Annotated in this window: 369 protein-coding genes, 3 tRNA genes, 1 other RNA gene and 1 pseudogene (2 of these 374 cut by a window edge); 176 read left to right on the forward strand and 198 right to left on the reverse strand. The window is 70.4% G+C overall.

Annotation, left to right across the window (positions count from 1 at the left end):
• Positions 1-986: the 5' portion of a glycine cleavage system aminomethyltransferase GcvT gene (gene gcvT / locus FOF48_RS13010; RefSeq protein WP_143901363.1), read on the reverse strand. The gene continues 100 nt to the left of window position 1, outside the view; the window shows 986 of its 1,086 coding nt (coding positions 1-986); it begins with the start codon at positions 984-986; its stop codon lies off the left edge, out of view.
• 97 nt (positions 987-1,083) lie between these two features.
• On the opposite strand from gcvT, the gene metF reads away from it, so the two are divergent.
• From metF to FOF48_RS13035, 5 genes are all read left to right on the forward strand, one after another.
• Positions 1,084-1,956: a methylenetetrahydrofolate reductase [NAD(P)H] gene (gene metF, locus FOF48_RS13015; RefSeq protein ID WP_143901365.1), complete on the forward strand. Its 873-nt coding sequence runs from the start codon at positions 1,084-1,086 to the stop codon at positions 1,954-1,956.
• Positions 1,953-2,375, forward strand: a complete 423-nt coding sequence (locus FOF48_RS13020) for a hypothetical protein (protein ID WP_143901367.1) — start codon at positions 1,953-1,955, stop codon at positions 2,373-2,375. Before metF ends, FOF48_RS13020 begins: the two co-directional genes overlap by 4 nt.
• Positions 2,372-3,427: a hypothetical protein gene (locus FOF48_RS13025; RefSeq protein ID WP_221938231.1), complete on the forward strand. Its 1,056-nt coding sequence runs from the start codon at positions 2,372-2,374 to the stop codon at positions 3,425-3,427. The genes FOF48_RS13020 and FOF48_RS13025 overlap by 4 nt, the downstream gene beginning before the upstream one ends.
• Positions 3,428-3,609: 182 nt before the next feature.
• Positions 3,610-3,933 carry a hypothetical protein gene (locus FOF48_RS13030; RefSeq protein ID WP_143901369.1) on the forward strand — a complete coding sequence of 108 codons (324 nt, stop codon included), beginning with the start codon at positions 3,610-3,612 and terminating at the stop codon, positions 3,931-3,933.
• A 109-nt stretch (positions 3,934-4,042) separates the two neighbouring features.
• On the forward strand, positions 4,043-5,221 hold the full coding sequence (locus FOF48_RS13035; protein WP_143901371.1) for a serine hydrolase: 1,179 nt from the start codon (positions 4,043-4,045) through the stop codon (positions 5,219-5,221).
• 21 nt (positions 5,222-5,242) lie between these two features.
• Here FOF48_RS13035 and FOF48_RS13040 read toward each other — a convergent pair whose 3' ends face one another.
• A complete protein-coding gene (locus tag FOF48_RS13040; protein WP_143901373.1) occupies positions 5,243-6,175 on the reverse strand; it encodes an ADP-ribosylglycohydrolase family protein in 933 nt (310 codons plus the stop codon).
• A gap of 78 nt (positions 6,176-6,253) precedes the next feature.
• Between FOF48_RS13040 and FOF48_RS13045 the strand changes: the two genes are divergently transcribed.
• Together FOF48_RS13045 and FOF48_RS13050 are read left to right on the forward strand one after the other, a co-directional pair.
• Positions 6,254-6,568 carry a hypothetical protein gene (locus FOF48_RS13045; protein ID WP_143901375.1) on the forward strand — a complete coding sequence of 105 codons (315 nt, stop codon included), beginning with the start codon at positions 6,254-6,256 and terminating at the stop codon, positions 6,566-6,568.
• A gap of 5 nt (positions 6,569-6,573) precedes the next feature.
• Positions 6,574-6,876, forward strand: a complete 303-nt coding sequence (locus tag FOF48_RS13050; protein WP_143901388.1) for a hypothetical protein — start codon at positions 6,574-6,576, stop codon at positions 6,874-6,876.
• Positions 6,877-6,929: 53 nt separating this feature from the next.
• Here the strand turns inward: FOF48_RS13050 and folD are convergent, their stop codons facing one another.
• Positions 6,930-7,781 (reverse strand): bifunctional methylenetetrahydrofolate dehydrogenase/methenyltetrahydrofolate cyclohydrolase FolD, encoded by an 852-nt coding sequence (gene folD / locus FOF48_RS13055; RefSeq protein ID WP_143901390.1) that lies wholly within the window; start codon positions 7,779-7,781, stop codon positions 6,930-6,932.
• A 90-nt stretch (positions 7,782-7,871) separates the two neighbouring features.
• On the opposite strand from folD, the gene FOF48_RS13060 reads away from it, so the two are divergent.
• From FOF48_RS13060 to FOF48_RS13085, 7 genes are all read left to right on the forward strand, one after another.
• On the forward strand, positions 7,872-8,666 hold the full coding sequence (locus FOF48_RS13060; RefSeq protein WP_370456572.1) for a TerB family tellurite resistance protein: 795 nt from the start codon (positions 7,872-7,874) through the stop codon (positions 8,664-8,666).
• Between the two features lie 25 nt (positions 8,667-8,691).
• Positions 8,692-9,393, forward strand: a complete 702-nt coding sequence (locus FOF48_RS13065) for a Smr/MutS family protein (RefSeq protein ID WP_143901394.1) — start codon at positions 8,692-8,694, stop codon at positions 9,391-9,393.
• A gap of 36 nt (positions 9,394-9,429) precedes the next feature.
• The gene (add, locus tag FOF48_RS13070; RefSeq protein WP_143901397.1) at positions 9,430-10,422 is read left to right on the forward strand and encodes an adenosine deaminase; all 993 of its coding nucleotides are present in this window, start codon (positions 9,430-9,432) and stop codon (positions 10,420-10,422) included.
• Positions 10,423-10,427: 5 nt separating this feature from the next.
• Positions 10,428-11,525 carry a quinone-dependent dihydroorotate dehydrogenase gene (locus FOF48_RS13075; RefSeq protein WP_143902149.1) on the forward strand — a complete coding sequence of 366 codons (1,098 nt, stop codon included), beginning with the start codon at positions 10,428-10,430 and terminating at the stop codon, positions 11,523-11,525.
• A gap of 142 nt (positions 11,526-11,667) precedes the next feature.
• Positions 11,668-11,835, forward strand: coding sequence for a hypothetical protein (locus FOF48_RS36445; RefSeq protein WP_186001886.1), 168 nt, complete (start codon positions 11,668-11,670; stop codon positions 11,833-11,835).
• Between the two features lie 142 nt (positions 11,836-11,977).
• On the forward strand, positions 11,978-12,982 hold the full coding sequence (locus FOF48_RS13080) for an alcohol dehydrogenase (RefSeq protein WP_255442121.1): 1,005 nt from the start codon (positions 11,978-11,980) through the stop codon (positions 12,980-12,982).
• Positions 12,983-13,309: 327 nt separating this feature from the next.
• Complete coding sequence (locus FOF48_RS13085) at positions 13,310-14,272, forward strand: ornithine cyclodeaminase family protein (RefSeq protein WP_143901401.1); 963 nt, start codon at positions 13,310-13,312, stop codon at positions 14,270-14,272.
• Positions 14,273-14,857: 585 nt separating this feature from the next.
• Here FOF48_RS13085 and FOF48_RS13090 read toward each other — a convergent pair.
• The 5 genes from FOF48_RS13090 to FOF48_RS13110 form a co-directional block, all read right to left on the reverse strand.
• The gene (locus tag FOF48_RS13090) at positions 14,858-16,003 is read right to left on the reverse strand and encodes a glycosyltransferase (protein ID WP_143901403.1); all 1,146 of its coding nucleotides are present in this window, start codon (positions 16,001-16,003) and stop codon (positions 14,858-14,860) included.
• Positions 15,993-17,276, reverse strand: coding sequence for an O-antigen ligase (locus FOF48_RS13095; protein WP_143901406.1), 1,284 nt, complete (start codon positions 17,274-17,276; stop codon positions 15,993-15,995). The genes FOF48_RS13090 and FOF48_RS13095 overlap by 11 nt, the downstream gene beginning before the upstream one ends.
• Before the next feature lie 225 nt (positions 17,277-17,501).
• On the reverse strand, positions 17,502-19,163 hold the full coding sequence (locus tag FOF48_RS13100; protein WP_143901408.1) for a DUF6178 family protein: 1,662 nt from the start codon (positions 19,161-19,163) through the stop codon (positions 17,502-17,504).
• Between the two features lie 39 nt (positions 19,164-19,202).
• Positions 19,203-19,823: a ribosome biogenesis GTP-binding protein YihA/YsxC gene (gene yihA / locus FOF48_RS13105; protein ID WP_143901410.1), complete on the reverse strand. Its 621-nt coding sequence runs from the start codon at positions 19,821-19,823 to the stop codon at positions 19,203-19,205.
• Between the two features lie 11 nt (positions 19,824-19,834).
• Entirely contained in the window at positions 19,835-20,215 is a 381-nt protein-coding gene (locus FOF48_RS13110; RefSeq protein WP_235685685.1) for a cytochrome c family protein, read from the reverse strand.
• Between the two features lie 264 nt (positions 20,216-20,479).
• Between FOF48_RS13110 and FOF48_RS13115 the strand changes: the two genes are divergently transcribed.
• The 6 genes from FOF48_RS13115 (at position 20,480) to FOF48_RS13140 (ending at position 29,480) form a co-directional block, all read left to right on the forward strand.
• Complete coding sequence (locus FOF48_RS13115; RefSeq protein WP_143901414.1) at positions 20,480-20,962, forward strand: hypothetical protein; 483 nt, start codon at positions 20,480-20,482, stop codon at positions 20,960-20,962.
• Between the two features lie 2 nt (positions 20,963-20,964).
• Entirely contained in the window at positions 20,965-21,561 is a 597-nt protein-coding gene (coaE, locus tag FOF48_RS13120) for a dephospho-CoA kinase (protein ID WP_143901416.1), read from the forward strand.
• A gap of 23 nt (positions 21,562-21,584) precedes the next feature.
• A complete protein-coding gene (locus FOF48_RS13125) occupies positions 21,585-22,748 on the forward strand; it encodes an SDR family oxidoreductase (RefSeq protein ID WP_186001887.1) in 1,164 nt (387 codons plus the stop codon).
• 560 nt (positions 22,749-23,308) lie between these two features.
• On the forward strand, positions 23,309-28,480 hold the full coding sequence (locus FOF48_RS13130) for a myxosortase-dependent M36 family metallopeptidase (RefSeq protein WP_143901419.1): 5,172 nt from the start codon (positions 23,309-23,311) through the stop codon (positions 28,478-28,480).
• 119 nt (positions 28,481-28,599) lie between these two features.
• On the forward strand, positions 28,600-28,995 hold the full coding sequence (locus FOF48_RS13135) for a MaoC/PaaZ C-terminal domain-containing protein (protein WP_143901422.1): 396 nt from the start codon (positions 28,600-28,602) through the stop codon (positions 28,993-28,995).
• Positions 28,996-28,997: 2 nt separating this feature from the next.
• The gene (locus FOF48_RS13140; protein WP_143901424.1) at positions 28,998-29,480 is read left to right on the forward strand and encodes a MaoC family dehydratase N-terminal domain-containing protein; all 483 of its coding nucleotides are present in this window, start codon (positions 28,998-29,000) and stop codon (positions 29,478-29,480) included.
• A 13-nt stretch (positions 29,481-29,493) separates the two neighbouring features.
• On the opposite strand, the gene FOF48_RS13145 is transcribed toward FOF48_RS13140, so the two are convergent.
• From FOF48_RS13145 to trmFO, 13 genes are all read right to left on the reverse strand, one after another.
• A complete protein-coding gene (locus FOF48_RS13145; RefSeq protein ID WP_143901426.1) occupies positions 29,494-30,285 on the reverse strand; it encodes a tetratricopeptide repeat protein in 792 nt (263 codons plus the stop codon).
• Positions 30,286-30,288: 3 nt separating this feature from the next.
• Positions 30,289-32,136 (reverse strand): molecular chaperone DnaK, encoded by a 1,848-nt coding sequence (gene dnaK, locus FOF48_RS13150; protein ID WP_143901428.1) that lies wholly within the window; start codon positions 32,134-32,136, stop codon positions 30,289-30,291.
• Between the two features lie 15 nt (positions 32,137-32,151).
• Positions 32,152-33,450, reverse strand: coding sequence for a tetratricopeptide repeat protein (locus FOF48_RS13155; RefSeq protein WP_143901430.1), 1,299 nt, complete (start codon positions 33,448-33,450; stop codon positions 32,152-32,154).
• Between the two features lie 93 nt (positions 33,451-33,543).
• Complete coding sequence (locus FOF48_RS13160; RefSeq protein ID WP_255442129.1) at positions 33,544-34,791, reverse strand: aspartate aminotransferase family protein; 1,248 nt, start codon at positions 34,789-34,791, stop codon at positions 33,544-33,546.
• A gap of 45 nt (positions 34,792-34,836) precedes the next feature.
• On the reverse strand, positions 34,837-36,234 hold the full coding sequence (gene hslU / locus FOF48_RS13165) for an ATP-dependent protease ATPase subunit HslU (RefSeq protein WP_143901432.1): 1,398 nt from the start codon (positions 36,232-36,234) through the stop codon (positions 34,837-34,839).
• A 12-nt stretch (positions 36,235-36,246) separates the two neighbouring features.
• Positions 36,247-36,774, reverse strand: coding sequence for an ATP-dependent protease subunit HslV (gene hslV, locus FOF48_RS13170; protein ID WP_143901434.1), 528 nt, complete (start codon positions 36,772-36,774; stop codon positions 36,247-36,249).
• An 81-nt stretch (positions 36,775-36,855) separates the two neighbouring features.
• Entirely contained in the window at positions 36,856-37,245 is a 390-nt protein-coding gene (locus tag FOF48_RS13175; RefSeq protein ID WP_235685684.1) for a DUF1801 domain-containing protein, read from the reverse strand.
• A 505-nt stretch (positions 37,246-37,750) separates the two neighbouring features.
• Positions 37,751-38,227 (reverse strand): DUF4265 domain-containing protein, encoded by a 477-nt coding sequence (locus FOF48_RS37720; RefSeq protein WP_143901439.1) that lies wholly within the window; start codon positions 38,225-38,227, stop codon positions 37,751-37,753.
• A gap of 130 nt (positions 38,228-38,357) precedes the next feature.
• Entirely contained in the window at positions 38,358-38,918 is a 561-nt protein-coding gene (locus FOF48_RS13185) for an Imm21 family immunity protein (RefSeq protein WP_143901441.1), read from the reverse strand.
• A 70-nt stretch (positions 38,919-38,988) separates the two neighbouring features.
• Entirely contained in the window at positions 38,989-39,891 is a 903-nt protein-coding gene (locus FOF48_RS13190; RefSeq protein WP_143901443.1) for a tyrosine recombinase XerC, read from the reverse strand.
• A gap of 63 nt (positions 39,892-39,954) precedes the next feature.
• Positions 39,955-42,228, reverse strand: a complete 2,274-nt coding sequence (locus FOF48_RS13195; RefSeq protein ID WP_143901445.1) for a kinesin — start codon at positions 42,226-42,228, stop codon at positions 39,955-39,957.
• A gap of 102 nt (positions 42,229-42,330) precedes the next feature.
• Positions 42,331-43,950: a gliding motility protein gene (locus FOF48_RS13200; RefSeq protein ID WP_143901447.1), complete on the reverse strand. Its 1,620-nt coding sequence runs from the start codon at positions 43,948-43,950 to the stop codon at positions 42,331-42,333.
• Entirely contained in the window at positions 43,947-45,311 is a 1,365-nt protein-coding gene (trmFO, locus tag FOF48_RS13205; RefSeq protein ID WP_143901449.1) for a methylenetetrahydrofolate--tRNA-(uracil(54)-C(5))-methyltransferase (FADH(2)-oxidizing) TrmFO, read from the reverse strand. Before trmFO ends, FOF48_RS13200 begins: the two co-directional genes overlap by 4 nt.
• 234 nt (positions 45,312-45,545) lie before the next feature.
• Between trmFO and FOF48_RS13210 the strand changes: the two genes are divergently transcribed.
• Positions 45,546-45,938, forward strand: a complete 393-nt coding sequence (locus tag FOF48_RS13210; protein ID WP_143901450.1) for a TraR/DksA C4-type zinc finger protein — start codon at positions 45,546-45,548, stop codon at positions 45,936-45,938.
• An 84-nt stretch (positions 45,939-46,022) separates the two neighbouring features.
• Here the strand turns inward: FOF48_RS13210 and FOF48_RS13215 are convergent, their stop codons facing one another.
• From FOF48_RS13215 to pgeF, 8 genes are all read right to left on the reverse strand, one after another.
• Positions 46,023-46,598, reverse strand: coding sequence for a biopolymer transporter ExbD (locus FOF48_RS13215; RefSeq protein WP_143901452.1), 576 nt, complete (start codon positions 46,596-46,598; stop codon positions 46,023-46,025).
• Between the two features lie 2 nt (positions 46,599-46,600).
• Complete coding sequence (locus FOF48_RS13220) at positions 46,601-47,125, reverse strand: biopolymer transporter ExbD (RefSeq protein ID WP_143901454.1); 525 nt, start codon at positions 47,123-47,125, stop codon at positions 46,601-46,603.
• 27 nt (positions 47,126-47,152) lie between these two features.
• The gene (locus FOF48_RS13225; RefSeq protein ID WP_143901456.1) at positions 47,153-47,908 is read right to left on the reverse strand and encodes a MotA/TolQ/ExbB proton channel family protein; all 756 of its coding nucleotides are present in this window, start codon (positions 47,906-47,908) and stop codon (positions 47,153-47,155) included.
• A gap of 159 nt (positions 47,909-48,067) precedes the next feature.
• Complete coding sequence (gene topA, locus FOF48_RS13230) at positions 48,068-50,656, reverse strand: type I DNA topoisomerase (RefSeq protein ID WP_143901458.1); 2,589 nt, start codon at positions 50,654-50,656, stop codon at positions 48,068-48,070.
• 23 nt (positions 50,657-50,679) lie between these two features.
• Positions 50,680-51,804: a DNA-processing protein DprA gene (locus tag FOF48_RS13235; RefSeq protein WP_143901460.1), complete on the reverse strand. Its 1,125-nt coding sequence runs from the start codon at positions 51,802-51,804 to the stop codon at positions 50,680-50,682.
• Between the two features lie 145 nt (positions 51,805-51,949).
• On the reverse strand, positions 51,950-53,164 hold the full coding sequence (locus FOF48_RS13240) for a LysM peptidoglycan-binding domain-containing protein (protein WP_143901462.1): 1,215 nt from the start codon (positions 53,162-53,164) through the stop codon (positions 51,950-51,952).
• A 27-nt stretch (positions 53,165-53,191) separates the two neighbouring features.
• Positions 53,192-54,064: a tol-pal system YbgF family protein gene (locus tag FOF48_RS13245; protein ID WP_370456573.1), complete on the reverse strand. Its 873-nt coding sequence runs from the start codon at positions 54,062-54,064 to the stop codon at positions 53,192-53,194.
• Positions 54,065-54,147: 83 nt separating this feature from the next.
• Positions 54,148-54,906: a peptidoglycan editing factor PgeF gene (gene pgeF, locus FOF48_RS13250; protein ID WP_143901464.1), complete on the reverse strand. Its 759-nt coding sequence runs from the start codon at positions 54,904-54,906 to the stop codon at positions 54,148-54,150.
• A 218-nt stretch (positions 54,907-55,124) separates the two neighbouring features.
• On the opposite strand from pgeF, the gene FOF48_RS13255 reads away from it, so the two are divergent.
• Entirely contained in the window at positions 55,125-57,050 is a 1,926-nt protein-coding gene (locus tag FOF48_RS13255; RefSeq protein WP_143901466.1) for a diguanylate cyclase, read from the forward strand.
• A gap of 93 nt (positions 57,051-57,143) precedes the next feature.
• On the opposite strand, the gene FOF48_RS13260 is transcribed toward FOF48_RS13255, so the two are convergent.
• The 4 genes from FOF48_RS13260 to FOF48_RS13275 form a co-directional block, all read right to left on the reverse strand.
• Positions 57,144-57,737 carry an SGNH/GDSL hydrolase family protein gene (locus FOF48_RS13260; protein ID WP_143901468.1) on the reverse strand — a complete coding sequence of 198 codons (594 nt, stop codon included), beginning with the start codon at positions 57,735-57,737 and terminating at the stop codon, positions 57,144-57,146.
• A 49-nt stretch (positions 57,738-57,786) separates the two neighbouring features.
• Positions 57,787-59,301: a trypsin-like peptidase domain-containing protein gene (locus tag FOF48_RS13265; protein ID WP_143901470.1), complete on the reverse strand. Its 1,515-nt coding sequence runs from the start codon at positions 59,299-59,301 to the stop codon at positions 57,787-57,789.
• A gap of 102 nt (positions 59,302-59,403) precedes the next feature.
• Positions 59,404-60,993: a glycoside hydrolase family 57 protein gene (locus FOF48_RS13270; RefSeq protein ID WP_143901473.1), complete on the reverse strand. Its 1,590-nt coding sequence runs from the start codon at positions 60,991-60,993 to the stop codon at positions 59,404-59,406.
• A 25-nt stretch (positions 60,994-61,018) separates the two neighbouring features.
• The gene (locus FOF48_RS13275) at positions 61,019-63,352 is read right to left on the reverse strand and encodes a DUF4912 domain-containing protein (protein WP_143901474.1); all 2,334 of its coding nucleotides are present in this window, start codon (positions 63,350-63,352) and stop codon (positions 61,019-61,021) included.
• A gap of 227 nt (positions 63,353-63,579) precedes the next feature.
• Between FOF48_RS13275 and FOF48_RS13280 the strand changes: the two genes are divergently transcribed.
• Together FOF48_RS13280 and FOF48_RS13285 are read left to right on the forward strand one after the other, a co-directional pair.
• Positions 63,580-66,885 carry a glycosyltransferase gene (locus FOF48_RS13280; protein WP_370456574.1) on the forward strand — a complete coding sequence of 1,102 codons (3,306 nt, stop codon included), beginning with the start codon at positions 63,580-63,582 and terminating at the stop codon, positions 66,883-66,885.
• A 99-nt stretch (positions 66,886-66,984) separates the two neighbouring features.
• Positions 66,985-71,574: a response regulator gene (locus FOF48_RS13285; RefSeq protein ID WP_143901478.1), complete on the forward strand. Its 4,590-nt coding sequence runs from the start codon at positions 66,985-66,987 to the stop codon at positions 71,572-71,574.
• A 93-nt stretch (positions 71,575-71,667) separates the two neighbouring features.
• On the opposite strand, the gene FOF48_RS13290 is transcribed toward FOF48_RS13285, so the two are convergent.
• Positions 71,668-71,892 (reverse strand): hypothetical protein, encoded by a 225-nt coding sequence (locus tag FOF48_RS13290; RefSeq protein ID WP_143901480.1) that lies wholly within the window; start codon positions 71,890-71,892, stop codon positions 71,668-71,670.
• Between the two features lie 192 nt (positions 71,893-72,084).
• On the opposite strand from FOF48_RS13290, the gene FOF48_RS13295 reads away from it, so the two are divergent.
• From FOF48_RS13295 to FOF48_RS13325, 6 genes are all read left to right on the forward strand, one after another.
• Positions 72,085-73,026: a MoxR family ATPase gene (locus tag FOF48_RS13295; RefSeq protein WP_143901482.1), complete on the forward strand. Its 942-nt coding sequence runs from the start codon at positions 72,085-72,087 to the stop codon at positions 73,024-73,026.
• A gap of 150 nt (positions 73,027-73,176) precedes the next feature.
• A complete protein-coding gene (locus FOF48_RS13300) occupies positions 73,177-74,124 on the forward strand; it encodes a branched-chain amino acid transaminase (protein ID WP_143901484.1) in 948 nt (315 codons plus the stop codon).
• 59 nt (positions 74,125-74,183) lie between these two features.
• A complete protein-coding gene (locus FOF48_RS13305; RefSeq protein ID WP_143901486.1) occupies positions 74,184-75,521 on the forward strand; it encodes an AAA family ATPase in 1,338 nt (445 codons plus the stop codon).
• Positions 75,522-75,641: 120 nt separating this feature from the next.
• On the forward strand, positions 75,642-76,481 hold the full coding sequence (locus FOF48_RS13310; RefSeq protein WP_143901488.1) for a Fic family protein: 840 nt from the start codon (positions 75,642-75,644) through the stop codon (positions 76,479-76,481).
• Between the two features lie 180 nt (positions 76,482-76,661).
• The gene (locus FOF48_RS13320) at positions 76,662-77,783 is read left to right on the forward strand and encodes a bifunctional oligoribonuclease/PAP phosphatase NrnA (RefSeq protein WP_143901490.1); all 1,122 of its coding nucleotides are present in this window, start codon (positions 76,662-76,664) and stop codon (positions 77,781-77,783) included.
• Positions 77,780-78,931: a cysteine desulfurase family protein gene (locus tag FOF48_RS13325; RefSeq protein WP_143901492.1), complete on the forward strand. Its 1,152-nt coding sequence runs from the start codon at positions 77,780-77,782 to the stop codon at positions 78,929-78,931. Before FOF48_RS13320 ends, FOF48_RS13325 begins: the two co-directional genes overlap by 4 nt.
• Before the next feature lie 26 nt (positions 78,932-78,957).
• Here the strand turns inward: FOF48_RS13325 and FOF48_RS36450 are convergent, their stop codons facing one another.
• From FOF48_RS36450 to FOF48_RS13335, 3 genes are all read right to left on the reverse strand, one after another.
• Complete coding sequence (locus tag FOF48_RS36450; protein ID WP_186001889.1) at positions 78,958-79,131, reverse strand: hypothetical protein; 174 nt, start codon at positions 79,129-79,131, stop codon at positions 78,958-78,960.
• A gap of 107 nt (positions 79,132-79,238) precedes the next feature.
• Positions 79,239-80,231 carry a serine/threonine-protein kinase gene (locus FOF48_RS13330; protein WP_143901494.1) on the reverse strand — a complete coding sequence of 331 codons (993 nt, stop codon included), beginning with the start codon at positions 80,229-80,231 and terminating at the stop codon, positions 79,239-79,241.
• Positions 80,228-81,244 carry a tol-pal system YbgF family protein gene (locus tag FOF48_RS13335; protein WP_143901496.1) on the reverse strand — a complete coding sequence of 339 codons (1,017 nt, stop codon included), beginning with the start codon at positions 81,242-81,244 and terminating at the stop codon, positions 80,228-80,230. The genes FOF48_RS13330 and FOF48_RS13335 overlap by 4 nt, the downstream gene beginning before the upstream one ends.
• A gap of 159 nt (positions 81,245-81,403) precedes the next feature.
• Here FOF48_RS13335 and ssrS point away from each other — a divergent pair.
• The 3 genes from ssrS (at position 81,404) to tyrS (ending at position 83,600) form a co-directional block, all read left to right on the forward strand.
• Positions 81,404-81,594: non-coding RNA, 6S RNA (gene ssrS / locus FOF48_RS13340), on the forward strand.
• Between the two features lie 19 nt (positions 81,595-81,613).
• The gene (locus FOF48_RS13345) at positions 81,614-82,243 is read left to right on the forward strand and encodes a 5-formyltetrahydrofolate cyclo-ligase (protein WP_143901498.1); all 630 of its coding nucleotides are present in this window, start codon (positions 81,614-81,616) and stop codon (positions 82,241-82,243) included.
• Between the two features lie 94 nt (positions 82,244-82,337).
• Positions 82,338-83,600, forward strand: a complete 1,263-nt coding sequence (gene tyrS, locus FOF48_RS13350) for a tyrosine--tRNA ligase (RefSeq protein ID WP_143901500.1) — start codon at positions 82,338-82,340, stop codon at positions 83,598-83,600.
• A gap of 30 nt (positions 83,601-83,630) precedes the next feature.
• Here tyrS and FOF48_RS13355 read toward each other — a convergent pair whose 3' ends face one another.
• Positions 83,631-84,455, reverse strand: a complete 825-nt coding sequence (locus FOF48_RS13355; RefSeq protein WP_143901502.1) for an SDR family oxidoreductase — start codon at positions 84,453-84,455, stop codon at positions 83,631-83,633.
• 86 nt (positions 84,456-84,541) lie between these two features.
• Here FOF48_RS13355 and FOF48_RS13360 point away from each other — a divergent pair, with 86 nt between their 5' ends.
• Positions 84,542-85,732, forward strand: a complete 1,191-nt coding sequence (locus tag FOF48_RS13360; RefSeq protein ID WP_143901504.1) for an EndoU domain-containing protein — start codon at positions 84,542-84,544, stop codon at positions 85,730-85,732.
• Between the two features lie 252 nt (positions 85,733-85,984).
• On the opposite strand, the gene FOF48_RS13365 is transcribed toward FOF48_RS13360, so the two are convergent.
• Positions 85,985-92,026 (reverse strand): alpha-2-macroglobulin, encoded by a 6,042-nt coding sequence (locus FOF48_RS13365; RefSeq protein ID WP_143901506.1) that lies wholly within the window; start codon positions 92,024-92,026, stop codon positions 85,985-85,987.
• Positions 92,027-92,075: 49 nt separating this feature from the next.
• On the reverse strand, positions 92,076-92,711 hold the full coding sequence (locus FOF48_RS13370) for an RlmE family RNA methyltransferase (RefSeq protein WP_143901508.1): 636 nt from the start codon (positions 92,709-92,711) through the stop codon (positions 92,076-92,078).
• Between the two features lie 79 nt (positions 92,712-92,790).
• On the opposite strand from FOF48_RS13370, the gene FOF48_RS13375 reads away from it, so the two are divergent.
• Together FOF48_RS13375 and FOF48_RS13380 are read left to right on the forward strand one after the other, a co-directional pair.
• Entirely contained in the window at positions 92,791-93,198 is a 408-nt protein-coding gene (locus FOF48_RS13375; protein ID WP_143901510.1) for a hypothetical protein, read from the forward strand.
• Positions 93,199-93,278: 80 nt separating this feature from the next.
• Positions 93,279-93,566 (forward strand): hypothetical protein, encoded by a 288-nt coding sequence (locus FOF48_RS13380; RefSeq protein ID WP_143902157.1) that lies wholly within the window; start codon positions 93,279-93,281, stop codon positions 93,564-93,566.
• On the opposite strand, the gene FOF48_RS13385 is transcribed toward FOF48_RS13380, so the two are convergent.
• Complete coding sequence (locus FOF48_RS13385; protein WP_143901512.1) at positions 93,567-94,706, reverse strand: acyl-CoA dehydrogenase family protein; 1,140 nt, start codon at positions 94,704-94,706, stop codon at positions 93,567-93,569. It abuts the gene before it with no gap.
• 321 nt (positions 94,707-95,027) lie between these two features.
• Here FOF48_RS13385 and FOF48_RS13390 point away from each other — a divergent pair, with 321 nt between their 5' ends.
• Genes FOF48_RS13390 through FOF48_RS13405 form a run of 4 tightly spaced genes read left to right on the forward strand, consistent with a single transcriptional unit; the run spans position 95,028 to position 101,040 of the window.
• Complete coding sequence (locus tag FOF48_RS13390) at positions 95,028-96,128, forward strand: efflux RND transporter periplasmic adaptor subunit (RefSeq protein WP_143901514.1); 1,101 nt, start codon at positions 95,028-95,030, stop codon at positions 96,126-96,128.
• Positions 96,129-96,167: 39 nt separating this feature from the next.
• Positions 96,168-99,320: an efflux RND transporter permease subunit gene (locus FOF48_RS13395; protein ID WP_143901516.1), complete on the forward strand. Its 3,153-nt coding sequence runs from the start codon at positions 96,168-96,170 to the stop codon at positions 99,318-99,320.
• The gene (locus FOF48_RS13400; protein ID WP_143901518.1) at positions 99,320-99,883 is read left to right on the forward strand and encodes a MarR family winged helix-turn-helix transcriptional regulator; all 564 of its coding nucleotides are present in this window, start codon (positions 99,320-99,322) and stop codon (positions 99,881-99,883) included. The genes FOF48_RS13395 and FOF48_RS13400 overlap by 1 nt, the downstream gene beginning before the upstream one ends.
• A gap of 53 nt (positions 99,884-99,936) precedes the next feature.
• Positions 99,937-101,040: a hypothetical protein gene (locus FOF48_RS13405; protein ID WP_143901520.1), complete on the forward strand. Its 1,104-nt coding sequence runs from the start codon at positions 99,937-99,939 to the stop codon at positions 101,038-101,040.
• 10 nt (positions 101,041-101,050) lie between these two features.
• Here the strand turns inward: FOF48_RS13405 and FOF48_RS13410 are convergent, their stop codons facing one another.
• From FOF48_RS13410 to FOF48_RS13450, 9 genes are all read right to left on the reverse strand, one after another.
• The gene (locus tag FOF48_RS13410; protein WP_143901521.1) at positions 101,051-102,802 is read right to left on the reverse strand and encodes an AMP-binding protein; all 1,752 of its coding nucleotides are present in this window, start codon (positions 102,800-102,802) and stop codon (positions 101,051-101,053) included.
• Positions 102,803-102,826: 24 nt separating this feature from the next.
• Positions 102,827-103,747: a serine aminopeptidase domain-containing protein gene (locus FOF48_RS13415; protein WP_143901523.1), complete on the reverse strand. Its 921-nt coding sequence runs from the start codon at positions 103,745-103,747 to the stop codon at positions 102,827-102,829.
• On the reverse strand, positions 103,744-104,190 hold the full coding sequence (locus FOF48_RS13420) for a thioesterase family protein (protein ID WP_143901525.1): 447 nt from the start codon (positions 104,188-104,190) through the stop codon (positions 103,744-103,746). The genes FOF48_RS13415 and FOF48_RS13420 overlap by 4 nt, the downstream gene beginning before the upstream one ends.
• A gap of 39 nt (positions 104,191-104,229) precedes the next feature.
• On the reverse strand, positions 104,230-104,595 hold the full coding sequence (locus tag FOF48_RS13425; RefSeq protein ID WP_235685707.1) for a holo-ACP synthase: 366 nt from the start codon (positions 104,593-104,595) through the stop codon (positions 104,230-104,232).
• Positions 104,595-105,467: a ferritin-like domain-containing protein gene (locus tag FOF48_RS13430; protein ID WP_221938232.1), complete on the reverse strand. Its 873-nt coding sequence runs from the start codon at positions 105,465-105,467 to the stop codon at positions 104,595-104,597. The genes FOF48_RS13425 and FOF48_RS13430 overlap by 1 nt, the downstream gene beginning before the upstream one ends.
• An 89-nt stretch (positions 105,468-105,556) precedes the next feature.
• The gene (locus FOF48_RS13435) at positions 105,557-105,853 is read right to left on the reverse strand and encodes a hypothetical protein (RefSeq protein WP_143901529.1); all 297 of its coding nucleotides are present in this window, start codon (positions 105,851-105,853) and stop codon (positions 105,557-105,559) included.
• A gap of 147 nt (positions 105,854-106,000) precedes the next feature.
• Positions 106,001-107,179 carry a CaiB/BaiF CoA-transferase family protein gene (locus tag FOF48_RS13440; protein WP_143901531.1) on the reverse strand — a complete coding sequence of 393 codons (1,179 nt, stop codon included), beginning with the start codon at positions 107,177-107,179 and terminating at the stop codon, positions 106,001-106,003.
• Positions 107,180-107,272: 93 nt separating this feature from the next.
• Complete coding sequence (locus FOF48_RS13445) at positions 107,273-107,602, reverse strand: SCP2 sterol-binding domain-containing protein (protein WP_143901533.1); 330 nt, start codon at positions 107,600-107,602, stop codon at positions 107,273-107,275.
• 97 nt (positions 107,603-107,699) lie between these two features.
• A complete protein-coding gene (locus tag FOF48_RS13450; RefSeq protein ID WP_143901535.1) occupies positions 107,700-108,077 on the reverse strand; it encodes a response regulator in 378 nt (125 codons plus the stop codon).
• A gap of 208 nt (positions 108,078-108,285) precedes the next feature.
• Between FOF48_RS13450 and FOF48_RS13455 the strand changes: the two genes are divergently transcribed.
• Both FOF48_RS13455 and FOF48_RS13460 read left to right on the forward strand, forming a co-directional pair.
• Entirely contained in the window at positions 108,286-109,314 is a 1,029-nt protein-coding gene (locus FOF48_RS13455) for a sensor histidine kinase KdpD (RefSeq protein ID WP_143902161.1), read from the forward strand.
• A 78-nt stretch (positions 109,315-109,392) separates the two neighbouring features.
• Entirely contained in the window at positions 109,393-109,626 is a 234-nt protein-coding gene (locus FOF48_RS13460; RefSeq protein ID WP_143901537.1) for a twin-arginine translocase TatA/TatE family subunit, read from the forward strand.
• A gap of 169 nt (positions 109,627-109,795) precedes the next feature.
• Here FOF48_RS13460 and FOF48_RS13465 read toward each other — a convergent pair whose 3' ends face one another.
• The 5 genes from FOF48_RS13465 to folE form a co-directional block, all read right to left on the reverse strand.
• Positions 109,796-111,664: a long-chain fatty acid--CoA ligase gene (locus tag FOF48_RS13465; RefSeq protein WP_143901539.1), complete on the reverse strand. Its 1,869-nt coding sequence runs from the start codon at positions 111,662-111,664 to the stop codon at positions 109,796-109,798.
• Positions 111,661-112,401, reverse strand: coding sequence for a tetratricopeptide repeat protein (locus FOF48_RS13470; protein WP_143901541.1), 741 nt, complete (start codon positions 112,399-112,401; stop codon positions 111,661-111,663). Before FOF48_RS13470 ends, FOF48_RS13465 begins: the two co-directional genes overlap by 4 nt.
• 141 nt (positions 112,402-112,542) lie before the next feature.
• Positions 112,543-113,283 carry an RNA polymerase sigma factor RpoD/SigA gene (locus FOF48_RS13475; protein WP_143901543.1) on the reverse strand — a complete coding sequence of 247 codons (741 nt, stop codon included), beginning with the start codon at positions 113,281-113,283 and terminating at the stop codon, positions 112,543-112,545.
• Between the two features lie 230 nt (positions 113,284-113,513).
• Entirely contained in the window at positions 113,514-114,941 is a 1,428-nt protein-coding gene (locus tag FOF48_RS13480; RefSeq protein WP_143901545.1) for an FAD-binding oxidoreductase, read from the reverse strand.
• Entirely contained in the window at positions 114,938-115,507 is a 570-nt protein-coding gene (gene folE, locus FOF48_RS13485) for a GTP cyclohydrolase I (protein WP_221938237.1), read from the reverse strand. Before folE ends, FOF48_RS13480 begins: the two co-directional genes overlap by 4 nt.
• 347 nt (positions 115,508-115,854) lie before the next feature.
• Here folE and FOF48_RS13490 point away from each other — a divergent pair, with 347 nt between their 5' ends.
• The 6 genes from FOF48_RS13490 to FOF48_RS13515 all read left to right on the forward strand — a co-directional run bounded on the left by FOF48_RS13490 (position 115,855) and on the right by FOF48_RS13515 (position 121,210).
• Positions 115,855-116,274 carry a hypothetical protein gene (locus FOF48_RS13490; protein ID WP_143901549.1) on the forward strand — a complete coding sequence of 140 codons (420 nt, stop codon included), beginning with the start codon at positions 115,855-115,857 and terminating at the stop codon, positions 116,272-116,274.
• Positions 116,275-116,409: 135 nt separating this feature from the next.
• Positions 116,410-117,735, forward strand: a complete 1,326-nt coding sequence (locus FOF48_RS13495) for a zinc-regulated TonB-dependent outer membrane receptor (protein WP_186001890.1) — start codon at positions 116,410-116,412, stop codon at positions 117,733-117,735.
• Between the two features lie 22 nt (positions 117,736-117,757).
• Positions 117,758-118,681 (forward strand): metal ABC transporter substrate-binding protein, encoded by a 924-nt coding sequence (locus FOF48_RS13500; protein ID WP_143901552.1) that lies wholly within the window; start codon positions 117,758-117,760, stop codon positions 118,679-118,681.
• 4 nt (positions 118,682-118,685) lie between these two features.
• Positions 118,686-119,549: a hypothetical protein gene (locus FOF48_RS13505; protein WP_143901554.1), complete on the forward strand. Its 864-nt coding sequence runs from the start codon at positions 118,686-118,688 to the stop codon at positions 119,547-119,549.
• Positions 119,536-120,357 (forward strand): metal ABC transporter ATP-binding protein, encoded by an 822-nt coding sequence (locus FOF48_RS13510; protein WP_370456575.1) that lies wholly within the window; start codon positions 119,536-119,538, stop codon positions 120,355-120,357. The genes FOF48_RS13505 and FOF48_RS13510 overlap by 14 nt, the downstream gene beginning before the upstream one ends.
• The gene (locus tag FOF48_RS13515) at positions 120,338-121,210 is read left to right on the forward strand and encodes a metal ABC transporter permease (protein ID WP_143901556.1); all 873 of its coding nucleotides are present in this window, start codon (positions 120,338-120,340) and stop codon (positions 121,208-121,210) included. Before FOF48_RS13510 ends, FOF48_RS13515 begins: the two co-directional genes overlap by 20 nt.
• A 25-nt stretch (positions 121,211-121,235) precedes the next feature.
• On the opposite strand, the gene FOF48_RS13520 is transcribed toward FOF48_RS13515, so the two are convergent.
• The 6 genes from FOF48_RS13520 to FOF48_RS13545 all read right to left on the reverse strand — a co-directional run bounded on the left by FOF48_RS13520 (position 121,236) and on the right by FOF48_RS13545 (position 125,875).
• The gene (locus tag FOF48_RS13520) at positions 121,236-121,784 is read right to left on the reverse strand and encodes an isochorismatase family protein (RefSeq protein ID WP_143901557.1); all 549 of its coding nucleotides are present in this window, start codon (positions 121,782-121,784) and stop codon (positions 121,236-121,238) included.
• Between the two features lie 72 nt (positions 121,785-121,856).
• The gene (locus FOF48_RS13525; RefSeq protein ID WP_143901559.1) at positions 121,857-123,596 is read right to left on the reverse strand and encodes a hypothetical protein; all 1,740 of its coding nucleotides are present in this window, start codon (positions 123,594-123,596) and stop codon (positions 121,857-121,859) included.
• A 10-nt stretch (positions 123,597-123,606) separates the two neighbouring features.
• On the reverse strand, positions 123,607-124,218 hold the full coding sequence (locus tag FOF48_RS13530) for a hypothetical protein (RefSeq protein ID WP_143901561.1): 612 nt from the start codon (positions 124,216-124,218) through the stop codon (positions 123,607-123,609).
• A gap of 23 nt (positions 124,219-124,241) precedes the next feature.
• Positions 124,242-124,625, reverse strand: coding sequence for a hypothetical protein (locus FOF48_RS13535; protein ID WP_143901563.1), 384 nt, complete (start codon positions 124,623-124,625; stop codon positions 124,242-124,244).
• Positions 124,626-124,662: 37 nt separating this feature from the next.
• Positions 124,663-125,157: a hypothetical protein gene (locus FOF48_RS13540; protein WP_143901565.1), complete on the reverse strand. Its 495-nt coding sequence runs from the start codon at positions 125,155-125,157 to the stop codon at positions 124,663-124,665.
• A gap of 277 nt (positions 125,158-125,434) precedes the next feature.
• On the reverse strand, positions 125,435-125,875 hold the full coding sequence (locus tag FOF48_RS13545; protein ID WP_143901567.1) for a hypothetical protein: 441 nt from the start codon (positions 125,873-125,875) through the stop codon (positions 125,435-125,437).
• A gap of 240 nt (positions 125,876-126,115) precedes the next feature.
• Here FOF48_RS13545 and FOF48_RS13550 point away from each other — a divergent pair, with 240 nt between their 5' ends.
• Both FOF48_RS13550 and FOF48_RS13555 read left to right on the forward strand, forming a co-directional pair.
• Positions 126,116-127,573 (forward strand): hypothetical protein, encoded by a 1,458-nt coding sequence (locus FOF48_RS13550; protein WP_370456584.1) that lies wholly within the window; start codon positions 126,116-126,118, stop codon positions 127,571-127,573.
• A 72-nt stretch (positions 127,574-127,645) separates the two neighbouring features.
• A complete protein-coding gene (locus FOF48_RS13555; protein WP_143901571.1) occupies positions 127,646-128,359 on the forward strand; it encodes a Bax inhibitor-1/YccA family protein in 714 nt (237 codons plus the stop codon).
• 54 nt (positions 128,360-128,413) lie between these two features.
• Here the strand turns inward: FOF48_RS13555 and FOF48_RS13560 are convergent, their stop codons facing one another.
• Positions 128,414-128,749, reverse strand: coding sequence for a ferredoxin (locus tag FOF48_RS13560; RefSeq protein WP_143901573.1), 336 nt, complete (start codon positions 128,747-128,749; stop codon positions 128,414-128,416).
• Positions 128,750-129,364: 615 nt separating this feature from the next.
• On the opposite strand from FOF48_RS13560, the gene FOF48_RS13565 reads away from it, so the two are divergent.
• Positions 129,365-132,166 carry a vitamin B12-dependent ribonucleotide reductase gene (locus tag FOF48_RS13565; protein WP_143901575.1) on the forward strand — a complete coding sequence of 934 codons (2,802 nt, stop codon included), beginning with the start codon at positions 129,365-129,367 and terminating at the stop codon, positions 132,164-132,166.
• A 66-nt stretch (positions 132,167-132,232) separates the two neighbouring features.
• Here FOF48_RS13565 and FOF48_RS13570 read toward each other — a convergent pair whose 3' ends face one another.
• The 3 genes from FOF48_RS13570 to FOF48_RS13580 form a co-directional block, all read right to left on the reverse strand.
• Positions 132,233-137,200 (reverse strand): hypothetical protein, encoded by a 4,968-nt coding sequence (locus tag FOF48_RS13570; RefSeq protein ID WP_143901577.1) that lies wholly within the window; start codon positions 137,198-137,200, stop codon positions 132,233-132,235.
• Between the two features lie 120 nt (positions 137,201-137,320).
• Positions 137,321-138,715 carry an undecaprenyl-phosphate glucose phosphotransferase gene (locus FOF48_RS13575; protein ID WP_143901579.1) on the reverse strand — a complete coding sequence of 465 codons (1,395 nt, stop codon included), beginning with the start codon at positions 138,713-138,715 and terminating at the stop codon, positions 137,321-137,323.
• Between the two features lie 219 nt (positions 138,716-138,934).
• Entirely contained in the window at positions 138,935-140,065 is a 1,131-nt protein-coding gene (locus FOF48_RS13580; RefSeq protein ID WP_143901581.1) for a glycosyltransferase, read from the reverse strand.
• Positions 140,066-140,161: 96 nt separating this feature from the next.
• On the opposite strand from FOF48_RS13580, the gene FOF48_RS13585 reads away from it, so the two are divergent.
• The gene (locus tag FOF48_RS13585; protein ID WP_143902165.1) at positions 140,162-141,217 is read left to right on the forward strand and encodes a glycosyltransferase family 1 protein; all 1,056 of its coding nucleotides are present in this window, start codon (positions 140,162-140,164) and stop codon (positions 141,215-141,217) included.
• A 6-nt stretch (positions 141,218-141,223) separates the two neighbouring features.
• On the opposite strand, the gene FOF48_RS13590 is transcribed toward FOF48_RS13585, so the two are convergent.
• Positions 141,224-141,610, reverse strand: coding sequence for a VOC family protein (locus FOF48_RS13590; protein WP_143901583.1), 387 nt, complete (start codon positions 141,608-141,610; stop codon positions 141,224-141,226).
• Positions 141,611-141,721: 111 nt separating this feature from the next.
• Here FOF48_RS13590 and FOF48_RS13595 point away from each other — a divergent pair, with 111 nt between their 5' ends.
• Entirely contained in the window at positions 141,722-144,016 is a 2,295-nt protein-coding gene (locus tag FOF48_RS13595) for a patatin-like phospholipase family protein (protein ID WP_255442135.1), read from the forward strand.
• A gap of 23 nt (positions 144,017-144,039) precedes the next feature.
• Here the strand turns inward: FOF48_RS13595 and FOF48_RS13600 are convergent, their stop codons facing one another.
• Positions 144,040-145,314: an O-antigen ligase gene (locus FOF48_RS13600; protein ID WP_143901587.1), complete on the reverse strand. Its 1,275-nt coding sequence runs from the start codon at positions 145,312-145,314 to the stop codon at positions 144,040-144,042.
• Positions 145,315-145,504: 190 nt separating this feature from the next.
• On the opposite strand from FOF48_RS13600, the gene FOF48_RS13605 reads away from it, so the two are divergent.
• The 3 genes from FOF48_RS13605 to FOF48_RS13615 all read left to right on the forward strand — a co-directional run bounded on the left by FOF48_RS13605 (position 145,505) and on the right by FOF48_RS13615 (position 150,795).
• Positions 145,505-146,974, forward strand: a complete 1,470-nt coding sequence (locus FOF48_RS13605; protein ID WP_143901589.1) for an MDR family MFS transporter — start codon at positions 145,505-145,507, stop codon at positions 146,972-146,974.
• Positions 146,975-147,262: 288 nt separating this feature from the next.
• Positions 147,263-149,623 carry a phosphoketolase gene (locus FOF48_RS13610; protein ID WP_143901591.1) on the forward strand — a complete coding sequence of 787 codons (2,361 nt, stop codon included), beginning with the start codon at positions 147,263-147,265 and terminating at the stop codon, positions 149,621-149,623.
• Positions 149,620-150,795, forward strand: coding sequence for an acetate/propionate family kinase (locus tag FOF48_RS13615; RefSeq protein ID WP_143901593.1), 1,176 nt, complete (start codon positions 149,620-149,622; stop codon positions 150,793-150,795). Before FOF48_RS13610 ends, FOF48_RS13615 begins: the two co-directional genes overlap by 4 nt.
• A 40-nt stretch (positions 150,796-150,835) precedes the next feature.
• On the opposite strand, the gene FOF48_RS13620 is transcribed toward FOF48_RS13615, so the two are convergent.
• The 12 genes from FOF48_RS13620 to FOF48_RS13675 form a co-directional block, all read right to left on the reverse strand.
• Positions 150,836-151,954 (reverse strand): LptF/LptG family permease, encoded by a 1,119-nt coding sequence (locus FOF48_RS13620; RefSeq protein ID WP_143901595.1) that lies wholly within the window; start codon positions 151,952-151,954, stop codon positions 150,836-150,838.
• Positions 151,951-153,063, reverse strand: a complete 1,113-nt coding sequence (locus FOF48_RS13625; RefSeq protein WP_143901597.1) for an LptF/LptG family permease — start codon at positions 153,061-153,063, stop codon at positions 151,951-151,953. Before FOF48_RS13625 ends, FOF48_RS13620 begins: the two co-directional genes overlap by 4 nt.
• The gene (purD, locus tag FOF48_RS13630) at positions 153,060-154,319 is read right to left on the reverse strand and encodes a phosphoribosylamine--glycine ligase (protein WP_143901599.1); all 1,260 of its coding nucleotides are present in this window, start codon (positions 154,317-154,319) and stop codon (positions 153,060-153,062) included. Before purD ends, FOF48_RS13625 begins: the two co-directional genes overlap by 4 nt.
• A 1-nt stretch (position 154,320) precedes the next feature.
• Positions 154,321-157,323 (reverse strand): zinc-ribbon domain-containing protein, encoded by a 3,003-nt coding sequence (locus tag FOF48_RS13635; RefSeq protein ID WP_143901601.1) that lies wholly within the window; start codon positions 157,321-157,323, stop codon positions 154,321-154,323.
• Between the two features lie 4 nt (positions 157,324-157,327).
• Positions 157,328-158,872 (reverse strand): bifunctional phosphoribosylaminoimidazolecarboxamide formyltransferase/IMP cyclohydrolase, encoded by a 1,545-nt coding sequence (gene purH / locus FOF48_RS13640; protein WP_143901603.1) that lies wholly within the window; start codon positions 158,870-158,872, stop codon positions 157,328-157,330.
• Positions 158,873-158,979: 107 nt separating this feature from the next.
• A complete protein-coding gene (locus FOF48_RS13645; protein ID WP_014397952.1) occupies positions 158,980-159,471 on the reverse strand; it encodes a sigma factor-like helix-turn-helix DNA-binding protein in 492 nt (163 codons plus the stop codon).
• Positions 159,472-159,525: 54 nt separating this feature from the next.
• The gene (locus tag FOF48_RS13650) at positions 159,526-160,050 is read right to left on the reverse strand and encodes a MerR family transcriptional regulator (RefSeq protein WP_143902167.1); all 525 of its coding nucleotides are present in this window, start codon (positions 160,048-160,050) and stop codon (positions 159,526-159,528) included.
• 140 nt (positions 160,051-160,190) lie between these two features.
• Positions 160,191-162,314 carry a serine/threonine-protein kinase gene (locus tag FOF48_RS13655; protein ID WP_255442136.1) on the reverse strand — a complete coding sequence of 708 codons (2,124 nt, stop codon included), beginning with the start codon at positions 162,312-162,314 and terminating at the stop codon, positions 160,191-160,193.
• A gap of 10 nt (positions 162,315-162,324) precedes the next feature.
• Positions 162,325-165,462, reverse strand: coding sequence for a protein kinase (locus tag FOF48_RS13660; protein WP_255442137.1), 3,138 nt, complete (start codon positions 165,460-165,462; stop codon positions 162,325-162,327).
• Between the two features lie 103 nt (positions 165,463-165,565).
• Positions 165,566-165,877, reverse strand: coding sequence for a hypothetical protein (locus FOF48_RS13665; RefSeq protein WP_143902171.1), 312 nt, complete (start codon positions 165,875-165,877; stop codon positions 165,566-165,568).
• Positions 165,878-166,085: 208 nt separating this feature from the next.
• Entirely contained in the window at positions 166,086-169,037 is a 2,952-nt protein-coding gene (locus FOF48_RS13670) for a choice-of-anchor D domain-containing protein (protein WP_143901608.1), read from the reverse strand.
• Between the two features lie 201 nt (positions 169,038-169,238).
• Complete coding sequence (locus FOF48_RS13675) at positions 169,239-169,889, reverse strand: phosphatidylcholine/phosphatidylserine synthase (RefSeq protein ID WP_143901610.1); 651 nt, start codon at positions 169,887-169,889, stop codon at positions 169,239-169,241.
• A 140-nt stretch (positions 169,890-170,029) separates the two neighbouring features.
• Between FOF48_RS13675 and FOF48_RS13680 the strand changes: the two genes are divergently transcribed.
• On the forward strand, positions 170,030-172,591 hold the full coding sequence (locus tag FOF48_RS13680) for a penicillin acylase family protein (protein WP_143901612.1): 2,562 nt from the start codon (positions 170,030-170,032) through the stop codon (positions 172,589-172,591).
• A 372-nt stretch (positions 172,592-172,963) separates the two neighbouring features.
• Complete coding sequence (locus tag FOF48_RS13685; protein WP_143901614.1) at positions 172,964-173,413, forward strand: DofA protein; 450 nt, start codon at positions 172,964-172,966, stop codon at positions 173,411-173,413.
• 57 nt (positions 173,414-173,470) lie between these two features.
• Here FOF48_RS13685 and FOF48_RS13690 read toward each other — a convergent pair whose 3' ends face one another.
• Both FOF48_RS13690 and FOF48_RS13695 read right to left on the reverse strand, forming a co-directional pair.
• Positions 173,471-174,316, reverse strand: a complete 846-nt coding sequence (locus FOF48_RS13690; protein ID WP_143901616.1) for a ThiF family adenylyltransferase — start codon at positions 174,314-174,316, stop codon at positions 173,471-173,473.
• 12 nt (positions 174,317-174,328) lie between these two features.
• The gene (locus FOF48_RS13695; protein ID WP_143901618.1) at positions 174,329-175,045 is read right to left on the reverse strand and encodes a class I SAM-dependent methyltransferase; all 717 of its coding nucleotides are present in this window, start codon (positions 175,043-175,045) and stop codon (positions 174,329-174,331) included.
• A gap of 437 nt (positions 175,046-175,482) precedes the next feature.
• Between FOF48_RS13695 and FOF48_RS13700 the strand changes: the two genes are divergently transcribed.
• Entirely contained in the window at positions 175,483-176,862 is a 1,380-nt protein-coding gene (locus FOF48_RS13700; protein ID WP_143901620.1) for a hypothetical protein, read from the forward strand.
• Between the two features lie 12 nt (positions 176,863-176,874).
• Here FOF48_RS13700 and FOF48_RS13705 read toward each other — a convergent pair whose 3' ends face one another.
• Positions 176,875-178,668, reverse strand: a complete 1,794-nt coding sequence (locus FOF48_RS13705; RefSeq protein ID WP_143901622.1) for a sigma 54-interacting transcriptional regulator — start codon at positions 178,666-178,668, stop codon at positions 176,875-176,877.
• Positions 178,669-179,289: 621 nt separating this feature from the next.
• On the opposite strand from FOF48_RS13705, the gene FOF48_RS13710 reads away from it, so the two are divergent.
• Positions 179,290-180,510, forward strand: a complete 1,221-nt coding sequence (locus tag FOF48_RS13710; RefSeq protein ID WP_143901624.1) for a heparin lyase I family protein — start codon at positions 179,290-179,292, stop codon at positions 180,508-180,510.
• Positions 180,511-180,591: 81 nt separating this feature from the next.
• The gene (locus FOF48_RS13715; RefSeq protein WP_143901626.1) at positions 180,592-181,146 is read left to right on the forward strand and encodes a hypothetical protein; all 555 of its coding nucleotides are present in this window, start codon (positions 180,592-180,594) and stop codon (positions 181,144-181,146) included.
• Between the two features lie 6 nt (positions 181,147-181,152).
• Here the strand turns inward: FOF48_RS13715 and tesB are convergent, their stop codons facing one another.
• On the reverse strand, positions 181,153-182,022 hold the full coding sequence (gene tesB, locus FOF48_RS13720) for an acyl-CoA thioesterase II (RefSeq protein ID WP_143901628.1): 870 nt from the start codon (positions 182,020-182,022) through the stop codon (positions 181,153-181,155).
• A 101-nt stretch (positions 182,023-182,123) separates the two neighbouring features.
• Here tesB and FOF48_RS13725 point away from each other — a divergent pair, with 101 nt between their 5' ends.
• The 4 genes from FOF48_RS13725 (at position 182,124) to FOF48_RS13740 (ending at position 190,372) form a co-directional block, all read left to right on the forward strand.
• A complete protein-coding gene (locus FOF48_RS13725; RefSeq protein ID WP_370456577.1) occupies positions 182,124-183,680 on the forward strand; it encodes an ArnT family glycosyltransferase in 1,557 nt (518 codons plus the stop codon).
• A gap of 167 nt (positions 183,681-183,847) precedes the next feature.
• Complete coding sequence (locus FOF48_RS13730; RefSeq protein ID WP_143901630.1) at positions 183,848-187,411, forward strand: endopeptidase; 3,564 nt, start codon at positions 183,848-183,850, stop codon at positions 187,409-187,411.
• Positions 187,412-187,706: 295 nt separating this feature from the next.
• Positions 187,707-188,012, forward strand: a complete 306-nt coding sequence (locus FOF48_RS13735; protein WP_143901632.1) for a hypothetical protein — start codon at positions 187,707-187,709, stop codon at positions 188,010-188,012.
• A 302-nt stretch (positions 188,013-188,314) separates the two neighbouring features.
• A complete protein-coding gene (locus FOF48_RS13740) occupies positions 188,315-190,372 on the forward strand; it encodes a M20/M25/M40 family metallo-hydrolase (RefSeq protein ID WP_143901634.1) in 2,058 nt (685 codons plus the stop codon).
• 112 nt (positions 190,373-190,484) lie between these two features.
• Here FOF48_RS13740 and FOF48_RS13745 read toward each other — a convergent pair whose 3' ends face one another.
• Positions 190,485-191,630, reverse strand: coding sequence for a biotin carboxylase (locus FOF48_RS13745; protein ID WP_143901636.1), 1,146 nt, complete (start codon positions 191,628-191,630; stop codon positions 190,485-190,487).
• Between the two features lie 412 nt (positions 191,631-192,042).
• On the opposite strand from FOF48_RS13745, the gene FOF48_RS13750 reads away from it, so the two are divergent.
• The 5 genes from FOF48_RS13750 to FOF48_RS13770 all read left to right on the forward strand — a co-directional run bounded on the left by FOF48_RS13750 (position 192,043) and on the right by FOF48_RS13770 (position 198,911).
• The gene (locus FOF48_RS13750) at positions 192,043-194,313 is read left to right on the forward strand and encodes an FUSC family protein (protein WP_255442139.1); all 2,271 of its coding nucleotides are present in this window, start codon (positions 192,043-192,045) and stop codon (positions 194,311-194,313) included.
• 170 nt (positions 194,314-194,483) lie between these two features.
• Positions 194,484-195,866, forward strand: a complete 1,383-nt coding sequence (locus FOF48_RS13755; protein WP_143901638.1) for an MATE family efflux transporter — start codon at positions 194,484-194,486, stop codon at positions 195,864-195,866.
• A gap of 175 nt (positions 195,867-196,041) precedes the next feature.
• Complete coding sequence (locus FOF48_RS13760; RefSeq protein WP_143901640.1) at positions 196,042-197,265, forward strand: glutathione-independent formaldehyde dehydrogenase; 1,224 nt, start codon at positions 196,042-196,044, stop codon at positions 197,263-197,265.
• A gap of 151 nt (positions 197,266-197,416) precedes the next feature.
• Positions 197,417-198,442: a hypothetical protein gene (locus tag FOF48_RS13765; protein ID WP_143901642.1), complete on the forward strand. Its 1,026-nt coding sequence runs from the start codon at positions 197,417-197,419 to the stop codon at positions 198,440-198,442.
• Positions 198,443-198,518: 76 nt separating this feature from the next.
• Positions 198,519-198,911 (forward strand): hypothetical protein, encoded by a 393-nt coding sequence (locus FOF48_RS13770; protein ID WP_143901644.1) that lies wholly within the window; start codon positions 198,519-198,521, stop codon positions 198,909-198,911.
• Here the strand turns inward: FOF48_RS13770 and FOF48_RS13775 are convergent.
• The 5 genes from FOF48_RS13775 to mprF form a co-directional block, all read right to left on the reverse strand.
• Positions 198,908-199,276 carry a helix-turn-helix transcriptional regulator gene (locus tag FOF48_RS13775; protein WP_143901646.1) on the reverse strand — a complete coding sequence of 123 codons (369 nt, stop codon included), beginning with the start codon at positions 199,274-199,276 and terminating at the stop codon, positions 198,908-198,910. The genes FOF48_RS13770 and FOF48_RS13775 overlap by 4 nt on opposite strands.
• 8 nt (positions 199,277-199,284) lie before the next feature.
• On the reverse strand, positions 199,285-199,944 hold the full coding sequence (locus FOF48_RS13780; protein ID WP_143901648.1) for an SRPBCC family protein: 660 nt from the start codon (positions 199,942-199,944) through the stop codon (positions 199,285-199,287).
• A 191-nt stretch (positions 199,945-200,135) separates the two neighbouring features.
• The gene (locus FOF48_RS13785; RefSeq protein ID WP_143901650.1) at positions 200,136-201,695 is read right to left on the reverse strand and encodes a carboxylesterase/lipase family protein; all 1,560 of its coding nucleotides are present in this window, start codon (positions 201,693-201,695) and stop codon (positions 200,136-200,138) included.
• Between the two features lie 135 nt (positions 201,696-201,830).
• The gene (locus FOF48_RS13790; protein ID WP_186001891.1) at positions 201,831-203,390 is read right to left on the reverse strand and encodes a virulence factor family protein; all 1,560 of its coding nucleotides are present in this window, start codon (positions 203,388-203,390) and stop codon (positions 201,831-201,833) included.
• Entirely contained in the window at positions 203,387-205,933 is a 2,547-nt protein-coding gene (mprF, locus tag FOF48_RS13800; protein ID WP_143901652.1) for a bifunctional lysylphosphatidylglycerol flippase/synthetase MprF, read from the reverse strand. The genes FOF48_RS13790 and mprF overlap by 4 nt, the downstream gene beginning before the upstream one ends.
• A 455-nt stretch (positions 205,934-206,388) precedes the next feature.
• Here mprF and FOF48_RS13805 point away from each other — a divergent pair, with 455 nt between their 5' ends.
• The 6 genes from FOF48_RS13805 (at position 206,389) to FOF48_RS13830 (ending at position 213,532) form a co-directional block, all read left to right on the forward strand.
• Positions 206,389-208,545 (forward strand): methyl-accepting chemotaxis protein, encoded by a 2,157-nt coding sequence (locus FOF48_RS13805; protein WP_143901654.1) that lies wholly within the window; start codon positions 206,389-206,391, stop codon positions 208,543-208,545.
• A 187-nt stretch (positions 208,546-208,732) separates the two neighbouring features.
• Positions 208,733-209,371: a hemolysin III family protein gene (locus tag FOF48_RS13810; protein WP_143901655.1), complete on the forward strand. Its 639-nt coding sequence runs from the start codon at positions 208,733-208,735 to the stop codon at positions 209,369-209,371.
• A gap of 150 nt (positions 209,372-209,521) precedes the next feature.
• Entirely contained in the window at positions 209,522-210,763 is a 1,242-nt protein-coding gene (locus FOF48_RS13815) for an FAD-dependent oxidoreductase (protein WP_143901657.1), read from the forward strand.
• 61 nt (positions 210,764-210,824) lie between these two features.
• A complete protein-coding gene (locus FOF48_RS13820) occupies positions 210,825-211,205 on the forward strand; it encodes a hypothetical protein (RefSeq protein ID WP_143901659.1) in 381 nt (126 codons plus the stop codon).
• 18 nt (positions 211,206-211,223) lie between these two features.
• On the forward strand, positions 211,224-212,003 hold the full coding sequence (locus FOF48_RS13825; RefSeq protein ID WP_143901661.1) for a hypothetical protein: 780 nt from the start codon (positions 211,224-211,226) through the stop codon (positions 212,001-212,003).
• Positions 212,004-212,032: 29 nt separating this feature from the next.
• A complete protein-coding gene (locus FOF48_RS13830) occupies positions 212,033-213,532 on the forward strand; it encodes a hypothetical protein (protein ID WP_143901663.1) in 1,500 nt (499 codons plus the stop codon).
• Between the two features lie 93 nt (positions 213,533-213,625).
• Here the strand turns inward: FOF48_RS13830 and FOF48_RS13835 are convergent, their stop codons facing one another.
• The gene (locus FOF48_RS13835) at positions 213,626-213,961 is read right to left on the reverse strand and encodes a hypothetical protein (protein WP_143901665.1); all 336 of its coding nucleotides are present in this window, start codon (positions 213,959-213,961) and stop codon (positions 213,626-213,628) included.
• 165 nt (positions 213,962-214,126) lie between these two features.
• Between FOF48_RS13835 and FOF48_RS13840 the strand changes: the two genes are divergently transcribed.
• The 7 genes from FOF48_RS13840 to FOF48_RS13870 all read left to right on the forward strand — a co-directional run bounded on the left by FOF48_RS13840 (position 214,127) and on the right by FOF48_RS13870 (position 220,300).
• Positions 214,127-214,552 carry an OsmC family protein gene (locus FOF48_RS13840; RefSeq protein ID WP_143901667.1) on the forward strand — a complete coding sequence of 142 codons (426 nt, stop codon included), beginning with the start codon at positions 214,127-214,129 and terminating at the stop codon, positions 214,550-214,552.
• Positions 214,553-214,657: 105 nt separating this feature from the next.
• A complete protein-coding gene (locus FOF48_RS13845) occupies positions 214,658-215,278 on the forward strand; it encodes an RNA polymerase sigma factor (protein WP_143901669.1) in 621 nt (206 codons plus the stop codon).
• Between the two features lie 3 nt (positions 215,279-215,281).
• Entirely contained in the window at positions 215,282-216,073 is a 792-nt protein-coding gene (locus tag FOF48_RS13850) for a hypothetical protein (protein WP_143901670.1), read from the forward strand.
• The gene (locus FOF48_RS13855; RefSeq protein WP_143901672.1) at positions 216,070-217,716 is read left to right on the forward strand and encodes a caspase family protein; all 1,647 of its coding nucleotides are present in this window, start codon (positions 216,070-216,072) and stop codon (positions 217,714-217,716) included. The genes FOF48_RS13850 and FOF48_RS13855 overlap by 4 nt, the downstream gene beginning before the upstream one ends.
• Positions 217,716-218,636 carry a carboxypeptidase regulatory-like domain-containing protein gene (locus FOF48_RS13860; protein ID WP_143901674.1) on the forward strand — a complete coding sequence of 307 codons (921 nt, stop codon included), beginning with the start codon at positions 217,716-217,718 and terminating at the stop codon, positions 218,634-218,636. The genes FOF48_RS13855 and FOF48_RS13860 overlap by 1 nt, the downstream gene beginning before the upstream one ends.
• Before the next feature lie 105 nt (positions 218,637-218,741).
• Positions 218,742-219,251 (forward strand): hypothetical protein, encoded by a 510-nt coding sequence (locus tag FOF48_RS13865; protein ID WP_143901676.1) that lies wholly within the window; start codon positions 218,742-218,744, stop codon positions 219,249-219,251.
• 116 nt (positions 219,252-219,367) lie between these two features.
• Positions 219,368-220,300: a DUF4382 domain-containing protein gene (locus tag FOF48_RS13870; protein ID WP_143901678.1), complete on the forward strand. Its 933-nt coding sequence runs from the start codon at positions 219,368-219,370 to the stop codon at positions 220,298-220,300.
• An 11-nt stretch (positions 220,301-220,311) separates the two neighbouring features.
• Here FOF48_RS13870 and FOF48_RS13875 read toward each other — a convergent pair whose 3' ends face one another.
• The gene (locus FOF48_RS13875; protein ID WP_143901679.1) at positions 220,312-220,860 is read right to left on the reverse strand and encodes a YceI family protein; all 549 of its coding nucleotides are present in this window, start codon (positions 220,858-220,860) and stop codon (positions 220,312-220,314) included.
• A gap of 162 nt (positions 220,861-221,022) precedes the next feature.
• Here FOF48_RS13875 and FOF48_RS13880 point away from each other — a divergent pair, with 162 nt between their 5' ends.
• A complete protein-coding gene (locus tag FOF48_RS13880; protein ID WP_143901681.1) occupies positions 221,023-221,928 on the forward strand; it encodes a LysR family transcriptional regulator in 906 nt (301 codons plus the stop codon).
• Between the two features lie 107 nt (positions 221,929-222,035).
• Positions 222,036-222,731: a pirin family protein gene (locus tag FOF48_RS13885; protein WP_143901683.1), complete on the forward strand. Its 696-nt coding sequence runs from the start codon at positions 222,036-222,038 to the stop codon at positions 222,729-222,731.
• A 76-nt stretch (positions 222,732-222,807) separates the two neighbouring features.
• On the opposite strand, the gene FOF48_RS13890 is transcribed toward FOF48_RS13885, so the two are convergent.
• Positions 222,808-223,350 (reverse strand): DUF2378 family protein, encoded by a 543-nt coding sequence (locus FOF48_RS13890; protein WP_143901685.1) that lies wholly within the window; start codon positions 223,348-223,350, stop codon positions 222,808-222,810.
• A 389-nt stretch (positions 223,351-223,739) separates the two neighbouring features.
• Between FOF48_RS13890 and FOF48_RS13895 the strand changes: the two genes are divergently transcribed.
• Complete coding sequence (locus FOF48_RS13895; RefSeq protein WP_186001893.1) at positions 223,740-224,114, forward strand: cytochrome c oxidase assembly factor Coa1 family protein; 375 nt, start codon at positions 223,740-223,742, stop codon at positions 224,112-224,114.
• A 75-nt stretch (positions 224,115-224,189) separates the two neighbouring features.
• Here the strand turns inward: FOF48_RS13895 and FOF48_RS37530 are convergent, their stop codons facing one another.
• Positions 224,190-225,107 (reverse strand): PPC domain-containing protein, encoded by a 918-nt coding sequence (locus tag FOF48_RS37530; protein WP_304503212.1) that lies wholly within the window; start codon positions 225,105-225,107, stop codon positions 224,190-224,192.
• A 459-nt stretch (positions 225,108-225,566) separates the two neighbouring features.
• Between FOF48_RS37530 and FOF48_RS13905 the strand changes: the two genes are divergently transcribed.
• From FOF48_RS13905 to FOF48_RS13945, 9 genes are all read left to right on the forward strand, one after another.
• The gene (locus FOF48_RS13905) at positions 225,567-225,980 is read left to right on the forward strand and encodes a PaaI family thioesterase (RefSeq protein ID WP_143901691.1); all 414 of its coding nucleotides are present in this window, start codon (positions 225,567-225,569) and stop codon (positions 225,978-225,980) included.
• 102 nt (positions 225,981-226,082) lie between these two features.
• Positions 226,083-229,883: an AMP-binding protein gene (locus tag FOF48_RS13910; protein ID WP_143901693.1), complete on the forward strand. Its 3,801-nt coding sequence runs from the start codon at positions 226,083-226,085 to the stop codon at positions 229,881-229,883.
• A 61-nt stretch (positions 229,884-229,944) separates the two neighbouring features.
• A complete protein-coding gene (locus tag FOF48_RS13915) occupies positions 229,945-230,775 on the forward strand; it encodes a fatty acid desaturase (RefSeq protein ID WP_143901695.1) in 831 nt (276 codons plus the stop codon).
• 61 nt (positions 230,776-230,836) lie between these two features.
• Positions 230,837-231,679, forward strand: coding sequence for a hypothetical protein (locus FOF48_RS13920; protein WP_143901697.1), 843 nt, complete (start codon positions 230,837-230,839; stop codon positions 231,677-231,679).
• A 74-nt stretch (positions 231,680-231,753) separates the two neighbouring features.
• Positions 231,754-234,594: a type I polyketide synthase gene (locus FOF48_RS13925; protein ID WP_186001894.1), complete on the forward strand. Its 2,841-nt coding sequence runs from the start codon at positions 231,754-231,756 to the stop codon at positions 234,592-234,594.
• A gap of 33 nt (positions 234,595-234,627) precedes the next feature.
• Positions 234,628-237,912 (forward strand): aminotransferase class III-fold pyridoxal phosphate-dependent enzyme, encoded by a 3,285-nt coding sequence (locus tag FOF48_RS13930; protein WP_143901701.1) that lies wholly within the window; start codon positions 234,628-234,630, stop codon positions 237,910-237,912.
• Positions 237,909-238,325, forward strand: coding sequence for an acyl carrier protein (locus FOF48_RS13935; protein WP_143901702.1), 417 nt, complete (start codon positions 237,909-237,911; stop codon positions 238,323-238,325). The genes FOF48_RS13930 and FOF48_RS13935 overlap by 4 nt, the downstream gene beginning before the upstream one ends.
• 96 nt (positions 238,326-238,421) lie before the next feature.
• Complete coding sequence (locus FOF48_RS13940) at positions 238,422-240,002, forward strand: long-chain-fatty-acid--CoA ligase (RefSeq protein ID WP_143901704.1); 1,581 nt, start codon at positions 238,422-238,424, stop codon at positions 240,000-240,002.
• A gap of 35 nt (positions 240,003-240,037) precedes the next feature.
• Positions 240,038-247,447 carry a type I polyketide synthase gene (locus tag FOF48_RS13945; RefSeq protein ID WP_143901706.1) on the forward strand — a complete coding sequence of 2,470 codons (7,410 nt, stop codon included), beginning with the start codon at positions 240,038-240,040 and terminating at the stop codon, positions 247,445-247,447.
• 18 nt (positions 247,448-247,465) lie between these two features.
• Here FOF48_RS13945 and FOF48_RS13950 read toward each other — a convergent pair.
• A pseudogene (locus FOF48_RS13950) lies at positions 247,466-247,633 on the reverse strand (IS5/IS1182 family transposase); the annotation flags it as partial.
• Positions 247,634-248,015: 382 nt separating this feature from the next.
• On the reverse strand, positions 248,016-250,436 hold the full coding sequence (locus FOF48_RS13955) for an FG-GAP-like repeat-containing protein (RefSeq protein WP_255442146.1): 2,421 nt from the start codon (positions 250,434-250,436) through the stop codon (positions 248,016-248,018).
• Positions 250,437-251,468: 1,032 nt separating this feature from the next.
• Between FOF48_RS13955 and FOF48_RS13960 the strand changes: the two genes are divergently transcribed.
• Together FOF48_RS13960 and FOF48_RS37060 are read left to right on the forward strand one after the other, a co-directional pair.
• The gene (locus tag FOF48_RS13960; RefSeq protein ID WP_255442147.1) at positions 251,469-252,029 is read left to right on the forward strand and encodes a tyrosine-type recombinase/integrase; all 561 of its coding nucleotides are present in this window, start codon (positions 251,469-251,471) and stop codon (positions 252,027-252,029) included.
• Positions 252,008-252,316 carry a tyrosine-type recombinase/integrase gene (locus FOF48_RS37060; protein ID WP_255442149.1) on the forward strand — a complete coding sequence of 103 codons (309 nt, stop codon included), beginning with the start codon at positions 252,008-252,010 and terminating at the stop codon, positions 252,314-252,316. Before FOF48_RS13960 ends, FOF48_RS37060 begins: the two co-directional genes overlap by 22 nt.
• Before the next feature lie 40 nt (positions 252,317-252,356).
• On the opposite strand, the gene FOF48_RS13965 is transcribed toward FOF48_RS37060, so the two are convergent.
• The 6 genes from FOF48_RS13965 to FOF48_RS13990 all read right to left on the reverse strand — a co-directional run bounded on the left by FOF48_RS13965 (position 252,357) and on the right by FOF48_RS13990 (position 259,061).
• Positions 252,357-252,438: transfer RNA gene (locus FOF48_RS13965), tRNA-Leu, on the reverse strand.
• Between the two features lie 84 nt (positions 252,439-252,522).
• Positions 252,523-252,939, reverse strand: a complete 417-nt coding sequence (gene secG, locus FOF48_RS13970) for a preprotein translocase subunit SecG (RefSeq protein WP_143901710.1) — start codon at positions 252,937-252,939, stop codon at positions 252,523-252,525.
• A gap of 87 nt (positions 252,940-253,026) precedes the next feature.
• Entirely contained in the window at positions 253,027-253,794 is a 768-nt protein-coding gene (gene tpiA, locus FOF48_RS13975; RefSeq protein ID WP_143901712.1) for a triose-phosphate isomerase, read from the reverse strand.
• A gap of 34 nt (positions 253,795-253,828) precedes the next feature.
• Positions 253,829-255,019, reverse strand: a complete 1,191-nt coding sequence (gene pgk, locus FOF48_RS13980; protein ID WP_143901714.1) for a phosphoglycerate kinase — start codon at positions 255,017-255,019, stop codon at positions 253,829-253,831.
• A 61-nt stretch (positions 255,020-255,080) separates the two neighbouring features.
• On the reverse strand, positions 255,081-256,091 hold the full coding sequence (gene gap / locus FOF48_RS13985) for a type I glyceraldehyde-3-phosphate dehydrogenase (RefSeq protein WP_143901716.1): 1,011 nt from the start codon (positions 256,089-256,091) through the stop codon (positions 255,081-255,083).
• 99 nt (positions 256,092-256,190) lie between these two features.
• A complete protein-coding gene (locus FOF48_RS13990; protein ID WP_143901718.1) occupies positions 256,191-259,061 on the reverse strand; it encodes an N-acetylmuramoyl-L-alanine amidase in 2,871 nt (956 codons plus the stop codon).
• Between the two features lie 80 nt (positions 259,062-259,141).
• Here FOF48_RS13990 and FOF48_RS13995 point away from each other — a divergent pair, with 80 nt between their 5' ends.
• Positions 259,142-259,786 (forward strand): diacylglycerol kinase family protein, encoded by a 645-nt coding sequence (locus FOF48_RS13995; RefSeq protein ID WP_143901720.1) that lies wholly within the window; start codon positions 259,142-259,144, stop codon positions 259,784-259,786.
• 149 nt (positions 259,787-259,935) lie between these two features.
• Here the strand turns inward: FOF48_RS13995 and FOF48_RS14000 are convergent, their stop codons facing one another.
• Complete coding sequence (locus tag FOF48_RS14000) at positions 259,936-260,145, reverse strand: hypothetical protein (RefSeq protein ID WP_143901722.1); 210 nt, start codon at positions 260,143-260,145, stop codon at positions 259,936-259,938.
• Positions 260,146-260,478: 333 nt separating this feature from the next.
• Here FOF48_RS14000 and FOF48_RS14005 point away from each other — a divergent pair, with 333 nt between their 5' ends.
• The 5 genes from FOF48_RS14005 (at position 260,479) to FOF48_RS14025 (ending at position 267,329) form a co-directional block, all read left to right on the forward strand.
• Positions 260,479-262,074 (forward strand): NAD(P)/FAD-dependent oxidoreductase, encoded by a 1,596-nt coding sequence (locus FOF48_RS14005; protein ID WP_143901724.1) that lies wholly within the window; start codon positions 260,479-260,481, stop codon positions 262,072-262,074.
• A 47-nt stretch (positions 262,075-262,121) separates the two neighbouring features.
• The gene (locus FOF48_RS14010; protein WP_143901726.1) at positions 262,122-262,493 is read left to right on the forward strand and encodes a hypothetical protein; all 372 of its coding nucleotides are present in this window, start codon (positions 262,122-262,124) and stop codon (positions 262,491-262,493) included.
• Between the two features lie 127 nt (positions 262,494-262,620).
• Positions 262,621-263,760 (forward strand): class I SAM-dependent rRNA methyltransferase, encoded by a 1,140-nt coding sequence (locus FOF48_RS14015; RefSeq protein ID WP_143902179.1) that lies wholly within the window; start codon positions 262,621-262,623, stop codon positions 263,758-263,760.
• 63 nt (positions 263,761-263,823) lie between these two features.
• Complete coding sequence (locus tag FOF48_RS14020) at positions 263,824-265,359, forward strand: HD domain-containing protein (RefSeq protein WP_186001895.1); 1,536 nt, start codon at positions 263,824-263,826, stop codon at positions 265,357-265,359.
• Between the two features lie 5 nt (positions 265,360-265,364).
• Positions 265,365-267,329 carry an HD domain-containing phosphohydrolase gene (locus tag FOF48_RS14025; protein WP_143901730.1) on the forward strand — a complete coding sequence of 655 codons (1,965 nt, stop codon included), beginning with the start codon at positions 265,365-265,367 and terminating at the stop codon, positions 267,327-267,329.
• On the opposite strand, the gene FOF48_RS14030 is transcribed toward FOF48_RS14025, so the two are convergent.
• The 3 genes from FOF48_RS14030 to metG form a co-directional block, all read right to left on the reverse strand.
• The gene (locus FOF48_RS14030; RefSeq protein WP_143901732.1) at positions 267,316-268,092 is read right to left on the reverse strand and encodes a TatD family hydrolase; all 777 of its coding nucleotides are present in this window, start codon (positions 268,090-268,092) and stop codon (positions 267,316-267,318) included. The two genes, FOF48_RS14025 and FOF48_RS14030, sit on opposite strands and share 14 nt — an antisense overlap.
• Complete coding sequence (locus tag FOF48_RS14035) at positions 268,089-269,063, reverse strand: HEAT repeat domain-containing protein (RefSeq protein ID WP_143901734.1); 975 nt, start codon at positions 269,061-269,063, stop codon at positions 268,089-268,091. Before FOF48_RS14035 ends, FOF48_RS14030 begins: the two co-directional genes overlap by 4 nt.
• A 262-nt stretch (positions 269,064-269,325) precedes the next feature.
• Positions 269,326-271,452 (reverse strand): methionine--tRNA ligase, encoded by a 2,127-nt coding sequence (gene metG, locus FOF48_RS14040; protein ID WP_143901736.1) that lies wholly within the window; start codon positions 271,450-271,452, stop codon positions 269,326-269,328.
• A 109-nt stretch (positions 271,453-271,561) separates the two neighbouring features.
• Here metG and FOF48_RS14045 point away from each other — a divergent pair, with 109 nt between their 5' ends.
• A complete protein-coding gene (locus FOF48_RS14045) occupies positions 271,562-272,356 on the forward strand; it encodes an NRDE family protein (RefSeq protein WP_143901738.1) in 795 nt (264 codons plus the stop codon).
• Positions 272,357-272,377: 21 nt separating this feature from the next.
• Here FOF48_RS14045 and FOF48_RS36760 read toward each other — a convergent pair whose 3' ends face one another.
• From FOF48_RS36760 to holB, 5 genes are all read right to left on the reverse strand, one after another.
• Positions 272,378-273,274 carry a patatin-like phospholipase family protein gene (locus FOF48_RS36760; protein ID WP_143901740.1) on the reverse strand — a complete coding sequence of 299 codons (897 nt, stop codon included), beginning with the start codon at positions 273,272-273,274 and terminating at the stop codon, positions 272,378-272,380.
• 300 nt (positions 273,275-273,574) lie between these two features.
• Positions 273,575-275,470, reverse strand: a complete 1,896-nt coding sequence (locus tag FOF48_RS14055) for a M4 family metallopeptidase (protein WP_143901742.1) — start codon at positions 275,468-275,470, stop codon at positions 273,575-273,577.
• Between the two features lie 388 nt (positions 275,471-275,858).
• Positions 275,859-276,308 carry a hypothetical protein gene (locus FOF48_RS14060; protein WP_143901744.1) on the reverse strand — a complete coding sequence of 150 codons (450 nt, stop codon included), beginning with the start codon at positions 276,306-276,308 and terminating at the stop codon, positions 275,859-275,861.
• A gap of 68 nt (positions 276,309-276,376) precedes the next feature.
• Complete coding sequence (gene holA, locus FOF48_RS14065) at positions 276,377-277,681, reverse strand: DNA polymerase III subunit delta (protein ID WP_143902181.1); 1,305 nt, start codon at positions 277,679-277,681, stop codon at positions 276,377-276,379.
• 8 nt (positions 277,682-277,689) lie between these two features.
• Positions 277,690-278,724 (reverse strand): DNA polymerase III subunit delta', encoded by a 1,035-nt coding sequence (gene holB, locus FOF48_RS14070; RefSeq protein WP_143901746.1) that lies wholly within the window; start codon positions 278,722-278,724, stop codon positions 277,690-277,692.
• 82 nt (positions 278,725-278,806) lie between these two features.
• Here holB and FOF48_RS14075 point away from each other — a divergent pair, with 82 nt between their 5' ends.
• The 8 genes from FOF48_RS14075 to nadE all read left to right on the forward strand — a co-directional run bounded on the left by FOF48_RS14075 (position 278,807) and on the right by nadE (position 287,353).
• Positions 278,807-280,297, forward strand: a complete 1,491-nt coding sequence (locus FOF48_RS14075; RefSeq protein ID WP_143901748.1) for a mechanosensitive ion channel family protein — start codon at positions 278,807-278,809, stop codon at positions 280,295-280,297.
• Positions 280,298-280,491: 194 nt separating this feature from the next.
• On the forward strand, positions 280,492-281,298 hold the full coding sequence (locus FOF48_RS14080; protein WP_255442161.1) for a hypothetical protein: 807 nt from the start codon (positions 280,492-280,494) through the stop codon (positions 281,296-281,298).
• Between the two features lie 3 nt (positions 281,299-281,301).
• A complete protein-coding gene (locus FOF48_RS14085) occupies positions 281,302-281,844 on the forward strand; it encodes a DapH/DapD/GlmU-related protein (RefSeq protein WP_143901751.1) in 543 nt (180 codons plus the stop codon).
• Positions 281,841-282,437, forward strand: coding sequence for an acyltransferase (locus tag FOF48_RS14090; protein ID WP_143901753.1), 597 nt, complete (start codon positions 281,841-281,843; stop codon positions 282,435-282,437). The genes FOF48_RS14085 and FOF48_RS14090 overlap by 4 nt, the downstream gene beginning before the upstream one ends.
• 96 nt (positions 282,438-282,533) lie before the next feature.
• Positions 282,534-282,782: an acyl carrier protein gene (locus tag FOF48_RS14095; protein ID WP_143901755.1), complete on the forward strand. Its 249-nt coding sequence runs from the start codon at positions 282,534-282,536 to the stop codon at positions 282,780-282,782.
• Between the two features lie 7 nt (positions 282,783-282,789).
• A complete protein-coding gene (asnB, locus tag FOF48_RS14100; protein ID WP_143901757.1) occupies positions 282,790-284,760 on the forward strand; it encodes an asparagine synthase (glutamine-hydrolyzing) in 1,971 nt (656 codons plus the stop codon).
• The gene (locus FOF48_RS14105) at positions 284,757-286,355 is read left to right on the forward strand and encodes a class I adenylate-forming enzyme family protein (protein ID WP_143901758.1); all 1,599 of its coding nucleotides are present in this window, start codon (positions 284,757-284,759) and stop codon (positions 286,353-286,355) included. The genes asnB and FOF48_RS14105 overlap by 4 nt, the downstream gene beginning before the upstream one ends.
• A gap of 2 nt (positions 286,356-286,357) precedes the next feature.
• Positions 286,358-287,353 (forward strand): NAD(+) synthase, encoded by a 996-nt coding sequence (gene nadE / locus FOF48_RS14110; protein ID WP_143902183.1) that lies wholly within the window; start codon positions 286,358-286,360, stop codon positions 287,351-287,353.
• A gap of 7 nt (positions 287,354-287,360) precedes the next feature.
• Here the strand turns inward: nadE and FOF48_RS14115 are convergent, their stop codons facing one another.
• Together FOF48_RS14115 and FOF48_RS14120 are read right to left on the reverse strand one after the other, a co-directional pair.
• Positions 287,361-288,410, reverse strand: a complete 1,050-nt coding sequence (locus FOF48_RS14115; protein WP_143901760.1) for a lipase secretion chaperone — start codon at positions 288,408-288,410, stop codon at positions 287,361-287,363.
• A gap of 18 nt (positions 288,411-288,428) precedes the next feature.
• Positions 288,429-289,358: a triacylglycerol lipase gene (locus FOF48_RS14120; protein ID WP_143901762.1), complete on the reverse strand. Its 930-nt coding sequence runs from the start codon at positions 289,356-289,358 to the stop codon at positions 288,429-288,431.
• Between the two features lie 277 nt (positions 289,359-289,635).
• On the opposite strand from FOF48_RS14120, the gene FOF48_RS14125 reads away from it, so the two are divergent.
• Positions 289,636-290,493: a hypothetical protein gene (locus FOF48_RS14125; protein ID WP_143901764.1), complete on the forward strand. Its 858-nt coding sequence runs from the start codon at positions 289,636-289,638 to the stop codon at positions 290,491-290,493.
• On the opposite strand, the gene FOF48_RS14130 is transcribed toward FOF48_RS14125, so the two are convergent.
• Positions 290,432-291,202 carry a pyridoxal-phosphate dependent enzyme gene (locus FOF48_RS14130; protein WP_143901766.1) on the reverse strand — a complete coding sequence of 257 codons (771 nt, stop codon included), beginning with the start codon at positions 291,200-291,202 and terminating at the stop codon, positions 290,432-290,434. The genes FOF48_RS14125 and FOF48_RS14130 overlap by 62 nt on opposite strands.
• Positions 291,203-291,363: 161 nt before the next feature.
• On the opposite strand from FOF48_RS14130, the gene FOF48_RS14135 reads away from it, so the two are divergent.
• Positions 291,364-292,392 (forward strand): lipoate--protein ligase, encoded by a 1,029-nt coding sequence (locus FOF48_RS14135; RefSeq protein ID WP_143901768.1) that lies wholly within the window; start codon positions 291,364-291,366, stop codon positions 292,390-292,392.
• A gap of 23 nt (positions 292,393-292,415) precedes the next feature.
• On the opposite strand, the gene FOF48_RS36460 is transcribed toward FOF48_RS14135, so the two are convergent.
• Complete coding sequence (locus FOF48_RS36460; RefSeq protein WP_186001896.1) at positions 292,416-293,900, reverse strand: hypothetical protein; 1,485 nt, start codon at positions 293,898-293,900, stop codon at positions 292,416-292,418.
• 115 nt (positions 293,901-294,015) lie between these two features.
• Here FOF48_RS36460 and FOF48_RS14150 point away from each other — a divergent pair, with 115 nt between their 5' ends.
• From FOF48_RS14150 to FOF48_RS14160, 3 genes are all read left to right on the forward strand, one after another.
• Positions 294,016-295,845 carry a HAMP domain-containing sensor histidine kinase gene (locus tag FOF48_RS14150; protein WP_143901770.1) on the forward strand — a complete coding sequence of 610 codons (1,830 nt, stop codon included), beginning with the start codon at positions 294,016-294,018 and terminating at the stop codon, positions 295,843-295,845.
• Complete coding sequence (locus FOF48_RS14155) at positions 295,842-296,564, forward strand: response regulator transcription factor (RefSeq protein ID WP_143901772.1); 723 nt, start codon at positions 295,842-295,844, stop codon at positions 296,562-296,564. Before FOF48_RS14150 ends, FOF48_RS14155 begins: the two co-directional genes overlap by 4 nt.
• 117 nt (positions 296,565-296,681) lie before the next feature.
• The gene (locus FOF48_RS14160; RefSeq protein ID WP_143901774.1) at positions 296,682-297,440 is read left to right on the forward strand and encodes an energy transducer TonB; all 759 of its coding nucleotides are present in this window, start codon (positions 296,682-296,684) and stop codon (positions 297,438-297,440) included.
• A gap of 214 nt (positions 297,441-297,654) precedes the next feature.
• Here the strand turns inward: FOF48_RS14160 and eutB are convergent, their stop codons facing one another.
• The 7 genes from eutB to FOF48_RS14195 all read right to left on the reverse strand — a co-directional run bounded on the left by eutB (position 297,655) and on the right by FOF48_RS14195 (position 306,715).
• Positions 297,655-299,910 carry an ethanolamine ammonia-lyase subunit EutB gene (eutB, locus tag FOF48_RS14165; RefSeq protein ID WP_143901777.1) on the reverse strand — a complete coding sequence of 752 codons (2,256 nt, stop codon included), beginning with the start codon at positions 299,908-299,910 and terminating at the stop codon, positions 297,655-297,657.
• Between the two features lie 152 nt (positions 299,911-300,062).
• Complete coding sequence (locus FOF48_RS14170; protein ID WP_143901778.1) at positions 300,063-301,451, reverse strand: hypothetical protein; 1,389 nt, start codon at positions 301,449-301,451, stop codon at positions 300,063-300,065.
• 51 nt (positions 301,452-301,502) lie between these two features.
• On the reverse strand, positions 301,503-302,657 hold the full coding sequence (locus FOF48_RS14175) for a hypothetical protein (protein ID WP_143901780.1): 1,155 nt from the start codon (positions 302,655-302,657) through the stop codon (positions 301,503-301,505).
• On the reverse strand, positions 302,654-304,603 hold the full coding sequence (locus FOF48_RS14180) for an ATP-binding protein (RefSeq protein WP_143901782.1): 1,950 nt from the start codon (positions 304,601-304,603) through the stop codon (positions 302,654-302,656). Before FOF48_RS14180 ends, FOF48_RS14175 begins: the two co-directional genes overlap by 4 nt.
• Before the next feature lie 77 nt (positions 304,604-304,680).
• Complete coding sequence (locus tag FOF48_RS14185) at positions 304,681-305,610, reverse strand: TIGR02757 family protein (RefSeq protein ID WP_186001897.1); 930 nt, start codon at positions 305,608-305,610, stop codon at positions 304,681-304,683.
• Between the two features lie 57 nt (positions 305,611-305,667).
• On the reverse strand, positions 305,668-306,135 hold the full coding sequence (locus FOF48_RS14190) for a molybdenum cofactor biosynthesis protein B (RefSeq protein WP_186001898.1): 468 nt from the start codon (positions 306,133-306,135) through the stop codon (positions 305,668-305,670).
• A gap of 265 nt (positions 306,136-306,400) precedes the next feature.
• Positions 306,401-306,715, reverse strand: coding sequence for a Rieske 2Fe-2S domain-containing protein (locus FOF48_RS14195; protein ID WP_143901786.1), 315 nt, complete (start codon positions 306,713-306,715; stop codon positions 306,401-306,403).
• An 89-nt stretch (positions 306,716-306,804) separates the two neighbouring features.
• Here FOF48_RS14195 and polX point away from each other — a divergent pair, with 89 nt between their 5' ends.
• From polX to mrtX, 3 genes are read left to right on the forward strand one after another with little or no spacing between them, the layout of a single operon-like run.
• On the forward strand, positions 306,805-308,553 hold the full coding sequence (gene polX, locus FOF48_RS14200; RefSeq protein WP_186001899.1) for a DNA polymerase/3'-5' exonuclease PolX: 1,749 nt from the start codon (positions 306,805-306,807) through the stop codon (positions 308,551-308,553).
• Between the two features lie 19 nt (positions 308,554-308,572).
• Complete coding sequence (locus FOF48_RS14205; RefSeq protein WP_143901791.1) at positions 308,573-309,181, forward strand: serine protease; 609 nt, start codon at positions 308,573-308,575, stop codon at positions 309,179-309,181.
• Positions 309,178-309,903 (forward strand): myxosortase MrtX, encoded by a 726-nt coding sequence (gene mrtX, locus FOF48_RS14210; protein WP_143901793.1) that lies wholly within the window; start codon positions 309,178-309,180, stop codon positions 309,901-309,903. The genes FOF48_RS14205 and mrtX overlap by 4 nt, the downstream gene beginning before the upstream one ends.
• Before the next feature lie 13 nt (positions 309,904-309,916).
• Here the strand turns inward: mrtX and FOF48_RS14215 are convergent, their stop codons facing one another.
• Positions 309,917-310,750 (reverse strand): class II glutamine amidotransferase, encoded by an 834-nt coding sequence (locus tag FOF48_RS14215; protein WP_143901795.1) that lies wholly within the window; start codon positions 310,748-310,750, stop codon positions 309,917-309,919.
• Between the two features lie 212 nt (positions 310,751-310,962).
• Between FOF48_RS14215 and dnaK (FOF48_RS14220) the strand changes: the two genes are divergently transcribed.
• The gene (dnaK, locus tag FOF48_RS14220; RefSeq protein WP_143901797.1) at positions 310,963-312,570 is read left to right on the forward strand and encodes a molecular chaperone DnaK; all 1,608 of its coding nucleotides are present in this window, start codon (positions 310,963-310,965) and stop codon (positions 312,568-312,570) included.
• A gap of 842 nt (positions 312,571-313,412) precedes the next feature.
• Here the strand turns inward: dnaK (FOF48_RS14220) and FOF48_RS36465 are convergent.
• Positions 313,413-313,979, reverse strand: coding sequence for a hypothetical protein (locus tag FOF48_RS36465; RefSeq protein WP_186001900.1), 567 nt, complete (start codon positions 313,977-313,979; stop codon positions 313,413-313,415).
• Between the two features lie 55 nt (positions 313,980-314,034).
• Between FOF48_RS36465 and FOF48_RS37065 the strand changes: the two genes are divergently transcribed.
• Positions 314,035-315,018, forward strand: coding sequence for a DnaJ domain-containing protein (locus FOF48_RS37065; protein WP_255442166.1), 984 nt, complete (start codon positions 314,035-314,037; stop codon positions 315,016-315,018).
• 21 nt (positions 315,019-315,039) lie between these two features.
• Positions 315,040-315,804, forward strand: a complete 765-nt coding sequence (locus tag FOF48_RS14230; protein ID WP_143901798.1) for a CvpA family protein — start codon at positions 315,040-315,042, stop codon at positions 315,802-315,804.
• Here the strand turns inward: FOF48_RS14230 and clpX are convergent.
• Positions 315,794-316,870 carry an ATP-dependent Clp protease ATP-binding subunit ClpX gene (clpX, locus tag FOF48_RS14235; protein WP_143901800.1) on the reverse strand — a complete coding sequence of 359 codons (1,077 nt, stop codon included), beginning with the start codon at positions 316,868-316,870 and terminating at the stop codon, positions 315,794-315,796. The two genes, FOF48_RS14230 and clpX, sit on opposite strands and share 11 nt — an antisense overlap.
• A gap of 234 nt (positions 316,871-317,104) precedes the next feature.
• On the opposite strand from clpX, the gene speA reads away from it, so the two are divergent.
• Complete coding sequence (gene speA, locus FOF48_RS14240; RefSeq protein WP_143901802.1) at positions 317,105-319,114, forward strand: biosynthetic arginine decarboxylase; 2,010 nt, start codon at positions 317,105-317,107, stop codon at positions 319,112-319,114.
• 13 nt (positions 319,115-319,127) lie between these two features.
• On the opposite strand, the gene FOF48_RS14245 is transcribed toward speA, so the two are convergent.
• The 3 genes from FOF48_RS14245 to FOF48_RS14255 all read right to left on the reverse strand — a co-directional run bounded on the left by FOF48_RS14245 (position 319,128) and on the right by FOF48_RS14255 (position 321,481).
• Positions 319,128-319,655 carry a hypothetical protein gene (locus FOF48_RS14245; protein WP_143901804.1) on the reverse strand — a complete coding sequence of 176 codons (528 nt, stop codon included), beginning with the start codon at positions 319,653-319,655 and terminating at the stop codon, positions 319,128-319,130.
• Positions 319,656-319,799: 144 nt separating this feature from the next.
• A complete protein-coding gene (locus tag FOF48_RS14250; RefSeq protein WP_143901806.1) occupies positions 319,800-320,228 on the reverse strand; it encodes an OsmC family protein in 429 nt (142 codons plus the stop codon).
• 29 nt (positions 320,229-320,257) lie between these two features.
• The gene (locus tag FOF48_RS14255; protein WP_143901808.1) at positions 320,258-321,481 is read right to left on the reverse strand and encodes a deoxyhypusine synthase family protein; all 1,224 of its coding nucleotides are present in this window, start codon (positions 321,479-321,481) and stop codon (positions 320,258-320,260) included.
• Positions 321,482-321,676: 195 nt separating this feature from the next.
• On the opposite strand from FOF48_RS14255, the gene FOF48_RS14260 reads away from it, so the two are divergent.
• Positions 321,677-322,504, forward strand: a complete 828-nt coding sequence (locus FOF48_RS14260; protein ID WP_143901810.1) for a PHP domain-containing protein — start codon at positions 321,677-321,679, stop codon at positions 322,502-322,504.
• An 18-nt stretch (positions 322,505-322,522) separates the two neighbouring features.
• On the opposite strand, the gene FOF48_RS14265 is transcribed toward FOF48_RS14260, so the two are convergent.
• The gene (locus tag FOF48_RS14265; protein WP_143901812.1) at positions 322,523-324,067 is read right to left on the reverse strand and encodes a methyl-accepting chemotaxis protein; all 1,545 of its coding nucleotides are present in this window, start codon (positions 324,065-324,067) and stop codon (positions 322,523-322,525) included.
• A 259-nt stretch (positions 324,068-324,326) separates the two neighbouring features.
• Here FOF48_RS14265 and FOF48_RS14270 point away from each other — a divergent pair, with 259 nt between their 5' ends.
• Both FOF48_RS14270 and FOF48_RS14275 read left to right on the forward strand, forming a co-directional pair.
• On the forward strand, positions 324,327-324,695 hold the full coding sequence (locus FOF48_RS14270; RefSeq protein ID WP_143901814.1) for an NADH-quinone oxidoreductase subunit A: 369 nt from the start codon (positions 324,327-324,329) through the stop codon (positions 324,693-324,695).
• A 6-nt stretch (positions 324,696-324,701) separates the two neighbouring features.
• Positions 324,702-325,265, forward strand: coding sequence for an NADH-quinone oxidoreductase subunit B (locus FOF48_RS14275; RefSeq protein WP_143901816.1), 564 nt, complete (start codon positions 324,702-324,704; stop codon positions 325,263-325,265).
• An 80-nt stretch (positions 325,266-325,345) separates the two neighbouring features.
• On the opposite strand, the gene FOF48_RS14280 is transcribed toward FOF48_RS14275, so the two are convergent.
• Both FOF48_RS14280 and FOF48_RS14285 read right to left on the reverse strand, forming a co-directional pair.
• The gene (locus tag FOF48_RS14280) at positions 325,346-325,711 is read right to left on the reverse strand and encodes a PaaI family thioesterase (RefSeq protein ID WP_186001901.1); all 366 of its coding nucleotides are present in this window, start codon (positions 325,709-325,711) and stop codon (positions 325,346-325,348) included.
• Positions 325,701-327,872: a sulfatase-like hydrolase/transferase gene (locus FOF48_RS14285; RefSeq protein WP_143901820.1), complete on the reverse strand. Its 2,172-nt coding sequence runs from the start codon at positions 327,870-327,872 to the stop codon at positions 325,701-325,703. Before FOF48_RS14285 ends, FOF48_RS14280 begins: the two co-directional genes overlap by 11 nt.
• A 153-nt stretch (positions 327,873-328,025) precedes the next feature.
• Here FOF48_RS14285 and FOF48_RS14290 point away from each other — a divergent pair, with 153 nt between their 5' ends.
• The 7 genes from FOF48_RS14290 (at position 328,026) to FOF48_RS14320 (ending at position 335,925) form a co-directional block, all read left to right on the forward strand.
• A complete protein-coding gene (locus FOF48_RS14290) occupies positions 328,026-329,300 on the forward strand; it encodes an adenylate/guanylate cyclase domain-containing protein (RefSeq protein WP_143901822.1) in 1,275 nt (424 codons plus the stop codon).
• Between the two features lie 172 nt (positions 329,301-329,472).
• A complete protein-coding gene (locus FOF48_RS14295; RefSeq protein WP_143902189.1) occupies positions 329,473-329,991 on the forward strand; it encodes an NADH-quinone oxidoreductase subunit C in 519 nt (172 codons plus the stop codon).
• A 12-nt stretch (positions 329,992-330,003) separates the two neighbouring features.
• The gene (gene nuoD / locus FOF48_RS14300) at positions 330,004-331,263 is read left to right on the forward strand and encodes an NADH dehydrogenase (quinone) subunit D (protein ID WP_143901824.1); all 1,260 of its coding nucleotides are present in this window, start codon (positions 330,004-330,006) and stop codon (positions 331,261-331,263) included.
• A complete protein-coding gene (locus FOF48_RS14305) occupies positions 331,260-333,149 on the forward strand; it encodes a 2Fe-2S iron-sulfur cluster-binding protein (protein WP_143901826.1) in 1,890 nt (629 codons plus the stop codon). Before nuoD ends, FOF48_RS14305 begins: the two co-directional genes overlap by 4 nt.
• 2 nt (positions 333,150-333,151) lie before the next feature.
• On the forward strand, positions 333,152-334,588 hold the full coding sequence (locus FOF48_RS14310; protein ID WP_143901828.1) for a complex I subunit 1 family protein: 1,437 nt from the start codon (positions 333,152-333,154) through the stop codon (positions 334,586-334,588).
• Between the two features lie 48 nt (positions 334,589-334,636).
• Positions 334,637-335,389 carry an NADH-quinone oxidoreductase subunit I gene (locus FOF48_RS14315; protein ID WP_143901830.1) on the forward strand — a complete coding sequence of 251 codons (753 nt, stop codon included), beginning with the start codon at positions 334,637-334,639 and terminating at the stop codon, positions 335,387-335,389.
• Positions 335,390-335,562: 173 nt separating this feature from the next.
• Positions 335,563-335,925 carry a ferredoxin gene (locus FOF48_RS14320; RefSeq protein WP_143901832.1) on the forward strand — a complete coding sequence of 121 codons (363 nt, stop codon included), beginning with the start codon at positions 335,563-335,565 and terminating at the stop codon, positions 335,923-335,925.
• A gap of 37 nt (positions 335,926-335,962) precedes the next feature.
• Here FOF48_RS14320 and FOF48_RS14325 read toward each other — a convergent pair whose 3' ends face one another.
• Positions 335,963-338,569, reverse strand: a complete 2,607-nt coding sequence (locus tag FOF48_RS14325) for a CHASE2 domain-containing protein (RefSeq protein ID WP_370456579.1) — start codon at positions 338,567-338,569, stop codon at positions 335,963-335,965.
• 108 nt (positions 338,570-338,677) lie between these two features.
• On the opposite strand from FOF48_RS14325, the gene FOF48_RS14330 reads away from it, so the two are divergent.
• Positions 338,678-339,544 (forward strand): hypothetical protein, encoded by an 867-nt coding sequence (locus tag FOF48_RS14330; protein WP_186001902.1) that lies wholly within the window; start codon positions 338,678-338,680, stop codon positions 339,542-339,544.
• Positions 339,545-339,550: 6 nt separating this feature from the next.
• On the opposite strand, the gene FOF48_RS14335 is transcribed toward FOF48_RS14330, so the two are convergent.
• The 9 genes from FOF48_RS14335 to FOF48_RS14375 form a co-directional block, all read right to left on the reverse strand.
• Positions 339,551-340,510 carry a hypothetical protein gene (locus FOF48_RS14335; RefSeq protein ID WP_255442168.1) on the reverse strand — a complete coding sequence of 320 codons (960 nt, stop codon included), beginning with the start codon at positions 340,508-340,510 and terminating at the stop codon, positions 339,551-339,553.
• Between the two features lie 89 nt (positions 340,511-340,599).
• Entirely contained in the window at positions 340,600-342,687 is a 2,088-nt protein-coding gene (locus FOF48_RS14340; protein ID WP_143901834.1) for a putative metal-binding motif-containing protein, read from the reverse strand.
• 102 nt (positions 342,688-342,789) lie between these two features.
• Positions 342,790-343,098, reverse strand: a complete 309-nt coding sequence (locus FOF48_RS14345; RefSeq protein WP_143901836.1) for a YtxH domain-containing protein — start codon at positions 343,096-343,098, stop codon at positions 342,790-342,792.
• Between the two features lie 56 nt (positions 343,099-343,154).
• A complete protein-coding gene (locus tag FOF48_RS14350) occupies positions 343,155-343,535 on the reverse strand; it encodes a hypothetical protein (RefSeq protein ID WP_143901837.1) in 381 nt (126 codons plus the stop codon).
• A 40-nt stretch (positions 343,536-343,575) separates the two neighbouring features.
• On the reverse strand, positions 343,576-343,773 hold the full coding sequence (locus tag FOF48_RS14355) for a hypothetical protein (protein ID WP_143901838.1): 198 nt from the start codon (positions 343,771-343,773) through the stop codon (positions 343,576-343,578).
• A gap of 68 nt (positions 343,774-343,841) precedes the next feature.
• Positions 343,842-344,051 carry a DUF3618 domain-containing protein gene (locus FOF48_RS14360; RefSeq protein WP_143901839.1) on the reverse strand — a complete coding sequence of 70 codons (210 nt, stop codon included), beginning with the start codon at positions 344,049-344,051 and terminating at the stop codon, positions 343,842-343,844.
• Complete coding sequence (locus FOF48_RS14365; protein ID WP_143901840.1) at positions 344,041-344,511, reverse strand: phage holin family protein; 471 nt, start codon at positions 344,509-344,511, stop codon at positions 344,041-344,043. Before FOF48_RS14365 ends, FOF48_RS14360 begins: the two co-directional genes overlap by 11 nt.
• Before the next feature lie 147 nt (positions 344,512-344,658).
• The gene (locus FOF48_RS14370; protein WP_143901841.1) at positions 344,659-345,423 is read right to left on the reverse strand and encodes an endonuclease/exonuclease/phosphatase family protein; all 765 of its coding nucleotides are present in this window, start codon (positions 345,421-345,423) and stop codon (positions 344,659-344,661) included.
• A gap of 19 nt (positions 345,424-345,442) precedes the next feature.
• Positions 345,443-345,949: a hypothetical protein gene (locus FOF48_RS14375; RefSeq protein ID WP_143901842.1), complete on the reverse strand. Its 507-nt coding sequence runs from the start codon at positions 345,947-345,949 to the stop codon at positions 345,443-345,445.
• Positions 345,950-346,262: 313 nt separating this feature from the next.
• Between FOF48_RS14375 and FOF48_RS14380 the strand changes: the two genes are divergently transcribed.
• Entirely contained in the window at positions 346,263-347,327 is a 1,065-nt protein-coding gene (locus tag FOF48_RS14380) for a M23 family metallopeptidase (protein WP_255442169.1), read from the forward strand.
• Between the two features lies 1 nt (position 347,328).
• Here FOF48_RS14380 and FOF48_RS14385 read toward each other — a convergent pair whose 3' ends face one another.
• The 10 genes from FOF48_RS14385 to FOF48_RS14430 all read right to left on the reverse strand — a co-directional run bounded on the left by FOF48_RS14385 (position 347,329) and on the right by FOF48_RS14430 (position 358,674).
• Positions 347,329-348,111: an enoyl-CoA hydratase/isomerase family protein gene (locus FOF48_RS14385; protein ID WP_143901843.1), complete on the reverse strand. Its 783-nt coding sequence runs from the start codon at positions 348,109-348,111 to the stop codon at positions 347,329-347,331.
• On the reverse strand, positions 348,060-348,821 hold the full coding sequence (locus tag FOF48_RS14390) for a TetR/AcrR family transcriptional regulator (protein WP_143902199.1): 762 nt from the start codon (positions 348,819-348,821) through the stop codon (positions 348,060-348,062). Before FOF48_RS14390 ends, FOF48_RS14385 begins: the two co-directional genes overlap by 52 nt.
• A gap of 155 nt (positions 348,822-348,976) precedes the next feature.
• The gene (locus FOF48_RS14395; RefSeq protein ID WP_014398120.1) at positions 348,977-349,327 is read right to left on the reverse strand and encodes a helix-turn-helix domain-containing protein; all 351 of its coding nucleotides are present in this window, start codon (positions 349,325-349,327) and stop codon (positions 348,977-348,979) included.
• Positions 349,328-349,391: 64 nt separating this feature from the next.
• Positions 349,392-352,082, reverse strand: a complete 2,691-nt coding sequence (locus FOF48_RS14400) for an LPS-assembly protein LptD (RefSeq protein WP_143901844.1) — start codon at positions 352,080-352,082, stop codon at positions 349,392-349,394.
• Positions 352,083-352,133: 51 nt separating this feature from the next.
• Complete coding sequence (locus FOF48_RS14405; protein WP_143901845.1) at positions 352,134-353,627, reverse strand: AMIN domain-containing protein; 1,494 nt, start codon at positions 353,625-353,627, stop codon at positions 352,134-352,136.
• Positions 353,628-353,722: 95 nt separating this feature from the next.
• Positions 353,723-354,994 (reverse strand): alpha/beta fold hydrolase, encoded by a 1,272-nt coding sequence (locus FOF48_RS14410; protein WP_143901846.1) that lies wholly within the window; start codon positions 354,992-354,994, stop codon positions 353,723-353,725.
• A gap of 9 nt (positions 354,995-355,003) precedes the next feature.
• On the reverse strand, positions 355,004-356,317 hold the full coding sequence (locus FOF48_RS14415; RefSeq protein ID WP_186001903.1) for a folylpolyglutamate synthase/dihydrofolate synthase family protein: 1,314 nt from the start codon (positions 356,315-356,317) through the stop codon (positions 355,004-355,006).
• Between the two features lie 19 nt (positions 356,318-356,336).
• Positions 356,337-357,188: an acetyl-CoA carboxylase, carboxyltransferase subunit beta gene (gene accD / locus FOF48_RS14420; protein ID WP_143901847.1), complete on the reverse strand. Its 852-nt coding sequence runs from the start codon at positions 357,186-357,188 to the stop codon at positions 356,337-356,339.
• Between the two features lie 78 nt (positions 357,189-357,266).
• Positions 357,267-358,022 (reverse strand): MBL fold metallo-hydrolase, encoded by a 756-nt coding sequence (locus FOF48_RS14425; RefSeq protein WP_143901848.1) that lies wholly within the window; start codon positions 358,020-358,022, stop codon positions 357,267-357,269.
• A 1-nt stretch (position 358,023) separates the two neighbouring features.
• Positions 358,024-358,674 (reverse strand): Crp/Fnr family transcriptional regulator, encoded by a 651-nt coding sequence (locus FOF48_RS14430; protein ID WP_143901849.1) that lies wholly within the window; start codon positions 358,672-358,674, stop codon positions 358,024-358,026.
• A gap of 261 nt (positions 358,675-358,935) precedes the next feature.
• Between FOF48_RS14430 and purM the strand changes: the two genes are divergently transcribed.
• From purM to FOF48_RS14445, 3 genes are all read left to right on the forward strand, one after another.
• Positions 358,936-359,973 carry a phosphoribosylformylglycinamidine cyclo-ligase gene (gene purM / locus FOF48_RS14435; protein ID WP_143901851.1) on the forward strand — a complete coding sequence of 346 codons (1,038 nt, stop codon included), beginning with the start codon at positions 358,936-358,938 and terminating at the stop codon, positions 359,971-359,973.
• A complete protein-coding gene (purN, locus tag FOF48_RS14440; protein WP_143901853.1) occupies positions 359,970-360,635 on the forward strand; it encodes a phosphoribosylglycinamide formyltransferase in 666 nt (221 codons plus the stop codon). Before purM ends, purN begins: the two co-directional genes overlap by 4 nt.
• A gap of 68 nt (positions 360,636-360,703) precedes the next feature.
• The gene (locus FOF48_RS14445) at positions 360,704-361,252 is read left to right on the forward strand and encodes a DUF523 domain-containing protein (RefSeq protein WP_255442170.1); all 549 of its coding nucleotides are present in this window, start codon (positions 360,704-360,706) and stop codon (positions 361,250-361,252) included.
• A 68-nt stretch (positions 361,253-361,320) separates the two neighbouring features.
• Here FOF48_RS14445 and FOF48_RS14450 read toward each other — a convergent pair whose 3' ends face one another.
• Complete coding sequence (locus tag FOF48_RS14450; RefSeq protein WP_143901855.1) at positions 361,321-362,394, reverse strand: enoyl-CoA hydratase/isomerase family protein; 1,074 nt, start codon at positions 362,392-362,394, stop codon at positions 361,321-361,323.
• Positions 362,395-362,476: 82 nt separating this feature from the next.
• On the opposite strand from FOF48_RS14450, the gene FOF48_RS14455 reads away from it, so the two are divergent.
• From FOF48_RS14455 to FOF48_RS14485, 7 genes are all read left to right on the forward strand, one after another.
• The gene (locus FOF48_RS14455; protein ID WP_143901857.1) at positions 362,477-363,166 is read left to right on the forward strand and encodes an HAD family phosphatase; all 690 of its coding nucleotides are present in this window, start codon (positions 362,477-362,479) and stop codon (positions 363,164-363,166) included.
• Positions 363,167-363,261: 95 nt separating this feature from the next.
• Complete coding sequence (locus FOF48_RS14460) at positions 363,262-364,782, forward strand: NAD(P)-binding protein (protein WP_143901859.1); 1,521 nt, start codon at positions 363,262-363,264, stop codon at positions 364,780-364,782.
• A gap of 104 nt (positions 364,783-364,886) precedes the next feature.
• Positions 364,887-365,078, forward strand: coding sequence for a 50S ribosomal protein L28 (rpmB, locus tag FOF48_RS14465; protein ID WP_120532048.1), 192 nt, complete (start codon positions 364,887-364,889; stop codon positions 365,076-365,078).
• A gap of 26 nt (positions 365,079-365,104) precedes the next feature.
• On the forward strand, positions 365,105-366,130 hold the full coding sequence (murQ, locus tag FOF48_RS14470; protein ID WP_255442171.1) for an N-acetylmuramic acid 6-phosphate etherase: 1,026 nt from the start codon (positions 365,105-365,107) through the stop codon (positions 366,128-366,130).
• 384 nt (positions 366,131-366,514) lie between these two features.
• Complete coding sequence (locus FOF48_RS14475) at positions 366,515-367,678, forward strand: anhydro-N-acetylmuramic acid kinase (protein ID WP_143901862.1); 1,164 nt, start codon at positions 366,515-366,517, stop codon at positions 367,676-367,678.
• Positions 367,675-368,787, forward strand: a complete 1,113-nt coding sequence (locus FOF48_RS14480; protein WP_143901864.1) for an ATP/GTP-binding protein — start codon at positions 367,675-367,677, stop codon at positions 368,785-368,787. Before FOF48_RS14475 ends, FOF48_RS14480 begins: the two co-directional genes overlap by 4 nt.
• 72 nt (positions 368,788-368,859) lie before the next feature.
• Positions 368,860-369,273 (forward strand): SET domain-containing protein, encoded by a 414-nt coding sequence (locus tag FOF48_RS14485; protein WP_143901866.1) that lies wholly within the window; start codon positions 368,860-368,862, stop codon positions 369,271-369,273.
• Between the two features lie 9 nt (positions 369,274-369,282).
• Here the strand turns inward: FOF48_RS14485 and FOF48_RS14490 are convergent, their stop codons facing one another.
• Positions 369,283-370,368 (reverse strand): DUF4388 domain-containing protein, encoded by a 1,086-nt coding sequence (locus tag FOF48_RS14490; protein WP_143901868.1) that lies wholly within the window; start codon positions 370,366-370,368, stop codon positions 369,283-369,285.
• Between the two features lie 32 nt (positions 370,369-370,400).
• On the opposite strand from FOF48_RS14490, the gene FOF48_RS14495 reads away from it, so the two are divergent.
• The 3 genes from FOF48_RS14495 to FOF48_RS14505 are packed head-to-tail and all read left to right on the forward strand — an operon-like array spanning position 370,401 to position 375,435.
• A complete protein-coding gene (locus tag FOF48_RS14495; protein WP_143901870.1) occupies positions 370,401-371,336 on the forward strand; it encodes a metalloenzyme in 936 nt (311 codons plus the stop codon).
• Between the two features lie 11 nt (positions 371,337-371,347).
• Positions 371,348-372,304, forward strand: a complete 957-nt coding sequence (locus FOF48_RS14500) for a hypothetical protein (RefSeq protein WP_143901872.1) — start codon at positions 371,348-371,350, stop codon at positions 372,302-372,304.
• Between the two features lie 38 nt (positions 372,305-372,342).
• On the forward strand, positions 372,343-375,435 hold the full coding sequence (locus tag FOF48_RS14505; RefSeq protein ID WP_143901874.1) for an alpha amylase C-terminal domain-containing protein: 3,093 nt from the start codon (positions 372,343-372,345) through the stop codon (positions 375,433-375,435).
• On the opposite strand, the gene FOF48_RS14510 is transcribed toward FOF48_RS14505, so the two are convergent.
• The 3 genes from FOF48_RS14510 to FOF48_RS14520 all read right to left on the reverse strand — a co-directional run bounded on the left by FOF48_RS14510 (position 375,432) and on the right by FOF48_RS14520 (position 380,735).
• Entirely contained in the window at positions 375,432-377,120 is a 1,689-nt protein-coding gene (locus FOF48_RS14510; RefSeq protein ID WP_255442206.1) for a TldD/PmbA family protein, read from the reverse strand. The two genes, FOF48_RS14505 and FOF48_RS14510, sit on opposite strands and share 4 nt — an antisense overlap.
• Positions 377,121-377,268: 148 nt before the next feature.
• Positions 377,269-378,588, reverse strand: coding sequence for a nucleotide sugar dehydrogenase (locus FOF48_RS14515; RefSeq protein ID WP_143902205.1), 1,320 nt, complete (start codon positions 378,586-378,588; stop codon positions 377,269-377,271).
• A gap of 71 nt (positions 378,589-378,659) precedes the next feature.
• Positions 378,660-380,735, reverse strand: coding sequence for an alginate lyase family protein (locus FOF48_RS14520; protein WP_186001904.1), 2,076 nt, complete (start codon positions 380,733-380,735; stop codon positions 378,660-378,662).
• 279 nt (positions 380,736-381,014) lie between these two features.
• Here FOF48_RS14520 and FOF48_RS14525 point away from each other — a divergent pair, with 279 nt between their 5' ends.
• The 3 genes from FOF48_RS14525 to FOF48_RS14535 all read left to right on the forward strand — a co-directional run bounded on the left by FOF48_RS14525 (position 381,015) and on the right by FOF48_RS14535 (position 382,915).
• Entirely contained in the window at positions 381,015-381,965 is a 951-nt protein-coding gene (locus FOF48_RS14525) for a HAMP domain-containing histidine kinase (RefSeq protein WP_186001905.1), read from the forward strand.
• A gap of 123 nt (positions 381,966-382,088) precedes the next feature.
• The gene (locus FOF48_RS37070) at positions 382,089-382,712 is read left to right on the forward strand and encodes a hypothetical protein (RefSeq protein WP_201756146.1); all 624 of its coding nucleotides are present in this window, start codon (positions 382,089-382,091) and stop codon (positions 382,710-382,712) included.
• Complete coding sequence (locus tag FOF48_RS14535) at positions 382,709-382,915, forward strand: hypothetical protein (RefSeq protein WP_143901881.1); 207 nt, start codon at positions 382,709-382,711, stop codon at positions 382,913-382,915. The genes FOF48_RS37070 and FOF48_RS14535 overlap by 4 nt, the downstream gene beginning before the upstream one ends.
• A gap of 103 nt (positions 382,916-383,018) precedes the next feature.
• On the opposite strand, the gene FOF48_RS14540 is transcribed toward FOF48_RS14535, so the two are convergent.
• Genes FOF48_RS14540 through FOF48_RS14565 form a run of 6 tightly spaced genes read right to left on the reverse strand, consistent with a single transcriptional unit; the run spans position 383,019 to position 390,264 of the window.
• Entirely contained in the window at positions 383,019-385,565 is a 2,547-nt protein-coding gene (locus tag FOF48_RS14540; protein WP_143901883.1) for a hybrid sensor histidine kinase/response regulator, read from the reverse strand.
• A 16-nt stretch (positions 385,566-385,581) separates the two neighbouring features.
• Positions 385,582-386,163, reverse strand: coding sequence for a chemotaxis protein CheW (locus FOF48_RS14545; RefSeq protein WP_143901885.1), 582 nt, complete (start codon positions 386,161-386,163; stop codon positions 385,582-385,584).
• A gap of 7 nt (positions 386,164-386,170) precedes the next feature.
• Complete coding sequence (locus tag FOF48_RS14550) at positions 386,171-386,584, reverse strand: PleD family two-component system response regulator (RefSeq protein ID WP_143901887.1); 414 nt, start codon at positions 386,582-386,584, stop codon at positions 386,171-386,173.
• On the reverse strand, positions 386,581-388,173 hold the full coding sequence (locus FOF48_RS14555) for a methyl-accepting chemotaxis protein (RefSeq protein WP_255442173.1): 1,593 nt from the start codon (positions 388,171-388,173) through the stop codon (positions 386,581-386,583). The genes FOF48_RS14550 and FOF48_RS14555 overlap by 4 nt, the downstream gene beginning before the upstream one ends.
• 52 nt (positions 388,174-388,225) lie before the next feature.
• The gene (locus FOF48_RS14560; protein WP_143901891.1) at positions 388,226-389,704 is read right to left on the reverse strand and encodes a CheR family methyltransferase; all 1,479 of its coding nucleotides are present in this window, start codon (positions 389,702-389,704) and stop codon (positions 388,226-388,228) included.
• On the reverse strand, positions 389,701-390,264 hold the full coding sequence (locus tag FOF48_RS14565; protein WP_143901893.1) for a chemotaxis protein CheW: 564 nt from the start codon (positions 390,262-390,264) through the stop codon (positions 389,701-389,703). The genes FOF48_RS14560 and FOF48_RS14565 overlap by 4 nt, the downstream gene beginning before the upstream one ends.
• Before the next feature lie 247 nt (positions 390,265-390,511).
• Between FOF48_RS14565 and FOF48_RS14570 the strand changes: the two genes are divergently transcribed.
• Positions 390,512-392,578 (forward strand): TonB family protein, encoded by a 2,067-nt coding sequence (locus FOF48_RS14570; RefSeq protein ID WP_143901895.1) that lies wholly within the window; start codon positions 390,512-390,514, stop codon positions 392,576-392,578.
• Between the two features lie 28 nt (positions 392,579-392,606).
• Here the strand turns inward: FOF48_RS14570 and FOF48_RS14575 are convergent, their stop codons facing one another.
• Genes FOF48_RS14575 through FOF48_RS14590 form a run of 4 tightly spaced genes read right to left on the reverse strand, consistent with a single transcriptional unit; the run spans position 392,607 to position 395,769 of the window.
• Positions 392,607-393,326, reverse strand: coding sequence for an HAD family phosphatase (locus FOF48_RS14575; protein ID WP_143901897.1), 720 nt, complete (start codon positions 393,324-393,326; stop codon positions 392,607-392,609).
• Between the two features lie 9 nt (positions 393,327-393,335).
• Entirely contained in the window at positions 393,336-394,307 is a 972-nt protein-coding gene (locus FOF48_RS14580) for a myxosortase-dependent metalloprotease, MXAN_2677/MXAN_2678 family (protein ID WP_143901899.1), read from the reverse strand.
• The gene (locus FOF48_RS14585; protein ID WP_143902212.1) at positions 394,304-395,188 is read right to left on the reverse strand and encodes a myxosortase-dependent metalloprotease, MXAN_2677/MXAN_2678 family; all 885 of its coding nucleotides are present in this window, start codon (positions 395,186-395,188) and stop codon (positions 394,304-394,306) included. Before FOF48_RS14585 ends, FOF48_RS14580 begins: the two co-directional genes overlap by 4 nt.
• A complete protein-coding gene (locus FOF48_RS14590; RefSeq protein WP_143901901.1) occupies positions 395,188-395,769 on the reverse strand; it encodes a hypothetical protein in 582 nt (193 codons plus the stop codon). The genes FOF48_RS14585 and FOF48_RS14590 overlap by 1 nt, the downstream gene beginning before the upstream one ends.
• 88 nt (positions 395,770-395,857) lie before the next feature.
• On the opposite strand from FOF48_RS14590, the gene gltX reads away from it, so the two are divergent.
• The 4 genes from gltX (at position 395,858) to FOF48_RS14610 (ending at position 398,036) form a co-directional block, all read left to right on the forward strand.
• Complete coding sequence (gene gltX / locus FOF48_RS14595; RefSeq protein WP_143901902.1) at positions 395,858-397,303, forward strand: glutamate--tRNA ligase; 1,446 nt, start codon at positions 395,858-395,860, stop codon at positions 397,301-397,303.
• Positions 397,304-397,349: 46 nt separating this feature from the next.
• On the forward strand, positions 397,350-397,760 hold the full coding sequence (locus tag FOF48_RS14600; RefSeq protein ID WP_143902214.1) for a hypothetical protein: 411 nt from the start codon (positions 397,350-397,352) through the stop codon (positions 397,758-397,760).
• A 52-nt stretch (positions 397,761-397,812) separates the two neighbouring features.
• Positions 397,813-397,883, forward strand: a tRNA-Gln gene (locus FOF48_RS14605).
• Positions 397,884-397,964: 81 nt separating this feature from the next.
• Positions 397,965-398,036: transfer RNA gene (locus tag FOF48_RS14610), tRNA-Glu, on the forward strand.
• Between the two features lie 113 nt (positions 398,037-398,149).
• On the opposite strand, the gene FOF48_RS14615 is transcribed toward FOF48_RS14610, so the two are convergent.
• A complete protein-coding gene (locus tag FOF48_RS14615; protein ID WP_186001906.1) occupies positions 398,150-399,118 on the reverse strand; it encodes a response regulator in 969 nt (322 codons plus the stop codon).
• Positions 399,119-399,166: 48 nt separating this feature from the next.
• On the opposite strand from FOF48_RS14615, the gene FOF48_RS14620 reads away from it, so the two are divergent.
• On the forward strand, positions 399,167-399,763 hold the full coding sequence (locus tag FOF48_RS14620; protein WP_143901906.1) for a hypothetical protein: 597 nt from the start codon (positions 399,167-399,169) through the stop codon (positions 399,761-399,763).
• On the opposite strand, the gene FOF48_RS14625 is transcribed toward FOF48_RS14620, so the two are convergent.
• The 9 genes from FOF48_RS14625 to FOF48_RS14665 form a co-directional block, all read right to left on the reverse strand.
• Positions 399,741-400,898, reverse strand: a complete 1,158-nt coding sequence (locus FOF48_RS14625) for a sensor histidine kinase (protein WP_143901908.1) — start codon at positions 400,896-400,898, stop codon at positions 399,741-399,743. The two genes, FOF48_RS14620 and FOF48_RS14625, sit on opposite strands and share 23 nt — an antisense overlap.
• 135 nt (positions 400,899-401,033) lie before the next feature.
• A complete protein-coding gene (locus FOF48_RS14630) occupies positions 401,034-401,246 on the reverse strand; it encodes a DUF2795 domain-containing protein (RefSeq protein WP_255442174.1) in 213 nt (70 codons plus the stop codon).
• Between the two features lie 509 nt (positions 401,247-401,755).
• Positions 401,756-403,369, reverse strand: coding sequence for a pyruvate dehydrogenase complex dihydrolipoamide acetyltransferase (locus FOF48_RS14635; RefSeq protein WP_143901912.1), 1,614 nt, complete (start codon positions 403,367-403,369; stop codon positions 401,756-401,758).
• Between the two features lie 6 nt (positions 403,370-403,375).
• Positions 403,376-404,389, reverse strand: coding sequence for a pyruvate dehydrogenase complex E1 component subunit beta (locus FOF48_RS14640; protein WP_255442208.1), 1,014 nt, complete (start codon positions 404,387-404,389; stop codon positions 403,376-403,378).
• Between the two features lie 26 nt (positions 404,390-404,415).
• Positions 404,416-405,543, reverse strand: a complete 1,128-nt coding sequence (gene pdhA, locus FOF48_RS14645; protein ID WP_143901916.1) for a pyruvate dehydrogenase (acetyl-transferring) E1 component subunit alpha — start codon at positions 405,541-405,543, stop codon at positions 404,416-404,418.
• A 129-nt stretch (positions 405,544-405,672) separates the two neighbouring features.
• Positions 405,673-406,440, reverse strand: coding sequence for a hypothetical protein (locus FOF48_RS14650; protein WP_143901918.1), 768 nt, complete (start codon positions 406,438-406,440; stop codon positions 405,673-405,675).
• Between the two features lie 45 nt (positions 406,441-406,485).
• Positions 406,486-408,057: a hypothetical protein gene (locus FOF48_RS14655; RefSeq protein WP_143901920.1), complete on the reverse strand. Its 1,572-nt coding sequence runs from the start codon at positions 408,055-408,057 to the stop codon at positions 406,486-406,488.
• A gap of 98 nt (positions 408,058-408,155) precedes the next feature.
• Positions 408,156-409,625: an MFS transporter gene (locus tag FOF48_RS14660; protein WP_143901922.1), complete on the reverse strand. Its 1,470-nt coding sequence runs from the start codon at positions 409,623-409,625 to the stop codon at positions 408,156-408,158.
• An 81-nt stretch (positions 409,626-409,706) separates the two neighbouring features.
• Positions 409,707-410,387 carry an NUDIX hydrolase gene (locus tag FOF48_RS14665; RefSeq protein WP_143901924.1) on the reverse strand — a complete coding sequence of 227 codons (681 nt, stop codon included), beginning with the start codon at positions 410,385-410,387 and terminating at the stop codon, positions 409,707-409,709.
• A 231-nt stretch (positions 410,388-410,618) separates the two neighbouring features.
• Here FOF48_RS14665 and FOF48_RS14670 point away from each other — a divergent pair, with 231 nt between their 5' ends.
• The 3 genes from FOF48_RS14670 (at position 410,619) to FOF48_RS14680 (ending at position 416,521) form a co-directional block, all read left to right on the forward strand.
• Positions 410,619-412,913, forward strand: coding sequence for a bifunctional UDP-sugar hydrolase/5'-nucleotidase (locus FOF48_RS14670; protein ID WP_255442175.1), 2,295 nt, complete (start codon positions 410,619-410,621; stop codon positions 412,911-412,913).
• Positions 412,913-414,898: a hypothetical protein gene (locus FOF48_RS14675; protein ID WP_143901928.1), complete on the forward strand. Its 1,986-nt coding sequence runs from the start codon at positions 412,913-412,915 to the stop codon at positions 414,896-414,898. The genes FOF48_RS14670 and FOF48_RS14675 overlap by 1 nt, the downstream gene beginning before the upstream one ends.
• A 90-nt stretch (positions 414,899-414,988) precedes the next feature.
• Positions 414,989-416,521: a hypothetical protein gene (locus FOF48_RS14680; protein ID WP_186001908.1), complete on the forward strand. Its 1,533-nt coding sequence runs from the start codon at positions 414,989-414,991 to the stop codon at positions 416,519-416,521.
• A gap of 74 nt (positions 416,522-416,595) precedes the next feature.
• Here FOF48_RS14680 and FOF48_RS14685 read toward each other — a convergent pair whose 3' ends face one another.
• From FOF48_RS14685 to FOF48_RS14715, 7 genes are all read right to left on the reverse strand, one after another.
• Positions 416,596-418,434, reverse strand: coding sequence for a GspE/PulE family protein (locus FOF48_RS14685; RefSeq protein ID WP_143901930.1), 1,839 nt, complete (start codon positions 418,432-418,434; stop codon positions 416,596-416,598).
• Positions 418,431-420,197 carry an MYXO-CTERM sorting domain-containing protein gene (locus FOF48_RS14690; protein WP_143901932.1) on the reverse strand — a complete coding sequence of 589 codons (1,767 nt, stop codon included), beginning with the start codon at positions 420,195-420,197 and terminating at the stop codon, positions 418,431-418,433. Before FOF48_RS14690 ends, FOF48_RS14685 begins: the two co-directional genes overlap by 4 nt.
• Before the next feature lie 72 nt (positions 420,198-420,269).
• The gene (locus tag FOF48_RS14695) at positions 420,270-421,031 is read right to left on the reverse strand and encodes a uroporphyrinogen-III synthase (RefSeq protein WP_143901934.1); all 762 of its coding nucleotides are present in this window, start codon (positions 421,029-421,031) and stop codon (positions 420,270-420,272) included.
• Between the two features lie 11 nt (positions 421,032-421,042).
• Positions 421,043-421,984, reverse strand: a complete 942-nt coding sequence (hemC, locus tag FOF48_RS14700; protein ID WP_143901935.1) for a hydroxymethylbilane synthase — start codon at positions 421,982-421,984, stop codon at positions 421,043-421,045.
• Positions 421,981-423,321, reverse strand: coding sequence for a glutamyl-tRNA reductase (hemA, locus tag FOF48_RS14705; RefSeq protein WP_255442176.1), 1,341 nt, complete (start codon positions 423,319-423,321; stop codon positions 421,981-421,983). Before hemA ends, hemC begins: the two co-directional genes overlap by 4 nt.
• A 2-nt stretch (positions 423,322-423,323) precedes the next feature.
• Positions 423,324-424,136, reverse strand: coding sequence for an inner membrane protein YpjD (locus FOF48_RS14710; RefSeq protein WP_143901937.1), 813 nt, complete (start codon positions 424,134-424,136; stop codon positions 423,324-423,326).
• A 45-nt stretch (positions 424,137-424,181) separates the two neighbouring features.
• On the reverse strand, positions 424,182-424,556 hold the full coding sequence (locus FOF48_RS14715) for a hypothetical protein (RefSeq protein ID WP_235685672.1): 375 nt from the start codon (positions 424,554-424,556) through the stop codon (positions 424,182-424,184).
• Between the two features lie 170 nt (positions 424,557-424,726).
• On the opposite strand from FOF48_RS14715, the gene trxA reads away from it, so the two are divergent.
• The gene (gene trxA, locus FOF48_RS14720) at positions 424,727-425,053 is read left to right on the forward strand and encodes a thioredoxin (protein ID WP_143901941.1); all 327 of its coding nucleotides are present in this window, start codon (positions 424,727-424,729) and stop codon (positions 425,051-425,053) included.
• A gap of 444 nt (positions 425,054-425,497) precedes the next feature.
• The gene (locus tag FOF48_RS14725) at positions 425,498-425,839 is read left to right on the forward strand and encodes a hypothetical protein (protein WP_143901943.1); all 342 of its coding nucleotides are present in this window, start codon (positions 425,498-425,500) and stop codon (positions 425,837-425,839) included.
• A gap of 16 nt (positions 425,840-425,855) precedes the next feature.
• On the opposite strand, the gene FOF48_RS14730 is transcribed toward FOF48_RS14725, so the two are convergent.
• The 5 genes from FOF48_RS14730 to mreC are packed head-to-tail and all read right to left on the reverse strand — an operon-like array spanning position 425,856 to position 431,065.
• Positions 425,856-426,497, reverse strand: a complete 642-nt coding sequence (locus FOF48_RS14730) for a PilZ domain-containing protein (protein ID WP_143901945.1) — start codon at positions 426,495-426,497, stop codon at positions 425,856-425,858.
• A gap of 15 nt (positions 426,498-426,512) precedes the next feature.
• Positions 426,513-427,640, reverse strand: coding sequence for a rod shape-determining protein RodA (gene rodA, locus FOF48_RS14735; protein WP_186001924.1), 1,128 nt, complete (start codon positions 427,638-427,640; stop codon positions 426,513-426,515).
• 7 nt (positions 427,641-427,647) lie between these two features.
• On the reverse strand, positions 427,648-429,708 hold the full coding sequence (gene mrdA, locus FOF48_RS14740; protein WP_143901949.1) for a penicillin-binding protein 2: 2,061 nt from the start codon (positions 429,706-429,708) through the stop codon (positions 427,648-427,650).
• A complete protein-coding gene (locus FOF48_RS14745; protein ID WP_143901951.1) occupies positions 429,705-430,205 on the reverse strand; it encodes a hypothetical protein in 501 nt (166 codons plus the stop codon). The genes mrdA and FOF48_RS14745 overlap by 4 nt, the downstream gene beginning before the upstream one ends.
• Positions 430,202-431,065, reverse strand: coding sequence for a rod shape-determining protein MreC (mreC, locus tag FOF48_RS14750; protein ID WP_143901953.1), 864 nt, complete (start codon positions 431,063-431,065; stop codon positions 430,202-430,204). Before mreC ends, FOF48_RS14745 begins: the two co-directional genes overlap by 4 nt.
• A gap of 229 nt (positions 431,066-431,294) precedes the next feature.
• Here mreC and FOF48_RS14755 point away from each other — a divergent pair, with 229 nt between their 5' ends.
• Entirely contained in the window at positions 431,295-432,875 is a 1,581-nt protein-coding gene (locus tag FOF48_RS14755; RefSeq protein WP_143901955.1) for a peptidylprolyl isomerase, read from the forward strand.
• On the opposite strand, the gene FOF48_RS14760 is transcribed toward FOF48_RS14755, so the two are convergent.
• Entirely contained in the window at positions 432,876-433,976 is a 1,101-nt protein-coding gene (locus tag FOF48_RS14760) for a sensor domain-containing diguanylate cyclase (protein WP_143901957.1), read from the reverse strand.
• Positions 433,977-434,039: 63 nt separating this feature from the next.
• Between FOF48_RS14760 and FOF48_RS14765 the strand changes: the two genes are divergently transcribed.
• Positions 434,040-434,633 (forward strand): nucleoside triphosphate pyrophosphatase, encoded by a 594-nt coding sequence (locus FOF48_RS14765; protein WP_143901959.1) that lies wholly within the window; start codon positions 434,040-434,042, stop codon positions 434,631-434,633.
• Positions 434,630-435,301, forward strand: a complete 672-nt coding sequence (locus FOF48_RS14770; protein WP_143901962.1) for a YggS family pyridoxal phosphate-dependent enzyme — start codon at positions 434,630-434,632, stop codon at positions 435,299-435,301. The genes FOF48_RS14765 and FOF48_RS14770 overlap by 4 nt, the downstream gene beginning before the upstream one ends.
• Positions 435,302-435,320: 19 nt before the next feature.
• Here the strand turns inward: FOF48_RS14770 and FOF48_RS14775 are convergent, their stop codons facing one another.
• Positions 435,321-435,542 carry a hypothetical protein gene (locus FOF48_RS14775; protein ID WP_143901964.1) on the reverse strand — a complete coding sequence of 74 codons (222 nt, stop codon included), beginning with the start codon at positions 435,540-435,542 and terminating at the stop codon, positions 435,321-435,323.
• 287 nt (positions 435,543-435,829) lie between these two features.
• On the opposite strand from FOF48_RS14775, the gene FOF48_RS14780 reads away from it, so the two are divergent.
• From FOF48_RS14780 to FOF48_RS14805, 6 genes are all read left to right on the forward strand, one after another.
• Positions 435,830-436,636 carry a DUF3108 domain-containing protein gene (locus FOF48_RS14780; RefSeq protein ID WP_143901966.1) on the forward strand — a complete coding sequence of 269 codons (807 nt, stop codon included), beginning with the start codon at positions 435,830-435,832 and terminating at the stop codon, positions 436,634-436,636.
• A gap of 57 nt (positions 436,637-436,693) precedes the next feature.
• Complete coding sequence (locus FOF48_RS14785) at positions 436,694-438,355, forward strand: DUF4091 domain-containing protein (protein WP_304503214.1); 1,662 nt, start codon at positions 436,694-436,696, stop codon at positions 438,353-438,355.
• Positions 438,356-438,380: 25 nt separating this feature from the next.
• Positions 438,381-439,361, forward strand: a complete 981-nt coding sequence (locus FOF48_RS14790) for a DUF3108 domain-containing protein (RefSeq protein WP_143901970.1) — start codon at positions 438,381-438,383, stop codon at positions 439,359-439,361.
• A gap of 119 nt (positions 439,362-439,480) precedes the next feature.
• Entirely contained in the window at positions 439,481-440,884 is a 1,404-nt protein-coding gene (locus FOF48_RS14795; RefSeq protein ID WP_235685671.1) for a hypothetical protein, read from the forward strand.
• A 55-nt stretch (positions 440,885-440,939) separates the two neighbouring features.
• Positions 440,940-442,025: an imelysin family protein gene (locus tag FOF48_RS14800; RefSeq protein WP_143901972.1), complete on the forward strand. Its 1,086-nt coding sequence runs from the start codon at positions 440,940-440,942 to the stop codon at positions 442,023-442,025.
• A 20-nt stretch (positions 442,026-442,045) separates the two neighbouring features.
• Positions 442,046-443,380, forward strand: a complete 1,335-nt coding sequence (locus tag FOF48_RS14805) for a di-heme oxidoredictase family protein (RefSeq protein ID WP_143901973.1) — start codon at positions 442,046-442,048, stop codon at positions 443,378-443,380.
• Here FOF48_RS14805 and FOF48_RS14810 read toward each other — a convergent pair.
• From FOF48_RS14810 to cysS, 7 genes are all read right to left on the reverse strand, one after another.
• Positions 443,377-443,739, reverse strand: a complete 363-nt coding sequence (locus FOF48_RS14810) for a hypothetical protein (RefSeq protein WP_143901975.1) — start codon at positions 443,737-443,739, stop codon at positions 443,377-443,379. The genes FOF48_RS14805 and FOF48_RS14810 overlap by 4 nt on opposite strands.
• Positions 443,740-444,541: 802 nt before the next feature.
• On the reverse strand, positions 444,542-445,942 hold the full coding sequence (locus tag FOF48_RS14815) for a hypothetical protein (protein ID WP_143901977.1): 1,401 nt from the start codon (positions 445,940-445,942) through the stop codon (positions 444,542-444,544).
• Positions 445,943-446,002: 60 nt separating this feature from the next.
• Complete coding sequence (locus FOF48_RS14820) at positions 446,003-446,521, reverse strand: DUF507 family protein (RefSeq protein WP_014398200.1); 519 nt, start codon at positions 446,519-446,521, stop codon at positions 446,003-446,005.
• Positions 446,522-446,659: 138 nt separating this feature from the next.
• Positions 446,660-448,600 carry an excinuclease ABC subunit UvrC gene (gene uvrC, locus FOF48_RS14825; protein ID WP_143901979.1) on the reverse strand — a complete coding sequence of 647 codons (1,941 nt, stop codon included), beginning with the start codon at positions 448,598-448,600 and terminating at the stop codon, positions 446,660-446,662.
• 15 nt (positions 448,601-448,615) lie between these two features.
• Complete coding sequence (gene uvrB, locus FOF48_RS14830; RefSeq protein WP_186001910.1) at positions 448,616-450,778, reverse strand: excinuclease ABC subunit UvrB; 2,163 nt, start codon at positions 450,776-450,778, stop codon at positions 448,616-448,618.
• A 79-nt stretch (positions 450,779-450,857) separates the two neighbouring features.
• Positions 450,858-452,546 (reverse strand): M28 family metallopeptidase, encoded by a 1,689-nt coding sequence (locus tag FOF48_RS14835; protein ID WP_143901983.1) that lies wholly within the window; start codon positions 452,544-452,546, stop codon positions 450,858-450,860.
• Positions 452,547-452,591: 45 nt separating this feature from the next.
• Positions 452,592-454,061: a cysteine--tRNA ligase gene (cysS, locus tag FOF48_RS14840; protein ID WP_143901987.1), complete on the reverse strand. Its 1,470-nt coding sequence runs from the start codon at positions 454,059-454,061 to the stop codon at positions 452,592-452,594.
• Between the two features lie 172 nt (positions 454,062-454,233).
• Here cysS and FOF48_RS36765 point away from each other — a divergent pair, with 172 nt between their 5' ends.
• The gene (locus FOF48_RS36765) at positions 454,234-456,003 is read left to right on the forward strand and encodes an FHA domain-containing protein (RefSeq protein ID WP_221938234.1); all 1,770 of its coding nucleotides are present in this window, start codon (positions 454,234-454,236) and stop codon (positions 456,001-456,003) included.
• A 111-nt stretch (positions 456,004-456,114) separates the two neighbouring features.
• Here the strand turns inward: FOF48_RS36765 and FOF48_RS14850 are convergent, their stop codons facing one another.
• Complete coding sequence (locus tag FOF48_RS14850) at positions 456,115-456,609, reverse strand: CarD family transcriptional regulator (RefSeq protein ID WP_014398206.1); 495 nt, start codon at positions 456,607-456,609, stop codon at positions 456,115-456,117.
• Between the two features lie 338 nt (positions 456,610-456,947).
• Here FOF48_RS14850 and FOF48_RS14855 point away from each other — a divergent pair, with 338 nt between their 5' ends.
• Together FOF48_RS14855 and FOF48_RS14860 are read left to right on the forward strand one after the other, a co-directional pair.
• A complete protein-coding gene (locus FOF48_RS14855) occupies positions 456,948-459,263 on the forward strand; it encodes a DNA internalization-related competence protein ComEC/Rec2 (RefSeq protein WP_255442177.1) in 2,316 nt (771 codons plus the stop codon).
• Complete coding sequence (locus FOF48_RS14860) at positions 459,260-459,520, forward strand: hypothetical protein (protein WP_143901989.1); 261 nt, start codon at positions 459,260-459,262, stop codon at positions 459,518-459,520. The genes FOF48_RS14855 and FOF48_RS14860 overlap by 4 nt, the downstream gene beginning before the upstream one ends.
• A 16-nt stretch (positions 459,521-459,536) precedes the next feature.
• Here FOF48_RS14860 and FOF48_RS14865 read toward each other — a convergent pair whose 3' ends face one another.
• On the reverse strand, positions 459,537-460,739 hold the full coding sequence (locus tag FOF48_RS14865) for a carbohydrate-binding family 9-like protein (protein WP_143901991.1): 1,203 nt from the start codon (positions 460,737-460,739) through the stop codon (positions 459,537-459,539).
• Positions 460,740-460,926: 187 nt separating this feature from the next.
• On the opposite strand from FOF48_RS14865, the gene FOF48_RS14870 reads away from it, so the two are divergent.
• A protein-coding gene (locus FOF48_RS14870; protein WP_143901993.1) for an outer membrane beta-barrel protein crosses the window boundary here: on the forward strand, positions 460,927-461,373 show its 5' portion. 189 nt of this gene lie beyond the right edge of the window; the window shows 447 of its 636 coding nt (coding positions 1-447); its start codon is at positions 460,927-460,929; its stop codon lies beyond the right edge, outside the window.

Genomic DNA, 461,373 nt, shown 5'->3' on the forward strand with positions numbered 1-461,373 from the left:
GGCACGTAGCCCATGCCGATGGGCTTCTTCACGGTGGGGCCCTGCGTGCCGCTGGTGACCTCGCCCACGCGGGCGCCGTCCTTGAGGATGGGGTAGCCGTGGCGCGGGATGCCGGCGCCCGTCAGCTCGAAGCCCACCAGCTTGCGCGGCACGCCCGCGGCCTTCTGCGCGACGAGTGCGTCCTTGCCGATGAAGCCGCCCGGCTTGTCCAGCTTGACGATCCAGCCCAGGCCCGCCTCCAGGGCGGTGTGCGCGTCGTCGATGTCGTTGCCGTACAGCGCGTACTTCATCTCCGTGCGCAGCGAGTCGCGCGCGCCCAAGCCACAGGGCTTCACGCCGTCCGGCTGCCCGTTCTCCAGGAGCGCGTCCCAGAGCTTCACGGCGTCCTCGGCGGCGCAGTAGAGCTCGAAGCCGTCCTCGCCGGTGTAGCCCGTGCGGGAGATGATGGACTTCACGCCGGCCACCTCCCCTTCCGTGAAGCGGTAGGTGCCCACCTTGGACAGGTCCGCCTTCGTCAGGCGCTGCACCAGCCCCACGGCCTTCGGGCCCTGGACGGCGATCTGCGCGAACTCGTCCCCGCGGTCCACCGGGGTCACGCCCTCCGCGCGCGCCTTCATCCAGGCGAAGTCCTTCTCGCGGTTGCTGGAGTTGACGCAGATGAGGATGCGCTCGGGGCTGAAGCGGTAGGCGACGACGTCGTCCACGAAACCGCCCAGGTCGTTGAGCAGGCCCGCGTAGACGGCCTGACCGTCCTGGCAGCGGGCAAGGTCGTTGGAGATGAGCCGGTTCACGGTCTCCAGGGCGCCGGGCCCTGAGAATTCAATTTCCCCCATATGCGAGACATCGAACAGGCCGACGGCATTGCGCACGGCCTCGTGCTCGGCGATGACGGAGGAGTACTGAACCGGCATGTCCCAACCGACGAAGTCGACCATCCGGGCCCCCAGCTTGCGGTGGGCCTCGTTGAGGGGCGTACGCCGGGTCATTGACTTCTCCATGGCAGGGGTGGCGAAACGGCGCGGACTATAGCGGCGCACCTTCTCCGATCAAGGCCGACGCGGAAGGGACTAAACTCCTCCCGACATGAAGATTCGCAACTGCCTCAACCCTTCCCGACCGAGCTTCTCGTTCGAGTTTTTTCCTCCCAAGACGGACGCGGGCGTGGCCGCGCTCCTTCGCACGGTGGAGGAGCTCGCGCCGTTGGACCCGGGGTTCGTGTCGGTGACCTACGGGGCGGGCGGCAGCACGCGCGACCGGACGGTGGAGCTGGTGACGCACATCAAGCAGCACACCGGGATCGAGGCCATGGCGCACCTGACGTGCGTGGGGCACACCCGCGACGAGCTTCGTGACGTGCTGCGCCGGCTCGGCGCGGCAGGCATCGAGAACATCCTCCTGCTGCGGGGGGACCCCCCCCAGGGGCAGACGACGTTCGAGCCGGTGCCCGGGGGCTTCCGTTACGCGGAGGAGCTGGTCCGATTCGTCCGAGAAGAGGATTTCAACTTCTGCCTGGGGGGTGCGTGCTATCCGGAGGGCCACGTGGAGACGGCGTCGCGCGAGGACGACCTCCGGCATCTGAAGGCGAAGGTGGATGCGGGGATGGACTTCGTGGTGACGCAGCTCTTCTTCGACAACGCCTTCTATTTCGACTTCGTGGAGCGGGCGCGGCGGGTGGGCATCAATGTCCCCATCGTCCCCGGCATCATGCCCATCACCAACTACGAGCAGGTCCAGCGCTTCACGCGCATGTGTGGCGCCACGGTGCCCATGCGTCTGGCGCTGCAGATGGAGCGCGTGAAGGATCAGCCGGACGCGGTGGTGCAGCTGGGCGTCGCGCACGCCACGGTGCAGTGCATGGAGCTGCTGTCGCGCGGCGTGCCGGGCATCCACTTCTACACGCTGAACAAGTCGCCCGCGACGCGGATGATCGTGGGCGCGCTGAGGGGGCGGTCATGAGCGGTCCAGGTCCGCAGCTCGCGCCGGGAGATCCGCGCATCAAGGTCTTCGAGATCGTGCGCTTCCCGGCGTTCTTCCTGCTCATCGTCGGCGTGCTGCACGTGGTGTTCAGCCTGCTGGGGGCCGTGCTCGCGGCGCTGAAGGTGGTGTCGCCCTTCTCGCCCCCGGGCGGGCCGCCGGTGGTGCTGGAGTTCACGCTGGGGTTCTCGCTGGCCATCCTGGGCGGCATCCTCTGCGGGGTCCTCGCCATCTGGGGCGCGTGGAGCGCCATGAACCTCAAGGGGTATGGGCTCGCGACGGTGGGCGCCATCTGCGCGCTCTACACGCTGACGCCGGGGTGCTTCGCGGGGGTGCCGGTGGCGGTGTGGATGCTCTTCACGCTGCGCCGCGAGGGAGTCAGGGAGGCCTTCGCCCCATGAGCCCGCGGGCCGTGCGCACCGTTCGCTTCCTGCTCACGGGCCTGGGGAATGTGGGAGTGCCGCTGCTGGAGATCCTCCAGTCGCGCGCGTCGCTGTTGATGGAGCGCTACCGGCTGGAGCTGCTGCCGGTGGGGCTGGCGGACTCCGGTGGCGCGGCGGTGTCGCCGACCGGGCTGGACGTGGCGGCGGTGCTGGCGGTGAAGCGGGCGCGGCACTCGGTGGCGTCGCTGCCTGGTGTAGGACGGCCGGGGATGAGCGGGCGCGCGCTGGTCCGCGAGGTGAAGGCGGACCTGCTGCTGGAGGCCACGCCCACGAACCTGAAGGACGGGCAGCCCGGGCTGGACATCACGCGGGACGCGCTGATGCGGGGCATGCCGGCGGTGCTCGCGAGCAAGGGGCCGCTGGTGTTGGGCTTCCAGGAGCTGGCGCGCCTGAGCGACCTGGAGTCGCCGGGCCGCCCGCCGCTGCGCTTCAGTGGCGCGGCGGGCGCGGCGATGCCGCTGGTGTCCTTGGGGCGCGGCGACCTGGCGCTGGGGAAGCTGGGCCGGTTCGAGGGCGTGCTCAACAACACCAGCCAGCTGCTCCTGAGCCGGATGTCGCAGGGCCATTCATATGACTCGGCGCTGAAGGAGGCGCAGGCGCTGGGCATCGCGGAGGCAGACCCGGCGCTGGACGTGGACGGCTGGGACACCGCGAGCAAGCTGGTCATCCTGGCCAACGCGGTGATGCGCGTGCCCGCCGTGCTGAGCGACGTGGCGGTGACGGGGATGCGTGGCGTGACGCGCGAGCAGCTGGACACGGCGCGGGCGAAGGGCGGACAGGTGTTGCTGCTGGCTCGAGGGGAGCCGCTGGGCGAGGAGCGCTGGGAGTGGAGCGTGCGGCCCACGGCCGTGGACGCATCCCATCCCCTGGCGCGGCTGGGCCCGATGGAGATGGGCGCGGTGTTTCGCAGCGACCTGCACGGCGTGAACACCCTCATCAACGCCGAACAGGGCGCGCGGGGCACGGGCGCCGCGATGCTCAAGGACGTGCTGGAGATCTTCCCGGACTGAGCGCGCCTCTTCCCGCGAAGTCCGTGGGGGTATCACGGGCCGTGAAGGAGTTGTGCGAAGCTCCTGGGCCCCCAGGCGTGTCCCGGTTGGAAGTCCGGGCGCGAAAGGGGATGCGCCGGCCCGGAAGGCCGGCTCCGGCCTTCCACCCACGTGAACCAGCGACTCCAACTCCGAGGTACACCATGAAGCTGCGACTCCCCTCCCTCACGAAGGTGGCCCCCCTCCTGATGCTGTTCGCGGCGGCGCCCGCGTTCGCGGCGGAGAATGCCCAGACGGCGACGTCCGTGGAGGCTCCCGTCGAAGGCGGCGGCGGAGAAGGCATCTGCTCCGTCTGCGGGCCCGCTCCTTGCTGCGTCATCCTCTGGACCGCGTGGTGTGGCTGCCCGTTCGGCGGCAGGGATGATCGCCTGGAGAGCCGCGCGGACGAGGCGCCCGCGGAGGAGCTCCTGGCGTGCCGACCCCAGGTCTCGCCCCCCATCGCTCCGGAGCAGGGCAAGACTTTGTAGTCCCTGAGCGTAGGCATGGGTGTCCGCCCGGGCTGACGGAGTCCGGGGGACACGGTGCCTCGGCTCCTGGTTCTCCCAGGAGCAGCTCAATCCATTGGGAGTCGTTCGCATGAACCCGCTGCGTGCCTTGACGTTGTTTGCGCTCCTCTCCAGCGGGTGCGCCACGGCGCCCGCTCCCCGCGCGGCGCCCCCTGTCCCCGATACCGTCGCGCTGGATGCCGAAGCAGCACGCGCGATGGCCGCGACCGGCGCGAAGGGGCTGGCCATCGCGGTGATCGACGACGGGCGCGTGGTGGCGACCAGGGCCTACGGCGCGCGCGACGCGAAGGGAGAACCGCTTCGGACAGACACGGTGATGTATGGCGCATCGCTCACCAAGACGGTCTTCGCCTATCTGGTGATGCAGTGGGTGGACGAGGGCCGCATCGACATGGCCTCACCGATCGCGCGGTACCTGGACAAGCCGCTGCCCGCCTATGCGGACGAGGACCGTTACTCCACCTGGTCGAACCTGGCCGGCGACGACCGCTGGAAGGCCATCACGCCGGGCATCCTGCTCACCCACAGCGCGGGCTTCGCCAACTTCGGCTTCCTCGAGCCCGACGGTCGGCTGCGCATCCACTTCGCGCCCGGCAGCCGGTATGCGTACTCGGGTGATGGCATCATGCTGCTGCAGTTCGTGCTCGAGCGCGGGCTCAAGCTGGACGTGGGCACCGAGCTCCAGCAGCGCGTGTTCGACCGCTTCGGAATGCCCAACACAAGCCTGCGATGGCGTCCGGACTTCGCGCGCAACCTGGCCGACGGATGGACTGCCGACGGCAGCGTGGAACCACACGACGAACGCAGCACCGTGCGTGCGGCCGGCTCCATGGACACCACGATCGACGACCTGTCTCGCTTCGCGGCGGCGCTGGTGCGCGGCGAAGGCTTGTCGCCCCGGAGCTTCGCGGAGATGACCGCGCCGCACCTGCCCATCACCACCCGGAGCCAGTTCCCCACTTTTCAGGACGAACTGCCGCCCGAAGCGCGTCGCAACGATCTGGCGGCGGGCCTGGGGCTGGTGGTGTTCGACGGCCCGCAGGGGCGTGGGTTCTACAAGGGCGGACACAACGACAGCACGGGCAACACCCTCGTGTGTCTGCACCGCGGACGCCGCTGCGTGCTCATCCTGGCCAACGACGTGCGCGCCGAGGCCGCGTTCCCCCACCTGGTGCGCTTCGTGTTGGGGGAAACCGGTGTGCCCTGGGCCTGGGAGTACGGTGACAAGGCCCTCTGGGACGGCCACTGAGGCACGCGCGAAGACAGGCGCCTATTTCACGGCCAGGAGCCGTTGCAGCAGCGGCTCCACCAGCTCCTGGCCTCGCAGCTCCGAGCGCCAGCGGTGTGGAATCCCGCTCAGGCCATACTTCAGGCCCGCGATGCCACCTGCCACCGCGGCGGTGGTGTCGGTGTCGTGGCCCAGCCGGATGGCGGCCTTGACGACCTCCTCATAGGTGCTGCCTTTCGCCACGCAATCGCGAGCGGAGCGCAGGCAGTCCACCACGTAGCCGCCCCCCGTCCCTGGAGTCAGGTTGTCCGGGCGGAGGTGAGCCTCCAGCTCTTCCCGCTCGGGGGAGCCCTCTCCATACAGGTCGCGGAAGGTGGCGAGGGCCGCGTCCCACGGGTCCGCCGCGCCCTCCAGGATGCGGCGGGCCCAAAGGCAATACAGCGCACAACACACCCGGGAGCGCACGTGGCCATGCGTGACACGCGACTGCTCCATCGCGTCCGCCACGAGCGAGGCGTCCGGCCCCTGGTGCCACAAGGCCAACGGCAAGACCCGCATCAGGGAGCCATTGCCATTGTCCATCGTGTCGCTGGGGCCCGCGAGCAGCGCGGGCGTGCCGTCGCGAAGCCGTCGCAGCGCCGCGCTGGTCTGCACGCCCACGTCGAACACTTCGCCCTCCACCGCCAGGTAGCCCCAGTCCTGCCAGTTCACCAGCCGCCGGCCCAGGTCCTCGCAGTCGAGCCGCTTCTGGTACGTCAGCGAATCCAGGAGGCACAGCGCGTGGGCCCCGTCGTCCGACCAGGTGCCAGGAGGAACCCCTCCATGCGCGCGTTGAAAGCCCGGGGGCGGCGTGTATTCGATTGCCTCCAGGGCTGGAATTGTCTCGGGGCGATGAAATTCATAAGGGACGCCCAAGGCATCCCCGATGAGCAGGCCATACATCCCCCCTGCGATGCGCTCTTCACGACTCACCATTTCGCCCTCCGCCAACCCACTGTCGAGGCCCCAGGATAGACTGTGTTCGCTGTTCCCTTCCACCCTGGAGACAAGGTCATGGCATGGCGGACGCTCACGAAGTCGGTTGGAATGGGGGTCGGCGCGGGATTGCTGCTGCTCGCGTGCGGGCCCGAAACAACGGCGCAGGACACGGCGCCAGCGGACTCGAAGACAGACGACCGGGTGCACGCCATGGCGCCGCCCGACAGCTGTGACCCGTGGGAGGACCACGGCTGGTGTCTCGTTTCCGGCAGCAGGGTCACTTGCAACAATGGCATCCAGATGTACGCGTATCACACCCCGGATGGCTGGTGCATCAACGCGGACGTCTGCAAGAACGCCGGTGGTCCCATCATCTGCCCGGAGTGGTGATTCCCATGCGCATCCAGACCTTCATGAAGACTGTCGCTGTTGTGTTTGGCACGGGGATGCTGCTCGCGGGGTGCGGGACGGATGCAACGCCCCTGGAGGAAACGTCGACACCCGACGACACGGTCCACGCCATGGCGCCGCCCACCAGCTGTGACCGGGAAGCCGACGTCGGCTGGTGCCGGATCACGGCCGACAAGGTCCGCTGCGCCAATGGCCGCTACATCTATGCCTATTCCACGCCAGACGGCTGGTGCATCCAGTACGACGCCTGCAAGAACAACGGCGGCCCGTACATCTGCGGTCTGTAGAACAGGCCGGGCCCCCCTGCCCTCGCATGGGCAGGGAGGTCCGGACCCTCAAGTCACTTCACGCCGCGCTGCGCGGCCTCCAGCGTGTTCTTCATCAGCATGGCGATGGTCATCGGCCCCACGCCTCCGGGTACCGGAGTGATGAACGAGGCGCGCTCGGCCGCCGCGGCGAACTCCACGTCGCCCACCAGCTTGCCGTCCGCCTTGCGGTTCATCCCCACGTCAATCACCACCGCGCCGGGCTTGATCCACGCGCCCTTCACCAGCTCCGGCACGCCCACCGCCACCACCAGGATGTCCGCCTGCGCCACCTCCGCGGGCAGGTCGCTCTTGCGGTGGCACACCGTCACCGTCGCGTCCTTCTGGAGCAGCATCAGCGCCTGGGGCTTGCCCACGATGTTGCTGCGGCCCACCACCACCGCGCGCTTGCCCGCCGGATTGCACCCCACCTCTTCCAACAGCCGCATCACGCCGTAGGGCGTGCACGCGCGCGTCGCCGGCCGGCCCAGCAGCAGGTTGCCCGCGTTCATCGGGTGGAAGCCGTCCGCGTCCTTCTCCGGCCTCACCGCGGCGATGATGGCGTCCGCGTCCAGGTGCTTGGGAAGCGGCAACTGCACCAGGATGCCGTGGACCGCCGGGTCCTCGTTCAGTTGGTACACCAGCGCCAGGAGCTCCTCCTGGGTGATGTTCTCGTCCGGGTGGTGCTCCCAGGAGTTGAAGCCCACCTCCCCGGCGGCCTTCTTCTTCCCCGTCACGTAGATTTTCGACGCCGGGTCCTCACCCACGCGCACCACGGCGAGTCCAGGGGTGATGCCGCGCTCCGCCTTCAGGCGCGTCACCTCCTCCTTGATTTCCGCCCGAACGCGCGCCGCCACTTCCCTGCCGTCAATCAACTGGGCCGTCATGCGGCGCACCTTATGCAAAACTGGGCCGGAACAAGGGAGCGAAGCGACGGTATGGGCGCGGGAAAAGTTCTCGGGGCGATGTTGGGACTCATGGCCGGCCTCCTCATCGGTGGGCCCTGGGCCATCGTGCTCGCCCTCATCGCGGGCGTGGCCGTGGGGCATTATTTCGACGAACAGCACGCCGCGCCCCCGGACTTCCCGGAGTTGTTCAGCGACTTCCCCGCCCCCTTCGAGCCGCCCCCGCCGGTCCCCCTCACCCAGGGCCCAGGCGAGTTCCCCATCGTCCAGACCCCCGAGGACGAACCGCTCGACCGCGACGTCGTCGCCCTCTTCGTGGACGTGGCCCGCGCCGACGGCGACATGCGCCGCGAGGAGGTCCGCGAGGTCCGCCGCTACTTCGAGGAGGTCCTCCACGCCGACGCCCACACCGTCCAGGCCGTCCGCCGCCACCTCAAGGACTTCCTCAGCCGCCCCGCCTCCCTGGACGCGCCCGCCGCCCTCGCCTCCTGCCTGGACACCCTGCCTTCTGGCGAACGGCTCCGCCTGCTGGACGCGCTCTACGAGATGGCGCTCGCGGACGGCCCCCTCCAGCGCTCCGAACGCGAGGCCCTGAAGCGCATGGCCGACGGCCTGGACCTCCCGGACGCCAAGGTCCAGGCCCTCGCCCAACAACACCTGGGCGACGCGACCTCCCACTACGAGGCCCTGGGCCTCACCCCTGAAGCCACCGACGCGGAGGTGAAGACCGCCTACCGCAAGCTCGCCGCCGCCCACCACCCGGACAAGGCCAGCCACCTGGGCCCCAAGGCCGCCGAGCAGGCCGCCCGCCGGTTCCAGGCCGTTCGCGACGCGTACGAGGAAATCCGCCGCCAGCGCGGCCTGTAGCCCGGGTTAGAAGACAGGTACCCCCATGAGCCAGCGTCCCCCGAAGAAGAAGGAAGCGGAGTTCCAGAACAACCCGTTCAAGTCCGCCATCAAGACGCTCCAGGACCACCAGAAGCAGGAGCAGCAGGCCGCCGCCGCCGCGGAGGCCGCGAAGAAGAAGGCCGTCTCCAAGCCGGTGAAGGCCCCCAAGGCCCGCCCCGACGACGACGACGTGGGCCTCTTCTTCTCCGCCATGGACGGCGTGCAGCAGATCACCAACCGAGGGGAAGCCCCCAAGACGAACCCGCGCCTGCCCGAGCTCATCGACGACAACGCGGAGGCGCTGGCGCAGCTGTCCGACCTGGTCGCGGGCGACGGGCCCCTCTCCATGACGGGCTCGGATGAGTCCTTCGAGGGCGCCTCCCCGGGCGTGGACCCGAACCTGCTGCGCTCGCTGCGCCGGGGCGACTTCTCCGTCCAGGACCGGTTGGACCTGCACGGCAAGACGCAGCGGGAGGCCCAGGCCCACGTCGAGCGCTTCCTGTCCGACAGCCGCCGCGCCAAGAAGCGCTGCGTGCTCATCGTCCACGGGCGCGGCCTGAATTCCAAGGATCAGGTCCCGGTGCTCAAGGACGCGGTCCGCGGGTGGCTGTCCCAGAAGCGCCTGGAGCGGATGGTGCTGGCGTTCGCCACCGCACGTCCGCAGGACGGCGGGGCCGGCGCCGTCTACGTGCTGCTGCGTCGATAGCTTTACGCGTGCCCGGGGCTGTGCATACATGCCGCCATGGTTCGCGACCTCATTGACCTCCACATCCACGTGGGTGGCGCGGTGGCCCCGCACATCCTGTGGTCCATTGCCCACCAGCAGGGCTTCAAGCTCCCCGTCAAGAACTACTTCGACTTCGTGGAGCTCATCACCTCCCGTCCGGGCAAGGTGGGCAGCCTCGACGACTACCTGAAGATCCTCCACACCTGGACGGAGAAGATCCAATCCTCTCCCAGCGCCATCGAGCGCTCCGTCTACGAGGTGATTGGCAAGGAGTACCGGGGCAGCCGCGTCACGCAGATCGAGCTGCGCTTCAACCCGATGAAGCGCAACCTCTCCAGCGAGCTGGACCTGGACCACATCATCCACGCCGCGCTCCGGGGCATGGACCGCGCGGTGCTGGAGTACGGCGTGAAGGTGGGCCTCATCTTCTGCCTGGCCCGCGAGTTCGACCACAAGCTCAACAGCATCATCGTGGAGAAGGCCATCAAGTACCGCACGCGCGGCGTGTACGGCATCGACCTGGCCGGCACGGAGCGCGACGCGATGGAGCACAAGCCCGCGCTCGCGCAGTACGAGGACCTCTACGCCCGCGCGCGCAAGGGCGGCCTCAAGTGCACGGTGCACACCGGCGAGACGGCCGGCACGGGCGCCGAGGGCCTGATGGCGGTGGTGGAGAAGCTCAAGCCGAACCGCATCGGCCATGGCATCCGCGCCGCCTACGACGAGTCCGCGATGAAGGTCCTGCGTGAGAACAACATCACGCTGGAGCTGTGCCCCACGTCCAACATCCACACCAAGGCCGTGGCGGACCTGGACGAGCTCAAGCACATCATGCGGACGTTCTGGGACCGCAAGGTGAAGTTCACCATCAACACGGACGGCCCCTACCTGCTGGAGACGGACATGCGGCGGGAGATTGAGATCGTCGAGTCCAACGGCCTGCTCACCACCGAACAGGTGGATCAGGCGCTCGCGTGGGCGCGCGAAGCGTCCTTCATCCCCGCCTGACCAACATGTACGGCCTGACCCGCGCACTGTTGTTCACGCTTCCCCCGGAGCCCGCGCACCGGCTGGGCATGTCCGGCCTCGCGGCCCTGGGGAAGTGGCCCTCCCGCTGCCGGGCCATGCGCGAGCGCACGCTGCGCCAGGCGCCCATGGATTTGTCCGTGGACCTGGCGGGGCTGAAGTTCGCCCACCCGGTGGCGCTCGCCGCCGGGCTGGACAAGGACGCGGAGGCCGTGGACGGCCTGTTCGCGTGCGGATTCTCCGCGGTGGAGATTGGCACCGTCACGCCCCTGGCCCAGCCGGGCAACCCGAAGCCGCGCCTGTTCCGGCTGCCTGAACACCGCGCGGTCATCAACCGCATGGGCTTCAACAACCACGGCGCGTCCACCGCGGCGGAGCGCCTGAAGGCCCGCGCGTGGAAGCCCGGGCCGCTGGGCGTGAACATCGGCAAGAACAAGGACACGCCGCTGGAGCGCGCGGTGGACGACTACGTGGCGTGCGTGGATTCGCTCGCGCCGCTGGGAGACTACGTCGTCGTCAACGCGTCCTCGCCCAACACGCCGGGCCTGCGCAAGCTGCAGGAGCCGGAGCAGCTCTCCGCGCTGCTGCTCGCGGTGCGGGAGCGGATGGAGCGGGTGGCCCCGGGCACGCCGCTGTTCCTGAAGATCGCCCCGGACCTGACGCCAGAGGCCGTGGACGAGGTCGTGGACGTGGCCCTGGCGCGCGGGCTGTCCGGCCTCATCGCCACCAACACCACCCTCACCCGCCCCCTGGAGCACGTGCACGCGAAGGAGGCCGGCGGCCTTTCCGGCGCCCCCGTGCGCGAGCTGTCCAACGCCGTCATCCGCCGTGCGTACCAGCGCAGCCGGGGCGCCCTGCCCCTCATCGGCGTGGGCGGCGTGTTCACCGCCCAGGACGTCTACGAGAAGCTGCGGGCAGGTGCCACCGTGGTGCAGGTGTACACGGGTTTCATCTATGAGGGTCCGGGGATGGTGGGGCGCATCCTCCAGGACCTGGGGGCCCTGCTGGCCCGCGACGGCTTCGCCTCCGTTCGCGACGTGATTGGCGTGGACGCGCGCGAGGGTGGGCCCGCGTCTCCAGCGTAGCGGCGCGCACGCCGCTTCGCTCGGGTCCAGGCGGTCCCCCTGCCCTCCAGGGCAGGACGCGGCGACGGTGCCCTCTGGCACCGGCTCCGTGTCTGTCTTGGAACACTGGAGACTCGGGATGGGCTCCGGGCGATGATGGCCAGTGCGGCTCACCGCCCGCGACGCATCCCCACCGCCGGAGCGCTTCCGCGCCCCGGTGCGGCCCCCAACCGTGGAGGCGCCCCGGCCCGCGCTGTCATCCTGGCGCAAGTGGGTGGTCCTCTCCGTGGCGGGGAGCCTGCTCGCCGCGACGGCCTGGTGGTGGCGTTGAAGCGACCGCGCCGCTGGGCCTGCCCATGCCGTCAGCCCCGCGAGCGCTCGATCCCTGCCCTGGCGTCATCCGTCGAGACCCGCGGGCCTGCTCATATTCACCCGCGTCCTTCACACACGCGGGAGACGCGATGGCCAGGAAGATGAAAGCAGTGCAGGTGCGGCAGGCCGGAGGCCCGCTCGAACTCATCGAGCGCGATATCCCCGAGCCCGGTCCAGGGCAGGTACGCCTCGCGGTGGAGGCGTGTGGCGTCTGCCATAGCGACTCCCTCACCAAGGAAGGCGGGATGCCCATCCAATACCCGCGCGTGCCGGGCCATGAGGTGGTGGGTCGCATCGACCGGGTGGGCGCTGGAGTGACCGCCTGGAAGGAAGGGCAGCACGTAGGGGTGGGCTGGCACGGCGGACACTGCGGCCAGTGTGCCGCCTGCCGGGTGGGCGACTTCATCACCTGCGAGTTCGAGCAAGTGTGTGGCATCAGCTACGACGGTGGCTACGCCGAATACATGATCGCCCCCCAGGATGCGCTCGCCCGAGTCCCTGACGGAATGAACTCGCAGGACGTCGCGCCCCTGCTCTGCGCGGGAGTGACGACGTTCAACTCCTTGCGGAACATGGACGTCCGACCTGGGGATCTGGTGGCGGTGCAAGGGATTGGCGGACTGGGCCATCTGGCGATCCAGTTCTCCCGAAAGCTTGGCTACCGCACCGTCGCCATCTCGCGTGGGGCGGACAAGCGACCTCTCGCGCTCGAACTCGGCGCGCACGAGTACGTCGACACGGAGCAGGGCCCCGTGGCCAAGGCGTTGCAGAAACTGGGTGGGGCGCGCGTCATCATGATGACCGCCTCGAGCAGCCGCCTCGCGGGAGAGCTGATTGGCGGCCTGGGACGCAACGGCACCCTCTTGCTGTTGGGAGCGGGCGCGGAGCCCATTCCCATCCAGAGCCCTCGGCTGATCATGAAGCGCCAGCGCGTCCAGGGCTGGCCCAGCGGCAACCCCCAGGACTCGCAGGACACCCTGGCGTTCAGCGCGCTCTCCGGGGTGCGCTCACGCAACGAGGTGTTTCCGCTCGACCGAGCGGCGGATGCCTATGAGCGGATGATGAGCAACCACGCTCGCTTCCGGGTGGTGCTCAAGATGCGCTGAACACAGCCCCCCTGCGCGCGGAGGGCCGCGCCGCCCTCCGCGCCTCGGCAATGGCACCGGGAGGTCTTCATCCACCCCAGCCTCCCCCACCCTGGTCATTCCGAACTTGCGCACCTGCAAACCTGCTCAGTGGCGCACAGCCTCCGGATGCCTTTCGAGCGTCCCCGCCCTCCCCCCCGGGCGGAAATCCTCGGGCCTGTGATCGCGCGGGAAGACAATCGCAGACACCGGCGCGCCGGGCCGGGCCCTGCGGCGCGGGCCTACACGGACCTGGGACCGTCGATTCGGTGCGTGCGCGGGCCCAGGCGCTTGGGTATAGCGGCGCCCATGCCCACCCTCCTCCTCAGCGCCAAGGACTTGCGCGGCCTCTACACCGTCGAACTCGGACTGGAAGCGGTTGAACGCGCCTTCCGGGCCCACGGTCGCGGCGACGCGCTGATGCCCCCCAAGGTGTACCTGTCCCTGCCCAAATATGACGGCGACTTCCGCGCCATGCCCGCGTTCCTCGACGGGGCGGCGGGCGTGAAGTGGGTCAACGCCCATCCGAACAACCCGCGCAAGCACGGCCTGCCCACGGTGCGCGCCGTCTACGTCCTCAGCGATCCGGACACCGCGTCCCCGCTGGCCATCCTGGACGGCACGCTGCTCACCGCGTGGCGCACCGGCGCCGCGGGCGGCATCGCGTCCAAGTACCTGGCCCGGAAGCAGCCCCGCACGCTGGGGCTGGTGGGCTGCGGCGTGCAGGCCCGTGTCCTCATCGACGCGCACCGCGCCCTCTTCGGCGACCTGGAGCTGCTGCTGGCGGACGTGTCCTCCCAGGCCGCGGAGGCCCTTCAGAAGGAGAAGGGCGGCCGCGTCGTCAGCCTCCAGGAGGCCTCCGGCGCCGACATCGTCTGCTCCGCCACGCCCGCACGCGCTCCGGTGGTCCGCCGCGAGTGGGTCCAGCCCGGCGCCCACCTCAACGCCATGGGCGCGGACGCCCCCGGCAAGCAGGAGCTGGATCCGCGCCTGCTCGTCGAAGGGCGCGTCTTCATCGACGACGCGGACCAGGCGCTGCACTCCGGAGAGGTCAACGTGCCGCTGCACGACGGCCTGCTCCAGGCCGGGCAGCTCGCCGGCACCCTGGGCGAGGTCGTCGCGGGCCGCAAGCCGGGCCGCACCGGCGACGAAATCACCGTCTTCGACTCCACCGGCCTCGCCGTGCAGGACGTGGCGCTGGCCCGCGCGCTCTACGACGTGGCCCTCGCGAAGGGAGTCGGCCAGAAGTTCGACCTCGTCGAGGACGCCTGAGGCCCGCGGGAGCCCCCCAGGGGAGCCCCCTGGGGCTCCCACCTCGGACGTCCCCCGCCTGGGAGGGACCCGTCAGGACGCCCGGCTGTGTTTCAGTGAGATGAAAAAATAGAGCGCTCGCCGGCACCTTGGAGTTTTACCGGCGAGCGCCCCGGGCCGCGTGCCGACTGGCAGGGCCTCGTAAAGTCGCGGCGGATGCGAAGCGGCCTCTGGCCCACCTCGCGCCACCTTCATGTGTCCACCGTACGCCCCGCGTCCCGTGTTTCCGGGCCCCGCGCTCAGCGTCCGTTTCCTTCAAAACCCTTGCTCATCCGCGGTGATTCCTTCCCCGCCTGATCAGGGCCCCTCAGGGTGCGCACGCCCGCCGTCACCGGCAACACCCGAGGCGCCATTACCACACCCTTCCCATCAATCTCCACGAAAATCGAGCTATTCCCATCTATAACCTGCACACACGGGGTGCCACAGGGCGGAATGCCTCCCCTTTCCTACGAACGCGCCCGCCCCCAATTGCTTGAGGACGGGCGTGGATTTTCCACATCGGTCTGACATTTCCCCGGCCCCCGGGGGCGGGTTTCAGCGGAATTACAGTTCTGCCACCTGACGGTACAGCGCGTCATGCTGGCGCACCATCTTCTCCAGGGTCAGCTCCCGGGCGACGAAGGCGCGGGCGGCCTTGCCCATCTTCCGTGCCTCCTGGGGTTGGGCGAGCAGCCGGCGGAAGGCCTGGGCCAGCTGCGCGGGCCGCTCGGGCTCCACCAGGAGCCCTCGCTCGCCGTGCACGATGAGGTCCGGATTGCCGCCCACCCGCGTCACGACCATGGGCAGCCCCGCCGCCATGCCCTCCATCACCGCGTTGGACATGCCCTCTGCGGTGGAGCACAGGACGCCGAAGGTGGCCCGCCCGTAGAGGGCTGGCACGTCCGTGCGGTGCTTGAGGAAGTGCACGCCATCCGACACTCCCAGGTCGTGCGCCATCTTCTCCAGCCCCGGTCGGCGCGGGCCGTCGCCCACGAACCACGCGTTCAGCCGCGCGCCCTCATGACGCAGCATGGCAAGCGCGAGGAGCAGGTCCTCCTGCCGTTTCACGGGGTGGCTCATGTTGGCCACGTGGACCACGGTGGGCAGGCCGCCGGTGTCTGGAAGCGGATCCTTGAGGCCTTCGGCGACGCGCGCGTCGAAGCGCTGCAGGTCCAGGCCGTTGTGGATGACGGAGATGCGCGAGGAGGGCAGCCCCTCCTCGTTCATGAGCAGCGTGCGGATGGCCTCCGCGTTGGCGATGACGTGGTCCGCCATGCGCGTCACCTGCGTATGCAGCAGGCGGCGGGCCTTGCCCTGCCAGTGGGACAGGTCCAGGCGCCCGACGATGACCTTCGAGCCCGCGAGCTTCGCGGCCGGGACGGCGATGATGCTGGAGTAGAAGTCGTGCACGTGCACCAGTTGCACGCGGTTCTTCTTGAGCCAGCGAGACAGGCGGACGACCTGCAGCGCCGTGTTGGGCTGGACGAGCGTTCCCTTGAGGGAGAACACCTCCGGCGCGTGGCCCAGCTTCCAGACCGCGCCCATCAGCGGCCCGGCGTCCTCCAGCACCGACACCTGCAAACGGTAGCTGGGGGGCAGGCCCCGCAGCAGCTCCAGCACCTGGACCTCGGTGCCGCCAATGTGGAACGACCGTGTGAATTGCACCAGTCGGAGGGGCTCCCGCCCCATCCGTGCTTCCTCACGCCGCATGCCCAGTCCCCTCCCACGTGGCGACCGGCGTCTGCTTCAAGACCGGCTGCCTCCCCACCGCCAGGGCCCGCTCCCGTGCCTGCGCGATGCGGTGCGCGCTCGCGGCCAGGCCGAAGAGCACGTAGCAATGCGCGGACAGGATGTAGCCCGAGAACAAGTCACAGATGAGGTAGCCGGCCACGGACGCCGATAGCGCGCGCGCCAGCCACCCCATTTCCGAGTCCGCCGACGCGGCCACCGCGCCGCCCACGGCCCCGCCCGAGAACACCAGGAAGCACAGGAGGCCCACCCACCCCAGCTCCCCGATGACGTCGAGGAAGATGTTGTGCGCCACGTAGGCCCGGTGCGCCTCCGGCGGCGCGTACTCGAACCACGCATAGCGGAAGCCGCCCGCGCCCACGCCCAGGAGCGGCTTGTCCAGGCTGATGCGGCTGGCCACCTGCCACGCATACACGCGGCCCATGGCGGACGCGTCCTCGTGGAAGTCCGCCACCGTCTCGTTGCGCTCCCAGAAGCTCTTGGGCGCGAACACCGCCAGGCCCAGCACGAACACGCTGCCCAGCACGATGGCCTGCAGGCGGCGCTTCTCGCGGATGGCCCACAGCGCCATCGCCACCGACAGGCCAATGAAGCCGCCTCGCGAGTGCGACAGCACGATGGCCACCACCGCCAGCACCGCGGACCCCGCGCACAGCACGCGGAACACCCAAGGGGTGCTCTTGCGCGCCAGGAACGCCACCGCCAGCGGCACCACCAGCACCATGTTCATCGCCATGTGGTTGGGGTCCGCGTACACGCCCACCCAGCGCGACCGGAAGCCCTCCACCATGTTCTCGCCGACGAGGTACCAATTGATGACGCCAATGGACGTCACGATGGCGCCCAGCACCATCGCGCCGCACACCACCGCCAGCCGCTTGCCCGTGGTGATGACGTTGACGAGCGTCAGATAGATGGCCGTGAGCTTCAGCAGCTCCACGCCCTGTCCGCGCGTCACCTCCGGGTTCACGCTCCACGCCATCGAGCAGAACGCCAATGAGGAGAACGCCAGCAGCGCGATGCCGCGCGCGCCGTCGAAATAGATCGGCTCCGCCTTGCCCAGCCGCCGCATCACCATCAGCCCGGCCGCAAGGCCCGACGTCAGCAGCGCGAGCCGCAGCGGCTCCAACGCCGGGAGCCACTCACCCGGCACCGCGTACATCACCGCCGCGAACCCCGCGAGCATGAAGAAAGCCAGCACGTCGCGACGCTGCCCCTGCGCGCCCGGTCCCATGTACCCCACCCCTTCGCTGTCGGTCGCTCGTCCCGTCACACGCGTGCCCCTGGCCCTCGTGGATGTCCGGCTGTCGGCTGTTCGCGAACAGCTGGCGAACAGCAGACGGCTGGCGGGCAAGGGGCAAAGCAGCGGACGTGCCAGAGGCCGGGGGCGCTGGATGCCTGGATCTTCAGGGGGTTGCGTGAGGCTCCCGGACCGACGGGCCGGGCAAGGCTGAAAAAGCTACGGGACTGGCGCGCTCTCCATCGGAAGCACCGCGGAGGCGATCAAGTCCAGGCGCCCCTCGCGAAGCCACGGCGACCCCAGCTCCGACAGCAGCCGCGCCAGCGTGACGTTCACCACCCGACGCAGCTCCTCTCTCGCGCCTTCCGGCACCGCGGGCGACAGCGTCGCCACCGCGCGCTCCGCCGCGCTCGGGCGCAGGCGAGGCGAATCCGGGGTGCCTTCGAAGAGGCGCTGGCCCAGCTCCACCGTGCGCCCCAGGGGCACGGGCCGCACGTCCACGCGCTCCTCCAGCACGGCCATGGCGACGCCCGCCGCCCACAGCCGCTCCACGCCCAGCACATCCAGCGAGACGCCGAAGCGGGCCAGCACCGTGCGCGCCGCGCCGTCGGAGCCGCCCAGCAGCGCGCCCAGCGCCGCCACCTGGCCCTCGGCGCGCGCGAGCAGCACCTCCGAACCGGCCACCTCCCGGAGCGAGCGGAACGGCACCGCTTCCGCGCCGGGCACGCGCAGCGCGCGGCGGGGCCGCTTGCGCCGCAGGGCCTCCAGCGCGGCGGCCTCCTCGGGGAGCACCAGCGGCACGTCGTCCAGCTTCACGAAGGGCGCCTTGAAGAGGCGGTCCGCGCGGTACTTGAGCTGGAGCGTCAGCGTGAAGCCCACCTGGAAGACGCGGCGCAGGGGCGTGTCGCGCAGCGCCTCCGGCGCCTTGGACGGGTCGCCGCCCGTCAGGTGCTCCAGGCCCAGCGACAGGTAGTCGCGCACCCATTCGCCCACGCGGCGCACGGCGTCCAGGTCGCCCGGGTCGCCCAGCTCCGCGACGAGCACCGCGTTGGCCACTTCGCGCAGCTCATCCTCCGCGTTCATCCGCTCCACGTCGGACAGGTCGCGGAAGGCGGCCTCCAGGTAGTCCAGGTGGCCGCCCGTGGCGGTGAGCGCGGGGGCGGCGTTGCTCGAGGGACGCGGCGGCACGTCCACGCGGCTGAAGAGCGCCAGGGCGTCCTCCAGCGACGGGAAGCCCAGGTCGGACAGGCGCGCGCGGCGGAACTGGAACGCGGTCTCCTCCAGCTCGGAGGGAATCTCCCAGCGCACGGCCTCGAAGAGGCGCACCGCTTCGAAGGGGTTCTCCGCGATGAGGTCGTTGAGGAGCGCGCGCATGGCGGACATCTCCACGCCGTCCACCTTCAGCTCCACCAGGTAGCGCCCCTCCGGGGTCTCCATCGTCACGCCCTGCGGGTTGACGTCCGGGTTCTCCTCCAGGTCGTGGACGACGGTGAACTCCTTGAGGAGCGTCTCCACCACCTCCAGGTCCACCGCGTGCACCTTGCGCAGGAAGTCCTCGGGTTCATCCCCGCGCGCGGCGCGCAGCCAGGTGAGCACCGCGTGCGGCTCCAGCTTGTCCTTCGACCAGCCGCCCAGGTCCACGAAGGTGCGGAACTGCGCGGGCGACGCCAGCTGCACGAGGTCCGTCGTGTCCGCCAGCCCCACCTCCTGGATGGTGACGTACAGGTCCTCCGCTGGCAGCGAGCGCACCAGCGCGGGCGTATCCTCCGCGTCGTAGAGCGCCGCCACCCGCTGGCGCGGGGACAGGCGCATCAACCGCTGACGCTCCTCGCGGGGAGCGAGGGGCGAAACACCACCGTTCGTCTTGCCGTTCTGGGACACGCCGGGGGTGCTACCACAGCGTGCCCGGCCCCGGGAGACTCAGACGCGGGTGGCCTTGCCGAAGGTGTCCAGCAGCGTGCCCCACACCTCCTCCACGCCCAGCTTTTCGGTGGAGGAGAACGGGATCACCGCCTCGCGGGGCAGCTCCAGCTGCGCGGCCACCGCGTGCAGCCGGGGCTTGCGCTGCGCCTTCGTCAGCCGGTCCACCTTGGTGGCCACGACGAGGATGCGGCGGTTGTGCTCCTGCAGATAGTCCAGCGTCTGGAGGTCTTCCGGAGTGGGGCCCACCTCCGCGTCGATGATGCTCACCACCACCTCCAGCCGGTGCCGGTTCTTCAGGTAGGAGGTGATCATCGCCTGCCACTGGGCCTTGTCCGCCTTGCTCGCCTTGGCGAAGCCGTAGCCGGGCAGGTCCGCCAGGCGCACCGTGTGGCGCTGCCCGTCGCGGTCCAGGTCCACGTCGAAGAAGTTGAGGGTGCGGGTGCGCCCGGGCGTGTTGGACACGCGCACCAGCTTCCGCCGGTTCGTCAGGGCGTTGATCATGGACGACTTGCCCACGTTGGAGCGGCCGACGAAGGCCACCTCCGCGGCGTGGTCCGTGGGCAGGCCCTTGAGCTCCACGGCGGTGGTGACGAAGCGGGAGTCGAGGATCTTTATCAAGCGGGGGTCACTTACTTCTTCGCCGTGGCAGGAGCCGGCGTGGAGGGGGCCGCGTCCGCGCGGGTCTGCTTGCGAGCGCGTTCGGCGGACCAGTGGTCGATGGCCTTCAGCGCTTCCTTGAAGTCGAACGGGCGCAGCGAGGGAGACGAGGCGTCATGGCAGGTGCGGCACTGCTTCTCCGACGGGTCCACCAACCCCACCAGCCGCGCCAGCTCCGGGTCCTTCATCACGTAGGACGGCGAGTAGTACTGCCCGCCCCCGTGGCACGTCTCGCAGGTGACGGCCGTGAGCGACTGCTCGGACTGGTCCGGCGCGTGGCAGGACAGGCAGCGCGCGTCCTTCTTCTGCCCCTCCGCCAGCGTCTCCGTGGCCCGGGCGTGCTTGGACTTCATCCACGCGTCGTACGCTTCCGGGTGGCATCCCTTGCAACTGTCGGGGCCGGTGAAGTCCGCGGCACCGGCAAGACCGCCACAAACGGCGAGCAGGAGGGCGGAAAAGACCCGGAAGGCACGAGAACGCATGCCTTGAGCACGTAGCAGAGGCCCCAGGAGGGGGCAAGGCGTCTCGTTCGTGATTGAATACCGGGTGGACAGGCGCGTGGCTTGAGGTAACGGACCTTGAGGCGTGCCTGCCTGATCCGCTAGGGAGGAGTCGAGATGCGGACCCCCGTGATTGCCGTCCTGTTCGCCGTTGCCGCCGTCGCTGTCTCCCTTCCTGCTTCCGCCAAGCCGTGGCAGGGCATTGAACCCGGGACCTCCAAGAAGGAGGACGTGGTGAAGAAGTTCGGGGAGCCGTCCCGGACCATGACCCAGGACGGCAAGGAGATCCTGGCCTACTTCTCCAAGGAGGCCATCAAGGGCACCACCCAGACGCAGTTCAAGGTGGACCCGGCCACCCAGCTGGTGGAGCGCATCGACGTGTTCCCCGCGCCCGTCATCGAGAAGGACACCATCGAGAACAGCTACGGCGCCGCGTGCCCGGCCGGCGCCATGCCGGCCACCCCCTGCTACCTGCGCAAGCTCACCGACGACTTCCGCACCTACTTCCTCTACGTGAAGCTGGGCGTGGCCATCTTCTTCAACGAGGACGGAAAGACGGTGCAGTCCTTCGTCTTCACCACGCCCAAGGCCGCGAAGTAGCCGTGCACGTCTTCGGCCTGACGGGCGGCATCGCCTCCGGCAAGAGCACGGTGAGCCGGATGCTGCGAGAGCTGGGCGCGCGCGTGCTGGACGCGGACGTGCTCGCCCGTGAGGTGGTGGAGCCCGGCACGCCCGGGCTCCAGCGCATCCGCGAACGCTTCCCCGGGGTGGTGGGTCCCGACGGCCGGCTGGACCGGGTCCGGCTGGGCGCCCACATCTTCGCGGACCCCGCCGAGCGCGCCGCCCTCAACGCCATCGTGCACCCGGAGGTGCGCGCCCTGTTCCTCCAGAAGCTCCAGGCGCTGGAGGCGGAGGGCATCACCCACGCCATCTATGACGTGCCGCTGCTCATCGAGACGGGGCTCCACACGGCGATGGAGGGCGTGGCCGTGGTGTGGGTGCCGCGCGACGTGCAGAAGGCGCGGCTGATGGCGCGCGACGGGCTGGACGCGGAACAAGCGGAGGCGCGACTCCAGGCGCAGCTGTCGCTGGACGACAAGCGCGCGCACGCGACGTGGGTCATCGACAACAGCGGCGCGCCGGAGGCCACCCGTCCACAGGTGGAAGCCGTGTGGCGGGCGATGCTCGCGCGCGGCTGACAGGCGGTTATGCTGCGCCGCGCATGAGTGAGACGTCGACGACGCACAGGCCAGGCACCTACTTCATCACCGGCTATCCGGGGTTCATCGGCAAGCGGCTGGTGGAGCACATCGCGCGGGAGGACCCGGAAGGGCACATCTACGCGCTGGTGCAGCCCAAGGCCTTCAAGGAAGCGCAGGCGCTCGCGGCGAAGGTGAACGGCGCGCGCGTGGAGCTGCTCACCGGGGACGCGGTGGACATGCACCTGGGCCTGTCCGGCGAGGAGTACCAGCGCCTGTGCGAGCGGGTGACGGACATCTTCCACCTGGCGGCGGTGTCGCAGCTGGGGGTGCCCAAGGAGACCGCGTGGCGGGTGAACGTGGACGGCACGCGCAACCTGCTGGAGCTGGCGCGCGACTGCGAGAACCTGTCGCGCTTCAACCACTTCTCCACCTGCTACGTGTCCGGCGACCGGGTGGGCGTCATCGCCGAGGACGAACTGGACCGGGCCCAGTCCTTCCGCAACGCGTACGAGGAGACGAAGTTCCAGGCGGAGCGGCTGGTGCAGCGGGCCGCGGCCACGCTCCCCGTCACCGTGTTCCGGCCGTCCAGCGTGGTGGGCGACTCGCGCACGGGGGAGATCGACCGGTTCGAGGGCCCCTACTACCTGGGCATCCTGCTCGTCACGTCTCCGCTGGTGGTGCCGCTGCCCCTGCCGGGCAACGGCGTCGCGCCGCTCAACGTCGTCCCGGTGGACTTCGTGGTGGAGGCCGTGTGGCGGCTGTCGCGCGATGCGCGGGCGAAGGGGCGCACCTTCCACCTGGTGGACCCCAACCCCATGAGCGCGCGGCGCGTGTACGAGCTCATCGCGGAGAAGGCGCACAAGCGGCTGCCGCGCTTCAACCTGTCCGCGCGCGCCGCGGACGTGATGCTGCGGCTGCCGGTGCTGGAGAAGCTGGCGCGGCCCCAGCGCGCGGCCATCAGCTACGTGAACCACCTGGCCATCTACAACTGCCACAACACGCTGGAGCTGCTCGACGGCACGGGCGTGCGCTGCCCGCCGCTGTCGTCGTACCTGGATCAGCTCGTCGCCTACGTGCGCGAACAGTACAAGCAGCGCCGGGAGGGCGCGGAGGTGGAGGATCCGCTCGACCACGGGCCCCTGCCCTCCGGTGATGAGGCCTCCGCGCGGCGCTCGCGCCGCTGAGCAGGGATGCCGCCCGGACGCAAGGTGCGGCGCGGTATCCACCGCGCGTGACCGGCCGCCTGCCTGCCCCGGTTTATTCAGGCTCACGGCCCAGCTTATTCCAGACTGCCAATTGTTACTGGATTGCTAACGCAAAGTTGCTGCCCCCCCCTCTTTTCAACGAAACAGTGTCCTGGTTAGCATGCGCTCGCACTGAATCCGGCGCGGTGAACACGACCGTGACCTGAACGTTGTTTGGAGAGCAGCGCTTGCCGGAGACGATTGACAGGCGATTCGAGTTGGCGCCCCGGGGTTCGGGGGTGGCGCCTCGCCTGTCCGGTCTGTCTCAGCATCCCGCGCGAGGTCCGCGCGCCCCTGCCCTCTCGCCTTTTCACGCTGCCCCCTGCCGCGTCGTCAATGCGACCTCTGGCGTTGGGATGCGTCTCCTATCGGGCTGTTGTCCACCTGCGGTCCACGGTCCGTAAGGGGAGGTCCGCCACCCCCGGCGTGCCTCTCCGTGCAGTCGTCGTCACAAGCAGTCCCCTCGTCCGGCAGTTCATCACCCCCAAGAAGGAAGGCGCATGCGTCTCAGGGAAAAACTGTTGACCAGCCTGCTGCTGGTGCCCGTCGCGGGTACCAGCGCGTGGGCCAAGGAGCGGTCGAATTTCGACGCGTTCCTGGAGCAGCGGGATTCTCGCTCGCTGGCCGTGGATACCAACACGGCCGTGTCCCGTGGGCTTCGCATCGAGCACACCGAGCAGCGGCTCGGCGTGCCCACGTTCGCGTGGGCGACCCAGGACGGAGCGCTGTCCAAGTCCGTCATCCGCGCTGGCATGACGGCGGAGAACGCGGCGCGCGCGCACCTGCAGACCGTGGCGGACAGCTACCGGCTGTCGCGTGACGACGTCTCGGGCGCTTCGCTGCGCGCGATGCACAACACCGGCAAGGGCGCCATCGTCGCGACCTTCAACCAGACGGTGAACGGCATCCCGGTCTTCCGCAACGAGCTGAAGGTCATCATGGGCCAGGACCTGCGCCTGGTGGCCGTCAGCGGCTACCTGGCCCCGTCCGAGCTCACGCTCACCGCCCGCACGAAGTCGCGCGGCGCGTTCCAGCTGAGCGCGGCGGACGCGGTCTCCGGTGCGTTCAAGGACCTGACGGGCTCCGGCACGCAGGCCACCTCGTTCATCAACGCGGGCACGCAGGGCGACTACACCTACTTCGAGCTGTCCCCCGGCGCGAAGTCCACGCTGGCGCAGGACCTGGCCGTCCCGGCCCGTGCCCGGCAGGTGTTCTTCACGATGTCCGGCGCGCTCGAGCCCGCCTGGTACGTGGAGGTCAACGCCGGCCCGAAGGCGGCGCGCTCCAGCCAGTACTTCTCCTACGTGGTGTCGGCGGCCACCGGCGCGGTGCTCTTCCGCAACGACCTGACCGTGGACGCGGCGGGCACGCCCTTCACGTACAAGGTCTGGGCGGACACGACGTCTCCGTTCATCCCGGAGGACGGTCCCCAGGGCAACGACGCGACCCCGCACCCCACGGGCACGCGCGACGGCTTCCAGATCCCGCTGAACCGCCCGGCGCACGACATCACCCTGGCGAACAGCCCCTACAGCCAGAATGACCCCTGGCTGCCGGCCAACGCCACGCAGACCACGGGCAACAACGTGGACGCGTACGCGGACCTGTCCGCGCCGGACGGCTTCCAACCGAACAGCGCCGACATCCGCGCGGAGACGACCAGCGCCAACACGTTCGCGTACGTCTACGACACCACCAAGGCGCCGGGGTCCAGCCCCCAGCAGATCAAGGCCTCGGTGGTGAACCTGTTCTATGTGAACAACTTCCTGCACGACTGGTTCTACGACTCCGGCTTCGACGAGGCCTCGGGCAACGCCCAGTCGTACAACTTCGGCCGCGGTGGCGCGGAGAGCGACCCCATCCAGGCCCAGGCCCAGGACTACGGCGGCCGCAACAACGCGAACATGAGCACGCCGGCGGACGGTGCGTCGCCGCGCATGCAGATGTACGTGTTCGACGGTACGCCCGAGCTGTCCGTGACGGCGCCCGCCACCCTGGCCGGCGTCTACGAGGCCGCCTCCGCGAGCTACGGCAAGCAGGCGTACGACATGACGGGGGACCTCAAGGCTGCTCCGACCACCAACCCGCTGGGCTGCGCCGCGTTCGACGCCGGCTACTTCACCGGGAAGGTTGCCCTCATCGACCGCGGTACTTGCAACTTCGTGGTCAAGTCGCTCTTCGCCCAGCAGGCGGGCGCGCTCGCCACGGTCATCGTCAACAACGCGCCAGGCAGCCCCGGCGCCATGGCTGGCAACGGCACGGATGACGCCAAGGTCACCACTCCCTCGCTGATGATCACCCAGGCGGCGGGCGCCGCGTGGAAGGCCGGGCTGGCCACTGGCCCGGTGAGTGTGAAGTTCCTGCGCGAGCCGAACCAGGACCGCGACGGCACACTCGACAACGGCATCATCGCCCACGAGTGGGGGCACTACATCAGCAACCGCCTCATCGGTAACGCCGCGGGCCTCAGCAACAACCAGGGCCGCTCGATGGGCGAGGGCTGGGGTGACTTCCACGCGATGCTGATGCAGGTGCGCGCGTCGGACGTGACCAAGCCCGGCAACAACAATTGGCAGGGCGTCTACAGTACCGCGGGATACGTCTCCAGCGGCGGCAAGAACCAGGGCTACTACTACGGCATCCGTCGCCTGCCCTACTCGACGGACATGAGCAAGAACGGTTACACGTTCAAGCACATCTCCAACTACACCGCCCTGCCCGCCGACTCGAACTCCACGCGAGTGGACATCAACAGCGAGGTCCACAACAGCGGTGAAGTGTGGGCCACGATGCTTTGGGAGTGCTACGCGAGCCTGCTGAACGCGCACCCGTTCCCGGAGGCGCAGGACCGCATGAAGCGCTATCTCGTCGCCGCCTACAAGGCGACGCCGAACGCGCCCACCTACACGGAAGCGCGCGACGCGGTGCTGGCGGTGGCGCAGGCCAACGACCCGGCCGACTACAGCCGCTTCGTGGCGGCGTTCGCCAAGCGCGGCATGGGCTTTGGCGCCAAGTCGCCGGACCGCAGCGTCTTCGACCACCTGGGCGTAGTGGAGAGCTTCTCCTCCGGCGGCAACCTGGAAGTCGTCAGCGTCCAGTTGGATGACAGCGTGAGCGGCTGCGACCAGGATGGAATCCTGGACGTGGGCGAGCAGGGCCGGCTCAAGCTCGTCGTGCGCAACACGGGCGGTGGCGGACTGAGCGCCTTCACCGGCACGGTCAGCACCTCCAGCTCCACTGCCACCCTGGCGTTCCCGGCGGGCAACACGGTGTCCGTCCCCGCCCTGTCGCGCGGTGCGCAGACCACCCTCTCCATCCCGGTGAGCCTCACCGCGGTGTCGGGTGCGAACGCTCGCGCAGGGCTGAAGGTCGTCTTCGACTCGACGGAGATTCCGACGGCGGCGAAGACGGTGACGTACGACCCCCGCGTCAACTACGACAACGTGCCGGCCGTCAGCAACACGGAGAGCTTCGAGTCCGGCCTGTCTGCCTGGACGGTGTCGCAGAACCTCTCGTCCTCCGGTGACTTCTCGCTGTCTGGCACGCCGGCCAACCAGTACGCGCACGGCCAGTCTCCATCCTCCGCGGCGGAGATCACCCTCACCAGCCCCTGGATGACGGTGGACGAAGCGCAGGACTTCACCATCAGCTACAAGTACCGTCACTCCTTCGAGTACGACTTCAGCTACAACTACGCCTACGACGGCGCGGTGCTGGAGTTCACGGTCGACGGCATCGACTGGATCGACCCCTGGGATCTGTACCCGGTGGTGGACGCGGATCCGGGCTATGTGGCCGCCATCCAGCTGGGCGGCCAGAACCCCATCGAGGGCCGCGCCGCGATGGCGCGGGTGAGCGCGGGCTTCCCGGCCTTCACGGCGGCGAGCATCGACTTCGGTGACTTCTTCCCCAGCCTGGGCCTGAAGAACGTGCGCTTCCGCTTCCGCGTCGCCTCCGACGTGGCCGTGGGTGGCTACGGTCTGGACGTGGATGACGTGAAGTTCACCGGCGCCACGGCCGTGTTCCCGTCGCAGGCCGACCAGGGCGCCACGCCCGGCGCTTGCAACGTGCGCCCGGTGGCCAACCCGGGCCCGGCGCAGGCCGTGGCCGAGGGTCGCATCGTCGGCGGCGTGTTCACGCGAACGACGGTCACCCTGAACGGCTCCGGCAGCTTCGATCCGGACGCCGCCCCGGGCTCCGTGCTCACCTACAACTGGACGCAGGTGGGCGGCTACACGCCGGTGACGCTGACCGGCGCGAACACCGCGACGCCGAGCTTCGTGGCGAACGTGGACTATGACGACGTGCTCACCTTCCAGCTCGTCGTCACCGACGCGGCTGGCAAGACGAGCTTCCCGAAGACGGTGGACGTCAAGATCACCAACGTGAACCAGGTGCCGGTCGCCGTTGCCTCCGCGCAGGCCTCGGTGGACGAGCGTGACCCCACGCCGGTCGTCCTGGATGCCTCGGGCTCGTCGGATCCGGACCCGCTCGACAACGGCACCCTGACGTACTCCTGGGCGCAGACGGGCGGCACGCCCACCGTGACGCTGACCAACGCCACCAAGGCGAAGGCCTCGTTCCTGGCGCCGGAAGTGACGGCGGACACGCAGCTGACCTTCACGGTCACCGTGACGGACAGCAGCGCCGCGAAGGCGACGAAGTCCGTCGCCGTGACGGTGAAGAACGTGGACCGCGCTCCGGTGGCCAACGCCGGCGCGGACATCGCCGCGGACGCTCGCTCCACGGTGACGCTGTCGGGCTCCGGCTCGGATCCGGATGGCACGGCGGTCACGTACTTCTGGGAGCAGAAGGTCGGCCCCTCGGTGACCCTGACGGGTGCGGACACGGCGACGGCGAGCTTCACGGCGCCGGACGTCAGCGCCCCCACCGAGCTGACCTTCCAGCTCACCGTGTCCTCCGGTGGCCTGTCCACCACGGACCTGGTCAACGTCACGGTCCGCAAGGCGAACCGCCACCCGGTGGGCCAGGCTCCGGCCGCCATCGACGCGGACGAGGGCAGCAACGTGGAGCTGGACGCGTCCGGCATCACGGATCCGGATGGTGACGCCCTCACCTACGCCTGGATCCAGGTCGGTGGCCCCGCTGTGACGGCCACGGGCACGGATTCGGCCACGCTGAAGTTCACCGCGCCGGAGGTCCAGGTCGACACGGCCGTGGCCTTCAGCCTGACGGTGAAGGACTCGGACGGCGCCGTCGCCGGCCCGTTCGTCTACACGGTGAACGTGAAGCAGGTGAACCAGGCGCCGGTCGCCAAGGCCCGCATCATCTCGGCCGTGCGTCCCGGTGAGCTGGTGAAGCTCGACGCCTCCACGTCCACGGATCCGGACCACGAGGCGCTGACCTACGCCTGGGCCCAGACGGGTGGCCCGTCCGTGACGCTCTCTGGCGCCGACACCGCCGAGGCCAGCTTCACGGCGAAGAAGTCCACGAACGCGGAGAACTACACCTTCACCGTGACGGTGAAGGACGCGGCCGGGGCCTCCAGCACCGCCGAGGTGAAGGTCGCCGTGGCGAAGTACGAGGAGCCGGTGACGGAGCAGCCGAAGGATGATGGCGGCTGCTCCTCCACGGGCGGCTCCGTGGGCGGCATGGCGCCGCTGATGGCGCTGTTCGCGGCCATGGCGCTCTCGCGCCGTCGCAAGGCGTAGAGCGTCGTCCAGTCCTGAAGCCCTGAAGTAACGGGGGGCGGTCCTCACGATGAGGGCCGCCCCCTTCTTCGTTTCCACCGGGCATCCCCGGTGGCGGACGCGGTAGGCTCCCGCGCCTCATGGCACGCACGTTCCAGGTGGGAGACACCTTCACCCACGTCCGCCAGTGCGACCGGCTGAGGCCGGTGTATTACGCGGGCGCTTCCGGGGACTACAACCCCATCCACATCGACCCGGAGGTGGGCCGACTCGCCGGCTTCAACGGCGTCATCCTCCAGGGACTCTGCACCCTGGGCTGGGCCGTGGAGGCCGTGGCCGTCTTCGTGGGCGACCCAGGCCTCGTGCGCCGCGTGAAGGTGCGCTTCTCCCGGCCCGTGCTGCCCGAGGACACCGTCACCTTCCAAGGCCGCGTCACCGCCGTCGCGGACGGACGGATGAGCACCGAAGTCACCGCCACCAACCAGCGCGGCGAGCCCGTCCTCCGGGGCGCCGTCGTGGAAACCTCGCTCGGATAGCCATGGCCCTGGACCCGAAATTCGTCGGCCGCGCCTACGGCCCCTTCACCTACGAGATTGGCCGGGAGAAGCTGCGCGAGTTCTCCCTCCTCCTCGGAGGCTCCGTGCCCTCCGCGGGCACCTTCGGCGAGCCCCCCGCCCATGTCAGCCCCCTGCTCTATTCGCGGGAAGCCGCGCAGGCGGGCCCCTACGGCGACATCATCGCCTTCCCCAGCTTCGCGGTGGTCTTCGCCATCCGCCCCTTCAGCGCCGCCATCGCGGACCCGGAGCTGGGCGTGGACCGCGTGCGGCTGGTGCACGGCGAACAGGAGCTGGAGTTCCTGGGCGTGATGCGCCCGGGCGACGTGCTCACCACCACGGGCCACATCACCGAGCTGTATCGCAAGGCCGGGATGGACTTCCTCGTCGTCACCACGGAGACCCGCAACGCCAGCGGCGAGCCCGTGGTGCGCGGCGTGTGGACCGCTGTCATCCGCTCCGCGTGACGGCAGGCGCGGCCTACTCGCCGGGGGCGATGATGCCCTCGTCGAGCAGCTGCGCGAGGATGCGCGCGGTGTCCAGGCGCGACATGCCCGACAGCGCGAAGAGGTCGTCGAAGCTCACCGCGCCGTCGATTTGAGCGAGCACGAAGCCCGCGCGGTGGTCCAGGTTGAGCCAGATGATGTCGTCCGGCTGCAACCGCACGCGCGGCATGCGGTTCAGGTCGCCCAGGCGGGCCTCCAGCATGGACACCAGGATGCGCTCGCTGCGGTCGCGCAGCGCCTCCACGCGGGGATTCTCCGGCGCCAGGGACTGCGCCCGGCGCAGCAGCTCCACCGCGCCGGAGTGGTCGTCCAGCGACAGCAGGTCCTCCGCTCCCCGGAGCAGGCTCTCCACCTCCGAGCCCTCGGGCAGGACGCCCACGGGCACGAAGGTCTCCGGGAGGCCGAACTCCTGCGTGCGGTGGGCCTCCGCGATGAGGTCCAACGCGTCGCCTCGCGTCCCCGTCCCCTCCGGCAGGCTCACCGAGTCGCGCAGCGGCTCCACGGGGCTGGGCGACGACGGGCCCACCCATGCCCCCCAGTCCGCTTCCTGGTCGGGGGCCGCGAGGTTCCACCCGGACTCCCCGGGCCCCGGGTTCGCGCCCGCGGTCTCCGGAGCGCCGTCCCGCCCGAGGAGCCGGCGCGCGCGCGCGTTGTCCGGGTCCAGCTCCAGGGCCCGGACGAACAGCTTCTCCGCGCCGGCCATGTCGCCACTCAGTCGCAACAGCAACCCGGCTTCGACCAGCGCCTTGGCCCGGAGGGCGTTCATGGGCTACCTCCCCGGTGTTCCGCGCGGTCCGGCCGAGCGCAGCAGCGGCAGGCTCTGGGCGAGCGCCTCGCAGGCCCGGGTGAGCGCCCCCACGTCCTCGGCGGCGCGCGCCTGGCGCGCGTGGGCCAGGGCGGCCTCCGCTTGGGCGACGACGTCGGGGGACAGCCCTCCGGCCCCGGGCAGGAGCCGGACTCGGGAGAGCGCGTCCACCAGGTCACGGGCCAGGATGTCCAGCTCCACGCGCTTCGACTTCAGCTCTTCCGTGTTGCGCGCCGCCACCAGCCAGTCGCGCTGCTCGTCCATGATGCGGCGCAGCTCGTCCTCGGTGAGGCCGCTGGAGGCGGTGACGGTGATGGACTGGCGCAGGCCCGTGTCGCGGTCCCGCGCGGAGACGGAGACGATGCCCTCCGCGTTGATGTCGAACGTCACCTCGATCTCCACCTGTCCGCGCGGCGCCTCGCGCAGGCCGGTGAGGAGGAACTCCCCCAGGAGCTCGTTGTGGTGCGCCAGCTCGTGCTCGCCCTGGAGCACCATGATCTTCACCGTGCGCTGGAAGTCCTTGGAGGTGGCGAACACCTCCGTGGCGGACGTGGGCACGGTGGTGTTGCGCGGAATCAGGCGGCGCACGTAGCCGCCCGCGATCGCCACGCCCATGCTCTGGGGGGTGACGTCCAGCAGCAGCAGCTCTCCCTCCTGGGCCACCAGGGCGTGCGCCTGAATGGCGGCGCCCAGGGCCACCACCTCCTCGGCGTGCACGCCCTTGCAGGGCTCGCGGCGGAAGTACTGGCGCACCTGATCCACGATGCGAGGCATGCGCGACATGCCCCCCACGAGGATGACCTCCTTCAGCTCCGAGGGGCGCACCTTCGCCTCGCCCAGCACCTCCGACGTGATGCCTACCAGGCGCTCGCCCAGGTCCGCCGTCAGGTCCTCCAGCTTCTCTCGGGTGAGCGTGCTCTGCAGGTGCAGCGCGGCGCCTCCGCCCGGCGGGGTGCAGATGAAGGGCAGGTGCAGCTGCGTCTCCTTCACCGACGACAGCTCCACCTTCGCCTTCTCCGCGGCGTCCTTCAGCCGCTGGAGCGCCATCCGGTCCTTGCGCAGGTCGATGCCGTGTTCCTTGGCGAAGCCGAAGACCATCCACTCGATGATGCGGTGGTCCCAGTCCTCGCCGCCCAGGAAGGTGTCCCCGCCGGTGGCCACCACGTCGAAGATGCCGTTGTTGATCTCCAGCACCGACACGTCGAAGGTGCCGCCGCCCAGGTCCAACACGGCGATCTTCCCGTTCACCGTGCGCCCGAAGCCGTACGCCAGCGCCGCCGCGGTGGGCTCGTTGATGATGCGCAGGACCTCCAGCCCCGCGATGCGGCCCGCGTCCTTGGTGGCCTGCCGCTGCCCGTCGTTGAAGTAGGCGGGCACGGTGATGACGGCCTGGGTGACGGGCCGGCCGAAGTGCGCCTCCGCGTCCGCCTTCAGCTCCGCGAGGATCATCGCGCTGACCTCCGGGACGGCCAGGTCGCGGCCCGCCAGCCGGATGCGCACGTCGTCGTGCTGGCCGCACACCACCTGGTACGTCAGCGCGCGCAGCGCGTCCTGCACCGGGTGCGAGGAGAACTTGCGGCCGATGAGCCGCTTCGCCGCGGACACCGTGTCCTGCGGGTTGGTGATGGCCTGGCGCTTGGCGATGCCGCCCACCAGGCGCTTGCCGTTCTTCGACACCGCCACCACGGACGGAGTGAGGGGGGCGCCGGTGCGGTTCTTGATGATGAGGGGCTGACCGTCCTGCACGGTGGCGACGAGGCTGTTCGTCGTCCCCAGGTCGATGCCAATCAGCGGTTCGGGCTCAGCAGCCATGGGGACGCATGCACCTCACGAGAACGTCCAACGCAGCTTCTTGAGGGCCGCGCGGGCCTCGGCGTTGTCCGGATCCAGGCGCACGGCCTCCTCGAAGTGGTGCTTGGCCTGCTTCTTCTGCCCCGCGACCAGGAGCACCTGCGCGAGCAACAGCTGGTAGTCCGCCCGGCCGGGCTTCAGCTCCACCGCGCGCTGCGCGAGCGCCCGCACCTCCTGCGGATCCTGCGCCAGCTCCCGCCCCACGCGCGCGGCCTGATAGGAGGCCTCCGGGTGGTCCCCGTTGAGCGACACGGCCAGCTTGTAGGCCGCCTGCGCGCCGCTGAAGTCCCCTCGCATCTCCAGCTCCTGCCCCCGCTCCACCTCGGTCTGGGCGCGGTGCAGGTCGTGCTTGCGGCGCGCGTCCACCAGGAGCGAGGCGACCTCGCGGTTCTTCGGATCCAGGCCCAGGACGTGGTTGAAGTCCTGGTAGGCCCGCTCGAAGTCCCCGCGCGCGGTGGCCGCCTTGCCCCGGGCGATGAGCTCCGTGAGCTTGTGGCTGCGCGCCATGTACGGGTGGCGCGCGAAGCGGGCCTGCCGCTCGGCTCGGCGGGCCTCGGACTCCGGGTCCTCCGGGGCGGGCGGAGGGGGCTCGGCGGGAGGCGGCGGGGTGACGGCCGCGAAGGACTCCGCCGTGGGACGCCGGCCTGGAACCGGGGGCGCGGGAGGGGCCGGGCGCGCGGCCTGCGGCGGAGGGGCGGCCTGCGGCGGGGCCGCGGCGGGCGGGCGCGGCGGCTCCTGGCGACTGAGGGCGTTGTGGGCGTCCGTGAGGCGCTTGAAGATGCGCTCCAGCCGCGCGCGGAAGCTGCCCAGGTTCTTGCCGAAGTAACGGTCCGGGTGGAAGCGGCGGGACGCGTTGTAATAGGCCTGCTTCACCTCCTGCGCGGTGGCGCCCCGGGGCACGCCCAGCACGGCGTGGTGGTCCATCCCGTCCAGCGAGCGCTCCAGGTCGATGATCTCGCGCTTCTGCTCGGGCTCCAGGTCCACTTCCTCGGCCATCGCGGCATCCAGCGAGGGCGCGGCGGGCGTGGCGCGTTGCACCACGCGGGCCGGGACGATGGCGCCCTTGGCGCGCAGGGAGAGCAGCACGGCGATGGTGCGGGCCTCGCCCAACGACGAGCGGGACAGCACCGCGTCGATGCGTTCGACGCGGCCCACCAGCGCCAGCACCGAGCCCTCCTCCGGACTGAGGTGGAGGCGGGCCGGATCCAGGTGGGGCACGGTCGCGATGTGGTCGGTCCTGCCCCCCAGGCCGACGATGGGGTTGGGCGCGCTCAAGGTCACACGTTCCGGAGGCTGGCGAATCCCCAAGTGTAGGTGTCCGGGAAGCAGGGCGTCAATCTTCCCGGGTCCATCATGCCCCTCCCCCTTCTACAGAGAGGCCAATACACGCTGGAGGATGCCCAGCGCTTCGTCCAGTTCGTTCTGGGAGATGATGAGCGCCGGGGCGAAGCGCAGCGTGACTTCGCCCGCCGAGTTCACCAGCAGTCCGGCATCGCGCAGCTTCGCGATGACGGGGGCCACCTCCCGGTCCAGCTCGATGCCCAGGAGCAGGCCGCGGCCTCGCACGGCCTGGATGCGGCCCTGCGGCAGGGCGGCCTGGAGCGCCCGGGCGCCGGCGAGGAAGTGCTCTCCCTTGGCCTGCACCTCCGCCAGCAGGCCGGGCTGCCGCAGCAGCCGCAGCACCACGTTGGCGGCGGCGGCGGAGACCAGGTTGCCGCCGAAGGTGGTGCCGTGGGTGCCGGGCGTCAGGCTCCTGGCCAGCTCCTCGCGGCACAGCATGGCGCCCATGGGCAGGCCGTTGCCCAGGGCCTTGGCGACGCTGATGGCGTCCGGCTGGATGCCGTCGTGCATGAAGCCGAAGGGCAGGCCGGTGCGCCCCATGCCCGTCTGCACCTCGTCCACGAGCAGCAGCAGGCCCTGCTCGTCGCACAGCGCGCGCAGGCCCTGGAGGAAGCCGGGGGGCGCCATGCGCACGCCGCCTTCGCCCTGGATGGGCTCCACCAGGATGGCGGCGGTGGCGGGGCCCACGGCGCGGCGCACCGCCTCCAGGTCGCCGTAGGGCACGTGCTTGAAGCCCTGGGGCAGCGGCTCGAAGCCGGCGTGGTACTTCGGCTGGCCGGTGGCGGTGACGGTGGCCAGCGTGCGGCCGTGGAAGCTCTTCTCGAAGGAGAGGACCTCGTAGCGCTCCGGCGTACCCCGGTCCTTCATCACCTTGCGCGCGAGCTTGAGGAGCGCCTCGTTGGCCTCCGCGCCGGAGTTGCAGAAGAACGCGCGCGGCAGGCCCACCCAGTCGGTGAGCTGCGCGGCCAGGTCGATCTGCGGCTGCGAGTAGAAGACGTTGGACACGTGCCAGAGCGTGTCCAGCTGCGCCTTCGCCGCCGCGACCACCTCCGGGTGGCAGTGGCCCAGGGCGCACACCGCGATGCCGCCGATGCAGTCCAGGTACGCCTTGCCATCCGCGTCCCACACCCGGGTGCCCTGCCCACGCACCAGGGCGATGGGCTGCTGCTTGTAGTTCTGCAGCAGGTGCTGCTTGGCCTTCTGGATGAGGGTGTCGTTGCCAGGAGGGGTGGACGCGGGAGACGGCGACGGTTGCGGCAAGGTGGTGTACCTCACGATTCTTGGGTGACGCGGTGGGACAACGCGGCGCACGCTAGCGCGCTAGAGGATGTAGCGCGACAAGTCCTCGTCCTGGACGATGGCGGCCAGGCGGTCGCGCACATAGGCGCCGTCCACCTGGAAGTCGCGCGGGCCCAGTTCGCTGGCGGTGAAGGACACCTCGTCCAGGAGCCGCTCCAGCACGGTGTGCAGCCGGCGAGCGCCAATGTTCTGCGTGCGCTCGTTGGCCTGCTGGGCGATGCGGGCGATCTCCGCCACGGCGTCTTCCGTGAAGGACAGGCGCACCCCTTCCGTGGCGAGCAGCGCGGTGTACTGGCGCATGAGCGAGTTCTTCGGCTCGCGCAGGATGCGCACCAGGTCCTCACCGGAGAGCGCCTCCAGCTCCACGCGGATGGGGAAGCGGCCTTGGAGCTCCGGGATGAGGTCCGCCGGCTTGGAGACGTGGAAGGCGCCCGCGGCGATGAAGAGCATGTGGTCCGTCTTCACCTGGCCGTACTTGGTGTTGACGGCGGAGCCCTCCACGATGGGCAGGATGTCGCGCTGCACGCCCTCGCGCGAGACGTCCGGCCCCCCGCCGCCCTTGCCACCCTCGCGGCTGGCGATCTTGTCGATTTCGTCGATGAAGACGATGCCGCTGGACTCGGCGCGCAGCACGGCCTCGCGCTGGACGCGGTCCGGATCCACCAGCTTCTGGGCCTCCTCCGCGCGCAGCACCTGAAGCGCCTCGGGCACGCGCAGGCGGCGCTTCCGGGTGTTCTTCATGCCCGGCATGTTCTTGAACAGGTCCTGGAGGTTGACGCCGATCTCCTCCATGCCCTGGCCACTGAAGTTGCGCATGAACGTGGGCGAGCTCTCGCTCGTCTCCACCTCCACGGTCTGATCATCCAGCGTGCCGGCGCGCAGCTGGGCGCGCAGCTTCTCCCGCTCGCTGTCTCCCAGCGGCGAGGGCGTAGGCGCCGGCGGCGGGGAGAAGCCAAAGGGCGGCGACGAGGGGGTGCGCGACTGGCCGCCGTTCTTGAGCAGGTCCATCAGCCGGTCCTCGGCCAGCTCCTCCGCGCGCGGTTTGACCTTCTCCGTCTCCTCTTCGCGCACGAGCGCGATGGCGGCCTCCACGAGGTCGCGGATCATCGACTCGACGTCGCGGCCCACGTAGCCCACTTCGGTGAACTTGCTGGCCTCCACCTTGACGAAAGGGGCCTGGGACAGCTTCGCCAGGCGGCGGGCGATCTCCGTCTTCCCCACGCCAGTGGGGCCGATCATGATGATGTTCTTCGGATAGATTTCATCGCGAAGGTCATCGGACACCTGCTGGCGGCGCCACCGGTTGCGCAGGGCGATGGCCACTGCGCGCTTGGCGTCGTTCTGGCCGACGATGTAACGGTCCAGCTCGCTGACGACCTCGCGAGGCGTGAAGGCGGACAACTTGCGCGATTCGGCCACGGGGCGGTCCTCTCAGAGCTCTTCGTAGGTGACGTTGGAATTGGTGTAGACGCAGATGTCCGCGGCGATGGCCATGGACTGCGAACAGATGTCGCGGGCCGACATCTGGGTGTTCGCCAGCAGGGCGCGCGCGGCGGACAGGGCATAGTGGCCCCCGCTGCCCACGGCGGCGATGCCGTGGTCGGGTTCGATGACGTCGCCCGCGCCGGAGAGGATGAACGTCTTCTCCCGGTCCGCGACGATGAGCAGCGCTTCCAGGCGGCGGAGGAAGCGGTCGGTGCGCCAGTCCTTGCCAAGCTCCACGCAGGCGCGCGCCAGGTTCTTCTGGTGCTCCTTGAGCTTGGCTTCGAAGCGCTCGAAGAGCGTGAAGGCGTCCGCGGTGCTGCCAGCGAAGCCGGCGAGCACCTGCCCCTCGCCGATGCGGCGCACCTTGCGCGCCGTGTTCTTCATGATGGTCTTGTCGAGACTGACCTGACCGTCGCCCGCGATGACGACCTTCCCTTCGCGGCGGACGCAGAGGATCGTGGTGCCATGGAACATGACCGGGGGTTTAACAAGACCGACCGGCCCCCACCCGTAAAAACGGCCTGGCTGTCCGCTCCCTCACCCTGGGACGGGAGTTCAGGTCGCGGTCGCCTTCATCCATCGTCCCACCAGCTTCACGAGGGCGGCCTTCTTCGCCTTCGCGGTCTTCGCGTCAGGCAGCGTGACGACGCCCCGGTCCGGAGCCAGCCACTCCACGAGGGCCGAGTCGTCCTCGAAGGCGAAGCCCTTCGAGTCCTTCACCTTCGCGCCCCGGTGCAGGATGACCTGGAAGATGCCCTTGGGGGCCAACCGGAACGTCACCCGGTCGTCACCTGAGTGGACGAAGCTGGGGGCCTTCCACTTGATGCGCTCGGTGATGGCCGCGTCGGAGGCCAGGATGGCGGCGCGCACGGCTTCGATCTCCGCCTTCAGCGGGTGTTCGAGTGCCGCCATGTACTCGTCGACATCGTTGCTCGTGGTCGCCATCCCCGGTCCTTTACGATTGGGCCTCCGCGGAGCTTACCAGTCCGACTTTCGCCCCCTATGCCGATCTTCCAGGGACGAGAACATCACTCACGGACAGGCAAGTCGCGTGCGCGGACTCTTTACAGGACCTCCTCAGGAAGACAGTGCAGGACTACGGTGGCGCGCTTCATCACAGGTCAGACGTTGCGCAGTCCCCGTGTCGCAAGCAGACCTCGACCCTCGGTGCGCAGGTCAGCCTCTCCTGCTCAAGTGGTTCGATGCCGTCGCCATGGGCCACCTGCTGAATCACGTTCGGCATCCCAGTCCGATGGGAGATCGCGGACCTCATTCAGCGTCGGATCATTCTCGAAGAGGTGATTGATCCCAACGACCCGGGGGTGCTCATCCTCAGCGTGGCTACCTCCACAGAGGAACTGCCAGTCACCATCGCCCCGAGACACCAGCAGCACATGGTGAGTCTTTTGAAACACATGCGAACAGACGTAGGCCGGAGTCTCGGACTCGCTCATGACTTCCCCTCCCCAGGCGACCTGGCCCATTCCTGCCTCAAGATCGGCTCTTCACAGTCAACCAACCCGGCAGTCATGGCTCCGGCAACGTACCGCCGCACCTCCCCAAGAGAGACACCCCCTGGGACATTCACCGCCACCACCCTATGTGCAGCGTCAAACTCAGTCGAGCAACCCAACCGCTTCAACTCCCCCACAACCCCCACAAGACTCATGCGATCATAAACAATCAGCCGCAGCAATGAGTTCCCAGACTCACGCCTCGTCGCCCGATACCACAAGCGCCCGTCCTCCTCCTCTACCTCGATCGAATCCCCGAGCGTCGCACCTCTAAAAAAGAATGGGATATTATCGAGCACGAACAGCCCGCCCCCAACAGGAGTGCACCACAGACTCTCCGTTCCAACAGGAGGATATCCGTCCTCATCCTGTTCAAGATGGAAAAACACCTTTCGACGTCCACTCATGACCATTGATAATTGTCATCCCCTACCTGATTACAATCCCCTCACAAGCCTTGCCGTGGAAACTCCACTGCGATTCTTCGCGAGCTGGAGAGGCGCAAGCCACCCACGGGCCTCAAACACATCACCAAGCGAAGAATCATGACTCGAATCGATGAAGCACAAATGCCACTTCGTTCCCGGCTTCTCTGACGATATGGGTCAGTATTCGCGAGGTTCCCGGGGGAATCCGAAGCTCCAGTCCCGGCGCAATTTCTGCACGCAGAGCACTGTCCACGATGACATATGACTCATCACGGATCGTCATCACCAGCCGCTCCACGACGAAATGAGCATTTGCCTCAAAGGAAAGTGCAGCATCGACCAAACACTCTTCAGCAGGCGAACAGGTCCACCTGACGATTGCCGGACCGTCAATCCGCTCAACAACAGTTGTCCGCAGCGGCTCATCACCCAAGACCAAAACCTCACCCCAGTCTCGTTTGAGCACGCCCGCGTAACCGTCGATGGCGCATGCATCGCGGTAATCATCACAAGCCGTCCCAGTCCAACGTGACCTCATCGAACCGGGCAGCATCACAAGCGGTCCCCCCATCGATTCGACCCAGCTACGCGGCTGCGACTTCATGTCCTGTCCTACCCAGCTTCCCAGCGAATGGTTGGCGACAAAGAGCGGCCGGGAAATCCAACGCAACTCCACGGACTGCTCTTGCAACTCAAATCCGGGACAGAGATCCGAGCATCGGAAAGACTCTCAAGCCCACACAACCTCACGCGCGCGGGTGCGCCGCGTCGTAGACCTCTTGCAACTGCTCGAAGGTCACGTGGGTGTACTTCTGCGTGGTGGACAGGCTCGCGTGGCCCAGCAACTCCTGGATGCTGCGGATGTCCGCGCCGCCGCCCAGCAGGTGCGTGGCGAACGAGTGGCGCATCGCGTGCGGGCTCACCTTGCGCGCCAACGCCAGCCGCAGCACATACGCATCCAGGTGCCTCGCGATGCTCCGGGGCGTCAACCGGCCGCCTCGGAAGTTGAGGAACAGCGCGTCCGGGTCCTGCCCCGCATGCACCGTGGCCAACAGCTCGCCGCGCCTCGCGAGGTACGCCTCCAGTGACTGGATGGACTTCGCGTTGAGCGGCACCAGCCGCTCCTTGCTGCCCTTGCCCATCACCCGGACGATGCGACTGCTCCGGTCCACGCCCAACGTCGACAGACCGCACAGCTCGCTGATGCGCAGGCCGCCGCCGTACAGCATCTCCAGGATGGCCTTGTCACGCAGCCCCAACACCGTGTCCAGGTCCGGCATGTCGAGGATGGCGAACACCTCCTCCACCGGCAGCACCTTGGGCAGTGACTTCGGCAGCTTCGGACTCTTCACCAGCTTGGCGGGACTGGCCGGCAGCAGCTTCTGCCGCACGAGGTACTTGTAGAACGACTTGATACTCGCCAGCCGCCGCGCGCGGCTCGTGGGCGCATGGTCCACGCTCAGCGTGCCCAGGTAGCCACGGATGGCCGCGTGCGTGCCCGCGAGCAGCGACAACTTCATCCGATCCACCAGGTAGCGCTCATAATCCACCAGGTCGATGAGGTAGTTGCGCACCGTGTGAGGGGACGCGCCCTTCTCGCCTTCCAGGTGGATCTTGAACTGCTCCAGCAGCGGGGACAGAGGGGACATGGTCGGGGAAGCCTAGGGGCCTCCCCGAGCCTCGCAAGATTCGCGTCGCTCCGCGAGCAGGTCCTACTTCGCGGGCGCCGGAGCAGGCACGGCCGCCGGAGCCGCCCCCGAGGGCGCGGGCGCACCCGGCAGCGCGGATGGCACCAGCTTCGGCAACAGCACCCGGCAGGCGTCCTCGGACAGCCAGTGGTACGTGCACAGCCACTCCGTCACGGGCACCCGCACCTGCCAGCCCAGGATGAAGAGGATGGCCAACGTGAGGCCGAGGCGTGCCCCCATCGACATGCCCTCGCTCTCATCGTCGTCCTGCGTATGGCGCAGCGCACCTCGCACCAGGTCCGCGCGATCCACTCGCGCCCCCTTGGGCAGCTTCGGACGACGGGTGATGAGCGTCGCCACGCCGCGCGTGAGCATCAGCCGATCATTCAGCGCCCAGCCCGACCCCTCCAGGAGCAACGCCAGGTTGCGCCGCCGCAGCTTCAGCCACCCGAGCAGCCCCGCGGGCGCCATCACCACGATGGCCAGGATGGTCGCCGCGGTGATGACGTCCACCAGCGTCAGCGACTTCACCTGCGTGAGGATGAACGCCAGCGACGACCCCAGCGCCGCGAACGCGATGCCGCCCGCCGCGAGCACCCCCGCCAGACCTCCTCCCGCGGGAGCCGCCGCGGGTGCCGCCGCCGCGGGCGCCGCCACGGGTGGGGGCGCGGTCACCGTCTGCTTGTAGCCAGCCTCCAGCGATGAATCGAACTCCTTCTCCCCAGACGCGGCCAGCCCCTCCACCTTGCTGGTGATGAACGCGCCGATGCGCATGAACGGCATCGTCATCGACTCCCAGAGCGACACGGGCTGGCGGATGATCTGCGTGACGATGGCGTCGCTCTCCTTCCCGTCCACGTCGTAGAACACGCCGCGCTTGCCCACGACGAGCTCCGTGCTGCGGCCGGCGGTGACCGGGACCGCCACCTCGTAGCCGTCCGCGCCGTCCCTCGGCATCACCTTCACGTAGAGGATGCAGGTGGTGCCCTGCCCCGTCAGCGCCGAGTGCGCCGCGCGATCCGTCACCAGCACCGACAGCGTGTACTTACGGCCGCCGAGGATGAGCGTGCCCCGCTCCATCAGCGCCCGCCGCTTCGGCAGGTACAGGCTGGGCATGCTGATGAAGTTGTTGGCGAACAGCAGCAACCAGCGCTGGTACAGCACCAACCGCTCCAGCTCCGCGATGACGTCCAGCGTGGGCTTGAGCGACAGGTCCTCCCCGCTCGCCGCCTCCAGCGCGTCCAGATCCTCGTCCGACACCGCGCCCAGCGTGTCCGCCACCGTGTGCAGCGGGCTCGCGTCCCGCTTCGCCTGCCAGCCGAGGATGGCCTCCGACTTCGACGACAGCTCCCGCCATGCGGTGTCCGTCAGCTTCACGCCATCTCCCAGGAGCGGCGTCGCCACTTCCTGGTGGAAGGCCTCCAGCTTCTCGTAGCCAGCGCCCCGGAACAGCCGCGCCCACACCAACACGCCGGACGCATCCGGCGGCGCGATGGGCAGCTCGCCCGCCGCCTTCCCCAGGGCCCCCAGGTCGCCCAGCGCACCCTCCACCCGGTCCGCGCGCAGGCGCAGGTTGGCGGCGGCCTCTGGCTGCGCGGCCACCAGCCTGCACTGCATGAAGTAGCCATCCAGCAGCGGCGCCACGTCGTGGACCCGCTTCGCCTGCTCCAGGCTCGCCGTGCCCCAGGTGAACACCGCGTCCTTGCCGGACAGATGCGTCAGCAGCGCGGCGCGCTCCTCGCGGAAGCGCTTCACCAACCCGACGTCCACTCCCGCGAGGCCCGCGCGGTTCGTCACCTGCGGGAACGCCGCGATGATGGACTGCGCCAGGGGCCGCAGCCGCTCCGGCAGCGACACCGGCGCGACCAGGCCGTCGCCGTTCTTGCCCGCGTCACGCAGCGCCTTGTCGCTGGTGCGCAGCTGCTCCAACGACAGCCGCGTGGCGTCAGGCGCCTGCAACGTGCGCAGCACCAGCTCCGCCGCGCCCCGCAGGTTGTCCGCGGCGTCGGAGAGCGCCGCGAGCTCCAACACGTCGCTGCCCGCGTCCGCCCCCTTGCGGTCCTTCAGCCGCGCCGCCGTCCAGTCCACGGCGCCTCGCAGCTCCTCCACCCGGATGCGGCGGTTGCCATCCGCGTCCATCAGCGCGAGGAAGCGCGGATCACACGCGATGCCCTCCATGGGGCACGCGAGCGCCATCCACTGTGTCGCGGGGATGCGCACCGCTTCGGTGAGGGTGTTGAAGTCAGGGATGTCGACCTGGAGCGAGCCGCCATAGCGGCGATAGACGAGGGGTGCCATTCGGCACGCGAAGACAGCACACCCCGCCCACCGGTGCACGCATCAACCACCGGCCCAGCGCGAAGGACGGAAGACCCGGCGGGCCCTCCGTCCCCGGGGCCCCTACTGCGCCGTCGCGATGGCGCTGTACACGCCGGGGCTCTGCCCCTGGCCGATGATGTAGACAGCCCTCGCGTCGTCCTTGCCGGCGAAGTACGCGGGAACCTGCACGCCCTGGTCGAGCGTCTTCCGCGCCCCCGACTTCACGTCATAGATGGCCACGTCGTACGTGTCCGAGTCCATGCGCGCATACGTCGCGAGCACGCGCGAACCGTCGTCGGAGACCTTGTAGCTGAAGATGCCCTGCAGCCACGTCTTCGCCTCCGCCTGCTTCTCCCCCAGGTCCAGCGCCTTGAAGTCGCACGCGCGGCCGTTGCGGATGCAGTTGGTGCGGAACACCACCGCGCCGTTGTTCGGCGTGAAGCCGTAGCCGAACACGCCCGGCTGCACCTTCTCCGCCTTCTCCTGGCCGAGCGCGTACAGCATCAGGTCCACGGAGAACACCGGCTTGAGGAAGCGCGACAGGAACGCGACGTAGCGGCTGTCCGAACCCCACACGAAGTTGGGCACCCGGTCCCCCACGCGCTTCGGCGCGCCATCCGGCAGCGACGCGACGCCCAGCGAGCCCGCGCGCGACGGCTGATCATACCGCTCCAGGAAGCCCACCGCCTTCGAGTCCGGCGCGAAGGCCATCTCCTCCACCGCCTCGCCCACCTTGCGCCCCGCACCGCCGGACGATGGGCCCACGTACAGGTCGCCCAGTTGCTCCGGCTTGCCGTTCTCCGTGCGCGCCAGCCACTGCCCATCCGGAGAGAAGCCGAACACCTTCGTGCCCACCGCGAGCTTCTGCCCCTTCAGCGCGGGCACCTCCGCGAGGTACAGATCATACATCCCCCGCACGGCCTCGCTGCGCACCTGGTACGCCACGCGCTTGCCGTCCGACGACACCTGATAGTCACCCACCTGATCCGCCAGCTTGCGCGGGGGCTCGCTCGCGCCCACCGTCACCGCCGCCAGACCGCCCGCGGCAGACAGTCTCCGCTTGAAGAGCAGCGTCTTGCCGTCCGGGGTGAACTGCGCGGTGCTCACCTCTCCCGCCACTGTCTGGAAGGGGCCGTTCGGCAGGGGGCCCAGCTTGAGCGCGCCCGCGTCGACGAACGCCACGTTCACGCCATCCGGAGACGGCAGCAGGTACGTCACCGCGGAGCCCAACGTCACCGGCTCCGCCGCCGCGTCCGCCATGGCCAGCACGTGCAGCTCACCGGACTGCGAGGCCGGGTTGTACCCCGTCACGTAGAGCAGGTGCTTCGAGTCCTGGGAGAACAACAGGCTGCCCGGCACGTTCGTCACGCCATCGCCCAGCTCCCTCGGCTTCCCGCCCGCCACCGGCACCACGTACAGCGTGCCCACCAGCATCTGCGGCGGGATGCCGTCCAGCCGGGGCTTCTGCCCGTTGAGCAGGTACGTGGCGAACTGCCCGTCCGGTGAGAGCCGCAGGTCCGCCGCGCGACCCGCCGCGAGCAACTGCCCCTGCCCCCCCACCACCGCGGTGCCCTTCGCCGCGCTGCGGACCGTGTCGCCCTTCGCGGCGCTGCGCTGGGACGGCGCGCTTCCATCCTCGCCCTTCTTGCACCCCGTCACCGCCAGCAGGGCCGCCAGGCCCACCATGCCGATCCGCTTCATGCGCTCGTCTGTCCTTCCGTCTGGGCCGAAACGCCCGCGTGTGGCAGCCAGGCCACCAGGTCCTGCTTCGCCCGCGCCGAATAGGCCGCGCGCTTGTCCGCCTTCTTCATCCGCCCCGTCAGCGGCGGGAACAGCCCGTAGATGACGTTGGTGGGCTGGTGCGGATGGTCCGGCGGGTGCGCCTCTCCCGTCAGGTGCCGGTACAGCGAGCCCAGCGCCGTCGTCGCCGGAGGCGGCACGAACGCGCCTCCCGTCAGTCGCGCGTGGATCGCCAGCGCCACCAGGTAGCCGCATGCAGCGCTCTCCACGTAGCCCTCCACCCCCGTCACCTGCCCCGCGAAGAACACCCGCCGCTCCGTCTTCAACGACAGGTCCTCCGCCAGCAGGCGGGGCGAGTCGATGAACGTGTTGCGGTGGATCTGCCCCATCCGCAGGAACTCCGCATTCTGGAGCCCTGGGATGCACGTGCTGAAGATGCGCTTCTGTTCACCCCACGTCAGACGCGTCTGGAAACCCACCATGTTCCACGCCGTCCCCGCCCGGTCCTCCATGCGCAGCTGCACCACCGCGTAGGGATCCATCCCCGTGCGCGGGTCCTTCAGGCCCACGGGCTTCATCGGCCCGAAGGCCAGCGTCTCGTCGCCGCGCTCCGCCATCACTTCGATGGGCAGACATCCTTCGAAGTATTTCGGTTCCTCGAAGCTGTGCGGCACGACCTTCTGGCCCGCCTTCACCTCCTGGACGAAGCGGTGGTACTCCTCCTTCGTCATGGGCAGGTTGAGGTAGTCATCCCCGCCGCCCTTGCCGTAGCGGCTCTGGCGGAACGCCACCCCCATGTCGATGGAGTCTCCGGACAGGATGGGCGCGATGGAGTCGTAGAAGTAGAGCTTCGTGCCGACGTGACGCTCCAGGTCCTGGGTGAGCGCCTCCGACGTCAGCGGCCCCGTCGCCACCACCACCACGCCGTCCTCCGGCAGCCGCTCCACCTCCCCCGCCACCATCTCCACCCCCACGCCGGACTGGAGCCGGGTGGTGATCTCCCGCGAGAAGCCCTCGCGCTCCACCGCCAGCGCGTCACCCGCGGGCACGCGGTGGAGATCCGCGCTGCTGAGCACCAACGAGCCCAGCGCACGCAGCTCCGCGTGCAGCAGGCCAATGGCGCTCTCCGGGTTGTCCGACCGCAACGAGTTGCTGCACACCAGCTCCGCGAGCGTGTCCGACTTATGCGCGGGAGAACGCTTGTGCGGCTTCATCTCCCGCAGCACCACCGGCACGCCGCGCCGCGCGAGCTGGTACGCGCACTCGGTGCCCGCCAGGCCCCCGCCAATCACCGTCACCCGCTGCTGCTTCACGTCCGACATGCATGCCTCCGGGCCCCGCGGTCCCCGGGTGCCCCAAGAAGGTCCTGTTAGCAGGAAGGCCGCGCCCTTTCACGCCCGCCCGCCTGCCCTGCGTCCCACCATGCGTGCGGACTGGGAGGTGAGGTTTCCCCACCTGTGTTCGAACCCTAGGTTTCTCGCGGTCTTCGCTCGGGACGGCACCGCGTCCGGGCAAGCACCCTTCAACCGCGAACCTGGGATGGGAGTCACGCAGCCATGAGCCGAACCGACGACTTGTTGAAGATCCGGGGCCTGCTTCAGGAACGCCGCCGTTCGACCGAGGCCGCCCAGGCAGGGGCTCGCCGGGAGCTGGCGGCCCTGAAGGACCAGGAGCGCGATCCCGAGTACGAGGAGCAGGCGCAAGCGGAGCTGGCGGACTACACGCTCTCCACGCTCATCGAGGCGCAGCGCCGGGAGATCATGCTCATCGACGCGGCGCTCAGCCGCATGGACAACGACGTGTTCGGCGAGTGCGTGGACTGCGGCAATGAAATCTCGCTGGACCGCCTGGAGGCCATGCCCTTCGCGATCCGCTGCGAGCAGGACGCCGCCGAGCATGAGCAGGAGACGCGAGAGGCCGCGCGGCACGTCGGCAGCCTGTCCCTCTAGCGAAGCCGTCCAGCGCTCCCCCGTGCCTCCATCCCGCGCGGGGGAGCGGTGTGTCTGGCGCCCGGAAGGGCGCACGCAAGGGGCCTACTCCGCGTCGCGCTGGAGCACGATGAAGCGGTAGTTCCGCAGCTCGTTCTCGCCCGCCGTGTAGAGCACCGTCAGCAGCAGATCATACGGGACCATCTTGTCCGCGATGACCGACAGCTCATGGCTGAACGGGGCGGCCGGGTTGCGCTCCGCAATGAACTTGAGCTTCTGCACTTCCTTCTTCAGCTGCGCGTCCAGGCCCAGCACCAGGCGCCCCTGGAGCTGGGCCTCCGGGATGCGGCCATCCTTCAGCCGGACCACCTCGCGCTCCCCCACCAGGATGTTCTTGGGGGTGATGGTGATGGCCACCGTGTCCTTCGGCGTGGCGCGCGTGGAGGACACCGGCGGCCGGACGTCCTCGGACGCGGTGATGGCCGCGGAGGACGACGCGAAGGACTTCAGCAGGAACACCAGGATGATGGTCATCATGTCCATCATCGCGGTGATGTTGAGCTCCTTCACCTCGCTGGCGGCCTCGCGCTCCTTGCGCTTCTTGCGCGTGAGGGCCCGGCGGTAGCGCATGCGCGCGAGCTGCTCGGCTTCTTCGGCGGTCAGGGGCGCGGGTTCGGACATGGCTACAGGGCGCTCAGCGTGACGTCGGGGAAGAGCAGCTTGCGCTCGCTGGCGGAGCCCGCCGTCTCACGCAGGGCGTCCATCGTCTGGATGAGCGAGTCGTAGGGGATGTCCGGATCCGCCGCGACGATGACCTTCGTCTCCTGCGGGAAGGCGGCCTTGAGCTTCACCATCCGCGCGTTGAGCGCGGCGAAGTCCTGCGTGCCGTCCGCCTTCAGCGGCACCGTGGGCGCGCCTCCCTCCGCGGGCGCGGCCTCCGGGCTGTTGCCCCGGACATAGAGCCCCTTGTGGGAGATGAGCACCGTCAGCATCAGCTTGGGCGCGTCCGCGTCCCCCTGCCCCAGGCCCGCGGCGCCATAGGTGGGCGCGGACACGTTGAGCGCGCCGAAGGCGGTGAGCCCGGTGATGGACAGCAGCATGAAGATGATGAGGTTCATGAGGATGTCGAGGTACGGGACGATGTTCAGCTCGCCCCCCTCTTCCTCTTCCATCGGCTTCAGCTTGCGGCGCGAGTGGTGGAACGCCATGGCGAGCCTCCGCAGTCCGGCCCGGGACTACGACGCCGCGCGGACGTCGCTGTCCGAGGGGACGACTTCCAGCGAGCCCCGGCGCGACAGCAGGTTCTCCAGCTTCAGGGCCTGGAGCTCCACCTGCTCCACCATGTTCTTCGCGTAGTTGCTGAAGAACAGGTGCGCCACGATGCAGAGCACCGCGATGGAGAGGCCGAAGCCCGTGTTGTACATGGCCTCCGAGATGCCGTTGGAGAGCAGCGCCTGCTTCTGCTCCGCCGGCACGTTGCCCAGCGCGCGGAAGGTGCCGATGAGGCCCACGATGGTGCCCACCAGGCCCACCAGCGTCGCGATGTTCGCGAGCGACCACAGCCACTGCACGCGGCGCGAGACGTGCGGCGTGTGCTCGGCCAGCGCCTCCTCCACCGCCCGGGCCACCTCCAGCTCCCCGCGGTTCGCGTTGATGAGCCCCGCGCGGATGACGCGCGCCAGCGGCGAGCGCGGCGCCATGCCACAGAACTTCACCGCGCGGTCCAGGTTGCCGCTGCGCACCATCTTGTGGACCTGTTCGATGAACGCGCTCGCGTTGAGGCGGTAGCGGTAGAGCAGCGTCACCGCGCGCTCCCCCACGACGGCCAGCGAGGCGGCCAGCCAGAACAGGTTCACGAACATGAACGGGCCGCCGGCCTTGAACGCGCCGACGATGAAGTCCCCCAGGCCTCCAGAAGAGGCATGGCCCGCCGCGGCGGGTGCGGCCTCGGCCAGCACCACGCGCAGCAACTCGTTCACCGAGGGAATCATCGCGGACCGCTTCCTTTCGCCGCCCCCGCGCGCACCCCTGCCGGAAACAGGCAGGAGGCGATCACGGGCCGGGAGTAATCCGGACTTCTAGGACTTCGCCCGCGAGGGTGTCAAGCCAGGGGGAAACAGCCAGCCCCCTGGAATGACTGGGGTTTCCGCTCAGGCCACGGCAGGGGGCGGAGAAGCGGGCGCGGCCTCGGCGGCCCCCCCGGGAACGCCCTGCTCCACCACCTCGCGGCGGTAGTCGCATTCCTTGTTCGGGCACGCGATGTAGGCGCCGTCCCGCTTGGAGAACTTCTGCAAGAGGTAGGGCGACGCGCACTGCGGGCACTGCTCCGCGAGCGGCCGGTCCCACGCGGCGAACTTGCACTCGGGGTACCGGTTGCAGCCGAAGAAGATCTTCCCGCGTCCGCTGCGGCGCTCGGTGAGGTAGCCCACCTTGCACTCCGGGCAGTTCACGCCGATGGAGATGGGCTTGGACGTCTTGCAGTCCGGGTAGCCCGAGCACGCCATGAAGCGCCCGAAGCGGCCGCGCTTGATGACCATGGGCTTGGTGCACTTCTCGCACTTCTCGTCCGTGGTCTCCTCCTCCACGATGACGATCTTGCCCTCGGCGTCCCGCTTGAAGTCCTTGGTGTTCTTGCAGTCGGGGTAGTTCGAGCAGGCGAGGAAGTGACCCATCTTCCCGAACTTGATGACGAACGGGTTGCCGCACTTCTCGCAGGCGATGTCGGTCTTGATCTCCTCGCGCTTGACGTCGCGCATCTCCGCTTCGGCCTTCTCGAGCGTCTCCTTGAAGGGCCCGTAGAAGTCGTGCAGCACCGTCTTCCAGGACGCGCCGCCGTCCGAAATCTGGTCCAGCTTCTCCTCCATGCTGGCCGTGAACGTCACGTCCATCTCATGGGGGAAGTGCTTGACCAGCATCTCGTTGGTCATCTGGCCCAGGTCGGTGGGGCGGAAGCGGCTCTCCAGCTTCTCCACGTACTTCTTGTCCTGGATGTTGGAGAGGATGGCCGCGTACGTGGACGGACGTCCGATGCCGCGCTCCTCCAGCTCCTTCACCAGCGTGGCCTCGCTGAAGCGCGGGGGCGGCTGGGTGAAGTGCTGCTCGTTGAGGAGCCTGTCCAGCGAGAGGACCTCGCCCTCGTTGAGCGGCGGCAGCTCACCCACGGCGTCCTCGGCGCCCTCTTCTCCAGCGGCCTTGGCCTTCTCCGCCGCGGCCTCTTCCTCCGGGGTGAGGCCCGCGCCGTAGACCCCCAGGTAGCCGGGGAACTTCAGCGTGCTGCCGGACGCGCGGAAGGTGGCGCGGCCCGCGGTGATGTCGGCGCTCGTCTGATCATAGACGGCGGCCTTCATCTGGCAGGCGACGAAGCGGTTCCAGATGAGCTCGTAGAGCCGGAACATGTCCAGCTCGTCCATGGCGTCGAAGAAGGGACGCACGCGCTCGGGCGGATACTCCAGGGACGTGGGCCGGATGGCCTCGTGCGCGTCCTGGGCGCCCTTGCGGCTCTTGTAGACCATGGGCTCCGCGGGCAGGTAGTCCGCGCCGAACTTCTTCCCGATGAAGTCGCGCACCTGCGTCACGGCGTCGTCGGACAGACGCGTGGAGTCCGTACGCATGTACGTGATGAGCGCCGTCTGGCCCTCCTCCCCCAGCGGCACGCCTTCGTACAGCTTCTGCGCCAGCGTCATCGTCTTCTTGGCGGTGAAGTGCAGCCGGTTCGCCGCCTCCTGCTGGAGCTTGGAGGTGATGAAGGGCGCGGGCGCGTTGCGGCGGCGCTCCTTGCGGTCCACCTTCGCCACGGTGAAGGGCGCGTCCTTCAGCTCCGCGACGAGCCCGTCCGTGGTGGCGCGGTCCTTCAGCTCCACCCGCTTGCCGTCCACGCGGGACAGCTTGGCCTTGAAGGGCGGCGGCCCCTGCGGGCCCTGCACCAGCGCGTCCAGCGTCCAGTACTCCTCCGGCTGGAAGGCCTTGATCTCCGCCTCGCGCTCCACGATGAGGCGCACCGCGACGGACTGCACGCGGCCCGCGGACAGGCCCCGGCGGATCTTCTTCCAGAGCAGCGGCGAGATTTGATAGCCGACGAGCCGGTCCAGGATGCGCCGGGTCTGCTGCGAGTCGTAGTTGTCCTGGTTGAGCTGGCGCGGCTGCGCGATGGCGTCCTGCACCGCGCGCTTGGTGATCTCGTTGAAGGTCACCCGCAGGGAGTCCGGGTGGCCCAGCTCCTCCTTGATGTGCCAGGCGATGGCCTCGCCCTCGCGGTCGGGGTCCGTGGCCAGGAACACCCGGTCCACGGTCTTGGCCATCTTCTTCAGCTCGTTGAGCACCTTCTCCTTGCCCTTGATGACCGTGTACTCGGGCTGGAAGTCGTGCTCCACGTCGACGCCAATCTTGCTCTTGGGCAGGTCCTTCACGTGGCCCACGGAGGCCTTCACCGTGTAGCCGGTGCCCAGGTACTTCTTGATGGTCTTGGCCTTGGCGGGCGACTCCACCACGACCAGGTAGTGCGGCCCCTTGCCACGGCGCTCGGGCACTTCCTCCTCGGCGTCGGCGTCCACGGTGGGCAGCTCATCGCCATCCGCGCCCCGGCGACGGGCGGCCGTCTTCTTCTTGGCCGACACCTTCTTCGCCGCCGTCTTCTTCTTGGCCGCCTTCTTGGCCGCCGGCTTCTTCGAGGCCGCCTTCTTGGGCGTCTCCTCCGCCGCCGCCTCCGTCTGCGCCGCCTGTGTCTTCTTCCGCGTGGCCATGGCTCTCCTACCTCGGACTGCCTCTAAACCTTCTCGTACCGTTTACCCGGGTGCTGGACCACCAGCCCCGACAATTCCAACTCCACCAGTGCGCTCGTGAGCGCCGCGGGGGACAGCGGACTGCCGGCGAGCACCTCGTCGAATGAACGAGGAACCCTGTCCAACAGCCCATACGCCCCGCGCGCTTCCGCCGACAGGGCCTGCCACCACCCACCATCCCGTCCCGCGGGCACCGCCCGGACCGGATGAACGCCCACCGCCGCGCAAACCGCTTCCGCCGACGTGCACGCCTGGGCCCGCCCGTCCGCCAGCAGGGCGTTACAGCCCGCCGCCGCCGGCTGCCAGAGCTCCCCCGGCAGGGCGAAGACCGGGCGCCCCTGCGTCCGGGCCGCCTCCGCGGTGTAGAGGCTCCCGGAGTCGTGCGCGGCCCGCATCACCAGCACCGCATCCGACGCGCCAGCGATGAGCCGGTTGCGCCGGGGGAACGTCGTCGTGCTCGCCCGCACGCCGGGGGGCAGCTCGCTGAAGAACACCCCTCCCCGCTCCAGGAAGTGGGGGAGCAGGCGGGCTTGAGCCGGGTCCAGGGCGTCCAGCGCCGACCCCAGGAAGGCCCACGTCTCCCCCCCCACATCCAGCGCGCCCCAGTGGCACGCCCGGTCCACGCCCTCGGCCGCGCCCGACACCACGCCCACGCCAGCCTCCGCCACCTTCCGGGCGAACGTGCGAGCGAACGGCAGGAAGCCCTGGTCCGGATGGCGGCTGCCCACCATGCCCAGACGCCGCCGGGGCGGCCCTGGCTGGCCCCGGTGGAACAGCAGCGGCGGCGCGTCCTCCAGGCCCACGAGCCGGGCCGGATGGGCAGGCGTCCCCGCGAAGGCCACCTGGATGTCCGCGCGGGCGCAGGCCGCTTCCACCCGCGAGGCCACCTCGTCCAGGGATGCGACGGTGGCGAGCCGCTGGCGGACGGGGGCGGGCACCGGCACGTCGGACACCCAGTCCCGCACGGGCGCGGACGCGAGCCGGGACAGCGCCCCACCGGCGAACGCACGCACCCCGTCCAGCGTCCGGGGCCCCAGGCCAGGAATGGCCCAGAGCGCCAGGCAGGCACGCTGTTCGACTGTGGGTGTGTACGTGTCCGTGTGCGCCATGCCCATCCCCGCCTGTTTCCCACCTATATAGAGGTGGTCCCGGGAGGGGCGTGACACATAACACCGGAACTTCGGGGGTCAAGCGACCCGCCCTTCCCGGGCGGGTCGAATGCATCATTCCTGCCGGTCGCGGCCGTCCTTCCGGCTAGCGGCTGGCGGTGGGGGTCCCATCCTTGCGCATGACGGCGCGGTCTCCCGCGGAGACCTCCACCAGGGAGCGGGTCAGCAGGCAGTTGGAGGTGCGCTCACGCACCTCGGTGACCATGCACTGGGCCACGGCCTCCCACGGGTAGGCCTTCTGCTCCTTGCCCGCGTCGCCCATCTTGTAGTCGGTGCGGCCGAGCACGTCGCGGCTGGGGTCGCCCCGGCGCTCGATGGTGAAGGTGTTGCCCACCTGCACGCCGTCCGCGGTGCCACGGTCCACGACGACGAAGTGGTGCTCGCCCAGCAGCGTCTGGCCCGGCGTCATCGGCGTCAGCACGTAGCCGGGGATCTCCTTGCTGTTGGGCTTGGGGGCGATCCGCTCCGACAGCCGCTCGCTGGACGGGCCCACCAGGTCGCCACGGGCGATGGGGTCCCAGGTCTCCATGATGCGCGCGGTCACCACGTCGTTGTTGACGGCGACGACCTGCACCGTGCCCAGCAGCTCCGTGAGGAACCCCGTGCGGGCGTTCGTCACCGGGTGCTTCACCTCTTCCACGGTGTGGAAGATGACGTAGCGGTCGCCGACCTTGGCGGCGCCGCGCTTCTTGAAGCGCAGGTAGACCTTGTCCGGGGCGGACAGCATCAGCGCCTCGGAGGCCGAGCCGTCGATGCGGCCCGCCTCGTCCAGCTCCCGCGCCGTCACGAAGCCCTTGGTCGTCACCGGGCGCGTGCTGGATGGGTCGTAGCCGATCTTCCCCACCACCGACACGAGGCTGCCGCCGCTCACGTCCTGGGGCGCCGTCATGTCGTCCGCGGGCAGCTCACCGGCCTCCACGCGCGAGGGCACTTCCTCGCCGCCGGGGAAGAACTTCACGTTGTTGCCCGGGTAGATCCAGTGCGGGTTGGCGATCTGCGGGTTGTAGGACCAGACCTTGGGCCAGTACCAGGGGCTGCCCAGGTAGCGCTGGGACAGGTCCCACAGCGTGTCGCCGGACTCCACGGTGTGCACCTGACCGGGCGCGCTCTCACGGCCCTGACGGGCGCCGGGCGGGAGCGTGACGGAGGTGGGCCGCTGCTCCACGTCGTCGGAGATGTCCTGGCCCTCCGTCTCACTGGCCGGCTGCGGTTCCTCCTCTTGCGCGTCCTGGGCATGGGCCGTCCACGCCGGCGCGACGGCGAGGGGCACGAGCAGGGAGGCAAGGATCCGGGTGCGCATCGGACGACGTCCTTTCACGAAAGGGGCTTACGGCGAGAGCGCGGCGAGCCGCTGCTCCGCCTGCGTGGCGGCGGCCGTCCCCGGGAACTGGGTAACGACGCGAGTATAGAGGGCCCGGGCATCCACGGCTTGATTCAGCCGCACCCGGCACTCCGCGAGCCGGAGCATGCCGTCCTGGACGGCATCCCCAGCGGGATAGGTCTTGATGAGCCGTTCGAACGTCTTCGCCGCGCCGGCCGGATCCTTGAGGCCCATCTGGCCCAGCCCGCTGAAGTACAGGGCATTGTCGGCGCGAGGGTGGCGGGGGTTCTCGTCCGCGAAGCGCGTGAGCTTCTCCACGCCCCCCTCCACGTTGCCGGTGCGCAGCATCGCCACGGCGTGCTCGTACTCGGCGTCGAGGATGGCCGGATCCTTCTCCGGCACCTCCACCCGGCCCGGGGACGCGAAGCCCGTCCCCGACGAGCCCTCCACCGGGCTGATGAACATCTCCATCTGATCCGTGTCCGGCTCCACCACGGGCACCACGGTGTTGATGCGCGGCGCCGGTTCCTTCTTCGGCTTGAGCCGCACCACCGCGAGCTGCGCCGGGGGCAGCCCCAGCGCCTCGCCGGTGCCGCCGACCTCGGAGGAGGAGGCCTCGGTCCGGGGGCTCGCCGCGCCCGCGGGGGACGCGGACGGCGTGGCGGCGGGCGAAGCGCTCCGGGCAGCGCGGGCGACGGCGTCGCGGTTCTCCAGCCGCTCCAGGCGCTCCACCAGCGTCGCCTGGGTGGCGCGCAGCGTGCGCACCTCCGCCTCCAGCCGGCCCACTTCCGCCTGGGAGGCGGCGGTGGTGGCGCATGCGGTCGGCGCGCTCAGCGCCACGGCGGCAAACAGGCGGAAGAGAAAGGGACGCACCGACACGAGCCTGGACGGAGGGGATTCCACGTCGAGGATAGGAAGGCCGGTGAGAGACCGTCAAGAAAACGGCCGTATGGGCCCAGCCGCTAGAAGCGGTGGAGCACGAAGTTGAGGTGCCGGCCGGTGCGCCCCGCGTCCCGCCGGTGCGAGAAGAACCGCTCGCGATCACACGCCGTACAGGCCTGTAGCACGTCCACGTGCTCCGGCTTCAGGCCCGCCTTCAGGAGCGACGCCTTCACCGCGTGGGGCAGGTCCAGGTGGGGCTTTTCACCCGCTCGCACGACGTCCGGACCGAAGCGCGCGCGGAAGCGGTCTCCCAGCTCCGCGGAGACCTCGTAGCAGCACGCCTGGATGCAGGGCCCCACCGCCGCCAGCAGGTGCTCCGGCTGGCTTCCCCGCGCCCCCAGCGCCTCCACCGCGCGAGCGCTGATCTCCAGGTCCGTGCCCCGCCACCCTGAATGCACCGCCGCCACGCGCCGGCCCCGAGGATCCACCAGCAGCACCGGCACGCAGTCCGCGGTGCCCACCGCCACCCAGCTCCCCTCCCCTTCCGTCCACAGCGCGTCCGCTTCGCCCAGCGTCGGGCGCAGCGAGTCGTCGTCCGCGCCGTGCGCCGGCAGCACCGTATCGCCATGCACCTGCGACACCCGGCAGAGCGCCCCCACCTTCGCGCCCACCGCCTGGGCCAGCCGCCGGTGGTTCTCCTCCACGCGCGAGCGCTCGTCTCCCACGGAGAAGCCCAGGTTCAGCGACGCGTAGGGCCCCTCCGACACCCCACCCGCCCGCGTGGCGAAACCGTGCGGCACGGGCAGCAACGAGGACGTGAGGAACGTGGGTAGGGCCATGGGGCGTCTCCGATGCTTCGGGCGCGAACTTGGGACAGGCCTTCCCACCGTGCCACGGACGCAGCCCCTGAAAACAGGAACATGCGGAGAACAACAACCCAGGTTCAATATTTCCACACGAGTACGTTTGACAGGTCGTGTCACCCCCCTGACAATTTCTGGACACTCCGGCTCACGCGGACAGGTCGCGCGGGCGCGGAGCACACTGCGCCCCGCACATGGCCCTCGGTTCCGAGACGATTGGCAGGAAGCTCTTGTGGAGCATCGCCCTGCCTGGATTGGTGGTGGCGCTCCTGGGCGTGGGGCACTTCTCGCGCGAGGCGCGGCAGGCGGTGCGCGAGGGCACGCACCTGGAAGCCCTGGCGCTGGCGGAGTTCGTCGCGTCCACCTTCACCCTGCCGCAGGCGCCGGGCGCGGCGCCGCATGCCGCGGTGACGGAGGCGCTGGCGTCGGACACGCGGCTGTTCCGCTCGGTGGAGGACCTGCGGGTGCTGATGCTGAACGGGCGGATCCGCTGGAGCCGGAAGCCCGCCGAGCAGGGGCATCCGCATCCGGAGGCCGCGCGGCTGAAGGACTCGAGCCAGGAGACGGCGCGCTCCAGCGAACACGGCACGGAGGTGGTGCGTCCCCTGGGCGGTCCGGAGTGCTCCGGCTGTCACGCCGGGGCCGCCGCGCAGCGCATGGGGGTCCTCCAGGTGCGCCTGGGCGAGCCCGCGCTGCACCGCCAGTTGCAGACGGTGTTCCAGGACGCGCTGGGCGCGATGGTGCTCTTCGTGGGCATCCTGGCGCTCGTCACCTGGCTGTCGCTGCGCTTCGTGCTCACCGGTCCGCTCAAGCGGCTGAGCGAGGCCATGGGGCGCGCGGCGGACGGCGACCTGCTGGTGCGCGCGGACGCCCGGGGCACGGACGAGATCTCGCGGCTGGGCGCGGCCTTCAACCAGATGCTGGCGCGGCTCACCTCCATGAAGGTGGAGGAGATCGACACGCACCGCGACCTGCAGCTGGTGAAGGAGAAGCTGGCGCTGAAGGACGAGCTGGAGGAGCGCCTGCGGGAGCTGTCGCTGCTGTTCGACGTGGCGCGCTCGCTCAACACCACGCTGGAGCTGGATGAGCTGTTGTCGCGCATCACCCGGATGGTGGTGGAGCGGCTGCACATCCCCGACTTCTCCATCATGCTCCTCAACGAGGAGGGCCTGCTGGAGGTGAAGCACGCGTGGCCGCAGGGCCGGGGCCTCGAGGGCCACACCTTCGCCATGGGCGAGGGCGCGTGTGGCCGGGCCGCCCAGACGCGCAAGGCGGTGTACCTGCCGGACCTCACCGACGGGACCAGCATCTTCGCGCGGCGCGGGCTGCGCGGCGGCTCGGAGCAGGGCTCGCTCCTGGCGGTGCCCATGGTGCACGCGGAGATCCTGCTGGGCGTCATCAACTTCCAGCGTCCGGACACGGCGAGCTTCTCCGCGGAGGAGATCGAGCTCTTCACGGCGGTGGCGGATCAGGCCGCCACGGCGGTGACGAACGCGCGCCTGCACGCGGAGACGGTGAAGCTGACGCTCACGGACGCGCTCACGGGCGTGCCCAACCGCCGCCACCTCTTCCAGCGCCTGGACCTGGAGCTGGCGCGGGCCCAGCGCTTCGGCGTGCCGCTGGCGCTGCTGATGGTGGACGTGGACCACTTCAAGCGGCTGAACGATCTGGCCGGACACCGGGCCGGAGACGAGACGCTGCGTCGGGTCTCCGACGTGCTGAGGACCCGCGCGCGCAAGGTGGACACGCTGGGGCGCTACGGCGGCGAGGAGTTCGTGCTGCTCCTGCCCCAGGTCTCCAAGACGACGGCGGTGGAGGTCGCGGAGACGCTGCGCCGCGCGGTGGCGGAGTCCGTGACGCTGAGCCGGACGGGGCTGCCCGGCGGGCACGTCACGGTGTCCATCGGCGTCGCGCACTTCCCCACGGACGCGAACACCCAGGAGACGCTCGTCGACTGCGCGGATTCGGCGCTCTATTGCAGCAAGCGCACGGGCCGCAACCGCGTGACGCCGTTCGAGCCCGGCATGGAGGTGCACCCCGGCCGCGAGCGCAGCATCAACGCGCCGCCCGCGGACGCGCCGACCACGCCGCCCGCGCCTCCGGGCCTCGCCAAGGCGTGAGGCTCGAGGCTCGAGGACTCGCGCCCACGTGCGCGCGGTCCTGAAGCCCCCGCTCCTCGCGGGTGAACAGCGTCGCGGTGAAGCGCCCTGCCCCTACCGCTGCACGAGCGTGCGCACCACGGGGAGCATCAGGTCCGCCCACTCGTCGTAGCCCGCCGCGGAGGGGTGGAATCCATCCGAGCAGAAGAAGTCCGGACGCCGGGGGATCATCTCCCGGCTGGCGGTGAAGAGGTCCACGAGGTGCAGTCCGTGCGTGCGGGCCACCGTGGCGATGGACTCGTTGAACGGCCCGATGCGGCCCTCGTACAACGTGCTGGGCACCATCCTGGCCACCGGCGCGAGCGCCATGTCGGCGATGTTCACCACCACCATCGACGCGCCCGTCTGCTTCAGTCGCCGGGCGATGCGGTCCAGGTCGTCCTGGAACTCCGCCACCTCGGTGCCGCGCCAGATGTCGTTGGTGCCCACGCCCAAGGTGATGAGCGTGGGCTGCAACGCGACGACGCGCTTGAGGGCGTTGTTGACGACGTCGCGCACCCGCGCCCCGCTCTGCCCCAGGTTGGTGTGGCCTACGGGAAGGCCCCCCTGCCGGAGGCGGGAGGCAAGGCGGTCGGGGTAGCCCCCGCCCTGCGCTGCCCCCACCCCCACCGCCGTGCTGTCACCCAACGAGACGTAGTTGACGCTCATCGACGTTCGTCCACCCCCGTGCCCTTCGGGTTGACTCAGCGCTTCGACGTCACGGCATCTTCAGCGCGCGCAGCAGGCGTCCGCCGCCTGGCCCCGCCACGCGCAGCAGCAGCGTGCTGCCCCCAGGCGCGGCGCGGATGACCGCGGCCAGCTCCTTCGCGCTGGCGATGGGCTTGCGGTTCGCCTCCACCACCAGCATGCCTGGGATCAGCTGCGCGCGGTCCGCGGGCGAGCCCGGGACGATGTCGGTGATGAGCGCGCCAGAGCGCTCGGTGAAGCCCGCCTGGGAAGCGGTCCGCGCATCCAGGTCCTGGAGGGACACCCCCACGCGCCGCGAGCTGTCCTGCTCGTCCGTGACCTCCGGCTTCTTCTTGGACAGGCCCTCCAGGTCCGGCCGGGTGCCCATCGTCACCTTGACGTCCTGCTTCTTGCCATCGCGGTAGACCGTCAGCGTCGCGACGCTGTTCGGCTTCTTGAGCGCCACCGTGCGCGTGAGCTCGCTGTCGGAGCGCACCGTCTGCCCGTCGACCGCGACCACCACGTCGTCCGCCTTGAGGCCCGCCTTCGACGCTGGGGAGTCGGGGTTGATCTGCGTGAGGATGGCGCCCTCGTTCACCGGCAGCTTCAGCGCCTGCGCCAGGTCGCGGGTCAGGGGCTGGATGCCCACGCCCAGCCAGCCGCGCGTGACGGATCCGCTCTTCTCCAGCTGCGGAAGGAGCGCCTTGATGAGGTTGCTGGGCACGGAGAATCCAATGCCCGTGCCCCCGCCGACGATGGCGGTGTTGATGCCCACCACCTCGCCCTTCATGTTGAAGAGCGGGCCGCCCGAGTTGCCGGGGTTGATGGCCGCGTCCGTCTGGAGGAAATCGTCGTACGCGCTGGCGCCGATTTCACGGGCGCGCGCGGACAGGATGCCCACGCTCACGCTGGAGGCCAGACCGAAGGGGTTGCCAATCGCCAGCACCCAGTCGCCCACGCGCACCGCGTCCGAGTCGCCCAGCTTCACGGCGGGCAGCTGATCCACCTTCTCCTTGATCTTCACCACGGCCACGTCGGTGAGCGGGTCGCGCCCCACCACCTCGCCGGTGAACGAGCGACCGTCGTCCAGGCGGATGGTGATGGTGACCGCGTCCTCGATGACGTGGTTGTTCGTGAGCACCAGCCCCTTGGGGTCGATGATGAAGCCCGATCCGGCTCCCTGGCGGATCTGCTCCCGCTCGCTGCGGCCCCGGCTTCCTCCGCCCCGACCTCGGCTTCCGTTGCCCCCAAAGAAGCGGTCGAAGAGCGGGTTGTCCTCCATGCCCTCCGGCACTTCAGGACGGGCTTGCACGTCCACGTTCACCACGGCGGACTTCACCGACTCCACCAGCGGCGCCAACGACGCCAGCGACTGGGCCTCGCGCGTGGCGGGTTGCAGGTTGCCAGCCGCCCCAGAGGCCGCCTGCTGCGTCTGCGGGGCGGAGGGCTTGGAAGCGGGCGCCTGCGCGAGGGCGAGCGTGGGTGACGCCAGCACCAGCACGGCGGCCACGAGCGTGCGACGGAACGGAGGGAGCGTGAGGGTCATGGGTTCTTTCAAGCTAAAGCGGAAACGAGGCCCCGCAACCGGAACGACGTCGCCCGGTCACGGGATGTGAACTCCCGACCAGCCTGCCTGTTCCCGAAGCACTCAACCGGGCTGGTACACCCGGTAGTCCAGCTCGGGGAACAGGTTGTCCCGCCCCTCCACGTGGGAGAGCCAGGACGCGTCGACCGTGCCCGCGCGCACCTGGTCGTGCAGTCGGAGGAAGCGTTGCAAATGCTCCTTCGTGCGACGCACGGCGTAGTCCACCATGGTGCCGGTCTTCATGATGAAGGCCCAGTCGGAGGACTGCGCGAGGAGCAGCTCGCGCGCGGCCTGATTCAGCGCCCGGCGCGTCAGCGGCGGCGCGTCGGGAAAGTCCCGGGCCAGCTCCACCATCTGTCGCGCGCAGTGGTTCAGGTGGCGGTAGATCCAGTCGTTGGTCCCGTCCAGCCACATGTTCGCATAGCCGCCCGCGCCCCAGGACGACAGGGGCGGCGTGGCCACCTGGTTCTCCGGGTGCTCGCGCAGGTCATCCAGAGGGCTGATCAACTGGAGGCGGCTGGGGTTGCGCGCGGCCTGACGGATGAGGGCGTCGATGAAGTGCGGGCCTTCGAACCACCAGTGGCCGAAGAGCTCGGCGTCGTAGGGCGCGACGACCACCGGCTTGCGGCCGTTCATGCGGGACGCGAGGTGTTCGAACTGGCGCTCGCGATTGAACAGGAAGTTGCTCGCGTGCACCCAGGCGCGCTCGCGGGCCGCGGCCGGGTTGTAGGGCTGCTTGTCGTTCGTCTTGCCGGTGATGCGGAAGTACTTGAAGCCGGTGTTCTTGCGGTCGCCGGTGGGCTGGACGAAGGGCCGGATGTAGTCCTGGTCCAGGTCCCAGCCGATGTCCCGATAGAACTCGCGGTAGACGGGGTCGCCGGGGTAGCCGTGCTCGGTGCTCCACACCTGCTGGCTGCTCTCCGGATCGCGGGCGAAGGCGGCGACGCCCGGCTCGGTGAAGATGGGCGCGTAGGGGCCATGGAGCGGACGGGGCGAGGCGTCCGTGAGCGCGTGCGTGTCGACGAAGAAGTAGCGGATGCGCTCGGCGGCGAGGATGCGCTCCAGGCCCGGGTAGTAGCCGCACTCCGCCAGCCAGATGCCCGAGGGATCGCGGCCGAAGTTCTGGCGGTAGTGGTTCGCCGCCACCGTCACCTGGGCGCGCACGGCCTCGGGCGTCTGCTGCATCAGCGGCAGGAAGCCATGGGTCGCGTTGCAGGTGAGGATGTCCAGGTGGCCGGAGTCCTGGAGCCTGCGGAACGCGGCCACCAGGTCGCGCCGGTACTGGTTGTGGTACGCGAGGCGCAGCGATTCGAAGTGGTCGCGGTGGAAGACGGCCAGCGGATGGAAGGTGGCGTCATCCCGGGTGCGGTGCACCTCGCGGGCGCCGAGTTCGCAAAGCAGCTCCAACCGCCGGGCGTAGCGCTCCCGCAGCAGCTCGTCGTTGAGCATGGAGACGAGCGTGGGCGACAGCGTCATCGTCACGCGGAACGGGACGCGGTCCTCGACCAGCGCGTCGAACACGCGCAGCAGCGGCAGGTACGTCTCGGAGATGGCTTCGTAGAGCCAGTCCTCCTCGAGGAAGTCCTCGTACTCGGGGTGGCGGACGAACGGGAGGTGCGCGTGAAGGACCAGCGCGAGGGAGCCCAGGCTCATAGGTCGGTCGAGTGGCCGTGCGGGTTCACTTACGTCCACGGCGCGAAGACCGGGACCGGGAGGAGGACTTGGAGCCCGGGGACGCAGGCTCCGGCGGATTCTTCGGCGGCTCGGGAGGCGCGGACGACTTCGCGGTCGTGGGAGCCGCCTCCTTCACAGGCGCGGCACTCGGAGCCACGGGCGCTTCGCTTCGCGCGGGCGCGGCGCTCGAACTCCCTGGCGCCGGAGGAGCCCTTCGCGCCGCCTCGGCGGCCTCGCGTGCCTTGTCCAGGGCGCGCTGCTCGGACGCGGTGGGGCCTCGCGTGATGCTCAAGGCCCACGGGTCCCGAGGCGCCTCCGGCTCCGGGGCTGACACGGGCCCCGGCGAGCGTGCCTCGGCCCCGCTGACGGGGACAGGGCGCGCCAGCGGGAGGTCCCTCGCCTCGAGTGCCTCGCCCTGTGAAGGGGATGCGGACTCGGGTGCGCGTGGCGCGCTCGGAGTCCCGCTTGCCCCCGTCGCCCGCTCCACGGACAGGGACTGCTGATCCGAAGCGCCCGTCACCAGGGGCACGGCCTGGTATTGCTGATCCGACGCCCCCACCGCTCGATCCACGGACAGGTAGCGCTGCTCCGACGCCCCCACCGCGCGGGGAACGGTCAGATACCTTTGGTCCGAAGCCCCCGGTGCGCGCGGCACCTCCAGATACTGCCGGTCCGAAGCCCCGGGCACGGCAGACACCGTGAGATAGCGCTGGTCCGAAGCACCCGGCGCCCGCGGGACATCGAGATACGCCTGGGCTCCCCGCCCCTCCACGTACCGCTGCTCGGAAGCCCCCGCGGCGCGAGGCACCTCCAGATAGCGGTACGCCGACACGCCTCCAGGAAGCAGCGTCTGCCCGTACCGCTGTTCCGAGGCACCGGCCGCACGAGCCACCTCCAGATACGGGTGGCGGGCCGGTGCTCCAGCGAGCTGGTCCGAAGCACCCGGCACTCGCTCCACGGACAGGTAGCGCTGATCCGACGCCCCTGGCGCACGCGACGGCGCCAGCACCTCTCCCCCGCCGAGCTTCGTCTCCCCCATCCGCGCCACGGCCTCGTACCGTTGGTCCGAAGCCCCCGGTGCACGCGGCACGTCGAGATGATCCGCTTCCGCGTAGCGCTGATCCGACGCGCCCGGGACTCGCGGCGCATCGACATAAGCTTCCGTGCGCTCGCGGTGGACCTCCGGCACGTCCATCACGCCCCCGCTCCCCGGCAGCGACACCCGGCGCCAGGTCACGTATTCGCGCTCCTGGACACCTGGTACTCGCGTGGACGCCGCCTCCGGACCCGCCTCCGCGTGCTGTCGCTCCTCGACTGGCGGAGGCATGCGCAGGAACCGGATGGACGTATCCTCTGACGGCCCCGCGGGCGGCAGCGTGGCCCGGTTCGAGGACTGCCCGATGCGGCGCGACCGGCCATCGGCGCCGACGAAGTGCGCCTCCACCCGGTACGTGCGCCCGGGCGACAGGCCCTGAAGGTAGAAGCTGCGCGACTCCAGCGCGAAGTCCACCTCGCGCGACACGCCTTCACCGTCGAACACCTTCAATACGGCGCGAGGCGACGGCAAGCCGTCGAGCGCCCGACCCCGGGTCGCGTCGCTGAAGTCCCAGAAGGCGAACAGCGTGTGAGGATCCCGCGCGAGCAGCACCATCGCGTCGTCCTGGTAGTCCAGGGGCAACACGCCCAGGTGCTCTTCCCGCTCGGGCGACGCGTCAGCCGGCGGCAAGCGCGGCGACTGCTCCTCCAAGAGGTGGTGGCGGCGCGCCTCATCTGGCCCCGCCATCCTCGTCACGAAGAAGCCCTCCACCAGCGGCTCGGCCGCATGGGGCGGCTCGCTCGCGGGCGAAGCGGGCGCATCCGGAGCGGCGCCATCGCGAGCGCTCGACGGGCGCGGAGTCGCGACCTCGGGGCCGAGCGACAGCGTGTCCTCGTCATCCGGGTCCCGGCGAGCCTTCTCCCGGGCCGGGAACGTCACCACCCGCGCGGGCTGCGTCCTGGGCCCGCCACTGGGCTGCGTGATGGGCTCCTCGGAAAGTTCTCGTGCATGTGATCCCGCTGCCTCGGCCGGAGGCAGCGGCACGGACTCGGCAGGCGCGGCGTGCACGGGGCCGGAATCCTCCCGTCTGGAATCCAGCGTCCTCGCTTCACCCTTCACGTCCCCCGAGCCACGCTGGGACGTGCCCAGCCCCGCCATGCGCGCGAGCCGCCCCAGGGCGGGAATGCGCTCGGCCAGCGAGGCGACGAACTCCCGCCCCCGGGACGTGCCGGACCCTTGCCGGAGGTATTTCCGGGCCAGTTCCCGCAGGTAGCTCACGGTGACGCCCTTCCGCTCATCCATGGACACCTCGCCTCGTTATGTCGCGGCATACAGGGGGTCAACGCATCCGTCACGGGATGTGTTGGTCTGCCGACCCCGTTCTTCTCCGTCACGCCCGATGACACCTCCGCCTTGTCCAAGTATCCTGCGACCGCTTGAGTGACCTGCCCAGACTTCTCCTGTGCAGCTTTGACGTCATCCCCGGCCCGTCTGGCTCCTCACGCCGACTGACCGAGTATCTGAAGGCGTTGCCTGATCGCTTCTCCGTGGTGGTGCTGTCGGCGAAGACGCCCGACCACTCCCATATCGAGAAGTACCAGGGCGCCCGGCTGCTCCGGGTCCCGGTAGGCTCCGGGGACCTGGCCTCGCGCATCCAGTCCTTCGAACGGGCCGTGCGTCGGCAGCTGGAGAGCGAGGACTACGCCCTCGCCCACTTCACGGACCCCTTTGGCGGCTACGCGCTCTGCGAGCTGAAGGCGGACTACGGCTACCGCCTCATCTATGAGGCCCAGACGTTCCCGTCCCAGGAGCTGCGCTACACCCATCCGCAGACGGACGGGGACCGCCGCTTCCTGTCGAAGATCCGCCGGCAGGAGCTCTTCTGCCTGATGAACGCGGACCTCGTGGTCACCGGCTCGCAGACGACGCGCGCGTACATCCAGGGGCTGGGAGCGGCGGAGGACCAGCTGCGCATGCTGCGCGCGCCGGTGGACCTGCAACCGTACGACCCCGAGGTGCTCGGCGTCCCGGATGGGTCGCCCCTCCGGATGATGTACCTGGGCAGCCACGTGGGCTGGCAGGGCCTGCCCACCCTGCTGCGGGCCACCGCGCTCGCGGCCCAGCAGGTGGACGTGCGGTTGACGCTGGTGGGCGCGCACCATCCGGACTGGAAGCCCCACCTGGACGACCTGGTCAACGACCTGGGACTCAAGGAGAAGGTCGACTTCCAGCCGCCGGTCACGCACGACGACCTGGTGAAGGTGCTGGCGCTCGCGGACGTGGGCGTGCTGCCGCTGGACGACTCGGAGCGCAACCGGCTCCAGGGTGGACCGCTGGCCAAGGTCTCCGAGTATCTGGCCGCCGGACGGCCCGTCATCGCCGCGGACCTGCCCGTCACCCGTGAGCTGATTCCCAAGGACGCCGCGGTCTTCTTCCCACCCGGCGACAGCCGCGCCCTCTCCGAGCGCATCCTCGATCTGGCGCGCGACGTGCCTCGCCGCGTGGCGCTCGGACGGGCTGGGCGCGCGTTCGCGGAGAAGGTGCTGGACGCGCGCCTCATCCGGGGCCAGTTGCTGGACCTCTACGACTCGCTGCTGGAGAAGCGAGGGCACGTGCCGGTGGAGGCCTCCAGCGAACCGCCCGACGTCACGATGACGGGCACGCCCACGAACCGGCTCGCGAGCCTGGGCATGCCGGAGGCGTCGAAGCCCGCGCCGATGCCCAAGGCCCCCGCGAAGCCCGCCGTTGAGGAAGCGGCGGCGCCCCCCGCGAAGGAAGGCGCGGAGGACCTGCCCCTGGTGATGGGGATGGCGCTGGACGATGGGATGGACACGCGGCTCGTGAAGACCGAGCCGGACATGCGGCCCGACGAGGTCCCCATGGTGATGGGGCTGCCGCTCCGCGAGTCCGCCGCGAGCCCACCCGCCGCGGCGCCCGAACCCGCGTCCACGCCGACGTCCAAGACGACCGACGGGGCCGCGAGGAGCGCACTCCCGGTCCCTCCCGAGAAGGAGGAGCCCGAGCCCCTGGGCGGACGGATCGGCGACGCCCCCCAACCCACCGAGATGCTGACGCGTCCCGCCGCGAAGCCGCTCGCGGCGGGGGACGACGCACAGTCCTCCGACACGGGTGACGACAGCGCGGATGCGGCATCGTCCGGGGTGACGGTCGTGCGCCGGCCTTTCGGGGACGGCGAAGGCGACGCGCCCGCCTCTACGGCCACCGTGCGCAAAGCGCCCGGAGACGCCGAGGAGTCGGCCCCGGCCGCCACACCCATCGTGCATCGACCGGCCGGAGATGATGTGGACGCCGCACCGGCGCCCACGCCCATCGTTCGCAGGCCCACGTCCCTGGACGACGACGAGAGCGCCGCACCAGCGCCCACGCCCATCGTCCGCAGGCCCACGTCCCTGGACGACGACGAGAGCGCCGCACCGGCCCCGACGCCCGTCGTCCGCAGGCCCACCGCCCCGGATGACGACGAGCGCGTCTCGCCAGCGCCCACGCCTATCGTCCGCAGGCCTACGTCCCTGGACGACGACGAGAGCGCCTCACCAGCTCCGACGCCCGTCGTCCGCAGGCCTCCATCCCCGGACGACGAGCGCGCCTCACCAGCGCCCACGCCTATCGTCCGCAGGCCCGCCGACCCGGACGACGACGAGCGCGCCTCACCTGCGCCCACGCCCATCGTCCGCAGGCCCGCCGACCCGGACGACAACGAGCGCGCCTCACCTGCGCCCACGCCCATCGTCCGCAGGCCCGCCGACCCGGACGACGACGAGCACGCCTCACCAGCGCCCACGCCCATCGTCCGCAGGCCCGCTCCTCCAGAGGAAGAGGACTCCGCGCCCGTCGTCCGCAAGTCCTCCTCCACGGAGGACGAGCCTTCCGCGTCCAGCGCACGCCGCCCCTCATCACTCTCGGAGGACGAGGAGCGAGCCCCCACGCCCATCGTGCGCCGCGCCAGCGTCACCCGCGATGACGAGTCGCCCGCTCCGACGCCCATCGTGCGCCGGTCCTCCGTGCTGGCGGAGGACTCCCCGGAGCCACCGGCGCCCACGCCCATCGTCCCCATGCGGTCCGTGTTGAGCGGAGCCCGTAGCACCGGGGCCGGGCGGTCGACGCGGCCGAGCGCCACGCCGGATCAGGCCCCCTTCGAACCGCCTCGCCTCTCTCCCTCTCCCCTTCCCATGGCCGACGCGGACAAACCGCTCATCCGTGGCGGCCTCGTCGCGGATGCTGGCCGGCCCTCCTCCTCCCGTCCTCCGGTGCTCACGGAGTCCGACAAGCCGCCCCTCCGAGGGGGTCTCGCGCCGGACGCGGACCGCCCACCGCAGCTGCCGCCCCGCGCCACCGCCCCGCCTCCCGTCCCCCGTCAGGGGCCGCCGCCACGGCTGCTGCCCACGCCGGATCCGCAGGCGAAGACACCACCCGTGCTGAGGCCCTCCACGCCCGCGCACGCCGACGACGAGCCGGAGGAGATCGCCGCCGACGAGGCCCAGTCCCTGGACGACGACGTGAGCCACACGCCGTCGAACGCCAGCGCGGCGCTGGACGAGCCGGAGGAGATCGACAGCGACGAGGTCCACGACGCGGACTCGCTCGACATGGAGGACGCGGAGGCCGAAGACGCAGGGCCCGCGCCCGCGCCCCCTGGCTCCACGCTCAACCCGTGGTTCGCGCAGCTCGCGCACGGGTACTGCCCGCCCGAGGGCGCGCGCTTCGCCCGGCACACCCCGCCCACGAACTTCCCCGGGCGGGATCCGGATGAGGCCGCGTCCCCAGGGGCGACTCCCCCTGTCGGCCAGGGAGCGGTTCGCGGCAAGAACTCGTGAGGCAGCCGACCGAGCACCGCCCGGAAACTTCCCAAGCCTTATACCCGCCCGCTAGGATGTCGCGGTTTTCACTGCACTTTTTGCTGGGTGAAGGGCTTCATGGAGCGTCGCGTCCTCATCGTCGAAAGCCAGAACGACTTCGCACTCAGCATGGCCTCCGTGCTCAAGAGCGCGGGCTACAACACGGCCATGGCCACCACTGCGTCAGACGCGCAGCGGGAGCTGGAGAAACGCCGACCCGATCTGGTCGTCGTGCGCGCGGAGCTGCCGGACCAGTCCGGCTTCGCCCTCTGTGGTCAGATCAAGAAGGGCAAGTGGGGACAGAACCTCAAGGTCCTCCTCCTCTCCTCCGACTCTGGCGTGGAGGGGCTGAACAAGCACCGTGAGACGCCCGCCGCCGCAGATGGCTATCTCGTCATCCCGTTCGAGATGGGAGAGCTCGCGTCGATGAGCGCGGGCATCGTGCCGCCCGGCTCCGATGAGACGGACGCGGACCTGGACGCCGCGCTCTCGGGCGCCCCGCGGGAAGCCCCGCCCCCCATGCCCGGCGTGCGCACCGGCGCCCCGCCCAAGCTGCCCAAGCGCGAGCGCCGCAGCGCGATGACGGACGAGGACAAGTCCTTCATGGACCGGGCCTTCTCGTCCATCGCGGACCGCAAGGCGGAGCTCTTGGCGGAGTCCCGCCAGTTGAAGCGCCCGCCCCCGCGCCGCGAGCTGATGGGCACGCCCGAGGGGAAGATCCAGATCCTCCGGGACGAGCTGAAGACGCGTGAAGCGCAGCTCGCGCGCCTGTCGGAGATCTGGAGCGTCCGCGAGCGGGAGCTGCTGTCCGTCGAGGACCGCCTCCACGAGAAGGACGTGGAGCTGCAGGGCCTGAAGATGCAGGTGGATGACCTGCTGCGGCGCTTCAACGACGCCCAGCAGTCCATCGTCCAGAAGGAGCGCGAGCACGGCGCCACCGTGGACGACCTGCTCCTGCAGAAGTTCTCCTCGGAGAAGGACCTCATCGAGGTCGTCGCCTCCAAGGAGAAGGACATCAACGTCCTGCGCAAGGAGGTCAACCTCCGCGACGAGGAGCTGGCCCGGCGCGGCGCGGACCTGGAGAGCTGGCGCAACGAGTTCGACAAGCTGGAGAAGCACCTCGGCGTCGTCACGCTGGAGTTCGAGGTCAAGGAGCAGAAGCTCCAGGACACCGTCCGCGCCAACGAGGCGGACATCCTCCAGCTGCGCGAGCGCGGCGACCAGTTCGAGTCGGAGCTGGGCCGCACCGTCAGCGAGCGCGACCAGCGCTACGCCGAGCTGGACGGCGAGCTCCAGGCCCTCCAGGAGCGCCTGAGCCAGACGGAGCAGGAGCGCGACGCCACCGTGCGCGGCCTGGAGACCCGGGCCACCACGGCGGAGGAGCACGCCAGCCGCTCCGACGCGGAGATCGAGCGCCTCAACGCCGAGCGCGCCCAACTGGAGCAGCGCCTCACGCAGCAGGTGGCGGACCTGGAGTCGGACATCGCGCGCGTCACTGGCGAGCGCGACCAGCTGCGGCTGGACAAGGACGCCCTGGAGGCGGACCTCACCCAGCGCGTGGAGGAGCGGGACGCGAAGCTCTCCGCGCTCGACCGCGAGCTGCAGGAGGCCATCGCCCGCAACGAGAACAGCGAGGCGGAGCTCAACGCCACCATCCAGCAGCACCGCGAGCGCATCGGTGAGCTGGAGGGCGAGGTCGAAGCCGTCAAGACGCACCTGGAGGACCGCGAGTCGGAGCTCAACGCGGAGCTCCAGGCGCTCCAGCAGGCCAAGGACGCGCTGGAGCAGGACCTCACCAGCCAACTGGAGGACCTGCGCGCCGCGAAGGACGCCCTGGAGGCGGACCTCAACGGTCAGATTCAAGCGCTCAGCGAGCAGCTGGACGCCGCCCAGCGCCAGGGCGAGCAGCTCTCCGCGCGCGTCGCCTCCCTCGAGGACACCGTCGCCCAGCGCGACGGCACCATCGAGGGCCTGCAGTCCGACGTCGCCGAGCGCGACTCGCGCATCTCCGAGCTGACCGGCAACCTGGAGGCCACCAGCCAGCAGCTCTCCGAGACGCAGGGCACGCTCTCCAGCACCGAAGCCACCCTCGCGGAGACGCGCGGCGAGCTCGAGGCCACCAGCCAGACCCTCGCGGACACCCAGGCGACGCTGGCCCGCACCGAGGGCACGCTGTCGGAGACGCGCGGCGAGCTGGAGGCCACCAGCCAGACCCTCTCCGAGACGCAGGCGAACCTCGCGCGGACGGAGGAGACGCTCTCCACCACCCGCGGCGAGCTGGAGGCCACCAGCCAGACGCTGGCCACCACCGAGGCCACCCTCGCCCAGACGCAGGACACGCTGGCGCGCACGGAAGGCACCCTCGCGGAGACGCAGGGCACCCTCGCCAGCACCGAAGGCACGCTCGCGGAGACGCGCGGCGAGCTCGAGGCCACCAGCCAGACGCTCGCGGACACCCAGTCCCGGCTCGCGCAGACGGAGGAGACACTCTCCACCACGCGCGGTGAGCTGGAGGCCACCAGCCAGACCCTCTCCGACACGCAGGGCACGCTCGCCAACACCGAGGGCACGCTCGCGGAGACGCGCGGCGAACTCGAGGCCACCAGTCAGTCGTTGACGGACACGCAGTCGCGGCTGGCGCAAACGGAGGCCACGCTCGCGTCCACCCAGGGCGAGCTGGAGGCCACCAGCCAGACGCTGGCCACCACCGAGGCCACCCTCGCCCAGACCCAGGACACGCTGGCGCGCACGGAAGGAGCCCTCGCGGAGACGCAGGGCACCCTCGCCAGCACCGAGGGCACGCTCGCGGAGACGCGCGGCGAACTCGAGGCCACCAGTCAGACGCTGACGCAGACCCAGGACACCCTGGAGGCGACGCGCGGCGACCTGGCGAAGGTGACCACGCACCGCGATGAGCTGGACGCGGAGCTGAACGAGACGCGCGACATCCTCCAGGAGACCAACGGCCTCCTGGCGCGAACCACCGAGGAGCGCGACGCTCGCATCGCGGAGCTGAAGGCGCTCCACGAGGCGAAGGATTCGCTGGAGCAGGACCTCACGGGCCAGATTGGCCAGCTGCGCGCGGACCTGTCGGAGACGCAGGGCCTCTACGACGCCGAACGCGGCGCGCACGCGAAGCTCGCCGAAGAGACCACCGCGCACATCAACGCCCTCACCGGCGAGCGCGACGGGCTGACCTCAGACCTCTCCGCCACGTCGCAGCAGTTGGCGGACACGCAGGGCCAGCTCGCCGGGACCCAGGACGCGCTGGCCCGCGAGGAGCAGGCCCACGCCCAGGCCCGCCAGGCCGCCGCCAACACCCAGGCGGAGCTGGAGCGCCAGCTCTCCGACTCCCAGGCCAACGGCGAGGACCTGGCCGAACAGCTCATCGTCACCAAGCACGAGCTGGGCACTCGCGTGGCGGAAGTCACGCAGCTGTCCTCCACGCTCGCGCAGACGGAGGACGCGCGCCACCACCTGGAGGACCGCCTCCAGACGCTCACCCACGAGTCGCAGCGCCGTGAGGAGCTCCTCCAGAACGAGGTCGACACCAAGGGCAAGGAGCTGTCGGACACGCTGCGCAAGCTCACCCACGTGACGCAGGAGAAGATGCGTCAGGCGGAGGTGCTCAACCGCGAGGTCGCCACCCGCACCGAACAGGTGAAGCAGCTGGAAGGCCAGCTGGAGGCCCAGGCCGCCGAGTCCAAGAAGCAGGCAGACGCGCTGAACCAGCAGCTCTCGTCGGTGTCCGGCGAGCTGGACGGGACGCGCAAGGCCGTCGCCGACCGCGACGCGCAGCTCCAGCACGCCGCGCAGCACCAGAAGAAGCTCACCAGCGAGCGCGACGGGCTGGCCGGACAGCTCCAGCAGGCCCAGGCCCAGGCCCAACAGCAGGCCCAGCAGGCCGCCGCCGCCGCCGCCGAGGCGAAGAAGCAGGCGGACGACCTGGCCGCGAAGCTGGCCAAGTCCGAGCAGCGCATCGCGCAGCTGGCGCAGGAGGCCCAGAAGTTCGCCGCCGACACCGACGCGAAGCTCAAGGACGCCCAGGCCCAGCTGCAGGCCCGCACCAAGAAGGCCCAGGACCTGGAGCTGGCGCTGGAGAACGCCCAGAGCACCCGGGCCCGCGCGGAGAAGGACCTCAACGCCCGCGTCGCCGCCGCGGAGACCAAGGCCAACGAGGCCGCCGCCCGGCTCGCCACCGCGCAGAAGGAGCGCAAGGACCTGGAGGCCCGTCAGGTCAAGGAGCTGGAGGACCTCAACGCCAAGCAGAAGGCCGAGCTGGAGCGCCGCGAGGCCATCAAGGCCCAGGAGGTCGCCCGCCTCCAGACCTCCGTCCAGGAGAAGAGCAAGGCGCTCAAGGTCGCGGAGCTGGAGCTGGCCCGCTTCAAGAGCAAGGCCCCCGCCCCGGCCGCCGCCCCCGCCGCGAAGGCCGCCGCCAAGCCCACCGAGGACGAGCACCTCGCCGCCACGGTCCAGGCCAACCCGGTCATCCCGGCCGCTGCCAAGCCCCCCGCCAAGGCCGCCGCCAAGCCCGCCGCGAAGAAGGCCGCCCCCACCCCGGTGCCCGTGGACGAAGACGCCCCGGAGCGCACCATGGTGATGCAGCTGCCCACCGCGCCCGCGGCCGAGGACGACTGGACGGCGCTCGTCGACGAGCTGGACAAGTAGCCCGCCCCCCTCCCGGCGGAAACGACAAGGGCCCGCGCACTTCCGAGGAAGTGCCGGGCCCTTCGTTCGTCGCTTGGGGACAACCGGTCCGCGCTACAGCGCCGTGGCCGCCCGGGCCTCGCGGATGAGGTCCCGGAAGTGCAGCGAGCCCAGCACGTCCCGCACCGACACCGGCCGCCCCTCGTCCTGGGCCTGAGCCTGCGCCGCCCGCCAACGCTCCACCAGCGTCCGCGTCGCGATGTACGCCAGCGCGAGGGGGAAGCCCCCCGGCATCACCACCACCACCACCGCCATCGCCAACTTCAGCCACGCCCACATGACCCGCGACCTCGTTCGTCCTGAGATACGCACGCTTTGATGCACGGTACGTGCCCAAGGTGCGAAAATAGTTACGCACCCTGATTCCAAGGGGTTGCATCCCCCACGGCCCTCAAGAGTGCGGACGACGCCCCCACAACCCTGGCATTTTTGCCGCAGTGGGAGGGGTGGGCGTCGGTTAAGTTGACGGGCGTGAGCCCCCCTCGACTGACTTCGGAGATTCGCTCGTTCACCAGCGTGGAGGACGCGGCGCGTCGCCTGGAGGCGGTGGGCTACCTGTCCTCGCCAGAGATCGCCACGGCGGTGTTCCTCGCGGACCGGATGGGCAAGCCCATCCTGGTGGAGGGCCCGGCGGGCGTGGGCAAGACGGAGCTGGCCAAGGCCCTGGCGCAGGCCCTGGACCGGACCTTCCTCCGCCTCCAGTGCTACGAGGGCCTGGACGAGGCCAAGGCCCTCTACGAGTGGGAGTACGCCAAGCAGCTGCTCTACACCCAGCTGCTCAAGGACAAGATCGGGGAGATGACCCAGGGCACCCGGACCCTGGCGGAGGCCGCGGACCGGCTCGCGTCCGGCGACGCCGTCTTCTTCTCCGAGCGCTTCCTGCTCCCCCGCCCCATCCTCCAGGCCCAGCTGTCGGAGACCCCGGCGCTGCTGCTGGTGGACGAAATCGACAAGGCGGATCCGGAGTTCGAGGCCTTCCTGCTGGAGGTCCTGTCTGACAACGCTGTCACGGTGCCGGAGCTGGGCACCATCAAGGCCCGGCACATCCCGCGCGTCATCCTCACCAGCAACAACGCCCGCGAGCTGTCCGACGCGCTCAAGCGCCGCTGCCTGCACCTGCACATCGACTTCCCGGACCGCGAGCGCGAGCTGCGAATCGTCCGCTCGCGGCTGCCGGAGGTCCCCCAGGTGCTGGCCGAGCAGGTGGTGGAGGCCGTGGCCGCCATCCGCGCGCTGGACTTGAAGAAGGCCCCCTCCATCAGTGAGACGCTGGACTGGGCGCAGAGCCTGGCCCTGCTCAACGCCGAGGCGCTGAGCGCGGACGTCGTCGCCGCCACGCTCAACCTCGTCCTCAAATACGAGGGCGACATCGAGAAGGCCCGCGCCAACCTCCCGCAGATCGCCCAGGCCTGACGCGGGGCGCCGTAGCAAGGCGACGGGGAGGGCCCGGCCCGGCGGCTCCCCTGGCGTTTCACGCTTTGCCTCCCCTCGGGGCCTGGGTACAAGGCCTGGAGGCACAAGACCTCAAGCCGTCCCACCCCTAGCCCGACAAGGAACTTCCCGATGAGCTCGACCTCATCCTCCGTGCTGCGCGCCGAACACATCTGGCTCGATGGGAAGCTGATGAAATGGGACGAGGGCAACGTGCACGTGATGACGCACGCCCTCCACTACGGCCTGGGCGTCTTCGAGGGCATCCGCGCCTACAAGACCCATGATGGCCGGCTCGCCGTCTTCCGGCTGCGCGAGCACATCCAGCGCCTGCTCGACTCCGCGCACATCATCATGCTGCAGATGCCCTACACCGAGGACCAGCTGGTGGAGGCGACGCTGGAGCTCCTGCGCAAGCAGAAGCACCTGTTCGCCAACGGCGCCTACCTGCGCCCGGTGGCCTTCATGGGCGACGGCGCCATGGGCCTGGGCGCGGTGAACCCCACCCGCGTGGGCATCACCGCCTGGGACTGGGGCGCGTACCTGGGCGACAAGGGCATGCGCGAGGGCATCCGCGCCAAGGTCAGCTCCTTCACGCGCAACCACGTGAACGTGAACATGGTGCGCGGGAAGATCACCGGCCAGTACGTCAACTCCATCCTCGCCAAGCGCGAGGCGGTGATGGCCGGCTACGACGAGGCCATCCTCCTGGACATCAGCGGCTTCGTCGCGGAGGCGTCCGGCGAGAACATCTTCATGGTGAACAAGAAGGGCATCATCAAGACGCCGCCCCTCTCCTCGCCCATCCTCGACGGCATCACCCGCGACACCGTGCTGCGGCTGCTGCGCGACAGCGGCCGCGCGGTGGAGGAGGTGACGTTCACCCGCGACGCCCTCTACATCTGCAACGAGATCTTCTTCACCGGCACCGCCGCGGAGATCACCCCCGTGCGCGAGGTCGACAACCGCCAGGTGGGCACCGGCAAGCCCGGCCCCATCGGCCAGTTCGTCCAAGACACCTATTTCCGCGTCGTCCGGGGCCAGGAGCCCCGCTATGCGGACTGGCTGACCTACGTTTGAGGACAGTCCGTTGACGTGAAGTCCCGGCCGCTGGGGGAATCGGGTAGAACCCGTACCCGATGCCTCCCGCCGGCCACACGTACGACGACAATCCGTTCAAGCTGGAGAACCCGTCCATCCTCGACATCGCTCCCTTGGAGCCGAAGTCGCTGGAGGACACGGGCCTGAGAATGGGCCTGCTGGCGGACCTGGGCCTCAAGTTCCTCTACTACGCCGGCACGGGCACGGGCGTGGCCATCGCGGAGAGCATGTGCCTGCCCTGGTCCGGCGTCGTCGAGCACGTGGTGGACTTCCTCGCCGCGGAGAAGCTCGTGGACCTGCGCGGCGGCAAGGGCTTTGGCCGCGCGTCCGTGGAGTTCGCCCTCACGGAGAAGGGCCGCGAGTACGCCCGCGACGCCCTCACCCGCTCCACCTACGTGGGCCCCGCCCCGGTCCCCATCGAGCAGTACAACGCCCTCATCAAGAGCCAGACGGAGGAGACGCCCGTCGTGGGCCAGGAGGACCTGCTCATCGCCCTGGGCCACCTCACCGTGCCCGCGGAGCTGATGGACAAGCTGGGCCCGGCGGTGAACTCCGGCCGCTCGCTCTTTCTCTACGGCCCCCCGGGCAACGGCAAGACGAGCCTCGCGGACGCCATCTCCCACATGTTCGGCGGGGAGGTCTTCGTCCCGCACTGCCTCGAAATCGACAACCAGATCATCAAGGTCTTCGACCGGATCATCCACACGCCCGTGTCGCTGGAGATTGGCCGCGACGCCAACGGCCGCCGGCAGACCTTCGAGATGGACAAGCGCTGGGCGCTCTGCCGGCGCCCCTCCGTCGTGGTGGGCGGCGAGCTGACGCTGGAGACGCTGGACCTCATCTACTCGGAGAGCACCCGCTTCTACGAGGCGCCGTTCCAGGTGAAGGCCAACGGCGGCATGCTCCTCATCGACGACTTCGGCCGCCAGAAGGTCCACCCCACGGACCTGCTCAACCGGTGGATCGTCCCCCTGGAGAAGCGGGTGGACTACCTCACCCTGCACACGGGCAAGAAGTTCGAGATCCCGTTCGATCAGCTCCTCGTCTTCTCCACCAACCTGGACCCGAAGGAACTGGTGGACGAGGCCTTCCTGCGCCGCATCAAATACAAGATTGAAGTCGGCAATCCGGACGAGGAGTCCTACCGGGAGATCTTCCGCCGGGTGTGTGAGGCGGCGGGCATCCCCTACGTCGACCAGGCCGTCACCTACCTGGTGGAGCACTACTACAAGCCGCGCAGCATGGAGATGCGCTCCTGTCACCCCCGGGACCTCGTGTCCCTCATCCGAGACGCTGCCCGATACCGGCAAATCCCGCCCGCCCTGTCCAAGGACCTGCTCGACCAGGCGTGCGAAGTGTTCCTGGTGAATCTCTAGTCGGGTTTTATTTGTTCCAACCGCGCGGAATTTCTAGAATCCGCGTGCCGTTGTACCGCCCGGCGCAGCCTCTGAGAAAAAGCGCCCGGGGCGGGCCGGGGCGAGAAGGAGCCGCAGTCCGTGAAGGAACGCTACCAGGACATCGACGAGAAGAACGAGCAGCTGCGCGAGTACCTTGAGATCTACAAGGACAAGCAGCCCGCGCGTGAGTTCCTCGACCGCTTCGAGATGTCGTGGATCTACCACGACGCCGCGCTCGAAGGCGTCGTGTACACGCACCAGGAGCTGATGGCCGCGCTCTTCCCCGAGCGCACCGCGGCCGAAGCCTCCATGATCCCGGTCGTGTTGGAGATCCGCAACCACAAGGCGGTGGCGGACTACATCCGCGAGGAGGCGCAGGGCGCGAAGAAGCAGTCCGCGCTCACGCTCACCACCATCAAGCGGATGCACGACCTCTTCCTGGGCAACACGCCGGAAGCCCTGGCCGAGCGCGCGCGGATGGAGCGCCGCGAGCGCACGGAGAAGGAGCTGGCCAAGGAGCGCGACCGCGCGGGGCTGCGCAAGGACATGCCCCTGCACCGCACCTACTTCCACGACATCACCCAGCCGGCGAAGATCCAGGCCCGGCTGGAGAAGCTCGTGGACCACACCGCCAGCGCGGAGTTCCGTGAGTTCCACCCCATCAAGCAGGCGGCGGTGGTGCAGCACGAGTTCCTGCAGATCTTCCCGTTCACCGAGCACAGCGGGAAGGTGGGGCGCATGTGCAGCAACCTCATCCTGCTGCGCAACGGCTACATGCCCGCGGTCATCCACTCCATCGACCGGCAGCGCTACTACGAGTCCTTCCGCCTGCCCGTCGCCACCTTCCGCACGGTGCTGATGGACGCGATGGAGAACTCGCTCGACAACGGCGTGAAGTACTTCCGCGACCTGGGCCGCAAGTACAAGACCGTCGAGTAGCCGGTACCGGCGGACGGCTTGCCGGGGGAGCGGGCGCCGCGAAGGCGCCCCGCTCTTCCGTGAAGGCCGGGGGGTTCGTCGACACCATTGGGGTGCTGCAACCACCCTGTCCGGAACGTTACGGGGAGAACATCCGACTTCTCGAATCCCCGTGCCGGAGGAAGTAAAAGAAGAACCCCCATGCCTGTGACCCCCTCCATCCAAAGCCGCCGCTCCCAGCTGCCCGCCGGCGGCGAGCTCACGGAGCCTCCGCCAGCGCGGCTCGCGAAGCTGCCTGCCGCCGACAAGCTGGGCCGCCTGCTGCAAGTGGCCAAGGGCCACCGCCGGGCGCTCATCCTGACGCACGACAACCCGGACCCCGACTCCATCGCGGCGGCCGTGTCGCTCGCCCACCTGCTGGAGCGCAAGGCGGGGCTCGAGGCCCACGTCGGCTACGGCGGCATCATCGGCCGGGCGGAGAACATCGCCTTCGTGCGCGTGCTGCGGCTGCCGGTGTCGCACGTGTCCCAGCTGGACTTCAGCCAGTACGACCTCTTCGGCTTGGTGGATACGCAGCCGCCGGTGCGCAACCACTCGCTGCCCCCGCGCTTCCGCGCGGACCTGGTGGTGGATCATCACCCGCTGCGCGAGGAGAGCCTGCTGTCGCCCTTCGCGGACGTGGGCGGTGACTTCGGCGCCACCTCCACGATGCTGGTGGAGTACCTCCGGGCCGCGCGCCTGGAGCCGTCCGTGGAGATCGCCACCGCGCTCTTCTACGGCATCAAGGCGGACACCCGGGACCTGGGCCGCGAGACGACCCAGACCGACGTGGACAGCTACCTGTGGCTGTTCCCCCGCTGCGACAAGCAGCTGCTGGGGCAGATCGAGCACCCGGAGCTGCCCGCGCGCTTCTTCCAGCTGTTCCACACGTCCATCGAGAAGGCGAAGGTCTACGGCACCGCCATCATCACCGACCTGGAGGAGGTCTACTCCCCGGACATGGTGGCGGAGGTCGCCGAGCGGATGATGTTCCTCGAGGGGATGAAGTGGTCCCTGGCGTACGGGTCCTTCCGCAACCAGCTGTTCCTGAGCCTTCGGGTGAAGGACCGGCGCATGAACGCGGGCCGCCTCATCCGCGAGCTGTGCGAGGACCTGGGCGGCTCCTCCGGCGGCCACGGCAGCATGGCGGGCGCACGGCTGCCCCTGTCCGGCAGCGCCAACAAGCGCAAGGCGCTCAAGCGCGAGGTGGTGTCGCGCTTCCTGGAAGCCTTCGGCGTCGCCGAGGAGCGGCCGGTGTCGCTGCTGTCCGCGCAGGACACGTGATCTACTGGGACCACAACGCCGCCGCGCCGGTGCGCCCCGAAGTGGGGACGCTGCTCGCGCGGGCCTTCACTCAGGGAGGCTTCGGCAACGCGTCCAGCGTGCACGCGGGCGGGCGCGAGGCACGAGCCCGGCTGGACGCGGCGCGGGCGAAGGTGGCGCGCGTCCTGGGCTGTGAACCCAAGGAGCTCTGCTTCACCGCGTCCGGAAGCGAGGCGGACGCGCTGGCGCTGGTGGGCGCGTACGCGGCCCGGCCGGTGAAGGAGCGCCGCCGCGTGGTGTCCTCCACGGTGGAGCACCCCGCGGCGCTCGGGGCGCTCACGCGGCTGGAGCAGGAAGGCGCGCAGGTGGTACGGCTGTCCCCCGCTCCCGACGGCCGCGTGCCGCTGGAGGCCGTGCTGGAGGCGCTGACGCCGGACACCGCGCTGTGCTCGTTGATGTGGGCCAACAACGAGACGGGCGTGCTCCAGCCGGTGGCGGAGGCCGCGCGCGCGTGCCGCCAGCGAGGCATCCTCTTCCACACCGACGCCGTGCAGGCCGCGGGCAAGGTGCCGCTCACGCTGCGCGAGGTGGACGCGGACCTGCTCTCCCTCTCCGCGCACAAGTTCGGAGGCCCGCAGGGCGTGGGCGTGCTGGTGGTGCGCAAGGGCGTGGACGTGCGCGCGCTGACGCCCGGACACCAGGAAGGCGGCCGTCGCGGGGGCACGCAGAACGTGCCCTACGCCGAGGCCCTGGCCCTGGCCCTGGAGCTCGCCGCGGCGGAGCAGCCCCAGGTCGCCATGCGGGTCGGCGCGCTGCGCGACGCGTTCGAACAGCAGGTGCTCCAGCGGCTCCCCGGAGTGACGGTGAACGGCGCCGGCGCGCCCCGGGTGCCCAACACGAGCAACCTGCGCTTCGAGGCCGTCGAGGGCGAAGCCCTCCTGATGGCGCTGGACCTGGAGGGCATCTGCGTGTCGTCGGGCGCGGCCTGCGCCTCCGGCACGCTGTCCCCGTCCCACGTGCTGCGCGCCATGGGCCTGTCCCCCACCGAGGCGCGGGCCAGCCTCCGCTTCAGCCTGGGCCCCACCACCACGTCCGCCGAGGCGGAGCGCGTCGTGGAGGCGCTGTGCACGCACGTCCCTCGCGTGCGGGCCCTGGACGCCACGGGCTGAGCCCCGCCCCGGCGTCGCGCGCGGGGCTACCACTTCTGGTCGGGCAGGTTCTTCTCGCGGACCTCCGGGTCGGGCTGGCCGTAGCCAGGAATCCCCTCCTTGGCCTCGTCGGGCTTGGGCGGCAGCCGCTCGTCGCCGTGCCGCGTCTCGCGGGTGGGGGTGTCCTGTTCGGGCTGCTGCTGCTTGCGCTCGTTCGCCATCGTTCCTCCCGGTGCGTGTTCGCGGGAGGAAAGGTCATCATCTGGCGCACGCTCCGCAGCGACCCCCGCCGTCCGGGAGCCCGCGCGCCGGAGCCCTGCCCGCCCGGCTACTCGGCGCCGTCCATGGAACCTGTCGGCGGAGGCCCCCGGTAGGCCGGCATCTCGTCGGTGGTGCCGAACAGACCGCGCACCACCGCCGCGATGGCCAGGGGCGTCCCCACACGCTCGTCGAAGTGCGGCGACAGTGCCCGCGCGTACTCCTCCGCGGAGGGGAAGCGGTCCTCGGGGTTCTCCGCGAAGGCGCGCGCGAGCACCGCGTCCAGGGCCTTGGGCACGTCCGGACGCACGGCGCTCAAGGGGCGGTACTTGCGCGACAGGATGCTGGCGAAGACGTCTTCAGGCGAGGTGCCCACGAAGGGACGCCCCAGCGTGAGCAGTTCGTAGAGCACGACGCTCGCGGCCCACAGGTCCGCCTCCGGCGTCACCGCGCCCTGCAGCGACTCCGGGGACAGGTAGTACGGCTTGCCCAGGACCTCACCGCCCTGGAGCTTCCCGTCCACCAGGACGCGCGACACGCCAAAGTCGCCCAGCTTGATCTCCCCTACCCGCGAGATGAACAGGTTGGACGGAGACACATCGCAGTGGACGATGCCCAGCGGCTCACCGTCCGGCCCGGTGGCGGTGTGCGCGTACGCCAGCGCCTCCATCAGCACCTTGGCCAGGTACACCGCGAAGTCGACGGGCAGCGGAATCCCGCGCGCCTTGCACCGGCGGAGGATGTGGCCCAGGTCGCGCCCGTCCACCAGGTCCATCACCAGGAAGGACACGTCCTCCAGCATCCCCGCGTCCAGCACCTTCACGATGTTGGGGTGGTCCAGCTGGCGCGACAGGTGCGCCTCGCGCGCGAAGAGGTCCACCGACGCGGGGTCCCGGGTGAGCGCGGGCAGCAGCCGCTTGAGCGCCACCGTCCACCCGGCGTACGGCCCGGTGCGCACGCGCGCGCGGTACACCTCGGCCATGCCGCCCTTGCCCAGCAGCGACAGGATTTCGTAGTTGCCGAAGACCCGGACGGGCTTCGACACGGGGGTCGGCGCGTTCACGGGCTGGCGCTTCCAGCTCCTTGCGACTCTCGACCCTGGGTCCGCTTGCGACTGCCGCGGGCCTGCTTCAACAGCTGCTCGTACACCGCTCCTTCATTGGCGAACTGTTGCAGCTCCCGCTCCACCAGCGCGTTGCCTTCCGGCGGAGACCAGCCGTCGTTCAGCGCGCGGCGCAGCGCTTCGTTCGCCATCCGCGGATCCTTCGTCGCCCGCATCACGCACGCCGTCCAGAAGAACGCCTCCGCCCGCGCCTGCGGACTGCCCGCGGCGCGCGCCCGGTCCAGGTACGTGAGCGCGTCCGAGTGCTGGCGCCGCAGGAAGTAGGACACCCCCATGCCCATCAGCGCCCAGGCGTTGTTCTTCTCCTTCTCCTGCGCCAGCACGAGCTGGAACTGCTGCGACGCGCCAATCGGGTTCTGCGCCAGCTGGGACAGCCCCTGCTTCAGGGTGGCCGCCACGTCCACCGGCTCCAGCCGGCGCTGCGCCGCAATCTGCGCGGCACCTCCGGACGGAGGGGACACCGCAGCGACCGGGGATGGGGCGGGGGCGGGGGCCTGAGCTTGACGCTCCGACGCCTGGACCGTCACGGGCGTCAGCGCCGCGCCCTGGTCCGGGGCCCGCAGCAGCAGCAGTCCATTCTTGAGCAGGGCCGGTGACTCACAGCCTCCCTCCAGCTTCACCATGCCTCCCAGGGCCCGCTCCTCGACGTTGTAGACGAGCATGACCACGTAGGACTGGGACGGACTGCACGTGTCCCCCGTCTGGCAGAGCGTCACCTCGCCCAGGAAGACGTTGCCCTGGAAGTCCCCGGTCAGGGCCTGCTGGGCAGCCGGGCGCTGGCAGGGCCCACCGGCCGGAGCCATGCCCACCAGGTGGTCCCCATCCGAGCGCAACTCGATGGGGCCGAAGGCCTCTCCCTGGAAGGTGCCGTTGAAGGTAGGGCCCGCCCAGGCGAGTCCGGAAACGAGGCAGACTCCCGCCGCGAGAGCCAATGTTGAGGTCGGGGGCGACATGTCGGGGACCCGGGCATCATAGAAGTCCACGGGGCGGCTTGTAAACGCGCGAGGACGGCTTGACCGCACGCTGCTCCGTCCTTATCATTTTCCCAGAACGCCTTGGGATTTTCCCAGTGATTCTAAGGGCTTGTAGCGAGATTTGAGCGGTAAAAGGTCTGTTCCCTGCGGGGTGCGTGATGCCCAGCAGAAATTCGAACCGATACGTCCATTCCGGGGTCCGTTTCGGTCGCCATGTGCAAGCCCTCCCCCTTCCGGGGATGAGGGAAGCCTGCGGTGACATGATTTCGGTCCCCACCTGGCTTTCAAGGGTTCAATGGATGCTGGACACACGGCTCGGCGGGGGACTCTTTCTTTGGAGCGGCGGCGGTGAGCGAGACGGCGGTGGATACGGCGGCGGCGGCGGAGAAGAAGGTAACGCTTCGTGAGGAGCTGACGGCGCGCCGCAAGGCGATGACCAACGACCTCATCGACGAGCGGGGCCTGAAGGTCCAGTCTCGATTCCTGGCATCGCCCTACTATCAGAAGGCACGGACGGTGGCCCTCTACGCCCCCATCCGGGGCGAGGTCCCCACCCGGGACATCCTCATCGCGGCCCTGCAGGACGAGAAGATCGTCTGCTATCCGCTGTCCCATGTGCATGGGCGCATCCTGGCGTTCCGGGCCATCAAGTCGGAGAGCGAGCTGGAGCCGGGGCGCCTCGGCGTCCGGGAGCCCAGCAACTCCTCGGACTTGATTGGCGTGGACCAGATCGACCTGTTCGTGGTGCCCGGTCTGGGCTTCAGCCGGGACGGCAAGCGGCTGGGGCGCGGAGGGGGCTACTACGACGCCACCCTCAAGGCGGCCAGCCCGCGCAGCCGGCGGGTCGGTCTGGCGTTCAGCGACCAGATCGTCCGGGACCTGCCCACGACGAGCGACGACGTGGACATGGACCAGATCGTCACGGAGATGGAGGCGCTGCGCGGGCTGTGGCGCAGCTTCGACTTCCTGGACACCTGAGCCTCAGGCGACCAGAGGGACCTTCCACGGGCGGAGCGCGGACCCCAAGTCCGGCCCTGCCCGTCGTCGTTTCTGGGCTAGTGTCCGCGGCGCCATGAACCCGGACGCACTGCGCAAGGCGACCCCCGAAGAGCAGTATGAAGAAGTCACTCGCGGCACCGTGGACCTCCAGGTGCCGGAGGACCTCAAGAAGAAGCTCCAGCGCTCGTATGACAAGGGCAAGCCGCTCGTCATCAAGGCGGGCTTCGACCCCAGCCGTCCCGACCTGCACCTGGGCCACTCGCTGCTGCTCACGCGCATGCGGCGCTTCCAGGAGTTCGGGCACACGGTGGTGTTCCTCATCGGTGACTTCACCGCCCTCATCGGCGACCCCACCGGAAAGAACGCGACCCGGCCCGCCCTCACCCGCGACGAGGTGAAGGTCAACTCGGAGACGTACAAGCAGCAGGTCTTCAAGGTCCTGGACCCGGACAAGACGGTGGTGAAGTTCAACTCGGAGTGGCTCGACGCGCTGGGCACCGAGGGGATGATCCGCCTGGCGGCGCGCTACTCCGTGCAGCGCATGCTGGAGCGCGACGACTTCAAGAAGCGCTACCGGGAGAACCGCTCCATCTCGCTGCATGAGTTCCTCTACCCCCTGCTCCAGGGCTGGGACTCCGTGGCGCTGAAGGCGGACGTGGAGCTGGGCGCGACGGATCAGCTCTTCAACCTGCTGGTGGGCCGGCAGCTGATGAAGGACGAGGGCCTGGAGCCACAGGTCATCATGACGGGCCCCATCCTGGAGGGCCTGGACGCGAAGCTGGTGGACGGCGTCATCACCGGCGACAAGATGTCCAAGAGCCTGGACAACTACGTGGGCATCGACGAGCCGGCGGACAGCATCTTCGGCAAGCTGATGAGCATCACCGACGACCTGATGTGGCGGTACTACAAGCTCCTGTCGTCGATGCCGCTCAAGCAGGTGCTGGAGCTGGAGGAGCGCACGCGCTCCGGCGCGGCCCACCCCAAGGCCGCCAAGGTCGCCTTCGCGCAGGAGATGGCCTCGCGCTTCCAGGGCGAGGAGGCCGGGCGCAAGGCCGCGGAGGACTTCGAGAAGCGCTTCGCCAAGAAGGAGCTGTCGGCGGAGGAGCTGCCCCTGGTGGAGGTCTCGCTCGCGGGCGCGGAGAAGCTGCCGGTGACGAAGCTGCTGCCGGAGACGAAGCTCGTGGCCTCCGCCACCGAGGCGCGCAAGCTGATGGCCCAGGGCGGCGTCCGGGTGAACGGCGAGAAGGTCACCGACCCCAAGGCGGAGCTGGGGGCCGGCGAGTACACCGTGCAGGTGGGCAAGCTGAAGGCGGCGCGGGTGAAGCTGGCCTGAGTCGCGACGACGGACCGCCCGCGCCCTGAATCAGGGCGCGGGGGGGCCCTTCGGGAGTCCGCCTTCGTACAGCGCGGCGGAGCGCCCGACGATGAGGGCATGGGGGAGCAGCTTCATCATCAGGGCGAGGAAGCGGTTGAGGACGCCGGGCACGGCGAGCTCGCGGCGCCGCACGAAGGCCTCCACGGCGATGCGCGCGCAGGCCTCCGCGGACATGATGCCCAGGTCGCCGGCCTTGAACTTCCGGTCCAGCCCCGACAGCGACAGCATCTCCGTGGCGATGCCCCCGGGCGCGAAGACGGTGACGGAGACGCCGGCCTTGCGCAGCTCATGGGCCAGCCCGCGCCCAAAGCTGATGATGAACGACTTCGTCGCCGCGTAGGCCGTCTGGTACGGCAACGGCGAGAAGCCCGCCATGCTGCCGACCAGCATCAGTGCACCGCCATTGCCCCGCCGCACGAAGTCCGCGGCGAAGAGCTGCGACAGGCGCACCACGCTGGTGATGTTGGTGGCGAGCATCGCGTCGAAGGACTCGGGCTGCTGCTCCAGCGCCATGCCGTAGAAGGTGACGCCCGCGTTGAGGATGACCCCGTCCACGGTGCGCCCGGCCATGGCGGCCTCGAACACGCGCGCGGGCTCACCGGGCCGGGAGAGGTCCGCGGCCAGGGGCAGCACCTGCACGCCATGCGCGGCCTCCAGCTCCGCCTTGAGCGCGGTGAGCCGGTCCTCGCGACGGGCGACGGCGATGATGTGGGCGCCGTGCTCCTTCGCGAGCAGGCGGGCCATCTCCAGCCCCAGGCCGGACGATGCACCGGTGATGAGCACCCAGCGGCCTCGGAAATTCATCGGTTTCATATCGGGCGCTCTTATTCTCCGGCGCGACGTCGGACGCAACCGGGGAACAGCGGGCTTCAAGCCCCCCTGTTAGAGTCCGGCGCACCATGCGCCTCTCCGGGTCGCTCGCCTGCTTCTTCCTGGCCCTCTCGATGCCGCCCACCGTGCTCGCGGGCAGCGGCGTCTTCGTCTCCGACGAGCCCGTGGACGCGGTGGAGCAGCCCGAGTCCTCCAAGGTCGTCTTCGCCGTGGAGCCCGGCGTCTCCTATCCGCTCGTGAAGAAGGGAGGGCCCGCCCGGGCGTGGTGCAAGCTCCAGGGACCCAAGGCCGAAGGATGGGTGCTCTGCGATGGCACGCCCACGGAGGCGGTCCAGAAGGCCCCCGGCACGGACGCCCTCGTCAGCGCCGACCACGCGAACACGCGCCAGCAGCAGGCGGCCCGAGGCGGCGGCGTGGCCTTGTCCGCCGTGGTGAAGCAGCTGGGGAGCGGGGCCGGCGCGGGCATCGCCGGGACCGAGCAGGAGGCAGGCTCCCCGTCGAGCGAGAGCAGCGTCGAGGTTCGCGCCCCCGCGGGCCGTGTCGCGGCCGCTGCCCCAGGTGATGCGGAGGCCTGCGCGAGCACCTGCGACAACGCCCCCTTGTTCGCCAAGGCCCCAGCGCTGTCCGCGCTGGACCGCGAGGTGCTGGACCTGTGCCCCGCGCGCCCCGACGCCAGCGTGAGCGCCGGGGACGTGCAGCGCTTCTTCGCCAGGCACTATGACGATGCGCGCGTGCAGCGGGCGCTGTCCGCCGCGGGACGGCCGGGGACGGGCTCGCGGCAGGCGAACCTGGAATGGCTCACCAGCCTCTGGGTGAGCACGGGTCCGCGCAACGCCTTCACCCACGTCTTCTGCGGCGATGACTGGCAGCGCGGCCCGATTGGCGGACTCCACTTCCTCCCGCGCTACGCCCAGCTCGAGGCGGAGGGCAAGGTCTGCTACCAGGGCCCCGGCAAGGGCGAGCAGGCCATTCAAGGGGCGCAGTACGCCATCCGCTTCAAGGGACTGTCCCCCTGGTCCTGTGGAGTGAAGCGGCTGGGCGGCTTCTCCACGTCGCAGGACGCCATCTCCATCGCCGCCATCGGGACCCGCGCGTTCGCGCGCTGCTGCGCTCGCGGCGGGGCGAAGAAAGAGGGCGGCGTCTACTCCGCACCGGACATCGGCGGCGGCAACTGGCGCATCTGGTGCGGCACGCGCAACGGCACCTACGGCATCGCCACGCTGCATCCAACCGACGAAGCAGCCACCTGCGCCGAGTAGGCCAGAGCGGGGCGCCTGCCCCGCGACGGCCCTCACGCGCCAGCCACCGACACGACGTTCCGCGCGGCGGCAATCCCCCCAGCACCGCAAATACCTCACACCCCTGGCGACCCGGTTGAAGCACCGGAGCCAGGGGACCCGCATCCCGAAGGGATGCCAGCCCAGCCCGCCCCGGGCACGTCCTTCGCCACGGAGGCGGGAGCCGGGGGACCCGCATCCCGAAGGGACGCCGGCCCCCTGCCCCGCTGGGTCCTACGGCGCCTTGTCCACCGTGAGCACCGCACCCGTGGAGTACGCGGTGAACTCCGGCGCGTACATGGACTGAACCGTCGCGGGCCCCACACGGAAGGTGCCCGCGAGGTTGGCGCGCAGCCGGTACTTGAAGGTGTACTCACCGGCCGGGAGCGCTTCGAAGAAGAAGTTCGTCCCCGAGTCGCGCGTCTCCTCGTACCAGACGATGCCCAGGTCCCACTTGTGGCGGGACTGGGCGCTCTCCGGCTCCAGGCCCGCGGCGCGCGGGTCGCGCAGGTGCACGTACTCCGCGGCGTGCTTCGTGCGCAGCGACAGCTGCACCTCCACCTCGTCACCGGGCTGGAGCTTCGCGCCCTCCGCCAGCGGGCGCAGCAGCGTCTGACTGCCTTCGCGGATGCGCACGAAGTAGCGGCGTGACACCTGGAAGAAGTCGCCGCGCTCCTCCTTCGGCAGCTCCTCCGTGGAGAAGTGCCATGTCGCGGACGCGAACGCGAAGCCCGGCGTCGTCTTCTCCACCACCGTGGTCGCCGTGTCCGGCTTCACCTCCGGACCGGTGAGCACCACCTGGTTCTTCTTGCCCGTGTAGATCTCCGGCGGGAAGCGCATGGGCACGACCTTCGAGCCCACCGTCACCTTCAGCTCCTCGGTCACGCCCAGCGAGCCCTCCGCCTGCAGGTAGTTCACCAGCGCGTAGAGCGCCTCCGCCGTGGCGCGCGTGGACTTCCAGTGCCCCAGCTTCTTGTCCAGGAACAGCCACTGCGCCAGCCCCGCTCGGCGCGGATCCTTCGGACGAAGCTCCGACAGCGTGCGCAGCGCGAAGGCCTGCGTCTCCGTGGTGTCGTTGTACCAGAGCCAGCCGCGGTCCTCCGGCGCCCAGAACGTGCCCTGGTCCGCCGTCGTCTTCGCGGAGTCCATCACGCTGTCCCAGACCTTCAGCGCGTCCTTCGTGCGCTTCGCCCGGTGCAGCGTGAGCGCCAGGTAGCCCTTGAGGAACGGCGAGTGCTCCTTCCAGTGCTTGAAGGAGAAGTCGAGCACGCGCTGGCGCTCGGCGGCGGTGAGCGCCTCGCCCGTGTAGCGCGCATCAGGGTACGACGACGCCACGAAGTTGAGGAACGTCAGGAACTCCCAGCCCAGGTTCTTCTTCATCAGCCGGCTCGCGTACTCCTCGCGGAAGTGCGTCGACAGGTAGCCCCAGGCCTGCTTCGTCAGCTCGGGTGACACGTCCACGCCGTGCTCCATCGCGCGCGACAGGCCGTGGAGGATGTAGAGCGTCATGTACGGCGAGGACGGGCCGCCCGGCCACCAGGGGAAGCCGCCATCCGCGTTCTGGGCCTTGGCCAGCTTCTGCTGCGACGACAGCCGGTTCGCCTCGGCCACCCGTGGGTCCAACACGCGGACCAGGTCGTCCGGGGCCTCGGCGCCTCCCTTGGCCATGTTGAGCCAGGGCGTCTCCTCCAGCGACATCTTCCGGTTCGGATCCACGCTGTCCCAGGTCTCGTAGCGCGTGGACCGCTGGCTCAGGTCCTGGGCCACCTTCGCCACCGACGGGTACTTGAGGAAGAGACTGGAGACGATGCCGGTGGACACGAAGCGGTTGAGCGTCTGCTCCGTGCACTCGTAGGGGTAGTTCACCAGGTACGGCAGCGACTGGAGCACCGAGTAGAAGAGCTGCGCGTCCACCGTCACGACCAGCTGCTCGTTCACCCGCGTGGGGTCATCCGCGCGCTTCAGGTCGTCGAACGTCAGCGTCTTGCGGTCCTGGTCGCGCAGCGTCACGAAGCGCGACTGGGACAGATGCATCCGGCCGGGAAGCACCGGCAACGGCCGCAGCTCTCCGTCACTGAAGTTGCCCGTCTTCGCGACGACACGGAAGGCCACCGGGCCCACGCGCGCGGGCGTGGTGATGGGGAAGCGCAGAGGCGTGCCCTTCCCCGCCGCCACCGTGAAGGCCTGCGCGGCCGTCTTCACGCCGAAGTCCGCGAGCAGGCTCTTCTGCGTGTCCGGGTCCACGATGTCGAGCGTGAGCTGCCCCTGCTGCGGCTGCGTCCCCGCGTTGTTCACCACGACCTCCAGCTCCGCCCGGTCGCCTTCGCGCAGGAAGCGCGGCAGGTAGGGACGCACCATCAGCTCCTTCACGCTGCGGGTGGAGCGCTGGGTGGAGCCCCCGCGCAGGTCGCGCGTGAACGCATGCACCCAGACGTCCCACGCCGTCACGGAGTCCGGCACCGTGAACTCCAACACCGCCGTTCCCTCCGGCCCGGTGAGCAGCTGCGGAATCCAGAACGCCGTCTCCGCGAAGTTCGTGCGCAGCGGCCCCGCCGGAACGGACGGCTCGCTCTCCGCGACGACACCATTGCCACTCTTGATGATCTGGATGATCTCGCGCCGCTTCTGTTCGGCCACCGGAATCGCCGAGGGCTTCGGGGCCGCGGGCGGAGGCGGAGGCGGCACCGCCCCCTTTCCCGGAGCTCGCGCACCGGAGCTCGCCACCGCCCCGTACCGTTCGCGCCGGTAGGAGTTCCGGTAGCCCGGCCCTCCCAGCCCATACCCCTCCTCGAACCTCAGCTGGTCCCCCTGGAGCTCCTGCCCGGACCAGGGCGGGTTGTTGTCACTGACGAACCAATCCCCATGGGAGCTCACCGCCGACGACGTGGCCTCCAGGTACAGCGTCTGCTGCGGGTACAGCTGCGCCACCTGCGGAGGCGAGTGGGGCCCGAAGATGTTCAGCGACTGGTCGTACATGTACGCGAGCACCTCCGCGGCCCCCGCCTCCAGCTTCGCGCCATTGGGCCCCTTCACCGTCACGCGGAAGGTCTCCTTCGCTCCGGGCCGCAGCGTGTCGCGGAACGTGGCGAACTCCAGGCTCAGCTCCTTGTCGTCGAAGGGCACCGCCACCGTGCGCGTGAAGTCCACGACCTGCCAGTCGCGCACCATGGAGAGCGCCACCGTGAAGCCGCCGCGCAGCACTTCGGTGACGGGAATCTCCACCACCGAGCGCCCCTGCCCCGCCGTCACCAGGCGGTGTTCGACGCGCATGCGCCCCTGGTAGACGTCCAGCACCAGCGGCTGTCCCTCGAAGCCGGACGCCAGCAGCACCCGCGCCACCTCGCCCACGCGCACGGACGAGCGCTCCAGCTCCAGCACCGCCGGCAGGCCCGCCGGAGCTCGCGCCCCGGCCACCAGGAAGTCCCGCTGCGCGGTGGCCTGCTGGCCGAACGCATCCGTCGTCTCATAGCGCAAGCGGTAGGCGCCCGCGCGCAGCGCCGGCAGCGTCACCGCCGCGACGCCGTCCGCGCCGTGCGTCACCGCCGCCTGCGCCACCGCCGCGCCGTCCTCCCAGCCGCGCAGCGTCTGCTCCATGTTGTAGTCCGCGCTCCAGCGAGGCTTGAGCGCGTCCCCCGGCGTCGGCGTCAGCTCCGTGCGCGCGTTGGGGTCCAGCGGCAGCTGCGCGACCAGCGGCTCCTCCGACGGCATCAGCGGACGCGCGGGCGCCTTCAGCGCGACGAGCCGCCAGCGGCCCGGGCCGGGCCGCGGAGCGCCATCCAGGTTCGAACGGATGAGGCGCACCTCCGAAGGGAAGTCCTCGCGCACGAAGCCCACGTCGGACTCCACCCGGCCCTCCACCGAACCGAAGCCCAAGCGGAAGGACCGGCTCGCGGAGCGCGTCTCGCCGCCTTCGTCCGTGAGGTCCGCCTCCACGCGGTAGCGCCACGACAGGCCCTGCGTCTTCGAGAGCCGCTCGTCCGCCTCCGGGGTGAAGGCCACGGAGAAGCCACCATCCTCCCCCACCGTCGCCGTGCCAGAGGCCACCAGCTGCGTCGCGACGGGGATGCGCACCCACTGCCACCAGGGCGGAAGCACCGGCTCGCGAGACACGCGCCACTTCACCGAGCCACGCGTCACGGGCAGCCCGAAGTAGTAGCGCGCCTCGCCCTTGAAGGTGGCGCGCCGGTTGATCCGCAGCGCCTCCGCCGCATCCTTCAGCGTCACCTCGAAGGTGGGCCGCTTGTACTCCTCCACCCGCACGTGGGTGCCGCCGTAGGGGGACATCGTCCGCACGGTCCATTCGCCCAGCGGCCGCCCCGCGGGCAGGTCGAACGCCCCCGCCACCGACCCGAACCTGTTGGTGCGGACCCGCTGCGTCTCCACCTCCTGCCCATTGGGGTCGATGAGCGACACCTCCACCGCCGACTCCGACAGGACATGGTACCGCTTGGAGCCGTCGTTGCTGCGGTAGGCCACCACCTTCCACAGCAGCTTCTGCTGCGGCCGGTACACGGCGCGGTCCGTATAGACGAGCGTCTGTTCCTGCGGGCCCGAGGGGTACGACGGCGAAAGGAACAGCGAACCCGGGTACACCATCAGGTTCTTTCCGCGCCCCACCAGGATCAGCAGGTTCTCGAAGCTGTCGTGGGTCCGCGTCTCCACCCGCACGTCGCCGTTCGCGTCGCTGCGGCTGCCGTACAGACTGAAGCGGCGGCTGACGTGGTCCAGCGTCACCATCCGCACCTCCACGTTGGGAGCACCGGCCCCCGTGGCCCCGTCCAGCACGCGCAGCTCCGCCTCGCTGGCGCCGGCCTTGCGCGTCACCACCGCCCACGGCGACACGGACATGGGCAGCGAGATGAGCCTGTTGTTCTTCTGCTGGAAGTCCTCGCGCAGGGACATGACGATGACGTACACGCCCGGCGCGAGCGGCGGCGGCGTCACGAAGCTGCGGTGCATCTGGAAGTCGGGCGTGGCCGGCAGCGCCGCCTTCCACGCGGCGTCGGGCTTGCGCTTCTCCACCCACTGGCGCACCTCCTCGCCCGAGGCGATGAGCGACAGGTTCTCCGGGGGCTTCGCGAGCCGCGCCTCCACGTCCACGGCGTAGGCCCGGAAGTACACCGCGGCCAGGTTGCGGTGACGGACCTCGATGGAGCGCTTGCCCGCGCCATCCACCTGCATCACCGTGGCGTACGCGTCCGGCCACTCCAGCCGGGTCACCATGGCGGCGCACAGCTCGCCCCCCGCTGACTTCGGCCAGGCCTGCGCGCCGGCCTTCGCCACGGCGTAGGCCGTCACCGGACGGGACGCCTTCTCCTCCAGCCCCGCGAGCCGGAACTGGCCCATGGACCACCACGGCACGTCCCGGAAGCCCACCAGGTGGGCGGCCAGATGCGTCCGCACGCGCTTCTGATCGTCCCCGTCGGTGAATGACGTGCCCAGGACCTCGTAGCGCCGCAGCCGCGCCTCCAGCGCCGCTTCGCGCCGTCCCGCCGCCAGGTGCCACGCCTCCAGGTCCCCCAACAGCGCGGCCACCTGCGTCAGCGGATGCAGGGAGGGATCCGCCAGGTCGACTTTCGGCGTGCCCTCCAGCAGCGTGCCCAGGTCCAGCCGGTACACGCCCTGGGACTGCTCCGGGCGCCACAGGTCCGTGCGCTCCAGCGACGCCACCCACAGGTACGTCACCGCGTCGCGCAGCGTGGAGCGGATGCCGTCCGGGTACGTGTTGGGCTGGATGTATTCGGCCAGCACCTTCACGGGCTCCGTGCCGAACTTCAGGCGCAGGGCCCACACGGCGGCGTAGGACTTCTGGATCTCCGCCACCAGCTGATCCCGCGTCCAGGCCTTGAGGTCCACCGGCCCTGCGGACACCACCTGCTCGCGCTGGCCGATTTCATAGCCGTAGGCGTCCAGGTAGTTCGTGAGCACCGCCGCATAGAACAGGTGGAGCGTGGCCTGCTGCCGCAGTCCCTCCGGCCAGGACTGCTCGCGCAGGAAGCGCACCGCCGTCTCGTAGCCATGGACCTGCGTGCGCAGTTGCACCGTGCGCACCAGCGCGCGCGTCCACTCGTCCGCGTCGCCCCGAGCCTTCGCGTCGGCGAGCCGCGCCTCGGCCCCCTGCGCGGCGGACTCCACCTTGTCGTCCTCCACGAGCGCGTCGATGGCCTTCCACGTCGGGGGCACTGACGCGGGGGCCGCCACGGACACGGAAGCGAGCGCGAAGCACAGCAGGGACAGCACGACGGCGAGCGCACGCGGGCGCGGGGTTTCACACATGGGCGGCACTCTAGACGCCGCCCGCGCCCGTGGCGGTCCCTTCTCCTGCTCAGGATGCCGCGGGGGCCCGGCGCCGCAGCCCGACCACGTAGACCTCCATGCTGGCGCCGCGCGTGGCCTCCGGACGCACCACCTTCACTTCTTCGAAATGCTGGCGCACCTCGTCGCGGAAGGCCTCGAAGTCGCCGCCCATGAAGACCTTGGCCACGAACGTGCCCCCGGCCTTGCCCCGCGTGGCGGCCACCTCCAGCGCCTTGCCCGCGAGCCGCAGGCTGCGCGCCTCGTCCGTGCCCTTGATGCCGGACGTCTTGGGCGCCATGTCGGAGATGACCGCGTCGTAGAGCCCGTCGTACAGCGCCAGCAGCTTCGCGTCGAAGTCGTCCGCCAGCACGTCCAGCACCGCCGTCGTCACCTGCTTCTGCGAGAACGGCCGGATGGCGACGATGTCCACGCCGACGATGCGCCCGTTCAACCCCACCGCGTCCGCGAGGATCTGCAGGAAGCCGCCCGGCGCCGCGCCCAGGTCCAACACCGCCGCGCCCTTCTTCACGGACGTCGGGAAACGCTTGAGGATCTCGTCGACCTTGAACGCGGATCGCGCGCGCAGCCCCTCTTGCTTGGCTTTCTGGAAATAGTGGTCTTTAGGACGGTAGGGCTTGCCCATGTCAGAAGCCGTCCCTAGCATCCGCTACTGTCTTCGGAAAGCCGGAGCAGTCGCGGCCTGTTCGCCGGCCGCGCCAACGGAATTCCGGAGGGTGGGTGGCATGGGCACTCGGAGCGTGACGGCGGCCTTGTGCGTCTCCCTGCTCTTCGCAGGGGGGGCGGCGTTCTGCTACACGCGCGCCGAGACCCTCCAGGCGGAGGGCCGCTGGCTGATGGCCCGGGGCAGCGCCCAGGCCAGCGACTTCGCCCAGAAGCTGGACGGCACCTCCGTGGACGCCCAGCTGAAGACCTTCAAGGAACGGCGCGGCGTGATGGAGCAGGCCCACCGCTGGCAGCGCGGCATGCTGCTGGGCATCATGGCCGCCGTCCTGTCCGCCCTGTCCGCGTACGTCCTCTTCCTGCTCAAGCGGCTGGACGACCAGCTGCTGGACGCCACGGGAGAGCTGCGCCGTCCCCAGGAAGCCGCCTCCCTGTCCGCTCCGGCGTTCACGCCCAGCGTCCAGCGCTGACGCGGGCCCTCGCCGGGGCTTTCGGCCCCCGGGATTCTGGCAGGATGCCGCCCCTGTTGCTGTTCACGGGGAGGACTTCCATGCCCGGCTGCGCGCACTGCGGACGCACGCTCGACATCATCGCCAACCAGGTGGGCCGGCGCGACACGTGCCCCGGCTGCGACGAGGACCTGCGCTCGTGCCGCAACTGCCGGCACTTCGACGAGTCCGTGGCCAAGGCCTGCAAGGAGCCCTTCGCGGAGGTCCCCCGCGACAAGGACGAGGCCAACTTCTGCGAGCTCTTCCAGCTGGGCGAAGGCGGCCTGCACGTGAAGGACTCGCGCGACGCGCTGCTCAGCGCCGCGGAGTCCCTCTTCGGCAAGAAGTAGCTAGAAGCCGTACAGCTTGGAGATGATCTCCTTCATCACCTCGGAGGTGCCACCGCCGATGGTGATGAGCCGCACGTCGCGCCACATGCGCGCGATGGGCGTCTCCTCGATGTAGCCCATGCCGCCGAACATCTGCTGGCAGTCGTAGGCCACGCGCTGGGCCAGATCCCCGGCGAACAGCTTCGCCATGGAGATCTCCTTCACCGGGTTCTCCTTCCGGTCGTAGAGGTCCACCGCGTGGTAGGTGAGCCACCGCGCCGCCTCCACCGCGGACAGGTGCTCCACGAACTTGTGGCGCCACACCTGGAACTTCATCAGCGGCCTGCCGAACGCCTCGCGCTCGTTGCCGTACTGGATGGCGTCCTCCAGCATCCGGTCCATCCCCCCCACCGTGGTGATGGCCCCCACCAGGCGCTCGCCCTGGAAGTTGGTCATGATGTGGTAGAAGCCCTGGTTCTCCTCGCCCAGCACGTAGCGCGCGGGGATGCGGCAGTCCTCAAAGTAGAGGATGGCCGTGTCGGACGACAGGTTGCCCACCTTGTCCAGCTTCTTGGAGACGCTGAACCCCTTCACATCCGTGGGGAACGTCACCAGCGACACGCCGCCGTAGCCCTGCTCACCGGTGCGCACCGCCAGCGTGATGAAGTCCGCGCGCGTGCCGTTGGTGATCCACATCTTGGAGCCGTTGATGACGTAGTCGTCACCGTCCCGGCGGGCGGTCGTCTTGATGCTCGCCACGTCCGAGCCGCACCCCGGCTCGCTCACGCCCAGCGCCGCGATGCGCTCGCCCTTGAGCGCCGGCTCCAGGAACTCGCGCTTCTGCTCGTCGGTGCCGATCTCGTTGATGATGGGCGTGGCCATCTGGCTCTGCACCAGCAGCGCCATGTTCACGCCCGCGTTGCGGCTGCGGCTGAGCTCCTCCGCGAACGCCGTCACGTACCAGTAGTCCAGGCCGCTGCCGCCGTACTTCGGGTCGTGGTTGATGCCCAGAAAGCCCAGCTCGCCGCACTTCTTGAACAGCTCCCGCGGGAAGATGCCCGCGCGATCCCACTCCAGCCCGTACGGCGCCATCTCCTTCTCCACGAAGGTGCGCACCGTCCTGCGAAAGGCCTCATGCTCGTCGGTGAACGGGTTGAGCATCCCTGCTCCTGGGGGGAGACCCCGGTGGTGGATTGATTTTCAAATCAATAACAGGCGCTCCCGGTCAGCCACAAGCAACGCCCCCCGTCACTCCGCCGCGCGACGCGGACCGTCATGGTGACGCATCGCGCCGCCCTGGGTGTTAGGGAGCCGGACGGCAGCCAGGCAGGCCTCCGGGGCTCCCCGAGAGTGGATAGTCCGCACTCCGGAGTATCCTCTTGACAGATAATCGAGTGTCGGTAATTTCTAGCCCCCAAAGAATTAGCCGGAGCAGGAGCCAGGGCGGGTGTCCCGCCGGCGACCCGGCAGGAGTTCGGACGCGTGAATCAGCGAATCTTGGCTGCCGTGGTGGCCGTGGCGGTGTCGACGGCGGGGTGCTCGCAGGCGGGCGCGGGGAAGGCGCAGTTGCCGGCGCAGCAGGAAGGCTCCAACGCGCTGGGCGTCAAGGCCATCACTCCGGCCACGGAGCTGGAGCAGAACGTGACCCGGGTCACCGGGCAGGTGCGCTCCAAGCAGGAGGCCGTCCTGGGTCCCCAGGTCACCGGCACGCTCGCGAAGGTGAACGTGCGGGTGGGTGACAAGGTGAAGAAGGGCGACGTGCTGGCGGTGCTGGACACGTCCAACGTGAGCATCGCGGTGGACCAGGCGAAGGCGGCCCGGGACATGGCGGAGGCCTCGCTGCAGCTGGCGACGAGCAACCTGGAGCGCACGCGCAAGGTGGCGGAGTCCGGCGGCGTCGCGGCCAACGCGCTGGAGCAGGCGGAGATCGGCCAGAAGCAGGCCGCGGCCCAGGCGGCCCAGGCGGGCGCGGCGTACCGGCTGGCGGCGGAGAACCTGCGCGACCACTCCATCCTGGCGCCCTTCAACGGCGTCATCACGGCGCGCACGAAGAACGTGGGCGACTCCGTGGCGGTGACGCCCTCCACGCCGGTGTTCTCCATCGTGGACACGGAGGGGCTGGAGGTCCGGATGATGGTGCCGGAGTCCGTCATCGACAACGTGGCGCCGGGCACCGTGACGCCGGGCATCGTGAACCCCAGCGGCATGCGCTTCGAGGCGAAGGTGGCCAACGTGGGCGCTGTCATCGACGCGCAGAGCCGCACGGTGGAGGTGCTGGCGGACGTGACGGGCACGACGGAGCGCCCGCTGCGCCCGGGCGCGCTCGTGGAGATGGACTTCTCCAAGGCCGCGGGCGACGCCGGCAACGGCCTGTTCCTGCCCGCCCAGGCGGTCAGCAGCAAGGGCCAGGAAGGCTTCGTGTGGGTGGTGCAGGACGGCACCGTGCGCAAGCGCGACGTGCGCGTGCAGCGCGTGCTGCCGGGCTACGTGAAGGTGCTGCAGGGCCTGACGGCGGAGGAGCGTGTGCTCGCCGACGCGTCGCTGGACGTCAAGGACGGGACCGCCGTGCGCGTGGCGCAGTAACGCGGTCCCTCCTCCCCTCTTCTTCTGCTGGGTACCTGAATGCTCAAGACCTTCATTTCACGGCCCATCTTCACCGCCATGCTGATGCTGGCGGTGGTGGTGTTCGGCCTGTTCGCCTATCCGAAAATCGGCGTGGACCAGTTCCCCGACGTGGACTTCCCCGTCGTCACGGTGACGACGGTGCTGCCGGGCGCGGACCCGGAGTCCATGGAGAAGAACGTCTCCGACCCGCTGGAGGAGGCCCTCAACACGCTCAACGGCGTGGACGTGCTGAAGTCCATCAACCTGGAAAGCGTTTCGCAGATCGTCGTGCAGTTCAAGCTGTCCACCAAGGTGGACATCGCGGCGCAGGACGTGCGCGACCGCGTCCAGGCCACGCTCAGCAAGCTGCCGGACGAGGTGGAGACGCCCGTCGTGGAGAAGTTCGACATCGGCGCGGCGCCCATCATCACGCTGGCGCTCGCGGGCGCCCTGCCGGTGGAGGAGCTGACGCGCGTCGCGGATGACGTGGTGAAGCCGGCCCTCCAGCGCCAGCAGGGCGTCGGCAGCATCGACATCGTCGGTGGCCGGGAGCGGGAGATCCAGCTCGTGGTGGATCCGCAGCGGCTGCGGGGCTTCGGGCTGGCCATCAGCGACGTCTCCCAGGCGCTCAAGGCCCAGAGCCTGGACGTCCCGGGTGGCCGCAGCATGGACAACGGCCGCGAGCGCGTGGTGCGCCTCACGTCCGAGGCCAAGAGCGTGGAGGAGATCCGCAACATCATCATCACCAGCTCGGGCGGCTCGCCCATCCGCGTGCGCGACATCGCGGAGGTGGTGGACGGCCCCGCGGAGCAGCGCTCGGGCGCGAAGAGCGGCGAGCGCAGCGCGGTGGCCATGGTGGTCCGCAAGCAGTCCGGCTCCAACACGGTGCAGGTGGCGGACCTGGTGAAGGAGTCGCTGGACGAGATCAACAAGAACCTGCCGGCGGGCGTGCAGGTGGAGACGGTGACGGACAACGCGCGGTTCATCCGTTCGTCCATCCACGCGGTGCAGGAGGACCTCATCCTGGGCGGCGTGCTCGCGGTGCTCATCGTGTTGGTGTTCCTGCGCAACCTGCGCTCCACCGTCGTGGCGGCCATCGCGCTGCCGGTGTCCGTCGTGGGCACGTTCGCGGTGATGGCGGCGCTGGGCTTCACCTTCAACATGATCACGATGCTGGCGCTGACGCTGTCCATCGGTCTGCTCATCGACGACGCCATCGTGGTCATCGAGAACATCGTGCGTCACATGGAAGAGGGCGCCACGCCCATGCAGGCCGCGCTGGAGGGCGCCGGACAGATTGCCCTCGCGGTGCTCGCGGTGACGCTCGCCATCGTGGCGGTGTTCATCCCGGTGGCCTTCATGGACGGCATGATCGGCAAGTTCTTCTACCAGTTCGGTGTCACGGTGGCGGTGGCGACGCTCATCTCCTACGTGGTGTCCATGACGCTCACGCCCATGCTGTCCTCGCGCCTCTTGCGTGAGCACGGCCACCCGACGGGCCTGTCCGCGTCGGTGGAGAAGGTGCTGGTGGGCATGGAGAACGGCTACCGGAAGATCCTGGGGGGCATCCTGCGGCACCGCGCCCTCACGATGATCGTCGCGGTGGTGGTGCTCTTCGCCACCTTCGGTCTGGCCCGGTTCCTCAAGTTCACGTTCATCCCCGAGCAGGACAACGGCAACATCAAGCTCACGGTGGAGCTGCCCATCGGGTCCACCATCCAGGAGACCCAGGCGCAGCTGGACAGCATGGCGGCCCAGGTGCGGGCGCTGCCGGGCATCGACTCCACCTTCACCACCGCCGGTGGTGGCGTGCAGGAGGAGGTCCACAAGGGCGAGGTCCTCATCAACCTGAAGTCGGTGAAGGAGCGCGCCTTCAAGCAGAGCGAGCTGAAGGCCTACCTGCGCGAGACCATCCATCCCCCCGCGGGCGTGACCGTGGCCGTGCAGGACGTGGCCGCGGTGGCCGGCGCGGGCTCGCGCTCGCAGCAGGTGCAGTTCAACCTGCGCGGTGACAACTGGAAGGAGCTGACCGAGTCCGCGGAGAAGATGCGCAAGGAGATGCTCAAGAACCCGGGCCTCACCGACGTGGACATGACCTACCGCTCCGGCAAGCCGCAGTACGACGTGCAGGTGGACCGCGACCGCGCGGCCACCCTGGGCGTGCCGGCCGCGTCCCTGGGCGCCACGCTGCGCGCCTTCCTGGGCCGCGACAAGGTGCTGGACTACCGCGAGGGCGGCGACACGTACGAAGTGAAGCTGCGCCTGCCTCCAGAGACGCTGGCGTCCGCGGACTCGCTCGGCCAGCTCGCCGTGCGCGCGCCGTCCGGGCAGCTGGTGGAGCTGCGCAACCTGGCGCGCATCGTCCCCGCCGAGGGCCCGGTGCAGATCGACCGTCAGGCGCAGAAGCGGCAGATCACCATGCTGGCGAACCTGAAGCAGGGCTACGCGCTCTCCGACGCCATCTCCTACATGCAGGGCTACGCCGCCAAGGAGCTGCCCAAGAGCGTCACCGGTGAGCTGGAAGGCAACGCGAAGGAGCTGGGCAAGTCGGTGGCCGCCTTCGGCACCGCCCTGCTCCTGGGTATCATCCTCATCTACATGATCCTCGCGGCCCAGTTCGAGAGCCTCATCCACCCGTTCACGATCATGCTGTCGCTGCCCTTCGCCTTCATCGGAGCCATTGGCGGCCTGCTCATCACCGGCCAGTACATGTCCATGTTCGCCCTCATCGGCGTCATCATGCTCATGGGTCTGGTGGTGAAGAACGGCATCCTCCTGGTGGACTTCACGCTCCAGGTCCGTGAGAAGGGCCGCACCGCGCACGAGGCCCTGCTGGAGGCCGCCCCGGTCCGTCTGCGCCCCATCCTGATGACGACCATCGCGATGATCGCCGGCATGATCCCGGTGGCGCTGGCGAAGGGCGACGGCGCGGAGACGCGCGCGCCCATGGCCATCACCATCATCGGTGGTCTGGTCACCTCCACGTTCCTCACGCTGGGCGTGGTGCCGGTGGTGTACTCGCTGCTGGATCAACTGGCCGCGCGCTTCAAGCGCGACAAGGGCAAGGACCCGGGCTTCGCGGGTGGCGCCGGCCCGGCCCATGGAGGCCCGGTGAACCAGGACCGTGAACGGGAAGCCGCGGCCGCCGCGGCTCGGGTGGAGACGGCCTGATGCGCCGCCCGACCTCCATCACTCCGCCCCCGGAGCTCGACACGCGCTCCGAGGGGCAGGACGAGGCCGCCGATGGGCTGTCTCCGATGGAGCGGCTGATCCAGGAAGGCGACCGGTCCACGCCGGACTCTCGCCGCTTCATCGCCCTCATCAAGGAGCTGGCCTACTTCCGCTCCTTGAGGGATCCGCTGGCGAGCCTCTGCGACGACATGCGGCTCACCCCCACCCAGGTGCACGCGCTGGGGTGGCTGGGCATGGATGGCCCCACCCAGGTGGGGGTGCTGGCCCAGCGCATCGGCATCACCAAGAAGACCATCACCGGGGTGGTGGACCGCCTGGAGGACATGGGCATGGTGGAGCGCGGCCGGGACGCGGAGGACCGCCGCGCCGTCACCGCGAAGCTCACCCACAAGGGCTGTGAGCTCTATCAGGCCATCCAGTTGATGACGGACTCCGGCATCCGGCGCCTGATGGACCTCTTGCCCTCCGAGGACCGCGAGTCGCTGTTCGGCATCATCGAACGGATGATTTCACGGATGAAGGCCGCCGCCTCGGCGCGCTGAATCCGTCCGGACAGGTGCGTGGACGGGCGCGGGCTGCGACACTGCCCGCGCCCATGCTCCCCTCCTTCCTGGCCCTGCTCGGGCTTGGCCTGAGCGCCACTCCCCCACCCGCCCCGTCCGCGCCCGACCTCCTGCGCGCGCAGTGCCGCACGCACGCCGCGGATCCGCGCCACCCCTGGGCGCTCGCGCACGGCATGGACCTGGACGGGAAGGCCTTCCGCGCCCGTGACGGCCGCCCCGCCGCGGACGCCATCGTCGCGGGGTTCCTGCACCGCGAGGCCCCGGACGCGGGGGGCGCCCCGCCGCGCTTCTACTTCGACGCGTTCACCGCGGAGGGCACGCCCGTGGAGCCACACCCGGCGCTCCAGGTGAAGACCTTCGTGCTCGCGGGCTACCCGCTCACGCACGCGTTCCCCGCGCCCTGGGGCCCGGTGACGCTGCGCGACCTGGTGGCGTCACTCCAGCGCGACTTCCGCCCCGCCCTGGCGTCCTCGCCGGAGGGAGCCTGGGCGCTGGACGCGCTGTCACACGTGCTCAAGCCCGGGGCCTCGTTCGTCAACGGCGCGGGAGAGACCGTGCGCATCGACGCGGTGATGGACACCGCGCTCGGCACGCTGGAGGCCGCGCAGGCGGAGCTGGCCCGGGGGATGAAGGCGGGCCTTCCGGAGGTGCCCAAGAACAAGCAGGGCATCTACGCGCACCCGTGTGGAGGGCTCCACTTCTTCCAGGCCGTCGCGGGTTGGGCGCGCTTCCCCCAGGTCCGCAAGGCGTGGGGCGCGCGGCTGGATGCGCAGGTGGACGTGCTGGTGTACCGGCTGGGTTCGGAGACGCGGCAGTACGAGGCCGCGCTCGCCGCCGCCCCCGCGTACCGCATCCCCGTGCTGGTGCAGATGGTGAAGTTCCACGGGCACTTCCTGGAGGCGCTCGGGCGCTACCGGGACGAGGCAGGCTGGAAGCCCACGCCCGGGCAGGCCCGCGCGGTGGAAGCGGCCCGTGCGGCCCTGGAGCGCGCCACCCTCCTGCTGGAGGCCACCGGCGCCTTCCGCGACACCGCGACGCTGGCTCGGACGCAGCCCCAGCTCGCCCTGGACCTGGTGGGGGACGCGTGCCACGCGGCGCGCGGCTGGGACCTGTGGGGGGCCCCGCCGGCGAGGTGAAGCGCGGACGTCACGGGCCGTCCGAGCGCTGCCCTCCTGGCCGCAGCCTACGGAGTCCCGCCGACAGCGCCGCGCGCCCGGAGGCCATCCACCTTCGACCCCGCTGGCGCGCGACCATCACCGAGCCCAACACGAGCCGCTGGGCGCGCATCTGGAAGAGGTCCGCGCGCAGCTCCATGGGCGTCACCGTGCGGATGCGGCCCTGCTCATAGGCCTCGGTGATGGCGCGGCGCTGGAGCTTGCCGCTGCTCGTCTTCTGGAGCTGGCCGTAGCGGATGAAGAGGACGTCCTGGGGCGCGAGCGTCACGCCCACCGACTCCAGCACCGACTGGCAGACCTGCTGGCGGCTCTGCTCCATCCGCTCCAACGCGGACGGGTGGTTCACCTCCGCCAGCACCACCAGGCGGCCCTTCACCTGGATGACGGCGGTGCGGCCCGCGCGGATGAAGGACAGCCGCTCCACCGCCTGTTCGAAGTCCGCGGAGAAGAAGCTCTGGCCGTTCACCTTGATGCGGTCGTTGATGCGCCCGGTGATGAAGAGCTCGCCCTCTCGCTGGAAGCCCAGGTCTCCCGTGGCGTAGTAGCCGTCCTCTCCACGCAGGGGGCGGTCGTCCAGGAAGTACGACGGCGCGAGGCTGCCACCGCGCAGCTCGATCTCCCCCATCTCGTCCTCGCCGCACACGCGACCGTCCTCGGCGCGCAGGCGCACCTCGAACTCCGTCAGCGGCCGGCCCACGGAGATGGCGGGCTGGCCATTGGGCGCGGTGATGACGCGCACCATCTGGCCCGGCGGCACGCTCGCCACCATCAGCACCGTCTCCGCCATGCCGTAGCACGGCATGAACACGTCGCGCCGGAGGCCGCACGGGGCCAGCAGCGCCAGGAAGTGCTCCAGGTTGGGGATGTTGATGGGCTCGCTGCCCAGATAGATGCTGCGCACCCGCGAGAGGTCCAGCCGCTGGACGGCCTCCGCGTCCAGGTCCTTCAGCGTCTTGAGCGCGTAGTCGATGGCGAAGTTGGGGATGACGGAGCCCATCACCTTCTCGGAGGAGATGAGCTCGAACCAGCCCACGGGATCCATCAGGAAGGAGGCCGGCTGCGACAGGAGCAGATCATTGCCCACCGCGAGGCAGGTGAGCAGCCCGCCGATGAGCCCCATGTCGTGATAGAGCGGCAGCCAGCTCGTCACCCTGTCCTCGGACGTGCGTCGGTCGTGGCGGGTGATCATCCGCAGGTTCGCGGCCAGGTTCTCCTGGGTGACGGGGACGCCCTTGGGGAACGACGTGGACCCCGACGAGAACTGCACGAACGCCAGCTCCCCCGGCGCCACCTCCCGGAGCCGCGCGCCCGCGCGCGTCGCCCCCGCGGGAGGCAGCGGCAGCCGCTCCAGGGGCAGCTCCAGGCCCGCGAGGCTGGGGGCGTCCAGCACCAGGGAAGCGCCGTAGCGCTCGTGGATGCGCGCGAGGAAGTCCCGGTAGGGGCCCTTGGGCGTGCTCAGGATGTATGGCTTCACCGACAGGGGCACCGCCCCCAACTCCATCAGGCCCAGGAAGGCGAAGATGACGGCCGAGGAGGTCTCGAACGGGAGCACCACGCGGGTGCCCGGCGTCACGCCCCGCGCGCGGAAGTGCTCCGCCGCGGCGGCCACCCGCGCGGGGAACTCCCGGTAGGGAACGACCTCCGGCGGGCCGATGAAGTCGTCATAGAGAAACAGCCCACGGCGCGGATCCGCCGCCTCCAACCGCTGGATGATGTCGAGCATGTGGACTTCCCTCCTCGTCAACCTTCAGGGCGCGGACGCCACCTGGCGCATCCACGCGAGCACCCGGGGCAGCACCTCGCGGCGGGCGCGCTCCCCGCGCACCACGTCGAAGTGGCCCGCGTCCCAGCTCAGTCCCTGCGCACGGCCCAGGACGGCCAGCACCTTCTTCCCACCGCCCAGGTGCTCCACCAGCTTCTGGGCGCGCCGGGGCGAGGCATGGAACCCATCCGCCGCGCCCACGCCCGCGAACACCGGCAGCGTCACCTTCCCCAGCGCGCCCCAGTAGTCCGTCGCGCCATCCGCGCTGCGGAACGCTCCGGTGGGCGCCCAGTTGGTGAACTGCCGCATCACGCCCGGGGGCTCGTCCCAGGGGCCCTGCTTCAGGGCCTTCGCCGGGAAGCGGCCCAGCAGCCCCGCCACCGCGGTGGAGAACCCCAACTGGAAGCGCTTCTTGAGCCCGCCGTCGCTGTAGTCATTCACCGCCGAGGACAGCGTGCACACGCCGGCCAGCATCGCCTGGGCCTCCAGGTCCAGCCCCAGCGCCGCCAGCACCGCGTAGCCGGCCATGCTGTGGGCCAACAAGAACAGCGGTCCCGAGTGGCGCGCGCGCACGGCCCGCACCAGGTCCGGCACGTCGTGGCGCACGTAGGTGTCGAAGTTCCAATCGAACGCGCGCTTCTGGGGCCAGCGGCTCTTGCCGTGCCCGCGCAGCGACGCGACGTACGCCGTGCAGCCCTCGTCCACGAAGGAGCGCGCCGGCCCGTCGCCCTGCCCTCCCAGGAAGAAGCGCCCGTCGGAGAACAGTCCCGGGACGAAGAGGATGCCGGGCGTGGAGGCAGGGGCCGCGGCCAGGCTCGCCTCCACGACGTGCAGCGCGTGGCCCCCCGACGTGGGCACCCAGAAGTCCTCCATCAGGGCGGCGTCGGGCTTCGTGTTCGTGCTCATGGACGAGACTCCTCCGAGGGGACCACGGGGCCGCCCGCGGCGGCGAGGAACTGCTGGAGCGACGCGAGCGAGCGCGTCCGCGCATCCAGGAACGCCACGCTCACCACCGCCTCCACCGCCAGGGGCCCGTCCCCGGAGAGGAACACGCGCTGGCGGAACCGGGCGCGGTAGTTCAGCCCCTCCACGTCCAGTTCGTCCTCGGCGGGCGACTCCAGCACCGTGTGCACCCGCACGTCGCCCGGGGGAATCTCGCGGCGGTAGTCCACCTCCACGCGCGACACCACCGCCACCACCGCGGCGCCGCGCTTCAGCCCCTGCCGCTCCAGCCAGGCCCAGCGGCCGGCCTCCAGGTACTCCAGCACGGTGGCGTTGTTCACATGGCCCAGCGTGTCCAGGTCGTTGGGCCGCACGCGCAGCGTGAGCGAGGACTCTTCGAAGTGCACGGGGATGTCCTTCTGGCCGCGGGGGGAACCACGGCGACTTCAGGGAGACGGAGCGCGCGTCACGAGGACCACCGTCGAGACGAACCCTCCGCTGTGGGACAGCGACACGGCGACCTGCCAACCCTCGCGCGAGAGGCGCTCCGCGAGCGCGCCGTGGAACTGGAAGCGTGGCGCGTGCCGGGCATCGTGGACGAGCTCGGCGTCCGTCCAGAACCAGTCCTCCATGGCGGGCAGCGCCTTGAAGAGCGCCTCCTTGGCGCTGAAGCCCGCCGCCAGGCTCTGCTTCGGGGACGCGGAGTGCTCGAAGTAGGCGAGCTCCGCGGCCGTGAAGAAGACGTCCGGCTCCAGCAGGGACCGTGCATCCTCCAGCTCCGAGATGGCCTGGAGGTCATGGCCCAGGCCCATCAGCACCCGACGAGGTCCATCCAGGTGTCTTCGACGCTTTCACGCGACGTCACGGTGATGCCGGTGATGCGCTTGAGCGCGTGGAAGATGAGCTGCTCCTTCTTGCGCAGCGACTCCGGGACCTCGAAGCCGTCGCGGTGCTCCAGCTGATCCCACCAGTTGACGTGGGTGTCGCGAGACTCCACCCGCTCGCGCTTGCTGCCATGCACCTCTCCGCCGTCGCGCAGGAACAGGTGCGCCACCGCGAACGCCTCCTTCGCCTGATAGCCACCGCTGTCCACCAGCGCCTTGGCGAAGGCGATGAAGTAGTTCATGTGCTGGATTTCGTCCGCGGCCACCTGCTTGAACAGCGCGCGCAGCCCCGGATCCTCGACGCGCTGCGAGCACTGGCCGTAGTCCACCGCCGCCACGACCTCCGAGATGGCCAGCAGCGTGAGCGTGCGCAGCATGTCGTCGTCGGGGAAGACCTTGCGGAACTCGATGAAGGTGGCGTCCGTGATGGGCTCCAGCCGCATCACCGTGGACAGGCGGTTGAACGCCGTCTCGTGGTGCGCCTCCTCCTCGTTCCAGTAGCGGCTCCACGTGCCGCACGCCTGCATGATGGCGGCGACCGTGGGGTCCTTCTCCTGCCAGCGGCGGCACTCCGCGTCCGCCAGGCGCTCCAGCCGGTCAGCGCCTGGCTTCGTCGTCAGCTCCGCCCGCCCGGCGTTCCACACGAGGTGCCGGTCGGCTTCTCCCAGGCGCTCGAAGTCCACCGCCGCCAGCATCTCCATCACGCTCCAGCGCCGCGACTCGTGCAGCCGCTGCTGCTCCCACGCCAGGTCCACCAGCGACAGCCCCCGTTGCGTGATGGCCTCGTACAACTCCGCCATGATCGCTGGACGGCCCTCCTGCTCCTGCGCGCCCGGAGTGCTGCTGGGCCCGTCCTCCAAGTCCTGCTCGAGGCTTCCCGCCTGGATGCTCATGCCGACTGTCGCCCCGGGTTCGAGACCTCGGCCATGAACACCTCCAGCACCTTTGATACCGGTGTATCAAGTGACAAGGCAGGCAGTCGCACTCGCAGTCCATACTCCTTGCGCAACCCGTTGGAGGTGCGGGCAAAGGCTTCCATCAGATCGACGCTGTTGGTCATGCGCTCCGAGCGGGTGATGAGGGCCGCGAGCGTCAGGTCGTCGGAGAACAACTCCGCCACTGACAAACCCACGTTTTCTGCGAATTTCTGTCGGATATAGGACTCGAGCTCCTGCGCGTCGGGCACGGGGGACCTTCCTTCCCAGGGCTTGAAAGTCGTTTTCCCAGTCAGAAACCAGGAAAGATCTAACTGTCGCTCCTGAACTGTCAATCGGCAACGGGTCACTTTGGAGCCGCGCGGGAATACGGATCCACGCACGTGTTCTCACGGTGTTCATGCAATGAGACGCGAGATTTCCTCGGCTGTGAAACCTGCTTCTTCCAGGATGACGCGGGTGTGTTGTCCCAGCGCGGGCGGTGGACGCAGTGCGACGTCGCCCATGCGCAGCGGCGTGAGCAGGTGCGTAACACGGATGCCGCGCTGCGCATCGTCCGCGTCCACGAAGAGGCCCCGCGCGCGCAGCTGCGAGTCCGACAACACGTCGTCGCCCTCCGCCACCGGCTCCACGCACAGCTCCGCGCCAGCGAGCCGTTCGCGCCAGTGCGCCATCGGCTCGCTCGCGAAGATGCGGGTGAGCTCTGACTTCACGCGAGCCCCCGCTTCACCGCCCGTGTATGCGTCATCCAGCAGCTCCGGGCGGCCCAGCCGGGCGCAGAGCGCGCCGAAGAACTTGGGCTCCAGCGCTCCCACGGCGAGCCAGCGATCATCCGCGGTGCGGTACAGGCCGTAGCTGGGGTAGCCGCCGTTGAGGGGCTCGCTGCCGCGGGCAAGCGGCGTCCCCGCCTCGCCAGTGAACAGGCGAGCGGCCAGGTGCAGGTGGAGGAACGCGAGCGCGCCGTCCGTCATGGAGACATCCACGAAGCGGCCCACGCCGGTGCGCGCGCGCTCGTGCAGCGCGGCGAGGATGCCCACCAGCGCGAAGAGGCTGCCACCGCCGATGTCCGCCACCTGGACGCCCGGGAACGCGGGCGCGCCGCCCGCCTCGCCGCCGTAGCCCAACAGCCCCGCGCGGGCCACGTAGTTGAGGTCGTGCCCCGCCTTGAGCCGGTCCGGCCCTGTCTGCCCATAGCCGGAGATGGCGCAGTAGATGAGCCGCGGGTTCCTGCGCCGCAGCACCGCTTCGCCCACGCCCAGCTTGTCCATCACGCCGGGACGGAAGCTCTCCACCAGCACGTCGTAGCCGTCCACGAGGCGCAGGAGCGCCTCGCGTCCCTCCGGCGTCTTCAGGTTGAGCGTGAGCGAGCGCTTGTTGCGGTGCAGTCCGTAGAAGAGCGCGCCCTCGCCGTCGCGGTGCGGCGGCATGTGCCGGGTGGCGTCCCCCACGTCCGGGTCCTCCACCTTGTCGACGGTGGCACCCAGGTCCGCCAGCACCAGCGTCGCGTACGGGCCGGGCAGCAGCCGCGACAGGTCCAACACCCGCAGGCCGGCGAGAGGAGAGGACGGCTCGGACATGGAAGGGGACTCCAGGGGGAGGGGCACGACATGACGACGGCGCGTCCCCTCGAGGGTGACGCGCCGTCGGTACGACCCGAGACGGAGGGTGTATCAGCCGAGCAGCTTCGCCAGCTTCATGGCGAGGCCCATGTCCATCGGCTTGAACTTCAGCTTGCCCTGCATGGCGGCCATCTGCGCGTTCAGCTTCTTCTCCGTGATCTTCACGAAGTCGTCGTTGCTGACGGTGACCGTCATCTTGGACGCGCCGTTGATGCCCTCGGACACCCAGCCCTCGGTCTTCGTGGTGTCCAGCGTCCACTTGCCGCCGCCCTCACCCGAGACGTCGAAATGGATGACGGCGTTGATCTCCTTCGCCAGCTCCGGCTTCGCCTGCAGCCGGTTGGGGATCTCCGTCTCGATGATGTCCTTCGCGGTCGCCATGACTCGCTCCTTTGATCAGCGTTGATTGGTGAATCAAGCCCGCGCGGACCGTAATGGCGCCCCTCCGCCGGGTCAAGGGTGGGCCGAGGCGCTGTCCTCAGACGCGCGACGTGTCCACCGAAGGGCCCAGGGAGTGTCGCACCATCGACAGCAGATCGTTGAGCTCGAAGGGCTTGGCCAGATGGCCCACCGCGCCAATGTCCTTGGCCTTGCTGCCGACGTTGCGGTCCGCGCTGAGGACGATGAGCGGGATGCTCGCGACGGACGGCTGCTTCTGTCGCATGCGCTGGGCGAACTCCCAGCCGTCCATCACCGGCATCATCAGGTCCAGCAGGATGAGGTGGGGAGGATCCGGCTCCAGCCGCTCCAGGGCCTCCTTGCCGTTGCGCGCACGGCGGATCTCGAAGCCCTCGGCCTCGAGGATCTCCGAAAGGGCTTCCAGGATGTCGGGATCATCGTCCACGACGAGAACCACGGGCGCGCCAGAGTGCTGTGCGTTGAGCGAGGTCAGAGGTGTCTCCTCGATGCCGCTACCAGGGGCCGATCATCCACCATCAGCGGACCCACTGGCGCAAGAAATTTAGGGGGCCTCTCCGGAAGCGGGAGCCCGTTGCAAAACCGACAGTCACTGCTCACCCTTCCGTTGACCCGAAGCACGGACAGGGGAGGTCCGCGTGACGTGGATGGGGGAGACATCCGGAGCCACCGAGCCGACGCCTGGGCTCGTGCTGCTGCCCCGCCAGGGGGTGCCGCGCCTGCTCGGCCCCCTGCTGCTGGAGTACCTGGGACTGGACGCCCTGCCCCCCCTGTCGGGGACGGACGGCATCGACGGGTTGATGACGGCGGCCGGCTTCCACCAGCGAGACGGAGCCCGGGACCTGTGGGAGCGCGAGGAGCGCGCGGTGCGGGTGGGCGAGGAGCTGCTGGCGGAGGGTGGGCGCCTGGTGTGGGTGCTGCCGGAGCCATGGAGCGCCGCGGAGGCGCCCAGGCCCGAGGGGCGCGTGGCGGAGCGCGTGCGCTACCTGTCGCTCGCGTCGCATGACCTGCGCGGCTCGCTGGCCAACATCCGCTCGTACGCGGCGCTGCTGCTCAACGGGCGCGTGCCGCTGGAGCCCAAGGCGCAGCGCGGGTTGGAGACCATCCTGCGCAACGCGGACCGGGCGCTCGCGTTCGCCCAGGACTTCTTCGACTCCAGCCGCGCGGACCTGGGCGCGCTGGCGTGCGAGCGCGAACGACAACCGCTCCTGCCCATCCTGGCCGCCGCCGTGGAGCGCATGCGCGCCGCCGCGTCCGCCGCCAACGTGGCGCTGGTGATGGACCCGCTGCCGGACCTGCCCGACATGGAGGTGGACGCGGGCCGCATCCAGCACGCGGTGGAGGCCTTCGTGCACCACCACCTGGGCCACGCCCAACCGGGCGAGGAGCTCCACGTGCGGGCCACGCCCCAGGGGCACCAGGTGAGGGTGGAGGTGCGCCGCGACGGCGCGGCGGTTCCGGAAGAGGACACCTCCGCCATCTTCCAGTGCGAGGAGCGCGCCTTCCGCGAGCGCAAGCTGGAGGATCCGCTGCGCGTCTTCCTGGCCCGGCAGGAGGTGGAGGCCCACGGCGGCCAGGTAGGCGCCCAGGCGGACGCGGGCGGCAGCACCCTGTTCCTCACGCTCCCCGTGCCCCTGACCAGAGACGTGGGGCAGCCAGCAGGCTGGCAGGCGTAAGCCGCCCACGCGGGAGTTGCTAGCGCGACCCACCTCCCCCCGGTATGCTCCTGCGCGCATTTCGCGAGGAGCGAAGCCATGGGTTTGAAGCTTCCTGAGATTCTGTTGATTTTCGCGGCGCTGCTGCTGCTGTTCGGCGGCTCGCGGCTGCCACAGCTCGGCTCGTCCCTGGGCAGCGCGCTCCGCAACTTCAAGCGCGGCTTCTCCGGTGACGAGAAGGACGAGGCCAGCGACAAGAAGCAGGGCACGCTGTCCGCCACCTCGGGTGTGGACAAGGACGTCGCCGCCAAGTCGCCCAGCCACCACGCCTGACGCCGCGCGGGAGGGCCCACGAAGGCCCTTCCCCGGGACATGGACGCTGAAGGCCCTGACGCCCGTACCGCGGACCGCGTGAAGCAGTCCATGGACGGGCGTCGGGCTTCATCATGCAATGCATGCCGCGCGCTCCCCTGGGCGGTCTGGGGAGCGCGGGCGGGCGGGCCTAGTCCGCCACCTTCGCGCCTTCGTACATGGCGTCGATGGTCTTGATGTACTTCTGGCTGGCCACCTTGCGCTTCACCTTGAGGGTGGGCGTGAGCTCGCCGGTCTCCTGCGTGAAGTCCGCGTCCATCACCGCGATCTTCTTGATGCTGGAGTACGGGGGGATCTCCGCGTTCACCTTCTTGATGATCTCCTCGACGGCCGTCTTGATCTCCGGCCGCTGGGAGTTCTGCGCGTAGGTGCCCACCGCGATGCCCTTGTCCTCCAGCAGCTTGCGCGCCGGGTCCTCCGCCACCGTGATGAGCGCGACGAGGAACGGCCGCTTGTCGCCGTACACCATGGCCTGGCTGATGAGCGGGAAGGTCTTGAGCGTGTTCTCGATGTTCTGCGGCGCCACGTTCTTGCCGCCCGCGGTGACGATGATGTCCTTCTTGCGGTCGGTGATGCGCAGGTAGTTGTCGGAGTCCACCTCGCCGATGTCGCCGGTGTGGAACCAGCCGTCCGGCTCCAGCACCTCCGCCGTGGCGCTGGGGTTCTTGTAGTAGCCCTTCATCACGCAGGGGCCACGCACGAGGATCTCCCCGTCGGCGGCGATCTTGATCTCCGTGCCCGGCACCGGCGGGCCCACGGTGCCGATCTTGATCTTCTCCACCCGGTTGGCGTTGCACGGAGCGCTGGTCTCCGTGAGGCCGTAGCCCTCCAGCACCTTCAGGTCGAGCAGGTCGAAGAAGTAGGCGATCTTCCGCGACAGCGGCGCGCCGCCGGAGATGAAGATGCGCATGTTGCCGCCCAGCTTCTCATCCAGCGTCTTGCGCACCTTGGAGAAGACCAGCTTCTTCGCCAGGGTGAACATCAGCGAGTTGTACTCGCGGCCCTGCGCGCGCGCCTCCGCGTACTCGTCGAAGAGGCCGAAGGCCCACTTGAACAGCTTGCCCTTCACGCCGGGCGCCGCGGAGCCGTTGGCGACGACGTTGTTGTAGACCTTCTCGAACACGCGGGGCACCGACGGCAGCACCGAGGGGCGCGTCTCCGCCAGGTTCGCCAGCAGCTTGTCCACCGACTCCGCGATGATGAGCCGGAAGCCCAGGGCCAGCCACGCGGCCTTCACCACCTGGGCGAACACGTGCGCCAGGGGCAGGAAGAGCATCACGGTGTCGTTGGGCACCATCATGCCCATGGCCAGGGTGGCCTTCGCCTCATAGGCCCAGTTGCCGTGGGTGAGGATGACGCCCTTGGGGTCGCCCGTGGTGCCGGAGGTGTAGATGATGAGGTTGGTGTCCTCCGACTTCACCTGCGCCACGCGCTCGGCGAAGGCGGCGTCGGTCGCCTGGGGATGCCCCTTGCCGGAGGCGATCATGTCCGCGAGCGACAGCTCCTTGTCGCCGGAGACGGGCCCCTCGAAGACGATGATCTTCTGCAGCGCCGGGATGTCCCCCAGCTTGGAGCGGACGCGGGACAGCCGGCCCGCCTGCTTGGCGTCCTTCTCGTCGGAGTCGACGAGCAGGACCTTCGTCTCCGAGTGGTTGAGGATGTAGCGACACTCATCCGGCGTGTTGGAGCCGTAGATGGGCACCGTGATGGCCTGCGCCGCGGTGATGGCGAGGTCCGCGATGATCCACTGCAGGCTGGTGTTCGCGAAGATGGCCACCCGGTCCCCGGGCTGAACGCCCTGGGCGATGAGGCCCGCGGCCTGCGCCTTCACGTCCTCCAGCACCTGCGAGAACGTGACGTCCTGCCAGCGCCCATCCTTCTTGTGGGTCGCCCCCACCTTGGAGGCATTCTGGGCCCGCTGAACGAGCAACTGGACGAGGTTCTGCTCCTGCGTCCCGCCCGCCGCGGGAGCCGTCGTGACCTGACTCTCTGCCCTCACTTGAGCTCCTCCTGGATGTCAGCATCCACCTTCTTGGCCCACTGCTGCACACGCTGCCCCTCAGCGGGGTTGTACGCGGTGCTTCCCTGCTTGACCTTCTCGATGGCGGCGCTCGCGTCCTTCGCCTTGCCGTCCTTCAGGAGCGTCTCGGCGAGGTAGTAGTGCGCGCGCAGCGACTGCGGAAACCGGGCGATGGCCTTCTGGAAGTACTCCGCGGACTTCCCCAGGTCACGCTTCGGCCACGGCAGCTCATAGAAGTAACGCCCCTTGACCAGCCAGGGACCGCCGGACTCGTACGTCGGGTCGATCTTCAGCGCGGTGTCCAGGCGCTCGTTGAACTTGCCTTCCAGCCCGTCGCCCAGCGCCTTCATGATGCCCACGGCCTGCGAGTAGGAACCAATGCCGCATGCGGCAAAGTAGTGCCCCTCCACGCGCGCCGGCTGGAGCTTCGCGGCCTTGTCACCGGCCTCCCAGGTCTGCTTGCCCAGGACCATCTTCAGCTTCTTCTCCGTGGCGCCGTCCGCCTGCCACTGGAGGATGCGCGCCTTGCGCCACGCGAGGTCGAAGTCCTCCGGCGCCGCCGCCAGGGCGTCCTTGAGCCCCGTCTCCAGCGCCTTCACCGCCTCGGCGTCGTTGCGTCTGGAAAACAACGCGTCGAGCTGCTCGAGCAGCGCTGGCTCCGCCGCCTCGACGGGGAGGGCCCAAAGCAGCCCTAGGGCAAGCAATTTCAGGCGCATCGAAATGCCTTAGCACGCACGCTTGCCTACCATCAACCGAACGCGCCAGACGCAGCGCGGCAAAAAAGCAGACGGGGTCGGCAAGGTGCGAACACCCCGCCAGACCCCGTCGCCGTCCGTGCTTTCTGCCGCTTCGCCGCTTCAGGCCGCGTCGGCCGTGGCGGTGTGCTCCTCGTTCTCATTGAAGGCGATGAGGTAGCGCTCCAGGAAGTTCTTCGTCTTCAGCTCCACCTGACGGACGCGCTCGCGCGACACGCCCCAGCGCTGGCCCAGCTCCTCCAGGGTGAGCGGCTTGTCCTGCGTGAGCCGCTCCTGGAGGATGTCCCAGCCCAGGTCGCCGATGCGCTTGCGCACCTTCGCGAGGGCGTCCTGGATCTCCGTGTCCTGCTCGCGCGAGAGGAACGTCTCCTGCGGCGAGGGGCCGCCGTCCTCCAGCCGGTCGAGGAAGGTCGTCTCGCCCTCCTCGTCGATGGTGGCATCCAGCGAGAAGTCCACCATGCTGCCACGCTCCGCCTCGCCGCCGCGCACCTGGCTGCGGTTGTCCTTCAGATAGCGGGTGATGTAGGCGCGGATCCACCACACGGCATAGGTGGCGAAGCGCACGTTCTTCTTCGGATCGAAGTGCTCGATGGCCTTCATCAGGCCCACGTTGCCTTCCTGGATGAGGTCGTCCAGGCGGGCCCCGCGGTTGGCGAACTTCTTCGCGACCGCGACCACGAAAGCGAGGTTGGAGCTGGCGAGCGTCTGCCGGGCGCTCTCGTCACCCTTGCGGGCCTGGCGGGCCAGCTCATACTCCTGCTCACGGGTGAGCTGCTGGTGCCCCCCCAGGTGACGCAGGTAATGCGAAAGGCCCTCTGCCGCGTACTTCGTCGAGTTGGCCATGATTTCCCGTCCTTCCGTTCGTAACTGCCGGACGCGATGAATCCCCCGACGAACCGCGTCCACCTGTCACTAGGACGCGCAACGACGGAAAGGGTTTCTCATTCCTGCCAAGAAGGGCATTTCGCCCGCTTACCCTTGTCAAAAGCCCGTCACGCACTCGTCCCCGCGGGCCTCGAAAGGTGAGGGACGCGACGGGTGGGACAGCACCTACGTTTCCGGCCACGAATTCTTCAACGCTTGGGAGCGGGGAAGATTTTCTCGGGGTTGAGCAGCCCTGATGGATCAAAAAAGGCCTTCAGGCGTCGCTGGAGGTCCAGCAGCGCGGGGGCCTGTTCCAGCGCCAGATATTCCCGCTTGGCGTGGCCCACGCCGTGCTCACCGGTGATGGTGCCCCCCAGGGAGACCGTCAGTTCCAACATCCGACGAAGGGCCTCCTCGACGAGCGGGCGTTGGTGGGGACCGTCGTAGAGGATGTTGGCGTGCAGGTTGCCGTCACCCGCGTGGCCATACGTGGCCACGGTGAGGCCCAGCGATTCTCCCATCTGCTTCAGCCGCTCGATGATCTCGGGAATTTTCGAGCGGGGGACCACGATGTCCTCCGAAATCTTCGCGGCCTTGAGCGCGCGCAATGCCGGAGAGATGACCCGGCGCGCGGCCCACAACCGTTCGCGCTGGGCATCGTCCTGAGCCACCAGGGTCTGGGTGGCCCCGTGCTGGTCGCAGATGCCTCCCAGGAGGTTCAGCTCGGCGAGGACGCCCTCGGGTGTGTTGCCGTCCACCTCGGCGATGAGGGCCGCCCCCGCGTCCGGGGGGAACTGGAAGCTGCCCCGGTGCACGATGGCCTGCACGGCCACCTCGTCGATGAGCTCCAGGCAGCGAGGCAGGATGCCGGCGGCGAGCACCGCGGAGACGCCCCGGGCCGCGGCCAGCACGGAGGGGAACACCACCAGCGCGGTCATCACCTGGCGCGGCAGGGGAATCAGCTGCACCGTGATTTCGGTGGCCACGCCGAGCGTGCCCTCGGAGCCGACGAAGAGCCCCACGAGGTCATAGCCCGCCACGCCCTTGATGGTGCGCCGGCCCACGCGGAGCACCTCGCCGTCCGGGAGCACCCACTCCAGGCCGATGACGTAATCGCGGGTGACGCCGTACTTGAGGGCGCGGGGGCCGCCAGCGTTCTCCGCCACGTTGCCGCCCAGGGTGCAGAACTCCCAGGAGTTCGGGTCGGGTGGATAGAAGAGGCCCTGCGCCTCCACGGCCTTCATCAAGTCGCCCGTCACCACGCCGGGCTCCACCACCGCGGTCAGGTCCTCCGTGGAGATGGAGCGGATCCGGTTCATGCGCTCCAGGCTCACCGCCATGCCGCCCCTCAGGGGCAGCGAGCCACCGCTCTTGCCGCTGCGCGCGCCACAAGGGGTGAAGGGCACGCCGTGCGCCTGGCAGGCCTTGAAGATGGCGGACACCTGCGCGGTGGTCTCCGGCAGCAGGACGGCGTCCGGCGGATAGACGCCGCTGTCGGATTCATCGCGCGCATAGGCCGCAAGCGAATCCGCGTCGCGCTTCACCTGTCCCGCCGCCAGCACCTCCGACAAGGCCTCCAGCACCTGCGTCACGCGCTCGGGCGCGACCCGTTCGAAGGTCTGGGCGGCCGGATTCATCGCCAGGCCCCCGGGCGAGCGCCCAGCCGGGCCCACAGCTCGCGGCGCAGCGGGCCGTCACGGCGCAGGCGGCCCTCGTAGGCCTCCGCGTGGGTGACGGCGTCGCGCTGGTGGTCGGCCCGCAACCGCAGACACGCCTGCTCCGCCTCCAGGATGCAGGCGGTGGCGGGGCTGTCGAGCACCCGCGCCAGGGACTGCGCCACTTCACGGGCCAGGTCCTCCTGGAGGATGAGCCGGTGCGCGAAGCAGTCCACCAGCCCCGCGAGCCGGCCGAAGCCCACCACGCGCGAGCCAGGCACATAGGCCACGTGCGCGCGGCCGGTGAAGGGCAGCAGGTGGTGAGGGCACATGGAGTGGAAGCGCAGGTCCGTCACCACGACCAGTTCGCCAGAGGAGTTGGGGGGCGCGGGATAGGTCTTGCCGAGCGCCTCCTCGGGCGTGCGGCCATAGCCGTCGAGGAAGCCGTTCATCCACACGTCGGCCACGCGCTTCGGCGTGTCCACCAGGTTCACGTCGTCCAGGGACAGGCCCGCGGCGGTGAGGAAGTCTCGGACCGCGCGGGCCATGGCGGCGGAGTCGGGACGCGCGGCGCTGGGGGCCTGGGCCTGGGCCTGGGCGGCGGGGGCGCGGCGACGGGGGCGGGAGGGGGGCACGGGCGGCGGAACTCCTGGCGCGGGGGCCTGTGGGTGAGGCTCATCCAACCTAACCGATGCGGCCAGAAGGGACGCCTGGAATGAAAACACCGTTCCCGTGTCCTCGTGTTTCAGGCGCGGCCTCCACGCCAGAGGTTCGTGCGTCGACGTTGAATCGCCACCCCGCCCCACCGTCCGTCACCGGGTCGCCCCCGAGACGTACGCCCCCTGCCTGCCTTGACACTCCCGGGGGCCGACAGTAAGCCAGTCGGGAACCCCAGATGCTTTCGCGCGCCCACACCCTTGCCCGCCTCACCGCGATGCTGCTCGTCGCGCTCTGGGGTATCCAGCCGCTGGGGCTGGTGCTGCACGTGGAGCAGCACGCGCATCGGTTCTGTCCGCAGCACCAGACGTTCGAAGAGGACGCGCGGCGCGCGAACCCCTCGCTGTCCCGCTTCGCCGAGCGCATCTCCGTCATCGCGTCCGTCCCGAGCGCCGTGGCGGATGCACCGGGCCTCAACCACGAGACATGTCCGCTGCTCACGGCGGCCCCGCAGGCGACCGCGCCGCTCGCGGGAGAGACCCTCGCCGTCTCGGCGTGCGTGGAGAGCAACCACCCGCCCACCGCGCCGCCGCGCTCCTTCGCGCCGCTCGCCGTCCTCGACACCGCGCCCAAGGCCTCGCCTCCGACGCACGCGTAGTCCGCGTGTCGTGTCCGTGAAGCAGGTCATTGGTCGACGGTCGTCGCGGGGCATCGTGCTCCCCGGCCGTCCGGTATCGAGGAGCAGTCACCCGTGTCATTTCTTCCGCGCAGGCATTCCCGCGCCCTTGCCGTCATGCTCGCCGCTCAGCTGTCCGCGAGCGCCGCCTGGGCCCAGCAGTCATCGCCCCCTTCCACCGCCGCCCCACCCGCCTCCGAGTCCCCACCCGAGCCCGCGCCGGCCAGCGATACGCCGGCCCTGAGCCCAGAGGAGATGTCGGAGATCGAGAAGGCGCTGGGCTCCGACACGAGCACCCGCGCGCGCCCCTCCGGGAGCACGTCCCCGGCGTCGCCCACCGCCACCAACGACTCGGGCGTGACGCCGCTCAAGCTGCCCAACGCCATCTCCAGCGGCACCAACTTCCTCAACCTGAGCTTCATCCTGGACATGGCGCTGGCGGCCTTCTCCAGCAAGGAGCCCCTGCAGGGCGGAGGACACGACCCGACGCAGAACGGCTTCAACCTCCAGCAGCTGGAGCTGTCCATCGGCTCGGTGGTGGATCCGTACTTCCGCTTCGACAGCAACATCGTCTTCAGCCAGTTCGGCGTCGAGATCGAGGAGGCCTACGCCACCACGTTGGACCTGCCCGCGAACCTCCAGGTGCGCGCGGGCCAGTTCCTCACCCGCTTCGGGCGGATCAACTCCACCCACCCGCATGCGTGGGACTTCGTCGACCAGCCCTTCGTCATGAGCCGCGTGTTCGGCGCGGAGGGCAACCGGGGCCTGGGCGTGGAGGCGTCCTGGCTCACGCCGCTGCCCTGGTACGTGGAGGTCGTCGGCAGCGCCACCGACGCCAAGGGAGAGGCCACGGCGCGCAGCTTCTTCGGCGCGACCCCGGAGCGCGTGCTGTCACCGCTGGACTTCCAGCTCACGGGCGCGGTGAAGCAGTTCTTCCCGCTGTCGGACGACCTGTCCCTGCTGTGGGGCCTGTCCGCCGCGGCCGGGCCCAACGCCACGGGCTACCGCAACCACACCAGCCTCTACGGCACGGACGTCTACGTGAAGTTCCGGCCCATCACGGAGCAGAGCGCGCAGCAGCTGGTGTTCCAGGCGGAGGTCATCTACCGGCGCCGCCAGGTCCCGGAGGACGTGCTGTCCGACTGGGGCGGCTACGCGCAGACGGTGTGGCGCTTCTCCAACCGCTGGGCCACGGGCGTGCGCTACGAGTTCGGCACGCCCGCGAAGACGCAGGAGGGCCGCGTCGCGAATGATCCGCTCGACCCCGAGTGGATCGCCAACCGCCAGCGCATCAGCGCGTCCGTGACGTTCTGGCCCACCGAGTTCTCCCGGCTGCGCCTGCAGGCCGCCACGGACCGCGTGGGCTGGCGCGCGACGCCGGACTACTCGGCCTTCCTCGCGCTTGAAGTCGTGACCGGCGCCCACGGTGCCCATGCTTTCTGATCCCTTCTTCCGGAGCCCTTCCATGCGTTCCCTTCGCCTGTTCGCGGCCCTGTGCGCCGCCGTCGTCTGTTTCGCCGCTGCTCCCGCGCATGCGGAGCTCAAGGTCGTCGCCACCCTCCCGGACCTCGCCGCGCTGGCGAAGGCCGTGGGCGGGGACAAGGTGGACGTGACGTCCCTGGCGCTGCCCACGCAGGACCCCCACTTCGTGGACGCCAAGCCGAACCTGGCGCTCGCGCTCAACCGCGCGGACCTGCTCATCGCCGCGGGCCTGGACCTGGAGATCGGCTGGCTGCCCACGCTCCAGGTGGGCGCGCGCAACAACCGCATCCAGACGGGCAACGACGGCTACCTGGACGCGTCGCGGCTGGTGAACCTCCAGGAGGTGCCCACGACGCAGGTGGACCGCAGCCAGGGCGACGTGCACCCCGGCGGCAACCCGCACTACCTCTATGATCCGCGGCAGGCGCTGGCGGTGGCGCGCGGCATCGAGGCGCGCATGTCCCAGCTGGATGGGAAGAACGCGGCCACCTACAAGGCGAACCTCGCGAAGTTCACGCAGGAGCTGCAGGCCGCGCAGGCGGGCTGGGAGAAGCGGCTCGCGGGCCTCAAGGGCGTGCCCGTCATCGCGTACCACCGCACGACGGCGTACCTGCAGGACTGGCTGGGCTTCACCACCATCGCGTTCCTGGAGCCCAAGCCGGGCATCCCGCCGAACCCGTCCCATGTCGCGCAGGTGCTGGCCCAGGGCAAGGCGCGCAAGGCGCGGATGGTGCTGAAGGAGGACTACTACCCGGACAGCATCGCGAAGCTCGTGGCGTCGAAGATCCCCGCGTCGCTCGTCACGCTTCCCGGCGGCACGGACTTCCGCGGAGGCCAGACGTACCTGCAGCGCATGGACCTGATGGTGAGCCGGCTGGAGCAGGGCCTCACCGGGAAGGGGGAGTGACGCCATGAAGCGCTTCGCATCCAAGGCCTGGCTGATCCCCCTCGCGCTCGTGTCCGGCTGTGCGTTCGACGCGGGCGAGAACTTCGCGGTGCTGGAGCCCACCGTCGAGGCCTCCTACACACCGCTGCCCCGCCGCGACGCGGGTGACGGCTACCAGGCGCTCGCCTCCGACTTCCAGCTGCGCATGGACTCCGGCGCGGTGAGCCTGGGCAGCATCGACCTGCTGGCCAGCTCCGGCGGCGGGGGCACCACGACGTTCGACCCGTCCTCTCCGCCCCCGGGCTACACGCTGTGCCACAACGGGCACTGCCACCGCGATGACGGGGCGCTGGTGGACTACGCGGACATCGAGGCGGAGCTGGGCGGCGGTGGCGGCAGCACCACCACCACGGTGGCCAACCTGCCCGTACAGACCGAGTTCGACCTGCTCACCCCCCAGACCGTGGGCGTCACCTGCCGGCCGGGCTGTGAGCTGGGACGAACGACGCTGTCCCGCGGACGCTGGTCCGTCACCGCCCTGCGGCTGAGCGGCAGCGTGCGCGATGGCCGCGTTCCGGCGCGCTTCGCGGGGGCGCTGCCCTTCCGCTTCACCGCGGCGGCGACGGGGACGGAGGCCACGCCGGTGGTGCTGCTCACCGGCGACCTGGACGTGCCCGCCGACCGGGACAACAAGCCGCGCGTGTCGCTGGGGCTGAAGCTGGCGCTGACGCCGACGCTCTTCGACGCGGTGGACTGGTCCGCCGTGACGGTGGGCGCGGACGGCGTCATGGACCTGGACGCGCCCGCGAACGCGGCGGTGCGCGCGGCGCTGCTGGAGAAGGTGGCCCAGGTGAGCCCCACCGCGGAGGTGACTCGTGGCGCATGGTGAGCACGAGACGGAGCTGGACCGGGGGCACCGCGCCGCGCCGCCGCCAGAGCCGGGCGAGCCGCTGCTGAAGTGCGAGCAGCTCGTCATCGGCTATGGAGGCAAGGACATCCTACCGCCCATGGACCTGGTGGTGCGCCGCCGGCAGTTCGTGGCGGTGGTGGGCCGCAACGGCTCCGGCAAGAGCACCTGGTTCAAGACGCTGCTGGGCCTCATCCCGCCGGTGTCCGGGAGGATTGCCCTGGGCGCGCCGCACATCCGCAGCGCGTACGTGCCGCAGATGTCCTCCATCGACTCGCTCCTGCCAGTGCACGCGCGTGAGCTGACCGGGTGGGGACGGCTGTCCGGGTGGAACTTCCTCCGGCCGTTCCCCAGCCGCGCGGATCGCCACAAGGTGGAGGCAGCGCTCGACACGGCGGGCGCGCGCGCCATCGCGAAGCGGCCCTTCCGCGACCTGTCCGGTGGCGAGAAGCAGCGCGCGTTGCTGGCGCGGGTCATCGCCACCGAGGCGGACGTGGTGCTCCTGGATGAACCCACCGCGGCGATGGACGCCGTGGCGGAGAAGCAGACGATGCTGCGGCTGTGCGCGCTCGCGCACGACCGGGGCCTGGGCGTGGTGGTGGTGAGCCACGACATGTCCGTCGCCGCCGAGCACGCCGACGTCATCCTCTTCGTGGACCGCGAGCACCGCTGCTTCGTCATGGGCGATGCACGCACCGTGTTCTGCCACCCCGCCTTCCGCCGCCAGTACGGCGACGACTACTGCCACAGCGCGCCCCAGGGACCCCATCGTGGAAACAACCCTGCTTGAGCCCTCGAAGTGGGAACAGTTCCAGGCGGGCTGGGAGCTGTTCCGCGACCCCATCCTCTGCGCGCTCATCGCCGGGTGCGTGCTGGGCTTCCTCAGCGTCTACGTCGTGCTCCGCCGCATGGTGTTCGTCAGCGCGGCGGTGACGAACACCGCGGGCCTGGGCGTGGCGCTGGCCTTCTTCGCGGAGATCCACCTGGGCGTCCATGTGGACCCGCTGGTGGGCGCCGTGGTGCTGTCGGTGGCGGCCACCCTGCTGCTGATGGTGGAGCCCTCGCACCTGCGGCTGTCACGGGAGAGCCTGCTGGGGTGCGCGTTCGCGTTCGCGGGCGGCGCGGCCATCCTCGTGGGTGACCGCATCGCGCAGGAGGCCCACGACATCCAGGGCATCCTCTTCGGCACCGCGGTGCTGGTGACGCCGGATCAACTCCACGCCGTGGCGGTGGCGGGCGCGGTGCTGATGGTGCTGCACCTGTGGTGGTACCGGGGCATCACCTTCGTGAGCTTCGACCGCGTCGGCGCCACCGTGCAGGGGCTGCCGGTGCGGCTGCTGGACACGGTGTTGATGGTGTCCATCGGCATCATGGTGGGCGTGTGCGCGCGGGCCCTGGGCGCCCTGCCCGTCTTCGCGTTCTCCACGCTGTCGGCCATCGCCGCGCTGGTGCTGGACCTGCGGCTGCCGTGGACCTTCTTCACCGCCACCGTGCTGGGCGGCATCGCGGGCGCGGGCGGCTACCTGTTCGCGTACGTCTACGACTTCCCGGTGGGCGGCTCGCAGACCGTCCTGTCCGGGGTGCTGGTGCTGCTGATGATGCTCGTGCGGCTGGTGCGCCTGCCCTTCCAGCGCAAGGCGTGAGCGGCCCCCCCGCCGTCGTCCCGGTTCAGCGGACGGCGGCGGACACCTTCTTGAACTCGGGCGTGCCCGCGCGGCCCAGCATGTCGAACAGGGCCGACTCCACGGTGAGGACGCGCGCCCCCGCGTCGCGGCACAGCTCCAGGCCCACGCGGCGGTCCTCCTCCGTGCGCGACAGCACCGCGTCCGCCAGGAGGCACGGCTCCCGGCCGCCTTCCGCCAGGTCGCGCGCCGTCTGGAAGACGCAGATGTGCGTCTCCATGCCGGTGATCAACACCTGCTTGCGGTCCCCGAGCACGGCGAGCACGTCCGGCGTGGCGGCGGAGAACTCCAGCTTCTCCAGCGGCTTGAACTCCCCCAGCCGCAGCTTCAGGAGCGAGTGCGTGCGGCCCAGCCCCTGCGGGTACTGCTCCGTGACGATGACCGGCAGACCCAGCGCCCGGGCGCCCTCCACCGCGGCGCCGGTGCGCGCGAGCATGCGGTCCAGGGCGTCGCGGTCCATCGCGGCGCACAGGCGCTCCTGGACGTCGACGACGAGCAACGCGGCCTGCTCGGGCTTCAGGCGGAACGAAGGCATGGGGCGGCTCCTTGGAGAGGCCCCCTAGTGACGTGAAGGGCGCGCGTCCGTCAAGCGCGGTGGCGTACGCCCTCAGCCTCCGTGAACGGTCCAGGGCCCTCCCCCACCCCGAGGGACGGGCCCGGTGTCCACCGGCGCATCGGGCACTCTCCGGAGCGCGGCGCGTCCCCTGCACCCGCCGGACGTGAAGCCCCGCGCGCGCTGCAGGCCTGGCAGGTGCGGATCCGCGTCCCGCCACAGGTCCAGCACGGCCTCGAAGTCGCGCGCCGCCTCGGACATGCACGAGCAGGCCACATGGGCCTCCGCGACCAGCAGCATGCTGTGGCCACACCCGGGCCGCTCCCCGGCCCGCTCCAGCGCCAGCTCCAGGGCCTTCTCCTCGCGGCCGAAGCGCAGGCGGATCCGGGCCAACGTTTCACGGGGCGGGCGGCAGAAGAGCGCGGGCCCCACGGGGCGCAGGCGGCGCTCCAGGCGCAGGGCCCGCGTGAGCGCGGCCTCCGCGCGGCCGGAGTCACCCCGGCGCGCATCCAGCGTGCCTCGAAGCTCCTGCGCGGCGACCTCCACCGTGCGCGCCACGTCGCGGGGACACAGGGCGCGGCCCTCGGAGCGGGGCGCCTCCGACAGCGCGGGCACCAGCGCATCCAGCATCAGGCACGCACGCTCCACGTCACCCAGCCGCCCCGTCTCCAGGGCGCAGGCCGCGCGCGCGTACAGGCGCACGGCGTCGCGCAGCCCCTTCTCCGCGACGGTGGCGTTGTCGCCCAGCTCCAGGGGGACCTCCGCCGCCGCGCGGCAGAAGCCAAAGCGCAGGTGCGCGGCCACCAACGTGGTCGCGGCGAAGAGCACCGCCTGGGGCCGGGAGCCCGCGGCGTCCACCCGCTGGCGCAGCTTGCGGGCCCAGACCTGCGCGCCGCGGTACTGCCCCACCTCCGCGCAACCCTCGCTCAACAGGCGCAGGGCGGGATCCGCGCTCGGCGCGACATCCAAGGGCAGCGACTCACGGGCGACGTAGGCGTCATCCGCCGCGACCGCCGCCTCCAGGCAGCGGTTCGCCTCCAACCCTCGCCCCAGGCGCAGGAGCAGGCGCCCCGAGGCGAGCAACGCGGGGCTCCCCGCGGGCACGAGCGACGGGAGCAGCTCCGCGCTCTCACGCGCCATCTCCGGCCGGGAGCTGGGCAGCCAGGCCTGGACCCAGGCCATGTGCACCCCGGCGTGGCGCGGGTGCGCGCGCAGCAGGTCCCGCAGGATGAGCTGCGCGTAGGGTTGTCCCTGGCCAGGGCGCCCGTCGGATTCGTAGCCGTCCAGGAGGAAGCCCGCGAGCAACAGGCGGGGCTCGGGCTCCTGGGGGAAGCGGTCGGTGAGGCACTCCATCTCGCGCACGAAGGCCGGTCTGCCATTGGCGGGCCCCTTGTCCGCGAGGAGGCTCGCGGCGACCACCAGCCGCTGCTCCAGGTCGGTGGCGCCCTCCGCCAGGGTGAGCGCCTTGCGGCTGGCCTCCGCGCGGTCCGGCGTGAAGCGCGCGCCCACGCCCCGGGCGAGCGTGAGCCCCCACCACGCCATGGCGAGAGAAGGATCCTGGCGCGCGGCCTCCGCGAAGGCGCGGCGGGCCTCCAGCGCCCAGCCCAGGTGCAACAGGCGCAGGCCCTGATTGAAGTACGCCTGCGCCAGGGGGACTCGCGTCGTCACTGGCAGCTGGGCGTCTCCCAACCCTTCACACAGCGGCGGCGGGGGGAGGGCCTCATCCGGGAGGTCCTCCCACGCGACGTGGGAATGCACGGACGGCGCATCGGCTCGGAACAGGCGTGCCAGCATGATGTCCTCCTCACGCTCCGGTCATCGGAGCGGCGTGGTGTTGCACTCCGGCGTCGGTCGCGCGTACGCGCGCGGCCATCCGCTTCCAGGCGTTCGACAACTCCTCCGCGGGAATGGGTGAGGCCTTGCGACGCGCCGCCAGGCACTCGCGCCGCCAGGCCAGGCCCACGTCGCGGGCCACCCACGCCTCGTACTCCGCGAGCCAGTCCGCCAGCAGCGCGAGCCCCGCCCGCGCCGCCCGGCGCTCCGCCCCGGAGGCCGCGTCCCGCCGAGGGCCCACGTCCTCCGCGCGGAACGCCGTGCCGCATGCCCCCTCCACCCACCGGGGCACGAAGCCATCGCGCGGCACGAAGATGGCGGCGCCGCACGTGTCGCACAGCGCGCCGAACCCCCACAGCGTGAGGCGCCCGCCGTCCGCGAGCCGTCCCTGGTAGGCGCTCTGCCCCTCCACGCCCGGAGGCCGGGGTTCGCGGACCAGGCCGTGACGGAGCAGCACGTTGCCGTCCGGACAGCGCACGTCCTGCCCCAGACACCACATGGCCACGTCGAACAGACGGTCGCCGTCGCGGCGAACGTCGCAGGGGAGCAGGGAACCATCACCGCCAGGGAAGACCTTGGACATGGGGCGCCTCACGGAAGGCCTCGCTAGGAAGCGGTCTTCTTCGCGGTGGGGCCCACGCGCGCGGCCACGTCGCCGAAGAGCGCCCGGGCATCCACGGCCGCGGCGCCGCTCTTCGCGAGCAGCGCGTTGACGGCGCGCACCAGCTTGGCGCGCACGCGAGGGGACAGCGGCTTGTCCTCGCGCGCGGCGGCGAGTTGCTGCGCGCTCAGCCCCCGGCCGCTGCGCGGCTTGCCCAACCCCAGCTCCGCGTACGACTTCTGCTGCGGCTCCTTGTCTCGGCGGCGCGTGGAGCGCTTGCGCTCGAGGACGCGGTCCTCCGACGTCTGGGCTTCGAGCTGCGCCGAGCGACGCAGCAAGAGCGCCGGGGAGATCTTCTGGTGTTCGAGGAACTGCTGGAAGGTACCCATGGGGGGCTCCGTGAGGAGAGGGGCGGAAGGGGTCGGGCTACTCATGGGCGTGGTCGTGAGCGCCCGACTCCTCGATGACGAGCGACACCGAGGAGAGGGTCGAGGGGCCGAAGGTGAGCGTGTGCGTGCCCACCTTGAGGGGCACGACGTGACGGCCTTGGATGTCCGAGCAGAGCGCGGAGCTGTTCGTGCTCTCCTCGAACTCCACCGGCGCGCCGCTGCCGTTGGTGACCTTCACCGGCACCGGGGCGCTGGTGAAGAGGACGTAGTCGGTGGCCTCGGCGACGGCGAAGGACACCGTGCCGCCCTTGCCTCCCGCGACGTCCACGAGCGCGATGTCGTAGCGCGTGTGGTTGTTGCTCACGGACGGGCCCTGGCCCGAGGCCGCCGCGGTGACGTTGACCGCCGGGCCCTTCTGGAGGTGCTCGCAGCCCTCCTCGTCGACGGAGCCTTCGTCTTCGGCGTCGGAACCACAACCCACGGCGAGGAGCGCGGTGGACAGCAACAGGGCGGACAGCAGCTTCTTCTTCATGATGGGAACTCCATGGACAAGGGATGGACTGCGGGAACTCCAGCCTCCGTGGGCGCACGGCGCACACCTCCCCGACAGGGAGGGTCCGCGAGGAACCGGACGGGACTGGAAGGCGGAGCCGCGAGGCGAAGCGCGCGAGGGTGCGTGGCCCGAGGCCTCCGCGTGCGCCCTCTCCGTCAGTGGACGGGAACGCGCACGCCGAAGCCACCGGAGGCCACGACACCTCCCGCCCCGTGGAGACACGCCGGGCGGAGACGACGGGCTTCGACGGCGGAGATCAGGTGCGCGGCGGTGATGACTTGGGCGCGAGTCTCAGCAGCGCGACGGGGGCCGCGTGGAAGCGGAACACCGCCAGCGCGGGGCTGGAGCGCGTGGAGACGGCGGCCACGACGGGCGCCGACCCGGCCGGAGGCGGGGCCTCGCGGCGGAAGAAGGCGTGGTGGCAGTGAGCCTCCGCACCATGGGGCGAAGCCTTCGCCACCGGCGCCCGCGCCACGCGCGCGTCGTCGAAGGAGACCTCCTCCTCCGGCGGGCCTTCGGACGCCGAGGCCTCGCTCACGTGCATCACGTCCCCGTGCTCCAGGCACGTCGTGTGCTGCACGAGCGCGAAGTGGAGCACGCTGCCCACGTACACCAGCACGCACACGAGCACCCACGGCAGCGCCAGCAGGCGCGACGGGGAGCGACTCGCATGGGTCGGGCGTTGAAGGCGGCTCACGTCCACTCAATCTCGAAAAAGCAACTGAGTTGTTTTAAGCGACCTCCCCGTCCGGGCGCAAGCGAGGACCCGGCACCGGGCGATGGGGCCCGAAGCCCGGAGTGGCGGGCGCCGCGCCCGTCCGCCTGGACGCTCCTCGGACGGGACGCGGCGGGGGACCGCCTGGGGAAGCGCCCGGCGAAGCGCGGGTTGTGGACCCACGAGCCCCAGGGGTCGTAGGTTCCGCGCGTGCACGAGCTCATGGATGTCCTGCGCAGGCAGGCACACTATTTTGGACCGGAGCTGGCGAAGACCGCCTACCAGCGCGGCCTCGCGGTGACGAAGCCGGATGGCAGCACCCAGCCCATCCCCATCACCGCCACGCCCGTCATCCTGGACGCGGCGGAGATCCAACGCCGCGCCCTCCTGTCCGCGAAGCTGGCCTCCGCCACGCTGAAGATGGCCCGCGCGGTGCTGGGCGGACCCGACGCCCACACGCTCCTGGGCAGCCTGTCGCCGCTGGAGCGCGCCCTGGCCGAGCGCACGTGGGAGGCGAGCCGCAAGCTCGTCACGACGCGCGTGGACTACTTCGTGTCCGGCGGCCAGCCGTGGGCGCTGGAGGTCAACGCCACCATCCCGGCCATGCAGGGCTATTCGGACATCGCGGCGCGCACCTTCATCGAGGTCGTGGCGCGGCACCTGCGCTACCCGGAAAAGGGGCTCGCGGCGCTGCTCACGCTCAACGGCAACAACGCGCTGGCGCTCTACCGCGCGCTCCTGGACGGCTACGCGGCCGAGCGCGACGGGAAGATGCCGGACACGGTGGCGCTGCTGTGCCGCAAGAACGACGCGCAGGTGACGGAGCTGCGCTGGCTGTGCGAACGCTTCCGCGAGTTCGGCGCGGACGCGGACATCGTGCACCCGGAGGACGTGTCCGGGGAGGACGCCTTCACGGCGAACAGCAAGAAGTACGACCTCGTCTACCGCCACCTGTTCGTGCGCCGTCTGGAGCAGTCCCCCGCTCCGTGGATGGAGGACTTCCTGGGCACGGTCCCCGGGAAGAAGGCCGTGTTCCTCAACCCGCCCGCCTCGCAGGTGGAGGTGAAGACGACGTTCGCGCTGCTGTCGCAGGCGGTGACGGACGCCGCGCTCGCCGAGCGCGCGGGCCTCACGCCGGAGGAGCTGGAGGCGGTGCGCGCGGCGGTGCCGTGGACGCGCCCCTTCCGCCACGGACCCGGCGTGGGTCCCGACGGCGCGCGCGTGGACGACATCGTGGCGCGCGTGGCCCAGGAGCCCGCGCGCTTCGTGCTCAAGCGCGCCTGGGACTACGGCGGCAAGGCGGTGTTCCTGGGCCGCTCGGTGGGCACGGTGCCCTACGAGGAGCGCGTCAAGGGCGCCTACGGTGAATCCAAGACGTGGGCCCAGCTGTGCGAGCACGCCGCCACGGACCCCCAGGGTGGCGGCTTCGTCGTCCAGGAGGTGGTGGACACGCAGCCGGAGGATCACCTGCTGTGCGGGCAGAACAGCGTGCTCCCCACGTCGTTCTTCGTGGACTACTCGGCCTATGCGTCCGTGGGGCTGGCGAAGCAGCCCGCGTGGGGCGGGGTGTGCCGTGGGTCCATGTCGGAGATCGTCAACATCGTGGGCGGCGGAGGCGTGCTGCCCCTCATCACGACGGAAGTCGCCTCGAAGCTTTTGCTGGCCTGGAAGGCGCTTTAAAGCGTCCTCCAGGGGTCCTCGTTAGACAGAGGCCGGGGCTCGGTGGGCCCGGTCCGAAAGGAAACGAAACACATGGCGTGGGAATCTTCGGGTGGGTGGCAGAGCGGCCGGGAGGCCGAGGTGGACTCGGTCCTGGTGCAGGAGTCGCAGCGCGCGTTCATGTCGCGCGTGCACGGCTGGATGTTCGCCGGCCTGGCGCTGACGGGCGTGATGGCGCTGCTGACGGTGACCAACCAGGCGCTGCTCCAGATCGCGTTGGAGTACCGGATGGGCCTCATCCTGGCGGAGCTGGGCCTGGTGATGGCGCTGTCGTTCCTGGCGCCCCGGCTGTCCGGCCCGGTGGCCGCGATGATGTTCCTGGGCTACTCGGCGATGAACGGCGTGACGCTGTCGGTGCTCTTCCTCATCTACACGGCGGGCTCGCTCGCCCAGGTGTTCTTCATCACGTCCGCGGTGTACGGCGCGATGGCCGTCTACGGCACCGTCACCAAGAAGGACCTGAGCGGCTGGGGCACGTTCCTCTTCATGGGCCTCATCGGCATCCTCGTCGCGGGCCTGGTGAACCTGTTCATCCGCAGCGACGCCGTGTCGTTCGTGACCGCCTGCGCGGGCGTGCTCGTGTTCGCCGGCCTCACCGCCTACGACACGCAGAAGCTGCGCGAGTACCACGCGGGCACCGGCTACCAGAGCACGGCGGCGGTGAGCATCGTGGGCGCGCTCACCCTCTACCTGGACTTCATCAACCTGTTCCTGTCGCTCGTGCGCCTGCTGGGCAAGCGCCGCTAAGTCACGGGCTCCAGGCTTCCCGAGGCGGGGCGCGAGGTGGCTCGAGAGCCGCCTTCAGCGCTCCGCCTTCTTGTTGAAGGGCATCAACAGCCGCTCCACGGGGCGGCCCTGCACCAGGTGCTCCTCGACGATGGTGGGCACGTCCTCCACCTTCACGCCGCCGTACCAGGTGCCCTCCGGGTAGACGACCACGGAGACGCCGAACGCGCAGGTGTCCACGCAGCCCGCCGCGTTGGCGCGCATCGTGCGCTTGAGCCCGCGCTTGTCGAGCTCCTCCTTGAAGGCCGCCCGGACCTCCTCTCCCCCCTTGGAGGCGCAGCACCCCTTCGGGTTCCCCTCCGGGCGACGGTTGGTGCAGACGAAGACATGGCGTTCAAAGGGAGGCGGCATGGTTCGCCTCCTAACGCGCCCGACCGTCGAAATCGATGCCCCCGTTCAGCGCCCGAGCCGTCAGGCCCCCTCCGCCCGGGCCCCCAGCCGCGCGAGCCAGGGAGTCCCCCTCCGCCCGGTGCACGGACTGACAGCAAACATCCGCGAGTGATCACGAGCGCTTGGCGTCCCCCTCTGGCGGTCCCCGTGGCGATGCAGGGTCATGACCCTACATCGCCAGCCACGGCAGCCGTTGCCACCTGGGAACCGGGTTCCTAGATCAGCCTTGGGTCAGGATCACACCCACTGCGCAGGAGAGCAGCGCCTCAGGGTCTTTCCAGTCCAAAGGCACACAAAATGAAGTGTGTACGTTGAAACCGGACACTAGATATAGGGGAGTCGGGGGATATTGACGGCCCCCCCCGGCGATCATATGGATCCGCCCGCCCGGCGGGTGGGCAGTCAGGCCCGGGCCCGGATTCCAGGGATGCGTCCACTGGTTTCCGCCCGCCCCGAACCATCCCAGCGCCGCCTTTCCTGTGTCCACGCGTGAGCAACGGATCCCTGGGATCTCGCGGCGTTGGCGTTTCCGCAAACTTTGCATCAGCACTCTCAGTGAATCTGGAGGTGGGCCTCATGGAGAAGGAACTGGGTGGCAAGCCGGTGGTGGGAGGCAAGGAGTCGCGGCGCGGGGGACGGGCGAAGGGGAAGGCCGCGACGACCACGACGGGGCTGAGCCTGGAGCGCTTCTTCACGACGCCGGGAGTGGATCCGGCGGACGAGCTGGCGTGGGAGTCCCGCGGCGCGAGCATCAAGGGCGAGGACGGCAAGGTCGTCTTCGACCAGAAGGACATCGAAGTCCCCAAGTCCTGGTCGATGCTGGCGACGAACGTCGTGGCGTCGAAGTACTTCCGGGGCACGCCTGGGACGCCGGACCGTGAGACGAGCGTGCGCAAGCTGGTGGCGCGCGTGGTGGACACCCTCGCCCGCTGGGGCGAGGACGGGCACTACTTCGCGTCGGAGGCGGACCGCGACACGTTCCACGCGGAGCTGACGCACCTGCTGCTGCGGCAGAAGGCGGCCTTCAATTCGCCCGTCTGGTTCAACGTGGGCGTGGAAGCGCACCCGCAGTGCTCGGCGTGCTTCATCAACAGCGTGGACGACAACATGGAGTCCATCCTGGGGCTGGCGCGCACGGAGGGGATGCTCTTCAAGTACGGCAGCGGCACGGGCTCCAACCTCTCCTCCATCCGCGGGAGCAAGGAGCTGCTGGCGGGCGGCGGCACCGCGTCCGGACCGGTGTCGTTCATGCGCGGCTTCGACGCGTTCGCGGGCGTCATCAAGAGCGGCGGCAAGACGCGGCGCGCGGCGAAGATGGTCATCCTCAACGCCGAGCACCCGGACATCCTCGAGTTCATCCGCTGCAAGTCGAACGAGGAGAAGAAGGCCTGGGCGCTCATCGAGGCCGGCTACGACCCCTCCTTCAACGGCGAGGCGTACGGGTCCGTGTTCTTCCAGAACTCGAACAACTCCGTGCGCGTCACCGACGACTTCATGAACGCGGTGGTGAATGACGGTCCGTGGCAGACGCGCGCGGTGCGCGACGGCCAGGTGGTGGAGACGTTCAAGGCGCGGGAGCTGTTCCGCGAGATCGCGGAGGCGGCGCACCTGTGCGGCGACCCCGGCCTCCAGTACGACACCACGGTGAACGCGTGGCACACGTGCTCCGGCACGGCGCGCATCAACGCGTCCAACCCCTGCTCCGAGTACATGTTCCTGGATGACTCGGCCTGCAACCTGGCGTCGCTGAACCTGATGCACTTCCGCACGCTGGAGGGCGGCTTCGACGTGGCCGCGTTCAAGCACGCGGTGTCGGTGGTGCTGCTGGCGCAGGAGATCATCGTCGGCTTCAGCCGCTATCCCACCGAGCGCATCGCGAAGAACAGCCACGACTACCGGCCGCTGGGCCTGGGGTACGCGAACCTGGGCGCACTGCTGATGGCGTCGGGCCTGCCGTACGACTCGCCCGCGGGCCGCAACTACGCGGCGGCCATCACGTCGCTGATGTGCGGCGAGGCGTACGCGACGAGCGCGCGCATCGCCCAGAAGCAGGGCGCGTTCGCGGGCTACGGCAACAACGCGGAGCCGATGCTGGGGGTCATCCGCAAGCACCGCAAGGCGGCGTACCAGCTGTCCCAGGACGGCGTGAGCGCGGAGCTGTACGCGGCGCAGAAGGCGTCGTGGGACGACGCGCTGGCGCACGGCACGGAGCACGGCTACCGCAACAGTCAGGTGACGGTGCTGGCCCCCACGGGCACCATCGGCTTCATGATGGACTGCGACACCACCGGCATCGAGCCGGACATCGCGCTCATCAAGTACAAGAAGCTGGTGGGCGGCGGCATGCTGAAGATCGTCAACCAGACGGTGCCGCTGGCCCTGGAGAAGCTGGGCTATGCGCAGACGCAGGCGCAGGACATCGTCGCGTACCTGGACAGGCAGGACACCATCGAGGGCGCGCCGCACCTGAAGCCGGAGCACCTGCCGGTGTTCGACTGCGCCTTCAAGCCGTCCAAGGGACAGCGCAGCATCCACTGGATGGGCCACATCGAGATGATGGCCGCGACGCAGCCGTTCCTCTCTGGCGCCATCTCGAAGACGGTCAACATGCCCAACGACGCCTCGGTGGAGGACATCGAGAAGGCGTACGTGGAGGCGTGGAAGAGCGGCCTGAAGGCCATCGCGGTCTACCGCGACGGGTGCAAGCGCACGCAGCCGCTCAACACGTCGCAGGACAAGGCCCCGGAGGCCCGCCGCGTGGCCGCCGAGCCCGCGCCCGCGGTGATGCCGGAGCCCAAGGCGCGCCGTCGCCGGCTGCCGGACGAGCGGCAGTCCATCACGCACAAGTTCTCCATCGGGGGCCACGAGGGCTACCTGACGGTGGGCATGTACGAGGACGGCGCGCCGGGCGAGCTGTTCGTGGTGATGGCGAAGGAGGGCTCGGTGGTCAGCGGGCTGATGGACAGCTTCGCCACCAGCGTGTCGCTGGCGCTCCAGTACGGCGTGCCGATGCAGGTGCTGGCCGACAAGTTCTGCCACACCCGCTACGAGCCGAGCGGCTTCACGGGCAACCCGGCCATCCCCATCGCCAAGTCCATCACGGACTACATCTTCCGGTGGCTGTCGTTGAAGTTCCTGCCCACCTCGCCGCGCGGCGACGAGGCGGAGGTGACGCCGGTGGAGGAGTCCCATCCGGAGCCGGTGACGCAAGCGGCGGTGCCGACGCAGGGGACGCTGCAGTTGTCCGCGATGAACTCGCGCAGCACGTACCTGAACCAGGCGGACGCCCCGCCCTGCCACACCTGCGGCGCCATCACCGTGCGCAGTGGCGCCTGCTACAAGTGCGCGAACTGCGGCACGACGAGCGGCTGCAGCTAGGCCGCGGCGGCGCGTTCAGGACGTAAGGAAGGGCTCCGGGGCGCAGGCTCCGGAGCCCTTCGTGCTTCAGGGGAAGCGGTGGAGGCGCGTGCAGATCTCCACCGCGCGCTCCGCGATGCGGCCCAGCTCCTCCAGCAGGGAGACCTCCAGGGGCGCGGGGCCGTGCTCGGCGACGAAGAAGGCCACGGGCTGGCCTCGCGCGTGGAGCGGGAAGACGAGCAGGTGTGACTCGGCTTCGCACAGCGCGGAGAAGATGGCCTCGTCCTGGGGACCCTGAGGGGCGCTGAAGACGCTGGGGCTGGGGCCCGTCAGCGCGGAGGCCAGGAGGGACGGCGCGTCCAGGTCCACCTTGAGCGCCGTGACTTCCGGACGGTCGCTGCCCGGCCCCCAGGCGCGGCCCACGCGCGCGAGCCCGAAGCTGTCGCCCAGCAGGAAGGCCCGGCGGAAGCGGCCCGCGCTGTAGGCCAGCAGCACCTTGCCCACCATGCCCTGGGAGTCCGCGGTGTCCAGCGCGGAGAGGACCTGCTCCGTCGTGACGACGGGGCCGTCCTGCGGAGTGTCCGAGGAGGCGCTGGCGGCGGCGAGCAGGGCCTGCGCGGGGTCGATCCGCGCGATGGCCTGCGGCTGCCACGGGTGTTGCATGAACTCCCACGCGGAGGCCAGGGCCACGCCGTCCTCCGAGGAGGCTGGCGCGGAGGCGGGAACCTCCAGGTCCACGACGCGGTCCACCCAGGTGGTGTCCGCGCTGTGGCCCACGCCGCCCTCCCCTTCCCCGCCGCCCTGCCAGCCCACGAACTCCCACGTGGAGGCGAGCTGCATGGGCTCCTCGGAGGGCGCGGGCAGGTCTTCGAGGGAGATGGGCGTGCGGTCACGGACCGGGGTCGACGGCGCGACCACGAGGCGCGGCTTCGGCGGGACCGGCGGCTCCTCGGCGTGCGGCTGCGCGTCCGTGACGCTGGCGGCGCCCATGGCTTCGGGAGCGGTGGGGAGCGTCGGGTCCGTGGACGGAGCAGCCTTCGCGGCGGGCTCTGGCGCGGCGCCGGAAGCGGGCTCGGAGTCCGAGATCAGCGCGACCTCGAACTCGGGGGGGATTTCGGTTCGCGGCGGTTCGGAAGCCGTCGAGGCCGGTGGTGCATCCGTGGGCTCGGCGGCGGTCTTCGGCGCGGCGGCGACCTGCCAGGCTTCGGAGGCTCCCGTGTCCGTGGACGGCGGAGGCGTGAGCTCTTCGGAGGCCCGGGGCGACTCTCCCACGAGGCTGAATTCGAGCGAGTCGGCTTCGGGGTCCTGCGCGGCGGTGGCGGCAATGACAGACACCGCCGGAACATCCGTGGGGGTCGGTGGATCCGACCGCTCCTGTTCGGAGGAGGACGGGAGAGCCGGGACGACAGGCTTCGCGGCTTCGACGAGCGCAGGCGCTTGCGGAGGAGCTTCGAGCGTACTCGCCTTCACTGGCTCGTCGTCCCGAGCGACGGCGGCCAACGGTGGTTCGTGACGAGGCGCTTCGGTGACAGGCGTGGCTGTCAGCGGCTCCTTCGGCCCGGCGGATGCCTCCAGCGAGGTGGGCTCGGGAGCAGCATCCCAGACAGGCTCGGCCTCCGGGATCGATGCCGTGGCGCGTAGTTCGTCCGACAGCACATCCGCGTCGCCGAGGATGTCCGCCACATCAGAAGCAGGTGACGACGGGGGTTCAGCCGACAGCACATCCAGGTCGCCGAGGATGTCCGCCACTTCGGAGGCAGGCGACGACGGGGTTTCGGCCGACAGCACATCCAGGTCGCCGAGGATGTCCGCCACTTCGGAGGCAGGCGACGACGGGGTTTCGGCCGACAGCACATCCAGGTCGCCGAGGATGTCCGCCACTTCGGAGGCAGGCGACGACGGGGTTTCGGCCGACAGCACATCCAGGTCGCCGAGGATGTCCGCCACTTCGGAGGCAGGCGACGACGGGGTTTCGGCCGACAGCACATCCAGGTCGCCGAGGATGTCCGCCACTTCGGAGGCAGGCGACGACGGGGTTTCGGCCGACAGCACATCCACGTCGCCGAGGATATCCGCCACCTCAGAGGCAGGTGACGACGGGGGTTCGGCCGACAACACATCCACGGCGCCGAGGATGTCCGCCACTTCAGAAGCAGGTGACGACGGGGGTTCGGCCGACAACACATCCACGGCGACGAGGATATCCGCCACTTCGGAGGCAGGCGACGACGGGGGTTCGGCCGACAGCACGTCCACGTCATCGAAAAGGTCCGATGCCACGGAGGCCGAGGGCTTGGGCGAATCCGCGGACATTGTGCCCGCATCACCGAGGCTGTCCGGCGCATCAGGCGCAAGGGCCTGATGCGGCTCGGCTGAAAGCACATCCATGTCTTCGAGGACGTCCGACACTTCGGAGGTGGATGCCTTGACCGGATCCGCGGACATCGCATCCACGGCTTCGAGGATGTCGTCGTCGGCGAGATCATCCCCGGTCAGGACCTCGGCCATCTCGGAGGCCTTCGCGGGTGTGACAGGCGGTGCTTCGGGTGTGGCCTCGAATGACTCGGGGCTCAGGATGTCATCGCCCTCGTCGAGAAGCTCGGCGTCCATCACCAGCTCGGACAACGACGGACCCTGCGCCGGGCGTGCAACCCCTTGCGTGGAGGCGACCGATTCGGGGGGGGATCCCGACTCCGCCACGAGACTTGGAGCGATGGGCGCGACCTGACTGGGATTGGATGCAATCGAAACCGCAGGCGTCGTCGTCGAGGGCGTTCGACCCGGAGCGGGGACAGCACCTTGCGCTGCAATCGCCCCCGTGGGCGCGCTGGCGGTTGGCGGGCTCGCCACGGGAGAACTGTTGGCCGGAACAGACGACCCATCCACGGAAGGCGCATCCGTGAACGCGTCCGCCCACTCCCCTCCCAGCTCCGACATGGGTGCGGCGGCTGGGACTTCAGGGGGCGGCTTCGTGCTCGGCCTGCTCTGGGGCGTGGAGGTCGAAGCTCCGGCCGCGACGACGTGAGTCGCAGCGAGCGCGTCGCTGGAGGCCACGGCGGGGACGCCCGAGGAGCCTCCCATCAGGGCATTCGTCACTCCAGAAGGGCGTCGAGCCGCGACAGGAGGGGTCCCGCCCGGAGGAGGAGCCGTGACGGGGTTTGCCGTGCCCGGAGAAGCAGCTCCAATCGCTGCCTGGGCCACGGACACCGGCGCACCCGCTGAAGGGGGGCTCGCCACGGCATGAGGTGCACCCGGGACCATCCCCGCTGGCATGTTCCCCGGGCTCGCGACGGGGCCTGCCACTCCAGGACGCGACTGAGCGACGGACATCGGGACACCGGCGGGAGGAACGGCGACTCCCGGCCCGGCCGCGCCAACAGCCACCGACGGCACGGCCCCAGACGGAGGCCCCTGGCGAGCCGGTGCGCCTGGAGGCGGCGCTCCACCCACCGTGGCGGGCCTTCCCGGCGTGGCATTCGGCGGAGCAGAGCCCGGGGCTCCTGGGGGGCCCACCGGACGCGCGCCGACAGGAGCACCGGCGGCTGGAACGCCCGTCATGGACGGAGGACGCGAGCCCGGAGGAACAGGCCCCGCACCGGTCGGTCCGGCCACCCCAGGTGGCGGTGCGCCCGGAGGAACAGGCCCCGCGCCGGCCGGTGCGGCCACCCCGGGAGGCGGTGTGCCAGGAACGGGCCGAGGCGCCATCCCCGGAGCCATGCCCGGCGGAGGACCCGCACGGACCATCCCCGGTGGCATCGGAGCACCCGGCGGAGGGCCCATCGGACGAGGCGCCGCGGGCCCAGGTCCACCCGGTGCGACAGGCCGCATTCCAGGAGGCGGTGCCTTCGCCACCGCGGGAATCCCCGTCGCCGAAGGCCGAACACCCGGAGGCACCACGGGCCCCGGCCCACCCCGCCCAATCATCCCGGGCGGCTGCGCTCCCGGTGCCCCCGGGGGAGGCATCGCGCGAGGGGGAACCGCAGGGCCAGGAGGAGGTCCCCCCGAAGGCGCACCCGCGACAGCACCTGGAGGCACCGCGCCCACTGGCGAAGGCGCAGCCCCGGAAGGCATCGCGCCGGGAGGCGTGAGCCCACCCGTTGGCGACGGCGCACCTGGAACAACTCCCGGAGGCATCATGCCCGTGGGCGCGACGCCACCCGCGACAGCTCCGGGCGTCACCGCCCCCACTGGCGAAGGAGCACCCGGCGCAGGCCCCGGAGGCACCGCTCCCTGCCGAGCCACCATCCCTGGAGGCTGTGTCGCCATGGGCGCACGAGGCGGCCCCGCGGGAGGAATCCCCGTCGGCCGCGCCACCTCCACGGGAGGCGCGGCCCGCACCACCTCCCCCATCACGATGTCCGGCAGCTCCTCGCCCACGATGGTCGCGTCGGCCAGGTCCGCCTCGGCCTCCTGATCATCCGAGTCATCACTGAGGAACTGTCCCGGCGCGAGCCCCCCGAACATCCCCGCGACCTCCGGCTCCGAGCGCACGGGCGCGGGAGGCGGCGGCACGGGCGGAGGCGGCACGACCACCGGAGCCACCGCGGCCAGGGGGGCCACCGTCGCCACCGACACGGACCGGCGCGCGGGCACGGGGATGGGCGCCTTCAACGGCCGCGTCGGCCGGTCGACGTCGTAGCGCTTCGACAGGTAGTGGAACAGCCGCAGCTCCGGCACGACGTACGGCACGATGCGCATGCCGGTGATGAACCCGAGCGCATCCGTCGTCTGGAGGTCCAGCGGGTTCGCCATCGCGACCTTCAGCCGCCGGCCCTCCACCGCGAGCGGGAACGCCTGATGCTTCTCCGCCTGGTCCGCCGTCAGCAGCTTCAGCGTCGCGTCGGTGACGGCGTCGAAGTCCGCCTCCATCGCCACGGGCAGCCGGGTCAGCTCCCCCAGCACCATGCCCACCGTCTCGATGTCCAGGAACCCCAGCTCCACGAGCCGCGAGCCCAGCCGGCCCCCGTGGACGAGCTGCGCGCTCATGCCCTGGTCGAGCTGCGCCTGCGTCAGGAGGCCCTTGCGGACCAGCGTCAATCCCAGCTTGTCGGCCATGTCGCGAGTGAGTCTAGACGGCTTCGCGACGCCAACAGAGGGTGCGCATGAATACGACCTGCGCACCGGTCAGGCCCGCCCCCACCCCGGACTCCCAACCCGGCCCGGGAGCCGCCCGACTCAGTACGCGTTCTTCGACAGGAAGCCCCCCAGCGCGGTGCGCAGGAGGATCTTCAGGTCCATCAGCAGCGACCAGTTCTCGATGTAGTACAGGTCGTACTCGATGCGCTTCTGGATGGACGTCTGGCCGCGCAGGCCGTTGATCTGCGCCCAGCCGGTGATGCCCGCCTTCACCTTGTGGCGCAGGTGGTAGCGCGGAATCTGCCGCTTGAACTCCTCGATGAAGACGGGGCGCTCCGGCCGCGGGCCCACGAGGCTCATGTCGCCCCGGAGCACGTTGAAGAACTGCGGCAGCTCATCCAGCGAGTACTTGCGCAGGAACGTCCCCACCGGGGTGCGCCGCGCGTCCACGGCGCTCGCCATGGTGGCGCCCTGCGACTCGGCGTCCACGCGCATGGTCCGGAACTTGAGGATGGGGAAGGTCCGCCCATCCATGCCCATGCGCTCCTGGCGATAGAGGATGGGGCCCTTGCTGGTCAGCCGCACCAGCAGCGCCGTCACGAGCATCAGCGGCGCGCTCACCCCGATGGCCACCAGCGAGAACAGCACGTCGAACACGCGCTTGGCCACGCGGCTCCAGCCGTCCATGGGGTCGCCCTGGAGGCTGATGATGGGCAGACCGCCGAACTCCTCCAGGCCCCCGTACAGGGTGATGTACTGGTACAGGTCCGGCACCACCTTGACGTCCACCGTGCGCAGCGCCAGCTGCTCCATCAGCGGCTTCACCCGCGCCTGATCCTCCAGCGGCACGGCGATGATGACCTGATCGACCGGGTGCGCATCCAGGTACGCCTCGACCCCGGCCACGTGCCCCACGACGCGCACGCCGCCCACCCACTGGCCGACCTTCTCCTCCTTCAGCGCCAGCACGCCCGTCACGCGGAAGCCCAGCTCGCGGTGGCTCTCCACCGTCTCGATGGTGCGCAGGCCCAGGTCCTCCTCGCCGATGACGAGGATGGACTTGAGGTTGTAGCCGCGCCGGCGCACCTCGCTGAGGACGTGCCGGAAGGCCAGTCGCGACAGCGCGATGAGCGTGAACGCGTAGATGACGAAGATGGCCAGCGTGAGGCGCGAATAGCGCTCGCGGATGAAGTACGTCACCGCCACCAGGACGAGCGTCGCGGTGATGGTGGCCTTGAACAGCTCGAACAGCTCCCCCATGTGCGAGCGCGAGCGGTTGGTCGCGTACAGCCGCGCCCGCTGGAACGTCATCGGGAAGATGATCAGCACCATCACCAGGGACACGAACGTCTCGCCCATGGGCGGGACGCCTTCCGTGATGGGCACCAGGCCGCTGAAGCGGGTGAAGTACGCGAGCACGAACGCCACCGCGAGCATCCCCGCGTCGGCGGCGACCTTGATGGACGTGTAGAAGCGTTGCAGGCGACCAAACACCGCGATGACTCCTGACCGGGGGACGAAGACCGTCCGTCGGATGCAAGACACGCACCCTGAGCCCCCGGCCCTCCTACCCGGCCGGGTCCCACCCCCGGCGCGGCGTCCTAGCACGGGTTTTTCCGTGAAACCAAGGGGTTGGCCCAGAGGGCGGCGGATACCCGGAGTGCGGGAAAGCGGGCAGGCCTCGGGAAAGTGGGGAGGGGACGGACAGCGGTGTCACACCCCTGGGGAGGACGGGGGCAGGCGCAGGAGGGCGTCGACCTCGGCCTGGATGGCCTGCTGGAAGCGGGCGCGGCCGAAGCGCTCGGCCTGGGCGCGGGCGTCCTCGGGGCGGAAGGTCCGCTCCCAGGCGTCGAACTGGCGCACGGCGGCGGCGAGGGACGCGGGGGTCTGTTCGGCGAAGAAGAGGCCCGTCTTCGTGGTGACGGTCTCCAGGGCGCCCCCCTTCCCGAAGGCGATGACGGGGCGGCCCGTGGCCTGGGACTCCAGGGGGGTGATGCCGAAGTCCTCCTCGGGGGTGAAGAGGAGCGCGCGGGCGTCGCGGTAGAGCGCGGGGAGCGCGGCGTCCGGGACGTTGCCGAGGAAGCGGATGTGGGGCGGCAGCGGTCCGGAGGTGAGGCGCGCGGCCTCCTGGCCCGTGCCCACGACCCACAGGGGGGCATCCAGGGTGCGGAAGGCCTCCAGCGCGACGTCCAGGCGCTTGTACGGAGCGAAGGCGCCCAGCCACAGGAAGTAGCCGCCCTTCCCTCCTCCTTCGAGCGGCAGTTGGGTGAAGCGGTCCAGTTCCACGGGGGGCGGGACGACGGAGGCCTCGCGACCCCAGAAGCGGCGGATCTTCCCGGCGATGTGCTGGCTGTTGGCGACGATGCGGTGCACGCCGTCGGTGGAGGCGCGATCCCAGCGCTGGAGGTAGGGGCGCACGGCGAGGGCGGCGGCGCGCACGGGACGGCTCGCGCGGCCAGGGCCGAAGTACTCGTCGAACAGGTCCCACATGTACCGCATGGGCGCGTGGACGTAGCTCAGATGGGGGACCCCGGGCGGGGCGTGGATGCCCTTGGCGACGCAGTGGCTGGAGGACAGGACGAGGTCGTAATCGCCGGTGATGCGCAGGGCTTCGATGGCGCGGGGGAACAGCGGCAGGAAGTGCCGGTAGCGCGCGTGGATGCCGGGGATGTGCTGGAGGAACGACGTGGTGATGCGCCGGTTCTCGATGCGGAGGGGCTGGCTGCCCGGCTGGTGGATGAGGGTGTAGAGGTCCGCGTCGGGGTACAGCTCGCAGAGGGCGTCGAGGACGCGTTCTCCACCGCGGTGGGTGACAAGCCAGTCGTGGACGAGGGCGACCTTCACGGGGAGCGCCTTGTAGCACTGGCGGAGCAGCGGTGCCGGAGGAAGGCCGCGTGTGCTAGGCCAGGGAGCGTGCCCTCTGTCCTCCTCGACCTGAGAATGGTGCGCGGTCAGCTCCACGGCATCGCGAGGTACGCGCTGGAGCTGGCGCGCCGTCTGCCCGCGCTGGCCCCGGACCTGGAGTTCTCCGCCCTCGTGCCCGCGAAGGGGTTGCCGGACGACCTGGGCGACCTGGCACCGAGGATTCCGCTGCACCGCTCCCGGGCGGGCTACCTGTCCCCGACGGAGCAACCGCTGCTGGCGTATGAGCTGGCGAAGCTGAAGCCGGACCTGTTCCACGCGACGTCGTTCTCGTTGCCGCTGTTCTGGCCGGGGCGGTTGGTGGCGACGCTGCACGACGCGAACCATCTGGCGCTGGCGGACCAATACACGCCGGTGCAGGCAATCTATTACAAGGCCGTGGTGGGACCGCGGGCGCGATTGGCGTCGGCGTTGATCACGGTGTCTGACTTCTCCCGAGAGGAGCTGGGGAAGTATCTGAAGATGTCGCCGTACCGGTTCCAGGTGATTCACAACGGCGTGGACCCACGCTTCGAACCGCCGACAGCGAGCGAGGCCAAGGCGTTCCGGGAGCGGAATGAGCTGCCGGAGCGGTACGTCGCGGTCGTGGGCAACGCGAAGCCGTTCAAGAACCTGGCGATGCTGGGGAAGTTCGCGGCGGACCTTCCGGTGCCGCTGGTGCTGCTCGCGGGCAAGGGCGCGGTGGCGCACGACCTGGGCCTGCACGAGAACGTCCTCGACCTGGAGCAGTTGTCCGAGGCGGAGATGCCGCTGTTCTACGGAGCGGCGGCGGCGCTGCTGCTGCCGTCGAAGTACGAAGGGTTTGGATTGCCGGCCCTGGAGGCGATGGCCTCGGGTTGCCCGGTGATCGCGGCGGACACGACCGCCATTCCGGAGGTCGTGGGCAATGCCGCGATGCGACTGCCTCCCGATGATTGGGCCGCGTGGCGCGAAGCCACGCTGCGAATCCTGAGGGACGACAACCTGCGTCGCGAGTTGACGGAGCTGGGCCGTGAGCGGACGGGACGCTTCACGTGGGACGCGTGCGCGCTCCGGACGCTGGGCGTCTACCGCCGCGTGCTCACGCCCCCCTGAATCCCCTCAACGCAGCGGCTCCGAGATCTCGATCAGGTTCAGATCCGGATCGCGGACGTAGACCGAGCGGAGCTTCTGGGTCGCGCCCGTGCGCTCCACCGGCCCTTCGACGATGGGCCAGCCCCGTGCGTTCAGATGCGCGATGACCTGCTCGAGCGGCACCGTGGCGATGAAGCACAGGTCCAGCGCACCGGGCACGGGCAGATGCGCATGCGGCGGGAACTCATGCCCGCGCACATGCACGTTGAGCTTCTGGTTTCCGAAGCAGAACGCGATGCGGCCCGCCCCGAAGGTTTCAAGGCGCAGCTGAAGCACTTCCGTATAGAACCGCCGGGTGGCTTCGACGTCGACACACGTCAGGACGAGGTGATCCAGGTGATCGATGAGAGACATGTCCGCTTCCTCCCGCTCCGGGAGCCCCTTGAGCGGCAGATGCCGCCCCCTCTATTCTCGCCGCTCCCGGGAGTTCTCCGAAGCAGCGAGCCGCGGTCGATGTCCAGTCGTGTGACCTCACGGGGTCGCGGCCCGTGGCCCCAGGTCCTCGCCTGTGTCCTGGTGCTCATCACTTCACAGGCCAGCGCGCAGGCTTCCGCCCCCACCCAGCCCGTGCCCCCGACGGCCGCGTCGCTCACGGTGAGCGGGGGCGTGTCCCTGGGGACCTACGAGGCGGGGCTCCTGTACTACGCGACGACGTCTTCCCAGGGCGCGCGCACCCTGGATCTCCGGCTGGTGACAGGCGCATCCGCGGGAAGCCTCAACGCCCTGCTGACAGTGATGTCGGCCTGTGGCGTGAATGCTCCCAGCCCTGCCCAATCCCTGTTCTGGGACATCTGGATCCCCATTGGATTCAACGACCTCTTCATTCCAGCCTCGACGACGGCGCTGGGTGTCTTCTCCCGGGATCAGCTCGAACGCCGCGCCGCCCATATTGAACAAGCCTGGAATCGCGGCCTCGACTCCACGTGCGACGTGGTGCTCGGAGTCTCGACGACGCGCACGGCGCCCCGGGTGCTCCAGGTCGCGAACGGACGGCTCGACCTGCCGCGCCTCGAAGAGAAGTTCGCCATCCGCATCCAGGGCCGAGGACCCGGACAGCCGCCGCGCGCGACCAACTACACCACGCCCGAGAGTCGCCGCCTGGAGCTGATGCTTGAAACAGACGCGCACGGGGAGATCCCCTTCGCGAACCTGCGCCGACTCCTGCTCGCGTCCATGTCCTTCCCCATCGCGTTCGCGCCCCAGATGCTGCGCACCTGCGCGTCGAACGCCTCCGCCACTCCGGGGGTGTGCCTGCCAACGGAGGCGCGGAGCGATCTCTTCATCGACGGCGGCGTCTTCGACAACACCCCGCTTCGCCTCGCGGTGGGGCTTGCTCGCGATGGCCTGCGCGAAGCACCGAATGGACGGCTGGAGTGGCGCCCGGTCCCCAGGCCAGACGTGCACACGACGCCCGGGGGCATCACGTTCGCGTTCATCGATCCAGACGCCACCGAGTATCCGGTCGCGCCCCCGGCCCCAACCGGGACGGCTCCCGAGTCCTTGCCAGCGATCCTCGCGGAGGTCCTGGCCGCCTTCGTGGATACAGCGCGGTCCAAGGAGCTGGCCCTGCTCCTCGAGGAGGAGCCGGAGATCGCCCGGCGGCTCACCCTTCCCCGCCGGCACTTCCCCGCCGCCGGTGCGCCCCTCTTCGCGTTCCTCGGCTTCTTCGAGACCGGCTTCCGTGTCTTTGATTTCTACCTCGGCATGTATGACGCCCGCCGGATGTTGGATGACGCGTTCCGGGAGGAATGGAAGCCCTCCGAAAGGCTGCTCGCGAACGCCGCGAAAGGTCTTGGGGGATGGCAGCCCTTCACATGCATGAGCGCCGTCTATGACTCCTCACCCAACGCGGCCCAGGCGTGTCAGGGCGAAGGGCTCGAGGACTTCCGGGCGCTGTTGCAGATGTCGTTGGATCAGCTCTACGACGCGTGCAGCAAGTCCGCGGGGACAACGCCCCCTGCCTCCTGGCGAAACGCGCACTGCGACCGCGCCATCGCGGGGCAGCCACCGCCCAGGGTCCCCGGCCTCCATCCCTCCGAATGGCCCGACTGGAAGCGGAGCGACAAGGAGACAGAGCTGGCGTATTCCATGCGGCTGCTGGGGGCCTATGGCTTCCAGTTTCGCGATCTGGGCGTGCCGAGGGGCCGAGGCGATCTCGCCGTCCTGCGGATCCGCCATGCGCTCGGGAGCGCCGCAAGCCGGCTGGCGGCGGTGCAGCCCGGGGCCGACAAGCCCACGGTGCGCTTCGCGGGCAAGCTCGCGGTGGACAGCATCAGCTACGAATCCCAGCGCCTGGTGTTCCACGCCACGCTGGGCCCCACCGAGAGCGAAGCAGGGCTGAGCGTCGCGGCCTCCGAGCTCCCGCTCCCCTCCGGACTCCGGTTCGCGAGCGCGCTTGGGTTCCGGGGACTCGAGGATGTCCTCTCCGCGGGAAGCAGCAGCGCCCCGTTCGGTGTCGCCCTCGTGGGAGGGCTCGAGTTCCAGCCACGCTCGAGGCAGTCCGTTCTCTCCCAGAGCCGGTTCGCGATTCGCGCGGGGTGGCTGTTCAGCGCCAATGACAGCTACGGGACGGAGCCATGCCTGGACCGAGGCGCCAGCCATGTGACCGCGTGCTCACGGCCAGTCGTCCAGGCGCTCGTGGGAATCACGCTCGTGGAGCGCCTCCGGGCGCAGATCGTGGGCGAGTGGTACCCGGGAACCCGCACCCGCAAGACGCTCTGGTCCGTGGCGCCGGGCATTGGCTTGGAGCTGGGGCTCTAACGCCGAGGGCCATCCATCATCATTCAGGAGCCGGACAACGGCCGCACCACGCCCTCGCGCTCACACAGCCCGAGTCCCCACACGAGCATGAAGGACAGATGCACGCTGGAGTGGAACGGCAGGTAGTGCACCAACCCCAGGACGTGGAAGCCCACGAAGGACAACAACGCGCCGGTGGCCGGAATGGAACCCGCCCGGTGCCTCCGCACCAGCGCCCTCGCCAGCAGCACGTGCATCACCGCCAGCAACGCCAGCCCCACGAGCCCCGTCTCCGCCCACGCCGTCAGCCAGAGGTTGTGTGAGTCCGTGGCCAGCAGGTCCGTGATGCCCGTCTCCGCCTGCGTCGCCAGCGCCGCGGGCTTGTGGTTCCCGAAGCCCACGCCCACCCAGGGGTGCTCACGCACCAGGCGCCAGCCCACGGACATCGCCAGCGACCGCTCCCCCCCGCCGAACAGGTTGTCCACCGCCTTGCCAAAGCGCTCCCGCCACGCGGGCGTCAGCAACACGAGGACGACCAGCGCCACCGCCACCCCGAGCCCCGCCTTCCTCGCCGTCCCCCGCAACAACAGCAACAACGCCAGCACGCACACGCCCAACGCCGCGCCCAGCGCCGCCCTCGCGAACGAACCGTAGATGGACAGCAGCAACGCCAGCACCACCGCCCCCGCCAACACCCGCTGCCGCGTCACCTTCGACCGGCCGAGCACCGCCAGCGCGGGCCCCAGCACCGCGATGGCCCCATGCGCGAACCTCAGCCGGTGGAAGAAGAACCCTCCCGCCGCGTATCTCGGGTGCTCCTCCGTGCCGAAGTTCTCGTGCAGACGCGACAGGTTCAGCTTCAGGAACCGGGGCGGCTCCCACGGCCACATCACCCGGTGCTGGAAGAAGCCCAGCGCCGCCGCCAGCAGCCATCCTCCCGCGACGAGGCCTCCCAGCATCACCCACGGCACGCCCAGCGTCCCGATGCACGCCACCGCCGCTCCCGCCACCGAGTCCAGCGCCTGGCCGTACCTCGCGCCCCTCGGCCACTTCGCCGCCGCTCCCGTCATCAGCGCCACCGCGGGTGACACGAGCTGCCACCCACACAGCGCGACGCTCGCGAGCACGAACGCCCGGACGTCCTGCTCCAGTCGCAGGCGCTTCGTCGCCGCCAGCGCCAGCGCCAACGCGAGCGCCAGGATGGCGCCGGCCTGGAGCACCGCCTCCGCCAGCACCAGCCCTACCGCGTAGAGCCCCAGCACCCCGGCGACCGCCGTCCTCCAACGCCCCGCCTCGCTCGTTTTCGAATCCGTGACCATGCGTGCGCCTCGAACTCACGAGGCCGCCGGACCCTACCCCACCTGGACGCCCCCTCCACCGCCGACCTTCCAGAGTGGGCCTGGAATTCCCAACGATTGCACCCCCAAGCGGGATTCACGTGCTTGACGTTGGCGACGCGGACAGGCACGCGTTACCCAGGGGCCTTTCCCCGGGCCTGAACCTTCCGACATGCGCACCACCCACCGACCCTTCACCACCCTGGCTCTCGCGCTGTGCCTCTTCATCGCCGCGCTGGAGATGACCGTCGTCTCCACCGCCATGCCCACGGTGGTCAGCGACCTGGGCGGCATCCAGCACTACGCGTGGGTCTTCACCGCGTACATGCTGTCCTCCACCATCACCGTGCCCATCTACGGGAAGCTCGCGGACCTCTACGGCCGCAAGCCCATCCTCCTCTTCGGCACCAGCCTCTTCCTCGTCGCGTCCATCGCGTGTGGCCTCTCCACGTCGATGAACATGCTGATCGTCTTCCGCGTCCTCCAGGGCCTGGGCGCCGGGGCCATGCAGCCCATCGCGCTCACCATCATCGGGGACATCTACACGCTGGAGCAGCGCGGGAAGGTCCAGGGCGCGTTCAGCGCCGTGTGGGGCATCGCCGGCCTCGCGGGACCGCTCACCGGCGGCCTCATCGTGAAGTACCTGACCTGGCACTGGGTCTTCTTCATCAACATCCCCATCGGCGTGGGCTCCATGGTCCTGCTCGTCGTGTTCTTCCATGAGCAGCTCCAGCGCAAGGCTCGCGCCCGGCTCGACTACGCGGGCGCGGCGCTCCTGTCCTCCGGCGTGGTGGCCCTCCTGTTCGGCGTGCAGGGCACCGGCCGTACGCTCCTCGCCCTGCCCGTCGCCGCGGTGCTCCTCATCGCGTTCGTGCTCGTGGAGCTGCGCGCCGCGGAGCCCATCATCCCGATGAGCATCTTCAAGATTCCCACCATCGCCATCTCGTCCGTGGCGGGCGCCCTCTTCTCCGCCGCCCAGTTCGGCGCCACCACCTACGTGCCCCTGTACGTGCAGGGCGTCCTCGGTGGCTCGGCCACCATGGCGGGCGGGATGATCACCCCGATGATCGTCGGCTGGCCGCTGGCGAGCCTCATCGGCGGCAAGGTGATGGTGCGCACGGGCTTCCGGCCGCTCATCGTCGGGGGCCTGGGCCTCGCGTCCATTGGCACCGTGCTCATGGCGCTGCTGCTCAAGCCGGGCGCGTCCATGCTCGTGCCGGAGATCGCCATGGGCTTGTTCGGCCTGGGCCTGGGCTTCGCCGCCATGGCCACGATGGTCGCGGTCCAGACGAGCGTCGGCTGGGAGCTTCGCGGCGTGGCCACCGCCAGCAGCATGTTCTTCCGCACCATCGGCGGGTCGCTGGGGGTGGGCGTGATGGGCGGCGTGCTGGTCTCGCAGCTCATGAAGGATCCGAACGTCCCCGTGAGCGCGGCCGCGGAGCTGCTCGGACCGGAGCACGGACACGGGCTGGCCCCCTCCATTCTCGAGGCGCTCGGCGGTGCGCTCGACACCGGCCTGTCCATCAACTTCTGGATCATGTGCTCGGCGATGCTCGCCGCGTTCGCCGCCGGCCTGTTCTTCCCCAAGGTGAAGCGCGCCACCACGCCGGTGAACCTGGCCGACGTGCCCTCGTCCCATTGAAGCCGCCGTGCGGCGCGATGCTTCGCGGGCCATGCCCAGGTCCGCGAAGCCGCCCGCCCCCAGGAAGCCGCGCCCCGCGCACCGGAAGCTGGGCGGCCTGACCGCCGGCGCCACGTCATGCGTCTGACCTTGCGCTGACGTCCGCCAGGGGAGCCGGGTTCAAGCAAGGGCGGCCATGCTGTCGGGAAGCCGACGCGCCCGCCATTTCCCATCACGGATTTCACCCGTCACGGCGCGGTTGGAGTCTGGTGCCCCGGGATGCGCGATGTCCGCATGGGGAGATGACAGATGGCCGGTCCACTGAGTGACGAGGAACTGGAGAAGATCGACGCCTACTGGCGCGCGGCGAACTACCTGTCCGTCGGGCAGATCTACCTCAAGGACAACCCGCTGCTGGAGCGGCCCCTCACGCGGGAGGACATCAAGCCACGGCTCCTGGGGCACTTCGGCACCACGCCGGGCCTCAACTTCATCTACGTGCACCTGAACCGCATCATCCGGAACCACCGGGCCAACATGATGTATCTCATTGGCCCCGGCCACGGCGCTCCCGGCATCATCGCCAACACGTTCCTGGAAGGCTCCTACACGGAGCTGTATCCCAACATCGAACGCAACCGCGACGGCATGAAGCGCCTGTTCCGCCAGTTCTCCTGGCCCTACGGCGTCCCCAGCCACGACGCGCCAGAGGTCCCCGGCTCCATCAGCGAGGGCGGCGAGCTGGGCTACTCCCTGCTCCACGCGTACGGCGCCGTGCTGGACAACCCGGACCTCCTCGTCCCCTGCGTCGTCGGCGACGGAGAGGCGGAGACGGGCGCGCTCGCCGCGAGCTGGCACTCCAACAAGTTCATCAATCCCATCACCGATGGCGCCGTGCTGCCCATCCTGCATCTCAACGGGTACAAGATCGCCAATCCCACGGTGCTCGCCCGCATCGACGCCGACGAGCTGGAAGCCCTCTTCCGCGGCTACGGCTACCGGCCCCACTTCCTGGAGGGAGACGACCCGAAGACGATGCACCAGCGGATGGCGGAGGTGCTCGACACCCTCTACGCCGAGATCCGCCGCATCCAGCGCCACGCCCGCGAGAACAAGGACCCCACCCGCCCCCGCTGGCCCATGCTCGTGCTGCGGACCCCCAAGGGGTGGACCGGCCCGAAGGTGGTGGATGGAAAGCCGGTGGAGGGCACGTGGCGGGCCCATCAGGTGCCGCTGGAGTCCGTGCGCTCCAACCCCGAGCACCTGAAGATCCTCGAAGCGTGGCTGCTGAGCTACCGGCCCCGCGAGCTCTTCGACGCGCACGGCACCTTCCGCGAGGAACTGGCGGACATCGCGCCCAAGGGCCGGCTGCGCATGGGCGTCAACGTCCACGCCAACGGCGGTCAGCTGCTGGTGCCACTCGCGCTGCCGGGCTTCCGCGACTACGCCGTCGACCCGGGCACGCCCGGCTCCAAGCACGTCAGCGCCACGAAGGTGCTGGGCGGCTACCTGCGGGACGTCATGCGCGACAACCTGGCCACGCGCAACTTCCGCATGTTCGCGCCCGACGAGAACGCCTCCAACCGGCTCCAGGATGTCTACGCGGTCAGCGGCAAGCGCTGGGACGCGAAGGTGGAGTCCACGGACGAACACCTCTCCGTGGACGGGCGCGTGATGGAGGTCCTGAGCGAGCACCTCTGCCAGGGCTGGCTGGAGGGCTACCTGCTCACCGGACGCCACGGCTTCTTCTCCTGCTACGAGGCGTTCATCCACATCATCGATTCGATGTTCAACCAGCACGCCAAGTGGATCAAATCCGCGCGGGAGCTGCCCTGGCGCAAGCCCATCGCGTCGCTGAACTACCTGCTCAGCTCGCACGTCTGGCGGCAGGACCACAACGGGTTCTCCCACCAGGACCCGGGCTTCATCGACCACGTGGCCAACAAGAAGGCGGACACGGTGCGCATCTACCTGCCGCCGGATGCGAACACGCTCCTGTCGGTGGCGGACCACTGCCTGCGTTCGAAGAACTACGTGAACCTCATCATCGCGGGGAAGCAGCCGGCCCCGGTGTGGCTGGGCATGGAGGACGCCGTGCGCCACTGCTCGGAGGGCATCGGCGCGTGGGACTGGGCCGGCAACGAGGACGGCGACCCGGACGTGGTGATGGCCTGCGCGGGCGACGTGCCCACCCTGGAGACGCTGGCGGCGGTGACGCTGCTGCGCGCGTGGGCCCCGGAGCTCAAGGTGCGCGTCGTCAACGTCGTGGATGTGTTCAAGCTCGCGCCGGTGAGCGTCCATCCGCACGGGCTGAACGACGAGGACTTCAATCGCCTGTTCACCAAGGACAAGCCCGTGGTGTTCGCGTTCCATGGCTACCCGACGCTCGTGCACAAGCTCACGTACAACCGGCTCAACCACGAGAACATCCACGTGCACGGCTACAAGGAAGAGGGCACGACGACGACCCCGTTCGACATGACGGTGCTCAACGACATGGACCGCTTCACCCTCGCGCTGGTGGCCATCCGGCACTCGCGCGCCGCGCGCCACCGGTTGGACGCCGCGGAGCAGCGGTTCTCGGAGGTGCGCCAGCAGCACAAGCTCCATGTGTCGGAGCACGGTGAGGACATGCCCGAGGTGGCCGACTGGAAGTGGACGGCACGATGAGCGACGCCGGCGCGGTGCTGGTCATCAACAGCGGCTCGTCGTCGCTGAAGTTCGGCCTCTACGTCGAACAGGGCCGCCAGGAGGCGGTGCGCTTCAAGGGCAGCGCGAAGCCTATCGGCGCGGAGCACGGCCAGCTCGTCGTGAAGGATGGCACGGGCAAGCAGGTGCGCGCGGTGGACGTGCGGCATCCGTCACAGGAGGACGCCTTCCGCGAGGCCGTGCGGCACCTGGAGGAGCTGGGCGGCGCGAGGCCCCAGGCCATCGGGCACCGCGTGGTGCATGGCGGGCCCCACCTCCGCGAGCATCAGGCCCTGACGCCGGAGGTGATGATGGCGCTGGAGGACGCGACGCACTTCGCGCCGCTCCACATTCCTCCGGCGCTCAGGCTCATCCGGGCCACGCAGCAGCGCTACCCGGGGGTGCCGCAGTTCGTCTGCTTCGACACGGCCTTCCACGTCACCCTGCCCGCTGTCGCCTCGACGCTCCCCCTGCCCCGCGCCGTTCGCGACCAGGGCGTCCAGCGGTATGGCTTCCATGGGCTGTCCTACGAGTCCATCGTCGCGAGGCTCGAGCCCACCGTGCCAGCCCGCACCGTGGTGGCCCACCTGGGCAACGGCGCGAGCCTCGCGGCGCTCGAACACGGACGTTCGGTGGACACGTCGATGGGCTTCACGCCCACGGGCGGAATTCCCATGGGCACGCGCACGGGCGACCTGGATCCAGGCGTGCTCCTGTACCTGCTGCGCACGGGCGGGTTGGACGCGGATGCGCTCGAAGCGCTGGTGAACCACGACGCCGGGCTCCGGGGACTGTCGGAGGCCACGAGCGACATGCAGGCCCTCACCCGCGACGCGGCGGCGGGCCACGCCGGGGCGGCGCTGGCGGTGGACGTCTTCACGCGAAGCATCACGAAGACGGTGGGTGCCTACGCGGCGGTGCTTGGGGGCCTGGACCTGCTCGTGTTCACGGGCGGCATCGGCGAGAACAGCGCCCCGGTGCGCCAGCGCATCTGCGGGATGCTGGGACACCTGGGCATCACCCTGGATGCGCGAAGGAACGAAGCGAACGCGGAGCTCATCAGCTCCGACGCGTCCGCGCACCCGGTGCGGGTGCTGCCCAGCGACGAGGAGGCGCAGTTGGCCCGCCACACGCGGCGGCTCCTTCGCGGCTGAGCCCCCGAACGACGCCCCGGGCCCACGTCCCAGGCGCGGCTCACACCGGCCGCGTCGCGCTCCGACGTGGGAGGTACAGCAGCCCTTCGCGGCGCAGCCACAGCGCCACCGCCACCACGGTCAGCAGCGTCGTGGGCATCCAGGCCGCCACCGCGGGCGCCAGACGCTCGGTGAGCACCAGCGTGCGCGACACCACCATCAGGCCCCACATGGCCACGGCGATGAGCAACCCCTCCACCACCGCCGCCGTCAGGTGTCCGCGCCGGTTCGTGCGCAGCGCCAGCCCCACGGCCAGCAGCGCCGCGGGCAGCCCCGCCAGCGGATACGCGAAGCGGTTGTGCCACGCGAGCTGGAAGCCCTGCGTCGCGAGCCCCACCTCCGCGCGCGCGACGATCTGCTCGCTCAGCTCCGCCAGGCGCATCTGCTCCGGGCGGCCCGGCCGGATGCGGAAGGTCGTCGCCCCCACGCCCAGCTCGTACTCCGCGGCGGGCTGCTGCTTCACCGCCGTGCCGCCGTCCTCCGCGAACGTGCGCTCCACCACGTCCGTGAGCTCCCAGCGCGTCCCCTCCAGCGCGCGCATGCGCCCCGCGTCCACCCGCCGCCGCAGCTTGAACTCCGGCGTCAGCGTGAAGATGGAGACGTTCTCGAAGCCCTCCTGCGCGTCGCCCCCCCGGAGGAAGAAGATGGAGTCGCCCCGCCGGAACCACTGCTTCGGCGTGTAATAGAGGCGCCAGTCGCTCCACCGGTTGAAGCGCTGCGTGGTGATTTCATCCACGCGCCGGCCCGCCCGCGCGGCGACCGTCTCGTCGAACGCCACGAGCCCCACGCACCCCACCAGCGCGCACAACCCCACCGGCAGGTAGAGCGCCGCCGGGCCGAAGGTGAGCGCCCGGAGCGCCGTCACCTCGCCCTTCTTGCGCAGCGCCGACACCGTGGTGCCCGCCGCCAAGAGCAGCGCCGCCGGCCCCAGCTGCTGCACCGTCACCAGGGCCTTGTAGCCATAGAGCTTGAGCACATCGAGCACCCAGCCCTCGCCCCCGTAGGCCTTCGCGCGGTCGACGAAGTCCACCACCAGGAACACCGCCACCACGCCCGCGAGGATGCCCAGCGTGTAGCGGACATACGCGCGCACCACGTAGCCGAAGAGGGTCCGCCTCATCGCAGCGTCCCCGAGCGCGTCACGCGGTACAGCGCGAACGCGCCCACCGCCATGAAGAGCACGTTCGCGAGCTGCCCGGCGACCAGCACCGGAAGCTGCCCGCGCTGCCCCATCTGCTCGAAGGCGCGGCTCAGGAGGTAGTAGAGGACGTAGCCGCCCAGCGTCAGCAGGTAGCCCCACGCCCGGCCCGCCTGCCTCCGGCCAATCGCCAGCGGCGTGGCCAGGAGCGCGAACGCCACCGGCGCCACCGCGTTGCCCAGCCGGCTGTGCAGCGCCATCAGGAACGGGAGCGGATCCTCCCGCCGCTCCTCCGCGTCCTTCGCCGCGGCCAGCAGCTCCACCGGCGTCAGCTCCTCCTTGGGCGAGCGGAACCGGTTGCGCCGCGACAGCGAGCCCCCCAGCCCCACGTTGATCTCCGCCTTCTCGAAGGCCACCACGCTCGCGTCCACCGAGGAGCGGTTGGCGCGGTGCACCTCCCCCTCCATCAGCTCGATCCGCAGCGCCTCGCCCCGGTCCGACGTGCCCACGCGGCCCTTGTGCGCCAGCACCAGCAGCGGCGAGCTGGGGTCGCGGTCGTCGTGCAGCAGCACGTTCGTCCACCCGCCGCCCTTGGGCGCCACCTTCTGCGCGTACAGCGTGAGGTCGCTCAGGTCCTCGTAGAAGACGCCGGACTTCACGTCGCCCGCGACGTTCTTCTGGATGACCTCGCCCACCAGGTCCTTCACGCCCGTGAGGCCCCACGGCTCCACCGTGGACGTGAGCAGCACCATGAACGCGCTCAGCGCGAGCCCCACGCCCAGGGGCGCCGCCAGCAGTTGGAGGGGGCTGATGCCCAGCGCCTGCAACGACGTGAGCTCCCGGTCCTCCCCCAGCCGCCCCAGTCCCAGCAGGATGGCCAGCAGGAACGCGATGGGCAGCGCCATCACCAGGAAGTGCGGCGCCAGGTAGGCGATGAGCCGGCCCAGGTCGCTCAGCGTCACCGCCGAGCCCAACAGCACGTCCGTGCCGCGCAGGAACTGCATCACGAACAGCAGCAGGAACATGAACGCCACCCAGACGCACAGGGGGACGAGCAGTTCCTTGAGCAGGTAGCGCGCCAGCAGCTTCACGGCCGCGTCCGCAGCCCCCGCGCCCCGATGTCCCGGCGGAAGTGCTTGCCCTCGAAGCGCACGGTCTCCGCCGCCGCCAGGGCCCGCTCACGCGCCGTCGACAGGTCCGCGCCGCGCGCGCACACCGTCAGCACCCGGCCCCCGGCCGTCACCAGCGCGCCGTCCTGCTTCGCCACGCCCGCCAGGAACACCGGCGCGTTCGACGGCACCGCGTCCAGGCCCTCAATGCGCTGGCCCTTCTTCGGCGCGTCCGGATAGCCCTCCGCCGCCAGCACCACGCCCACCGAGGCGCCCGGATGCAGCGTCAGCGTCCGGGGCTCCAGGGCCCCCTTCGCGCACGCGTCCAGGAGCGGCAGCAGGTCCTCTTCCACCTGCATCATCAGGACCTGCGTCTCCGGGTCCCCGAAGCGCGCGTTGAACTCCAGCACCTTCGGGCCCGACGCCGTGAGCATCAGCCCCGCGTACAGCACCCCGCGCAGCGGCGTGCCTCGCCGGGCCAGCACCGCGAGCGTCGGCGCGATGACCTGCTCGCCCACCTTCGCCAGCTCCGTCGGCGTGAGGAACGGCGCCGGGCAGTACGCGCCCATGCCGCCGGTGTTGGGGCCCGTGTCGCCCTCGCCCACCCGCTTGTGGTCCTGAGACAGCGGCAGCAGCACGTAGCGCTCGCCGTCGCACAGGGCCATGAGCGACACCTCCTCGCCCTCGAGCAGCTCCTCCAGCACCATCCGCTGGCCCGCCTGCCCCATCGCCGCCACGGCGCGCACCGCTTCGCGCGCGGCGTCCGCGTCCGGCGCGACGATGACGCCCTTGCCCGCCGCCAGCCCGTCCGCCTTCACCACGATGCGGCCCTGTTCGACGGCGTACGCCTCCGCCTGGGCCGCGTCGGTGAAGACGCGGAAGGCCGCCGTGGGCACGCCCGCCTCCGCCATGATCTCCTTGGCGAAGGCCTTGGACCCTTCGATGCGCGCGGCCGCCGCGACGGGGCCGAAGCACGGGATGTCCACCTGCGCCAGCGCGTCCGCCACGCCCGCGACGAGCGGCGCCTCCGGCCCCACCACCACCAGGTCGACGCCCTCACGGCGCGCCAGCGACACCACCGCCTCCGGCGAGTCCGCCTGGAGGGGCACGTTGGTGCCCCACCGCGCCGTGCCCGGGTTGCCCGGGCCACAGAGGAGCCGCGAGAGACGGGGACTCTGGGCCAGCTTCCACGCGAGCGCGTGCTCACGGCCGCCCGACCCCAGCAACAAGACCTTCACGTCAACCTCGCTCGTCCAGCTTGTAGAGCAGCTTCTTGGCCGGGAAGTAGGAGGGGTCCAACCCCACCACCTTCTCCAGCACCGCGCGCGCTTCCTTCGGCTGCGTGGCCACCTGGAGCTCCGCCAGCTTCGTCTGCGCGGACAGCATCTTCGGCGCCACATCCAGCGCGGACTGCAACGTCCGCTTGGCCACCTCCACGTCCCCGGAGGCCGCCTGCGCGAGCCCCAGCGACAGGCGGGCCACCGGCAGGCCCCGCTCGACGCCGACCGCCCGCTCCGCGAAGCCCCGGGCCTGCGGCGACTTCGCGTCCAGCGCGATGAGCGCGCGGTAGGCCTGCGCGCCACCGCTGTTCGCGTTCGCATCCACCACGGTGTGCAACAGGCGCTCCGCGTTCTGCCGGTCCCCCTGGTGGAAGCGGACCAGTGCCTCGTACAGCAGCGGCTGCACGTCCTCGGCACGCTCGCTCAAGGCCTTCACCCCGTTCTCCACGCCCGTCAGCGTGTCGCCGGGCCGCAGCCAGAAGCGCGTCAGCGCGGGCCTGGGCGCGAGCCGCAGCGGATCCCACTCCCGCGCCTCCAGCACCGGATAGAACAGGCGGAAGGACTCGTCGCGCTTCTTCGCGACCGCCGCCGCCACGCCTTCCAAAAGCCGCGCGTCCATGCGGCGGTCGTCCTGCCGCACCGCCTTCTGGAAGCGCTCCTGGGCCCCGGCCGTGTCGCCCTCCAGCAGCAGCACGCGGCCTTCCAGCACGGTCTCCAGCGCGGCGTCGTCCAGCCGGCCCTGGAAGCCCTTCAGGTGCTCACGCGCCGCGGCCGTGTCCTTCTGCGACAGCGCCACCATGAACCACTGCAGGTGGGCCTCCGGCAACACCGGCACCACCTTCAGGGCCTCCGTCGCGGCCTTCACCGCGCCCGCGTCATTGCCCGCGGTGCGCTCCGCCGCCGCCAGGTGGCTCCAGATCTCCGACGCGTCCCGAGGCCCATAGCGGGACGCGTTCTTCGCCAGGTCCTTCAGGGCGCGCACCGCCTCGCGAGCGTTGCCCTCCGCCTGGTAGCGAAGCACCGCCAGCGACAGCAGGGCGCGCATGTCGCCCGCCTTCGTCTTCAGCCGGTCCTCGTACAGCTTGCGCGCGAGGCCCGTCTCCCCGACCTCCACGTAGATGCGCGCGGAGGCCTCCAGGCTGTCCCAGTCCTGCGGATCCAGTTCCAGCCGGCGCGCCAGCTGCTTCAGCGCCAGCCCGTACTGGCCGGCCTGCTCGTGGGCGAGCGCGCTGTAGTAGTCCACGCGCTTGAGGCCCGGCGCCAGCTTGCGCGCGTCGTCGAACTCCTGGTTCGCCAGCTCGCGCGACGTGGACACCCGCGCGCGGCCCAGCACCAGGTGCGCCTCCGCCTTCTGCGTGTCACTGGCCTTCGGTTGAGCCAGCACCGCCGTCGCCAGCCGGGCCGCCTCCTCCAGGCTGCCGGCCTGACGCGAGCGCGCCAGGAGCAGGTTCGCGTGCGCGACGAGCAGTCCGGGCGTCCGCCCGGCCATGTCCTCCGCGGCCTTGACGAGCTCGCGCGCCTCCTGGAACGAGTTGTCGTCCATGCCCGGACCGCGGCCCAGCGCCAGCGCCTGCACATAGCCGGAGATGGCGTCCGCGCTGCGCGGGTCCAACAGCAGCGCCTGCTGGAACGACTCCTCCGCCTCCGAATACGCGACGCGCTGATCCATCGCGAGCTGCTTCTGGCCCGCGGCGAGGTGGGCCGCGCTGGTGCCCTCCAGCTCCAGGAACTGGAGCTTCCACCGGCCCACCGCGGCCAGCACTTCCGGAGGCACCGCGGACGGAGGCGTCGGCCGGGCCTCCCGGACCGCCCGCTCCTGCCCAGGCTTGTAGACGAGGAAGTAGCCCGCCGCGCCGCCGCCCCCGAGGAGCGCCAGGACGAGCAGCCCGATGAGCGCCGGCCGGCGTCCGCCGCCCCCCGCGACATCCCGCTGGGCGCTGCGCACGGGCGCCGCCGTCAGGTGCGAGGTGCGCGCGGGCTTCACCTGGCTCACGCGCGACGGGTCGGGCGACAGCGCCGTGGCCCCCTCGGTGCGGGGCTCGCCGGACGACTCCGCGGAGGGGTCCAGGCCGCTCATCATCGGCAGCTCCAGGTCGCCCCTGGAGGGCGGAGCCGTCACCTCGGGCGCCACCACCACCGACGCCGAGGCATCCCGGGAGGAGCCTGTCTCGCGCTGCTTGCAGTCGTCACAGCTGCCGATGGCTTGATCGAAGGGATCCGTCAGCACCTTGCCGCACGAACGGCAGTTCGCGTGCGCCTCCGCCTTCGCGGCGGCCTGCGCGGAAGCGCGGACGGACATGCGGCCCAGCGACACGGCCCCGGAGGGGGGCGCGGAGGAGGCCCGGGCCGGCGCCGGCGAAGGTGCGCCGTCCGGCTCCAGGCCCCCGGGCGGTGGCCCGAGGAAGTCGAGCAGCGCGTCCGCAGGAGGCGCGGCGCGGGGAGGCGCGGCGGCGACCGGCGGACCGGGCTTCGCCAACGACGCGGCCTTCGGAGCCTCCGCGAGCGGCGGGCCGAGGTCCGCGAACGGGTCCCCTTGAGGACTGGCGGGCGCGGGCGCGCGGGACGCGGGAGGTCCCAGGTCCGCGAATGGATCCACGCTCCCGGGGGGCCCCAGCTCCGGCATCTCCCCGAAGTCTCCGAAGAGGTCCGACGCCGGGGCGGCCTTCGCCGGGGCGGCAGGTGGGGGCCTCGCCGCGGCGGGAGCGGCACGCGGCGCCGCCGGATTGCTCCGGGGCTCGCGCGCCACAGGGGGAGCCGCCGGCGCGGAGGGAGCGCTCTTCGGCTCGGCGGCGACGGCGGGCGCGGCCCCTTCAGCGGGGGCCGTCACGGACGCGGCGGACGCCTCCCGCTTCACGAGCTGGAGGTGACGGCAGCGGGGACACTGCGCGCGGACGCCCTTGGTCGTGATCAACCGGTCGTCGATCGCGTAGGCCGCCGCGCATTTCTGGCAGACGATGCGCATGAAGTTAGTGCCGGAAGTGTCGCACTCCCGTCACCACCATGGCCATCCCATGTTCGTCCGCCGCGGCGATCACCTCCGCGTCCCGGACAGAACCGCCCGGCTGGATGACCGCCGTCGCCCCCGCCCGGGCTGCCTCGTCCAGCCCGTCCCGGAAGGGGAAGAAGGCATCCGAGGCCACGGCGCTGCCCTTGAGGGCTTCGCCACCACGCGTCATGGCGATGCGCACGGAGTCCACCCGGTTCGTCTGGCCGCCGCCCTGGGCCAGCAGCTGGGCCGGCGCCGCGAACACGATGGCGTTGCTCTTCACGTGCTTGCACACCTTCCAGGCGAAGCGCAGCGCCCGCTCCTCCTCCGGGGTGGGGGCGCGCTTGGACACCACCTTCCACTCCAGGGGCGGCTCCACCGCGTCGCGGTCCATCAGCAGCAGGCCGCCGGACACGCTCCGGGCATCCACCTGCGCACGCGGCCGGGCGGTCGCGGACGCCAGCGCCGGGCCCGCCTCCAGCAGGCGCAGGTTCTTCTTGCCCGCCAGCACCTGGAGCGCCGCGGCCGAGTACGACGGCGCGATGACCGCCTCCAGGAACGTCTCCGCCATGGCCTTGGCCACGGCCTCGTCCACCTCCCGGTTGAAGGCGACGATGCCGCCGAAGGCGCTGACCTCATCCACCGCGCGGGCGGTGCGGTAGGCCTTCTCCAGCACGTCGTCCACCGCCACGCCGCACGGGGTGTTGTGCTTGATGACCACCGCGCAGGGCTTCTCCGGGAACTCCAGGACCAGCCCCAGGGCCGCGTCCAGGTCCAGGATGTTGTTGTACGAGAGCTCCTTGCCCTGGAGCACCTTCGCGAACGCCACCGACGGCTCGTTCGGCGTCTGGAACTCGCGGTAGAAGGCGCCGCGCTGGTGCGGGTTCTCCCCGTAGCGCAGCCCCTGCACCTTCTGGAACGCCAGCGACAGCTCCTCCGGGAAGGGCTCCTGGGCCTCGCCGGACAGCCACCCGGAGATGGACGCGTCGTAGGCCGCCGTGTGCGCGAACGCCTTGCGCATCAACCGGCGCCGCGTGGCCTCGCCCACGGCCTTCTGGCCTTCGATCTCCGCCAGCACCGCCGGGTAGTCGTCCGGGTCCACCACCACGGCCACGTGCTTGAAGTTCTTCGCGGACGCGCGGACCATCGCCGGCCCGCCGATGTCGATGTTCTCGATGACGTCCTCCTCCCCCGCGCCGGACGCCACCGTCTTGCGGAAGGGGTAGAGGTTCACCACCACCAGCGAGATGGGCTCGATGTGGTTCGCGGCCATCTCCGCCCGGTCACTCGCCAGGTCGGGCCGGCCGAGGATGCCGCCGTGGATGCGGGGGTGGAGCGTCTTCACGCGGCCGCCGAGGATTTCGGGGCTCTGCGTGTGCTCGGACACCTGGGTGGCGGGGATGCTGGCGGCCTTCAGGGCCTCCAGGGTGCCGCCGGTGGAGAGCAGTCGGTAGCCCAGCCGGACAAGGCCCTGGGCAAAGGGGACCAGACCGCGCTTGTCGGAAACGCTCAGGAGAGCCAGCACGTTTGCGCCTCGGGATGGGTGGGGGGTGGCGCGGGTCCTAGCAACCACCCCCTGGGGTGTCAACGCAACACGTCACCCCAGGCCCGGCGCGAAACAGTGCCCTGCACTCAGGGCTTGCGAGCGGACACGGGCGGCTCGGCCTCCGTGGCCTCGCGCAGCTTCATCAGACCGCGGGTCTCCACCTGACGGATGCGCTCGCGGGTGAGGTTCATGATCTCCCCCACCTCCTCCAGCGTGATGCCGCCCTTCTCCGCCACGTCCAGGGCGCAGGTGTGCTCCAGCTCGGTGATTTCCTTGTCCGGGAAGTTGAGCTTGATGGAGCCCGTCTCCGGGTTCACATCCAGGTACAGGTTGTGCTTGCAGGACACGAAGAGACACGGGCGCGGGCCGTTGATGCAGTCGGCGCGGGTGCGCGGCCGCTGCTCGTCCACGAGCTTGAGGGTCTCCGCCTCTTCGGGGTCCAGCTGACCGGCGAGCCTGCGCCGGCGCAGGTCGCGCGCCATCTCCTTGCGCGACATGGTCTTGGAGCGCCGGCGTTCCGCGGGCTGCTCCTCCTCATTCCCCCCCTCGCCCTCCTGCAGCTGCTTCACTTCCGACATGATTCCTCCAGATGCGTGGAGTCTATCCGGTTCAACAGGACCCTGGGGGGCATCCTATTGCGGCCGGAGCGTTTCGTCTTCGCGCGCCGTGACGGCGCTGCCCAACCGGGCGACATCCCGGACCAGATCCTGCGCCCGTTGCCTGAGCGTTGCCAACTGGGCTTCGAGTGACCTCCTGCGTTCTCCTCCCAGGGGCCGCCCTCCCAGCTCCTCCTGGAACCCGTCCAGCACCTCCGCCAGGTCCCTCTGGAGCTGGTCGATGTGGTTGCGGTGGAAGACAAAGGAGCGGCGGATGTCCTCCAGGGTGTGTCCTTCAGCCATCATCTTCTTGATGACATTGATGCGCCGGACCGCTTCCACCGGGTAGAGGCCCAGGCTGCCCTGGTGCTTGCCCTTGCGGCCCACGCGGCGGCTGCGCGGCAGGAGCCCCGCCTGGACGTACTTCCGGAACGTCGCCTCCGAGAGCCTCACGCCCCGGGGCCGGAAGATTTCCAGGATCGCGTTCGCGGGCAGTCCCCCCGCGTTTTCACGCTCGATGCGCTCGAGTTCCTCGGGCGCAAGCAGGTCCATCGATTCCATTGAATAGAGGCTACTGAATGGCTGCCATAGGTGCCAGATTCGCGCGTCATTCGTCAAGAACGACGAGCGGACGGACGTCACCCGTCCGACGTTCGGGTCGGCGGGTCAGCGGGCGGTGAAGGAAGAGGGACGGCGGAGGTTCAGCGGCCGCGAGGCGCGCGGAACTCCTGGGTCGCGGTGCCGTTGGAGGGCACGACGACGGTGAACGTCTTCGCGCCGGACGGGTGCTGGAAGGTCAGGGTGTAGGTCCCGGCCGGGACCTTGTAGGTCGCGCGGCCCTGCACGTCTCCGAGCCGCTTCGCGCCCAGGTAGACCGTGGCGTAGGGGTTGGCCTTCACCTGGAGCGAGCCCATGGCCTTCGCCGCTTCCGCGGGCGGAGGGACGGCGGTGTCGCCCGTGGGACTTGGGGCGGGCGCGGGCTGACCACCCGAAGGGGGCGTGGCCAGGGCGGCTTCCCTCCGCTGCCCGTCGAGCTCCGCGTCGATGGCCTCCCCGGCCGGCTCGCGCGCGGAGGGGGTCGCCTCCGGAGGAGCCGCGGGCTTCTCCGTCGTCGCGGCGGTGGGGGGCGTGACCGGCGCGGAGACCGCGGCCGACGGGGTGCTCCCCTGCCCCAGGGCTTCGGCTCCGGACGAGTACCGGGCCACGGCGAGGACGCTGGCGAGGCCCGCGAGGCCCAGCGCGGCGGCGCCGGTCCACAAGGCGCGCTTGCGGTTCGACGCCGCGGGGGGGCCGGGCTCGGTGGCGGAGACCGTCTCGATCTCCCGATCGTCGTCGTGCGCGCCGGCGGTGTCGTCACCGGAGGCCGCGCCGCTTCGCGCGGAGGTGTTGCCGCCAACCACGGCCCCGTTCACGGAGACGCCGCCGGACCTGCTCCGGGCCCCGGACTGACTCACGGAGGAGGCACCGCTGGACCTGGCCTGGAGCCCGGCGGCGCTGTCGTCCGCGCCCCCGGAGGGGTGGGCCTGACTGGAGGAGGACTCGCCGTCCTCGACGAGCGGCGCGCCCGTCCTCGCCCCTTCGCGCGACTCGGTGCGCCCGAGCGGTTCGCGCGCGCCCCGCTCCAGGGCTCGCACCGGCATCAGCGGCGTGGGCTGCGGGGGGCGGCCGTCCGCGGAGTCGCTGGCGCGCTCGTCGCGGGACAGAACCAGCGTCGTCCCGTGAAGGTCCTCATCCTGCGAGGCGCGCCCCTTCGCCCCCGAGGCATGCTCGCGCGACGGCATCACCGCCGTGGGCTCGCGGGGCGGTGGCTCGGAACCCGCTCCGGGCACCGGGAGCGCGCCATCCTCCAGGGCCGTGCGCTCCGCGAGCGCGGGCAACGCCTGCTGGCTGGCGGCCACCGGGAAGAGCCTGCGCACGAACGCGCCCACGTCCGTTTCGTCCACGGAGCGGGCGTGGTTGAGCACGCATTGAGCCAGCGCGCGCTCCAGCTCCCCGGCCGTCTGGAAGCGCTTCGACAGGTCGCGCTCCAGCGCGCGGCGGATGACCTCATCCAGGTCCGGCGGCACGTCCGGGTTGAGGCGCGCGGGCGGCACGATGGTGCTCTCCTGCACCGCGCGCAGGACGGCGATCTCCGAATCCCCCTGGAACAGCCGTCCGCCGGTGAGCAACTCCCACAGCACCACGCCCAGCGCGAACACGTCGGTCCGCACGTCCACGCTCTCGCCCCGGGCCTGCTCGGGGGACATGTACGCGAACTTGCCCTTGAGCACGCCGGGGTTGGTCAGCTTGTTGCCCGCCTTCGCGATGCCGAAGTCGGTGAGCTTCACCGCGCCGTCGTACGACACGAGCACGTTGTGGGGCGTGACGTCCCGGTGCACCAGGTTCAGCAGCTCGCCATTCACCCGCAGGCGGTGGGCGTAGTGCAGGCCGCGCGCGACCTCCGCGCCGATGTGCGCCACCAGCACGGGCGGCATCGGCGTCATCGACTCCCGGGCCCGCTTGCGCAGCTCCCACAACGAGCAGCCCCGCACGTACTCCATCGCCAGGTAGTAGGTGTCCTCGTGCTTGTCGAAGTCGAAGATCTGCACCACGTTGGCGTGGTTGAGCCGCGAGGCCAGCCGCGCCTCGGCGATGAACATCTGCACGAAGTCCGGGTCGCTCGCGAGGAACGCCCTCACGCGCTTGATGACGACTTCCTTCTCGAAGCCCTCGGGCCCGCGCGCGGTGCACAGGAAGATCTCCGCCATGCCCCCTTCGGCGAGCTTGCGGCGCACGAGGTACTTGCCGACGTGGGTTCCAGCCTCGAGCGTCACGGAAGGGTCCAAGGGGCCACGCCTACTCGAACTTGACCGTCACCACGTTGAGGTCGATGGGGCGCACCTCGATGCGGCGGCTGAGGGTGCGCTTCAGTTCGGGGTTGGTGAACTTGCAGTCATAGGTGCCGACGCGCAGCTCGACGGGCTGGAAGGGCGTCTCCCCCAGCTTGCGCCCGTTGCAGGTCACCTCCGCCCACGGCGTCACCACGAAGCTCACCGACGCGGCGCGCTCCGCCGCCCGGGGAGCCTCACGCACCTCCGCCGTTGGCACCACCGGGGTGGCCACGGCGCCCGGAGGCGCCTGGACGACCTGGGCGGGTGCCTCGGCGCGCGGCGCGGCCGGGGGCGGCTTCGTCTCCACCGGCGCGACTTCCGGTGCATGGGGGGCCGCCACGCCCGAGGGGCCACCCGCGGGCTCCGGCGCCGGTGCCGGCGGCTCCGTGGCGGGCCGTCCACCTGGTGCCGTGGGCACGAGCTTCAGCGGCCCCACGTCGAGCTGCCCGTTCGGCGGGATGACGATCTGCGTGCGCAGCTCGCGGTAGCCGTCCTTCACCAGCACGAGCCAGTACCGCCCGGGCTTCACCGTCGGGAGCGTCAACGGCGTGCGCTCCGGGAGCACGCGATCCTCGAACACCACGCGCGCGCCGCTGGGCTCGGATGCCACGCGCACGCCGCCCGCGCCCATCTCCAGGCTCCAGAGGAATCCGCCCACCGCGAGGAGCACGAACAGCGCCACTCCGGCCCAGATGAACCCGCGGCGCTTCGGCGGCGCCACGGCCGCATGTTCGGTGACAGTGCCGGTGCGGGCCGGTGGCGCCCAGGCGTTCGGATTGGACACGCGGGACACCGGGCGCGGCACGGTGGACGCGGTCATCTCCTCGACCGTCGGATGCGGCGCGGGCAGAGGGAGCCGGGAGTGACGGTGCTCTCCGGAGGCCGTCGCCGGGCCCACGCGGGAGCCGGGCACCTCCGAGCGCGGCACGGCGCGCATGTCCTGCGTGGGGCCTTCATCCACGTCCGCGTGGGAGACGGAGCGCATGTCCAGGGTCGCGTCGTCCTCATCCTCCGAGGCCTGTGCCGCGAGCAGGCGCTGATCCAGCGTGGGCCCGTCCTCCTCCACCTGGAAGCCACCGGACAGCTTGCCCAGCGGGTCCATCATCGCGAGCGTGGGCGCGTCCTCTTCCACCTGGAAGCCGCCGGTCAGCTTGCCCAGCGGATCCATCATCGCGAGCGTGGGGCCCTCTTCCGCCGTCACCGTCGGGATGGACGGCTCCTCCAGGCGCACGGGCCGGGTGCCCCGCGACGGCGGCGACTCCACGGCACGCCGAGCCCCCGTTGTCGCACGGGGCTCGGGGCGGCCGTCCACGTTGCGGATCTCGGAACGGGGCTCGGGGCGGCCGTCCACGTTGCGGATCTCGGAACGGGGCTCCGCGCGCCCCTCGGAGCGCGCCTCGGCGCGGAGATCGGCGGAGCGGCCTTCCATGCGCCCCTCCGCGTTGCGTCCCTCGGAGCGCGCATCGGCGTTCCGGCCGTCTCCGCGCGCATCCGCGTTGCGGCTTTCGGCACGGCCCTCCGCGTTGCGCCCCTCCGAGCGCCCTTCCGCGTTGCGGCTTTCCGCACGGGCCTCCGCGTTGCGGCTGTCCGCGCGGGCCTCCGCGTTGCGCCCCTCCGAGCGCCCTTCCGCGTTGCGGCTTTCGGCGCGGGCCTCCGCGTTGCGGCTTTCGGCGCGGGCCTCCGCGCTCCGACCTTCCGAGTTGCGGCTTTCCGCGCGGGCCTCCGCGCTGCGCCCCTCCGAGCGCGGATCGGCGTTCCGGCCCTCGGAACGCGGATCGGCGCTGCGGCCCTCCGAGCGCGCATCCCCACGCGGATCGGCACCACGGCTCTCGGACCGCGCTTCCGCACGGGCATCCCCACGCGGATCGGCGCCGCGGCCCTCCGAACGGGGTTCGGCGTGGCGGCCCTCCGCGTTGCGCCCCTCCGGACGCGTCTCTGCCGCCCGGACCTCCGAGCGCGGCTCCGCATCCAGCTCCTCGCGGCGCGACTCCACCTTCCCACTCGGCCGGTTCGCCCGGTTCGGGCGCAGCGTCGTGGTGGGCTCGTGCTCCGTGCGCCCCACCATCCCCGCGGGACGCATGACGGACCGGCGCGGCGCGGGCGGCGGCTCCGAGCGCGGAGACACGCCGGCCTCCTCGTCCGACACCTGCACCTCGCCCGACCGCGCCTCCTCCGACAGGCGGTCCGCGAACAGCTCCTTCATGAAGCCGGCCAGGTCCGCCGTCGTCCCGCACGGCTGCGGCTGCGAGGCCAGCCACCCTTCCAAGGCCAGCTGCAGGTCCTGCGCGTGCTGGTAGCGCGCGTCCGGCTCCTTCGCGAGCGCCTTGAGCACGATGGTATCCAGCTCCACCGGGACCCGGGGCGCCACCTGCGACGGCACCGGCACATGGCACTCCGCCACCGCCGACAACGTCAGCATGTCGCTGGGGCGCTTGAACAGGCGCCCCCCCGTCAGCAGCTCATGCAGCACCACGCCCAGCGCGAACACGTCCGAGCGCCGGTCCACGCGCTGCCCGGCGGCCTGCTCCGGCGACATGTACGAATACTTGCCCTTGAGCACCCCGGAGCGCGTCACGGTGGCCTGGTCCGCCGCCTTCGCGATGCCGAAGTCCACCACCTTCACGCCACCGTCGAACGTCACCAGGATGTTCTGCGGCGACACGTCCCGGTGCACGATGTCCAGCGGGCGCCCCGTCGCGTCCGGCTTCTTGTGCGCGTAGTCCAGCCCCGCGCATGCCTCCAACAGGATGCGGCACACCAACGGCACCGGCAGCGGACGGCCCGCCGTCTCCGAGCGCTTCCAGAGCCGGCGCGCGTCCACGCCATGGATGTACTCCATGGCGATGAAGAACGTGTCCCCCTCCGCCCCCAGGTCGTAGATCTGCACCACGTTGGGGTGCGCGAGCCGGGCCGCGATCCGCGCCTCGTCCAGGAACATCCGGACGAACTCGTCGTTCTCCGACAGGTGCGGGAGGATGCGCTTGAGCACCAGCAGCTTGTCCGGAGCATCCGAACCCGGCCGGCGCGCGAGGTAGATCTGCGCCATGCCGCCCGTGGCGAGGCGCTTCAGGAGCTGGTAGCTGCCGTAGGTTTCGATGGACACGGCCGGGACGCGTGGAGGCGAACCCCAAGCGTAAGCCCGCCGGCCAGGGGAATCAAACATCGAATCCCCCTGGGTTTTTTCCTGCTCCCCCCGGACCTGCGCCCTAGCGCCGGACCGCCCGGACCTCGCGGGTCTCCCGCATCAGGGCTTCCAGTTCGTCCAGGTGCCGCTTGAGCACCGGCATCAGCACCGGCGCCGTGTCCACCCGGTCGAACAGGTCCAGCACCCGGTCCACCTTGCGCTCGATTTCCTGGGCTCTCAGCGGGCTGATGCGGCGGAGCAGCAGGTCCGCCCCGGCCTCCATCAGCACCCGCGCCACCGCGTCGCGGGACGCCAGCGGCTCCTGCTGCCGGCGCTGCCCCTCCCCACGGATGACCCGCAGCCCCGGCGCACCGGCGCGCGGAGAGGACTTCATGGGCTCGTCGGGGATCCAGGTGCTCACAGCGCGCCTCCCAAGGCAACAGCGTGCAGACGCTCCGCAGGGTACACACCGAGGGAGCGCCTCCAATTTTCTGGTCATCCGCACAGGCAGATGCAGCGCTGTAGCACCGGGGTCTGACACCCCCGTTCGAGGCCGGATGCCCGGCCCGTCACGGGGTCCACACCGCTCCGGGTTCCACCGTTCAGTGGTTGGCGCAGGCGCGGCGGTAGGTGATGGCCACCTTCGCGCCCGGCGGCGGCACCGTGGTGAACACCACGCTGTTGGAGGCCGCGTCATAGGTCCACCCGTTCGTCACCGGGGTGCCGTTGACTGCCACCACCAGCGTGCCCACGTCCGGCGCCTCGCTCAGCGGGAAGCGGTCCTGCGCGCTGAACGCCTTGTTGGCCACCTGCCGCAGGAGCGGCGAGTAGTCCCCCGCGCACACGTTCAACACCGCGCCGCCGGTCTGGAGGGCCGCGTCCGCGTAGCGGGTGCCCGTGCCGCCCGCTGTGGGGCAGGTCGTCGTCGTGGGCGCGATGGCGAAGAACGTGGCCCGCTGCGGCTGGTTCTCCCCCTTGCGCTGCTGCGCCCACTGCACGTACGTGGCCACCGCGTCCGGCGAGTGGTCGTCCTCGTCGCCCACGAACACCACCACCAGCGCCGCGGAGTCTCGCAGGAAGCCCAGGTTGCCGTCGTTGGGCAGCGGCGTGCGCGGATCATCCGCGTTGTTCACCAGCGGCGCGGTGAGCGCGCGGCGCATCGCCTCCAAGCCCTGCTCCACCTGGGCGCACTGGCCCACCTGCACGTTCTGCTGCAGCAGCTTCGTCACGTTGGGCGTCGCCAGCGTGAGGATGCGCGGGCGGCTGTTGTCCGCCGGGAAGAAGCGCCCGGCCTCCCCGCCCAGCGCGCCGCCCGGGCACGCGCCGGACACCGCGGTGATGCCCGTCGTCGTCACCGCGATGTTCACGTCCACCGCCTTGCTGCGCGCGGTGTCCACGAAGGCCGGGATGGCGGACACGAGCCTCGGGTGCTCCTCCACCATGGACGCCGTGTTGTCCACGACGAACAGCACGTCCACCTTGCTCACGTCCTGCTGCACGAAGCTGTCCGTCTTGTCCGTCTTCTTCGAGGACTCGCCGATGAGCGGCACCATCAGCGGGATGGGCAGGTCGCTGGAGTCCACGAACAGGGGCGACAGGTTCATCCCCGTCACCTGCGCCAGGTAGTCCACGCCCACGGTGAAGGACTCGCCCGGCTGGAGCTCGAACGCGGGCGGCGCCGGGTGATACAACAGCTCGAACTCCGAGTCCGTGGTGCCCGGCCCGATGAAGACGTTGGACACCGTGACGGGCGTGGTGCACGCGTTGAGGTAGTTCACCTCGCGCGGCTTCGGCCGGCAGTCCTTGCGGCCCACCCCGAAGTCCACGAACCAGGGGGACGCCACCAGGCACGCCTGCTGCGAGTTCGCCAGCAGCGGCACCCGCAAGACCGGCACCGTCGGGTTGTGCTGCTCCACCTGCACCTCCCCCGCGAAGCTGCCGCCGGTGAAGGGCGCCGTGAAGGACACCTGGAAGCTGAACCAGTCGCCCGGGTAGATGATGCCGCCGAACAGCTCCCCGCCCGGCATGCGGAACACGCCGCCGCCGTCGTTGGCCACGCGGATGTTCTTCACCGGGCACAGGTCCGTGCCCTTGTTCTCCACCTTCACGCCCAGCACCGCGCCGCGTCCGGGCGGGATGGTGCCGAAGTCCACCGCCTGCGGCGTCACCGCCAGGTCGCACGGCGCATGCGCCGTCGCGCTGCCGAAGAAGTCCAGCTGCACGGTGGCCGCGGAGAACGCGCTGGTCGCCATCACCAGCGCGCCGGAGGAGGAGCCTTCACGCGAGGGCTCGAAGAAGATCTCCAGGTTCACTTCGCCGTTGGCCGGCAGCGTGACCGGCAGGGCCAGCGGCTTGTGGTTGAACTGGAGGGCGCCCGCCGGGTCCGGCGTCCAGTCCAGCGAGTTGATGGTGAGCGGCCCCGCGTTGTCCGTGCCGCAGTTCTTCACGTTCACGACGACGCGCGACTTGGAGCCCAGCGGCTGGTCGCCAAAGTCATACATCAGGGGTGAGACGCACAGCTCCGACGCGCCGCCGAAGCCGCGCAGGAGCACGGGCACCGTGGGATGGCGCCGGCTCACCACGGAGTAGACGGCGCGGTCCATCGCCGGGCCCATGTGGCCGGGGCTGTAGTGGATCTCGAAGGCGCGCACCTCCCCGGGCTGGAGCACCAGCGGCAGGCTGGTGTTGGCCTGGCTGAAGGACGCGTCCGTGCCGTCCAGGATGAGCGACGTCACCGACACCGGCTCCGTGCTCACGTTGCGCAGGCTGGACGCCTTGATGACGTCGCGGTCCATCGGCACCGCGCCGAAGTCCACCACCGCCGGCTCCGCCACCACCGCGCGCTCCAGCGCCTCCGCGGTCACCTGCACCGTCACGTCCGCGCACCAGTGACAGGGGGTGATGGCCAGCGCGATCTGCTTGCGGCCCACGCGCACCGGGTTGAACGTGATGGGCAGCTCCGCGCGCTCGCCCGGGTTGAGCGTCACGACCGGCGCGACGAATTCGTCCTTGTCCGCGCCCACCAACCGGGGCGTCACCGTCACGGGCAGCTCCGACGGGTTGTCCAGCGTCACCCCCAGCGTCTTGGTGGAGTCCGCCTCGATGCGCCCGAAGTCCAGCGCGCGCGGCGTCAGCCGCGCCCACGCGTCCACGCCGGCGCCGTTCAGCGGAATGCGCATCAGGGGTTCGCTGCGCGTGTCCGTGCGCACCACCAGCACCGCGGGCAGGCCGCCCCGCACCTGCGGCTCGAAGCGCACCTTCAGCGTGCACTCACCGCCGGGCGCCAGGGTGTGCGGCCCTTCGTCGGTGAACTCCGCCTGGTAGGCGCCCTGCGGCCCCTCCACCCAGGCCTCGCCCACCGTGATGCGCGCGCGGCCCACGTTGCGCAGCGTCACCGTGGATTCCCGCGCGTCGAAGATGGCGACCTGAGAGAAGTCCACCCCGCCCGGCGTGGCCGTCAGCCGTCCGTCCGCGAGCGACGAGCGCTCCCGGTCCGCGCAGCCTGACAACAACCCCACCACCACCAACCCCAGCAGGCCCCAGCGCGCAGTCATCGCACCCACCCCTTCCCTCCCGCCTCACCCAGAAGCTCGATACCGCAACGAGTTCCACACGAAGGTGGCTCCCGCGGATCAGGGGGCGAAACTAGGCACCCACCCCGGGACTGCCAACCGCCCCACCCTGGGAAAAACAGGGGAACTGTCCTCCAGGACGTCCACTGGAAGGCACCTCCTCGTTCAGGGCGGCCGAAGCCTTCAGAATTTCGGGATGCGCAACGTCTTGCTGATCATCGCGCTGCCGCTGGCGACGTAGAGCAGGGCCAGCGGATGGAGCTGGAGCGGGCCCAGGTTCCAGACCCCTCCCCAGAGCGCGTCGCCCATCCGTCCCTGCCAGGTGGCCACCGCCAACACCATCACCAGCAGGAGGCTGGTCGGGATGGGCGTGCCCTCGAAGTACTTCACCTTGCCGGTGCCGTCGGACAGCTCCGCGGAGGTGACGTTGAAGCGCGCCAGCCGGCTGATGCCACACGCGACGAAGTAGAGCAGCGCCGCCACGTCCAGCGAGCCGCGCAGGCCCACCGCGAACGCCAGCGCCGCGGGCGCCATCCCAAAGGAGATGACGTCCGCCAGCGAGTCCAGGTCCGCGCCCAGCGGCGACTTGCGGAAGCGCCACCGCGCGATGCGCCCGTCCGCCACGTCCATCACCAGCGCCACCGGCATCAGGAAGAACGCCACCCACAACCAGCGCGGATTGCCCGTCGCCAGCGACTGCATGGCCGCCAGGATGGCGCCCGCGCCAGCGAAGCCGTTGCCGAGCGTGACGAAGTCCGCCAGCACGAAGGTGCGAATCATCGAGAAGTGGCGGCGCGGGCGACGGGCCGCGGGCCGCGAGGGCTCGTGCGTCATGCCCCCCGTGTAACACACACCGACTTCCGGGCTTTCCCAAACCCACGACGCGATGCATCGAGCACGTTCACCCCGGAGCGAAAGTCAAATCCCAGAAACATTGACCGGCGAATCGCCACCTTCCTAGTCTCCGGCCCGCCATGCACGAGCACACCCCCGATACGTCTCCTTCTCGCGGCGGGTCCCGGTCTCTCCGGGCCCGCCGTTGGTCTTTCTCCCTGTTCGCGTCGCTGGCGCTGCTGGCCACCGCCGGCTGTGACGACGACGAAACGGAAACCCCGCCGCCGCCGCCGGCCGCCCCGAAGTACACGGCGAACATCAAGCGCACCTCGTACGGCATCCCGCACATCACCGCGAACGACTACGGCAGCCTGGGCTTCGGCCAGGGCTATGCCTTCGCGCAGGACCACGTCTGTACGCTGGCGGACCAGATCCTCAAGGTGCGCAGCGAGCGCGCGCGCTTCCTGGGCCAGGGGCCGGGCAACACCTACGTGGCGTCGGACCTGGCGTACCTGTCCATGGGCCTGCTGGACCGCGCCGCGGCCGCCTTCCCCACGGTGTCGGAGGAGATGCAGGCGATGCTCACCGGCTACGCGGCCGGCTACAACAAGTACCTGGCGGACACGGCCCCGGCGGCCCGTCCCGCCGAGTGCGCCAACGCGCCCTGGGTGCGGCCCATCACCCCGGTGGAGCTGCTGGCGTACAACACGGACCTGACGCTCATCGCCGGCGTCAACGCGCTGGCGCTCACCATCGCCGCGGCGATGCCCCCCACCGTGGGCGCGCAGTCCTTTGATGCGAAGCAGGCCGCGCTGCGTCCCCAGATGCCCACCCTGGAAGACCTCCAGCGGCTGCGCCGGGCGGACTTCGGCAGCAACGGCTGGGCCATTGGCGCCGAGCGCACCGACAACGGCAAGGGCATGGTGATGGCCAACCCGCACTTCCCCTGGGAAGGCGAGCTGCGCCTGTGGGAGAGCCAGCTGACCGTGCCCGGCCAGCTGAACGTCTACGGCGTGGGCCTGATGGGCGTGCCGGCGGTGCTCATCGGCTTCAATGAGAACGTCGCGTGGACGCACACGTTCTCCTCCGGTCAGCGCATGACCATGTACCAGCTGCAGCTCGTGCCCGGAAAGCCGACCGTCTACAAGTACGGCAACGAAGAGCGCGCCATGACCTCCAAGACCTTCACCATCCTGGTGAAGCTGGCGGAGGGCTCGGTCACCAACTACACGCAGACGATGTACTTCAGCCACTACGGCCCCATCATCGCCATCCCGGACTCGGCGGCGCCGGGCTTCCCCGCGGGCACGCTGGGCTGGAACACGCAGACGGTGCTCACCCTGCGCGATGGCAACATCGACAACACCAAGTTCCTGGACCAGTTCCACGGCATGAACAAGGCCAAGAACCTGGCGGAGTTCAAGGACGTCTACGCCACCCAGCAGGGCCTGCCCTGGGTGAACACCATGTACGCCGACAAGGAGGGCAAGGCCTGGTACACGGACGCCACGCCCACGCCCAACCTCACCAAGGACGCGTACACGAAGTGGCTCACCGAGGCGACCACGGGCACCAACCCCATCGCCTACGGCATCTACTCCGCGCTGGGCTTCGTGCTGCTCAACGGCAGCGACCCGGCCAACGAGTGGCAGGTGGAGCCGGGCTCGCGCAGCCCCGGCCTCGTGCCCTTCGCCAAGGTGCCGAAGCTGGACCGCAATGACTTCGTCTTCAACGCGAACGACAGCTACTGGCTGTCCAACCCGGAGGCCCCGCTGACGGGCTTCTCCCCGCTGCACGGCCTGGAGAAGGTGCCCCAGTCGCCGCGCACGCGCATGAACGTCATCACCCTCACCGAGTCCGGCCCCAACGCCGCCTCCGGCCCCGACCACAAGTTCAGCCTGGACGAGCTGAAGACGGCCGTGTTCAGCAACCGCAGCAGCATGGAGGAGCTCGTGCGCGCGAGCGTCGTCGAGCGCTGCGCCGGCAAGACGACGATCACCTACCAGAACACCGCGGTGGACATCAGCCAGGCCTGCACGCTGCTCAAGGACTGGAACGGCCGCTACGACACCGGCGCCAAGGGCGCCTTCGTGTTCCGTGAGTTCCTGGGCGCCTACTCCGGCCCCAACCTGCTCAACGCGGGCCAGCTGTTCGCCACCCCGTTCGACCCGGCCAACCCCATCACCACGCCCAACACCCTGGTGCCCGCCCCCGCGCAGGGCGACGACCCGGTGCTCGTGAAGCTGGCGCAGGCCGTGTACACCATCAACCGCTCCGGCGTCGCGCTGGACAAGACGCTGGGCGAGGTGCAGTTCACCGCCCGCGCCGGCGCCAACATCCCGCTCCAGGGCGGCATGGGCCGCGAGGGCATCACCAACGTCGTCTCCTACGGCGTCGCCCGCACGACCCTGTTCGACTACGCCGAGCCGCACCTGCCGACCTACAACGCCACCACCCTGCTCAGCCGCACGGGCTACCCCATCAACAACGGCAGCAGCTTCGTCATGGCCATGCAGTTCACCGACGCGGGCCCCACCGGCAACGCCGTGCTGACCTACGGCCAGTCCGGCGACCCGACCTCCGCTCACTACGCGGACCAGACGCGGCTGTTCTCCCAGAAGCAGTGGCGCCCCATCCTCTTCACCGCCGCGCAGATCTCCGGCGACGCCAACCTCGTGGAGACCAACGTCTCCGGCGGGTAGCGCTCACCGCCTGACGGGCTGAAGCCTCACCGAAGGCCCCGGGAGCCACCGTGCTCCCGGGGCCTTCTTGTTTTCAGGGGGAGTCGTCATTGAAAGATGTCACAGCCAGCGGAATGCCCAGACATGAGGGGTTGCCCCGACGTCTGGGTTTAGAATCCGCCAGCGAACATCCACAAAGACCGCGAGGCGAGAACACAGTCCGTGGCGCTGTCAGTGATGAGGGGATGTGTCGTCTCAGCAATGTCAGCCTTCGGGGCTAGTTTCTTGACCGCGGCTGAAGAGCAGGATGACCCCCAAGCACGAGGAAGAAAGCCCGGTCGGGGTGGACCGGGACGGTCCCTGGGCCCCCGTCACGAAGGAGTCGCGAACGCCATGGCACTTCCGGTCTACAAGACAGACGTCATTGACAAAGTGTTCTTCCTGCGTTGGGACGCGCCACCGACGCCGGATGAGATTCAAGCGGTGTACCTGAAGATGCAGACCGCCTATCAACAACACCAGCAGCCCATGGTGCTGGTGACCATCGCGGGGGCGAAGTCGGCGGTGCCCAACAGCGAGCAGCGCCGGCACCTGTCCAACATGCTGTCGGACGCGCGGGCGCTGTTCTCGGAGATCCACGTCATCATCGAGGGCAACGAGCTGCAGCACAACCTCCAGCGCGTCATCGTGTCGGGGATGCTCATCGTCACGCGGACGTATGACGACCAGTTCATCCGGGTGCACAAGAGCGCGGACGGCGCCGCGGGCTTCATCGCGCGACGGCTGGGCGTGGACGGCACCCAGGTGGTCAATGAAGCGCGGTCGCGAGGCGTGGTGATGTAACAACCGGGGGGATTCGGGGGCCCGGAAGGGGGCCCCCGGCCCCTGGAGGCCCGGCGGTCAGCCCCGGGCGTCCTGGCTCAGCGACCGGACAGGACGCGGGGCGGGACGGGCGGCGCCGACGGAGCCCCGCACGTAGCGGTGGTCGAAGAGGTCCACGTAGAGGTACTCGGGCCAGGACACCATCGCGCGAGGCCCCAGCATCACGCCGCGCATGATTTCACTCACCATCAGGCCGGCGGCGGTGGTGGCGCCAATCACGCACGTGGGGGCGTGGCCCCGCCCCTGGTAGCAGGCGTCCATGTACTCCTGGAGCATGTAGCTGCCCAGGTGGGGGATGATCTTCGGCAGGTCGATGCGGCCGTCCTGCAGGATGAAGAGCTCTTCGTAGAGCGGCGCGTCTGGCTGGAAGACATGGAGCGCGGCGCCAAAGCCCAGCATCAGCCCGGTCATGATGGGGATGCCCTGCTCGCGGCACGTCTGGTGGAGCGACTCCTTGGCCCTCGCCCCCGCGATGTCGATGACCTCCACCACGTAGTCCACCGGCGGCAGGCCGCCCTGCCCCTGGAGCACGTGCGCCACGTTGGTGTCGGTGATGCCCTCGTGCACCTTGTGCACGCGCAGGTCCGGGTGGATGTCGCGACACATCCCCTCCACCACGTCCACCTTGCGCTGGCCCAGGGTGCTTTCGAAGCAGCCGATCTGCCGGTTGATGTTGTGGCGTTCGTAGACGTCGAAGTCCGCGAGCGTCAGGCAGCCAAAGCCCAGCCGCGCCAGGTCCACCGCGCACTGGCCGCCGGCGCCTCCCACGCCGGCCACGAGCACGTGGGTGCCGGCGAGCTTGTCCATGGTCTGGGGGTGGAGGACGCCCAGGTTGCGTTGGAAACGGGGGTTCACGTTCGTCATGGAAGGGGCTCCCTACTTGCGCATGCAGACGTAGAAGTTCTCGCCGTAGTAGTCGTCACCGTCGGCCACCAGCGCCTCGGTGAAGCCCACCTTCTCCAGCAGGCGCACCGCCTGGTCCGTGTCCAGGAAGGTGACCATCTCGTTCGGGTCGGTGGTGAGCCGCTGGGCGCAGGTGCGGTGGTGGTTCACCGCGCGCTGGAGGGCTTCGGTCCAACGCCCCTGGGACTCCCATTCCTGGATGGAGTTCGTCAGCACCTTCTCCAGGTTCGGCCGGGGGCGCTTGTTGCTCGTCATGCACAGCACGCCGCCGGGCTTCAGGTGCGTCCACGCCTCGCGCAGCACGGCCTCCGGGTCGCGCACGTAGAAGAGGACGTTGTTCATCACCACCGCGTCCGCGCCGCCCTCCACCTCCAGGGGGAAGGTCGTCACGTCACCGGGCAGGATCGTCCAGCGCGTGCGCACCGCCTCCGGCTCGCGGTCGCGGCGGCGCACCGCCAGGGCCAGCATGGCCTGGTTGTTGTCAAAGCCGATGACGCGCTGACCCCGGCGCACCAGCGGTTCGCTCACGAGCCCCGTGCCACACCCCGCGTCGATGACATAGGCGCGATCCCGGGTGTCGCGGAGGAGCTTCTCCCGCTGCCGCTGGTAGCACGGCAGTTCGGGGATCATCTGATCATAGCTGTGCGCGAAGTCGTTCCAGATGTTGTCGACGAAGACGGTCTCGGGCATGGGTCCTCCCCCTCGCGGGGAGTCAGGGTGAGACCCGCTGTTGTCGCCCGTCCCCCTCCCCCGCGCGATCACCCCGCCGTCTTCCCCTTTCATCCAGGACTTGCCTGTTTCATATGTATGTGTTGGATTGAATGAACATCCACACCCTGGTGGGCAGGACGGGGGCGCTCCAGGTCCGGAGAGGTCCGCGCCATCCATGGTCCGCATGTCTCAGCGCTGAAGCACCGCGGCTGGCGGCGTTTTTCACTCTGAGCGCGGCCGGAGCGGGCCCCTGTAGCATTCAGGAGTGAAGCCGGCCCCACGGGGCAGGATCAACAAAATCAATACGTTGGGTCCTGGCGCGGAAGGTGCTCTTGGGGGCACTCGCGGCGGGAGCGCTGGATGTCAGTCCCATGCGCTTCTCTGCGTGGGGAACCCTCATGCGAGTCGAGGTCGGTATGCGTAGGACGTTGTGCCTGTGGGTGATGCTGGCGTTGTTCGTGGGCGCGCGCTCGGAGGCGGGGGAAGCGCGCGAGACCACGGTGGGGCTGGAGCAGCTGTCGCGGTCGCTGGTGGCGGCGGGACTCAACGCCGTGAGCACGCAGCGGGAGCCCCTGGGGGGCGGACTGGCGCACTACACCTGGAAGGTGCGGGTGGGGACGGGCCGGTACGACGCCATCACCCTGCACCGCGTGGTGCGTGAGGTCCTGCCGTTCGTCCCCGCGCGCACGGGGCGGGCGGTGTTCATGGTGCACGGGGACCTGTGGGCCTTCGTGCCCGCGTTCCTCACGAACACGCGCGTGTCCACGATGCCGCAGGACGAGTCCCTGGCGGGGTTCCTGGCGGGCCGCGACGTGGATGTGTGGGGCATCGACCTGCGCTGGGTGGGGGTGCCGGAGACGGAGAAGAACTTCCAGTTCATGGCGGACTGGCACCTGGACACGCACGTGAAGGACCTGGGCACGGGGCTGGCGTGGGCGGACACCGTGCGGCGGCTGTCCGGCGCCACCGGGGGCAACGACAAGATGTTCCTGATGGGCTGGAGCCGGGGCGCGACGATTGGCTATGCGTACCTGGACGGGGAGGTCCAACTGCCGCGCTCGCTGCGCCGGGTGGACGGCTTCGTGCCCATGGACATGGTGCTGCGCTTCGGGCCGGAGGCGGCGGAACAGCGGGCCTGGGCCTGCGCCCGGTACGAGGCGCTCCGGACGGCCCGCCGCGCGGGGCGCACCGAAGGGGGGCTGCTGGGACCCGCGCCGGGGACGCCGGTGCGGCTCATCGGGCAGCTGGCGCATGACGCGCCCAACGAGCCCTCCCCGCTCGCGGCGCCGGGGCTCGCGGGGCTGCCCCCGCCCACCAACCGGCAGTTCGCGGTCATCGCCGCCGGGGCCACCGCGGCCCTCTTCGCGCCGCTCCAGCCGCTGACGCCGGGCTACCACCTGAACGGCAGCCTCCCGGACACCACCGGCCTGCCCTACCAGACGGCCTTCACGCCGGAGCCCACCCTCTTCGACTACCTCCAGCTCGCGGTGCCCTACCAGAGCCTCAACGAGGTGGTGGAGACGGAGGCGCAGCTGTGCGGCCTGGACGTGCCCTATGACGACCACCTGAAGGACGTGAAGGTGCCGGTGCTCTACGTGGGCGCGGGGGGCGGCGTGGGCCGCTTCGGCGAGTACTCCACGCGCCTGCTGGGCAGCACGGACGTGACCCACCTCATCGTGCGCAACCGCCCGGAGGCGGAGCGCGCGCTGGACTACGGGCACGCGGACCTGTTCCTCGCCCGGGACGCGCGCGCCCGCGTGTGGACGCCCATCCTCCAGTGGATGCAGGCGCGCTGAAGGGGCCCCGCGTCAGTCCGGCTTCCACAGCCCGTGGCGCCGGGCGCGGCGGCCCAGCGTCACGGGGTCCATGCCCAGCGCCACCGCCGCCCGCCGCAGGACGCCGCCGTGGCGCTCCAGGGCCTCGCGGATGAGCTCGCGCTCCACCTGGTGGAGCCGGGCCCGCAGGGAGCCGTCCCCGGTGGGGTCCGCGCGGGGCACGGTGTTGTTGATGAGGGCGGGCGGCAGCAGGCGCCGGGTGAGCATCTCCCCCGGGCGCGACAGGAGCACCGCCCGCTCCACCACGTTGCGCAGCTCTCGCACGTTGCCGGGCCAGCCGTAGCCGTGCAGCACCTCGTCCGCGTCCGGCGCCACCCCCGTGGCGGAGCGCTTGAGGGTGCGGTTGAACTGCTCCACGAAGGCCCGCGCCAGCTCCGGGATGTCCTCCGGGCGCTCGCGCAGGGGCGGGATGTCGATGGTGAAGCTGTTGAGCCGGTAGAAGAGGTCCGCGCGGAAGCGGCCGCCCCGCACCTCCTCCCCCAGGTCCCGGTTGCTGGCGGCCACCACGCGCACGTCCACGTGGCGCACCTGGGTGCCGCCCACCGGACGGACGTCGCCCGTCTCCAGCACGCGCAGCAGCTTCGCCTGGAGGTTGGGCGTCGTGTTCTCGATTTCGTCCAGGAAGATGGTGCCGCCGTTGGCGAGCACGAAGAGGCCCGGGTGGTCCGACACCGCGCCCGTGAAGGCCCCCTTCACGTGGCCGAAGAGCTCGCTCTCCAGCAGCGTCTCCGTGAGCGCGCCGCAGTCCTGCACGACGAGCGGCAGGTCCCCCCTGCCGCTCAGCCGGTGGAGGATGCGCGCCAGCACCTCCTTGCCGGTGCCCGTCTCGCCCTGCAGCAGCACCGCCACGCGGTGGGGCGCGACCAGGCGCACCATCTCCATCACGCGCTGCATCGCGGGGCTGCGGAAGCCCACGTCCTCCGCGTGGCGCCCCGGGCCGCCCGCGGGGCCCTGCGCCAGGGCGCGCTCGCGCAGCAGGTTGCGCTCCAGCTCCAGCGCCATGCGCCACTGCTCGGTGCGAAAGCCATGCTCGCGCCCCGCCTGGAGCACCGCCTGCCGCACGACGTCCGGCGCCGGCCAGGCCCCCAGCGCGCGGTAGATGCGCCCGCTGTTGAAGAGCGCCACCAGCCGGTCCGGCGCGGCGGGGGCGCAATAGACGATGCGGGAGGCCAGGTCGCTGGGCGGCCCCGCCCCCGTGGGGTCCACCTCCGCGCGCAGCTCCGCCAGGGACTCCACCAGCGCGAGCGCGCGCGCCTCGTCCTGGCCGCACACCAGCAGCGCCGCCATGTCCCCGCGGGACAGCAGCGCGTGCACGTCCTCCGCGCTGGCGGCGAAGTGCGGCGTGGCCGCGCCGTCCAGGGCCTGGCGCACCGCGCGCGACTCGTCGTCACTGGCGAAGGCCGCCACCACCTGGAGGTGTGACGTGGAGAGGTAGCGCGCCAGCTTCACGCCGTCCGCCGCGTCGAAGGCGCCGAAGCTCACCCCCAGCGCGGCGACGGTGCCGCCGCCGCCCGCGGTGTCGTGGCGCCAGCGCACCGTGCCATGCACGCGCACGTGGGCGCCCGTGTCCGGCAGCGAGAAGGCCAGCTCCACCGCCTCGTTCTCGTGCGGGCCCTCCGACGGCCGGCGCGGCGTGGCGATGAGCCCGATGCCCGTCTCGCTGATGTTCACGGACCAGCAGCCGTGCAGCGCCGGCTGGGTCACCACCTTCACGTACAGCGGCTTGCGCTCGCTCCGAGGCACCTGCTCGGACGCGGGGCGCGACATGGCGTGCGTCACTCGTCCGGCCTCATGGCCGCGGCGCGGCGGGCTTCCTGGAAATCCACGGGCATTTCAGGAGGGGTTCTGCCTGATTCTCCCGTCATCGCAAGTCGGCGGCAAAGGGGTGTGTCCCAGGGCTCGACACAACTGGACACGGGTCCTAAATGCCCTGCCCCAACCCCGGCGCGCGCGTCCCCACACCCCACCACAACCCGGTGCGTCCAGGACCCTTGCTCCGCGGGTACGCCTCCCACGCGACGGGCCGTATCGGCCCTTTCGGACGGTTGAAGGATTCCACCCGGGCCGTCTGAAACAGATGTCTGTCTTTCAATTTCGGGCCTGCCCAGCATGCAGGCGTGTTCAGCGTCGCTTGTGTTCGAAATAGAACTTCGCTATTCCGGTTGCCACCTTGGAGCACGGCAGCCATTTCCCCCCGCTGCCGGATGGAGCACACCCACAAACGACATGCTGTCTTTCTCCTCCCGTCGACACGGCCCTGTCGTTCAGGTCCGGGAGTACGAGAGGGGACTGCCCGCTGTAAAGCCAGACATCCCCCGGCCATGCCCCTGCCTCCTGTCATTGGAGCATGGCCTTTCACTGCCTGTCCTTTCCCCCTGGGGCAATCCCTTGAAGAAAACCCTCCTCCTGGTTGAAACGCTGTTCGTCCTTGGCGCCGCGGGCTGTGGCGCTCCGGACGGTACCCTTCCGGAAGATGAAACCCAGTCGTCGCTGCGGACGTCCGACGAGGGCCTCACCGCCAGTGGCTGCACGCAGCTGACCCCCAGCAGCGTGAAGGCCAGCGGCGATGACGGCACCGGCAGTGTCGCGGCCAACGCCCTGGACGACCAGCTCACCACGCGCTGGAGCAGCCTGGGCAAGGGCCAGTGGCTCGACTTCGACCTGGGCTCCACCAAGGGCGTGAGCGGGATGTCGGTGGCCTGGCACCAGGGCAACACGCGGGTCAATACCTTCACCATCTCCGTGTCGCCGGACGGCATCACCTACACGCCGGTGTACAGCGGCAAGAGCAAGGGCACGACGACCGCGGCGGAGACGTACACCTTCACCTCCGTGAACGCGCGCCGGGTGCGCGTCACCGTGCAGGGCAACACCGTCAACGACTGGGCCAGCATCGCGGAGGCGCGCCCGTGCTCCGGCGCGACGACGTCGCCCACGCCCAGCGGCATCGTGTGGAAGGGCGACTTCGAGTCCGGCGACCGCAGCCAGTGGGACGGCACGCAGATGGTGTCCGCGGACCGGCTGCAGGTGATTCCGTCGCCGGTGCGCGAAGGCGGCTACGCGCTCAAGGCCACCGTGCGCCAGGGCGATGATCCCATCAACGCCAGCGGCAACCGCAACGAGCTCTTCAAGCAGACGAAGGAGGCGACGGGCTCCGAGTACTGGTACCGCTGGAGCACGCGCTTCGCGGCGGACTTCCCCAGCGTGAAGACGTGGCAGCTCTTCACCCAGTGGCACCACGACGGCTGCTGCGGCTCCCCACCGGTGGAGTTCTACGTCTACGGCGAGGAGATGCGGCTCAACATCGGCGGGTCCCCGGGCACCATCGTCTGGACGACGCCCCTGGTGCGCAACACGTGGCATGACTTCATCTTCCACGTGAAGTGGTCCCCCAACTCCAGCGTGGGCTTCGTGGAGCTGTACTACGACGGCAAGCTGGTGCTGCCCAAGCGCAACATCGCGACGCAGTACTCCGGGAGCCTCAACTACCTGAAGATCGGCCTGTACCGGAACGACACCATCGCGCCCGTGGGCGTCGTCTACCACGACGGCTGGGTGATGGGCCGGACCAAGGAAGACGTGCTGAACGCCAACTACCAGTTGAAGTGAGACGCCGGGCGGCGTGCCCCGGTAGGCACCGGGGCACGCCCCGGGATAGGCTTTGACGCCCATCCCGGAGGAGCCCACTCCATGCGCCTGTGCGCCGCGTTGACCGCCGTATCCCTGCTGGCGTCCTGCACCACGACCTACGCGATTCCCAAGCCGGAGCTCGCCCGGCTGGATGGCTTCAAGGACGACAACGCGGCGCTGTTGAAGGAGCTGGGCGACGTGATGCTCAACCGCCCCACGGACCGCCGCCGCGCGGTGCGGGACGTGGAGGGACGCACGCACCAGTTCACCGCGGACACCCCCCTGGCGCTGGCGCGGGTGGCCCCCCAGGAGGAGCTGGAGTTCCAGCGCTTCATCGAGGTGGGCGTGGACGCCGCGCGGTTCCGGGGGGTGCCGCTCCAGGGCGGAACCCCCACCCCGCTCGTCGTGCCGATGGAAGAGGTGGACCACGCCCGGCTGCGCGAGTTCAGCCTGGGCAAGACGTTGCTGCTCACGGGCGCCATCGGCGTCGCGGTGCTGGGCTCGCTGGTGGCGGTGAGCACGCTCTTCGAACCCACCACGGGTTCGGACGACGATCACCACCACGGCGGCGTCATCGACCTGGGACATGCGTCGGCACCACGCCTCCGGTTCTGAGGAACCCTAGCGCCCCTCCGTGCGCTGGCGCAGGAGCCCCTCCTGCGCCACGGAGGCGACGAGCCGCCCGTCTCGGGTGAAGACGTGCCCTCGCGCCAGGCCGCGCGCGTTGCCGGCCCAGGGGCTCTCCAGGCTGTAGAGCAGCCAGTCGTTCACCTTCAGGTCGCCGTGGAACCACAGCGCGTGGTCCAGGCTGGCCATCTGGAGGCCCGGGCGGAGGAACGTCACCGCGTGCGGCTGCAGCGCGGTGCCCAGCAGGTTGAAGTCGCTGGCGTACGCGAGCACGTAGCGGTGCACCTGGGGCTCGTCCGGCATGGCCCCATCAGCGCGGAACCAGACGTGCTTCACCGGCGCCTGGGCCTGGGGCTCGAAGGGGTCCACGTGCGTCACCGGGCGCATCTCGATGGGCTTGGCGGACAGGAACTTCTCCCGGAGGCGCTCCGACATCCGGTCCGCGTGGCGCCCCAGGAGCTCCAGGTCCGAGGGCAGTGACTCCGGGGGCGGCACGTCCGGCATGGGGGCCTGGTGCTCGAAGCCCGGCTCATCCGCCTGGAAGGAGGCCATCAGCGTGAAGATGGGCTGGCCCTTCTGGATGGCGACCACGCGGCGGGTGGTGAAGCTGCCGCCATCGCGCACCCGGTCCACGGTGTAGACGACGGGCAGCCCCGCGTCCCCAGGGCGCAGGAAGTAGCCGTGCAGCGAGTGCACCGTGCGGTGGGCGTCCACCGTCTGGCTGGCGGCGGACACGGACTGGCCCAGCACCTGCCCTCCGAAGAGCTGGCGGAAGCCCAGGTCCTGGCTCGCGCCACGGAACAGGTTCTCCTCGATGGGCTCCAGCTTGAGGAGCCCCAACAGCTCGTCCAGCACACGGCTCATGTCCTGCCTCCCGGTTTGACGCACCCCGTCTCTACCCCACCCCGCCGCCGGTGCGCTCGGGTCAATGTAGAGTGTGGCGCCTTTCCCTACCGGAGGAGCCCGTGGTCCCGCTTTCCCTGCGCGACGCCCTCAGGCGGCACCCGGTGGCCTGGAGCATGGTGGCCACCTTCACCGCCAGCCTGCTCCTGCGGGGGCTGTACCTGGCGGCCTCGCCGGACCGGGACTGGCCCTTCTCCGTCTTCTTCGCGGGCGACGCGCGCTTCTTCCACACCGCCGCGCTGGACTTCGCGAGGCGGCAGCCGACCCCTCCCGCCCTCCCCTACCACCCACCCCTGTTCCCCGCGCTCCTGGGCCTGCTGTACCGCGCGCTGGGGGAGCCCCAGGGCAGCGCGCTGCCCTACAAGCTGGCGCTCGCGTGCCTGGGCGCGGCCACGGTGGCGCTGTGCCAGGGTTGGTGGCGGCGCCTGCTGGGCACCGCGTGGAGCCTCATCGCCGCGGGGCTGTACGCCGCGAGCTTCGGATGGCTGGTGTTGTCCACCTCCTACAGCAATGAAACGCTGTCCGCGCTGTGGCTGTGTTTCACCTGCGCGCTGGTGCTCCCAATGGCGTCTGTCATTCCGTCCTGGCCCACGGTGCTGGCATTGGGCGCGGTGATGGGATTGGGCACGCTCACCCGCGCCGAACATCTGGGGTTGTGGCCCTTCCTCCTGGTGTATGCGTGGACGGCGCGCGAACGGACCCGGGCGCTGAAGCCGTGGGCCCTTCGCTGGAGCGCCGCGGTGGCCGTGTCGCTGCTGGTGCTGGTGCCGGGCGCGCTGAAGAACCTGGACACGATGCGCGAGCTGAACGCCCGCGCGCCAACGCTGGAGCCGCTGCCCGAGTGGGTGCCCGTCACCGTGTACGGGCCGCTCAACTTCGCCATGGCGAACCACGCGGGCGCCACGGGCGGCTTCACCCCGGCGCTGATCAACCAGGGCGGCCACAACGGCCAGTTGGATGCCTCCCGCCCCGAACACCGGCGGCTGCTCCTGCACGGCTACGCGCAAGGGCTGCGGTGGATGGCGGACGCGCCCGGCGCCGCGGCCCGGCTCCTGGGGGCGAAGCTGGACCGGTGGCTGGACGGCCTGAGCCTGGGCGTGGGCGTGTCCGACGTGCCCGGGGGCCTCACCGGCGAGCGCGCTCCGGTGGACGTGTTCGTGCCCGACGCGGGGCTCCTCAAGTGGCCCCTGGCGGCGCTGCTGCTCGCCGGAATGCTGCTGTCCCTCCAGCGCCCGCACGCGCCCTTCCGGCTGCTGTCGCTGGTCGTGCTGCACCGGGTGCTCGTCACCCTCGCCTTCTTCGGCTACGCGCGCGGGCTGCTCGTCATCTTCCCCGCGCTGCTGCCCCTGCTGGTGCTGCCGCTGAAGGTGCTGTCGGAGCGCCACGCGGCGCTGGCCCGGGCCCTGCCCGCGCTCGCCGGGGCGCTGCTGCTCCTGCTCTGGGCCGAGGCCGCGGTCCTCGCCGCGCGCGGGGTGCCCCGCCGCCTCATGGCCAGCGGCACCACCGACGCCGTCAACGGCAAGCTCATCCAGGACGACCGCGTCCGGCTCTGGCTGCCCCCTGATGGCAAGCCCGGACGGAATACTGTGAGCGGATGGAAATCCTCCGGGAGTGAATGATGGACCAGTGAACATTTCAACTTCTTGAAATAAATGGAAATTTCAAATTTACGACTTAGTCAGGAATAGCCGCAATTCACTTTAAAAATGCACATGCCCTAAAGCAGGGGGCGCTCCGGCCCGGAGCCCGCCGGACCCGTCCGGCGGAATCATCCGAGGAGACGTGCATGCGCCCCCTGCGGTCCGCAATCTGTTGTCTGGCTCTCTTGGTTTCGTCCACGACGTACGCGCTCCAACCTCCCCAGCCCGCGCAGCAGGGCGCGGTGGCGAAGAAGGCGTTCTTCAAGCCTGAGCTGTACCTGCCCATCCAGAACATGCCGCTGGAGAAGGCCCGCAGCCTGATGCCGCGCGTGGGCGCGGACAAGTGGGCGGGGTTCCTCGCCCGCAACGGCGGAAACGTGCAGGTGTACCTGGATCCGCTGTCTGGAACGGCCACGGGCATCCAGGGCAGCTTCCCGCTCATCCCCGGCGACGGCTTCCGCAACAACGTGAGCCTCAACGACGTGCGCCAGGGACTGGGCCGGTCGGTGGGCGGCGTCGACGAGTCGGTGGTGGGGGAGCTGGTCTTCAAGTTCATCGCGGACAACCAGGACGCGCTGGGCGTGGACCTGCTCCAGCTGGGCGCGCCGCGCGTGACGCAGGTGACGGACTCGCTGTGGCAGGTGCACATCCCGCAGGTGGTGCAGGGGGTGGCGGTGCGCCACGGCCGGCTGGCGGCGACCATCAGCCATGGCAACCTGGTGCTGCTGGGCACGGAGGCGTGGGCCAACGTGACCATCGGGGTGAAGCCCTCGTTCACGGCGGCGCAGGCGCTGTCCGCGGGCAGCGCGTTCCTGGGCCAGACGCTGTCGCCCACCAGCCTGTGGCAGCAGCCCAAGCTGGAGGTGGCGCCCTTCGCGCGCACGGGCGCGGCCTTCGGCCAGGGCTATGGCCACGCGCTGGTGTGGAGCTACGGCTTCTCCAACGTGGGTGAGACCGAGCGCTGGAAGGTGACGGTGGACGCGAACTCCGGCGAGGTGCTCGCCGTGGAGGACGACAACCACTACTTCGACGCGCAGATCAAGGGCGGGGTGTACCCGTCCACCAACATCGGCACGTGCACGTCCAAGGAGACGTGCGGGACGATGCAGCCGAACACGCCCATGCCGTGGGCGAACACCGGCTTCGCCGCGCCCAACAACTTCACCGACGGCGCGGGCATCTACAACTACAGCACCGGCACCGTGAACACGACGCTGTCGGGCAAGTACGTGAAGATCGCCGACAGCTGCGGCACCATCAACGTCAGCTCCGCCACGGGCTCGCTGGACCTGGGCGGCGTGAACAACGACCACGACTGCACGGTGCCCGCGGGCACGTCCGCGGGCAACACCCCGGCGGCGCGCTCCAGCTTCTACGAGCTGAACAAGATCAAGGAGGTGGCGCGCGGCTGGCTGCCCACGAACACGTGGCTGCAGGGGCAGCTCACGTCCAACGTGAACCTGTCCAGCACGTGCAACGCGTTCTGGAACGGCAGCACCGTGAACTTCTACAAGTCCGGTGGCGGCTGCCGGAACACCGGTGAGATTGGCGCGGTGTTCGACCACGAGTGGGGCCACGGCATGGACAACTTCGATGCCAACGGCACCCTGTCCAACTCCAGCGAGGGCTACGCGGACATCGCGGGCATCCTGCGGCTGCAGACCTCCTGCGTGGGCTACGGCTTCTTCCAGACGACGAACACCGGCTGCGGCCTCACGCCGGACGGCACGGGCTACAACCAGCAGGAGTCGCAGGTCGCCGGCCAGTCGTGGTGCAACCTGCGCTGCTCGGGCGTGCGTGACGCGGACTGGGCGGCGAGCGCGCCGAACATCCCGGCCACCCCGCAGAACTTCACCTGCCCGATGTGCTCGTCCGGCTCCGGCCCGTGCAGCAAGCAGGTGCACTGCGCCGCGTCCCCGGTGCGCCAGGCCGCCTGGGACCTGGTGACGCGCGACCTCACCGCCGCGCCCTTCAACTACAACTCCAACGACGCGTTCCTCCTGGGCAACAAGCTCTTCTACCAGGGCTCCGGCAACGTGGGCACGTGGCACGCTTGCAACTGCTCCGCCGGCACGTCCGACGGCTGCGGCGCGACGAACGGCTACATGCAGTGGCTGGCCGCGGACGACGACAACGGCAACCTGGCGGACGGCACGCCGCACATGACGGCCATCTACGCGGCGTACAACCGCCACAACATCGCCTGCTCCACGCCCGCGCCCACCAACGGCGGCTGCGCGACGGCCCCCACGGCGGCCCCCACCACCACGGCCACCCCGGGCGACAGCCAGGTGAGCCTGTCCTGGACGGCGTCCTCTGGCGCCAGCCAGTACTGGGTGATGAAGACGGAGGGCTTCGCGGGCTGTGACTTCGGCAAGGCGCGCGTCGCCACCGTCACGGGCACCAGCTACACGGACCCGGAGGTCGCCAACGGCCGCCAGTACTGCTACTCCGTCGTGCCCGCCAGCAGCAACGCGTGCTTCGGGCCGGCCTCCACCTGCACCTGCACCACGCCCACCTGCGCCGCGCCCGGCGCGCCCACGCTGACCACCCCCTCCTCCGGCGCCACCGGCGTGGAGCTGCTCGCGGTGCTGGACTGGGATGATGTGTCCGGCGTCTCCGGCTACGAGGTGCAGGTCGCGACGGACAGCGCGTTCACCAACGTGGTGCGCAGCGCCAACTCGCTCGTGGCCAGCACGTGGACGGTGTCCCCCGGCCTGTCGGCCACCACCGCCTACTACTGGCGCGTGCGCGCGCTCAACTCGTGCGGTGGCACCAGCTCCTGGAGCGCGGTGAACAGCTTCACCACGCGCGGCTGCGTCACCCTGGCGGCCCCCACCCTGTCGTCCCCTGCCTCCGGAGCCACGGGCGTCGCCCTGTCGCCCGCGCTGGACTGGTCCGACGTGGCGAGCGCCTCCGGCTACGACGTGCAGGTGGCGACGGACAGCGCCTTCACCAACGTGGTGCGCAGCGCGACGGGCCTGTCCACCAGCGCCTGGAACGTGACGCCCGCCCTGTCCAACCTCACGTCGTACTCCTGGCGCGCGCGCGCCACGGACAGCTGCGGCGCGAGCCCGTACAGCACCGCGTTCAGCTTCACCACCACCAACGTCTGCACGCCCACCGTGGCCAGCTACAACACCACCGTGAAGGCCCCCGCCTGCGGCTCCGTGTGCGGCTGCGACACCGGCACCACGCTGGTCAACGGCCGCGGCACCGTGTCCGGCGGCGCGGAGCCCAACCAGCCCAACACGGTGGGCGCCACCTGCGCGGACGGCACCACCGGCACCTACCACGTGGATGAGAGCATCGACCGCATCGTGCTCAAGACGGTGGACCAGGGCCTCATCACCCCGGGCAAGCAGCTGACCGTGGACGTCACGGTGTGGTGCTACGGCACCACGGACCAGCTGGACCTGTACTACACGACGAACACCACCTCGCCCACGTGGACCGCCGTCACCACCGCCCAGGCCTGCACCGCGGTGGGGGTGAAGACGTTCTCCATCCCCGTCACCGTGGGCAGCACCACCGGCCAGCACGCCGTGCGCGCGCAGTTCCGCTTCGGCGGCACCGCCACCAGCGCGTGCGTGTCCGGTTCGTACAACGACCGCGATGACCTGGCCTTCAGCGTCGTGTCCTCGGTGGCCGCCAGCCCCGCCGCTCCGGCCGCGAAGCAGGTCCAGGGCCGCACCCTGACGGCCCGCTAGTCCCACCGCGCGGACGTCACGCCGTTCCCAGGGGCTCCCGGGTCATCCCGGGGGCCCCTTTTTCCTTCCCGCACCGCCCGGCACCGGACAGGCGCTGGAACCCGGGTGTCCACCACCGGGCGGCAGGGCGCCGCCGCAGAACAGCAATTCACGTATGTCAAGACGGGGGCGCCCGGGAAGTCGCGAAAGCGGCAGCAAGCTGGCGAGAAAGCGCGAGCACCTGGCCGCGGGAGGACACAGCTTCATGAGATAGTCCGCGCCACTTCGTCGTTCTTGCCTTCAGGAGGGTGCCGCGATGTTCATCGAAATCATCGTCATGCCTCGCGAAGAAGTGAGCCCGAAGCGCCGCTCGCCCCGGACCCCGGAGCAGCGCGGCAGGGAAGCGCTCGCCCAGGCCTGGCGTGACGAAGGCAAGGCCTTCCACGGCGCCGTCCTGGAGTTCATCAAGGCACAGCACCTGCTGGGCGCGGTGAAGTGGATGAGCGAACCGGGGCTGCTGCCCCAGGTGACGCTCGTCGCTTCGGAGCGCGTGCTGGAGAAGCTCCAGGCGGAGCCCCGGTTCGCCGCGGGCCGCGCGCTGTCCATGAACCTGCAGACCTGATGTCCCGCGCCGTCCCGGCGCCCCTCCCTCCACACCCATGTCACCCCGTCACCGGTCCGTGATGGCCCCCCGCGTGAGCCCATCCGCGAGGCCCCCACACGCGGCCCGTGTGCGTCATTTCCCTCCGGCTTAGCCTGTCTCATCCTGTTTCACGATGCTCTCAGTCTTGACTCGACCATCTTGAATTCCACAGGATGCGCCCCGCCCCACGGGTCTGGACGCCTCCGTCCGAACCGGGACGTGGGCGGATTTCCACCGTGCCTTCCGGCAGCGCGAGCCTTCGCCTGCAATCGGAGCGGAACATGCGTTTGAAGAGATTGGCCCCCGTCGTCCTGTCGCTGTGCTGCGCCACCGCCTCCGCCGAACAGCCGCGCGAGAAGGAGGTCTACATCACGGTGGGCTCGGAGACGCTGAGCACGCTGCGCACGTCGCTGCGCACGACGGGCGCCGCGCCCACGCTGGTGCGCGAGGCGAACGGCGTGAGCGTGCTCAAGCTGCGCGAATCGCAGCTGGGGGACGTGTCGGCCATCATGCATGACCAGTATCACCGCTGCGCGGGCTTCCTCGCGCACGACACGCAGGAGGCGGCGCTCGCGGCGCTGGAGCCCGCGCCCGCCGCGCCGCAGTCGCTGGTGACGTACACGCTGGACAACGCGCCGGTGGTCAACGCGCTGTTCTCCGGCCTGCAGGAGGCCACGCTGCGCAGCACCATCACGCAGCTGTCCAGCTACACGAACCGCTACTACAACGGCTCCACCGGCGGGACGCAGTCGGCGGACTGGCTCAAGAGCACCTGGGAGTCGTACGCCAGCGGGCGCGGCGACGTGAGCGTGCAGCTGTACACGCACTCCGGCTGGAGCCAGCCCTCCGTCATCGCGACCATCACCGGCACCGTCTACCCGGACGAGGTGGTGGTGATTGGCGGCCACCTGGACTCCATCAACATCACCGTGCCCACCTCCAGCCGGCCCTCGGCGACCGCGCCGGGCGCGGATGACGACGCCTCCGGTATCGCCACCCTCTCCGAGGTCTTCCGCGTCGCGATGGCCAAGGGCTACAAGCCCGCGCGCACGGTGAAGTTCATGGCGTACGCGGCGGAGGAGGTGGGCCTCTATGGCTCGCAGGCCATCGCGCAGGCGCACAAGGCCGCGGCGGTCAACGTGGTGGGCGTGCTCCAGCTGGACATGACCAACTACCGCGGCTCCACGGTGGAGGTGACGCTCGTCACCGACAACACCAACGCGGCGCAGAACACGTTCCTGGGCAACCTCATCGACACGTACACGGGCTACACGCGCACCAACATCACGTGCGGCTACGGGTGCTCCGACCACGCGTCGTGGAACAGCCAGGGCTACCCGGCGTCCATCCCGTTCGAGGCGCTGATGAACCAGGACAACCCCTACATCCACACGGCCAACGACACGCTGGCCAACAGCACCGACGGCACCAGCGGCAACAACGCGAACAACGCGCTGAAGTTCGCGCGCATTGGCGCCGCGTACCTGGCGGAGCTGGGCAAGGGCACCATCCCCGGCCTGCCCACGGACACCACGCCCCCCACCGTGTCGCTCACCTCGCCCACCAACGGCGCGACGGTGACGGGCACCACGAACCTCACCGCGACGGCCAGCGACAACGTGGGCGTGAGCAAGGTGGAGTTCCTGGTGGACGGCGCGGTGAAGGCCACGGTCGTCTCCGCGCCCTACACCTTCGCGTGGGACAGCCGCACGGTGGCCAACGGCAGCCACACCGTGGCGGCCAAGGCACATGACGGCGCGGGCAACACCGCCACCACCTCCACCAACACGGTGACGGTGTCGAACGTGTCCACGTCCGGCACCTACGACGCCACGCTCAAGACGGTGCGCTGCAGCGCCGTGGCGGCCACCTGCGACAGCGGCACGCTCTTCAACGGCCGCGGCAACCTGTCCGGCGGCGCGGAGCCCAACCAGCCCAACACGCTGCGCGGCACCTGCGGCGACGGCAGCGAAGGCAGCTACCATGGCGACGAGTCCGTGGACGCCCTCAAGGTGTCCACCGTGGACGGCTCCAACTTCGCCGCGGGCAAGCAGGTGAAGGTGGAGGCCAAGGTGTGGGCCTACGCCAGCCCGTCCTCGGACCGCCTGGACCTGTACTACACGGCCAACGCCAACGCGACGACGCCCACCTGGACGCTCATCACCACCCTCACCCCGACGGTCGCCGGCTCCCAGACGCTGTCGGCCACGTACACCCTGCCCACGGGCACCGCGCAGGCCGTGCGCGCGCAGTTCCGCTACGGCACCGGCAGCCCCACCAGCGCGTGCGTCTCCAACAGCTACAACGACCGCGACGACCTGGTGTTCGCCGTCCAGTGAGCCCCTGTCCCTGACGTGAAGGGATGACGCGGAGGGGTCCAGGCACATCGCCTGGACCCCTTCGATGCTTTCACGGGCCGCCCGGGCACCGCGCGCGCCCCGCTTCCGCCCCCTACCGCCTCCGCCAGGCCTGCCGGGTCAGCTGGACGACCAGCTGCGTGAAGGACCAGCCGAAGGCCCGCGCGGAGAGGGCCACGAGGCTGTCCTCCCGCTCGCGGCCGGGGCGCCCCGGCCCGTTCATGTTCGGCTTCAGGTTGAGGTCGAAGAGCTGGAACGTCCCCAGCTCGTCGCTCCGGCAGTCGATGCGGATGGGCGCCGCCACGTCCAGCACCCGGGCCGCGCGCACGCACTCGGCCACCAGCGCCTGCACCCGGGGCTCCCTTCGCGCGGACGGCGACAGCGGCTCGCTGTTGTCCAGCACCGCCACCTCGCCGCAGTAGGGCGCCACGCCGTCCTGGTGGTGGAAGCGGCGCACGGGCGGCAGGCACCAGGGGGACAGCCCCCCATCCGGGACGCCATCCCGCTCGAAGGCCCCGGGTGGCATCACCGTCACGGTGAGCTCCTCGCCGTCCAGGTACTGCTCCAGCAGGAGCGTGTCGCCGAAGCGCGGCCCCCCGTCCTCCCTGGCGGCCAGCAGCCGCCGCGCCACCTCCTGGAGCTCCGCGAGGCCCCTCACGCGCACCACGCCCTGGCTGCCCCGGCCCCGCAGCGGCTTGAGCATCAGCGGGAAGCGCAGGCCCCGCGCCTCCAGGTCCGCGGCGGCCAGCCGGTCCACGCCCAGGCGCCCCGGCGCGGCGCAGGCGCTCACGAGGACCGACGCGGCGACGGGGCACCCCGCGCGGCGCAGCGTCGCGTTGGTCACGCCCTTGTCGTCGAAGGTCTCCACCGTGCGGGGCTCCTGGCCCACCACCCACACGTCCTTCAGCACGGCCTCCAGGGGGTGGCCCGTGAACAACACGGTGTTCGCCCACAGCATGCGGGCCCCCGCCGCGCGCGCCGCCGCGATGCCGGCCGCGTCGTCGCCGAACACCCAGTCCTCCTGCACGCGCGGGTCGGGGTTCGCCACCGGCGTCACCACGGGGCACCCCGCCTCCCGCAGCGCGTACGCGATGTCCGCGCCGCTGTCCGCGTAGCCTCCGGGCTTGGTGGGCTTGCGCACGCCGTCGATGACCGGCGCCGGCAGCGCCTGGAAGAGCACCGCGACCGGCGCGGGCGCCTCGTCCGGGGGAATGCGTTCGCGGTGAGTCTCCGTCTCCATGTCCCAACCCTCCGAGCGCCCGGCCGGCCGACTGCTGGGGCCCGGCCGCCGGGCTGGCCACGCGCCCCACCTCGAAGGAGATGATGCCCACCCCGCGGCCGGCGTGAGGCCCCCGCCGGCCGCTCGGAGGGCGGGGGCCGGCCATGCTCCCCGCCGCGAGGCGTGCGTCCGGGCCCCACGGCCGCCTCCGGGTGGCACGCCTCCGGAAGCGCGCCCGCGAGCCGCTTCCCTGAGGGCGTGGGAGGCGACGTGGCGGGCCTCGGTGCGCCGTGCCACGCGTCCGACGAAGGAGGTCGTCCGTCCTCCGTGGCCATCCTCCCTGGCGGCTCAGGACCCGCGGTCCAGCAAGCCGCGCACGGCGGGGCGCACCTTCCGCGGAGTGACATCCGGCGGGCGCCGGCCCCGGATTCCGGTGGCCCCCCTGGAGGCGTTGCTCTATGGGGGATGGGTGATTCGCCGTCAGTTCCTGGAGCATGCCAAGGCCGTGGCCCGCTTCGCCCCGGTGCGGCCGTCGGCGAAGGCGGGCTTGCGGGCCGCGCTCGCGTTCTTCGTGCCCACCGTCGTGGGCAGCGCGCTGAATCTGCCTGGCGGCCTGTGGCTCGCGGTGGGCGGCTTCAACACGTCCTTCGTCGACAAGGGCGGCTCCTACCACGCCCGCTTCCGTGCCATGGGCGGCACGGCGGTGGCCGCGGCGGCGGCCGCGGTGCTGGGCAGCCTCGCGGGCATGCACCCCGCGCTGGCCATCCCCGCCGCCCTGCTGTGGGTGACGGCGTGGAGCTTCGCGGGCGTGTACGGCGCCGCGGCGAACCTCACCGGCAACATCGCCGCCACCACCTTCGTCATCGCCCTGGCGCTGCCCGCGGACAGCGCCCTGGGCGCGCTCGAGTCGGGCGCCGCGCTCCTGGGTGGAGCGGCGTGGGCCATGGTGCTGTCGCTGGTGCTCTGGCCCATCCGCCCCTACCGGCCCGCGCGAAAGGCGGTGGCGGCGTGCTTCGACGCGGTGGCGGACTACGCGGAAGCCATGTCGCGCGTGGCCCAGGCGGGACTCGAGGACACGTGGCAGGCGCTCATGCAGGAGCAGCACGGGCGCATCCGAGAGACGCTGGAGCTGGCGCGCACCACGCTCACCGCCACGCGCCAGGGCCGCGGCGAGCGGGGCCGCGGCGAACGGCTGCTGGTGCTGCTGGAGGGCGCGGACGCGATGTTCATGGGGCTCATCGCCCTGGGTGAGGACCTGGAGAGCCTGGGCCCCCCGGTGAGCGGCCCCGTCGCGGACCCGAGGGCCGCGGTGGCCGTGGCCCTGCTGGACTGCGCGAACACCGCGCGCGACCTGGTGCGGCTGGTGCAGGTGGAGGGCCACAGCCGCAGGCCGCGGCCGGAGTGGGACGGGCGCGCGGTGCGCGACGCGCTCACCGACCTGGACGCGCGGGGCCTCGTGACGCGGCTGGAGCGGGCCCGGCTGCTGGACGTCGCGCGGCTGCTCACGGAGATGCGCGAGCGCGCGGACGTGGCGCTGGACACCGCGTGCCGGCTGCCCGGCCCTCCCACGGCGGGAATGCCGCCGCCCGCGCGCGAGCTGGCCGAGGAGGCCTCCCCGTCCCTGCTGGAGCCCGTGCGCGCGCACCTCACGCTGGGCTCGGAGGTGCTGCGGCACGCCCTGCGCGTGGGCCTCACCACCACGGCGGCGGTGTGGATCGCCAGCGTCTTCCGGCCGAACCACGGCTACTGGGTCACCCTCACCGTCCTCACCGTCATGCAGCCGTACACCGGGCCCACCTTCCTCAAGGCCCTCCAGCGCGTGCTGGGGACGGTGGTGGGCGGGCTGCTCGCCATCGCCGTCGCGTCGTGGCTCCAGGACCCGCATGCGCTGATGGCGCTCCTGTTCTGCACCGCCGCCCTGTGCGTGAGCCTCATCCCGCTCAACTACGGGCTGTTCACCGTCTTCGCCACGCTCACCTTCGTGCTGCTCGCGGAGATGGGCAGCGGGGACTGGACGCTGGCGACGGTGCGAATCGTCAACACGCTCATCGGTGGAGCGCTGGCGCTCGCGGGCACCTTCTTCCTGTGGCAGCGCTCGGAGGAGGAGCGCTTCCCCACGCAGATGGCCGAGGCCCTGCGCGCGGACCGGGAGTTCTTCGCCGTGCTGAGCGCGGCCTGGCAGCGGGGCGAGCCCCCCGCCGGGGCAGCGCTCGCGGAGGTCCGCCGCAAGCTGGGGCTCGCGACCATCAACGCGGAGACGTCCTTCCAGCGCCTGCTCAACGAGCCGCGCTGGCGCACCGAGGCGCTGGAGCCCCTGATGACGCTGCTCGCCTTCACCCGGAGGTTCGCCGCCGTCTGCACCCTGCTCGCGTCACGGCGCTCCGTGCCCACCACGCCCGCGGTGCGCGAGGCCCTGGAGCGCTACGCACGGGCCATGGACGGCGCGATGGAGGACCTGGCGGACGCGGTGCTCCACGGCCGCCGCCCCCGGCCCCTGCCCGCGCTGGACGCGCTCATCGGCTGGAACGTCCCCACCCCGGACGCCGCCGGCGCCGCGCTGGCCGCGGAAGCCCCCCTGCTCCAATCACAGCTCGAACGGCTCGGGCGCCAGCTCTCCGTGCTCCACGCCGCCGCGACCCGACGCCTGGAGGCCGCCCCGCGCTCCACGCCCGAGGTCCAACCCTCCGCGCTCAACGGTCCCTGACGGAACGAGCGGAACAGACGGATGGACGCCGTGACACGTCCGACAAACTCGTAGGCCCGCGTCTCACTCTTTCAGCCCCAAGCAAGCACCGGACAAGCAACCGGCCCCCGCTTCGGGTTGAAAACGAAAAATCGCGCGCGCACAGTGGGACCACCTGACGCGGCGCATCCATGCACACTGAAGTCCAGACGCATCCTCCCCGGGAGCCGGGCCTGTTCCGGCTGACCTGGCCCATCTTCTTCGAAATCTTCCTCTTCATGCTGATGGGCACGGCGGACACGCTGATGCTCAGCGGTGTGTCGGACGCAGCCGTCTCCGCGGTGGGCGTCGTCAACCAGTACGTCTTCATCTGCATCCTCATCATGGAGGTGGTGAGCCACGGCGCCTCCATCGTCGTGTCCCAGTACCTGGGCGCGAAGCGGAGCGCGGAGGCCGCGCGCATCGCGGCGCAGGCCATCACGATGAACTTCCTCCTGGGGCTGGCGGTGAGCGGCGGGCTGCTCCTGTCCGCGGACGCCATCCTGGGGCGGATGAACCTGGAGCCCCAGACGCTGGCGTACGCGAGCACCTACTGGCACATCGCGGGCGGGTTCCTGTTCCTCCAGGCGCTCATCAACGTCTTCTCCAGCCTCATCCGCACGTATGGCTTCACGCGGCAGTCCATGTACGTGGCGCTGGGCATGAACGTGGTGCACGTGCTGGGCAACTGGGTGCTCATCTTCGGGCACTTCGGCGTGAGCGCGCACGGCGTGGCGGGCGCGGCGATGTCCACGGTCTTCAGCCGCGCGGCGGCGCTGGGCGTGTTCGGGTGGATGCTCTGGCGGGTGATGGACGTGCGCATGGCGCGCCGGGACTTCGTGGCGCTGACGCGGGAGTACGTCCGGAAGATCCTCCGCGTGGGCGTGCCGTCCGCGGTGGAGCAGATGACCTACCACGCGTGCCAGACGGTGTTCCTCTACTACGTGACGTACCTGGGCCCCACGGCGCTGGCGTCCCGCCAGTACGCCAACGCGATGTCCCAGTACGTCTTCCTGTGCAGCCTCGCCATTGGCATGGGCACGGCCATCATCGTCGGGCGGCTGGTGGGCGCGAGCCGCTCCCAGGACGCCTATGCGCGCGTGCTCAAGAGCCTCAAGTGGAGCATCGGCATCACCGTGGCGGTGGACCTGACGGCCATCGTCTTCCGCGAGCCGCTGATCCGCCTCTTCACCCACGACGGCGACATCCTGCGGATGACGTCGCAGGTGCTCGTCCTGAGCCTGCTGCTGGAGACGGGGCGCTCGTTCAACCTGGTGCTGGTGAACGCGCTGCGCGCCGCGGGTGACGCCACCTTCCCGGTGATGATGGCGATGCTGTCCATGGTCTGCATGAGCCTGCCCCTGGGCTACTTCCTGGTGTTCCACCTGAACCTGGGGCTCGCGGGCGTGTGGCTGGCGGTGGCCGCGGATGAATGGACGCGCGGGCTGGCCATGTGGCTGCGCTGGCGCAGCCGTGCATGGGAGCGCCAGTCGCTGGTGTCGCCCGCCGAGGCGCCCGCGGTGATGGCGCACTGAGGGCGACGCCCTGTCCTCCCCGGTCACCTCCCGGGGCAGCCGGGCTCCGCCGCGCGCCTGCCCTGCACTCTTGCACGGGGCGTCCGGCCAGGCCCGTGGCCCGGCCCCTTCTCCTGGAAGCGAGGCGACCCACTATTGGTGGGTCGCGCCACCGCCTTGAATCCGGGAGAAGCCCATGCTCGCCGTCGTCTACAAGCAGAACAGCCAGGTGAAGGTCGAAGAGGTCGAGGATCCAAAGGTGGAGGCCCCCACCGACGCCATCATCCGCGTCACCTCCGCGGGCATCTGCGGCAGCGACCTGCACATGTACGAGGGCCGCACCGCGTCCAAGGCCGGGCAGGTGTTCGGCCACGAGAACATGGGCGTCGTGGAGCAGGTGGGCCCTGGCGTGGTGGGCATCAAGAAGGGGGACCGCGTGGTGCTGCCCTTCAACATCGCCTGCGGCACCTGCTTTGACTGTGTGCGCGGCCGGACGGAGGCTTGCCTCGTCGCCAACCCCGACGCGCCCCACGCGGGCTACGGCTACGCGGGCATGGGCCCCTACCGCGGCGGACAGGCGGAGCTGCTGCGGGTGCCCTGGGCGGACTTCAACTGCTTGAAGCTGCCCGGCCAGCCGGGCGACGCCTTGGAAGATGACTTCCTCCTCCTGTCGGACGTGTTCCCGACCGCCTACCACGGCACCGAGCTCGCGAACGTGCGGCCGGGCAGCACGGTGGCGGTCTTCGGCGCCGGTCCGGTGGGCCTGCTCGCGGGCTACTGCGCGCTCCTGCGGGGCGCGTCGGAGGTCTACGTGGTGGACAGCGTCCCGGAGCGCCTGGCCAAGGTGAAGGAGATGGGCGCCATCCCCATCGACTTCACGAAGGGCGATCCGGTGAAGCAGATCATCGAGCTGCGCCGCAAGAACCCGCTCATCATGGGCGCGCTGCGGCCGGGTGAGGAGAAGGCCCTGGGCGTGATGTGCGGCATCGACGCCGTGGGCTACCAGTCGCGCGACAACAAGGGCGCGGACGCGCACGGCGGCAAGGAGAAGCCCACCCAGGTGCTGGAGCAGCTGGTGGAGCTGGTGAACCCCACGGGCTCCATTGGCGTCGTGGGCGTCTACATCGCCCCGGACCCAGGCGCCTCCGACGAGAACGCCAAGCAGGGCATCTACCCGCTGCCCTGGGCCAAGGTGTTCGACAAGGGCATCACCGTGGGCACCGGCCAGACGCCGGTGAAGCGCTACAACTACTTCCTGCGCGACCTCATCATCGCGGGCCGCGCGAAGCCCAGCATGATCGTCAGCCACCGCCTGCCGCTGAGCGACGCCCCGGACGCCTACCAGAAGTTCGACGCGCGCAAGGACGGCTACACCAAGGTCATCCTCAAGCCGCAGCAGCGCCCGAAGGCCCGCGCGTAGACACCGGCGCCGGGGCCCTGGGTGAAGCCGGGGCCCCGCGTCCCCCGGGGCGTCCAGGCCCCAGGCCGTGCAAAGGCCGCAACTCCTGGCGGGGCTGGCCGATAATTCCTCAACGTCCACCGTCTCGGTGGTTCGAGGGGGAAGACCCAGCATGTCCAGAATCGGCGAGTCCATTGGTGGCGCCATCGCGGCGCGCGTGAAGCAGGCCCTGACCCCGGAGGTCCGCCCGGCTCCGCCGCCCCCGCCCCCCGCCGCCGCCCAGCGCCCCTCCGACACCTTCGAGTCCGCGTCCGCGGTCCGGCGCGGCGGGCCCTCGCTGGGGACGCCGACGCCCGTGGCCACGCCCACCCAGGTGGGGACGGCCGGCACGCCGGTGGCGACGAACGGCGGCACGGTGGCGGACTACCAGGTGGGTCCTCCGCGGCGCCCCGACATCCACCACGACAACGGCTTCCTGCAGAACCCCAACGACCCCAACGACCCCAACCCCATCCCCACGGAGAGCCCGGGCCTGGGTGACTACGCGGCGCGGGCCGAGTGGGAAGTGAAGCTCAACGGCGCGCGCGCCCTCCAGGGCATCCCGGGGGTGCCGCACAACAACATCCCGGACGGGCTGGACACGTACGACCACTTCCTGCACGGCAACGGGGCGGACCGGCACTTCGACTACGAGCGCTTCGTCAGCACGGACCCCGCGGGCCAGGCGGTGCTCACCAACTCCACCCGCGACACGCAGCAGGCGGTGGAGGCGGCCTACAACCAGATGGTCGCGCAGGATCCCTCGCTCGCCGGCAAGCCGGTGACGTTCCAGGTGACGGGCTCGCAGATTGGCGTGGGCGGCAGCGAGCAGTTCCCGTACCCGGAGACGGAGAACTGGCAGAAGGCCATTGGCGGCCACTCCATCTGGAACAGCGCCACCGTCACCGTCTACCCGCCGGAGACGCCGGGCGGAAAGCCCCGCTTCGAGATGGACATGACGCTGCACGCGGAGGACCGCTACAACTTCAACCCGGGCCAGGCGGACATCAACACCGGCACGCCGGACGCGGCCAACGGCCGGCTCGAGCGCACCGGCCTGGGGCACCAGTACACCAACTACGGCACGCTCCAGCGCCACGTGACCTGGGAGCAGGGGAGCCCCGAGAATGCGGTGTCGCGTCCCATCGGAGGCCGTTAGGCGCGCGCTCGCTGGCACCCTGCTGTTGGGGTGTGTTTCGCTGGCCTGCGACAAGCCCACGGGCGGGAGTGCATCCATGACGACACAGACGGCCGCTCCGGCCGCGAAGACGGGAACGGACCTGGAGACGCTGGAGAAGACCGTGACGCTGCCGCGCCGCCCCCAGGCGGTGCGCTGGCGCCAGTCCGCGCGCGGCATCCCGGGCGGGCTGGGCCCCACGGACACGCAGTTCCTCGCGGAGCTGGAGTACGCGGCGGCGGACGTCCCCGCGCTCCAGGCCGCGCTGAAGCCCACGCGGCTGACGGTGAAGGTGGAGGACGGCGGGTGGCTGCCGGACGCCACCCGCGACGCCCTGAAGGGAGCCACCGCCTACGACGCGGCCCCCTTCTTCAAGGGCTCGCTGCGCCAGGGCACCGTGTTCCACCTTCCGGGCACGAACACCTTCGTGCTGGTGCTCTTCAGCAGCTAGTCCTGGGACTTCTTCCAGGGAGAGGGCCCGTCGCCAGCCTTGGCGCGGGCCTTCTTGCCGCGCGCCACCTCCGTGGCGAGCGCGTCCAGCCGGGGCGTCCAGAACACGCGGAACCGCTCCAGCCAGGCGTCGACCTCGCGCAGCGGTCCCGGGTCGACGTGATAGACGCGCCGGGTCCCTTCGGCGCGCACGCCCGCGAAGCCGCTGTCGCGCAGCACCTTCAGGTGCTGGCTGACCGCGGGCTGGCTGATGCCGAACTCGGCTTGGATCGCCTCGGTGACCTCGCCGGAGGCGCACTCGCCTTCGGCCAGGAGCTCCAGGATCCGCCGCCGTACCGGATCGCCCAGGACATCGAAGGCGTGCATCGAACCTCTCAGACCCCCGGATGCCGCACATCGGGAGGTGGCGCGCCAGTATAGAAGGCCGCCGTCCGCGCCGCGCGCGCCTTCGCCACCGCGCCCTCCTCTCCCGCCGCCGCCTCCGCTCGCGCCCAGCCGTTGCTGCTGGCCAGGATGAAGGCCTTGCCGTCATCCGACGCCGTCCAGGCCGCCGCCGCGGCCTTGTCCACGGTGTCCCCGCCGGACTCCAGGTGCAGGCCCAGGCCCACCAACCCCAGCTCCCAGCCGATCCCCACCGCGCCGGGGCCATAGTCGTCCCAGAAGGGGCTGACGTGGGCCATGTGCTCCAGCCGCAGCCGAGCCCCGCCGCCCGGCGCCTCGGACAGGGTGACCTCCACCCAGCTCACGTCCCCCCGGGCCTCCCACGTCAGCCCCAGGCACCGCGGCGGCTCGCAGCGGGTAATGGTGCCGCCGGCGTTGCCCTGGAGCTGGTAGCGGCCGCCCAGCTTGAGGTCGCCCGACACCGGCAGGAACCAGCGGGGGATGCGCTCCGGCTGGGTCAGCGCGTCCCAGAGGTCCTCGACCGTCGTGTCGTAGTCCCGCATGGCGATGACGACCCGGGCGGGCTTGCCCTCGTGCTCGCGGCTCTCCACCTCTCGCACGACGGCCCCGATGTAGCGCTCCACGTTGATCATGGCGTCTCCAGACTAAGGTTTGACTTATATAAGACAAGCCTTATTCAATCTGTCAACGCCGACGCGTCGGTCCACGAGGCACGAAACGAACGAAGGGGCCCGCCCGCCACCGCGCGCGACCCCACCGAGGAGTCGCGCGCGTGGGTGGGGGGGCCCCTCCTTCTGCCGACGCGGCCTGCGTCCGTCGCCTGTTAGAGGGGCGTGCCCTCGGGACGCGTCTTGCGTGGCGCGGTGCCCTGCCGCGACGGGGGCCGCGAGGAGGCATTGCCTTCCGCGCCGCCGCCCACGCCGTTGATGATGGCGCTCACCAGCAGGAAGGCGTTGAGGCGCAGCTGCATGAAGTTCGTCTCCACCTTCGGCGGCTGCTGCATGCGCAGGGTGCGGTCGTCGCCCTGCTGGTGCCGAGGCCACTCCGTCGCGGGCGCGGGGGCTCCCGTGCGGGCGAACTGGAGCAGCCACTGGCTCACCTGGCGCGAGTACGCGCGGTCCTCGTCGGTGAGGACGTCCTCGGTGGGCGGGCAGCGGGCCACGGTGTCCAGGAAGTAGGGGATCTCCGCGCCGTGCGGGACGCCGTGGGTGAAGTCGGGGCGCAGCGCGGTGGCGGTGTATTCGAAGTAGAAGCGCCACGCGTCGGAGACCTTGTTGTGCAGGTCCGCGATCTGCCGGGGGATGAGCGTGAAGACGATGTCCCGGCACGCCTGCCGCGCCAGCTCCTCGTCGGGCGTCACGCCCGGGTAGAGCAGGCCAATGGGCACGTTCTGGGCGCGCAGGGCCCGGAGGACGTCCATGGGGTCCATGTTCATCGCCTCCATCACGCTCACGTCGTCGCTGGTGCTCCCCAGGATGAGGGGCACGCGCGACTGCTGCTGCGCCTTGAAGGTGGACAGGATGGACTGGGGCAGCACGGTGTCGCCCGTCACCGCCACGGGGGCCAGGGACGTGTCCGAGGGCTGCTGCCAGAAGTCCTCCGCGGGCAACAGGCGCAGGCGATCCGGCGTCGCCTCCGCGTCCGGCACGCCCATGCCGCGAATCAGGGCCTCCCCCTTGAGCACCGCCTTCTCCAGGGGGATCTCATCCATGCCGTACACGCTCATCGCCACGCCCCGGTGGAAGTACGGGCGCGCCGCCGCCATGCAGAAGAGCGACAGGACGCTCTTGGCGCCCGCGGACTGGCCGATGATCGTGACGTTGCCGGGGTCCCCTCCGAAGCGCGCGATGTTGCGGTGCACCCACTGGAGCGCGGCGACCTGATCCAACAGGCCGAAGTTGGCCGCGCCGCCGCCGGGCTCCTCCAGCAGCGCCGGATGGGCCAGGAAGCCCAGGTGGCCCAGGCGGTAGTTCAGCGTGACCACGACGGCATCCCGCGACGCCAGCGGCACGCCGCTGTACGGGGGCAGGCCGCTCGCGCCAATCACATACGCGCCGCCGTGGATCCACACGATGACCGGCAGCTTCGCCTGGGCCTCCACGCGGGGCGTCCAGACGTTGAGATAGAGACAGTCCTCGTCCATGGGATGCGGATCGCCGCCGTTCGCGATGCAGTCCTCCCGCGACTGGAGCGAGGAGTTGCCGAACGCCGCGGCCTGCCGGAGGTGCTTCCAGGGGGCGAGCGGTGCGGGCGCGCGCCAGCGCAGCGCGCCCACCGGAGGCTGGGCGTAGGGGATGCCCTTGAAGGCATACACTCCTTCCTCGGCGACACCTTGAAGCTGCCCTTCGACGGTGCTGACGACCGGTGCGGACTGCTTGACCATGTGTGAACCCCCAGAGACCCGGCGCGCCAGAAGCCGGGCCGTGCGAAGTAGAGGTTCGACGGATGCAAGTCAATGCACCTCCCGACAAAGACAATCACGCGTCCGCCAACCGACGGACGGCGCGACCCGGGAGCATCAGGGTAAAGCCATACCGAGTTCCCGCATCACCAGACGCGCGATGGCGGCGTAGTCCCCGTCGAAGTGGTGTCCCCCCTTGAGCATGGTGGCCCGGGCGCCGGGCACGTCCGACAGCGCTGGGCAGAGGCTGTCCGCCAGCTCCTCGTCGCCGTAGAGGCAGAGCACCGGCGTGCCCTTCAGGGCCTTCACGTCCGGGAGCACCGCGTTCGTGGGGCGGCCCTTGCCTCCGAAGATATCGGTGACGTGCACCTCGAACTCCGCCTCCTTCCCGGGCGCGAGCAGGACGAGCAGCCGCACCCGGGCCCGCAGGTCCTCCGGCAGGCGCGCGGCGATGGCCGGCACCACGTCCGCGCCGCGTGAATAGCCCAACAGCATCACGCGCTGCTTGCCCCAGGAGGCCAGGAAGTGGCGCAGCGCGCGGGCCACGTCCGTGGACGTCTCCTCCGGGGTCCGGCGCTTCCAGAAGTAGCGCAGCGAGTTGAACCCCACGACGGGAATGCCCTGGCCCGCGAGCGACTCCGCCACGGACTGATCCAGGCTCGCCCAGCCGCCATCCCCGGTGACGATGAGCGCCAGCGTGTCGCTCTGGGGGGCGGACGTCGCGGGGACCTCCACGAGCGGCAGCCCCTCCACCGACGCGTCTCCGGCGAGCGTCCCCACGCCCGCATCCGGCACCGGGGCCCCGGACACCAGGGGCAGATGCTCCGCGGCGAGCGGCACCGCAGCGGCGTCGTAGGCGGCGAGGAGCGGCCCCTGCCACGAGGACACGGGCATGCGGGCCAGGCCCGGGCCGGGCACCGTCACCACGCGGCCCGTCCTCAGCGCGCGCGTGAAGTCATGCGCGGCCTTCACCCGGTGGGTCGCGTCGTGGTCCGCGACGAGCAGCACCCACGGCTCCGTCAGGACGCGCGCCGGTCCCAGCCGCTCCTGGGTGTCCTTGGCCGCGCGCGAGCGCACCAGGCCCGCGCCCGGACAGAAGACGGCGGACGTCGTCAGCTCCGGCGTGAAGTCCACGCTCACCGCGCCCCGGAACGTCCCCTCCGGAGCCTGGGCCAGCGCCGCGTAGGCCACGGCCGCGCCAATGCCCTCCCCCACGAGCACCGGGTGCAGGTATTCGGGCAGCTTCGCGTGCTGCTGGTAGCCCTGGCTCAGGACCTCCAGGTCGCCCGCCGGGTACGCGCACCGCTTGCCCTTCTCCAGCGCGCGCAGGTAGGCCCTGCCGTCCACCGCGAGCACCAGCGCGCCGTGCGAGGCCAGCACCAGGGCCAGCTCCCGGCCCCGGCCCTGATCCGCCGGGCCATCCGCCAGGAGCAGCGCCACCGTCGCTGGCGCCCCCGGGGGCGTCACCACCGTGACGTGCCCGAAGCGGCCACCGGGGTTCAGCGTCTCCACGCTCGGCGCCGCCGGCGCCGCGGGGACAGGCGCGGGCGCGGGCGCTGACGCGGACGCCGGAGCCTGGGGCGCGGGGGGCGCCGCGCAGGTGCGGGACGCGGGGAGGAGCGCCAGGGTCAGCGCCAGCACCGCCCCCACCAGGAACCAGCCCGCGCGCTTCTTCATCGCGCCACCACCCCTCCCAGCCCGCGCGACACCAGCGAGGCCACGCCCGTGAGAACCCCCGGCAGCGCGAGCCCCCCCGGCGACGCCAGGTAGCGCGGCGACCAGTCCGGACGGAACTTCTCCTTGTAGTGGCGCAGCCCCTGGAAGTTGTAGAAGTGCTCGCCGTGCCGGAACACGAGCGCGCCCAGCCGGTTCCACACCGGCGCGAGCGTGCGCTCCTCGAAGCCGCTGAAGGGCGCCATGCCCAGGTTGAAGCGGTGGAAGCCCTGCTGCCGGCCCCAGAGCATCAGCGACGTGAAGAGGTAGTCCATGGCGCCGTGCGGGCTGCCCGGCAGGTAGCGCATGAGGTCCACGCTCAGCTCCTCCTTCGTGTCCGGGGCCCACACGTTGGCGAAGCCCGTGAGGACGCCGTCCTTGCACACCAACGCCACGGGCCCCTGCTCCAGGTAGCGCGGGGAGAACCAGCCCAGGCTGAAGCCCTTCTCGCGCGTGTTCTTCTCCGCGAGCCACGCGTCGGAGATGGCCTGTAACCGAGGCATCAGCTCCGGCACGGCCTCACGCGGCCGTACCTCGAACGTCCAGCCCTCGCGCTCCATGCGGCGCACGCCGTGGCGCAGGCCGCGGCGCTCCGGCCCCTCCAGGCTGAAGTCCTCCAGCGGCACCGTGGCCTCCTCGCCCAGCTTGAGCAGCGTCAGGCCCAGGTCCAGGTAGCGCGGCAGCGCTCCCGGCCCCACCTGGTAGAAGCACGCCCAGCCATGGTGCCGATCCGCCAGCTCGCGGAAGCGCCACGCCAGCTCCGTCGCGGCTTCCGGAGGCCCCACCGGATCCCCCATGGACACCCACGCGCGGCCGGCCACGCCGTACATGAGGAAGGCGTCTCCCGCGTCGTTGAACAGCAGCGACTTGTCCCCCACCAGCGCCAGCGAGGCCATGGACTCCGTCGCGCTCGCCACCAGGGGCCGCACCTTCCGCAGCTCCTCCAACGTCGGGGGGTGCGTGCGCGCCCCGGCCGGGCGCAGGAGCGAGGCGATTCCCGCCACCACGGTCGCGCCCAGCACGCCCACGCTGGCGCGCAGGAAGCGCGGCGCGTCGCCTGAGAAGGTGAAGCGCCACCAGAGATCGTGGCTGTAATCCACGTGCCGGTACGAGAAGAACCCCAGCCACACCGACGCGCCCACCACCGCCACCGCGGCCAGCAGCCACCCAGGGCTGAAGGCCTCCGCGAAGAGCGACGCGTGCCGGTAGAACTGCTGATGGAAGGGCGCCAGCGCCACGGCGAGGACCAGCAGCAGCGTGGCCTCCTCGTAGTCCACGCCCTTCACCACGGAGAACACCGCGCCCGCCACCAGCAGCGCCTGCGTCAGCACGTAGGCCGCGTCCAGCCGCCGCTGGAGCCCGCGCGCGAGCAGCAGCAGCGCCAGGCCCACCAGGCTCCCCAACAGGTGCGACACCTCCAGCAGCGACAGTGGCACCAGGCGGCGCAGCACCGCCAATCGATCCCTCTCCGTCGGCGTCGCGCCAGAGAACAACAGCACCGTGCCCGCCACGAACGCCACCGCCGACGCGACCCAGGGCACCACCGGCGCGAACGAGCTGTGCATGACCTTCGCCAGCCGCGTCAGGTGGTGACGGCGCTGAAGCACCTCGTGCCCCGCGAGCAGGAGCGCCGCCACCGTGAAGGGCACCAGGTAGTAGACGAACCGGTAGATGAGCAGCATGCCCACCACCTGGGACGCGGGCACGTGCGGCGTGAGCGCGGACAACATCACCGTCTCGAAGACGCCCAGCCCCGCCGGCACCTGGCTGGCGATGCCGGCCAGCTGCGCCAGCGCGAACAGCGCGGTGAGCGACGGCAGCGACACGCCGCTGTCCGCGGGCAGCAGCACCCACAACACGAGCGCCGCCAGCACCCAGTCGGTGCACGACACCACCAGCTGCGCCAACGCCCGCGCGGGCGTCGGCAGCGTCCACTCCAGCCCGCGCACGCGCAGGGGCCGGCGCACCCGGGCGCAGGCCACGAAGTAGCCCACGAGCAGCAGCCACAGCACCGCGCCCAGCACGTGCGCCACGGGAGCGGACACCGACAGCACCCCGCCGCCCCCCTCCACCAGCAGCGACGTGCCGGTGACGGCGGCCAATCCCAGCCAGAACGTGAGCGCGTTGAACACGGAGACGCGCGCCACATCCAGCGCGGTGAGCCCCCAGGCGGAATACAGCCGGTAGCGAACCGACCCCCCGCTGAGGAATGACGCGCCCAGGTTGTGCCCGAAGGCGTAGCCCACGAAGGACGTGAACCCCACGCGCGGGTACGGGAGCCGGTGCCCCGCGTGCCCCAGCGCCAGCACGTCGTACAGCGTGAGGGCCACGTAGTTCACGGCGGTGACCGCCAGGGCCAGGAGGATGCGGCCCGAGGACACCGCCGCCAGCCCCGCCGACACGTCATGACGGTGGACGTGCGACAGCTCCCGGTGCAGCACGTATGCAGCCACACCCAGCAGCGCCAGCGGCAGCGCGGTGCTGACGAGTCTTTGTACCTTCGACATTCCCGGTTCTCCCGACGGGTGCAACAGCACGCCGCGTGCCAGGGGCCGTGCAGGGGGACGCTGGGGTCGGGGCCTGCCCGGAATGCCCCAGGTGGGGCATTCCGCCCCATCCGCCCGGACAGCCCCGGTGCCCACCGGGGCATGGGGAGCGCGGTTCGCCAGCCAGCCTTGACGGGAGCGGGCCCCCTGACGCCCCCCCACGGCAAAGACTTGCATTGGACCTGGGGACGAGACGTCCGTCGGCCAGCCCCTCGGGGCGCCCCCTCTCCCGACGCACTCCCGCAGGCCCTTTGAGGACAGAGCGAGACGATGATTTCATGTTTTACGTTGTTACTCCGCCCCGCCCGTCCGAGCGCCTGCCAACACCGCGTGTGACACAGCGCTGGAGGCGCGACGGGGAGGCGCTGGGGACCCAATTTACAGAGGGCCCGCTGGCGCTGAATCATGTGTGACGAATGTTTCATCCCCCTGCCTTCGCTCTCGACCTCTTCCACGGGCTCGCTGCTGGTGGTCGCTCCCCGCGCCGTGCTTCGCGCCTCGTCGCGCTGGGCTCCGTGCTGCTGCTGTTCCTCGCGTTCGCGCCCGCGGCGCACGCGGCCGAGGCGGTGCATGCGCTCGACGGCTGGCGCTTCCGCTGGGGTGACTCGCCCATCGGGCCGGACGGCATTCCCACGTGGGCCACGGAGCCGGAGAGCGCGGCGGGCTGGGAGGCGATGACGGCGCTCCAGGAGCCTCCGGGGCGCGGCGCGAACACGCTGCTCTGGCTGAGCATCCCTGTCCCCGCGGGCGACTGGTTGGAGCCCGCGCTCCTGCTGGGCAACGTCGCCAACGCCTTCGAGGCCTACGCCGGCGGCCAGCGCATCCACGGGAGCGGGACCCTGACGCCCTCCGCCGAGGAGACGCTGGAGAACATGGCCTGGCACCTGGTGCCCCTGCCGCCCTCGGCGCTGGGGCATCGCGTGCTGCTGCGCATCCAGGGCACCGGGCCCACCATCGGTGTCAGCCGGGATGCCCGGGTGGGCGCCCGCCATGCGCTGCTCGCGGAGGTGACGCGCACGGGACTCGCGCCCTTCGTGCTGGGGACCCTGCTGCTGGCCATCGGCGTGGCGTCGCTGGGGGCCGTCATCCTTCGCCGCCAGGCACGGCTGCTGGCGTCGCTGGCCGTCTTCGCCTCGGGCTCCGGGGCGCTGCTGCTGGGCTCCAGCGGACTGCTCGCGGCGCTCTGGGACAGCGCGGTCGCCGGGAGCGTCCTCACCCTGCTGGGCGCGTACGTGCTCGTGCCCGGGCTGGCGTGGTTCATCTCGGAGACCGTCGGCGAGGGGAAGCTGCGCGCGTTCCGCTGGGGCGCGGCGGCCATCTCCGTCCCAGCCGCGGTCCAGTCGGCCATCGTGCTCGTGGACCTGGGCACCGCGTGGCGGCTGCTGCCCTTCTTCGTCTTCTATTCGATCCCCGCGCTGCTCGTCTGCGTGGGCGTGGTGGTGGTCCATGCATGGAGGGGCGACCGGGACGCGCGCATCTTCGTCGTCGGGCTGGGACTCCTCACCCTGGTGCTCCTGCTCAGCGTCCTGCCGCTGCTCGGGTGGATGGAGGCGACCGACACGGAGGTCCATTGGGGCTTCTTCGCGCTCACGCTGTCGCTCGTGGCCATCGTCGCCCGCCGCTCCGCGGAGGTGGTGCGCTCGCTGGCCGAGCACACGCAGCTGCTCGACGCGCGCCGGGGGGACGTGCGCGAGCTGGCGCGCGGCATGGGCCAGGGCGCGGACGAGCTCGCCGCCGTGGTGCAGCAGCTGCGCACCTCCAGCGAGGAACAGACCGCGGGCATCGCCCGCCAGGCGGCGGCGCTGCTCGAGCTGGAGCAGACCGTGGAGGAGATCCGCCAGGGCTCCCACCTGACCTCGGAGAAGACCCGCGTGCTCGCGGCCTCGGCGGAGAGCGCCGAGGGGGTCGGACGCGAGGGGGCAGCCGCCATGGAGCGCACGCTGACGGACCTGGCCGCCATCCGCACCGAGGTGTCCGAGATGGCCGCGCGCATCCTCGCGCTCGACGAGCGCACCCGCGAGGTGTCCGGCATCGTCGATGACGTGAAGACGCTGGCGGATCAATCCAACATGCTGGCCATCAACGCCGCCATCGAGGCGGTGCGCAACGGCGAGAGCGGCAAGGGCTTTGGCGTGGTGGCGCGGGAGATGCGGCGACTGGCGGACCAGTCCATCCGGGCCACCCAGCGCATCCGCGACGTGCTCGACGGCGTGAGCATGAGCATGCGTGACGCCGCGCGGATGAGCGAACAGGGGGATCAACGGGTCCAGGTCAGCCTGGACTCGGTGCGCACCTCGGGAGCCCAGCTCCAGCGGCTGGCGGCCATCGTCGCAGACACCGGCGGCAGCGTCCGGCAGATCACCCAGGCCGTGGCCCAGCAGGACACGGGCACGCACCAGATCGCCCAGGCCATCCAGGAGCTGTCGCGCCAGATGCAGAACACGCTGAAGGTCGTCGAGGAGACGCGCACCGTCACCCACTCCGTGCAGACCCTGGCGGAGCGCATGTCCGGCGTCGCCAGCCAGGCGCTCCGCTCCGACGCGCTGGAGGAACGGAAGGCCGCGGGCGCGTGAGCGGGGCGCCTCTGGGGTGACGGGGGAGGTCGTCCTCGGACACGCCGCGCGCCGGGTGCCGCGCGAGGCCCCGCCCTGACCTCCCGACGACACTGGACCGGGGCGATGCGTGGAGAACGTGACGTCCGTCGCGGACGGGGGCGCGGAAGCTGACGCGGCCATGACGTGGCGCGCGTACGAGCATCGCATGGATGAGCGTGTGAAACCCAGGTTGCGCGGCGTGTCGCACATGCTCGCGTTCGTGGCGGCGCTGGTGGGGTGCCTGCGGCTGGCGCGGGTCCCCGTGGAGGGCGCGCAGTCCGTGGCCAACCTGGTGTTCGGTGGCAGCCTGGTCCTGATGTTCGGGGTGAGCGGCAGCTACCACTGGCCCACCTGGAGCGCGGCGACGTACCGGCGGCTCCAGCGGCTCGACCACGCGTCCATCTACATCCTCATCGCGGGGAGCTTCACGCCCCTGGCGACGCTGGCGCCCATGGGGGGCTGGAGCCAGCGACTGCTCTGGGTGATGTGGGGCGCGGCGCTGACGGGCGCGGCGCTGACGCTCCTGGGCATCTCCGCGTCGCGGGGGCTCCGGTCCGCGCTCTACGTCGCGCTGGGCTGCGTGGCGGCCCCGGTGATGCTGAACCTGCCGGGCGTCATGGGCGCCAGCCGGGTGGGCTGGCTGTTCTTCGGGGCCGTGCTCTACGCGGTGGGCGCGGTGGTGTACGCGCGCCGCTGGCCGGATCCGGCCCCGGCCGTCTTCGGCTACCACGAGGTCTTCCACGCGATGGTCGTCGCCGCGGCCGCCACGCACTACGCGGTGCTGATGGACTTCGTGGGAGGTTAGGACCCGCGCGGCTCGCGGACGGCGTCCCGTGCGCCGCGTGACAACCGGCGGGATGTGGACTCAACACAAGCCCCCGGGGCACATGGGGGACGCCTGTCAGCGTGTTTAGGCTGCTCACGCCCGACGAACCGCGGGCAGGGGGGCAGCACCATGGCCGACGAGACGCGCACCACGCAGTGCTGCATCGTGGGAGGAGGCCCGGCGGGAATGATGATGGGGCTGCTCCTCGCGCGGGCCGGCGTGGACGTGATGGTGTTGGAGAAGCACGCGGACTTCCTTCGCGACTTCCGGGGCGACACCATCCACCCCTCCACGCTGGAGCTGATGCACGAGCTGGGATGGATGGACGAGCTGCTCGCCCTGCCCCACACGAAGGTCCCGCTCTTGCGCTTTCAGAGCGGCGCGCACAGCGTCGCCGTGGGCGACTTCCGCCACCTGCCGACCCACGCGCGCTTCATCGCGATCATGCCGCAGTGGGACCTGCTCGACTTCCTCGCGCGCAAGGCCGCGGCCTACCCGGGCTTCCACCTGCTCCGCCGCACGGCGGTGACGGACGTGGTGCGTGAGCGGGGCCAGGTCGTCGGGGTCCGCGCCCTGACGCCGGAGGGCATCCTCCAGGTGCGCGCCTCCCTGGTGGTGGCGGCGGACGGTCGGACGTCCACGGTGCGACAGCAGTCGGGCCTGGAGGTGGAGAACCTGGGCGCCCCCATGGACGTGCTCTGGTTCCGGGTGACACGCAAGCCCGACGACCCCGTGGATCCCATGGGCCGCTTCGAGCGCGGACAGCTCTTCATCCTCATCAACCGGGGCGACCAATGGCAGTGCGGCCGGATCATCGCCAAGGGCGGCTTCGAGCACCTCCAGCGGCAGGGCCTGGAGTCCTTCCGGGACGACTTCGCGAAGCTGACGCCGTTCCTCGCGGACCGCCGCCAGGAGATCCGAAGCTGGGATGACGTGAAGCTGCTCACCGTCCGGGTGGATCGCCTGCGCACCTGGTATCAGCCTGGATTGCTGTGCATTGGAGACGCCGCGCACGCGATGTCACCCGTGGGAGGCGTGGGCATCAACCTCGCGGTGCAGGACGCCGTGGCCGCCGCGAACCTGCTCGCGGGCCCCCTGCTCGCCCGGCACGTGACGCCCCAGGACCTCCACCGCGTCCAGCAGCGCCGCGAGTTCCCCACCCGGGTGACGCAGCGAGCGCAGGTGCTCATCCAGGACCGCGTGCTGGGCCCGGTGCTCCGAAACCCCTCCCCTCTCTCGCGACTGCCCCTGCCCCTGTGGCTGCTGGAGCACGTCCCCGCCCTGCGCCGCATCCCCGCGCGCCTCGTCGGAATGGGGGTCCGCCCCGAACACGTGCACACCCCGATGGCACCGGCGGCCCCCGCGCACTGACGCCACACACTCACAGCAACAAAGTCTTCACAAACATGACGCTGGCGCTACGCTGGGCGCCATGTCTCAGACACGGATCTCCAGGCACATTGAGCTGCTCAACGAGGCGTTCGCGCAGCGAATCAACGCCAATGAGGAGGCGTTCACCAACGTCAGCTTCGCCTTCCAGGTCAAAGAGAAAAGCCCCCACCAGCTGGTCTTCTCGCTGCGCTACAGCGAGGGCATGGGGAGCTCCACATCGGAGTCCTTCATTCCATTGAAGACCCTGGACATCGACAAGGAGCGCTTCAGGGCTTTTGTCTCCGGAACGGTGAGCGCCATCGCGGAGAACGCGCCCCGATTCAAGTCAGACCTGGGTCGGCTCGACTTCGAGTTGCTGGAGGACATGACGCTCGTCACCGCGGAGGACTTTCGCCAGAGAGTCGCGCGGCAGCAGCAGTAACAGGAGTTCGACTCGGCGGTGTGCCTGCTGGAGAACCTCGCTGAGAACCTGGGCCTGGACTTCCCCGAGGACCGCCCGCCCTACCTGAAGCGCCTCCGGGCGCTTCTCTTCTACGATTTCTACCACAAGGACTTCGAGGAGCTGCTCGACGGCCTGCTCGACCAGTGGCGGGCCCTCCCCGTGGAGGAACGGCAAGCCACGACGGAGTGGCTTATCCTCGCCTTCAGGTGGGGGGCCCATTGCTTCGGGGACGCCCTCTGGAGGGGCCAGAGGCGCGGTCAGGCGGACATCCTCACGAGCGAGCTGGAGACGCTTCACCTGGAGTGGCACGGCGTCCCCGTTCCGGCTCCGGTCAACGCGGAGGAAGAGGAGGCCGAGGCGCCCCCTTCCGTCGGCGAGGAGACCGCCGCCCCTCGGTTGGAGTGGAGCACGGCCGCGAACGCCGTGGTGCGGGTTCCCCTATCTCAAGCGGCCACCTGGACCCGGCGCATCAAGAACATGGGGGGACCTGGAGCCAGGGTGATTGTCGCGCTGAACGGCGACGTTCTCGCGACGCGGCTGCTCGCGGTCCGCCTGACGCTGGACGGGACGGAGTATCCCATACACGTCGGCCCGCTCGCAGGAGGCCAGACCCAATGCATGCTGCCGTTGGAGCCTCAAGGTGAACACGAGCTTCAGCTCACCTTCCACGGACGAGGCGCTGGAGGCGGCTTCGTCAAGGCGGGAGTGATGGCCCTGGCCGTCGCGGGCGGCATCACCTCGAAGGAATGGGAGACCTTGCAGGTCTTCATCGGTTGAGGGCAGCACCGGGAAACGGAGAACACGTCATGACCACGAAACCGATGCTGCGCCTCTTCGCGACCCCCGAGGAACTCTGGGTCGCCTCCCTCACCCAGTTGGAAGTCTACAAAGGCTCTCAAGGCCTGCATCGCAGGGTCGAGGGAGACGTGGAGTTCAATCGACTGTCGAACTGCGTCCTGGCCGTCGCCCCGGAGGCCCAGCGGATCTGGATGGGCCGCGGAGCACAGCGGGAGGTGGAGACCTTTGGCCCGGAGCGTTCGCCCCCTCGAATCTTCACCCTGGCCGAGGGACCCGATACGCCCTGCAAGCCGTTGAACGTGGAGTTGGCGGACCTGGTCTGCGACGGAGCGCGGCTCATCGGCTGTCAGGTCGACGGACGCGCCAGCCTGAGCCGAATCCTCTGGAGTGACTTGTCAGGCGAGGACTGGCGGACGCTACCCTTGCCCGAGCCTGTCATCGCGGAGCCACATCAGTTGGCCGCGTCCGAGGAAGCCGAGCGAGGGGCACCTTCGGGCGTCCTGCTCTCCAGCCATCTGCATGGCGTGGTGGCGGTGGACCCGGGCGCGGGACGGATCGCGGTGATTCGCCCCGGCTCCCCCAAGGTGGACTTCGTGCTGCAGTGGGAGCCCTCGACCCGCGAGGAGCAATGGTTCGCGGTGCCCACCCAGCAGGGGGTGCTGGTCGCCATCACCCAGAGCGGCCACGCCTCCACCCTGGCCCACTACTCGGACAAAGGCGCCCTGTTGACGGAGTTCTACACCGAGGGCACGGGCGCCGTGTGTGGACTCGCGCTCGCGGACGCCGACTCGGCCCTGGTGATCATGAAGTGCGCGCTGGGCCGCCTCGAGCTCTCGGACGAATCCTCGTTCGCGGAGATCACTTCGGTCCCGCTGGAGGATGCGTTCCGTTTCGCCACCGCGACCGCCGCCCCCGGCCGGGTGTGGATCGCCCCCGACCATTTCGAGTACGGCAAGCTGGCGCAGGTGCGCTGCGAGGCCGGCAAGCCCCTGGAGCTGCTGCTCTTCGAAAAGCCCCAGAAGAAGGGGGCGCCGCTCTGGGATGAGGGGCGTACGCGCCCCCGCCTCGAATGGGCCGTGGCCAACCCCGAAGAGAAGCTCACGGGAAAAACCGAGCTGGGGATGGCCGTGTCCTCTTCGGTGACCTGGAAGCAGCGCTTCGAGAATGTCGGCGCCCTCGGGGCCGGCCTCTTGCTTTCAGTGGGAGGGCGGCCGATGGAGTCGGGGCTGGTGACCATCAGCGTGCGCCTGAATGGAGAAGCGATTCAGCTCACACCTGTCCCGGGGCTCGACTCCACGTTTGAACGACGCATGACGCTCGAGCCGCGGACCTCGGGGGAGCTGGAGTTCACCTTCCACGGAGTGAACGAGGGCTCGGGCCTTGTAGGGGTGGAGCTGTCGCCCTGGACGCCGCCGCGCTACCTGCCGGACCCTCAGTCCTTTGGCGGGGCTCACAGCTTCATCACCCACTTCTTCGAGCTGAGGGTGAATCCCGCGGAGACGCCGTAACTCCGTCCCGGTGACAAACCCGCGGTCGCCCACACGAGTCTCCGTGCGGGCGACGCGGGTCCGGTGGCGGTTGGAGAACTCCTGGAGGCCTCCCTAGCAGGTGGTGCAGACGGGGCGGATGAGCTTCCACGCCCCGCAGCCGCTGGCGCCGCAGCACGTCTGGTAGAGGCTGCCGCCCCGGCCATGGTCGCCGTTGTGCCAGCTGCCATCCCCGCCCACCTCGCTACAGGCGCCGCAGGTCGTCTTCCACTCCGTCTTCTCCGCCAGCGAGCTGCCAAGGCCACAGTTCGGCGTGGAGCCAATGCCTTGCTCCACCTGCGAGGACTCGTCAGCGACCGGAGCCCCGTCCGGCTCCGCCGCCGGCCCACAGGCAGAGAGGACGCCCACGGAGAAGCCGGTCACGACCAACACACGGAGGATGTTTCGCATGCAGGGTGCTCCAGGTGACGGAGGCGGAGATGCCTCGCGGCGCCAAGTCAGACAGAGAACGGAACCCCAGGCAATGACTGTCATCTCCGTCAAACCCAATGGAATTTTCCATACAAGAGCCGCCACGGCGGCACGCCGTGTTCTGATTGAAAGGAGACGAACGCCATGGGAATCAGCAAGGGCGGTGCGCAGTGGACTGGGGGCCTGAAGGACGGCAAGGGGGTGATGAAGCCGGGCCACGCCGCGGAGGTCCCCTTCTCGCTCGGCACCCGCTTCGAGGGGCAGCCAGGGAGCAACCCGGAGGAGCTCATCGGCGCGGCGCTCTCGGGATGCTTCTCCATGGCTTTGTCTCTGGGGCTGGAGAAAGCGGGCCTCAAGCCCACGCGAATCCAGACCAACGCGGACGTGCAGTTGGACAAGCAGGGGGACGGCTTCGCCATCACCACCATCGCGCTGAGCACCGAGGCCACCGTCCCCGGCGCCCATGACGCCCAGTTCCAGAAGATCGCGGAGGAGACCCGGAAGGGGTGCCCGGTCTCCAAGGCGCTCGCTGGCGTGAACATCACGCTCAAGGCGAGGCTCGCGGGCTGAGCGCCGCGGCCCTTGGGGGCGAAGAAGCCCCTGGACCGCGGCGTCCGGGGGCTCCTTGCATCCGGCCGCGGACGGCTCGCGACAGCCCCCGGTGCCGCGAAAGAAATGATCCCCGTGGCCGCTTCACCCCATGGGAGGTCTTCTGCGCAGGTGGGTGAAACGGACGCGGTGGCGGACGTGGTTCTGCGTGCGACGCGAGGGGAGACGTCCGCCTTCAACGAGCTCTACCGGCGCACACGCCCCCTGGTGGCACGGCTGGTGGCGGGTTTCGGCACATTGGATGCCGATGAGGTCGAGGACGTCCTTCAGGAGTCGTACGTGCGGGCATTCCGGGGGCTGCCCCGGCTGAAGGAGGCTGGCGCCTTCACCCCGTGGCTGCTGACCATCGCACGCAACCGGGCGCGCACGCGGCTGGAGCGGCGCACCCTCCTGAGACGGTTGGAAGAGGACCTGCCGGACCCGGCTCCGGAAACGGTGCCGCCCATGCCGCCAGCACTCCAGGTGGAGCGGGACATCGCGGTGGTGCGACAGCTCATCGCGGAGCTGCCCGAGGGCGAGGAGAAGAAGACGGTGCAGCTCTTCTACATCGAGGGACAGCTCACGGCCCGGGAGATCGCCCACCAGCTCGGGGTGGGAAAGAGCACGGTCACCATGCGGCTGGAGCGGTTTCGAGGACGCATCAAGCGGGAGCTCCTCCAACGGGTGCTCGCCGGACGGTGGGAGTGAGCCATGGAACACCTGGATGCCTCCGCGATGCGAGACCTCGCGAATGACGAGCCCACGACCCGGACCTACTTCGCCCGGCACCTGGCCTCCCCCTGCGAGGTCTGCGAGGCCTTCCTCGCCACGCACGTGGACCCGCTCGATGGACACACGGATGCGCTGCTCCTGGGACTCGCGCCTCCGTCAGAGTCCACCGTGGGCGTCCCCCCCTGGGTGCCTCCGCTGGCGGCGCCCCGGACCCGGCGCTTCGCGGCGCCGCCCGCGCGCTACTGGGGGTGGATGGCCGGCGCGGTCGCGGCGTCGGTGTTGATGGTGGTGCTGAGTCCAGGCGAGCAGGCCCCCACGCCCGGCGTGCAAGGAATCGGTGAGAAGGGCACGGGCCGCATCTCCCTGGAGCTGGCCGTGGTCGCCAGGAGCCTGGACGGCGGCCTGCGCCGGCTGGACGCGGGAGCCGTCGTCGCGAGGGACGAGGTGCTGCTCCTGCGCTACCACGCCACCGAGTCCGGCACCGCGCTGCTCTACCAGCAGCGTGAGCACCAGCCCGCGGAGCTGCTGGGCCGCTTCCCCCTGGAGGCCGGAACGCACGACCTGGAAGGCCCCGAGGGGCTCACCGGCGTGAGCCTGGAGGCGGACGAGGGCCCGCTGTCGTTGATGCTGGTCGCCTTCGCTCCGGGAGAAGCCGCGTCGGAGGAGGACGCGCTCGCCGCCCTGGAGGCGGGCGTGGCCCCGGATGCGCGCCCGGGGACCGTGGCGCGGTTCGACGTGCGGGTCCAATCCGGCCAGACTCGGGCGCCGTGAGGCCCCTCCTCCCCCTCCTTCTCGCCTTGCTCTGCGCCTGCGCGGGCCCCTCCGCCGCGCCAGGGGGCAAGGGAGGGCTCGTCCCGCTGCGGCTCGACGCGGCGGACCTGTCGCGCGCCTACACGCCCCGGCGGCTCGCGCTGCTCGTGGGCATCTCCTCGTTCGAGGATCCCCAGTGGCGTGCCCTGCGCTTCTCCAGCAAGGACGCCACGGACCTGGCGGCGGCGCTGAAGGATCCCTCGCGCGGCCACTTCGATCAGGTGCGAGTCCTCACGCGCCCAGAGGAGACGACGAAGGAGGCCATTCTCGCGGCGCTGCGGCAGCTCAAGCGGGAGGCCACCCGGCCCGACGACGTGGTGATGGTGTACCTGTCCGCGCACGGCACGCTCGCGCGCGACGGCCGGGGCGTGCTGACGCGCTACCTGGTCACCCACGACGCGGCCTACCGCGCCATTCCCCAGACGGCGCTCTCCATGGACGCGCTGAAGGCGGAGTTTGAACAGCTGCCCAGCCGGCGCCGGCTGCTGGTGCTCGCCACCTGCCACAGTGGCAGCGGCAAGTCCCTGCTCCCCCGCGAGGTGGAAGAGGACCTGGCGGGCATCAAGTCCGGCTTCTACGCGCGGCCCCTGGAGGAGTCGTCCCGGGCCTCCATGGTGTTCGCCGCCAGCGATTGGGGCGAGACGGCGCGAGAGGACGCCAGCCTGCGCAACGACATCTACACGTACTTCCTCATCGAGGGCCTGGGAGGCGCGGCCGACCGCAACGGCGACGGGGCCGTCACCGCCACGGAAGCCCACGACTATTCACGCCGCCGCACCTTCGCCTTCACGGAAGGCCGGCAGCGCCCGTCCGCGGAGATCGTCGAAGTGGGCGCGGATCCCGTCATCCTCGCCGGCCGCATCGACCGGACCGGCCAGCCGGAGCTCTTCTCCTACAGCCCCCGCCTGGACGGCTTCACGCTCAAGGTGGACGGGGAGCCGCGGCTCGAGCTGCCCGGTGGCGCCGCGGTGGGCCCGGGCCGGCGCACGGTGGAGCTCACCAAGGGGGATGCGGTCCTCGTGCGGCGCGAGGTCGACGTGGCCCGAGGCGAGCGTCTGCCCTTGGAGCGCCTGCTGTCGGACGCCATCCCCCGCCGCGCGCTGTCGCTCGTGGGAGGCATGATGTCCTTCGCGGACGGCAAGAGCCGGCGCGAGCTCCTGCCAGCGGCGCCCCAGGTGGGCGTCGTGCTGCGCCTGGAGGACCTGCCACTCCAGGACCTGGGCCTGCTGTTGGACGTGGGCTTGAGCCGGGGACGGCGCACGCTCCAGGTGGCGCCGGGCAGCGAGGTCCCCTTCGGCTACACGTCGCTCACGGTGGGCGCGGCGGTGCCCTACCTGTGGCGCTGGGAGCGTTTGACGCTCTTCGCGGGACCGCGTGTGGCCGCGTTGTATCTGGGCAGGTCCTTTGACGTGGAGGCCTTCTCCGGAGGCCAGCGCTACTTCACCGTCAGCCCCGGTGTGGTGGGCGGGCTGGTCCTGCGCCTGGGCGAGCGGCTGGAGCTCACGGCCCAGGGGCACGGGATGCTGACGTACGTGGTGACGGACGGACAGGGCCAGGCCGTGGGCTTCGTCGGCGGAAACGCCGGCGTGGGGTACCGCTTCTGATGCGCCACGAACGCCTGCTCCTGCTCCTGTCGTTGCTCGGCGCCAGCCTGTGCCTGGGCGCGTGCGGCAGCCTGGACAACGACCCCTTCCGCACGGGCACCGTGCACGGACAGCTCACGGAGTTCGACCCCGCCGTCGCGCTGGTGTCCGTGGTGGGAACCCCGGGCGTGCGCACCGGCGTGGACGCTGACGGACGCTTCACGCTGGAGGACGCGCCCGCGGGCCCGGCGGAGCTCTTCATCGTCGCCACCCACGACAAGGCCGCGCGCGTGCCCCTCACCGTGCAGGGGGGGCGGTCCGTGGAGGTCGCGGCGCTCACCCCCGCGCCCGCCGGCACCTTCTTCCTCAAGCTCCACGCGAGGGGCAGCCTCCAGATCCAGGGCGCCACCGCGTCGGTGGCGGGCACCCCCATCGGGGCATCGGGGCTCGATGACAAGGCCCCCCAGCGAATGGGGCCTCTGCCGGAAGGTTGCTATGAGGTCAGCGTCTCCGCGCGCGGCTTCGCCACGGCATCCACGCAGGGCTGCGTGAGCCAGGGCAAGCAGACGGTGCTGCACGTGGAGCTGACACCACGGGAGGCCTATGCCCAGCAAGGCTGCGCGGTGACGGGCTGTGGCAATGGCAGCCATTGCGCGTCGGATGGCCGCTGCGTGGAATGTCTGGACGACACCGGGTGCGCGTCACCGCTCGTCTGCCGGGGCGCTCGCTGCGAGGGACCCGGCCCCCAGTGCGCGCCCTGCACCGGGAACTGGCAGTGCGGAGCGTCCCTGCACTGCGGGGACCTCCCAGGGGGCGGCACGGCCTGCGTGGCGACGTGTGGCACCGGCCTGCCTGATTGCGCGGAGGGCCTCACCTGCCAGGACGGACAGTGTCTGCCTGAGCCTGCGCGCTTCCCCACCTGTGAGGACTTCCGCCAGTAGTCCCCGGGTCCGCGTGGCCACCCCGGTTCGAGCGGGGTCTTCCTGCCGGCGAGACACTCCCCCTTCCCAGGAGGAGCCCCCCCCTCGCCTCACAGGAGGATGTCCATGCGAAACGCGCCCACTTCCTTGTCCGTGGCGTGGAAGGTGCTGTGCACGGTGCTGATGCTCTCGGCCTGTGGCGGCCGGCCCGCCCCGACGGACGACCCCTCGCTCAGCGCGGGCGATGACAACCTGGGCAGCGCCGCCGGCGAGTCCTCCGCGACGGACGGAGGCACCGGCACCGGGGGCGTCGGACACGTCACCCTCTGCCACCGTCCCCCGGGCAACCCCTTCAATGCGCACTCGATCTCCGTGGGCATTCCGGCGATGGCCGCGCACCTCCGCCATGGCGACACGCTCGGCGCGTGTGACAGCGGCGGCGAGACGCCGTCGGATGGCGGCACCTGCGAGCCCGACGCTGGCTCCGGTGGCGGCACGGACGGTGGAACGCCGACGGACATCGACGCGGGCCCCCAGTGCATCCCCGAGGGCGGCGAGTGCCTCTCCGAGGGCACCGAGACCTGCTGCAACCGGCTGTCGTGCGTTGAAGGTCAGTGCTGGCCCATCATCGGCTGAGCCCGTGTCGCGGCGGGCAGGACGGCCCTCCCGGCCCGCCGTCGCCATGGATGTGGCCAGCGGGGGGCCGCACGGGTCTCCTGGGCGTTCTCCCCTTCCACCTCCGAGGCCCTCCCATGCGCACCGTGCGTCAGCTGACCTCCTCCCTGTTCCTGGTGACAGGACTCCTGTTCCTCGCGGCCTGCGGCGATGGCGGCAAGGCCCACGTCACGCTGAAGCTGACCGACGCCCCAGGGGACACGTTCGAGAAGGCGGTGGTCACCATCTCGAAGGTGTACCTGAAGGGCCACGTGGACGGGCAGGACGGCAAGGGAGACGTCGTGCTGCTGAGCGAGCCGGTCACCACCGACCTGCTCACCCTGGCCAACGACACCGCGGACCTGGTGAAGGACGCGGAGGTTCCCCCCGGCACGTACAAGGAGCTGCGCTTCGTCATCACTGGTGGCTACATCCAGGTGAAGCAGGACGGAACGAGCCGCATCTTCGCCACGTCCAGGGACTACGCGGGCCTGCCCGCGGGCGCGCAGGTGGATGGCGACCTGCAGATGCCCAGCGCCAGCAGCTCCGGCCTCAAGGTGAAGTTCGACAAGGACGCCGACGTCACCATCACCAGCGATGACAACCAGAAGGTCATCCTGGTGGACTTCGACGTGGCGCAGAGCTTCGGCAAGGAGGCAGGCGGCTCCGGCAAGTGGGTCATGCGCCCCGTCATCAAGGGCGCGGACCTCCAGTTCTCCGGCAACGTGGAGGTCAGCCTGGAGGCACGCGACGGGCTGTCGCTGCCCCTGGGCCTCCCGCAGCTGGGCACCTTCAAGGCGGTGCTCATCAACGCGGACGGCAGCCGCGAGTCCCTCGCCTTCACCGCCGCCTCCGGCACCCGCTACGTGGCGGACTTCAAGTACCTGCTGCCCGGCACCTACCAGGTGGACCTGGAGACCGTCGCGGGCGTGACCTTCAGCACGGACCTCGCGCGCCCGGCGACCACCCAGGTCAGCTCGGGCGCGGAGGCCGACGTGCACTTCGTCCTCACGTCCTACACCGTCGAATAGCGCCCAGGGGGTCAGGCCGCCTTCTCACCCGAGCGGTCCTTGGCGGCCTGCACCTCCAGCGTGATCTCAATCTTCTCCCCCACCAGCACGCCGCCCGCCTCCAGCGCCTGGTTCCACGTCAGGCCGAAGTCGCTGCGGTTGATGGTCGTCTTCCCCTCGAACGCGGCCTTGGTGTTGCCCCAGGGGTCCACGGCGATGCCCAGCTGCTCCGCGTCGAGGACCACCTCGCGGCTGATGCCCCGGATGGTCAGCTGCCCCGTCACCTTCAGGTGCTTGCCCACCGGCGCGACCTGGGTGCTCCGGAAGGTGATGGCCGGGAACTTCTCCACGTCGAAGAAGTCCGGCGAGCGCAGGTGGTTGTCGCGTTGCTCGACGCCCGTGGTGATGCTCGCCGCCTCGATGGAGACGGAGACCGAGGAGCCCGCGGGGTTCGCGTCGTCCAGCGTCAGCGTCCCGCCGAACTTCGTGAAGCTGCCGCGCACCTTCGCCACCACCATGTGGCGGACGCTGAAGTGGATGCCCGTGTGCGTCGTGTCGATGTTCCAGAGGGTCGAGGCCATGGTCGTCTTCCTTGTCGTGAATGGGCTTCGTGAGAGGGCTTTTGCTCCGACGAGACGCAAGGTAGCGGCCTTCCCGGTTCCGGATTAGACGGGACGAACAGGATGGACTGTTCCAGGGTTGGAACAGTCCCCCTCCCCTCTCCCGCACCAGGACGGCCGGCCATGGACCTCAACGAACTCCTCGTCTTCGCCCGGGTGGTGCAGGCGGGCAGCTTCACGGCGGCGGCGCGCACGCTGCGCATGCCCAAGTCCACCGTGAGCCGGAAGGTGTCCGAGCTGGAGGAGCGCGTGGGCGCGCAGCTGCTGCAGCGCACGACGCGCACGCTGCACCTCACGGAGGTGGGCCGGACGTACTACGCGCACTGCGAGCGCATCGTCGCGGAGGCGGAGGCCGCGGAGCTGGCGGTGACGCGCATGCAGGCGGGCCCCAGCGGCCTGCTGCGCGTGACGACGCCGCTGTCCGTCAACTTCCTCGCGCCGCTGGTGGCGCGGTTCCTGGAGCAGTACCCGGACGTCCAGTTGGAGCTGCTGTGCACGGACCGCGCGGTGGACCTGATGGAGGAGGGCTTCGACCTGGCCGTGCGGGCCGGCCGGCTGCCGGACTCGTCGCTGATGGCGCGCAGGCTGGGGGACATCGAGCGCGTGGTCGTGGCCTCGCCGGAGTACCTGCGGGCGCGGGGCGCGCCGCGCACCCCGGGGGACCTGGGGAAGCACGACTGCCTCTTCTTCGGCACCGCGCTGGAGGGCAACGTCTGGACGCTGCACGCCGGCGGGCGGGCGGTCGAGGTCCAGGTCGTCGGGCGGCTGGCCGTCAACGAGCCGGACATGCTGCACGCGGTGACGCTCGCGGGCTCGGGCGTCGCGCTGCTGCCGGGCCTGCACTGCATGGAGGACCTGAAGACCGGGAAGCTCCAGCGCGTGCTGCCGGACTGGAGCTCCGCGGGGGCGCCTGTCCATGCCGTCTACCCGCCCACGCGCCACCACGTGCCCAAGGTGATGGCCTTCGTGGAGTTCCTGCGCGAGCACTGGCCCGCGCACCAGGGGGCGCTCAAGCGCGCGAAACGCTGAAGGCGCTCCGGCGTTTCGTCTCGTGGATGGAACGATGTGTCCCGAGGTTCGTGGCTGGCCAGGTGGGGTCCCGGAGCGCATGTTGTTGGCGAAAGGAAACACCCACCATGATGAATGTTCGACCTTCCGAAGCGCGCGGACATGCCAACCACGGCTGGCTGGATTCGCATCACACCTTCTCGTTCGCCAGCTACTTCGACCCCGACCACATGGGCTTCCGCGCCCTGCGCGTCATCAACGAGGACCGCGTCCAATCCGGCGAGGGCTTCGACACGCACCCGCACCGGGACATGGAGATCATCACCTACCCGCTGAGCGGCGCCATCGCGCACCGGGACAGCACGGGAGGCCAGGGGCTGCTCCGCGCCGGTGAGGTGCAGCGCATGACGGCCGGCACGGGCGTGATGCACAGCGAGATGAACGGCTCCAGCGAGGACGTCCACTTCCTGCAGATCTGGATCATCCCCGACAAGAAGGGCCTGAAGCCTGAATATGAGCAGAAGCTCTTCCCGGAGAAGGACCGGCAGGGACGCTGGCGCGTCGTGGCCAGCCCCGACGCCCGCGACGGCAGCCTCACCGTGCACCAGGACGTGCTGCTGTCCAGCACGCTGCTGAGCCCGGGAGAGAAGGCGGAGTACACGCTGCCCAAGGGGCGGCACGCCTGGGTCCAGCTGGCGCGGGGCACGGGCACGCTCAACGGCGTGGCGCTCAAGGCCGGTGACGGTGTCGCCGTGTCCGACGAGTCGAGCCTCGTGCTCGCCGCCACCGAGCCGCTGGAGGCGCTGCTGTTCGACCTGGCCTGATGCGGCCGGGACGAAGAAGGCCCCCGGGTCCAACGACCCGGGGGCCTTGTCATTTCACGCAAAGACACGCCCGGCCTCAGTCGCCCCACCGGATGCGGTAGGAGCAGGCGTGGCCGTCGAAGTCGAAGGACTCGACGCGCAGGTTCCGAGCTCCGGCGCGGGTCAGCCCGGCTTCGATGATGCCGCGCAGGTAGCCGGGGTTCCCGTTGCACTCGTTCACCCGGATGATGTGGTGCGCGGGGCCCTGGGTCAGCAGCTGGGACTTCATGTAGTTGTTCACCGTCTCGAAGCTCTCCTGGATGCGGACGACGACGCGCTCGGGGCCGAAGATGGGCCACATCGAGACCAGCGCCTTGCCCAGCACCGTCTGCTCCACGCCGTGGATGATGCCGACGCCCAGCCTCCGGTAGCCCTCGTCGCTCTCGACATTAGGATACAGGTGTTCCACGGTGACGCGCAGGGCATCCGCGAAGACCTGCCGGGACGTGTTGCGCGGGGACTGGGCATCGAGATCCAGGCCCACCGCGTTCAGCTTCGTCCTCAGGTCCGGCGTGAGGCTGCTACCAATGGAGCGGAAGAGTCCTTCAACCGTGTGGCGATAAACGATTTCTTCATCCACTGGAATACCTGTCCCCGTCGCGGCGGTCCCATTCCGCCGTGCGCCCGGAATGGTAACCCATTCTCCCCGTGAACCCGAAGCCCCACCCGCCCCGATCTGGTTTCACGCACTCATCAATTGATTCAAGAATGATAGCTATGGCTCATAAATCACGTATTGCCAGCTAACCAACCACCCGGGGACGGGCTGGAGCGGGCCTCCCGAACAGTCGCGGAGTCTCCGTCCGTGCCGCCAATGGCAGACATCCACCGCGAAGGGCACCACTTGCGCCTGAAGTGAGGGCGGAAAGGCTCTCGACCTTTTTCCTTGGCGGGCACTCCCGCGATAGGGTGAGCCGCGGACTTTCACCCAGGGGACTCCAGATGGCCCGGCGAGACCAGGGGCAGGGGATGTCATCGACAATGAAGTGGGTGCTCGCGGCGGTGCTGGGGCTGCCGTTGCTGTGCTGCGGGGGCGGCGGCCTGATGCTCTTGCATGCGTGGAGTCAGCTCCCCTACTCCGAGGCCATGGAGCGGGTGGAGAACCACCAGGGCGTCACCCAGCTCCTGGGCGCGCCCGTCAGTGGCAGCCGGTTCTTCTCCGCCACCTTCAACCTCCAGAACCAGGACGGCATCGCGGAGATGAAGATTGACCTCTCCGGCAGCAAGCAGGACGGCGTGCTGCACGTGAAGGCAGTCCGCACGTCCGACCTCTGGGGCTTCAGCCAACTGCGCGTGGTGGCGAAGGACGGCCGGGTCGTCAACGTCGTTGGGGAACGCCTGTGATGCGCGTCCGCGAAGCAAGGCGGTTGTCGCGTGAGAAGGTTCAGCCGATGTGATCCATCGGCCAGCGTCATGGGCCTACGGCCCGGCCGTGTACGTCGTCGTCAAAGTGACGCCCGAATACGCTGAGTACGCGCGGAGGCCGACGTAGTACTTGCCCGCTGACGGCGCCGTCAACGTACAGGTCTCGGTGTTGCCTCTGAGATTCGGACGACACTGATAGGTCGTCGTCGTGGGGGCCGCGCCGAAGTCGACGTAGAGGTCCGCGTCACCCGTGCCGCCGCTGAGCGTGAACGTCACCACGGATTGGGCCGAGGGTACGTCGAGCGTCCAGTAATTGAAGTGGCCGGCGAGGCTGTCCGCGATATCGATGATCGGTGTCCAGGGGGGAGGCGGCGGAGGCGGAGGGTTCACGGGAATGGGCCAGCGCCAGGGCCAGGGCCAGGGCGGGCAAAGGGGCGGATCATCGTACGTTCCGGTCAGGTTGACGCCCGAGTACGCCGAATACCCGTGGAGACCGACATGGTACGTGCCTTCCCGCGGCTGCGTGAACGTACAGGTCTCGGTGTTGCCGCTGAGGCCCGGACGACAATCGTAGACCGACGTCGTCGGCGGCGCGCCGAATCTGGCGTAGAGGTCCACGTCACCCGTGCCGCCGCTGATCTTGAACGTCACCTTCGCCTTGCCCGCGGGGACATAGAGGCTCCAGCGCTGGAAGGAGCCTGCTGCACCCGAAATCCCGGTCATCGACAGCCAGGGATCAGGCAGCGGCCCCAAGGCCGGTCCCTGAGCAAGGAAGCCTCCAGGTCCCAGCTCGTCCACTTCGAGCCTCATTCGAGACGCGTCCCGAGTCACCTCCAGGTCGTACCCGACGCCGTCGGTAGCGCCCCTGGCCTGAAGCGGGTCCTTCATGGGCTCCTGGGTCTCGGGGGGTCGGTCAATGCACCCCGACACCAACACCCCACCCACCGCGAGAACAAACACTCTCTCGAACATGGCTCCCCTCCGGTCTTGATCCTGCCCCTGATGCCGCACTCTGCTCGACCCTCTCCATCCATGGGGAGCGCTGCATTCATCAACGTGCAGTGGCGGATGAAGAACGGCCATCCGGGGGACTCGGGAGGTGGTCATTGCTGACGTCTGGGACATCACGTGCCGGGCCCTGGTACGGCGCCGACCGCGGCGGTACCACTACGCCCCTCGAAAGGCAGCATCTGGGGGCTGATCCATTGTGGGTGTGATTTTTTGGTAATGCCTATCACCCTGCATCATTTCCCAGGATGGGCTCCCAGGTCCGCGGAACATGTCAGACCCCGCAGATAGAACGATGACTTCCTGATGCACCGCCACCCTCGCCATGCGGGACAGGGTGTCCGGACTCCTCATGCTTTCCAGGGACGCGACTGGCCGAGCCTGTGGTAGGGGGATCCGGTCTCACCTCATAGGAGCTCACGCATGTCGAACCCGCTTCACGCATTCTTGATTGAACAGTTCAATGAAGCCCCCCTCAACAAGACGTTGGGTGTCACGCTCGAATACAACGCCCAGGGCGAGGCGGTCTGCCGCTGGAAGCGCAAGGCGGAGTTCGACCACGGCGGCCAGGACACGCACGGCGGGATCCTCATGACCCTGCTGGACATGGCGGGGTGGTTCACGGCGGCGGCGCAGAGCGGCGCCATCGTCGTCACGTCGGACCTCAACGTGCGCCTCCTGTCTCCCGCGAAGCAGCAGGACCTGGTGGCGACCGCCCGGGTGATCCGCGATGGCTCGAAGGCCGTCATCGCGGAGATGACGGTCTCCTCCCCGAAGGGGCTGGTCGCCACGGCCAATGCCTCCTTCGCGAAGATCGGCGAGTTCCCCAAGGGCTGATCCCCGGACGGGGCCCGGCCCCTTGAAACCCTTTCACCCACACCGCGGCCCCGCCGCCGCGCCCTCTTGGGGTGCGGCGGCAACACCGCCCCACATGGAGTCATGACGCACGTGCAGCCAGAACAGCGGGTCATCGAGAATCCAACCGGGGCAGGCCGCGAGCTGGTCATGACCGACCGCGCCGACGCGCTCCACCTCTCCCCCACCCTCGTCCATACACTGCGGCACTGGGCGCGGGTGCAACCGGGGAAGAACGCATACACGTTCCTGAGCGGTCGCGAGTCGCCCGAGCAGCTCATCTCCTATCATGAGCTGGCGCGGACCGTGTTCGGCCTCGCGGCGCACTTCCGCCGCGAGGGGCTCCGCGGTGAGCGGGTCCTCCTGGTGATGAGGTCGGGGCTCGAATACATCGTGGGCTTCCTGGCGTGCACCGCCGCCGGGGCCATCGCCGTGCCGCTCTATCCCCCGGCGAGCGACAAGGACGGCGTGAAGCTCCGCGCCGTGGTCCGAGACTGCCAGCCCAAGGCGATGCTCGTGCAGCGCGCCATTGAAGCCAGCCATGGCGCGCAGCTCGCCGGGTTCCCAGGCTGCCGCTCGCTGGTGATGGAGGAGCTGATCGCCGCGCACGGCGACGCGGACCCCATGCCCCTTGAGCTCACCCCGCCCCTCCCTGACGACCTGGCGTTCCTCCAGTACACGTCGGGGTCCACGGGCGATCCCAAGGGAGTGATGGTCACCCACCGGAGCATCGTCCACAACAACCGCATGGTCGCCGCGGCGATGGGGAACACCCGCGACAGCGTCATCGTCACGTGGCTGCCGCTGTTCCACGACATGGGGTTGATCGGGATGATCCTCCAGTCGCTCTCGCTGGGGGCGCGCGCGGTGCTGATGGCGCCGAAGTCGTTCGTGCGCGACCCGGCCCTGTGGCTGCAGGCCGTGTCCAAGTACCGGGGCACCTGCGCCGGGGGCCCGAACTTCGCGTACGACCTCTGCATCGAGAAGGTGGACGACGCGGTCATCGACACGCTGGACCTGTCGTCGTGGCGGTCCGCGTTCAACGGCGCGGAGCCCATCAAGGCGAACACGCTGGAGCGCTTCCACCGCCGGTTCGAGCGCGCCGGCTTCCGCCGCGAGATGTTCTTCCCATGCTACGGCCTCGCGGAGGCCACGCTGTTCGTCGCGGGCGGTCCCCGCGGCGAGCCGCCGACGACGTTCGACGTCCAGCGCGACGCGGTCCACCGGGGCACCGTGGTGCCAGCCGGCGAGGACGCCGGGGATGCGGCGCGCATCCACACGCTCGTCGGCATGGCCATCGACGGGCGCGAGCAGGTGGTGAAGATCGTCGACCCGGGCAGCTGGACGGTACAGCCCGACCTGCGCGTGGGCGAGGTCTGGCTCCAGAGCGACAGCGTGACGCGCGGCTACTGGAACCGGGCCAAGGCGACCGCGGACGCCTTCCACGCCTACACCACCGACACGGGCGAGGGGCCGTTCCTGCGGACCGGCGACCTGGGCTTCGTCCGCGACGGCCGCCTGTTCATCACCGGCCGCATCAAGGAGCTCATCATCGTCAACGGCTTCAACCACTATCCCCAGGACATCGAGGAGACGGTGCAGGCGCTGTCGGACGACTTCCGGGTCCACTGCGGCGCCGCGTTCAGCTTCGACGACGAGCGGCTCGGCATCGTCCAGGGCGTGGCCCGCGGCAAGGACGTGACGGCGCGCTTCGACGAGCTCATCGCGAGGATCCGCCGTGAGGTCCTGAAGGTGCATGGCGTGGCGCCGGCGTACATCGCGCTGGTCAACCCGGGCAATGTCCCCAAGACGAGCAGCGGGAAGATCCAGCGTGGCGAGGTGCGGCGGTCGTTCCTCGACAAGCAGTTGGAGGTCCTTCACGCCTGGGAGGCCGAGCACCCTCGCGAGACACCGGCACCGGCCCCCGTCCGCCCGGTCCCCACCCCCACGAGCGCCCCCCGGGCGGTCTTCGAGCAGAAGCTCGCGTGGATCCGCGAGTACTGCGCGACGCGGCTCAACTCGTACCTCATCGACGAGCGGCGCACGCTGCCGCCGTACGTCATCCTCGACTTCGGCAACCAGGGGCTCTTCGGGATGCTGGTGCCCGAGTCCTACGGGGGCCTCGGGTTCTCCACCCGCGAGTTCCTGAAGGTCATGGAGCTGCTTGGCAGCAAGGACATGACCCTGGCGCTGTTCGTGGGCCTCAACAACGTGCTGGGTGTCCGGCCGGTCCTGCGCTTTGGCAGCGAACGGCTCAAGGAGCAGTTCCTGCCGTCGCTGGCGCGTGGCCGGGAGCTGGCAGCGTTCGCCCTGACGGAGCTGGGCGCCGGTTCGAATCCCCAGGCCATCGAAGCGACCGCGCACGCGACGGGTGCCGGGTACCGGGTGAGCGGCACGAAGATCTGGAGCGGCTCCGCGGCGTGGTCCGGGCTGATGAACGTGTTCGCGAAGAACGTCGACGCGAACGGACACCCGGCGGGCATCACCGCGTTCGCGATCCCCCAGACGAGCCCTGGCGTGCGACAGGGCCCCGAGGCGCTCACCATGGGCCTGCGGGGGATGATCCAGAACACGGTCTTCTTCGAGGACGTCGCGGTCGAACCCTGGCAGGTCCTGGGAGAGCTGGGACAAGGCATGAGCGTGGCGCAGGACACCCTGTGCTACGGGCGGCTGGCGATCGCGTCCCTGTGTCTGGGCGCCACCCGGCTCTGTGTCCAGCTGATGCTCCAGTACGCCGGCGGCCGGCGCGTCTCGACCGGCAACCTCCTGCACAACCCCTACACCCGGTCGGTGCTGAGCGAGGCGATGCATCAGATCGCCGGCATCGAGGCGTTGATCGACGGGGCCGCGGCGCGCATCGACGCCGGACAGGCGGTGGCTCCGGAAGTCCTCGCGGTGTGCAAGTCGGTGTCCACCGAGATGCTGTGGACCACCGTCGACCGCACGATGCAGCTCGCGGGGGGACGGGGCTACATCGAGTCCAACTTCATCCCGCAGCTGTTCCGGGACGCGCGCATCTTCCGCATCTTCGAGGGCCCGACGGAGACGCTCAACCACTTCGTCGGCACGTCGGTGCTGCGAGGCCGGCCGGTCCTGCGCGCCTACCTGCGCGAGTGGCTGGACGAGGACACGGTCAGGACCCACTACGACGCGGTCCTCCACCCGCTCCTGGCGGCGCTGCCAGGCGAGCGCGACGCGTCCCAGGAGGACTGGCTGGGGCAGCTCATGGGTGAATACGTCAATCACCTGGTGCTGTACGCCGCGGCGGCCGGACGGGGCACTGACGCGGCGACGCAGCGCTGGCTGCTCGAACGGCTCCAGGCGGCCCGTGTCCGGCTCGACAGCGCGGCGCGCGCCTTCCCCGCGCTCGCCAGCGTCGACGCGCTCCGGGCCCTCGGGGACGCGGTGGACCGTGAGTTCGGACGCCGCGAGAACCTCACGGCGATGCCAAACACGTCGCTCGATGCGCTCTTCACGGCGCTCCCGGGTGACACGCGGAAGCCGGCTCCCGCGGAACCCGCGCGGCGCGCCTTCACGCCGCCGCCGGATGCCCCAGCGACGCCGCTCATCGAGACTCCGCGCCCGCCCACGATGGACGTGGTGGCCCGGCCGGGCCCGGTGAGCCGGCCCGAGGTCGAAGCGTTCATCCGCCAGTGGATCTCCGGCCGGTGCTCCCAGCCGGTCGCGTCCCTCGGCGCCGACGTCGAGTTCGCCATGCTCGGCTTGGGCTCGGTGGACTCCATCGACCTGGGCGCCGCGTTGTCCGAGGAATACGCGCTGACGGTCGATCCTTCCGTGCTCTTCAGTTACCCGAACATCCGGGAGCTCGCCGGCTTCCTCCTGGGCAAGCTGAACAAGAGAACCGGCTCGCCGGTGGCCGAGTAGTCCAGCCGCAACTCCACGCGGCGGGGCTCCGCCGTCTGTGATTCATCTCACGAGGCATGCCATGCGGAAGAAGCTGATCCCCTACCCGGCCGACGCCTGGGCGGTCCTCCTCATCGTCGCGACCTTCGCCGGCCAGCTGGCCCTGTATCTTTTTGTCAATGATATCAGGTGGTTGGCGACTGGCGCGTTCGCGTTGGTGCCGTTCTGCCTTTCGGTCGTCGCCTACAATCACAATCACATGCATGTGCGGACGTTCGCGAACCAACCGCTCAACCGGCTCCTCGAACTGCTCATCTTCCTGGAGACCGGGTCGTCACCCTTCAGCGGGACGCTCAACCACATCGTGGGCCACCATGCCAGCTACGACCAGCCGGAGCTGGACACGCTCAACTGGCGGCGGCGAGACGGGTCGACGATGGGGCGCCACGAGTTCGCGATCCGGTGTCTGCTCTGGCATTACCCCTCGTGCTTCGTGCTGGGCCGGAAGAACCCCCGCCTCATGACGGAGTTCCTGGTCTACCTGGCGCTCGGAGGGGCCTGCCTCGCCGCGCTGCTGGTCTACCGCCCTGTTCCGGCGCTCATCGTGTTCGTGGCCCCCATGGTGTTGATGCTCTACGCGCTGAAGTGGTCCGCGTATGCCCATCACAGCGACCTGCCGTATGGCGATGACTACACGGCGTCACGGACGCACACCGGCCAGTTCTACAACTGGTTCACCTGGAACGCGGGCTACCACGCCGCGCACCACTTCAAGCAGGCGCTGCACTGGACGCTGCTGCCCGAGTACCACCAGGGGACCCTGGCCTCGAAGATCCCCGCCGAGTTGCAAGGGCCGGGCTGGGGCGAAGACCTGAAGCGGCGAAAGCTGGCACCCGCGGCCCAGCGTGGCTGACGCGGCGTCCGGCGCTCGAAACCCGAAACGAAGACAGACCTTCCAGTACCCGGAGACCGACATGAGCTTTCCCATCGAGAACCCCAGGGATGTTTCCCGTCGCATCGTGCGTGAGTCCGTCGACGCGGAGCTCTGGAGCAAGAACGAAGCCTTCACGCAGCAGCTCGACCGCACCATCAAGGCGTCGCGCCTGTTCAACCATCCGGTCATCGCATCGTTCGCCCAGAAGGAGTTCACGCTCAAGTCGATGGGCATCGTGCACTCGGAGGTGCGGTACGCCTTCGCGGAGCACTTTGGTGACGCGCTCATCCGCCTGATGGAGACCACCAGCTCGCTCGAGCGCAGGCTCGGGGCCAAGCCCAAGATGGCGGCGCGCTTCCTCATCATGCTCAACGTCCTGGAGGAGGTCGGTTACAAGCCGACGCCGCGTGGCAAGAGCGGCTTCTGCGGGCACCCGGGCTTCTCTCACTACTGGCAGCTCGTCGACACCCTGACGGCGGTGGGGCATCCGGAGGAGACCTGGGCCGCGTACACGCCGTCACCCGAAGCGGTGGCGGTGCGCAAGTCGCTCCTGGACAGCTTCGGCGATCATCTCCGCCTCGCGGTGGTGCTCGCCGGCATCGAGACCGCGTTCATCCCCTATTACGGCCCGTGGGCGGACAACACCCTCGCCGTCTGCCCGACGGACATCTCGGATGGCTACCACAGCATCCACGTCGAGGCGGATGACGGGACCGTCGTCGACCACGACCACTCCGAGGACAGCTGGTTCATCGTCCGCCAGGCCCTGACCCCGGACCGCTACGCGGAGATCGAGGCCTTCCTCAACGACGTGGTGGAGGAGTGGGCGCGCTTCGTCGACATGCTGGCGGCGAAGGACCGCGACGTGAAGCGCGCGGCCTGACGCGCGGGTGGGCCCACGCCGGACTCCGGCGAGGGCCCGCACCTGGGACCTGGGGGCGGCACATGGGGCAGCGCATGGAATCAGCCGAACAGAGCAAGGTCGCCGTCGTCGGGGCCGCGGGGCGGTTCCCTGGCGCCGCGAGCCTGGAGGACTACTGGCGGCTCCTCGTGGACGGGCGCGTGGCCGCGGCGGAGCCGGACGCCTCGCGAGGCGACCTGTGGAAGGCGGCGCATGACCCGGTCCTGGGCCGGAAGATCACGACCCTCCGCGCGGGCTATCTCGCGGACGTCGCGGGCTTCGACGCCGAGTACTTCAGCGTGTCGCCCCGCGAGGCCAGCAAGCTCGACCCCCAGCAGCGCCTGCTGCTGGAGGTGACGCACGACGCGCTGGAGGACGGAGGCATCACCCGCGCGGAGCTGCGGCGCTCGAACGTCGGCGTGTTCATCGGGGTGGGCAGCTCCGACTACATGAGCCTCGACTCCGGCCAGAAGCAGCACGTGGACGGGTACTTCGGCATCGGCAACTCGCACAACCTCCTGGCCGGGCGCATCTCCTACTTCCTCAACCTCAAGGGCCCCAGCCTGGCCATCGACACGGCGTGCTCATCGTCGCTCACCGCGCTTCACTTCGCGATGCAGTCGCTGCGCGGAGGGGAGATCGACATGGCGATCGTCGGCGGGGTCAACGTCATCCTCTCGCCCGACCTGCCGCTGGCGTTCTCGCAGGCGAAGATGCTCTCCCCCAGCGGGCGCTGCAAGACGTTCAGCGCCGATGCCGACGGCTACGGGCGCGCCGAAGGCGTCGCGGTCGTCATCCTGCGCCGGGTGGACGGCGATGCGCCGGCGCGGCCCCCCGTGCGGTGCTTCATCGCATCGACGGCGATCAACCAGGACGGCCGCAGCAACGGGATCGCCGCCCCCAACGGCGCCAGCCAGATCCGGGTGATCCGCGCCGCCCTGGAGCGCGCGCGCCTGTCGCCGGCGGACATCGCCTACGTGGAGGCCCACGGGACCGGGACGCCGCTGGGCGACGCCATCGAGCTCAACGCACTCCAGGAGGTCTTCGGCGGGACACCCGGGGCGCCGTGCTTCGTTGGCTCGGCGAAGGCGAGCATCGGCCACGCCGAGGCGGCCGCGGGCCTCTGTGGGCTGTTGAAGGGGATGCTGATCTTGGAGCACGGGGTGATTCCGCCGCACCCGGTCCAGCGCCCCCATGCGCCCTTCTTCCTGGCGGAGGACTGCGCGCTGCGGATCGCCGAACAAGCCCAGCCGCTGCCGGGACACCTGCGCCACGTCGGCATCAGCTCGTTCGGCTTCGGGGGCTCCAACGCCCACGTGGTGCTGGAGCGCCACCTGTCCCCGGAGCGCGTGGCCGGGGAGACCGGGCGCCCGGTGTTGTTCCCGCTGTCGAGTCACTTCGCCGCCGGTCTGGCTGAGGACGCGGACGCGCTCGCGGCCCACCTGGGCACGTCGGAGGGCGCGCTGGAGCCCCTCGCGGACACACTGATGTTCGCGCGAGAGCATCTGACGCATCGCCGGGTCTGCGTCGCGCGGACGCGCGCCGAGGCGATCAAGGCCCTTCGCGAGGAGCGCGCCAGCACCACGCCGCTCCTGGTCGCCCCGGGTGAAAAGCCCAAGGTGGCCTTCATGTTCACCGGCCAGGGCTCTCAGTTCGTCGGCATGGGCCGTGAGCTCTATGAAGCCTCTGGGCCGTTCCGGGCCGCGTTCGACCGCTGCGACGCGCTGATCCTCCAGCACGCGGGGCTATCGGTGGCGCGGCTCGTGTACGGGCCTGCCGAAGGCGGTGACGAGCGTCTGACCGGCGATACGCACGCCGCGCAGCTGTCGCTCTTCGCCTTCGAGTACGCACTCGCGAGCCTGTGGACCGCGCTGGGAGTCACCCCGGCGTTCGCCATCGGGCACAGCGTCGGCGAGCTCGTGGCGCACACCGTCTCAGGGTCCTTGACCCTCGGCGATGGCGTGGCGCTGGTCCACGAACGCGGGCGACTGATGCAGTCGGTTTCACACGACGGAGCGATGGTCGCGGTGTCCATGGACCTGGCGGCGCTGACAGCGCTTCTCCACGAACAGGGGGATCCGCTCCACGTGGCCGCCGTCAACGGCAGGCAGCGCGTCGTTCTCAGCGGTGAGCGCCGGGCGGTCGAACGCCTCTGCCAGCGACTGGAACGGGAGCAGGTTCGCTACCGCATGCTGAGGACGCGGCACGCCTTCCATTCCCCCACCTTCGACGACGCCGCGGCCCGGCTCACGGAACACTCCCGGAGCTTCGCCATCAGCGCCGGAGCATTCCCGGTGGTCGGCAACGTCGACGGTGCGGTGGTGCCATCGAGCGCACTCGGCGGGGAGTACTGGGGACGGCACATCGCCCTGCCCGTGCAGTTCTCCAAGGGCATCGAGACGCTGACCGGGCTGGGCGCGCAGGTGTTCCTCGAGCTCGGTCCCGACCGGGTGCTGTCGCAGCTCGTCGCCGCGGACCACGGTGCGCGAGTGCGCGCAATGAGCAGCGCCGTGCGTGACCGGGATGGCCAGGAGTCACTGCTCCGCGCGGTCGGGGCGATGTATGAGCTGGGGTTCGACCTGGACTTCGCGCCCTTGGGCCACGCCGCGCCTCCCGGCAGGGTTTCGCTCCCAGCTCGCCGCCTCGCGCGCAAGCGGTACTGGACCGCGAGCAGCACCGAGGCCGACGCGCCGGTGCCGGGCACGGAAGGCACGCCGGAGATACGTGTCCCGCGTGGCCCCCCCACGAGCGTGGCCCTCGCCGAGCGCCCTCCGCGCGAGCGGACCGTGATTCCCGACGCGGTGGAGCACGAGGAGCCCGGTGCCGCCGTGCACGCCCTCATCGAACGACAGATCCACGTCATGCGTCAGCAGCTCGCGCTGCTGGACGACCAATAGCCCTCCCTTCGTGGAGCCCAGGTGGGAACTGACATGAGCATCGAGACGTCAAGCAACGACGCGGTGTCCCGGATCACGGATTCGGTCCTCCGTGAGGTCGCGTACTGCCTCAAGCAGGCGCCAGAGAACATCGACCCCCATCTGCCATTCGCCGACATGGGGGCCGACTCGCTGATCCTCCTGGAGGTACTCCAGGAGATCAACGCGCGCTTCCACGTGTCTCTCACCGTCCTGGAGATCTACGAACGGGTCAACACGATCGCCAAGGTCGCGCGCCACATCCACGAGCAAGGCGCATCCGTGGAGCCCCAGGCCGCCACGGAGCCAGAGGTGGCGGCCCTCCCCGAGCTCAGCGTGGCGAACCTGACGCCGCGAGGTGACGGCGGCCGCCAGGGCCTCGAGGACATCGTCAGGCAGCAGCTGGACCTGATGGCGCGGCAGCTGAGCCTGTTCGGCAAGCGTCCGGCAGGCACGGCGGCGAACGAGCGCACGCCGGAGCGGAGCGCGCCCGCGACGCTCCAGCGCGCGAACCCGGCGGAGTCCGCCGCGCCAGCCCCTGTGCGCGCCGCGCCCGCGGCCAGCCCGGGCAAGCCCGAAGCGGATCGCTTCAGCGCGTTCTCGGTGAAGTTGGGCAAGGACGAGCGTGAGGACGACGCGGAGAAGGTCGCGCACATCCAGCAGCTGACGGCGAGCGTGACGACCAAGGCACCGGAGTCGAAGCGGCTCGCCCAGCGCTACCGCCAGGTCCTCGCCGACAACCGCGTCTCCGCTGGCTTTCGTCCCCTCCTGAAGGAGATGGTCTTTCCGATCTCCGCGGAGAAGGCGCAGGGCGCGCACGTCACCGACGTGGACGGCAATTCGTACCTCGACTTCACGATGGGCTTCGGAGCGCACTTCTTCGGCCACTCGCCCGACTTCGTGACGAACGCGGTCAAGGCGCAGCTCGAACGCGGCATGCCCATCGGGCCGCAGTCGCCGCTGGCCGGCCGGGTCGCCGAGCTGATCTGCGAGCTGACCGGCCACGCCCGCGTGACGTTCTGCAACACCGGCACGGAAGCGACGATGACCGCGGTCCGGCTCGCCCGGGCGAAGACCGGACGGGACAAGGTGGTCATCTTCCGGAACTCCTACCACGGCACCTTCGACGCGTTCCTCGCGCGAGGCAGCGCGTCCAGCGACGAGAGCCGGCCGGCCAGCCTGGGGACGCCGGGCTCGCTGGTCAAGGACACCGTGGTGCTCGACTACTGCGAGCAGAGCGCGCTCGACTACATCGAACGCCACGCGAAGGAGATCGCCGCGGTGCTGGCGGAGCCGGTGCAGAGCCGCGCGCCCAGCATGCAGCCCGCGGCGTTCCTGCGGCAGCTGCGGCGGCTGACCCAGGAGCGCGACATCGCGCTCATCTTCGACGAGGTGATCGCCGGCTTCCGCTGTGCCCGGGGCGGCGCGCAGCAGCTGTTCGGCGTCCGCGCGGACATGTGCACCTACGGCAAGGTCCTGGGTGGAGGGATGCCCATTGGAGTCGTCGCGGGCAGCGCCGCGTACATGGACGTGCTGGACGGCGGATTCTGGCGGTACGGCGACGCGAGCTTCCCCGGCACGCCCACCATCTTCTTCGCCGGGACGTTCACCAAGCACCCGCTGGCCATGGCGGCCTCGCTCGCGGTGCTCGAACACATCCAGGGACTGGACGACCAGCTCTACCGTTCGATGAACGAGCGAACGGAGCGGCTCAGTGCCCAGCTCAACGCCGCGTTCGAGGAGGAGGGAGCGGACGTCACGGTCGAGCACTTCTCGTCGCTCTTCCGCTTCTCCACCAAGGGGAACCTCGACGTCTTCTATTACCGCCTCCTGGAAGCGGGCTATTTCATCTGGGAAGGCCGCAACTGCTTCCTGTCGACCGCGCACACCGACGCGGAGCTGAGCCGCTTCGTCCAGTCCGTGCGGAAGATCGCCCGCGAGCTCGTCGCGCACCGCCTCCTCCCGCTGCGTGACGCGAGCAAGGCCGAGCGGCCCCTCGCCGACGCACAACGGCGCTTCCATGAGCTTGTGCGAAGCGGGCCCGACGGGTCGGTGGCCTGCAACCTCTGCTACGGCCTGCGCTTCGACGAGGCGGTGGACATCGACCGGCTGTCGGCGGCGATTGTCTCGGTCCTGAGCGGGCAAGAGGCGCTGTGGTCCCGCTTCGACCTCGAACGGAAGACGCAGAAGCTGCTCCCCACTTCGGAGCGGCGGGTCCACATCGAGCGCGCTGAACTGGCTGAGCGCTCGAGCGACCCCGGACTCATCGATCGTCTGATGGCGGACCAGCAGAAGGCACCGCTCGCGCCCGACGCGGGGGCGAACGTTCGCGTCAACATCACCCGGTTCGCGGATGGCGCCACGCTCGTCGGACTCTGCGTGCACCACCTGGTGTGCGACGGCTGGGCGCTGGTCTCGGTGTTCGAGCGAATCGCGGCGCTCTACAGCGAGAGCCCAGGCACGAGCACGGCCCACGTGCCCTACACGCGGTGGAGCGAACACGAAGCGAACTATCGCCAGGGCGAACAGTACGCGAGCGACAAGCGCTACTGGCAGGGCGCCATCGACGCCATCGCGGGCTACCAGCGCGGCCATGCCTTTGGTGCGCTCCGGCACCGCGGCGCCGTCGGTGGCCGGCCGGGGGGGCGTGCGCGCTTGAGCATCGGGGAGGAGGTCACCGCCCTGTTCAAGGAGCAGGCCCGGGCGGACGGCGTGACGCCGTTCACCGCGCTGCTGGCGGGCTTCCAGGTGTTCCTCAACCGGGCCTACCGGACCCGCCTGCCCATCCTCGGGATTCCCTTCGCCAACCGCACGACGCGAGACCTCAAGCAGGTGGTCGGGACCTGCGTCAACCTGTTGCCGCTGCTCCCGGTCCATGGCCAGGACGCGACGTTCGACACCATCCTGGCGCGCGCACGCCACGACATGGCGGAGCTGTTCAAGCACGCGATGTTCCCCTACCAGGAGATGTGCGAGCAGTACCGCGCGGTGACCTCGGAGGCCCAAGGGGCGCCAGTCGAGGTGACGTTCAACGTGGAGCCGGTCAGCCAACTGCCACGCTTTGGCAGCCATCAACCCGCGCTGGTGGCGGCGGTGAATGACCGGATCGAGTTCGACCTCTGCTGCAACGTCTTCGTGCTGCCGACGGACATCACGATCGAGCTCGACTACGACACCGGCCTGTTCGCCGAGGATGCCGTGTACGGCCTGCTCAACCTGTACTCGAAGATCGTGGAGAACTACGCGAAGCGTGCCGACGCGGCGCGCAGGTCGAACATGCCCGCCCGGGGGGCCGCATGAACTCGCTCCTGGGACTGCGCGACCGTCTCACCGCCGCGCCCCCGTCCGCGCGAACGACCCTGCTCGTGGAGTCCATCCTGCGGACCCTCGGCGACGAACTGGGCGTCGACGAGCGTGAACTCCATCCACGGTCGCGCTTCGAGAACCTGGGCGTCGACTCGAAGCGGGCGCTGGAGTTCAAGGAACTGCTCGAAGAGGAGCTGGGCTGTGCGCTCCGCACGACGCTCCTGTTCGACTACCCCAGCCCGGAGAGCCTGGCCGCGTACGTCGTGAGCGTCGCGTTCGGGGAGGCAGCGAGGTCCCCCTCCGGCGGCGAGGAAGATTCCGGAGCGAGCCAGGACGCAGCAGCGTCCGAGCAGCAGGAGTCCATCGAGGAGCAGCTTCGAAAGAAGTTGGAGAAGTACGAGGTCTGAGTCGCCCGGCCCCCCGCGGCGCACGCTGACGTGACAGGTCCCAGTCAGGCCTGTCGCGTCAGCGGAGCGCCCACGTCCCCAAGAGAGCGAGCCATCATGCTGGAGCATTACGACGCCGTCGCGACGCTGGCCGACATCCCGGGCCTCCATGCGCGTGCGATCCCTGAACACACCGCTCTCATCGCGGAGGGGCGCCGCGTCTCCTACGCCGCCCTGGAGGAGCGCAGCAACCGCGTCGCGAACGCGCTCATCGCGGAGGGGCTCCCGCGTCAGGCGCGCGTCGCGGTGCTGGGGACGGACAGCGAGAGCGCATACGAACTGCTCTTCGGCTGCGCGAAGGCTGGGATGGTGATGCTCAGCATCAACTGGCGGCTGGAGGCGAGCGAGCTCGCCTACATCGTCCAGGACTCCGAGTCGGAGCTGTTGTTCATCACGCCGGAGCTGGCAGCGATGGTCGAGGCCTTCCTGCCATCGTGCCCCCGGCTGAGGCGCGTCATCGTGCTCGATGACGCCTCCGAGCGTTACCCGGTCTACGCGGCGTGGCGCGATGCGCGGCCAGGATGGCGCGAGGCGATCCCCGTCGACAAGGACCAGGCGGTCGTGCAGGTCTACACCAGCGGCACCAGTGGAAGACCCAAGGGCGTGGTGCTGTCCCATGGCTGCTTCCTCGATGTCATCCGCGAGGTCGTGCGCTCGGGTGACGAGCTGATCCACTGGAAGGACGGCGACATCACCCTGCTCGCGCTGCCCACGTTCCATGTCGGGGGGCTGTGGTTCGGGGTCCATGGGCTGGTCAACGGCGCGACGAACGTGATCATGAAGGTGTTCACGGGCGCCTCCGCGCTCGAGCTCATCGAGAAGCACGCCATCACCAAGGTCGCCTTCGTCCCGGCGATGATCCGCTTCATGCTGTCGGAGCCCGGCAGCCGGACCGCGAACCTGTCGTCGGTCGACCAGCTCGTCTACGGCGGCTCGCCCATGCCCAGGCCGCTCCTGGAGCGAGCACAGGGGCTCTTCAAGTGCCGCTTCACGCAGAACTACGGCCTGTCCGAGACCACCAACATGGCGGTGTTCCTGCCCTCGGCGGAGCACCTGGATCCGACCAACCCGCGGCTCAAGTCGGCGGGCAGGCCGCTGCGGGGCGTGTCGGTGAAGATCCTCGGGCCGGACGGCGGCGCCCTCCCGCCCGGACAGGTCGGGGAGATCGCGTTCAAGACCGCGGGACACATGCTGGAGTACTGGAAGCTCCCCGAGGAGACCCGCAGGACGCTCGTGGACGGATGGCTTCACACCGGCGACGCCGGGTACGTGGACGAGGATGGCTTCGTCTACGTCACCGACCGGATCAAGGACCTGATCATCTCCGCGGGAGAGAACATCTATCCGGCGGAGCTCGAGCGCGTCCTCGTCCAGCACGAGGAGCTCGCGGACGTGGCGGTGATTGGAATCCCCGACGAACGCTGGGGTGAGCTGCCCATCGCGATCGTGGTGCGTCGCCCCGGATCGACGGTGAGCAAGGCCGACATCATGGCGTTCGCGCGCAAGCACCTCGCGAGCTTCAAGATGCTGCGGACGGTGGAGTTCGTCGACGCACTGCCGAGGAACCCGAGCGGCAAGGTGTTGAAGCGCGTCCTGCGCGAGCCGTACTGGGCAGGCCGAGAGAAGCGCGTCAACTGACCCACCCCTCCCAGACACGCAGGAGTCATCACGTCATGTCGCAGACCGTCCGGGATTCAGAGAAGGTCCTCCGCATCATCGAGCGGTTGGAGAACGAGGTCGCGGTCCTGCGCAAGACCCAGGACGAGCCGATCGCCATCGTGGGGATGAGCTGCCGGTTTCCAGGCGCGGAGGGCCCGGATGCCTACTGGACCCTGCTCCACCGTGGCGAGCCGAGCATCACGGAGGTGCCTCGGGAGCGTTGGAACATCGACGCGCTGTACGACCCGGACCCGGATGCGCCGGGCAAGATGTCGACGCGCTACGGCGGCTTCCTGGAGCACATCGACCGGTTCGATGCCCCGTTCTTCGGCATCTCACCGCGCGAAGCGGCGCTGATGGACCCGCAGCAGCGCCTGCTGCTGGAGCTGTCCTGGGAGGCGCTCGAGAACGCAGGGCTGTCGCCGGATGCGCTGTACGGCACGCCGGGCGGCGTGTTCGTCGGCGTGTGCACGTCGGACTACTGCCGGATGGCGCTCCAGCGCGTCGAGAACGTGACGGCCTACCTGGGGACGGGCAATGCCACGAGCGTCGCCGCAGGGAGGCTCGCGTACACCTTCGGCTTCAACGGGCCGTGCGTGTCCTTCGAAACGGCGTGCTCGTCCGCGCTGGTCGCGGTGCACTACGCGGCCGAGAGCCTGCGCAAGGGGGAGTGCCAGGTCGCGCTCGCGGCCAGCGTGAACGTCATCCTCGCGCCGGAGATCACCGCGGCCTTCTCCAAGGCGCGGATGATGGCGCCTGACGGCCGCTGCAAGACCTTCGACGAGCTGGCCAACGGCTATGTGCGCTCCGAGGGAGTCGCGGCCCTCGTGCTCAAGACGTTGTCGGCTGCCCGGGCGGATGGGGACCGCGTCCTCGCGGTGATCCGCGGCTCCGCCCTCAACCAGGATGGCGCGAGCTCTGGGCTCACGGTCCCCAACGGCCCGATGCAGGAGGCGCTTGTACGCCGAGCGCTCGCGCGGGCCGGCGTGAAGCCGGGGGACGTCGACTACGTCGAGACCCATGGGACCGGCACCGCGCTGGGAGACCCCATCGAAGTGGGCGCGCTGGCACAGGTCTTCGGTCCGGACAGGCCCCAGGACCGGCCGCTCCTCCTGGGTTCGGCGAAGACCCTCGTCGGGCACCTGGAGATCGCCGCCGGGATGGCGGGGCTCTTCAAGGTGATCCTCTCGCTCCAGCAGGAGACCCTCCCCGGCTACCCGACGTTGGGGGAGCTGAGCAGCCGCATTCCGTGGAAGGACCTCCCGCTGTCCGTCCCGCGCCAGCCGCTCCCATGGCCCCGAGGCAAGCGACCGCGCATCGCCGGGGTCAGCGCCTTCGGCTTCAGTGGCACCAACGCGCACGTCGTCCTCGAAGAACCGCCGCCCCCCGCCCCCGTCGCGGTGGAGACACCACCGGCGCACCTGCTGTGCCTGTCAGCGCGGACGCCAGACGCACTCGCCGAGATGGCCGGGCGCCATGCGCATTGGTTGGAGCAGCACCCCGAGGCATCTCTCGACGCGGTGACGTGGACGGCGAACACGGGTCGTGCACGGTTCTCGCACCGCCTCGCGGTGGTGGCGGACGCGCCGTCAGCGCTGCGCGACAAGCTCGCGGCGTTCGCGCGGACGCGGAAGGTGTCAGGGAAGGACGTGCAGCAGGGCGTGGCCACGGCGATGGAGGGACGGCTTGCGTTCCTCTTCACCGGCCAGGGCTCGCAGTTCGCGGGCATGGGCAAGGAGCTGTACGACCTGCACCCGGCCTTTCGCGAAACCCTCATGCGTTGTGAGGAAGTCCTCGCGGCGCACCTCGACCTTCCGCTCCGCGAGGTCCTGTGGGGTGAGCACACGGGGTTGCTGAACCAGACGAAGTACACGCAGCCGGCGCTGTTCGCGCTCGAAGTGGCGCTCGCGCGCCTCTGGCAGTCGTGGGGCGTGCGTCCGTCGTTCGTCATGGGCCATAGCGTGGGTGAGTTCGCCGCGGCGTGCGTGGCGGGCCTGTTCGACCTGGAGGACGGCCTGAAGCTCATCGCCGCGCGGGGCCGGCTGATGCAGGCGCTGCCCGAGGGCGGGGCGATGGCGGTCATCCTCGCCGGGCGGGACACGGTGGCGCCGGTCGTCGCGGCCCGGAGCGAACAGCTCTCCATCGCGGCCCTCAACGCGCCGGACCAGACGGTGATCTCCGGAGCGAGGGACGCGGTCCTCGCGGCATGCGAGCAACTGGGACACCAGGGCATCCGCAACCGTGGGCTGCTCGATGTCTCGCATGCCTTCCACTCGGCGCTGATGCGGCCGATGCTCGAGGAGCTGCGCGCGGTCGCGGAGACGGTGACGTTCCGTCGTCCGACGCTCGACATCATCTCGAACGTGACGGGCATGGTCGCGGGCGCGGAGCTGGGCACCCCGGGGTACTGGGTGGAGCACGTGCTCGCGCCCGTCGACTTCATGGCCGGGGTGCGGGCCCTGGAGGCGAACCGGGTGGCCGCGCTGCTCGAGGTGGGACCGAGCGCGACGCTGGTAGGACTGGCGACCGCCTGTGTCGAACCGGGCCGCTTCGTCATGGCAGCGAGCCTGAGGGCGAAGACGGCAGCGTGGCAGCAGATGCTGGAGGCCGCCGCGAAGCTGTTCTCGCACGGACTGCCCGTGGACCTCCGCAAGGCAGGGCGGTGCGCTCGAACGCCGCCCCCCAGGCTGGCACTGCCGACCTATCCGTTCCAGCGTCAGCGCTACTGGATCCACCGCGCCGACGGCACGGCGGCGGTGGCCCGGTCCGGCGAGAGTCACCCACTCTTGGGGCGGAAGCTGCGGAGCGCCGCGCTGCCTTCTGGGGATCTCCTGTTCGAGAGCGCGCTGTCCGCGAGCAGCCCCGCGTACCTCCGGCATCACCGCGTCTACGAGAAGGTCGTCGTCCCGGCCGCGGGCTACGTGGAGATGGCCCTGGCTGGCCTCTGGAAGGAGGATTCGCGGGCGGGCCTCTCCCTGCGCAACGTGGCGGTGCAGACGGCCCTGGTGCTGCCACCCGATGCCGAGACCGTGGTGCAGACGCACCTGGCTGACATGGGAGAACACCGGTATCGCTTCAAGATCCTGAGCGCCGCTTCCGAGGACGCGGCAACGTGGCGAACCCACGTGACCGGTGAAGTCGAGGTGGCACTGGCCCGCGGACCGGCACCTGCCACGGTCGATGCGGCCGGGGTGCATCAGCGGTTCGATGGCGCGGGCGAGCGGCTCGACACGGAGGCGTTCTACGCGCGCTATGCCGCGCTCGGCTTGGGCTACAGCGGTGAGTTCCGAGCGGTCGTGGACCTCCGTCGACTCGCGGGAGACGGCACGCAGCCGCCAGAAGTCCTCGCGAGGATCCAGCCTCCGGGTGTGTCCCGCGACGATGCGGCGGCCCATGCGCTCCACCCCGCGGTCCTGGACGGCTGTTTCCAGGCAGTCGGTGCGATGGTCGCGGAGCCGGCCGACGTGGTCTGCCTCCCCGTCGGTATCGACGCGCTGCACCTCTTGCGCGCGGTGCCCGAGACCGTGTGGGCCCATGCCATCCTCCGGCGCGCGCCCTCGCCGGGGGATCCACGCGTCATCGCCGACATCCACCTGCTGGATGACGCGGGGAACGCGGTGTGCGCGGTGGAAGGGTTGCAGGCGATGCGGGTCGACCGTCGCGCACTCACGTACGCGACGGCCACGTGGAAGGAAAAGCTCTATTCGCTGACGTGGGCGCATCAGGGCCTTCCGGAGTCCGAGCCCTCGGACCGTACGGCCGCGCCCCGGAGGCGCTGGCTTCTCCTCGGGGACCGAGGCGGGGCCGGAGCCCGGTTGCGGGCACGGCTCGAAGCGAGTGGCGAACCCTGCACGCTGGTGAGCGAAGGCGATATTGCTCCGCTCGACAAGGCAGCCTGGTCGCGAGTGCTGGCGGACCATGCCGCGGCGAGCCCCCTGCCCCTCGCGGGCATCGTGCATCTCTGGGCGCTGGACGACGCCCTGGAAGGCACGCCCAGCGAGGTGGCGGAGGGAAGCGGGTCCGAGCACGAACGGGCGCTCGCGCGCTCATGCGGGAGCGTGCTGGCGCTCGTCCAGGCGTTGATGGACGTTCCAGGCCAGCGCCTCCCTCGCCTGTATCTCGTCACGCGTGGCGCGCAGCCTGTCACCGAGGGCGAGCGGGTGAGCGCGACGCAAGCGGCGCTGTGGGGACTCGGGCGCACGATCTCGCTGGAGCATCCGTCGCTCGGTTGCACCTGCGTGGATGTCGACGGCGGCGATCTGGCTCCCGTGGCAGCTGAACTCCTCCAGTCGGACGCCGAACACCAGATCGCGGTCCGCGCCGGCAAGCGACATGTGGCGCGATGGACGCATGCCGCTGCGCAGGCCCGAGGGCAGCTCGCGATCCCGGGTGAGAGCTACCGGTTGCGCGCCTCTGCCTATGGCGCGCTGGACCGGTTGACGCTGGTCGCGACGGAGCGCCGAGAGCCAGCGGCCGGCGAGCTCGAACTCGAGGTGCGTGCTTCGGCGATCAATTTCAAGGACGTGCTGTACTGCCTGGGGATGCTCGAGGACTTCAGCCGCAAGGCTGGCATCCTGAGAGCCGTTGATCAGCCGCTCGGGTTCGAGTGCGCGGGCCGCGTCGTGCGCGTGGGCGCTGGCGTCACGGGGTTCTCCGTCGGAGACCGTGTCTTCACGATGGCGCCGTCGGCCCTCGCGAGCCACGTCACGATTGACCGCCGGCTCGTGCACCGGATGCCGGGAAACCTGTCGTTCGCGCAGGCAGCCTCGATTCCCGCCGCGTTCATGACCGCCATCTACAGCCTGGAGAAGCTCGCTCGGCTGCGTCCTGGCGAGAGCGTGCTGATCCACGCCTGCGCGGGGGGAGTCGGGCAGGCGGCGGTCCAGATCGCGCGGGCGCGCGGCGCGACGGTGTTCGGGACCGCGAGTCCGTCGAAGTGGGAGCACGTCAAGAAGCACGGCGTCACCCACGTGATGAACTCGCGAACCCTGGACTTCGCGGATGAGGTCCTTCGGCTCACCGGGGGACGCGGGGTGGACGTCGTCCTGAACAGCCTGACCGGTGAGTACATCTCCCGGAGCGCCGATGTGCTGGCCCAGGGTGGCCGGTTCATCGAGATCGGCAAGATTGGCATCTGGAGCGCGGCCGAGATGGCGGCGCACCGGCCCGACGTGGAGTACTTCTCCTTCGACCTGGGAGAGGTCGACGGCAACGCCGAGCTCCAGGTGGACCTGCTCGCCGACGCGGTCCGGGGACTCGAGGATGGCCGCCTCGCGCCACTCCCCGTCAAGACGTTCCCCCTCCGTCAGGCCGAAGCGGGATTCCGTCACCTCGCGCAGGCCAAGAACATCGGCAAGGTGGTGCTGACGCTGCCCGCGGGTGACCAGACGACGGGCCCGGTGCGTGCCGACAGGACCTATTGGATCACGGGAGGACTCGGGGCGCTCGGGCTGCACATCGCGCGGAGTCTGGTCGCGAGCGGCGCACGGCAGCTGGTGCTCTCGGGTCGTTCCGAGCCTGGCGACGGAGCGCGAGAGGCCGTCGAGTCGCTGCGCGCGGCGGGGGCAGAGGTCCTCATTGAGCGTGTGGACGTCGCCGACGCCGGACAGGTTGAAGCGGTCGTGCAGCGCATCGCACGGGAGCTCCGGCCGCTCGGAGGCATCGTGCACGCGGCGGGCGTGCTCGATGACGGGGTGCTCGTCAAACAGACCTGGCAGCGCTTCGCGCGAGTGCTGGCGCCCAAGGTCGACGGTGCGTGGAACCTGCACAGGGCGACCCGCTCGTTGGAGCTGGACTTCTTCGTCCTCTTCTCGTCGATCGCGGCGGTGATGGGCGCCCCGGGCCAGGGCAACTACGCCACGGCCAACGCGTTCATGGACGGGCTCGCCGCGTCGCGCAGGAGTCAGGGCCTTCCGGCGACGAGCATCCAGTGGGGGCCCTGGGCAGCGGGAGGCATGGCGGAGACGGCGCGAGCCGCCAACCGTGCGCGCTTTGAATCCCTGGGCCTGGGGCGCATGTCGGCCAGCGACAACGTGGAGGTGTTCGAGCACCTGTTGCACGGCGCACCCGCGACGGTGGCGGTGGCCGACATGGATTGGACGAAGTTCCTGAAGACGGTCTCGAGTCCAGGGCACAGCCGGCTCTACTCCGTGCTGGGTCAGGGGGCGGCGAGGTCTGAACCACCGCAGGCCGGTGCGCTGCTTGCACGGTTGACGGGGCAGCCAGAGGACCAGCGTGAGGCCACCCTCATCGAGTTCCTGCGTCGACAGGTGGCGAGCGTCGTGGGGCTCGCGGCATCGGATGCGGTCGAGGTCACACAGCCGCTGCTGGAGTTGGGCTTCGATTCGCTGATGGCGGTCGAGCTGAAGAACCGCGTTGAATCGAGTCTCGGCTGCACGCTCAGCCCGGCGCTGCTGTTCGATCACCCGACGCTGATGCAACTGGGGCACCATCTGCTGGTGGACGTCCTGAAGCTGGGGGCGGGAGCCAATCCCCCGACTGTCACGAGCGCGCCTGTCGAGGAAGAATCACAGGACGCGGCGGTCCCGCTCGCGACGCTCCGCGAGTCGTTCATCGCGTCGAGCGACCACACGAGGCTGAGTGTCTGCGAATGGGGGCCCGCGGACGCTCCGCTCGTGCTCTGCGTGCACGGCATCCTCGATCAGGCCGCGAGCTGGGATGAGCTGGCGGTCGGGTTGGCCGAGCGCGGCTACCGCGTGGTGGCGTTGGACCTCCGCGGTCACGGTCGGTCCGGGCATGCTCCCGCGAACATCGCGCTGACCGTCGTGGACTTCCTGCTGGACCTCACCCGGGTCGCGGGCCACGTGGCGGGAGCAGCGAAGCGCCCATTCAGCCTCGTCGGGCATTCGATGGGTGGGGCCGTGGCCACGCTGTTCGCGTCGGCGTATCCCGAGCAGGTGGAGCGGCTGATCCTGGTGGAGCCCGTCATCCCGCACCTGCGGGAGCAGCAAGGCGCGCTTGAGCTGCTGAAGAACGACCTGCGCTACCTGACGGAGCCCCCAGCGCATGCGCCCTACCCCGACCTGACGACCGCGGCGAGGATGCTCACCCTGAGCCACGGAGGCCTGAGCACGAACCGGTCGCTCAAGCTCGCGCAGCGGCTCACCGAGCCATGCGAGGGCGGCCTGCGCTGGTCGTGGGATGCCCGGCTGCGAAACCCACTGGGCGTCGACCTCGGCTTCTCACGCGAGCACTACCTCACGCTGCTCGGAGCCCTCTCCGTGCCGTCGACGCGGATCTACGGGACGACCAGCCAGTTCGCCGGGACACCGGTACTCATCGCCCCTGACCTCCACGTGCCACGTTCGCACAGCGTCAGCATCCCCGGAGGGCACAACCTGCACACCGACAACGCGGCAGGGTTGCTGGATGCGGTGCTGGCCCGACTCGCAGCGGAGTCCTAGAGAACCGAACAGGTCAGGTCACGCCGCGAGCTGATAGCGCGCGGCGACCTCGAGGTTTTGGACGACCGCGAGTCGCCTGAGGTCAAAGAGGTTGCGGCGCGTGCCTCGGTAACGGGCCTTCGGGCCCTGGCGGTTGGCGAGAGGTGCCAGGCGATGCTCGACGCCGACGCGTTCGCGGAGCTGTGCGGCAAGGGCGCATCGGCCTGCTGACACACCTCCTCGACGTCGGTGCCGAGCGCGAGCCATGCCCCCGGCCACCTTGCGGCCTGCGTGGCCGAGAAGGTTGAGGATGTCCTCACCCCCGCGCCCAACCTCGCTCCTGCGCTGCTGGAAGCTCGGCACGCCGGCTGAAGCCTCTCACGCGACAGCTACCTTGACGCTCACCGCACGTTGAGCCAGGCACGCCGCGTGGTCCCGCCCCCGTGTGGAATAGGGCCTCCGTGGACGTGAGGGCGGGTCAGGCGCCTGCGCGTCTTTCGGTGCGCCGCGCGCGAGACACGCGGCGCACCGATTCTCCTACCGAGACCGCGCTGAAATCAGGGCACACCGCCCCATCGCGAACAGCGACCTAGAGTCCGTTGGGGACCACGGTCACGGTGCCGGAGCCCCTGTTGGTCAGGATGAGGTCGGCGTACCCATCCGCGTCCATGTCCGCGGTGGCGATGGCGTTGAGGCCAGGCGAGGCGCCGGTCTCGACGACAGTGCCCGAGGTGAAGCCTCCGTTTCCGTTGCCGGTCATCGGGCGGACGCCGCCCGAGGCCGCTGTAACGAGGATGTAGGCGTCGAGCTTGCCATCGCCGTTGAAGTCATCGGCCACGACGCCCAGCGCCGAGTTGGTGGCCGTACTGGCCGCGGCGGTGGACTGAACGCCGCTCGCGAAGGTGCCGTTGCCGTTCCCCTTGAAGAAGAAGAGATACCGGCCGGCCGCGCCGTTCGAGAGGATGTCGAGCATGCCGTCGCCGTTGGCGTCGCCGAAGGCGATGCCCGCCGTCTGGCCGTTGACGGCGTTGCTGTAGGAGACGGGGGCGGCGAACGAGCCGTCGCCCTGGTTGATGAGGACCGACAGGCGTGCGCTGGCGGGGCTCGTCACCACGATATCGGAGAAGCCATCGCTGTTCAGGTCACGGCAGGCGATGGTCGACTGCGCGCCGCCGGTGTTCGGGATGCCGATGAACGTCGGCGCGCCGAAGCTGCCCGCGCCGCTGCCGAACAGCACGCTCACCTGGTTCTGGGTCACGCTCGTCGTGGCGATGTCAGCCACCCCGTCGTGATTGAAGTCCCCGGTGCAGAGGTGGACGGAGCCCGGGGTGCCAGTGGTGAAGCTCGTCGGCGCACCGAAGGTCCCCGGCGCGCTCGGGCCCAGGTTCTTGTAGACGCTGATGCTTCCGTTGATGAGGGGCAGGTTTGTCTGGCCGTTGACGGTGACGGCGTCGAGCCACCCGTCGCCGTCCACGTCCACGGCCACGACCGCGTTGCTGGAGAGCGAGGCGCTCCCGTAGTTGACCTCCGACTGGACGCTGGCGTCACCATTCCCCAGGAAAACGGAGAGCGAGCCAGAGGGAGTCTCGGTCGACGCGGATTCGGCGTTGGCCACCAGGATGTCGAGCTTGCCGTCGCCATTCACATCGGCGACCGCCGGGGCCAGCGGGCCGTGGTTCGCGGGGGAGCTGACCGGCGTGCCGGGGACCTGACCGGGAGGGGGAGCCTGGCAGGTGGCGTTCGAGCAGATCTGGCCCGTCGAGCACACGATGCCGCAGGCGCCGCAACTCTCGGCGTCGCTCTGGAGGTTCACCTCGCAGCCGTCGGACGAGTTCCCGTTGCAGTCCGCGAGGGTGCCGGAGCAGGACTGGCAATTGGTCCCCTCGTAGGTGGGCGCGCACTTGCAGGTGTAGCTCCCCACGCCGTCGATGCAGGTGCCACCGTTCAGGCAGGGGTTTGCGGCACAATCGTCGATGTTGGTGCAGGTCACGCCGTCGCCCGCGTACCCCGCATTGCAGGCGCAGGTGAAGGAGCCCCCGATGTTGGTGCAGGTGGCGTTTTCGTCGCAGTTGTCGGTACCGGCGGCGCACTCGTCGATGTCCGTACAGGTCACGCCGTCGCCCGCGTACCCCGCCTTGCAAGCGCAGGTGAAGGAGCCCCCGATGTTGGTGCAGGTGGCGTTTTCGTCGCAGTTGTCGGTACCGGCGGCGCACTCGTCGATGTCCGTACAGGTCACGCCGTCGCCCGCGTACCCCGCCTTGCAAGCGCAGGTGAAGGAGCCCCCGATGTTGGTGCAGGTGGCGTTTTCGTCGCAGTTGTCGGTACCGGCGGCGCACTCGTCGATGTCCGTACAGGTCACGCCGTCGCCCGCGTACCCTGCCTTGCAAGCGCAGGTGAAGGAGCCCCCGATGTTGGTGCAGGTGGCGTTTTCGTCGCAGTTGTCGGTACCGGCGGCGCACTCGTCGATGTCTGTACACACTGTCGGCTGTCCCGTGCAGGTGTAGCCCGGCTCCACCTGGCAGACACTGTTACAGCCGTCTCCCGAGAGTTGATTGCCGTCGTCACAGGTTTCGGCTCCACCAATCACCCCGTCACCACAGAAGGGCCGGATGGACGTCTCCACCGCGTCCACCTGATAGACCCCGAGCAACGCGCCCCGCAGGCGCACGTAGCGATAGGGGTAATTCCCGAGGTACCTCGCCACCGCGACATGGGCCCCCAGGCCCATGTGCAGCAGGCCGGAGCCGACGTGGGTCCCATCCGCTTTCAGGAAGTCCACCTGGGCCACCAGGAACACCGACAGGCCATGGTAATAGACGCGCAGGTCGCCGGTGCCCTCCTCGCCCTGCCCCAGGTCCAGCACCAGCGCCGAGGTGAGCAGGCCCGGTATTGTCGCACTCTGCCCGTCCGGTGCGCCCAGCGCCCTTTCCGGGTGGAGCACCGTCGGCGTGGTGCCCGGCGCCACCGCGTCCGCATACAAGTCCCACGGCGGCGCGAGTTCCTGGCTCACCTGCGTCAACGCCTCATCGCTTCCAGGCTCTGCCCCTTCGTCGAGGGGCTCCACACTGCAAGCGCCCAATGACAAGGCCAGTGTCACGCCCAGCCCCCACGACCACATCACACCTTGACGGCTTCGCATCGAGTGTCTCCCCCCAAGAGCAGGATGGAACCCGGAATGGACCATCTCCCCCATGGAATGAAAGACGCTATTTCTTCCTCGCTCCCGTGCGGCCAGCAACATGCGAATGACCAGCGTCCTCTGGCGACCAGCCAGAAAGCACTTGGGGACCATAGACACAGAGTCAATGACTGAAGTCGCCCCGGTTCCGCAGAGCGTTCTGCGCTTTCGCCCTCAAGCGGCAGCGCGGTGCTTCTTCTCGTAACCAGCTCACGCCGTCCCACCAGGTTCTCGCGAACTCACGCCGGAGTTCTTTCCCGAGAGGAGAGCCGCTCCCAGCGTGTCTCTGTATACGAAGCTGTCCGGTGCCAATACCTGGCGGGGAACGCCCTACTGCGAATCATTCGCACGCTGGGACTGGCGCGAGGAACGGTGCGCAAATATGCCGCCGCCGAAGCCTTCCCTGAGCGCGCGGCGGGAGCGCCCGGACCGAGCATCCTCGCCCCGTATCTGAAGGACTTGTCGCAGCGACAAGCTGCGGGGTGTGAGAACGCCTGTGAACGCTGGCGGGAGATGCGCCTTCGACCTGCTGCGTCTTCGAGTGCTGCTCACCGTCTGAACCTTGGATCCACACGAAGTGCGGGAGCGCCACGAAACCGGGGCAGCTTCACTTCGCGCCAATCACTCGCCACGCTCACGGCGCTCGAAGTCGATAAATGCATCATGTTTCAAGTAGAAGTTGACCGCCTCCACGAGTTCAGTCGCCGAGACGTCAGCCCGCTGTCGCCTCCCATTCGAGACGATTCCCAGCACGTCGGCGACGGAGAGCACATGCCGCAGTCCATGTTTGCGAGCCAAGTCGGGTAGTTCGTCAGAACATACGTCCCGCTCAAGGACCATTGTGGGAGTCCGAACTTCCAACGGATGCGCTCCCTTATTGAGCTGCCGCGCGTCTACGCCGCCGCGCACCAGAAGGGCGATCAGAACGACCTCCTCCAGATTGCCGGCGTCGTCGGCACGCTGGGCGGAGCCCTGGCGCCCGTAGCGGGCCGCCGCAGGGTCTACCCGCGCGGATGGAAGGGCACCCTCGGCGCGGACCGCTTCACCGCCCTGGCCCATAGCCCGGACGTGAAGCACTTCAAGGTGAAGAAGCCCGACTACGACTTCCTCGCCTTCGAAGAGGTGGATCGGCTCCTCGCCGCCGCCTCGCCCGAGAACGTGGCCCTACTGACGACAGCGCCCAAGCCGGGCCTGCGGCAGGAGGAACGCATCGGGCTCCGGTGGCAGGACGTCGACCTCACCCGCGCCAGGCTCCACGTCAAACGGCCCCCCTGGCGCGGCGTCGAAGGCACTCCCAAGGGCCGCAGCACCCGGGCGGTGGACCTTCCACAATCCGTCGTGGACACGCCCTCAAGGGCCACCGACACCTCCGCGGCCCCTTCGTCTTCTGCCAGGAGAACGGAGTGCACCCCACTCCGGGGATGATGGATCACCTGATCATCACCACGTTGAAGCGGGCGGGCATCACACGCGGACAGGGAACCATCGGGTGGCACGACCTACGCCGCACCTACGGGAGCCACCTTGCCATGAGGGGCGTGCCGCTGAAGGTCATCCAGGAGCTGCTGGGCCGCGCCACCATCGAGCTGACCATGCGGTACGCGCATCTCCGCCCCGAGGTGAAGCAGGACGCGGTGAAGCTCCTGGACGGCCCCGTGAAGCGGCATGCGACATACGCGCAACGTGACCAGGAGGCCGCAGCCCAGAAATAAAAAAGCCCCCAAGTCCGAAGACTTGGAGGCTCAGTTGGAGTGCCCAGGGCGGGATTCGAACCCGCACACCTTTCGGCGCCACCCCCTCAAGATGGTGTGTCTACCAGTTCCACCACCTGGGCATTTCGCGGGGTCCATCTACCGGACCCCGTGGATTCACGCAACAACCAATTCAACACACGCGTGAAGTCGGTACAGCCTGACGGCTACTGCGCGGGCGCAGGAGCAGGCATCGTCGGCGCGGGAGCCTGCTGGCCCTCCGCCGGCGGCGTCGCGGAACGCTCCTGCTCCACGCTCCCCGGTGCCGCGGGAGCAGGCGTCGTCGCCCCCGGGGTCGCCGGAGCCGAGGCCGCCTTGGAAGGAGTGGCGACGGAACCGCCCGCCGCCACGGAACCGCGCAGGCCCACGAACGACAGGCCCAGCGAGGTCAGGAAGAACAAGCCGGCGCAGATGCCCGTCAGCTTGCTCAGGAAGGTCACCGCGCCGCGCCCACCGAAGGCGCTCGTCGCGGCGCCGCCACCCAGGGCGGAACCCATGCCGGCGTCCTTCCCCGGCTGCAGCAAGATGACGAAGATCATGAACACGCAGAGCAGGACGTGCACGATCGTGAAGAAGGTCAGCATGGCGCTTCCAGACGCTCCGTGGAAAGAGGGCGCACCCTACACAAAGAAGTCAACGGGTGACAACTTCTAACGGGGATTCTTCTTCTGTTAGCCGGCCGCCTTCACGATGGCCACGAAGTCCGCCGCCTTGAGGCTCGCTCCCCCCACGAGCGCCCCGTCCACGTCCGGCTGCCCCAGCAGCTCCGCCGCGTTGTCCGGCTTCACGCTGCCGCCGTACTGGATCCGCACCCGCTGTGCCGTCCCCTCGTCATACAGGCGGCCCAGCAAGCTCCGGATGGCCGCGTGGACCTCCTGCGCCTGCGCCGTCGTCGCCGTCCGGCCCGTCCCAATGGCCCAGACCGGCTCGTACGCCAAGACGAACGTCGCCACGTCCGCCCCGGAGAAGCCCTCCAGCGCGCCCCGCACCTGGCGCTCCACCACCGCGAGCGTCTGGTTCGCCTCGCGCTCGGCCAGCGTCTCTCCCACGCAGACGATGGGCGTCATGCCCGTGGCCTTCACGGCCTTCGCCCGCTTGTTCACCGTGGCGTCCGTCTCCCCGAAGAACTGCCGGCGCTCCGAGTGCCCCACGATGACGTAGGCACACCCCAGCTCCACCAGCATCGGCGCGCTGATCTCCCCGGTGAAGGCCCCCGAGGACTCCCAGTGACAGTTCTGCGCCGCCAGCTGGATGGGCGCACCCTCCAGCGCGACGTGCAGCGGCTGCAGCGCCACGAAGGGAGGCGCGATGACGACCTCCACCTTGTCGCCCAACCCCGCCACCGCGCCGCGAAGCTCCCGCACCAGCGCGAGCGCTTCGGGCACCGTCTTGTTCATCTTCCAGTTGCCAGCGACGATCTTCCGACGAGCGTGGGCCATCGTGGTGTCTCCGCGGTGGGTACTGCGTGGGGGTCTACTTCGTCTCCAACGCCTTGATGCCCGGCAGCTCCCGTCCCTCCAGGAACTCCAGCGACGCGCCGCCGCCCGTGGACACGTGGCTCAGCTTGGACGCGTAGCCCATCTGCTCCACCGCCGCCGCGCTGTCGCCGCCGCCAATCACCGTCGTGGCCTGCGTGTTGATGGCCATCGCCGCGGCCACCGAGCGCGTGCCCTCCGCGAACTTGGAGACCTCGAAGAGGCCCATGGGCCCGTTCCACACCACCGTCTTCGCGTCGCGGATGCGCTGCGTGAACATCGCGCGCGTCTTGGGCCCGATGTCCAGGCCCATCATGTCCGGCGGCACGTCCTGGTCCGGCGTCTCCTTCGCCACGCTCTTCTCCGTGGGCTCCGTGCCCACGATGTGGTCGATGGGCAGCACCAGCGGCGTCTTCAGGCGCTTCGCCGTGTCCAGCAGCTTCGCCGCCAGCGCCAGCTTGTCGCCCTCCTCCACCCGGCTCTTGCCCACTTCGATGCCCTGCGCCTTCAGGAAGGTGTACGCCATCGCGCCGCCCACGAGCAGCGCGTCCACCTTGGGCAGCAGGTTCTCGATGACCTTGATCTTGTCGCTCACCTTGGAGCCGCCCAGGATGGCCACGAAGGGCTTCTCCGGCGTCTTGAGCACCTTGCCCAGGTACTCAATTTCCTTGCGCATCAGGAAGCCGGCGGCCTTCTCCTTCACGAAGGGCACCATGCCGGCCGTGGACGCGTGCGCGCGGTGCGCCGTGCCGAACGCGTCGTTGACGTAGACGTCCGCCAGCGCCGCCAGCTCGCGCGAGAAGGCCTCGTCGTTCGCCTCCTCCTCCTTGTGGAAGCGCAGGTTCTCCAGCAGGACGACCTGCCCCTCCTTCAGCTCCTTCACCTGCTTCTTCACGCCGTCGCCCACGCAGTCATCCGTGAGGATGACCTCGTGCTTGCCGCCCAGCAGCTCCACGAGCTTCGCGGCCACGGGCTCCAGCGACAGCTTGGGGTCCGGCCCCTTGGGCCGACCGAGGTGGGACGCCAGGATGACCTTGCCCCCCATCTCCAGCGCGCGCCGGATGGTGGGCAGCGCCTCGCGGATGCGGGTGTCGTCGGTGATGCGGCGGCCCTCCAGCGGGACGTTGAAGTCCACGCGGATGAAGACGCGCTTGCCGGTCAACTGCAGGTCATCGATGTAGCGGATCATCTTTGGTGTCCCTTGTGCCTGTCTCGGTCAGCCCAACGTGCCGGTGTGCGGAGCCTTGGGACTACAGGCCCTTGGACACGAGGAACTTCGCCGTGTCGACCATGCGGTTGGAGAAGCCCCACTCGTTGTCGTACCAGGCCATGACCTTGAGCAGGTTGTCGCCCATCACGTAGCAGTTGGTGGCGTCGAAGATGGCCGAGTGCGGGTTGCCGTTGTAGTCCACCGACACCGTCTGCGCGTCGCTGAACTCCAGCACGCCCTTGAGCTGCGTGGCGGCGGCGTTCTTGAACGCGGCGATGACCTCCTCCGCCGTGACCTTCTTGGTGGTGTTCACCGTCAGGTCCACCAGCGACACGTTCGGGGTGGGGACGCGCACCGACAGGCCGTGCATCTTGCCCTTGAGGGAAGGCAGCACCTCGCCAATGGCCTTCGCGGCGCCCGTGCTGGTGGGGATCATGGAGAGCGCGGCGGCGCGGGCGCGGCGCATGTCCTCGTGGGTGAGGTCCAGGATGCGCTGATCGTTGGTGTAGCTGTGGATCGTCGTCATCAGGCCCTTCTCGACGCCGAAGTTGTCCACCAGCACCTTGGCGATGGGCGCCAGGCAGTTCGTGGTGCACGAGGCGTTGGACACGATGTGGTGCTTGGACGCGTCGTACTCGGCGTGGTTGATGCCGTACGCGATGGTGATGTCCGGGCCCTTGGCCGGGGCGGAGATGAGGACCTTCTTCGCGCCCGCCTTGAGGTGCTTCTCCGCGCCCTCGCGAGAGGTGAAGCGGCCGGTGCACTCCAGCACCACGTCCACGTTCATGCTCTTCCACGGCAGCGCCGTGGGGTCCTTCTCCGCGGTGACGGCGATCTCCCTGCCGTCCACCACGATGCCCTTGTCCGTGGCCTTCACCTCGCCCGGCCACGTGCGGTGCACGGAGTCGTACTTGAACAGGTGGGCCAGCGCCGACGGCTTGTCGAGGTCGTTGATGGCGACGATCTCAAGGTCTTCCTTGCGGCTGAGCGCGGCGCGCAGGACGCAGCGACCGATACGACCGAAGCCGTTGATGGCGAGCTTGATGGCCATGATGTTCTCCGTCTCCCTTGCAGGAGTGGGCCCTTGCGGCCCACCCGTCATGAGTCTCGTAAAGAAGGCGGCCGACCGTAGGCAGGCGCCCCCGCCGAGTCAACGCCTCGCGTGGCCCGGTTTCGAGCGCGCGCGCCGGAGCTGAACAATCACCCCGAGCAACACCCAGAGCCCGGAAGCCGTTCCCGCCGCCCCCGCCCCGCACCCGCAGCCCTTATCCCCCAGGCCGGCGTAGACGTCCGGAAGGACCGGAACGACCGTCGGCTCCGGCGGCGGGTCCACCGGCGGCGGCTTCGACGGTGGATGCGGATCCACCGCCCGCACCGCCACGCAGGACGACAGCGGCCGGGGGCTGACCGCCGGCGCCGCGACCAGGGGAGGCAGCGCCGGCGTCTGGGCAAGAAGCCCCGTGCGCACCAGGAACGCGCCCACCAGCCGCGACCGCTCCTGGTTGGATGAAAGGCCCTCAAACGGAAAACCCAGCACCAGCACCTGTCCCGCCGGCGCGGTGCCCGACAGGACGCCCGCCCTCGCGCTGGTGGAGCCGTAGCTCAGCACCGCCTCGCCGCCGCCCGTTGGCGCCAGCACATCCGTCAGCCCCACGGGGTACGCCTCGCGGGTCCCATCCGCCAGCGGCGTGACCGCCAGGCCCGAGAGGAAGCCGCCCTGCGAGCCCCCCACGCTGGCCACCGTGGAGGTGGAGGCGGGGGCTACCCGCAGGATGTCCGAGAGGAACAGCTTGTCGTCGGCGCTGCCCTCCGCGAGCGCGGAGACCGTCCGGCTCCCCGACAGCAGCAGGTGCCCGCCGCCGGTGACGAACGCGCGCAGGGCATCCTGTTCGGCCCGGCTCGGGCCCGCGCCGCTCACGCCCCCGCGCCCGGCGGACCAGTCCACCAGCCGGTACCCCGCGGGCGACACCAGCCCCGCGGCGAGCGCGTTGCCCGCAGCGCTGTCGAACGCCACCGCGGACTGCGCGAAGGCCGCGCCGTGCTGGCGCAGGTAGCTGCCGTCGTTCGTCGCCTCCAGGTAGACGCGCAGCGGGGCCTCCAGGTCGTACGGCGTCTTCAGCTCCTCGCCACACGCCACCGTCGCGTCCAGCCGCTCGTACGCGTTGATGAGCAGCACCGGCGACACATCCCCCACGCGCACGCCCACCGTGGCGGACGGGAAGGACTCGCCGCCCGCGTTCACCGCGGCGACGCGGAAGTAGCGCAGCGTGCCGGCCGTCAGCGTGACGGTGGCCGAGGTCCCCTGCACCGGCATGCCGTCGTCCCAGCCGAAGCCATCCACGCTCTGGTAGAGGCGATAGCCCGTGGGCGCGTCACGGCCCTCCTCGGAGGCGACCTGCGGCGGGGCGGTCCACTTCACCTCCACCGCGCCCGGCGCCGCGTTGCGCGCCGCCACCGCGCCGGGGGCCTCCGGCGGCAGGTGCACGGCCGCGCCGTCGCGGGCCGCGAAGTACTTGATCAACCCCTGCACGATGGCGCGCGCGGCGACGTGGCGCATGCGGGCTTCCTTGAGCTTCGCCGCGTCCGACGCGTTGTCGTGGTAGGCCATCTCCAGCAGCACGCTGGGCATCTCCGGGTTGTGCGTGGGGTTCACCTCGCCCAGGTTCGCCGAGCGCAGGCTGCGCACGCGCCAGCTCGGATCCACCTCGCGCTTCAGGTCCGTCTCAATCTGCGCGAGCAGCGCCCGGGCCATCACGTCGCTGCCCGCCACGCCGGTGAAGTTGAGCGTGCCGTCCACCGGGTTCGGCCCATAGACGTACCCCTCCGTCCCCATCACCGTGCCGGACGTGCCCGCGTTGGTGTGCCAGCCGACGTAGACCGCGTCCTCGCCCTCCTCGTGCAGCCACGCGGCGAAGCGCGGCCGGGCGTTCACGTCCGCGTTGCGCTCGTTGGACAGCGCGTTGGCCCCCGTCGGCGCGTACACGCTGAAGGGCGCCCCGCTGTACTGCACGTGGTAGCGCGCGCTCTCCTCGAAGCGGGGGCGCAGCAGCGGCCCCTGCGCCGCGTCACCCAGCAGGCCCCTGCCGCCGCCCAGCCGCACCGCGTCCACCGACAGCGTCGCGCCCGCGCCCGCCGCCGAGTCGTTCTCCAACACCACCGCGCCCGACTCCGGGTGCTGCCCCGCCTTGAAATAGAAGCGCCCCAGCAGCACCCACGTCCCGCCGTGGCGGCGCTGGTTCACGCGGAAGTGGCTCTCCCCGCCCGAGTGCTTCACCACGTAGTGCGCGTCCGACGCGCGCGAGGGGTCGGAGCCGTAGGAGACGTAGACGTTGTAGGCCGCGTCCGCCGGCACGTCCGGGGTCCACGTCGCGCGCGCGGTGGCGGTCGCCGCGGTGTCCAGCAGGCGCGTGGTGCCCAGCGTGAACGGCTCCACGTTGTTGCCCATGGGGATGGGCGGTTGAGCCCAGCCCTTCTGTTCAGAGGCGTGGAAGCGCGCCGCGTCCCCGCTCTCCACGTAGCCCGTGCCCCCGTTGTCCACGGTCGCGAGCAGCGGGTTCAGGTCCGTCTCGCGCACCGGAACCACCGTCGCGCCGGCCGCCATGAGCATGGGCAGGAGCTCCTGGGACATCACCTCCACGGAGATGAAGTCCTCCACCACGCCCCAGCTGTTGGGCCGCTGCGTCGCCCAGCGCTTGAGCCCGGCGTCGCGGTAGAAGCCGTGGCCCGGGCTCAGGTAGATGACCTTGCCGGACAGCGCGCCCTCCCCCAGCCGCGACTGCGGCACGCCGGCCGCCTTCGCGCCGCGGGATTCGCGCCGCACCACGGGGGGCTCGCTGGAGGACAGCCGGCGCTGCTCGTGGGCCCTGGGCCCCGGGGCTGGCAGGTATTGAACACCCGGCGGCTCCAGGCCCAGGTCGTCTCCCTCGAACCTTTCCGGGACGTCCTGCCCCTGAGCGAGGACGGAGGTGCACAGCAGGGTCAGCGCCAGCACGCGCGACCAGGACGACAGGGATGTTCGCATCACGCGGCCGACCTTACCCGTTCACTCGGAAGCAGCAATCGCACCCGTGGGTGCTAGCCTGCCCACCCCTTCACCTTCCGATGACCGTTCCTGCACCCTCCCGCCCCCAGTTTCCCTCCCGCCGCAGCAACGGGCTGTTCGCCTCGTTCGGACATGCGTGGGCGGGCCTCATCCACACCGTGGCCTGGCAGCGCAACATGCGCATCCACCTCATCTCCGGCGTCCTCGTGGGGCTGGTGGGCAGCGGCATCCCGCTGGGGCTCGCGGAGAAGGTGACGCTCATCTTCTGCGTGCTGCTCATCTTCTTCGCGGAGATCCTCAACAGCGCGCTGGAGCAGCTGGTGGACCTGGCCGTGCAACAGTTCGACGAGAAGGCCCGGCTCACCAAGGACGCCGCGGCCGCGGGCGTGCTCGTGCTCGCCGGAGGCACGGTGGTCATCTTCGCCGCCATCCTCATCAACTACTGGGAGACGGTGCGCACCAGCACCGATGCCATCTTCCGGCAGGTCGCGCTGGGGCTGCCCCTGGCCGGGTGCGCCACGGTGCTCGTGCTCCCACAACCCCGGCCCGCCGCCGTCGACGTGCTCGCGTTCCTCGCGGGACTGGGCCTGCTCGCGCTGACGGCCCCCACCTCCGCGAGCCTCGTCTTCACCGCGCTCACCGCCGCGCTGCTCGTCATCGCCGCCGCCGCGGCCCGCGAGCGCCGGCGCCAACCACAGCCCTGACGACACAGTGCGTCGAAGCCCTGGGGGCGAGCAGGGAACAAAAAAACCGGCGGCCGCCGGTTCGCTCCCGTCGCCTCGCGGGCGGGGACCCCGGAACCGGTCCGGAGCCCGCTCACCCGCGGAGGGTCTGTGCAGGGGATTCTAACGGGCTAGACGCGCTGCTGCCAACCCGGGCTCGCTTCCGCGGCCGGCGCCGGCTGGGGCGCGACTTCCTTGTCGCCTTCCTTCAGGTCGGTGGTGACAAGCTCCAGCAGCTCCGTCGCGATGCCAATGACCTGGTGCGGCGTGTAACCGCTTGCGCGCAGCTGGTTGAAGAACGTGCGCGCGAGGATGCGGGTGCCCTTCTGGTCGGTGCTCACGGGATTTGCCTCCGGAATCGGCGCCACGTGTCCAGGCGCCGCGTCAACTTCGGCTCCGGTGTTCAACCTCCGTGCCAGTCGTTCTCTTCCAAACGGATTCTCCAGCAGTCCTCGGGGGTTGAAGGGCCGGCGTGGACGGCACGGAACGTGGAAGGTGCGAAGGGGGTTACGCACCTGGGCGTTCCGCCGGCCTGGAATCGGGGGCCGGGTGCATCCGCGGGTACGCACCTACCCCGCGCCCCCCTCCCTTGAGGGCAGCTCGTCTTTTCAAGTGCTTGCATTCCCTCCGGGGGGTGGAGCACATACGCCCCCCCACCGAGGAGCAAGACCAAGATGGCGTACCGGGTGAACAACATCGGGCTGTGGTTGGACGAGCCGGAGGAGCTGCTCGGCCAGCGCGCCGCGGAGAAGCTGGGAGTCACCCGGGGGGACCTCTCCTCCGTGCGCGTGGTGCGCTCGGTGCTGGACGCGCGCAAGAAGGGCAGCCCCCGTTACATCTACACGTTGGAGGTGGAGCTGGCCCCGGGCCGCAAGGCGCCCCGCCTGCCCCCGGACGTGAGCGAGGCCCCGCCCCCGCCGGAAGCGCCGCCGCGCGTGAAGGAGCCGGAGAAGCTGCCGCTGATCATCGGCACCGGACCCGCGGGGTTGTTCTGCGCGCTGGGCCTGCTGGAGCGCGGCGTGCGCAGCATCCTGCTGGAGCGCGGCAAGGAGGTGGTGACGCGCCGCAAGGACGTGGCGAAGCTCATGCGCGACGGGACGCTCGACCGCGAGAGCAACATGAACTTCGGCGAGGGCGGCGCGGGCGCGTACACGGACGGCAAGCTGTCCACGCGCATCAACCACCCCATGGTGCGCAAGGTGATTGAAGCCTTCGCCCGCTACGGCGCGCCGGACCACATCCTGATTGAGGGCAAGCCGCACATCGGCTCGGACCTGCTGCCCGGCGCGGTGGCGAAGCTGCGCGAGGAGCTGATCGCCGGCGGCTGCCAGGTGCACTTCGAGCAGCGCGTGGACGACCTGCTCTACCGCGATGGCCACATCGCGGGCGTGAAGATGGCGGACGGGCGCACGCTGGAGAGCGACCGCGTCATCCTGGCGCCGGGCAACTCCGCGCGCGAGCTGTACGAGCGCTTCGCCGCCGACGGCCGCGTGAGCGTGGAGGCCAAGCCCTTCGCGCTGGGCTTCCGCGCGGAGCACCCGCAGTCGCTCATCAACGGCATCCAGTACGGCGCCGCCGCGAAGCACTCGAAGCTGCCGCCCGCGGACTACAAGCTGGCGGAGAACCTGGACGTGGACGGCGAGGTGCGCGGCGTCTATTCGTTCTGCATGTGCCCCGGCGGCATCGTGGTGCCCACGCCCACCGAAGAGGGGCTGCAGTGCACCAACGGCATGAGCAACTCGCGGCGCAACGCGAAGTTCGCCAACGCGGGCATCGTCGTGTCGGTGTCCGTCGAGGACTTCGCGCGCGAGGGCTTCCACGGGCCGCTCGCGGGCCTGGAGTTCCAGCGGCACTGGGAGGGCGAGGCCTACAAGCTGGGCGGAGGCCGCTTCTTCGCGCCCGCGCAGACCATCCCCGACTACCTGGCCGGCCGCGTGAAGAAGGACCCCGGGGACACCAGCTACCGCCCGGGCCTGGCGCACACGGATTTGAACCAGCTCTTCCCGGAGCGGCTGACGCAGTCGCTCAAGGCGGCGCTGCGCACGTTCGACCGGAAGATGCGCGGCTTCATCAGCGACGAGGGAAAGCTCATCGGCATCGAGAGCCGGACCAGCTCCCCGGTGCGCGTCACCCGGGGCGACGACCTGCAGTCGGTGTCCATGCGCGGCCTGTACCCGGCCGGCGAGGGCTGCGGCTACGCGGGCGGCATCGTGTCGTCCGCCATTGATGGACTGCGCATCGCTGAGCAGATTGCCACCGAGCTGGCTTGAGCTCCCCGCCCCTTCCGGGCGAGGGTGGCCCGAGGAGGGACGGCCCCATGGCGTACCGCGTGCGCACCCCTGACGGAGAGCTGATGTTCCCCTCGCTGGGCGACATCGAGCGCGCCTACGTGCAGGGGCTCGTGGATCCCAACGACGAGGTGCGCGAGGACGGCGCGGAGAAGTGGCGCAAGGCGTCGTCCCTGCCGGCGCTCGCGCGGGCGAAGAAACCCCAGAGCGGCAAGGCCGCCCGCGCGCAGACCTTCACCGTCCTGGGCGCGGTGGCGCTGGGCGTGGGTGCCCTCCTGGTGATGGTCCTGGGGCGGACCCCCGCGGTGCGCATGCTGGGCATCGCGCTGGCCCTGGTGGTCAGCGGCATCCTCATGCGGGTCACGTTCAAGGCATACAAGCGGCCTCCGTCCGTCCTCTAGCGCCGCTCCCTCCCCTGCCCTCCAGGGCGGCGGCACGGCCCTCGCCGCCAGCAGGCCCGACACGGCCCATGTTTGATGGAAGGCATCCCCGGGGGTGCCCGCCATCGCGCTGGAGGAGGACCGCACCTTGCTCAGCACCTACCTGTCCCGAGAAGCCGCCCGCAAGCTTCGCCATGGCGCCCCCTGGCTGCGCCGCGAGGACATCGTCTCCGTCGAAGGCGAGCCCCAGCCCGGAACGCCCATGCAGCTCAAGGACGAGGATGGAGAGGTCCTGGGCCTGGGCGACGTGGATCTCCAGGCGTCCCTGGCCGTGCGCCGGCTGGGCCTGGCGGACGAGTCCGTGGAGGGGCTCCTCCCCCGCCACGTGCGCCACGCCTTCGAGCGCCGCGCGCGGCTGGTGGACGACCCGCGCTTCTGCCGCATCGTCAACGACGACGGGGACGGGCTGCCGGGGCTCATCGTGGACCGGTATGATCAGCACTTCGTCGTTCAGACGCTGACCCGCGCCATGGACGCCCGCCACGAGGAGATCACCCGCACGCTGGGCGAGGTGACGGGGGCCTCTTCCGTGCTGCTGCGCAATGACACCCACCGGCGCCAGGCGCTGGGCCTGCCCGCGCAGCGGCCACACGTGATGTATGGGACGCCGCCACGCTGGTGCCGCCTGCTGGAGCTGGAGGCGCGCTTCACGGTGGACCTCACCTACGGCCGGGGCACGGGCTACGGGTATGACCACCGCGAGCTGCGCCGCTTCCTGAACCGGACGGGCAACGGGGATCGGGTGCTGGACGTCGCCTGCAACGTGGGCGGCCTCTTCGTCCACGCGGGGCGCCACGGGGCGAAGCAGATCCTCGCCTTCGACGGCAACGCGGACGCGGCGGACCTGGCGCGCGAGAACGCGGAGGCCAACGGACTGCTCGGCCGGGTGACGGTGGAACAGGGAGAGCCCCTGGCGGTGCTGCGCGCCATCGACGACACCTTCGATTTGGTGCTGCTGGACACCCTGGGCGCGACGTCCGAGGACGACTTCATCGAACAGGCGCGGCTGGCGCTCCGGCGCGTCCGGCACGGAGGACGCTTGCTCGTGGTCGGTTATCACCCACCGGTGGGCCTGGGCTCATTCACGGAGTGCGTGGCCACGGCCTGCGAGCAGGAGGCGCGCATCGCGTTCCGCCTGGTGCGGATGGGCCTGCCGCCAGACCACCCGGCGCCGGTCGGCTCCCCAGGGGCCGAGTACCTGGAAGCCGTGGCGCTCGAGGTGAACTGAACGAGGGACCGTGACTTGTTTCGCCCTCGCCGGGCCTCCTCGGTGTTAGTGTCCGCGCCCGCGATGACAACCGAAAACGAAACCCAGGCCGCGACTTCCACCCCGGAGGCTTCCGTCGAGACCGTCCGCAAGGTGTACGCGGTCGACCTGCGCGAGAAGGACCGCGTCAACACCGTCTTCCGCGTCACCAAGAAGGAGAAGGTGAACGCTCGCAGCGGCAAGGTGTTCCTGTCGCTGTCCCTCGCCGACAAGAGCGGCACCGTGGACGCGCGCGTCTTCGACAAGGTGGACGTGCTCGAACCCGCGTTCCAGAGCGGCGACTACGTCCTCGTGCAGGGCAGCGTCATCGTCTTCCACGGGCGCACCCAGGTCGTCGTGGAGGCCATGGAGCGGTTGGATCCGGAGCCGCTCGACCCCCAGGAGTTCGAGCCGCCCCCGGCCCCGCCCGCGGAGGCCAAGGCCGAGTCCAAGGGCAGCGAAGCCAAGTCCGGCGAAGCCAAGTCCGGCGAAGCGAAGTCTGGCGACGCCAGGTCTGGCGACGCGAAGGCTTCCGAAGGCAAGGAGCCCCGCGCGGAGCCCAAGGCCGAGCGCCATGAGGGCGGCGCCGGTGGCCCGCGCGCGGTGGGGCAGATCCGCGAGCTCGTCACCGAGCGCGTCAACGACCCGTACGTGAAGCAGCTCCTGCTGGCGTTCCTGGACGACGCGCACGTGTCCGCGGCGCTGCCGGTGGCCCCGGCGGCCAAGGGCGTGCACCACGCGTGGCGCGGCGGCCTGGCCGAGCACGTCCTGTCGGTGATGCGCCTGACGCTGCGCGTGTCGGACCACTACCCCATGGCGGACCGCGACCTGCTGCTCGCGGGCGCGTTCCTGCACGACGTGATGAAGGGCGGCGACGGGGCCTCCGACAAGGGCTTCGACACCTCCGACGAGGGCCGCCTGGTGGGCCACGCGGTGCTGGCCGCGCAGAAGATCCGCGAGAAGACGCTGGGCATCCCCGGCTTCCCGCCGCTGCTGGAGCAGCACCTCACGCACCTGGCGATCTCCCAGCAGGGCCCGTCCGGCGCCCCCGGCGTGAAGGTGCCGGTGACGCTGGAGGCGCAGATCGTGGACACGCTCAGCTCGCTCGACGCGCGCATCGCGTCGTGGGTGGAGGCCATGCAGCGCGATCCGAACGAGCGCTGGACGGAGCACCTGCGCGCCTACGACCGTCCGCTCTGGAAGGGCTTCGCGCCCACCGGCCGCGGCCGGGCCCCGGTGGAGGCGGGCGGCCGCCGCAAGCACCGCGAGGAGAAGCGCAAGGCGCGTGGCGACAAGGGCCCGCCCTCGCAGGCCAGCGCCGAGGCCGGCGCGACGCCCGCCGCGCAGGAGGCCCGTCCGGAGCGTCCGCCGCGGCCTCCCCGCGAGCCCCGCGCCGAGCGCCCCCCGCGCGAGGAGCGTGGCCCCCGTGAGGAGCGCCCCGCCCGTCCGCCGCGTGAGGACCGTCCGCCGCGCGACCCCAAGAGCCTGCCCGGCGAGCTGACCTTCAAGCCGTTCAGCGCGCTGGCGCCGAGCGCGCCCGTGAAGTCCGGTGGTGAGGGCGGTGGCTCCTCGGAGGGCTGAAGTCCATGGCGAAGCGGCTGGGAGAGCGGTTGATTGAGGCCGGCCTCGTGACGCCAGGGGCCGTGGAGCAAGGTCTGGAGCACCAGAAGATCACCGGCCACAAGCTGGGGGACTGTCTGGTGGAGCTGGGCCTGCTCCAGGAGGCCGCGCTGCTGCGGCTCCTGGCCAACGAGTTCCAGACCCGCTTCGTCACCGCGGACAAGCTGGCCAAGGTCCGCATCGACACGAAGGTGCTCGACAAGCTGCCGGTCCGGCTGGCGGAAGCGCAGAACGTGCTCCCGCTGGCCGTGGATCCGGAGCGCAAGCTGTTGTCGGTGGTGGCCGCCGAGCCACAGAACAAGTCGCTGCTGGATGAGATCGCCCTCGTCACGGGCATGTCGGAGGTCTACGCGTACATCGGCCTGCGCAGCGCCATCTCCGCCGCGATCCGCAAGCACTACTACGGCGACCCCACCGCGTTCACCACGCTCCTGGAGGGCCCCTCCACGGGTGGGCCCCGCCGTCCGGACACGCCGTCCAACACCCACGTGGGCACGGAGCCCGGCCGGAGTGGCACCTCCGCGGGACGCAGCGCCACCAGCATCCAGATGCGCCTGGAGACGGACGCGCGGATGCGGCTGCAGCGCTCCGGCAGCGGCACGAACGTGGCGCGCGTCTCCACGCAGCGGCGCGAGCCGGGCGGCCCGCGCGGGCTCATCAGCGACACGGACTACGTGGAGACGCTGAGCCTGATGGTGGGCCTGCTGGAGCAGGACCGGCCCCGGCACCGGGGCCACTCGGCGCAGCTGGCGCGACAGGCGGGCATCGTCGGTCAGCGCATGGGCATGCCGCACAAGGAGCTGGCCGCGCTGTCCATCGCCGCGTACCTGCACGACCTGGGCAAGCCCCCGGAGCGCCACTTCTCGCTCGCGAGCAACGCGGCCAACGCGGAGTGGAAGGCCCAGGCGAAGGCGTGCTGCCGCGCGCCGACGAAGCTCTTCGAGACGGTGCACCTGCCCGCGCAGGTGAACACCATCCTCGCGCAGCTGTACGAGGCCTGGGACGGCTCCGGCACCCCCCAGGGCGCCAAGGGCGAGGACATCACCCTGGGCGCGCGCATCCTGGCCGCGGTGGACAGCTTCCTGGAGCTGACCAAGAACCCGGGCAACGCGCACGGCCGCGTCTTCACCAAGCCGCAGGCGCTGGAGCACCTGCGCAAGAACGCGGGCGTGCTCTACGACCCGGTGGTGGCGGACATCGTCGGCCAGCTCCAGAGCGGCTCGCTGCTGGTGCACCGGCTGGCCAGCGAGGGTCGGCAGGTGCTCATCGCCGAACCGGACGAAGCCACGCGCGGGGAGCTGCTGGAGGCGGTGCTCAAGCAGGAGCTGGTGGCGCACGCGCTGTCCACGCTGGACGGAGCCCTGGACGGCCTGGCGCGGCAGGACTGCGACGTGCTGGTGGTGAGCCTGCGGCTGGGACAGCAGGAAGTGATGGACCTGCTGGAGGCCGTCCGCTCCATGCCGGAGAGCGCGGGCCTGCCCATCGCCGTGGTGGGCGAGCCGGATGCCCAGGCGCGCGAGCGGCTGCTGATGGCGGGCGCGACGGCGGTGCTGTCCGCGTCCGACAAGCCGGAGGTCGCGCGCACCGTCCACGCGCTCTTCCAGGACCGGGTGCAGCACAACGGCCCGGGCCGGGTGGTGCGGGGCAGCTTCGACGAGCTTCCCCCGCGCGAGCTGCTGCGCACGCTGGGCGGCGGCAAGAAGAGCGGGAAGCTCCAGCTGCGGCACCACACGCTGGAGGGCTCGCTGCACCTGGAGCGGGGCCGCGTGGTGCACGCCGCGTTCGGTGGACACGCGGGCGAGCCCGCGCTGCAGGCCCTGCTGAAGCTGAAGCAGGCGGACTTCGTCTACGACCCGGACGCCCTGCTCCTGGACATGCCGCAGTTGGACCAGGACCTGGAGGCCCTGGCCAACGCGCTCAGTCCAGCGTGAGGTTGAAGAGGCGGGCCGCGTTCGCCGTGGTGACGCGGGCCACCTCTTCCAGCGAGACGCCCTTCAGCTCCGCCACCTTCTTCGCCGTCTCCAGCACGTGCGCGGGCTCGTTCTTGCGGCCGCGGTGGGGCACCGGCGCGAGGAAGGGGCTGTCCGTCTCCACCATCAGGCGCTCCAGCGGCGCGAAGCGCACCGCGTCCTGGAGGGCTTCGGTCTTCTTGTAGGTGATGACGCCGGAGAGCGACAGGAAGAAGCCCCGGTCCAGGTACTTGCGCGCCGCGGCCGTGTCCCCGGTGAAGCAGTGGATGACGCCGTTCGTGACGTCCTCCGCCGCCAGCGCCGCGTCGCAGTCGTCATGCGCGTCGCGCACGTGCACCACCAGCGGCTTGCCCAGGCGCTTCGCGAGCGCGCACTGGCGCCGGAAGACGGTGGCCTGCACCTCGCGCGGCGAGCGGTCGTAGTAGTAGTCCAGCCCGGCCTCGCCCACCGCGCGCAGCTCCGGACGGGCGCAGGTGCGCTCCAGCATCTCGAAGTCCGCTTCGGTGGCGCGTGCGGCCTCATGCGGGTGGATGCCCAGCGTGGGCGACAGGAACTCCGGGTGCCGCGCGGCCACCTCCAGCGCGTGGCCCCAGTCCCCGGGGCCGTGGAACTGCCCCACCAGCACCGCGTGCACCAGCCCCGCGGCCCGCGCGCGCTCCAGCACCGGCGCCACGTCCGCGTAGTCCTTCGGCTCCAGGTGGCAGTGCGCATCAACCAGTCTCATGGGCCCTCCCGAAACAGCTCTTCCAGTTCGCTGCGCGCGTCCTCCGAGGCGAAGGTGGGCACGGCGGCGCGCACGCGCTCCAGCCCCTCCGCCACGCCCAGGCGCCACACGCCATCCGCCGCGTCCAGCCGGTCGTCCTCGGGGGCGCTCCGGTCCTCCAGCACGGCGAGCAGCCAGGGCAGCGCCCGGGCATCTCCCAGCCGGCCCAGCCCGCGCGCGGCGGCGCCCCGGCATGCGTCCTTCGCGTCGCCGAGGATGTCCTTCAGCCGCTCCAGCGCGCCCGGCACCTTCAGCTCGCCGCACAGCTCCACCGCGAGCGCCCGGTCCGCGCTCCACTTCTTGCGCGTGCGCTGCATCAGCCAGTCCGCGCCCTCGGGGTCGCCCAGCTTCATCAGCACGCCGGCCGCCTGCGTCTTGTCGAAGGCGGGCAGCAGCCACTTGCCGAAGAGGCGCTTCACCGCGGGAAGCGCCCGCGCGTCCTCCAGCTCCGCGAGCGCCCCCAGCGCCCGGAAGCGCAGCGTGTCCACGTCCAGCGCGGCCACGAGGACCTCCAGGCCCGCGGGGTGCTTGAGGGCGGCGATGCCTCGCGCGGCCTCGAAGCGCACCTCCGGCGTGGGGTCCTCCAACATGCCCGCGAGCGCCCCGCGCGCATGGGGCAGCGCCAGGTCCGCGAGCCGGCCGGTGGCCTCCAACCGCACCCGGGTGTCGTCGTCGCGCAAGCGGGGCAGCAGCATGTCCGGGAGCTGCTCCGGCGGCAGCACCACCGAGGCCAGACTCACCCCCGAGCGGCGCACCTCCGGCTGGGCATCCCCGAGCAGTCGCGCGAGCACGTCCAGGAACTCCGCGGCGTGCGCGGGCTCCTCGGAGGCCAGTTGGAACAGCAGGTCCGCCGCCTCGGCCCGGCTCGCCGGACGCTTCTCCCGCTCCAGGGTCAACAGAGCGCGATCCCGCTCGGCACGCCAATCCGCCACGTCGTGTCACCTCGTTCGCCGGGGAGCGAAAGAGCCCCCCGGAACGTCCTTGAAGCCACCTCGAAACCACTTTTGCGCCCTGGCGCGAGCGGGGGGAACTCCCTGCACGGCCCGGGGGCATCGCGCTCATCCGGCGGCCGCTGGATGCCACGGGCGGTCCGGCGCCGCGCCGCCTCACGGCATCCCCGCGGAGCCCGGATGCGTGCTCCGAGGATGAACCGGGGGAGGCCCCCCGGCCCGTCCTCGAGCCCGCGACCGCGCGCTACTTCACGTCGCTGCCGGGCGCCACGTCGCCCGGATCCAACAGGGACAGGTCCTTGCCGCCCGAGCCGGCCGTCAGCAGCATGCCGCGCGACTCGATGCCCTTGAGCTTGCGCGGCTTGAGGTTCGCCACCACCACCACGCGACGGCCCGCCACGGCCTCCGGCGCGTACGCCTCCGCGATGCCGGAGACGATGGTGCGCGGCGCGCCCTCGCCCAGGTCCACGTCCAGCTTGAGCAGCTTGTCCGCGCCCTTCACCTTCTCCGCGGCCACGATGCGCCCCGCCTTCAGCACCACCTTGGCGAAGTCCGCGTACTCGATGTCGGCGGCGGGCGCGCCCTCGCCGGCGGGGGACGCCGGTGGGGTGGGCACCGCGGGCTGCGCCTCCGGGCTCTTCGCTTCCATGGACTTCTTCTCCGTCTTCGTGTCCTTGCCGCCAGCCTTCGCGGGCTGGGCGACAGGCGCGCCCTCGGGCGCCTTGATGATGGCGTTGACGCGGTCCTCTTCCAGCCGGGGCAACAGCGGCTCCGGCGTGCCCAGCGGATGGGCGCGGTCGAGCAACGGGTACTTCGCGGTGGCCAGCGCCTGGAACGTCAGGGGCGGCGCGTTGAGCTGGGCGAACAGCTTCTCCGACAGCCGAGGCGTCACTGGCGCGAGCAGCGCGCCCAGCAGGTACGCCACGTCCGCCGCGTCCGACAGGTCCGCCCGCGCCGCCTCCACGTCCTTCTTCACCTGCGCCCACGGCGCCTGCGTCTGCAGGAACGCGTTCGCCGTGGAGGCGATCTCCGTGATGACCTTGATGGCGGCGCGGTACTCCAGCTTCTCGAACGCGTCGCGCACCTCCGGCACCCGGGCCAGGGCGTCCTCCACCAGCTTGCGCCCCGCCCCGTCCGCGCGGCCCGGCGCGAGCTTCTTCTCCAGCGGTCCGGCCAGCAGCGACAGCGCGCGGTTGGCCAGGTTGCCCACGTTGTTGACGAGCTCGCCGTTCACCCGGAGGCGGAAGTCCTTGAGGTTGAGGTCCAGGTCCTCCACGCCCGCGCCCAGGTTGGCCGCGTAGAAGTAGCGCAGGTAGGTCGGGTCCAGCAGGTCCAGATAGTCGCGGGCGGCCACCATGGTGCCGCGGCTCTTGGACATCTTCTCCCCGTTCACCGTCAGGTGCCCGTGCACCTTGATCTCATTGGGGATGTGGAGCCCCGCGACCTTCAGCACCGCGGGCCAGAACAGCGCGTGGAAGTAGACGATGTCCTTGCCGATGAAGTGGACGATGCGCGTGGGGGCGTCCTTGCCCCAGTACTCCAGCGCATCCTTCGCGCGGCCGGACTCCTTCACCCACTTCTCCGTGGTCGCGATGTACCCGATGGGCGCATCCAGCCAGACGTAGAAGAACTTGTCCGTCTCCCCGGGGATCGCGAAGCCGAAGTACGGCCCGTCGCGGCTGATGTCCCAGTCCGACAGGCCCTTCTCGAAGAAGCCCTGGAGCTGGGCGGCGAGGCCCGGGTGGATGAAGCCGGGGCGCTTCAGGACCTCCTGGAGGAAGTCCGCGTGGCGCGACAGCTTGAAGAACAGGTGCACGGAGTTGCGGCGCACCGGCGGCGTGCCGCACAGCGCGCAGCGCGGGTCGATGAGGTCCGTGGGGTTGTAGGTCTTGCCGCACTTCTCGCACGCGTCGCCGTATTGATCCGGCGACTTGCAGTTGGGACAGGTGCCCCGGATGAATCGGTCCGGAAGGAAGCGCTTGTCCTTCTCGCAGTAGGTCTGCTCGATGTCGCGGCGGTCGATGTCGCCCGCGTCCTTGAGCCGCCCGTAGATGAGCTCCGCGTAGTGGCGGTTCTCCGGCGAGTTGGTGGAGTGGAAGTAGTCGAAGCGGATGTCGAAGTCGCGGAAGTCGCGCTGGTGCTCGTCGTGAAAGCGCGCGACGAACTGCTCCGGCGGGATGCCCTGCTTCGCGGCGTTGATCTCAATCGGCGTGCCGTGCGTGTCGTCCGCGCAGAAATAGACGACGTCCTGCCCGCATGAGCGCAGGAACCGCACGTAGATGTCCGTCTGGATGTACTCGACGGCGTGACCGAGGTGGATGGCGCCGTTCGCGTACGGAAGGGCGCTGGTAACGAGGGTTCTCTCCGCCATGGACTCTCCTGAGGGCGGCGGACCATAGCCGCTCGGGGAAACGAGGTCATCGGCAACATGCACGCCGGGAGCTGCATGGCACGGGAGTGGATGTTATCGACCGGAGGCCATGTGCACCGTGCTCATCCTCCGTAACGTCCATCCCGAGTGGCCGCTGGTCGTCGCCGCCAACCGGGATGAGTTCTACGCGCGCCCGGCCCACGGGCCGCGGATCCTCTCCGAAGCCCCGCGCACCGTAGGCGGCCAGGACGTGGAGCGAGGCGGGACGTGGATGGGCGTCACCCACGAGGGAACCGTGGTCGCCCTGACGAACCAGCGGGGCGCGCGCGGCCTGGGCACGGCCCCCCGCTCCCGGGGCGAGGTGGTGCTGAGCGCCCTCCAGGCCGGCTCGGTGGAGGCCATCGAGCGCTACCTCGGCACCCTGCCCGCCCCGGAGTTCCTCCCCTTCAACCTGCTCTACGGGGACGCACGCACGCTGCGCGTGGCCTACGCGCGGCCGGGCCACGCCCACCTGCTGCACGAGGACGTGCCCCCTGGCGTGCACGTGCTGCCCAACGACAGCCTGGACAACCTGGCGCTGCCCAAGGTCCAGCGGGCCCATGCCCTCGCGGAGGCCGTGGCGAAGCGTCCGTGGCCGCAGCTGGTGACCGGGCTCCAGGCGGCCCTGGCCGACCACGCCCTGCCGCCCCGGGACGCCGCGACGGGGCCGCTGGCGGAGAGCGACCTGCCCGCGGACTTCCTCCAACAGCTCCAGGCGCTGTGCATCCACACGGCGGCGTACGGCACCCGCTCGTCCACCATCGTCGCGCTGGCGCCCGGCCGCGTGGGGCACTACCTGGCCACCGACACCGCGCCCTGTCAGGGCGGCTGGCGCGACGTGACGGGCCTGCTCACGGCGCCGTGAGGCCCCTGGACGGTCCCTGGCTCAGTCCAGCCGCGCCCGCCTCACCGCGTCCCGGCCCGCATCGTACAGGGCCTCGAAGGCGGCCCCCCGGCCGGTGAAGGCCTCCACCGGCGGCGACGGGACCTCCACGCGGACCTCCCGGACGTCACAGTCCAGGTCGGAGCGGTAGAAGGCCGGCTCACCCGTGACGTTGATGGCGATGAGCCGCGCCCCCGGGAACAGCTGGCAGGCGTCGTGGACGGGCGTCGCGGACACCCGGTCCGCGCCTGGATCAATGCGCGCCAGCGTCGCGTCCTCGAACAGGAGCGGATTGGCGGCGCTCGCGGCCACGGCCGACGACAGCAGTCCGTGCGTCACCGTCACGCGTTGGAGGCCCTGCTCCGAGGGCACCTGATGGAAGGTGGCGAACGGCACGGGGAGGTCCTCCACCCGCGCTCCCGCGTAGAAGCGCTCCAGCACATGGGTGAAGCGCTCGTGGCTCAACCGGGGCACCGTGGCAGCGCCGCCCGCCGCGCCCAAGGCTCCCGCCGCCACGGCGGGCCCCAGCGCGCCGCCCGACACCAGCACCGCCAACAGGCCGACGGCGGCCCCCAGCGCACCGCGCGCGGCGGTCGTCCGGCGCGTCTCTTCTTCATAAGCCGTGAAGAAGGCCCGGTAGCGCTGGCGCAGGTCGCCCCCGGGCGCGGAGGCGTAGAGGCCGCCCACCACCGCGCCCATGCTGTTGCCCACCACACAGTCGATGCGGATTCCCCGGGCCGCGAGCGCATCCAGCGCGCCCACGTGCGCGAGCCCCTTGGTTCCGCCCACCGACAGCACCACGCAGGTCCGCGAAGCGGTCGCGCGCGCGCCGCGGTGGCACGACGCGGCCCCCATGGCCACCACCAGCGCCAGCAACACCTTGCCCAGCCGCCGCCCCATGCATCCTCCTGCCGTGCGGGAAGCGAAGGCACCCTACCCCGTTCCCGCACGGACGGCGCCCCAGGGCCTGCCTCCTCGCCCGCCCGGCCCTCCACGCGGCCTTGATTGGCGGGGGGCCTTCGGACAGGAGGCCCGTCGTCCCCGCCATGCTCGGCGCCCTACCAGCCGCTGGCGCCCGGCGACGCGGTCGCCTTCGGGGCCCCGCAAGCACAAACCGCCCCCGGAACGCAGGGTTCCGGAGGCGGTCGGTGAGGCCATCACGAGGCCCGGCGTGGACTCACGCCGGACCCGCGCGAGGGACTAGTACGTGGCCTTGAGGGACACGCCGCTGTACGCCGAGTAGCCGCGCAGCATGATGTACATCTTGCCCGCCGAGGCCTTCGCCGCCGCGCTGCACGACTCGTTGTTGCCGGACAGGTACGGACGGCAGTCATACGAGGTCGTCGTCGGGGCGGAGCCGAACTTGATGTACATGTCCGCGTCGCCCGTGCCGCCGCTCATCGCGTAGGTGGACGCCTTGGAGGCCGGCAGGTCGATGCAGTAGTACGCCGACGCACCGGACGCGCCGGACAGGCCCGTCTTCGCGACGCCGTTGGTCAGCGCGGTGCAGGTCGGGGGCGGCACCGTCACGCCCACGCCCACCGCTTCCCACGCCGCCTTCACCGCGTCCTGCGTGGCCTGGTCGTAGCCCAGCGCCGAGGCCGCCTGGATGGTCCAGGTCTTCGCCTGATCGAACGTGGTGCTCGCCGTGTAGATGTCGGTGTTGGCCTTGTACCAGATGCGGCCGGCCTTCTCGACGCCGATGCCCGGGACCACGATGGAGCTGCGGCCGCGCGGGTGCGTGCCACCCTTGGCGAGCAGCGCGAACGCCAGGTTCGGGATGCCGGAGCTGTAGTGCACGTCCTGGTTGGAGTAGTTCGGCGCCCAGTCCAGCGACACGCCGTCCTTCGCCGGGTCGTCCATGTAGCGCAGGGCGTCGTTCGGGATGTTCGGCGTCCAGACGTCCTCGCCCACCATCCAGATGTCCGCGGCGGTGCTCCACGCCTTGGACTGGCTCTCGCAGATGGCGCCGAACGTGTCGGACATCGCCTCGTTGAGGCCGCCGGACTGGCCGGAGTACGTCAGGTTGGACTCCTTCTCCGTCACCGCGTGGGTCAGCTCGTGGACCGTGACGTCCGCGTCCTTGCCCAGCTCGATGGAGTTCACGCCGTCGCCGTCGCCGTACACCATCTGGGTGCCGTCCCAGTAGGCGTTCACGTAGTTCTTGCTGTAGTGAACCGTGCTGATCAGCGTCTGGCCCGCGTTGTTGAGCGAGTCGCGGTTGAAGAGCGTCTTGTAGCAGTTGTAGGTGTAGCCCAGCATGTCGTAGTTCATGTCGACGTGCGAGTCACCGATGGCCGCCTGGCCCTCGCTGCGCTTGAGCGTGCCCGGCGTGGTGGTGCCGTTGTTCGCGCTGTAGACCTTGCGGCTGAGCGCGGTGTGGATCTCCGGCACGCGCAGCAGCGTGGCGCCGTTGATCGCGTCCACATAGACGCGGTCGCGCAGCGGCATCAGCGCGTTCTCGCCCGTCACCATGACCTCATGGGCCAGGCGCAGCTTGCCGTCCTGCTCGCCCTTCACGTACACGAGCCGCGAGCCCGTGACGGCCAGGCCCGTGCCCTGCGTGTCGCGCAGCGCCGCCGTGCGGGCGGCCTCCGCGGCGACCAGCGGACGCGCGGACAGCGTGCCGCCGGAGCGCGCGGAACCGTTCGCCCCGAAGATGGAGCCCGAGCGGTCCACGTGCACCACCAGCTCCTCGCCCACCACCGGCAGACCGTTCAGCGTCTGCGCGTAGCGGATGTGCGAAACGCCCTGGTCGTCCACGGACACCTTGCGGACCTGCAGGTCGGAGGCGCTCAGGCGGAAGATGGAGGCGATGGACGGCAGCGACCCGGCGATGGACGTGTGCACGTCCGCGACCGCGAAGCCCGTCAGCGCACGGTCCGCCTGGCCCAGGCGGCCCTGGATGGTGTGCGGCGTCCCATCCGCGTTCATGCCGACAATCTGGGCGCCGGGGATGACGCTCAGCGCGCTCTGCACATCCGCGATCTCATCCGGCTTCTGCTGATCGTTCGAAGAGTTGGAGTCCATGCCCTCGACGCCGCAGGCGGCGAGGGGAAGGGTGGCCAGCAGGGCAACGAAACGGGTGCGAACCAAGGTGGTTCCTCCTGCCCGGCGTAGGGGGTCTCGCCGTGGCAGCCCTCCTTTGAGCATTTGTCAGGCCAACTCATTAAGTGCCCGGAATACCTCGCAGTAAGAGAAGAACTTGAAACGTGGCTGGCACATGAATGCCCAGGAAATCTTCTGAAATGTGCAAGTTCCCGTTACGTATTCAGGCCCAAGCGCCCGTTCTTCCTCGGGATTCCGGAAGAGCCGGGGGCCTGTCCTGAACAATGACAGTGCACACCGGGTGTGTCCTCTATTCGAGCAATCCAAGGTTGACGGCTTTTTCTTGGTGCGCAAAGGATGACCGGGATTTCGCGCGCCGTGCGTCAAAGCCATACACGGGCAGCGTGCCGCGCACCGCCGGGAGGTTGCGTCAACCTCAACGCGGAAGGCCAAGCAGCACGCGCGCGCGTCCCTCCATGGGCAGCGCGGCTTCTTCCACCGTGGTGATGCCCGCCTCGCGGGCCACGTCAGCCAGGTGGCGCATCCACGGCTTGTAGGGCATGCCGTTGTCGGAGCAGCACGGGACGACGGCGAAGCCCAAGCCGTGGCGCGCGGCGTACTCGATGATGATCCGCGTGGCGCCGTCCGGGTGCATGCCCACGACGAGCTCCGCCTCGCAGGGCTCTTCCAGGGTGAAGGGCCGCTGCGCGTACCGCACCGGCAGGTGCTTGTGGCGCAGGTCGAAGGTGGTGACGGTGCGCCCGCGCTGGGTGAGCGCCTCGTTGAGGCGCCCCTGCCCGCCGGCCACGTCGTAGACGCGGAGGGCCTGGGGGAAGCGCGTGACGAGCAGGTCCGCGAAGAGGTCGAAGCGTCGCTTGTCCGCCATGAAGCTCCTCTATCCCAGGCCGGGCCCGGTGCGCACGCCTGGTGCGCGCAGGCCCGCTGGAGCGGGGCTCAGGCGCGGGTGCACACGGTCCACAACAGCCGTTCGATGACCAGCTTCCCGCTGGCGGACGACTTCAGCGCCAGGTCCGCGTCCGCGCAGGCCACCAGGGCGTTGAGCAGCTCGCGGCGCTCGTACCGGGCGGCCGCCTGCATGCCGAACGCGAGCGCCCAGGCGTTGGGAGTCTTGCGCTTGGTGGCCTTCAGCTCCGCCTCCAGCTTCGGGAGGATGCGCGCCTCCACGTCCCGGCCGGTGCGCGGCGGCTGCCCGCCCGCGTACTTCTCCAGCCAGGCGTGGTTCTCCAGCAAGGAGCGGACGATGGACGCCACGGCCCCCAGCAGCTGGAGGGCGTGCGTCCCCTGCCCCATCGCGTCCTCGGCGTAGGAGAGCGCGTCGCGCAGCTCGCGCTTCTGGAGGGCCTCCGTCAATTCGAAGAACTCCTCCTCGCGCGCGTGGTGCACCAGCAGCGTCACGTGCGCCGCCTCGATGGTGGGCCCATCCGCGTAGACGGCCAGCTTCTCCAGCTCCGACTGGAGCAGCCGGATGTTGCCGCCGATGCGCTCCTTGAGGCCCTCCAGCGCGCCCGGGCCCAGCTTCTTCTTCAGGGGCGCGAGGAAGTCCCTGGCGATCTCACTGAGGTCCAGGTCCTTGTGGCGCGCGGCCACCTTGCGCTCGAAGAGCCGGCCCTTGTCCTGCGCGAACTTGAGCAGCGGGCTGCGCGAGTCCACGTCCGTCGCCGCCAGCACCAGCGCGTGTCCGGGCGGCACGCCCTTCTGGAGCAGCTCCAGCAGCGCGGAGGCGTCCCCCTCCGGGGCGCTGATGCGCTCGTCGCGGCAGAAGGCCGCCGCTTCCTGGAGGAAGGCGAGGTCCGCCTCCGCCAGCTCCACGTTCAGCTCGTCCTTCCACTGCTCCACGGACGGCGCGCCGGGCACGCGGGGGTCCAGCTGATCCACGCCCCAGCCCGCCCGGCCCGCGAGCGCCAGCAGCCGCCGGGCCCCCTCCTTGCGCTTGCCCGCCTTCCACGCGTCGCGCGCCTTGGCCAGCGCGTCGCCCTTGCCCTTCTTGGGCGCGAGGAACTCCGGGTCGCGCACCAGCACCACCTTGCGCCCGGGGAACAGCGGCAGCGTGGCCAGCTCCTGCGCCACCTCGCGCGGAGAGGCCGCGTCCAGCACCGCGAGGTTCAGCCCCATGGCGGCGTCCGGCACCAGGGTCTTCACCAGCTCGTCGGCGCCCTTGCGGACCAGGAACTCCTCGCCCCACAGGAGGTACAGCGGCCACACCTTGCCGCCCTTCACCTCCGCCAGCACCTCGTCCATGTCCGCGCTCACCGGCCCTCCACGCACAGCTCGATGAAGAGCCGCTCCAGCTGCAGCCGGGGCGCGCCGTTGCGAGTGCCAATGGCCGTGCGCGCGGACTCCAGCAGCGCGTGGCGCCGGTGCAGCGCGGCCTCGGACATGCGCCCCGCCGCTTCCTCGGCCAGCCCCTTCAGGTCCCGGTTCGCCATCGCGCCCTCCGCTCCCGCCTTCACGAGCGACACGTCCCGCGTCCACAACAGGAGCAGCTCCAGCGCCGCGTCCGCGTCCTCGCGCGAACCGCCATGGGCCTCCGCGAACCTCAGCAGGGCCGGGAGGTCCTGGCCGCTCAGGGACTCGAAGGCGGTGAGGACGTCCTTGCGCTCCTTCAGCGCGTCCACGTCCAGCGCGAGCGCCCGGCCCAGGCTCCCCCCGGACATCACCGCGGCCAGGGCGGCGGTGTCCGCGTCCAGCTTGCGCTCCTGCCGCACGTGCCGGGCGACCAGCTCCACCGGCAGCGGGCCGAAGTACACCTTGCTGCACCGGCTGCGGATGGTGGGCAGGAGCCGGTCCATGGCGCTGGCCACCAGGATGAGCGTGGTCTCCGCGGGGGGCTCCTCCAGCGTCTTGAGGAAGGCGTTCTGGGCCTGGATGTTCATCTGCTCCGCGCTGACCAGGATGGCGACCTTGCGCTTGGACTCCAGGCCGCGCAGCGCCAGGCGCTCCTGGAGTTGGCGGATCTGCTCCACGCGCAGCTCCCGGCTGGGCGTGCCGGTGAAGTCCGAGCGGCCGGCGAGCCCCCGCGACACGCGCTCGTCATCCGGCATCACCCAGGTGACGTCCGGGTGCAGCCCCTTGGCGATGCGCACGCAGCTGGCGCACTTCCCGCAGCCCACGTCCGGGGCCTCCGGGCACGTGAGGGCCTGGGCCAGCCCCACCGCGGCCAGCTCCTTGCCGACGCCCTCTGGACCGGCGAACAGATAGGCATGGTGCACCGAGCCGGAGCGCAGGGCGGAGTGGAGCGCGTCCATCGCGCGGGGCTGTCCCTGCACCGAGGCAAGCGTCATGGGGGCGTGTATCTCCGCTCGGAGGGCACCCGTCAACCGCCACCTTGACCCCCGCGCGCGCGCCCGGTCTGATTCCCCGGGCGTGCTGACTTTCCTCCAAGGCCACCTCCCCCTGCTGGCGGGCTCCATCCTGACGGTCCTGCTGCTGGGCATCCAACGCACCACCCGGGATCCCGACCTGCGCGACGACCTCCGGGGCGCGGTGCGGATGCTCGTCGCCTTCCTGGTGCTCCGGCTGACGTCGCGCCTGCTGCCGGAGGCCACGACGCCCGAGGCCCTGCGCAAGGCCGTGGGCGTGGGCTGGATGCTCACGTTCGCCTATGGCGTCATCCGCGCCGGGGTGGCGTTCGCGCTGAAGCTGGTGCGGATGCGCTCGCCGGTGACGACGCCGAAGATCCTGCGCGACGTCATTGACTTCACGCTGTACGCGCTCGCCACCGTGCCCATCCTCCAGAGCCAGCTCGACCTGGACCTGGCGGGCCTGCTGGCGACCTCCGCGGTGCTGACGGTGGTCATCGGCCTCGCGCTCCAGGAGACGCTGGGCAACCTCTTCGCGGGCCTGTCCTTGCAGTTGGACCGGCCCTTCGAGGTGGGCGACTTCATCCGCATTGGCGAGCACACCGGACGGGTGGTGCACATCGGCTGGCGCTCCATCCGCATCGCCAACTTCCGGCGAGAGGTCATCACCCTGCCCAACGGGATGGTGGGCAAGGAGCACGTGAAGAACTTCACCCAGCACCGCGAGCCCGTGGGCATCGAGGTGCAGCTGGGCGTGTCGCTGGACGCGCCGCCCAACCAGGTGAAGCAGGCCCTGCTGGAAGTGGCGCGGGAGATTCCCCAGGTGCTGGTGGAGCCGCCGCCCATCGCGCGCACGCTGGCCTTCACGGACTCCAACGTGCAGTACATGGTTCGCGTCTTCCTCAATGACTTCGCGCTGTCGGACAGCGTGAAGGAGGAGCTGCACACCCGGCTGTGGTACCGGCTGCGCCGCGAGGGCCTGGAGCTGCCTCACGCCCAGCGCACGGTGCACGTGCGCCGCGACACGCCCGCGAAGCGCCGGGAGCTGGCCGAGGACACGGTGCGGGATCTGTTGCGCCAGGTGGACCTCTTCTCCCCGCTGGGCCCGGAGGAGCTGGAGCGTCTGCACCGCGAGGTCGTCGTGCGCCGCTTCGGGCGCAACGAGCGCATCATCCAGGAGGGCGAGGAGGGCGGCACCTTCTACGTCGTGGCCTCCGGCGAGGTCAGCGTGCGCGCCGGAACGCTCCAGTCGGAGATCACGCGGCTGGGGCCGGGCCACTATATCGGAGAGATGTCCCTGCTCACCGGCGAGCGGCGCGCGGCCACCGTGGTGGCGATCCAGGACTCCGTCCTGTTGGAGCTGGACCGGCCCACCTTCGCGCGGCTGTTCTCCGACTACCCGGGCCTCGCGCGACAGCTGTCCGCGCTCCTCGCCCAGCGCCGCACCCAGCTGCGCGCCGTGACGCAGGTCTCCGGCGGTGGACCGGATCACTCGCCCGAAGCGGGCCGCATCCTCGGGCGGCTGCGTCAGCTCTTCGGCCTCGCGCACGAGTAAGGGCTTCCCGCCGCGAGCGCCGGGGCAATCGCGACCCGCTCTTGCATGATGCGATGGCCTGGAAGGCATGCATCCGGCCACGACGCGGGGGCCTTTGACGCTTGGCGCTGGAAAGGTCTAAAGCACCACACATGCGATCCGCTCGTGGCTTTCCCGCGCGAATAGGTGCCCTGCTCCTCCCTGGCGCGCTGCTCATGGTCCTGCCGCGGAGCGCGGTGGCCACGGCGGAGGAGAAGCCAGACGCGACGCGCGCGGGCCTGGAGCGGCTGTCGCAACGCCGCGTGTTCTTTGGCCACCAGTCGGTGGGCGGCAACATCCTGGAAGGCGTCCACGCCCTGCTGCCCGCGCCGGACGCGCTCTCCGTGGTGGAGGTGAAGGACCCGGCCGCGACGATCCCCGCCGGCACGCTGGCGCACGCGTTCGTGGGACAGAACGAGCAGCCGGAGACGAAGCTCGCGCACTTCGAGCGGCTGCTGGATGGAGGGCTGGCGAAGCAGGTGGACGTGGCGCTGGTGAAGTTCTGCTACATCGACTTCACCTCCAGCACCGACGCGAAGGCCCTGTTCGAGAAGTACCGCGCCACGCTCGCGGGCCTGAAGTCGCGCCACCCGGGGGTCACCTTCGTGCACGTCACCGCGCCGCTGACGACGGTGCAGCGCGGGGCGAAGGCGTGGTTCAACGAGCTGCGCGGCCGTCCCGTCTTCGGCGTGGGGGAGAACGTGTCGCGCGAGGCGTTCAACGCGCTGATGCGGCGGACGTATGACGGCAAGGAGCCGCTGTTCGACCTGGCGGCGCTGGAGTCGTCACAGGCGGATGGCTCCCGTGAGACGTACGAGGTGAACGGCCGCGCCTATCCAGCGATGGTGCCCGCGTACTCGGACGACGGCGGTCATCTCAACGCCCAGGGGCGGACGCGCGTGGCGTCCGCGCTCGTCACCTTCCTGGCGTCCCTGCCTGAACCCCAGCGCGAGGCGCCCGCCTCCGCGAAGGCCCAGCCCTGACCTATGCGCATTCCGTTGATGATGCTGCTCGGCCTGGGGCCGACCGTCGCGCGTCTGAAGTTGCGTCGCTGTGAGTCCGTGGGCGCCCTCCCGACCGTCTGGGGGCGCGTCTGGATTCACGGCGAGGGGGAAGTCCTGGTGGGCGACCGCGTGGTGTTCGACGCGCGCATGGCGCCCATCGAGCTGCACGCCCAGCGGGGGGGACGGATCGTGATCGAGGACGACGTGACCATCGAGGGCGGCAGCTCCATTGAAGCGCAGTCGTATGTGACGCTGGGTTCACGCAGCCGGCTGGGCATGTGGTGCAAGCTGATGGACAACATGTACCACCCGCTCCGGGGCAACCGGCACGAACGCCCCCAGTCGGTGCCGCTGGTGGTGGAGGAAGGCGTCACGGTGGGCAGCCGCTCCATCCTGCTGCCGGGCGCGCACCTGCAGAAGGGCGCGAGCGTGGCGTCCGGCACGGTCATCTCGCGCCGCATCCCGGCGGGCGTGACGGTGGGCGGCTCGCCGGCGCGGGTGCTGCGGCGCGAGGTGGCGCGATGAAGCCCGCCATCCCTTCGCCGGCGGAGGCCGCCCGGCTGGCGCGCGCGGGCATGCGGATGGTGCGCACGGAGCTGTTTCCCCGCGCTCAACGCGTGGTGGCGGTCGCGCGAGCGCAGTGGCTCTTCCGCTCCTTCCGCCTGGGCCAGGGCGTGGCGGCGTACGGCCCGGTGGCTGCGCGCAACGACGGCCACGCGGAGCTGGGCGACAAGCTGACGTTCCTGGGCGGCATGCTGCCCACGTCGGTGGTCTGCTACGAGCACGCGCGGCTGCTGGTGGGTTCGGAGACCCAGTTCAACTACGGCGTGTCGCTGGAGGCGTGGGAGTCCGTGCAGATTGGCGCGCGGTGCATGTTCGCGTCGTTCGTGCGCGTGAGCGACCGGGATGGCCAGCGCATCGCGCCCATCATCATCGAAGACGACGTCTGGGTGGCCCACGGCGCCATCCTGCTGCCGGGCGTGCGCATTGGCGCGCGGTCGGTGGTGTCCGCCGGAAGCATCGTCTCCCAGGACGTGCCCCCGGATTCGCTCGCCATGGGCAACCCGGCGCGCAGCATGAGCCTGGACCTGGTGGCCCGCGACGCCACGGGCTCCTGACGGGCCCCTCCTTCGCCCGGTGCTCGTTCAAGCGCGCCGGGTGCGTTGTTTCCGTATCGCCTCCCCACACCCCAGCTTCAGGACAGGACACACCCCATGAGCACCCGTGACACGCTGCGCACCTTCATCGTCGACACGTTCTTCGTGGACGACTTCGGGGACGACGACTCGTTCCTGCGCAAGGGCCTCATCGACTCCACCGGCATGATGGAGCTGGTGGCCTTCATCGAGACGGAGTTCCACATCAAGCTCGACGACAAGGAGCTGGTGCCGGAGAACCTGGACTCGCTGGCGCGCGTGGTGGCCTTCGTGGACCGCAAGCAAGCGCTGTCGAAGGCGAGCTGAGACGCCCATGTGCGGCATCGCGGGGTTCACCTTCCCGGCGGGCGAGGACGCGGGCCCGGCGCTCCACGCCGACCGGCTGCGCCGCATGACCGCCAGCATCAAGCACCGGGGGCCGGACGCGCAGCGCGCCCTGCTCCTGGACGGCGCCGCGCTGGGGCACGCGCGGCTGTCCATCGTCGACCTGGCGTCTGGCCACCAGCCGATGCGCGACGAGGCCACCGGCCTCACCGTCGTCTTCAACGGGGAGATCTTCAACCACGTGGAGCTGCGCGAGCAGCTGTCGGGGGTGTATGCCTTCCGCACGCGCTCCGACACGGAGGTCATCCTCGCGGCCTTCCTCACGTGGGGCATCGACTGCGTGCGCCGCTTCGAGGGGCAGTGGGCCTTCGCGCTGTGGGATCCGCGCGACCGCACGCTCTGGATGTCGCGCGACCGCGTGGGCATCTGCCCGCTGTTCTTCGCGAGCCTGCCGCGCGGCCAGCTGGCGTTCGCGTCGGAGGCGAAGGCGCTCTTCGCGAGCGGGCTCGTGACGCCCGCGCTGGACGCGGCGGGGCTCAAGCAGACCTTCCAGCTGTGGGCCCCGGTGGCGCCGCGCACCTCCTTCGAGGGCGTGTCGCTCCTGCCGCCCGCGCACACGGCGAGGTGGCGCGATGGGACGCTGACGCTCCAGCGCTACTGGGACCTGGACTTCGGCGTGACGCCGGACCCGGCGGACGCGCCCCGGCTGCTGGAGGAGCTGGGCGCGGTCCTGGAGCGCGCGGTGCGGCTGCGGCTGCGCGCGGACGTGCCGGTGGCGGCGTACCTGTCGGGCGGGCTGGACTCCAGCCTCCTGTGCGCGCTGGCGCAGGAGCAGCTGGGCGGCACGCTGCGCACCTTCTCCGTGGGCTTCGCGCACGCCCGGTTCGACGAGCGCGCGCACCAGGCGACCGTGGCGGAGCAGCTGCGCACCGAGCACCGCGTCGTGGAGATGCGAGACGGGGACATTGGCGCGCTGGTGCCGGGCGTCATCTTCCACGCCGAGCAGGCGATGATGCGCTCCGCGCCCGCGCCCTTCCTGCGGCTCTCCGGCTGGGTGCGCGACCAGGGCATCAAGGTCGTGCTGACAGGGGAAGGGTCGGACGAGATGTTCCTCGGCTACGACCTCTTCAAGGAGACGCAGGTGCGCCAGTTCTGGGCGCGTCAGCCGGCGTCGAAGTACCGGCCGCTGCTGCTGCGCAGGCTGTATCCCACGCTGTCGGTGAGCCAGCAGAGCGTGGAGCTGCTGCGCGAGTTCTTCGGAACGGGGCTGGAGACGCCGGACGCCCTGGGCTTCTCGCATCTGGTGCGCTGGGGAAACAGCGGGCGCATCCTGCGCTTCCTCGCGCCGGAGTTCGCCGCGAAGGTGGCCCCTGAGGACCCGGTGGCGTCGGTGCTGGCCACGGTGCCGGAGGCGGTGGCCCGGTGGCGCCCCCTGGCGAGGGCCCAGTACCTGGAGGCGCGCACGCTCCTGTCGGGGTACCTGCTGTCCGCGCAGGGCGACCGCATGCTGCTGGGCAACGCGGTGGAGGGCCGCTTCCCGTTCCTGGACACCGGCGTGATGGAGTTCGCCGCGCGCGTGCCGGAGCGGCTGCGCCTCAGGGGCCTGGACGAGAAGCACCTGCTCAAGCGCTTCTCGCGAGGCCGGGTGCCCGCCTCCATCCTGGAGCGCAGCAAGTTCCCCTACCGCGCCCCCATCGCGGGCGCGCTGGTGGGGCCGGAGGCGCCCACGTGGGCCCGCGAGCTGCTCGCGCCAGACGCGGTGGCCGCGACGGGCGTCTTCGACGCGCGCAAGGTGGAGCGGCTGGTGGCGAAGCTGCGCGCGCCGAACTCCGCGGAGAGCGAGGCGGACACCATGGCGCTGTTCGCGGTGGCCTCCACGCAGCTGCTCGCGCATCACTTCCTCCGCCCGAGCCCCGTGCCACGGGCGGATGTGGACGCGGTCCAGTTGGAGGCGGCGTGAGCGCCCTCGCGGACACCGCGCCCGACTGGGTTCGCGCCCACGCGCGAGCGACCCCCGAGGCCCCGGCGGTGGACTCACCGTGGGGCCGGCTCACCTATGCGCGGCTCGAAGCGAGGATGCTGGCGCTCGCGGGGCAGCTGCGGGCGTCGGGGGTGGGGCCGGGGACGCGCGTGCTCATCGCCCTGCCCCTGGGCTGCGCGGCCACGGTGGCGGGGCTCGCGGTGCAGGCGCTGGGCGCTTGCGCGGTGGAGCTGGACCGCGAGACAGGCGCGGATTCGCTGGCCGGCATCCTCGCGCAGACGGGGGCTCGCCACGCCGTCATCTTCGGCCAGGACGCGCGCCGCTGGACGGGCCGCGCCCAGCTCACCCACTTCTTCGTGGTGCACGCCGCCCGCCCTCCAGAGCGGATGCGCGCCCTGCTGACGCCCGCCGCGTGCACGTGGGTGCAGGAGGACGGCGCGGTGGATCCAGACGCCGCCGTGGAGCCGCTGGCGGCCCTGCCCTCCCTGGCACCGGACGCCCCCGCGTCCATCGTCTACACCTCCGGGAGCACCGGCACGCCCCGGGGCGTCGTCCAGACGTTCGCCAACATCGCGGCGAACACGCGCTCCATCGTGGAGTACCTGGGCCTCACGCCGCGCGACCGCGCCATGCTCATCCTTCCCCTGCACTACTGCTACGGGAAGAGCGTGCTGCAAACGCACCTGCTCGCGGGCGGCTCCGTGTTCCTGGATCCGCGCTTCATGTACCCGCGGGTCGTGCTGGAGGCCATGGCCTCCGAGTCCTGCACCGGGTTCGCGGGCGTGCCCCTCACCTTCGAGCTGCTGCGCCGTCAGGCGTCCCCGGACGCCTTCGCGAAGCTCACGCTGCGCTACCTCACCCAGGCCGGCGGCGGCATGTCCCCGGACACGGTGCGCTGGACGCGTGAGACCTTCCACCCCGCGGAGCTGTTCGTCATGTACGGCCAGACGGAGGCCACCGCGCGGCTGTCCTATCTGCCGCCCGCTCGCGCCGCCGACAAGGCGGGCTCCATCGGCCAGGGCATCCCCGGCGTGACGCTGGCCGTGGTCGCGGAGGATGGAGCGCCGCTGCCAGACGGCGAGGTGGGCCAGCTCGTGGCGAAGGGCGCCAACGTCACGCCCGGCTACCTCGACGCGCCCGAGGACACCGCCGCCATCCTCCACGACGGTTGGCTGTGGACCGGCGACCTCGCGTGGCGCGACGCGGACGGCTTCTTCTTCCTGGTGGGCCGCGCGAAGGAGATCCTCAAGGTGGGCGGCCACCGGGTGAGCCCCGCGGAGCTGGAGCACGTGCTCGCGCGCCACCCGGCGGTGCTGGAGGTGGCGGTGGTGGGCGTGCCGGACGAGCTGGGCGGAGAGGCCGCGTGCGCGGCGGTCGTGCTCCAGCCGGGCGCCACGCCGAAAGAGGACGACCTGCGCCGCTTCTGCCGCGAAGCGCTCCCGGTCCACAAGGTGCCACGCCACGTGCTGTTCACCGAAGCGCTCCCGCGCGGGCCCACCGGCAAGGTGCTCAAGGCCGACCTGCGCGCGCGCGTGCTGTCTTCACTCTCTTCCCCCGAATCGAGGTCGTCGTGACGATGAAGTTCTCCAAGCAGGTGCTGGAACTGGACTGGGAAGCCAAGGCCGCGTCGCTGTCGAGCGGGCTCAAGGAGGCCGTCCTCAAGAAGCTGCGCAAGCGCGGGCTGGTGGTCGCGGTCTCCGGCGGAATCGACTCCGCGTGCGTGGCCGCGCTGGCGGTGCGGGCGCTGGGACCGGACCGCGTCTTCGGCCTGCTGCTGCCAGAGCGCGACTCCAGCGGGCTGTCCTCCAAGCTGGGCCGCGAGCTCTGCGAGAAGCTGGGCATCCAGTACACGCTGCACGACATCGCGCCCGTGCTGGAGGCCGCCGGGTGCTATTCGCAGCGCGACGCGGCGGTGCGCTCCGTGTTCCCCGCCTTCCAGCCGGACATGAAGTGGAAGATCGTCATGCACGGCGACCGGCTCAACACGGACGCCCTCAACGTCTTCTACGTGGTGGTGCAGGTGGACGGGCAGGAGCAGCGCTTTCGCCTCACGCCCCAGGCCTACGTGCAGATTGTCGCGGCCACCAACTTCAAGCAGCGCGTGCGCAAGATGATGGAGTACTTCCACGCGGACCGGCTGAACTTCGCCGCGTCCGGCACGCCCAACCGCCTGGAGTATGACCAGGGCTTCTTCGTGAAGCTGGGCGACGGCTCCGCGGACGTGAAGCCCATCGCCAGCCTCTACAAGACGCAGACGTACAAGCTCGCGCGGCACCTGGGCGTCATCGAGGGCATCCTCGACCGCGAGCCCACCACGGACACCTTCAGCCTGGAGCAGTCGCAGGAGGACTTCTACTTCTCCGTGCACTACTCACAGCTGGACCTCATCCTCTGGGCGAAGAACCACGGCATCCCGCCCGAGGAGGTCTCCGGCGAGATGGGCCTCACGCCCCAGCAGATCCAGCGCGTCTACGACGACATCGACCAGAAGCGCCGCACCACCGCGTACCTCCACGCGCAGCCCCTGCTGCTCGAGGAGGTCTCCGAGCTGAAGCCCTTCAAGATCTCCTGAGGCGGCCTCACCCGCCCCCGGAACCGGAGGCCGCGTCGATGGCGTCCGCGGCCTCCACCCGGAGGCGCTCCTCCGGGGTGAACGCGTCGAAGAGCAGCCGCTGCACCGCGGCCTGACGCCGGGCCGGGTCCGGCTCGCCGCGGGTCAGCGCCTCGCGCTTCGCACGGAAGTCCGCCAGCCGCTGCTTCCACTGCGCGCGCTCCGCATCCAGCGCCTCCAGCCGTCCGGTGGCCTCCGGCCCCACGGTGGACAGCCGGTGTTGGTGAAGGTCCTCCGCCGTCGCGCCCGCCGCCAGCAGCTCCTGCTCCACGGCCTGCTGTCGCAAGGGGCGCACGGACTCCTCGCGGCTGGCGCGCACGTCCGGAGGAAGCCGCTCCTCCAGGGCCGCGATGCGCTGCTCCCGCTCCTCGGGCGTCAGCGACGCGTCCTTCTGGAGCTTCAGCCGCTCCACGGCCACCGCGTCCACCGCCTCCTCCTGCCCGAAGAGGCCGTCCGCGCTGCCGCCCAGGTGCTCGCGGCGCAGCTTGCGCAGCGTCTCCAGGCGCTCGGCGGTGTCCATCGTCGCGGCGGACCGGTTCGACGCCAGGCCTCGGGCCGCTTCGAGATAGGAGAGGTAGTCGTCCAGCACCTGCACGGCCTCGTCCATGGCGGCGGGGGGCAGGTGCTTCGCCCGCAGCGCCGCGAGGATGCGCTCGCGGATGAGCGAGGGGGACTCCTCGCCCGTCGCGGACAGGTAGTAGTTGAAGAACCGGCGCAGGTCCGGATTCGTCACCAGGTGACCGGACGCGTCCACCAGGACGGCGCCGTCCTCCTCCGTGTCCTGGAGCGACGTGGGCAACGGCGGCAGCGGCGAACCCGGCGACGGCGATGCGTTGCCCGTCACCCCGGGAACCGCCGCGGCCCCCTTGCCCGCGCGCGGAGCCTGGGCGACAGGCTCCGCGGACTTCGGCACTTCAGGCCCGGGCGCGCCCTGCGCCTGGCCCCTCCACCACGAGAAGACGCCGGCACCCAGGAGGGCGCACAGCGCGACCACGAGAATGACGGCGCGGCTCTTCATGGCGGAGGGCTCCACGGACTACAGGCCGGCGCCCTTCAGGCGGTTCGCCTGGCTGCGGAACACCGACTTCGGGTCGGTGAAGAAGGCGGTGAGGCCCAGCACCTGGTTCACCTCGTCCAGGTGGTTCATGTCGTAGTTGTCACGCAGCACCGTGCCGAAGTGCGAGCTGCAGCGGCCCACGAGGCCGTCGTTGGACTCGCTGTAGAAGAAGGACGACAGCTTCAGCGCGTAGTCCGACGCATCGAACAGGTTGGTGAAGGGGTCGGTGCCGGACCAGGAGTAGTAGCGCTGCCCCTGCGCGCCCGTCGCCGCGCCGCTGCCGCAGGACGAGGTGGGGATGCCCGCGGGGAACTTGGTGGTGAACTGCGACGTGCCCGTCTTGCTCAGCGCCCCCAGCGCGGCGATGGCGTCCTGGGGCTGCGTGTGGCCGGACAGCAGGCCCAGCACGGTGCCCAGGCTGTTCGCGAAGTACGCCAGCACGCTCTCCGTGAACGAGCCGCCCTTCAGGTTGGAGCGCAGGTAGTCCGCCAGGTCCGCGCCCTTGTGCGGCGTGCCCACCGTCGTCACCGAGGCGATGAGGTCCGGCCGCACCGCCGCCACGTAGCGCACGTCCAGGCCGCCGTGGCTGTGACCAATGAGGTTCACCTTCTTCGCGCCAGAGCGCGCGAGCACGTCCTGCACCTGCGCCAGCAGCGCCTCGCCGCGCGCCTCGCTCGTGTTGAACTGCGGAACGTGCGTGATGTAGACCTTCGCGCCGCCCGACTTCAGCTCGGACTCGATGCCGTAGAAGTAGTCCAGCACTCCGAACAGCGAATCAAAACCCGCCATGCCGTGCGCCAGCACGATGGGGTACTTCGTCTGCGTGTACGTATCCGCGGCACGGGCAGGCCGCGCCCAAACAGCAAGAACCGCGACAGTCAGAACGAGGGTCCGGACGGCGTTTCGCATACAGGCTCCTGGGGGAGGGCGGATCATCGAAAACGTTGACCCGCGAATCAGCCCATAAGGCGAGACACTGATAAAAATCAAGCCAACCTCGGATTTAACCGCAATGCATGTCAGGTCCGGATCATGCAAGCCGCGCGTGTCTGGCCTCTCTTCCCTCTGCGACTCTTTGCGTCATGAATCGAGACGCAATGCGCAATCACTTCTCAACGCGTCGCGCCACACCCAACGCTTCGCGTCGCGATGGCAGGATGCGGGGTCAGCCCAGAGGAGAGTGCCCTTGGACGCGGACGCCTATCAGGCCTTCACCACGGAGTTGACGCGCAGGGCTGACGCGGACGGCCGTTTCCGGGGGCTCGTGGCGCTGGGTTCAATGGCGGCGCGGGACTACCTGCCGGACGCCTTCAGCGACCACGACTTCTTCGCCATCGCGTGGCCGGGACACGCTGAAACATTGCGACAGGAGCGCGCGTGGTTGCCGCGCGCGGAAGACATCGCGCTGGCGTTCCGTGAGACGGCCCACGGCCTCAAGGTCGTGTACCGGGATGGGCACCTGCTGGAGTTCGCGGTGTTCGATTTGGAGGAGCTGGCGTACGCGCGAGTCAATCGCTGCCGCGTGCTCCTGGACCGGGGCGGCGTGGCGGACCGGATGGACGAGCGCGCGAGAGACACCGCGGCGGAGCTCCAGCGCACGGCGCCGGACGACGCCTCTCTGTTCGGCCAATGGCTCACGCAGGTGCTGGTGGGCCTGGGGCGCCACACCCGCGGCGAGGTGCTCAGCGGACGCGCTCGGCTGGAGGAGGCGGTGCGTCTGTTCTGCGTGCTGCTGGCCCGCCACGTCCCCGCCGCGGAGGCGTCCCTGCTGGATGGGTTGGATGCCCTGCGCCGCGTGGAGCGGGTGTATCCGGGCACCGGAGGCGAGCTGGCCCGGGCGCTGGAGGGCGACTCACCGGGACTGGCGCGGACGCTCCTGCGGCTGGCCGAGCGCGAGCTGTCCCACGTGGCCGCGTTCCCACGCGACGGAGTGGCCGCGGTGAGCGCGCGGCTTGCGCCCCCGCGCCGCCAACCGCCTCCCGTCAGGCCCGCGCGGCGGCGTGCTCCGCGACGGCGGCCTGCTCGCGCGCGTTGTGCGCGATGACGAGCACCTGATCCGGATGGGGCCGGGCCCGGGCCCAGCCCAGGAGCGCGTTGAACGGGTCGGACGCGGGCGCCGCCGTGGCGAGGGGGATGCGCGCGTGGTGCGCGAAGAACAGGTCCTCCTGCCCCAGGTTCTGGCCCGCCCACGTGCGCCAGCCGGGCAGCGGCCTGCCGGGCGCCGGCTGCAGACCGGTGACGGTGAAGCCTCCGGCCGTGAACACGCGCGTCAGGCCCACCAGCGTCGCGCCCGTGCCAAAGCCACACACCACGTGCCGCACCGTCGGGAAGCGCTCGCACACCAGCGCGCGGAGGCTCGCCGCCCAGGACTCCACGCACGCCACCAGCGCGCCGTTGGTGTGCTGCCGGGGCCAACACCAGCCCTCTCGCTCGAAGTCCTGAGCCTGCTTCCACATGCTCGCGTGCGAGTCCGCGTGGCGCACCTTCCCCCCGAAGCCGTGGTCCCGGAGGTACGCCTCCCCCACGACGTCCGTCAGCGCCACCGTGGGCAGGCCTCGCTCGCGGCCCAGGAGGTCCAAGGCCAGGGCGCTGGACGCACCGGACACCTCCACCAGCCCACGAGCCCCCGGCGGCATCGCGGCCAGGTAGCGCGCGAAGGTGAGATACTTGAGGCTTCCGGACGGCAACGCCCCACCCCACAACACCACCGGCCCACCCACGTGCGGCCGTGACAGGGAAAACACTCCACGCATGGTCGTCCCCCCGGCGCGACAAGCCCCGCGCGCCCCCGACGGACAGCGAGTCTCCCGACCCACGCGCCGCGAGGCCATCACCCTGAGGCCCTGGGGGATGTCCCCCGGCGGACGGCGCGGAGGTGCCTTGGGAGCGAGGCCAGCGGCTATGCTCCGCGCCCATGTCTCAAGCACCGCGAGTCCGCATCCTCCTGTCGGAGACGTACAACCCCTGGTTCAACCTCGCGACGGAGGATTGGATCTTCCGCGAGCTGGACCCTCGCACCCAGACGCTCTTCCTCTGGCGCAACGACAACACCGTCGTCATCGGCCGCAACCAGAACCCCTGGTCCGAGTGCAACCTCAAGCGGATGGAGGAGGACCAGGTCTTCCTCGCGCGGCGCACGAGCGGCGGAGGCGCGGTGTTCCATGACCTGGGCAACACCTGCTTCACGTTCCTGTCCGCGAAGGAGGGCTACAACAAGTCCGCGAACATCACCATCCTGTTGGACGCGCTGTCGCGGATGGGCGTGACGGCGCAGGCGTCCGGGCGCAACGACCTGGTGATTCCGCTGGAGGACGGGCCCCGGAAGATCAGCGGCAGCGCGTACCGCGAGACGAAGGACCGCGCCTTCCACCACGGCACGTTCCTCATCAACGCCAACCTGTCGCGGCTGGCCAACTACCTCACGCCGCACCCCAAGAAGCTGGAGTCCAAGGGCAGCGCGTCGGTGCGCTCGCGGGTGATGAACATCCGCGACCTCCAGCCGGACGCGTCACACGAAGCCCTGGTGAAGGCGATGATGGGCGCCTTCTGCGACTTCCACGGGGGCACCGCGGAGCCGGAGCTGCTGGAGCCGTCGTTCCTCGAAAGCCAGCCGTCGCTCAAGCGCACCTTCGAACACTATGCGTCGTGGGACTGGCGCTTCGGCAACGCGCCCCGCTTCAGCCACCAGATGGTGGAGTACCTGTCGTGGGGCTTCTTCGAGGTCCACGTCGACACGGAGAACAGCCACATCACGCGCGCGCAGGTCTTCTCGGATGCGCTCTACCCGGACCTCGTGCAGGACCTGCAGGCGGCGCTCGTCAACAAGCCGCACAGCCGCGACGGGATGCGGCAGGCCGTCGCGGAGGTCCGCGCCCGCCACCCCAGCCAGGAGCGCGAGCTGGGGGAGCTGGAGGCGTGGCTGATGGGCCAGGTCGAGGTCTGACCCGGCCCATCGGTCGTCACCCTTCAGCGGTGGCCACCACCGTGGCCACCCCCACCGCCGTGGCCGCCACCGCCACGGCCCGAGCCGTGGGAGCCGCCGCCCCAACCGCCACCGGAGCCACCGCTCGACGAGCGGACGCCGCCGGAACCGCCGCCGCCCCAACCGCCACCGGAGCCACCGCTCGACGAGCGGACGCCGCCGGAACCGCCGCCGCCCCAACCGCCACCGGAGCCACCGCTCGACGAGCGGACGCCGCCGGAACCGCCGCCGCCCCAACCGCCACCGGAGCCACCGCTCGACGAGCGGACGCCGCCGGAACCGCCGCCGCCCCAACCGCCACCGGAGCCACCGCTCGACGAGCGGACGCCGCCGGAACCGCCGCCGCCCCAACCGCCACCGGAGCCACCGCTCGACGAGCGGACGCCGCCGGAACCGCCGCCCCACCCGCTGGAGCCACCGCTCGTCTGATGGACGCCGCCACCCGAGCCACGCCCACCCGGGGGACTCCCGCGGGTGCCGCCCCAGCCGCCACTGCTTCCGCCGTTCGACTGCTGGTGGACGCCGCTGGAGCTGCCTCCGCCCCTACCGCCGCCCGACGGGTGGTAGCCCCCACCGGGGCGGCCATTGCCGTAGCCGCCATTGGACGGGTGGTAGCGGGGACCGGGTGACGCCGGGTGCGAACGCGAGCCGTAGTAGTTGCCCGGCCGCCGGTAGCCGCCGTAGTAGCCCGGGTTGTAGCGGTGGTAGCCGTAGCCGTAGTAGCGCCACGACACGCCCGGATACCGGTACCAGGTGCGCAGGAAGGGGTTCGGGCGGCCGAAGGACACCGCGATGCTCGCGTGGCGGTACACCGGGACGATGACGCGCACGGAGCCGTTCCACGCCCAGCCGCCGCCGACGAACACGTAGGAAGGCCCGCGGCGGATCCAGCGCGGTGACACGAACACCAGGCCTGGACGCGGCGGCGCCATCCACGAGCCCGAGATCCACTCATAGCCGTTGACGCCCCAGTACCAGTAGCCCGGCGCCCACGTGTAGTCGGTGGCCGGCGCGGGGGGAGGCGCCTCCACGCGCAGCGGCGGCGGCGCCTGGGTCGCCGTCACGTCCTCGCTGGCGACCTCCACGGGAATCTCCACCTCCGTGGAGCCCTGCTGCGCCCAGCCGCCGGACACCCAGCGCCAGACGTCCTCGTCCTGCGCCCAGTAGCCATTGACGTACTGGTAGCCGGGCATGCGCTCCACCCAGCCTCCGGACTTGAACTGCCACTGGTCGCCATCCCAATACCAGTGCCCGGACGTCCACACCGCGCCGGCGTACGGGCGAGGGGTCGGAGACTCGGCCGGCAGGTCGGGCGGCGGGCTGGGCGCGACAGGCCCGGAATCCTCCGCGTTGGACTGCTCGCCGTATGCATCATCGCCCCAGTCGTCCGCGGCGACCGGTGCGGTCTGCGCGAGCGCCCCCTGGGTGGCCAGACCGACTACCAAACAGACCCACCATCGAGAACCCATGACTTCGTCTCCGATCTTCAGACCCTGAGGGGACGCGGGGCCGCTCCTATTTATTCATCCCGCGGGCCAAAGGCCCGTAATCCCGCCGACACTGCTACACTCCGTATGGACGCGAATGCTGCGCCGACTCCTTCCCACATTGCTGGCCCTGGGTTGTGGACTGCTGGCCCTCGGCTGGGGGTTGGTGAGCCTTCAGCGCATCTTCACCCAGGAGCGCGAGGACGCCCGCGCGCAGGTCCGCTCCGGGCGTGAGGCGCTGGGACAGCTCGCCGCGGAGTCGCTGCGCACCGCGCTCGCGCAGCGGATGAAGGCCCAGTTGCCGAACCTGAACTCGGCCGTGGGGGATCCGCTGCTGCCCGCGGAGGGTTATTACCTGCTCTTCCGGGGCCACCAGTTCCTGCCCCGCGTGGACCGGCTCCGGGACGGCGTGGAGGCCCCCGCGCAGGTCACCTACGCGTTCCTGGCCCGGGCGCTCGAGGATGGACCCGTGCCCCAGCCCTTCCAGGAGCGGCTGGCGAAGCTGCGCGCGGTGGAGACGGCCCTGGCCACCGGCAACGAGGGCCGCACGAACGCTGCGGTGGAGGCGCTGCTGCGCTACCACGCCGCGCATCCGCTGCCAGCCGAGCAGGAGCTGCCCTTCACGCTGCTCGTGGTGGAGCACCTGCAACGCGGGGACGCGACGCCGTTCCTCATCCGGTCGCTGGTGCGCGAAGGCCTGCCGGAGGAGCTGGGGGGCATGGCGCGGGGCGCGGGCCTGCAGCGGGACCTGCTGCGCGCGCGGCCCCGGCTCACCCGGGCGGACTTCGACTTCCTCCAGACGCGCATCGTGGCGTTGAGCCAGCTGCTGCACGAGCCCAGTGACGCGTTCGAGGCGCGCGTGCAGGAGGCGGGCGCGGGGGCGCTGGTGATGCCCGAAGCGCTGGAGGGCCCCACGCTCCTGGCCGAGCAATGGTACGTGGAGCCCGCGGCCGAGCAGGTGCGCGGACTGTCCGTGGACCTGCCCGCGCTGCTCGCGGACGTGACGCGGGAGCTGCGCGCCAGGGACCTCATCACGAGGGACGCCCAGGTGCGGCTGGGCCCCGGAGGCGTGGTGCGGCCCCTGTCGCAGCCGGGGCTGGAGGTGGCCACGCCGGGCTGGGCCGCGGCGGAGGCGGACATCGAGGCGCGCTACGGCCTCAAGACGCTGCTGGTGGCGGCGTGCGGCGGGCTGGCGTCGGCCATCGCCGCGCTGGCGGTGGTGGCCCAGCAGCGCAAGTACCGCTTCGTGGAGCTCAAGAGCGACTTCGTCTCCACGGTGTCGCATGAGCTGCGCACGCCGCTCGCGTCCATCCGCCTGCTGGGCGAGACGCTGGAGCGCAGGCTGGGCCACAGCCCGGAGGCCGCGGACTACCCCACCCGCATCGTGCGCGCGGCGGAGGGCCTGCACTTCCTGGTGGAGAACATCCTGTCGTTCAACCGCATCGACAAGGGGCGGTGGGCGCTGAGGCCCGCGAGGGTCCGCTTGGAAGAGGCGGTGGGCACGCTGCGGGACGACCTGCAGGACGCCATCACGGTGCCGGTGGAGCTGCGCTCGGAGGTGGAGGACGTGGAGCTGGACGCGGACGCGTCGCTCGTCCGGATGCTCTTCGCCAACCTGGGCCGCAACGCCTGCCTCTACAACCAGCGCAGCCCGGTGGTGCTCACCGTGCGTGCGTATCCGCAGCCGGGCTACGGCGCCACGGTGCTCTTCAGCGACAACGGCGTGGGCATCCCCCCGGAGGAGTGGGAGCGCGTCTTCCAGGACTTCTACCGGCTGACGCAGCCCGGGCCGGAAGTGCACGGCAGTGGCCTGGGGCTGGCGCTGTGCCGCAGAATCATGGGCCTGCACCAGGGCAGCATCCAGGTGGCCTCCTCCAGCCCGGAGGGCACCACCTTCGCGCTGACCTTTCCCGAGACACGCAGATGACGACGCAGACGCATTCCTCCACCCGCCCCTCCATCCTCATCGTCGAGGACGACGCCAACCTGCGCCTGGGCCTGCGCGACAACCTGCGCGACGAGGGCTACGACGTGACGGACGCCCCTTCCGCGAAGGACGCGGCGCCCCACCTCCAGGCGAAGGCATTCGACCTGCTCATCCTGGACGTGATGCTGCCGGGCGAGGACGGCTACGGCTTCTGCCGCCGGCTGCGCGCGGAGGGCGTCAAGAGCATGGTGCTGATGCTCACCGCGCGCTCGCTGGAGGACGACCTGGTGCGCGGCTTCGAGGCCGGCGCGCAGGACTACCTCACCAAGCCCTACCGGCTGCGCGAGCTGCTGGCGCGCGTGCGGGCCCTGGTGCGCAGGTCCGGCACGGCGCCGCCGCAGGTGATGACCTTCGGGACCTTCACGCTGGACCTGGGCCGCAGGGCGGTGCTGCGGACGGACGGCGGAGAGCTGGACCTGACGCGCACGGAGTTCGACCTGCTGGCGTACCTGCTGCGGCACCGCGACCGCGCGCTTCCCCGAGGAGAGATCCTGGACGCGGTGTGGGGCCGCGACGTCGTCGTGGATCCGCGCACGGTGGACAACTTCGTGTCGAACCTGAAGAAGAAGCTCGGGTGGACGAGCACGTCGGGCTTCACCATCCACACGCTGCGCGGCGTGGGCTACCGCATGGAAGTGCTGGGCGGCGGCACGTCATGACCGAACGATGACCGAGACATGGAGCGCTGTCGGCCCTCCGGGCCTCGCGACTCCGTACGTTGCTTCTTGAGGGGACGGGACGCCTGGAGCGTCCGCCCCAACCAGGAGGCGGGTCAGATGTTTGAGTCGGTCATCGAACGGCGAGGGTTGCGCTCGGGACGGTTCGGCACGGGCGCGTGGGTGTCCATCAGCGTGCACGCGGGGCTCCTGGGCCTCGTGTTCTTCATCTCCGGCCGGCTGCCCGAGACGCTCGAGCCGGAGCTGCCCGTCCTCGTCTTCAACCCGCCCTCCATCCAGAAGGGCGTGAAGCAAGCCGCGCAGCCGAAGCCGACCACCCCGCCGGCATCGAAGCCCAAGCCGCGCGTCGACCGCATCCCGCGCGAGCCGCGGCCGATGCCGACGACGCTGCCGGAGCCGAAGCCGGATCCGGGGCCGACGAGCGTGGCGGACGCGGCGAACACGACCAACACGACGGATCCGGGAGCGAGCGACCCGGTGGGCGACCCGAACGGGGATCCGACGAGCACCAGCCCCATTGGCGCCATTGGCGTGCAGGGGCTCGTGTCCGACGGCCCCACCGGCACCGAGGTGCTTCCCTTCCAGGGAGGGATGACGCCGCCGGTGATGCTCCAGGGCGCGCAGTTCAGCTACACGCGGGAGGCGCAGCTCGCGGGCGTGGAAGGCGTCATCGTCGCCAAGTGCGTCATCACCTCGGAGGGCCGCGTGCGGGACTGCCGCATCCTCAAGGGGTTGCCGTTCATGGACGACGCCGTGTTGTCGTCCCTCAACTCGCGCACGTATCAGCCCATGACCTTCCAGGGCCGTCCGGTGAATGTGTCCTACACGTTCAACATCAAGCTCCGGATGCCGCGCTGAGACCGGCGCGGCGCCCGCCCGTGAGAGCGGCCGGCTGGCTGCCTCCCCCTCGGGAAGGGAAAAGAATCGCGGCGGGAGGAGGGGGCCGTTAGGAACATCCCGTCGCGCCTGGCCATGTGCGCGATACCGGCACCGGAAGGAGCGGGCCTCCCCCGGCCCGCTCCCGGTGCCGGTCCCTTTTTCCACTGGAGCCTCGAACGCACGGCCCCATGTCTCAGCCCATGGCCGCCGTGTCGCCAGCGCTCGGGGGCACCGTGCGCGCGTTCTCCGCCAGCTCCGCGATGATGCGCACCGCTTCGTGCGCGGCATCTTCCGGACGCACGCTCGTGTCGGAGATACCGGCGATGAGCCGCGTGCGGTCGTGGTCCACCGCGCCCGGCCGGGCCCAGGTGCTCGCGGCCGGCGCCGTCAGGTACGCCGAGTAGGCGTGATGACCCGAACCGGGGCGCTCGCCAATCACGTGCACCAGGGCGCGCGGCCTTGCGTCGCCTGGGTCGCCGAACAGCAACTGCCCGGCCTGATAGCCCGCTCGCACACGGCCGTGCTTCATCACCAGGACCTCGGGGGCCACGCTCCAGCCCTCTGACGCCAGCGCCGTGCGCAGCGTGTCCAGGAAGGGCGCCAGGTGGCCCGCGTCCATCAACGAGCGCGGATCCAACCCATCCGAGATGACGACCTGCACGTCCCACTGTCCCGCCCGCTGCTCCCGCAGCGCCCTCACCAGGGCTTCCGACGTCGCGTCCAGCGACTCGCCCGACGGCGGGTGCAGGATGTAGTCGCGTCGGTCCTCGGAGCACGTCCGCACCCGCACCGCGCCGGGCACGGCCTCCACCGCCTCGTCGGACAGCTCCGACCACAGCCCCACCTTGGCGTCCTCGTACAGCCGCCGCAGCTCCTTCTCCAGCGAAGGCTCCAGCGTCCAGACCTCGTCGCCGTGACCGACCGCCAGCGGCACGCCACGGGCGCCGACCTCCGCCATCCGCGCCTCCGCCTCCGCGCGCAGCACCGCCTCTGGCCGCGAGTCCCCCTTGTGCCGGCGGTACTGCACGTAGACGTGACGCGGATCCCCGAAGTGCTCCGTGGGCCGGCCGTCGGCGTCGATGACCCCCAGCCGCTGGAAGAAGGACCCCATCCGGTCATCCACCTTCAGGCCGTACCGCTCGCGCAGCCACACGTGGTCCTGGAAGGCCGTGGTGAGATAGCTGAGCATCGGATCATTCCGCGTGGGCAGCGCCATCAGGTACGCGGGCCCGGCCTCCGCGAGCTGCTCCTGGCACCAGCCCAGGTCGTCCAGCGACACGTCCATGTGCAACGTGGAGCACACGTCCAGGCCCAGCGTGAGGCCGTGCAGCTTGCCCATCACGATGTCTTCCAGGCAGCAGCGCACCAGCTGCTCGCGCGTGCGGAACACCTCTGGCCCGATGAAGCCCGCCACGTCGTTGACGTGCACCCACGGCGCCGCCTCACGCCCCGCGCCCTCCTGGGCCAGCGCGACCCGGCGCTTCAGGGCCCTCGCGAAGCCGTACTTGCGCGCTTCGTGGATGAGCATGTCCGTGCCGTGGTGATGCCCGTTCGTCGCGTCCGCGCCCTGCCCCGTCTCGAAGTACAGGCCCCATCGCCCCGTGCGAGAGGCCGCGTGCGCCACCATCTTCTCCAGCGTCACGTCGAAGGTGCGGTTGGCGTCGTCGTTCCCACCCAGGCTCTGGAACCAGATGCCCGTGGTGCCTGGATGCATCGCCTCCACCCGCGCCTGCACGTCGATGTGGGCCAGCACGCAGTGGGGCATCACGTCTTCCAGGCCGAAGGTCGTCAGCAGGTCGAGCAGCGCGAGCTCCACCGCCGCGACCGTCGCGGGGTCCGACGACACCGGGTTGGTCCCCAGCACCACGTCCCCCACCGCGAAGGCCCAGCCGTTGAGGACCTGCCAGCGGATGTCCTCCGGATGATCCGTGGGCGAGTTGGGCTGCAACCGCGCACCCAGATAGCCCCGAGCCCCCACCCGGCTGCCCGGCAACGGATGGAACACGCGGCCCCCCACCGCCTTCAGCTCCGCGTCGCTCATCAGCTTCACGACACACGCGATGACGTCGCTGGGCAGCCCGTCCAGCACCTCGTACAGGGCCGCCTCCTCCCCCGTGAGCAGGAAGTCCTTCAGCTGCCCCAGCGTCCAGTCCGCCACGCCCTTCCAGCGCGCCTCATCCCAGGCCTCCAGGTTGAAGACGAACAGCCGGTCCTCGAACGGCGGGTGCGCGTGAACGTCATCCAGCCGCGTGCGCGACAGCAGCAACCGGGCTCGCTCGCGCGACACCTCGTCCGCCGCCGCGACGCCAATGGCTTCATCGCCTTCCTTGAACGCGTTCGCCGCGCCCAGCACCTGCTGGTACAGACGCACATCGAAGCCACCGGAGAGGCGCTGCACGAAGTCCAGCACGTCTTCGTCAGGGAGGACGTCGGGGAGTTGGACGCTCATGGGGCGCCAGCATGAACCGGCCCCCCCTCCTCGCCACCAGCCCCCCAGGGCCCTGTCGTCTGGGTGACGCCCGGCTGCCTGCCCTGACGACTGCTTGCTCCTACAAACGTCAGGTCGTTCCCGCTCGCATGGGATCGCGGAACGGTGGCGGCTCACCCACCGTCCTTGCCGGGCGCGCATCCCGGAGACGGCCGCCACGAACGCAGCGCCTCCACGCGCGCGTCTTGCACTCCGGCCACGCCGCTCGGAGCGTCGAGGTGGTTGACGCCAGGCTCGCGCGTGAAGTCGAGCAGCCGGGACGGCAACGCCAGCGCCGGGCACTCTTCCAGGAAGGCTGACTCGGCCTCCTCCAGGAGGATGTCCGCGTGGTCCTCCCCGACGGCCCAGGACCACGGGAACGTCCATGTGCCCGAAAAAGGCTCCACGTTTCCCTGCGGAAACCACGTCCAGCTCAGGACCGTCTGGCCCGAGTCCCCTCCGACCGCCCCTCCGAGCACGCCCCCCTCGGTCCAGCCGTCCTTCGTGGGCCATTCGATGCTCAGCCCCTTGGGCACCGGAACATGCTGAGTCGCCACCTGCACGTTGTCGCGCACCTCCGGCGTGAGCAGCAGCATCCACGTCAACTCGCGAAGGCGATCCGCCGCCAGACGCCCCACCTTCACCTCGCCTTGCCGCGTGGCATCCGTGGCCGCCCCATCCACATCGCCCCGGGACTTCAAGACCAGTTTTGAGCAGCTGCTCGAGCGATACGCGGTGCCCGTTCCCAGATGGTACGCATCGAGCTGATCACAGAAGCTGTAGTGCCCCCGCCGACCCCGTACCACCAGCCAGCCATCCATCGGCGCGCGGATGCGCCCCAGGGGGAGGACCGACTGGAAGGTCCGCGGGCCCTGGATCCCGCCCAGGCACCCGCGCCAGGCGACGTAACGCAGCCGCGAAGGCTTCTTCTGGGCCACCGCCATGCAGTCCAGGGGAGGAGTGAGTTTGTCTCGGGAGAGGCCGGAGCGGCGCGGGTTCTCCGACTGGAACGCCCGCTCCGCCCGCAGCAGCCAGGGTTCGGTCTCCACGCCGCACGCGCCTGCGTTCGCGGGACACAGCAGGTCCGCCAGCCGGTGTTTCGGAGAATGCTCGCGCGTCAGCACTTCGCGAAGGTCCGGCGGAATCACGATGTTGTGGCGCCCAGGAGCCCCGAGCTCCAGATGCGACGCGAAGAAGTCCTCTCCCCCGACGCGCCACCACACCTTCAACGCGAGCGCCGACACATCCGTTTCGTCATCCCACGCGACCGGCGGGCGCGTCTCCTCCTGACGGGCGATCGCGAAACACCGCAGGCCCAGCAGGGACGCCATGGCCGTCCGCACCGGGGCGACGTCCCCGTCGTCGGGGAGCGCCTCCAACTGCTGGTCGAGCGCGCTCAGCGCATCTCTCGCCGCGATCCAATCGGGCGTATCCGGGGTGCACGGCACGATGCGATCCACCCGCGCGGGTGCGCCCGCCAACAGCCAGCCAACCCCGACGGACACCAGAAAGGAGACGGACATTCCCGGCATCGCACCTGTTCACGCCCCGGGACGTCAAGTCTCCTGGCACCCCTACTCGCCAAGCAACGCCGACCAGAAGCGCACCAGCTTCAGCGCCTCCACCGCGCTGGCCCGCCGGTCCATCTCCGCGTGGGTGATGAGCGGCGTGGGCCGCAGGTGCACTCGCGTGGAGGGCGCCAGTTCGCGCGCCAGCAGCGTGGACTCGATGGCGGGGATGACGGAGTCGTCCGTCCCGTGCAGCAGGTACACCGGCGCCCGGGGCGCGGGCGAGCGCTCCGGCGACAGCGACGGGTCCCCCGCGAAGCCCTTCACGAAGGGCAGCAGCCGAGGGCCCAGCGCGGCCACGTCACGCGTATTCACCAGGCGGAGCAGCGTGGCGGCGGGCTCGGGGAGCGAGGCCTCCATCTCGCGCGCCGCCTGGAAGGTGGCCTCCGCCTGCTTGCCGTCCACGAGCGTCAGGTGCGACGCGTGCAGGAACATGCGCACGCCGGTGCGCAGGGGCTCCACCTGCTCGGGTGGCACCAGCCGGTCCGCGACGTTGAGCAGGATGACCACCACGCCGTAGTCGTGGGGCGTGCGGTGCACCCCATCCGCCTGGATGCCCGTGCACAGGAAGGACAGCACGCGCGACAGCTCGCCGTGCCCGCCGAAGGACAGCACCGCGGCCACCTTGTCGCGCAGGTCCGGCCGGCCCGCCGCGACGACGGAGAGTCCTCCGGAGAAGCTGATGCCGAAGAGGTCCACCGCCCCCTCGGGAGCCAGCGCACCCGGCCCCAGCGCCCAGAGGGCCGCGTCCTCGATGACGTCTGGCAGGCGCGGCGTGATTTCGTAACGCAGCAGGTCCGGTGGCTCCGGCGTGAGCACCGGCTGCCCGCCCATGGCCAGGTCCTCCGCCAGCTTCACCAGCCGGGGCTCGTCGATGCCCGCCGCGTGCACCCCCGAGGTGAGCACGATGAGCCGCCCCTTGCGTCGCTCCGGCTGGTAGAGCCGCCCGCGCACGGGACCATGGCGCGTGGGCACGCGCAGGTCCGCGACGGTGAAGCCCCCGGTGCCGTAGCGGGCCAGCGAATCGGCCGCGGCGCCATGGAGGCCCGCCGCGCGCACGACGAAGGACAGCCCCCGCAGCTCGGGCGGGAGGAGGAAGCAGCCCGCGAGCAACAGGGCCACGAGCCCCGCCCCGAGCGTCCAGCGCGTGCGGCGCTTCATTGCATCAGGGTCTCGACGAAGGTGCACAGCTGGTCGCGCTCGAAGGGCTTCTCCAGCAGCTCCCGCGCGCGGCGGCCGACGAACTCGCGCGCCTGCGGGTTCACCCCGCCCGTCATCAAGCCGGTGCGCGGCGCCAGCTCCGGCGCCAGCCGCTCCAGCTCCACCAGGAAGTCCATGCCGCTCATGCCCGGCATCATCAGGTCGCAGAGGATGGCATCGAACTTCTCACCGTGAGACAGCCGCTTCAGCGCCTCGCGCGCGTCCTGGATGACGTGCACGTCGTAGAGGTTGCGCAGCAACCGGCTCACCGCGCTGCCCACCGCCGGCTCATCGTCGATGAGCAGCAGCCGGCGCAGGCTCCGCGCCGCTCGCACCGTCGGCACGGGCCCTTCCAGCGGCTCCGCGACCGGCTGCACCGGCAGCGCCACTTCGGCGGACCGCACGAGCGCGGGCAGCTCCACGCGGAAGAGGCTGCCCTGATCCAGCTCGCTGGTCACCTCGATGCGGCCGCCCATCGCGTGCACCAGCGTGAGGCAGATGGACAGCCCCAGGCCCGTGCCGCCCCGGGGCGAGCGCGTGGTGAAGAAGGGATCGAAGATGCGCTGGCGCACCTCCGCGGGCATCCCGCAGCCGTTGTCCTCCACCTCGATGAGCACGTGCCCGTCGCGGCCCGGACGCACGCACAGCCGCAGCCGGTTCGCCTCCGCGGGCCGGTCCCCGAAGGACTGGAGCGCGTTCAACAGCAGGTGGGTGACGACCTGTCCCAGCCGTCCTTCGTTGCCGTGCACGACGGCCACCGGCTCCAGGTCGCACGTCAGGCGCGCGCGATGCTGCAGGTCATCCCGCATCAACCGGACCGCGCCCTCCACCGCGCGCAGCACGTCCACCGGCCCGTGCCGCTCCTCCTCCGCGCGGGAGAAGGTCCGCAGGTCGCGCACGATGGAGCGCACACGCCCCGCGCCCTCCAGCGCCTCGGCCACCACCTGCCGCAGCTCCTCCAGTTGCTCGGAGGGCACCACGGGCTGGGCCACGCGCTCCCAGAGGTACGCCAGGTTGGAGGTGACGTAGGAGAGCGGGTTGTTGATTTCGTGCGCGACGCCCGCGGCCAGCGTGCCCACGGACGTCATCCGCTCCGCCAGCCGCCGCTGCGTCTCCAGGCGGGTGCGCTCGGTGACGTCGCGCACGAGCCCCACGAGGAAGCGCTCGCCGTCCGGCAGCGTGTACGCGGCCCGCTGCGTGAGCACCTCGCGCGAGCGCCCCTTGAGGTCGGTGAAGGACCCCTCGTCCTCCACGGTCTGCCCGGTGGTGAAGGCGCGCTCATCCTGGCGCCAGGAGGCCTCCGCCTCATCGGCGGGCACCAGCAGGGACGCGGCGCTTCCCCCCGGCGCCTCCGCGGGTTGATCCATCAGGCGGCGAAAGGCGCTGTTCATCGCGACGAGGCGGTGCTCCCGGTCCTTGATGAACAGGGGCTCCGGCACCGCGTCCAGCGCGCCCTGGAACATGTCGCGCATGCGCCGGAGCGCCTGCGAGTCCCCGTCCCCAGACCGCCGCCGCAGCGCCACCAGCCGCGCGCCCCACCGCGTGCCGGGAGGCGCCACGCACTCGTCCACGCCGGCTTCGCTCAGCGCCTCCGCCTCCACGCCGTCGCGCGTCGTCAGCAGCACCAGCCACGTGCGCGTCGGGACCCGCCGGGCATGCACCGACTGGCAGCGCGCCTTCACCGCCTCCAAGGGACCGCCATGGTCCCACAGGACGAGCAGCCCTTCCGGCAGCGGCTCCACGGCGGCCTCGACGCGGAGCACTCGGCACGCGCGTCCTTCGGCCGTGGCGCACAGGTCGCGCTCCACGTCCTGGGCCACCGGGGCTGGGACCGCCACCAGCATTGCGTGCACCGCGTTGCTCCTCGCGCCCCGCGGGCTCATCCCTCCCGCGCCGCCTGTCCGCATTGCAGCCTTGACCGCGCCAACCCGTCAACGCGGGGCCGCGCGGACTGCCCGTAGCCCATTTCCGGGTCCGGTGGGACTCAGATTTGCACGGAACCGCGCGCGATGGCGCGGGGACCTACCTTGCACGACGGAAGGAGCGAGCATCGCGCGCAGTGCTGGGGGACGGTCTTCGCTGGGCAGGCCCCACTCATGCCGTAGTGGCACAGGGCGAAGTCGTAGCGGACGGGGTCTTGGGGGTCGAGCACCCGCAGGGAGGCCGTCACCTCCTCGGCGGTGCGCCAGGTGAGGTCCGTGCGCTTCGTGAGCCCCAGGTGGAGCGCCATGCGGCCAATGTGCGTGTCCAGCGGCACGAGCAGGGCGGAAGGGGGCACCTGCTTCCAGATGCCGAAGTCCACCGCGTCCGGGCCCCGCACCATCCAGCGCAGGTACAGGTTGAGGCGCTTCGCCGCGCCCGGCCCCAGGGGCGAAGGCAACAGGTGGTGCAGGCCCCGCTCGGGCCCCAGCGCCCGACGGAGCCCGTCCATGGGCACGTCCCGGAGCCCGGCGGTGAAGGCCGCGAGCCCGCCGTGGAGCGTTCCGCTCGCGGTCCAGCCACGGACGAAGAGGGCCTCCAGGCTGCCGTGCTCGCGCAGGGCCCGGCCCATGCCCATGAGCAGCACCGCGAGGTCGGTGCCCACGTTGAAGCGGTACACAAAGCCCGTGAGGAGCTCCTTCGCGCCCGCCACGTCCAGGGCCCGCACGAAGGCGGCGGGCGACGGGCCCATGCGCTTGAGCAGCGCGTCCACCTTGGGGCGGAAGAGGTCCGCGCGCCCGTAGGCCAGGGCCGCCGCGAGCAGCGCGCTGACCTCCACGTCACGCGGGTCCCGGTAGCGATGGGGGAACTCCACCGGGTCGAACCCGATGCGGGCCTTCGCGTCGGTGGAGGCCAGGAAGGCGTCCAGGCGGGGTCGCAACCGCTCGGCCGCCTGGGCGCTCAGTCCGGTGTGCGCGCCGCGGCGCTTCTTCATCTCGCGTGCTCCCACGTCGTCGGTTGGAGCGCGGCGGAGCGCCGCGCCCTTCCTGTCCTAACGCGTGAGCTCGCGCACCGCGTGGCCCAGCTCCGGGAGGATGAGCGCGTCCAGCGCCAGCCGCACCGCCTGGGGTGAGCCGGGCAGCGCGAAGAGGATCATCCCCTGGTAGGTGCCCGCCGTGGCGCGCGACATCATCGCGGGGCTGCCGATGCGCTGGTACGACAGCATCCGGAACAGCTCGCCAAAGCCGGGCAGCTCCTTCTCGAACAGCGCCCGCAGCGTCTCCACCGTGAGGTCGCGCCGGCCAATGCCGGTGCCCCCCGTGAAGAGCACCGCGCGGGCCCCCGCCGCCTGCGCCTGCGCGAGCGCGCCCCGGATGGCCTCCGGATCATCCTTCACCACGGTGTGGCCCACGACGGTGTGCCCCGCAGCGGAGAGGCCCTCGCGCAGGTCCTTGCCGCTGGTGTCGTGCGCCGCGTCCCGGCTGTCCGAGCACGTCACCACGTACGCGCTGACATGCACCGGTGCCCGGGCCTTGTGCTCCGCCGCCGGCCCCTCGTGCGAATGCGCGGGGGCGTGGTCGTGCGCGTGACCGTGGTCATGACCGTGCTCGGGGCCGTGTGAATGCCCATGTTCATGCGCGTGGCCATGGTCGTGGTCGTGCGAATGGCCGTGGCCGTGGTCATGCGGGGAGTGGGAATGGCCATGACCGTGGTCATGGTCGTGATCGTGTCCGTCGTGTCCCATGGTGGACGCTCCTGAAGGCGGAAGTAGCGGCGCGAGAGGGTCAGGCGTCGGGCAGGTCGACGACGAGCGTGCCGTCCTCGACCGCCAGTTGCACCGTCGGTTGGTCGTCGCACACGCCGGGGGACGTGACGTTCTGGCCGGTGTCCATGTCGAAGCCGACTTCGTGGCAGGGGCAGACGACCGTGTTGTCCTCGATGCGCCCACCCGACAGCAGGCACCCGGCGTGGTTGCACCAGTCGTCGAGGCCCTTGTACCGGCCGTGGATCTTCGCGATGCAGACGTTGCGCTTGCCGACCTCGTAGCCGCGCATCTCCCTCTCGGCGAAGTCCGCGGGCCCCAGCTTGATCTTCGTCATTGCCTTCCTCTTGCGTTCCTTTTCCCACAACGCGTCCTGGCCTGCACCCCTGTTTCCCCGGCATTAATCTCCCGACCGTGACTTCCGACGTGACACCCTCCCCCGCCGTGCTCACCGACAAGGCAGCCGTCGCCCAGGTCCTCCGGGACATGTCCCTGCTGCTCCAGCTCCAGGGCCAGAGTGGCTTCCGCGTCCGCGCCTACGACATCGCCGCCGACCGCATCGCCAACCTGCCGCAGGACCTGGGCGCCGTCGTCGCCGAGGGACGCCTGCAGGAGCTGCAGGGCATCGGCCCGGGGCTCGCCGAGAAGCTCACCGAGCTGGTGACGACCGGCCGGATGAGCGCCTTCGAGGAGCTGAAGGCCCGCTTCCCCGCCGGCCTCCTGGAGCTGATGAAGCTGCCGGACGTGGGGCCGAAGAAGGTGGCAGCCCTGTGGAGCGAGCTGCAGGTGGGCAGCGTGGAGGACCTGGAGCGCGCGTGCCGCGACGGCCGCGTGCGCGAGCTCAAGGGCTTCGGAGCGAAGAGCGAGGCGAAGCTCCTGGACGGCATCGCGGTGTTCCGGCGCGCGCGCGGCGAGCGCAAGCTCCTGGGGGACGCGCTGCCCATCGCGGAGGCCCTGCTGGAGCGGATCCGCCAGGCCCCGGGCGTGGTGCGCGCGAGCCTGGGTGGCAGCGTGCGCCGCCGCGCGGAGACGGTGTCCGACGTGGACCTCATCGCCTCCGCGGAGGACGCGGGGCCGGTGCTGGACACGCTCGCGCAGGCGCCGGGCGTGGCGACGGTGCTGGGCAAGGGCGACAGCAAGTGCTCCGTGCGCATGGTGCAGGGCGACCTCCAGGTGGACCTGCGCGTGCTGCCGGACGAGGACTTCGCCACCGCGCTGCACCACTTCACCGGCTCCAAGGCGCACCACATCCGGCTGCGCAACCTGGGTCATGAGCGGGGCCTGAAGATCTCCGAATGGGGCGTGCACCGCGACGACGGCACCAAGGTGCCCGTCCCCGACGAGGCGACGCTGTACCGGCTGCTGGGCATGCAGGAGGTGCCGCCGGAGCTGCGCGAGGACTCCGGCGAGGTGGAGGCCGCGCGCGCGGGGACGCTGCCGGAGGACCTGGTGACGCTGGAGGACGTGCGGGGCGCGGTGCACGCGCACAGCACCTGGTCCGACGGCCGCGACACGCTGGAGCGGATGGCGCGCGCGGCGCAGGCCCTGGGCCTGCAGTACCTCACCATCACCGAGCACAGCGAGGCGGCCATCCACGCGGGCGGCCTGAAGGTGGACGACCTGAAGCGGCAGTGGGAGGAGATCGACCGCGTGAACGCGGCGGTGCCCGGCCTGCGGCTGCTCAAGGGCATCGAGGTGGACATCCTGGAGTCGGGCGCGCTGGACTACGCGGACAGCGTGCTGGAGCAGCTGGAGGTGGTCATCGCCTCCATCCACGTGCGGCACTCCATGGACGAGGACCAGATGACGCGCCGGGTGCTGGCCGCGCTGGACAACCCGCACCTGCACATCCTGGGGCACCCCACCGGGCGCCTCATCCAGAGCCGGGAGCCGTACCCCCTGCGCATGGAAGAGGTGCTGGAGCGCGCCCGGGAGCGGGGCGTGGCGGTGGAGATCAACGGCAAGCCCGCGCGGCTGGACATCAAGGCCGAGTACGTGCGGCAGGCCGTGCGGCGCGGGGTGAAGCTGGTGGTCAGCTGTGACGCGCACCGGCAGGAGGACCTGAAGAACCTGGCCTTCGCTGTGGCCACCGCGCGCCGGGGCTGGGCCCGGAAGAAGGACATCCTGAACACCCGGTCCGCGGAGAGCTTCCTCGCCGCCCTGCGGGAGCGCTGATAGGCTCGCGGGCGCGAAGATGTTCCGCCCGCTCCTCCTCGTCCCCGCCCTCCTCGTCTTCCTCGTCATGCCCACGCGGGCCGGCGCGGAGGCCCGTCCGTCGCGCGCCGACCTCCAGCGCGTGCTGGAGCTGCACACCCGCTCCTCCGTGCGCGTGCGAGGCCCCCAGCAAGCGGGCCCCGGCATCATCGTGGGCGCGGACGGCCAGGTGCTCACCTCGGTGACGCACGTGGGCCCCCAGTCCGCCCAGGTGGAGCACGACGGAAACGCCCTCACGGCGCGCGTGGTGCTCTCCAGCGCGGTGCTCCAGGTGGCGGTGGTCGCGGGCCCTCAGGGCACGTGGCCCGCCGCGCCGGTGCGGCTGGTGCCGGAGGGGCTCGCGGGCCGCTGGGTGGTGGGCGTCCTGCCGGGTCGAAAGAAGGGCCAGCGGGACACGCCCAAGGCCGCCGTGGCCAGGACTGGCCCCGCGCCGTTCTTCGACGTGGACCTGACGCTCGCGCCGGGCAGCCCGCTGTACGACGGGGACGGGCGGCTGGTGGCCGTCGTCGTCCAGCGCCGGGGCCGGGGCGCGCGCGCGCTGCCCCTCTCCGCGGTGAAGGCGGAGCTGGCCTCGGCGGACACGCCATGAGCCGTCCCGCGGGACCTCCGTTCCGGCTGAGCGCGGTGCAGGAGGCGGTGGGCCTCTGGGCCCTGGGCTTCCTGGGCATCATCGTGGCGTTCGTCGCCGCCGGGAGCACCAGCGTGCCCAAGCTGGTCGCCACGGTGGGCTTCCTCTACCTGCCGCTCATCCCCATGCGCTGGCGCGACGAGGACTACCGCGACTACGGCCTCACCCTGCGCGCGTGGAAGCAGGACGTGCGGCTGTTCCTGGTGATGTCCGCCATCGTGGGGCCGCTGTTCTTCGCGGGCTTCGCCGGCTTCGTGCAGGTGGTGCCGCACCTGCCCCCCGCGCTCGCGCACCACCTGTCGCCCATCATCGGCGAGGGCCACTTCCAGCCGCGCCTGCCCCCGCGCTTCGGCGAGTGGGTCATCGACCAGCTCTTCGTCGTGGCCCTGCCAGAGGAGTTCTTCTACCGGGGCTACCTGCAGGCCCGCCTGCGCGACGCGTGGCCCCAGGGGCGCGTGGTGCTGGGCGCCCGGCTGGGGCGGGCCTTCTGGGTGACGGCGCTGCTCTTCGCGCTGGGCCACCTGGCCATCTTCCAGACCTGGCGGCTGGCGGTGTTCTTCCCCGCCCTGCTCTTCGGCTGGATGCGCGAGCGCACCGGCACCATCGTCGGCTGCGCCCTCTTCCACGCCGCGTGCAACCTCTACATGCGCGTCCTGGAGGTGTCCTTCTTCGGCGGCCCGTGACGGCCCTCGCGCGTCAGGATGGCGGCAGGTGCTGGACCTGGAGGTCCGAGCCCACCACCAGCGTCGTGCCGGGCCCGAGCTCCACCCAGCCCTGCGTGCGGGTGACGTGGCTGGCCACCACCACCGTGCGGCGCCGGCGGTGCGCGCCCACCTCCGGATGCGTCTCCGGGGTGCCCGCGTCTAAGCCGCAGCGCGCGCACTCCGCGCTGCCCTCCAGGCGCGTGTAGTAGAGCGGCGACTCGCCGCAGCGGGTGGCCAGGAGCACCGTGCCGTTGGTGGCCACCAGGTTGAGCGGCGGCGTGCGCACCCGGCCCGCCTGGACGAGCGCGGCCTCCACCTCCCGCACCGTGCCCCGAAGGACGCGCCCCGCGACCTCCGGCTCCAGGCGCGGATCATCCGTGCGCCCCAGCTCCCGCAGGCGGGTGAGGAAGAGGGCGAAGAGCACCTCGCTGCCCGTGGGCCCCCGCACCTGCCGCTGAAGATGCTCCGGCACGTGGGAGAGCAGTGGACCGCGCAGGGGCTCGAAGTCCGGCAGCGGGTCTTGATGGGCGAACAGCCAGTGGCGGGCCCGGAAGGGCTGGGTGTTTTCCTCGGGCGACATGCCGGGCGGCAGCAGGCCCGCGTGGAAGAGCACCGCCTCCGACTCGTGGGGAGGCCCCAGGTCGTCCAGGGTCACGTCCGTCCCAGGTGCCAGGCGGCGCAAAAGGACCTCCTCCTGGGCGTAGGAGCCCACGCCCAGGGCGTTGACCCGCGCGTCCGGGCGCAGGACGACCTGGGACGTGAGACGGTGCAGCTCGCACCGCAGGAGATTGGGGTCCGACGACAAGGCGGCGAGGATGGCGGACAAGGCTGTTACCCCCCTTCCCTTCAAGGGATAAGTCCCGTGGGGCCCCGCTTCAGCGCGGCCCACCTGCTCCCCTGCTCTGGCGCTAAGCCCTTGAAATGGCTGGCATTTGACCACTCCGTGAATTGACACCTCACATCGTGGGGCCTAACCTCCGTCCGCTTCTCGGCACCTCCCCCCGAGGGACCGGGGTGCAGGACTTCACCGGAGACGGAATGGCGGACGACATCGCAATCGGCATCGACCTGGGCACGTCGTATTCGTGCGTGTCCGTCGTGCACGAGGGTCAGCCCACGGTCATCCCCAACGAGTGGGGCGAGACGACGCATGCCTCGTGCGTGTCCTTCCTGGAGGAAGGGTCCGTGCTGGTGGGCAACGCGGCGAAGAAGAACATCATCACCAGCCCCGAGATGACGGTGTACTCGGCCAAGCGGCTCATTGGCCGGTACTACTTCTCCGACGAGGTGAAGAAGGCGCAGGCGGTGATGCCGTACCGCATCGTCGAGGGCGAGAACAACTCGGTGCGCATCGGGGTGCGGGAGCGCAGCTATTCGCTCCCGGAGATCTCCGCGCTGGTGCTCAAGGAGATGAAGGCCGTGGCGGAGACGTACCTGGGCCGCGAGGTGACCAAGGCGGTCATCACCGTCCCGGCGTACTTCAACGACAACCAGCGTCAGGCGACGAAGGACGCGGGCCGCATCGCGGGGCTGGAGGTGCTTCGCATCCTCAACGAGCCCACGGCCGCGGCGCTGGCGTATGGCTTTGGCCGGGACGTCAACCAGCGCGTCGTGGTGTACGACCTGGGCGGCGGCACGTTCGACGTGTCCATCCTGGAGATTGGCAAGGACGTCTTCGAGGTGCTGGCGACGGCGGGCGACACGTACCTGGGCGGCGACGACTTCGACGACCGCATCATGACGTGGATGGCGGACGACTTCCTGAACCGCACGCGGTTGGATTTGCGGCAGAACAAGTACTGCCTGCAGATGCTCAAGGACGCGGCGGAGAAGGCGAAGATCGACGTGGGCCAGTACGGCACGGCGGACATCCTCTGCCAGGGCATCTGCCAGGACGCCAACGGCAACGTGATGGACCTGCGCAACACGCTCAACCAGGACCAGTTCAACCGGATGGTGATGGACCTGGTGCAGCGCACGTTCAAGGTCTGCGACGAAGCGCTGCAGAGCGCCCGGCTGACGGCGGCGGACATCGACGCGGTCATCCTGGTGGGCGGGCCCACGCGGCTGCCCATCATCCGCAACTCGGTGAAGCACTACTTCCAGAAGGAGCCTCTGGAGGGCATCAACCCGGATCAGGTCGTGGCGATGGGGGCCGCGCTCCAGTCGCACGCGCTGCTGGACAGCAAGACGGAGACGTTCCTGGTGGACGTCACGCCGCTGACGCTGCGGATCGGGACGGTGGGCGGGTACACGGAGAAGATCATCGACAAGAACACGCCGGTGCCCATCGACCGGTCGAAGACCTTCACCACCAGCCGCGACGGGCAGGAGAAGGTGAAGATCCGCGTGTACCAGGGAGAGTCCAACCGCGCCGAGGAGTGCGAGATGCTGGGCGAGTTCGAGTTCTCGGGCTTCCGCATCGGGTATCGCGGCGAGGTGAAGATCGAAGTGACGTTCGAGATCAACACGGACGGCCTGGTGAATGTCTCCGCGTGTGACGTGGAGACGGGCCAGAAGACCTCCACGACGATCACGTTGTCATCGGGCATGACGGAGGCGGACATCCAGCAGTCGATCCAGGCGAACCGCAACACGCGGCTCGCGGGCCACAACAGCAACGACCTGCCCGCCGTGGCCAGCTAGGCGCCGCCGATGTCCGAGCCTTCCGACCCGACCTCTGGCGCACCGCCAGGGCCTGTGGCCCCCGCGGCCCCCGCGCGTCCGGCGACGCCCGCCCTGCCTCGGGTGACGGCGTCCGTGCCTCCGGCCATCGCGCCCACGACCCCGCCGGCCGCGCCACGCGCGCCGGGAGCCGTGGCCCCGCCTCGGGTGGCTCCGCCCGCGGGAGCAGCCACCCGCGCCACGCCGCCCCCCATCGCACCTCCGGTGCCGGCGGACCAGCCCGCGTCAGGGCCGGTGGCTCCGGCGGCGAGGCCTGCGTCGGGTCAGGTGCCTTCGGCGGCGCCCGCGACTCGACCTGCTTCGGGTCAGGTTCCTTCGGTGACTCCGGCTGTACGACCCGTGTCGGGTCAGGTGCCTCCGGTGGCCCCTGCGACGGCGAGGCCTGCTTCAGGTCAGGTGCCTTCAGTGGCTCCGGCGGCGCGGCCCGCTGCGGGTCAGGTTCCTTCGGTCGCTCCGGCGACGCAGCAGCCCGCTTCGGGTCAGGTTCCTTCGGTGGCTCCGGCGGCGCAGCCCGCTTCGGGTCATGTTCCTTCGGTCGCTCCGGCGGCGCAGCAGCCCGCTTCGGGCCCAGTGCCATCAGTGGCTCCGGCGGCGAGGCCTGCGTCGGGTCAGGTTCCTTCGGTGGCTCCGGCGACGGCGAAGCCTGCGTCAGGCCGCGTGCCTTCGGTGGATCCTGCGGCACAGCCCGCTTCGGGTCCGGTGGCTCCGGCGACAGCGAGGCCCGCTTCAGGTCAGATGCCTTCGGTCGCTCCGGCGGCGCGGCCCGCTTCGGGTCCGGTGCCAGCAATTCCCGCAGCGGCGACTCAGACGTCCCCGACCGTGGCTCCGGCAGCGAAACCTGCCGCATCCCCTGGCGTGCCCTCGGTCGCCCCGGCCACGGGCACGCCACCGCGTCCCACTCCCGCAGGAATCGCACCGCTGGGTCCCACCGCCGGATCGCGGCCCACGGTGGCCGGGGTCCCCGCTGTTGGCGTGGCGAGCGCGACGGCTCCTGGGACCGCGCAGACACGGCCCACCGTCAGCGCGATGCCCGCCGTCGGAGCAACGCCGATCCAAGGCACGCCGGCCCAGGCACGGCCCACCGTCAGCGCGATGCCCACCGTCGGCACGACGCCGACCCAGGGCACGCCGGCCCAGGCGCGCCCCACCGTCGGCGCGATCCCCGCTGTCGGCGCCGTGACGCCGCCCCAGGTACGTCCCACCGTCGGCGCAGTGACGCCGCCGCAAGCTCCCGCCAGCGCCCGGTCGACCGCCAACGCAATCCCCACCGTCGGCGCGGTGACACCTCCCGTGGCCCCCGCGGCGATGCCTCGCGTCGCGCCCGTCGTGCCGCCCACCGCGAGCGCCACACCCGCGATGCCTCCGGCCATCGCGCCAGCCAGAGCGGACGCACCGCCATCGGGCCCCGGAGTGACACCGCCTGCGATGCCCCCCGCGCCCCGCCCGCCCAGCGCGAACATCCCGGCCGTCCAGCCCTTGACCCTCGCGGTACCGGCCGTCGCCCGGGTGCCCGCCGTCGCCCCGGCGCAGGTCCCTCCCGCCGCGCGTCCCGTCCCCGTCGGAGGCCCGCTGACGCCGCCCCCCATCGCGCCTCGGATCAGCCCGCCCGCCATCGCTCCCGCCGGCGCGCCCCCGATGCTCGCCGTCGGACAGGCCATCCCGCCCATCGCTCCGGCCACGGCCGCGCCGCCGCGCCCTGGCAACCGGCCCACCACCTCGCTGCCCGCGGTCGCGCCCGCGGGATCCCCGCGCCCCCTGACCCCGGTGCCGGTGGCCCCGCCCCGCCCGCCCGCGGCGGCGCTCATGCCCCCACCGCCGCCGTCCTCGGCCGCGGGTCCAGCCCTCACTCCGGAGCAGCTCGATGACCTGGAGTCCCGCTGCGCGAAGCTCGACCAGATGGACTACTTCGAGCTGCTCGGCCTGGACCGCTCCGCCGTGCCCGGCGACATCAAGAAGGCCTTCTACAAGGAGAGCCGCGTCTACCACCCGGACCGCTTCTTCCAGCTCGAATCCAAGGCCCTCAAGGACCAGGTGAACGAGCTCTACAAGCGCGTCACCGAGGCCTATTACGTCCTGCGCGACGACACCAAGCGCAAGAAGTACCTCACGGACATCGCCGGCCCGGACCGCGCGCAGAAGCTGCGCTTCACCGACGCCTCCGAGTCCGAGACCAAGGCCGCCGCGAAGAAGGAACAGGAAGAGCAGATCGGCACCCACCCCAAGGGCCGTCAGTTCTATGCCCAGGCCCAGAAGGACCTGGACTCCGGCAACCCGTCCGCCGCGGAGCGCAACCTCAAGATGGCGCTCACCTACGAGCCCTCCAACGCCCGCTACAAGGAAGCCCTCGCGGAAGCCCAGAAGCAGACCGCGGAGAAGACCAAGGGCGAGTCGTCGTTCAAGATCCGCTAGCGGCCCCCAGGAGCCCCCCGCATGGTCATCGACCTCATCCTCCTGGGCATGGTGCTGTTCTTCGGCGTCCTCGGCGCCCTCTCCGGCGCCGCCCGGCAGGTGGCCAACTCGGTGGGGCTCGCGGCGGGCTACTTCGTCTCCCGCAAGCTCGCCCCCATCGCGGGCCCCAAGCTCGCCGTCGCCCTGGGCTCGCCGCTGCTCATCGGCACCCTCTTCGGAACGGTGCTCCTCTTCGTCGTCACGTGGCTCACCGTGCGCTACGCGCTGGGCGCGCTGCTCCTGCGCTTCCTCTCCGGCAAGAACCCGGACGAGCGCGGCGTGGATCGCACCCTGGGCTTCGTGCTCGGCGGCGGCAAGATGGCGGCCCTCTTCTGGGTCTGCCTGAGCGCGCTCACCTTCATGGAGCAGCACGTCATCGTCGCCGGCAAGCGCCTGGGCGTGGCCCCGAAGGACTCCGTCGCCTTCGACCTGTCACGCCGCTTCAACCTCTTCGAGCTGACCCAGTTCGCGCCCCTCCAGGACCTCGTGCGCGTGGCCCAGGCGACTCACGATCCCGCGAAGGCCAAGAAGCTCCAGGACGACCCGGCCTACAAGGCCCTGCGCAAGGATCCGCGCTTCCAGCTCGCGCTCCAGCATCAGGACCTGCAGGACGCCCTGGAGCGCGGCGACACCCGGGCGCTCCTGCGCAACGACGTGGTGCTTCAGCTCATCCAGGACCCGCAGGCGGCGGCACGGCTGGGCGCCGCCGCCCGGGCCTCCGAGCGGCCCGCCCCCGTCAAGCGTTGAGCTCCACGTCGTCCAGGCTCGCGAGCCGCGCCTTCACGAGGCCCGCGTCCACCGTCACCTGACGGTGCCGCCGCTCCGGCGCCTCGAACATGATGTCCGACATCACGTGCTCCAGGATGGAGCGCAGGCCGCGCGCCCCCAGCCCCCGCGCCATGGAGTAGCGCACAACCTCGCGGAGGCCGTCCTCCGGGAACTCCAGCTCGATGTCGTCCAGCGACAGCAGCTCCTTGAACTCGCGGGTGATGGCGTCCGGCGGCTCCCGGAGCACGCGCAGCAGGTCGGACTCCCCCAGCCGCTCCAGCTGCACCATCACCGGCATGCGGCCCAGGAACTCCGCCATCATCCCGAAGTCCACCAGCTGCTTCGGGGAGATGCGCTTCTCCTTGCGCCGGGCCCCCAGCGCGTCCGCGCCAAAGCCCATGGCCCGGCCCCCCTCGTCCCCGAAGTCGTGCAGGTCGCTGAAGGTGCCCGCGCAGATGAAGAGGATGTCGCGCGTGTCCACCTGCACGAAGTCACTTTTGTTCCACGCTTGCGTGACATTCATGGGCACGTGCACCTCGCGCCCCTCCAGCAGCTTCAGGAGCGACTGCTGCACGCCCTCGCCGCCGATGTCGCGGCTGCCCGCGCCGTTGCGCGCCCCCTGCGTGCGGCGGGCGATCTTGTCCACCTCGTCGATGAAGATGATGCCCCGCTGGGTATCCTCCACGGAGTGATTCGCCTTGAAGAGCAGGTCGGACACCATCACCTCCACGTCCTTCCCGTAGTAGCCCGCCTCCGTGTACTCGGTGGCGTCCACGGTGGTGAACGGGACGTGGAGGATCTCCGCCAGGTTGCGCGCGATGTGCGTCTTGCCACTGCCCGTGGGTCCGATGAGCAGGATGTTGGACTTCTTGATGAGGGACTGCCGGCGCATCCGCCGCGCCTGGATGCGCTTGAGGTGGTTGTGGGCGGCGATCGCCACCGCACGCTTCGCGGCGTCCTGCCCGATGACGAAGCGGTCCAGTCGCTCGAAGATCTCCCGCGGGGTCAGTGGGGCTGCCTCTTCCCTGCGTGCGGACGACTCCATGTACCCTCCCCGTGTGTCCACTCAGCCTCCTTGCGCTGCCTAGGTGGAAGGGTAGGAATTGGATGCTGACCGGCCCAGGAGGGCCAGCACCGGGTTTTGGCCCCCGCTTGCCTGCTCGGTCTCCGTTCAGCCGGCTATTGAATGCCCGGGACGTTTCCGATAGTCCGGCCCCCCTCCCGTGTTGATGGGAGTTTCCACGCAGTCGCTAGTCCCTCCGGAGGCAACGAAACAACGATGCCCGCTCCCGCCCCTCAGCACCGCTGGACCCTGGCCGATGCCCATGAGCTGTACGGCATCCGGAACTGGGGCTCGCCCTACTTCGGCATCAACGACAAGGGCCACGTGTGCGTCCATCCGGACGGGCCCGCCGCTCCGAGCATGGACCTCAAGGAGCTGGTGGACGAGGTCCGCCGCCGGGGCATCGGCCTGCCGCTGCTCTTGCGGTTCACGGACGTGCTGCGCCACCGCGTCGTCCACCTGAACAGCGCGTTCAAGAAGGCCATCGCGGATCAGGGCTACAAGGGCCTCTACCGCGGCGTGTATCCCATCAAGGTGAACCAGCACCGCTACGTGGTGGAGACCATCATCGAGGCGGGCAAGGAGCACACCTACGGGCTGGAGGCCGGCAGCAAGCCGGAGCTGCTCGCGGTGATGGCGCTGCTCGACAGCGAGGACGCGCTCGTCATCTGCAACGGCTACAAGGACGAGGAGTACATCGAGACGGCGCTCTTCTATTCGCGCCTGGGCCGCAACGTCATCCTGGTGGTGGAGAAGCCCAGCGAGCTGCCGCTCATCGCGGAGGTGGCGCGCCGCACCGGCATCTCGCCCCGCCTGGGCATGCGCGTGAAGCTGTCCACGCGCGGCGCCGGCAAGTGGGAGGCGTCCGGTGGCGACCGCTCCAAGTTCGGCCTGTCCTCGTCGGAGCTGATGTCCTGCATCGGCTTCATGAAGGACGCGGGGCTCCTGTCCTGCTTCGAGCTCTTGCACTTCCACCTGGGCAGCCAGATCTCCAACATCCGCAACGTGAAGAACGCGCTGCGCGAGGTGGGCTGCTTCTACGTGGAGGTGGCCCGCCAGGGCGCGCCGCTCAAGTACCTGGACGTGGGCGGCGGCCTGGGCGTGGACTACGACGGCTCCCAGACGAACTTCGCCTCCTCCATGAACTACACGACGGAGGAGTACGCCAACGACGTCGTCTTCGGCGTGATGGAGGCGTGCGACCGCGCGGGCGTGCCGCACCCCACGCTCGTCTCCGAGTCCGGCCGCGCCGTCGTCGCGCACCACGCGGTGCTGGTGGTGGACGTGCTGGGCACGAGCGAGTTCGACCCCTCCCAGACGCCCGACAAGGTGGACGACAAGGCGCCCTCCGTGGTGCGCAACCTGTATTCCACCTTCCGCGAGGTGACGAACAAGAACGTCATCGAAGCGTTCCACGACGCGCAGGACGCCAAGGAGGAGAGCCTCCAGCTGTTCTCCCTGGGCCACCTGTCGCTGGAGCAGCGCGTGGCGGCGGAGAACCTCTACTGGGCCATCTGCCACAAGATCCTGCGCGTGGCGCGCGAGGCCGGGGAGATTCCGGAGGAGCTGGAGGCGCTGGAGAAGCAGCTGTCGGACACCTACTTCTGCAACTTCTCCGTGTTCCAGTCGCTGCCGGACTCGTGGGCGATTGATCAGCTCTTCCCGATGATGCCCATCCACCGCCTCGCGGAGAAGCCGACCCGGCGCGCGACGCTGGCGGACATCACCTGCGACTCGGACGGGAAGATCGAGCACTTCATCGACAAGCGCGAGGTGAAGGACGCGCTGGAGCTGCACGCGCTCAACAGCGACGACTACTACCTGGGCATCTTCCTGGTGGGCGCGTACCAGGAGATCCTGGGCGACCTGCACAACCTCTTCGGGGACACGCACACGGTGCAGGTGTCGCTGGCCCCGGGCGGCGGCTACCTCATCGACCACGTCGTCGCCGGGGACACCGTGACGGAAGTGCTCAACTACGTGAGCTACAACAAGGACGACCTCGTCGCGAAGCTGCGCCGCTTCACGGAGCTGGCGCTGCGCCAGGGACGCATCACCCTGGACGAGTCGCGCAACCTGCTGCGCGTCTACGAGGACGGCCTGTCCGGCTACACGTACCTGGAGCGCGAGGTGGACGCGACGTTCACCTCCGCCAGCCAGCTGCGCCTGCTGCCCGGGCCGGAGAACGGGACCGCCCGTCCCCCGGTCGCGCCCTCGGGGACCTGAAGGCGCTGACGCTTCACCCCTCCGCCGGGACCGGCAGCTCCTCGCCGGTCTCGACGGATGTGTCCATGAAGGCGGCCTCCGTCGAGCGCAGCCGCAGGGTCCGCAGCGTGGCCAGCTGCGCCTCGGCGCGCTCGGCCAGGAAGGCGAAGTCGAACCGCGCGAGGCGCGGCTCCTTGCGCGAGAGCGTCTCCAGGCTCCTCCACACGGACATGCGCCCTTGGGCGTCCACGCACAGGCCCTCCAGCTCCACCAGCCGGCTCAGCGGGGAGTAGCGCAGCCAGGAGCCGTTGAGCTTCAGCCGCGCCAGCTTCTCCACCAGCCACGCCCCGCCCACCTTGAGCGGATCCGGCTTCAGCTCCAGCACGGCCAGCACCGCGAGCAGCATGGCGCGGTCCTGCTCCAGCAGCGGCGTGAGCGTGGCCAGGTACTGGCCCACGGCGTTGCTGCGGTTCTCGTGCTCCGTCCGGCGGGCCAGGTCCACCCCCACGGTGGAGGCCAGGAGGTGGTCGTTCAGGTAGCTGCCCAACCGCTTCAGGTTCATGTCGCGCGTCCTCCGACGGAGCCTCGCTGGAGCCTCGCTGGAGCCTCCAAGGGCTCCCGCCAGGGTGGTCACGCGCGGGCGACGGCGCACGGCATCACGGGGGCCTGGAGGGCGGGCGGCCGTCCAAGCCCCCGAGGGGGCGGCTCAGTCCGGATAGCTGAACGACGTCGCCACCTTCACGTCCGGATGGAGGCTGCGCGCCACCGGGCACTCATGGGCGATCTTCTCCAGCGCGGCGCGGTGCTCCTTCGAGAGGCCGGACGGCATCTGGATGGACAGCACCAGCTCGCCAATGCGGCGCGGCGGCGGGGTCATCCGCTTCTCCACCGACGCGCGCACCTCGCCCAGGGTGATGCCGTCGCGGTTGGCCACCAGGTGCATGGTGGTCACCACGCAGGACATGAGCGCCGTGGCCACCAGGTCCGTGGGGGAGAAGCTGCCGCCGGTGCCGCCGTTGTCGCGCGGCGCCTCCGTGGGCAGCGTCGCGCCGGACGGGCCGTGCGTCACCTGCGTCTTCAACTGGGGAGCGCTCACCAGGGACATCACCACACCCGTCGCGGGCTGCTGACTCATCACCGTCTCCTTGGGCAAGGACTGCGTGTCTAGCGGACGTAGCTGTCGTGGGCCTTGGCGTCCTTCTTTTTGGAGGGCTCGGCCTCCTCGACGCTCCAGTCCAGCGTCTTCATCAGCGACTTGCTGCGCTTCTTGACGTCCGCGTCCAGGAACTTCACCGCGTCATCCAGCTTGTCCATCAGCCGCATCGGCTTGCGCTTGTTCTTCGGCTCGCTGAACAGCGCGTGCGTGAGCCACGGGAACACCGCCGTCACGTCGCAGTGCACGTACATGGAGCCCGTCTCCACCGCCTCCACGGACACCTTGCCCCAGGTGTGGCCCTCGCCGGCCGGGCAGCTGGACAGCGCGCCGTTGTCCACCGGGTCCACGCAGAACTGCACGTCGATGTCGAAGCCGGACGTGGGGACGTTGAGGATTTGGTCCAGCAGCGGCTCGCCCTGGAGCGTGTAGTTCTTGGGCACGCCGCCGCCCAGGATCCAGATGGCCAGCTTCCCGCTGCCGTTGTGGCGGCAGTAGTGCTGCATCGCGGCCATGGAGAAGACGTCGTCGTTGATGTCCAGCTCGAACTTGAACGCGTCGCCCAGGAGGCGCTTCAGCTTCACGATGTTGAGGAAGATGGAGCCGTCCTGCACCGCGCCCACCCAGATGGGCACCCCGTGCTTGTAGCAGGTGGACAGCAGCGACGGCTGCTTGACGCCCAGCTCCTTCTCGATGCCGTGGATGGCCTTGCCGAGCAGGTAGTGGAACTCCGGCGTGGTCATCTTCTTCTGGAACTCCGGCTGCCGGAGGATGGCGGAGAAGAGGCGGTCGGTGTCCAGCAGCGCCTCCTCCCAGAAGCCCAGGTCGTAGATGCGGATGATGCGCGCCAGGCGGTACTGAAGGTCACCCGCGTTGGGGTTCACCTCGCGGATGCCGTGGCCGATGATGCGGTGGGCGTCGTGGTAGAGGTTGGCGCCCGTGGTGGTGATGGCGGAGATGATGCCCTTCTCCACCAGGGGAATCAGACAGGACTGGTGCAGACCCGCGGGCGTCATCGCGCCGGACAGCGTGAGGAAGATGGACGCGTCCTGCTGCACGGACTGCTGCATCAGCTCGAACGCGGTGCGCTCCTGCCGGCCCACGTAGGCGCTGAACGCGTGCGCGAGCAGCTCCGCCGGCTTCTCCTTGCCGGTGATGGGACGGGGATCCGCCTTGCGCGCGTTCGCGTAGGCGGCGCGAAGGGAGGACTTCTTCGGGGTCGGGGTCTTGGCCATGGCGCGGCGATCTAACACCGCCTGCCTGCCAAGGGGAGGCCCGCCTTCAGCCCTGCCCCCGCCCAGGTGGCTTCCGGCCGACAGGAACAAACCCCGGGCCGTGCGGATTCACACAGGGCTCGCTCTTCGGGTCCCTTCCCACGGGGACATGGCGTAAGAGTGCCCGCCGCCTCGCCCTCCGGAGGGTCTTCAGCCGTGATCGACCTGCATTCGCACACCACCGCCAGTGACGGCCAGTACCCGCCCGCGACGCTGGTGGCGCGCGCCGCCGCCGCGGGGGTGACGGTGCTGGCGGTGACGGACCACGACACGGTGGCGGGCCTGGCCGAGGCGAAGGCCGCCGCCCTGACGCACGGCGTGGAGCTGGTGCCCGGCATCGAACTGTCCGCCTTCGTGTACGGCAAGGAGGCCCACATCCTGGGCCACTTCCTGCGCCCGGAGGACCCCGACCTCGCGCGCTTCGCGGACCGGCTGCGCGACGAGCGCACCTGGCGCATGGAGGCGATGGTGGCCCGCATGCGCGAGCTGGGCTTCCCGGTGCGCATGGAGCACGTGCGAAGGGTGGCCGGGGACGCGCAGCTGGGACGGCCCCACCTGGCCCGGGTCCTGGTGGATCAGGGCTGGTGCGTGGACATGAAGGCCGCCTTCGACCGCTTCCTGGGCACGGGCCGCGCCGCGTGGGTGGAGCGCTTCAAGCTGGAGGGCGCGGAGGCCATCCGGCTCATCCGCGCCGCGGGCGGCACCGCGACGCTCGCCCACCCGGGCTCCTCGAAGATGGAGCGCGGGGAGATCCAAGCGCTGGCGCGGGCCGGGCTGTCCGGCCTGGAGGTCCTGAGCGCGGACCACAACCCGGCCGTGCGGCAGAAGTACCTGGCGCTCGCGAGCGAGTTCGACCTGGTGCCCACCTTCGGCAGCGACTTCCACGGCGAGGCCGTGGCGCCGGACCACCGCCTGGGCGTCGCGGCCATGCCCCCGGAGCTGTTCCTGAAGCTGCGCGCCCGCGCGCCGTCCAGCGCGGCATGAGGCAGCGCCCAGGCGCCTTCAGGGGCGCGGCTGGGCCTTGAAGCGGCTCGTCACGGCGGTGAGGCCTTCAGCGACGGCCTGGAGGTCCTGCGCGATGCGTGTGGTGCGGCCGGTGGCGTCCACGCCCTGCTTCACCAGGTCCGCCACGTTGCGGGCGCCCTGCACGGCCTGCTCGCTGGACTGACGCTGCTGCCGGGTGGCGATGGTGATCTGCCGCGCCGCCTCGCTGGTGCCTCGCGCCAGCTCCACGATGCGCAGGAAGACGGCGGACGCCTGCTCGGCCACCTCCACTCCCCGGTCGCTGGTGGCCATGCCCACGCGCGCCTTGGACGCGGCCTCCTCGCCGGAGTCCTGCACCTTCTCCACGATGCGGGCGATGTCGCGCGCGGACGCGGACACGTTCTCCGCCAGCTTGCGCATCTCCGCGGCCACCAGCGAGAAGCCCCGGCCCACGTCGCCGGCCTTGGTGCCCTCCAGCGCCGCGTTGAGCGCCAGCAGGTCGCTGCGCTCCGCCACCTGGTTGATGACCTGGGCGATCTTCGAGACCTGCTGCAGGTCCTTGTTCAGCCCGACGATGGCGTCCGCCACGCCCTTGGATTCGGTGCGGATGTCGTTGATGCCGCCCACCACCTGGGCCACCACCGCCATGGCCTCGGCCACCGCGTCGTGGGTGCGCCGCGCGCTGGACTCCACCACCTCCGTGGAGGAGGAGATCTGCTCCGCGGTGCGGCTCAGCTCCTCGAACGTGGCGGCGATCTGCTGCGCGTACGCGGCCTGCTGGCTGATGACGTGCTCCTGATCCGCGGAGGCCCCCATCAGCCCGCGCGACGCGCTGGAGAGCTGTTCGGTGCGCGTCACCAGCTCCATCACCGTGGCGCGCAGCGTGCCCAGCATCTCGTTGAAGGACGTGGCCATCTGCCGCACCTCGCCGGCGGCGGACACGTCCAGCTCGCCCCGGAACACGTCGCCGCGGGCCACCTCCCGCGCCACCTGCGTGACGCGCGAGACCGGGTCCGCGATGGCGCGGCTGATGATCACCGCCAGCCCCAGGCCCAGCACCGCGGCGCCCAGGTAGCCCAGCAGCGAATAGCCCTCCGTCGCCGCCAGCGCGGCCCGCACCTCATGGATGCCGAAGCCCGCCCGGTACACGTGGCCGCCGCTCTCGCAGCGCACCACCACCGCCTCCGACAGGCGCGCCACGGTGCACGTGCCCGGCTCCGGCAGGGGCGGCTGCGTCAACCCGGCCGGCACGCGGCCCCGCAGCTCCACCACCGACCCGTCCGCGCGGGACAGCTCCTGGAACAGCAGCGTGAAGCCGCCGGAGTCCACCTGGGAGAAGACCTCATCGCGCCGCGCGCGGGCGTCCGGAGCGCTGTCCGGCAGCGCGAGCGAGGGGTGGCGCGCCACCAGCGTCCCCAGCGTCATGGCGCGCCCGGCCAGCACCTCCACGCCCGCGGCCCGCTGCCGGGCGGGGAAGTACACCCCGCTGAAGAACACCACCGCGAGGCACGGCAGCAACACCGCGATCGCGACCTGCATCCGCAAGGTCAGCCGGCCCCACATGTCCGTGACTCCCCGGGCGATGATCCGAACAACCCGGTGACGCTAGGCGTGGGCTCCCCCAGCGTCAAACGACCCCGGCCCCGGGGCGGGCGGCCCTCGGCCCCGGGCAGCGGCAGGCGTCCGGGCGGCGATGCCCGGGGGGGATGAGCGCGGTGGATGGGTTCCCCTTTTCGGCCGTCTTCTCAAGGGGTTGGCGAGTCCAGGCCCGGGGCGTTTCCCTTTGACATGGCGCCAGCGGTGTCATTAGGTTCCGCGCCCGATGACTACACCCCTCGCACCGTACCTGCCGCTGGCGGTGGTGCTCCTGCTGGCCGGCGTCCTCGGGATGATCATTCCGCAGGTCACCACCCGGCTGGGCCCCAAGCGCCCGAGCAGCACCAAGTCGGCCCCCTTCGAAGCAGGCTCTGAGTCGAGCGGTCCCGCTCGCCAGCGCTTCGCCGTGAAGTTCTACGTCATCGCGCTGCTCTTCATCGTGTTCGACGTGGAAGCGGTGTTCCTGTACCCCTGGGCGGTGAACTTCCAGGCACTCGGCTGGTTCGGCTACGTGGAGATGCTGGTTTTCGCGTCGACCCTGGTCGTGGGCCTTATCTACGTCTGGAAGAAGGGCGCCCTGGACTGGGAGAGCTGAGACATCATGGCTGACACCGACATCGCTCCGATCATGACCACCCGCCGGGAAGAGGCCACGGGCTTCTTCCAGAAGCTGGTGTCCAAGGGCCTGGGTTGGGCTCGCAAGTACTCGCTCTTCACCTACCCGTACGCCACCGCGTGCTGCGGCATGGAGTACATGTCCGTGGCCGCCAGCCGGCACGACATCTCGCGCTTCGGCGCGGAGTTCCCGCGCTTCTCGCCGCGCCAGGCGGACCTGCTGATGGTGGTGGGCACCATCAACCTGAAGCAGGCCCCCATCCTCAAGCGCGTCTACGAGCAGATGACCGAGCCCAAGTGGGTCGTGTCCTTCGGCGTGTGCGCGTCCTCGGGCGGCTTCTACGACAACTACGCGGTGCTCCAGGGCATCGACCGCATCATCCCGGTGGACGTCTACATCCCCGGCTGCCCGCCGCGCCCCGAGCAGGTGCTCGACGGCCTGATGCTGCTGCAGGACAAGATTGGCAACCAGGTGCACCGGCTGCGTGACACCGGCCAGCCCAACGAGACGGCGGAGCACCACGCCCGCATGCTCTCCGCCGGCAAGTAGTCCCTTCGCCGCCTGCCTCACGAACGGGCCCCGCGCCGCCTCTCTCGAGGCCGGTGACGGGGCCCGCGGCGTTCCAGGGCCTACCAGCGGTGGTACGCGGGGTGCCCTTCCTTCACCGCCACGAAGGTGCCCTTGCAGGTCGCCGTCACCTTGCCGTTCGCGGTGAGGACGCCCTCCACGACGACGCGGTCGCCCTGGATGTCCACGGGCTTCGCGGACAGGTGCAGCGGGCCCAGGGGCGTGGGTCGCTTGAGGACGATGGTGTAGTCGGCGGTGACGGTGCACGGCGGGGTGGTCGCGCCCTGCGCCTTCATCAGGTGGTAGGCCGCGGTCCAGTTGCAGTGGCAGTCCAGCAGCGCGCCGATGATGCCGCCGTTGAGCACGCCGGGGAACGCCTGGTGGTGCTCCTCCGGGGTCCAGTCCGCGACGACGAGCTCACCCTCCACGCGGCTGCGGATGCGCAGTCCCTTCGGGTTGGCCGGGCCACATCCGAAGCAGGCGTTGTGGGGGGCGTATGTTTCCTGGAGGCCGGGGGTTTCGGTCGTCGACATGGCCGGCGACTCTACGTGAAGCGGGCTCCGGCGCGCGCTCCCGTGCGTCATCCAGCCAGTCCGCCAGCGCTCGCGCGTCAGCCCCCGCACACTCCCCCGAGCAGGTCCGCCGCACGCTGCCGTCCGCCTGCGGCCGGTCCACCACCCAGCGCTGCCCATCGAAGGCGCCGGTGTCCTTCTCCCTCAGCACCGCCGCGTCCGCGTCATCGCCCATCTCCACCACGCCGTCCGGGCGCAGGCGGTACGCGTCGAAGGTGCGCGGCGCGCCGGGCCAGTGGCCAGGGTCGAAGACCTCCGGGCTCACGTGCGTGTAGCCCGTCTCCGCGTACAGGGGCGTGAGCGGCCGCGCCTCCCCGCGCAGCAGCGGCGCGAGCGACACCCCGTCCATCTCCGGCAACATGGGCAGGCCCGACAGCTCCAGCAGCGTGGGCCCCACGTCCACCAGCCGCGCCAGCGCCTCCACCTCCGCGGGAACCGGCCCCCGCCCCACGGGCGGCTTCACCGCGAGCAGGATGCGGTTCTCCTCCTCGCCCAGCCGCGCCCCGTGCACGGACGTGGCGCCCGCCAGGTCCGGCCGGTCCGCGTGGAAGCTCTCGCCGTGGTCGGACATCAACACGATGAGCGCGTCGTCGTAGCGCCCGGACTCCCGCAGCGCGTCCAGCAGCGTCCCCACCTGCGCGTCCGCCTGCGCGAGCAGCTCGTCGTAGAGCCCCTCCGCGCCCTCGCGGTTCCAGGAGCCCTTCGCCCCCGGCGTCACCGGCGCGAAGTGCATGCGCAGCCGGCGCTCCAGCGGCTCGGACGCGGACACGAAGCGGCGGTAGAACGGGTACACCGGGTCGCCCGGGAAGTGCGCCGCCGTGGCGTGGAAGGCGAAGAGCAGCGGGCCCGCTCCGGCCTCCGCCACCAGCCCGCCCGCCAGCCGCTTGGCGTACCCCAGGGGATCATGGATGCCGGCCAGCGCCCGGTTGTCGATGAACTCGGGCACCCACGCGGCGCCCAGCGCGTTGTCCGCGAAGAGCCCCAGCGCCCGGTAGCGCAGCTTCTCCAGCGCGAAGTTGAGCGCCCCGCGAGGCGGCTGCCAGCGCGTGGCGAAGCCGGAGGCCGGCCCCTCGAAGTGGAAGCGAGAGCAGTCGGTGGCGAACACCGTGCGCCACCCGGCCTCCGCGAAGCGCTGCGCGAAGGTGGGCGCCAGCACGAGCCGCGCGTCGGACGTGAGCGGGTAGCGCACGCCCGTGCGGTACGGCCAGCGCGCGGTCAGCAGCGAGCGCCAGGCGGGCTCCGTCTGCGCCACCGGCGTGTAGGCCCGCGTGAAGAGCGTGGCGTCCTGGAGGAAGCGGTCCACATGGGGCGCCACCCCGCGCCCCGTCGCGCCCAGCCGGTCCGGCCGGAACGCGTCGATGCCGATGAGCACCACCAACGGCCGCCGGAGGGTCTCCGCCGGAGAGCGCACCGTCAGCCCCACCGCGACGACCACGACGCCCACCGTCACCACGGCCCAGCAGAAGCGCTCGGCGCGAGCGGCGACCGGCGCCCTGGAGGAAGCAAGCCAGCGCAGCGCCCGCGCGCCCAGCACCATCAGGTGCGCCGCCACCCAGGCTCCGGCTGCGGCCCGCGCCTGCCAGGGCTCGCCGTGATCCACCAGCCACGCGAGCACCGGGCGCGCCACCGGCAGGTCGTCGAAGAGCGCGGGCCGCGCCAGGGCCCGGTCCCACGCCCAGAACCCCAGCAGCACCGCCCAGTGAAGGAGCACCAGCCCCGCCGTCCCCCACCCGCCCCGCCGCGTCCAGGCCCGGGCCAGCACCGCGGCCCCCAGCCCCAGCAGCGCGCCCGCGACGACATAGACCGTGGCCACGCGCAGGACGACGCCCGGCAGCAACGGCCGCACCGCCGCCGCCAGCGCCGCATAGGGGCCGTCCAGGGGGATGTCCACGCCCACCACGCCCGCCTTGAGCAGCCAGGCCGTCTCGGCCGCGAAGAGCAGCAGCCCCAGCAGGGCGCCCAGCGCCAGGCGCCCCGCACCGGCGCGGAGGAAGGAAGCGACGGACCGCACGGACATGCCTCCACCGTCTACCGCGTCCGGGCATTTCCGTGCCAACTCTGTCTCTCACCGGGCTTCAGGGGAGTCCGGGACGTGCGTGGCGAGCACCTCCGATGCAAGATGGCGACCGGACTGTTCCAGACCGACGCTTCCCTCGGTCCGGGGACCCTCATGACTTCCAGGGCCACGCCCAGCGACACCCTCCAGGAGTCCGTGCGCCGCGCACTCGACGTGGAGCGCCAATCCAACGGCCGGCACCTGGCGTGGGTGCGACTGGGGGCGGTGGCCGTGCTGTTCACCATGGCGGTGTACCTGGGGCGCGGGCGGGGCCTGCGCGACTGGGACGTCTACCTGGGGCCGTTCGCGCTGTACCTCGTCTGCACCACCTGCGTCGCCGTGGCGGTGGCGGCGTCCGCGCGCGTCGCCAGCTGGGCGTCGCTGTCCGTCGCGTTCGTGGACGTGCCGGCCGTCTACTGGCTGCAACACCTGGCGCTGCCGGTGTCCCCGTCCCCGGGCGGCGTGGCCGGCTTCTCGCTGGGGATCTTCGCGGCCCTGGTCCTCCTGTCCGCGCTGAGCCTGCGAAGGCCCGTCACGCTGCTGGTCACCGCCGTCGCCATCCTCGCGGAGACGGAGCTCCAGCGGCAGGCCTCCATCGGGGGAGGGGCCCAGGTGGCCGGCGCGGTGATGCTGGCCATGACGGCCGCGGGCGCGTCCCGGCTCCTCCAGCGCATCCGCCTGCTGTCCGCCGCCGTCACCCACGAGGAGCTCCAGCGCGCGCGCCTGGGCCGCTACTTCTCCCCCGCCGTGGCCGAGCGCCTCCAGGACAAGGACTCCCCCGCCCCGGAGCTGAGGGAGGTCTCCGTGCTGTTCGCGGACGTGCGCGACTTCACCTCCTTGAGCGAACGGCTGCCGCCCGAGCAGGTGGTCACGATCCTCAACGAGTACTACGGCCGCATGGTGGAGGTGGTGTTCCGCCACGGCGGAACGCTCGACAAGTTCATCGGGGACGCACTGATGGTGTACTTCGGCGCCCCGCTGCCGGACGCCCACCATGCGCGGAGCGCCACCCGGTGCGCGCTGGAGATGGTGCGCGAGTTGGAGGCGGTCAACGCGGAGCGCGCCGCCCGGGGCGAGTTCGGCCTGCGCATGGGCGTGGGCGTGCACTCGGGCCCGGTGGTGCTGGGCAACATCGGCTCGCCCTTCCGGCGCCTGGAGTACACCGCCATCGGCGACACGGTGAACCTGGCCAACCGCATCGAGCGGCTGACCAAGGGCTTCGAGGTGCCCGTGCTCGTCTCCCAGGCGACCCGCGAGCGGGCGGGTGCCGCCTTCCGCTGGGCCCCCGCCCCCATCGCGCTCGTGCCCGGCAAGAGCCAGCCGGTGGTGACCTTCATCCCCCTGCCTGAAGAGGACGCCCCGGCGCGGGGCTCGGACGCGGCGGCCTGAGCTTTCCGCCTACCCGCGACAGGCGGGCAGGGGGTGGGCCGCGACGCGGGCTACTGGACCACCTAAGTGGCCTACACGGTTGAGGGTTTACGTTGACGCCTCACGCGAACGGTCCTTATAAAGCCGCGGTTTCCTCTGTCGTAGATCGAGGCCCCCCTTGAGCATTTTCGCGTTGGACCGGGTCGCCGCCCAGTTTCCCGAGGCGGTCGCGGAGCGCTATGTCGACCGCGCTGGCGGAGCCTGGGCCGTCATCCATGCGGAGTGGCTGCCGAAGGTCGCCACCTTCCTGAAGATGGACCCCGAGCTGGACTTCAAGCTGTTCGGCTCCGCGGACGCCGTGGACCGGCTGCACCTGGCGGAGAGCGATCCGCGGTTCGAGATCGTCTACTTCCTCTACTCGCTCAAGCGGAAGGAGCACGTCCGCCTGAAGGTGCGCGTCACGGAGACCCGTCCGGAGGTCCCCTCCCTCTCCGCCCTGTACCGGGGCGCGAACTGGTGGGAGCGCCTGGCGTTCGACTTCTACGGCATCCGCTTCACGGACCACCCGGACCTGCGCCGCATCCTCCTGTACGACGAGTTCCAGGGCCACCCCCTGCGCAAGGACTACGCGCTGCGCGACCGTCAGCCGCTGATCCCCGAGCGCCCCATCAAGGACATCTTCCGCGGCCCCGGCACCAGCGGCGTCGCCTGACGAGACCTCCCCATGGCCGACAGCCACAACATCGACGCGACGAAGCCGCACAACCCCGACACGGATGGGTTCGCCCACGAGGAGTCGGAGCTCGAATCGCATCTCCAGTCGAAGCACATGGTCATCAACATGGGCCCCTCCCACCCGGCCACGCACGGCACCGTGCGGCTGAGGGTGGAGCTCGAGGGTGAGACCATCGTCAAGATCGATCCGGAGATCGGCTTCCTCCACCGCGGCTTCCAGAAGAGCTGCGAGAACGTCACCTGGACGCAGTGCCTGCCGTACACGGACCGGCTCAACTACCTGTCCGCGATGATGAACAACTTCGGGTTCCTCAACGCCGTGGAGAAGCTCATCGGCCTGGAGATCCCGGAGCGCGCCCAGTACATCCGCGTCATCGGCAGCGAGCTGCACCGGCTCACCGACCACCTGACGTGCGTGGGCGCCACCGGCCTGGAGATGGGCGGCTTCGCGCCGTTCCTCTACGGCATGGAGGCCCGCGAGCTCATCCAGGACCGCGTGACGGAGCTGACCGGCGCGCGCCTCACCACCAGCTTCGGCCGCGTGGGTGGCATCAACCGCGACCTGCCGGAGGGCTGGTCGGAGAAGGTGCTCAAGACGCTGGACCGCACGGAGGAGCTGCTCCAGGAGATGGACGGGCTGCTCACGCGCAACCGCATCTTCGTGGACCGCACCAAGGGCACCGGCATCATCAGCGCCCAGGACGCCATCGACTACGGCTGGACGGGCCCCGCGCTGCGCGCGTGCGGCGTGGACCACGACCTGCGCAAGGCGCACCCGTACTGGGTCTACGAGCGCTTCGACTTCGAGGTCGTGGTGGGCCAGCACGGCGACAACTACGACCGCTACCTCGTGCGCCTGGAGGAGATGCGCCAGTCCATCCGCATCCTGCGCCAGGCCCTGGCCACCATCCCCGCGGGCCCCATCATCGTGGACGACTGGCGCATCGCGCTGCCGCCCAAGCCGGAGGTGTACGGCACCATCGAAGGCGTGATGGCGCACTTCAAGTTGGTGATGGAGGGCATCCAGGTGCCCCCCGGTGAGGTCTATGACGCCACGGAGGCGTCCAACGGCGAGCTGGGCTGGTACCTGGTGAGCGACGGCCGCGGCCGTCCGTACAAGGTCCACGTGCGCGCCCCGGGCTTCCCGGTGCTGGCGGCCCTGCCCCACATCATCCAGGGCAAGATGCTGGCGGACCTCGTTCCCACCTTTGACACCATCAACATGATCGGCGGCGAGGTCGAGCAGTGAGCGACAACGACACGAAGAAGCCCACCGGTGACGCGCAGACGCCCCCCAAGGGCGCCCCCACCGACTCGCCCGCGGCCAAGGTCGGCGCGGAGCCGTCCAACCCGCCCGCCGGCGCGAAGCTGGACACCCCGCCCGCGGCCGCCAGCGGCCCCACCGGCACGCCTCCGCCGAAGCCCGCGGCGCCGGCCGGCGGCCCTCCGCCCAAGCCGCAGCCCAAGAACCCGGGCTTCGTGACGGCGGTCATCGACGGCCGGGAAGTCGTGGTGAAGCCGGGGACGAACATGATCGAGGCGGCCAAGACGGTCGGCTCGGAGATCCCCTACTACTGCTACCACCCGCGCCTCTCCATCGCGGCCAACTGCCGCATCTGCCTCATCGAGGCGTCCAACGCGCCCAAGCTCGTCCCCGCCTGCCAGACGCCCATGGCCGAGGGTCAGGTCATCAAGACCACGACCCCCAAGGTCAAGGAGCAGCAGCGCGCGGTGATGGAGTTCCTGCTGCTCAACCACCCGGTCGACTGCTCCATCTGCGACCAGGCCGGTGAGTGCAAGCTGCAGGACTACTACATGAAGTACGACTACCGGCCGTCCCGGCTGGAGGGCACCAAGGCCCTCAAGCACAAGCGCAAGGTGCTGGGGCCCCGCGTGGTGCTGGACCAGGAGCGCTGCATCATCTGCACGCGCTGCGTCCGCTTCATGAACGAGATCCCGAAGGAGCCGCAGCTGGGCGTCTTCGGCCGCGGGAGCCACGAGCGCATCGACGTGTTCCCGGGCAACGAGCTGGACAGCAACTACTCGCTCAACACCGTGGACGTGTGCCCGGTGGGCGCGCTGCTCAGCCGCGACTTCCGCTTCAAGGCGCGCTCCTGGTTCCTGTCCGCCACGCCGTCCGTCTGCACGGGCTGCTCGCGCGGCTGCAACATCTCCGCGGACTGGATGTCCCAGGACACCTACCGCTACCGCCCGCGCGAGAACGAGGCCATCAACAAGAGCTGGATGTGCGACCAGGGCCGCCTGTCGTACAAGGACCTGAACACGGGACGCGTGCTCGCCGCCCGGGTGGGCCGCGGCCTGCAGGCCCCCGGCACGGTGCAGCCGGTGCTCACGCGCAAGGACGCGGCGGTGGGCGCGGCCAAGGCGCTCAAGCCGCTGGCGGGCTCCAAGCAGCTGGCCGTCCTGGCCTCGCCGCTCGCCTCCAACGAGGACCTGCTCGCGGGCCTGACGTTCGCCAAGACGGTGCTGGGCGCGACGGCGGTGTTCGTGGGCGGCCGGGCGCAGGGCAAGGCCGACCACTACCTGATGACGGCGGACAAGAACCCCAACCGCCAGGGCCTGGCGCTCATCGCCAAGGGCCTGGGGCTGACGCTGCGCACCTTCGACGAGCTCACCCCCGCCATCAACGCGGGCCAGGTGAAGGCGCTCTACGCGGTGGGCACCGAGGTCCCGACGGACGCGGCCGCCTTCGCGGAGGTCGTCGCGAAGCTGGAGGTGTTCGTCGCCCAGGCGCAGAACGACTCCCCCGTCACGGCGCAGGCCACGGTGCTGCTGCCGGCCGCCGCGCACATCGAGGACGAGGGCACCTTCACCCAGCAGGACGGCATCACCCAGCGCTTCCGCAAGGCGTACCCGCCCAAGGGTGACGCGGCGCCGCACTGGAAGTGGGCCACGGAGCTGACGCGCGAATTGGGCGGCGACGCCACTCACGCCTCCGCGCGCGACGTGTGGCGGGCGCTCTCGGGCCAGGTCTCCGAGTTCGCCGCGTTCAACTGGGACAAGGCCTCTCCGCCGGACCGGGAGAAGCCGGGCATCAATCCGCTGCCGTCGAGTGCCGACGGCCGTCCGCCGGGCTACCGCGAGTTCGGCGCGCCGCGCGTGAGGGGCATCTGACCATGAACCGCATCCTGACCATGCTGTTCGCCATGGCCTTCATCATCTTCGCCGTCGCCGGCGGAGTGGCCTCGGCGTATCTGGTGGGCTACCTCGCGGAGGAGTACCTCTTCGAGGGGGCCAGCCGCCTGACGAACATCATCTTCCTGATGCTCGTCTTCGTGATGATCACCGCGACGCTGCTCACGCTCGCCGAGCGCAAGTGGAGCGCGTTCATGCAGGACCGCGTGGGCCCCAACCGCGCGCGCCTGGCCATCCCCGGCCTGTCCAACCGCTCCCTGGGCGGCATCCCGCACATCATCACCGACGTGCTGAAGATGCTGACCAAGGAGGACTTCGTCCCCGGCACCGCCAACCGCTTCCTGTTCAACCTGGGCCCCATCCTCGCGTTCGCGCCGGTGTTCGCGCTGTTCGCGGTGGTGCCGGCCGGGCCGACGGTGTCGGTGTTCGGCAAGACGGTGGACATGGTCGTCGCCACGCCGGACTTCGGCATGCTGTACCTGCTCGCCATCGCGTCGCTCGCCGTGTACGGCACGTCGCTGGCGGGCTGGTCCTCCAACAACAAGTTCGCGCTGCTGGGCGGCGTGCGCGCCTCCGCGCAGATGATCTCCTACGAGGTGGCGCTGGGCCTGTCGCTCGTGGGCCTGTTCCTGGCGTTCTCCTCCGTGCAGCTGCCCACGCTGGTGGGTGACGTGGGCAACGCGCTCGTGTCCGGCACCGGCCAGGCGAAGTACCTGTGGCGCACCGACGGCGGCTTCGACCTGGGCCTGCCGGCGTGGGGCATCTTCATCCAGCCGCTGGGCTTCATCGGCTTCTTCGTGGCGTCCTTCGCGGAGACCAAGCGCGCCCCGTTCGACGCGCCGGAAGGCGAGTCGGAGATCATCGGTTACTTCGTGGAGTACTCCGGCATGAAGTTCGGCATGTTCATGATCTCCGAGTTCGTGGAGGTCGTGGTGCTGGCCGGCGTGACGACGTCGCTCTTCTTCGGCGGGCACCACCTGCCCTTCGGCGGCGAGTGGCTGGCGGCGCAGCCGTTCATGCAGGAGCACGGCTGGGTGTACGGCACGCTCCTGGGCACGGTGTTCTGGATCAAGGTCATCCTGCTCATCTGGGTGCAGCTGGTCATCCGCTGGACCTTCCCGCGCTTCCGTTACGATCAGATCCAGAACCTGGGCTGGAAGATCCTCCTGCCCGTGGGCCTGGCCAACGTGTTCATCAGCGGCGCGCTGGTGCTGTGGGATCCGTCCCTGCGGGCGCTGGGCGTGGTGGGCCTCCTGGAGATCGGCTTCGTGCTGGCGCTGACGCTGACGTCGGGCGCGAAGGCGGAGGACGCGCACGACACGGCGAACGGCCATGGGCACGACGCGCACGGACACGACGCGCACGGCCTGCCGGCGCACGCGGATCCCCACTCCCATTCCCCGGCGGGCGCGCACTAGCGCGGCCTGTCCGGCCCAAGCCCTTCGCCGGAAGCGAGACAAGACACCATGGCGTTCAATGCTTCCCAGGATCCGCGCACGGACCTCCGCGAGCGGATGTACATCCCGGAGCTGCTGCGCGGTCTGGCCATCACGACCAAGCACTTCTTCCGCAACATGTTCGGCACGCGCGACCCCAACCCCCAGGTGGTGGATCGCACGGGCATGAACCTGATGACGACGGTGGAGTACCCGGAAGAGAAGCCCATCTATCCGGAGGGCTACCGGGGTCTGCACCGGCTGGTGCCGCGCGAGGACGGCAAGCCGCGCTGCGTGGCCTGCTACATGTGCGCGACCATCTGCCCGGCGCAGTGCATCTACATCGAGGCGGGTGAGTACGAGACGGCGGACGCGGATTCGGAGTCCGCGGTCATCGAGAAGTACCCCACCCAGTTCGTCATCGACGAGCTGCGCTGCATCGTGTGCGGCCTGTGCGTGGAGGCGTGCCCCAAGGACGCCATCCGCATGGACACGTACATGCACACGCCGTCCGAGTACAACCGGCAGAACTTCGTCTACGACATCCCCAAGCTGCTCAAGGGGCCGGCGGTGTCGCACCCGTCCGACCCCTGGAACAAGCGCGACAGCTCCGAGGAGCCGCACCACGTCCACAAGGAAGCGCACACGCGCATCGGCGAGGGACACGCGGACCCTGGCAAGCACGCGCAGCTGCCCGCGGGCCACGGCCACGCGAAGGTGGGCGCCGGGCAGACGGTGGTGACGCAGCAGGGTCCCATCCAGGTGACGAAGTTCCTCAAGTAGTCCGTTCACGCATCATGGGGGCGGGCCTGGTTCCGCCGCCCCCTTCGCACGCATCCCGGCCCGCCTCCTCCCCGCTTCCAGGGAAGGGCGGGCCGCCGCCTTTTCAGGGGGCATGTGGTGACGCTGCAGCTCTTCAATGCACATGGTGCCGCTCACGCGCGCGGGGGCTTCCGGTGAAGCGCTACCGGATGTCGGTGTGCAAGGGCTCCAGTTGCCGCGCGGGCGGCTCGGACGCGGTGCACGTGGCGGCGCGCGAGGCGCTGGCGGAGGCCGGGCTCCAGGCGCGCTGTGAGCTGTACCGGGGCGGCTGCTACGGCTTCTGCCACATGGGGCCCAACGTGGTGGTGCGCGAGGACACGGGCCGCAAGCGGGACCCGCTGTCCCCGGAGGACTACCAGCTCATGGGGTGGCCCGGAGAGGTGTACTACTCGGGGATGACGGCGGAGAAGATGCGCCGCGTGGTGGCCGAGCACATCCAGGCGGATGAGCCCGTGCGTGAGCTGTTCGGTCAGCCGGACTCCGGCGACGACGGCTGAGGCTCGGGACGCACGCCGTGGATCGCGCATCCCCTCCCTAGCGGGGATCCGTGCTCCGCCGGCCCCAGCGGATGACGCCGTCCCAGTCCGCGGGCGGCGGACTCTGGATGAGGCCCTGGCAGCGCTGGACGTAGACGCGCGCCACCGCGTCGCCGTGCTCCACGGTGCACCGGCGGAACAGCTCCTGCGCCAACAGGAAGTCCCGCGCGTGGTAGGCGATGAGGGCCTTCTCGTAGAGGGCCATGCCCGCCTGCTTCTCCTGGGAGAACTCGCCCTTGCGGCCCAGCAGCTCGTGCACGCGCACGGGCTGGGGACGGTCGCGCACGAGCACGCGGTCCACCTCGCGGAAGACGTAGGCGTCGCTGGCCAGCTGCGCGGTGGCCTCTCCCACGAGCACCTGGGTGCCGTACTGCTTGTTGGCGGACTCCAGCCGGCCCGCCATGCCCACCGCGTCACCCATGACGGTGTAGTGGGACTTGAGCTCGCTGCCCATGTCGCCCACCAGCAGGTCGCCCGTGTCGATGCCGGCGCGCACCGACAGCCGGTGGCCGAACTGCTTCTCCCAGAGAGGCTGCCTCTGCGCGAGCACCGCCTGGAGCTTCAGCGCCGCCTCGCAGGCCAGATGCGCGTGGCGGTCCGTGCGCACGGGAGCGCCCCAGAAGGCCATCACCGAATCGCCGATGTACTTGTCCACCTGCCCCACCGTGGCCCGCACCACCGCGGTCATCTCCGTGAGGAAGGTGTTGAGCAGCGGCACCAGCTGCTCCGGGGGGAGCGTCTCGGACAGGCGGGTGAAGCCCTCGATGTCGCAGAGGTACACCGTCATCTTCCGGCGCTCCGGCCGCATCAGGCTCACGTCGCGCGCCACCAGCCGCGCCACCTCCGGGCTGACGTAGCGGCCCAGCGCGCTGTGCACGAAGTCGCGCACGTCCTGTTCGGTGCGGAAGGCGTAGAGCGTGGTCACCAGGAACGCGAGCCCGCCGGACCACAGCGGGCCGGCCACGGCGATCCACAGCTTGTCGTGGACGAACACGTAGCCCGCGGCGGCGACGTAGCCCGCACCCGCCGCCACCGCCACGCAGACGAAGAGGAACGCGCCGCCCACGGAGCGGAGCAGCCAGCTGCAAGACAGCGCCAGGAACGCGCCGATGAACGCGAGCGCCATGGTGGCGAGCATGTCCACCTTCGGCGGCGCGCGGGTGATGCCGTCCGAGGCGAGGATGTTGGCGAGCGCCTGCCCCAGCACGGCGCCGTTGGCGATACCGGGGCCGATGGGCGTCACCCGCCGCTCCGGCGCGTAGGTGCTGGTGTTGGTGAGGATGACGGCGCGGCCGTCCAGATCGTGGGCGAAGCGCGCGGGCCGCTCCGCCTGCGCGTCGAAGAGGTTGAGCATCACGTTCCACGCGCGGATGGAGCGGGCGAGCGGCCCCCGGGCCCCCCGCGTGGCGGATGGAGCCTCCCACCGCAGGAGGCTGTAGCCGGACGCATCCATGGGCACGGAGTACGAGTCGCCGATGTAGAGCCGCCCGTCCGCGTACCTCAGCTTCTGCGTGCCCGCGAGGCGCATGGCGGCGGCCAGCGGCAGGGAGGGCAGGACATGGCGCTCGCCGCCGCGCGGGCTGTAGGCGACGAGGTGGGGCACGCCGCGCACCACGCCGTCGGGGTCCGCGGGCAGCGTGGTGGCGCCATAGCCGCTGCCAGTGCCGAGCAGCGGCGTCACCGGGTACTGGAGCTGGCGGACCTCCAGGAGCTTGTCGGGGTCCAACCCGGTCACCTGCACGGAAGCCAGCGCGAGGAACAGGTCCGACGGCGCCACGCGGAAGGCGTCGTCCGCCGCGCGGCGCTCCTGGATGGACGCGGCGGCCGCGCCCAGTTGCTCGCCCAGGCTGCGGCCCTCGCCCTCGTCGGCGACGCCTGCCCAGACCTCCACGCCCTTGCCCGCAGGGATGAGGAACGCGGGGCGCTGGAGGGCGAGGACGGCCTGCGCGCGGGTGCGAGCCTCGGTGGCGCCGGGGTAGCTGCCCAGGCGGACGCGGTAGGGCCACAGGCGGCCCGTGGGGGGCAGCGAGCGGGTGCCCTCGGCGCCCCAGCGGAAGGCGAGCACGGAGAGGCCGGGGTCCTGATCCAGCAGGGCCCGCAGCGCGTCGTCGTCCTGGGACAGGGCGCCCCGGCCCGTGCGCGTGGGGGTGACGCAGGCGCGGGGGCTCAGCTCCGGGAAGGCGAAGTCCAGCATCACCACGGAGGCGCCCTCCTCCACCAACCGGTGGACCATGCCGCCCATGACCTGGCGCGGCCACGGGTACGCGGCGATGTCGGCGCGGGGGCCTTGCTGGGCCTCGGCGAGGGTCTCGTCGTCGATGGAGACGAGCACGACGCGGTCGGAGCGCTCGGACACCTCTCCGAGCTGGCGGATCCGCCAGTCGTAGAAGACTCGCTCGCCCCCATCGAGCCCGTGGGACAACGCGTCCACGAGCCCGGAGGGCGACAGCAGGGGGGCGGGCGTCTCGTCCGGCCGCGTGGGGCGCGTGACGCGCTGGGAGACAAGCAACCCCAGCAGGCAGCCGAACAGGGCCGCCATGACGAGTGAGAAGCCGAGCCGATGCAGGAAGCGGCGGCCGGAGGAGTGGATGCGGAGACGTTGCACGAGCGGCTCGCAGGATACCCCGCCGGAGCCGGGCGCCTATGGGGCAACACGCGCGGTATGGTTGGCCGCTGTCATTCGCGCATCCGTGCCCCGCCCAAGAGAGTGCCCATGAAACGCCTGTTGCTGTCCGCCCTCGCCGCCGCCGCCGCGCTGTCCCCCCTGGCCTGTGACCTGGAGAAGACGGGCAACCAGCTCCGAGCGGACCATGTGATGGTGGGGACGCTGCTGGCGACACCGCAGGTGGACGTGTGCGCGTCCGCGCTGGCGGGCTTCGACGCGGGGACGTGCGGCACGCCAGACTCGGGAGACACGGTGTCGTTCCCGGGGCAGACGGCGGCGTTCGTGTTCTTCGGGACCAAGTCCGGGGAGAACTCGCAGCCGGAGGGCCTGAGTGGGGCCACGGTGACGTTGCAGGCGGGGAGCGCGGCGGGCGTCCCGCTCAACGCCCAGGGCGGCGGCAGCTACGGCGTGACGAGCGATTCCACGGACGCGCTCAAGTACACGTCCGGGGCCACCTATTCGTTCTTCGCGGAGCAGGGAGGGACGAAGTACGAGGCGCGGGTGGAGGACTCGCCGACGAAGGAGGCCATCGCCGCGTTCCATCCTCCGGAGGGCTTCGTGCGTCTCAACGCGAACACGGCGTTCGCGTTCGACCGGCCCGCGCCCCCGCCGAACCAGGACCGCACGCTGGGGTTCGTGACGGTGGTGCCGCTGGGCTCGAATGGAGAGAAGGGCAAGGCCACCTACTCGAACGTGCCGACCACGCCGGTGGAGTTCCTCCAGTTGGCGGCGATGCCCGCGACCTTCCGGGAGGCGCGCGTGACGATCCCCGCCACCGCGTTCCCGACCCCCAAGCAGACCTACCTGATCATCTTCCAGGCGGTGCGCATGGGCGGGCCGGAGTCCGACAACCTCTTCCTGGGCAGCGTCGTCCTGGCGGGCACCGCGGAAGTGGGCATCGCGCGGACGAACTGAGGCCCGCTACCCCGCTTCGATGTCCAGCCCGATGCGCCCCTCCAGCTTGAGGCGCAGCAGGTAGCCCGCGAGGCGCTCCGACTCCTCGCGGGTGAGGATGCTGCGGAAGTCCCGTCCGTCCGCGATCTCCACCTCCATCACCGCGCCGCGCTGGAGGAGTCGGAAGAAGTCCTCCCCTCCTCCGGGCCGCGGCACGCGCAAGGGGATGAAGCCCTTGAGCGGCAGGACCTCCACGCTGGCGTCGATGACCCCCAGCAGGCCCGGCGCATCCGGGCGCACCGCGTCGGCGGCGATGGACTCTTCCGCGTAGAGCGGAGCGGGAGGGAGTGACAGCTCCTCGGTGGAGTCGTCGAAGAGGAAGCCGTAGCGGGACGGCACCCGCTGCGTGAGCAGGTAGCAGAGCAGCACGGCCTCATCTGGCTGCACGCGCGCGACGTGGAGGATGGATCGCTCCGCGCCCACGCGGCGCAGCAACAGCGTCAGGTGCGGCTGGCTCCGGAGCAGGTAGCGGCGGACGCGGTCCAACAGCGTGACGCGCACCTCCGCGAACGCGGCCTGGAACCGGGCCTCACTCTCCGCTTCGCGCTGGGAGACGGCCTCCCGCGCCTTCGCGAGCTTCGCCTCCGCGTCGCGCAGGAAGTCACCCGCGGCCCCCTGCTGCTGAAGACCCGGGCCCGAGGCGCCGCCCACGTCCATGCCCGCCGCGCGCACCGCCCCCAAGAGGAACGTCCCCTGCTGCGCGAGCCGTGCTTGTTCCTCCCGGAACTGGATGACGGAGGCCGCGTGGTCGCGCTTCAGCTCCGCCCAGGCGTCGTAGGCGGACTCCAGCGTCTCCAGCGCCCGGAGCTGCCCCAGGGCACCGTCGGGCCCGGAAGACGAGCCGGTCCACGGCGAATCCATGTGTCGCGCGGGAAGCGCCGGGGACGCATCCACGGCGGGAACATCCACGGGGGTGTCATGACGCATCGAACGGACATCATGCTTCGATGCGTCCGTCGCCTGGGGAGGTTTCGTCCCGGACGGCCTTCGGTTCTTCGACGCGCTCACGGTGTGGCTCACCGCGGCCAGGACGGGTAATGGAAAACTTGGCCGAAGCGTCCGACCACCCAGACGTCATCGGGCCGGGAGCCGTCGATCGCGTAGAGGCTGACGCCCAAGGAGGAGGACGACCAGCTCCGACCATTGTACCGGTAGAGACGCCCCTCCTCCGAGGTCACGTAGATGGAGTTCGCTCCGAACGCCAGCACGCCGGTCAGCCTGTCCACGGTGCCAGGGCCGGCCGCACTGCTGCGCCATGCGCTGCCATTCCAGGTCAGGAAGGTCCCATTGTCTCCCACGGCGTAGGCCAGCCGGGGTGTCACGACATCGATGGCGTTCAATCCTCCCGCGTCCGGAACGCCAGTCTCCGAGACCCAGAGGGCCTTCCCAGCACCGCCGCGGAGGATATGGCCGCGGCCCCCGCCAGTTCCGACAGCGAAGAGCAGGTCTGGCGAAACGCCATCCACCCCCGCCATGGGCCGGTTCAAGTAGGACTGCACGGGGACGGTCACGCTCCCCCCGTCCCATTCAAAGGTGCCGCCACTCGCACCGTTGCTCAACGACGCGACGCCGAAGATGACGACGCCTCCATCCACGCCGGCAAACCCCTTCAGCCCCAATGTGCTCCCTGAGGCACTGGGAGGCGCGAAGGGGGCACAAGAAGTGCTGGTCGGAGTCTGGACCGTGAGCAGCCCGTCTGTCCCCCCGATATAGGCGGTCCCGGTCTGGGGATGAACCCAGACGCTCGCCAGGGTTCGGGGGGTCGCATCCAGGGAACACTTCCCCGGCGTGAAAGTAAAACCACCCGCTCCTGGCTGCATCCAGGCTCGCGACGAGTCGCTCCCGACAATCCAGACGCCTCCGCTCCCCCAGAGCCCCATCGCGTACCAGTCCCCACCGCCAACGCTCCGAGCGCTCCATCCCGGAGCGCCCATGCAGGTTCCCTGATCCGTCAAGCCGTCGCAGTCGTTGTCTTGCTCGTCGCAGATTTCAGGCGCTCCGGGGTGGGTGAACGGGTTGCCGTCGTCACAGTCTCCGCCCTGCCGTACGAAACCGGCGTCGGGCTGTAGACATGACACGACGCCCGCATCCGTCCGCCCGAAGGAGTCGGAATCTTCATCCGGATACCAGGCGGCGGCCCTTGGGGCATCGCACTCGACCCCGTTGCCCGAGGCGTCGCAGCGAGTGACTCCGGGGCACCCCTCCTTGTCCTCGGTACAGGCGGTGCCCACGTTGAAGCCTTCGTCGATCCCTCCCGTGCAGTTGTCGTCCCGCCCGTTGCAAAGCTCCTGCGCGCCCGGATGCACGCCGGGATGGGTGTCATCACAGTCGTCATGCGGCGCGAACATCACCAATCGGTTCGGAGGCAACGGTCCCGCGCAGACCAGCAACGGCCCGCGCGCCCCATCTCCATGCCCGTCCCCATCCTCATCCGCCCAGGCGGACTGCATGGGGCTCGTGAAGCACGTCACCTCGCCAGCCCCGCCACAGACCGTGAAGCCCGTGCACCCCGCCTCCGAAACGCACGCCTGCGCCAATCCCAACCCTTCGTCTTGCTCCCCGTCACAGTCGTCATCCGTGTAGTTACAGCGCTCGGGCGCCCCGGGGTGCACCTCCGCGACCTCGTCATCGCAGTCCGTGCCGCCGGTCCCCGTGCTGACGTAGCCGTCCCCATCCGCGTCCGTCGCCTCCAGCGTGAACTCGACGTCGGAGGTCTTCCCCTCACTCAGCACGAACTCACGGACCTTCGTGATGACTCCGGTCCCCATGCATTCGTGTTCAAAGGCTTGCACGGACACCGCCACCTCGAGCGACCACGCCTTCGGCGGGGAGAACCCCTGCGTGAGTGTCTTTCCCGCCAGCGGCGTCCCCCGGTACGGAACCGTCACCGCCCGCGTCTCCTTGCTCGCGGCATCCTTCGCCACGATCTCCAGACACCCGGGCACGAAGCCCCGCGCCTCCACCTGGATGCGCAACATGCCGCAGTCCTCGGCGCCCACCGGGCAGAAGACCTGTTCGCGCCAGAGGTCCTCCAGCGATGGCACCGTGCAGTGCACCTGGAGCAGCGCCAGCATGGACACCCACAGCAAAGGGAGACGGGGCATGGCCTGACATCCTAGGCCATTCCCTTTCACCCAGCACAAACACCAAGGCCCCTCCCCGCTCGCACGGGAAGAGGCCCTGTGAAAGCCAGCCGGCGTCTGGAATCAGGTGGTGCGCGAACCCGGCGGCACCGTGGAGCCCGCGCCGGACTGGGTTTCCGTACCGCGCGCGCTGTTGATGGCCGAGGCCAGCTTGTCCTGACCGCCCTGGATGCGCTGGCGCAAGTCACCGCGCAGCTGCGTGCCCGGCTTGTCCGCGAGCAGCAGGCCCACGCCCACGCCCACCAGCAGGCCGGCCGCGAAGATGCCCAGCGCCGGCAGCGCCGTCTCCGCCGTCGTGCGGCGCGTCTCCAGGCCGATGAGGTCCAGCACGTCGTCCCTGTCCAGCTTCTTCAAATCCTTCAGGCTCAGCATGTCCGACTCCGGGGGAGGAATACTTCGTGGAACCGCGTGTGGCGCGAACCGAAAGTCTAGACGCCGCCCGACGGCGGCGGGCCCCGGCCCGTCTGGTAACCCTGGAAGGCGGACTCCGCCATGCCCATGAGCTCGTCCTTCACGAAGGGCAGCGCCGCCAGCCGCACGCCCAGCTTCAGGATGCGCGCCGTCAACGGCGTGAAGAGGCCACCGCCCAGCACGTAGCCCACGCCCACGGCGATGGCCAGCGTGCCGTAGGGGTTGCGCTCCACGCGCCCCTTCAAGTCCAGCGTCTGCCCCAGGTCCGCCACCGCGCTGCGCGCGTTGTCGATGAACTGCTGCGCGTCCGAACCCAGCTGATCCACGCGCTGCCCGAAGCCCGCGTCCTCGCCGTGCTCCGCCGTGCCGTTGCCCGTCGCGCCCGAATAGTTCGTCATGTCCGTGCTCCCTTCCTGGCCCGTCCCCGAGGGGCGGCGGTTAGCGCGAGGCGATCCGGCCGACGATGAAGCCCACGGCGATGGCGCCCAGCAGGCACGTGCCGGGGTTCGCCTTGATGAACCCCACCACCTGGCGGTTCAGGTCCACCAGGTTCTGCCGCGCGTCGTCCACGTTGGGGAGCACCTGGTCCTGAAGCTGCCGCGCCCGGTCTGCCATCTGCTGCGGATTGATTTCCATGGAAGCCCTCTGCTGTTCGTTCTCGATTGCGTCCTAAAGCTTCTGCATCCAGGCCCGCCCGCGCTTGCTCAGCGCCGCGAGCCCACCAGGTAACCGACGAGGAAGGCGGTCCCCACGCAGGTGTAGGGATGCTTGCGCACCCACTGCCGCCAGTCCGTGACCTCCGCCACCTCTTCCCGCAGCGCGCTCACCGACGTGGCCAGGTCGGCCCGGGTGCGCTCGATCTCCTCTCGAAGCGCCGCGCTGGTGCGCGGCAGCTGTGCCTTGCTAGCGGCCATCCCGCGTCTCCTTGAAGGCCATCGCCGTCGTGTCCTTCAGCGTGTTCACCCCCGCCACCGGCGAGGGGGGCCGCGCCGTGGTGAGCGCCGCCATGCTGCGGGACAGCTCGCTCACGCTGTCGTCCATCATCTGGCGCGATTGCATCCGCTTCACCGCGCGCAGGATGCCCAGGCCACCGCCCACGAGGTTCAACGCGCCCACCAGCGCCAGCGCGCCGGCCCACCCCGTCCAGGGCGCCAGGAGGGCCGCCAGCGCGCCGCACACGAACGCGTAGCCCACGAGCAGGAAGGGCACGAACACGGCGATGCTCGCCGCGTCCAGGCCCATGGCCTTCGCATCCTCCGCCAGCTCCACGCGCGCCAGCTGGAGGTGCTGCGTGACCAACCGACTGAAGCCATCCGCCATGCGCCCGACGAGCGCGGCCACGCCGCGTTCCGTCTGTTCACCGCCCACGTGCATGCGCTCTCCGGCCGACGCTCACGTCCTCGTGCGCGTGGGCGCCAACCTAGGCACCCCTCCCCGCCACGACAACCACACCGCGGCGGAAGTGTCCGGCGTTCGCCAGCGTCGGCCACTGAACGCGAAAGCCTCCGGACCCGGGCCAGCCTAGCCGATCCACTGCACCGGCGGGGCGACGGGAGGCTGCACGGAGATGGGCGCCTCGAAGCGCATCACCAGCGGCAGGTGGTCCGACGCCACCCGGCTCAAGGGCGAGCGGTGCGGCGTCACCGACACCGGCCGCACCCCGGAGTCCACGTAGATGCGATCCAACCGGAACAAGGGCAGCCGCGTCGGGTAGGTGCGCGCGGCGGCGCCCAGCTCGAACGCGGCGTCGTGGATGGCCTCGCGCACCAGCGACGACACCGGCCCGTTGCCCCACGAGTTGAAGTCCCCGCACACCACCATCGGGTCCTTGCGGGCCGCGTCGCGGAGCAGGTCGGCGGACAGCAGGAGCGACTCCTGCCGCCGCCGCTCGCTCACGGACAGGCCCAGGTGGAGGCAAAACACGTGCAGCTGCTTTCCTCCCCCTAGGTCCAGGTCGCACCGCAGCGCGCCCCGCGGCTCGCGGCGCGGCACGCTCAAGTCGTAGTTCTTCGACTTGAGCACCGGCAGGCGGCTCAGGATGGCGTTGCCGTAGCGGCGGCCGTTGCGGACCACGTTGGGCCCGAAGGCCATGTGCAGGCCCAGCAGCTCGGCCAGGTGCTCGGGCTGGTCCTCCCGGGACGTCTTGCCCCGGAAGTCGCCCACCTCCTGCAACGCGATGATGTCCGCGTTCACCTCGCGGAGCACCGCGCCCACGCGCGCCAGGTCGAACACCCCGTCCACGCCGATGCCGGAGTGGATGTTGTAGGAGACGAGGGTCAGCTCCACGCGCCGTTCACCCTCGCCTTCAAGCCGGGAGGAGTCGGCGGGCCGCCAGCCGCACCGCCTCCAGCGGCAGCGCGGCCAGCCGATGCAGGGCCGAGGCGATGTCACCCACGCCGGATTGGACGGCCTTCAGCTGCCGGCGTGCCTCGTCGACGAGGTCCGGCAGCCGGCCCTTGGGCGGCTGCTCCTTCGTGGGCGGCAGGGCCCCAATGGGCGAGGTCGTCCCGATGACGGGCGACGCCGCCTTGCGCTTCTTCACGCTGCCGCTCGCCCGCGACACGGGCCCATGGGAGAACTTGGCGTCCGCCTCGGGCCGCGCCAGCTCCTCCAGCTCGAGCTCCATCTTGCGCGCGGCGAGGATCTCCTCCGTCTGGGCGTGGCTCCTGCCGTAGTGGACGCCCTCGGACTCGTCCACCGCTCCCCGCGACGCCTGGGCGAGGTGCTCCTTGTCCCGCTGACGCAGGCCGCGCTTCTGCGGCGGCAGCGTCTTGGGGACCTGGAAGTGGTCGAAGCTGTAGGAGCGAGGCATGCGCGCCCTCCCTTTCGAAGTCGAGGCGTTGCGTTGACGTGGAAAAGCTAGGGAGCCCCCCGCCGTCCGTAACGCCTTGACACCCGCGAACCGGCACGGCCGCCTGCCTCGCGTCCGGCCAGGAACAGTGCGTCGCCTCGGAGCGCCCGCAAGTGCCGACAATGGCACGCATCCGGTGCCCGCCCTGGGTCGGCCGGCCAGACGCGGGGCCGGGGCCCTCCAGCGAGGCCCTTCCAGGCAGGGAGGCAGCCAACCAACACGCCAGACGCGGGTCCGGGAAGGATCCGAGCGCACGTGGTGTAAAGAACAGCCCATGCCCGCCCGGACCCCTTCGGCTTCCCGCGTCCTCGTCGTCACCCTGCTCGCCACCAGCGCTCCGGCGCTCGCCGCCACGACGCCCTCTGCGTCCTCGGCCGTGGTGACGGGCAGCGTGCCGGGCACGCCACGGGACACCACCGGGACCCGCGCGCCGGGCGCGCCCACGCCCGGCGCCGTCGTCCAGGGGGAGCTCGCGCCCCTCCAGGTGAAGCCCGTGGACGGGCCCCATCTGTCGCTCCAGCCCGCCACCGCGAAGCCGGGCGACCCGGTGCTGGTGACGGTGCGCGGCGCGGCGTCCCTGCCCACGGGGACGCTGGCGGGCCGGCCCCTGCGCTTCTTCGCGTGGCACGACGGCTTCGCGGCGCTCGGCAGCCTCCCGGTGGAGCTGGCCCCGGGCACCGTGACGGTGGACGTGACGGCCCCCGGGCGCGGCCTGCCGGTGTTGCTGTCCAGCGTGCTGAACGTGGACCCGCCGGGCTTCCGGGAGCGCGAGCTGCGCGTGGCCAACAAGTACGTGTCGCCGCCCAAGGCGGTGAAGGCGCGCATGGAGGCGGACCGCAAGGCCTTCGCCGCGGCGTTCGCCCAGCCGTTCCGCGCGCCGCTGTTCGGACAGAACTTCGCCTGGCCTCGCGAGGCCACGGTGACGGCGCCCTTCGGCGACCGCCGCTCGTTCAACGGCAAGCTGCAGACGCAGCACTTCGGCGTGGACCTGGACGGTGTCACGGGCGCGCCCGTGGTCGCCGCCAACGACGGCACCGTGGTGATGGCGCGCGACAACTACGCGTCCGGCAACACCGTGCTCGTGCACCACGGCGCGGGGCTCTACACCGCGTACTTCCACATGTCGCGCATCGACGTGAAGAACGGGGCGAAGGTGAAGCAGGGAGAAGCGCTGGGCCTCGTCGGCAGCACCGGCCGCGTCACCGGCCCCCACCTCCACTGGGGTGTGAAGGCGGATGACCGGTGGGTGGATGGCCAGACGCTGCTCAAGCTGGACTTCACCGGCGCCCCGGCCGCGTCTGGGGTGGCCGCCAACGCGTCGGGGCTGGGGACGCCCTGAACTAGCGGTCCTTCCACTGCGGGGGCCGCTTCTCCATGAAGGCGGTGACGCCTTCGGCCGCGTCATCCGCCAGCACGTTGAGCGACAGCTGCGACGCCAAGAGCTCCAGCGCCGCCGGCAGCGGCAGGTCCTCCGCGGTGAAGAAGGCGCGCCGGCCCAGGGCCAGCACCGCCTGACTCTTGCCCGCGAGCTTCCCCGCGAGCGCGTCCACCGCGGCGTCCAGCTCCGCGGCGGGCACCACGCGGTTGAGCAGGCCCAGGCCCAGGGCGTCCTTCGCGTGCAGCCGGTCCCCGGTGAGCACCAGCTCCAGCGCGCGCTTGCGCCCCAGGTGCCGCTGCAGGAGCGCCATCATCATCATGGGGAAGAGCCCCACGTCGATTTCGGGCGTGCCCAGGTCCGCGCCCTCCACGGCCACCGCCAGGTCGCACGCGAGCACCAGCCCCAGGCCCCCCGCCAGCGCGTGGCCGTTGACGCGCGCGAGGGTCGGCTTGCGCGCATCCTGGAAGCGCGTGAGCAGCCGCGCGTAGGCGCGCCGGCCCTCATGGGTCGCCAGGAAGCCGCCGTCCCCGGCCATCTGGCCCAGGTCCCCGCCCGCGCAGAACACCTTCTCCCCCGCGCCGGTGAGCACGATGACGCGCACGGCGGGGTCCGCGTCCGCGCGGTCCACCGCGTCGAGCAGAGCCTGGATGACCCCCGGCGAGAGCGCGTTGCGCGCCTTCGGCCGGTCGAGGGTCAGCCGCGCTTGGGGGCCTTGGACTTCGTACCGGACTTCTCCCGCTTCCATGTCGACACCTCCGGGGAAGGCTCGCCCTGCTGTTCGTCCTTCGTCGGCTCCTGCTTCGCGGGTTCGCCCTGGGGCGCTCCGCCTGGGGACAGGAGCACGCCGTGAAGGAAGGAGTCGGCGATCTGCGCCTTGGCGCGCTCCAGCATCGCCTGGTCGCGCGCGTCCGCGAGCCCCACGACGAACGCGGTGAGACCCATCTCGATGGAGCCGAAGAGCAGCGCGGACGCCAGCAGCGGATCCACGTCCGGCCGCAGCTCCCCCGCGGCCTTGGCGTGGGTGAACATCTGCGCGCTCAGGCGGATGACGTCCACGAAGGCCGTCTGGCGGTTGATGCGGGCCCCGGCCGGCGAGCGGGCAATCTCCAGGATGAGCACCTTCACCGCGCGGGGGTCCACCCGGTAGGCCTCGAAGGCCACGTCCGCGATGCGGCGCACCTTGTCCACCAGCGGGCCTTCGCTCTCCGCGACAGCGCGAGCGCGCGAGATGAACCCGCTCCAGCCCGTCTCGAAGACGGTCTCCAGCAGCTCATCCTTGTTCTTGAAGTAGTGGTAGACGAGCCCGTACGCGACGCCCGCCTCCTTGGCGACGTCCGCGATACGGCAGCCGTGGTAGCCCTTCCGGGCGAACACGTCGATGGCGGCCCGCAGGATGGTACGGCGGCGCTCGCTCTCCCGCGTCCCGCTCTCCGGCGCCGACTTCTGCTGGCCCACGCGTCCTCCCATGGCTGGTTGATTCTAGAATCAGCCAACCACGCTACGGACGCGGGGCCCCGGGGTCAATCCTTACGTGGGACCTTCCACCACGCCGAGGGGGAGGCGGGTGGAAGGGGTCCACACGAGGGGAAAGGCCCTCCCCGGAGGGTCAATCAGGCTGCCGAGCCATTGAACATCACTCGGGCGACGCCGAGCAGGCGGTCCACGTCGCGCGCATTGAGGCCGCGGGCGCGGGCGAAGTCCGATAGCGGACGCAGCAGGTCCTCCGTCTGGGCAGGGGTCTGCTCGGTGCCCGTGAAGAGCTCACCGAGGCTGACGCTGAGGGCGTTGGAGAGCGCCGCTAGGGTCTCCACGTGGGGCACGCGCTCGCCGCGCTCGATCATCGACAGGAAGGACACGCTGATCTGAGCACGCTCGGCGAGTTCCTCCTGCGTCCATCGCTCCGGGCGCTGCGTGCGAAGCTCGCGAATGCGCTGGCCAATTCTTTTTCCGAGATCCGACACGAAAGACTTCTCCTCTGGGGGATGTTTCGAGGTGAGTGCAACCCTCGCTTGCGGCGGGTGATTCCTATCCCCCCGAACCAAAGGACCCGAAACCGGCGACAGTCAGATTGATGCCGGCGAATTCCGGCGACTGATTGCGCCGCAGGATCACCACCCCCTCGATTCGCCAGCAGTCGCAGGCGGGTCCATAGGACACGCCAAAGGTCTGCTGTGCAAGGGGCTGACTTTCCTGGGAAATCACGTCCTTGTAGAGGGGCTGCACCAACGCTTCGTATCGCAACCCGAGCCCGAATCCGAGCTTGATTCGCGTACCGGCAGTGAGTGCCTGTGCCCGTTCGGTCGGAGAGGGTGCGACTTGGTCGGGGTGGGACGGAAGGGGACGAGGTGCGTCTCCTACCAGCATGTCCACGCCCCGACGCACGAAGTCGGGGCCTTGCGCGAGGGGATCCAACCCGCGGTCGATGGATAATTGTTTCACGGCGAGCAGGTCGTCGTAGCGGGCGTAGAGGGCGTTCCCCTTGCCGTTGTCGATGGTGAAGTCGGCGGACAGCTGGGTGATGTCGCGCGTCGTCGGGTCCATGCGCACGAGCGCGCCCGCGGTGACGACGCCAGCGCTGGCGGACAGGCGAGCGAAGGTGTCGCGCAGCACGCTGCCCTGCACCGTGTCGCGTCCCGCGACGGGGGCGATGCGGGACAGGTCGAAGCCCTGGCCGATGCGCAGGCGCAGCGGCTCGCGGGTGGTGGGCCCCTTCCGGACGCGCAGCGTCTGGTCCACGGCGACCACGGCGTGGAGGAAGCCGCGCACGCGGCCATCGGACTGGAGCGGCACGGCGGCGTCCAGCTCGTCGTAGACGAGCGGCACGGTGCCGGTGCCGCTCGAGTTCAAGGCGGTGAGGACCCGGCCCCAGCCGCCGGGCACGTAGCGCAGGCTCACCGACGGGGCCAGCGTGTGGCGGTAGAGCGTGTCCCCGTCCGTGAAGGTGCGCGCCAGCTGCGAGTCCAGCACCAGGTCCGCCAGCGGGTAGCCGCGCTGGGCGGTGTGGCCGGAGTACTCGCCCACGGAGACGGCCTGGCGCAGCCCCAGCGACGGCGTCAGCCGGGCCCAGGTGCCCAGCCCGTAGGACGTGGACATCCGGGAGAACAGCGACACGCGGTCGCGCCCCTCGCGTTCGGTGGGGTCGAAGCGGCCGTTGCCCTCCAGCGCGTCGAAAGGCAGCGTCAGGGGATTCGCCTCCAGCGGCGTGCCAGGAGGGCGCCACCGGCCGGAGGGGGAGAAGAGGGCGTCGAAGCCGTCATCGGCGTAGCTGCCGCGCAGCGGCGCGAGCCGGCTGTACTCCACCTCCATCCCGCCCGTGACGCGGCCTCCGAACAAGGAGCGCTCGGGCAGGTTCAGCGTGAGGCCCGGCAGGCGCTGGAAGGTCGTGGGCCCGTGGGGATTGAAGGCCACCCCGCTCTTGCTGGCCTCCGCGGGGATGGTGTTGTCCTGGAAGAAGCGGAAGGGGTAGCGCAGGTCCTGGCGCAGCGACACGTCCAGGCCCAGGTAGCGGTCGTCGCGGCGCTGGTACACGACCGCGGTGCTGCGCAGGTAGCTGTAGTTCTGCACCAGCAGGTCGGCGGTGAGGTCGCGCGTGTAGAAGCCGTCCGACACGAAGTACGCGTCCACGCGGTCGTGCCACCCGTCGCCCAGGTCCTGGGTGTGCTGCCAGGACGCCTCCCCGCGCAAGCCACGCTTCTCGTCGACGATCGCCGAGGTGTAGACCGGGTTCTCAGGGTCGGAGCGGTTCACGACGCGGAGGAAGTCGAAGGTGGTGGGATCCAGCCGGGGCCGCAGGTCGTAGAGGAAGCCCAGCGTCGCCCGGCCCCGCGTGTGGTCGCTGGGGACGTAGCGGAACTCGGTGAGCAACCGGGGGCCCTTCACGCCGACGGTGCGAGGCTCACGGATGGGGGTGCCGTCCGGGTTCCTGAAGGGACCGTCGATATCCCCGCCCCCCGTATAGAAGCCGGGGGTGAAGGTGAGGTCGTAGCTCTCCCCCAGCGTGACGAAGACGGGCGCGTCCAGCGCGAAGCCGTTGAGGCCGGAGTTGGATGGGCGGGGGATGAGCAGACCGGTGCGGCGCTCGGCCAGGGGCAGGTACAGCCACGGCAGCGCGAACACCGGCACCGACTGCACGTACACCACCGGCCAGGTGAGGATGGCCCGCTCGCCCATCTTCACGTTGGCCTCCTTCGCCTCCACGCGCCAGCTGGGCTCTCCAGGGCCGCACTGGCACGGCGTGAAGGCCAGGCCATCCACGGAGAAGGATGTCTCGCCGGTGCGGCGGATGCGCGTGCCGCTCATCAGGACGGGCGTCTCGCCCAGCTTGCGCAGCTCGTCCGGCGTCTTGGCGGCCTGGAGCGCTTCGGGGGTGACGCCCTTCTTCTGCATGAAGAGGCCGCCCTTCACGTTGGCCTCGTTGGAGCGCAGGTCCACGCGCACGTCGTCCGCGATGGCGGCCATCATGCCGCTGACGAACATCACGTTGCCGGTGGCGGTGGCCACCTGCGTGGCCTCGCTGTACGTCACCTCGTCCGCGCGCAGCACGTTGGGGCCGCTGCGCAATTCGCAGTGGCCGCGCGCGGTGAGGATGTCGGATTCGTAGACGACGAAGTCGGCGGCCAGCTCCACCACCTCACCGGTGGGTAGCTCCACCTGCGTGGCCAGCGGAATCTGGGCCGACACCAGGAGCGTCAGAGCGACCGGGACAAGGAAGGTCATGCGGGAGGCGTGGGCGGTGGGCGCCGTGCCGGCAACGGCGCCCGCCCCGTCCTACCGGCCCGGGCGGGGGAAGTCGAGGGTGATGAGCCCCCCCTCCTGGCGTGTCTGGTAGCGGACCCCCTGCTTCAGCTGGATGACGACGCGCACGGAGTGGCCCGCGCCGGAGAACGCCTCCACGCGCGACACGGCCGACGGGAAGAAGTGCGTGTCCAGGGGCAGCGTGTTGTTGGACTCCACCACGCGGGTGTTCTCCAGCTCCAGCACCACCTGGTTGGCGGACTCGCTCACCGTGTATCGCACCGGCTCGTTGGTGCGTACGAACACGCTCGAGCTGTCCGGGTGCTGCTGGAAGCCCACCAACGTCATCGTCTTGCGGCGAGACGACACCTGTCCCCCGCCGCTCTCGCGAGGCTCGGCCGCGGCGCTGCCCTGGCTGGGACGGGCGCGCGTCTCCCGGGAGGCCACGGCCGTCGGCTGGCGGCGCTCGCGGGCCTCCTGCGCCTTCTGGCGCTTCGCCTCGGCGGCGGCCTCGCGGGCCTCCTGCTGCTCCTCGCGGCGGGCCTGGGCCGCGGCGCGGGCCTCCTCCAGCTTCTGGCGCTTCGCCTCCGCGGCGGCCTGGGCGGAGGTCCGCTTCTCCTCGGCGGCGGCCTGGGCACTGGCGCGGCGCTCGTCCTCGGCGCGCTTCGCGGCGGCGCGCTTCTCCTCGGCGGCACTCCTGGCGGCGGCCTGGGCCTCCTCGGCCTGCTGGCGCTTCGCGTCCGCGGCGGCCTGGGCACTGGCGCGGCGCTCGTCCTCGGCGCGCTTCGCGGCGGCGCGGGCGTCTTCATCCTGACGCTTGCGTTCGGCGACGGCGGCCGCCTCCGAGGCGCGGCGCTCCTCCTCCTGGCGCTGCGCGGCGAGCCGGGCGTCCTCCTGGCGCTTGCGGTCCGCGTCCGCATCCGCCTTGGCGCGGGCGGAGGCCTCGGCCGCGGCCTTCTCCTGGGCCTCGCGCTCCGCACGGGCCGCGTCGGCGGCGGCCTTCGCGGCCTTCTCCTGGGCCTCCCGGTCCGACGCGGCGGCGCGGGCCGCGTCCTGGGCGCTGGCCCCCGTGGGCGTCTGGGTCGCCGAGGCGATCTCCGCCGTGCCCTGCGCGGGCGTGTTCTGGGCGACGGCGGCGTTGCCCCCACCGCCCAGCACCTTCACCACCAGCTTCGTGCCGGAGGACTGGATGTCCGTCTCCACCTCGCGCTCGTACCCGATGAGGATGCGCGCGATGGACGACAACTCCGTGCCGTACACCTGCGTCCGGATGCCCGTCACGGTGCCGTTGCCCACCGGCATCTCCTCCGCCACGCCCTGGAACACGGCGCCGGACACGTCGATGACGAGCCGGGGGGGATCCGTCATGGTGAAGCTGTTGAAGTCCGGCTTCTTGCTGCCGGAGATCTCCACCGTTCCACCGTTGATGGTGATGCCGGTGATGGTGTTGAGGTCCGCCGGCTGCTGCGCCAGCGCCACCAGCGGCACGAGCATCCACCCAAGCAGCGACACCGCGAAGCCCTTCATCGACCACTCCCGTGACGTTCGTCAGACAGACGGGCGTGAAACTAACACGCACCGGGGAGGCACCAACTTTTCAGGCTGGCGGGAACGTCCTCGCTTCAACGCAGGCGCGGCAGGGCCGGCGAGCGCGTGCGGTGCGTCCGCGTGTACTCGATGAGGTTCTTGATGTCGTAGCAGATCTGCCGGATGTCGTGCCCCATCGTCAGCTCGACGTGGCTGTTGCCCTTCACCGGCCGCCACAGCAGGTACTCGCTCTTCGCGGCGCGATACACGCTGCGCGTGGATTCCACCGAAGCCAGCGGATCCATGTCTCCGAAGATGATGGCCATGGGGATTTCAATCTTCCCGAAGCCCCGCTTGAAGTCGTAGTCGGTGCGGTAGCAGACCATCTCGCCGCGGCGGATCCACCGGGCGAACTGTTCAATCACCTTGCGCGGTTCGCGCTCGCCGCCCTCGCGCAGCAGCCAGCGGATGTCGTCGCGGCTGACGCGTTCGGTGTTGACGAGGCGGTTCAACTTGCGCGTGAACCGCTGATACAGGGCGGAGTCGTCCGCCTGCGCGATCTGCCGCTCCACCCACTTCAACACCACGTCCACGGGCACGGCGTTGAACACGAGGGACTTCTTCGCCTCGGGCTCCAGGCGCTTCTGGAGCGCGGGGCTGAAGGCGCCCACGCCCCTGGCCAGCAGCGCCCGGCCCAGCGTGCTGGCGCGGCGCTCCAGGTTCAGGCCGCCCAGCGTCAGGTCCACCGCGCCCGCGAGCAGCGGCGAGCCGTGCGCCAGCATGCGCAGGAGCATGAAGCCGCGCCCCAGGTCCGCGGGCGAGCCGATGGTGATGAGCCCCTCGAAGTCGTCGTGGATGCCGGCATAGCCGTAGCCGAGCATGCCGCCCATGGAGTGGCCGCAGTAGAAGATGCGCTCGCGCCGGGTGATGCGCTTGACGCCGGAGACGGCCGCCGGGAGGTCGTAGAGGAAGTAGCTGTCCAGGTCCCAGCCGTAGTCCAGGTCCGGCGGCAGCGGGCGCTTGAAGCGCTCGGCGCGCTCCTTCTGGAAGGCGATGGAGCTCTTGCCGTGCCCGCGCAGCTCCAGGATGTGGATGTCCACGCCGAAGAAGAGCAGGTTCTTGACGAACTGGCCGCTCGTCCAGGTGTGCCGGTTCTGGGAGAAGCCGTGCACCAACAGCAGCGGCTCACCGAACAGCGGCTGCGCGAACGCCTGTTTCACCGGACGGTAGCGCGTGATGACAAGCGACCATCCGTCCGCCGTCTCCACCACGTAGTTGGTCTTGGAGTACAGCGCCCGGAAGTCGACCTCATCGACGGTGGGCATCGGAGGTCCCGGAAGCGCTGATCTCCAGTCCGGCAGGCGCATGTCTCAAAGTTACTGCTGCTGCTGCATCGCGCCAAGGCTTCGTCCGACCAATCGCTTCACGGCGCCCACCAGGAACAATGAACCGGTGGCCAGAACGACCCCGTCCGGGTGCCCCAAGGCATCAGCCCTCGCCCCGGCGAGGGCATCCTCCAGGGAGGCGTGCGCGACGACCCGTGAACACAAAGCCCCTGCTTCATGGATGTATCGCGACGGGGCGAGCGAGCGCGGCGTGTCCAGCGGGGTGAGGTGCACGGAGGCCGCCAGCGGAAACAGCGCCCGCAGCATCGGTCCCCGGTCCTTGTCCGCCACCACCCCGAAGACCAGGTGCAGGGGCCGCGCGGCGTAGAGCGTGCGCAGCGCCTCCAGCAGCACCGCCACGCCGGCCGGGTTGTGGGCGCCGTCCACCACCACCGTGGGGGCGTCCGCCACCTCCTCCAGCCGCCCGGGCCAGCGCGCCGTGGCCAACCCCACGCGCGCGGCCTCCGGCGTCACCGCCACTCCGCGCTCGTGGAGGACCTCCAGGCAGGCGAGCGCCACCGCCGCGTTCTGATGCTGGTACGGGCCGCGCAGGGCGAGCGTCAGCCCCCCGAGCGACCAGACGGGCCCCCGGTACGCGAGGCGCCCCTCCGACTCCGGGGCGAGGCCGAAGTCGCGGCCCTCCAGCCGGACGGGGACGGCGAGCTGCTCCGCGCGGCCCAGGAGCGCGTCCAGGGCCTCGGGGTCCTGCCGCGACAGCACCACCGGCACGCCGGGCTTGAAGATGCCGGCCTTCTCTCCGGCGATCTCCCGGAGCGTGTGCCCCAGGTACTCCATGTGGTCGAAGGACACGGGGGTGACGCAGGTCACGACGGGCGCCGCGGCGCTGGTGGCGTCCAGCCGGCCGCCCAGGCCCGTCTCCAGCACCGCCACGTCCACGCGCTCGCGGGAGAAGTGCCAGAGCGCCACCACGGTGCCGAACTCGAAGTACGTCATCGGGTCGGCCCGCGCGGAGGGGTAGCGCTCCAGCACCTCCAGGATGCGCTGCCCGAAGACGTCGTCCGGGATGTCCTCCCCGGCCACGCGGATGCGCTCGTTGACGCGCACCAGGTGCGGCGACGTGTAGAGGCCCACGCGGTGGCCGGCGGCCTCCAGCGCGCGCGCGACGAAGGCGCAGGTGCTGCCCTTGCCGTTGGTCCCGGCGACGTGCAGCGCCGGGAAGTCGCGCTCCGGGTGGCCCAGCGCGGCGAGCGCGTCCCGCACCCGCTCCAGGCCCAGCTTGATGCCGGAGGGGTTGAGCGACTGGAAGAAGCGCAGGGCCTCTTCGGGAGTGCGTGGGGCGTCCATGCCGTGGAAGCCCTCCGCCCTACCCCAGCATGCCGAGGATCTGCCCCAGCCTGGCGCGCAGCTCCTTGCGGTGGACGATGGAGTCGATCATCCCGTGGTCCAGCAGGAACTCCGAGCGCTGGAAGCCCTCCGGCAGCTTCTGGCGGATGGTCTGCTCGATGACGCGCGGGCCGGCGAAGCCGATGAGGGCCTTGGGCTCCGCGAGGATGATGTCGCCCAGCCAGGAGAAGGACGCGGCGACGCCGCCGGTGGTGGGGTTGAGCATCACCGACACGTACGGCTTGCCGCTGGTGCGGAAGCGCGCGATGGCCGCGGACGTCTTCGCCATCTGCATCAGGGAGAAGATGCCCTCCTGCATGCGCGCGCCGCCGGAGGCGGAGAACACCACGGCGGGGCACTTCAGCTCGAAGGCGCGCTCGAACACGCGCGTCACCTTCTCACCCACCACGGAGCCCATGGAGCCGCCCATGAACTCGAAGACGAAGCAGCCCACGGAGACGGGGTGGCCCTCGATGCGGCCCACGCCGGAGATGAACGCGTCGTTCTCCTCCAGGTTCTTGCGCGTGGACTTCAGCCGGTCCTTGTACTTCTTGGAGTCGGTGAAGCCGAGCGGGTCCTGGGGCTCCAGCTCCTTGTCGAACTCCTCGAAGGAGTCCGGATCCAGCGTCGCCGCGAGCCGGGCGCGGGCCGTCCAGGCGTGGTGGTGTTCGCAGTGCGGACACACCATCCAGTTCTTCTCCAACTCCTGACGGTAGATGATCTCCTCGCACTGCTCGCACTTGGCCCACAGGCCCTGCATGCGGGAGGGCTGGGGCTCGGCGGCGGGCTCGGAGTCGACGGCGATGCGGGGCTTCTTGGAGAACCAGGCCATGTGGCCCGGGGGTTAATCCGAGCGCCGCGAGCCGTCAATACCTCCGTACGGCGCGCCGCGGCACGAAGTCCCGGCGCCCTAGAACTGGAACGTCTCTCCCAGCTCCAGGACGTTCACCGGCAGCGAGGCCAGCTCCTTCTTCAGCTGGGTCACGAAGGCGGGCTTCAGGTGGTAGAGCATCACCTGGGCCCCGTTGCGGTCGAACTTGCGCAGCTCCGAGCCCACGGTGGCCGGGGTCAGGTGGCCGGAGATGTCCGCCAGGGCCTGGAGGCTGTTGGGGAAGCTGGCCTCCAGGAGCAGCGCCTTGAGGTTCGGGGTGGCGTTGAGCGCCTTCCACAGCTTGTCGGTGGGGCCGGTGTCGCCGCTCATGGCGAGGGCGGCCTTCCCGTCGGAGATGATGAAGGCGCACGACTCCACGGGGTGGCTCACCGGCACGCTCTTCACGGTGTAGGGGCCCACCTGGAAGGTGCTGCCGGCGCGGAAGGTCTTGATGGAGAGGACGGGCTTGTGGCGCGTGGGGATGCGCGTGAAGTCCGGCCACAGCGCGTTGTTGAACATGTTCTCGCGCAGCGCCTTGGCGCACTCGCGGGAGGCATGGATGGTGACGGGCTTGTCCCTGCGGCCGATGACCAGGTCGGCCAACAGCGGCAGGTCCTTCACGTGGTCGAAGTGGCTGTGGCCGACGAGCACGTCGTCCACCTTGCAGAGCTGCTCCAGCGAGAGGGTCCCGGTGAGTGCGCCCGCGTCGAGCGCGAGCACGTCATCCACGAGGAAGCAGGTGCTCCTGCACGTGGGAAGCTCGCCGCCGTGGCACCCGAGGACTTGCAGCTTCACGCTAGAGGTCTCCGAACTTCCACTTCATCTCAAGGTAGTTGAGGAAGTCGTGCAGCCGGGCGGTGTCATACACGGTCACCCGGTCACCGCTGCGCTCGATGAGGCCCGCGCGCTCCAGGCGCTCCAGCATGCTGCGCACGGCGGGCTCGCCCACGCCAATCTGCCGGGGCATCTCCCGCACCGCGAAGTCGATCTCCACGCCCTCCTCCAGCGGCCGGCCGCGCGTCTGGCAGGCCTGGAGGATCTGATGGACGACGCGGCTCGCGGGGTCCCCGTGGAGCAGGTTCTCGATCTGGGCGTCCGCCTCGGAGAGGCGCTCGGCCAGCTTCTTGATCATCCGAACCGCGATCTCCGCGTTGCCGCGGATCATCGCCTCGAAGGTCTTCGGGTCGATGACGAGCAGCTTCGCGTCGTCGTGCACCACGGCGGAGGCGTTCCGGGGCTTGTTGGAGATGATGGCCATCTCCCCGAAGAACTCACCGGGGCCCAGCACGGCGAGCACCTTCTCCACGTCGCGCACGCGCTTGGAGATGGCGATCTTCCCGGACTGGATGACGAACATCTCCTTGCCGATCTCTCCCTCGCGGAAGAGCTCGGTGCCCTTGGGGAACTCCTTGCCAAAACGTTGAAAGAGGGTTTCCTCGGCGCCCATCTGGCCCGCGAGTCAATCAGCCCCCACCCCACCGGTCAAATATCCCAGAGCGATATCGCACCGGCGTCGGAGATCCGGGGATTGAGGCACGCCTCGCGGCGGCGTGGAGGCCCCGCGAGCGCGCGGCCAGCCCCCGGGCAAGCCATCCGTAGCGGTGGCGTGACAGGACGGCCTGCGTGCCAGGGGGCGTGGTCGCCACAAACCCGACACCCCGTTCCGAGGCCCGAGACAGGGGCCTCCGGGAGGGATAGAAGGCCGGCCGTGGGAACGACCTACAAGCAGTCCGGAGTAGACATCGAGGCCGGCGACGCGTTCGTCGAGAAGATCAAACCCCATGCGGCGCGCACCACGCGCCCGGAGGTGATGGGTGGAGTGGGCGGCTTCGGCGGCCTGTTCGCCCTGCCACCGGGCAAGTACCAGGCGCCCGTGCTGGTGGCGGGCACCGACGGCGTGGGCACCAAGCTGAAGGTGGCCTTCCTGGCGGGGCGCCACGACACGGTGGGCATCGACCTGGTGGCGATGTCGGTGAACGACATCCTCACCTGTGGCGCGGAGCCGCTGTTCTTCCTGGACTACTTCGCCACCGGGAAGCTGGAGGTGGACGCGGCGGCGGAGGTGGTGAAGGGCATCGCGGTGGGCTGCGAGCAGGCGGGGTGCGCGCTCCTGGGCGGGGAGACGGCGGAGATGCCGGGCTTCTACGCGCGGGGCGAGTACGACGTCGCGGGCTTCTGCGTGGGCGTGGTGGAGCGCTCGGCCATCATCGACGGCAAGACGGTGAAGCCGGGGGACGCGCTCATCGGGCTCACGTCGTCGGGGCTGCACAGCAACGGCTACTCGCTGGCGCGCAAGGTGCTGCTGGATGACGCGAAGCTGCCGCTGGACGTGGCGCCGCAGGGGCTGGACCGGCCGCTGGGTGACGCGCTGCTGGAGCCCACGCGCATCTACGTGAAGGACGCGCTCGCGCTGTGCCAGGCGGTGAAGGTGAAGGGCATGGCGCACATCACCGGCAGCGGCATCCCGGGCAACCTGCCCCGGTGCCTGCCGGACGGGACGCGCGCGGTGCTGAGCGAGTCCGCGTGGAAGAAGCCGGCCATCTTCGACCTCATCGCGAAGACGGGCGGCGTCGCGCGCGACGAGATGTTCAGCACGTTCAACATGGGCCTGGGCCTCATCGTCGTGGTGGCGAAGGAGGACGTGGCGAAGGCGCTGGAGGTGCTGCGCGCCCGGGGCGTGGAAGCGTCCGAGGTGGGCCGGGTGGAAGCGGGCCAGGGCGAGGCCACGGCGGTCATCGATCCATGAGCGCGCGGCGGGCGCGGCTGGGGGTGCTCGTCAGCGGCGGCGGGAGCAACCTGCAGGCGTTGCTCGACGCGGCCGCGCGGGAGGACTTCCCCGCCGAGGTGGCGTGCGTGCTCTCCAACGTGCCCACCGCGTACGCGCTGGAGCGCGCCCGGAAGGCGGGCGTGCGCGCGGAGGTGGTGGATCACAAGGGCTTCGGGTCGAAGGTGGACTTCGAGGCGGCGGTCCTCGGCGTGCTGGCCGACGCGGGCGTGGAGTGGGTGTGTCTGGCGGGCTTCATGCGGCTGGTGAGCGCGGACTTCCTCAAGCGCTTCCCGGGGCGCGTGTTGAACATCCACCCCTCGTTGCTGCCCGCGTTCCCGGGGCTGCATGCGCAGCGGCAGGCGCTGGAGCGCGGCGTGAAGGTGGCCGGGTGCACGGTGCACTACGTGGACGCGGGCACGGACACGGGGCCCATCATCGCCCAGGCGGCGGTGCCGGTGCTGCCAGAGGATGACGAAGCGAGCCTGAGCGCGCGCATCCTCGCGGAGGAGCACCGGCTGTACCCGCTGGCCGTGCGGCTCGCGGTGTCGGGCGCGGTGACGCTGGATGGGACGCGCACGCGCGTGGCGGCGCATGTGACAGGCGATGCGGGCGCCCTGCGCAGTCCGGGAGCGCCGAAGTGACGCAGGGGGTGGATCCGGATGCGGCGTCACGCGCTGCTTCGGGGCCCACGCCGGATGGAACCGGCGGCGTGCGACCGCCCGTGGCTCCGGATGCGGCGCCCAGCGCCACGGCGGACGGCTCCGCCGCGCTCGATGCGTCCGCCCGCGACGCGAGGCGGGAGGCCCTGCGCGCAGCCCCGCGGGTCCTCGTCAGCGCGTGCCTGCTGGGTGAGGCGTGCCGCTACGATGGACGCTCGCAGCGCTCGGAGCGGGTGCTCGCGGCGCTGGACGGCAAGGCCGTCATCCCCATCTGTCCGGAGGCCGCGGCGGGCATGGGCATTCCGCGTCCGCCCGTGGACCTGTCGGGTGGCACGGGCGTGGACGTCTGGGCCGGCCGCGCGCGGGCCCTCACGCGAGAGACGCGCGAGGACCGCACCGCCGCGTTCCAAGAGGGTGCCCACCTCGCCCTGGAGGCCGCGCGGCGGTTCGACGTCACGGTCGCGCTCCTGAAGGAAAAGAGCCCCTCGTGCGGCAGTCAGCGCATCTACGAATCCGGCGTGCTCCGCCCGGGTGAAGGCATCACCACCGCGCTTCTGCGCTCGGACGGACGCACCGTCGTGAGCGACGAGGACTTGTAGCGCGCCCCCGCGAAGCGCCCTGCCAGCGTCGTCCACCGAAGCCTCACACCGGCGAACGACGCAGTTGCTCAACCTCGCGCGGGCAACTCCAGCTCGTCACCGGGGCGCGGCGCGAAGCACGCCTCCACCTCCGCCTCCGTCACCTCCGCGAGCGTCGCCGGGCTCCAGCGCGGCTTCTGGTCCTTGTCCACCAGCACCGCCCGGATCCCCTCCCGGAAGTCATGTCGCGCGGTCAGCGCCTGGCTCAGCCGGTACTCCATGCGCGCCGTCGCGTCGTAGTCCTGTCCCCGCCCCTGCCGCAGCTGCCGCAGCGTCACCCGGAGGCTCGTGGGCGACATGCGCAGCAGCGTGGCGCGCGTCTCCTCCGCCCATGCCGTGCCCTCTCGCTCCAGCGCCGCGAGGATGTCCTCCACCCGCTGTCCGCCAAAGCACCGCGAGAGGACCTCCGCCCGCGCCGCGAGCCCCGAAGGCCCTGGCACCTGATGGAACCCCGCGAGCACGCCCGCCGCCACGTCCCGCCCCGCCCCACTCCAGTCCGCCGCCCCCAACGCCGCCATCAGGTCCTCCAGCCGGGAGGACTCCACCTGATGCGTCGCGTACCCGAGCCACACCGCATCCGCCGCGTCACACCGCGCGCCGGTCAGCCCCAGGTACGTGCCCGCCTCGCCCGGGAAGCGCGGCAGGAACCAGCCACCGCCCACGTCCGGGAAGATGCCAATCGCCGTCTCCGGCATCGCGAGCACCAGCTTCTCCGTCACGACCCGGAACGCGCCGTGCATCGACAGCCCCAATCCCCCACCCATGCAGATGCCATCCACCAGCGCGATGAACGGCTTCGGGTAATGGTGGATCCGGTGGTTGAGCGCGTACTCCGCCCGGAAGAACTCGCGCGCCAACGACGCCTCCGCGCCTGTGCGTCCGACCGAACTGGCCACCGCGCGCACGTCCCCTCCCGCGCAGAACGCCCGGCCCCCCGCGCCGCGGATCACCACCGCCTTCACGGATGGATCCGCCGCCCACGCATCCAATCGGGGATGCAGCGCCCGGCACATCTCCAGGGAGAGCGCGTTGAGCGCCTTCAGGCGGTTGAGGGTGACAACGCCCAAGGGTCCCCGGCTCTCCAGCAGCACGTCGTCGCTCATGCCCGGGGGATATCAGCCCAGAAGGCGCTCGCAGGGGAGATTCAGGGGTGACATGGCGACGGAAATCGGTATTGGGAAGAACATGACTCCCGTCGCCGCCCCCTTGCTCGCCGCCGTCTTCGACATGGACGGTACGCTCGTCGACAACATGGACTTCCACAACCGCGCCTGGGTGACGCTCGCCCGGAAGCTCGGCCTGGACGACCTGACCGCGGACCGGTTCCAGAACGAGTTCGCGGGAAAGAAGAACGAGGAGATCCTCCCGCAGCTCCTGGGCCGCACCCTCTCCGTCGCGGAGCTGGATGCGCTCGCGGACGAGAAGGAGTCCCACTACCGCGCCATCTACCGGCCCTATCTCGCGCTGCACCGGGGCGCGGAGGCCTTCCTGCACCGCCTGCGCGACGCGCGCCTGCCCATGGCCGTGGCCACCGCCGCGCCCCAGGGCAACCGCGAGCTGGTGCTGGACGGGCTCGCGGTCCGCCCGCTCTTCGCGTGCGTCGTCGGTGCCGAGCAGGTGACGCGCGGCAAGCCGGCGCCGGACATCTTCCTGGCCGCGGCGCAGGCGCTGCACGTGCCCCCGGAGTCGTGCGTGGCCTTCGAGGACGCCATCAACGGCGTGCTGTCCGCGCGCGCCGCCGGCATGATCACCGTGGGCATCACCACCACCACGACCGCGGAGCAGCTGGCGAAGGCGGGCGCCCACTACACCGCCCCGGACTTCGACGCGCTCCCCCCGGAGCTGGTCGCGCGCCTCTTCGGCCCCAGGCCCTGAGGGGCCCTCGGACCCCACCCCCAAGCCCGGCCCCTTGGAAACCCGGGAGCCAAAAGGGCGCCAGACGCGGTGGCGTTGTGTAGTGTTCGGCGGCCATGTCGACGTCCGCCGCCAAACTCAAGCTCCCCTCGGGCCCGTCCCGGCACGTGTACGACGTCATCGTGCTGGGCAGCCAGGTCGGAGGCGCGCTCGCCGCCGCGCTCCTGGCGAAGCGCAACCACCGCGTGTTGCTGGTGGAGCACGACGGCATGGGGCCCGGCTACGAGCACGACGGCTTCGTGCTGCCCTATGCCCCCTTCGTCGCGCCGCCCCTCAAGGCGATGCCCGCGGTGGAAGAGGCCCTCAACGAGCTGGGGCTCTCCACCGCCATCGGCCGGGCGCTGCGCCCCCACGCGCCCGAACTCCAGTTGGTGCTGCCCAGGAACCGCGTGGACCTGCCCGGCGACGCCACACGCCGCCGCGCGGAGCTCACGCGTGAGTTCGGTGAAGCCGGAGAGGGCATCCAGGGCGCGCTGACGGGCAGCGCCGCCCAGCACGAGGCCACCGACGCCTTCTTCAAGGAAGGCCCCCAGCTGCCCCCCGACGGCTTCTTCGAGGGTTGGAAGCTCAAGGGGCGGATCAAGGACCACCCGGGCCTGGAGGCCACGCCCCGGCTCGCGAGCGACGACCCTGCGCTGTCGCTGGTGCGCGGCCTGCTCCCCTTCCTGGTGCACCTGGAGAAGCCCACCGCGCCCCTGGCGCTCACCCGGGCCCTGTCCCAGGTGCTCACCGCGCCGTCCACCTACCCCGGCGGCATGGACGCCCTGCGCGACGTGCTCACCCGGCGGCTCGCGGAGCTGGGCGGCGACGTGCTGGGCCGCGACAACCCGGCGGGCTTCATCGTCGAGGAGCTGGCGTTCGACGGCAGCAAGTTCTCCGGCGTGAAGCTGGTCCGCTCGGACACGCTCTACCGCGCGTCGTGCCTGGTGACGGCCACGGACTCCGGAGCGCTGCGCCGGCTGGTGACGGACAAGAAGCACCACCGCGGCCTGCTGGAGCACCTGGACCAGTCCAACACCCGGTCGCTGCTCTTCAGCGTGAACTGGGTCGTCCCGGAGGCGGCGCTCCCGCGCGGCATGGGCGAGCTGATCCTCGTGGACACGCAGGACGCGGAGCTGGGCCCGTTGCTCGTGCAGCAGCACCCTGCGCGGACGGCGGCGGTCGGCGGCCACAAGGACGTGGAGGGTGTGCGCGTGGTGTGCGCGGGCGCCTTCGTCCCGGCCTCCGCGCGCGACCTGGGCGAGGAACACCTCCAGGCCCTGGCGGCGAAGATCGACGAGCACCTGGACCGGCTGATGCCCTTCACGAAGCAGCACCGCGCGCTGCGGTCGGCCCCCTACCTGGACGCCGGGGGAGTGCGCGGCAGCCGCCTCATGCCCCACCCCCTCTACAGCTTCGAGACGGAAGCCTTCCTGGGCGTCACGGGGTTGAAGCAGCGCACGCCCGCGAAGAACGTGATCCTGGCGGGCCGCGAGGTGCTCCCCGGACTGGGCCTGGAAGGCGAGCTTTTGGCCGGGATGCGGGCCGCACGGCTGGTGCAGGACATGCTGAAGAAGAAGGATCCCCTCAAGCGGTAGGACTCGGGTCGGATCCGGCTGGATTTTCGGGCTGTTTCTGGTAGGGTCCGCCGCTCTTTTATGGGCTGCTGTCGAACGCCCCAGTTTTCAAGGAGTTAGCAGTCATGGCGTGGAAGTGCGACCTCTGTGGGAAGCGTCCGCTGGTGGGTAACAACGTCAGCCACGCGAACAACAAGACCAAGAAGCGGACCCTCCCGAACCTGCAGAAGCTGCGGGCGAACGTCGAAGGCCGCATCGAGCGCGTTCTGGCCTGCACCCGCTGCATCAAGGCGGGCAAGGTGACGAAGGCCGCCTGAAGTCCCGGGGCCTTCCGGTGGGCACGATGCGCGCTCGAAAGTCCGCGCTTCCGCCCACCGAACGGCTCCATCCCCGTGCGGGCGACCTGGACCTCCTCTCTGTCGAGGCGGTCGTCCGACGGTTGCATCAAGAAGACCTGATCGCCCTTCGAGCGGTCCGTGAGGCCTTGCCGTCCATCGCGGCGGCGGCCCGGGCCGTCGCGGATGCCTTGCGCGCGGGAGGTCGGCTGCTCTACGTGGGCGCCGGCACCAGCGGACGGCTGGGCGTGCTCGATGCCAGCGAGTGTCCCCCCACCTTCGGTGTCCCGGCCACGCGCGTCCAGGCGGTCATCGCCGGGGGTCGGCGAGCCCTGACGCGCGCGGTGGAAGGCGCCGAGGACGACGCGGACGCGGGGGCCCGGGCGGTGAGGGCCTTCCAAGCGACGGCGCGGGACGTGGTGTGTGGAATCTCCGCGTCCGCTTCGACGCCCTATGTCCGGGGGGCCCTGGACGAGGCCCGCGAGCGCGGAGCGCGCACGGTGTTGGTGTGCTGCAACCCACCTGGGAGCCCCATGCGGGCGGACACGGTGGTGCTGGCGCGCACGGGGCCGGAGGTGGTGGCGGGCTCCACGCGACTGAAGGCGGGCACGGCGACGAAGCTCGTGCTCAACGCCATCACCACCGCGGCCTTCGTGGCGCTGGGCAAGGTGTACCGGGGGCGGATGGTGGACGTGCGCCCGACGAACGCGAAGCTGCGGGCCCGCGCGGCGCGCATGGTGGCGGAGTTGACGGACTTGCCCCCGGCGCGGGCGAAGGTGCTGCTCACGGCCGCGGGCGACAGCGTGAAGGTCGCGCTGGCCATGCACTTCACCGGGCTTCCGGCGGCCCAGGCGCGGCGCGAGGTGGAGGAGCAGGGCCTGCGAGCACTGGACCGTCCAGCGCCGAAGCGGAAGTCCGCGACGCGCCCCCAACCCGGCGGGGTGGATGGAACCGCTCGGCGCTCGTCGAGCGAGCCGCGGCGCCGTCGCCCCCGGACGCAGCCGGCCCGGCCCGGGTCAGCTCCCCGACCGTGACCTGGAAGGTCCGAGCCGGCACCTCCGGACCTTGGTGACGCGGCCCGAGCTGAGCCGCCCCCGAGCCAAGCCCGAGCCAAGCCCGAGCCAAGCCCGAGCCAAGCCCGAGCCAAGCCCGAGCCAAGCCCGAGCCAAGCCCGAGCCAAGCCCGAGCCAAGCCCGAGCCAAGCCCGAGCCAAGCCCTCGGGAGTGGAGAGGGACCCTCGCGGCGGGCCAGCCGCGTCGGGGCCGCACTGGACGGACGTGCAAGCCCCCTCTGGAATCGAACACAGGACCCTGCGGAACGTGAACTGGAGACACCCGGAGGGCGCCGATCCTGGACACCCGGGGCCCCCCCCGGTCCCGGGGACGGCGAGCGTCGGGGGCGGGCTCTAGACTGAACGCATGCGCCCCACCCCGCCCCCCTCCCCCTCCCTGCCGCCCCGGCTGTGCGTGGGCGTGCTGTCCGGCACCAGCGTGGACGCGGCGGAGGCGGCGCTGTGCCGCGTGGAGGGCACCGGCGTGGACGTGACGCTCCAGCTGATCGCGCACGTCTCACGGCCCTTCCCACCGGAGTTCGTCGCGCGGGTGCTGGGCCCCCAGGATGCCCGGAGCCTCTGCGCGCTCAACTTCGAGCTGGGCGAACGCTTCGCCGAAGCCGTGCTCGCCGTCATCGCGCGCGCGGGCGTCCCCGCCAGCGACATCCACGTCGTCGGTTCGCACGGCCAGACGATGGCCCACCTGCCATCGGACCTGTCCCTCATCCCCTCCACGCTCCAGATTGGCGAGGCCGCGGTCATCGCCGAGCGCACCGGGCTGCCCGTCGTCAGCGACTTCCGCACCCGCGACATGGCCGTGGGAGGCCAGGGCGCGCCGCTCGTGCCGTACCTGGACTGGGCCGTCTTCCGGAACCGCGAGCGACCGGACCTCCCGCGCGCGTTCCTCAACCTGGGCGGCATCGCCAACGTGAGCGTGGTGGGCGAACACCTGGACGACACGCTCGCGTTCGACACCGGCCCCGCGAACATGGTGCTGGATGGGCTGGCGCGCCGGGTGTCGGGCGGACAGCTGGAGTGCGACCGGGACGGCGGCCTGTCGTCCCGGGGGAAGGTGGTGCCGGGGCTCCTGGACGAACTGCTCGCCCATCCGTTCCTCGCGCGTCCCCCACCGCGCAGCGCGGGCCGCGAGGGCTTTGGCGAGGCGCTGGTGGACCGGCTCTGGGCGGCGGCCCCGGACCGGCCCTACGACTTGATGGCCACCGCGCGCGCGTTCACCGTGGAGGCCACCGCGCGTGCCTTCGAGACCTGGGTGCGGCCCCGCTTCCCGCGCCTGGAGGCGGTGTACGCATCGGGCGGCGGGACGCGGAACCCCGTGCTGATGGCGGACCTGCGGGCGCGGCTGGCCCCCGTCCCACTGGAGCGGCTGGACGTGCTGGGCTTCCCCGAGGAGGCCAAGGAAGCGGCCCTCTTCGCCCTGCTCGCGGCGGAGCACCGGGCCGGGACGCCCGCGAATGTTCGCCCCGCAACTGGCGCGAGGCGCCGAGTCGTTCTAGGTAAGCTGACACCGTGAGCAGCGTGAACCTGATGGCCCGTGAAGTGGCCGCGAAGATCGTCTTCTACGGCCCGGGCCTGTCCGGGAAGACGACGACCCTGCGGAAGGTCTACGAGACCGTCCGCCCGGCCCACCGCGGAGAGATGATGTCCATCGCCACCGAAGGCGACCGGACGCTCTTCTTCGACTTCCTGCCCGTGAAGGTGGAGCGCGTGGGCGACTGCTCCGTGCGCCTCGCCCTCTACACCGTGCCCGGACAGGTCTTCTACAACGCCACCCGCAAGCTGGTGCTCCAGGGCGCCGACGGCGTGGTGTTCGTGGCGGACTCGCAGGCGGAGGCCATGGACGCCAACCGCGAGTCCCTGGCCAACCTGGAGGAGAACCTCCTGGAGAACGGCATCCGCCTGGACCGCTTCCCGCTGGTGATGCAGTGGAACAAGCGCGACCTGGAGAGCACCCTGTCCGTGGAGGAGCTGCGCCGGGAGCTCAACCCGCGCGGCGTCCCCGACTTCGAGACCGCCGCCACCAACGGCCGCGGGGTGCTGGACACGCTCAAGACCATCACCCGGCTCGTCATCAAGGACCTGCGCGCCAAGCGCATCGTCCCGCCGCCCCGTCCCGCGCCGCCCCCGCCCGGGACGGCCCCCGCGGGCCTGGAGGCGCAGCTCGCGCAGCACCTCACCCAGCGCCAGCCCCCGGCCGCGCCCCTCTCCCCCGCGCCCCGGACGCTGACCGCGCCCGCCCCGCCCCGCGTGGAGCCCGCCCCCATGCCGGCCCCCGCGGCCGTGGTGAACACCGCGGCCCGCCTGCTGGGCGCCACGAGCGCGCTGGCGCCAGGCGACCTGTTCGATCACGCCCGGGCCGCGGAGGCCGCCTTCGTCGCCGCGGACTACACGACCTGCGTCACCGCCTGCACCGACGCGGTCCGGCGCGCCATGGCCTTCGCGGGAGAGGGCACCCTGGCGCAGCAGGCCTTCCTGCTCCACGTGGATGGCGCGGACCTGCTGCGCTTGCAGGGCCTGTCCACGCAGCCGCACCTGCGCGTGGATGACGCGGCCTTCTCGCTCTACGTCCTGATGCAGGTCTTCGTGCGACTCAACGCCGTGGGGCTCCCGACCGCGGGGTGATTCAGGCGCGGCAGGGGCCCCCACATCTCAGGGGCACGGCTCCCGCGCGGGAGCCCAGGAGGCAGCCCCTGCATGTTGCGTGTGAAGACCTCGGTGAAGCCGTCGCGGATCCACGGCCTGGGCCTCTTCGCAGAGGAGCCCATCGCCCGGGGCGCCGTGGTGTGGACCTTCGACGCCCCCGTCGACCAGCGCTTCGGGCCCGGTGACGTCGCCCGGATGAGCGCCGCCGCGAAGGCGTTCCTGTCCCGCTACGCCTATTGCGAGCACGGCGCCCTGGTGCTGTGCGGCGACCACGCGCGGTTCATGAACCACTCGGACGCGCCGAACTGCGGCAACGACGCGACCCGCACCGCCACCGTCGCGCTGCGAGACATCGCGCCCGGGGAGGAGCTCACGGACGACTACGGCGCCATGGAGGACCCCTGGAGCGAATTCGAGGGCATCATCGAATCCGAGCCGGTCCCCGCGCCCCACCCGGTGCACTGAGGCCCCGCGTCAGCGCGGGTACGTCAGCTGGAGCAACCCCATGCGGTGCAGCTTCGCCAGCGTCTTGAGCGTCTCCAGCTCCCGCGCGGGGCTGGCCAGCACCAGGGTGGACACGTCCCAGGTCCCGCTGACGAGCCCGGCGATCTGCCGCTCTTCCGGTTTGAGCATCACCATGGCCTGGGGGGACTGGATGAGCTGGGGCACCACCAGCGGCGGCAGGTCCGCGTAGAGCGCGGCCACGTGCTCGCGCTGCACCAGGCGCGCGAACTCCCGCACGCGCCGGTCCGCCGGGTCGCTGGCCAGCAGCGACGCGCACACGATGCCGGCCGCGTCGTACTGGCCCTCGCGCATCAGCACCGCGCCCTTCTCCAGCATCTCCGCCACGGGGTCCGCTTCCACCTGCGGCGCGCCGTCCACCTCCACCAGCTTCGCGCGCAACAGCTCGTGCACCCGGCGCGTCACCGACGAGCGCGACACGCCCATGGACAGCCGGAGCCGCCCCAGGTTCTGCGGCGTCGTCGTCAGGCCCAGGATGATCCGGTGCATGAGCGGCTGGCTCGGGCTGGGCGGCGCCAGCGCCTTCACGCTCAACGCGTCGATGGGCAGCGCCTTGTCCACGTCCCCCTGCTCGTCCACCCAGCGCAGGGACTCGAAGAGCAGCTCGCGGATGCTCATGTCGGACGGCACCCAGTCCTCACCGGTGCGGTCCGCGTCCTCCGTCCAGTGGAACGTGCCCTGTCCCGCGATGGTCAGGTCCGTCATCGCCGCGAACAGCTCCTCGCGGCCCAGGTCCCGCACCCAGCGCGCCTGCACCCCGTGCGCGTCGAAGGCCGCGTCCACATCCGGGGTGCGCGCCAGCTCGTCGAAGGCCGCCAGCACGCGCGTGCCCGCCGCCAGCTTGGGCAACGACAGGAGCCGGGCCACCCGGCCGCGCAGCCCTTCGCTCGCGGTGGCGCCCACCTGGCCGGACAGGAGGAACAACTTGCGCTCGCCTGCTTCCCACGACAGCTGCAACGTCCCCGTCTTGCGGGAGCTGTCCAGCCATTGAAGGAACTCGGGGAGCGGGTAGCTGAAGAGGTCGCCGTGGATGGCCATGCGTGTCGGATTCGAGGATACAGTCCCAGGCCGTGCGCGTCGCGGTCCTGTTCATCGATGGGGTCGGCATCGGACGGAAGGACCCGGCCGTCAATCCGCTCGCGGACCGCGACCACCTGCTGTCCTGGTTCCAGGACGCCCCCGCGCCCGCCCTCCCCCACGGCGGCATCGGCCTCGCGGTGGACCCCACCTTCGGCGTGCCCGGCCGGCCCCAGTCCGCGTCCAACCAGACGGCCATCCTCACCGGCGACCCCGCCCCCGTCCTCGTCGGGGGCCACGTGCTGGGCTACCCCAACACCGCCCTCCGGGAGCTGCTCGCGGAGCGCTCCATCGTGCGCCGCCTCAAGGCCCAGGGCCACACCGCCACCTTCGCCAACGCGTACCCCGCGCCGTACCTGGACGCGCTCGGCCTCCCCCGGCGCCCCTCCACGTCCCCGCCCGAGTTCACCCTGCCCCCCCGCGCCGCGCGCAAGGTGCGTCCCTCGGCCGCGAAGCTCGCCTTCGCCGCGGGCGCGGAACCCCTGCGCACCCTGGACGACGCGCGGGCGGGCGACGGGCTCACCCACGACATCACCGGCGCGAACGCGCGCGCCCATGGCCTGGACGTGCCCAGCCGGACGCCCCAGGAGGCCGCGGCCCTCTTCTGGCGCATCACCGCCGGGGCGGACTTCACCTTCTTCGAGCACTACCTCGCGGACGAGGCGGGCCACGCCCAGGACTTCACCGCCGCGCGCGCCGCGCTGGACACCGTCGACGCCTTCCTTCGCGCCGTCACCGCCACGCGGCCCGCGGACGCGCGCGTGCTGGTGTGCAGCGACCACGGCAACGTGGAGGACCTGTCGGTTCGCGGACACACCGTGCACGCCGTCCCCATGCTCTACTTCGGCCCCTCCGCCCCGGAGCTAGCGTCGTTCACCACCGTCGCGGATGTGGGCCGCGCCGTGATGCGCTGGCTCGGGGCCAGCTAGAGGGGCGAGGGATGCGGGTGGGCGGCACTGGACGATGGGCCCTCCTGGTCGCGGCGGCGGCCCTCCTCTCCGCGTGCGCCGCCCAGAAGGCCGCGGCCCCGGACGCCACCCTGTCCCTGTCCGGCGGCGAGTTCATCGTCGCGCGCGCCGCCCAGGACCCCCAGGGCGCGCTCATGGTGCGCATCGCGGTGGAGCGCGCCAGCCCCCGCCTGTCCCGCTGGGGCACCTTCCACGAGCCCGTCACCCTGGTCCTCCACCCCAACCACGCCGCCCTGGAGCGCGCCGCCAACCGCCCCGGCTACGACTTCCTGCGCGCGTGGGCGCGCTACGAGCAGGTGGAGGTCCAGAGCCCCCGCACGTGGACGCGCGGCGGCGCCAACCAGAAGCAGGTGGACGAGCTGCTCCTGCACGAGCTCACCCACAGCCTGATGTGGCAGTCCTCCGCCACCGTGTCGGACTGGACGCGCAAGGGCATCCCCCTGTGGTTCAGCGAGGGCATGGCCTCGTACACCGCGGGCCAGGGCTACCGCGTCCCCAGCCTGGAGGACCTGTCCCGCTTCCTCCACGACTTCCCTCAAGAGGATCCGCTCGCCCGCGCCGAGGCCCTCTATGAAACCCAGAACGCCACCGTCTACGGCGCCGCCTACCACGCCTTCACCTTCCTGATGGAGCGCTACGGCGAGGCGCGCGTGCGCGGCATCCTCACCGCCATGCGCCTGGGCCAGGACTTCACCGGCGGCTTCCAGACGTCCATCGGCCTGCCCGTGGACGCCTTCCTCCGCGACTTCCGCCGCTACGTGTACCTGCGCGGCTTCAAGGGGGGCCGTTTGACCCTCCCCCCGCTCCGGCCCCGCCTGGATGGCCGGGGATTTCCACGGAATCCTCAGCTACCAGCGGCTCCCACCCCACATTCGCCCACTTCCAGCCCGCCGGACACAACTCCCGTGGGCACAAGTCCGACAAGTTGAGCGTGCCCGCTATGCGCGGGCCGCCGGAGGATTGACCCGTGACTGACTCCAAAATCAACCGCCCGAACCGCGCCCCGGCTCCCGCCACGGGCTCCACCTCCGCGGACCCGGCGAAGCTGCTCGCCCAGAAGAACGCCGCCGCCGCGAAGGCCGCCGCCGCGCGCCGCAACCAGTCCGCCTTCGAATCCACTCCGGGTCCCACGGCCCGCGCCCCGGTGGCCGGCTCCGGCACGCTGGCCCGCTCCGCCAACGCGGGGGCCCTGCTGGGCGCCGCGCCCACCCAGGCGGTGCGCTCCGGCGCGACGGTGGAGAACCCCATGGTCCGCACCATCACCTTCACGTACGACGCGGGCCCGCACGCGCAGCTCACCCACCCAAAGCTCAAGGGCAGCTGGGACGCGGACGGCCGCTACAACGCGCAGTGGTCCTCCGGCGGCATCCCCATGAAGTCGCTGGGCAATGGCAAGTACGAGGCCACGGTGAAGGTGGCGGACGACGGCCTCGCCCGCAACTGGGAGTGGGGCGTCAGCGTGGACGGCCCCGCGGGCAAGGACCAGTGGGCGGTGATGGGCGAGGGCAACCTCAAGCTGGACCTGTCCAAGTCCACCGCGTCGTACTCGCCCACGACGTACCACCAGATGGGCGCGCAGCGCTCCGGCAAGGACGCGTCGTTCAAGTTCTGGGCGCCGGACGCGCGGGCCGTGCAGGTGAAGGTGACGGACAAGCAGGGCCGCGAGCAGCGCATCCCGATGACGCGCGACGAGGGCGGCAACTGGACCGCGCAGGCGAAGGGCGCGTGGGAGCAGCTGGAGGGCAAGGCCTATGTCTACGAGGTCGTGGACTCCACGGGCGCCACCAGCGACCGGCCGGACCCCTACGCGCGCCGGATGATGGGCGAGCAGCGCGGCCTGGACCGGCTGTACCTGGACCCCACGCGCGGCAAGGAGGTGGACCGCTACTTCACCGGCGCCACCGGCCTGATGCGCTTCGACATCGACGAGGCGGAGACCGCTGACAGCGCCTACCTGGTGCTCAAGGACGGCGACGGCAACCCGCTCGACAAGAAGCAGCTCCAGGAGCGCCTGGGCTCGTTCGACGACACCCTCATCGACAAGCTGCGCGGCGGGAAGTTCAACGACTTCTGGTCGCGCAACGTGACGGATGACGGCCGCATCAAGATGACGAACGAGGGCGGCGCGTGGACCACGCTCGTCAATGATCCGGAGAAGCTCGCCGGCCTGCGCTACGAGTTCCAGGTGTTCGACAAGGACGCCCAGGGCAAGCTCCACCTGCGCTCCGACGTGAACAACGACGGCAAGGTCTCCGACGCGGAGCGCCTGGCGTCGTCGGAGAACGACCCCTGGAGCGACCTCATCACCGTGGGCAGCGGCGTGTCCTTCCGCGGCTCCGTCATCACCGACCCGACGACGTTCCAGTTCAAGAACGACGACGTCCCGCGGGAGAAGGATCCGTCGAAGTGGGTGGTGTACCAGCTGCACGCGGGCAGCTTCCTGGGCCAGGCGGGCAACGCCAACCGCTCCACCATGGAGGACCTGATCCAGAAGCTGGATTACTTCAAGGAGCTGGGCGTCACCACGCTGGAGCTGCTGCCCACGAACGAAGTCGAGGGCGCGCGCAACTGGGGCTACCTGGGCGTCAACAGCCTGGCGACGGAGAGCTCCCTGGGCTTCGAGGACGAGACCGGCAAGTGGGTGGAGGGCGATGAGGCGCTGAAGCGCTTCATCGACGCGGCCCACGGCAAGGGCCTCAACGTGGTGTCGGACGTCGTCTACAACCACGTGTTCGGCGACTACAACGGCCTGTGGAACGTGGGCGGCCCCAGCAACCCGTACTTCAACTGGTCCAAGGAGCCCGGCCAGTTCGAGCAGCGCGACACGCCGTGGGGCTCCGTGCCCGCGTACGACACGCCGCAGGTGAAGCAGCTGTTCGTGGACCACGCCGTGCAGCAGGTGTCCGAGCTGAAGTTCGACGGCCTGAGATTCGACTTCACGGAGCCCATCAAGGGCGTGGGCGGCAAGGCGGGCTGGGACATGCTCCGCGAGATCAACCGCCAGGTGCACTTCCTCAACCCCAACGTGTGGACCGTGGCGGAGCAGTTCGACTACGACCCGGCCATCTCGCGCCCGGCGCAGCCGGACGGCACGGGCGGCGGCTTCGACGCCCAGTGGTACACGGAGTTCCAGCACCGGCTCATCAACGACAACAGCAAGCCGGGCCTGGTGCAGGCCGCCGCGCGCGGGATGAAGACGGACGTGGACGCGTTCGTGAACCTGATGACGTCGCCGCGCGGCCTGGACAGCTGGAAGAACGCGCTGTCCATCATCTCCAACCACGACGAGGTCGGAAACGCGCAGCGCACCATGAACACCGCGGAGGGGGAGAACGCCACCGACTTCCCGGACCAGTGGACGCGCGGCGCCGCCCGCTTCGCCGCCGGCATCGGCATGGCCGGCCCCGGCATCCCGATGTTCTTCCAGGGCGACGAGTTCGGCGCGCAGAACGACTTCCGCTGGGGCAACCCGTCCACCTGGGACAGCGACTGGAGCTGGCAGGACGTGGGCAAGGACGTGGACTTCGGCAAGGTGACGTTCAACGACACCACGAAGGCCACCTACGAGCGCCTGTTCAGCCTGTCCCCGGACGCGCGCACGAAGGACAGCGCCTACAAGGCCTTCTCCGCGGATGACCGCAAGCTCTTCAACGAGGTCGCCAGCCTGCCCGCCTCCGAGCGCAAGGACGCGATGCTCGACGTCACCCGCCGGCAGAGCTTCACGTTCTACAAGGACGCCATCGGCCTGAGGAACAGCAGCGGGGCCTTCAGCGCGGCGGCGGAGGTCAAGCGCGTCTACACCCACAACGACGACAGCGTGATGGCCTTCACGCGCAAGGCGGGCAACGAGGAGTTCCTCGTCGTGGGCAGCCTCAACAAGAAGAACCTGGAGGGCTACGCGCTGCCCCTGCCCCCGGGCCAGTGGAAGGAAGTGCTGAACAGCGACGCCGCCGCGTACGGCGGGAGCAACTTCGGCAACTACGGCGCCACGCTGAACGGCGGGAACACCCCGGTGAACATCCCCGCCGCCGGTTACGTGGTGATGAAGAAGGTCGGCTAGGGCTTCGCCTTCGCCTCCGGTCCGGCCGCCTGTGGTGAGGCGGCCGGGCTGGGGAGCAGCGGCGGGCGGTCCTTCCCCTCCATCGCCCGCTGCAGCTCCAGCTCCTGGAGCAGCACCGCGGGCGCCACGGTGGACACCGGGACGTTGCCGCTCTCCGCGCCGCAGAAGCCGTTGAACACGCCCAGCCGCTGGCCCGTGGCGAGGATGCGGTTCACCGACGACAGCGGCGTACCGACGATCTCCACGCCTCGCACCAGCGTCTCCTCGCCCGTCTTCACGTCCACGCGGTACACCCTGCGCGGAACGCCCTTGAAGGCCTGGTAGCCGTAGCTGGACGTGTTGGTGTTGCCGCCGGTGATGTCGCGGATGATGAGCCCGTACGGCTTGCCCTGCCGCTTCGCCTCCGCGACGAGCATCTTCTTCAGCTCCGCGTCGCTCACCTGCTTCGTGCTGTCCACCAGCAGGTTCGCCATCCGCGCCACCGGCTGGAGCGTGCCCTGCCCTCGCCCGTGGCCGTTGGACTTCGGAAAGCCCTCCACCGGGTGGCGGCTCATCAGGTAGCCCTTGAGCTCGCCCTTCTCCACCAGGCTCACCGGCTGCCCCTTCACGCCCTCCTCGTCGTAGAGGTAGTAGCCGTTGAGCGGCTCGCCGTTCACCTCGCGCTTCGACGGATCATCCCGCAGCGACAGGAAGGCCGGGAGGATCTGCTTGCCCTCCTGTCCCTTGAACGTCTTGCCGTCGGTGTCGCCATCCTGCCGGTCCGCTTCCAGGCGGTGGCCCAGCGTCTCGTGGAAGAGCACGCCCGCGGCCTCCGGGGCCAGGATGGCGGGCCCCGCGTACGGCGTGATGGCCGGCGCCTGCCGGAGCGCGAGCAGCTCGTCGATGACCTTCTGCGCCGCCGCGTGCACCTTCGCCTCGTCCGGCATCCCCGCCTCGGTGGGCAGGTAGAAGCTGCGCGAGTCGTCCAGCAGCTGCCCGTCCGGCGCCCGCGTCACCGCGGAGACATGGAACGCGTACAGCGTCTCCTCCGTGATGAGGCGCGTGCCTTCGGAGGACACGAACAGGCGCGTGGACTTGTCCGCGGTGACGCGCACCTCCGAGTCGAACAGCTCCGGGTGCGCGTTGAAGCGCGCGGACACGTCGCGCGCCAGCTTGCGCCACTTCTCTCTGTCGAATGGGAACGGCACCGGCGGCTGGACGTAGGTGGCGGGCGCCTCCTGGGAGAAGGACGCGGGCCGCTTGGGGTCCTCCACGGAGTAGACGTCCTCGCCCTTCTTCTTCAGGTACTGGAAGAGCGCGGCCTTGTACTTCTCATCCGTCACGAGCCACAGCGCCGTGCGCAGCGCCAGCGGCGAGTCATCCAGCGGCCCGTCCTTGCGCGCGGTGTAGCTGGAGCCCTTGCTGGTGCTGAAGCCGAAGTCGAGCGAGTCCGCCACGGAGCTGTCGTAGTCGTAGCTGCCCACGCGCACGTCCACGCCCAGCTTGCGCTCGCGGTAGTCGTCGTCCTGGAACAGCGCCCCGTAGCGCGCGATGATCAGCCGCGACTCGTAGTCCTTCACGCCGTAGCTCAGGAAGTACGGCGCTTCGTGGCCGTTCACCTTGAGCTGCTGCTGGTTGCGCGTCAGCTCCGCGCTCATCGCGTCCAGGAGCTGGGCGCGCGGATCCTTCACGGGCGCCGCGCCCATCAAAAGGGACGCGGCCAGGGACAGCGGGAACAAGGGGCGGAAGGCGCTGGGCACGGGCGCACTGTAGCCAAAAACAGGCGAGGGCCCTCCCCTCACGCGCCAGGCGTGAAGCGAGGACCCCTCTGCCTGCAAGCCCTGCCCGCGGGCCCTACGCCTTGACGATCTTCTCGCGGCCCTGCGTGACGGCCTTGGTCGCGTTGCGCGTGTCGACGACGATGTTCGAGCGCTGGACCAGCTCGTTGTAGTCGATGTGCGAGTGGTCCGTGAGGATCATCACCGCGTCGTACTGCTTGAGCTTCTCCGGTTCCAGCGGGACGGACTTCATCTCCATGTTGAAGCCGTGGCCCTTGTGCAGCTCCTTCACGAACGGGTCGTGGTAGCTGATCTCCGCGCCCTTCTCCTTGAGGAGCGTCATCACGCGCAGCGACGGGGACTCGCGGAAGTCGTCGATGTCCTTCTTGTACGCCGCGCCGATGCAGAGCACCTTCGCGCCGTTGAGCACCTTCTTGTTCTGGTTGAGCGCCTCCATCGTGCGCTGCACCACGTAGTAGGGCATCTGCCAGTTCACCTCACCGGCCAGCTCGATGAACTTGGTATGGAACTCGAACTCGCGCGCCTTCCACGTCAGGTAGAACGGATCGATGGGGATGCAGTGCCCGCCCAGGCCGGGGCCCGGGTAGAACGGCTGGAAGCCGAAGGGCTTGGTGCTGGCGGCCTGGATGACCTCCCACACGTCCACGTTCATGCGGTCGCAGAGCATCTTCATCTCGTTGACCATCGCGATGTTCACGCAGCGGTAGATGTTCTCCAGCAGCTTGGCGAGCTCCGCCACGCGGGTGGAGGACACCGGCACCACTTCCTTCAGCGCGCTGCCGTACAGGGCGACCGCCACCTCGAGGCACGCGGGCGAGTAGCCGCCCACCACCTTCGGGATCGTCTTGGTGTTGAAGCCCTTGTTGCCCGGGTCCTCGCGCTCGGGGCTGAAGGCCAGGAAGAAGTCCACGCCCGCCTTGAGGCCGTTCTTCTCCAGCAGCGGCTTCAGCACCTCCTCCGTGGTGCCCGGGTAGGTGGTGGACTCCAGGATGAAGAGCTGGCCGGGGCGCACGTGCGGCGCCAGGGCCTCGCCCGTCTGGATGATGAAGCTCATGTCCGGCTCACGCGACGCGGTCAGCGGCGTGGGCACGCAGATGATCACGCAGTCCAGCTCGCGCGCCTTCGCGAAGTCCTTCGTCGCCTTGAGCTTGCCCGCCTGCGTCAGCTGCGCCAGCGGCGCGCTGGGGATGTGCTTGATGTAGCTCTCCCCTTTGCCAATCTTGTCGATCTTCCGCTGGTCGACGTCCAGCCCCGTGACCGGGAAGCCTGCTTCCGCGAAGGCCATGCCCAGCGGAAGACCGACGTACCCGAGCCCCACCACGCCCACCTTCGCTTCCCGATTCTGAATCCGACCCAGCAACGGGTTGCCAACCATCACGCGCATTGTCGTTACTCCCAGCAGTTGACGCGCGGCCTCGCCGGCTCGCGCGTCCCGACCCACACCATTCACCTGAAGACGAACACCCACCCCAGCCATGCCGGAGGCGCCAGCTGCCTCCGGAACTCCACCGACACCGCCGGCACCACGCGCCCATATCCGGGCGAGTAGCGCGACGGCACGAGCGAGGTCTCCAACCCCCACCCGAAGAGCACCCACCCCACGGGTGCCTCCGCCGGTCCAATCTCCAGGGCCCGTGCCTCGAAGGCCTCCGGGCCCTCCTGCACGCGCCCGGCCCGCGCCATGACGGCCGCCGCGGGCTCGCACCACCGCGCCTGCCCATCGGGCAGATGCAAACGTCCCACCACCTCATGCCGGCCCGTCCCGACGAGCCGGTCTCCCACGGCCAGCGCCCGCACGTGCCGGTCCAGGAAGAAAGTCCTCTCGATGCCCACTGGAGCCGGCAGGTGGCGGTAGCCGTCGTGGCGCACCACCAACCGGTCGTGCTTCGCGCCGGGCTGGAAGGCCACGACGCGCGCCCGGGCATCCTCCGGCAGCGCGAACAGCCGCGCCGGATCCAGCGGAGCCTGCTCCTCCCCATCCACCTGGAGCGTGTTGTGCGCCGCGGTGCTCCGCATCGCGTTGCGCAGGGAGGGATCCCGCGTGTACGAACCCGTGCCCGGATCAACGATGACGGGGCGCCCGTCCACGTGGAGCTCGAAGGAGAGCTTGTCGTTGTGGCTGTGTCCCCCGACGCCGCGCTGCCCCTGCTTTCCGGCGGAGACGGTGAGCACGACGCCTTCGCCGCGCAAGATGTGGAAGCCGCCTTCCGCGAAGCTCACCGACGCGGGCACCGGAGCCGCGGGCAGCGCGCCGAAACGCATCAGGCCCGCCTCGCCCAGGAGCCACGCCGCCTCGTCCGGGAACACGCCACCGGCCAGCCCCACGTCGTTGAAGAGCGCCGCGCCCAGCCCCGCGAGGTAGCCGTGGTCGCCGTCCGCGCGGTCCTGGAACGGAAACACGCGGCCGGAGTCGTTGTCGCCAATCTGCGGCGCCAGGCCGTCTTCCGAGGACCAGGCGCGAGCCGCGACGAACATCAATCGCAGACGCGCTTCGTACCCGGGCCCCAGGGACACACCCGCGCCGCGCGCGACGAGGAAGGCCAGGGTGAACAGCTCCACCGACAGGCGGTGATAGGGAATGGAGCCCTCGAAGGACGTGCCCTCCGGATGCACCTGCGCGTCCATCTGGGCGCGCAGGCCGTTCGCCGCGAGCGCCACCTGACGCGGGGCACCGGGCAGCTCCGGGAAGAGCAGGCCCACCACCGCGAGCCCCACGTAGTTGGAGACGAGGTGGTTGTTGGGCACCGCGCCGCCGTCCTCCAGGTGGGCCTCCACCCACGCGCAGTGCTCCGCGAGCGCGCCCAGCACGGGAACCAGGAACTCCGGACGGCGCACCTCGGGCGCGTCCGCGAACATCGCCAGCGCCTGCGCCAGGTTCGCCGCGCGCAGGCCAATCTCCATGGGGCACGTCCAGTGGACGCCCATGCCCACGGGGTTCGCCTGGAGGAAGTCCAGCGTCTGCGCGACGAAGGCCGTGGCCAGCCGCGAGCGCTCGCCCTGCGAGTCCGCGACCCACGCGCCCTGGGCCAGGGCCAGCGCGCTGTCGAGCCGGCCCATCACCCAGGGATACTTCGGATCCATGCCCGTCACGTGCAGCGGCATGCGCTCCACGGACTCGACGGGGTAGTGCTGGCCACTCACCGGCTCCAGCGACCAGTCCACCGGCTTGCCCTCGCCGAAGGCCACCGGCGTGCCGAAGACGTCCCACTCCTGGCGGAGCGCACGCCCGGCGCGCAGCATCGTGCGCGCCTTCGCGCCCGGGAGCTTTTCGATGGCGGCGCGAGCGGACTCACGCTGTGACAGCTCACACCAGGCCCGCGACGTGCGGTGGTCGAGCGCCACCGTCACCAGCTCATCGGCCCGGGTGGCGCCAAAGGACTCCAGCAGCTGGGCCTCGTCGATCTGCTCGCGGCGGCGGTAGAGCGCCTGCCGCGCGACACCTTGGACGCGGCGGACGGCGCTCTTCGCCAGTGCCCCGGGCGCCATCCGAGCCATCGTCGCGTAGTAATCGAGAGTACCCATCCGCCCCTTCCCGCCCAGCGTGACGTGGGAAGGCAATAGCAAGCGGCTGGCCAAAACCTTTTCCCTGCAAGAGCAAGGGTTTGGCTCGGCCACGCACCCGGTACGGCGGTAAAAATGCCTGTCCCGGTGGATCCCCGTGGGTAAAGGATTGCTGCCTGACGCGGAACGGAGCGCGCCACGGTGGAGCCATTGCGCCTCCATGAAGGCATGCGCATTCCTTGGGGCGTGCGGGCTGGGGCTTGGATGGGGCGGCGCATCGAGGACGACCTCGATGCCAGGATGGAAACGACGCTGACGGCGGTGGCCGAACAGGCGCTGCGCGGAGGAACGCGCGCGGGCCTGGAGGCACTGCTGAAGGCGTCCTTGCGGCTGACCGGCGCGACCGGCGCGGCCCTCTATGAAGGACGCGCGTGCGTGATGAAGCTGGGCGACGTGCCCGCCCGTCGCGCCCAGGCTCCGGGAAGCAAGGGCGTCCTGAGCGTGTGGCCCGCGCCGCTGACGACCTCGCAACGCAACGTGGTGGCGCGCTTCAACGCCTTCGCTCCGGCGCTGCTCCAGGCCCATGCGCGCGAGGTCGCGCGAGGCGCAAGTCAGGCGCGGCTCCTGGAAGCGAAGCAGCGCCTGGAGCGCGCGGTGGCCGCGCAGGACAAGCGGCGCTCCCGCGCGGCGCATGACCTGCGCACGCCCCTGATGGTCATCAAGGGCTACGTGGACATGATGCGCAAGGGCACCGCGGGCCCCTTCGGCGCGCAGGCCCAGCGCTACCTGGAGCGGATCACCAAGGTCGCCGCGGATCAGAAGGACCTCATCGACCGGCGCCTGTCGCCCCCCGTCCCGGGCCTGGAGGACCTGCGCCCCGTGCTGGAGCGCGCCTTCGCGCCCACGCCGGGCCCGGGGCGGGCCGAGCCCACGGTGATGCTGCCCACCGACCGGGCCGTGCCCGTGCGAGGCGCCCGGGCGGACTGGGAGCTGCTGGCGCGCACCCTCGCGAAGGCCACCGCGCGCGCGATGGCCGTGGACGTCCACCTGGGTCCGGACACGGAGCCCGGCCAATGGCTGCTGCGCGTCCGCGCGTGCCCCGCTGAGGCCCTGCCCGCGCGCACCGGAGCGGTGCTCCAACAGCTCGCGGGACGTCTGGGGGCCACGCTGACCGTGGCGCTGGAGCCCCGGCTGGACCTCACCCTGCGCTGGCTGGGGGATGACGCCTTCCCCCTCCCCGCTCAGCGCTAAGGGGATGAGATTGCAGGAGACGTCGGAGCGGCGCGCGAAAGGTAGGTGGAGGTCGCAACTCGCCTACCCGGAACTGCGATAAAAGGGAAAGCGGTTTTCCTTCCTGCCCCCGAAGGTCTCCCCATGAAGCTCTCCCGAAGCTCGAGCGTCAGCTCCACCAAGTCCGACTCGGCGCTGCCCTCGCCGCGCCGCTCCAACTCCGTGGATTCGAAGCCCGCCACGACGACGTCGGCCACGACGCGCCCCCAGCGTTCGAACTCGACGCCTCCGCCCGCGCGGCCGCAAGGCGACGTGGCCACTGGCAGCGCGTCCCGCACCCGTCCGCGCAACCCGGATGGCGCCGCTCGCGTGAACGGCCCGGATGCGGGCACGGTGAAGAAGCCCACGACCAACAGTGAGATCCGCGCCTGGTACAAGGAGCAGGTCGCCGGCATCCCCGCGAACGACGCGAAGCTCAAGGCGCAGGGGGTGTCCCTGGAGGGCCGCGCCAAGGCGGCGCATGAGATCCGGCACAAGGCCCGCGTGGAGGCGCGCCAGTTCATGGGCACGCTCGACGCCGCGATGCTCAAGGCGCGCGACTACTTCAAGTACGGCCGGCTGGACGGCCCCTCGTTCGACCAGCTCGTCGCGGACGCGAAGAAGAGCGGCTTGAGCGAGGCCCAGGCCTACGACAAGATCATCAACAGCTCGCAGCGCACGAACCAGGCCGTGGACAACATGTACGCCAAGCCGCAGGCAAAGCTATGAACGGTGATCAACTGCTGAAGCAGAAGCTGGAATGGGTGAAGACGTCGGACCCGCTCCACCCGCTGCGCACCAAGGCGGAGGGCAAGGAGCTGCGCCTGCGCATCGGCGACTTCCCCGAGGAGTCCATGTACACGCTGCTCGTCGACGACCAGGAAGTCACCCAGTTCGACGACTGGCCCAAGGCGTGGGTCCGCCCGCGCTGAAGGCCTGACGCCCGGGCCTTCAAGCCCAGGCCGCTGAGTCCGCCGCCCTGTCCCTCGCGTCCGCGCGAAGGACGGGGCGTCGTCGTCTCGGCCCTCCCCTGGCTCAGGTCGCGGAGCTGGGCAGCAGCTGGCGCACGAGCTCCAGGAGCTTGCCGCGCTCCACCTCGCGCTTGACCAGGTAGCCATCCGCGCCCGCCTCCAGGCCGGCCGCGCGGTCCTCGTTGCTGTCCAGCGACGTCACCAGGATGATGGGCGTGCGCCGGAACATGGGGTGGCCCTTGATTCGCCGCGCCAGGCCCACGCCATCCAGCCGGGGCATCTGCCAGTCGCTCACGACCAGGTGGCAGTGCACGCGCTCCAGCACGCTCCAGGCCTCCTCGCCGTCCGACGCCGTCACCACCGGATAGCCGGCGATCTCCAGCAGCGACTTCATCGCGAAGCGCGTGGTGAGCGAGTCGTCGCACACCAGGATCCGCGGCATCTTGGACTCGCCCGAAGCGGTGCGGGTGTCCGGCTTGGCCGCGCGCAGCAGCTCCAGCGCGTTGAGCACCGGCACCACGCGGCCGTCGTCCAGCACCGCCGCGCCCGCCAGGTGCGTGACGTCCCGCAGGTGCTTGCCCAGCGCGCGCACCACCAGCTCCTGCTGCCCCACCACCTCGTCGATGGCGTAGAGCACGCGCTCCTCGCCCAGCGACAGCAGCACCGCGGTCTGCCGCCGGCCCGACTCCAGCGCGAGCGGCATGCGCGGCAGGCCGATGGCCTCCGACAGCGACAGGAACGTGAGCTGCTCGCCGTCCAGCCGCGCCACCACGCGCCCCGCCACCGTGCCCACGTCGTCCGCGTCCAGCCGCAGCACGCGCTTCACGGTGTCCGACGGGATCGCGGTGATGGTGGTGCCCGTGCGCACCAACAGGCCCAGCGCCGCCGCCAGCGTCAGCGGCAGGTCCACGATGAACCGAGTGCCCTTGCCCGGCGTGTACTCGACGTCCGCGGAGCCCTGGAGCCGCTGCGCGGTGGCCAGCACCACGTCCAGGCCCACGCCGCGTCCCGACGTGGCGGTGACTTCATCCCGCGTGGAGAAGCCCGGCTGGAAGATGAGCCGCGCGGCCTGCGCGTCCGTCAGCTTCTCCGCCGCGTCCTGGGTCATCAGCCCCCTGCGCACCGCCGTCGCGCGCACGCGCACCGGATCCAGGCCCGCGCCGTCGTCCTCCACGATGACGCCGATGCGCGTGCCTCGCGCCTCCACCCGCACCGTCAGCCGGCCCGTCTCCGGCTTGCCCGCCGCGCGCCGGGCCGCGGGCGTCTCCAGCCCATGGTCGATGGCGTTGCGCACCAGGTGCACCAGGGGGTCCTTCAGCGCGTCCACGATGCGCCGGTCCAAGCGCACGTCGGTGCCGCCCAGCTCCAGCGCCACGTCCTTGTCCAGCCGCGACGCCGTCTCGCGCACCGTGCGCCGCAGGGGCTCCAGCACCTGCGAGGCCGGCACCATGCGCAGGTCGCGCAGGTCGTCGCGCACCACCTGCGCCACCAGCGCCTGCTGCTCACCGTCGCGGTGCGCGTCCTTCGCCTGCTCCAGGAGCCGCTTCTGCATCGTGCGCATCAGGCCCACGCCCGTGCGCAGCGGCTCCAGCGCGGGTCCGCCCCCCGCCATGGCCAGCTGGGAGGCGGCGCGCTCCAGGTGCAGCAACACCTCATGCGCCTGATCCGTCAGCGCGCGGAAGCCGTCCGTGCGCCGGCCCTGCTGAGACCGGCCGGCCACCAGGTGCTCCACCTGGAGCGCCAGCGAGTCCAGCGTCTTCACCGACACGCGCACCGCGCGGTCCACCGTCCCGCTCCGGCCCTCGGGAGCGACCACCGGGGCCCGAGGCAGGGGCTTCGCCACCGGGGCCACGGCCCGCTTCACGGGGGGGGTCTCCCGCGCGTCATCCGCTTCGTCCGCCAGGCCCAGCGCGGCGCGCAGGTCCACCAGCGCGCCCGCCACCTCCGAGGCCGCCAGCCCCGCCGCGTCCCCGCCTTCCTCCATGCGGGTGAAGCCCAGCGCCGCGGCCTCCGCCAGCGAGGCCACCTGATCCGCCCGCACGGCCTCCGCGCTCTGGCGCAGGGCGTGCGCGCGCTCCACCGCCGAGCGCACCGCGCCGGCCCGGTCCTCCACCTTGGGGGACACCAGCCGGCCCAGGGCCGCCTCCAGCGCCGCCAGCGCCTTCACGCCATCCTCGCCCAGCGGGCCGGAGTCCACCGCGCCCTCCGACGAGGGGGCGGCGGCGTCGCCGTGGCCCAGGGCCTTGAGCAGCGCGGACACGCCCTCCACCACGGGCTGCTCGCCCGCGTCGCCCCGGTTGAGGGCGTTCTCGATGGCGGACAGGCCCCTCAGCATCGCCTCCACGGCGCCGCGTGAGATGGGCTCCTCCACGTTGACGTGGGACAGCCCGTCCTCGATGGCGTGCACGACGCGCTCGATGTCGTCCAGCCCCAGGCTCGCCGCGGAGCCCTTGAGGCTGTGCACCACGCGCTTGAGCGAAGGCAGCAGGTCCGGTTCGCGCGAGGCGGCCGGCTGCTCCAGCCCCAGCACCTTCGACCCGATGGCTTGAATCTGCTCGCGCGTCTCCGCGGCGAACACCGGCCAGATGCTGCGCAGCAACTGCGGATCCATGAAACCCCAGTCCCCTCTAGCCGCGCCGTGCGGCCGCCGGGTTGCCCAGCTGTGTCAGGTCCAGCACCGTGAGCCGGTCCGGCGTCAGGAACAGGAACGGGCCCGGCGGCGGCTGCGACAGCTCCGCGCGCGGCAACTCCCGCCGTCCATCCACCACTTCGGCCGCCAGCCCGAACGCCTCGTCCTCCAGCTCCACCACCACGACCTTGCTCAGGTCGGACATGCCGCCGCCCTCCAGGCCCAACAACTGCCGCAGGTCCAGCACCGGCACGATGCGCGAGCGCGACAACAGCGCGCCCAGCACATGGCGGGGCGCCCCTGGCAGCGAACACATGCCGCGCGCTTCCAGCACGTGGTCCACCAGGTCGATCTTCACCGCGTAGCGCTCGCCGCCCACCTGGAAGGCGAGCACCGTGACGGCCTCCTGGCGCGTCTCATGGCGCGAGTTGGCCAGCGCCAGCGCGCGGGCGTGCAGCACCTCGCGCCGCTTGTGGGCGCTCACCACCGTCGCGCCCTCGAGCAGCATCTGGGCCGCGTCGAGCGAAGCCTTCAGTTCGTCGAAGTCGATGGGCAGCAGCTTGCCGTCGTCGGTAGGCATGGGCGCGTCAGTACTTCGTGGCCGGCAGCTTGAGGATGTCCCGCACCTTGGAGCGCAGGTCGTCCACGGAGACGGGCTTGTTGAGGAACGCGCTCGCCCCCACGAGCTTCCCCTTCTGGCGGCTCGCGTCGTCCTTCAGGGATGTCAGCAGCATGAAGGGCGTGTCGTGCAGCTTCGCGTCACCCCGGATGGCGGCGCACAGCGCGAACCCGTCCATCTCCGGCATCTGCACGTCGGAGATGATGAGGTCCGGCTTCTGCTCACGCGCGCGCTTGAGTCCCACCGCGCCGTTGGGCGCGTCCACGAAGTCCAGCCCCCACCCCATCAGGTAGACCTGCAGGAGGTTGGTGATGGTCTTCGTGTCCTCCACGATGAGCACCTTCGCCGACTTCCTGGCCCCGCCTGTCACGTTGCTGTTCATAGCTGGTACCTGCCTACGAGATCCGAGAAACGCTTCGACAAGATGGAGAGGTTGCCGGCGACCTGCTCGATGCGCCGCGTGCCCTCCACCGAATCACTCATGGCGGACGTCAGCTCGCCCATCGCCGTGGCGATCTGCTCCACGCCAATGGTCTGCTGCCGCGTGTTGCCGGCGATCTGCCGCGCCGCCCCCGACGACTCGCGGATGACCTCCGACAGGCCCAGGATGGTGGAGCCCGCGCCGCGCGCCAGCTCCATCGCCGCCTGTGCGCGCCGGCTGCCCTCGTCCGTCGTCGTCACCGCTACACGTGTGCCCTTCTGCACCTCCCCCAGGAGCACCCGCACCTGGTCCGCCGCCATGCGGGACTGCTCCGCCAGCGTGCGCATCTCCGTGGCCACCACCGCGAAACCACGCCCGTGTTCGCCCGCCTTCGCCGCCTCGATGGAGGCATTGAGGGCCAGGAGGTTGGACTGCTCCGCCACGTCCTTCACCTGACCGATGATGTCGCTGATCTGCAGCGTGCGTTCGTTCAGGTCGGTGATGGCCAGCGCGATGGCCTTCACCTGCTCGCCCAGCTTCTCCATGCCGGCCACGCTCTCCGTGACCACCTTCTGGCCCTCCGTGCTCAGCGACTCCGACTTCTGCGTCTGGGCGATGACCGCGTCCGCGTAGGACGTGGCCTGCTTGGAGGTCTGGGCGATCTCCGCCACCGTGGTGCTGGTCTCGTTGATGGCGGACGCCTGCTGGTGCGCCATCGCGGACTGCTGCGTGGACGTGGCCAGCACGCCCGCCGCCTCGTGCTCCAGGTCCGTCGCCGCGCCCCGCAGGTCATGGAGCAGATGCACCAGCGCGTCCGCCATGGTGGCGAAGCTGCGCGCCAGCTCGCCGATCTCGTCCGTGCCGTTCGTGTCGATCTGCTGGCGCAGGTCCCCCGCCGCGATGCCCACCGCCGCGCGGGCCAGCCGCTCCAGTGGCACGATGAAGAGGCTGGCCATGCCGGCCGCCCCCAGCAGGCCCAGCACCAGCACCAGCAGGCCCAGGCCCGCGGTGCGCCAGGTGCTCGCGGCGAGCGACTCGGCCAGCGCCTCGCGGTCCAGCGCCAGCTGCACGGTGCCCACGCGCTGGAGCGTGCCGCCCGGCGGGCCGAACAGGATGGGCGCCGTGGTCTCCACCACGGGCAGCGTGCCCACGGTCAGGAGCCGGTCCACCACCGAGTCGCCGTCCGCGGGCTCCACCGCCGCGGCGCTCGCGAAGTGTTCGTCCGCGGAGCGCGCCAGCACCTTGCCGCTGGCGTCGCGCAAGACGATGTACGCGATGTCCGGCACGCTCTTGAGCGCCATGTCCGTGCCCGCCTGGAGCATCGCGGAGTCGCCCGCGGCCGCGGACGCGGACACGCTGAACGCCATGCCGATGCCCACCGCGCGCGAGCGCTTGGTGAGCTCCGCCAGCAGGCCATCACTCATCTGCATCCAGAACGCGAAGGTCAGGCTGCCGACCAACACGATGCCGAAGATGCCGGTGGCGGCGAGGATCTTCGTCCGCAGGCTGAGCCGCGCCGAGTCCGCCCCTTCGGGCAGTGCCGCCTTCATTCCTTTCGCTTCCACGTTGTCCCCACCTCACGTGTCGAGGCACGCAGCCTGTTCAGCGCGCGCCCTGCCAGCCCATCTGCGAAGGCCGGGGAGCGAGCGCCTGCCGCAGCCCCCCCGCGGTCATCGTCGTCTCCACCCCTCGCAGCGGGTGCTCGTCATCCAACCCATCCAGCGCACGCAGCGCGTTCTGCCGCGCGTGCTCCGCGTCCTCGCGTCGATCCAGCCGGCTGTAGAGCGCCACCAGCGTCGCATGCCCCAGCGCCAGCTGCGGCTCCAGGTACAGCGCCTTGCGCACCGCCTCCACCGCCGCGTCCAGATCGCCCCGCGACTCCGCCACCATCGCCAGCAGCAGGTACGCCTCCGGAGACAACGCCCGCGCCGCTTCGCGCGCCAGCGCCTCCGCTTCCTCGAAGTGGCCCGCCTGCGCCGCCTCCAGCGCCCGCGTCAGCGCGCCGCGCTCGTCGCCCAGGCGCGGCGCCACCGCCGCGGAAGTCCCAGCACGCCGGGCCTCCGTCGCGCGAGGCTCCACCTGAGCAGAGGCCGCCGAGGGCCGCGGCAGCAGGGCGGGCATGGGCGGCGGCGTGGGGCGACGGGGCTCCAGCCGCATCACGCTGCCCGGCACGGGCGTGTGGCGGCGGAGCGCGGCGAAGGGCCCCGGCGTGTCGCGGCGCGCGGGCGCGGCCACGGGCTCCACCGAAGCCGAAGCCCACGGCTCCAGGGGCACGCGCAGGACGGGCGTACCGTCGGCGTCCAGCGACTCCAGGCCCAGGCCGTTGGTGAGCGGGACCTCCGCGGGCGACACGAAGAGCAGCCCGCCCGGCGCGAGCGCCGCCACCAGCCGGCTCAACACCGCGCGCACCAGCTCCGGCGTGAAGTAGATGAGGACGTTGCGGCAGAAGATGGCGTGAAAGCCCAGGGACGGCACCGCGTCCGTGGCCAGGTTGTGGCGGCGGAAGTCCACCGCGCGGGCGACCTCCGGGGCCACGCCGTGCTGCGCGTCCTGCCCCTGCGCGCCCGGGTGCGGGATGAGGAAGCGCCGCTCCAGCTCCGGCTCGATGCGGCGCAGCGACCACCCGCTGTACACCGCGGCCTTCGCGCGCTGGATCGCCCGGCCGGACACGTCCGTCGCCAGCACGCGGAAGCGCCCACCGTCACCCAACCCGGCGGCCATCAGCGCCATGGCGATGCTGTAGGGCTCCTCGCCGCTCGCGCAGCCCGCGCTCCACACGTGGAAGGTGCCGCCCTGATGGAGGCGGGCCCGCACGGCCAGCGCGCGCAGGTGCTCCGGGTGGCGGAAGAAGTACGTCTCGCCGATGACGGCGTGCTCGATGAACGCCTCCACCGCCGCCGGCTCACGCATGAGCAGCTGGCGCAGGAAGGTCGCCTCCGACAGGCCCCGCGACAGCGCCGCGCGGGACAGCGCGGGCTCCAACGAGCGACGCAGGCTGCTCGCGAGCGTCAGGCCGCAGGCGCCCTGGAGCACCTCCTCGACCTTCGCGAGCGTTGCGTCGTCGAGAAGCCCCTCGCTCACAGGCCCTCCGTCCCGGCCAGCATCGCGCTCGTGCGCAGGAGCGGGCGCAGGCCCTCGGGCGTGCGGCACAGCCCCGCCATCAGCCCGGTGCCGTCCCACGGGAGGGCTTCCTCGCCGCCCTGCGAGCCGTCCACCAGCACCGGCGTCTCCACCAGGTCCTTCACCCGGTCCACCAGCAACGCCACCGTGCGGCCCGCGTCCACCACCACCAGGAGTGAATCCAGGTCCGGCACGCGCTTGACGCCCAGGAGCCGGGCCACGTCCACCACCACCGCCGGACTGCCCCGGTACACGAAGGACCCCGACACGTGCACGGGGGCGCCGGGCAGCGGATCCAACGCCACCAGCCGCACCACCTCCTGCACCTGGCGCGCGGGCACCAGCGCGGTCGTGTTGCCTGCCTCCACGGTCAGATAGAGGCCGGGCAGGCGGACTTCACCTTGCAGCGACACCAGCTCCTGCCGCAGCTGGTTCTGCTCCACCTCCAGCGCGCTCAACCGCTGCTGCACGGAGGCACGGCGCGCATGGGTGGGAACGGGAACTTTGGGGGTTTCAGCCATCAGGGAACTCCGCCCGCCGCACGACGGACAGGAAGAAAAACCGTAATCCGGGAACCCCGTCCAACGCAATGCGGGCAAGCCGGAAGGTCCGTTCTCACATCAACCCCTGCGACCAGGGTCGTGCTTGCCCCGACGTGGTGGATTCCGGACCCCCTCCGGGTGCGCCCCACCCGCGAGTTGTGCTTGGATGCAAGCACGCTGCTTTTGCCGGAGAAACCATGCTGCACGCGGCATCGAGGGGACACGAATGATCAAGAGCGATTCCCCGAGCCCTGAGGCCCCGGGAACGGATCCGCTCATCGGCCGGACGTTGAACGGCCGCTTCAGCATTCTGGAACCCCTGGGCGTGGGAGGCATGGGCAAGGTCTACCGAGCCCTGCAGGCGCCGCTGGAGCGCGTGGTGGCGCTCAAGGTGCTCAACCCCAACTTCCCGAGCAGCCGCGACCCGGGCTTCCAGAAGCGCTTCCTGCGCGAGGCGTCGCTGACGTCGAAGCTGCGGCACCCCAACACCGTCACCGTCATCGACTACGGGCAGACGGACGACGGCATCTACTACATCGCGATGGAGTACCTGGAGGGTCGCACGCTCGCGCAGGTGCTGGGCCAGGCAGGTCCGCTCCCGTGGGCGCGCGCGGTGTCGGTGGCGCAGCAGGTGTGCCGCTCCCTGCGCGAGGCGCACAGCCTGGGCATCATCCACCGCGACCTGAAGCCCGCGAACATCATGATCCTCAACGAGTCCGATCAGGACCTGGTGAAGGTCCTGGACTTCGGCCTCGTGAAGTCGGTGGCGCCGCAGGAGGGGCCGGTCAGCCCCGAAATCACCCAGAACGGCACGTTCCTGGGCTCTCCGCAGTACATGGCGCCGGAGCAGGCGCGCAACGTGGCGGACGCGCGGAGCGACGTGTACTCGCTGGGCATCATGCTGTTCCAGATGCTGATGGGACGGCCGCCCTTCATCGCGCGCGACCACATCGAGCTCATCTTCGCCCACTACAAGGAGCCGCCTCCCACCTTCCAGGCCGTGCGCCCGGACATCGCGGTGCCGGCCGAAATCGAGCTGGTGGTGCGCCGCTGCCTGGAGAAGGACCCGGTCCGGCGATTCCAGACGATGGACGAGCTGCTGGAAGGCCTGCGCGAGGCGCACATGGCCGCGGGCGGCAACAGCGGCGTGTTCCGCCGGCTGGGCGGCGCGACGACCACGGGCCCCTACCCCTCTCCCCCGACGACGGGCCCGTACGCGTCGCCGCTGTTCGCCAACGTGGGCAACGCGGAGCCCGCGGACGGTGGGCTCGCGGTGGACATCAGCGTGGAGGTGCCGGCGGACGTGCAGCGCGCGCGCCAGCGCACGCTCCTGATGGGCGGCATGGGCGGCGTGCTGGTGGCGGGCCTCGTGGGCGTGACGCTGTTCTTCCTGCGCGGCGGTCCGGAGGAGAAGGCCGCGGCGCCCGCGGCGCCCGTGGCGGCACCCGCCCAGCAGGCCCCCGTGGCGGAGGCCCCGACGACGGCGCCCGCTCCGGGCAAGGTGCGCTTCCGGCTGATGAGCCAGCCGTCTGGCGCGCGCGTCTTCTACAAGGGCAAGGAGCGGGGCGTGACGCCCTTCGTCCTGGAGCTGCCCCTGGGCACCGAGGGCAGCATCACCGCGGAGCTGTCCTTCGTGCTGGAGGGCTACCAGACGGAGACCGTGGTCACCGGCGGCTCCGGCGAGGTGGTGCTGTCGCAGAAGATGACCAAGCGCCGCGGCGGCTCCGACCGCCAGAGCCGCGTGGACCTGGCCACCGCCTCCACGCCCGAGGACTTCGAGAACGTGGCCCCGGTGACGCCGGGGGGACTCGCCGCGCCGGTGATGGTGCAGGCGACGCCGGCCACCGCCCCCAGCACCGCCGTCGTCCCCGCCACGACGACGGACAAGTCCGCGGGCGCGGTGGGCTCGTCGGCCGCGGCGGCGCAGGTGAGCGCGGTGGGCAGCCTCGCGGTGCCGTCGCTGACCACCGGCGCGCTCGCGCCGGTCGACCCCAACGCCGTCGTCCCCTTCAACGAGGCCATGGAGCGCCCGGTGCTGTTGGAGGAGGGCCGGGACATCTCCTATTCGCGCGAGGCGCTGGCCACCAAGGCCGAGGGCCTGGTCGCGGTGCGCTGCACCATCACCACCAAGGGCCGCGTGGAGAACTGCCGCATCCTGAAGATGGTGCAGCACATGGACCGGGCGGTGCTCGACTCGCTCCAGTCCCGCGTCTACAAGCCCATCCAGTACCAGGGCCGCGCGACGAACGTGGACTACACGTTCACCATGCGGCTCGTCGCGCCGCGCCGCTGAGACAGCGGCACCGCGTCCTCCACTGCCCTCAGGGGCCGGTGGAGGGCAGCAGCGGCGGCGACGGTGGGACGGAAGGGGCGGCGCCTCCAGAAGGCACGCCCCAGTCCACCACCGGCCAGCCCTGCCGCCGGGCCTCGCGGCGCAGGCGGTGGTCGGGGTTCACGACGACCGGGCGCCCCACCACCCGAAGCACCGGCAGGTCCGAATACGAGTCCGTGTAGAAGGCGCATGCGGACAGCGCGACGCCTGCCTCCTTCGCGGTGGCCTCCGCGTAGAGCCGCTTGCCCTCGCCGAAGCAGACCTCCCCCAGCGGGCGCCCGGTATGGCGGCCCGCCGAGTCCACCTCGAAGCGGTTGCAGAGCACGCCGTCCAGGCGCAGCTCGCGCGCCACCAGGTCGGACAGGTAGCCCGAGGACGACGTCAGGAGCACGAGCCGGTCCCCCGCCGCACGGTGGGCCTCCAGGGCCTGCAGGGCCCCCGGCCGGTACCGGCCCCGCACGGCCTCCGCGTAGAAGTCCGCCGAGCGCGCCTCCAGGTCCTTCGCGTCGGAGCCGGTGAGCAGGGCCGTGGCGCGCAGCAGCACGTCCTGCATGGCCACGAAGCCCAGGTGATAGCGCGCGAGGAGCACGCTGGCGCGCAGGGCCTGCCAGCGGGAGATGTGGCCCAGCGCCAGCTCGCGGCGCACCCAGAGCGACGCGGAGTTGGCGGCGAGCAGCGTCCGGTCCAGGTCGAAGAAGGCGACAGCCACGCGGACAGTCTAACCGCGAGTGCCGCGCGGGGCAGCCGCAAGAGGGCCGGCCAGCGGACCCGTTGCCCGCCTGCTCCGGCGCCGCCGGAGGCCCCCCACGGCCCAGAGCAGCCCAGCGGCCAGGGCCGGTCCCCCGGAGGAGGCGTCGCAGCCGGTGCCCTTCCCGTCCGCCACCAGCTTGAGGCCCGGGTCCACCGGGGTGCGGCACTGGGTGGGCGGCAGGCCGCGCGGATAGGTGGCGCAGAAGCCGGCCGCGGAGCCCGCGTCGATGACGCGCTTGGAGGTCTCCCCCAGCGAAGCGGTGGCTTCCATGGTGGAGCCCGCGGAGAAGACATGGTCCAGCCCGATGACGTGGCCAATCTCATGCGTCATCGTGTTCTGCACGTCCGTGGCGACGCAGTCGGTGGACAGCGTGCCTTCGCACGGAGGACCGTTGACGGTGGTGAAGAGGAAGCCGGGGCCGTAGTCCGACTGCGCGGCGTTGAGCTCGATGTCCGCGTCCACCACGCGCCCGTCCTTGAAGCTGAACGAGGACGTGGTGAGCCCAATGGTGGCGCCCCCGTGCGCCCAGCATTGATAGACATTGCCGCACGTCTCCTCCTGCCAACACACGTCGTCCGCGGGGGCCACGTCCTGGCAGTTGCGCTCGCGGAAGGTGATGACGTTGTAGTTGTCGAAGGGGTGTTCCTGGTCGTAGCCCACGGCGACCGGCAGCCTCCAGTCCTCGCCCCGGATGAAGCGGTAGTCGCTGCACGTCGCGGACAGCGCCCGCCACGCGTCGAACGCGGCCTCGATGGCGGCGACCTCCGTGTCTCCGGGCGTGCGCGAGCTGCCGGCGGCATCCAGGTGGTAGACGTAGTCGCGGCCCGGCCACACGAGGCACAGCGGCCGCCCCGGCACGAGCGTGCGCCTGTAGTCCTGCTGCGCGCCCGCGGCTCCCGCGCACAACAGCCATCCCAGGAGCAGCAGGCGACGGCTCACCGCGCCCCCCGCCGGCGACGCGCGAGCAGCGAGGCGGCGGCCAGCAGCGGCAGCGCCGCCAGCCCTCCCGACGCCGTGGCGCAACCACCGCCGCTGTTCCCGGACCCTCCCGGGTTCGTCAGCGGAATGCAGGGCTGGCTCGCGCTGCCCTTCGGGTACGCGGCGCACACGAAGCTCTGCGAGCCGGAGTCGATGGTGCGCTTGGACGTCTCACCCGGCGGGGCGCTGGGGTTCATCGTCGAGCCTTGCGCCTGCGTATGGTCCAGGCCCACGAAGTGACCCACCTCGTGCGTGGCCGTGTTCTGCACGTCCGTCTCCACGCAGTCCGGCGTGGCCACGATGCCGCACGGTCCGCCGTTGCCCGTGGTGAAGTTGAAGCGCGCGGCGTTGAAGGAGATGTCGGAGTCGTACACGACGCCCGTGCGCTCGTCGTAGGTGGTGAGCGTGATGGCGATGGTGCCGTCGCTGTCATCCCAGCAGTCGTACGTGTTCGCGCACGTGTCCTGGGTGAAACAGGCATCGCCGGCGGGCACCACGTCGCGACAGCCGCGCGCCCGGAACAGGGTGAGGTTGATGTTGTCGCCCGTGCGGTTGTAGCCCACCGTCCGGCTGTCCACGCGCGGGCCCTCCACCAGCGACAGGTTGCCGCAGGTGGCGAAGATGTTCTGCCAGCTCTGGAACGAGCGGGAGATGGCGTCGAACTCCGTGTGGTTCGTCATCTTCGGGTTGCCCACGGTGCTCTGCTGCCAGGTGACGCGCGACTGCGTCCAATACAGGCACTGCGTGGAGGCATCCCCGGGCGTCACGCGGCTGCGGACATAGGGCGCGGAGCTCTGGCCCAGCACCGCCGCCATCACCACCCACGACGCGAGCGCGCCCATCACTTCGCCCCCTTCTTCGCGGGCGCGGCCTGCTGCGCCTGGAGCGCCGCGCGCACGGCGGCCTTCAGCTCCTCCAGCGACAGCGTCTGCGCGGACGACACGGTCTCCTGCCGCGTCTTCGGGTCGATGAGCACCGCGTCGCCGGTGGGCGCCGGCACCGCCATCGCGCTCGGCCCGGCGCGCTGCACCTGGTACTTGCCCTGCGCCATGCCCGACAGCTGGAACGCGGACGCGCCCCGCTTCTCCAGGAAGACGACGACCTCCTCGCCCTCGGAGAACGACGCCAGGCCGCTCACCACCTGCCCGATGTCCCCCACCCGGCCTCCCAGCTGGGTGACGAGCACCGTGCCGCCGGGCTGCCCCTTGAGCGACTCCGTCACCTGGATCTCCACGTCGGTGACGATGCGGCGATTGTCACCGCTCCAGCGGCTCTGCACGCGCCGGACGACCCCCTGCACCACCGCGTCGGACGTCTGCGCCATCTGGGGCAGGTCCGCGCGCAGCATCGTGGTGGCCCCCACCGGCAGCCCCCCGAGCAGGGCGACCAGCACCAGCGTGCGAACTGCGTGTCGAATCGGCATGGAAAGTCTCCTTGGGCGCGCAGCCTAACCTCAAGCGGGCGGCTTGCGTTGACCCTCGTGTCCCCGTCCTGCTATCGCCCGCCTGCCCATGGCTTCATCCAAACCCCGCGTCCGCTTCGCTCCGTCGCCTACTGGATACCTCCACATCGGAGGCGCTCGCACGGCGCTCTTCAACTACCTCTACGCACGGCGCTACGGCGGCACGTTCATCCTGCGCGTCGAGGACACGGACCAGGAGCGCTCCACCCCGGAGTCCGTCAAGGCCATCCTGGACGGCCTGAACTGGCTGGGCCTGGACTGGGATGAAGGTCCCGGCAAGGAGGACCCGAAGTACGGCCCCTACTTCCAGACCCAGCGGCTGGACACCTACCGGGCGCACGCCGAGCAGCTCATCTCCCAGGGCAAGGCCTTCCGGTGCTACTGCACCCGCGAGGAGATCGCCGAGCGCCGTGCCGTGGCGGAGAAGGAGAACCGCGCCTACCGCTACGAGGGCACCTGCCACGACCTCAAGGCCCCGCCCGCCGGCAAGAAACTGGAGGACGCGGTCATCCGCTTCCGCATGCCCTCCGGCGAGGGGACCGCGTCGTTCGACGACAAGGTGCTGGGCGTCATCTCCAAGCCGTACTCGGACCTGGATGACTGGGTGATGATGCGCGCGGACGGCATCCCGCTCTACAACTTCGGCTGCGTCATCGACGACCACCTGATGGACATCACCCTGGTGTCGCGCGGCCAGGAGCACGTCAACTCCACGTTCCCCCAGCTGATGCTCTACCAGGCGCTGGGCTGGACGCCGCCGGACTTCGCGCACCTGCCGCTCATCCTGGGACCGGACCGGGAGAAGCTCTCCAAGCGCAAGCACCCGGAGGCGGACGTGATGCTGCACGCGCGCACGGGCATCATGCCGGAGGCGCTGCTCAACTTCGTCATCCGCCTGGGCTGGAGCCACGGCAACGACGAGGTCATCACCCGCGAGCAGATGGTGGAGTGGTTCGACTTCGACGGCGTGGGCAGCACGTCCGGCGTCTGGAACCCGGAGAAGCTCCAGTGGCTCAACCAGCAGTGGTTCAAGCTGCTGCCGCCGTCCGTGGTCGCGGAGCGGCTGACGCCCTTCCTGGAGGCCCGAGGCTTCCAGGTGAAGGGCGACGCGCGCCTGGAGCCGCTGGTGCTCGCGCTGCGGGAGCGCTCGCGCACGCTGGACGAGATGGCGAACACCGCGTCCATCTACTTCCGCACCGGCGTCACCCTGGATGAGAAGGCCGCCGCCAAGCACCTGAGCGGCGACTCGCTGGGCCTCCTGCGCCAGGCCCGGGAGAAGCTGGCCGCGCTGCCCGAGTGGACCGTGGAGCCGCTGGACGGCGTGGTGAAGGCGGTGAGCGAGTCCGCCCAGGTGGGCATGGGCAAGGTGGCCCAGCCGCTGCGCGTGGCCATCACCGGCAACACCACCAGCCCCGGCATCGGGGAGACGCTGCTGCTCGTGGGGCGCGATGAAGCCCTCCGGCGCATCGACGCGGCGCTGGCCCGCGGCGGGTGAGATTGTCGGTGGACGCGGACGGCGCCGGGCCCTATCTTGGCCGGCGATGACGCGACCGCTTGACAGCCTGCGACCCCATTTCTATAAGGCGCGCCCGCTCGGGGTGCTGCTGCTGGCCCTCTGGGCAACGGCCTCGGGCGCCGAAGTGGTCAACGGCGCCCAGATCCCGGATGGTGCCCAGAAGGTGGGCGAGAACAGGTACCGGGCGTCGCGCGACTTCGAGGCGACGCTCGACTACTACAAGAACATCTACCCAGCCTCGAGCTACCCGAGGCGGTCGATCGTCAACCAGCCGGGCGTCAAGGCCGTGCACATCTCCAACCCGTCGGGGAAGAACTTCGAGGGGCTGAATATTTACGAAGCGAACGAGGAAGTTCGCATCTACGTCGTCCCGCTGCAGGGGACGACGAAGCCGGCGAAGAAGCCCGACAGCAAGCCGGTCAGGAAAACGAAGTAGTTGAAGTCAGCAGCAGAAGTCGGTAGTAGAAGCGCCCGCAGTCGCAGGTCCTTGGGGAATCGTCTAACGGCAGGACAGCAGACTCTGACTCTGCTTATCTAGGTTCGAATCCTAGTTCCCCAGCTGAAAATCTCCGGTTGACTGAGTGAAACGGAGACTGTAGGAAGCGTCGGCAGAAACGACGCGGTTGTAGGGAAGAAATCTGGCCCTGTCGTCTAGTGGTTAGGACGGAGCCCTCTCACGGCTCAAACTCGGGTTCGAATCCCGGCAGGGTCACTGAGACGCCCACCTTCTGAAAAGAAGGTGGGCGTTTCGCTTTTGCGGGCTCTCGAACCCCTCCCTGCTCCGCGAGCGGGGCCACCCCTCGTTCAGGAATGGCCCCGGCGGCGTCAGGCCGTGGACGCGATGCTCTGCCGGAAGGTGTCCAGCGCGGAGGTGAGCCGCTGCTGGGCGCGCTGGATGCCCCGGCGCATCAGCAGCATGCGCACCTTCTCTGGCAGGACGCGGGCGGCGTTGGCCTGGCCGTAGCCCACCAGGTCCATGCGCAGGGTGATGGCCTCCAGGAGGTCGCTCAGGTCGGCGTCCGCGCCGGCCAGGAGCACCACGTCCGGGGAGCCGTTCTGGAGCCGCTCGGCCAGCGTGTGCCACTGGGGGTCGCCCGTCTCCACCACCACCACGTCCGCGCCGTCCAGCTGGGGCGAGTACGGCGGCAGCTCCACCACCTCGAAGCTCGCGTCCCGCAGCACCTTCACGGCCTCCGCGCTGCCCACCACCGCGATGTTGCCGGAGTGGCCCAGGCGCACGGCCTCCTCGTAGTTGCGCAGCTCCGTCTCCAGCGCCACGTGCGCGGGCTCCGGCGCGTCCCGGCCGGCATCCAGCAGCGCGGCGGCCTGCCGCGCCACCTCGCGGGCGCTGTCGCGCGTGCGCACGCGTTCGGACCTGCGCTCCAGCGCGGCGCGCACCTTGGCGCGCAACACCCGCAGGTCGTCGAAGGGCTTGATGATGTAGTCGCTGGCGCCGGCGGCGAACGCGGCGATGACGGACTCGGAGCTGGCGTACGCGGTGATCATCACCGCCTCCAGCGCGGGCTGGATGCGGCGGGCCTCGGCGATGAGCTCCACGCCGCCCATGCCGGGCAGGTTCTTGTCCGTCACCAGGACGTCGAAGCGCTGGTTCTTCAAGAGGACGACCGCCTCCTCCGCGCTGCCCACGGGAGAGACGATGAGGTCCGCCTCCCGCCCCAACAGGCGCACGCAGATGTCGAGCACCACCGGCTCGTCATCCACCAGCAGCACCTTCGAGGCGAGCGTCCCCCGCCCTTCCCCTTCACCTTCACCGGTCTCAAACGGGAGATCCATGAATTGGGAGGATCGCACAGCTCTCGCCCAACTTCGAGGGTCGGAAGCATGCGGTCCGCCTATCATCGCCGGGTGAGCTTCGAAGACGCGCTCCGGGAGAACCGCGTACCGCCGCGGCTGGGTGATGTGCGGCTGTTCTACGACGCAGGACGACTGGTGGGGGAGTCCCTGCCGCCGCCCTGGACGCTGCGGCTCCTGCCGTCCCTCTGCGTGGGGCTGGCCGGGGTGTGCACCGTCGTGGGGCTGGTGCTGCTCGTCCTGGATGCCTCCCGGACCCCGGGTGCCGCGACCCTGCTGCTCGTGCTCGCCGGGGCGATGGTGGGCTGCGCGCTCGGGGTGGAGGCGCGGCTGCGGCGCCGGCGCTTCGTGCTGCACTTCAAGACGGAGTCCCTGCGGCTGGAGACGCTGGCGTGGGCCCCGGGGGCCGCGCGCACCCTGACCCTGCCCTTCGACGACGTGCGCGCGGTGCACATCATCGAACCTCCGAAGGGCGGCTACGCACTCGTGGTGGAATATGGCCCCGAGTCCGAGCCCCAACGCGCACTCCTGGTGCGGAACGTGCGCACGCAGGAGGGGGAGACGCTCTACCGGGTGTGGCGCCTCCTGCACAACGCCTTCGGGCTCAAGGGAGCAGGGCTCGCTTGAAGGTGAGCTCGATCTCCGTGCCCTCGCCCGGCGTGGACGACAGGCGGAGCTGACCGCCGAACTGCGTCACCAGCTCGCGGCAGATGGACAAGCCCAAGCCGGTGCCGATGCCCACGGGCTTGGTGGTGAACAGCGGCTGGAAGACGCGCTCCTGAAGCGCCACGGGGATGCCGCACCCGTTGTCCACCACCGACAGCACCACCTCCTCGTCGCGCGCCGCCCACCGCACGTCGATGCGGCCCGCGCGGCCCGTGCCCTCCATGGCTTGCGCCGCGTTGACGATGAGGTTGAGCAGCACCTGGCACAGCTTCACCGGCCCGAAGACGATGCGCACCGGCTCGCCGTTGCTGGTGAGCCGTGCCCGGTCACGCACCTCCGCCCGCGCCAGCTTCACCGCGAAGGACACCACTTCGGCCACGTCCGCGGTGGCCTCCATGTCCTCGCCGCGCGCCTGCGCGCGCAAGCCCAGCGCCACCTCGCGCAGGTGGCTGGCGCCCTCGGACAGGTCCTTGATGAGGGCCGGCAGGTCCTCGACGGTGGAGGACACGTCCGCGTCCGGATCCGTCGCCAGGTGGCGCGACACGTACTGCACCACGCGGTGCATGTCGCGCTGGAGCGACGACACGTTCTGAGTGAGGTAGCCCACCGGGCCCATCAGCTCGTGCGCGATGCCCGCGGTCACCTGCCCCAGCGTGGCCAGACGCTCGGACTTCATCATCCGGCCTTCCACCTCGCGGATGCGCAGCTCCAGGCGAGCGATCTTGAGCGCGTCCTCCAGCGCCGCCAGCAGCTCCGCGCGGTCCCACGGCTTGACGAAGTAGCGCGTCACCTGGCCGCGGTTCACCGCGTCGATGACGGCCTGCATGTCCGCGTACGCCGTCACCAACATGCGCTTGGCGTCCGGCGCGATGGTGCGGGCGCGCTCCAGCAACTCCACGCCCGTCATCCCCGGCATGCGCTGGTCCGACAGCACCACGCCAATCTCCCCACGCCGCTGCTCCAGCAGCGCCAGGGCCTCGTTGGGCGACGAGCACCGGAAGATGCGAAACCGCTGCCCGAAGTTGGCGTCGAACACCCTCAGGTTGAGGGCATCGTCGTCCACGTACAGCACGGCGGGCAGGTCCGAGGCGTTCATGGAGCTCCTCCAGACCATGGCTTCCTCATCCGGAAGACAGGCTGGTCGCGCCGAAGATAACGCGCACGTCCGACCGCGCGCCTGGGGGTACCTTGTACCCAGGTCGGAACCGAACGTGGCAGCCGGCTTCCCGGCTCAGGCGGAGGCGTTTCCAAGCGCGAGGGCCACCGTGTCCACGGACGGGAACCGGCCTCGGGGAAGCGACCCCAGCAACGACACCAGGTGCGCCGGCGCCTCGTTCTCCCGGGCCACCCACATCAACTGCTCCGCGGTGAGAGGGAACACCGCGCCGCGAAGCGCTTCCTGAAGCGACTGCGCCAGGGACACCGACGGAACGAGCGGAGCCACGGAAGGCTCCACCTCCCGCAGTCCAAGTCCCAGGCGCTCGCGAGTCATGTCGTCGTTCATTGACTGAGAAGTTAAGCAGCGAACCGTGCCGGCTGCTGATCTTTTTCGCCATCCGGAGGGAGACAGGCAGGCAAGCCCCCTGCCCCTCCATCCCACGGGGTGGCTGCTTTGGTGCGGGCATCCCACCACACCGCCACACACCCCTCCCCATGCCTCCGTCCAAAGGGAGGAGTCACGCGTCTTCGCGAACACGACGGAATCGGGCGGGGCACCCGTGAAGCACGGTCCAGCCCCTCGCCCGGAACCGTGGCCCGGCCTCCCAGGACGCGCGCATGAGCACGCGGAGAGGCCCCGACATGGACAGGCCGCGCGCGGCCCCAGCGGACGTCACTGGGGCACGGCACAGGTTGAAGCGGGAGGTGGAGGAGGAACTGACGCGGGAGGAGCCCGAGCCGTGCCCCGCCCCCGTGCGTCCTGCACGGGGGCGAAGGCGGCGGGCCGCGAGCCCGCTAGAACAGCAGCCGCGAGGGGTGCTCCAGGAGCCCCTTGAGTTCGCGGAGGTACTCCGCGCCGGTGGCCCCGTCGATGACGCGGTGGTCACCCGACAGCGTCACCGTCATCATCTTGCGCACCACCACCTGCCCGTCGCGCGCCACGGCCTTCTCCGCCACGGCACCCACCGCGAGGATGGCGGACTGGGGCGGGTTGATGACCGCGATGAACTGGTCGATGCCGTACATGCCCAGGTTGCTCACCGTGAGCGACCCGCCCGTGTACTCGGCGGGCTTCAGGGCGCGCTTGCGGGCGCGCTCCGCCATGTCGCGGGACTCGGCGGAGATGGCCTGCAGGCCCTTCAGGTCCGCGTCGCGGATGATGGGCGTGATGAGGCCGTCCTCGATGGCCACCGCGATGCCCACGTCCACGGTGCCGTAGTGCAGCACCTGGTCGCCCTGGAGCGACACGTTCATCTTCGGGGAGCGGCGCAGCGCGATGGCCGCCGCCTTCACGATGATGTCGTTGACGGACACCTTCAGGTCCAGCGCCTTGGCCTCCTCGCGGATCTTCGCCGCCGCCTCCATCTCCACCTCGACGGTGAGATAGAAGTGAGGCACGCCGGGCTTCACCTCCGACATGCGCTGGCCAATGACCTTGCGCATGGAGGACATGGGCACCGCCTGCGGCTCCGGACGCGCTCCGAAGGCGCGGACTTCCGGCTGCGGAGCACCGACCTTCTTCGCCGCCGGTGCCTGCACGGGGGCCTTCGCCACGCCCTGGCCCAGCGCCTGCTCGACGTCGCGCTTCACCACGCGCCCGAGCGGCCCCGAACCGCGCACCTGGCTGATGTCCAGCCCGCGCTCCTGGGCGATGCGCTTCGCCAGGGGGCTGGCGCGCAGCCGGCCACCCGAGGCCGGGGCGGCCTCACGGCGAAGGGGAACGACCTGCCCCCCGGCGGGCGCGGACGGAGCCGCGGCGGCGGACGGCTTCGGCGCCGAGGGCGCTGCCGCCGGAGCGGACGTCCCGGCCTTGGCCCCCTTCGGCGTGAGGAACGCGATGGGCGCACCCACGGTGGCCATGTCGCCCTCCTTCACGGTGATGCGCGCGAGCGTGCCGTCGTCGTACGCCTCGACCTCGAGGTTGGACTTGTCCGTCTCCACCTCGGCGATGGCGTCTCCGGAGGAGACCTTGTCGCCCTCCTTCTTCAGCCACTTGACGATCTTCCCCTCCTTCATCGTCGGGGAGAGCGAAGGCATCAGGATGGCGAGACCCTCACCCGCGCCGCTGGCGGCGGGGGCCGGGGCCTGCTCCGGAGGCTTCGCGGCGGGGGCTTCCACCTTGGGCGCGGCCGGGGCCGCGGCCACGGGCGCGCCGCCCGTGACCTTCTCGCCCTTGGCGCCGAGGTACCCGATGGGCGCGCCCACCGTGGCGACCTCGCCCTCGGGCACGGCGATCTGGATGAGGTAGCCGTCGTCGTACGCCTCCACCTCGAGGTTGGACTTGTCCGTCTCCACCTCGGCGATGGCGTCTCCGGAGGAGATCTTGTCTCCCACCTTCTTCAGCCACTTGACGATCTTCCCCTCCTTCATCGTCGGGGAAAGGCTGGGCATCTGAATGGGCGTCGCCATACGCGTTCAGGCTCCCTCGCGGTACAGGACCTTCTTGACCGCGGCGATGATCTTGGGCGCGTCCGGCTGGGTCGCGTTCTCCAGGTTCGCTGCGTAGGACATGTTCACATCGAGCCCGGTGACGCGCACGACGGGCGCGTCCAGGTCGTCGAACGCCTGGGACTGGATGAGGTCCACCACGGACGCGCCGATGCCGGCCAGCGCCCAGCCCTCCTCGCAGATCACGGCGCGGTTCGTCTTGCGCACGCTCGCGAGGATGGCCTCCTCGTCCAGGGGGCGCAGAGTGCGCAGGTCCAGCACCTCCACGCTGATGCCTTCCTTCGCCAGGGCCTCCGCAGCCTCCATGCAGAAGTAGTACATCCGGCTCCAGGTGATGAGCGTGACGTCGGTGCCCTCACGCTTCACGTCCGCCTTGCCCAGGGGGACGATGTGCTCACCCTCCGGCACCTCGCCCTTGAGCGCGTAGAGCCGCTCGCCCTCGAACATGATGACCGGGTTCTCGTCCCGGATGGCGCTCTTGAGCATGCCCTTGGCGTCCGCCGGGGTCGCCGGGGCAATCACCTTCAGGCCGGGGAAGTGCGCGTAGTTGGCCTCCAGCGACTGGCTGTGCTGGCTGGAGAGCCGGCCGCCCGCGCCGCCCGGGCCGCGGAACACGATGGGGCAGCGCAGCTGGCCGCCGCTCATGTGGCGCAGCTTGGCCGCGTTGTTGACGATCTGGTCCATCGCCAGGATGGCGAAGTTCCAGGTCATCATCTCCACCACCGGGCGCAGGCCCACCGCGGCGGCGCCCACGGAGAGGCCCGTGAAGCCCAGCTCGCTGATGGGCGCGTCGATGATGCGCGCGCTGCCGAACTTGTCCAGCAGGCCCTGGGACACCTTGAACGCGCCGTTGTAGCGGCCCACTTCCTCGCCAATGAGGAACACATTGGCGTCGCGCTCCATCTCCTCGGCGAGCGCCTGGTTCAACGCTTCGCGATACATCAACTCGGGCATCGTCGGCTCCGAACTCGAATCTCGAATGGGTTGTGGATGGGGGGACGCGAGCGCTAGCGGCTCAGGCCCGCCTTCTTGTCCGCCTGCTCGGCTTCCGCGCGGGGCTCCAGGTCCCACGTCACCTTCAGCTCCTGGCCCGACGGGTACTTCGGCCAGTTGGTGACCTTCACGCCCAGCACGCGCTCACGCGGGCGAACGTCCTCCTCGCCCGGCTCCACGATGGTGTCGCGCCACAGCTCGTCCACGCTGGGCTCCGGCGACTCGTCGGCGAACTTCACCGCCGCGTCCACCGCGCGCTTCTCCTCCTCCTCGATGGACTCGAAGTCCGCGTCGGAGAGGCCAAAGCCCTGCTTCATCGCGAACTCGCGCAGCTTCGGGATGGGGTCGTTGCGGCGCTCGTCCTCCACCTCCTGCTTGCTGCGGTAGTTCGCCGGGTCCGCCATCGAGTGGCCGCGGAAGCGGTACGTGTTCGCCTCCATCAGCACGGGGCCCTTGCCCGCGCGGCAGTACTCCGCGGCGTCCTTCACCGCTTCGTACATCTTGAGGACGTCCATGCCGTCCACCGCTTCGCCCCGCATGCCGTACGCGGAGGCGCGCTTGTGGATCTCCGGCACCGCGGACGTGCGCGCGATGGCCGTGCCCATGCCGTAGCGGTTGTTCTCGCAGATGTAGATGACCGGCAGCTTCCACTTCTGCGCCATGTTGAAGGTTTCGTGGAACGCGCCCTGGTTGGCGGCCGCGTCGCCGAAGAAGCACACCGTGACGCGGTCCTCGTTGCGGTAGCGCGCGGCGAAGGCCATGCCCGCCGCGAGCGGAATCTGCCCGCCGACGATGCCGTAGCCCCCGTAGAAGTGGTGCTCGATGTCGAAGATGTGCATCGAGCCGCCCTTGCCCTTGCTGTAGCCCGTGCCCCGGCCGAACAGCTCCGCCATGATCATCCCGGCGTCGCTGCCACGCGCCAGCGGCTGGCCGTGGTCGCGGTAGGCGGACAGCATGTAGTCATCCGGACGGATGGCCTCGTTGCAACCCACCGCCACGGCCTCCTGGCCGATGTAGAGGTGGCAGAAGCCGGCGATCTTTCCCAGCGTGTACTGCTGGCCGGCCCGCTCCTCGAAGCGCCGCAGGAGGTACATCTTCCGGTACATCGTCAACAACAGGTCCTTCGAGTACGCGCTGGCCACCGCGGCATGCCTCCGTCTGGGCCGCCCCTGGGGACCCGAGGGGGAAGGGCGGCGAACGCCGTGCGCCTCTTAGCGCGCGGCAAAGGGACTTCCAAAGCCTTTCAGAACCACTCTCCGCCACGCCTTTTTTCAGGCGCGGTGCGTCACGCCCTCCAAGTCAAAATGAGGCACGGATACAACGTCCTCCAAGAGTTCCACGGCGCGGCCCGAGTGGTCCGTGGCCAGGTGGATGACCGTCGCCTCAGGGAAGCGGTGACAGTAGTCATTGGCGTGTGTGGGTTCATTGTCGAACGCCGCCACCACCCGACCCATGCGGCCCAAACGCACATGCGCGTCGCGCTTGAAGGCGTCGTCGTTCTCCGCGAGCGTGGGCTTCATGATGAGCTGCACGCGCCCGTCCGCGCCGGGCGGTGTCACCATCCCGCAACGGGAGAGGCACGCCACGGTGCCCTCGCGCATCGCCTCGTGGCGGCCGGTGAGATAGACGAGCTGCGCGCCCGTGGCGGCCACCGCCTGCGTGAAGGCCGCCGCCCCTTCAATCGCCTCGTCGAAGACGCAGTAGGCGCTGGTGAAGAAGCGCTCCTGCCAGAAGGCCCGCGCGTCCGCGTAGAGCCGCTCCACGTCGGCGTCCGTCAGGCCGCACGCGCGCATGGCGGCGCGCATGTCCCAGCCGGTGTCCCAGTGACGGGGCTCGCACGCGGAGAGCAGGCTCAGGGCGCGCGCGTCGCCATACTCGCGCAGGATGCGCGCCTGACGGGGCCGGTTGTCGAAGAGCGTGGAGTCCAGGTCGAACGCCAGCACGGCCTGGGGGCCGAGCGAGCGGGCATTCACCAGGATGCCCCGGAGCGTGTCGCGCCAGTCCGGCCGCACGCGTTGCTTGAGATCTTCAAAAGCCATGGACGCCGGAAGATACATGCCCCCGGCGCGATGCTGGCCATCAAATCACGCGCCCGCGCGCCATGCGGCCGGCTGGAAGGGCACGGACCCTGCGGGCTCCGCTGCTTCCGGGGCCTGGAGGAAGTTCTGCATGCGCTGGATGCCGTTGCGGTCCAGCACCAGCCGGACCAGCTGCGCGGACTCCTTGCGCGCGCCGGCCTCCATCACCGTGAAGCGGAACACCAGGTCCACGGGGTAGCGCTTCGCGCCGCGGATGTGGCCCACGGAGAAGTCCCCCAGGTCCACGTACTCCAGCGCGAACTCCGGCTCGTCCATGTCGCGCAGGAAGCGCCCCACGTTGAGCCGGAGGATGTCCGTGACGCCGGTGAGGCCGCGCTCCGAGCGGGGCAAGAGGCGCGCGTCCAGCACGATGCGCTTCTGGTAGCGGATGACCGCCTCCGACAGCTCCCCCTGCGACACGGTGAGGAAGTCGTCGTGCTGCCGCAGGGACGACACCGCCTGGGGCACCTTCACCGCCGCACCGTAGTCCACCCGCTCCTCGCAGGTGCCGATGGCGCGCGCCGTGACGGGGTCCACCAGGTCCGTGGTGCGGTCGTACAGGTGCGTGGCGGCCACGCGGCTGAACATGCGCCGCAGCCCTTCCTTGATGCGGTCCTTCATCATGTAGCCGACCACGGCCACCAGGAAGAAGTTGAGGCTCACCTGCGTGAAGCGCACCTGCGCCCAGAGCGCCACCGACGTGGCGAAGGCCATGGCCACGCCCGCGGCGATGGCGAACAGCACCTCCTCCCAGCCCTGCCGGCGCTGGCGCCTGCGCGAGGACAGGAAGAGCACGTTCATGCAGAACTTCTTCAGGAAGCCCAGCCGCTGCATGTACTCCTCGTTGTCCCCGGTGGGACTGAGGACCGAGCGCAGCCGGTGCTCCTTGCGGTAGGACTCCTCGCGCAGCACCGCCTCCATCAAGCCCTTGCGCAGGGACAGCCACGGCCCGGAGCGGGGCAGCGGCTCCATGTCCGCCACCGCGCGGCGGAAGAACTGCTCCACCAGCAGGCTCACGTACTCATCCACGAGCCGCAGCGACGCGCGCGTCTTCTCCTGGAGCTTCGCCTCGCCCGTCGCGCGCAGCCACGCGCGGAAGCGCTCCAACACCGCGGGCACGGAGTCCCCCGCCGAGCGCACCACCGTCTCCAGGTCCGCGCGCCCCGCCTCGCCGGTCTTCGCGTCACAGCGCGTCTCCACCGTCGTGGCGAACCGGCGCAGCGCGCCCCGGAACACGCAGGAGAAGAGCTTCGCCTGGTAGACGACGTCCGCCTCCGGCGCCACCCCCGAGCGCTGCCACGCCTCCAGCTTCACGAGCGGCGAGCCCTCCGACGACAGCAGCTCTCCCAGCCCCATCACCGGCGTCTTGAAGCGCACGTAGTTGTGGATGTCCGCGTAGAAGTCCGCGCGGGGGTACGTCTCCGCGTCGATGTTCAGGCTCGACGGCAGGAAGAGGTAGGCCTCCACCAGGTAGCGAGTCTCGTCCGCGCCCGTGGGCTGGTACTCGAGCTTGATCTCAAACTGCTTGCGGTCGTGGACGTCGAACCGACTGTGGAGTGCTTCAGGGGCCTGGGACACGGACCGCAGTCTATGTCACAGGCCTGTCACACGGGAGTCACCCACACCGGAGGACGGGGGAGCGTCCGAGGACGCACACCCCGGCGCTCCGGAAGTGCTCAACCGTTGGTGCCCGTACGAGAAGACGCTTCCGCCACGGCGCCCGGGACGACAGCGCCCACGGGGAGCGGCGCGGCCTTGGGCTGGGGCTTCGCGTTCCACACGCGGGACGCCAGCACCAGGCCCACGACGGCCAGGGGCAGCATGGCCAGCGGCCAGGGCTTCCAGTTGGCGGGATCCTTCATCGCGTCGCCCGTGGGCAGGATGGCCCCATAGACGAGCGCGTGGATGGCGGTGCCCGCGTACACCGCGCCGTCGATGATGCCCACCACGATGCCCGCGTTCTTCTTGCCGCCGAAGTCCATGGTGGCCGTGCCGGACAGCATGCCGTGCACGCCGATGACGCACAGGGACATGAACACCACGGACCAGCCGGCGCCCTGGGTTCCCAGGAGGAACACCGCGCCCACGGCGCCCGCCAGCAGCCCCGCGTAGAGCACCGTGGACACGGGGCCCCGGCGCGAGTCGAAGAGCCGGTCGCTGATGACGCCCGCGAACATGCCGCCCAGGATGCCCGCGACACACGACAGCATGCCCCAGTTGGAGGCCACGAAGCCGCCGGACTCCCCCACCGCCTTGGCGTACTTGGGGAACCACTGCATCACCGCGTTGCGCAGGAAGCCGCTGCAGAACTCCACGCCCAGGATGATGAGGATGACGCGGTTGCTCAGCAGCTTCCCGAAGAGCTGGGGCACGCTGAGCGCCGGGCCCGTCTCTCCGCTGGACGCATCCTGCGTGTCGAAGTCCGGGTGGCCCGTCTCCCCTGGCGTGTCGCGGATGACGAAGAAGTCCACCCCCAGGAAGCCCACGAGCAGCGCCGCCGGCACGAAGAACACCCACCACACCGGGGCGGCGTCCGCGATGAAGCGGCACCAGTCGAACGCGAAGTACAGGCCCAGGGAGATGAGGATGCCGAACACGCCGCCCAGCTGGCCGCGCTCACGCACGTGGAACCACGACGCGTTCACCTTCACGATGGAGACCGCGCCGAAGCTCTGGAAGTACATGTTGACGCTGTAGAGGAACGCCAGCCACGCGACGACGCCGCCCGGGGGCGCCCAGCCGTTCTTCAGCACCGCGTACACGACGCCGCCCATCGCCACGTTGGCCACCGCGGAGCCGCCCGCGGACAGCAGGATGGTGAAGCGCCCGCCCAGCTTGTCCGTCAGCGGGCCGTTGAGGAGGAAGGCCACGCCGTAGGTGAGCGTCCCCCAGAAGAAGATGGTCGCGAAGTCCGCGTTGGACGTCTGCTGCCCCATGGCGCTGGTCGCCACGTTGAGGTTGTAGCGCCCCATGTAGAGGAACGCGTACGTGAGCCCCAGGGGGAACCAGTTGAAGAAGCGGCGGCGGCGGAACGCATCGGTGTGGCCCAGCTCCACGCGCGGCAGCCGCGAGAGCACCAGGCCAATGGCCCCGAGCAGGATGACGATGGGCAACAGCTGGGCCAGCCACGGGGGCAGCGACGACATGCGACGAACCTCGCCTGGAGGGGGGAACGAACGGGCCCGCACCCTACCCCGTCCGTCCTCACCCCGGAAACAGCAAGCGCCTCAGCCCAGCCGGGCGAGCAGCCGCGTGAGGGACACTTCCGTCTTCGCGTCCGCGATGTCACCGCGCCGGCACGCCTCCAGCACCGCCTGCACCGGCCGCCATTGCAGGTGGATGCCCTCCTCTAGAGGCGAGCCGTCCCCTTCCACCGCGCCCTGCTCGACGCCGGTGACGTCCACCGCGGCCGGGAAGACCTTCTCCGACAAGATGCCCGGCGCCAGGAAGAACGCGCCGCCCAACAGCTGGATGTCCTCCGGCCGCACCGCGTAGCCCGCCTCTTCCTTCACCTCTTCCGCCGCGCGGCGGCGAAGCCCCTCCTCGCCCTTGTCGGAAGGCTCCAGCAGCCCCGCGACGATTTCCTCCACGCGCAGATAACTCACCGCGTCGGGCACGGTCATGGACGCGGTCTGCTCCCGGCGGAAGTACGCCGCGGGGCGCAGGTTCATCCGCGTCAGGACTTCCACGGTTCCGTCTGACGCACGGCGGTAGACGAGCACGGACACCGCGTCCAGCCGTGGCCGGTCCACGACATCCACCCTGTACACCGGAGAGGAGGAACCGTCCGCGCGCCGGTTGCGGCAGCGCAGCCGCCGCACTCGGAGGAAGCCCTCATCACAACGCGCCGTGGCGGAGAAATCCTCGATGATCTCGATGTCAGTCACATTGGAACTGCTGGGACGCATGTCTGCCTGCTCTCCTGTTGCCGGGTACGTGGACCTGCCACGGCGGCGTTGCTTGCCCGTGCACCGTTGATCCCGTAGGTTGCGCCGTCCTCAAGTCGTCACTCCCTACGAATCACGGATCCGTCACGAATGTGTCGCGCACTGCTCGGCCTCCTCTGTGCCTGCGCCCTGGCCCTCGCCTCGTGCATGCCTGTGCTGGAAGGCCAGGATTACCACCTCGAAGGTCAGGAGGTGCGGCTTACCCTCCTCCATACCTCTGACATCCACTCGCGCCTCATCCCGTACGACTTCACGCCGCTGAAGACGGACCAGGACCTGGAGCTCATTCCGGAGGCCGGCCCGTTCGGAGGCGCCACGCGCATCGCGTCCATCCTCAAGCGCGAGCGCAAGAAGGGCGACCGCATCCTGCACCTGGACTCCGGTGACTGCTTCCAGGGCGCGCCCATCTTCAACGTGAACACGGGCGAGGCGGAGTTCCGCTTCCTCTCCGAGCAGCACCTGGACGCCGCGGTCGTGGGCAACCACGAGTTCGACGCGGGCGCGCTCAACTTCACCCAGAAGGCGCGCAACTTCGCCAACTTCCCGCTGCTGGCCGCCAACTACTACTGGGACGACCCGAAGACGACGGGCACCAACGGCACCGCCATGGTGACCAACCCCTACACCATCAAGACGGTGAAGGGCCTGCGGGTGGGCGTCATCGGCATGGCGAACATCTCCTCGCTCAACTCCATCGTGGAGGGTGGCAACAGCCTGCAGGTCACCCCGCTGGAGCAGAACGAGGCCGCGCGCGCCTACGTGGAGCTGCTGCGCCCGGTGACGGACCTCATCGTCATCGTCAGCCACCTGGGCCTCACCGAGGACCAGGACCTCATCCAGGGCTACGAGGCCTACTACGAGTACTCCCGCGCGAAGCCCTTCGTGGAGCGCGCGCATGACGCGTGGAAGGTGCTGGAGTGGTTCGGTCCGGAGGGCGACCCCAAGTCGGTGGTGCGCGTGCACATCGCGGGCGTCAACGGCATGGACGTGGTGCTGGGCGGCCACCTGCACGTGGTGCTCAACCCTCCCCAGCTCGTCACCGACCCCAGCGGCCGCAAGGTCGTGCTGTCCCACTCGGGCGCGTTCGCCAAGTACGTGGGCCGCCTGGAGCTGGTCGTGAAGATGCCGCAGCGCCTGGGCGAGGGCGAGGGCGCCGAGGTCATCAGCCAGGACTACCACGCGTTCCCGGTGGACGGCCTCTGGTGCAACGAGGCGATGCGCAAGTACCGCTTCGACAAGAGCATCTTCTGGGATCCGGGGAAGTTCATCGAGGCCCCGGGCGTGCGCGACGCCATCGCGGAGTGCGGCCGCCAGGAGGACTCGCGGACGACGGACCTGCTCATCCCGTACCTCCTGGGCATGGACGTGAAGCTGCAGCTGACGTCCATCTTCTCCTACGCCCCGCTGGACGTGCAGCGGCGCAACAACTCCAACGGCGGTGACTCCCCGCTGGGCAACATCGCCGCGGACTCCATGCGCAAGCGCAACCGCGTGGAAGCGGAGATGGCGCTCACCAACTCGCTGGGCATCCGCGACAACCTCTACGCGGGCGTCGTCACCCAGGAGTCGATGTTCAACGTGTTCCCGTTCGAGAACACCATCAACATCATGTACCTGTCCGGCGTGGAGATGCAGGAGATGTTCGACTTCGTCACCGAGCGCTCCGCCGAGCGCGGGTGCGTGAGCCAGGCGCAGATCTCCGGCGCCCGCTTCACCATGGACTGCGCCCAGGTGCAGCTCAACGACCTGCGCATCGCGTGCACGCCGGAGACGCTGAACACCGCGTGCCCCCAGACGGCCCGCGAGGGCCACGCGCCGTGGCAGTGCCTGGAGGACACCAGCGGTTCGCGCTGCTGGGCGCACCCTGGCATCGACATCCAGATCAACGGCCGGCCGCTGGACACCAACGGCACGTACAAGGTCGCGGTGAACGACTACATCGCCAAGGGCGGCTCCGGCTTCGCGGTGCTCAAGCGCAACACCACGCGCATCGAGACGGGCATCAGCCTGCGTGACTCGCTCATCGGCTACATGCAGGGCTTCTGCTCCTGCAAGGACCTGCTCGCGGGCAAGGAGACGTCCAGCAACGGCACGCGCTGCGGTTCGCTGGTGAACGGCCAGTGGACGGTGGACGACAAGACGCTGGGCTCCTGCCGCGTGTCCCAGGCGTTCGAGGACGCCATCAACAAGAAGGTGGGCAGCTGCTCCTGCCTGGACCTGCTCAAGCTGCCCGCGGACGCGGCCGGTCAGCAGGCGGCCCTGGACAAGTGCGGCGTGGCGAACCTGACGAAGGACCAGGTCGTCGCCGAGTGCGCGGTTCCCCAGGGCCCGTCCACCGGCCGGTGCAGCTGCCGCGACCTGCTGTCGGGGAGCAACCCCAGCTGCGGTACGGTGACCAGCCAGTTGCGGTCGTTCTGTGAGAAGCCCACTGCCATGCCCGTGGCGAGCGCCATCGAGGATGGCCGTATCGGGCGGAGGGTGAAGTAATGAAGCGACTCGTCCTGCTGTCCTCGCTGGCCCTCGCGGCTGGCTGTTACACGAAGGAGTCGGAGCTCACCACCGACGGGCTCAGCTCCTTCCGCGTGGAGGTCACCCGCATCGTCACCGGTGACTCGGCCGCCGCGCTCCTGCCGGTGGTGAACACCTGCGCCGCGAAGTACGGCAACGACCAGGCGGCGGTGCCGCCCGCGGTCCGTGGCACGGCCGACTGTCCCTACACCCTGCCCCGCACGGACGTGGACATCACCGTGTCCATCACCGCGCTGGACGGCAACGGCGGGGAGATGACGTCCTTCAACGGGCCGGTCTCCTTCCGCACCATCCCGGGCAACATCACCGGCGACTACAGCAAGCGCTGGGCGCAGCTCACCAACGGCAAGGGCACCGGCACCGTGCGCGTCGCCCACCTGTACGGTGAGACGCACATCTGGGTGCAGGACCAGCCCTTCACGCTGGACTACCAGGATGGCGGTGTCGTGGGCGACCTGACCCAGGTGCCCGAGGAGCCCGCCACCCGCACGTACGCGACGGGCCTGACGGCGGGCATCCGGTTCGAGGAGCCCAGCCTCGCCACCATCCAGCTGCCGGAGAACGGCTCGGAGACCAGCGTCTTCGTCAAGCAGTTCATGCGCGTGGGCCGCAACCCGGAGGCCGGCGAGCCGCTGACGCAGAACTGCGACGCGGCGGATCCGAACAACGGCAAGCAGATGATGCTGCTCGTCACGGGCACGGACTCCAGCGGCTTCTACGTCACGGACATGACGGCCTGCCGCGTGCTGGAGAAGAACGTGCCGGGCGCGAACATCCAGACCCCGGAGCCGGACGGCTACAACCCGGGCCGCTTCAACAGCATCTACATCTACAACTACTCCTTCCCGGAAGGCCTGGACTCGGGCGACCTGCTCTGGACGTTGTCCGGCACGGTGGCGGAGTTCACCAACACCACGCAGATGAGCTTCCCCGCCTGGACGCTGCGCGAGAACGTGCGCCTGCTGCCCCAGAGCGAGTGGAACAAGTACCTGTCCCAGGTGCCCCCGGTGGAGGTCAACGGCCGGCTGTGCGGCTTCAGCGGCTCGCCCTACCTGGACGACCTCCTGTGCGGCTACAGCTACAGGAACTTCAAGATGGAGAGCCTGGAGTCGTCGCTGGTGAAGCTGCGCCGGGTGAAGTTCCCCCGCGTGTTCCGCAACTGCGACGCCAACGGCAACAACGACCTGCCCATGTTCTGCCCGGTCGGCAGCGGCACGGCGCGCAGCTGGCAGAACTGCTTCGAGGAGCCGCCGGATGATCCGGACCTGCCGGAGCGCCAGTGCGTCATCGACTGCACGCTGGGCATCGGTGAGTACGCGGGCACCATCTGCGCGGAGAAGACGACGTACACGAGCTTCGGCCAGTTCGTGGTGGAGATGAACGCCACGGGCCCGGAGGCCGCGGGTCTGGACGAGTCCGTCCCCTCGCGCATCGCCAGCGTCACCGTGGGCACCACCTCCGTCACCCCCGCCAAGGCACAGGCCCAGGGCACGCGCGTCAACCTCTACTGCACCCAGCCGGTGCGCGCGCGCTTCGGCCCGGCCGGAGTGACGGTGGACCAGACGGGCACGCTCATCGCCGCGAACACGCGCTTCGAGTACACGCTCACGGGCTCCGAGGTGACGGTCGCGCTGGTGCGTGACAGCACGGCCACGGCCAACGCCACCTGCAAGATCGCCCCGGACTCACGCACCCGCATCAGCCTGCAGATCAAGGACGCGATTCCGGACCTGAATCCGGACTGCAGTGAAACCGACGCCGACGCGGCGAGGGCCCTCCAGTGCAAGCAGCTGCACGCGGCCACCTTCGACGTCGTGGGTCACCTGAAGCACGTGGGCCCCGCACGGCCCCGCTGGAACGTGTTGCCCCGCGATCAGGACGACATGTGCTGCTACCCCGGGCCCGGCATGCAGTGCCCGAAGCCCATCAAGCCTTGCCCGTAGTCATTCATTCTTAGCTAGACGCATCGCGCCCCGGTGGATTCCGGGGCGCAGGGAGGAGCGGTCTCCCCCGGACCGCTTCCTGGAGGGACATTGAAAACGTTGCAGACGCTGGCCTTGACGGGCCTGACAGCCCTTTCCGCGCCCGCTTGGGCCGGGGACTTCGTGGACACCCGTTTGTCGTTCGTCTTCGCGGACGACAACGTGTTGGCAGGCGCGGGAGAGACCACTCCCAACAGCCCCAACGCACGCTTTGGCGCGGGCAACCAGAACACGCAGTTCTACGACAACTTCAACACCAAGTTCTCCGGCTTCGAGTCGCTGTCGAACGTGGTGCTCTACAAGCGCATGCCGGCCTTCTTCGAAGGCCTCACCACCGAGGCGGCCCTCACGCTGCTGGTGTTGGAGCGGCCTTCTGGCGGCGTCGACATCCTGGACAACTCCAGCTACGTGCGACTGAACTATCAGCCGCCCGGCTGGGGTGAGAAGGAAGGCATTTCGCTCACCGGCTTCCCGGTGTCCGCGGACCGCTTCCGTCTGGGATATGCGTACCGCATCTCCTGGGGCGGCAGCCCCATCTTCACCAACCGCGCCTCCGCGGCGGGCGTGCCGGGCGCCAAGCTCCAGCTGACGCGCGACCGCTGGTACGCGTACGTGGGCGGCAAGACGGCCCTGGTGCTCAACGACCTCATCCTGGAGCAGGAGACGCTCTACGGCGTGATGGCCGGCGCGGGCTGGGACATCCTGGAGACGCTGCGCGTGGAGGCCGGCGGCGGCTACTTCCAGAAGGGCATCGTCCCGGGCCTGGCGAACCAGAGCATCGAGGCGCCCGTCAACTCGGCGGGCGTGTCCGGGCAGATCGTCTACCACGTGGGTGTGCCGGTGGGCACGAGCGTGGACTTCCGGCTCTACAAGAACGACCCGGAAATCTACCAGCGCTTCTTCGCGCCGGAGCAGTACCCGGGCGGCCTGTCCTACTCGGTGTCGCTGGAGGGCAGCTACCTCACGCAGACGCTGCAGGATCCGGACAAGTTCGGCGCCACCAAGCCCCAGGGCGCCACGGCCGTCGCCCTCCAGGCGCGCGCGAAGTACAACCAGATGCGCTTCAACGTGCTGGCGCTCTACCGCAGCCTGTCCTTCATCCAGTTCGACGTGCCGGGCTTCCCCCCGTTCCAGGACTTCCCGACGGGCACGGTCCTGAAGCCGGAGATGTTCCTGGCGCTGGGCGCGGACTACAACCTGCCGGGCCTGCACCTGACGCCGGGCTTCATCGTCGGCGTGCAGCAGCCGGCGTCGTTCCGCAGCCCGGTGCCGCTCATTGGCGGCAGCAACCCGCCCCCCAGCCTCACCGGCACGCGCACGGTGGTGGTGCGTGACGCCAACCAGCTGAGCATCCTGCCCAGCACCTGCGGTGGCTCCGGCGCCTGCGAGGCGCAGCCCATCATCTCCGCCAAGGCCACCTTCCGGTGGGACCTGTCGGAGACGGTCGCGGCGGTGGGCGAGGTCTACTACACCTACGACACCAACCGGACCACGTTCGAGGACGACGTGACGGGCATCGCCCAGCCGAACTTCGAGAAGCCGCACGCGCTGGGCTTCAACACCCTGCTGCAGGCGCGCTTCTAGGCCCTGCTGCTTCCGGTGTCATTCGCGGGGCCCGCCGTGCGGTACGGCGGGCCCTTCGTGTTTCCGCGGGTTCGCTAGAAGGCGGACGTCATCCGCACCACCTCGTCGAAGGCGGTGAGGCCCTGGGCCAGCTTACGCACGGCGGCCTCGCGCAGGGTGCGCATGCCGGTGCGGCGCGCGGCATGCACCAGCTGCTCGTACGGCGCCTCGCGGGCGATGAGCTCCCGCATCTCCCGGGTGGTGGAGACGATCTCGAAGACGCCCGTCCGGCCGGAGTAGCCCGTGCCGCGGCACCGCACGCACCCGGCCCCCTTCGACAGCCGGACCCCGCCGGGCAACAGCGGCAGGGGGGCCTGGAGGGCGAGCAGCTCGTCCGGAGTGAGCACCGCCTCCTCCGAGCAGTGCACGCAGATGCGCCGGAGCAGGCGCTGGGCCATGACGCCCAGCAGGCTCTGCGCCAGGAGGAAGGCGGGCACGCCCAGGTCCTTCATGCGCGCCACCGCGCCCAGCGCGTCGTTGGTGTGCAGCGTGGAGAGCACCAGGTGTCCGGTGAGCGCGGCCTGGAGCGCGTTCTCCGCGGTCTCCGCGTCGCGGATCTCGCCCACCATGATGACGTCCGGGTCCTGGCGCAGGATGTGGCGCAGCGCCCCCGCGAAGTCCAGGCCCACCTTGGGCTGCACCTGCACCTGGTTGAAGGTGTCCCACACCATTTCGATGGGGTCTTCCACCGTGGTGACGTTGACGTCCGGGCCCGCCACCGCCTTGAGCGCGGAGTAGAGCGTCGTCGTCTTGCCGCTGCCCGTGGGGCCCGTCACCAGGATGAGGCCGTGGGGTTGATCGATCCACGACTCGAAGTGGCCCTTCTCGTCCGGCTCGAAGCCCAGCTGGGCGATGTCCTGCACCAGCGTCTCCGGGTCGAAGATGCGGATGACCACCTTCTCGCCGAAGGCGGTGGGCAGCGTGGACACGCGCAACTCCACCTCGCGGCCGTCGCGCTCCGTCTTGATGCGGCCGTCCTGGGGGCGGCGCTTCTCGGAGATGTCGATGCGCGCCAGCATCTTCACGCGCGACACGACGGGCGGATGCACCTGCGCGGGCAGCGTATAGACCGGGTGCAGCACCCCGTCGATGCGCAGCCGCACCACCGCGGTGGCGCGCTTGGGTTCGATGTGGATGTCCGACGCGCGGTTGTCGAAGGCGTAGCGCAGGAGGTAGTCCACCGCCTGCACCACCGGCCGGTCGGACGCCTCCAGCTCCTGGGTGCCGCTGAGCGACACCAGCTGTTCGAAGTTGGCCAGCTGCGACTGCGAGCCGCTGAAGTCGTCCGCGGCCTGCGCCAGCGTCTTCTTGAAGCCGTAGATGTCCGCGATGGAGCGGAGGATGTCCGTCTTCGCCGACAGCACCGGCTCCACCGGCTCGCCGGTGAGCCGGTGGAAGCTCTCGAAGAGCTCCCGGTCGAAGGGGTTGGCCACCGCCACGCGCAGCCGCCCCTGTTCGGTCCGCTCCAGGGGCAGCAGCACGTGCTTCTGCGCGTAGGGCCGGGACACCGTGCGGGTGGCCAGGGCCATGTCCATCTTCAGCGGATCCAGCTTGCGGTAGGCCAGCCCCGCGGCGCGCGCGGCGGCCTCCGTGACGCGGTCCTCATCCAGCACGCCCCGCCCGCCCGGCGCGGGGATCTGGAAGGCGGCGACCACCTCCACGGGCGACACGTCGTAGCGGGCCGCGTCCTTGCCCGTCCCTCCCTGCGCCTTGAGGATGCGGGCCCGTGCCGCGGGCTCGCGCGCCAGGACCTCCTGCGCCTGCGGTGAGGTCAGCAGGCGCTGGGACACCAAGGCCTCCAGGAGGAAGCCAAGGGTGAAGTCCGCGCCGCTGCGTGACGGGCCGCTGCCTCCTGAAGCTGTCGCCTGGGTCAACCGTTCCTCCTTCTTCGAGTGGCCAGGAACAACAGCCCGAGTCCCACGAGGAATGCCGCCGAAGCCGGGGTGCTCTCACAGCCGCAGCCGCCCGGCCCGTTCGTCGGGTCACCCGACCCGGCGTCCACGGGAGGCGGAGGCGGCGTGCCGCCATCACCGCAGAGGGCGCACGTGCCACCATCCGTCTGGGCATAGGGGTCGTAGCACTTGCCGCCGTTGCCGCAGAACAGGCCATTGGGGCAGTCCTGGTTGGTGCGGCAGGGCGCCAGGCAGGCGGTGCCCTCCGAGAACGGGACGCACTGGAGCGGCGAGGCGCAGGTGCCAGCGCCGCAGTCATGGAGACAGAAGCGGTCGCTCCCGGTGCCCGCGGGGCGGCAGGTGTTGCCAGGGCTGCACGTGCAGGTGGCCACCGAGCAGGGCTCCGCGCAGACGCCCTGCGGGTTGCCATTGATCTTCAGGCACTGCTGGTTGGTGCCGCACTCCGAATCCTGGAGGCACGGGTCGCCGACGTTGCGCGTGCCCGTCTTCTGCTGGACGCAGGCGTGGTCACACGAGCGGCAGGCGTAGTTGCCGCCACAGTCGTTGCTGGTGGCGCAGTCCGCGACGCACACGTCCCCGCCCTGGTCGGGCAGCGTCGTGCACGTATATCCCTGGCGACAGTCGCCCGTCCCCGGACGGCAGTTCTTCAGACAGCGCTTGCCCACGGAGCCCACGGTCGCGCAGGTGGACCCGCCCGGGCAGTCCGCGTTGGCCACGCAGGACTCGGTGCAGTAGCCGTTCTTCCACGCCGGGAAGGCCGTGGTCTTGTCCGCGTCCGTGAGGCAGCGCGAGTCCGCCGCGCCGCACTGGCTGGCGCTGGTGCAGGGGTTGCCCACCTTCGTCCCCGTCCCGAAGGCCTCCGGCAGACAGGCGAACTGCGAGCCCGGCACCAGGCCGGACGCGCGGCACTGGTAGGGCGCGGGGCAGAAGCCCGGCGTCCCGTCCGGGCAGCCCTTGGAGCAGATCTTCAGCGTGGCGCCGCTGGTCGTGGACTGGGTGGTGACGCAGGTGAGCCCCGCGCCGCACGCGGTGGTGTCACACGGCGAGCCCACCGCGCCCGTCTGGGGGTAGTGCTTGCAGAGGGCTCCCTTGTCATAGGACGTCAGGGTGCGCCGCTGGATGCCACGGTCCAGCGAGAAGTACATCACCGCTTCCGTGTAGAAGTACGTGCTGCCCAGGCCCAGGCAGTGGCCCACTTCGCGCATCACCGCCGTCTGCAGGTCGATGAAGCCCGCCGGCGTGGGGCTGAGCGTGGTGAACTTGTAGCTCACGGCGTTGAGGAAGATGTCGCACTGGTAGACGTAGCCGCCGTGACGCAGGGGCACGGCCTCCGCCACGCTGTCGCCCGCGTTGAGCACGTCCTTGAACTCCGTGCTGTTCGGGTCGGTGACGAAGACCGCCGCGACGCTGAAGCCGTCCAGGCGGTCGTTCACGTCGGGGATGGGGACGATGGTGGAGCGGCCCTTGTAGGTGAAGGCGGGCCAGGCGCAGTCCACGTCCTGCCAGGCCTGGAAGGCCTTCTTCACCGCGTCTTCGACCAGGGACAAATCATTGTCCGCGGGCCGGCTGTTCCGCGCGTCCAGGTAGTACGGGAACGGGTCCTGGCTGTTGTTGAGCACCCACTGGTCCAGGAACTGGTAGTCCTCCTGCGACTGCGCGTGCGCTGTCGCGGCCAGCGCCAGCAGTCCAAGAAGGAAGACACTCCGCTGCAACCCACGATTCATCACCCGCACCTCGTCGCGTGACGTCCGCAGGGGGCACCGGCCTGGCACCCGGAACGTCACCGGGCGGACAGTCTACCCGTGAACGGCGCGGACCGTGGCATCCACCAGCGCTTCGGGCGTGGGGCGCTCCGCGACCGCGGCCACGGGGATGCCCAACTGGGTCAGCGCCGTCGCCGTGGTGGGGCCAATGGCCACCGCCTTCGCGGAGGCCAGCGGCTCGCGGCCCACGCCCTCCACGAAGGCCTCCGCGGTGCGCGGCGAGGCGAAGAGCACCACCTGCGGCGGCGCCTCGGAGAGCTGGGACAGATCCCCGGGCTCGAGGGTGACGGGCGTGGAGCGGTAGGCCGTCACGCGCGTCACGCGCACGCCCAGGTCGCGCAAGCCGTCCTCCAGCTCGCGCCGCCCCTCCTCCGCCGACGGGAGGAGCACGTCGTCGTCCGGCCCCAGCACGTCGCGCAGCGCGATGAACAGGGCCGCGCCCGTGCCCTCGTTGGGTTCGGCCTCCACCTTCAGGCCGTAGCCCTCCAGGGCCCGCGCGGTGCGAGGCCCCACGGCGGCCAGCTTCACGCGAGACAGCCGATCCAACGTGCCCGCGAGCCGCAGGGCCTCCAGGAAGGCCTCCACCGCCGAAGGGCTGGCGAACACCACCCAGTGGTAGCGCTGCACGTGCTCGGCGGCGGACGCGAGCGGGCGCGGATCCTCCGGCGGGCGGAGCTCCAGCAAGGGCAGGCTGAGGACGTCCGCGCCCTCGTCCTCCAGCAGGAAGCACAGCTCCTCGGCCCGCTCACGGGGGCGCGTCACCAATACTCGGATGCCATCCAGTCGCCGGTCCACGGGCCGGCACTCTAGGCGCGGGACGCGCCGTCGCGGCGGCCGAAATCGCGCAGGATGTCCCCGGCCCCGCGAGACAGCAGCTCGTCCGCGAGCGCCTCGCCCAGCCGCTCCGCCTCCGGAACGGGGCCCTTCACCTCGCCCCGCACGACGCGTGAACCGTCAGGCCGGCCCACCAGTCCGCGCAGGTGCACCTGTCCGTCCACCACCGTGGCATGGCCGGCCAGGGGCACGGTGCAGCCGCCCTCCAGCTTCGCCAGGAAGGCGCGCTCGGCGCGCACGGCGCCGCGCGTGGTGAGGTCCTCCAGCGGTGCGAGCAGCGCGCGCACCTCCGCGTCCGCCTCCCGGCACTGGATGGCCAGCACGCCCTGCCCCACCGCCGGCATGCTGTCCGCCACCGGCACCACCTGGGTGATGTGGTGGTCCAGGCCCAGGCGCTTGAGGCCCGCCGCGGCGAGCATCGCCCCGGCGAGCTTCAGCTCCCGCGTCCGCTGGAGGCGCGTCTGCACGTTGCCTCGCAGGGAGACGATCTCCAGGTCCGGGCGGCGCGCGCGCAGGATGCAGCTGCGGCGCAGCGAGGACGTGCCCACCTTCGCGCCTGGCGGGAGCAGCTCCAGCGTGTGGCCGTCCGGGCTGCAGAACGCGTCGCGGGGGTCCTCGCGCGTCGGCACCGCCGCGAGGATCAACCCCTCCGGGAACACCGACGTCATGTCCTTGAGGCTGTGCACCGCCACGTCCGCGCGGCCATCCAGCAGGGCCTGCTCAATCTCCTTCACGAACAGCCCCTTGCCGCCCACCGCGGACAGCGGCGCGGACAGGAAGCGGTCGCCCTCGGTGGTCATCTCCACCAGCGACACCTCCAGCCCGGGGTTGTGCTGGGTGAGCAGCGACGCCACGTGACGCGCCTGCCAGAGCGCCAGGGGGCTCTGCCGCGTCGCGATCCTCACGGCCTTCATCGTCGGCTCCCATGGGCCACCGCGTTGTTCAGCTCATTCGTCGAGGGCACGGACTCCAGCTCCGGAGCGATGGCGGCGGCCTCCGCTTCGGTGAGGCCGAACAGCTCCGCGGCGGCGCCGGCCAGGCGGTTGCCCTCGCCCTGGGGGCCCACGGCGCGCAGGCGCGCGGTGGGCTCATGCAGCAGCTTGTTCACGATGGCGCGTCCCATGGCTTCGATGCTCTTGCGTTGCTTGTCGGTGAGCCCGTCACCCAGGCCCTGCAGCGTGCGCTCCACCTCCGCGCGGGCGATGGCCTCCGCGCGCTGGCGCAGGCGGGCCAGCACGGGCATGCCGTCGCGCAGCGCGCGCTCGCGGGCGAAGCGCGCCACCTCCTGCGCCACCAGCCCGCCCGCCTTGTGCGCCTCTTCCGCGCGCGCGGCGGTGTTGTCCGCGACGAACTTCTGGATGTCGTCCACGTCGTACGCGTGCACCCAGTCCAGGGTGCCCACCGCCGGGTCGATGTCGCGCGGCACCGCGAGGTCCACCATGAACAGCGGCCGTCCCTTGCGCGCCTTGCCCAGCGCCCCCACGTTGTCGCGCGTGAAGAGCGGCACGGGCGACGCGGTGCTCGTCACCACCACGTCCGCGGACGCCAGCAGCGCGAAGAGCTCCTCGAAGGGCCGCGCGACGCCCCCCACCTCCGCCACCAGCGCCTCCGCGCGGGCCAGCGTGCGGTTGGTCACGATGAGCCTCCCGGCGCCCGCGTTCTTCAGGTGCCGCGCCGCCAGCTCGCCCATCTCCCCCGCGCCCACCACCAGCACCGTCTTGTCCTTGAGCCCGTCGAAGACCTTGCTCGCCAGCTGCACCGCCGCGGACGCCATGGACGTGGCCGCCCTCCCCACCGCCGTCTCCGTGCGAACGCGCTTGGCGCAGCCGAACGCCGCCGCGCACGCGCGCGTCAGCTCGCCGCGCACCGCGCCCGCGCCCTGGCCGCGCTCGAAGGCGTCCTTCACCTGGCCCAGGATCTGCGCCTCGCCCAGCACCATGGAGTCCAGGCTGGAGGCCACCCGGAAGAGGTGCACGAGCGCCGCCTCGCCCTGGTGTTCGTACAGGTGCTCCAGCGCCTCCGCCCCGCCCAGCGTGCGCAGCGTCTCCCGCGCGCGCTCCCGCGCCTGCTCCGCGCTGGGGGCCACCAGGTACACCTCCACGCGGTTGCAGGTGGACACCCAGAGCGCCTCCACGGGCGCCTGCGCCAGCCGACGCAACACGTCCGTCTGCTGGGCTTCGGGCAATGCCAGCCGCTCCCGGACGCCCAGGGGCGCGGTGCGGTGGGACACGCCGATACAGATGAATTCCATGGCTACGGCATCCCCGGGCCAGCGGCGGACAGGTCGTAGGACGACAGGAAGGAGACCAACACCAGGCAGAAGCCGGCCATGGTGAGCAGCGCCACGCGCCGGCCGCGCCAGCCGGCGAAGATGCGGGCGTTGACGAGCGCGGCGAAGACGCCCCACGCGACGAACGTGGCCACGTGCTTGGCCTCCAGCGCCCACGTCAGGCCACGCGCTGTCGTGGTGAACAGCGCCCCGGTGGCCAGCGTGAGCGACAGCGCGATGAAGCCCCACACCACCAACCGCCGGTTGAGCGTGTCCAAAAACTCCAGCGAAGGCAGCCGCGAGAAGAGCAGCCCGAAGTGCTTCGTCTTCACCTGCCGCTCCATCAGCAGGTACATGACGCCCACCCCGGCCGCCACCCCGAACGCCGTCATGCCCAGGAGCGCGATGGTGACATGCACCGGCAGCAGCGGCTGGCGCATGGCGTCCGGCAGCGGCGCGGACCCTCCGTGCAGCAGCATGCCCACGAGCAGCACCGCCACCGCCAGCGGCGTGAGGAACGCGCCGATGACCGGCTTGCGGTAGCGCACATCCAGGGCCAGGAAGAGCGCCAGCAGCAGGAAGGCGAAGGTGGACATGCCCTGCGCGGGCCCCACCAGCCGGCCCCCCTGCGCGCCCAGCATCTCGATGAGGGCCACGCAGTGCATCAGCAGGCCGGTCCCCACCAGCACGCGGCCGGAGACGGCGAGCACCTGGGATTGGCGGACCAGGAAGGCGAGGTAGACGAGCGCGGCCAACCCGTAGGCGTGGCAGGCGAGCGAGACGAGCGTATGGCTCATGGCGGCAGGCTCATAACCCCGGCCGAGGAGACATTCAGTCCACCCTCAGCCCATTTTATTGAGAATGAAGGCCGCCAGCAGGTCGGTCTCCGAATTGGGCTTCCGCTCCGGGGCGGGCGCACCCACCTCCGCCACATAGCCCGGAACGACCTCGTAGGCGGAGTCCCCCACCAGGATGGAGTCGGCCATCTGTTCGGCCCCCAGCCGGGCGAGCTGTTCCTCCGTCTTCACCCGCGAGACCAGCTGGTGGGTGTCCTCCCCCGACACCAGCTGCACGACATGGACCGCGGGCGACAGCGGCCAGTCGCCCCCTCCCTCGGCGGCGACCACCAGGCGGCCTTCGCGCAGGTCTGCTTTGTCGGCCAGTGCCCACTCCTCGAGCTGGGCCTGGGACAGGAAGAGCTTCGTCACGGGTTCCATCCTACACCAGCATCCTGGCCGGAGGGCTGGTGAAATGGGGGTGCAACGCCCAGCGGGAATCCGCATCCGTTTCCTCGAAACGGCCCGGGTTCCATGCTCTGGAATCCCCTTGTAGTGGGCGCGGGACCCCGGCATGAGCCCCGCTGAAGCAGAAACACCAAGGAGACGAAATGGCTGGCGACGTGATCAACATCGGAGATTCGGATTTCGAGCAGCAGGTGCTGGCCTCGCAGGAGCCCGTGCTCGTGGACTTCTGGGCCACCTGGTGCGCCCCCTGCCGGGCCATCGCCCCCTCCGTCGAGGCGCTGTCCACGCAGTACAAGGGCCAGGTGCGCTTCGCGAAGCTCAACATCGACGACAACCAGGACACGCCCCAGAAGTACGGCATCCGCTCCATCCCCACCCTGCTGCTCTTCAAGGGCGGCAAGGTCGTGGAGCAGATCGTCGGGGCCGTGCCGAAGTCGCGCATCGAAGACGCGGTCAAGAAGGCGCTCTAGTCTCCAGCGCCCCCGGTGACGGCCCGCCCAACCGCGGGCCCCGTCCCCCCACGTCCCCTCCCACGGATGACGCGCCTGGTCTTCAACCGCCAGGATTCGCGCTCGGTGAGAGGGGACGCTTCGCTTGATGCTCCCCAACCAGACACCCGGCCGTGACACCCCCCGCGTTCGATATGTCTGTAGAAAGACAACTCACCGCGACGGTAAGGGCTTTCACGTACCGGGTACTGGAAGCCCCCCGAGGGAGACGTTTCTCTCCGCTTGAGACAAACGCCTTGCTGGTCCGGATGGACGATCCTCCCGTCATGTTTTGTTCAACAGCCATTGAAATTGCATTACGAGTCAAACACGACCCCAATATGTCTTGTTGACAGAGTTCGCCACACCAGACAGAAGTCGCGAGTACACGCCTGTCTTGATTGGCGAGTTTCAATAGGAGTTTTCATGGCACGCCTTCGCAAAGAATTGACCTCGCAAGCGCCGCTGACCCCTGCCCTGACGTCTTGGGCGGAGGCATTGGGCGACGCCATCGGCCGCGGCATGCTGCGCGCGCTGAACACGGGGATGCCGGGAATGGGAAGTGTGACGCCGTCGCCGGGCAATGGCTCGATGATGGCGGGCCGCCGCCGGGGACGTCCCCCCAAGACGGTGGCGGGCGGCCCGGTGCCCATGGACCGCCGCTGCACCGTGAATGGCTGCACCCGGGAGCAGCGCTCCAAGGGCCTGTGCTCCGCGCACTACCAGGCCGAGCGCCGCCGGCAGATCGCCACCGGCAAGCCGGCCTGAGCAGGCCTCCGGAGGCCTACTCGCCGCGCCAGGGGTCTCCGGGCGTGGTGGCCTTGAGCAGCTCCCAGGCCGCCATCACGTCGATGACCCGCTCCAGCTCATTGGGCAGGGAGCGGGCGCGCTGGGATTTGAGATAGTCCTCCGTGAAAGCACGCAGACGCATGCCCAGGAAGAGCCGGGCGAGCGCCACCTCCGTCTGTCCGGAGAAGTCCAGGAAGCGCAGGGCGAACCCGCTGCGGCCCTCCTCCTCCGGGCCGCGCTCCTCGCGGACGATCTCCGCGCGAGCCTCCACGGGGGCCGCCCCTTCCTCCAGCGCGAAGCGCGTGCGCACCACCGTGCCCATGGGCAGGAAGAAGGTGCTCGCCAGGAACGCGCCGCTGACGCTCACGTTGATGGACATCAGGTTGGCGGAGAAGCGCCGGCCCCCTGCCCCATCATCCACCCAGAGGTCGAAGTGCGTGGCCAGCTGTGCGCGCGGGAAGTGCCGGTGCTCCGGCTCCCCCTGATTCATCTCAATGCGCGGGGCCACGCCCGGCAACGGCGCGGCGCGCGGGACGCCCACCGGAGGCACGAACGGGCGGGGGGCCTCCACGCCCTCCGGCCCACGAACGCCCGTGCCGGCCTTCACCCCAGTCGCGCCCTTCCTCTGAACCACCATCGGAGCCTCCGGCCGTCAGAACATGTGACGGCGCATGCTGATGTTCACCAGCAGCCCGATGCACAACATCACCGACAGCATCGAGGAGCCGCCATAGCTCATGAGGGGCAGCGTGATGCCCGTCACTGGCAACAGGCCAATGACCATGCCGATGTTTTCGAACACCTGCCAGAAAAGTGTGGCCACCACCCCCACCGCGACGAACGCTCCAAAACGGTCTCGCGCGTTGAAGCCCACGCCCAGTCCGAGAATGAAGATGCCACCGTAGAGCAGGAGCAATAGGAGACAGGAGAAGAAGCCGTGCTCCTCGGCCCACACGGAAAAGATGAAGTCCGTGTGCTGTTCCGGCAGGAAGCGCAGACCTGTCTGGGTTCCCTCACGCCAGCCCTTGCCGGTGAGCCCTCCGCTGCCCACGGCGATCTTCGACTGGGCGGCGTGGTAGCCGCTGCCGCGGAGATCCGCTTCGGGGTCCAACCATCCAGAGATGCGCTGGCTCTGGTGCTTCTTGAGGAAGTGGCGCACGACGGTGGAGCGCGGCTCGGGCATCTCCCGCACGTAGTCGTTCCAGATGATGAGACCGCCCACCAGCACCCCGGCCACCAGCACCCCGGCCAGCTGCCAGCGCACCTTGCCGAAGAGGATGACGGTGCCGGCGGACAGGAAGATCATCAGCGCGGTGCCCAGGTCCGGCTGCACCAGCACCAGGAGGAAGGGCACCATCACCACCAGCACCGGCTTCCACAGCCGGACCAGCCCATAGGACGGTTGGTTGGGCTGGAAGTCGTCGTGGTAGACCTTGGCGAGCATCAGGACGACGCCAATCTTCATGAACTCCGCGGGCTGCAGGCGGAACGGGCCGATGACGAACCAGCTCTCCGCGCCCTTCGCCGTGTGCCCCACCAGCCGCAAGGCCAGCAGCGCCAGGATGTTGAGCACGTAGACGGGGAAGGCCATCCGCTGGATCCACCGGTAGTCCACCAGGCAGACCATCAGCACCGCGCCCAGGCCCACGGCCAGGTAGAGCGCCTGGCTGGTCCACACCGGCGCCATGGGGGGCCGGGACGCGGACGCCAGGTTCCAGATGCCCAGCGCGCACACGCCCAGCACGCACACGATGAGCCCCCACGGCACGTGGGGCATCATCCGGCGCTCAATCCGCAGTTGCACTGTCGTCTCCGGTTTCCGAGGGCGGCTGGATGGGTTCGCCCGGCAGGTTCACCTTGGGCGGAGGCACCACGGCGCGCGTGAGCGCGGCCTGGTCCAGGCTGGGCTCGGGCGGCAGTGACGGGGTGTAGGGCTGGTTGGCGCGGGGCGGCGGGGACGTGGCGTCCTGCGCCTTCAGCTCGAAGTACTTCTTCATCACCGCCAGCGCCGTGGGGGCCGCGTCCACGCCGCCGTGGCCGCCGTGCTCGTTGAGCACCACCACCGCCAGCTCCGGCTTGTCCGCGGGCGCGAACCCGGCGAACCACGCATGGTCGCGCTCGAAGTAGCTCATCTGGTTCGTCTTCAGCCGCACCGTGCCGATGCGCGCCACCTGCGCGGTGCCCGTCTTCGCCGCCACCAGCATGTCCGGGGGCAGGCCCGACTTGAGCTTGGCGCGGTACGCGGTGCCGCCGGGCTCCTGCGCGACCGCCTCCAGCCCCTCCACGATGGCCTTCAGGTGCGCGGGGTTGATCTCCACCTTGGACACCACCTCCGGCTTGAACTCCTCCATCACCTGCCCATCCAGGTTCTCCAGCCGCTGCACCAGCTGCGGCTTGTAGAGCGTCCCGCCGTTGGCGACGGCCGCGTACACCAGCGCCATCTGCAGGGGCGTCGCGTTGTCGTCGCCCTGCCCGATGGCGCTGTTGAGCGCCATGCCCTTGGTGTATCCGCCAGGAGAGGCTTTGTCGTGGTACGCGCTGGACGGCATGATGCCCGGCACCTCCGCCACCACCGAGATGCCGGTGGGGCGGCCCAGGCCCAGCGACTTGCCCATCTCCGCGATGGGGTCCAGGCCGATGGTGTCCGCCACCTTGTAGAACCACGAATCACACGACGCCTTCATCGCGCCCCGGCCGTCCAGGGGACCGTGGCCGCTGTCCTTGTGGCAACGCCAGACACGCGCGCCCAGCCGGTAGCCGCCGGAGCAGTTCACCACCGTCTCGGGGCGGAACAGGCCGGACTTGAAGGCAGCCAGCTGGGTGATGACCTTGAAGGTGGAGCCGGGGCTGTAGTGCTCGGCCGCCACGCGGTTGATCATCGGGTGGAGGGGGTCCCGGGCCAGCGTGGACATCTGCGCGGGCGTCACACGGCCGGTGAGCAGGTTGGGGTCGAAGCCGGGCCGGGACACCAGCGCCTTGATGAAGCCGGTGTTCACGTCGATGGCCACCACCGCGCCCGTGACGCCCGGGAACGCGCGCTCCGCCTCCTCCTGCAAGCGCATGTCGAGGGAGAGCACCAGGTTGCTGCCAGCCGTGGGAGGAATGACCGCGTTCTCCCCCAGCTTGTCGTTGAGCTCTTCAATCGTCTGGCCGCGCGCGTTCACCACTTCCTTGCGCACGCCGTCCTGGCCGCGCAGCTTGGATTCGAAGTAGCGCTCCAGGCCGCGCCGGCCGATGTAGTCGCCCAGCGCGTACTTCGCGCCGTCCCCATTGAGGCGCTCCAGCTCCTCCATGGTGATTTCATTCATGTAGCCCAGCACGTGCGACAGCACCGTGTCCGCGCGGTAGTTGCGGTGCGGCACGGGCACCACCTCCACGCCGTCCAGGATGTCGCGCCGGGCGTTGAGCCGGTCGTACTCGTCGCGGGTCAGGTCCACGCGCACCGGGACCGGCTGGAAGGGCGCGTTGCGGCGGCTGGCGCGCACCAGGTCCTCAATCTTCTTGCGCTGCTCGGGGTCCCACTGGAGCAGCTCCCCCAGGCGGGGAATCACCTGATCGAAGCAGTCCGTGCAGAAGGCGGGCGTGACGAAGGCGTCGAAGGAGGGGCGGCTGTCCACCAGGATGGTGCCGCGCGCGTCCTTGATGACGCCCCGGTCCGCGCGCAGGCGCACCTCCTTCACGAAGTTCGCCACGCTCTTGGCGGCGTACTCCTCGTGGCGGATGAGCTGGAGCCGGTACAGCTGGATGGCCAGCGCCACCATGCCCAGCGACATGGCCAGGCCCAGCCACAGGAAGCGGCGCTTGAGGTCCCGGCCCGGGGTGGTGTTGCCAATGGTCGGAGGCGTCAACGGAGCAACCCCGCCGGACGCTCCTGCGCGACCTCGAAGCGCTTGAACAGCGGGAAGAGCACCAGCGCCGCCGCGCCCGTGAGGGCCAGCTGCACCGGCATGCCGGAGAGCAGCGGCGCGGTGGAGCCCTCCTTCACCGTGAGCCAGGTGAAGAACGTGGACAGCAGGCCGTGCCCCAGGTCCGCGCCCATGGCGAACAGCGCGAAGGCCACCGGGCCGCGCACGTCCACGAAGGACGCCACCAGCCGGCCCACCAGGAAGGTGAACACCGCCAGGAACGTGAACAGGCCGGTGGGCTGGCCGCTCATCAGGTCCAGCAGATAGCCCACCGCGAAGGCGGAACAGGCGCCCTCCGTGAGGCTTGCCCGGAGCGCGAGGAAGGCCACCAGCACCACCGTGACGTCCACGCGCCCCAGCACCAGCCCCACCTGCTGGACGAACACCGACTCCAGCGTGAGCAACACCAGCGCCAGGATGACTGTCACCAGGAACTTCATTTCTGCGCGCCTTCCGCCGAGGCCCCGCCGGAGGCCATCGCACTGTAGGGGCTGCCCACGACGAGCACCTCCTCCAACCGGCTGGTGTCCACCGCCGGCTGGATGTCCGCGCCCTGGAACATGCCGTGCTCCTTCTTCTCCAGCTGCGTCACCCGCCCCACGACCAGCCCCGGCGGATAGATGCCGTCCGTGCCGGAGGTGATGATGAGGTCGCCGTCCTCCACGTCCTCCGTGCGCAGCATGTTCTCCAGGTTCAGGGGGCCGTTGCCCGCGCCCGCCGCGGTGCCGCGCGCCCGCGAGCGCTGCACCCGCACCGCCACCCGGCTCTGCGGATCCGTCACCAGCGCCACGTCCGCGTACCCGCCCGTGGAGCGGATGACCTGCCCGACGATGCCGTCCGGCGTCACCACCGACATACCCCGGAACACCCCGTCCTTCTCCCCGCTGCTGATCCGCACCGACAGGAGCTTGGCCACCGGGTTCACGCCCACCACCCGCGCCGGGATCTCCGCGCCCGGGGAGGCCTCCGCGTACGCCAGCAGCTTGCGCAGGCGCCCGTTCTCCGAGCGCGTCTCCCCCAGGGCCTGCACCGTCGCCCGGAGCTGCAGGTTCTCCAGCCGCAGCGCGTCATTGTCCTGACGGACGCCGCGCAGGTCCAGGTAGTTGCGCACCGCGGCCACGGCGCCATCGATGCCGGCGGTGAGCCCCTGCTGCACGGGGGCCGTGAGGGCGATGACGCCCCGGTCGACGAAGTTCGGATCGCGCCCTCGCCGGCCGCCCAGCAGGAAGGCACCCAGGGGGTACAAGAGGAGGGCGGTCACGAGGAGGAAGCGGCGGTACCGCTTGAGGAGAGACAGCACGGACGGGGGCTTTCCCGGGGTGGGCGAGGACGGCGGTTGAAGGGGGGAAGGGGCGGGCTAAGCTCTCTGAATCGCTTGCATTTTCCGGTCTGTTGTCCTAGGCAGTCAAGGCCCGGATGAGGGGGTGTTGACACTGATGCATCCCCACCGGCCGGGCTACCAACAACACGGCGCCGCGAGACCTTCCGCAAGGTGAATCGCGGGCGCTTCCGACCGTGAAGTGACCACAATGGACGGTTTGAATCCCCGGAAGGTCTTCTCCCTCCTGTTCATCATCGGCATCGCCGTGGTGTTCACGCTCCAGTTCGGCCCGGGCAGCAACGGGTTCGGCTCTGGCGGTGGTGGCCAGGCGCCCGGCACCGGCGCGGCGGCGACCGTGAACGGGAAGGAGATCCCCCTGCGCGACTTCAGCATGGCCTGGTCGCGGCAGATGAACTTCCTGCGCTCGCAGGGCAACCCCATCCCGGAGTCGGTGGCCCGCCAGTTCGGCCTGGACAAGCAGGTGCTCGACCGCCTGGTGAACGCGGAGCTGCTCGCCCAGTCGGCGGAGCGCCACGGCATCACGCCGTCGGATGAGGAGCTGCGCAAGCTCATCCACGAGAACACGGACTTCCACTCCAAGGAGGGGGCGTTCGACTTCGCCCGCTACCAGCAGGTGCTGCGCGACTTCTACCGCCGCACGCCGCAGGAGTACGAGCAGGAGCTGCGGCGCCAGATGGCCGCCCAGAAGATGCTGGACGTGGTGCGCACGGGGGCGGTGGTGTCGGACGACGAGGTCCGCGCCCGCTACGAGAAGGAAGGCAACCAGGCGAAGCTGGTGTTCGCCCGCTTCCTGCCCACGATGTACGCGGACAAGGTCCCGGCGCCCACGGCCGCGCAGCTGGCGGCGTTCCAGAAGGCGCACGAGAAGGAGATCGCCGACTATTACGCGGCGAACAGCTTCGTCTACAACGTGCCGGAGCGGATCCGCGCCCGGCAGATTCTCGTGCAGGTGGCCCCGGACGCGACGGCCGAGCAGAAGGCCCAGGCGAAGGCGAAGGCCGAGGCGCTGCGCAAGGAGCTGGAGGGCGGCAAGGACTTCGCCACGCTGGCGAAGGCGAGCAGCGACGACACCGCCACCAAGGCCAAGGGCGGCGAGCTGGGCTGGGTGGAGCGCACCACGTGGGATCCGGCGCTGGCCAACGCGGCGTTCGCGCTCAAGGCCGGGGAAGTGACGCAGCCGGTGGAGTCCCCGCTGGGCCTGCACCTGGTGAAGGTGGAGGAGAAGAAGGACGCCCAGAACAAGAAGCTGGAGGATGTGAAGGGCGAGATCGCCACCACCCTCTACAAGCAGGACCAGGCGAAGGGCCTGGCGAAGGCGGAGGCCGCCAAGGCGCTGGCGGCGGCCAAGGCTGGCAAGTCGCTGAAGGAGCAGTTCCCGGTGGCCCCCGGCCAGCAGCCGGCGCTGCTGCGCTTCGAGGCGGAGACGAAGCCGGAGGCGGTGGAGACGGACAGCTTCACCGCGGCGGGTGACTCCGTGCCGCACCTGGGCCCGGCGCCGGAGCTGGTGAAGGCCACCTTCGGAGCCTCCGGCCCGGTGGTGCTGGACGAGGTCTTCACCGTGGGCGAGGCGAACGTCGTCGCGCAGGTGGTGGAGCGCGAGAAGCCGGACACCGCGGGCTTCGACAAGCGCAAGGAGGAGCTGCGCAGCCAGGCGCGTCAGGCCAAGCAGATCGAGCTGACGGAGTCCTTCCTCAAGTCGCTCAAGAAGACCGGCAACGTCGTCACCAACACCGAGGCCATCGACTCGGTGCTGGGCTCCGCGGGGTAGTCAGCCTTCGGAGCGGGCGTAGGGGACCTCTCGCGGGGTCCCCTCCCCCGTGGGGGCTTCGGCCACGGCGATCCGGTCGCGCCCCCGGCCCTTGGCCGCGTACATGGCGAAGTCCGCCGCGCGGATGAGGTCCACGGACGTCGTGGCGTGCCCCGGGAAGGACGCCACCCCGACGCTCGCGGTGAGCGCCACGTCCAGCCCCTGCTCGCGCAGGAAGCGCTGGCCGCGGAACGCCTCGCAGATGCGCTGGGCGATGACCTGGGCACCCTCGGTGTCCGTTTCAATCAGCATCACCGCGAACTCGTCGCCGCCGTAGCGGAAGACGGCGTCCAGGTTGTGGCGCCCCAGGCTGATGAGCAGGTCGCCCACCTCCTTGAGCGTCGCGCTGCCCACCAGGTGCCCGTGCCGGTCGTTGATGGACTTGAAGTGGTCCAGGTCCAGGAACACGAGCGACAGCGGGTGCCGGAAGCGCGCCGAGCGCTTCACCTCCTGCTCCAGCTGCGCGCGCAGGTGCCGCGCGTTGAAGCAGCCGGTGTGCTCGTCGGTGATGGTGAGCTCCTGCACGCGGCGGAAGTTGCGCGCGTTCTCGATGGCGATGGCCGCGTAGTCCGCGATGGCCGTGAGGGTGGTGAGGTCCTCGGGCGTGAAGGTGGGCTCGGTGGGGCCGTTGACCAGCTCAATCACCCCCAGGACGCGCTCGCGCGCCACCAGGGGGACGGCGAGCAGTGAGCGGGTGTGGAAGGCGGAGGCCTCGTCGAAGCGGGGCGCGAAGCTGGGGTCGCCGCCCACGTCGTGGACGAGCCGCGCGGTGCCGGAGGCGAACACCGCCCCGGCGATGCCCTCCCCCGGGTTGAGCTGGAGGGCCTTGAGCGCCTCGGCGCCCTCGCCCACGGCGATCTCGAAGTAGAGCTTTCCGCTGCGCTCATCCTGCAGGATGAGCGACCAGTTGCGCGGCTTGAGCAGCGCGCTGACCTTCTGCATCACGAGCGCGAGCACTTCGCGCAGCTCCAGCGTGGAGGTCAGCGCCTTGGCCATCTCGTTGTAGGCGGCCAGCTGCTCCACTGTCCGCTTCATGGCCGACAGGAGGTCCGCGGGGTTCATCGAGGTGCCCTCTGGAGCGCAAGTCTGCTAAGGCCCGCGAGCGCGTCAAACCCGCACTCGCCCATGGATCCAACCGCTCACTTCGTTCTCGCCTCCGCCTCGCCCCGGCGCAAGGATTTATTGGCCCAACTGGGCCTGCGTTTCACCGTGGCGGCCGCGGATATCGATGAAACGCCGTTCGCCGGAGAAATTGCGCGGAACTACGTCCACCGACTGGCCGTGGAGAAGGCCCGCACGGTGGCCACCCGACACCCGGACGCCTGGGTGCTGGCCGCGGACACCACGGTGGCCCTGGGGTCGGAGCTGCTGGGCAAGCCCCAGGACGCGGCCGAGGCGCGAAGGATGCTCGCCCTGCTGTCCGGACAGGCGCACGAGGTCTTCACCGGCATCGCGGTCGCGGGCCGGGCCCAGGCCTCCCAGGTCGTGCGCACGCAGGTGACGTTCCGCGCGCTCTCCCCGGAGGAGATCGCCTGGTACGCGGACACCGGCGAGCCCCTGGACAAGGCGGGCGCCTACGCCATCCAGGGCAAGGGCGGCTTCCTGGTGGCGGGCATCGACGGCAGTCCCTCGAACGTGGTGGGCCTGCCGCTGGCCGAGACGCTGGCCCTGCTCGCCCAGGTGGGGATGCCGCTGCCCTGGAGCGGGGGCACGCGGTGAACCCCTCCGTGGCGGACCAGCTGGCGCGGGTGCGTGAGCGCGTGGCGAAGGCCTGCGCGAGCGCGGGGCGGCCGGAGTCGTCGGTGACGCTGGTGGCGGTGTCCAAGCTCAAGCCCGCGGCGCTCATCCGCGAGGCGTACGCCGCGGGGCAGCGCGACTTCGGGGAGAACTACGCCCAGGAGCTGCGCGACAAGGCCGTGGAGCTGGCGGACCTGGACGGCCTGCGCTGGCACGCCATTGGCGCTCTGCAGACGAACAAGGTGAAGTACGTGGCCCGCGTCGCGCACGCCTTCCACGCGCTGGAGCGGCTGGACGTCGCCACCGAGCTGTCGAAGCGGCGCGCGGGGATGGCCCCCCTGCCCTGCTACGTGGAGCTGAACCTGGGCGGCGAGGACACCAAGCACGGCCTCGCGCCGGAGGCGCTGCCCGGATTCCTCGCCCAGGTGCGCGCGCTGCCGAACCTCCAGCTGGTGGGCCTGATGGCGCTGCCACCGCCGACGGATGACGTGGCGAGGATGCGCGAGGGCTTCGCCCGCCTGCGTGAGCTTGCCCGGACGCACGCGCTGAGCGCGCTCTCCATGGGCACCACGCACGACTTCGAGCAGGCCATCCTGGAGGGTGCCACCGTCGTGCGCGTGGGGACCGCCATCTTCGGCGATCGCGCGTGAACGGCAATCCGCCGGGGGCTCACAGCTCCCGGAATCGGATCCGCCCCTCCTGGTTGACGCTGACCCGGTACTCGCAACCACAGTAGTTGCAGCGCAGCTCGTCCCCGTCGGTGAACGTGTCATCCACGGGGTTGTTGGCGTTGCACCCGGGGCAGTCGAACTCCTTGAACACGCGGGTGCCGCTCGCCGCGCCGGCATCCTTCGCGAAGTCGTCGTCGTCGAATTGGAAGTCGTTGGACATGGACGCGACGCTAGCACCGGAGAGGCGCCCGGGTGTGCCCTGGCAGGGCATGCGGGCGGGCGCGGCCGACTGTCCTCCATTTGTCAGCGGAGGGTGCTCCCGGGTACCCCTGCGTGCCTGTCCCGCGCGGCGGAGCACGGACGCGCCTGGAGGGCCGGCGGCCGTACGACTTTGAATGCCGGTGCCCGGCGGTCCGTCCCGGAAATGTCCGGTGGTGGGGGCGGTTGCGCAGCGCGGTTGGATTGGGCGGACCGGCCACCTAACTTGCAGCCAAGGGAGCACACCCGATGCGCAGTCTGTCCAGGTGGGGGTTCACGGCGGCGATGGTGGGACTCATGGGGTCCGCCCTGGCGCATGCCCAGGAGCCCTCCGGCGCGGCCTTCGCCCCGGGTGAGCAGGCCCAGTACCGGGTGCGCTACCTGGGGCTGACGGCGGGCACCGCGACGGTGACCGTGGGCGCGCCCATGATGCAGTGGGGTCAGAGCGTGTGGCCCATCGTGTCGCTGGCGAAGTCCGACGACATGGTCGGCGTCTACCCCATCAAGAGCCGCTTCGTGACGTACTGGGACGCGGGCGCCCAGCGGGTGACGGGCAGCGACCTGCATTCGGAGGAGAACCGCAAGCGCCGCCGCCAGCGCATCCAGCTCACGGCGGACGGCCGGAGCGCCAAGGTCATCAAGCAGAAGGAGAGCGACGCGCCGCGCGAGTCGGACCACGCGCTCCCCGAGGGCACGCTCGATGTCGCGGGCGCGACGTTCATGCTGCGCGGACAGGAGCTGGTGGTGGGCCGCAGCTATGCGTACCCGGTGTTCACCGGCAGCAAGCAGTTCACCATGCGCGCCACCGTGGAGGGCCGGGAGACGCTGACCACTCCTGCGGGCGCGCGCGACACGTTCCGCGTGCGCGTTCACACTGAATTCGAGGGCAGCCTGGCCTCCAACCGCGACATGGTCGCGTACCTCAGCGCGGACAAGCACCACGTCCCGGTTCGCATCGAAGCGGACCTCGCGCTGGGCACGGTGGTGGCGGAGCTGACGGACTACAAGCCGGGCCGCGTGGTGACGGTGGCCCGGGCGGACAACACGGACGACTGAAGCGTCGTCCTCCCATCAGGGAAGGCAGGGGGCATGGGCGTGGGATGGGCATGGGCAGTGGCGGCGGTGCTTTCCGCCGCGCCGGGTGGTGTGCAGGTGGTGTCTCCGTTGGTGAAGGTGCGGCCGGACGCGACGCCGAAGGGCGCGAAGGAGGCCCACCTCAGCGCGGCGAAGGGCGAGTGCGAGGGCACGCAGCTGGTGCTTCCGCACGGCGTGACGCGGGTGACGCTGGAGCCCCGGGTCCTCAAGGGGCCGGGCAGGCCGCTCACCGTGGACGCGTGGCGGGAGGCCTACCTGGACGTGAAGACGCCGTCCAACGGCGAGGGCCAGAAGGGCCCCTGGCCCGACGCGCTCGTGCCCCTGTCCGCGCCCGCCAATCCCAAGCTCCCCACCGTCCTCTACGTGGAGGTGTGCGTTCCCCGGAACCAGGCCGCCGGCACCTACCGCGGCAGCCTGAGCGCGAAGGCGGACGGCAAGGAGCTGCCGGCGGTGCCCTTCACCGTGGAGGTGCAGCCGTTCGAGATTCCGGCGACGTCCTCGCTGCCCAACAGCTTCGGCATCTCTCTCTACAGCATCGCGAAGGGGCACGGCATCGCCGCCGACTCACCGGAGGCGAAGGCGCTGCTGCGCGCGTACGGCAAGGCCTTGCTGGAGCACCGCGTGAGCGCGCACGGCATGGGCATGGACCCGCCTCCGGTGAAGTTCCAGGACGGCCGCGCGGTGCTGGACTGGAAGGCGTACGACGCGGAGATGGCGCCCTTCCTGGATGGCAGCCTGCTGCCCTCCGGCGCGCGCTTCACGACGAGCGACGTGCGCGACAACAAGAAGGCCCTCACGGACGCGGAGAAGTCCGCGTACTACCGCGCCTTCCAGCAGCACTTCGAGGACAAGGGCTGGAAGGCGCAGCTCTTCTTCTACGCCAAGGACGAGCCCAAGCCCGAGGACGTGCCGCTCGTGAGGGCACAGTCCAAGCGCGTGCGCGAAGCGGAGGCCCACATCCCCGTGCTCGTCACCACGCCGCTGGACGCGGCGCTCCAGGGTTCGGCGGACATCCTCGCGCCCACGCTCAACTGCTTCTACCCGCGACCGGGCCCGCAGACGTGCCGGACGGTGGCGAACACCGCGACCGTGCGCTCACGCCTGGCCCCGCGCACGAAGGTGTGGTGGTACCAGAGCTGCAACTCGCATGGCTGCACGGGCGGCCCCCCCGAGGACAAGGCGCAGGACACCGCGTACAGCGGCTGGGCCTCATACATGGTGGACCACCCCGCCCCGCTCAACCGGGCCATGGGCGTGCTGGCCTACTCCAGCGGCGTGGACGGCGAGCTCTATTACGACACCGTCTTCGCCTACAACACGAAGAAGGATGTCTGGACGGACGTCTTCGAGTTCGGCGGCAACGGGGACGGCACGCTCTTCTACCCGGGCACTCCCGCGAAGCTGGGCGGCGTGGAGCACCAGCCGGTGGTGACGCTGCGGCTCAAACAGATCCGCGACGGCCTGGAGGACTACGAATACCTGCACCTGCTGGCGGCGCTGGGGGACAGCGGTTTCGCGCGGTCCGCGGCGAAGCGGCTGGCCCGGTCCGGCTATGAAATCACCCGGGACCCAGCGGAGTGGGAAGCCGTGCGCCAGGAGGTGACCGAGCGCATCGTGAAGCGATGGTCGGCTGAACAAGCGAAGCGCTCCGGACGTCGGACTTCCGGGGGTACCCCGTAGTCACTCCCCCCTGGGAGGAAGCAGAATGAGCTCCATGCGCACCCTCGTCGCGGCCTGTCTCGCGTTCAGCGCCGTCAGCGCCACCCCGGGTCAGGCCCAGCAGGCCCAGCCCTTCACCCTCCCCTCCGCCCTGCGCCCAGGCGCGGGCGCCGTGGAGGCCAACCCCGACGCGGGGAGCTCCTCCAACCCGGAGTCGAACACCGGGGACGCGGCGTCGGCCGCGTCCGCCAACGAGCCCGTCGTCGCGGTGCAGCCCTGTGAGCGGGGCCTGCCCGCGCTGCGCACGCCGCTGGCCTTCAAGCCTGGAGAGCTGCTCGAGTTCGACCTGGACGCCATGGGCGCCAAGGCGGGCAAGCTCACCATGCGCGTGCAGCGGCCCGTGAGCGGCACGCTGCCGGTGCTGGTGGAGGCGCAGACCAACACGCTCTTCTCCAAGGTGCGCCGGGTGCGCGGCAGCGCGACCAGCTACCTGCACCCCAAGACGCTGCGCCCGTCGCGCTACGCCGAGGAGGCGGTGGAGAACGAGCAGCGCCGCAAGGTGGACGTCGTCTTCGGCGCGCAGGACAAGAGCGTCAAGGTGGACTACCAGGTCAGCGACAAGCCCCGCGGCCACTACGACTACACGTTCGACAAGGACGGCCTGGACGTCGCCGGCGCCATCTACCTCATCCGCCAGCTCCCCCTGAAGAAGGACCTGCCCGTGTGCTTCGACGTGTACGGCATCCGCCGCATGTGGCGGATGACGGCCACCGTGGTGGAGCGCGAGCACGTGTCCCTGCCCCTGGGCGAGTTCGACGCGTGGCACCTGGCCGGCACCGCCGTGCGCCTGGACCGGCCGTCGCAGACGCGCGACGTGCACGTGTGGATCACCGACGACGACCGCCGCCTGCCCCTGGCCGCCGTGGGCGCCATCGATCTGGGCGCGGTGCGCCTCACCCTCTCCGGTGTGAAACGCCCCGGAGAAAAACCCCTGGAGAGCCAGGGCAAGGAAGATCTCAAGTGGTGACGCGGGGTTGAAGCCCCACCCCCCAGCCCGCCTCCTCCGGGAGCGCGGGCTTTTCCTTGCCATCCAAATGAGAGTGGTTTGCAAAGTCAAAACCCCGGGCGTAGGGTGCGCGCCGCTCGATGCGTCCCCAACTCCTGAGTCCTCTCCTGACGTTGCTGTGTGCCCCCCTGTTCCTGCTGCCGCTGGTGGCCCGCGCGGAGGCCCCGCGAAGGGCCGACGAGAATCGCGGACGCCGGACGCGCTTCCTCGATGACGGCCGAGTCGGGGAGGACGAGAAGACGGACACCGTCCTCACGGTGGGCAGCAAGCCGAAGCTCGACCTGGACATCAATGCCTACGCGGACCTCCAGTTCGCGTACTTCAACTACGGGGAGAACCAGAACCGGGCGAACGGGTCCCAGAAGGACTCGCGGCTGGCGTTCGACACGACGCGCCTGTCGCTGGAGCTGGAGGCGGGGCTCCCGGAGTACGGCCTCGAGGCCGAGTTCGAGGTGGAGTTCGAACACGGCGGCACCGGCGCGGCGATGGAGCTCGAGTACGAGGAGTTCGGCGAGTTCGACACCGACGTGGAGAAGGCCGGCGAAGCGATGGTGGAGGAGCTGTACCTGACGAAGAAGCTGGGCCGACAGGTGGAGGTGTCGGTGGGCCGCTTCTACGTCGCGGTGGGCACGCTCTTCTCGGACTACCGCCCCACGGACTACCTGGGCACCACCCGCTCCGAGGCGGAGACGCGGATCATCCCCAACACGTGGAACGACATGGGGATGCAGGTGCGGTGGGACATCCCCTGGGGTGTGCGGCTCACCGGGCAGGTGGTGAACGGGCTGGACTCCACGGGGTTCAATTCGCAGACGTGGGTGGCCACGGGCCTGCAGAAGCGCTTCGAGTTGGTGCGCGCCTCCGACCTGGCGGCGGTGCTGCGCGCGGACGTGCGGCGCTTCGAGGGGTTCACCTTCGGCGTGTCCGCCTACTACGGCGGCACCACGCGCAACCGGCCGAAGCCGGACCTGCTCAAGCAGTGTGATGACGCGAACCCCAACGTGGTGGCGCCGTGCGGGTACGTGAACGCGCCGCTGTTCATCGCGGACGCGCACCTGTCGGTGAAGCGGGGCCGCTGGCGGGCGCACGCGATGGTGATGTACGGCCACCTGGGCAACGCCGCGGCGGTGTCCGCGCGCAACGCGCGCCTGTCCAACCTGCTCAACGTGCTGCGCACGCCGGTGTCCGACAACGCGCTCTCCGCCTGGGGCGAGCTGGGCTACGACATCGCGCCCTCGCTGGGACTCAACGGGAACCACCGGCTGGAGCCGTACGTCCGCGTGGACTTCATGGACTCCCAGTTCAAGCCCCGCGCGGACCTCTTCGACAACCCTCGCTTCGAGCGCACCGTCTACACGGTGGGCGCCAGCTACACGCTCGCGGGGCTCGCCGTCCTCAAGCTGGATTTCGGACACCGGCGCATGGGCAGCTCGGCCTTCCGCCCGGAGAACACGCTCCGGATGTCGACGGGCTTCGTCTACTGATTCGTCACTCCCGACTGTCTGAAACGCAGTTGCAAGAAAGGTCACAAGGCATCCCATGTTCTCCCGTTCCCTCAAACTCTCCCTGCTGGTGGGTGGCGCGCTGCTGACGGGCGCCTGCAGCAACGATGACGGTGGCAACACCAACCTGGATTCGTTGGATCAGCAGCTCGTCGTCAACTTCGCGGACGCGGTGGTGGTCCCCACCTACAACCTGCTGGCGACGCGCATGGTGGAGCTGGACGCGGCGGCGCAGGCGCTGAAGAACGCGCCCAGCGCGACGACGCTGAAGGCGGCGCAGGACGCGTGGTTCGCCGCGCGCGTGCCGTGGGAGCAGAGCGAGGCGTTCCTCTTCGGGCCGGTGGACAGCTACGGGTGGGACCCGGCCATGGACAGCTGGCCGGTGAACCGCACGGACCTGGACGCGGTGCTGGGCAACAGCGACAAGCTGACGCAGCAGTACGTGAGCGGCCTGCAGGAGACGCAGAAGGGCTACCACACGACGGAGTACCTGCTCTTCGGCGAGGGCCAGGCGAAGAAGCCGGCGGACTTCAACGCGCGCCAGTTCGAGTACCTGCTCGCGCTCACCGCGGAGCTGAAGACGGTGTCGGGCAACCTGGCGTCGTCCTGGACGACGGGCGTGAACGGGCAGTCCCCCTACCGCGACACGCTGGCCAAGGCGGGCGAGGCGGGCAACACCGTGTACCCCACCGTGGAGTCGGGCGCGCAGGAGATGCTGGGCGGCGTGCTGACCATCCTCGACGAGGTGGCGAACGGGAAGATCGCCGACCCGTACGACGCGAAGGACCCCAACCTGGTGGAGAGCCAGTTCGCGCTCAACTCGCTGTCTGACTTCACCAACAACATCCGCAGCGTGGAGAACGTCTACCTGGGCCACCGCCCGGAGAGCGAGGCCAAGGGCCTGTCGATGTCGGACGTGGTGAAGGAGCGCGACGCGGCGCTGGACACGCGCGTGAAGGCGGAGATCGCGGCGGCCATCGCGGCGCTGGGCAAGGTGCCGGAGCCGTTCCCGGTGTCCATCAAGGACCCGGCCTCCGCGGATAAAATCGAGGGGGCGCAGGCCGCCATCCGGAAGCTGCACGACACCTTCCAGGTGAACGTGAAGGCTGTCATCCTGAACTGATGTTGAAGCAGGGGAACGCGATGCGACGGGTATTCGGACTCGGGGCGCTGCTGTGGCTCGCGGGCTGCGGCGGCAAGGACACCGAAGCTCCGGAGGCACCGCCGCGCGCGGGGGGCGACACCACCATCAACGATCGCACGTCGCGGGCGTTCGCGCAGGCCGCCCCCAACCTCAGCCTGGAGCACGAAGCGCTGCACCGCGAGGGCGACGCCGCCTTCGCCGCCGTCTTCGTGCCCGGCCCGGCCCCGGTGAACCCGGGGCTGGGGCCGGCGTACAACAACACCTCGTGCAACGGCTGCCACCTGCGCAACGGGCGGGGCATGCCGGTGATGGGCGGAGGCCCGCAGCGCACGCAGCTGCTGGTGCGCGTGAGCCTCCCGGACGGCACGCCGGACCACCCCAACGGCGCGGTGCCCGTGCCGGGGTTGGGCCTCCAGATTCAAGACCAGGCCGTCTACGGCGCCTCGCCAGAGGCCAGCGTGACGCTCGCCTGGGAGGAGCGCGAGGGGACGTACGCGGATGGGACGGCGTACGGGCTGCGCTCGCCGCGCATCACCATCGTGATGCCGGACGGCTCCGCGCCGCCCTCGAACATGCGGACGTCGCTGCGCCTGCCGCCTCCTGTCGTCGGGCTGGGGCTGCTGGAAGCGGTGGACGTGGCCACGCTCCAGGCGCTCGCGGACCCCACGGACGCGAACAGCGACGGGGTGTCCGGGCGGCTGAACACCGTGTGGGACGTCCAGGCGCGCGCGCTGGTGCCGGGCCGCTTCGGGTGGAAGGCGAACAGCCCCAACCTGCGGCAGCAGTCCGCGGAGGCGTACTTCAACGACATGGGGATTTCATCGCCCCTCTTCCCGGAAGCCGACGGCACCTTCGAGCTGCCCCTGCGCACGCTGGACGCGGCCGTGTTCTACGCGCAGTCGCTCGGGGTGCCGGCGCGCACGGCGATGGACGACGCCGCGGTGAAGCGCGGTGAGGCGAAGTTCAAGGACCTGGGCTGCGTGGCGTGCCACCGCGACACGCTGGAGACGGGTGAGCACCCGGTGGCGGAGCTGTCGCACCAGCGCATCCATCCGTACACGGACCTGCTGCTGCACGACATGGGCGCGGGTCTGGCGGACGGGCGGCCGGATGGGGATGCCACCGGCAACGAGTGGCGCACGGCGCCTCTCTGGGGCCTGGGGCTGACGCAGACCATCCTTCCGTATTCGAGCTACCTGCACGACGGGCGGGCCCGGACGCTGGAAGAGGCGGTGCTGTGGCACGGCGGCGAAGCGGAGCGGGCGCGGGAGGGGTTCCGCAGCCTTTCCGCCAGCGACCGGGCCGCGCTGGTGCGCTTCCTCCAGTCGCTCTAGCGGGCGACCGAACCGTCGCGGAGCATCCCGGCGGCCTGGGACATGCGGCGGCGCAGGTGGGTCACCACCTCGTGCAGGTCCTCCAGGCGCTGGAGCACGTGCAGGTCCTCGCCCGCGTTCAACAGGGTGACCGGCGTGAGCGTGTCGCGCTGGAGGGCCAGGAGCAGGTCATGGAAGTGGGCCTGCACGTCGCCCAGGGCATCCAGGCCCTCGCGGAGGTCATCCTCCACGAAGTCCAAGAGGACGCTCGTGTCCGCGCGAGCGGGCAGCGCGTGGGCCAGGCGCTCCACCGCCCCGCGAACGGGGTCGGTGCGGCGCAACATCGCGGGGGTGGCGAGGGCTGCGACGGGAGAGGGCATGCTCAGGAAGCTACAGGCCCGTAGCGTCCGGTCAATTTTCCAAGCCCTGCCCACGGGTGCGAGGAGGTCCCGGGACCGGAGCTCGCCGGGCTCGACATTCAGGCACGCCCCGCGGTCCGCTTCGGCACGTGCCGCGATGGCAGCTTCGGCTCCGTGTGGGTGACCCCCTGTGGACAGGTGGCTGCGTTTCGTCCCCTGGCTGGAATCAGGGCTCCCGATACAGGAGCAAGTGGGTCGATGGGGGTCGCGGGCCCCGGCGGCCTGACACTCCAGACCGGCGCCCTGGCATTCCGAGGCGCGCGATTGAGCCCTGGCGGCGCCGTCAACTGCTTGCGGCGCGGTCTGCGGTGGGCGCGGAGGAGGACCGTGACGTCATCTCTCTGCGTCGGGCGCGGAGGAGGACAGTGGCTCCGCTCCGACGTTGGGGCGCGGAGGAGGACCGTGGCTCCGTCCCGGCGTTGGGGCGCGGAGGAGGACCGTGGCTCCACCCCGACGTTGGGGCGCGGAGGAGGACCGTGGCTCCACCCCGACGTTGGGGCGCGGAGGAGGACCGTGGCTCCGCCCCGGCGTTGGAGCGCGGAGGAGGACCGTGGCTCCGCCCCGGCGTTGGGGCGCGGAGGAGGACCGTGGCTCCGCCCCGGCGTTGGGGCGCGGAGGGGGCCCCTGGCTCCGGCCCGACGTTGGGAAGCGGAGGAGGACCGTGGCTCCGCCCCGGCGTTGGAGCGCGGAGGAGAACCGCGGCTCCGGCCCGACGTTGGGGCGCGGAGGAGGACCGTGGCGTCCGGTCCTCCCCTCATCCCCGTCAGGGGACGGGGGCCGCCGGGCCACCGATGGGCGCTGGGGCCGCGGCGGCTCCCGTGGCCGGCGCGGCGTTGGCCGGGGCCGGCGTGGAGGGCAACGGCGTGCTGGGCGCCGCGTTCAAGGGCGTGGGCGTCCCCAGGAGCGGCGGTGGTGTGCCCGTGTTGAGCGGCGCCGGAGTCCCCAGGATGGGCGGCGGCGGCGTGGTCGACGACTGCGACAGCGGCGGCACCGTGGAGATGATGCCCGGGCTCACCTGACCCGTGCCCAGGAAGGTATTGAAGTCCGGCGCGGACACCTGCGGCGTCGTGAAACCGCCCACGGACACGCCCGCCACCGTGGGAGGCGTGGCGAAGGTCCCCGGCCCCACCGTGGCGGTGGAGCCCGGCTCCACCCCCGAAACAATCGCAGGCGGGTTGGACGGCGCCGCGGCGGAGAACGAACCGCTGAACGTCGCGGGCGCGGGCGCGGGCAGCGAGGGCGGCGCGACTGGCGGCGTCTCCACCGTCCCCGTCGTCGGCCCCAGGGTCGGTTCGGACGTCACCGTGCCCACCGTCCCACTGCCTCCCTTGCCCTCGGTGGCCGGAGCGAAGCGCGGTGGTGACATCGGTGCCACCGCCGCGGGGAACGCCGTCGGGGCCACCGGCGTGAGCCCCACGAGCGAAAGGGGCAACTCCCCCGTCGTCGGGATCACCGCCACGGAGGGCAGCGTGACCCCGTCCACCTCGATGGACACGTTGTCGTAGAGGAACTGGAGGTAACCCCGCGGCTCGGCCTGCGGCGGCAGATTCCACACCACCACCATCAGCTCCGTGTCGCCCGGCCGAGCTTCGCGCAACAGCCTCGCGGTGTCGTCGTCCGCGAAGGTGCCCGCATCCAGCGCCGCCGCATGCACCAGCGCAGAGTCCGTCAGCAGCGCCCCGTTGCGCCACACGCTGCCAATGCCCCACACGGCCATCGCCGCGTGCGCACGCGTCGTCGCGCGCCACCCGATGCCCGTCTCGCCGTAGATGGGCGTGCCCATCATCACGCCGCCTTCGATGAGGTGCGGAGGCGGCCCGGGGAGCGGCCCGGCGGGCGCTCGCGACATCGCCTGGATGGGGGGAAAGCCCACCTGGGTCAGCTCCACCCGGTAGTCCGAGCCCCCGACACGCAGGCTCGCGGTGAGCCGCGCCTTGTCACCGAAGGTCGCGTTCGGGACTCCGACGCGATCCTCCACGGAGAGCGACGCCTGCCCCGAACCGCGCTCCGTCAGGTCACTGAACGGGAGAAGACCTTCGAAGAAGTAGCCGTCCGTCTGCTCGGTCCTCGCGCTGGCCTTCCGGCCCTCGAACGCGACCCCGTCGCCCCCTGGCGACGCCGCCAGCACACCGGACAGCAAGATGCTCGTGATTGGACCCGCCATCGACGCTGCCTCCCTTGAACTTGAAGGTAGGCAGCGGAGCGGGCCGTGGCACGCCCCGGACTAAATCAGGCCGCGAGCGCGGCGGATCTGCTCGACGGTCTTGTTGTACTCGATGTCGAAGGCGCTCGTGCCTTCCTGCAGGTGCTTCAGCCTCGAGCGGGCCTCCCGGTCGATCTCGTCGTCCACGTCCAGGTGCTTCTTCATGCCCTGGAACATCTTCTGACGCAGCACGTTGTCCGGGGAGTAGACCTCCTCGACGTTCCGGCTGATGAGGAGGAACTCGATCATCTGGTTGATGACGTACTCGATGCCCTCGTCCCCCATCTTGAAGCCGCGCACGTCCGCCATCTCGCGCTTCACCTGGTTGAACTTGGAGTAGTCATATCCTCGACGCTCCAGGGCCTCCCGCGTCGCCTGGTTCACACGCTCTTCGTTGGCGAGGTACTCGCGCATGATGGCGGACAGGTCCATCTCGGCGTCGGCCACGCGCATCGGCTCCACCTCGATGTCCCCGTCCTGCATGAGCTGCTGAATGGCCTCGCGCGAGATGATCGGGATCACCTTCGGATACAGCCTCATGTCGGTCCCTCGTCCTCTTCAAACGTGCTCGGATCTTCAGCCGCTATAAATCAGCGCCGAGCATGGTCGCAATGAAAAACCCTAGGAACGTCGCGGGTTCCAGCGGCCAGCCCCCCCGGCGTCCGAACCGGAACTTAATCATGCCGTACCCGGTGGCGACCCTCCATCCGCTTTTTCATGCGCGGGTTCGGAAGCATCATCCAGGGACGCCTCACGCACCGGGTCCTCGCTGTCTTCCTCGGGGTCGCCGTGCAGGCCCGCGTGGACGCGCTCGGCCATCGCCGGGCCCACGACCTCCGCCAGCTCCTCGATGCTGGCGTCCCCCACCCGCTTGAGAGAACCGAAGTGGCGCAGCAACATCTTCCGCCGCCCTTCGCCCACGCCGGGAATGTCCTCCAGCGCCGACCGCATGGCGCTCTTTCGCATGGACTTGCCCTGGAAGGTGATGGCGAACCGGTGCGCTTCGTCGCGCATGCGCGTGAGCATGAACATTTCCGCCGAGTTCTGCGGCAGGATGATGGGGTCCTTGCGCCCCAGCACGAAGACGCGCTCGGGGCTCTTCGCGCTCTCGGCGTCCCGGTCGAACACGTCCTGATCGCGGCTCTTGGCGAGGCCCACCACGTCCACCCCCTCCACGCCCAGGTCCTTCATGGCCGCGTGCGCGCTGGCGAGCTGCCCCTTGCCACCGTCGATGACCAGCAGGTCCGGCAGGTCCCCGTCCTCCACGCCGCGCTTGAGCCGGCGGGTGATGACCTCGTACATGCTGGCGAAGTCGTCCTGCTTCTCCACGGATTTGATCTTGTACTTGCGGTAGCGCGACTTGTCCGTCTCCCCGTCCGTCACGGCCACCTGCGACGCGACGATGGAGGAGCTTTGGAAGTGGGAGATGTCGAAGCACTCCATCCGGCGCGGGAAGTTGCGCAGGCCCAGCTTGGACTGGAGGCGTGACAGCACCGTGTCCGTCTCGTCCTTGGTGCGCTTCCTCTCCACGAACGCCTGCTCCGCGTTCTTCAGCGCCATGTTCACCAGTTCATGCTTCTCCCCGCGCTTGGGGACGAAGACGCGCGCGCGCTCGCCCTTGCGCTCGGTGAGCAGGGCCTCCAGGCCTTCGGTGCCGTCGCCGGGCTCCAGGGGCAGGAGCACCTCCTCCGGCACGAAGCCGCCCTGGTCGTAGTAGAGGTTCACGAACGAGGCGAGCAGTTCGTCATCCGGGAACTCCTGGCTGCCGAAGGGGAAGGCCTGGCCGCCGTTGAGCCGGCCCTGCCGCACGTGCAGGACGTAGAAGAGGATGCGGTCGCCCTCGCGGTGGAAGGCGAACACGTCCTGGTCCTTGAAGTCGCTGGTGGCCACCTTCTGGCGCTCCAGGCTGCGCTCGATGGCGAGCAGCTGGTCGCGCACCCGCGCGGCCTCCTCGAACTTCAGCTCCACCGCGGCGCGCTTCATGCGCAGGCGCAGGCCTTCAATCAGCTCTCCGGCCTTGCCCTCCAGGAACATGGCCACCTCGTCCACGCTCTTGCGGTAGTCCTCCGGGGGCACCGGGTAGACGCACGGGGCCGGGCACCGGCCAATCTGATGGAGCAGGCACGGCCGCTTGCGGTTGGCCAGCACGTGGTCCGTGCAGGTGCGCAGCTGGAAGAAGCGGTTGATGAGGCGCAGCGTTTCGCGGATGGCGCCCGCGCTGGAGTAGGGGCCGAAGTAGCGCGCGCCGTCCTTCTCGTACTTGCGCACCACCTCCAGCCGGGGGAACGGCTGGGTGCGGTCCAGGCGCAGGGAGATGAACTGCTTGTCGTCCTTCAAGAGGACGTTGAAGCGCGGCTTGTGCTTCTTGATGAGCTCGTTCTCGAGGAGGAGGGCCTCCTTCTCGTTGTGGACGAGCACCGTCTCCAGGTCGCCCAGCATCGTGTCCAGGAGGGACACGAAGACGCGGGTGTCGCCGGAGCGGTTGAAGTAGCTGCGCACGCGGCTGCGCAGGTTCACGGCCTTGCCCACGTAGATGATCTGCCCGCGCTTGTCCTTCATCAGGTACACGCCGGGCTCGGTGGGCAGCGCGTCCAGCTTTTCCTGCAGCCGGATGTCCATGGCGGGGCCTCGCTCCTAGCTCTTGCGCGTCCGCGAACGTCCGGAGGGCCCCGAGGCCCCCCCCGACGACCCGCCAGAAGAGCCGCCCGACGGCCGCCCCCGTCCCCGCCCCTTCTTCGGGGTGGTGCCGGGCTGATCCACCGCCTTGGGGGGCGCGCGCAGCAGCGAACGCGACGCGGGCTTGAGCCCCAGGTCCATGTCCTTGAGCAGCTGGACGCGGTCGCGGAACTCCGCGGCCTTCTCGAACTGCATCTCGTCCGCGGCCTTGAGCATGTCCGCGCTGAACTCCGCGATGAGGCGTTTGATCTCCTTGGGCTCCAGGAGGTCGTTCTCGCCTTCCGCCGCCATGGGCAGCGCGCCCGCGCCGGCGTCGTAGTCCGGGATGTTCTCGCTGAAGTCCGTGATGTTGCTCTTCACCGAGCGCGGCGTGATGCCGTGCTCCACGTTGTACGCGCGCTGGATGTCGCGGCGGCGCGTCGTCTCCTCCATGGCGCGCTTCATGGAGTCCGTCGTTTGATCCGAGTACATGATGACGCGCCCGTTCACGTTGCGCGCCGCGCGGCCAATGGTCTGGATGAGCGACACGTGGCTGCGGAGGAAGCCCTCCTTGTCCGCGTCCAGGATGGCGACCAGCGACACTTCCGGGATGTCCAGGCCTTCGCGCAGCAGGTTGATGCCCACGAGCACGTCGAACTCGCCCCGGCGCAGGTCGCGGATGATGGCCATGCGCTGGATGGCGTCGATGTCCGAGTGCAGGTAGCGCACCTTCACGCCCACGTCGCTGTAGTACTCGGTGAGGTCCTCCGCCATCCGCTTGGTGAGCGTCGTCACCAGCACGCGCTCCTTGCGCGACACGCGCACGCGGACCTCTTCCAGCAGGTCGTCCACCTGGTTGCCCGCGGGGCGCGTCTCCACCTCCGGGTCGGTGAGGCCGGTGGGGCGGATGATCTGCTCCACCACCACGCCCTTGGACTTCTGGAGCTCGTATTCCGCGGGGGTCGCGGAGACGAAGACGGCCTGGGGGACCATCTCCTCGAACTCACCGAACTTCAGCGGCCGGTTGTCCAGCGCGCTGGGCATGCGGAAGCCGAAGTTGACCAGCGTCTCCTTGCGCGCGCGGTCGCCTCGGTACATGGCGCCAATCTGGGACACCGTCTGGTGGCTCTCGTCGATGAGCACCAGCAGGTCGCGCGGGAAGTAGTCGATGAGGCACGGGGCCGACTCCCCCGGCGCGCGCCCGGTGAAGTGGCGCGAGTAGTTCTCGATGCCGTTGCAGTAGCCGACCTGTTCGATCATCTCCAGGTCGAACAGGGTGCGCTGCTCCAGCCGCTGCGCCTCCACGAGCTTGCCCTCCGCCTTGAATCGCTGGAGCTGTTCGGCCAGCTCGTCGCGGATGGTGCGCATGGCGTTCTGGCGCGCGTCCGCGCCCGCGACGTAGTGGCTGGCGGGGAAGATGACGATCTTCTCCAGCTGGCCCAGCGTCTGGCCGCGCAGCGGGTCGAACTCCGTGATGCGCTCCACCTCGTCGCCAAAGAAGCTGACGCGCACGGCGCGCTCTTCCTCGTACGCGGGGAACACCTCCACGGTGTCGCCCCGGGCGCGGAAGGTGCCGCGGTGGAAGTCCAGGTCGTTGCGCTCGTACTGCGCTTCCACCAGCTTGCGCATGAAGCCGTCGCGGCCCATGTCCTCGCCCACGGTGGCGCGGATGGCCAGGTCCACGTAGCTGCGCGCGGCGCCCAGGCCGTAGATGCACGACACGCTGGCCACGATGATGACGTCGCTGCGGGTGCGCAGGCTGTGCGTGGCCGAGTGGCGCATCCGTTCGATGTTGTCGTTGATGGACGAGTCCTTCTCGATGAAGGTGTCCGTCGACGGGACGTAGGCCTCGGGCTGGTAGTAGTCGTAGTACGAGACGAAGTACTCGACGGCGTTGTTCGGGAAGAGGCCCTTGAACTCGCCGTACAGCTGCGCCGCCAGCGTCTTGTTGTGCGCGATGACCAGCGCCGGGCGTTTCACGTTGGCGATGAGGTTCGCCATGGTGAACGTCTTCCCCGACCCGGTGACGCCCAGGAGGGTCTGGTAGCGGTCGCCCCGCAGCAAGCCCTCGGTCAACTCCCCGATGGCCCGCGGCTGGTCGCCTTCTGGCTTGTGCTCACTGACGAGTTCGAACTCCGGCATGGGGGACAGATCTAACATCCCCGCTGCCTGTGTACTGAACCTTCGTGCATGTCCGTCTGGCAAAAGACGGAGCGCCCCCCTACTTCGCGGGCGCGCCCTTCAGCGCCTCCAGGGACTTCAAGCGGGCGGCCTCGAACTCGTCCCCCTTGTTCCACACGGGCATCTGGGGGGCCTTCGCGACCTGGGCGCCCACCAGGAAGAACAGCCGGGTGTCCTCCACGGCGCCGGACAGGTCCCACTCCGGGCGGATCTCATCCGAGGGCTGGTGGTAGTGCTTCGACTCCCACTGGCCGCGCTGTTCGCGGCCCCAGCCCTCCGGCCGGCCGATGAAGTCCATGCCGCTGCCAAAGTAGGCGGCCGGGATGCCCTGCCGCGCGAAGTTGAATTGATCCGACCGGTAGAAGAAGCCCCGGTCGGAGAGCTGATCCGCCTTCACCGTGCGCCCCTGCGTCCTGGCCATCGCGGTGACGAAGGTGTCCAGGCTGGACTTGCCCAGACCGATGACGGTGATGTCGCGGGTGCGGCCCAGCACGTTGCCGCCATCCACGTTGATGTTGGCGGCGATGCGACCCGGGGGCACCGGCGGATGGCCGGCGAGGTACGCGGAGCCCAGCAGGCCGTACTCCTCCGCGGCCACCGCGGCGAAGAGGATGGAGCGGCGCGGCGGCGTGGGCAGCGCGGTGAAGGCCCGGGCCACCGACAGCATCGCGGCCACGCCCGCCGCGTTGTCCAGGGCGCCGTTGTAGATGACGTCCTCGCCCGGCTTGCCCTCGTCCTTCTGGCCCAGGTGATCATGGTGCGCGCTGTAGAGCACCACCTCCTTCGCCAGCGCGGGGTCGCTGCCGGGCAGCAGGCCCAGCACGTTCGCGGTGGGCCGGCGGCGCACCTCGTTGGTGAGGCGCAGGGACAGCGTCACGCCCAGGGGCACGGGGCGGAAGTCCCGCTTCTGCGCGGCGGCGCGCAGCGCGTCCAGGTCCTGGCCCGCCAGCGCCATCACCTGCTTCGTGGCGTCCTCGGTGGTCCACGCCTTCACCTGGAGGCGGGGCGCGTCTCCGGCGGGCAGCTCGAACTGCTCGCCCGTCCACGAGGTGCGCACCACCTGCCACGGGTAGCCCGCGCTGGGGGTGGTGTGGATGATGATGGCGCCCGCCGCGCCCGTCTTCGCCGCCTGCTCGTATTTGTAGTCCCAGCGGCCGTACCAGAGGCGCGCCTTGCCAGCGAAGAGGCGCGGATCATCCTCGGGGTCGTTGTTGAGGATGACCAGCGTCTTGCCCCGGAGGTCCGCGCCCTTGAAGTCGTCCCACTGGAACTCCGGCGCGACGATGCCGTAGCCCACGAACACCAGCTCGGACGCGTCCAGCTTCGCTTCGGGGGCCTGCACGCCGGACACGGCGATGAAGTCCTCGCGCGGCTTGAGCTCCACGCGGCCCGCCTTCGCCTGGAAGGCCATCCCGCCCGGGTGGCTGTTGATGCCCACCAGGTCGAAGCGCTGAAGGTAGCCGCCGTCCGGTGCGCCGGGCTTCAAGCCCAGGCCCTCGAACTGCGTGGCGATGTACTCCTGGGCCAGCGCGTCGCCGCGCGTGCCGGGGCCCCGGCCCTCCAGCAGGTCGCTCGCCAGGAACCGCACGTGCGCGCGGAGCAGGTCCTGCGTGATGGCCTGTTCGGCCACCTTCTCCTGCGGCGTGACGGTGAGCGCGCCCGCCGCGAGGGCGGAGGCCGAGGACAGGGCGACGAACAGGACGGGGAGGTGCGCCGGGAGGAGCCTCATGCTTCCGTGCGTAACACGGCCCCATGGGCGCCCCCCAGCGGGTTTTCAGGCGGCGGGCGCCGCCACCTTCCAGGAGGTGCCGGCAGGCGTGTCCATGATGTCCACGCCGAGCGTCTTGAGCGCTCCGCGCACCTGGTCGGCCTTGGCGAAGTCCTTCGCGGCACGCGCGGCGGTCCGCTCGGCGAGCAGCCGCTCCACCTCCGCCACGTCGATGCCGCGCTCGAGCACCGCGCGGTCGCGGCGGCGCAGCAGCCACGCGCCCGGGTCGTCCTCGAAGAGGCCCAGGACGCGGGACATCTCCCGCACCTGCTCGCGCAGCGCCTGGAGCGTGCGGCCCACCAGCGCCTTGTCCTTCACGGGCGGCTTGTCGGTGAGCTCGTTCATCAGGCCGAACTGACCCGACAGCGCGCCCAGCGCGCCCGCGGTGTTGAAGTCGTCGTCCATGGCGGACTCGAACTCCGTGAGGAAGCGGGCGGGGTCGCCGTGCAGCGGCCCCTTGCCGAAGTCCTTGCCCGCCACGCGCTCGTCCACCTTGCGCAGCGTTTCGTAGAAGTACTCCATGCGCCCCTCGGCGTCCTGGAGCGACTTCTCCCCGAAGTTGAGCGGGTGGCGGTAGTGCGTGGAGAGGAAGAAGAAGCGCAGGGCCTCCGCGTCCACCTTGGCGAGCGCGTCGCGCAGGCGCACCACGTTGCCCAGCGACTTGGACATCTTCGCGCCTTCCAGGTCCAGGAAGCCGCAGTGCATCCAGTACTTCGCCATCGTCTGGCCGGTGGCGGACTCGCTCTGGGCGATCTCGTTCTCGTGGTGGGGGAAGATGAGGTCCAGCGCCCCGCCGTGGATGTCGAACGAGCGGCCCAGGTACTTCTCGCTCATCGCGGAGCACTCGATGTGCCAGCCCGGCCGCCCCTTGCCCCAGGGGCTGTCCCATGACGGCTCGCCGGGCTTCGCCGCCTTCCACAGCGCGAAGTCCAGGGGCTCGCGCTTGAGGTCGCCGGGCTGCACGCGCTCGCCCTGGCACAGGTCATCCAGGTTGCGCTTGGACAGCTTCGCGTAGTCGTCGTCCTTGTTGACGGCGAAGTACACGTCGCCCTTCGCCTCGTAGGCGAAGCCCTTGTCGACGAGCGTCTGGATGATGGCGATGATCTCGGGGATCGTCTCGCTCACGCGCGGGGACACGTCCGGCTCGCGCAGGTGCAGCGCGCGGGCGTCCTCGCGGAAGAGCTCCACGAAGCGCGAGGCGAGGGCCACGGGCGTCTCTCCCGTCTCGTGCGCGGCCTTGATGATCTTGTCGTCGACGTCCGTGTAGTTGCGCACGTACGTCACCTTGAAGCCGCGATAGCGCAGGTAGCGGACCACCACGTCGAACGACGTGAAGGTGCGTGCGTTCCCGATATGGATGTAGCTGTAGACCGTGGGCCCACAGACGTAGACCTTCACCTCGCCGGGCACGAGCGGCTCCAGCGGCTCCTTCTGCATGGACATCGTGTTGAAGAGCCGGATGGATGGGGGGGCCACGGTGGAGGGTCCTCCTGGGGTGCGAGGCGGGCGCGAGACTTGCGCGGCGCGGTGCACACTCTAGGATCCCGGGTCGCACACAGGCCAGCACTTGGCGTTGGAAGCGTCGGACATCCGCGCAAACGCCGGTGGGGCCCTGTTCGGGGCCTTGCAACCTGGGAGAATGGCCCGCATGGCCCCGCCGAATCCCAAGCGTCCGCCGCGCCCTCCCCGTCCGCCCGGGCAGCAGGCGCCTTCGGATGATTCGGCGGAGGAGCTTCCGTTCGACGACGACGAGGTGGCGCCCCTCCAGGCGGATGATCCGCGTCCCCAGCGCGTGCCGCAGTACCCGGCGGGCCCCCGGAAGCTGAAGCGGCGCGGGCCGGGCGAGCGGACGAGGTCCGACCGGGAGCTGTCCCCCCGGTACGACTGGGCGAAGGAGTATACGGATCCCGGCATGACGCCCGCGTTCGTCTACGTGGAGCGCGGCCCCGGCGCGGGGCAGCTCGTGCCGCTGCGCCAGGGGTCCATCACGTTGGGGCGCTCGTCGACGTCGGACCTGCGACTCCAGCATGCCTCCATCAGCCGCCGCCATGCGCAGCTGACCCGGAGGGGCAATGGGTTCATGGTGCGCGACCTGGGCAGCCAGAACGGCACCTTCGTCAACCGCATCCGCATCAAGGGCGAGGTGGAGATCCGGCCCGGCGACGAGCTGAACCTGGGCAACGCGACCTTGCGCGTGCGCGGCGCGGGCGGCGGGCCGACGGTGAGCACGACCTCGCTGGAACCCATCCTGCCGCGCAGGACGAAGCGCCCGTTGGGTGGCGTCGCCGTGGCGCTGGCCGCGGCGGTCGTGGGCTCGGCGGTGGCGGCGCTGATCAGCATCATGGCCATGCGGATGACGGCCGCGTCGCCCGCGGACCCGACGCCCACGAAGGACACGCGCGCGGATCCGCCGACGGAGGTTCGCGCCACCGAGGACGGGGCGCCCCGGGAGGCCTCGGAACCGGCGGAGGGTGCACGGGGCCCCGATGCGAAGGCGCCAGGCCCCGGCGCTCCGGAGGACGGTCGGACCGTTCAGGGCAGCGCGGCGCCGGGCGCGTCGGACGGCATCCAGCGCCTGCATGAGGGCCCCGTGGCCGCGAACTCCGCCCCCAGCGCCACGGACATTGCGCGGGGGATGCAGCGGAGCTCCGCGACCTCGAAGGCCGGCAGCACGTCACCGAGCGCCACGCACCCCACTCGAGGTCCGCACACGGGCGAGGGCTCTGCTGCCGCCTCGGACATCGTGCGGGGCGAGCACACCCGCTCGGCGTCCATGGTGGCCGAGGAGTCCCCCAGCGCCTCGGACATCGCACGGGGCGAGCACACCCGCGCGGCGTCCACGGTGGCCGAGGAGTCCCCCAGCGCCTCGGACATCGCACGGGGCATGGGCTCCGCGAAGCCGGGGACTGGCGGCTCGGACGCGGCCCGGGGTTCCGGCCACGCCTCCTCTGGATCCATGCACAGGGGGCCCGTGGCCGCCGCGGCGTCCGGCACCCCAGATGAACGCCTTCGCGCGGACATCCTCTCCCGCTACGAATCCGGTGACGTCTCCGGCGCGCTGGCCCAGGCCCGCCGCGCGAACCTCGCGCCCCTGGTGCAGCAGCTCACCCGCTTCCAGACCGCCGAAGCCACCGCGCGAACCGCCCTGGCGAAGCAGGACCGCCCCCGGGCGCTCGACGCGCTCGGCGTCGCCGTGCGCCTGGACCAGGAGCTTTCCCAAGGCTGGAGCCGCCAGGGAGCCGGGCTCCGCCGTCAGCTGGCCGGCCTCTACGTCAACACGGGCCAGGAGGCCGCGCGCGCCCGCCGCTTCAACGACGCTCGCGAGGCCTTCAACGCCGCCCTCCAATACGACAGCACCAACACCGAGGCCCGCGCGCAGCTGACCCTGCTCGATGCCCAGGCGCCCGCGACGCCGTAAGGCTGGTGGCACCGGCCTCCAGAAACACGACGCCCCGGATTCCAGCGAGGGAACCCGGGGCGCGGGATGCGGACGGGCTGGCCACGTGGGCCTGCCCGTCGAACCACCGAATCAGGCGAGGTTGAAGATCTTCTTCAGGTCGGACTCGACCTCTTCCTCGGAGCAGTCCTTCGCCAGCGACAGCTCCTTGATGAGCAGCGAGCGCGCCGTGTCGAGCATCTTGCGCTCGCCGAACGACAGGTCCTTGTCGCCCTTGAGCAGGTACAGGTCGCGCAGCACCTCGGCGATTTCGAAGACGGAGCCCGTCTTGATCTTCTCCATGTACTCGCGGTATCGACGGTTCCACGTCGTCGAGTCGACGGAGATGTCCTTCTCCCGGAGGATGGAATAGACCTGCTTGACGTCCTCCTCGCTGATGATCTCCCGCAGGCCGACCGAACCGACCTTGTTGATGGGGATCATGATCCGCATCCCGTTCTCCAGGATGCGCAGCACGTAGAACGACTGGCGCTGCCCGGCGACCTCGGTGTGCTCGATGCCCATGACCTCACCGACGCCCTGGCCCGGATAAACCGCCTTGTCACCAGTCTTGAAGCTGGTCTGCACTAACTGCCTCCTTGGAGAAAGCTTCGCCCCCGGCCTTCGAGCCCGCCACTACTACCACAAACCACATCCACGGGCAACGAAATCGCCTTGACCACCCGATGCGGGCCGCACTACGGTGTCCGATTTTGTGTGCGGTGTCGCTCGGTGTGTGAGCGCTACCAGACGGACTGGGCGGTGGGTGGGGGTGGGTGTTGGTTCGTTTCGGGTGGCGCGACCTGGGTGCGCGTCCGTTGTTCTTTCCTGCGCTGAGCCTCTTGCTCGGCGCCCTCTGGGCAACCGGAACAGGGAGCGCCGCCGGGGTATTTCTCCTCTGCGCGCTTTGCCTGGGGCTGATGGGAATGGCGCTTGGCCCACGGCCAGGAGCCCATCTCGCGGTGCTCGGCGCCCTGGCGCTGACGGGCGCGGGGCTTTCCGGTTTCGAGGCGCGGGTCGACGTGCCCCCGGGACTCGCGGACGGCGGAGCCGCGCTGCTCGAAGGCGAGTTGGAGCGGGTGGAGCGGTTCGACGGCGCCACCCGGCTGCGGCTCGCCGTGGCCCGGGCCGGGCCGGCGCCAGGGCCCCACGTCCCCGCCCGCTTCCGCGCGAGCCTCTCCGGCCGGGGAGAGGGCCTGGACCTGCAAGCTGGCCAGCGCGTGCGGGTGGAGGCCCGGCTCGTGCCCGACGCGCCTCCCTCCAATCCGGGCGAGCGGGACTTCGCGTCGGCGCGACGGCGGCAGGGCGTGGCCTTCACGGGCGGGTTCGTCCCGGGACGGGTGCTGGCGCTCTCCCCTGCCCCGCAGTGGCGACTCGCGCTGGAGGCGGTGCGGGAGCGGCTGACGGGGGCGGTGCATGGCGTGGCGCCCTCACCGGACGCGGCGGCGCTGTTCCTGACGTTGGCGGCCGGACAGCGCGCGGAGCTGGACGCGGCCTGGGAGGACGCCTTCTCGCGGGCGGGGCTCGCGCATGTGCTCAGCGTCAGCGGGCTGCACGTGGCGGCGCTGGCGCTGATGACGCTCGCGCTCCTGCGGCGCGGGCTGGTGTGGCTGGGAGGACGGTGGCGCACGCTGGAGGCGCGGCGGGTGGCGGCCCCGGCGGCGGTGCCTTTCGTCTGGGCCTATGTGCTCTTCACGGGGAACCAGGCGCCCGCGGTGCGCTCGGCGGTGATGGCCACGGCCGTGCTGCTGGGGCTGGCGCTGTGGCGGCGCGCGGATGGGCTCAACGGGCTGGCGCTGGCGGCGCTGGTGCTGGTGGCCTGGACGCCCTCGAGTGTCGTGGACCTGTCCTTGCGGCTGTCGTTCCTCGCCGTGTTGGGGCTGGTGCTGCTGTCGCCCGCCTTGCGCGAGGCCCTGCCCCTCCCGCGGCCAGAGCCGGCGGAGCCCCGGCGGCTGAAGCGGTGGGCCGCCCAGGCGCGTGAGACGGTGGCGCAGACCTTTTGCGCCAGCGCCGCGGCGACGCTCGTGGGGCTGCCCGTGGTCGCGGCGGCGTTCGGACGGGTGAGCCTGGTGGGGCTCGTCTCCAACATCGTCGCCCTGCCCCTGTGTGGCCTGCTCACCGGCCTCGCCGCGGGGGGCGCGGCCCTCTTCGTCGTCGCCCCCGCGCTGGCGACGCCGGTGCTGTGGGCGGGCGCATGGGCTTCGGAGCTGCTTCTCGCGCTGACGCGGGGCTTCGCGGCCGTGCCCTTCGCGGCGGTGGAGGTGCCGGCGCTGGGGGCGCTGCTCGGCGGAGCGTACGCGGTGGGGCTGGGAGGCTGGGCGCTTGGCTCTGGGCGGTGGCGATTCCTGGGCGTGCTCGTCCCTGGCGCCGTGCTGGGCGCCCTGCTGCTGCCCGCGCTCACCCCGGAGCCCGCGCTGCGCATCACCTTCCTGTCGGTGGGCCAGGGGGACGCCGTGGTGCTCCGCTCCCAGGGGCACCATGCGCTGGTGGACGCCGGGGGCGTCCCGGAGGGCGCGGACACCGGGGAGCGCTTCGTGCTGCCCTTCCTCCGGGCGGAGGGCGTCTCACGGCTGGACCTCGCGGTGCTGTCCCATCCGCATCCCGACCATGCGCTGGGGCTCGTGTCGACATTGGCCCAGGTGCCCACCGAGCGCCTGTGGTTGTCCGCGGGGAGCACCGACGGTCCGCTGTCCCGGCGCATCGTGGCCGCGGCGAAGGGCGCCCGGGTGGAGGAGGTGCAGGTGGGGCATCCCGCGTTCGCGCTGGGCGAGGCGACGCTGGAGGTGTTGGGTCCTCCCGTGGACCGGGAGCTGATGGAGGGCGCGAACGACCGGAGCGTGGTGCTGCGCGTGCGCCATGGCGACGTCACCGTGCTGCTGGCGGGCGACGTGGAGGAGGACGGCGAGGCCGCCCTGGAAGAAGCGCTGGGGCCGGTGACGGTGCTGAAGGTCCCGCACCACGGCTCCCGCACCTCGTCCACCGCGCCACTGCTGGCGCGGACACGGCCCCGTCACGCGGTGTTCTGCGTGGGCCGGCGCAACCGGTTCGGCTTTCCACACCCCGAGGTGGAGGCGCGCTACCGCGCCATGGGCACCCAATGCTGGCGCACCGACCGGGATGGGGCCGTGACCCTGGAGAGCGACGGGCAGGACGTCCGCCTGGTGTCCTTCCTGCCGCATGCCGCGCCGGAGCCCCTCCCCATTGCCGGGAGGGGTGAGCAGGCCCACCTTGGAGGGCGATGATCTCCGATGATCTTGATCTCCGGCAGCTGACCGCCGAGCTGAAGTCCCGGCTGGGTCCTGGCGAGCCCGTGGGCTATCTGCGCGGCAAGTCCCTCATGCGCGACATGCTGCTCGCCATGCGCGGGAACCGGTTCTCTGAGCTGGAGGCCGAGGAGCTCGTCGACACGCTGGAGTCCCAGGGGTTCGTGCGCTTCCTGGGCGACCCGGCGGAGCGCTCCGTCGCGGATGCGCCCTGGGACATCTCGCCCCACGCCTGACCCCAGGCCGCGCCCATTACTGGAAGACGAGCCACGCGAAGCGCGGCAGCGCGTGGAAGTCACCGATGAAGAGCGGTGAGAAGGCCTGGCCCTCCACCTGCCTGCGGTCGTGGTGCTCCAGCCGGTAGAGGTTGAAGCGCCAGCGCTCGCCCGGCTGGGGCGGGATGTGCGGCACCTCCGCGAGCCGGTTGAACGGGATGGCCATCTCCACCGACCAGCCCTCGTCCCGGTCCGACGCGTCATCCAGCGTGCCCCGCACCTTCACCGCCGTCTTCATCCCCGAGTCCCACGACAGGTCCATGCCCTGGCGCCGCGCGGGGAAGTACGCGTCGAAGATGACGTTGTGGGGTGAGACCTCCAGCTCGTTGTAGGTGCGGCCGTCGGCGTTGGCGTCGAGGAACACCTCCACGACCTCCTGCTCGTAGATGGAGTCGTCGCGGTTGCGCAGCGTGCCCCAGACGTCCGGGTCCTCCACGTCGAAGGCCACGTACAGGTGCGCGTCGTCGTAGACGAGCCGGGCCTGCGTGCGCAGCCGCGCGGGCCGGCCGTCGAAGCTGCCCACGAGCGTCACCGGCTTCGCGCCCTTCCAGGCCTCGTCGTCGAGCACGCCATCGAGCACCGGCGCCTTCTTCACGCGCGTGACGGTGTACTCCGGCAGCGCGGGGGGCTCGCCGCCCAGGAGCGGGCCGCGCACGCGGTTGTCCCCCAGTTGCTGCCGCGGATCATCCACCCCCAGCCGCTCCTCGTCGCGCCAGAAGCCCAGCACCACCCGTGCGGGCACGGCCGGCATGGTGACGGTGTGCACGTCCTCCAGCACCCGGCCCACCGGCCAGGTCTCCAGCGGCGCGGCGCCGTCCTGGAATTCGTGGTCCGCGTTGCCAATCATCTGGCCGCTCTCCGGATCCACCACGTGCACGAAGAAGTGGAAGCCCTGCGGGGGCGCGCGCACGGCCTGGAAGTAGTGCGAGAGCCGCACCGGCTGCCCCGGCGGAGCGCGCTCTGGCGTCACTCGCGTGCCCAGGTAGACGACGGCGCCGCCCGCGAAGGTGGCTCCGCCGCGGTAGGTGAGGCCGTCCGGAGCCGCGTCCAGCGTCCGCGGCGCCGTGGGCGCCGGGAGCCGGGGCGTGCGGTGGGCGGGGCCCGCCTGTTCGTCGCGGCAGGCGCCAACGAAGAGGAGGGAGGACATCAGCAGGGCGAGGTCGAGGGGGCGGAGGCGCATCGAAGGCGCCGAGTCTACCCTTCCCCGCCTTCCGGGAAGCGTTCTTCCACGCGGGGACACCGCGCTTCCCCAGCGTGGGCAACCCGTCCGCAAGGGTGGGCGACCGAGCCAGCGGGCCCCCGGGGTCTTGTTGGCGTGGCCGCGAGGGCACCCCATGTTTCGGTCCATCACAGGCAAGGGGAACGACATGAGCAAGGGACTGATTGCCAGCGCGGCGGTGGTCGCGGTTCTGGCGGCGGGATCCGCGCAGGCGGCTTCAACGGAGCTGCGCAGATCCTCGGACATGAGGGGCCTCACGTTCCTCGTGGGCGGTGGCGTGGAGGGATACACCAGTGTCCTCCGGGATCAGATCAATCCAGGTCTGGCCTACGGCGTGACGGTGGCCATCAAGCCGACGAACGTGTTGGGAATCGAGCTGGGCTACACGGGCGCCATCAGCGAGTTCAACAACAGCCGCGTGCTGGCGACGAACACGAATGGCCCGGACATCGTGCGCAACGGCGCGCAGGCGGCGGTGACGCTGGGCCTGACGGCCACGCCCGTGCAGCCGTACATCATGGGCGGATTGGGCATCAGCCGTTACAACGTGCGCGCCTTCGCCCCGGGCTTCCAGGACGACACGGTGGGCAACGTG

This window comes from Corallococcus sp. Z5C101001, from assembly GCF_007352635.1.
In the GTDB taxonomy this organism is placed as follows: Bacteria; Myxococcota; Myxococcia; order Myxococcales; family Myxococcaceae; genus Corallococcus; species Corallococcus silvisoli.

Bases quoted from the DNA above. Each gene is read 5' to 3' on its own strand.
- FOF48_RS14475 (WP_143901862.1), top strand. From the start codon at position 366,515: ATGCGCCCCACCCCGCCCCCCTCCCCCTCCCTGCCGCCCCGGCTGTGC.
- FOF48_RS13665 (WP_143902171.1), bottom strand. From the start codon at position 165,877: ATGAAGTCCTCTCCGCGCGCCGGTGCGCCGGGGCTGCGGGTCATCCGT.
- FOF48_RS14150 (WP_143901770.1), top strand. From the start codon at position 294,016: ATGCTGCGCCGACTCCTTCCCACATTGCTGGCCCTGGGTTGTGGACTG.
- FOF48_RS14455 (WP_143901857.1), top strand. From the start codon at position 362,477: ATGACTCCCGTCGCCGCCCCCTTGCTCGCCGCCGTCTTCGACATGGAC.
- FOF48_RS14795 (WP_235685671.1), top strand. From the start codon at position 439,481: ATGCGTCCCCAACTCCTGAGTCCTCTCCTGACGTTGCTGTGTGCCCCC.
- FOF48_RS13830 (WP_143901663.1), top strand. From the start codon at position 212,033: ATGACCACGAAACCGATGCTGCGCCTCTTCGCGACCCCCGAGGAACTC.
- FOF48_RS13095 (WP_143901406.1), bottom strand. From the start codon at position 17,276: ATGGGACCGGGCGCGCAGGGGCAGCGTCGCGACGTGCTGGCTTTCTTC.
- FOF48_RS14635 (WP_143901912.1), bottom strand. From the start codon at position 403,369: ATGGCGACGCCCATTCAGATGCCCAGCCTTTCCCCGACGATGAAGGAG.
- FOF48_RS13870 (WP_143901678.1), top strand. From the start codon at position 219,368: ATGCGCACCGTGCGTCAGCTGACCTCCTCCCTGTTCCTGGTGACAGGA.
- FOF48_RS14550 (WP_143901887.1), bottom strand. From the start codon at position 386,584: ATGAACAGCAACGTGACAGGCGGGGCCAGGAAGTCGGCGAAGGTGCTC.
- FOF48_RS13200 (WP_143901447.1), bottom strand. From the start codon at position 43,950: ATGAAGCGGATCGGCATGGTGGGCCTGGCGGCCCTGCTGGCGGTGACG.
- FOF48_RS13425 (WP_235685707.1), bottom strand. From the start codon at position 104,595: ATGGGCCTGGGCCATGACCTCCAGGCCATCTCGGAGCTGGAGGATGCA.
- FOF48_RS13535 (WP_143901563.1), bottom strand. From the start codon at position 124,625: ATGGGTACCTTCCAGCAGTTCCTCGAACACCAGAAGATCTCCCCGGCG.
- FOF48_RS13020 (WP_143901367.1), top strand. From the start codon at position 1,953: ATGAGCGGTCCAGGTCCGCAGCTCGCGCCGGGAGATCCGCGCATCAAG.
- FOF48_RS14755 (WP_143901955.1), top strand. From the start codon at position 431,295: ATGGACGGTTTGAATCCCCGGAAGGTCTTCTCCCTCCTGTTCATCATC.
- uvrB (WP_186001910.1), bottom strand. From the start codon at position 450,778: ATGCCGGAGTTCGAACTCGTCAGTGAGCACAAGCCAGAAGGCGACCAG.
- pgeF (WP_143901464.1), bottom strand. From the start codon at position 54,906: ATGGCCCTACCCACGTTCCTCACGTCCTCGTTGCTGCCCGTGCCGCAC.
- FOF48_RS13590 (WP_143901583.1), bottom strand. From the start codon at position 141,610: ATGTCTCTCATCGATCACCTGGATCACCTCGTCCTGACGTGTGTCGAC.
- FOF48_RS14585 (WP_143902212.1), bottom strand. From the start codon at position 395,188: ATGGGCGCGCTCGCGTCGTGGGTGGTGATGGCGGCGGTGCTGGGCCAG.
- nuoD (WP_143901824.1), top strand. From the start codon at position 330,004: ATGGCCGACAGCCACAACATCGACGCGACGAAGCCGCACAACCCCGAC.
- FOF48_RS14030 (WP_143901732.1), bottom strand. From the start codon at position 268,092: ATGAGACTGGTTGATGCGCACTGCCACCTGGAGCCGAAGGACTACGCG.
- FOF48_RS13785 (WP_143901650.1), bottom strand. From the start codon at position 201,695: ATGGTCAAGCAGTCCGCACCGGTCGTCAGCACCGTCGAAGGGCAGCTT.
- FOF48_RS36450 (WP_186001889.1), bottom strand. From the start codon at position 79,131: ATGGCGAACGAGCGCAAGCAGCAGCAGCCCGAACAGGACACCCCCACC.
- FOF48_RS14415 (WP_186001903.1), bottom strand. From the start codon at position 356,317: ATGGACGCCCCACGCACTCCCGAAGAGGCCCTGCGCTTCTTCCAGTCG.
- FOF48_RS14600 (WP_143902214.1), top strand. From the start codon at position 397,350: ATGACGCGACCGCTTGACAGCCTGCGACCCCATTTCTATAAGGCGCGC.
- FOF48_RS14250 (WP_143901806.1), bottom strand. From the start codon at position 320,228: ATGAGTCAGCAGCCCGCGACGGGTGTGGTGATGTCCCTGGTGAGCGCT.
- FOF48_RS14725 (WP_143901943.1), top strand. From the start codon at position 425,498: ATGGCACGCCTTCGCAAAGAATTGACCTCGCAAGCGCCGCTGACCCCT.
- FOF48_RS14780 (WP_143901966.1), top strand. From the start codon at position 435,830: ATGCGCAGTCTGTCCAGGTGGGGGTTCACGGCGGCGATGGTGGGACTC.
- secG (WP_143901710.1), bottom strand. From the start codon at position 252,939: ATGCTGACCTTCTTCACGATCGTGCACGTCCTGCTCTGCGTGTTCATG.
- FOF48_RS13805 (WP_143901654.1), top strand. From the start codon at position 206,389: ATGTTTCATCCCCCTGCCTTCGCTCTCGACCTCTTCCACGGGCTCGCT.
- FOF48_RS14160 (WP_143901774.1), top strand. From the start codon at position 296,682: ATGTTTGAGTCGGTCATCGAACGGCGAGGGTTGCGCTCGGGACGGTTC.
- FOF48_RS13525 (WP_143901559.1), bottom strand. From the start codon at position 123,596: ATGCTGGCACGCCTGTTCCGAGCCGATGCGCCGTCCGTGCATTCCCAC.
- FOF48_RS14285 (WP_143901820.1), bottom strand. From the start codon at position 327,872: ATGTCCGTGCGGTCCGTCGCTTCCTTCCTCCGCGCCGGTGCGGGGCGC.
- FOF48_RS14535 (WP_143901881.1), top strand. From the start codon at position 382,709: ATGAACGGTGATCAACTGCTGAAGCAGAAGCTGGAATGGGTGAAGACG.
- FOF48_RS13375 (WP_143901510.1), top strand. From the start codon at position 92,791: ATGGGCACTCGGAGCGTGACGGCGGCCTTGTGCGTCTCCCTGCTCTTC.
- FOF48_RS13430 (WP_221938232.1), bottom strand. From the start codon at position 105,467: ATGGCGGAGTTGTACGAGGCCATCACGCAACGGGGGCTGTCGCTGGTG.
- FOF48_RS13930 (WP_143901701.1), top strand. From the start codon at position 234,628: ATGAGCATCGAGACGTCAAGCAACGACGCGGTGTCCCGGATCACGGAT.
- FOF48_RS13215 (WP_143901452.1), bottom strand. From the start codon at position 46,598: ATGTCCGAACCCGCGCCCCTGACCGCCGAAGAAGCCGAGCAGCTCGCG.
- FOF48_RS13945 (WP_143901706.1), top strand. From the start codon at position 240,038: ATGTCGCAGACCGTCCGGGATTCAGAGAAGGTCCTCCGCATCATCGAG.
- FOF48_RS14335 (WP_255442168.1), bottom strand. From the start codon at position 340,510: ATGCGTCATGACACCCCCGTGGATGTTCCCGCCGTGGATGCGTCCCCG.
- FOF48_RS14330 (WP_186001902.1), top strand. From the start codon at position 338,678: ATGAAACGCCTGTTGCTGTCCGCCCTCGCCGCCGCCGCCGCGCTGTCC.
- FOF48_RS13500 (WP_143901552.1), top strand. From the start codon at position 117,758: ATGCGTTCCCTTCGCCTGTTCGCGGCCCTGTGCGCCGCCGTCGTCTGT.
- tesB (WP_143901628.1), bottom strand. From the start codon at position 182,022: ATGAGCCGTGTGCTGGACGAGCTGTTGGGGCTCCTCAAGCTGGAGCCC.
- FOF48_RS14175 (WP_143901780.1), bottom strand. From the start codon at position 302,657: ATGAAGCGCCGCACGCGCTGGACGCTCGGGGCGGGGCTCGTGGCCCTG.
- FOF48_RS37070 (WP_201756146.1), top strand. From the start codon at position 382,089: ATGAAGCTCTCCCGAAGCTCGAGCGTCAGCTCCACCAAGTCCGACTCG.
- FOF48_RS13035 (WP_143901371.1), top strand. From the start codon at position 4,043: ATGAACCCGCTGCGTGCCTTGACGTTGTTTGCGCTCCTCTCCAGCGGG.
- uvrC (WP_143901979.1), bottom strand. From the start codon at position 448,600: ATGGACATCCGGCTGCAGGAAAAGCTGGACGCGCTGCCCACCGAGCCC.
- FOF48_RS14810 (WP_143901975.1), bottom strand. From the start codon at position 443,739: ATGCCCTCTCCCGTCGCAGCCCTCGCCACCCCCGCGATGTTGCGCCGC.
- folD (WP_143901390.1), bottom strand. From the start codon at position 7,781: ATGACGGCCCAGTTGATTGACGGCAGGGAAGTGGCGGCGCGCGTTCGG.
- FOF48_RS14615 (WP_186001906.1), bottom strand. From the start codon at position 399,118: ATGGATCTCCCGTTTGAGACCGGTGAAGGTGAAGGGGAAGGGCGGGGG.
- FOF48_RS13915 (WP_143901695.1), top strand. From the start codon at position 229,945: ATGCGGAAGAAGCTGATCCCCTACCCGGCCGACGCCTGGGCGGTCCTC.
- FOF48_RS36765 (WP_221938234.1), top strand. From the start codon at position 454,234: ATGGCCCCGCCGAATCCCAAGCGTCCGCCGCGCCCTCCCCGTCCGCCC.
- FOF48_RS13235 (WP_143901460.1), bottom strand. From the start codon at position 51,804: ATGGCGCACACGGACACGTACACACCCACAGTCGAACAGCGTGCCTGC.
- FOF48_RS13335 (WP_143901496.1), bottom strand. From the start codon at position 81,244: ATGTCGCCCCCGACCTCAACATTGGCTCTCGCGGCGGGAGTCTGCCTC.
- FOF48_RS14730 (WP_143901945.1), bottom strand. From the start codon at position 426,497: ATGGTGGTTCAGAGGAAGGGCGCGACTGGGGTGAAGGCCGGCACGGGC.
- FOF48_RS13935 (WP_143901702.1), top strand. From the start codon at position 237,909: ATGAACTCGCTCCTGGGACTGCGCGACCGTCTCACCGCCGCGCCCCCG.
- FOF48_RS14790 (WP_143901970.1), top strand. From the start codon at position 438,381: ATGAGCTCCATGCGCACCCTCGTCGCGGCCTGTCTCGCGTTCAGCGCC.
- accD (WP_143901847.1), bottom strand. From the start codon at position 357,188: ATGGCCTGGTTCTCCAAGAAGCCCCGCATCGCCGTCGACTCCGAGCCC.
- FOF48_RS13210 (WP_143901450.1), top strand. From the start codon at position 45,546: ATGAGCCGAACCGACGACTTGTTGAAGATCCGGGGCCTGCTTCAGGAA.
- FOF48_RS13220 (WP_143901454.1), bottom strand. From the start codon at position 47,125: ATGGCGTTCCACCACTCGCGCCGCAAGCTGAAGCCGATGGAAGAGGAA.
- FOF48_RS13195 (WP_143901445.1), bottom strand. From the start codon at position 42,228: ATGGCACCCCTCGTCTATCGCCGCTATGGCGGCTCGCTCCAGGTCGAC.
- FOF48_RS13440 (WP_143901531.1), bottom strand. From the start codon at position 107,179: ATGTCCGAGCCGTCCTCTCCTCTCGCCGGCCTGCGGGTGTTGGACCTG.
- gap (WP_143901716.1), bottom strand. From the start codon at position 256,091: ATGGCCATCAAGCTCGCCATCAACGGCTTCGGTCGTATCGGTCGCTGC.
- FOF48_RS14715 (WP_235685672.1), bottom strand. From the start codon at position 424,556: ATGGAACCCGTGACGAAGCTCTTCCTGTCCCAGGCCCAGCTCGAGGAG.
- FOF48_RS13495 (WP_186001890.1), top strand. From the start codon at position 116,410: ATGCTCGCCGCTCAGCTGTCCGCGAGCGCCGCCTGGGCCCAGCAGTCA.
- FOF48_RS13815 (WP_143901657.1), top strand. From the start codon at position 209,522: ATGGCCGACGAGACGCGCACCACGCAGTGCTGCATCGTGGGAGGAGGC.
- FOF48_RS14690 (WP_143901932.1), bottom strand. From the start codon at position 420,197: ATGAATCGTGGGTTGCAGCGGAGTGTCTTCCTTCTTGGACTGCTGGCG.
- FOF48_RS14155 (WP_143901772.1), top strand. From the start codon at position 295,842: ATGACGACGCAGACGCATTCCTCCACCCGCCCCTCCATCCTCATCGTC.
- FOF48_RS36760 (WP_143901740.1), bottom strand. From the start codon at position 273,274: ATGGGGCGGCGGCTGGGCAAGGTGTTGCTGGCGCTGGTGGTGGCCATG.
- FOF48_RS13175 (WP_235685684.1), bottom strand. From the start codon at position 37,245: ATGGCGACCACGAGCAACGATGTCGACGAGTACATGGCGGCACTCGAA.
- FOF48_RS14255 (WP_143901808.1), bottom strand. From the start codon at position 321,481: ATGGCCAAGACCCCGACCCCGAAGAAGTCCTCCCTTCGCGCCGCCTAC.
- FOF48_RS13680 (WP_143901612.1), top strand. From the start codon at position 170,030: ATGCACGAGCACACCCCCGATACGTCTCCTTCTCGCGGCGGGTCCCGG.
- FOF48_RS14315 (WP_143901830.1), top strand. From the start codon at position 334,637: ATGGCGTTCAATGCTTCCCAGGATCCGCGCACGGACCTCCGCGAGCGG.
- FOF48_RS14195 (WP_143901786.1), bottom strand. From the start codon at position 306,715: ATGACGAAGATCAAGCTGGGGCCCGCGGACTTCGCCGAGAGGGAGATG.
- FOF48_RS14620 (WP_143901906.1), top strand. From the start codon at position 399,167: ATGCGGTCCGCCTATCATCGCCGGGTGAGCTTCGAAGACGCGCTCCGG.
- FOF48_RS13305 (WP_143901486.1), top strand. From the start codon at position 74,184: ATGCCTCCCGCCGGCCACACGTACGACGACAATCCGTTCAAGCTGGAG.
- FOF48_RS14710 (WP_143901937.1), bottom strand. From the start codon at position 424,136: ATGAGCCATACGCTCGTCTCGCTCGCCTGCCACGCCTACGGGTTGGCC.
- FOF48_RS14340 (WP_143901834.1), bottom strand. From the start codon at position 342,687: ATGCCCCGTCTCCCTTTGCTGTGGGTGTCCATGCTGGCGCTGCTCCAG.
- FOF48_RS13960 (WP_255442147.1), top strand. From the start codon at position 251,469: ATGCGCTCCCTTATTGAGCTGCCGCGCGTCTACGCCGCCGCGCACCAG.
- hemC (WP_143901935.1), bottom strand. From the start codon at position 421,984: ATGAAGGCCGTGAGGATCGCGACGCGGCAGAGCCCCCTGGCGCTCTGG.
- FOF48_RS13885 (WP_143901683.1), top strand. From the start codon at position 222,036: ATGATGAATGTTCGACCTTCCGAAGCGCGCGGACATGCCAACCACGGC.
- FOF48_RS14135 (WP_143901768.1), top strand. From the start codon at position 291,364: ATGTCTCAAGCACCGCGAGTCCGCATCCTCCTGTCGGAGACGTACAAC.
- FOF48_RS13765 (WP_143901642.1), top strand. From the start codon at position 197,417: ATGTCCAGAATCGGCGAGTCCATTGGTGGCGCCATCGCGGCGCGCGTG.
- FOF48_RS14270 (WP_143901814.1), top strand. From the start codon at position 324,327: ATGACTACACCCCTCGCACCGTACCTGCCGCTGGCGGTGGTGCTCCTG.
- FOF48_RS13225 (WP_143901456.1), bottom strand. From the start codon at position 47,908: ATGATTCCCTCGGTGAACGAGTTGCTGCGCGTGGTGCTGGCCGAGGCC.
- FOF48_RS13080 (WP_255442121.1), top strand. From the start codon at position 11,978: ATGAAAGCAGTGCAGGTGCGGCAGGCCGGAGGCCCGCTCGAACTCATC.
- hemA (WP_255442176.1), bottom strand. From the start codon at position 423,321: ATGGAATTCATCTGTATCGGCGTGTCCCACCGCACCGCGCCCCTGGGC.
- FOF48_RS13050 (WP_143901388.1), top strand. From the start codon at position 6,574: ATGCGCATCCAGACCTTCATGAAGACTGTCGCTGTTGTGTTTGGCACG.
- metG (WP_143901736.1), bottom strand. From the start codon at position 271,452: ATGGCGGAGAGAACCCTCGTTACCAGCGCCCTTCCGTACGCGAACGGC.
- FOF48_RS13395 (WP_143901516.1), top strand. From the start codon at position 96,168: ATGCTCAAGACCTTCATTTCACGGCCCATCTTCACCGCCATGCTGATG.
- gltX (WP_143901902.1), top strand. From the start codon at position 395,858: ATGGCTTCATCCAAACCCCGCGTCCGCTTCGCTCCGTCGCCTACTGGA.
- FOF48_RS14230 (WP_143901798.1), top strand. From the start codon at position 315,040: ATGGTCATCGACCTCATCCTCCTGGGCATGGTGCTGTTCTTCGGCGTC.
- purN (WP_143901853.1), top strand. From the start codon at position 359,970: ATGAGCGCGCGGCGGGCGCGGCTGGGGGTGCTCGTCAGCGGCGGCGGG.
- FOF48_RS13460 (WP_143901537.1), top strand. From the start codon at position 109,393: ATGGGTTTGAAGCTTCCTGAGATTCTGTTGATTTTCGCGGCGCTGCTG.
- FOF48_RS14675 (WP_143901928.1), top strand. From the start codon at position 412,913: ATGAAGCGACTCGTCCTGCTGTCCTCGCTGGCCCTCGCGGCTGGCTGT.
- FOF48_RS14860 (WP_143901989.1), top strand. From the start codon at position 459,260: ATGATCTCCGATGATCTTGATCTCCGGCAGCTGACCGCCGAGCTGAAG.
- add (WP_143901397.1), top strand. From the start codon at position 9,430: ATGGTTCGCGACCTCATTGACCTCCACATCCACGTGGGTGGCGCGGTG.
- FOF48_RS14565 (WP_143901893.1), bottom strand. From the start codon at position 390,264: ATGGCTGAAACCCCCAAAGTTCCCGTTCCCACCCATGCGCGCCGTGCC.
- FOF48_RS13560 (WP_143901573.1), bottom strand. From the start codon at position 128,749: ATGCCGCCTCCCTTTGAACGCCATGTCTTCGTCTGCACCAACCGTCGC.
- FOF48_RS14865 (WP_143901991.1), bottom strand. From the start codon at position 460,739: ATGCGCCTCCGCCCCCTCGACCTCGCCCTGCTGATGTCCTCCCTCCTC.
- FOF48_RS37720 (WP_143901439.1), bottom strand. From the start codon at position 38,227: ATGGTCATGAGTGGACGTCGAAAGGTGTTTTTCCATCTTGAACAGGAT.
- FOF48_RS13455 (WP_143902161.1), top strand. From the start codon at position 108,286: ATGGGGGAGACATCCGGAGCCACCGAGCCGACGCCTGGGCTCGTGCTG.
- FOF48_RS13600 (WP_143901587.1), bottom strand. From the start codon at position 145,314: ATGGTCACGGATTCGAAAACGAGCGAGGCGGGGCGTTGGAGGACGGCG.
- FOF48_RS14540 (WP_143901883.1), bottom strand. From the start codon at position 385,565: ATGGATCCGCAGTTGCTGCGCAGCATCTGGCCGGTGTTCGCCGCGGAG.
- FOF48_RS13115 (WP_143901414.1), top strand. From the start codon at position 20,480: ATGCGGACCCCCGTGATTGCCGTCCTGTTCGCCGTTGCCGCCGTCGCT.
- FOF48_RS13835 (WP_143901665.1), bottom strand. From the start codon at position 213,961: ATGCGAAACATCCTCCGTGTGTTGGTCGTGACCGGCTTCTCCGTGGGC.
- FOF48_RS13405 (WP_143901520.1), top strand. From the start codon at position 99,937: ATGCTCCCCTCCTTCCTGGCCCTGCTCGGGCTTGGCCTGAGCGCCACT.
- FOF48_RS14290 (WP_143901822.1), top strand. From the start codon at position 328,026: ATGACTTCCAGGGCCACGCCCAGCGACACCCTCCAGGAGTCCGTGCGC.
- FOF48_RS14430 (WP_143901849.1), bottom strand. From the start codon at position 358,674: ATGGGCGCCGAGGAAACCCTCTTTCAACGTTTTGGCAAGGAGTTCCCC.
- trmFO (WP_143901449.1), bottom strand. From the start codon at position 45,311: ATGTCGGACGTGAAGCAGCAGCGGGTGACGGTGATTGGCGGGGGCCTG.
- FOF48_RS13265 (WP_143901470.1), bottom strand. From the start codon at position 59,301: ATGACCCTCACGCTCCCTCCGTTCCGTCGCACGCTCGTGGCCGCCGTG.
- FOF48_RS13670 (WP_143901608.1), bottom strand. From the start codon at position 169,037: ATGACTGCGCGCTGGGGCCTGCTGGGGTTGGTGGTGGTGGGGTTGTTG.
- rpmB (WP_120532048.1), top strand. From the start codon at position 364,887: ATGGCGTGGAAGTGCGACCTCTGTGGGAAGCGTCCGCTGGTGGGTAAC.
- FOF48_RS13865 (WP_143901676.1), top strand. From the start codon at position 218,742: ATGCGAAACGCGCCCACTTCCTTGTCCGTGGCGTGGAAGGTGCTGTGC.
- murQ (WP_255442171.1), top strand. From the start codon at position 365,105: ATGCGCGCTCGAAAGTCCGCGCTTCCGCCCACCGAACGGCTCCATCCC.
- FOF48_RS13810 (WP_143901655.1), top strand. From the start codon at position 208,733: ATGGATGAGCGTGTGAAACCCAGGTTGCGCGGCGTGTCGCACATGCTC.
- clpX (WP_143901800.1), bottom strand. From the start codon at position 316,870: ATGGAGTCGTCCGCACGCAGGGAAGAGGCAGCCCCACTGACCCCGCGG.
- FOF48_RS13400 (WP_143901518.1), top strand. From the start codon at position 99,320: ATGCGCCGCCCGACCTCCATCACTCCGCCCCCGGAGCTCGACACGCGC.
- FOF48_RS14350 (WP_143901837.1), bottom strand. From the start codon at position 343,535: ATGACGAACTATTCGGGCGCGACGGGCAACGGCACGGCGGAGCACGGC.
- FOF48_RS13470 (WP_143901541.1), bottom strand. From the start codon at position 112,401: ATGCGCCTGAAATTGCTTGCCCTAGGGCTGCTTTGGGCCCTCCCCGTC.
- nadE (WP_143902183.1), top strand. From the start codon at position 286,358: ATGAAGTTCTCCAAGCAGGTGCTGGAACTGGACTGGGAAGCCAAGGCC.
- FOF48_RS13695 (WP_143901618.1), bottom strand. From the start codon at position 175,045: ATGCCCGAGACCGTCTTCGTCGACAACATCTGGAACGACTTCGCGCAC.
- FOF48_RS13925 (WP_186001894.1), top strand. From the start codon at position 231,754: ATGGAATCAGCCGAACAGAGCAAGGTCGCCGTCGTCGGGGCCGCGGGG.
- FOF48_RS14745 (WP_143901951.1), bottom strand. From the start codon at position 430,205: ATGAAGTTCCTGGTGACAGTCATCCTGGCGCTGGTGTTGCTCACGCTG.
- FOF48_RS13730 (WP_143901630.1), top strand. From the start codon at position 183,848: ATGCGCCCCCTGCGGTCCGCAATCTGTTGTCTGGCTCTCTTGGTTTCG.
- FOF48_RS13065 (WP_143901394.1), top strand. From the start codon at position 8,692: ATGAGCCAGCGTCCCCCGAAGAAGAAGGAAGCGGAGTTCCAGAACAAC.
- FOF48_RS14205 (WP_143901791.1), top strand. From the start codon at position 308,573: ATGTTCCGCCCGCTCCTCCTCGTCCCCGCCCTCCTCGTCTTCCTCGTC.
- FOF48_RS14650 (WP_143901918.1), bottom strand. From the start codon at position 406,440: ATGGCTTTTGAAGATCTCAAGCAACGCGTGCGGCCGGACTGGCGCGAC.
- FOF48_RS14380 (WP_255442169.1), top strand. From the start codon at position 346,263: ATGCCCGCCCGGACCCCTTCGGCTTCCCGCGTCCTCGTCGTCACCCTG.
- FOF48_RS14570 (WP_143901895.1), top strand. From the start codon at position 390,512: ATGATCAAGAGCGATTCCCCGAGCCCTGAGGCCCCGGGAACGGATCCG.
- FOF48_RS13145 (WP_143901426.1), bottom strand. From the start codon at position 30,285: ATGAACGCCCTCCGGGCCAAGGCGCTGGTCGAAGCCGGGTTGCTGTTG.
- FOF48_RS13700 (WP_143901620.1), top strand. From the start codon at position 175,483: ATGCGTAGGACGTTGTGCCTGTGGGTGATGCTGGCGTTGTTCGTGGGC.
- FOF48_RS14835 (WP_143901983.1), bottom strand. From the start codon at position 452,546: ATGAGGCTCCTCCCGGCGCACCTCCCCGTCCTGTTCGTCGCCCTGTCC.
- FOF48_RS13685 (WP_143901614.1), top strand. From the start codon at position 172,964: ATGGCACTTCCGGTCTACAAGACAGACGTCATTGACAAAGTGTTCTTC.
- holB (WP_143901746.1), bottom strand. From the start codon at position 278,724: ATGACGCTTGCCTCGGTGCAGGGACAGCCCCGCGCGATGGACGCGCTC.
- FOF48_RS13270 (WP_143901473.1), bottom strand. From the start codon at position 60,993: ATGAGCCTGGGCTCCCTCGCGCTGGTCCTTCACGCGCACCTCCCGTTC.
- FOF48_RS14005 (WP_143901724.1), top strand. From the start codon at position 260,479: ATGGCGTACCGGGTGAACAACATCGGGCTGTGGTTGGACGAGCCGGAG.
- FOF48_RS13125 (WP_186001887.1), top strand. From the start codon at position 21,585: ATGAGTGAGACGTCGACGACGCACAGGCCAGGCACCTACTTCATCACC.
- FOF48_RS14805 (WP_143901973.1), top strand. From the start codon at position 442,046: ATGCGACGGGTATTCGGACTCGGGGCGCTGCTGTGGCTCGCGGGCTGC.
- folE (WP_221938237.1), bottom strand. From the start codon at position 115,507: ATGGCCCGCGCGGTCCGAGACTTCCTCACCGCCGCGGGCCTGTCCCTG.
- FOF48_RS14245 (WP_143901804.1), bottom strand. From the start codon at position 319,655: ATGAACCTGAAGCGGTTGGGCAGCTACCTGAACGACCACCTCCTGGCC.
- FOF48_RS13850 (WP_143901670.1), top strand. From the start codon at position 215,282: ATGGAACACCTGGATGCCTCCGCGATGCGAGACCTCGCGAATGACGAG.
- FOF48_RS14360 (WP_143901839.1), bottom strand. From the start codon at position 344,051: ATGGCCGCTAGCAAGGCACAGCTGCCGCGCACCAGCGCGGCGCTTCGA.
- FOF48_RS14760 (WP_143901957.1), bottom strand. From the start codon at position 433,976: ATGAACCCCGCGGACCTCCTGTCGGCCATGAAGCGGACAGTGGAGCAG.
- FOF48_RS13780 (WP_143901648.1), bottom strand. From the start codon at position 199,944: ATGATCAACGTGGAGCGCTACATCGGGGCCGTCGTGCGAGAGGTGGAG.
- FOF48_RS14815 (WP_143901977.1), bottom strand. From the start codon at position 445,942: ATGGCGGGTCCAATCACGAGCATCTTGCTGTCCGGTGTGCTGGCGGCG.
- FOF48_RS14080 (WP_255442161.1), top strand. From the start codon at position 280,492: ATGGTCCTGCCGCGGAGCGCGGTGGCCACGGCGGAGGAGAAGCCAGAC.
- FOF48_RS13190 (WP_143901443.1), bottom strand. From the start codon at position 39,891: ATGTCCCCTCTGTCCCCGCTGCTGGAGCAGTTCAAGATCCACCTGGAA.
- eutB (WP_143901777.1), bottom strand. From the start codon at position 299,910: ATGAGCGTCCAACTCCCCGACGTCCTCCCTGACGAAGACGTGCTGGAC.
- FOF48_RS14275 (WP_143901816.1), top strand. From the start codon at position 324,702: ATGGCTGACACCGACATCGCTCCGATCATGACCACCCGCCGGGAAGAG.
- FOF48_RS14800 (WP_143901972.1), top strand. From the start codon at position 440,940: ATGTTCTCCCGTTCCCTCAAACTCTCCCTGCTGGTGGGTGGCGCGCTG.
- FOF48_RS13075 (WP_143902149.1), top strand. From the start codon at position 10,428: ATGTACGGCCTGACCCGCGCACTGTTGTTCACGCTTCCCCCGGAGCCC.
- FOF48_RS13385 (WP_143901512.1), bottom strand. From the start codon at position 94,706: ATGCTCAACCCGTTCACCGACGAGCATGAGGCCTTTCGCAGGACGGTG.
- FOF48_RS14855 (WP_255442177.1), top strand. From the start codon at position 456,948: ATGGCGCTTGGCCCACGGCCAGGAGCCCATCTCGCGGTGCTCGGCGCC.
- dnaK (WP_143901797.1), top strand. From the start codon at position 310,963: ATGGCGGACGACATCGCAATCGGCATCGACCTGGGCACGTCGTATTCG.
- FOF48_RS13820 (WP_143901659.1), top strand. From the start codon at position 210,825: ATGTCTCAGACACGGATCTCCAGGCACATTGAGCTGCTCAACGAGGCG.
- FOF48_RS13705 (WP_143901622.1), bottom strand. From the start codon at position 178,668: ATGTCGCGCCCCGCGTCCGAGCAGGTGCCTCGGAGCGAGCGCAAGCCG.
- FOF48_RS13735 (WP_143901632.1), top strand. From the start codon at position 187,707: ATGTTCATCGAAATCATCGTCATGCCTCGCGAAGAAGTGAGCCCGAAG.
- speA (WP_143901802.1), top strand. From the start codon at position 317,105: ATGCCCGCTCCCGCCCCTCAGCACCGCTGGACCCTGGCCGATGCCCAT.
- FOF48_RS13110 (WP_235685685.1), bottom strand. From the start codon at position 20,215: ATGAAGTCCAAGCACGCCCGGGCCACGGAGACGCTGGCGGAGGGGCAG.
- FOF48_RS13990 (WP_143901718.1), bottom strand. From the start codon at position 259,061: ATGCGAACATCCCTGTCGTCCTGGTCGCGCGTGCTGGCGCTGACCCTG.
- topA (WP_143901458.1), bottom strand. From the start codon at position 50,656: ATGGCCACGCGGAAGAAGACACAGGCGGCGCAGACGGAGGCGGCGGCG.
- FOF48_RS13380 (WP_143902157.1), top strand. From the start codon at position 93,279: ATGCCCGGCTGCGCGCACTGCGGACGCACGCTCGACATCATCGCCAAC.
- FOF48_RS13585 (WP_143902165.1), top strand. From the start codon at position 140,162: ATGGTGCGCGGTCAGCTCCACGGCATCGCGAGGTACGCGCTGGAGCTG.
- FOF48_RS13605 (WP_143901589.1), top strand. From the start codon at position 145,505: ATGCGCACCACCCACCGACCCTTCACCACCCTGGCTCTCGCGCTGTGC.
- FOF48_RS13240 (WP_143901462.1), bottom strand. From the start codon at position 53,164: ATGCGCACCCGGATCCTTGCCTCCCTGCTCGTGCCCCTCGCCGTCGCG.
- FOF48_RS14185 (WP_186001897.1), bottom strand. From the start codon at position 305,610: ATGAAGAAGCGCCGCGGCGCGCACACCGGACTGAGCGCCCAGGCGGCC.
- FOF48_RS14410 (WP_143901846.1), bottom strand. From the start codon at position 354,994: ATGCGCCTGCCGGACTGGAGATCAGCGCTTCCGGGACCTCCGATGCCC.
- trxA (WP_143901941.1), top strand. From the start codon at position 424,727: ATGGCTGGCGACGTGATCAACATCGGAGATTCGGATTTCGAGCAGCAG.
- FOF48_RS13365 (WP_143901506.1), bottom strand. From the start codon at position 92,026: ATGTGTGAAACCCCGCGCCCGCGTGCGCTCGCCGTCGTGCTGTCCCTG.
- FOF48_RS13300 (WP_143901484.1), top strand. From the start codon at position 73,177: ATGAGCTCGACCTCATCCTCCGTGCTGCGCGCCGAACACATCTGGCTC.
- FOF48_RS13090 (WP_143901403.1), bottom strand. From the start codon at position 16,003: ATGCGGCGTGAGGAAGCACGGATGGGGCGGGAGCCCCTCCGACTGGTG.
- FOF48_RS37065 (WP_255442166.1), top strand. From the start codon at position 314,035: ATGCCCCCCGCGCCCCGCCCGCCCAGCGCGAACATCCCGGCCGTCCAG.
- FOF48_RS14085 (WP_143901751.1), top strand. From the start codon at position 281,302: ATGCGCATTCCGTTGATGATGCTGCTCGGCCTGGGGCCGACCGTCGCG.
- FOF48_RS14130 (WP_143901766.1), bottom strand. From the start codon at position 291,202: ATGCGTGGAGTGTTTTCCCTGTCACGGCCGCACGTGGGTGGGCCGGTG.
- FOF48_RS13530 (WP_143901561.1), bottom strand. From the start codon at position 124,218: ATGTCCAAGGTCTTCCCTGGCGGTGATGGTTCCCTGCTCCCCTGCGAC.
- mprF (WP_143901652.1), bottom strand. From the start codon at position 205,933: ATGTCGAAGGTACAAAGACTCGTCAGCACCGCGCTGCCGCTGGCGCTG.
- FOF48_RS13475 (WP_143901543.1), bottom strand. From the start codon at position 113,283: ATGGCCAACTCGACGAAGTACGCGGCAGAGGGCCTTTCGCATTACCTG.
- FOF48_RS13045 (WP_143901375.1), top strand. From the start codon at position 6,254: ATGGCATGGCGGACGCTCACGAAGTCGGTTGGAATGGGGGTCGGCGCG.
- FOF48_RS13490 (WP_143901549.1), top strand. From the start codon at position 115,855: ATGCTTTCGCGCGCCCACACCCTTGCCCGCCTCACCGCGATGCTGCTC.
- FOF48_RS14385 (WP_143901843.1), bottom strand. From the start codon at position 348,111: ATGGAAGCGGGAGAAGTCCGGTACGAAGTCCAAGGCCCCCAAGCGCGG.
- FOF48_RS14170 (WP_143901778.1), bottom strand. From the start codon at position 301,451: ATGTCCGTCTCCTTTCTGGTGTCCGTCGGGGTTGGCTGGCTGTTGGCG.
- FOF48_RS14775 (WP_143901964.1), bottom strand. From the start codon at position 435,542: ATGTCCAACGACTTCCAATTCGACGACGACGACTTCGCGAAGGATGCC.
- FOF48_RS37530 (WP_304503212.1), bottom strand. From the start codon at position 225,107: ATGTTCGAGAGAGTGTTTGTTCTCGCGGTGGGTGGGGTGTTGGTGTCG.
- FOF48_RS13745 (WP_143901636.1), bottom strand. From the start codon at position 191,630: ATGGAGACGGAGACTCACCGCGAACGCATTCCCCCGGACGAGGCGCCC.
- FOF48_RS13755 (WP_143901638.1), top strand. From the start codon at position 194,484: ATGCACACTGAAGTCCAGACGCATCCTCCCCGGGAGCCGGGCCTGTTC.
- FOF48_RS13355 (WP_143901502.1), bottom strand. From the start codon at position 84,455: ATGAAACCGATGAATTTCCGAGGCCGCTGGGTGCTCATCACCGGTGCA.
- FOF48_RS14060 (WP_143901744.1), bottom strand. From the start codon at position 276,308: ATGGCGGACAAGCGACGCTTCGACCTCTTCGCGGACCTGCTCGTCACG.
- FOF48_RS13645 (WP_014397952.1), bottom strand. From the start codon at position 159,471: ATGTCGGAAGTGAAGCAGCTGCAGGAGGGCGAGGGGGGGAATGAGGAG.
- FOF48_RS14020 (WP_186001895.1), top strand. From the start codon at position 263,824: ATGACAACCGAAAACGAAACCCAGGCCGCGACTTCCACCCCGGAGGCT.
- FOF48_RS14820 (WP_014398200.1), bottom strand. From the start codon at position 446,521: ATGAGGCTGTATCCGAAGGTGATCCCGATCATCTCGCGCGAGGCCATT.
- FOF48_RS14405 (WP_143901845.1), bottom strand. From the start codon at position 353,627: ATGAAGGGCTTCGCGGTGTCGCTGCTTGGGTGGATGCTCGTGCCGCTG.
- FOF48_RS13995 (WP_143901720.1), top strand. From the start codon at position 259,142: ATGACCGTTCCTGCACCCTCCCGCCCCCAGTTTCCCTCCCGCCGCAGC.
- FOF48_RS13275 (WP_143901474.1), bottom strand. From the start codon at position 63,352: ATGGATGAGCGGAAGGGCGTCACCGTGAGCTACCTGCGGGAACTGGCC.
- FOF48_RS13940 (WP_143901704.1), top strand. From the start codon at position 238,422: ATGCTGGAGCATTACGACGCCGTCGCGACGCTGGCCGACATCCCGGGC.
- FOF48_RS13255 (WP_143901466.1), top strand. From the start codon at position 55,125: ATGGCCCTCGGTTCCGAGACGATTGGCAGGAAGCTCTTGTGGAGCATC.
- FOF48_RS13675 (WP_143901610.1), bottom strand. From the start codon at position 169,889: ATGACGCACGAGCCCTCGCGGCCCGCGGCCCGTCGCCCGCGCCGCCAC.
- FOF48_RS14590 (WP_143901901.1), bottom strand. From the start codon at position 395,769: ATGCCGATTCGACACGCAGTTCGCACGCTGGTGCTGGTCGCCCTGCTC.
- FOF48_RS13030 (WP_143901369.1), top strand. From the start codon at position 3,610: ATGAAGCTGCGACTCCCCTCCCTCACGAAGGTGGCCCCCCTCCTGATG.
- FOF48_RS36460 (WP_186001896.1), bottom strand. From the start codon at position 293,900: ATGGGTTCTCGATGGTGGGTCTGTTTGGTAGTCGGTCTGGCCACCCAG.
- FOF48_RS13285 (WP_143901478.1), top strand. From the start codon at position 66,985: ATGGAGCGTCGCGTCCTCATCGTCGAAAGCCAGAACGACTTCGCACTC.
- FOF48_RS13650 (WP_143902167.1), bottom strand. From the start codon at position 160,050: ATGGAATCGATGGACCTGCTTGCGCCCGAGGAACTCGAGCGCATCGAG.
- FOF48_RS14355 (WP_143901838.1), bottom strand. From the start codon at position 343,773: ATGGAAATCAATCCGCAGCAGATGGCAGACCGGGCGCGGCAGCTTCAG.
- FOF48_RS13520 (WP_143901557.1), bottom strand. From the start codon at position 121,784: ATGCCTTCGTTCCGCCTGAAGCCCGAGCAGGCCGCGTTGCTCGTCGTC.
- FOF48_RS14660 (WP_143901922.1), bottom strand. From the start codon at position 409,625: ATGTCGTCGCTGCCCCCGTGGCTGGCCCAGCTGTTGCCCATCGTCATC.
- asnB (WP_143901757.1), top strand. From the start codon at position 282,790: ATGTGCGGCATCGCGGGGTTCACCTTCCCGGCGGGCGAGGACGCGGGC.
- FOF48_RS13140 (WP_143901424.1), top strand. From the start codon at position 28,998: ATGGCCCTGGACCCGAAATTCGTCGGCCGCGCCTACGGCCCCTTCACC.
- dnaK (WP_143901428.1), bottom strand. From the start codon at position 32,136: ATGGCTGCTGAGCCCGAACCGCTGATTGGCATCGACCTGGGGACGACG.
- FOF48_RS13610 (WP_143901591.1), top strand. From the start codon at position 147,263: ATGGCCGGTCCACTGAGTGACGAGGAACTGGAGAAGATCGACGCCTAC.
- FOF48_RS14525 (WP_186001905.1), top strand. From the start codon at position 381,015: ATGGAAACGACGCTGACGGCGGTGGCCGAACAGGCGCTGCGCGGAGGA.
- FOF48_RS14025 (WP_143901730.1), top strand. From the start codon at position 265,365: ATGGCGAAGCGGCTGGGAGAGCGGTTGATTGAGGCCGGCCTCGTGACG.
- FOF48_RS14510 (WP_255442206.1), bottom strand. From the start codon at position 377,120: ATGGGCGCGGCGCCCGTGAAGGATCCGCGCGCCCAGCTCCTGGACGCG.
- FOF48_RS13410 (WP_143901521.1), bottom strand. From the start codon at position 102,802: ATGCTCGACATCATCCAGCGGTTGGAGGCGGCGGATCCGCGCCGTGGG.
- FOF48_RS13715 (WP_143901626.1), top strand. From the start codon at position 180,592: ATGCGCCTGTGCGCCGCGTTGACCGCCGTATCCCTGCTGGCGTCCTGC.
- FOF48_RS13320 (WP_143901490.1), top strand. From the start codon at position 76,662: ATGCCTGTGACCCCCTCCATCCAAAGCCGCCGCTCCCAGCTGCCCGCC.
- FOF48_RS13770 (WP_143901644.1), top strand. From the start codon at position 198,519: ATGACGACACAGACGGCCGCTCCGGCCGCGAAGACGGGAACGGACCTG.
- FOF48_RS14520 (WP_186001904.1), bottom strand. From the start codon at position 380,735: ATGGGTACTCTCGATTACTACGCGACGATGGCTCGGATGGCGCCCGGG.
- FOF48_RS14090 (WP_143901753.1), top strand. From the start codon at position 281,841: ATGAAGCCCGCCATCCCTTCGCCGGCGGAGGCCGCCCGGCTGGCGCGC.
- FOF48_RS14180 (WP_143901782.1), bottom strand. From the start codon at position 304,603: ATGCGGACAGGCGGCGCGGGAGGGATGAGCCCGCGGGGCGCGAGGAGC.
- FOF48_RS13775 (WP_143901646.1), bottom strand. From the start codon at position 199,276: ATGCACGCCTTCGATGTCCTGGGCGATCCGGTACGGCGGCGGATCCTG.
- FOF48_RS13085 (WP_143901401.1), top strand. From the start codon at position 13,310: ATGCCCACCCTCCTCCTCAGCGCCAAGGACTTGCGCGGCCTCTACACC.
- FOF48_RS13860 (WP_143901674.1), top strand. From the start codon at position 217,716: ATGCGCCACGAACGCCTGCTCCTGCTCCTGTCGTTGCTCGGCGCCAGC.
- FOF48_RS13565 (WP_143901575.1), top strand. From the start codon at position 129,365: ATGGAGAAGGAACTGGGTGGCAAGCCGGTGGTGGGAGGCAAGGAGTCG.
- FOF48_RS14665 (WP_143901924.1), bottom strand. From the start codon at position 410,387: ATGCGTCCCAGCAGTTCCAATGTGACTGACATCGAGATCATCGAGGAT.
- FOF48_RS14115 (WP_143901760.1), bottom strand. From the start codon at position 288,410: ATGAAGAGCCGCGCCGTCATTCTCGTGGTCGCGCTGTGCGCCCTCCTG.
- FOF48_RS13445 (WP_143901533.1), bottom strand. From the start codon at position 107,602: ATGGCGACCGCGAAGGACATCATCGAGACGGAGATCCCCAACCGGCTG.
- FOF48_RS14545 (WP_143901885.1), bottom strand. From the start codon at position 386,163: ATGCCTACCGACGACGGCAAGCTGCTGCCCATCGACTTCGACGAACTG.
- FOF48_RS13895 (WP_186001893.1), top strand. From the start codon at position 223,740: ATGTCATCGACAATGAAGTGGGTGCTCGCGGCGGTGCTGGGGCTGCCG.
- FOF48_RS13880 (WP_143901681.1), top strand. From the start codon at position 221,023: ATGGACCTCAACGAACTCCTCGTCTTCGCCCGGGTGGTGCAGGCGGGC.
- FOF48_RS13260 (WP_143901468.1), bottom strand. From the start codon at position 57,737: ATGAGCGTCAACTACGTCTCGTTGGGTGACAGCACGGCGGTGGGGGTG.
- holA (WP_143902181.1), bottom strand. From the start codon at position 277,681: ATGGACGAGGTGCTGGCGGAGGTGAAGGGCGGCAAGGTGTGGCCGCTG.
- FOF48_RS14095 (WP_143901755.1), top strand. From the start codon at position 282,534: ATGAGCACCCGTGACACGCTGCGCACCTTCATCGTCGACACGTTCTTC.
- FOF48_RS14365 (WP_143901840.1), bottom strand. From the start codon at position 344,511: ATGCACGTGGGCGGTGAACAGACGGAACGCGGCGTGGCCGCGCTCGTC.
- FOF48_RS14400 (WP_143901844.1), bottom strand. From the start codon at position 352,082: ATGACCTTCCTTGTCCCGGTCGCTCTGACGCTCCTGGTGTCGGCCCAG.
- mrtX (WP_143901793.1), top strand. From the start codon at position 309,178: ATGAGCCGTCCCGCGGGACCTCCGTTCCGGCTGAGCGCGGTGCAGGAG.
- FOF48_RS14450 (WP_143901855.1), bottom strand. From the start codon at position 362,394: ATGAGCGACGACGTGCTGCTGGAGAGCCGGGGACCCTTGGGCGTTGTC.
- FOF48_RS13135 (WP_143901422.1), top strand. From the start codon at position 28,600: ATGGCACGCACGTTCCAGGTGGGAGACACCTTCACCCACGTCCGCCAG.
- FOF48_RS13920 (WP_143901697.1), top strand. From the start codon at position 230,837: ATGAGCTTTCCCATCGAGAACCCCAGGGATGTTTCCCGTCGCATCGTG.
- FOF48_RS14345 (WP_143901836.1), bottom strand. From the start codon at position 343,098: ATGCTGAGCCTGAAGGATTTGAAGAAGCTGGACAGGGACGACGTGCTG.
- FOF48_RS14265 (WP_143901812.1), bottom strand. From the start codon at position 324,067: ATGTGGGGCCGGCTGACCTTGCGGATGCAGGTCGCGATCGCGGTGTTG.
- FOF48_RS14490 (WP_143901868.1), bottom strand. From the start codon at position 370,368: ATGGCCATCCACGGCGACCTCTTCAGCTACCCGCTCCCCGAGTTCCTT.
- FOF48_RS13790 (WP_186001891.1), bottom strand. From the start codon at position 203,390: ATGAAGAAGCGCGCGGGCTGGTTCCTGGTGGGGGCGGTGCTGGCGCTG.
- FOF48_RS13360 (WP_143901504.1), top strand. From the start codon at position 84,542: ATGCGCCTCTCCGGGTCGCTCGCCTGCTTCTTCCTGGCCCTCTCGATG.
- FOF48_RS14310 (WP_143901828.1), top strand. From the start codon at position 333,152: ATGAACCGCATCCTGACCATGCTGTTCGCCATGGCCTTCATCATCTTC.
- FOF48_RS13290 (WP_143901480.1), bottom strand. From the start codon at position 71,892: ATGTGGGCGTGGCTGAAGTTGGCGATGGCGGTGGTGGTGGTGGTGATG.
- FOF48_RS14625 (WP_143901908.1), bottom strand. From the start codon at position 400,898: ATGAACGCCTCGGACCTGCCCGCCGTGCTGTACGTGGACGACGATGCC.
- FOF48_RS14555 (WP_255442173.1), bottom strand. From the start codon at position 388,173: ATGAAGGCGGCACTGCCCGAAGGGGCGGACTCGGCGCGGCTCAGCCTG.
- FOF48_RS13690 (WP_143901616.1), bottom strand. From the start codon at position 174,316: ATGACGAACGTGAACCCCCGTTTCCAACGCAACCTGGGCGTCCTCCAC.
- FOF48_RS13570 (WP_143901577.1), bottom strand. From the start codon at position 137,200: ATGGCCGACAAGCTGGGATTGACGCTGGTCCGCAAGGGCCTCCTGACG.
- FOF48_RS13370 (WP_143901508.1), bottom strand. From the start codon at position 92,711: ATGCTAGGGACGGCTTCTGACATGGGCAAGCCCTACCGTCCTAAAGAC.
- FOF48_RS13040 (WP_143901373.1), bottom strand. From the start codon at position 6,175: ATGGTGAGTCGTGAAGAGCGCATCGCAGGGGGGATGTATGGCCTGCTC.
- pgk (WP_143901714.1), bottom strand. From the start codon at position 255,019: ATGATCCGCTACATCGATGACCTGCAGTTGACCGGCAAGCGCGTCTTC.
- hslV (WP_143901434.1), bottom strand. From the start codon at position 36,774: ATGTTCCATGGCACCACGATCCTCTGCGTCCGCCGCGAAGGGAAGGTC.
- FOF48_RS13130 (WP_143901419.1), top strand. From the start codon at position 23,309: ATGCGTCTCAGGGAAAAACTGTTGACCAGCCTGCTGCTGGTGCCCGTC.
- FOF48_RS14045 (WP_143901738.1), top strand. From the start codon at position 271,562: ATGTGCACCGTGCTCATCCTCCGTAACGTCCATCCCGAGTGGCCGCTG.
- FOF48_RS14120 (WP_143901762.1), bottom strand. From the start codon at position 289,358: ATGCGAAACGCCGTCCGGACCCTCGTTCTGACTGTCGCGGTTCTTGCT.
- FOF48_RS14460 (WP_143901859.1), top strand. From the start codon at position 363,262: ATGTCGACGTCCGCCGCCAAACTCAAGCTCCCCTCGGGCCCGTCCCGG.
- FOF48_RS13635 (WP_143901601.1), bottom strand. From the start codon at position 157,323: ATGCGCATCGTCTGCCAGAAATGCGCGGCGGCCTACGCGATCGACGAC.
- FOF48_RS13550 (WP_370456584.1), top strand. From the start codon at position 126,116: ATGGATGTCCTGCGCAGGCAGGCACACTATTTTGGACCGGAGCTGGCG.
- FOF48_RS14515 (WP_143902205.1), bottom strand. From the start codon at position 378,588: ATGGTTGGCAACCCGTTGCTGGGTCGGATTCAGAATCGGGAAGCGAAG.
- FOF48_RS13740 (WP_143901634.1), top strand. From the start codon at position 188,315: ATGCGTTTGAAGAGATTGGCCCCCGTCGTCCTGTCGCTGTGCTGCGCC.
- tyrS (WP_143901500.1), top strand. From the start codon at position 82,338: ATGAACCCGGACGCACTGCGCAAGGCGACCCCCGAAGAGCAGTATGAA.
- FOF48_RS13760 (WP_143901640.1), top strand. From the start codon at position 196,042: ATGCTCGCCGTCGTCTACAAGCAGAACAGCCAGGTGAAGGTCGAAGAG.
- FOF48_RS13875 (WP_143901679.1), bottom strand. From the start codon at position 220,860: ATGGCCTCGACCCTCTGGAACATCGACACGACGCACACGGGCATCCAC.
- FOF48_RS13060 (WP_370456572.1), top strand. From the start codon at position 7,872: ATGGCCGGCCTCCTCATCGGTGGGCCCTGGGCCATCGTGCTCGCCCTC.
- FOF48_RS13505 (WP_143901554.1), top strand. From the start codon at position 118,686: ATGAAGCGCTTCGCATCCAAGGCCTGGCTGATCCCCCTCGCGCTCGTG.
- rodA (WP_186001924.1), bottom strand. From the start codon at position 427,640: ATGATGCCCCACGTGCCGTGGGGGCTCATCGTGTGCGTGCTGGGCGTG.
- FOF48_RS14500 (WP_143901872.1), top strand. From the start codon at position 371,348: ATGCGGGTGGGCGGCACTGGACGATGGGCCCTCCTGGTCGCGGCGGCG.
- FOF48_RS13415 (WP_143901523.1), bottom strand. From the start codon at position 103,747: ATGAGCACGAACACGAAGCCCGACGCCGCCCTGATGGAGGACTTCTGG.
- FOF48_RS14765 (WP_143901959.1), top strand. From the start codon at position 434,040: ATGGATCCAACCGCTCACTTCGTTCTCGCCTCCGCCTCGCCCCGGCGC.
- FOF48_RS14010 (WP_143901726.1), top strand. From the start codon at position 262,122: ATGGCGTACCGCGTGCGCACCCCTGACGGAGAGCTGATGTTCCCCTCG.
- FOF48_RS13845 (WP_143901669.1), top strand. From the start codon at position 214,658: ATGATCCCCGTGGCCGCTTCACCCCATGGGAGGTCTTCTGCGCAGGTG.
- FOF48_RS14375 (WP_143901842.1), bottom strand. From the start codon at position 345,949: ATGCCTCGCTCCTACAGCTTCGACCACTTCCAGGTCCCCAAGACGCTG.
- metF (WP_143901365.1), top strand. From the start codon at position 1,084: ATGAAGATTCGCAACTGCCTCAACCCTTCCCGACCGAGCTTCTCGTTC.
- FOF48_RS13840 (WP_143901667.1), top strand. From the start codon at position 214,127: ATGGGAATCAGCAAGGGCGGTGCGCAGTGGACTGGGGGCCTGAAGGAC.
- FOF48_RS13480 (WP_143901545.1), bottom strand. From the start codon at position 114,941: ATGAATCCGGCCGCCCAGACCTTCGAACGGGTCGCGCCCGAGCGCGTG.
- FOF48_RS13555 (WP_143901571.1), top strand. From the start codon at position 127,646: ATGGCGTGGGAATCTTCGGGTGGGTGGCAGAGCGGCCGGGAGGCCGAG.
- FOF48_RS36465 (WP_186001900.1), bottom strand. From the start codon at position 313,979: ATGGCCGGAGGCATCGCGGGTGTGGCGCTCGCGGTGGGCGGCACGACG.
- FOF48_RS13905 (WP_143901691.1), top strand. From the start codon at position 225,567: ATGTCGAACCCGCTTCACGCATTCTTGATTGAACAGTTCAATGAAGCC.
- FOF48_RS14485 (WP_143901866.1), top strand. From the start codon at position 368,860: ATGTTGCGTGTGAAGACCTCGGTGAAGCCGTCGCGGATCCACGGCCTG.
- FOF48_RS13025 (WP_221938231.1), top strand. From the start codon at position 2,372: ATGAGCCCGCGGGCCGTGCGCACCGTTCGCTTCCTGCTCACGGGCCTG.
- FOF48_RS13620 (WP_143901595.1), bottom strand. From the start codon at position 151,954: ATGAGGCGGACCCTCTTCGGCTACGTGGTGCGCGCGTATGTCCGCTAC.
- FOF48_RS13540 (WP_143901565.1), bottom strand. From the start codon at position 125,157: ATGAAGAAGAAGCTGCTGTCCGCCCTGTTGCTGTCCACCGCGCTCCTC.
- FOF48_RS13910 (WP_143901693.1), top strand. From the start codon at position 226,083: ATGACGCACGTGCAGCCAGAACAGCGGGTCATCGAGAATCCAACCGGG.
- FOF48_RS13615 (WP_143901593.1), top strand. From the start codon at position 149,620: ATGAGCGACGCCGGCGCGGTGCTGGTCATCAACAGCGGCTCGTCGTCG.
- tpiA (WP_143901712.1), bottom strand. From the start codon at position 253,794: ATGGCCCACGCTCGTCGGAAGATCGTCGCTGGCAACTGGAAGATGAAC.